This window comes from Kiloniella sp. EL199 (genome assembly GCF_900313065.1).
Classification (GTDB): domain Bacteria; phylum Pseudomonadota; class Alphaproteobacteria; order Kiloniellales; family Kiloniellaceae; genus Kiloniella.
Window position 1 is genome coordinate 519,043 of sequence record NZ_OMPU01000010.1, and the last position, 459,799, is coordinate 978,841.

A 459,799-nucleotide genomic window follows, 5' to 3' on the forward strand; every position below is an offset into this window, starting at 1 on the left:
CATCAACGGGAATGCGACCTTCTGCAATTATATCTTCAACTCTGAGGATACAATAATTGCTGTCCTCATCGTTGGAGGTGATTTCATGACCCATATAGGTTCTGTCCTGTATCTGTTTCGACGCGTTTTTGATTTAAGCAGACATCAAGAGCTTATTGTCATCAAAAATATAACCAAATCCGGCGCAATAGAGACGTAATTTTTCCGGATCTGTAATGATTACTTCCTGTTTTTCGCAAACGATCCCGGCGTCTTCAAGTCGGCGTAATACACGTGAAAAGCTGGCAGGATCTATGCCGATGTTACTCGCCATGGTTTGTTTGCAACGAGGTAGATTGCCTGACCCTTTCCATTTATTGCTTTCGTAAAGAGAAAGTAATTTAGAAGCGACCCGTTGGCAGGGTGAGAGACTTTTTAGAATTTTGATTTCACTAATTAAAAACTGTTGTCGCTTGATAAGCGCACTGAGCAAATGAAGAGCTGCTTCCGGATTGCCTGAAATTTTCTTTTCAAACATCACTTTGGAAAGTTTAACAATTCGCGACTTGGGCATTGCTGTTGCGTTGATGGGGAATGTGCCAAGTCCAAGCATTGCAGCTTCGGCAAAGCTTTCGCCAGGTTCGACTATGCGTACAAGGCTTTGCGCGCCATCAGCAGTTAAAATCGTAAGGTGAACTTCGCCTGATAAAAGAATATAAAAGCTGTCAGCCGGATCACCAGCCATAAACAAATCAGTCTGGTTTAGATAGTATGCAGCCGATGCATTTTCAAAAAGTTCCTTCAACAGTTTTTCCGGCAATTGCGAAAAGATGGCGACCTTTGACAAGGCCTCAAGTTCGCTATCTCCAATTGTAAAGTGTTTCATTAGTGAAGGCCTTTAGCTTTTTGAAAACTCTATTCTAGACGAATGAATATCCACAATAATCAGCAAGTTTTTCGATGTCTCCAATAGTAACTCTATTACCGGGACGGGTATCAACATCTATTTTTCTTAATTTTGCAAAGGTGCGGGATAGGGTTTCCGGTGACATACCTAATTTGTCTGCAATAACGCGTTTATCATATGGCAGGGTTATTGTGACAGATCCTTCCTCTTTACCAGAAAGATCGATAAGGAACATGCTAAGGCGCTCGGCTGTTGAACGCATTTTTAAATCGGCAATTTGTGTCATGAGAGAATGCATGTTGAGAGAAATACTTCCCATCATACGAAAAAGAAGTACGGGATCTTCCAACAAAATTCGCCTGAGAACGTCACCAGGTATAACCCGCGTTTCGACATCATCCAAGGCAACACAAGTGAAGTTGCTCAACGCCGAAGTGGTGATTGATTCTTCACCAAAGGCACTGCCGGGGCCGAGGACATCGATGGTTGATTTCTTATCGCCATAGGTGGAATTCAATAAAAGGCGGACATATCCGTCTTCTAGAACATAAAAGTTTTCAGCCTTTTCGCCGAATTTGACAATAGTAGCCCCCGCAGGAAAGGTTTCTATACGGCTAAGGGGTAAGAGAACTTTTTTTTTTCTGCGGTCAGCTCAAGAAATGGAGAATGAAACTGGTTCTCTCTGGATGTATGCGTATGTTGTGACATGCCGATTGTTCTCCTTCACCGGGCATAGTTGGACACAGGGCATAACTGAGCACTGATTTTGAAAGAGCTTAACCTATTTGCATATGTATGAACTTGATTTGGATCAAGTAGCTTAGGTGTTATTTCTGGGGCGCTATTCCAGAGATGCGATTTTGTGAGCGTTATTGCTGGACCGTTGCAAGTTTGACCGCCAGTGCGATGAAAACAAGACCTGCAGTTTTGTTCATAATATTTTGTGCCTTGGTTGATCGTTGTAAATACCCACCGATAGCCCCTGCGAGCAAAGCAATGCCACCAAATATTAAAATGGTTGAAAGGATGAAAAAGCCACCAAGCTGGATCATCTGTAGTGACATGTTCCCCCGCGTTGGGTCTGCAAACTGGGGTAAAAAAGAAAGGAAGAAAATCGATACCTTTGGGTTTGTTACATTCATAATGATGCCCCGTCTGTATAGTTTGAAATACCCGATTTTCTGGGCGCGATTTACATCCTGTTCTCCGTTTGAGTTCCCATCCTCGACAGAGATGTCTTCAGCTTTAGCTCGTAATGCACCCCATGCAAGGTAGAGCAGATAAAGTGCACCTATGATTTTCAGAACATTGAACGCGGTAGGGGATGCCTGAAAAATAGCGGCAACACCCAGCGCAACAGCCGTGGTATGAATCAAGACACCTGTGCAAAGGCCAAGAACAACAAGAATACCAGCCATTTTTCCATTCAAGGCTGATTGGGTCAGAACAAAGATATTATCTGGTCCCGGTGTGAGGGCGAGTAGAATGCAGAGTGGAAAAAAGAGTACAAGGACCTCAAAAGAAAGCACGCGTAAAACTCCGTCGTTTATCCAGGCGTTGGTATTTGACGCTGGTTCTTGTTCATAAAATTGGGGTTTCTCTGTGGAAGATCACGTTGCCTCGTAAAGTATTCAGCCAAGTCACATCAAATACAGATGGGAAGGGTTCCTGGGCATTTCTCTGCTAGTGAAAAATCTGGTTCGGCAACAGATCTTATCACTTAAAATGCTTTTGGTATGAAGTAGCTCTGATGACAAGAAACAGAGGCTATCGTCTGTATTTGTGTGAACAGGATGTTTGTGTATTTCTAACAACCTGTTGGTTCATAAGTCTATAGAGACAACGTGATCTTCTTGCTTATCATTTGTAACTGATTTTGTTTTTTTAACAATAAAATGCTAAAAAATGTTCACTATGCGAACATAGATATGTTTCAGGTTCTACTTCAATTACGCAGGGAAAAGACCTTTCCTATGAGATGTGATGTTAATAAATCAGCACGGCACAAGCCAGTAAGGGCTCTTTCGCGGGGACTTACTATCTTACAGATTTTAAATCGTGAGGGGCCATTATCTGTTCAAGAGCTTTCAAATTTGAGCGCATTAAATCGGACGACAGTTTATCGATTGTTGGAAACATTGGAACGCGACGGATTTGTTCAATCCGGAGTGTTGTCATCATCTTTGTGGCATTTGACAATGGATGTAAAATCCCTGAGTGAAGGTTACGATCATAGAGATTGGGTGACACAGCTTGGGGCGCCTGTGTTGGGTAAGCTGCTCAAAAAAGTTATATGGCCTACTGATCTAGCTGCGTTTGATGGCAAGGGGATGCTTATACGCGAGACAACGCATAAATTCAGCCCTCTTTCAAACCACAGATCCATGGTTGGGGTCAGGTGGCCTGTTCTTTCATCATCTTTAGGACGTGCGTTTTTTTGTTATTCTGATGAAAAAACAAGAACATCAATTCTTCGGGTTTTAAAAACATCTGATGATCCTGCAGACCGCGTTGCAAAAGATCAAACCCATGTTGATAGTCTGGTGCGGATGACAAGAGAACGCGGATATGCTCAGAGCATTGACGAGACAGCACAGGGAATTTCATCAATTGCACGGCCTGTTTTTTTCCAGGGGCAAGTTGTCGCATCGATTAACATGGTGTTTTTTTCTTCTGCTCTTGTGCCCAAAGTTGCGGCAGATAAACATCTCTCTGAGATCAATCAGGCTGTGGCAGAGCTTGAGGAAAATTTGATGGACAGTAGTGATGTCTTTAAGCTGCAACTTGAAGACAAACCCTATTAGAAACAGAGTTGTTGGTAATCTCGCTCACAAAGACATTGTTTAAATGTACTCACTCTATTGTGACAGGTAATAGAGAATTAAGACCTGATTTTTGTGATTTGGCTTGATAGTGTTAAAATCATGAACCTGACGAAATGTAGTTCCAAGGTCGCTGTTGTATCGGTCTTGTTGGTTTTTTTGTTTTATGGCCTCTACGTTTCCAATAATTATTCTGAACACTCGTTTAGAAGTCGATTTCTGAAGACAGTTTTAAGATTAAATAAATCTGGTCATCAAATCTGGCCAATAAATCTGGGAGGAAGTTCTATGTGTGATGCGTGTGTTATTGAAGCCGTCAAAGAAAAGATGTTATCCCGTCGTGATCTATTTAGGAAAGCTGCGGCCACTGCAGCTGTTGGTGTTGTCGGTGGTGCAGCCGTTTCTATAGGTTCTTCTGCGCCGGTTCTTGCGGTCGGGGCAAGCAAAGTGGAAGACATGACACATGAACTTCATGAAGATTTTCCAACTTATTTCGGGACTCAAGGCTTTTTCAGGGAACAGAAATTTAATTATGCGGAGCACAAATTTAATTTATTGGAATTGAAAGTGAACGAGCACACTGGCACGCACCTGGATGCACCTCTTCATTTTTCTGAAAATGGTCAATCCGTTGCTGAAATACCTGTGGAAAACCTAGTGGTTCCCTTGTGTGTAATTGATATTAAAGAAAAAGCCGCCACAAATGCCGACGCACAGGTAACTCCGGATGATATCAAGGCTTGGGTTTCTAAAAATGGCCCTATTCCAGATCGTGCTTGTGTGGCGATGAATTCAGGATGGGACAAATTTACGGACAGTGACAAATTTCGCAATGTTGGCGATGACGAAAAGATGCATTTCCCTGGCTTCCATGTTGAAGCAACACAGATGCTTTTGGAAACAAATGCCGTTGGATTAGCGTCGGATAGTTTGTCGCTGGATTATGGGCAGTCAGCTGATTTTGCCTCTCATTATGCATGGTTGCCGACAAATCGTTGGGGCATTGAATGCCTTGCCAATCTGGACATGGTTCCAGCCAAAGGGGCAACATTGGTTGTTGGATCGCCAAAACATCGAGGTGGTACAGGTGGACCATCCCGTATTTTTGCAATGTTCTAATCTCTCTCTAATTGAAATCTTTTGTCTGATTGGGGATGTTGTCTTCTTCTATGAATTGAGAGGATAACGTCCCCAATTTGTTAAGTGTTTGGTCATTAAATTTTGCGCTCGAAAGCCTGTTTGGAAAACCAATGCAGATTATTATTTTACCTGAAATATATGGGCGTACGTCTTTTATTACGAAACTTGAGGCCGTCTTTCTCAAGCAAGATATTCCTGTGAAGACGCTTGATCTTTATGAAGGAGAACAACCCGTCTTTACAGATGAACAACAAGCCTATGACCATTTTATCAATAGTGGGGGGCATGACGAGTATCTGGCTCTACTGCAAAAAGCAATTCAACAGACAGAGGGGCCGTTATTTATTTTGGGGTTTAGTGTTGGGGCTTCAACAGTGTGGCGTGTACTGGATAATCCAGATATTGCGAAAAGAGTTCAGCGCTTTGTTGGCTTTTACTCTAGCCAGATACGGCATTATCTTTCCGTTAATCCAGAATGTCCGGTGACTTTAATTTTCCCGAAAGAAGAAACACATTTTTCTGTTCGGGACATAATAGATGTCGTGCAGAGAAAAGATTTCGTCACCTGCTATCAAAGTGAAGCGTTGCATGGATTTTTAAACCCTCACTCAAATAATTTTATATCTGAATTGTCAGATGAATTCTTACGTGTTTTCCAAGGCTCTTACTGTGATAATTGGGTGAGTAGGTTAGATGCTTATTTACTGAAAGCTTTTAAATAATTCTCTTTTCCGAGGGATTTTTGTGACGACCCTTTTTAAAATTTATAGGAACCGTTAAACCCAAGCTTATGGAGATTCTATAAACCTTCTTCTTCAAATGAGAGAGGTTTTATCTTACCTCAGTTATCTGCTAGAAATGGGGATGACATTTTTCCGCCATGATCTATTTGTAGGGATAGGGCGTTTATATGTTATGGGATTTAAATAGCTGGTTGGGGGATATCCCGGTTTGAAAGTTACGTTACTCTTATCTGGAATTTTATCTGGATTAATATCGGGTGGATTTGTTTTCGGTAGCTCGCCATTGCTTGCGCAGGATGCTGATCCGTCAACAGATTCTGATGCTACCTTTCAAGAACAGTTAACGGGCCGGGTCGCGAACAAGAAAGAAGACCAGTATATTTCACTGGTTATCGAGAATGATTCTCTTGGCACAGCTGGAACCGATAAGAACTATACTAGCGGTGTGCGTTTGGGTTATTTGGATGTAAACGCAGATCTGCCTGATATAGCCTATACGCTGGACCGTGTTATTCCTACTTTTGGTATCAATGAAACATCCAGTGTGTTCTATGCTTTGGGCCAGAACATCTATACACCGCGAAATATTCGCCAGCGCGAACAGGACCAGAATGATCGTCCTTGGGCAGCACACCTTTACGGGTCAATCGGTCTGGTAACTGTAACAGATAATCATCTGGACGAGATCGAAGCGTCTCTTGGTGTTGTTGGTCCGGCGGCATTGGGTGAACAGGCCCAGAAGTTTGTTCATACCCATGTAACCCCCAGCAGTCCAACCCCGCATGGCTGGTCAAACCAGCTTAATCATGAGCCCGCATTTTCATTGGGGTGGCAACGACGGTTTCCCGAGTACTGGTCTGTTGACATGGCTGGATTAAGCTTGGGCGCATCCCCTTACTATGGGGCAACACTTGGCAATGTGCATACCTTTGCCGATGTCGGTATTAACTTCAGGCTGACGCCAGAACAGGATGTGTGGCAGGACGCACCTGTACGTGTGAAACCGGGCCTTCCCGGCACAGGATATTTTGATACGCCAGATGATGGGTGGAGCTGGTATCTCTTTGCCGGATTGGAAGGACGTGCGGTGGCACGGAATATCTTTCTGGATGGTAATACCTTTAGTGACTCTCACTCGGTTGATAAACACCATTTTGTTGCTGATATTAATGGTGGGTTAGCCATGACCTATGACCGTTATCGCGTTAGCTATACCATGGTGTATCGTACCAAAGAATTCGAAGGACAGGACGATCCCGCGGTCTTTGGCGCTGTCAGTTTCGGCGTGCGGTTTTAAGACTGGTCGTGGGTACTGGAATATGATTATGCTAATGGTCGTGTTCAATTAATTCAGCCATTTCAGGAGCATGATATGTCCACTGTTCTTCCGCCCGAAGATCTGGAAAGTAATCCACGGGTAAAAGCTGTTTTTGATGATATCCGGGCAACGCGTCAGACAGATTTTATCAACAATATCTGGCGATATCTGGCTTTTGATACTGATCTTCTGGAACGTACATGGACAGAGGTAAAAGCCGTGATGGCAACACCTTCTGATCTGGATCCCCTGACCAAGGAGATGCTCTATCTCGCGGTATCCATTGTCAATAACTGTAATTATTGTGTGCATTCCCATACCGCAGGGGCCAAAGCCAAAGGAATGACGCAGGCACAACATGCTGAAGTGCTCAAGATTGTGGCACTTGCGTCAAAAACCAACCAGTTGGCAACAGCTCTGCAATTGCCAACTGATCCTGAATTTCTGATGGAAGGGTAATCGCGTTTTAGTTAGGTTTCAGAATTGTGTTGTCGGGCAATTTTATTCTGTCCAGTTTATTTGCCCAAATTTTACTTTGGTGTTTAGGGGGGCAAGGTATTGAAATGATATGATTTACGGCTTACCTGGAACGGGCATTTTTTTAAAACGAGAACACGGAAGTTAACGATGACCTATGCAATAGTTGCACGCGGAAAAGGCGGCAGTAATGTTCTGGAACAGGTTGAGTTGGATCGCCTAACGCCCGCTGCCGGGGAAGTTATGGTTCGTCATACGGCCATCGGGGTCAATTTTATCGATACCTATTTCCGTACCGGGCTTTATCCATGGTCTGTCGAAAAAGATCTGGTTTTGGGGAGTGAAGCCGCTGGCGTTGTTGAAGCCGCGGGGGAAGAAGTATCCGGGTTTTCTGTTGGTGATCGTGTTGCCTATACCATTCCCAATGGAGCCTATGTTTCTCATCGTGCCATAGAGGCCAAACATCTGGTAAAACTGCCAGATGGTATTTCTGATGAAACAGCAGCTGCATCAATGCTCAAGGGATTGACGGCTCATTATCTTTTGCATCGTAGTTTTGAGGCCCAATCCGGGCACAAGGTTCTGTTTCATGCTGCGGCTGGTGGTGTAGGCCTTATTGCCGGGCAGTGGTTGGCGTCAAAAGGCGTTACAGCGATTGGAACAGCCGGTGGGCCAGAAAAGTGCGCACTGGCATCTGCCTATGGCTATCGTCAGATGATTGATTACAAGTCAGAAGATTTTGTTGAGCGGATCAAGGAAATCACCGAAGGGCAGGGTGTTGATGCGGTTTATGACAGTATCGGTCAAGATACCTATCCCGGATCTTTACATTGCTTGAAGAATTTTGGCTCGTTGGTCAGCTTTGGGCAGTCATCTGGCCCAGCGCTTGATTTCAAACTATCAGATCTCGCCGCTGGTTCGTATTCTGTAACGCGTCCAATTCTGTTTCATTTCACGGCTGAACCGGGATATTTGCAATCGGCTGCTGATGCCTTGTTTGCGATGATTATTTCTGGCGATATAAAGATAAATATCAATCAAAGGTTTAGTCTGGCTGATGCGGCAAAAGCCCATGATCAACTGGAAGCCCGCCTGACTACGGGATCAACTGTTCTTATTCCATAGGCAAGGCCTCACACCTTAGTACAGAACATCAGGGCTTTGAGTTTCAAAGTTCAATTGAGCTTAATTGTTATCATGGAACAGGCAGGAGTATTCTTGCTGCTAGAATATCCCCTGTTTTTTGTGTATAATGAATTTTTGCGCATGAGGTAATGTTGAGAACTCTAGCCTCTCCCGGGTGTTTTGTTTAATGGATCAACCACCAATTTTTGATAGTTTTATTGATGGCCCTGCGAAAGAGCTGCTTCGGTTAATTAACAATCATGCACTTGTCTATATTCTGTCTGATGACCTAATATTAAAATACTCCAACCAAAAACTTGCTGATATTTCGGGCTATACAATTGATGAGTTAGAGGGCATGTCGATTTTGAAACTGCGCTCTCAATATCATGCTGATTCTTTTTATGAAGAAATGTGGTCGACTCTTCACCAGGGAGGCACTTGGACGGGGGAAATATGCTGTATGGGGCGATCTGGTGCTTATTATTGGGAAGAGCTATCTCTTTGCCCGTTAGAGCTTAAAGGAGACTCAAACAAATATTATCTGGCAGTCAGTGCTGATATTTCATTGTTAAAAAGCCGTGAAAAAACGATGGAGGCTTACAATGAAATGTTGATCAACATTACCAAAGGCGTTCTCCTGAAAGAAAATTTTGATCACCTGATTGATAATGTCGAAGCCATTTTTCCGCATATGAACTGTGCGATAATGATGTCCGAGAATGAACATTATCTCCGCAGTTTTGCCGGCCCCAGTATTCCAGTTGAATATGCAAATGCTGTTGATGGAATTGAAATTGGCGAACATGTAGGATCCTGTGGCGCAGCAGCTAAAACCCAGAAACTTGTTGTCGTGGAAGATCTATACGACCATCCAAACTGGGCTCCTTATCTGGATGTTATCAAGAAGACAGATTATCATGCCTGTTGGTCGCATCCAATTGTAAGTTCGGCAGGAAGGACCTATGGAACCTTTGCAATTTATTATAAAACAACGCGTGGTCCGACAGAAATAGAACTTAATTTGATTCAGTCTCTGGCTTATAGCTGTCGTGGTGCCATAGAAAGTCATAATGCCCGTTATGAATTGATAGAACAGCGGAATCGAGCCGAGACAGCTAATCATGCCAAGAGCCAGTTTCTGGCGAACATGAGCCACGAATTGAGGACACCTCTGAACGCGGTGCTTGGCTTTTCGGAAATATTGGAAAAAGAACTGTTCGGGCCGCTTGGGAACAATAAATACAAAACCTATGCCGGAGATATTCAAACCTCGGCAAATTTCCTGTTGGATATTATTGGTGATATTCTGGACATATCGCTTATCGAAGCGGGAAAGATTTCACCGGAACCCGAAAATTTGCCTGTTAAAAAGTTGATGAGTTGTTGCATGCAACTGGTCAAGAACAGAGCAAATGACAAAGGCGTGGATTATGAAATTATTGAACCCGATGATGATTATTATATCTATGCGGATAAACAGCATGTGAAGCAAATCATCGCAAATTTGCTGATCAACGCAATCAAGTTCACGCCATCCAAAGGGAAAGTCATTCTTACTGCCGAAATCAATAAACCCGAATACATTGACTTTGTCATCAGGGATAACGGGATCGGAATTGCCAAAGAAAATCTGGAACGGGTTATGGAACCATTTAGCCAGGTTGCCGACAGTATGACCCGTGCACATGAAGGTGTTGGTCTGGGGTTAAGCCTTGCTAAAAAGCTTGTTGTCGCGCAGGGGGGAGAGTTCAGACTTGAAAGTGTGTATGGTGAGGGAACATCTGTTTTTGTTAGTCTTCCTCTTCAATATTAAAACGATTTAAAATGTATATTCAATGAAGCTTCGTGCAAAGATCCAGACTTTGTTGTCAGACCACCAAGTTGATTGTTTGACAGCAATAATGCTGTTTTATACATCAGATTAGAAAATCTTTTATAACTGTATTAGATAAACTGGGCTTGAAGAATTGTCTTTGGCCTAATAAAGCTATTGTATAAAAAATATTTTCAGAACCAAATTTCAAAACCCGCATTTGTAATCAGGGAAGGCAAAGGCATGGCAATCGGCGAAGTAATCTGGACATACTTTCAAGGTGAATGGCACGAAGGTAATTTACCGGTTATGGGGGCCGCAGATCATGGTACCTGGCTTGGCTCTCTTGTGTTTGACGGCGCACGATCTTTCGAAGGCGTTGTCCCGGATCTGGATCTTCATTCTGCGCGCGTGAATGCATCTGCCGAGGTTATGGGCCTGAAACCAACCATGACGACACAGCAACTAATTGACCTGACAATGGAAGGGTTGAAGAAATTTGCTGATGATGCCGCTGTTTACATCCGCCCGATGTATTGGTCAAAAGAAGGTGGTGCAGGTACGGTTGTCCCCGATGAGAACTCTACCGAGTTCTGTCTCTGTCTGGAACAGTTTCCCATGGCACCAACCAGCTATACACAAACACTTTGTCGAACGAAATTTGTCCGTCCTATGGTTTCAATGGCACCAGTAAACGCCAAGGCGGCTTGTCTTTACCCAAACAATGGCCGAATGATCCGCGAAGCGCAGGCACGAGGGTATAATAACGCTCTCGTAGCCGATGCGCTGGGGAATGTTGCTGAAACCGGCACCTCAAATGTGTTTATGGTCAAAGACAATGTAATCTATACACCCGTTCCAAATGGCACTTTCCTGAATGGCATTACCCGCCAACGTGTTATTGGTCTTCTTCGTGAAGCCGGACGTGAGGTTGTAGAGACAACACTTAGCTTTGAAGATTTTGAAGGTGCCGATGAAGTCTTCATGAGTGGAAATATCTCTAAAATCACGCCTGTTGTTAAGTTCGAAGATGTGGAATACCCCATTGGTTCCGTGAGTAAACTGGCCCGAGAACTTTACTGGGCATGGGCAAAGAGCTAATCGTTACAGGTAGGTATTTTGTTTAAACAGCCTGATGTATCAAACGCATCTGGCTGTTTCTTTGTATTGCCTGTTCAGTTTTTGTTAGCCTGCACGTGCAATGACAATCATTTCTTTATGATCATTCCTGAATAAAGATCGATCCCAATCACCGTATAGCTGTTCGACTTTTAATCCTGCTTCTTCTAAATGGTCTGAAAGTTCTTGCTGACTGAGGAACCTTATGTACGCTTCGGTTTTCGTCGTGTCGGATTGGTATTCGTTGGTATTGGACAATAAATCGACCTGCGAAGGATATATTTCTCGGTAAAGAGTAAAGTATTGAACAATGGCTCCTTTACCTTGTGATGTCACACTGCCAACGTCATGCCATACTGCAATTTCTTTATCCGTTGAATATTGAGGGTTGCCGCGGAGCATAAAAGTTTCAGTTGTTAATTCAGGCGTCCAGTTTAACCATGCTTTAGCAGCCGCATTACGAGTATCAAAAGCAATCCTGCCATCAGGACTTAAGTGGGTTTTCATGTTAGAAAGTACTGTTTGTATATCCTGATCCGATAGGAAAACCTGAAAAGCGTGACCACTCAATACAATGAGGTCATAGCGCTTATCTGATGTAAAGGTCGCGGCATCAGACTTAATCCAGGTGACTTTGTTTCCTGATGAACGTTGCAATGCGATGTCCAGCATATTCTGGGCCGGATCCACCCCGGTTATATCATGCCCTTGTCTTGCAAAAGCTGTGGTTAGTAAACCTGTGCCACAACCAACATCAAGGATTTTCTGGGGAACAGAATAACCCAGAACCAAAGAGAGAAAAAAATCACAGTCAGGCCCCCACGGGTTTTGCTTGTCATAAAGACGCGTGAGGACAGGATCATGATAGTGATCGAAAGCAATTGTATCTGATACTGTCATGTTTCGGATATATTACCAGATAATGGTTTTGGTTGGGAAAGGCGGTGGGTGCCAAGCTATTCTAGCTGTTAGTATATGTGCCATGATCGACAGGTATTTTCTATCAAACTGGCCTGGTATGGTAAACTTTTGAATTATTAATTTATGCTGATGCTGTTTGGGGTTGATCGAGAGAAGCAAGATAACACTGTTCAATTATTTCTTTCAGCTGTTCTTCTTTAAAAGGTTTCGTCAGGACATCGTTCATTCCTGCTTGACGGAAAACTTCGTGCCGATCGGTAAAGGCTTCGGCTGTCAGGCCAATGATCGGAACGTTGGCCCCTTTATCTGTAGCCCTGATTTGTTCTGTGGCGGCTATGCCGTTCATGACTGGCATGTGGACGTCCATAAGGATAAGATCAACGTCGTGCTGTGCAAAAAGATCAACGGCTTCCTGACCATTTTCTGCACGAATGATATCGTGTCCAAACTTTGTGACAAAAGCCTTGGCGATCATTGCATTTACCGGGTTATCTTCGGCTAACAGAATGGAAAGCTTTCCGATATTCGCCTGTTTCGGGCGTTTAAGGCGATTCAAATAGGTATCAATTTCGTCTTTGGTAGGCAACGTAATGGGAAGCTCAATCCAGAATGATGTGCCTGTACCCAATTTACTGGTTACTCTGATGTTTCCGTTCAATAAAGAGATCAGGCTTTTTGTAATGCTTAGGCCCAAGCCTGTTCCGCCAAACTTCCGTGTGATCGTATTATCCGCTTGGGTGAAAGCATCAAAAATACTATCCAGTCTATCTTCAGCAATACCAACACCGGTGTCTTCGACAAGGATGCTTAGCTCGGTGGTATCGTTTACATTGGTTAGAGAAATTAACAGTCTTATCTGTCCTTCTTTTGTGAATTTAAAGGCATTACTCAACAAGTTGTTCAGTATTTGTCGTAACCGGGTCTGGTCACTATAGATCAGTTTGTGATCTTGCAGATCAATATCAGTGGTAAATTTTAACCCCTTTTCATCCGCAAGGGTGCTGAAAGTTGCATCGAGCGGTGTCAGCATTTTTTCAATATCAAAAATTCTGTTTTCAAGTTCGAGGGCACCACTTTCAATCTTGCTCATATCCAGCACGTCATTAATGATTTCCAGCAAGGTTTGGCTGGATGAAATCAATGTTGAAATCTTGAGTTCCTGATCCGCATTCAGAGGAGTGTTTTTCAAGAGTTGAGCCATTCCTATCATGCCGTTCAGGGGAGTTCGGATTTCATGACTCATGGTTGCCAGAAAATCGGATTTTGCGGAGTTAGCTGTTTCTGCTGTATCTCTGGCTTTTTCCAGTGCCTTTGTTCGCTGTTTGATTTTTGCTTCCAGATTACGGTTCAGTTCTTCTACTTCTAGTTTGGATCGTTCCAATCTTTCTTCAGCAAGTTTTAAATCTGTTATATCTTGGACAAGCCCTGTTACCTGAAGAACTTTACCTGATGAATCGCAGTTGAGGTTATTATGGCTGGTTACGTAATGAACTTCGCCACTTCGGTGGACGACGCGATAGCTAAGCGAAAATTTAGTTCCTTTTTCCAGATTTTCACGTTGAATCTTTTCAACGCGTTCCCTGTCATCCGGATGCACACAGGCGATAAATGTGTCGTAACCAGGTGAAACGTCATTGGGAAGACCGTAAACATTGGCGAGGTTTTCTGACCATTCTTCGTATCCTGTTGTCAAATCCCAAAACCAATGCCCCATCTGGGCAACACGCTGGGCGCGTAATAAATTATCATTATTCTTGTCAAGACGTTCAGATAATTCCCGACGTGTTATTATTTCTTTATGCAGCGAAGCCAGGCTTTCCTGAATTTTGTCCAGCATGGTATTGAAGCTATAGCCAAGCTGCCCGATTTCATCATTGCCAGTGTCTTGAAGCCTTATATCAAGGTTGCCTGATTTTATTTCGGTACTGACATCTGCAAGGTGAAGGATTGGGTCGATTAGTCTGCTTTGAAGATGAAAAAAACTAATGATGACAAAGATAATTGTCGTGAGAACAAGAATAGCTGCAACAATAGTAAGATGATGGATCCTGTATTCGATCATCGCAACTTCACGTGCCGTGCGTCGATCAATTTCGATGCCAAAGTTATTTATAGGGCTCATGATCTTGGCCTTGGCATTGTGATAGGCATCACTAAACAAGATATCTGCGGCAAGCTGCGAGTCTGGAGCAGCTTTCCTCGTCAAGTTTCCATGTGTATCTGTGAAGAGGCCATTCAGTGCTGCAAAAGCCTTACGTTCCAAGGACACAAGATCATCAGAATTTGATTTGGCTTCCTCTAGAAAAGAGAGTTCTTTTTCGCTGACACCAACGGCTTTGATCCGTGACAATAAGGAAGCAGCGGGTTCCGGTGCATCGTCATTGAGTTGCCCGGAAATAACGAAATCCCAATAAACGCTATTGTAATTTTGAGGTCTGGGTTTTTTTCCGTCCCGAATATCAAGAATGTCGTTGAAATATTGCTCAAATTTTTGTTGTCCGGTAATAGCATAGCTTCTGGCCATGCGTGTTAAATCATTTGATGATTGCCGCAGTTGGTCAGCAAGTTTCAAAGCCTCTACACGTTGTAATTCTTTGCGAGTTAATTCCGTCGAGCTGTCATACACCAACCCAAGCGTCAATGTTGTCGCACCCAGCAGCACCATTAAGAGGGTAAAAATTGTAATAACCCGGACACGGATAGACATATAGAAATACCTGTTCCCCAGTCTTTATCCTAATAGTGTGTTCTTAAAACGGAGTTAATAGAATAATGAAAACCAAGCATAATCTTCAGTGCCGACTTCGATAGATAATGAACGTCTTCTCTGACAGGACGTTGTTCACCTGCTTAGTGGCAAGTTGTTCCCCAGAGTAGATGATATAGCAACTCATCAGGTAGTGATAATACATTCCTTCCTTTTGTATTAATTGATAAATTATAGTGTCCATCCTAATTGAACTATATCTGGGAATGAATTTTGGTGTAACAGTGATGGGGTCTAAAGATGAAAAATTATTACACTTGGGATAAGTATTACACTTGGGATAAGTATTACACTTGGGCTTGAATGTTCTCGTCATATAAAAATTAAGAGTTGTTTAGCTTGTTTTACCTAGAATTTATTCACGACTAGTTGTCTGGACAGGATGTGTTATATTGTGATTTCTCTGAGAAAACGGAGAAATCACAATGTCAGATGCTGACAGAGGTGAGTAGGTTTAGAGTATGTCAGTAGAAATCAAGGGACCTGATCAAGTGGGGCTATCCCAAACATGCCAGGAAGACAGGGTGGAAGCAGCTATTCTGGTTCTTTCTGATGATTGTATGTCCCTTCTTGATGCGAATAGTCGCGCGATGGAAATGATTGGCTACTCGCGCGATGAATTGCTTGCTTTATCTCCTGATGAGTTGATTGACCTCTCGCCCGGTTCAATCCAGACCGGGAATTTGTGGGCTCTTGTCAAAGATGAAGTTACCTTGCGCCATGCAAATGGACAGTCGATTTTCTGTCGTGTTTCGTCTGGCAGCCTTGACGTCGGTGGAATTACCCAGCTGATGTTTTTCCTGACACCGATATCTCATGAACAAAAAATGCTGAAAGTCGGTGCCCTGTTACGTCTGGCAGTTGAACACATGCCCGATGCGATGATCATTTATGATGTTGATGATCGGCTGATGTATTTTAACAAGGCGTATCGCAAAGTTTTTTCATATATGCCACCTCTTGAAGAGCTTGTGGGTAAACATTATCTGGATATCATTCGTATAACGATGAAAGCACCGGGCGTTATCAAGGATCCTCTCTGTTACTCTGATCCGGAAGCGTATTTACAAAAACGCCTGGATCGATTGCACAATCCACATTATGGTCCCTTTGAACAAGATACCGGGGTTGGATGGCATGTGGTCAATGAAATGCGTATTCCCGGGGTTGGCTTTGTCAATCTACGTCGGGATATCACTGTAGAAAAAAAATTCCGGGACGAGATGTCACTGGCCAACAAACGACTGGCCAAAGCCGCCAAAGCAATGGAACAATCCCATGCCGATGCATTAAAAGCACAGGTTCTGGCAGAGCAGGCTAATCGAAGTAAAAGCGAGTTTCTCGCCATGATGAGTCATGAATTACGAACGCCTTTGAATGCGATCATCGGTTTTTCGTCAATGATGACAGAAAATTTTTTCGGGGACATTGGTAACGATAAATACGAAGAATATCCCTTTTTAATACACGAAAGTGGTCAGCATCTATTAGCGATTATTAATGATATTCTCGATCTGGCAAAGGTCGAGGCCGGTAAAATGGAACTGGATCGTGAACCCCTGGATGTGCCAGACCTTCTGAAGGAAAGCGCACGTTTGATGAAAGGCTTGGCCGCTACCCGTGGCGTCACAATAGGTATCGAAGTTAATGATAAAAACGCATTTTTGAATGCTGATTCAAGAATGACCAAGCAAATGATCGTTAATCTTCTTTCCAATGCCTGTAAATACACACCCGAGGGAGGAGAGGTCACGCTCTTTTTTACCCGTGACAAGCATAACCGAAAGGTGATTGGTGTCCGGGACACAGGTATCGGTATGAACAAGGCAGATCTTGGGCTTGCACTTATTCCTTTTCAGCAAGTGGGTGATGTTTCGACAAATACGGATAATGGAACAGGGCTTGGTCTGCCACTGGTTAAATCATTTGTTGAGCTCCACGGTGGCCAGCTCGAAATTGAAAGTGAACCGGGGCAGGGGACCTGTGCCTGCTTATGTTTCCCGTGCCCTGAATAGGGATGAATGAATTTGAGGAAAAAGTTATAAACTAAAGGTGTAAAACAATCAGGTGGTATGATGAAACTCAGTCATAAGAAAGATAAAATCTACGATGAGTCTTTTCTTGACGTTTGTCATGCAAATATTCTGGCTTTTTATGAGTTCTATTGTTCCAAGAAGCAAGGACGATCTATGCCTTCACGTTCGGATTTTGATCCCCTTGAAATGAGGGAATTCCTGCCAAGCATAACATTGGTAGATGTGAAGTCCGAGACAAATGATTTTATTTATCGATTGGTCGGTACCAAAGAAGTTGAAATCAGGGGGAAAGATCCGACAGGGAAAAGTATTCGTGATGAATTTTATGGCGTTATTGCTGAAGAGGTCGAAGAAAATTATCGGTATGTGAGCAAATATAGGACCTTTCTTTATGATCATACCAATGACGCCGATAAATCAAATAAAATCCTCCATGACGAAACCCTGTTTGTACCGCTTTCAAACGATGATAATATTGTTAATATGATTATGTTGTTTTCTGTCCAGACGTTCGCCGAACATACTTAATCACCAAATCTCTGAATTAACGGCCTTTATTTTTACCCATTGTCCTAATTCTCCAGGCTTTTACCAAACACTAATAATTGAACGTAATAATGATTTACGTCACAAATGCTTGTCTGCGATTTGGAAGAGAGCTTTATGTTCGAATTGAAGTACCCGCGTAATAAAATTTATGACGAGAGTTTTCTTGATAAATGTGATCCCAAAATAACAATATTTTACAAGGAATATTGCGTACGCAAGCAGGGGCGAAGAATGCCAGGTCGCAAGGATTTTGACCCGCTGGATATGAAGGATTTTCTGTCTGGTATAACCCTTGTCGAGAAAAATCGGGAAACGGGCGAGCTTTTCTATCGCTTGGCGGGAACAGAAGCTGTGGAGCTTCGCAAGAAGGACCCTACCGGCAAGCCAGTGAAAGATCATTTCCACGGAGATAGTTGGGAAGAGGTTGAAGAAAATTATCGCTATGTCTGTGAATGTAAATCATTCATTTACGATCATACGGTTGATGAAGACAAGGTTGGGAAGTTTTTTCACGAAGAAATCCTGTTTCTACCGCTTTCGGATGATGATGATTTTGTAAACATCATTATGCTTTATTCCGTAAAACGTCTGAACAGTTCAGAATAGTCCACTAAATATCAAATGCCTCCCTTATCTAAAACGTTCAGTATCAGAAACTGCTAACCTTAAAAGCATCAAAAAGCTTTTGAGGTATAAAAAAAGACCCCAAAGATTGCTCTTTGAGGTCTTTTCATCGAGAAAGCTACAAGCGTTAAAAATTATGGGAGGGTAGTTCCTAACGCGAGCCTTCCATGAACACGGTCAGCTAAATCTGTTAGATTTTAGAAACGATACCAGCGATATCGCAACGTGCCAGACCGATGTCTTCAAGAGTCGCATCGCTGCAGTTTTCAAGAGCGATAAGTGTTTCTCTGCGAAGCTTGTAATTTTCAATGGCTTCAATTGCTGAAACAAAAAGATTACCAAGTACAAAACCAACACGCTCTGCATAGGTAGCAGTTGGGTTTACAGGAAGTGTTTCTGTGAATGTTACTGTAGCCATTGTTTTAACTCCTAAACAGTAGATATAAAGTTTAGACGCTTCGCGAAAGTTCGTATTCGTCCGATGACCAAAGATATAATCTCACTGATTTATTTTTACGAGTGGCAATCCTACAACTCGGATATGCAGAAAGTGCATGTCATAAAACCGACATTTTCTGCGGGACAGAGAGGGGGTATGTTTCAGATGAGGTTAGCGAGAAGACTCTTCAATTCTTTGAATTTTGGATTGTAGGGGGTTCTGAAACCTGTAGTTTTTGTCGCGTCGTTGTCATAGGGAAATCAGATCATAGCCAACACAAGATTACAGATTTTGCCGCAAAGCTGTTCTGCTGTGACATATTTTTGTGCGGATGTATTTGCACCTCAGAAAAAACAATCTCTCTAAAGGCCTTCTAATTGTTTTACTTGAGAATCATTTTATGAATGCATTTCTTCAATATAGCTCAATACGGCTTCCTCGCCGTGATGCCCGATGATTTTATGGGCTTCTGCTTTAATCTCTTTACTGGCGTTGGCAACGGCAATGGGTGTATGGGCGTTACGGAGCATATCCAGATCATTTGAACTGTCACCAAAGGCGGTAATTTCTTCTATGTTGAAACTGTGACGTTCTTTGATGTGACCCAGAAGTGATTTAACCGCGAAGCCTTTGTTTGCTTCGGGGGCGGAGACAATTATTTCCCAGCCGCCGATATAGTGGTTTGGATACAGAGTAATCAGAAGATGGGGCAGTTTTTCTTCGATCAAGCTTTTGATGGTAAAAATTTCTTCCTTGCTTCCCAGATATACAAAACAGAGTACATCATCCAGTAAGGGCGATGCCTGTATTTTGTAGTTTTGCGAGGTATCAGATGTTGCATTATTGAGAAGATCCAGAGGCAGTTCGCTCAGACGTGGGTCATGACGAATAACTTTTTCATCGTGGAACCATTGCATGCCCTTGTTTTTCAACTCTGGAAAATACAGAGGGTTATTGTCGCCCCTGAGACCGGAAACATACGGTATCAAATCAAGTTCCTGAAAACAGTCAAAGGCGCGAATTGCATTGTTCAGGCCCAAACCTTTATGATCCAGAACATGGTTAGTATTCAAGTCTCTTATAATGGCACCGTTTAATTCGATAATGGGAAGTTGGAGATTAACATTTTCCATAAGATGTTTTATCGAAGGTGCCGCCCGGGCTGTTGCTATTGTAAAGTGCACACCCTGTTCAATCAGTCTGTTGAGACGTTGAACCGAACTCTTGGGTAAATCCCCGATAGTGTCCAGTAAAGTGAAATCCAAATCGGATATATAGAGTTTCAAGATGTGTCCTTGGTCTGGAGCGCGGGGTTGTAGTTACTTAATGGCTAGATGTGATGATCTAGAGTATTTAGATTGATGAGGAAAGCAAAGTTATGGTTTAGACACTTGTGTGAGTTATCTTGAGTATGAATTATCTCATGCGTACAATTTTATTCCGGCTTTGCATTATAGTTGTCTGCTGTTCTTGAAAAAGAGAAACCAATCGCCAAGTGACACATGAACAACCAAGTAAGCCTGAAATTATAAACCAGGGGCATTGCTTGGCCGAAATGATTTGTAACCACTCACTGGGTTACATTACCCAACGAAGAGAGATCAGGTAAGGAATTTCTATGAGTAATCCTGCGAACACCCCCGAGAATTATCCGGCGGATTATACACCCCCGAAAATATGGAAATGGGATAGTGAAAATGGTGGTGAATGGGCCAGTATTAATCGCCCTGTTGCTGGTCCGACACATGACAAGGCCTTGCCTGTTGGTGACAACCCGTTACAGCTCTATTCTCTGGCGACACCAAATGGCATTAAAGTTACTATTATGTTGGAAGAGCTTTTGAGCCAAGGCCATAAAGGGGCTGAATATGATGCTTACTTGATCAAAATTGGTGACGGAGATCAGTTTTCTAGCGGGTTTGTTGATATTAATCCGAACTCTAAAATTCCGGCTTTGTTAGATAATTCTACTGAAACACCAACCAAGGTTTTTGAATCAGGCTCTATTTTACTGTACCTCGCAGAAAAATTTGACGCATTTATACCAAAAGATCCAATGAAGCGTACAGAGTGTCTGTCATGGCTTTTTTGGCAGATGGGCAGTGCACCCTATCTAGGTGGTGGATTTGGTCACTTCTATGCCTATGCACCGTTCAAGATGGAATACTGCATTGATCGGTTTACGATGGAAGTAAAGCGTCAACTTGATGTACTGGATCGACACTTGAACAATAATAGGTATATGTGTGGGAATGAATACACCATTGCTGATATCGCGATCTGGGCGTGGTATGGATCTGTGGTTTTGAACAGAAGTTATGATGCTGCGGAATTTCTTGATGCCGAGAGCTATACAAACGTGATGCGCTGGGCGAAAGAAATTGATAAGCGTGAAGCAGTGCAACGTGGCAGGATGGTCAACCGTACCTGGGGTGATCTGGACACCCAGCTTCACGAACGTCATCATGCAAGTGATTTTGAGTTGAAGACACAGGATAAAGTGGCTGCTGAGTAAGTCGCTTTGATACCCAAGCTACCTTACTTTACAGAACAGTAATGCACCCATGAGAACCTTTCGGGTTTGAGGATGTTTCCTTTAGCCTGAAAGGTTTTTATGATGTTTGGAGAGGCAAAACGATCTCCATGACTTCCATATTCGGTGCGGGGAATTGCATCGTTTCTGATTAAACATGGTCACTCAACAAGATTCTAATCAAACTCTAATCAAAAAGAGCGTCAATTTCATCCTGAGAGATTGCTTCTTCAATTTCTATTGCTGGACCATCCATGGCGACTTCTTCACTTGGTTCTTCTTGCGCTGAGATTTCCATGCCAATGGTTTGGATTGCTGTTTCGCCGTAAATTTCCGCCATTGATGTAACTCTGTCTTCGACAAATTGCATTGATCGCAAAATTTTGGTGACACGTTGTCCGGTAATATCCTGAAAGCTGCAGGCTTCAAGATTACTGGTGGCATGAGATACAATCTCATCACAGAGCTTGTTACGTTCTTCCTCACTGTTGTCCTCGCGTAGCTTTTCAACAACGTCCAGAATTTCTTCGGAAGATTTTAGAATTCCGTTTGACGCTTCTTCAGTGTTTTTAACAAGGGCGTCAAGTTGAACAGACATGTTTTCAAAGTCAGTTCGATCCCCTTTTTTGCGCATTGCATCGGCAAGTTCCTGTCGCAAACGTTCTACGTAGAGGACTAGTTTATCAAGTTCTTTGTGAAGGCGTTCGTCTGTAGCGGCTAGTGCCATGTTTAAATTCGTCCCAAAGTCGGTACACCGAAGTTTATATAAAGGGGAAAGGCGTTTATCTTCTCAAACTCAATGTTACATAATAAATAACTATATAAATTGATTTTAAGAATATTTTCCTTTTTGTTTTTGTGACGCAAACGCCACTCTAAAACCCCTCATTCGATAAAAAGTTTAGCCCCCGGCAATTAACGCAGTGTTAAAGTGAAGTGATTTAACAGATATTTTCCTGTAAATATTTTGCGCTACCTATCATCTCAATCAAAACATCCGTGATTTATTCATTATTAGATGGATATGTTCCTGATTGATGTTATGTCGGACTGGGACCTACGGCACGCTTGTATAGGTGCCAGGTTGCATGCCCCAGAAGTGGTAGGGTAACAAATAACCCCAATAAACCGGCGAGAATGGAAAAAACTGTCAGTGCTGCGATGGTGATACACCACAGAATCATGGTTTTTGGATTGTTTTTGACCAATCGGACAGAGGTCACCATGGCGGTTACAAAATCAATATCACGATGATACAACATAGGGAAGGAAATGACTGAAAAAGAAAAAACAATCAGGGCGATAATGGCGCCAATCGTATGCCCAACAAGCAGGAACAACAATCCTTTTTCTGTTGTAAAGATGAGATCAACAAGTTCTGCCATGCTAAAGAGCTTGAAGCCAAAAAAGCTGAGGGTGATGAAGGCGGCTATATCAAGCCATATGAAAAGTGAAAACCCGGTCACAAGGGCCATCCAGCCTAGATCCCTGTTAAACATTGATCTGACAACACCGAAAGTGCGCCCCCAGCTAAGAGGTTTATTTTCTTCCAGTTGATGACTGATGAAATAAAATCCACTGGCGATAAAGGGAGCAATCAAAGCAAAACCAATGGCAAGAGGATAGACAAGGTACGGTAGTTCAAGTTCGAGCAGGAGAATGATCAATGTCCAACCACCGACAGCATAGATACCTCCAAAAAACAAACCATATCTAATTGCATTTAAAAAATCGGACATTCCGGCCTTTAAAATCTCGGGGATAATAGCTGGTGAAAGGCTATAGATATCTGGCCAGTTCGGGTTTCTTTTTTTTATCAGGGAATTATCCCTGATTGTCTGATTCCTGGTGTTGTTATTTGTAATAGATGCATTTGGGTCATTGATCATGTTTGGGTTCCCTGCAAGGAAATGTCACCTCCTTTAGCTTTGGGTGCTCTTTTAATAACAGAGTAGGTTATTTGTTTCGGAATTTATACCATTAATTATTTTTCTGGTGATGAATCATGAATGATTTCGACTTTTAAAACCCTTATAACTATTTGATGGATTTATCAAAAAGCGAAGATCAATCTATGGATACCGTTACTCCCCGAATTTTGGCTGTTCGGGACAACACCAGAAACTATTTTAAATTAGCACCCTTGACCTTGGCTAAAGGATTTTCAATAATCCTGCTGCTTAAATGCAATAATGACCACGCGAGAATGGTCGCCAATAAAACGTCAGGACATTTAAAACATAAGGTTTGATTGTTAGGACATGGTAATGTGACAAAGAGTACGCATTATTCTCTCCATTGGATGATTAGACTGGAAAGTGAAGAGAATGACCTGTTCAAGAACACCAGACCATGGAAATTGGTCTCAAAAATCCAGAAGCTTCCCCCTTCGTAATTATCGTTTTCAACCATCAGAATTACTGATTCTGGAACTGTTACGCTATTATTGTCAATCCTATGCTAATCCAGACTCTCTGGCTTGGGAAAAAGCCTTTGTGTGGGGGGAAAAGGAACTGGGTCCATATGATGGAGCGTGGGTCGTTAATGCAACGGCTGCTTTTATTCGGACGATACGAAACGAGCGCAAGACATCGTTTGAATTTATTGTGCCCTGCTGTGAAATCTGCCGTCAGGAAATTTGTGTGACCGAGTTGAATGCTTTGTGGTTGGTACAGGCGGCAAGGGCAGAAAATGTCCTTGCGATGGAAACTGCCGGGCGGTTAACTCTTGATCGTGCGGGTTATTGGTCCGGTTTGGAAGACCTATTGGAAAAATCAAGGCATTTAGGGACTGTGTTGAACGAAGTTTTTCCTGAAGAACGTATTTCCCGCCAAAATCTGACAGATCGAGCCCGACTTATAGGTAGTCAATTTCCGAGGGGGCAACGACCTCGTGATCAGCTTCATTGAGGCCAGGTTGTATATCTAAAAAAGCCATAAGAGACGACAAAGCAGACAGAAATTTGTAACTCTTTCTTGATGACATGCCAATCATCAGGGGGTAACCCTGGTTTTTATACGGTCCAGTTTTATGTAGGCATGATTGTTTCGTAGAAAAAGGTGACTTTCAGACAAAATCTTTATGAGTCCAGCTTATTGTTCCACCAGGCAATTGTTTCTTCTGCAGTTTGTTGGAGTGTTGGTAAATAATTTTCTGCGGCCGAGATATCTTTGGAATGTTTTTCCAGTGTTCGCGCATTTTCTGCCAAACGAGGAGCAAACATAGAGCTTGCTGACCCTTTGATTGTATGAGCTGCAAGGTAAATTAACTCACTATTGCTTGCAGACAAACCTTCTTTAATTTTGTCTATTTGAGTATGAATCGTATCAGGGGCCATCCCGATTAGTTCGGCGATAACATCATCGCCAATCTGTGATTTCATAAGGTCATATTCATCATCGGAACCGATTGGCAGGCCTGTTTCATCGGGAGTACTGGTCATATTCGGCAAAACCTCTTCTGTGAATTCTTGTTCCAAAACCACTTCTTCTGTGCGAGCCGTTGGCTGTGGAGCCAGGGACGGGAATGATTGAGGCGGAATGGCTTCTCTTTGCTGGTTTATTATTTCTATATGTTTAAGAATAGTGCCCTTTAGCTGTTGTTCAGTAAAGGGTTTTGACAATACGTCATTCATACCGCTTTCAATAAAATGGGCGTGGCGTTCTTTAAATGCCTCTGCTGTCAGGCCGATAATTGGAATATCTGGTTGTGTATTGCCTGCTCGTATTCTGGATGTCGCTTCTATTCCATCCATCAGTGGCATATGTATGTCCATGAAAATTAAATCAAAACTACCTTGCTTAAGCGCTTCAACTGCTTGTTCTCCATTTATCACGATTGTTGGTACATGGCCAAATTTTTCGAGAAAGGCTTTGGCAATGGTTGCGTTGACCATGTTGTCTTCTGCCACCAATACTTTTAAAGGGGGGCAATCGACATCTGTTAGTGGTTTTTTCTGATTTTCAACGAGCCTGATTTCCTCTTCCGAGGGTATGGTGACTGGTAAGACAAATCGAAATTGACTGCCTAAATTAAGTTTACTTGAAACGGATATTTTGCCGCCGAGCATCTCGACTAAACTTTTGACTATAGAGAGACCTAGTCCTGTGCCGCCGAATTTGCGGGTAATTGTATTGTCTTCCTGTGTGAAAGATTGAAAGATTGAATCAAGCCGATCTTCTGCAATACCTGTACCTGTATCTTTGACCGTTATTAGGAAAAAATCCTGGCTTAAAGCCTCTGTATCATGTTGATGAGATGATGAATTATTGCTGTCGGGAAGATTTAATTCGAGGCACCGGGGATCGTTTGGAGAAAGTTTCTCGACAGCAAGAATGATGCCGCCGCTGATGGTGAACTTTATGGCATTGCTAAGCAAGTTGGTCAGGATTTGCCTTAGTCGTGTGCTATCACTTCTGATGTATTGGGTTGCGACGGTTTGAGGTTCTATTTTCAGGTAGAGACCATTATCTTCAGCCATTGCGATCAAGGGAGCAACTGTTGCTTGCAGCATTTCAGATAGATCGAATGTGGTGTATTCCAGATCGACATTTCCTGTTTCGATCTTGCTCATATCAAGAATGTCGTTGATTATTTCCAGCAGGCTCTGGCCAGAGGTAATAATTGTATCAAGCTTGGTTATTTGGTCGCTATCAAGATCAGAGCCACGTAAAAGTTGTGCCATGCCAATGACACCATTAAGCGGTGTGCGTATTTCATGACTCATCGTTGATAAAAAGTTGGATTTGGCTTCTGTTGCCTGCCGGGCTGCTTTTGAAGTGTATTCCAGTTCCTGAGCTTGCTCCAGCAAACGCTTATTAACCTTGAAGAGAACCGATTGATGCGCTTTCAGGTCGGTGATTTCTGTTCTTACGGCGACGATACCACCGGCTTTACTCTCCAGTTCACTTATCTGGATCCAGCGGCCGTTGGGTAGTTGCCGTTCTTTATCTCCGCGAGGGGAAAGACCGTCCCGGTTCCATTTGGCTCCCTTGTCAATCTCAGGTGCTTTGTCGCCTACTTTATCCCAATAGGCGTCGAGTATTTCCTGGCGATCCATTCCGGGCTGGAGCATATGGGCGACTTCCGGGTAAAGCTCACGGTGACAGGCATTACAAAACACAAACTTTCCTTGCTCATCATAGAGAATAAATCCGACGCTGATATCGTCTAAAGCAGAAAGCACTTTCTCGGAAATTTTTATGGCTTCGTCTTGAGAAGCAGGCAGGAATGGATGTGGCTTGAATGTAAAGAGAATTGAACCATCATGCAGGGCGTGGCGTTTGCTTGTAATTCGCAATTTCCCAAGCGCAGTCAAACTTAAATCAGTGATCTTGCCCTTTTCATAGTCCTTTAGTTTCTTCTGCCACACAGCCAATTGCTCTTGGCTTAGGTGCTTTCCGTTAGCAGAAAGCAAGCCATCGATAATTGCAGAGATAGGAATACCGGGCTCTATTTGGGTATTGGGCAGAAGCAACGTTTTTTGTAGGTCTGGACTAAAATCTATTAACAAGCCGCTTTTGTTGACAATGGCAAAGCACTCAGGGACGGATACTCCTTGCTTTTGCTTAGAGGGAGTAGGGTCACCTATTTTATGTTCTGGCTCCAATGGCTTCGTCATATGATCTGAGCAGCATTACACAGTACAGAAATACTTTGGTGATTAGTGTCTTGGTTTCTGTATTAAACCTATACAGTATAACATTGATATAACTTCTATAAGAAATGCTTAATTTAAATACAACTAATGCGATGGCATCCTGATCATGACGTAATACAAAGACCTTGATTCTTATACTGTCGATAAATACAGACGCGATAGAAACTCGATTATCATTTCAGAAAGTTTTATCCATCTCCTGCTTATTCCGTTTGAGATGCTGCTAATTCGTAGGAACAGAAGGTTTTGTATAGCTATCAATAATAGCATCGATGGTTCCTTCGTTGCGAAGGTCTTGTATCGCTTTGTCAAAATTCGGCAATATGGATATATACTTTGAATTTTTATTGATACACAGATGGATATTGATGGTATCGACAACCACAGATGTTTTTTCTATGTGCTTTGTATATTGATGGTCCCGTGCGAAAAAGTCGAAGTTGACGGTGTCTCTAACGATGATGTCAGCGCGTTTGTTCGCGAGTAGTTTGTATGTCTGTTCCAATGTGTCTGTCCAAACAACCCTGGCATCTGGAAGTTTACTTTTGATCCATCCATTGCCTCTGTAATCGACCAAAACAAATTTCATTAGATCCTGTGCCGATTTAATGTTCAGGATTGCATCGCGTTGCGGGTGATTTACATAGGTATAAATTATGATGTCGCCGGAGAAAACAGGCTCTGTGCTGCAGGTTGTATATTCAAGTCGTTCAGGAATAGGGATGGTGACAAAAGCGTCTGAGAGGCCTTTTTTGACCTTCACTTGCGCGCGGGACCAGGGGTATCCATCGTACCGGGTTTCTATATTCAGTTTGTTTCTGAGAATTTTATTGAGCACATCAATAATGACGCCTTTCATCTGTCCGTTTTCGGTCCAGATCATGGGAGCGTAATTTTCGGGAAAGGCTAGCTTTAAGGGGGCGGCAGCAGCCACAAAAGGAGAGAACAGCAAAAAGAAGACTAAGGGCAAGAGCTTCAAATAATACACTCCATTGCTTTTCAAACAGCTCTTTCTCAATACCCAAGTGTACTCTTTTTGGTTTAATTTGTATTGAGAAATTTTATTTTCTGGTCAAGGTTTGAGAATTTATTCAGGGATACTTTGTAATTTGAACATGGCGCGGAGGATATTTTCGTTAGAGCGAATTCCCATGTGAGCGAACCATTTTTCAAAGAGTTTCAGTGATTTGTCACTTCGATACAATCCAGCCAGATAGCGATCGACAAGGAGTTTGAAATCCAGTGATTGGCGTGCGAACATCAAGGCATAGGGATCGTAGGTGTAAAAACGATTAACCAGCTTGAGATCATTCGGGGCATCAGCTGCGTCAAGCAAACCGATTAAAATGATACGATCGGCTATATAGGCATCAATCTCTCTGTTTTCCAGCGCTTCGATACCTGCTTTTGGGTGTTTGTAAGTGACTAACTCTATATCAAGATTGTCACGCTCTATACGCTTTGTAATCGCATCAGCGGTGAGAGTGCCATAGATAAGACCGGCTTTCTTGCCTTTAAGGCTTTTGAGGCTTCTGATCCGACTGTCATCCTTGACCAGCATTTCGGCACCTGTGACGTAGGTTAAAAGACTAAATCCAACTTTTTCCTGACGCTTGAATGTCCAGGATGTGGTGCCGCAAACAATATCCACCTTGCCCTCTTGTACATAGTCAAAGCGGTTATCGGCCGTTACCTCGAGCATTTTTAATTCCAGGTCGGGTTTATCAAGATCCTGTTTCAGTTTCTCGTAAATACCTTTACAGAGATCAATTGAATAACCCTCCACATCGCCTGTTGCTGTCACACTTGAAAAGGGGTGCTTTTCAGTTCGGTATCCAATGACAAAGCTGTTTGTTTCTTCAATTCGTTCCAGCGTATTGTCTTTTGCCTCAGCTTGAGAAGGTAACGAGAGCCTAAAGATCAGTAAAAGAGCAGTTATGATTGTGATTTTAGAAGAAGGCTTTTTCATCTGGGATTCTCTGGCAAGAGGTGAAGGTGATAAATCTCTAGATCTGCTTAAAAGGCATCATGAAACTGAGTGTTTACACTCACAAATGCAGCTTGTTCTTCCATATTGATTTCATAACTGGGTTTGAAGCTGTGGTGCTGTTCTTCGGAAATGACCCGTTGATAGAGATTATCGAGTACATACTGATCGCCTGATTCGGTTTCGACAACCGCAACGGCGTGACCAACAGGTCCATATCGCCCATAAAAAGTTCCAGCAACCATCCAGAGATCGCGTTGATCGTAGCCCAACAGAGCAGCAGACGTCAGGTAAACATGTGCGTAATCATCACAATCCCCGTACCCGCGAGCGATGGTTTCACCGGGGGTTGACCAATAGTCTTTGCGCTCTGTTTTATATCTGACATTCCGGCCAGCCAAAGCATAAAGCGATTTGAGTTCTTTTACCGGGTCACTGGATTTTTGAGCCATCAGGCTTTGATACCAGTTCCGGACACGTTTTGATTTGTTTTTATCGTAGGAATGAAATTCGCGTAACCAGCGGTGATGGAATTGAGCCTGTTGCGTTTTATTCAAAAAACTTTTGGGGGCTTTGGATATAGTGACGTATTTGGCGCGGACATCCTCCGCTGCTGTCGCAAAAACAAGCATGGCTAATGACGCAAGAGCATAGCTCTTTTTTATGTTTGTTGCCGAGAATATCACTGATTTCCCTAGTGTTTACGTAAGATTACTGGTCTTTGCGTAAGATTGAAGATAGCAATTTTTACTAAACAAGGGAAGGTTCTCCTGTGTTATGCATGACCCTTTGGGCAACCTTACTCTTTTGAGGAGAAAAAGGCCCGCCGTGGTTATTTTTGGGCGGGCCTGTGAGCGTCGTGGAACAGAATAGGAGTGAGCGATCAATTTGCCATGTTCCACAACACACGTAAGAGGGCAATTTGGGCCATAAGGATATAAGCCATCAGCATAAAGAGCATTATGTAGCGATGTGCATTGGACTCTCCGCGAGATTTCAATGCGCGAACTCTTTGCGTTGACGTTGACAGGTGTTTCGATATTTCCCGAATTTTGCGCTTTTCGTTAATTTGCCAGAACTGCAGGAAAATTTCTGATGCGACTGCAAACACGGTAAGTATAAGAGAGCAGGCAATTAGATAATTAATGAATTTGGCATCATAGGCATTGGCTTTTGCCAGAAAGTAAATGGCAACAAACGCAAGGCTGAGATAGGCAAGAGCTTGCCATTGTTGGCGTTTGGCAAAGAGAAGATTTTCACCCGCTTCCCGATAGATCATCAGGAACTCGGCATGACTCAAATCATCGAGTGAACTCTCTATATGTTCGAACTCATCTTCTTCGTCTCGCATTGATACCTCGTTATAAATAAGCCGCCGGGGCTAAAGGGCGGAACGATCCAGATCGGGCAAAGCTTCGTGTATGTAAGGTGCCATATAAACAGCCTACACCAGAAAGTGGCCGGCTCATTTTACAGACATTGAAGCCATTTAATCCCAATAGGTGCGAAAAACATGATTCTTTTTCGACTATAGGGACATGATTGCATCAAAGAGTTAACAAGTTCTTTATTGATCCACTTTACTGTTTTTATCCAAAGGTTTAGCTAATGAAAGGCTCTGATCGTTTTCATTCTGTTTTATGTCATATTGCTAAAGAGGCGATAGGGAGGAAAACTGGCGCAGTTCTTGTAAGGATATTCTGGAGAGGGTATATTTATATAAGGGTAAAGGAGCATGCCATGACAGGAATATTTCCATCTGCTTTGATGTTAGCCGGGATTATTGTTCTGGGCGGCTGTGCCCAAAATGCTTTTCAAAAAGAAGAGGTTGTCGTGGTTTCGAAGCCAACACCAACAACCTATTGCTATCGTTCACTCGCCAATGTGGATTGTTATGAAGAGCCTGTACCGGAAGATGAACGAACGCTTCTTGTGCCAGTAGAATAGGGATCATCAGTTCAAGAAGTGCTATTGTTGCCGGGATCATTTTACCCCCTTTGGTTCCTGCTTTCCTGTTTCTAGCCCTCTGCCAGTCGTAAGGGCGAAGTTTTTTGTTCTGCATCTGTCGTGTTTTAATTTTCGGATAAGTGCAAGCAGACTGCCATAGAAAACCAACTATCCAAATTTACATGAATGGACAGTTCTTGGCCTGATTTTGCCGCAGGCTGCCTTGTTTATCATCTAAATTATCCAGAACATCGGAATTCATTGATCACACGTGACCCAAGGTTTCTGCGAAATCTGAGGGTTTGTATCTGGTCTGGTTACATTTTTTAATCATCTATATAATTTTATAGTTGATTAAAGGAGTTATAATAAATAATATCATCTAATAAATTAGATAGATGGGTGTTGAAACGCTCTGCAGGGGGACATCGTGAAGAGATTGCAACTGGATTTGCATCGGCTTGAGAAAGTTTTGGCTTTGCTGGATTCAGCCGTTGAAGGAGAGGCACTTGCCGCTTTGGGACGTGCTAAACATATGCTCGCTGGTGCAGATATTAGCTTTAGAGAGCTAAAGGTGGGGATCTCCAGTTCTCAAGGTTCAGTTCAAGAACCTGCACAAGAGGTTGGTACAACCCAGGTGCAAAGGCTGGAACAGGAACTTGAATCTTTGCGGTGGTCCCTTGCGCGGCATGAGCTGCAAATCGCAGCATTGCGTCAGTCAGTGGAAGAAAAATCCGCGATAATCCAGAGTGAGCAGGCAAAACGCCATGCTCAGGAAGGGGAGCTGGTGGGGTTGCGAAAAGCTCATGCCGTGCAGATGGAAGAAGCTTTGAACCAAAGAGAGGAGGTCGAGAAATTGACCCGGCAGTTGGTTCAGTATCAGGCTTTTGAGAAAGAAACGGGTGTTGGGCCAAAAGCAGTTTTGCGTCAAAGAATGAATAAGGCCGCGGGTGTGAAACCTAGCCAGAAGGTTACTGAGAAACTTACTCCTGTAAGCGCTGGTCGTCGAAAAAAAGATGCTCAGGACATAGAGGCGGAAATGGTAGGTGTGTCCTCGGAAAATGAACGCCTGGATAAATTAGAACAGGCAGCTTTTAATCTTGTCGGGGGAGAGGATAGATCCATCGGAAAGGAATATCGCTGGGCACGTCTGGAAGATAGGCATCAGGTTATGGCGACTGTTGTGGAAGCGGGAAACGATGAAAAAAAACCTTCGGATACTGTTAAGGCAATCCATACTTCAAAGCAAAAAAGTACCGAATTGGATGCACCGACGTTAAATGCGCTTGAACGGGCAATGGGCCTTCGGGCTGAAGCTTAAGTCAAACGCATAGATTAAAATTATGGCTTCTAAAGAAAAAAATGGCGACACAACGTCAAAAAAAATAAGCGATAAAAAAAGAGAAACCTTGGTAAAATCAAAAGAACAGTTTTCTTCTCTTCAGGAAAGTTTGCGCCAAAGCGTTGCCCAGATGGAGCAATGGGGGAACTGGGCGCAAGATCTGATGGAGAGCCGTGATAGTGAGATTGCAGCCCTGCAGGCACGCGTTGATGCATTGGAAACACGTTTGCTGCGGGAGGCAGGTGAAGAACCCAAGCTGACAAATGCGCAAAAACGCGAAGCCATTACAGCATATCTAACCGACCCCGAGCGCACGAACTGGTCAGATCGGGAAATTGCACGACAGGTTGGCACATCCCCCCAAACCGTTGCAAACTGGCGACAGCGTTTGTCGGTTACTTCCCGGCGCGGGCAGGATCGTACAGTTATCCGTGGTGGAAAAGTTTTCAAAATGCGGACAGACAACATTGGGCAAAATAAAGGGTAAGAATTATTACCTTTTATTGCGTTATACTTCTTGTGGAACGAGCATCATTATTAAACAGGTTGGTCAATCATCGGCTTGAGATGTTAAGTGTATTTCTTGTCTAGTCCCGCGATCTTTCTTTGTTATAGGCCGAAACGACCAAGGCTTTTCTAATGTGTTCAGAAATACTCTATAACGAATACATACTGGTTTTGTAGGAGAGGCGATCATGTGTCTCGCCGGAACCCTTCCGTTACTTTTCTGTGAGGTAGGTACGTGCCGAAAACGAGGGATTATTATGAAACTAAAAAACACATCAAGAGCGTTGTCAAAGATGATTTCTCAGGAACTTTGCGCCCTGACACTTATTGCTGGCGCGATGATTTTTTATGCTGGTATTGCATCAGCGCAAGTCGCTTGTGGTGAAGCGCAGGATCATTGGGTTACTGTTAATGTGCCAGGTACTGATCCGGTTCAAACCGTGGAAATCAACAGAATGCATATTTTCTGTGGTGAAGTGAAGAAGAAAAAAGCCAAAGGCTTTCACTCGCGCCCAAACGGAGACAACCCGAAGACTGTTGATACCTCTACCGCTAGACTTACCCAGTATAGGATTCTGGTCGGTGGGGTCGAGGTTCCCACCGGCCTTTATAACCTGACTGGTTTTGACATCACCGATAACGGCGTTACGGCTGTTAAGGCAATTTCGACGATGTTTCCGGACCATTGCAGTTATGATGATGTTCTGACGGCGATCGCCAATGCATCACATGGCGATCTTTCCGGTCCTACCTGTCGAACAATACAGGGCGCAGATTTTCGTGTTAAGGTTTATTACCTGCGCGATGGACGCATTAATACGGCATTTCCAATTGTGCCTTAATTTATAAGGTTTGGTCTAACATTGATCAAACTTGAAGAAGGTGGGGAGCGCTTGCCCTTCTTTTTGTAAATTCATCGCGATCTTAGGGAAGCACTTAAATAAATTAGCGCGTATAGAATTAGGTGAAAGCTCTTCATTTATCTGGATTTTTTTTACTATTCATCTGAATTGCAATATAAAAAAGTCCTATTCCAATGAGCCAAGGTAATGCTGATAAGGAGTAAAACTCTGGATCTAGCAGGCTTTTCCATTTAACACCACATTCAGTGGCGGCAGTTACGTAAGCACAGCTCATTCCTGACAAAAGCAACCAGATCATTATTGGGCCAATTAAAAGTATTCCGGACATTATAAACAGTAATATTCGTATCATTGTAGCTCTGGATCCTTTTTCAAATGATAGTAAGAGCGTTGTTTTTGCATGAGAAAATGAATACTCACTTTGTCATCATTGGTTGCGTTGTATGGGCATGATTTAAAGGTCAGGCGTCTATTTGTGTTATTATCTCCTGTCGTTTTAAAAATTCTGTTGGTGTTTGACCCGTATATTTTCGAAAAGCTTTGTTAAAGGACACTCGATTGTTAAAGCCGGACTCATAAGCCAGTCTGGTCAGATTGGTTTTTCCTCTTTTTGCAAGATAACCAGCTGCGTGCTGGGCGCGGTATTCATTGATATAATCGTAAAAATTTTTATGCCGATGCTGATTTATTATTTGAGACATATGATGTGTTCCCAACGCCATTGAATCTGCTAACTGAGTGAGTGTTAGATCGTTGGTGAGGTATGTTTTTTGCTCAATCATCATTTTATCAAGCTGATCAGCCAACTCAGCACCCAGCTGCTTGTCTATCGGAGAACCAATGTATTTTGTTGTGATTGGATTTTTGACGGGGTGATTTTTTGCACTGCTTCCTGTTAGGATTTCTGGCTGACGCAAAGAAAAATAACCAATGGCAAAAACCATAAGAGCTTCAAGCAACAAAACGATATCGTAGATAAGTGTTAGTTTGAAATCACCGAAAACAATTAAGAAATTCATCGTCATATCAAATAGCAGGATACTGGAAAACGAAGTCAGGATGACGATTAGCCAAGTTAAATTAATTTTCTCTAGGGTTGAGAACTGATCTTTTGTTTCAATTTGATATTCTCGTAGAATTTTAAATGAATGAAACAGGTAAAGACCAAGCTGTGGATAAATAAAGATGACGACAGCTTTGTAGAAAAAATCTAATAGTTCTATGCCCAATTCGGTTGATTGATAGAAATGCAGCGGGATTTGCAGTAAACCGATGAATAGCGCGGGAAACGTGTGCGCTATTGATTTCCATTGGAGTGTTCGTTTCTTGATGAGTAAGCCAGTATAAAGATAAAGTAATGGTGCCCATAGCAAGGGTGTTGCCCATAGATGGTAATCTATAATGTGGAACATAAGTGGGCCTTGGATTTTTAAAATATAGACGTTCCACATTGTGATTGTGAGCAATCCAACAAGGCCGGCCAGCAGGAAGTTCGCCTGACGGTTAGAGTATCCATTAAATGCAAGTAGCAAAACGAGTGCAGCACCATGAATAGCTGCGCCAAGAAATACTGAATCTATGGTTATCATATCTGCGTTGTGGCTCCGTAGGTATTAAACATGCACATTTTAAAGATAACCAAATAACTCATCCAATTATTAATCTATATCTAGCGTATCGTACTCTACTCACTTTTCCCCTTTAGGATAACCAAGGGGCACATCCAGTTGTAAATCTATATCCAGATTACAGCATTTAACATCTATGTGCTCTTTAAAAGTCTAGTGCCTTACCTGTTGGGGGCTAATCAAAGAGGGGATGTATACGGCATGGCGTTGAATCTTACGAAGGTACTTTTTGCGCCTTCACTTATTGTTGCGATAAGTAGTTCGATTGCGAAAGCAGACATGGCAAGTGGCGATGAAATTCGTAATTTGATTAGTGGTAACACACTACAAGGTGCAGGAGTATCAGGTATTTATTCTGAGTATTATGATCCAAACGGAACATTACGCGGAGATGGATATTCTGGGAAATGGAAAATTGAAGGCGACAAGGGCTGTATGGACTATGGCAGTGGCTTTCAATGTTGGAGCGGGTTGATCAACAATAACGCCAGCATCTGGTACCTCAATGGTAAACCAACTGCGGTTGGTTTTATGTCTTCTGGAAATCCTAATCGCTATTAATTTCTGATTTTGAATGGATTAGAACACGGCAATTTTCTGTCCGGCAGATCCTGTAAATCGGACCCTGCAAATTTATTGGAAATTACGGTGTACAAGTTCGTGATTTATCTCAGCACTTTGTATCTCAACATATCTGGTTTTTTACATCTATAAGGTTATTATAAATGAACTATTTCAAGCCTGCCTTACTATCGCTTCTGGTAACGTTGCCGATTGATGCATATGCTCAATCGGCAAAGGAAGTTGAAGATTTTTTCAATCCCAAGGTTGCAGAATATAATCAAATACTGGAACAAAACCTCGAAGGATATAAAATTGATTGGCAGATCGACAGCACGTCATTTGTTGAATTTTCCGGCCATAAAAAAATATCTGTCTCTGTTGGTAAAAATGTTCTGGATGCCGTCGCTGGGTATGCGATTGGCCGTGATGGCCTAATTAATTTCTATAAGGAAAACCTGCAAAAAGTCGTTTTCGTTAGGAAACCGATTGAAGAAGCCGAAATCGAATATAGGGCTGCAGAGAAAGCTTTATACCTTACGAGTGATTATGATGATGTTATCAACCAAAAACCTATTTGGGATTACATCTATGAGAACGTATGTGCTGGTGGTGTGTGTGTTTACGAGTTCTTCTATCTTGAAACCATTGCTAAACATAGAGAAGGGTTTAACAAGGAATTATCTGATAAGCACGGGACAACTATTGCGTGGGAAATTGATCACGTTTCTTTCCGTGCTCATGCTCCACATCATCTCCTTCCTGCTTTTGGTACGGCTATGCGTGAAGTTCTTTATGCATTTACGCGCCACGCTGATGATGATCAATGGAAAGTTATTTCCAGCCGTATCCAAAAGGTTTCTTTTATTCAAAAAGAAAATGTTGATCCGACTTTCTCAGTCGCTGAAGGTAACTTGATTTTGACGAGTGATTTCCGCAGAAAACACCCAGGGCAAGGTGAGATTTGGGAATATCTTTTGAAAAATGTTGTTAATGGTGATGCTAAGTAGTGAGTATTGTTTTAAAAAGTACTGGGTTCAATAAAAGCTGGACGAAGTAAGTGACCGACAAAAAGCGCATTGAAGAGTTTTTACGTACAGACGTACAGTTTGATCTGCAGTGGGCTGATGCTTTGATTTCGAAGGCAAAAACGGCGTTAAAAGATGCTGAATATCAATGGGAAGGCTCTGCAAATGCTAATTTGATTTGTATTGACAGAGCTGGAGTTCGATTGGAACCACTGCATGAGCAATACGCAAGCGACTTGCTCTTATCCCATGATAGTTTCATCCTGACGTTGGAGAATTGGAAAAAGAAAATCGAAGCTGATAGGGCACTGTCCTGAAGCGATACAGTTAAGCTGTTGGGCAATCTCAGCATTACTGTAGTTTTGCTCGGTTGATTTAAAATAACTCAAGGTCTTCGTTACGATAACAGTCAGGGGCGAATGTGCTTTGCCCCTGACTGTATATGATTCCAGATTATGTGCTGAGCTTGTCAGCTAAGTGGTCAAGTTGCCAGAAGATACTGTCGAATTACTTCTGAATGGCCAATAATGATGATCTTCTATTGGCTGGTTAAAAGTCGCGGATATTGTCAGAACAAACCTAATTTGGTTCAATTGCCTAATTTGGTTCAATTGCCTAATTTGGTTCAATTGTCAGTATGCCGGTTTTAATATTCAGGAACCTGTGGGGTAGGCGAATTGTGCTTGACCGTTCCCAAATGACCAGTTTTCGCGCTTTGTTTCGATCAGGTTTATGATAATGTCGTCTCTTGGTACTCCGGCGTCATTGCTAAGATTCTCTACGATTGCTTCATAAAGTGTTTTTTTCTGCTCGAGCTTTCTACCCTCGGCACATGTGATTTGAATTATCACCAGATCGGTTGAATGAGTGATCCCCAGGAAGGTGTCAGGGCCAATCAATTCGGTGCCAGCCTGAAGCGGGGTCACAACCTGAAAATAGTCTTCGGTTGGAATGCCAAAAGCATCGACCAAAGCACGATGTATTCCTTGGCTAAGAGCTGCGGGATAAAGCGTGTCGTTACCTGAAGGATGATAGATGCGGACGAATGGCATGGTGTTCTCCTTGGTGTCTGGTATTTTATAAAAGGTTGGAAATTGGATGACGGTGGTTATGTTCTGTGATGCTGTTATTGGTAATATCTAAGCTTTTGAGCTAGAGATTAACTCGATCTGGTAGCCATCGGAATCTGAAATGAAGGCGATGACGTCTCGCTGGCCATTGGTGGTGGTATAGGCCATCGGCCCAGGGCGTCGAATAATTTTGATATCCATACCTGACAGGCGCTCATAAGCTGCATTAATATCGGACACTGCGACTGCGATATGCCCAAAGCCTGAACCATGTGTGTATTCAGCCTTGTCGTAGTTATATGTCAATTCAATGGTGGGTCCTTGAGGATCCTCGCTGTATCCGAGAAACGACAGAGTGAACTGCCCTTCAGGATAATCTTCTCGGCGTATTTCAACCATACCCAGTGCATCCTGATAAAAGGCAAGAGATCTTTCAAGATTACTGACGCGGATCATGGTGTGAAGAATACGCGACGGCAGAATTTCTATATTTTTGTCTGAGAAGTCTGAGTTCGCTTGCATCTCTTTTCCTTTAAATTAGTTGTTTGGCGGAGCACTAATAGCTCCGCCAAACGCAGATTACTGAGAGTACATGGACGGAACCCATGAATTACCCTGCTGAGATCGCTTCGCCGATTTCGGCATTTTTAAGGGCCTTGCCTGATATATTCCAAGTGCCGTCGACTGCGTGAACGCCGTTCGACCAGATACGGTCTTTGGACAGTGTGCCGCCAGAAAGGTCGTGGAGGATTTGTGTCGCTTCACCAAAAAATGCGCTTTGAACGGCATGATCTGCCAACGCAAAAGACGGAGTCTTGGTTTCGATCCACGCCCCTTCGACAGGTTTGCCGCCTGCAAAGGAACACCCCTTTTCCACGATGACAATATGAGCGGTTACATTTGGTGTCATTACCGTGTTTCCACTCAATCCGTGGTGCTTGAGGAATGATTCTGTGATTTTCGAGATGGCAAGGGTTTCTTGTCCAGAGGAAAGGACATCTTTTGTGAGGGTAAGTGTGATTGGCATAATGTGTTCTCCATTTTGCTTGCAAAGTGCAATACGTAAATTGCTAGCATTACGTATTGCGTTTCGCAAGTTATTTTTTTATGATGCAAAAATGAAATCTGAAACAAAGATACGCAGCTCTGGTTGCCCTGTCGCTTTTGGCCTTGATACCTTTGGGGATCGTTGGAGTTTACTGGTCATCCGCGAAATCATGTTACGTGGTAAACGGACTTACAGTGAATTCCTGCAGGCCGAAGAAGGCATTGCGACCAATATCCTTATTGATCGGCTCAAGCATCTTGAGAGCAATGGAATTGTCGAGAAAAAAAGAGACCCGGAAAATCGCCGCAGCTTTGTCTATAACCTTACCCGTAAGGGATATGATCTTGCCCCGATATTAATCGAATTAATTATCTGGAGTGGCAAACATGATGACCGGGCAAACGCAAAGCGGGATGTGTTGGAAGAAATTCAGCGTGACCGTACCGCTTTTGAAATGAAAATACGTGGTGGTTAATCTATGTCTATCCTGTAATTGCTTTTCTATCATCAGCAATTGGTATAGCTGGGCGTATGATTGGTTTCAGCCTTGAAATGTTTTCATTCAGTTTTCGGTTAACCATACATTTGCCGAGTGCTCGGCCTTCTTGATTTGTTCGCTGGTCAGGTCAGTCGCGATTTCCTTCATTCTGTGGGCGATGGTTTCATGGCCGTTGATATCGGCAAGCTGAAACCATTTGTAGGCTTCGACATTTGATTGCGGTACACCTTTCCCGGAAAGGTACGTATCGCCAATGGCGACCATTGCATGTGTGTAGCGTTGTTTGGCTGCTTTAAAAAACCAGTTCAGGGCTTTATCAGGATTTATGGGGGTGCCACGCCCTTGACTGTGCATGACACCCAGATTGTACTGTGCTTGAGCGACACCTTGTCGTGCTGCGAGAAGATACCAGCGAATGGCTTCACGATGATCAAAAGCTGTGTCTTTCTCGCGGTCTAATAATATACCAAGGCGCAATTGTCCGGTCAGATCTCCTTGGCTTGCTGCGCGTTGATACCAATAGATGGCCTGATCAATATCGTCATCCGGGTCATCAATACCATCGTGAAAAAAAGTCCCAAGGTTGCGCTGTGCCTCGACCATGCCACCCTCTGCTGCGCGTTTGAGCCACCTGAGGGAAGCGTTCATATCTTTATCGATCCCGGACCCGCCTTCGTAAAGAACACTAAGGTAATATTGGGCTTTTGCATTCCCTTGATTTCCGGCGCTACTTAAAAGTTTTATGGCTTTGTCATAATCTCCGGCACGGTAAGCGGCAATGCCATTTTCGTAATCGCCTGCATCTGAGATTTGAGGAGTGATAAGCAAAAGTGTGCATAGCATGAAGGCATTAAAGGAGAGGCGGAGATTGAATTGTCGGTTCATCTGTTTTGCTTGCTTCATCTTAATGCCGGGTGTGGTAATGAAGGAGGTTGTTGCTCAGCGTAACTCTATCAATGATTTTCAACAAGATCCTGCCACTTTTATGAGATCTATCTGCTTTAAGACTTCTCTGGGTTAATCAGAGGGATGGATAGTCGGGTATTCTGTTTTGGATTGACTTGTTGCTATTGACATTGTTTGAATATGAGAATATTTCTCGTATATGGGATGTATGGATGAAAGTAATCAAGACAAGCGTCTTGCTGAACGTTTAAGGGCTTTACGTGGCGAGCGAGGATGGTCATTGGATCAACTTGCAGTGCACAGCGATGTGAGCCGGGCAACTCTTTCCCGTATGGAGAAGGGAGAGGTTAGTCCGACCGCGACTGTATTGGGGCGTTTATGCGCTGCCTATGGCATGACGATGTCACGCTTGATGGCCATGGTGGAAGAGAATTATTCTCCGCTGATATGCCGGGATGACCAGGTCGTCTGGAACGATAAAAAAACAGGTTTTGAACGCCGATCTGTTTCACCACCCTCTGAAAGTTTGAACTGTGAAGTTCTTGAATGTCGATTAGATCCCGGCGCTGAAATTTCCTATTCCGGCTTTTCAAAGAACAATTGGCCTAAAGGTGGTTTGGAGCATCATTTGATCATGAGAGAAGGGGCGCTTGAGATAACCATTGAAACGCATACCTATCAGTTACAGCCCGGTGACTGTCTTCGTTATAAGTTGCAAGGAGTCAATTGTTTTAGGGCTGACAAGCATTCAGGCGCTTCATATACGTTGGTTATCCTGTGATATGGTTTTTCAAAAGTACTTTAACGAGAATTATACTCGGAATTTTCCATACAATAGTTGGGTGAGCTTTGGCCGATGAATGACGGAATTGATATCAGGTGCCTTGATATAGAAGAGTTTGACCAAAATGTAGAAGCTTTGGCTTCATTACTACATGCCTGTGTTTTGGATGGCGCCAGTGTCGGGTTTGTTGTTCCCTTTTCTTTAGAAGAAAGTTTGGATTTCTGGCGCGGGAAAGTCCGTCCCTTGATTGTAAATGGGGAAGTCGTTCTTATGGTTTGTATGCTTGATGAACAGATTGTCGGTACTGTTCAATTGTGTTTGGCAACTATGCCTAATCAAATTCATAGGGCTGATGTCTCAAAATTGTTGGTATCACCGCTTTTCCGTAAACGAGGTATTGCAAAGGCCCTGATGTTTGAATTGGAAAGGCAAGCAGGAAAATACCAAAGAAACTTGATTACGCTGGATACAAGAACAGGCGACAAGGCTGAACCGCTTTATCATAAATTAGGCTATGAAAAGGCAGGTGTTATTCCAAATTTTTGCCAAGACACACACGATCCTGATTGTCTGGATTCAACAACCTATATGTATAAGATTTTGTGATCTACTCTTTTATTGAGACTTAAAGCTTACAGACAGGGGACAAGGAACTGTTGATTACATTGAGAAAGCTTTTAGAATCAGCCTTGGACTTCTGATAATAAAAGACAAAAATCTTTTTGTTTTAAATTAATATGTTAACAGTGATTCTTTGTTGTTAAGAATGATTCGCATTGTATTGTCATAATTACGTCTTATATTCCCTGTAGATATACTGGCGCTGGCAGTAGGTTGATGGTCGTATGAGAGATAGTTCGCAACTATTCTTCTTCAAAAATCTGGCGCAAGCCAGCAGTCAATATCCAGTGGTCGATATATAGAGTTGATGGTTGTAATCACCTTGCCAAATTGGGGGATTAAATGAGTAAGCGTAAAGCACCGAGAATTTTAACTGTTGTGCGCAAAGAGCCGCTGACACCACATATGTTGCGTGTAACATTTGGAGGGATTGGCTTGCATGGTTTTCCTGCAGATCAGGAAGGCGCACATGTAAAGGTCTTGATCCCGCAAGGTGACATTGATCCCTTCGAGTTTGTTGCGCAGCTAGAAGCAGGGCAGCGCCCTGTAATGCGGACCTATACGGTGCGTCACCACCGCGTTGATGAAAATGAGCTGGATATTGATTTTGTTATCCATGGCGACGGTGGTCCGGCGAGTAACTGGGCACAAGCTGCCTTGCCGGGGGATTATATTGGTTTGTTTGGGCCTGGTTCCAAAAAGATGACTTATCTGGATGCAGACTGGTTTTTACTGGCGGCGGATATGACGGCAATTCCTGCCGCAGCTGCTGCGTTGGAAGAGCTTCCTAAAGATGCTGTCGGAACTGCGGTTTTCGAAGTGACATCAGATGATGATCGTCAGGAAATTGACGCACCAGCTGGTATCGATATTCATTGGCTAATCCACGATAACCCGGATCAGAGAAGTTATAAGCAGTGCGATTTTATCAAGGGAATGCGCTGGCGCCCGGGCTACCCCAGTGTCTTTGTTGCCGGTGAGGCCGGTGTTGTTAAAGAGCTCCGAAATCACCTTTATCAGGAACGTGGAATCCCAAAGGAAGATACCTATGTGTCTGCCTACTGGAAAATAGGCCTGGAAGAAGATGCACACCAAATTCAAAAGCGTATGGCTGCAGCATGACGCTTTTTTGGAGACTGAATTATGAAAGCCTGGGATTTATTTGTCCCAGGCTTTTTTCATGAAACCTAGTTCAAAAAACCCGCTGGATCTGGAGCTTGTATAAAGCATAAAAAATGACCCTTGCTGAATTTGTCCCCCTAACAAAGTCAACAAGAGTCAAGGAGCCAGCAATAAGATTGCCAGCCGGGTAAGGCTAATTCAGGGTGTGCCGACGAAATAAATGACGGCGACGTGCTGAAATAGTTTGATCGGAAAGCGATCAAGATGAAAATGCAAGCAAAGCCAGAAATATAAAAGGCAGAGTGAAATCAAGTTAAGTATATAACTTAGTACGACCCCCGAACTGACATCGCGTGGTGCAAAAGGAACGCTTTGCCTGTTCGGGGGAAGTTGCTTGCATGAGTATATAAACCTATTTTGCCAGAAAGGTGTGAGTGAAAAGACCGTGAAAAACAATTCACGATCAAAAAATCAACTGTTATATTGGCTGATATTATATGCCAGTCAGGTTTTGATTTCTTAAGGCGGTTAGAGGCCTAGGAGACAGAAAGATACGAAAATCAAGTTCGTTAGAGGAACGAGTTGGTTCATTAATGAGCAGGGTTATGAATAAACCGCAATGATTTCTAAAAACTCAGAAACATTTCTTGAAAGAAAGGTGTGCGCAGAACCTGTGCAACAGGAACTTGTCGCAAATATTTTCTTTATCAGAGAGTAAAAAAAGCAAATCCCGGTTTCTGAATTAGATGATGCGCAGTGCGAGCGCTTCGGAAACCGGGACAAGTTGCTTGCGTAAGAGTATTGAACACGTTTTCAGAGAATATGTGGAGTGAAAAAAGCGTGAAAAATTCACTGCACTTATAGAGGGTATGCAGTTTTGGATACCATGTTGACCTGATTACATAATTTACGATGAAGAGTACCAATTACGATGAAGAGTACCAATTATATTGTATTCATATTGGCCAAAACAACAATCTTGTGTGAAGTCATTATCTGTAAGATGCTTGAACTCGATATTTTTTGAAGTATGAGTTTTTAAGAAATCCATGTTCTATGTCATGTACATGATTCCATATCCAGATATGTGGTTTTTGACAAAGTATGACCCGGGCTTCCAAAATGTTTGCGCTCTTTTTTGACCTGTAACACTACTTTTGACCTGTAACACTACTTTTGAAATGAGGCAGTTGTTTTTTTCCGGTTTTGAGTTGATCCTTGCGAGATGGCTGCCGCAAATGTTTCAGCAAATATTCTCGGACAAAATACAGGGCCCGTATCCTGTCCCCGATTGTGATGTGTTATAAGCGATAGATATCAATTTCTACACAAAGGGTAGATATTTAATATGAAGTCTGCTGACATAATGTTGTCAGTAGAGAGCATGTATGATCTGTTTTTATCATTGTGAAGTAATCACCTGTGAGCCGGAGAGACAATCGCAAGTGTTGCTTCTGTTTGAACCTGGAGGGGATAAAAATGTCAGATAATGGGAATGATCAGGCTATGACAGGTGGATGCCTGTGCGGATCTGTTAAATTTACGGCGACTGGTGTTGGTGGTGATCATGGGGTGTGCCATTGCGGGACGTGCCGGAAATGGTCAGGTGGGCCAACCATGGCAATCCATGTCGAAAGCATGGAGTTTGAAAACGAGGACAATGTGAAATCGTATGTTTCGTCTGACTGGGCTGAACGTGGTTTCTGTCAAAACTGTGGAACACATCTTTTCTATCGTCTTCGTGATGGCAGCATGACAGTTGTATGGGCGGGGGCCTTTGATAAAAATGACGGCTTTTCACTGGCCAATGAAATCTATATTGACAGTAAACCCGACGGATACAATTTTGCCGGTGACCACCCCCGGATGACCGAGCATGAGTTTCTGAAATCCCTTGGTATGGCGGAGTAGGGATTAGCGTTTCCCCCAGTTGGAACTTTCCCCAGTTGGAACTTTCCCCAGTTCGAACTTTCCCCAGTTGGAACTTTCCCCAGTTCGAACTTTCAGGGAGGGGGAATAAGTTCATCCTCTGGCTGCTGACCAAGTTTCAGGCTCAAAAACAAGAACTGGGTTTATGGAGTGTTCAGGATTCAAAAGGTGGATAAATCTGAATCATTTGATATTTTCACTGATTAAACCCCTGTTCAAAAAAACAGGGAGCATTATCAAAATGAGAGGGGCAATGTCCCGCTCATTCTCCTTCTATACAAATCTCGAAAAAATCGTCTTCTGTAATATCTTCTTTCTTCTTCGGTTTGATTCCAGGCGGCGCAGAAATTCCTTTTGGCTTTGCCCTTGCCCTGCCTGTCTTCACGCTTAACGGAAGCTGTTTTTTGAAAATACCTTCTATACGCTGTCGCAAGAGCAGGGGTGAAACAGGCTTCACCAGATAGTCATTGGCCCCGGCGACAATGGCTTTTTTGACATACTCCTGTTCAGAGTGCGCCGTGAGCATAATGACGGGGGTCTCTGCTATTTCCGGTTCGTCTGATGAACGAATTTTTTCAAGCAATTCAATTCCCGACATAGGCTCCATCGTCCAGTCAATAAAAATCAGATCAGTCGGCTTGGCCTGAAGTAATTTATACCCCTCAGCGCCGTCACTTGCGAGGCGGATGTCTTTTACATCCAGTGACACAAGAATTGATTTTATGATTTTTTGTATAAAAGACTCGTCATCTACGATGCAGCATTCAAGGTTTTTGAAGTTCAATCTATGTTTCACACTTGATCCTTGGTGTAGGTTGAATTTATTGTTTTTGTAGCTCTTAATGGTAGAGTAGCTTTCTTAGGTTATCACTTTGTTAATAATTTGGATGTGGCCATAAAATTTTTGAGAAACTGTTGTTCGATAAAGTAATCTGGCGATGATAAATATTAGAGAAGCAATCACCGGGGATATAAATAAAATAGCTGAAATTCATGAATTCTGTTGGCAAGAGGTTTACAGCTTTATGCCAGAAAGCATTCTGAAAAACAGAGATGCAGATTTCAGAAAAAAGCAATGGTTGTATTGGTTTGAGAAAACTCCGCTTGATGAAAAGCTTTACGTTGTGACTGTTGATCAAACCATTGTTGGTTTTTGTTGTTGTAAACCATGCGAAGACCCTGATGCTCCTGATGGGGCTGGTGAAATGCACGCTGCTTATGTGATGCCTGAATATCGGGGAGGTATTGTCGGTCCTGTGATGATCGTCAACATGGGGGAATTTTTACTGCAACGAGGCTACAGATCTTTTGTTTTATGGGCGTTCAGGCAAAACAGAGTAAGAATGTGGTATGGACAAATTGGTTTTAAATCGTTTGTTCAGCGGAATAGATCAATTGCTGGACAGGGCATTCCGGAAATTGGATATGTCTGCCATGATACAAACACGTTAATTTCAAAATTACGAAAACAGATAGCCGTTCGGCAGAGGAGTTAACTGACTAGGGACGTGACAAATTCAGTACTGATTAACTTCTGATATTTTGTTCTAAAACAATAATTTGTAACGGAAACTACCAGCTTTTGAAGTCATAGATAACGGCGCATAAGCTTACTCTTTTCCAACAGCTTTCCGTTCTTTTGTGCGCACAGCGGAACGATGGACGGTGTAGAAGGTTGAGGCAACGATGATGCTGGCACCCAGAAGGGTCCAGAGGGTCGGTATCTCAGTAAAAAAGAGGATGCCGATGCCGGTGGCAAAAAGCAAACGCACGTATTCTACCTGTGCCACTGTAACCGCCTCTGCAACGCGATAGGCCTGAATATAAAACCATTGCATGGCAGACAGGAGAGACGCGATGAGGATAATGATCAGTACCTCGTTCAAGGTTGGGGTTGTCCAGTACCACCAGGCCGGGCCAGCCATGAATAGCGTCACAAGCAGAGATTGGTAAACCATGATCGTCGATGGTTTGTCTATCTGGGAAACCTTGCGCAGGATAATCATAATCGCAGCAACAAAGAAGGCAGAAATCACGGCCAGGATAGCATAGATATTAAATTCTCCGGTATCTGGGCGGATGATTACCAGTACACCGATAAAGCCGATAATTGTGACTGACCAACGACGGATACCAACAATTTCGCGAAGGAAAACTATCGCGAGTAGTGTGGTGAAAAGAGTACGGACAAAGCCAATGGCGGTGACCTCTGCCAAGGGCATATAGACGACAGCTGTAAAGCCTGCACTCATGGCGATAAAGGAAAAAGCACCGCGAACAAGATAAAGTTTCCAGACACTGGTTTTAAAGGCAGAAGGGCCTGACTTAATGATAATCGGGGCGACCATCAAAAGGGCAAAGAGCTGGCGGATAAACAGGATTTCAAAAACGGGAACTCGTTGCCCGACAACCTTGATTAACGCGCCCATAATTGAACCGCTCAAGGTGGCGAGAAGAACAAGAATGGCCCCGCGTATATTGCCGGGAATTCTATTCCAGCGCCCTGAAAATTCGGGCAGCAAATCTTCTAACCAGTATGTTGATATGCGTTCGGGCACGAACTGCATGTGACAAAAATCCTCTGTATCCAATCGCTTCCCAAAAGATATATGGGGAAGATGGAAGTGCTAAACCTGTTAACGCAGGTCAAAGTTGATATGACGTCCTGTTAAGGTGAGCCGCACAGAGCGGTATCAGATCTTTGCTTTATTTAGCAAAGGCTGGCCTCGGAAGATAATCAAGAGAAAACCAGTACAGGCGTATGAACAAGATGATCTGTTATATTTTGCAAACAGACAAAAGCTCTGCAATGAAACAGAGCCTTAACTTGCATTAGCCTGCGCCTCTTTTAACAAGGATGCAACGGAGATTTGTAAAAAAGAAAAACGGGCGACTGATAGCCGCCCGTTTGTAAGTGTTGTTATTTGTTCTACTCTCTATTCTGCGACGCTTTTACCTGCATCGCCAGAGAATTTCATGATCTCTCCGCTTTTGGGGCGGGCCATATAGCTGCTCAACTCGCGCTTTACAATTGGCATCAGGAAGTAAAGGCCAGTAATGTTTACCACGGCCATGGCAAAGATTGCGGCACCCGAGGCACCAGTTGCTGTGACGATTGTGCCGCCTTCGACGATGTCGTTCCCTGTTTCTGGGTTGATCGTCAATTGACCTGTGATGATGATCATCAGTGCAGTCATTGTACAGATTACAACGGTATCAATGAAAGGTTCCAGCAAGGAAACCACTCCCTCTGTTACGGGTGAATGGCAGAGTGGGCGATAACTTTGCTGCTTATTAGTGTTTTCTTTCGAGTGTTTTCCGGGATCAATTGAAATTCATACTTCGGTGTTAAGCGAAGCATTTCCGTAATGATATAATTTATAGTGTGCTTCTTTGAATTAGCTATATAGAAGCGAAGGCTGAATTATCGTGATAAATGAAAAGCAACCAGTCCTCTTTATTGAACTGGGATTTCTCTCTCTCCTCGCGCTGCTGTGGGGATCGTCCTATCTTTTTGCCAAGGTTGCTGTGACAGAGATCCCACCGCTGACTCTGGTTGCGGTTAGAGTAAGTGGGGCTGCAGTTTTTTTATTACTGGTGCTGGCAGTCAAAAAAGAACAGCTGCCCCGGGATGGGAAAAGCTGGGGTATGTTGCTTGTGCAATCCTTTTTAAGTTCCATTGCTGCATGGACAATATTGGCTTGGGGGCAACAGTACGTAGATAGTGCCTTGGCCAGCGTGCTGAATTCAACATCGCCAATTTTTGTTTTTTTTATTACATTGCTTTTCACGCGTCATGAGAAGGTAACAGGCTTAAAGCTTTTTGGGGCAACTCTTGGTCTTCTAGGGGTAGTTTTCATTGTTGGTGTGGATGCTTTTAATGGTTTGGGACAGGAAGTTCTTGGGCAAATCTGTGCAGTAGGGGGCGCTTTTCTCTATGGTTGTGCCGCGATCTACGGCAAACGCTTTACACATCTCAGCTCACCCGTGATTGCCACTGGCACCATGCTATGGGCCAGCGTTGTGCTGGTGCCCGTCAGTCTGGCGGTTGATCAACCCTGGAGGCTAACGCCATCCTCTGAGGCGCTTGGTTCCGTGATAATTTTATCGATTTTTTGCACCGGTGTTGCGCTGTTGATCTATTTTCGTTTGATTAAAACACTGGGCTCGTTAGGCGTTGCCAGCCAGGCATACTTGCGCGCAGGTGTCGGGGTTATGTTGGGGGTGGTTTTTCTGGGCGAAGAAATTTCGTTTGTTGTTGGTATTGGTATTTTGGCTGCCGTGGTTGGTGTTGCAGCGATTAATATGCCCACCAAAAATATGTCGGGGAAAGCCGCGGGGCAGCAAAAAGCTCTCTAAGTCCTGGGGGCTTGGAAGGCATCACGTATTGCCTGGGCCATGCCCACTTTGGTGCTACATTCGTGTTGCATCCGTTGCCGGAGAACAATGTTTGTGCCCTGAAGCCTTGGGAAACCTTCTTCGGGGGTAAGTTCCCGGCAATCGGGGGGGATTTGGCTTTGTGCCAGAATGCCCACTGCAATCCCCGATGATACGGCGGCTTGCAGGCCAAATGTGCTGCTGCTGATATAGGTAATTTTATAATCTTTTTTCTGTTGTTCCAGACAGGCAAGTGCCCAGTCACGCCACCAACATTCGCAGTCATAGACGGCAACAGGCATCGGGACGCATTCATGTTGGCGATAGGTATCTGATGTAATCCAGACCACAGGATTGTTGAGGAGAATTTCGCCGCCAATTTTTGTGGCTTCTTCATGAAGCACAACCAGATCAAGTTCACCTTTTTCCAAACCTGTATTGAGAGCCGCAGATTGTGCACAACGCACGGTCACTTCTGCTTGTGGGTGGGTTTTGGCAAAGCGAGATAGAACAGAGGGAAGAAAAGTGCCGCCATATTCTTCCGGTATGCCAATTCGGACGGTTCCGTTCAGTGGATCTGATTGCAGTGATGCTGCCGCCTGATCCAACAAAGACAGAATGCGTTTTGCATCCTTTACCAGTTGTTGGCCAGAAGAGGTTAGTGTTACACCACGAGGGCCTCGTTCGAATAATTTCCCATCAACAATTTCTTCCAGCTTTTTCATCTGAATACTGACAGCAGACTGTGTTCTGCCAACAATTTCTGACGCCCGGGTGAAGTTTTTTGTTTCTGCTATCGCGACAAAAGTACGGAGAAGATCGCTTTCCAGATTGGGATTCATAGGTCTGTCCTGAAAAGAATAGTTATAAATTATTCGAATGTCAGTCATTTTAACTATTAATTTCAGGAATGTCTAGTGTGAGCCTATATTCAGAAGTAACAGAGATAAGGAGTTGGTGAGATGACACATAAAACTGGAAATACACTAGATCCTGAATTTACCTCTTCTCCCTGTACTTTGCCCAATAATTTTTGGGGCACATGGATGTTGAATATCCAGTCCTGGTTTTTTGCGCGGCAACAGAAAAATGCCCGAAAGCGAGAGATACATGCACTATTGGCTTATGAAGATAAATGGTTGGAGGAAGTTGGTCTATCCCGTGCTCAACTGGTTGGTGAGCTTGGATATGATCCTCATGAACTTCCAAGTATTGCTGGCGTTGCGGAATATCGATTTATGCATCTATCAACAGGGCATGACCAAGGTGCCACGCATATAAATAAGTACATCAAGCGACGTCCGTGACCTGTTGAGAGAGGGAGCACACTATGTCTGATAGATTGACGTGTCAACGACGGGCAGCTAATTTGCTCGTCATTATGATGATCGCATTCTGTATCCTGTTATTATTACTGTCATTCCGTAATTTGAATGAAAAGCATCAGGCCAATGCAACTTCCTTGTCACCTGTTGCCGATGGCGTGGGCTCTCATAATGGTGGCCCTGCTGCGCCTGTCGTATCTAAAGTATTTGTTAGGTGAATCTTGCAACATTGTTACTGGCATTGGGGACAGGATGATGTTTATGCAAAAGGAGGAATGAGCTGTGGTATAATGTTGATCATTTCATTCCTCTGAATTTAATCAAAGGAATGCTTTCCATCACAACGGCAAAAGCTTCGAGAGATTTCAAATGGGCGAGCTTGCCGTCTTTATGCTTCAACATGGTTATTCTATTTTGACTGCTATGTTTGGGCGGATAGCAGAGTGAATATGTGTCAATTTTGTTCAGCTCGTTGCCAAATAAATTCATAACGAGCTATGCTACTAAAACAACCTATCAATTCATAATTTTATTTTATAAGGTTGATGGCGGTCCTGTAACTCTTTAGTCGTTAACCCCAGCGTGAGTGTAATCTCCACAACAGATTTTCTCTGTGTTTAGTGAGTTGTTTTTATACTGATGTCTTGATGGGTACTATGGAGTTCATAAATAAAATCTATTAATATGTTTCTCTTCAGCTCATATCAATAAATCATCAGATACCTGTTCAAGTATCCAGCAGGAAAAATAAAGACCCAAAATAAGACAAAAACAGGGAACAGTTTTATGCCCATGATTTCGAAAAAGCCGCTTTTGTCCTTTGCGGTTTCCTTGCCTCTCTATACTTCTGTCATTCTTGGCAACATGGCTATGGCTCAGGAAGCTGTCCAGCCAGAGGCAACCCATGCGGTTGTTGAAAAACAGGCAGTGAAATCCAAAAAATTTATGGTGGCATCTGCCAATCCAATCGCGACCCAGGCAGGTTATGAGGTACTGGAACGTGGTGGAACTGCTGCGGACGCGGCTGTTGCAGTGCAGTTGATGCTTAACCTTGTCGAACCGCAAAGCTCTGGTATCGGCGGTGGGGCCTTTATGGTTTATTGGGATGCCAAAAATAAGAACCTGACGACCTTTGACGGACGTGAAAAAGCACCAATGGCAGCTACGCCAGACTATTGGTTGGGAACTGACGGACAGCCTGTTGGCTGGTTTGATGCGGTCGTTGGTGGTCGGTCCGTTGGTGTGCCGGGAACCCTTAAACTGATTGAAACCGTGCATCAGCGTTATGGTAATCAGGATTGGGCTGAGTTGATTGAACCGACCCGTGCCTTGGCACAGGGCGGGTTTCAGGTTTCTCATCGCATGGCCAATTCCATTGCCAAAGCTGTTGGCAAGCGCAAGCTCGAAGCCATGCCCCTTACACGGGCTTACTTTTTTGACAAGAATGGCGAGCCGTTAAAGCAAGGAACACTACTACGTAACCCTGAATTTGCCGCTGCACTTGCAATGATTCAAAAAGAAGGTTCCAAGGTTTTCTACGAAGGTCAAATTGCCCAAGACATTGTGAAGGCTGTGAAGACCGAGGAAAATGGCGGTATTCTGACACTGGACGATATGAAGGCCTATAAGGTTGTTGAACGGAAAGCAGCCTGTGCCCCATATCGTGGTTATGAAGTGTGTGGAATGGGACCTCCTTCATCTGGTGCCTTGACTGTCGGGCAAATTTTATCCGTTCTGTCCAACTATGACCTTCCAGCCATGGGGCCGGGTGCAGAGAGTACCCATCTTTATCTGGAAGCCGCCAAACTGGCTTATGCTGATCGCGGGCTTTATATGGCTGACAGTGACTTTGTGAAGATGCCAGAAGGTTTATTGGATCAGAACTACTTGAAAGAACGTGCAGGATTGATTGATCCCGCAAAAACCATGGGTAAGGCAGAGGCGGGCACACCACCGTGGAAGAAAGCTAGCATTTATGCGCCAGATACACAGCTCGAACGTCCGGGGACCAGTCACTTTTCTATTGTGGACGCCGAAGGCAACGTCATTTCCATGACCACAACCATTGAAACCGGTTTTGGGTCTCGGGTTATGAGCAACGGCTTTCTCTTGAATAACGAGTTGACTGATTTCTCTCGGGCGCCTGAAAAGGATGGCAAGCCGATTGCCAACCGTGTCGAAGGAGGTAAACGCCCAAGATCATCCATGGCCCCGACGATTGTTCTGAAAGATGGTAAGCCTGTCCTGGCAATCGGATCTCCTGGTGGATCGCGGATTATCAACTACGTGGCCCAATCCATCATCGGTATTCTGGACTTTGGTATGGACCCGCAGGTTGCGATCAGCCAACCACACGTGGTCAATCGTAATGGTGCGACAGATGTGGAAGAAGGAACAGATGCTGTCGCCATGATCCCCGCACTTGAAGCTAAGGGCCACGAGATCAATGTGCGTGACCTGAATTCCGGCCTTCATGCAATCCAGATCCTTGATGGCGAACTCGTTGGTGGTGCAGACACCCGCCGCGAAGGAACCGTTCTGGGGGACTGATCGACACTGACTGGTAAATCGAATTGGCTTTGTGATTGCTTGTTGTTGATGACTTGCGGTTACAAAGCCAATTCTGTTCATGATCTGTTTTTAGGGAGAGGGGATTATAGGTGCGTCACTTTTGTCAGCTGTTTCTCTACTCAAAATAGAGTACTCGTAGTACGATTGCTTAAATCGCACATGTTAAATGTACTTGGGGGAATTCATGGATATCTTTTCACTGGTCCCGGCGTTAGCGGGCGGTATATTAATTGGTATTGCTGTGATTACGTTGATGCTATTCAACGGACGGATTGCCGGAATCAGTGGTATTGTAGGTGGTCTTTTTCCTTTCAAATCGAATGATACCAGGTGGCGGATAGCTTTTCTTGTCGGACTGGTCCTTGCGCCTTTTTTATATCGTATTTTTATCGGTCAAATCCCCGAGATTACTTTCGATGCATCACTACCACTTCTTGTCCTTGGTGGTGTATTGGTTGGCGTGGGAACTCAATTGGGAAGCGGCTGTACAAGCGGGCATGGTGTGTGTGGCATATCCCGCCTGTCCCTTCGTTCTATTGTCGCTACATTGATTTTTATGGCCACGGCGGCGGTAACAGTTTTCCTGATCCGCCATGTTTTAGGGGTGTGATTTATGTTTGGAGAAAATATAAAACTAAGCTTTGTCGCCTTAATCGCAGGGTTGATTTTTGGCCTGGGATTGATTGTGTCCGAAATGGTGAACCCGGCAAAGATACTGGCTTTTCTGGATGTGGCCGGGGATTGGGATCCAAGTCTGGCATTTGTCATGGGCGGTGCCCTTGTAACAACTGGTATTGGTTATAAGCTGATATTTTCTCGAAACCGTCCGGTTTTATCGTCTGATTTCCTGTTGCCTGTGAAAAAGGAAATCGATGGTAAATTAGTCATGGGCGCTATTTTGTTTGGGATTGGATGGGGCATAACAGGCCTTTGCCCGGGGCCAGCACTTACTGCCTTTACAATCGGGTCAACTGAAATTTATGTGTTCTTGTTTGCGATGATTTCGGGTATCTTTGGCTTTAAGGCTATTAAGCGGTTTATTGTTCAGAGTTGATGTTGATGTAAACAGTGGTCTAGATTTTACAAAGAGATATGTCTTGCGGATTGTATTGTTACCGGGATTAGACGGTACAGGGAACTTGTTCGCTCCCTTCTTGGAGCAATTGAATATTGATGATGTTCAAGTAATTTCTTTACCGGATACAGGAAGCCAAGATTATGAAACTTTGACAAGTTATGTTGAAAGGCTTCTACCGAATAAACCGTTTGTTTTGGTTGCCGAATCTTTTTCAGGACCGATTGCAGCCTTACTTAGTCTAAGAGAGATGGAAAACTTGAAAGGAATAGTTTTTGTTGCAACATTCCTATCAAACCCCAATCCTCTGTTGCTTTCTGTTGCAAAGTATTTGCCGCTTAAATTTATGGCCAATATGCCATTTTCTTCAGCTATTTTACGAACATTTCTTCTTGGAAAAAATGCTGATGATAATCTGTTAAGTTTGTTTCGTGCTACATTGGAAGAAATGTCACCTACTATACTCAGAGCAAGGTTGAAATCTTTGGCAACGGTTAAGTTGAGTATTTCAAACGATGATTTACCAACGTCTTATATTCTACCGTTGTGTGATTGTTTGGTTTGTAAGTCAAAGGTTCGTGAATTTGAAGGTTCATTTGCGAAAATTGAAATGATTATCTTTGAAGGCCCCCATTTTATTTTGCAATCAAAGTGTAATGACGTTAAGCGTTATATTGCTAATTTTATTGAAAATATCCAAGTGGCTTAGGTTTGGTAGTGTTACCAAGAGGGCGTAATGAAAGCCGGATCTCTGTTAAAGAGATCCGGCTTTAGTTTTTAATTGTTAAGCAGATGGTTTCCATGGGGATTGTCGATTACCATCTTCCAGCTGCCATCTGCTTGTTGGCGCACGACAGCTACTGACAATCCTGTTTCGGCGATTTCCTGCCCATCGGGCGTTTGTCCCTTCATGGACCAAGGGGCGATATGGAGCGCAATGTCGCCAGCAACAATGACTTCGTGCCCGCTGTAAGAAAATTTGGGGTTCAGGGATTTGAACTCGGCAAAGATCTGTTGGGAAACTGCCTTGTCTGTAACGGCTGTGCCGGGTTCGAACATAATGGCGGCATTTTCTTCGTAGGTGGACATAACTGTTTCCAGATTTCCCTGTTCAAAGTTCGATGTCATTTTCTGGATAAGAGAGAGGACGTTCTGTTCTTGTGTGGTTGACATAGAGCTTGATCCTTTAGGTTGGTTTTGTGATGCCGCGTAAAGCGGGGAAGAAAGCCCGCAGATAATAAGCAGGGTTGTTATGACTGTTTTTGGAAAGAGGGCATGCCGACAGGCAGCCGAAAGAAAAGGCTTTTCAACATGGGAAACTCCTGAATTTAAGGCTGTGAAGTTGTGTTAAGTGCTAATGAGGCAGGCTGGTGCTCTGTTTTTCCGGCGTGAGAACAGACACGAGCTTCTTGGCAAAATCCTGCGGGCTGGAAAATGCTGGCGTTGCCCGTTGTAGCTTGATGGCCTGAAGCTCTTTTTCCAGGCCCTGTATGTCTTCGATAACGGTGTTATAATCTGGTGCGCTCTGCAAAGCGAAGGCAGGGGAGATGCCTGAACCTTTTTCAGGAATACGCCCGATTTTTCTGGCTGCAGGCAGTCGTCTTGGGCAGCTACATTTTGCTTTGCTATTCGCAATCCCGCAATTGCTTGAGGTGAATGCGACCACTTCACTACGAGCACGGGAAAGACGTTTTCGGTAGTTTGCCGGACTGAGATCCAGTACCTCGGCAGCTTCGGAGTGAGGAAGGTCAAGAATATCACCCAGAACGTAGGCAAGACGGTGTTTAAGATCGAGACAAAGCAGCATGGCCATTGTACAGGAAATACGCAATTCGTTGAGCCATACCCTGTTTTCCGCTGAGGCGGTAGTATCAGATGATGCAACAGATGGTGAGGCGTTTGGATCAAATCCGCTTTCAAGATCTTGTTTGAAGAGGTCAAAGTTCAACCCCGGGTCTTTGTCTCGGACTTTTTTCGCCGTGAACAGGTAGTTTGCGGCAACCCGATAGACCCATGTTCTGAAAGTGCTTTTCCCTTCAAAGGTTGAAAGCCTGGTGATTACAAGGATTAATATTTCTTGTGTGGCTTCCTGGGCATCATCAGGGTTCACAAGTATGCGCATCGCCAGATGGTGGATCTGATCCTGTACATTTTGTACCAGTTTTTCCAAGGCGACTTGATCGCCAGTCTGTGCCGCAGTTACCAAATGTTCCAAAGTTTTTTGCATCTCGCCAATGTCTCTTTATTCGTTGTTCTATTTAGTTAGACAGCAAATGAAACCAATGTGTGACAGATTAATTTTCTTTCTTTGTAATAAAAGTGGGAAATATCGGTCAAGCTATTGCTTTTATATGAATATTTTAAGTGTTGATTTTTTAGGACGATCGTCCTAATATAAATTAAGACGATCGTCCTAATTTTGAAGTTGATATTCTGAAATGAAGAAACAAAAAACGCGAGAACATATTGTTGAAGCTGCGGATCAGCTATTTTACCAGCAAGGGTATGAGAACACATCCTTTACGGATATATCCGATGCCGTGCAGATTTCGCGTGGTAATTTTTACTATCACTTCAAGACAAAGGACGACATTCTCGAGGCCGTGATCAGCGCACGAATGGATAAAACCCGCAAGATGCTGTCTCAGTGGGAATTGGATGGTTCGCACCCGGAAAATCGCATCAGGTGTTTCGTCCGAATTCTAATTACCAATCGGGATGAAATTTTGAATTATGGGTGCCCCGTTGGAACTCTGACAACAGAACTGGCAAAGCTGAAACATGCTTCGCGGGACGAAGCTAATGCCCTGTTCACTCTTTTTCGTGATTGGCTAAAAGAACAATTTATTTTGCTTGGGCGTTCAAAAGACGCGGATGATCTGGCAATGCATCTACTGGCCAGATCGCAAGGTGTTGCGACTTTGGCAAGTGCTTTTCATGATGCAAAATTTATCGATCAGGAAGTTGCGCAGATGTGCGACTGGCTCAATACCTATGTGATTGAAAAGTAACAGATGGAGAAGAAGCGGAATAGGAACAGGCACGACCCGAGAAAAAGATTTAAGACCAGAAACACTTACCAGAAACACTTACCAGAAACACTTACCAGAAACACTTACCAGAAACACTTAAAAGAGACATGTTATTAAAGGACGAACAGATGTTTATTGTACTGCTGAAATTTTCTGAAAACAAAGCAAATGCTGGCCAGTTCATGGATCGGCACAAGGCATGGATCAAACAAGGATTTGATGCGGGTGTTTTCCTTATGGTTGGCAGTTTGAAACCGGGAGCAGGCGGTATGGTTCTCGCTCATAATAGCTCCTTGGAAGAGCTGGAGAGACGAGTACAGGAAGATCCTTTTGTGGCAGAAAATGTTGTTAGCGCAGAAATTCTGGATGTCGATCCGGCTAAAGCTGATGACAGATTAAGTTTTCTTTTAAGCTAAAGGGATCAGGAAATGAGTGAAACGACTGTTGGGCCAGATGGAAAACATCGCTGTCGGTGGAGTGATTCTGCCCCGGAATTTATTGATTATCACGACAGCGAGTGGGGATTTCCGGTCGGTGATGATTATCGATTGTTTGAGAAGCTCTGTCTGGAAGGTTTTCAGTCCGGTTTAAGCTGGCGTACTATTCTGGCAAAGCGCGAGAATTTTCGCGTAGCGTTTCACAATTTCGATTTCAACAAAGTGGCGCTTTTTACTGATGAAGATCGAGATCGTTTGTTACAAGATTCTGGGATTATTCGCCATCGGGGCAAGATCGAAGCGGTGATCAATAACGCAAAGCGTGCACAGGAAATGGTTAAGAGAGAAGGGTCGTTATCTGCCTTTATCTGGCGCTATGAACCTAAAGAGGCCGAACTGTCTGCACCGCAAACAGCCTCGACATCCCCGGCATCAATTGCTCTGTCTAAAGACTTGAAAAAGCTGGGGTGGAAATTTGTCGGCCCAACCACGATGTTTGCCCTGATGCAGGCAATGGGATTGATTAATGATCATGTGGAAGGGTGTATTATGCGTGACAAGGTGAGGGAGGCTCGGGATCGCTTCAAACGCCCTTAAAATGAATTCGATCAACAGGTTCGAGCCTTATCTTATAATGTTCTGTTTAGCGCCGCTATAACCATGCTCTTTGCGGCATTTCCGGCTGCTTCAATGTAATTGTGGTCCCGATGAATAAGCATTGTAGAAAAAGCCCCATCCATTAGCAAAATGATGTGACGAGCTAATTCGTTGGGATGGGTAATATTATTTTTTAAAAATTGCTCTGCAAGCCACGCTTCGAATTTTTTCTTATGGGTTGCGCCAACTTTCATGGCAGGATGACCTGGCATGTTGGCGAGTTCGGCTGCTGTCCGTAAAAAGCCACATCCTTTCCATTTTGGATGTTGAGAATTCTTGGCGAGATTTATAAAAATTGCTGCAATTTTATCGGACAAATCACCATCAGCTTTTTCAAACCATTCAGCGAATATTTTTAGATTTGGTTGATCGCGAGATTCTAAATACCCGGCCACCAATTCATCTTTGCTTTTGAAATGATAATAAAGAGTTCTTTTTGTAATGCCTGCTTTCTCGGCTATCGCATCAACGCTAACAGCGCGGATGCCTTCGCCATAGAATAAAGAGTTTGCTGCGTTTAAAATGCGGTCTTTAGTCGATGGAATACTTTGTTTCATAATTATGTATACTAACCAGTGAGTGTACATAATTATTTGAGATCACTAACCTTATGTCAACAACAATAAAATGAAAGGTTAGTCGTTATGATCAATAGTGTTTTATATGAACTGAAAGGTAACGTAGCTCTTTTAACTCTTAATCGGCCAGAGAAACTCAATGCGCTGAATTATGCGATGATTGACCGATTAATGGAATTGTTGGGCGACATTGAGGATAATGATCAGATACGGGTTGTAATCATTACGGGGGCAGGAGATAGAGCTTTTTCGGCGGGTGGAGACATTCACGAATTCTCAAAATCAATCAAGCAGGGAGCTGAAGTTGCCGTCAAAGAGTTTGTCAGGCGAGGACAGGGAATGACCAAGCGTATTGAAGCATATAGAAAACCGGTCATCGTCGCTGTAAATGGTATTGCGTTTGGCGGAGGGTGCGAGATTACGGAAGCCGCGCATATTGCAATTGCCAGTAATCAAAGTGTTTTTGCCAAACCAGAAATAAACATAGGCATTCCGCCGACTTTTGGTGGGACGCAGCGTTTGCCAAGGTTAGCGGGGCGCAAGCGTGCACTTGAACTCCTTCTTTCGGGAGATAGCTTTAGCGCAGAGCATGCTTATCGGATTGGGTTGGTTAATGAAATTGTATCTCATAACGATTTATTAGCATCAGCATATAGTATGGCTGATCGTATTACTCGACATTCGCCGCTCGCGGTTTCTCGAATCATCACAGCTGTTACTCGTGGTATCAACTCCACTATTACAGAAGGTTTGCAGATAGAAAGCGAACAATTTGCACGAATGGCAGTCACGGAAGATGTTCATGAAGGGTTAAATGCCTGGATTGAGCGACGTGTTCCTGAATACCGTGGTTGCTAAAAAGTATAATATTCAAGTTTGGTATGATTATGTTTTTAAAGGAAAGTTTTGCCTGTGAATAAACAGGATATTACTGCTCTGCTGAATTTCTTGCGTGCAAGCGAGCCGCTGAAATCGACCTTGCGAAGTGGTTATACGGCTTCAGGGCGGCGGGAAAGTACTGCGGAACACACATGGCGTCTTAGTTTGATGGCACTGTTACTGGAGGATGAGTATCCGGAAATGGATTTACTCAAGCTTTTGAAAATCTGCATTGTTCATGATTTGGGAGAGGTTATTAACGGTGATATTCCGGCGATCAATCAATCCGAGAGCCATGATAAAAATTTTCAAGAACGGTATGATTTAGATGGACTGACATCGGTTTTGCCAGATGGTTTGAAAACAAAAATAATGTCCTTGTGGGATGAATATGATCAGGGAAGCTCTAAAGAGGCGCAATTGGCAAAAGCATTGGATAAGCTAGAGACCATTTTGCAGCATACACAGGGGAAAAACCCTAAGAATTTTGATTATGAATTTAATTTGACTTATGGCAAAAAGCAGACAGATTTTGATGGGAATACCCGTGCTATTCGTAATCTGATTGATCAGGATACAGAGTTATTATTGTGTAAAGATAAAAATTAAGTGTTGCCCATGGGGGTCATGGTGAGTTGCTGTAATGCTGGATCAGTCTCTGGATGTTTTGTTGTCTGTATTGTCCGACATTGTTCCAGATTTCATCCGCGAGGTGAGGGTCGGTATTGTAGAATTTATGGCTGATCATCATGTACCAGTCATAACGGGCAAAGGGGTGTTTTACCTCTGCCAGTTTACCTTCTAGTCCAAGCTTTTTGATAAGATTGTTCCCGATAGTGCTTTCCACAATATAGGCATCCAGACGCCCGGCGGCGACATGTTGTAAACCCTTTGTCGGCAAGTGACGTGTGTTTGCCATAATGCTATGTTCTTCTTTGAGTTTTTTGACAATGACATAATCAGTTGATGCACCAATGGAATGTCTCATGTTACTGAAATTTTCTCCGTCCCAATCAAAATCACTACCTTTCTTTTTGAAAAGACTATAGGTCACTCGACGAAGTCGCCTGTCGGGATCCGGTTTGTTGCTAATACTGACTCTAACGGGCAAATAAGGATAGCGACCAATGAATTCGCGTTCCTTTAGATGTATAGAGGCAAAAATGCCGTCAATTTTATTCTGTTCCAGAAGTTTGAGACATCGTTTCCATGGACGACGTATGAACTCGGCTGAAAACCCGGCTTTTTTCAGAGAGGCATCAATAATTTCGACGAGAATGCCGGGCTTTTTTTCAGGAAATGTGTCCTGCTCTCCTATAAAATAAGGGGGGTAGCTCTGATTCTCGGTACAGAGAACAAAGGAGGGATTCTCTGCCCAGGCTGTTGCTTTGGATAGGCTGATGAGAAAACTTGTTATGATCACCAGTTTGGCACCATACGCCGAAACGGATGCCAAAGATATTTTGTGATTCAATTCAGCCCCCTTTCTGCCCCCGCTTAAAGGTACCGGGTCTGCCCCCGCTTAAAGGTACCGGGTAGATGCTATCAGATAAGTGACTAAAAAACTATAGGTGAAGGGCAAGAAATCCACAGAAGTAAGCCGGTTTTGATTACTTTGATTGTTATAATTAAAGTCGTTTCTTCGTCGCAAAATTCCTGGGTAGTAATATGATTACACGTATTTTTAGGGTGCAAATCAAACCGGAACTTCGGGAAGAGTTTGAGACACTCTATCGAGTGAAGTCGATAGATGCGGTGCAAAATGCCGAGGGTTTTATATCAGTAACGATTGGGAAGCCGACAGTCTGGGCACCTGATGAGTATGTGATGGTTTCGACCAGGACAAACGAGACTGCTTTGAAGAAGTTTGCCGGGGAAAAATGGAGCGAAGCTCATATTCCATCAGGAATGGAAAAGTTCGTTATTGATTGCTGGGTACATCATTATGAATCTTTTGATTGATGGAGGTTTTAAAGGCTTCTTTGCGTGAATTTTTTGCTAGTGTTTGTAAAAAATAGAGAGCCAGTGAATAGTACTGGCTCTCTATAACCCGATACATCAAACATAACTAGTCGAACGGTTTTGTCGGGGATAAGGCATGTGATCACAAATTAAAGTGGTGTGACATCAACATAGACCTGATAGTCCTGAATAAGACCGGATTTCATTTTCAGTATCGTTGCAAAAGGCAGAGAAAGCTCACTTTGATCCAGCCGTTTATAGTGTACTTCGCCTTTGCATATAATATCTTCGTTCTGTGCCCATATGCCGTCAATTCTATGGGTCATGCTGTCAATAATTTGAAAGAAATTTTCGTTGGCTTCCAATACGGCACTTTTACCGGTAACCGCATCAAAGTTTCCAAGCTGAAAACGAAGATCATCAGCAAGGAAAGCTCCAAGCCTGGATGTGCTTTTTTCATCCACTGCCGCATATAGTTTTGTTATCAAACTCTCGGCATTTTCCTGAATATTTTCAGGGAGTAATAAAGGTGTTTTACAGGCAAGATTTGTCATTGTTATCTCTTGTTATCGGTTTTGCTGGTTTTATGATTGGTTGGGTTATGGCCATTATGGCGTGTCATAGAGGTTCCGTTCCGCGGGATCATCGCTGAAATACTGGATGAATTCGAACTGGAAGCCCTCGGGGTCAACAAAATAAACCGTTTTGCGAAAGGGGTGATCGGCGCCCTGAATGTCGATCTCAAATCCCTTGGCCTGAAGGCGATTTACGATGCCATCTACGTCATCAACCTCGAACCCCAGATGGGCGAGGCCGGGTTTATGTCCGGCAAGTTCACGATTTTTACCTTCGCCATTATCATTCAGAGTGATGTATGTCGTGTCATTCCCCACATGTAGCCAGCGACGTGGTTTTCCTTTCCACTTCATTTCGCCTTGCCCGCGGATAACCCATTGGGGAAAGGCCGTTTGAATAAAATCCAGGGTTGCCGCTAAATCAGTGACAACCAGATTGGCGTGTTCGAAACGTACCATGGAACTCTCCTTTCAATTCTAGAGCTCTATAAATTCGTCTTTTTTGCTTTGGCCAGTTGCAAGAAAAGACAATTGTTATTGTGTCTGAATTATAGATAAGGTGTTTCCTGTGGTGATATAATAGGTGTATATAGAAACATATTGGTGAGAAAAAGTTGACAAAATTTGTTGCTGTCTGGAGACATCTATGGAGAGCATGAATGCAATCCCGATATTCATTGCTGTTGTTGAAGAGGGGAGTTTTGCAGGAGCTGCGCGCCGTATCGGCGTAACTAAATCAGCGGTTAGCAAGCGCATTTCTCAATTGGAAGCCCACTTGGGGGTACAGCTTTTACATCGTTCGACGCGCAAACTAAGTTTAAGTGAGGCAGGAGAACAGTATTTCGCCCATGCAATTCAGTCGCTGGCAGCTGCGCAAGATGCTGAAGATGCTGTTGCCCAACTTCAGAGAGCACCACAGGGCAGATTGCGTATTAATACACCGATGTCTTTTGGTCGTTTGCATGTTGCGCCCCTTATTCCCGAATTCCTCTCGACCTATCCGGCAGTTGGCATTGATATGGTGATGGATGATCGGGTGGTTGATATGGTGGAAGGCGGTTTTGATCTTGCGATACGTGTACGCACGCTGGAAGACAGTGCATTAATTGCGAGAAAGCTTGCTCCTTGTCGTAATCTGCTGTGTGCATCGCCGCGCTATCTTGAGAAGCACGGTATTCTGCTGAAATTAGAAGATTTACGGGATCATAATTGCCTGCAGTACGCCTATGCCAGTACAACTCACATTTGGCAGTTTATCCAGAATGATGGCGAAACGGTTAGCCTCGAAACAAAAGGCAACTATCAGGTCAATAATTCAGAAGCTCTTCGTGAAGCTCTTGTCGCCGGGGTTGGTATAGGGCGCTTGCCCACCTTTATTGCAGCAGAAGAAATAACAGCAGGGCGTCTGGAAGCTTTGCTACCCCAATATCAATTACCGAGTCAGACAATACATGCCGTTTTTCCTGAACGTCGCCATCTTCCAGCGAAAGTCAGGGTTTTTGTTGATTTTCTGGTCGATAAACTTGGCGGGGATCATCCCTATTGGGAAGATGTTTCAGGCCTCTAAGGCTTGCAGATAACGGTTTACAGAATACTTGACGGCTTGTTTCCCGTCTGTATCGATTGTCCTGCCCTCAAAAGCCCCGTGTACTGTCTCAAAATCATAAGGCTCAATTGAGTGGCCAATGTTTGTGACCTTCCTGGCGGACAAGGGAATATAGTTCGGATAGCTGTACATAAAGCTGACGTGTTTCTGATCGGCGACGACCTGTATGATATCGCCTGTAAATAGGTAACCTTTCGCTTCTCGCCAGTGGAGTACCGTACCGCCTGCAAAGTGACCACCACATTTAACCAAGGTAATGTCTGGATTGATGGAAAGAGAATTTCCCGTCCAGTGATGAATTGCAGGATGTGACTTTTGCACCCACTGGGCATCATTCTGATTAAGGTAGATCGGGATTTTATCAAAAATGTCGCTCCAGTTTCCCATCGCGGTGTAGTAATGGGGATGGGAAATCGCGATAGCTGTGAGTTCGCCCCTGCTGTTAATCCAGTCAATTGTGGGCTGGTCAAGTATTGAGAGACAATCCCAGAGAACATTTCCATAAGACGTCTCAATAAAAAAAGCACGTTGTCCAATCGCGGCACGTGGTTCAATGATCAAGCTGTGTAATTTTTCACTATGTCTCTCACGCCTTATATGGTGATGGGCTTTCAAATCTGATGATGTCACCCATTTCTGACCTGTCTCGGGCACATATTGGCGCTCATCTTCGCAGATCGGACAGTGTGACGGGGGAAGGCCAGTATCCGGTTTTTGTTCCGGGTATTGTGTGCCACAGGTTGCACAGAGGTATTCTGTCATATCTGGAAGAGCCTTATTGAGTGTTGAGCATTTTATATGAAAACGGGGGGCATGTTTTTCAAGAAATTCCATACTTGGAGTTCGAACATTATCAGTTTGTGCCGTGATTTCATTTTTTTAGCCCAGAGTTTTTAGCTCAGAGTTTTTAGCCCAGAGATATCAAAAGAAATACATCAGGCAAACGTGTCTCTGAACGACACCGGACAAGCCTTGCTTTGGTAATAATATCCTGCTTTCGCCAAAATGCATATTTTCTACAATCTTGCTTGCAATTGTTAGTGAAAGCTTGCTCTATGATGGGATACTTTCGAAAATGGAATAGGTCAATGACTCCACAGAATAGTCATCCTTCTGGGCGTGCCGGACATTCTGCGAGTTCTGGAAATACAGAGGTTACAGCAGCAGAGAACTTCAAGGGTGCTGCCTTTATGGTTTTAAGTCAGGCAACGTTTGTGTTTAACGATGCATTGATGAAACTTGCTTCTGCTGATCTTTCCCTTTTCCAGACGATTTTTTTACGCGGTCTTTTTACCACTTTCTTTCTGGGATTGATTGCCTGGAGAACCGCTGCATTATTCCGTCCACTTTCTGTATCGGATCGAAAAATACTGGTACTTCGGGTTATTGGCGAAGTTGGCGCAACACTCTGTTACCTGACCGCACTTTTTAATATGCCCATAGCCAATTCCACGGCAATTTTACAGGCTTTGCCGCTGGCAGTTACCCTTAGTGCAGCACTTTTTCTGGGGGAAGCAGTTGGTTGGCGGCGTTATTCTGCGATCGCGACAGGTTTCATTGGTGTGATGATTATTGTGCGCCCGGGGGCAGAAGGGTTCAATGCCTATTCTTTCTGGGCTTTGGCGGCTGTGGTTTTCATTGTGTTACGAGATCTTGTTACGAAGAAGATCTCAAAGGATGTCCCTTCTATCTATGTTGCGTTACTGACGTCAATTTCTTTGACACTGACTGCTGCGATCCTGTTGCCGACGACGGGCTGGCAACCCGTTCAAGTCGTATCTTTGGGGTATTTGACGGGGGCAGGCTGTTTCCTGATGATCGGCTATCTCAGTGTGATTGCAGCGATGCGTATAGGGGAAACGTCTTTTGTATCACCCTTCCGCTATACAATCCTGCTTTGGGCGATTTTGCTCGGCGTAGTGGTTTTTGGCGAGTTACCTGATTTCTGGACGATTGTTGGCAGCATCATTCTGGTTATTACGGGGGGCTATACCTTCTATCGCGAGAACAAGCTAAAGAAGAGGGCCGAAGCTCAAAAATCTGTGCAGAAAACCTCGAAGGGGCAGAAAACCTCGAAAGGACAGAAAGCAGAGAACAGTAAGCAGGTTAATTCTTCTGAGGGAAACGATGATCAGGGGATTTGGCCAGAAAAGGCAAAAGATCTGGAGAAAGCAGAAGAACTAATCAATCGATAGAGAATGTAAGTTGAGGACCACGTCATGAGTGGATCTGTATTATGAGAGAGCCAGATAACAACACGGTACCTGTGAAAAGCCTTTCGGGCGATGCTACTGATCATGCCGAAAATGAACATAATGCGGGGAATGAACAGGGCGCAAGTGGTAACCTGCGTGGGGCTTTGCTGATGTCGCTCGGGATGGCTGCCTTTATTGGAAATGTTACATTGATGAAGCTGGTCTCTTTTGATCTGACACTGTTTCAGGCCATTTTCCTTCGAGGATGTTGTGCGGCTGTTGTTCTGGGTGCTGTTTCTTATTATCGCAAAGAGCTATTTGTTACCATAACCGGGGCAGATGCCAGGGTTTTGACAATCCGGGTTATTGGTGAGGTTGGGGCATCTCTTTGTTATTTCATGGCGTTATTTAATATGCCAGTTGCTAATGTCACGGCAATACTTCAGGCTTTGCCACTGGTTGTGACATTGGGGGCAGCTGTTTTTCTGGGGGAAACCGTTGGTTGGCGGCGTTATGGTGGTATCGCGCTGGGCTTCGTCGGGGTTCTGATAATTGTTCAACCGGGAACGGATGGATTCAGCGTCTATTCTTTATGGGCGCTTGCCTCTATGTTATCCGTTGCCTTGCGCGACCTTGCAACCCGAAAGATATCATCGAACTTGCCATCTCTTTTTGTCGCCTTTGTGACTATGGTTGTCGTCACACTGGTTTGTGCCGTGTTATTGCCGACGATGGAATGGAAAGAGGTCAAAGGCGATACCATCGGGCTTCTATTGGGGGCAGCAGTTTTCATTATGCTGGTCCATATAACCCTGATCCGGGCGATGCGCGTGGGCGAGGTCGCTTTTGTAACGCCCTTTCGCTATACGGTTATGGTTTGGGCACTTGTGGTCGGATATTTTGTTTTTAATGAAATCCCGGATACAACGACCATCATCGGCTGTAGCCTGCTGATTGTTGCCGGCCTCTACTCCTTCTGGCGTGAACGCAAGATTAAACGGGGGTAATCCGGGAACTTAACAGCGGTGGCCGATGAGCAACTTAAAAATCTTCGGTGTGGCAAACTTTGTCGGCAAGGATGGTAAGCCAGGAAATCACCTCGCGGCTTTCCGGTGACAGCCTGGATGCTTCCAGTTGTTCATCGCTTGCATGTATTTTCAGGTCACTCCATTTTTGGCAAAAATCACTGAGATCTCTTGGTTTGAGAGAGGCCTGATCTGGTACTAATTGTGGGGTCGGTTTGTTACTGCCGGTCACAGATTTTTCCTATCCTTTTGGCTTCAAGTCTTTGCTGTATATATGCTTTTTGTTTCTACTCGTTGTGTTCTCAAGAGCAAAGGCTATGTTGATTTCCAAGCAAGCTTATATCCGCCAATCTAAAATTTAATTTCTTATGTAATTCATTATGAAGCAGTTGCGAGTTCAGGTAGCGTCCAAAAAGCGTGAAAAAAACGTAAAAGGTTTTTTAACTTTCTCTACAAGTGGTAATCTCTGTGAACTTAAAAGGGTAATTTAGGGGCATTGTTCTAATGTTTCTAATCTGGGGAACTGGGGTCTGGGTACAAAATGCAAAATAACCCGGCAGAAAAAATACTTAAACTTCGACTTTACGGTACCTTCAGCGCGGAATGGTCTGATGGTACCAAGCTCAATGTGCGTAGTACAAAGCTACGGGCCATGATTGCCCTTCTGGCAATGGCACCTGACATGACCCGGACACGTTCGTGGCTGCAGGATAAGCTTTGGTCTTTATCGGGCGCGGAACTTGGTCGGGCAAGCCTGCGCCGAGGATTAAGCGACTTGAAGCGCGCAATTGGTCCTGACTTTGAAGCGCTGTTTGATGTGTCACATGATAACATTGCTCTTAATGATGATGTTGTTGAACTAGTGGGCACACCAACCGAAGGTGAGTTTCTTGAAGGTATCGAGATTGCCGAAGGTGGTTTTACCTCGTGGGTAGATGAACAGAGGAATAATCGTCCGCAATTAATATCTTCATTAGAGTTTTTTAACCCTTCTGACAAAGCGGGTATCTTGCCTGCTGTCGCTGTTCTTCCTTTTTTGCAGAGCTTCAAACGAGACGGAGAGAATGTTCTGGGCGATATGCTGGCCGAGGAAGTCTCGCGCGCGCTGTCCAGATCGCAACTGATTGATGTTATCTCTCACTTATCCTGTCGCAATCTCAATATGCGTCTTCTGAGTTTGGCGGATGTACGGCGCGCACTAAATGTCGAATACGTAATTCACGGTAGCTACCATCAGGATGGAGAGTGTTTTCATCTGGACGCTGATTTCCTGGATACAGACAGCGGGCGTATTATCTGGTCACGTCAGTTCTCTGCACGAATGTCAGACTTTCTCAATGGCGGGCAGGAAATCGTCGCTGATATTTCTCGCCAGATTGGACAATCCATTCTCTCCACCTCTATTGAACTGGCGACAAGTAAACCCCTGCCAGAAGTGGCGAGTCATGCATTACTGGTTTCGGGGGTGGCATTAATGCACAGGTTGAAGCTGGCGAGCTTTGCCAAGGCCAGACCATTAATTGAAGAGATTATTCGTAAATCTCCCAATCATGCATCGCTCTATGCCTGGCTGGGGAAATGGTATGTGCTTTCTATACATCAGGGCTGGAGTAATGACTTCAGCAAGGACAGCCAACTGGCAATAGATTGTACAGCTCGGGCGTTGGATTTAGATCCTGATTGTTCATTTTCTTTGGCTGTTGATGGTCTTGTGCATAATACACTTTTTAAAGAATTTAAGATAGCATTTCAGCGATACGATCGTGCAGTTGAACTTAATCCCAACGATGCGCTATCTTGGTTGTTAAAGGGAACTTTACACGCTTTTATTGATGAAGGTAAGCTTGCGGCTTCGTATACTGAGCGGGCAAGAAGTTTATCCCCTCTTGATCCTCATAAGTACTATTTTGAATCACTTTCTGCTACAGCCTTGTTAGCTGATAAACAGTATGAAAAGGCTTATCAATTAGCAGAAAGTTCACTGCAAGCTAATCGTCGTCATTTTTCAACTATGAGAGCAAAGATTGTTGCATTGCAAGGTTTGGGGCGTACTAAAGATGCTGCCTCTACTGCAAAAGAGCTGATGTCATGTGAACCCAATTTTACTGTTTCTAAGTGGCTCTCACAGCACCCCGCAGGAAGTTATCCCTTGGGGCAAGAATGTGCTGCAGCACTACGTGAAGCTGGCGTACCGGAAAACTAGCCATGTCCATAAATTGAGCCAAATTTTTTTACTGCTTCAGGGCTAATTCTTATTTAAAGAGTAGGAACAAATAATGTCTATCAACTCTACCCAAACGGGTCTCACAGGATTAACGGGTCTCACAGGATTAACAGGCCTCACAGGATTAACAGGAAGTGCTGTAGGAGTTGGGGCTATTCTGTCTTCATCGGATGCTGTAAGATCACCATGGAATTTACCTGAACCGGGGGAAGAACCACCTCATATTCCATCTAATGAAACTGTAAACTTGAGTAACTGGACACCACAAGTTCGTGAAGTCACCATTTTAACTGACTTGCTCTCGCGTTTGTCTTTTAAAGATGATGGTAATGAAGGGGCTATTTCTATCTGGTTTCAGCATGATCACCCTCATGGAGGGTTAGATCACGCACCGCATCCTTCCTATTCAAAGTTGGCTAAGTTATCGCGCCCAAATGAAGAAGTGTTTCGTTCACAATTAGAGTATGTACGGAATTATGCGGATCAACGATCAGAACGTGCTGCGGAAATTTTGGCACAGGTTGGCTATCCGACAGAATTCTTTACTTCAATTGTTCCTTTAAGTGCAACAAAGCATAGCTATACACTTCAGTTGATCCACCTTGTCCAACAACTTGCATCGCATGTGGTCCTCAGAACTAAGCATAGTTTGGCTTGTCGTCGCCCTGATATTTACTCGGCACAGATACAGCCAATTATTCCAACCCCGGGCCATGGAACACTACCAAGCGGTCATGCGACAGAGGCTTTCACGGTTGCAACTGTCTTTGGGGCGTTGCTGGATGATACGATTATGTCGTTTCAGCAAAGCCCTTCGATTAAAGCACTACTGCTTTCCGTGGCAGAACGCATTGCGGTGAACCGTACTGTTGCCGGGGTCCATTTCCCGGCAGATAGTACAGCCGGGGCGGCGTTGGGGACGACGCTTGGCAACTATCTGTTACAGCTTGCCAGCGGGAAAAGCGGCGATATTGATGCAGTTGAATTTATTGGCAACAACGCCACGGGTGATTTTGATAAATCGGTTATCGCATTGGGTGATTCAGGTTGTGATCCTGTTGTGAAATGGGGCACGTCAGAGGTTCATGGTGAGCCGGATAATCTATTCCGGTGGCTGTGGCTCAAGGCCAAAAGCGAGTGGGAGGAAGCCCCTGCTGCAGGAGGCGGCAATGGCTGATTCCTATCACTGGCAGGATGACGGCATCAAAGCCGTTGATCCCTATGAAGACTGGCTGTTGGATACCGGCGCGGGCTATGGCTTTCCTTTTGGGCCGCCAAATGAAGCACATTGTTATACCGGAACCGAAGCGTCGGATAACTTTGTGGCTGGTGATGAAAACCCGGATGCTATTTATCCCGTGCTTTATCGACCAGGTGGTGAACAGCCAAGCTTTCGCCCCTTTGTATTGCGGGAAAGTTCTGTAAGCCGGGGAATCTCCTCTGGCGATGCCTTTCCGCATTCAAATGCCGGAACCTCGGGGATCAAACGCCGGATTGGCGTTCCCTTACGTGCGGCAAGTGTAAACCAAAGCTATGTATCCGAGGCTTTGGTAACGTCACCTTGTATATCTTCGTCTGCAAAGGTTGTGGTGGGTGTTATTGATGATGGCATCGCCATTGCCAATCGTCATTTCCAGTCAGAAGCTGGCAGCACCCGGATTGATTTTGCCTGGGTGCAGGATGGTGATACCCAGTCTGGTTCAGGCGCTGGCTCTGTGTCGTGTTCTGGGACTGGTTCCAATGTTGCATTTGGCCGTGAATATACCAAGGCTGATATTGATGGTGCTCTTGCTGAACACACTGATGCACTGGGGGCAACAGATGAAGCTGCTCTTTATCGGGCGTTGGGGTTGGTTGATAGCCGCAAGGTGATGCCCAATTCACTGGATGGGAAAGCAGCACACGGCACACATGTGCTCGATCTGGCTGCCGGGGGTGATTACGAAAGCACATCATCAGATGTTTTGGAAGAAGACCGCATCATAGCGGTACAGGTGCCCGCCGCTGTTACCTGGGACACATCGGGTATGGGGCTGGACAGTTTTATTCTGGCCGGGGTGCACTATATCCTTGATCGTGCTGATCGTGTTGCGCCGAACCTGCCCGTGGTGATTAATTTCAGCTACGGGATTTTTGGCGGTCCGCATGATGGTACGTCGCTGTTGGAAAAGGCGATTGATGAGATTGTGACAGCCCGAAATGACAGGGTTGCCCCCACATCAGTAGTTTTGCCATCCGGGAACCATCATCTACAGCGATCCCATGCTGTCATCGCAGATGCAGACTTTAACGTTGATGGTGCAAGTGAGAGTTCTGGGGCTGCTGATTGTTCCTGCGATCTTCCCTGGCGCGTGCAACCGAATGATCGCACGTCCAGTTATCTTGAAATCTGGATGCCTGAATCAGATTACGAAGACGGAGACATTGAGGTCGAGGTTATTCCTCCAAATACAGATAATATTCCGGCACAAAGATTATCTGGTGTGGTCAATAGCGCGGTTGTGCTTAATCGCGGTACGAGAGCGGTCGCGCGTCTGTCTTATGACAGGCATGTGCCTTTATCAAAAGGCGATGAACGTGGTCGTTTTATGCTGGTTCTCGCGCCAACAGAAATTCGCACAGATACTGCCGAACACCTTAATCCCTTGAAATCTGCGCCGAATGGTTTGTGGACAGTGCGGATTATCAAAAGGCCTGGCAAAAAAATATCAGAACCTGTTCATGCCCGCATCCAGCGCGATGCATCGCCTTTTGGTTATCCGGCACTAGGCCGACAATCCTATTTCGATGATATGGCTTATCAGCTTTATGATCATGAAGGGAAGTTGCAGGTGGAAGATAATCATTCCATTGTAAAGCGGGCCGGATCATCCAATGGTTTGGCAACGGGTACAGTTCCGATTGTTGTGGCAAGTCATGTCGAGGCCACGGGACGTGCTACGGTTTATAGTGGCTATCAAACAACTGATTCAGGTTTGCCTGAACACGCGAAAACACCTTTCGTTTCTGCGGAAAGTGATCGTAGTAATGTCTTCAGGGGCGTGCCAGCATCGGGCGTCAATTCCGGTGTTTCAGTCACGTTGGACGGAACCTCTGTTGCCGCGCCAACCATAACGCGTGTCGTTGCAAATGCCTATAAAGCCGGTGTGGCAACAAGCCCGCTTGATGAGCTACAGGCCCAGGCCATTGCCATCGAAGCAACCAGACAGGCCAAGGAATACTTTGCGCCACTTGATGCAAATCGACAGGGCATCGGACGTTTCCCGAAAGATGAGATTTATGGAAGCTAATTGCTCAAACGCAATTGAAGGAACAAGGGCTGACGACTTCGTCAGTCCTTTTTCATGTTTATTAAGGTTCCTAAGGGAGAAAGGTGGAGCCCATCACTAAGGGGGATATGATGGGCCCCGTTAAGCAGGACCAGAATAATGCGAGCCCATACTTAAATAGATAATTCAGTTTTAAGTATCCTCTTTGGGGGAAGAGGAAAAGCAAAATTATTAGTCATTTTCGACATATAAGCCGAAAAAATGAAATATCAAGCCGGAAGTAACACATCTGCCTTGCTACGTTTTGCCACAAGGACAAGAACAAGGGCAGCTGCCCCGCAAAAAAACAACGCAATGACCATGTGTATCACGGTTCCATCATAGAGACGTCCGGCAGACACAGATACTGCCACAGCAACAAGACTTGAGATCGAGGCAATAACCGATGCGCCCAGTCCCGCCATCTTGCCAAGGGATTGCATGGCCATGGCATTGATGTTGCCAAAGAGAATACCAACCCATAGAAAAATGAAAAATCCATTGATCATAAAGACAGAAAAAGGGGGAATTCCGTCATAGGGTAGTGCGAAGAAGAACAGTGTTGCTGTAAAAAAGATCAAGGCACTCAGCGCAACAACCACCATTCTGTGCATACCAAACCGCATCACCAGTTGTGAATTTATCAAAGAGGAGAGGGCAACGGCAGAGGCCAAGACAGCAAAATAAAGCGGGAAGTTATCTACAACGCCATAGAGATCTTCGAAGATAGACTGGGATGTACTGACATATACCAGCAGAGCCCCAAAAATCATGCCGCCAGAAACGGAATAGCACATAACCTTGCCATGTTTCAGGATGCGTCCGGTGGATTGTAGAAGCTTGATTGGTGAAAACGGTATCCGGTTTTCCTTTAGCAGGGTTTCAGGTTGGCGGGCCATCAACCAGATCCCTGTTGAGAGCGAGAGCATCAAGAAAGAAAAGAAGATATAGCGCCATTCAGCAATGGCAAGAACCAGTTGACCAAAAGCAGGCGCAATCATTGGGATCATGATAAAAATGACCATAATGAAAGACATGATCCTGGCCATGGCTTCGCCTTCGTACTGGTCGCGGATCAAAGCACGGGTCGCTATTTTGGGACCGGACGCACCAATCCCCTGAATTATACGTCCCAGAATTAAAACCTCGAATGTAGAGGCCGTCATGGCGACAAGGGTTCCGCAAACATAGATCCCGACACCTAGCAATATTGCGCCTTTGCGGCCAATGGCATCAGAGACGGGGCCGATAAATAGCTCGCCAAAAACCATTCCGAAAATAAAGAGAGAGATAATCAGCTGGCTATCAAGTGGATCGGATATGGCCAAGTCTGCACTGATTTGCGGCAAGGCAGGCAGCATGGCATCAATGCTCAGGGCTGTAATGGATGTGAGTAAGGCAAAGAGAATGACGAATTCTGGTAGTTTTAAAGGACTTTTATTCATAACGGGTTCTATCTTTGTCGTTTCAGACCTGGAGCAGCAAAACTAATTCGTTCTGTTATCAGGTCCGAGCCGGGCTAGTGCCTCAAGGCTCGTTGTACAGCAGGGCGGTTTTCCATACGTTTGAAATGCGCATTGACGCGGGGGAAGGTGGTGATATCAACACCGTCACCTTCCAGCCAACGCGCGATGGTATAGAGATAGGCATCACAAATACCGTACTGTTCGCCCAGCACCCATGGCTGACCGAGATAGGTTTCTTCAATTAATGTAAAAAGAGCGGACATGGTTTCCGGCACTTTGGCACGCATGTCGTCTAGTGAGCTTTGCTCATTTGCCCATCGTGCACCGCGTAGTTTATGGGCATGTGCAACGTGGACTGTTGAGCAGAGAAAGCTGTTAAACGATTGCATTTGTGCCAGTGCAAAGTCGTTTCCAAGGGGAGCAAGTTTGGTATCAGGGAAACGTTTGGCGAGATAATAAAGAATTGCAGGTGTTTCAGTTAATATGCCGCTCTGTGTTGTTTTTCCTTCAACAACAAGTGCAGGGACGCGTCCCTTGGGATTAAGTCGCAGAAAATCTGCTTTATGTTGTTCACCATCCGCAAAGGAAACATTCGTGACTTCAAACTCTGCACCGATTTCTTCCAGTACCGATGCAAGAGGCCAAAGAACAGGCTCCTGTAGCATGAAATAGTGTCAACATTGTAACTCTCCATTTTATCACTCTGTTTTGCAGGGTGTCTTTATATTGTGCCTTGATTACGTTGCGATAATCTAATGGCAGTAAAATAGTGTGAAACTGGTCAGCCGAACAGAGTTAACCAGTCTTAAGCCCTTGGAAAATCTGGAGAACAGATACAAAGGTGGCTCAAAATAATCATCCGCTGCCAATAGCTATCCGTTGTAGGGCTTGATGGGTTCTTAACAGATTGAACACAACAAGATCCGGAAATTTTCCAAGAAAAGATATTTCTCAGAAACAAGGGCGGAAGGTTTATGTGTTATAGATCATGGCCGGGTACTCTATCCGATACGGTCTTGTTCAATGCCTTGAAGACACTGTTAAAACCTTGAGGTTCGAATATTCAATATCCAGTCGCTTGTCTGATGGATCATCAAGAGTGTTTTGAGATCTAGCAGTTACATCTTCGTGAAATGTGAAAATATAAAGCCATCCCTTTTGACAGAGGTCAAGAATGAATCTGAAGCCTTATGATTGTGTGTGGATAGAAATTACATCTTTGTGTTGAGTTTCAGCGCATGGGATATAAGGGACAGGGTACGTAAGGAGTAGGCACATGCGGGAAAATAAAGAAAAGTTCGAAAAAATCACTGTATGCTTCTATCAAAGACCTATAGGATTCATTCATCAGATGGCTGGGGGCAGATGACAGGGGATAGGCACCTGACAAGGAATAGGGTGAAGGTTTGGTGAAAATACGAAATGCCAGAAATCGCCAGTTTTATGATTATTGGCGAGGATTGGAACGAAAAGAAAATTCTGTGCTTCCTAATCGAAGCTCGTTTCGTCCGGAAGATATACCTTCGTTATTGCCCAATATAATTGTTTATGAATTGATCTCGCGAGAGAACATTCAAATCCGCTTACAGGGAACGGCAATTGATGAACGCTTTGGACAGAATTTAACGGGCAGGAACTATCTGGACTATGTTGCGGATGAACGCAGGAGTACAGCATCAGATGCCTTTTGGTTAATGGCTTTGCAGCCGTGTGGTGTTGTCGTTGTGCTGGAACATACTTTGTCAAGCGGGCGTCTCACTGCGGTCGAAGCTGTAGGTTTTCCCTTTAATAATGATGCACCTACCCTCGACGGTAGCAAGCCAAACCCACTTATTATCTATCAAAGTAATGAGATAGATAATATCGATTTTCAGAAAGATCGGGATGAGGAGCGTTTAAAACTTATTCGTGTGGTCGAACGCAATATGATCGATATTGGCAGAGGGGAACCTGTGTTCGTTGATTAACCTGTTTTGTGATAAGATAGGATGTTCGTCAGATTTTCTTTTAAAATCAACTATCTATTGGTTAAATTGCCTGTGGCTTTCAGTCTGTAGTTTTTGATGCGATTTTAGGGGGAACAGAAATGGATATCGTTCTATGGCTGGACTTCATTGGGGTTACTATATTGGCAGTAACGGGCGTTTTGGCGTCGTCGCGTAAGTAACTGGATTTTTAATCTTTCTTACTTGCGGTCACAGACATTGGTAGGCACCTGACAAGGAATAGAGTGAGGGTTTGGTGAAAATAAGAAATGCCAGAAATCGCCAGTTTTATGATTATTGGCAAAGTTTAGAAAAGGCCGAAGGCACCGTGATGCCAAAGCGAAGCTCTTTTCGTCCGGGTGATATCCCTTCATTACTGCCTAATATCAGTATTTATGAACTGATATCCCGTGAAAATATTAAAATTCGTTTGCAGGGCACTGCGATTAATGAACGCTTGGGCCATAATATGACTGGGCTAAATTATCTGGATTATGTTGAAGATGATCGCAAAACAAATGCGTCTAAAGCCTTTTGGTTAATGGCAGAGCAGCCCTGTGGAATTCATGCGGTTCTGGTACATGCCTTGTCGAGTGGACGTAATATAACAGTCGAAGCTATCGGTTTTCCCCTGCACAATGATATTTTACCACTTGATGGCAGCACGCCTAACCCGATTATTATCTATCAAAGTAATGAAATCGACAACCAGAATCCGTTGAGTTATCAGATCGATGAACGTCTAAAACTTATTCTGGTGGTTGAACGGAATATTATTGATATTGGCAAGGGGGCTCCTGTTTTTGTCGATTGATCCCTTGCATTGGCACTGAGTTTTTATTCTGTACGTTTCCCGGCCATTCAATGGCGATTACGCAAAGCGAACATCAAGAAAATTATCTGCATAGTTAACCGTAGTCGTTAATTATTCTGCTACCTTCAAGCGTTATATGTTACTTGGATCAATGTGGTTTGTTGTCATAGGTGGCGCAGAAAACAAGGGGAAACAGGTGGATATCGTTCTATGGCTGGATTACGCCGGGGTTGCTGTCTTTGCCGCGACAGGTGCATTGGCAGCGTCGCGTAAACAGCTGGACTTCATTGCTTTTCTTTTTCTGGCGGCGGCTACAGGCATTGGTGGTGGCACATTGCGGGATACGATCCTGGGACAAACACCGGTTTTCTGGGTAGAGGAGCATGTTTATCTTTTGATCTGCGCGGGAACTGGTGCGGTTGTCTTTTTCACGGCTCACCGATTTGAATCTCGTTATAAGGTCTTGTTATGGCTGGATGCGATCGGTATGGCGGTCTTTTCAGTCAAGGGCGCTGAAATCGGCTTTCTGGCAACGGGGTCATCTTCTGTTGCCATTGTCACAGGTATCTTGACTGCAACCTTCGGCGGTGTTTTGCGTGATATTCTTTCCGGGGAGCAATCTGTTCTGATGCGACGGGAAATCTATGTGACGGCAGCACTTTTCGGTGCGGTGGCCTGGGTGCTTTCTTATCATGCGGGACTTGGAAATGTAATTGGTTCCGTTCTGGGCTTTCTTGTTGCTTTTAGTATTCGTGGTGGCGCGCTTTATTATGGCTGGAACTTGCCAACCTATAAAAGCAAACCGGGCCGAACCATGGAAGAGATCGAGAAGCTATAGATTATCAGTGCGTTAGGTGGCTCGGAGTGAATGAGCTTCTTTTTGTTGAAGAGGAGATTTGCATATGAGTAATGCTTTTTGGGCCGGTCTCTTTCTTGTGGGATTGGCGCTTTATCTGTTGATTGATGCAATCCGGTCACTCAAGATGTTTGAAGCCTGTGGTCATTGGCCGAAAACGACTGGTGTCATGACAAAAAGCCTTGTATCGCGTCCTAAATCTACCAGTAGCCAGCATGTTTTTTATGCCGGGTATGATTATAATGTTGGGGGGAGGAGCTACAGTGGATCAAGAGTTGCCTACTATACAGTGTCAGACGAAGCAGAAGCCAAAGGGCTTGGCAATAGCCATGCTGTTGGACAGACCGTTGATGTGTTTTATGATCCAGCAAACCCTGGGGAAGCAACCTTGATTAATCAACCTAAAGCTGACGGGAAAAAGTACGGTGAGGTTATTCTCGGTTGCCTTGCTTTGGCTGTGGGGATCGGTGTAATTGTTTTTTCATTTAGGTGATTCAGATATATCGTATGAAAAACAGCGTTCTGAAATCTTCATACAACACGTGCTTTACGCGCTTATAACCACCGGGATCATAGAACCGACAAGCAGTAGTGCCATGATCCGGTTGAAAATGATAATCCGCTTGCCCTGAACGAGCGTGCGGCGAAGGACAGTACCGGATACCGCCCAAACCGAAATACTGGGTAAATTAACGATGGCAAAGAAAAAAATCAGCAGGATTAAGCTGTTGAGATAGTTTTCAGGTGTGGTGTAACTGACGGTAATAATCAGTGATACAGCCCAGGCTTTGGGATTCAGCAGTTGTAAAAGAGCGGCCTGTACAAAGCTTATGGGCTTATCAAAGCCATTTGCATTCTCTGAACTGTTGGTATCATTTCCAATTGATTTACTTGTTGCAATTTTCCAGGCAAGCCAAAGAACATAAGCAAGACAGCAATACTTGAGACCACTGTATAATAACGGAAATGATTTCAGGATCTGCCCAAAGCCAAGCCCTATCGCAAATACCATACTCAAAAATCCAAGACTGATACCCAGAATTAAAGGGACTGAGCGAACAAAACCAAAATTAACCCCTGAAGTTAAAAGCAAAAAGTTGCCGGGACCCGGAGAAATGGATGTGACAAAAGCAAAGCCAAAAATGGCAAGTATGGTCTCTAGCGGCATTCCCGATGTCCCTGTTTATTGAGTGTGTGTATGACAGTGTTTGCTGTCTCAGCTTGACAGTTCAAAGAGGGAAGGTCACTTTTGGGGGGTCTCTGATTTCTATTCAATCGTCTCATTTATGGGTGCTATGAATAATATGCCTGCAAAGGATATAAATTCTGATCTGTTGAGCGAGGTTTTCTCGACGCTTCGGCTTCGCAGTCAGCTTTATTTTAAAACTGATTTCAAAGGCCCTTACGCAATTGAGCTGCCACATGAACAGCGTCGGATCCGCTTTCATTTGGTTTTACAGGGCCAGTGCTGGCTGACGCCCAATGGGATGGAATCGCATCTGCTGAACGAAGGTGATCTGGTTATTGTGCCGGATGGGGTTTCACAGATTGTTTCTCATAGCAACAACCTTGATTATCCAAGTCCTGTTACTTTGTCTGTTGCCCTGGAGCAGGGATGCTTTGATGGGGGCGTTTTGTCTTATGGTGAAGGAGAAGGCAGGTGTCGACTTCTTTGTGGCTTTTGTCAATTTGACGAAGATATCGATCACCCCATTTTAATTAACCTTCCCCCTTTGTTGATTCTGAACCAGGAAGCTCTTGGTCCAGAGCCTTGGACATCAAGTGCATTAAAGTTATTAAAACTTGAAGCCGAATTTGCTGGGCAAGGAGCGAGGGGGATTCTGGCACGTCTTCTTGAAATCATCCTTATTCAGCTGGTTCGTCGATTGTCATTAGATCTGGATTACAAACAAAAAGGTTTTATTGCTGCTCTTTCAGATATCCAATTGTCCAAGGCGTTAAATGTGATTCATCAAACTCCTCAGAAAGCCTGGACGGTAAATTCTCTTGCTCAAATCGCAGGAATGTCTCGGGCACGTTTTTCGGATTATTTTACCCGGTTGGTTGGCTTGCCGCCGATAGAGTATCTTACGCTTTGGCGGTTAATGCGAGCCAGGCTTTTGCTCTCCAGTACAGACTATTCAATCGACAGAGTTGCCGAGCTTTGTGGCTATGCATCAACACCGTCATTTTCCAGTCGTTTTAAACGGCAATTTGGTCAAGGGCCGGGGACCTATCGTCGTAGGGTAAGAGATTATGATTACACATAATAATTAATCAACAATCCCACGCAACAGGTAGCCAACGCCATAGGAAACCAAAGCGGCCAGTCCGCCAATCAAAAGTGTTTCTGTGCCCGAACGCCACCATGGAGCCAGTGACCAGCGGCTTTTGATCATGCCAATGATGAAAAAAGCAAGGGCTGTCATACCGCAGGCGAGAGTAAAAGCGTTTTGAAGGGAAAAGATAAAGGGCAGCAAGGGAATTGCGCCTGCGATAAAGAATGCCCCAAATGTTGATAGTGCAGATTTCAAGGGAACCCGTGATGTTGGGGATATGCCATATTCCTCTGTAATCATGGTGTTGATCCAAAGCTCTTCATTTGATGTTATGGCGTCCGCTGCTTCTTCCAGGGTCGGCCCGCTTAATCCCTTCGCTGATAGAATTTGTCGGATTTCTTCACGTTCGCCCTCTGGAACCTGTTTTATGTGTTTGCGCTCGATGGCCCACAGGCGTTCTGTATCATCCAGTTCGGATTTGGTTGCACTGTAATTTCCTGCGGCCATGGAAAAACCATCGGCAAGTAAGTTGGCAACCCCAAGGATCAGAATGACACGGACTGACAGCTGTGCACCTATCACACCGGATACAACCGCAAAGGTCGTGACGGCGCCATCAATGCTGCCGTAAACCCAATCCTGCAGATAACTTGCTTTGTGGCCCTTGGCAAAACGTTCTCGAATGGCTTTGGCTGAATGATCATGTTCCAGTGTCATATCAGTTTCCGTTCATCTGAATTTGTCATATTCGTGTTCAGTATAAATTAGAAACATTTTCTTTCCCTTGATTTACAACATATACCGGACATCAGAATAAATTGTCCTTATTGACAATTTATTTTTTACACCATATTTATTGTCATAATTGATAATTTATTTTGGTTTGTTGAAATGCCTAGACCGAGTATAAAACATGAAAGAAGAGAAGACATTCTGAAGGCTTATGAGCGCTGTATCGCGCTTTATGGTCTGGAAGGGGCGACACAAAAACGTATTGCTGAAGAGGCGGGGATTGCTCGTCCCCTTTTACGTCACCATGTGGGGAATAACGAAGAACTCTTGCGAGAGGTTGTGAAGCGATACACTGATCGATGTCGCACGAGTATGCAGGAACTTGCGGCCTATCCCTTTTCTGGTGAGGACGAGTTATTGGCCCTTCTGTTTTTGGATAATTCAGATATGACCTCACCAACTGACACAATGATAGCAACGAACCTGATTGTTATAGCGCAAACCCACGACTATACAAAAGAGCTTATGACATCGTGGTTTGATGATGTTCAGCTTAGTTTTGAGAAGGTTTTATCGGCTCTTTATCAAAATGCAAAGAAAGACATGATTTCAATTATCGCATCAGGCCTGATCGGCATCTACTTTAACCACGATGCGCTTTTCCCTATAAAAAAGAATGATAAAGATTTTCAACAAAGATCTTATCAGGCGGCAAAGCAGTTGCTGCTATCTCTTCAAACACAGGGGGAGGTTTGAGATGGATTTCTGGACGCACTTGCTTGATGAATGGACGCTCTATGAATGGCAAAGTTTGGCTGATGATTGGGTGTTTGTTTTTGCTATGGCCTTTTTTCTTTTTGAAATTATCAGGCTTGTGATCAAGAAAGAAATGACCTGGGCTACAGCGGGGGACTGTTTTGCGAACTTCGTAACTCTGGTTGCTCACGTCGGGCTTGTTGCTGTATTTGCGGGCGTATATCTGGCTGCTTTTTATCTCATTTATCCGACCTATAGCTTGACATTGATGCCGAGTAATTATTGGACAGTTGCTTTGTGCATTATCTTGGCGGACTTGGCGTATTACTTTGAACACAGGGTCGCTCACCGTATGGGACTAGGCTGGGCGACACATACCGTTCATCATAGCTCTCCCTATTTCAATATCTCTGTTGCTTATCGACATGGGCCTCTGGATGCAATTTTTGGATTGCCGTTTTATATACCACTGGTTTTCATTGGCTTTGATCCCTTTTTGGTTCTGTTATCTGCATCGCTTGTGCAGCTATACCAGACACTGTTGCATACCGACACGATCGGAAAGCTGCCCAGGTTTTACGAGGCAGTTATGAATACACCCTCTCACCACCGGGTACATCATGGTTCCAACCCGCAATACATTGACAAGAATTATGCAGGGATTTTTATCATTTGGGATAAAATGTTTGGCACTTTTGCAGAGGAAGAAGAAACAGTTATCTATGGCGTATCTCCCCCTATTAAATCAGTAAACCCGATTGTGGTCTTTTTTCATGGATTTACAGGGTTAACCCGAAAAATCTGGCACGCCAAAGGATTGAGTAACAAGCTAGCCTATTTGATTCAACCGCCGGGGTGGCATCCAAAAAATGATCAATAGATTTAACTTTTAGTCTAATCTTCTCAAAGATCACTTGTCTCCTGATAAGGTAGGGATTTGATAGCTTTGAAAATATTTGTATGGAAATCTGTATCTCTATGGATAGGAAGGATACAGATTTTTATTCATGCATATTGTTGCTTTTACTTTCCGTTTAAAACCATGTCTTTGATCTTTTGGGCCTTTTCAAAATGATCAAGCTTGTGCGCCTGTATCCACCATGTAGCTGCTTCCATCAATAGCTCTGGATCGTCGTTCTTATTCGCAAAAAAAGCGTAGAAAGACAGGCCAACTGTCTCACCCTTTTTCTCTATCTTGAGGTCACAGACCTCAATAATTTTGTCTCTTAGAGATTGTCGCATCGCAGGAATTTTCCTTGTCAGGAATAGAAGTGATATTGTTTATCCTGCTTCTGGTGTCTTTGGCAAAATTATTTCACTACAAGATGGGCGTTTCTTTTCTCTTTTTTTGGTATTTCCTCATAAACCCCAGCATCAATGTCGTGCATAGAATGTAATGTAATCAAAAATTTTGTTAACACTTTATTAACTATTTCATTTGTGTTTTGATATACCTGTTTTGAGTTTTAGGGTTTAACCTTATTGGGGCTATTCCTTCATCCCAAAACGCTGCTTGCGAACGAAATAGAAAGGCGCAAAGGCGTTGATTGAATTCAGGCATTCTAAAAATCAGGCCTTTTATGACTATTGGTGCAATCTACCACGGACAGGAATTTTACCGGATAAAAGCAGTTTCAGGCCGGAAGAAATTCCAAGTTTGTTGCCTACCATGCTGGTTTACGAACTGATATCATCTGATCTTATCAGGATAAGGCTCATCGGATCGGCTGTAGAGGAACGTTTTGGGGGTAATCGAACGGGTAGTAACTACCTGGATGCTGTCGAAGAGCATCGCAAGCCAAGTGCGTCGGCTGCTTTATGGTCGCAGGTTGAAAAACCCTGCGGGATGCATGTGCTTTTGGAACAGGAGCTGATGTCCGGGCGGATTGCCTGTATCGAGGCTGTTGGGCTACCCATTTCAAACGTTGAAGACGGCCATCCACTTATCCTGTTTCAGAATAACGAAATCAGTTGGGATCGGGACGATGCTTTTTTCGAAAGTTCGCATCAGTTTGACGATAAAGAGGACCGTTTATTAAAGTGTATCCGGGTTTCCGAACGGACCTTTTTTGATCTCGGGGCAGGGATTTCTGATTTCAAAGATTGATTCGTGATAGTTGTTCGGCATGAGGTCGAACTTTCTTTATTTACAGCAATTTTGTGTTAAATTTTCCAGCAATCAAAGATTTAAAAACGATTTTTCATCACATTCGTTTGCTTTATTTTCGATTATTTTTGAAATAATAGTAAAATCAGTAAGATAGTTCTTGATTTAAGTCATCGGACACGGGCATGATCTTGCTTGTGATTTTCAGTTCCGGTTTTGGTGACCTCCTTATTTATTTCTACAAGGTATTCGAGCCATAGTGCAACTCCTGTTCTGGAAGTTACATTGCTTGCGTGAATGTTAAAAAAAGGCTGTGGCTCTTTATGGATTTTAAACATCCGAAATCTGCAGAGTTTTACAGGTATTGGCTCGATTTGCCCCGTGATGGTTATGCGCCGTCGCGAGACAGTTTTCGCCCGGAAGAAGTACCGTCATTACTCCCCAATTTTATGATCTACGAGATGATCTCGGACGATTATATAAAAATCCGCCTTCTTGGATCAAGCTTAAGTGAAAAGTTTGGCGACACCGGTAAGGGGGGGAATTATCTGGATCTGGTTGGTAAAGAGCGCCGAATACAGGCTTCGCAAGCTCTCTGGACTGTTGTAAACAAGCCTTGTGGTATTGTTGGTGTCGTCGAACAGGTTATGCAGAGTGGTTTGAGTATTTGTCTGGAAACGGTTGGTTTACCCCTGTTGAATAGTGATGGGGGAAATCCGATGATCCTCTTTCAAAAAAATGAGCTTGATTGTGAAAAGCGTCTTCCTGATGCCAACACTGAAAACCTGAATTACCTTAAAATATTTAAACGACAGTTCATTGATATTGGCGCTGGGCTGGATGGGGTTGAAGATCTCATTTACCCATCCCTGGCCGACGCTTGAGCGTGCTGGTTTCAAACGAAGCTAAATTAGATAGTAACTCGCCCTCTGTGATTGCTTTATTTTTGAGGTAATTAACCCAGTTGTTTTGGGATAATCGCGCGGGCTATTTCTGTCAAATGTCGCAGGTCCGACCCGCAGCATCCACCAAAGATATTGAGCCACGGCATTCTGGAATAGATTTCCTGATATTGCTGCCCTAATTCGTCGGGGTTTCCGGCATCAAGTGCCTCACAATTATCAAGCTCTGCATGACTCATTCTTGACGCATTACAGCGGATGCCTTTTATCCTTTTTGCCCAGCTGTGATCGCCTAGCTGGTTATCTGATAAATCCCCAGATGATAAATTTGGGGGGAAATGTTCAGGGTGCGCACAGTTGATCATAAAATAAATCGCCTGAGAATTGGTTTCCCGGTCAACTTGATCAATCGCGTCAGCAAGCGACTGACCGGTCGGGAGCAAACCATCTGTTTCAACCGTGAAAGAAACTGCGATAGGCAATTTCGCTTTGTGTGCTGCACGTACGGCGCCAATGGCCTCTTCTGATTGTGTAAAGGTCATGGCTGTTATCATGTCCACAGGTGTAGCAGCCAACCAGCTTACCTGTTGTGCATGATAATCTTCGGCCTCTTTTGTCGATATCTGGTAATCCGGGGCATAGGCATCTCCGCGGGGACCTAAAGAGGCATTGAGGACAATGGCTTGTTGTGTGTTGTTATCCCATTTTTCTCTAAGGGCGGCTATGAAGGCAACGGAAGCATGGTTAGCGGCTTCTATATCGTCCAGACCTTCCCCAAGATCATCAGCCCAATGGGGGTGAGCTTTCCAGGTTTGTCCATCGAGAATAAAGCCGGTATTCATCTGTTGTGCGAGAGCAAGAAATCCTTGGTAATAGTTCGTAAGCGCACCGCGTCCCTTTTCATCCGGTAGCAGAGTATGGGCGGCAAAGGCTTTGATGGGAATGTTTTGATTAAAGATCAAGTCGGTCTCTAAGCCGCCATCACTCAGAAACAAGCCACCTTTTAGTTGGGGTAAATCTTCTCTGTACCGCGATTTCATTCTCGTATTGGTGTTTGCCAACATTGTTTACCCCGAACTTCTGGAAAGTCTCTATTTCAAGATCACTGAATTTAACAAACACTACCTACGAAGATGTTTCAAGATAAAGCAAAGAGAACTTTCATGATTGTTGGTCATGTGCAGAGGTTGAGGGGAGAACGAAACCAACTCACATTGTTGTAAGGCCGAAACAGACAAGGCTTGAACCAAAGCCAAAAAAGATAATGGCTATAAGCTTGTTGATGAAAGTTATGGTCGAAGGTTGACGGATCAGGCGAGACAGTTTGACAGCAGTATAGGCAAAGGCGCTGAGAGAGAGAAAAGATAACCCCATGAAGGTTGCTGTCATAAGCAGCAGCTGTGGTGTGGCGGCGGCCTGTGTATTTAAAAAGAGCGGGAAGAGGGCAAGCAGGAAAATAATCATCTTGGGATTTGTCAAACCAACAAGCAGGGATTGCCGGAAAAGATAGGGGGCAGATCTCTGAACTTGCAAGGAAGCCGCAAAGGAACAGACGCTGCTATTGGTGTCGGCGCCAGCATCGTCATTGGTGTTTTTGGCATCCTTGTTATCTACGCAAAGATGATCAAGTGAGATCATGCCCCTTTGCCAGTTCTGGTAGGCAAGCCAGAGTAGATAGCTGCCGCCCAGAACACGCAGAACTGAAAATATTCCTGGTTCTGTTGTTATAATTGCGCCTAAACCAAGTGTAACAGCGAGACCAACGCACCCAATCGCCACAACATTGCCTAGGGTTGAATAGATCGTTTTTCTCATCCCCAATGACAGGCCGTTTCTGATTGCAAGAACGATTGCTGGACCAGGGGCGAGAATATTTGCACTCGCGGCAAAAACAAAGGTGACCCAGATTTCAAAGGTCATTGGGGGCTCCTGATAAACTTTTTTGCTGACATCAATTGGTAATCGGTCCAGTTGTCTGTGGTGGTTTGGTCTTCTGGCGTCATTCTTTTGGGGATAACCATTTAACTGTGGCGGGTTATCTGGCTGAGAATGAACAGGGGAAAGTTAATCGCAAAAATAAAATCAAAAAAAATAGTTTGTTTTTATAAATAAATAAAAAATAATGATATGAATTTTGATTGAACGGAATCTGCAAGATGGACCTGTCTGCATTACGTACATTTAAACTGGTGATGGATCTGGGCAGTGTGACAGCTGCGGCAGAAAGTTTGAATACGGTACAGCCCAATGTCACAGCCCGCATTCGCAAGCTTGAGAGTGAACTCGGCGTTTCACTTTTCTTGCGGGCGCATCGTCGTTTGGTGCCTACGCATGAAGCAGAGAAGCTGTTGGAATATGCCAATGCCATGCTGACCCTGGAACGTGCCGCGAAGGGAGCGGTGAACCCGGGTGATGTCGGCCATATACGAATGGGGTTTGTGGATACGCAGGCATCTCATCTGTTGCCACGTTTTATAACGGAATACCGGCGCTTTCATCCTGATGCAGAAATTTCCGTGGATACCGGGGTTTCCGGCTCTCTTAATAATGCCGTGAATGATTGTCGTCTGGATGCCGCGGTCGTGGTTGATCGTCGAAAACGCAGTACAGATCAGGATAGCTTAATAACGCATATGCTTTTTACCGAACCATTGGTTTATATTGCACCAAAAGGTTTAACCAGGCTGGAGCAAGCACTGGAACTGCCGATCATGGTTTTGATTCAGGAAGGCTGTGGCTATCGTAATTTTGCAATTGACTGGTATCGAGCACAAAATCTGACCGCGCCCAAGATGATGGAGATCTCTACACTGGATGGTATTCTTGCCTGTATCAAGGCTGGCCTCTGCGCGTCTGTTTTGCCACGGTCCATTGTTGAGAGTTTCGAGCTGGAAAACAGAGCGGCGGTCTTTCCGTTAGAAGGGGGCAATGCAGAGATCAATATTGCGTTGGTTCACCGGCCAGAGTTCAAGGGAGATCATCGGATAAACCTTCTGCTTGAAATGTTCCGTCGTGAAGCCATTGCCGCAGAATAATTTAGGCTAATAGCTTCAGCTATAATGCTTCTGGGGCTACCAGATTTAAAAAATCCTGTGTAAAAAGTTCTATGATTTCTCGTTGGGCGGGGGACCGTCTTGTTGCGAGATGAAAGTCTGACGTCCAGCATAGATCTTTATGGTGCAGAGCTTTTAGATTTCCCCGATCTACCCACTCTTTTGCGTAGTGATCGGGTAACGCTCCGAGGAATTTTCCACTCAGAATAAGGCTGGCCTGTGCTTCCATATTTGAAACCAGCGCGGTTTGCCCTTTGCCTTTCAAAAGCTCCAGACCGGAATGAGTATTGTAACTGCGCAGACAGAGTTGATGGTCTTCTATTATCTGAGGGGTGATTTTATCGGAAGAGACGTTGAAAAGAGGGTGCGATGCACCGCAATAGAGGGAGTGGTGCTCTGACGACAGATATTGATAGCTTAGACCTTCGATCTTTTGCGTAAAAGGCCCTATGGCAAGGTGCAGTGTGCCGTTGATAAGTTCAAGTTCCAGCTCATTGGGGGAGGCAACGTGAAGCTGAAACTGGATGTCATTTTCTCTATCGAAAAAATGCTTTATAGCCGCACTGATCGGAAGGGCTGGGTTTGTGTGGTGCGCATCAACCACGCCAATTCGTAATGATCCTTTTAAGGCATCTCGTAATCCAAGGAGGTCATTTTCAAAATCTTCAAACTGGATCAGCATCTTTCGGGACATCTCGTAAGTCTGTTGCCCTCGATCGGTTAAGTGAAATCCACTGCGTCCCCGTTCACACAGACGATAGCCCAGAATAATTTCCAGATCGCGAATATGATTACTAATGGCTGGCTGACTTATGCCTAAATCATACTGTGCGCCGGAAAACCCGCGATGCTCTACAACCTTGCAAAAAGTACGGAGAAGCTTTTCTGAAAAGAGGCTCATACTGTTACCCTGTTAACCAGATACACCCATTAATGATGTATTTTATAATGCATTAGAAAAAGAAATATAAAGATAATTAAAATCATATTTTATTATGTAATTAAATCAGGCTCAATTTGTTGAGCAGATTTATCAAGAAATGGAGTAAATAATGGCAGATCATGGTTATGAAGCCGGGCGATTGGATTTGCCTTTTGTTGGAATTTCAACTTTTGGCAAACGGAACTATGTCGCTGATTGGGACAAGATTGACGCGGATGTTGCTGTTTTGGGCGCGCCTTTTGATTTTGGCACACAGTGGCGGGCTGGCGCACGGTTTGGTCCCAGGGCTGTGAGGGAAGCTTCAACTCTTTTTTCTTTTGGCCATGCGGGTGCTTATGACCATGAAGATGAAGCAACTTACCTTGGTTCTGATGTGCGTATCGTGGATATCGGTGATGCGGATATTATTCATACACAAACAGAAAAAAGCCATGCCAATATAGAGCTGGGCGTCCGTAAAATTCTCTCTGCGGGGGCGTTGCCTGTCGTCATTGGCGGTGACCATTCCATTAATATTCCCTGTATAAATGCCTTCGCGGATGATGCTGCGGGAAAAGGTTCTATTCATGTTGTGCAAATTGATGCGCATTTGGACTTTGTTGATGAACGTCACGGGGTGACAGCGGGTCACGGTAATCCCATGCGGCGGGCAATTGAAAAAGATTACGTATCTGGCATGACGCAACTGGGTATCCGTAATGTGTCTTCTACAGCTAAAGAAGGCTATGATGATGCACGTACACGAGGATCTGATATTCTTTCTGTTCGTCAGGTCCGTAAATTGGGACCAGAAGGTGTTCTTGACCGAATCCCGAAAAACACGCGTTATTATGTCACCATTGATATTGATGCGTTTTGTCCCTCTATCGCGCCGGGTACAGGAACCCCCAGTCACGGTGGCTTTGCCTATTACGATGTGTTGGAAATTCTACAGGGCCTTGCAAAGCAGGGAAATGTTGTCGGGATTGATCTGGTTGAGGTTGCCCCCGCTTATGACCCTACTGAAAGTACACAGATACTGGCGGCGCAACTGTTGATGAATTTCATTGGATTTATTTTTTATGAGAAATATAAGTAAAATCAATGCTCTATTGTTCACCTTTGTTTTTTTAGATTATGATTGACGATGCGTGTTGTTATCAATAATCCAATTGGTCTCTAAAATAGACCATATGGTTTTGAAGTTTCTCTGTTAATTTTTGTTCGCAAATTCTATCTTATTCAGGTTCATTCTTATGCATGCCAAAATTTCATCCACTCAAGCTCTTGCTGGTAGCAACATACTTGTGACCGAGCGATTAACATTGCGCCCTTTTTCTTCAAAAGACGGGGATATTCTGTTTCAGCTTTATGGCAATGCTCAGGTTATGGCGATCCGCAAAATTGGCACGCAAACCCCACAGGGAAGTGATAAGCAACTCGGGATTATAACCGATCATTGGTTGCGTCGCGGCTTTGGTCTCTGGGCCGTTTTTGATCGTGAACAAAATGTGTTTATGGGCGAATGTGGATTGCGGGAAGAAAATGAAACAGATGAGATCGTCGAACTTTCGTATGGTTTGTTACCAGAGTTCTGGGGGGGCGGCTTGGCAACAGAGGCTGTGATGGCAGTGCTGGCATTTGGCAAAGAAACACTGGGTATGAAAAAAATCCATGCTTATGCACAAAAGAAAAATGCTGTGTCTTTACACATTCTCTCCAAGTTTGGCTTTCAGCACGAATACGATTTTGACGAGGATGGTGAGATGATCACCCGCACGATTCTAGAGGTGAATTAATCTATTAAAGAGAAGATGCAGGTTGTTATCGTTTCTTTGATCCTGGATGCCGGGTTGATGATTTAGGCTGTTTGAAGAGAAAGTTTATTGACTGGATCTGAGAAATGGCCTTTAGCTTACGATAGTTGAATTGTCCTGATTTTCCTGTACCCAAAAGCTGGAAATCCGATGCCTCTACCAGATGTAACGCAGACTTATCGCGATCCACACCGTTATCCCAAAGGGATCTCTTTCCTTGACGATCAATATGTTCCTATGGATCAGGCGAAAGTATCCGTATTGGATTATGGCTTCCTGCATTCTGATGCCACCTATGATGTTGTTCATGTCTGGCAGGGTGCTTTTTTCAGACTGGATTTACATTTGGATCGTTTTTTCGCCGGTTTGGAAAAACTTCACATGGCTATTCCCTATAACCGGGATGAGGTCATTGAAATTCTACAAAACTGTGTGGCTTTATCGGGGCATCGGGATGCTTATGTCGAGCTGATTTGTACGCGTGGGAACTCACCCGATTTTAGTCGTGATCCCCGCGATGCCATAAATCGCTTTATGGCTTTTGCTATTCCCTTTGGATCTGTTGCTAACAAGGCACAGATGAAACGGGGATTGCACCTTGCAATCAGTGACAGGGTTCGCATTCCGTCAAGTTCCGTTGACCCCTCGATAAAGAACTATCATTGGCTGGATCTGGTTCAAGGGCTTTATGATGCTTATGAAAAAGGGGCAGAGACGACACTGTTGCTCAACGATCACGGTAACATTGCGGAAGGTCCCGGTTTTAATGTTTTTGCTGTCAAAGATGGCCTCGTCGCAACACCGGATAGTGGCGTGTTAGCAGGTATCACGCGGCAGACAGTTTTTGATCTCTGTGCAGAGCTGGGTATTGCTTGTGAAGCAACTCAAATATCGCGGGATGAGTTGGTTGCTGCTGATGAAATTTTTATTTCATCCACCGCTGGCGGCGTTATGCCTGTAACACGGTTGAATCATTCTGTTGTAGGTGATGGCCTGCTTGGCCCAATATACAGGCAAGTTCATCAGCTTTATTGGGATAAACACAACGATCCTGTCTGGGCATTACCTATAAACTACAGCTGAATAATAGATCTGGTTGGTTGATGTTTTTTTTCGGCTCTTAGAATCTGCCTTGAAAAAAGCCCCCGGCCTGCTTGTGTGTGTGATGGGCCGGGGGCCAATTTCTGGAGTATAGACAGTACTTTGACTACGCCAACATTGCCAAAATACGGTCACCTCCAGAAACTCGGCATGTCTGTCCTCTTTAACCGGCTTCGGTCTTTAAACTTCGCCTGCGTATTCGCCGCGGCCCGGATAGTCATTTGCAATGACAAAATCCAAAGCACCGATCATTTCTTTGAAGACAGGCCGGACAAAAGGCATTGTCTGGACAGATGCATAATAAAGTGTCTGTCCCGGCGTGACGAGAAAGACGCCTGGCTCGGAAAAGAGAGCAGGTTCTTCGATGCCAATGGATGTTTTGCCGCGAGATGTTGAGATATAGAGGCCCCATTCCTTGGCCACAGACAGAGGCAAGTCATAGGCAAAACGCAAATTTTTGGCGTCGATTTTTGCCGCCATTTCTTCTGTACGATCTTTCCCGTCAGAGCTGATGGCAATGGTTTTTACACCGCGTTCTGCGAATTCAGGTGTCAGGCGCTCTAGCTCTTTTAGGTAATTTGCACAGATTGGGCAGTGGAGGCCGCGATAGAAAGTCACCAGTGTATAGCGCTCGGCACCATCACTGCTGAGATCAAACCTTCCATCATTGAGTGTTGGCAGTGAGAGCTTCGGGGTTTTCTGACGAGGCATCAGCATTACAGGGGGGACCTTTCTGAGGGTATTGGGTCTCGTAAATCATTTGGCTGGACTTCAGCGCTTGATTTTTATTATAGTGAACCTTTAGGTACTTTTTGTGCAAAAAAATTGATCCATAGTACAAAATGTGAAGGAGTTATTTTGGGAAAGCCTTTTAAAAAAGCTGATCGATTGTCAGCCCTTATTCAGCGATTTCATATTCATGCCCGTGTACAGAATATCGGGCGTGATTTGTTAACAACAGAATTTGAAAGGCAAAGTTTTCACGAACGACAAAATCTCCAAGAAACCGGGTCTTTAGAGACTGGAAGCCAGCCCGTTAGTCCTGTGGATATATCTGGCTATGATAATGTCCTGAGACTGAGGCCCGAAAGTGATACTGGCGTTATAAATGCTGAACTTCCTGTTGGAGAGGCCAACTTCTTTGTTGTACAGCGTGGTCAGGTTTTATCATCAGTTCCTGAATTTGATGGCCTGAAGCCAGATATTCCATTGCTGGTGTTTTATCCGCGTGGCGTGCCTGATGATTTCAAGGTTATTTCATTTCATACATTCGATCACAGCGGTTTAAGCGATGATCAAGGGGCAAATGGTTTTGTGTGTGCTGTTGTTGATACTGGCGGTGATGCAAACCCCATTGCCTTGGCTCTGCCTGATCTGGTGATTGTACGACTTGATCAATCTGCACCGTTGCGGGCTGTTACCGATATTCTTTTGGAAGAAGCAATTGCCCCGCGTTGCGGTGGGCGTGCCGTTATTGATCGTCTTTGTGAAATTGTTGTGATCCGTCTGTTACGACATTTGATCGAAGCAGGACAGACAGAGGTCGGGTTGTTGGCGGGTTTGGCCGATCCCAATATCTCGTTGGCGATTATCGCAATGCATGACAATCCTGATCGTAACTTTAACCTCGAAAATCTTGCTGAAATTTCGGCTATGTCCAGAACCCATTTTGCCAATTCCTTTCGCAAGCTTGTGGGTGTGACACCCGGGCAATATCTTTCGAACTGGCGTCTGACACTTGCGCGAACCGAGCTGGCCAAGGGTGTTCCCTTGAAGGCTATTGCAGGACGGGTCGGGTTTTCCAGTTCAGCAGCCTTGTCGCGGGCATTTACCCGCCGCTATGGTGTTAGCCCCAAGCAGGAAATGTTGCGGGGATAAAATCTATTCCCGCTGTTCGGCATACACTGCTTCGATGTTATGGCCATCAAGATCAAGAACAAAGGCTGCGTAATAACCATCTTCATATTCTGGCCGCAAGCCGGGTTTGCCATTACAGGTCGCTCCATTTTCAAGAGCGATGCGATAGAACTCATCAACACTTTTTTTATCGCTCGCGTTAAAGGAAATATGTACAGCGTGGGATAAAGGGGCATCTTCGTCAGCTTGACGTATTTCAAACATGTCATGGACACTGGTGCCGTAACCGATAACGATGTCGGGAATATCAAGAACCTGGTCATAGCCAAGCGCAGACATGATCGGGTCATAAAAATTTTTACTGGCTTCAAGATCTTTTACTTTTATCTGTACATGATTGAAAATCATTATTTTTCTCTGTGAAAGCAGGGGGGCTTGAAAGTTTCTATGTATGTTGAGCGATGGGGTATGTTGGGTTATGGGAAATTACGACAATTCTCTTCGAGCTTTTGAAAAAAATGCGCCATGTGAACGCCATCAACAAGCGCATGATGGGCCGTAAGGTTAACTGCAACATCCCAGTTTTCTTGATCTGATGGTGCCCCATCGGATTGTGTTATTCGAGGAACAAATTTTCCCCAAGCTAAACGGGGAACGCAGTCATCTGGACCTTTTAGGGGGTGCTGCATGTCGGTAAAATCGAGCCAGGGAAGGCAAGACATGAAAATCCAGTAATCAGTGCCGATGGTTTTATCGTCCAGTTCTTTTTGTTCTTTTCCCGCTGTAATTACACTTTGGCAATTTTTGTTAAATGCTTGCCAATCAGCGCTATAGGGGATTTCGCAAAAGGCAAAGCGATCATCTTCAATTGGCACAGTGATCGAAGAATGAACTTTATTGTGTTCTATGATGGAAAGCTGCCCGTCCGTGTTGCGAAAGCGGGTCCGTAGTTCTGGTACGGCATTGAATGCCTGCATGATGCAAAAAAGCATGGCAGTAAAGGGTGAAACATCTCGACTTTGTTTTGCCTTCATTATCTCCGTGACATCAACACGTGTTGTGATGCTGAAATGGGGAGAGCCAAAATCTTTGAACATGGCATACTGGCTCTGCCGAGGCCATGTTGCGAGATCGATTACCCGTTCGTCTTGCTCTGAAAAGAGTGCTGTTTGCGGCATTCTGATAGGATCGTTTTTCGAGAATGAATTGCTATTGGTTTGATCATGAGAAGAATAGCAAGTCAGAGGTCGGGCGCAATGATCATTTGTGATGAAAGCTGAATGTTTTCGCGATCAATTATTACGTGATCGGTAAGGTATATGGGATTTGTGGGTTTTGCTGTTCTTACGATTTACCCCGGGCATAAAAAAAGAAGATGTTGAGATAACATCCTCTTTATCACTTGGGTATTTAGCCAACCTTCATGTTCAACCTGATCAGATAATATGAATTTTGTTTCCCTTCGGATGAAAACTAAATTCAGTGGGGTCAGTATTATCTGGCTTCTAAGAACAGAAACTTTGGCTTAATGACTTAAGCGTGTTTCACCTTGTGATAGCTCATGCGACCCAGGAAATCTTTGACGGATTTAAAGAGTGGCTTGAACATAGCAGTCAACAGACGACCCGCAGCTTCAGAGCGCAGGCGATGTGCCTCGCGAATATGAAAGTCGATGTCAGCAGCTGTAAAATCAAAATCTTTGGCAGTTACGACGGGTTTCATCGAATTAGTCCTCTTGGTAGTACTCATAAAAGAGTGGTTGCCCTTGATGACTAATATGCGCCTTTTTCACCAAATGATAATATGCAAAAAAGTATAATGATTGTTTCTTATTTTTTGATAATGATAAGGAGATTCTGTTCAGGGATCAATGTTATTTTGCTCCCAGAGTGTGGCCTTTTGTTCGGCCTCTTTTATTTCTTTGATTGTCATATGAGGTACTATTAATGAGATAAATAACAGAGCTTTCCGCGCTCCATTTCTTTGTGAAATTTTGTACCATACATATGCATTAAGGTAGCTTTTCGTTGTTCCCCATCCTTCCTCATGCATTTTCCCAAGGCTAAGTTGAGCTGGATAATAATTCTGATTTGCTGCTTTTTTGTACCATTTTAGAGATTTACGATAATTTTTTTCTATTCCTTGTCCAGAAAAATACATATAACCAAGGTTGTATTGAGATAACGTATCTTGCTGTTGTGCAGCTTTTTTATACCATTTAAAAGCTTCAGAATAACTTTGATTCGTTCCCATTCCTTTTTGAAACATAAATCCTAAATTATGTTGTGATGGCGCAAAGTCATTGGTTGCCGCAAGGTTATACCACTTAAAAGCCTCAAAATAGTTCTGCTTAACACCTAAGCCTTTTTGGTAAATAACACCGAGATTATGTTGAGCTTCTGCTTGGCCCTTGTTAGCAGCTTTAGTGTACCATTGATAAGCTTTGGCATAGCTTTGTTCTGTACCCAACCCTTTTTCATACATTTCACCCATTTTTTGTTCTGATAATGCAAGGCCCTGCTCGGCAGCTGTTTTAAACCAGTTAAAGGCTTTGGTGTAATTTTGCTCGGTACCATAACCGTGTTCGTAATAAATTCCCAAATTTAACTGGGCTTTTTCATGTCCTTGATTTGCAGCTTTTTTATACCATAACAGCGCTTGAGGATAGCTATGCTCTACGCCTTGTCCTTTTTCGTATAGGACGCCTAGGATAAATTGCCCTCTAGGATCGTCCTTTTTTGCAATTTCACTAGCCATTTCAAATGTTTTAGTGAAGTTACCGTTGTTATAGGACAAGAGAATATCTTGGTATGTGTCAGCTATTGTTTGAGTTGAGAATAGCGTTGAAAAGAGGATTGCTTTGATAAAGGTTTTCATAATTAAATTTCTTTAAATGCTTAATTTGAAAGCTATTCAGGAAAATGTATCTATGAAATTGCCATCAGGCAAACCTAATTCAATGACTTGTGAACGTCTGGCCTCTATAACCAACGTTTCACGGCTTCTTCTTTTTGCGTGCCAGATTGGGGGCCTTCGTTTTCTGTGAATGACTGGAAGGTGATAAAAACCATTTCGAGTTCATTTTCCATCTTTTGAAGAGGACAGATAATTCGCGCATAGCCAAAAGAGCGTCCATCCTTGCGGGTGCAGGTCATTATCCCGAACAATGGTTGTCTCTGCTCCAGTGCCCGTGTCACCTCTTTGCAGGCGTTAATTCTACTTTGATCATCCAGAAAAGCGTCATATGTTTTTCCTGTGCCACTGACGGACAGGTCCATAAATTCTTCGGCAACGATACCGACCAGACGTACGCGCGGGTTTTTATTCTCGCGGTCATTTTCGACCAGCATTTCATAACCTAGTGCAAATTTAATATCGGCGGGATTAATATCTTGTCGGGTTGGAAGATGGTTCAGCTTTTCACAAAGCCCTGAATACCAATACCAGGTTTTCAGCAGGCGGGGATATTCTTTGAGTTCTGACAAATCCGATTGTGCGGAAATGAACATGTAGTGTCACCAAAATGTAATTATCACAAGCAGATGTCAGGATATGACATAAATCCTAAACAGAATATGACCAAGCGGCTAATTATTTGGTAATTAGTCGGGTGTTCTTTGAATTAATTAAATTAAAGCCAGCGTTTCATGGACTCTTCTTTTTGGGCGCCTGCTTCTCTGTTGTCATTCTCCTTAAACTCTTCAAGGACAGCAAAAGTCATTTCAGGTTCGTTCTCAAGAGTGTAAAGTGGATATATTATCCTCGCGAAACTAAAGGTTTGTCCATTTGTTCGTGCGTACTTTGCAATGCCAAAAAGAGGCTGTCCCTGGTCAAGTGCAGTTATAAGGTAATTACAGGCTTTTATACGGCTTTCGTCTGACAGGAAGGTATCGTAGGTCATGCCGGTTGCACTGTGCGGGAGGCCCGTAAATTCCTCGGTAACCGTTCCGATTAATCTTACTCTGGGATTCATGTGCTCGCGATCATTTTCGATCAGCATTTCGTAGCCCAGTGCGAACTTGATATCAACCGGGTTAATATCCTGCCGGGATGGTAAGCGCCCCAATTTTTCGCAAAGCCCTGAATACCAATACCAACTTTTCAGCAGGCGGGGATATTCTTCAAGTACTGACAAATCCGATTGTGCGGAAATGAACATATAATGTCACCACCGTGGATAATTATCACAAGCTGATATCAGAATATGTCATAAGTTCTAAACATAATATGATTATTCTAAATATAATATGATTTGGCGGCTGTTTATTTAATAATGAATTACGTGTTTATCGATTTAATTAAAGCCAGCGCTTCATGGCTTTTTCTTTTTTTGCGCCTGTTTCTCGGTCTTCGTCTTCGGTAAAGGCTTGAAAGATGATGAAAACCATTTCCGGTTCATTGTTGTGCGCGTGAAGAGGACAAATTAATCTTGCATAGCCAAAGGTTCGACCGTCTTTACGGGCGTATGTTGTCGTCCCGAACAGAGGTTTTCCTTCGTCCAGAGCTTCTGTGAGTTTTCCACAGGCGGTAACTCTGCTCTCGTCGGTGAGGAAGGTATCATAGGTTTTCCCTGTCGCACTGACGGAAAGGCCCATGAATTCTTCCGCAACGATGCCGATCAGACGTACGCGCGGGTTTTGAGACTGGCGATCATTTTCGACCAGCATTTCGTAGCCCAGCGCGAATTTGATATCCAGCGGGTTAATATCTTGTCGAGAGGGAAGGCGTCCCAGTTTTTCACAAAGATTAGAGTACCAATACCAGCTTTCCAGAAGGCGGGGGTATTCTTTGAGTTTTGACAAATCCGATTGCGCGGAAATGAACATATCATGTCACGAACGTGTGTAATTTTCACAAGCAGATATCAGAATATGTCATAAATTCTAAACATAATATGACCAAGCTGCTATTTAGTGATTTTTCTGCCCGATTAAATTGTAATGTCCCGATCAAAATGTCCCGATCAAAATGTAATGTATTGATACAAAACATAATTTATGCGGAGTTATGATAGGCAGCAGCCTGGTTTTTATATGTCAGGATCTTTGTTCTTTCCGGTCTTTATCGCAGTTCTGATTATCCTTTGGCGATATCGCGGATGATACTGACGAAGCGATCAATTTCCTGATGATCGTTGTAATAGTGTACTGATGACCGGATAAGAACCGGTAGGTTGTTTTTGGTCGCATCCAGCAGTGTACTGGATGGTGATGATGTGCTGACATTTACGCCTTGCTCTAGGATCTTTTGAACCGCATCTGTAGAATCCCGACTTGTAATAGAAAAGGTAACTATTCCGCATTGAGTCGGGCCAAGGGTATGCAATTTTACGCCGTCAATTGCCCGCAAGTTACCCCGCAGATAGTTTGCCAGTTCATCTATTCTGGCCTGAATGTTGTCCAATCCGATTTCAAGGGCATAGTCGATGCAGGCCCCCATACCCAGTTTGGCTGCATAGTTGTTTTCCCAGTTTTCGAAACGGCGTGCATCAGACCTTAATACATATTCATTTTCGCTAACCCATGTGGCGGAAAGCAGATCAATCATTGGGGGATGCAGGTGCTCAATGACAGAAGACCTCACATAAACAAAACCGACACCACGGGGACCACGGAGAAACTTACGGGCCGTGGCCGAGAGAACATCGCACTGGATTTTTTCAACATCCAGCGGCATTTGCCCTGCTGACTGGCAGGCATCAACCACATAAAGAATATTATGTTTACGGGCAATTTTGCCGATTTCTTCGACCGGGTTTACCAGGCCGGAATTTGTCGGAACATGGGTGACAGAGATAACGCGGACGCGGTCATCAATCATCTCTTTCAGTGTTTCAAGGGAAACGATACCATTCTCGTCGCTGGGAATAACTTCGACAGATACATTTTTTTCTTTGGCGATCTGAAGATAGGCCACGTAGTTTGAGGCATATTCCGCTTCGACGGTCAGGATGCGGTCGCCAGCCTGAAAGGGAATGGCATAAAAGGTCATGGCCCAGCCCACGGTTGCGTTTTCGACAACGGCAACTTCATCTCTGTGACAATTTATCAAGCGAGCGACAGAATCATATACGGCCTCAATCTCGCGGTGCATTTTGTTGGCGGCCTCATATCCCCCGATAGCAGCTTCGAGTTCCAGATGAGTAATCTGGCTTTGTAAAACAGATTGCGGCATCAAAGAAGAACCACAGTTATTCAGGTGAACACAGCTTTTTTTGCCCGGTGTATCTGTAAAAACTCTTTCGATATCGATTTTAGTTTCTGAGGACATATTATCGGTTCTCTCTGAAAGGGGTGTATTGGCAGTTACCTCGAGAATATGAAATTAAGTTATTTTCTCAAACGATTTAAAATCAGGTTCGCTTTACAAAAAATCAAGTTAAGCATTTAATCAGCTCTTCTGAATGAACTAGCTGAAAGCTATGAGGTTGTTATGAAATTACCACCTTTGACTGCCATAAGGCATTTTACTGCGGCTGCTTCTCATCTCAGTTTCAGGGAAGCAGCCCGCGAGCTTTGTGTCACCGAAGGCGCCATCAGTCGGCAAATCAAACTGTTGGAAGAATATTTTGGCTGTGCTTTATTCTTGCGAGTGCATCGTGGCGTCCAGTTAAGTGATGAAGGTCGCAAGCTTTATGATGTGACGGATCAGGCGCTATTCCAGATTGCTCAGGTTACGGATGAGATTCTGGGAGGGGTCTCAAATTTTACCCTTTCGGTAACAACGTCCTTTGCCATTCGCTGGTTGATGCCACGGCTATCCGGATTTGAGGCTCTGCATCCTAGCATACCGATCAACCTGCAAACGGTAACCTATCCGAGAACAGCACAAAGTCGTCGGTTTGATGCATCGATTGTTTATCAACTTGGTGATCCGGCAGACAAAACAAGCCCAGTGCCTGATAATAGTGAACTGATCATGATTGAGTGGCTGTTACCTGTCTGTGCGCCGGGGTATTTGTCGGGATATCAGGAAGAAGCACTTGTAAAGAATTGTAAAACAAATCGAGAGAACGGCAAGCACACGCTGTTGCTGCAGGATCTGAAAGATCATCGTGTGATTTTTAATGAACCAACCGGACGGGATTGGCGCAGTTGGGCCATTAAATCAGGTGATGTTGAACTTGCGTTGGATCGGGCCCTTAAGTTTGAGCATGATGATACAGCCATTCAGGTTGCTGTTGCCGGACATGGTATTGCACTGGCTAATCTGGCGTATATTTCGAACGAATTGAAACTGGGTAGTCTGGTACCTGCTGTGGCGTGTCAGGTTTTGCCAATAGGTGCGCATTACCTTGTGACGGAGAAGGGAAAGGCGGGACTATCGCATGTTGAAACCTTTCGGGATTGGCTGATGACAACTGCGGAGAGTTTCAAGGCCGAACTTGCGACCCTATCGTTACCAAAACAATAGTTGGTTGTCTTTCTGATGGGATAATCTTCGGACAGATTTTACCCAAAGATGTTGGCCCCAAGACGTTGGCCGGAACTATTTGTATCTTACAATTTCACAGTTATCCATCAAACGTCCCACCAGCCCTTGAAAGAATAATCCATGTCCAACGATAGCTAGCGGGCGGGTTGCAAAGGGGGGCGTTGCTGTGGTTTCCAGATGTGTGACAAAATCCTGAATACGCCTGTTGAAAATATCTTCGGGTTCATGAGGGACACCGTGTTCATTTTCAGGGCCTTTGTGCCACCAGTGATCATCAAGATGTTCGAAGCTCAGACCGGGAAAGTCTCGGGATAGATTATCGGGATGGCGACCAACATCACAGCTATTGCAGACCATTTCCCTGTGCCCGGCCTCTATGGTTATTGGTACATCATCCTTGAAAATACGTAACGCGGTTTGCACGGCACGGGTCAGGGGAGAGCAAATAACGTGTTGAATGTTGAGATCACTGATCATCTCTCGAGCTCGATCAGCTTGTGATTGACCCAAAGAGGTTAAGGGGGCGTCGTAAATGAGAGGGTCAATGCCGTCGCGGGCTATTGCATTGAATTCTGACTGGCCGTGTCGAATGAGGTAAATGGGCATTGATTTCTCATCTGTTGGGCAAAAGAAAACGTCTGGTTTTACAAAGCTTAGAGAGTATTTTTCTTGTTTGCTATATGTAGTTCAGGAATTTTTTTGGGGGGGAGCATTATCAGCCTGTCTTTTGGTGGTTATTAGATCGAAAGTTATGCCATGCGTTGTATTTTTATCTTTTTTTTCAACACTGAATGCTATTATATGAAATTTATTATCAAACTGCTTGTGTGTGACAGTGTGGAGTTTGAACAATTATTGACCTTTATCATCCTCGTAGCCAAGCTTTGATGGACTACTGGCAGAGTATGCCACGCGAAGGTGTTTTACCTTTGCGGAGTAGTTTTTTTCCAGAGAAAATACCCCAACTCCTGCCACATCTCATAATCTATGAAATAGTATCCAAGGATTTCATTCGATTTCGTTTGGCAGGTACGGCGGTAAGAGAACGCATGGGGTTTGACCCAACGGGACAGAACTATCTGGACTTTGTTGCCGAAGAACGTAAAGCCAAAGCTAGTCAATCTTTCTTTGCTGTTGTCGAACAGCCGTGCGGAATGCGGGTGATCTCAAATCACGGGATGTCTTCTGGACGTAAAATGTTTCTGGAAGTGTTTATGTTGCCAGTAGAGAATGACATGAGCGAAAACCCGATCATTCTATGCCAAAGCAACGAGATTAAATCAGATACGGAAGATCATTTGCCTGATGAAGCCAAGCTCGAAAATGTAACGGTCACCCGCCGTGATTTTATCGATATTGGCGCCGGGGTTTCTGACTTCAAAGATTAACCTCAAATCTAAACTTTTGGCTTTGTATTTTCTTCCGAGATCAGCGTTGTCCAGCCTTCTTGATCCAGTTCTTTAATCTCCTTGAAGGGCCAGACCAATTGGGCGGGGAAACTTGCGGGCATTTCTTCGGTTATACCAATTTTGGCTGGGGGGCGACGATCCGGATTGATCCATGTGCCAAAAATCATATCCCATACCATCAGGTTCTCGCCGTAGTTCCGGTTGCCTTCGACGATTTTTTTACTGTGATGCCAACGGTGAAGGCCGGGTGTGTTGAAGATCGTGGAAAGCAATCCAAAACGCATATCCACGTTACAGTGTGTCAGCATACCGATATAGGCGGTTATGGCCGATAGCCAGGTGATTGCTTCCAGCGGTGCGCCGAGAGCGAGGGGGATGCTGATGCCCAATACAATAGAGAGAAGGGAGTCAATAAAATGAAAACGTCCGGTGTTGACGATCCAAAGTCTTGTGACGGAATGATGGATGGCGTGGAATTTCCATAGCGGTTTCCATTCATGGGAAATTCTGTGTGCCCAATAAAGACCAAATTCAGCGGCAACCAGCGTCATAATCACCTGAATGGCAAGTGGCCAGTCCCGTGGCCAGATACCATAACCTTCACCCTGCATCGGGGTAATATAGGCGGTAATACCGATGACGCCGCTAAAGGTTACCAGGCCCTGGACAAGTCCTTTACTGGTGAGAGTGTGGGCGATATTGGCAAAGGTTTGTCCATCGTTTTCCAGCCATGTTTTCTCGAACGGTATTTTGCGTTCCAGTAAAAAGAGCGCAATTGCCAGTGCCAAGTAAGTCAGGTTAAAGACGATTACAGGGCGATCAATGGCAAAGCCATAGGCTGTGGTACAGATACAAAGGATAAGAAGCACGGGCCATGCTGTTCTTGCGAGTATTTTTCTTCCCAAGCCTTCGTTGGTTTCTGTATTTTCTATGGTCATCTGTCCCCACCACCTAATCTTAATGACTTAATCTGGATGTTTGTCACGCTTATATATCTCAAGTGACTTAAATCCACAATTATCGTGATGGTACTCTAAAACAGGATTCAATTTAAACTGATTTTCTATTGTATGTTGTTTCTTTCCATGTCGTTGCGACAAAGGAGTTTGGGAATTTTGTTCCTTGATTAAACTATTGGGCAATAAACTCTTGAACAGGGCTGTTACAGAAAAGACTCGGCGTATTTATGTTCTCGTGAACGGGTCAAAATATTAAGCGCAATGATACTGTAAATGCAGGGTGTAAAAATCACGTCATTTCTATGCTAATTACGACGTGAAACAAGGCCAGAACAGAAAATTTTTTTGTAAAAAGAAGCATGGGGAAATATGGCAATTTGGCCATAAACTTTACTTGCGACATTCATTTATCTTAAACGCGACAAAACCCTTATCAATAGGGGCTTTAAAGGGGTGTCCCATGTTTAAAATGCATAGCCAGAATGAGTAAATTTCAATTGTCGATTTGATTAACTGAGCGTACCTAGGAATCAGTAAAAACAACTTGGCTGTCGGGATTTGCGGAACCGGGCCCTTGATTAGGATTAAGACTATGGCACATGTGTCAGTAAATGTTGCACAACCCGTTTCCTTCTTCAAAGAAGGCTTTGTTGCTGTTGTTAAAACCGCTGTTTCAGACGCGATTGCTGCTTATAAAGTAAAACGTCAGGAACGCCGCGTCGCCAAGATCCTGAACAATCTGGATCCACGCCTCGTACGTGACATCATTCCCCAGTAAAAATATCTTAAAGAATATCGTTAGAATACCGTAGATTGCCGCCTTCCGGTTGTTACGAGAACGATAAGAGCTAAGATCTCCAAAGATTATAGCAAAAAAGAAAAAACCTCGGTCCATTTTGCCGAGGTTTTTTCTTTTTGATTTGGGTTTTCGCTACTCAAAAATCGTCGCGTCTTCCTGCCAGCTTTTTAAATTGCTTTGATAAATGACAAAGTAGGCAAACCAAGAACTGACACCGCTCACAATAAACCAGATGCAATGCCATATCAGGCCAGCAGAACCAATGTAGGTTTCAAAAGTACTGTAGTGACCAATCAGATACCCGATAAAGTAATATATATAATTCTCTTCCGGTTGACTTTGTAGCCAATCATTATTTGCCGAAAGAAAGAAGGGGAAGTAATTGAAAGCTATGTCATAGAGCCATGCAAACGGAAGGAATAGTAAACACGCCAAAAGCCCCCCCCTTAAAGGCTTTTATAGGGTTATACTCAGGCAGTGTTATAAATTTGGGTAGGATATACATACCAATTATTAGAAAGAGTGGGATGAAATAAAGGCCAATGGTTAGGTGGTGCAAATAACTTGAACCAGGGATAAATCTGCCGATGAAGGCCTGATCGCAAAAAGTTGCAACTGGTATAAATAGAAATAAGCTTAGTAGGACACGATCCCATTTTGAGAACGCAATATTTTTCATCCACATAGGGATTACTGTTGTGCCTAACAAAATAGCGACAGCGAATTGAATAAAAAACTCAATGCCGAAGTGATTTATTTCAAAGGTTATATTTTCATAATAGTGTTTTATTTCAATAATTTGTCCAAGATGAAAGCGAACTTCGAATTGAAATATTTCAATATGGATTCCTATCAATACTGTAAAGGCAACAAAAAACAGACGTTGTTTGAAGTTCAGACTATTTGTCATATTGGAAATGTGTTCTCTCGATAAATTTGAACATGCTTTTATACGTAATACTTGTTAGGAATTTCCCGGTTTTTGCCCTGAACAGATCAGGAATTCACTGGGTGTCTCAAAACCGTCGCTGGTCTCGAATTGGCGCATGGCTTCAGTGACGTCTTGCCATATCCTTTCCTGCGTTTCTCTATCTAGGCCTGTCAGCATTCTTTGCAAGGAAACAGCAATATCTCGTCGCCATTGCACAAAGTCTTCTGTTGTTTTAAATCGCAGAGGGGCCTCGATTACTTCCTGTTCGATATTTACAAATCCAGCCTGCGAAAAAAGGTCCGCAAAGACATCTGGAGTTCCCAAGGCAAAGGGACCGGGCTGGTGCGTTTTTTGGCCGGGCGACATATCTGAGGGAGTGTGCAGGTTCAGTTGATCCCGAATGACTTGCGGGGGTATTGTAAAGAACGGGCTTTTATCTGCTGTGGTAAAGACAACGGCGGCAAAAGACCCTGAAGGTTTCAGGACGCGATGTATTTCTTGCAAACCTCTGAGAGGATCGGGCAGGAACATCATACCCAAACGTGATATAGCAGCATCAAAGCTGTTATCTTTCAGGGCAAGGTTTTCTGCGTCCATTACTTCTGCGGTTATGTTTTCTATTCCCTGTTTCTGCACAACATTGCGTGCAAGTTTGACAAAAGCAGGTGAAATGTCCGTGGCAAGAACAGAGCCTGTTTTTCCAACACGTTCTGCAGCCATAATCGACTGGCTTCCGTCCCCTGCGGCAATATCCAGTACGTGATAACCAGTCTTTATATCTGCCTGATCCAGCATGATATCGGTGGCGACGCTCAGGAAATCATTAACCGCGGGTATCCATCTGTGCCAGGCAGAGGCTGCATGTTCCCAGTCCTCTATTTCAGTCTGCTTGAAAGTTGCACCGGCGTCGTTATTTGCATGTGTCATGTGGAGGTGTATCTAAGTAGAGTAAGGGATATCAGAAGAATCAAAAATAGCGATAACGAAGCGATTAGCTATCATCCTTTTTGCCAAAAGCATAGCCAAGCGCCCCGGCAATAATGGTTGCGGCTTCGCCTTCCAAGGCACTGTTGAGTGCCAGAATGGCCACAATGGGCAGGGCAATGCTTAACACTGTATAGCGGATAAACTGCCAACCAATCCCACGGGTTTCACCATCTTTTCCACCCTTGCGATTGAGATGCCCGAGCCAGAGAACCATAGGAATGGAGAGGGCCAAAATAATTGTCGTCCCGGTTATAAGAAGTTCGTTCATTCTACCCACCTTGGCATTTCCTAAGGGTTTGCAATTTATGTAGTAGGTTATAAATTACATCTGTTGATTGTATGGCGAGCAGATTGCTGGGGTCTATAGTAAAAAGAATAATTATGTTTAGATCATTCCTTATCTACATTTATGCATTGTTTGGCTTTATCCTCTGGCCCGAGGTGGGGCTAGCGCAGAGTTTTGATGCACAATCGAAACATTGCAATAATCCGGAGGCATCTTCTGCTTTGCGGATAGAGGCTTGTGGTTGGCTTATCCATTCCGGGGATTTACCAGACAAAGGTTATGGGATTGTCTATCGCTTGCGGGCTTTGGCTTATATTGATGATGGGGATCGTGAGGCGGCTGTTGCGGATTTGACGCAGGCTATTGCCTATGATCCCAAGCGGGTGTCTAACTATCTCGACAGGGCATCGGCCTATCGTGATCTCGAGAATTATGATCTGGCTTTGGAAGATTATAATTCAGCAATTTTCAGGAATCCGCGTAATGCCGATGCTTACTATTATCGGGCCGGGATTTTTTCTGATCGAGATCAACTGGATATGGCAATTATGGATTATAGGGCTGCGGTTCGACTTAACCCCGATGATTCCTATGCATTGAATTCACTGGCATGGCTTCTTGCGATCAATCCGGATCGAACTGCACGAAAAGGCAAAGAGGCCATTGGCTTTGCAAAAAGAGCTGTGGAGCTTGATCCGGGTGATTATGAAATCTGGGATACTCTGGCCGCATCCTATGTGGAAGACGGGCAACCGGAAAAAGCACTTAAAGCCTATCTGAAAGCTCAGGACTTGGGTGGGCAGGAACGCATCGAGAGTGATCAAAGCTGGCTTAGCGAAAATGGATACTATTCCGGCCCTGTTGACGGCATTACAAACGAGGCAACCACAGCGGCCCTAAAAGCCTGTATCGCATCAGGCTGTCAGATGTATAGCGAGTATTATTAAAATCCGGGCAGCCAGTTTTTATAACTTCGACCTCATTTAGCATTTATATTTTTGTCATTTCTGCAGGTGCCTTGATATGAAACGAGTGTGAGACGCTTTAGGAACGGCAAAGGCGTGAGAGTATGTCTATGGTTGCTCGACCCGTCCGGCGGCTCTGACCTGAAGCCACTGTTCGTTTGTACCACAAAACAAGAAGCCATCGAGCAAGCCAAAACAGGCCAGGCGCGCGTCATCAATGTTAAACCCTGAACGGTTGATACACATTTGCAGCCATAGTCCATCGACAAGTGCGGCGAGGGCAAGGGCGACAAGGTTGGCGTCCACTTCGTCCTGATTTCCTTCTATAAGGGCAACGTCGCGAATAACTTTTACAAGTTGGTTATGATAGCCAGAACAGAGTGATTTGGCGCTGGATTGCATTTGCGGATCGAGCCGGAGTTCACTCCAGAAAGCGAGCATCACAGATAGATGGGTTTCATCCTGCATCGTGCCGTTAAAACAGGTGTTTACAAAAACTTTCAACTTTTGCCGGGGATCGTATGGTGGCGAGGTCTGTTCTTGTGAATGGGCATCCAATGCCAATTTCAATTCCGAACTGAATTTTTCTATTAACTGTGCGTAAGCTTGAAGGATCAAGTCACTTTTGCCCGTAAAATAGTGCCTGAGAAGGCCGGGAGAAACATCAGCTTCTTTACAGATCTGTCGCACGCTTGTTGCGGCATAACCTTGTTCTGCAATACAGGTGACCGTTGCATCTATTAGTCTCTGCCGACGAAAATCAGCTTCCAATCTGCGGAATTTTGGTGCCGGGTTTTGCATGAAGAACCTTATCTAGCCAAAGGTGGAATATAAAATTTTCTATGTGTACCGCAGTTTCTTTATACCATAACGGCATCTGATGTTGCCCTTACTCTTCAAAAAATGAACCTGTTTTATTTGCCAGATTTATTTGAATGCGGGATTGGATGCCGATCAACATGGTACAGTTTTGCATGATTACAAATAATTATACAAGTGTAAAATAAGCCTTGATCATCTTCTATCCATGCCGTACCGTTTTGTCTCGCTATTGTGTCCGACAGCCAATCAGAGCTGCAAACACTGCTCAGGGAGGAGCACGCTATGAAAATTTCACCAAATCGCATGATGAGAGCCGGGGTAGCTTTTGGTCTTGCCATGGCTGGTTTTATATCCACATCTGGTTTTACACAGGCAGGTGAGGTGTTGGACAAGGTCATGGCAGAGGGCAAAATGACCGTCGCGACGAACTCTGAATACCCACCTGCATCCTATCTGAATGCCGAAGGGGTTTTTGAAGGCTATGATGTCGATGTGGCGAAAGAACTGGCCAAACGCATGGGGGTAGAGGCCGAGTTTATCAATCCGGCCTGGGAAGCGATCACTTCCGGTAAGTGGGGCGGCCGTTGGGATGTGGCTATCGGGTCGATGACGCCAACGCCAGAGCGGGCAAAGGTTCTTGATTTTCCTGCTGTTTATTATTTCACCCCTTCAGCCTTTTACGTACATAAAGATTCATCTGCCAAGTCTCTGTCTGACTTGAATGACAAACGCATCGGCACCAGCGGTGGTTCTACCTATGAGGCTTATTTGACCCATAGCCTGAAACTGGACCCGACCTATTCACCGCCGGTTACCTTTTCTGTGACACCGGGTGAAATCAGAACTTATGAAAGTGATACCAACGCGATGGATGACCTGCGTATCGGCGATGGAAAGCGCCTTGATGCAGGAATTTCTTCGGTGCCGAATATTCTTGAGGCAATCAAGGCAAACTACCCGATCCGCCTTTTGGGTGATCCCGTGTTCTACGAGCCTCTTGCTGTTGCCCTTTCCAAAGGTGACCCGGAAATGACAGCCAAAACCGGCGAAATCATCGAAGAAATGCGTGCTGATGGTACATTGGTCGAACTGTCGGTCAAATGGTTCGGCGAAGATCTGGTCACGACGACGAAGAAGTAGGTCGCAAAAAGTCCGTAATAGAATCAGATTAATCGTCGACCTCGATTGTCTTGGTCGGCAAATCCGGAACCCAAGAGGTTTGATTTAAACGGGCGAAAGAACAGACAAACTGATTTCATGGGTGCTTGTGGCGGCGCAGGTTACGTGCGGTGTCATGGGGCATGAAATGATGAAGAGAAGCGTTGGTATGATTAACACATTGGTATCTATTCTGGAATATTCGACTGTGCGTCGATGCCTTCTATTCCTGTTTTTTCTTGCGACGCTTCTGCTTTTTGATCTGACCTACCAAGTTGCTATCGCAGTTGCTGCGGGGCTGACAGTCAACGTCATCCTCGTGGCTCTTCTGCCCTTTAGAACACAAGTGCTGATTTTCTTTGGGGAGCTTTTGGGGCTGTTTCTGGCTTTTTTCTATTCCTTTGATTTGTCATTCAGCTTTATAACGGCGCGTTTGCCGCTTCTGGTCCTGACCGGTTTGGGCTATACGTTTCTGATTACCTCTATCTCTATTGTTTGTGCTTCTATTTTGGCCATGATTGGAGCATTAGCGCGATTGTCCAAAAATGGTCCAGCCTATTCCCTGGCAACGTTTTATGTGTCCTTTTTCAGGGGAACTCCGTTACTGCTACAGGTTTATTTGATTTATCTGGGCTTGCCGCAAATGGGCATTACGCTTGATGCAATTCCTTCTGGTGTGATCGCTCTGTCTTTGTGTTATGGGGCCTATATGACTGAAATATTCAGATCGGGCATCCAGTCAGTTGGGGAGGGGCAGGCCGAAGCAGCAACCGCACTGGGACTGAAGAAGTGGCAGGTTATGTATAAAGTGGTTCTTCCGCAGGCGATCCGAATTATTGTACCGCCCACAGGGAACAACTTTATATCCATGCTCAAAGATAGCTCGCTTGTCTCTGCCATGGGGGTGATGGAGCTAATGTATCTGGCACGCACCTTGGGGCGTTCAGAATTCAAGCACTTTGAAATGTTGATTACAGCTGCCCTGATCTATTGGTTTGTCAGTTTTCTGTTCGAACTGGTTCAGGCGCGCATTGAAAAGTATTACGCCCGGTACAGTCATGGCTAATGAAGACTTATTCTGTTTGAGGATATTGTTGGATGCTTTTTAAAACGCTCAATTGGAATTTCCCACTGAATTGAGATCAGTAAGAAGCGATAATATCGCTTAACCATCAAAGGCGACGTAGGCAATGGTTTCAGAGATCTCTCCGTCGCGTTCCATGGGGATGATCACGGCATTGAATGTTTGATGTTCTTTGTCCAGCCAGTGGATGCTGGTGTTCAGATAAATCGGTTTCAGATCGGTAATAACATCTTTATGGGCCGTCCAGAAAATCGTCTCGGTCTCTTTGAATTCGCCACGAAGAATGTATTTCCCTGTCAGGTCTATGCCGTAAACGGTGGATAGCTTTGAGCCCCAGAAACTATAGAGGAAGTCTTTTTGATCTTCATGCCAGCGATTGAGGATAAGCGTTGGCCAGTAACTGACAAAGGGACGGCTTTGGATCAGGGGCAGGGTCATTTTACCGTCACCTCTTGCTTCATCACACAGTTCAAGGAACTTTTTGATGGCGGGATGATTAACACTCTCTTCCAGATCCCGTCGTATTTTCGCCACGTTAAATCTTATCCGATACTCTTAGTAAATGTTATATTCGTAACGTTATTATTTGATATATCATATTACTTTGCCATGAAATTAGTGAATAAAACATTTTAGGGCCACAGTCATTTGATGACCTCGGAGTCTTTTTAAGAATATTTTCTTTATCTGCGTGAATTCATCGTGAATAGAAAAAAATTGTAATTTGAGTATATAAATAAAGGTAATTTTTCGATTACATTTTTGTATGTTGTTTAAGTAATTGTTTGTACAGAACAAACAATTCATGGATCTGAAGCGCATCGGGTTATCAGTATGCAGATGTAATTTTTTCACAACTTCAATTAAATGTGAAAAGGATAATTTGCTCGCTTTACGGGTTCAAGGGTGCTAACTGGCGTGATAACATAGAGACTTGCATGCGGAAATGGGGGGTAAACAAACGATAGGTACTCGTTATGTTATACCTTGGGCGTGCGGTGTTCTTGTTTCGGATATTTTTTGCTCTTGCTGTTGTTTTAACAGTTGGGTCTCTGTGGCCGTTAAATAGAGTATTTGCGGATACATCGCTTTCAAAAGTAACAACAGTCGAAGTTTATAACTATCACAAGACTCCCCCTTTTGTTATCGGACCAGAGCAAGGCTTGAGTTACGATCTTGTTATGTACCTGAACCGTAAAGGGGCAGGACGCTATCATTTTGTGCTGACGCACTTACCCAAAAAACGCCTTGAACGAGAACTCGAATTGGGGCGTAAAGTTATTGTTCCCTGGGCTTCTGCCGAAGCGTTTCAGGGAACGTATGCATATCGTTATCGCTGGACCAGTTCTTTGATGAACGATGGGAACGTGTTTGTCTCGGCACGTAATAATCCGATTGAGATTGATGATCCTTCCAGTTTGAATGACAAGTTGGTTGCTGGACTTCTGGGCTATCGATACAGAGGAGTGGATGAAGGTGTACGTCGGGGAACCGTCAAGCGTACGAATGTACCGGATGAGCGTGCTTTGCTCCGGCTGGTTTCTCATCATCGTGTCGATGTCGGGATTGTGTCGCAGTCTTCTGCCAGATATCTGATCAAGGAAACAGGCCTGGAGGATCAGATCCATCTGGGTGAAAAGAAACAAAGCATCTATGCCCGCCAGATACTGATCAATGGCTATATGCCAAAGCTCAAAGAATTCTTGAATGAGGTTGTGATTGCGATGAAAAGAGATCCTGAATGGATCGCCATAATGGAGAAATATCATTTGGTGCCTTCTTTGGTGCCTTCTTTGGTGGATGAGCAGCAAAAAAGCTTATTTCCGGACATGAGTGAGGAAGTGATGAAAGGCGACGAGACAGCTGAAGGCGAAATAGAGACGATAATGAGGCAATGCTCTCGTATTTGAGAACTAGAATATTTGCATGATCTTTTAATAAGAAGAGGCATTTTGATTAACTGCTTCTTAAAACTACTCCCCTAAACATAAGCGCTTGATTAAATGATGTTGTAAAAGGCAAGATCATTGCAGTTGCTTGCGGAATGTAATGTGCCTGAAGGGATAACGGAATTTCTTTGGGAGAAGAGGGGCGTAGAGAATGGTTTGGGGGAAGAAGTCGGGTGCAAGAGGTTTAACAGGTATATTGACCGGGTTAATCCTGACTGTTGCGTCACCAGTGCAATCAGAAGAGACTTGCGGGGAGCTCAAAGTCGGATGGATTGACTGGCCCCCCTATCAGATGGTTGGCAAAAGCGGTAATGATAGTGATCCTGTTGGTATTGACATTCGTGCCGCTGAAAAATATCTCGGCGCTTTGGGCTGTGATTTGAAGTATGTTTCAAAACCCTGGGCGCGTTTGCTAAAGGCATTGGAAGAGGGACGCCTGGATGTTCTTTTGGGAATGTCCAATACGGAAAAACGTCGAAAATATGCTCATTTTAGTGCCCCTTACCGGAATGAAACCGTTTGGCTCTTTATGCTTGCCAATCAACACAACTTTGATGATTTTACGGGATTGAAGGATATAATCGGTTCATCCTTCCGGCTGGGGGTGTCTCGCAATGCTTACTATGGCGAAGAATACTTGAAGCTGATGGAAAACCCCAAGTTTAAAGACCGGGTTTTTCAGGCGATTGGCGGTGAAAATTTTCAGATGTTGGTCAGTGATCGTGTCGATGGATTTCTGGTCGATATGGAAACAGGCAAAGCGCGGATTAAGGCTGATGGTCTGGAAGGTGTTGTTGTTCCCCACAAAAAAGTCAAGGTGGAATTGGGACCGATACATATCATGCTGGGTAAAAACAGCCTGTCACCAGGTTTGTTAAAGAAGCTGAATACAATCATTCGACAGGATATGATTCTGCCGCAAAGTTAGCGCACACCTCGTAAATTTCAGAACCTTTTAATCTTTCTGGTGTATCCTCTGTACAGAACAAAAACACAGAACAAAAAGGGATAAAGAAATCAGATGAAAAAGTATGAACTGATTCTCGAACACAGTCGCGAGGATCTTAATGAAAAAGTCACTTTTTTACTCAATGAGGGGTGGGATGTTTGCGGTAATCTGATTATCAATAAAGATGATGAAGGTTTCCCCTATTTTTACCAACCGATGATCAAGCGAGATTGAACGATATACGGGAGGTGCTTTGATGATACCAATAATTTTTCGGTGACGGAGAATTTTAAATCAAGTGTTCTCTTTTTTACTTCTCCTGTGATTAGAAACTCATTCTTGACACACGTTCTCTGGCATCAAATGCTTCGCCCATAAATCGTGTGATAATTGTTTCTACTGGTTCTATGGCGTTGGCAAAGCAGGCACTTTGGCCATAATCCAGTAACCCCTGATTTGTAATGCCGGATGCATAGGCTTCTTTCGAGAGTTTCCCGCTGAGCAAGGGGGCGTAATCTTCGTAATTTTCCTTGCCTTCATTCTCAAGGGTCAGGACGGCCTGTGCCGTTTGGTTGTTCAGAACACGGTGGTGGTTCTTAAACTTGCTTTGCACTATGATGCTGTCCAAGCCGTTCCCTTCGACGATACGTTTTTTATAATCTCTATGAGCCTGAAGCTCGTTGGAAACCAGCATACGGGTTCCCATAAGAACGCCGTCGCACCCCATGGCAAGGGCCGCTGTTAGCTGGCACCCATGCCCAATACCACCACCTAGGATGACGGGGACAGAAAGTTTACGCGGTCCGTCGGCAGCCTGGACCATTGAACCGACCATCATGTATCCGGGGTGTCCACCACACTCGGCCCCGACCAGGCTGATGGCATCGACGCCTGCGCGTTCAGCGGAAAGGGCAAACCGGACAGCAGGGACTTTGTGAATGACTTTGATGCCCGCTTCTTTCAGCATCGGAATGATAGGACCGGGGTTGCCACCGGCAGTTTCTACAACAGAGATTTGTTCATCTCGCACGACATCCAACAGTTTTTCCAGCCGATCATTGACGTCTTGTCGGGGAGAGATATAGAGGTTTACGCCAAAGGATTTGCCGCCTGACAACTCACGGCATTTCTGGATCTCATCTTCAAGTTGTTTCGGATCGGGAAAAGTCAGCGCAGAGATAAATCCCATGGCCCCAGCATTTACAACAGCGGCAACATAGTTTGCATCTGCCAAATGCATCAAACCGCCACAGAGAACGGGATGCTTTATACCAAGTAATTCGGTAAGGCGGGTTTTGATGTTAATTTTTGAGGTCATTTCTATCGCTTTTGCATCTGGCCTTAAATCTTGTCAAATGTACGGTAGAGATAGAAACGTAACTGTGCAAAAAAGATTTCCTTCTGCACAGTTTTCGTAGTGGGCGAATAGTTAGTTCAATCTTTTGCCGGTATTTATATCGAACAGATGCAGATTGTTTTCCGAAAATTCGAGGTAAACAGTATCTCTCGGTCTTATGTCGGGGCGATCACTGGTATAGAAGCATATTTTTTGCTTGCCAAAGCTTAGATACACAATGGTTGCCAGTCCTGTAGGTTCAACAACATCAACTGTGACCTTTATGTTGTGGTCTTGCCCCTTTTCCTGTGACAGAGTCAGGTGTTCCGGCCTGATACCACATTCCACAGTACCCTGTTGTATGGAACTGATTTTCGGAATGGCAATTTTGCATTCGTCATTGATATCTATGGTGCCGTTTGATTCGTTCTGTTTGTATTCTGCCGTGAAGAAGTTCATTGCAGGCGAACCAATGAACCCTGCAACAAATTTGCTTTCAGGTCTGTCGTATATATCCAGCGGAGCGCCAGCTTGTTCTATGTTCCCTTTGTTCATCACGACAATACGATCAGCCATGGTCATGGCTTCGATCTGGTCGTGGGTAACATAGATTGAGGTGGTTTTTATATCTTGGTGAAGGCTTTTTATTTCCGAACGCATCTGGACCCGTAGCTTTGCATCCAGATTAGACAGCGGTTCGTCAAACAAAAATACATCCGGGCGACGGACGATCGCCCGACCCATGGCGACCCGTTGCCTTTGCCCTCCGGATAATGCTTTGGGCAGACGTTCAAGGAGCTGGTCCAGACCAAGCATTGTTGAAGCGTTGTTGATTGCCGTAGTAATTTTATCTGCTGTAACCTTCCTGAGCTTCAGACTAAAGCCCATATTGGAGCGGACACTTAAATGCGGATAGAGTGCGTATGATTGAAAGACCATGGCAATATTGCGATCTTTTGGGGCCAGGTCTGTAACGGTCCTTTCCCCGATTTGAATGTTGCCACTTGTGATTTCTTCCAAACCGGCAATCATCCGTAGCAAGGTTGATTTGCCACAGCCTGACGGTCCGACCAAGGCAATGAATTCGCCGCTGTTAATTGTCAGATCAATACCGGACAAGACAGACAGTTTGCCATAGGATTTGCTAAAGTTATTTAACGTAACTGCCGACATTATCGGAACTCCTGTTAACTGTTTAACCTTTGACTGCGCCGGCAGTCATGCCTGTGACCAGGTATTTTTGAATGAGAGCAAAGAAAATACAGGCCGGGATGAGGGCCAGAAAACCAGCGGCCATCATCTGTCCCCAGTCTACAGAGAACTTTGATATGAAGTTGAGCAATCCGACAGGGAAGGTAACCTGGCTTTCACTGTTGATGAGCATCAGGGCAAAGAGCAGCTCACTCCACGCTGCGGTAAAGATAAAGCCGAGGGTTGCCATCATGCCTGGCAGGGTCAGGGGAAGAACTATTCTGACCAGTGCCTGGAAACGGGTACAGCCGTCTATCATGGCGGCATCCTCAAGGTCCTTGGGAACTGCATCAAAAAATGACTGCATCAGAAATGTCGCAAAAGGCGTATTAAAGGCGGTGTAAACGACAATCAGGCCAGTCAGGCTGTCAGTCAGCCCCAAGGGTTGCATCAGACGATAAATCGGGGCAATGACCATCACTAACGGAAACATCTGGGTGAGCAAAAGCAAAAAGGCGATAATGGCTTTGCCTTTGAATTTGAAACGGGAAAAGGCATAGCCCGCAGCGGACGCAACAAGAGTTGTGCACAAAGCCGTTCCCAATGAAACCGTGATGCTGTTCAGGAAATAAGTTGGAAAGGAAGTGTCTTGTAAAACAATCAGGTAATTTTCAATAGTGACTGTTGATGGCCACAGGGATGTTCCCTCGGTATAGAGTAGTTTTGTTGGAGAAATTGAAACCCTGAACAGCCAGAAAAGCGGGAAGAGCGCAAACAGGACGTAGAGTGACAGAGCCATATAACGCCCGGTTGACCAAATTTTTCTGTTGATGATGTATGCAGTCATGTATCCGGTTCCTAATTGCCTGAATTTGCCAGAAGCTTTTTCCGCATACCGAACAGAAGTATGGCATAGATGATGAGAAGCATGAGTAATACTGTCGCGACGGCCGATGCATAACCAAAATCAAGTTTCTTGTATGCCGTCGAGAAAATATAAGAGGCAATTGTCTGACTGGAGTTGGCTGGTCCGCCATTGGTCATAACGACAATCAGATCGGCAAAGTTGGCAATCCATACTGTTCTGAGCAGAAGGGTAATCGCAATGATGGGGGCAAGAAGAGGCAGAGTAATGCGAGTGAACTGTTGCCATAGTGTTGCGCCATCGATGACGGCGGCTTCGTAAAGATCTTTGGGTATGGACTGAAGCCCGGCCATAAGCGTGATGGCAAAGAAAGGGATACCAAACCAGACATTGGCAACAATTGGCCCAATGATTGCCAGCTCAGGGTCGGCAAGAATGTTGTAAGGTTCATTCAGAATACCCAGTGCGGCCAGCCAATGGGGAATCGGGCTGATAACAGGATTGAAAAGCCATGCCCAATTCAAGCCGGAAAGGAAAGTCGGCACCGCCCAGGGGAGAAGAACAAGCGCCTGAATCAGCTTGCGCCCATAGAAAGCCTGATTAAGCAAAAGAGCAAGACCCAGACCAAAAATGAACTGTAATCCCAGCGACCCGAAGGTCCAGACAAGGGTGTTTTTCAAAGCCAGCCAGAAAACCCGGTCCTTTTCCATGGCAATGAAATGTTTCATGCCAACCCATCCTCGATCAAAAGGATTGAGAAGCTCGATATTCTGGTAGGCATAGGAAAGGCCGACTACAAGGGGCAGAATCATGACCATGGCCAGAAGTATCAGAGCCGGGCTAAGATAGAAATATGGCTCTGCCAGGCGGCGGAAAGACAATTTTTTATCAGGAGATGGTGGCGTCAGGCCCGATGAGATCACCGGGCCTGATGAAGAACTGGAGACAGACATTATTTCTTGTTTTCCAGCCATTCGGTCTGTGCATCAGTCAGATATTCGCTCCATTCAGCTGCGACATCATCAACAGAACGTGTGCCAAGCAACAGCTCCTGACCACCTTCAATCAGTTTGACATCGGCAAAATAACCAAACTGTTTCAGATGATGCGGGAAGACCAGTGGTTCATATTCAGGCTTGTTCAGTTCTTCAAACCATCCGGAAAACTGTTCGCCAGAAAAATGTTGATCCTTTTCTGCGCCCTTGTGAACGGGAATAACGCCAACAAACTGTGCCCAGTCAACGTTGCTTTCCGGTTTGGTCAGATGAGAAATCAGTTTCCATGACTCGTCCTTGTGTTCGGAACTGGAGAACATGGACCAACCGGCAAAACCAATGACCGGATAGGACTTGCCGCTGGGGCCAACAGGCATTGGAATAACACCAAATTCTTCCGGTGACATTTTGTCTGCGATGGCAATAAGGGCATCCGGATCCTGATCAAGCATCGCACAGGTGTTGGAATAGAAACCTGCGACAATTTCATTGAAGCCCCAGTTCACACTGTCTTTTGGGGCCCACCCGTTTTTATAGATATCAACAAGTAGTGAAAGACCTTTTTTAGAACCTTCACTGTCAATTGTGCTTTTGCCATTACTGTCAAAGAAATCCGCAGACCCGTTCATAATGGAAGAGAACATCAACCATCCACCGTGTCCGCCTTTGCTTCCACGTAAACAATAGCCATATTTGCCATCAAGCTCGGAAACTTTTCGGGCTGCGTCCTTGAATTCTTCAATTGTGTGTGGTGTTTGTTCTATACCAGCCTGTTTGAAAAGCGTTTTGTTATAGAACATGGCACGCAGGTAAAAACCATAGGGTATTTGGTAGAGATCACCACCTACAAGGCGTCCCATATCCTGTGCCTTGTCTGACAGTGTTGCGGCGTGATCCCAGCCTTTGTAATATCCTTCGAGGTTTTCAAGTTGATTGGCATTGCCGTATACGCCCAGCCATTTGTCTGGCATTTCAACCACATCGGGTGCCTGGCCGGAACTGACCATTGTTGCCAGTTTTTCAAAGGCCTGTCCCCATGGAAGTGATGTGATTTCAACTTTGGTATCCGGGTTAGCCGCTTCAAATGCAGCAACCTGTTTCTTGAGAAGTTCGGTCCTTTTGGGACTTGTAATTACTTCGACAAGGTTCAAAGTTGTTTCTGCATATGCTGAACCTGATAATACGGTAGCGCCCAGTACCATTGCATTTATTATCTTTTTCATATTAGACTCCCTGTTGTTGAGACGAAAACGGAAGGTTCTAGATTGTCCGCTCGTCTGCCAATCTGAGAGCAGAGCGAAGATCTGCTTTCAGGTCGTGAACATCCTCAAGACCTATATTCAAACGAACCATGGTCTCGGGGATACCGAAATCTCGCATTGATGTGTGTGCACCCGCCTGTTCAAGAGATGCTTTTGCGGGGATGACAAGACTCTCATACCCTCCCCAGCTTACACCCAGATGAAACAGTTTCAGGTTATCGACAAAGCGAGGAATATTTATCTGTGGATCAAGATCAATAGAGAACAGGCCTGATGATGCTTTGAGGCTGTTGCTTTGTTCATAATTTGCCGTTAGCACTTTTCGTACTGCGGGATGTGTTTTCAGATCATCAATCAATATTTGTGCGCTTTGAGCATGCCTTGCCATGCGAATGGCAAGGGTACGCATGCCTCGCAGGAGCAACCATGCTTCAAATGGGCCAAGCTTACCGCCCATATAAGGCACGACAACATTTCGAATGTGATCAACAATCTCTTTTTTAGCGACCAATATGCCGGCAACCGTATCGCTGTGGCCCGAGATATATTTTGATGCTGAATGAACAACAATATCAATGCCGTGGGTTAATGGTGTCTGATTAATCGGGGTGGCGTAGGAATTATCAATGATTGTCGTGACACCATGAGCTTTGGCCAGTTTGGCGATTGCGGCCAAATCCTGGATCTCAAAGGTCATCGTTGTTGGGCTTTCCAGATACAAAACCTTTACATCAGGTAATTTGGCTTCTATTTCGGCAAGATCTGTGCCGTCAACATAATCTGTATGAACTCCGTAACGGGGCATAAATCCCTGAAACAATCGATAGGCGTCGGGGTAAACATGGCGCACGCACAAAATACGGTCGCCTGACTCTACATGGGCAAGTACAGCTGCAGAAATTGCTGCCATCCCACTGGCAAAAGCTAAAGCCTCGTCCCCCTTTTCCAGCAGAGCCATTTTCTCTTCAAAGGCCCTGACTGTCGGGTTTGATATACGAGAATAGATATTGCTATCGCTTTCGCCCTTGAAGCGAGTGACCATCTCATCGTAGCTTTTGAACGTAAAAAGGCTGCTCTGGACGATGGGGGGAGCCATTGCGTTTTCTGCCCATGCGGGATCATGTGCCAGCAGGGTGTCGGGCATAAGATCAGCAGGTTTTTCCGGTAAAGAATTCTTTGGCAGAGAGTTTTGAGGCAGAGAGTTTTGACAGATTTCATCATTCATTTCAAAAACTCTCTGACTTCATTTTCGGTAATTTCAATTATGTTTTTGATTATTTGGCGCGCTGCATTGGGATCTTTGGCTTCAAGTGCAAGAAGTAAATCGTAATGAAGCGGGAAAGATGTATCCCCTATATGTTCATTCCCAAGCGGTTTCCGTGTATAAACTACCCGCATTGCTTCTTGAAGCTGGTTAACTATCTGATTAAAAAGCGGATTGCCACTGGCCCGCATTATTGCACTGTGAAATTCTACATCTTCATCATGAGAGGGGCCGTATTTTTCATGTGCACTCTTTAGCGTTCGCCAGCACTCGCGGATTTCATCCATTTGCTCTTCTGAACGATTGATTGCTGCGAGGGCAATAGCTTCGCATTCAAGAACCTTACGTACTTCAATGGTTCTGATCAGACTCTCTGCCTCAACTTTTAGAGCAATCGGAACATGGGGCGAGGCGGGTTCAATAGGGGTGATCAAATATGTACCACTTCCTTGGCGCCTTTCAACCATACCAAGAGCTTCCCATCGCGTGAGCGCTTCGCGTATGGTTGAACGACCTACACTTAGTTGTTCTGTTAAGGTTCGTTCCGGCGGTAATTTGTCCCCCGGCTTTATTTGTTGGTCTGCGATTAACTGTGCCAGTTCATCTAACACCCGGGCATCACTGGTCCGTGATAGATTAGAACCTGTTTGTTCACTGGATGTAATGCTAAGAGGCAAAGTGAGCTCCATTCAAATTGGTCTGACCATTTCGTGTATAATGGTCAGACCAATTTGAATTGTCAAGTTTTCCTAATAATTCCGAAACATGAAACTCAAAACATCACCTGATCGTTGGTTGAATGGCAGCTTACCGGGCAAAAGATGCTTTGCAATAGAGCGTTACAAGCATAGGGAGCATACATACTGCTATCGCAAGTCCATATCGTCGATTTACATCAAAAAAATCTTGTCAGTGTTTCGTCAGGCTTCGTCTTTATCCTGAGTTTATATATTCGATTTTTAACATATAGCGCTTTATCTGCGCGCATGTGTTGTTTTGTATAAATCAAAAGAGGCGGAACTTTTTGAATGTCTGTTAAAGACGCTCAATGCAAGATCTACAAGGGAACTAAAATGACAGAAGGCCAGGCTCGTAATAACAACGAAGCTCAAGTTAATTCTAATTTACAAGTTAATTCTAATTTAAATGAATTTGATGATGTGAATCCGATCGGAGAGACGCAAAGCTCCGCCTTGGTTGGGCAAATTGTTACATTAATTGAAATTGTGGCACCGCGCGCGGGCGAAACGATTAATGTTTCCCTGAGTAAAGGTCAGACAGCAAAGCTTGACTTTGATGCGGGGTCCGCAATTCCGGTACTGGAAGGCAATGATTTTGTTCTTGCCTTTGATAGTAATGGTGACGGTAGTGCCGACAGTCGTATCGTTTTTTTAAACCTTGTTGAACAGGCTCGGGACAACGATGCGCCTGTTTTTGTTATTGGTGACCTTGAGTTTTCAGCTGGCCTCGTGATTGGTCAGGCACAGACCCTTGCCGAAGGTGAAACACTGGAAACGGCCGCTGGTGCAGAAGCTGGACCAGCTGGCGGTGGCGGCAGCGTTTATAATGATGATTTTGGGGATACTCTTCTTGGTGGTTTTACTGTTCAGGGCGGGCTGGGCGAGTCCCTTGCTTCGCTTGTGGCTGTTCTTGTTGCCACAGCAGAAGACGAGGCTTTTAGTGCTGCACCATCTGCGTCATTAAATGAAGCCCCTGTTCTGACTGACCTTTCAGATGTTGTTTCGGAAATCCGGATCAATACAACAACAGAGGGTATACAGCTATATCCTTCGGTTGCGAGTCTTTCAGATGGCGGCTGGGTTGTGACATGGGTAAGTAGGGGAGAGGACAGTTCTGGTTTTGGTGTTTATGGTCAGGTCTATAATGTGGATGGAACGCCACAGAGCACAGAGTTTCAGATCAACACGACGACAAAAGGCTTTCAGTTCAGCCCTTCGGTTACAGGTCTTTCAGATGGCGGCTGGGTTGCGACATGGCAGAGCAATATTGAGGATGGTTCTGATGTTTATGGTCAGCTCTATAATGCTGACGGTACACCACAGGGTACAGAGTTTCAGATTAATACTTACGCCGCAAATAATCAGATCAATCCTTCGGTTACAGGTCTTGCAGACGGTGGCTGGGTTGTGACATGGGTGAGCTTTGGCCAGGATGGTGATCGTAGCGGCATTCATGGTCAGGTCTATAATGTGGATGGATCACCACAGGGCACAGAGTTTCAGATCAACACGACGACAAAAGGCTTTCAGTTCAGCCCTTCGGTTACAGGTCTTGCAGATGGTGGCTGGGTTGTGGCCTGGACGAGCTTTGGTCAGGATGGTTCTGGTTCTGATGTTTATGGTCAGGCTTATAATGCGGACGGCACACCACAGGGCGCAGAGTTTCAGATCAATACTTACGCTGAAAACGACCAGCGCGATCCTTCGGTTACAGGCCTTTCGGATGGTGGCTGGGTAGTCACATGGGAGAGCTTTGGCCAGGAAGGTGACCGTAGTGGTATTTCTGGTCAGGCCTATCATGCTGACGGCACACCACAAGGCACAGAGTTTCATGCCAATACGTACACTGAAGACTTTCAGTTCAACTCTTCGGTTACGGATATTTCAGGTGGTGGTTGGGTTGTGACATGGCAGAGTTTTGGTCAGGATGGTGATCTGTTTGGCATTTATGGCCAAGTTTATAACGCAGACGGCACACCACAGGGTACAGAATTTTTGGTCAATACCCACACTGAAAATTCTCAATACGCTCCTTCAGTAACGGGTTTATCCGATGGTGGCTGGGTTGTGACGTGGGCGAGTAATGGTCAGGACGGTGATCGAAGTGGTATTTACAGCACAACCTTCAATGCCGACGGGTCTGTACGATCCTATTATGATCCGGGAACGGTTTTGCAATCTTATTCTTACACAGAAGGAGATCCTGCGCTTGTCATTTTTTCGGATCTGGCTGTATCTGATGGGAATGATACGAATCTTACATCCGCGAGCGTTAGTATTTCCGACTTTGTCGCGGGAGATGTTCTTGGGGTGGCTGCGGGTTATATCTTGCCGTCTGGTATTGCGATGTCCTATGACCAGACAACAGGTGTCTTAAACCTGACAGGGACAGCCAGCCTTGCCGATTACGAAGCGGCGCTTGAGCATGTTGTTTATAGCAGTACCTCTGAAAATCCGGATGTAAACGGTTTGAACTCGACGCGCACCATCGTGGCCAATGTCAATGATGGTGTGGATAATAGTAATGTTGTCAGCACCACTTTCGCCATTATTGGCATAAACTCGGCCCCTGTTCTGGTCGATCGTTCTGATTTTGTTCAGGAAGTCCAGGTTAATACTCACACTGAAGGTTTGCCGTCAGTTCCCTCAGTAACGGTTTTATCTGATGGTGGCTGGGTTGTGACATGGCATAGCTATGGTCAGGATGGTGATGGTTTTGGTATTTTTGGTCAGGCCTATCATGCTGACGGCACACCACAAGGCACAGAGTTTCAGATCAACACGACGACAAAAGGCTTTCAGTTCAGCCCTTCGGTTACAGGTCTGTCCGATGGTGGCTGGGTTGTGACATGGCATAGCTATGGTCAGGATGGTTTTGATTCTGATGTTTATGGTCAGGCCTATAATGCTGATGGGACACCACAGGGTGCAGAGTTCCTGATCAATACTGAGACAGAAAATAACCAGCGCGCTTCGTCAGTAACGGGTTTATCGGATGGTGGCTGGGTTGTGACATGGGAGAGTTATGGTCAGGATGGATCGGATTACGGTGTTTATGGTCAGGCTTATAATGCTGATGGGACACCACAGGGCGCAGAGTTTCAGATTAATACTTACACCGAAAGCACTCAGGTAGGCCCTTCAGTAGCGTGTTTATCGGATGGTGGTTGGGTTGTGACATGGAATAGTTATGGTCAGGAAGGCCGCGGCGTTCACGGTTATGATAACGGTATCTACGGTCAGGCCTATAATGCTGATGGGACACCACAGGGCGCAGAGTTTCATGTTAATACTTACACTGAAAAAACTCAGTCAGTTCCCTCAGTAACGGGTTTATCGGATGGTGGCTGGGTTGTGACATGGCATAGCTATGGTCAGAGTGGTCAGTTTAATTATACTGATATTTATGGTCAGGCCTATAATGCTGATGGGACACCACAGGGTACAGAGTTTCAGATTAATACTTACACCGAATTAGATCAGTTCAACCCTTCGATTACAGGTCTTTCGGATGGTGGTTGGGTTGTGACATGGCATAGCAATGGTCAGGATGGTTCTGGCCGGGGTGTTTATGGCCAGGCCTATCATGCGGACGGGGCACCACAGGGTACTGAATTTCTGGTTAATACTACCACTAGAGATAACCAGCACAATTCTTCAGTAACGGGTTTACCCGATGGTGGCTGGATTGTGACATGGGTGAGTAATTATCAGGACGGTCACCGTCGTGGTATTTACAGCACAATCTTCAATGCTGACGGGTCTGTAAGATCTGATTCGGAGTTTTATGCTTATACCGAAGGTGGTCCTGCATTGGTTGTGTTTAATGACCTGACTGTATCCGATGTGGATGATGTTAACCTTACATCCGCGAGTGTTAGTATTTCCGACTTTGTCGCGGGAGATGTTCTTGGATTGACTGCAGGGTATATCTTGCCGTCTGGTATAGCGATGTCCTATGACCAGACAACAGGTGTCTTAAGCCTGACAGGGACAGCCAGCCTTGCCGATTATGAAGCGGCACTTGAACATGTTGCCTATAGCAGTACCTCTGAAAATCCGGATGGAAACGGTTTGAACTCGACGCGCACAATTGTGGCGAATATCAACGATGGGGAGGATAGCAGTAATGTTGTCAGTACCACTTTTGCCATTATTAGTATAAACTCGGCCCCTGTTCTGGTCGATCGTTCTGATTTTGTTCAGGAAGTCCAGGTTAATACTCACACTGAAAATACTCAGTCAGTTCCCTCAGTAACGGGTTTATCTGATGGCGGCTGGGTTGTCATTTGGATGAGCGATGGTCAGGACGGCGATAATACCGGCATTTATGGTCAGGCTTATAATGCCGACGGGACCGTGCAAGGCGCAGAGTTTCAGGTTAATACTCACACTGAAAATATTCAGTTCAGCCCTTCGGTAACGGGTTTATCCAATGGTGGCTGGGTAGCGACATGGACAAGCTTGGGGCAGAACGAATCTCTCGATATTTTTGGCCAAGCCTATAATGCTGACGGGTCACCACAGGGCGCTGAATTTCTGGTTAATACTTTCACTAGAGCTGATCAGGCCATTCCTTCAGTAACGGGTTTATCCAATGGTGGCTGGGTTGTGACATGGACGAGCTATTTTCAGGAAAGCTTTAATCATAGCGGTATTTTTGGCCAAGCCTATAATGCTGATGGGACACCACAGGGCGCAGAGTTTCATGTTAATACTTACACTAATAATGATCAGCGCGATCCCTCGGTAACGGGTTTATCTGATGGTGGCTGGGTTGTCACATGGCGGAGTGATGATCAGGATGGCGATGGTTCTGGTATTTTTGGCCAAGCCTATAATGCTGACGGGACACCACAAGGTGCAGAGTTCCAGGTCAATACTGAGACTGAAAATGATCAGTCACGTCCGTCAGTAACTGGTTTATCTGATGGTGGCTGGGTTGTCACATGGCAGAGCTATCTTCAGGATGGTGATTTGTATGGCGTTTATGGTCAAGCTTATCATGCGGACGGCACACCGCAGGGTACAGAGTTTCAGATTAATACTTACACCGAAAGCACTCAGTTAGGCCCTTCGGTTACAGGTCTTTCAGATGGTGGTTGGGTTGTGACATGGACGAACATTCTTCAGAACGGTTTTGGTGGTAGTGTTTACGGTCAGGTCTATAATGCCGATGGGACACCACAGGGTGCAGAGTTCCAGATCAATACTGAGACAGAAAATAACCAGCGCGCTCCGTCAGTAGCTGTTTTATCTGATGGTGGTTGGGTTGTGACATGGGAGAGTTATGGTCAGGATGGATCGGATTACGGTGTTTACAGCACAACCTTCAATGCTGACGGATCTGTAAGGTCCTACTATGACCCAAGACCGGATTTGCGTACTTACACCGAAGGCGATCCTGCATTGGTTGTGTTTAATGATTTGGTTGTATCTGATGGGAATGATGCGAACCTTACATCTGCAAGCGTTAGCATTTCCGACTTTGTCGCCGGGGATATTCTTGGATTGGCTGCGGATTATACCCCGCCGTCTGGCATTGTGATGTCCTACGACCAGACAACAGGTGTCTTAAACCTGACAGGGGCAGCCAGCCTAGCCGATTATGAGGCGACCCTAGAACATGTTGTCTATAGCAGCAACTCACAAACCCCTGATTTAAACGGCTTGAACTCGACGCGCACCATCGTGGCCAATGTCAATGATAGTGTGGATAACAGTAATGTTGTTAGCACCACTTTGACTATTGTTGGTACAAATTTAGGCGGCAGAGTTACAGGCTCTTTCATGGATGAAAGCCTGAACGGAACAATACAGGATGATTTGATCGAAGGCGGTGGCGGAGTGGATGTGCTCAAAGGTGACCTGGGGGCAGATGTCTTTGTCTTTGCAGCAGGGGAAGGCGGTGATGATACCATTTCTGACTATTCTCTTGCTCAGGGAGATGTCTTGCATATTGCCAATCTGCTTGCCGGAGAAGAGGCTGGCGATCTCGAAAATTACCTAAGCTTTGAAGAAGTCGATGGAAACACTGTTATTTCGATTGATATCAATGGTGATGGATCAGGTACAGACCAAAGCATTACCCTGACAGGTGTTGATCTGACCAAGGGTGGTTCTCTTGGTACTGATCATGAGGTAATTAATGACTTGCTTAACCAGAATGCACTCATTGTTGATCAGTAGTTTTAAAACCTGGTGACAGTTATCTGTGTTCGAACGAAACCCCGGATCGCAAGGTCCGGGGGTTCGTTTGTATAGACTGTATTTCCCGTAACCCGTTTTACCCACCCGCCAGTCTCGGTATCAAAAAAACTTCGCTGCCTTCGGGGATGGGTTGGAACCTGTCGTCGCGGTCAATAGTGCCGTTGATGGCGACGGCGATGCCTTTTTCCTGTTCGGGCTTTAGGCCAGAGTACTGTTTTTCTACTCCCTTTTTATGATCTTTAGCTCATATTTATAATTTATGATTTACAAATCATATTTTTATTTTATGATTTATAGATCATAAACTTTAAAAGGTTTGATAGTGAAACAGCTGGCACGAACACCCAAAGATATAGGTTACACCATTCGCGAGGCACGTAAAGAGCAGAAACTGACCCAAAAGGAACTCGCTGCCATAAGTGGTGTGTGGCAGGAAACAATTTCAAAAGTAGAAAATGGTGTCGGTAGTACGAAGTTGGAAACACTTTTTGACTTACTTGCGGCATTGGACCATGAAGTTTTGATCCAAACGCGTAGCAAAGGCGTGGCAACTGATATTGAGGACTGGTTCTAAGTGGGGCGTCGCCGAAGTTACAAGCCTTTGAGTGTTTTTATGAACAGACGTCTTGTTGGGACGCTTGTGCGTGAAAGCACGGGTGCTATTCATTTTACTTACGACAAATCATGGCTGGATTGGGAAGGTGCCATCGCGGTTTCCCTTTCTTTACCCTTACGGGCGGATCGTTATATTGGTGCGCCTGTTATCGCTGTTTTTGAAAACCTGTTGCCGGATAATGATAGCATCCGCCGACGTGTTGCGGAACGTGTCGGCGCGCAGGGGACAGATGCCTATAGCATGCTGTCAAAAATCGGACGAGATTGCATTGGTGCTTTGCAGTTCTTGCCCGAAGGTGAGGAGCCAACAGAGACAGAAAATCTGACTGGCGAAACAGTGAATGAAACACAGATTGAAGAGATCTTAAAAGATCTTGATGTTGCGCCGCTTGGCATTCGTAACGACCATGATTTCAGAATTTCAGTGGCAGGGGCGCAGGACAAAACAGCACTGTTCTATCATGAGGGGCAATGGGTGAGGCCCTCGGGAACAACGCCGACGACGCATATCATCAAGCCGCAGATCGGCAGGTTGTCGAACGGTATGGATTTATCCAATAGCGTTGAAAATGAATATATTTGCCTGAAATTACTCGCGGCTTTTGGTTTGCGCACAGCGTCTGTTGAAATGGCAACTTTTGGGGGGCGAAAGGCGTTGGTTGTTGAACGGTTTGATCGTCACTGGACAAAAGATGGTCGCCTTATCCGTTTGCCACAGGAAGACATGTGTCAGGTACTTTCGGTTCCGCCAACGGGAAAATATCAACGTGAAGGTGGACCAGGGATTATTGAAATCATGAAGAGCTTGCGCGGTAGTGACGAACCAATGCAAGACAGACTGGATTTTTTCAAAGCCAATGTTTTGTTCTGGTTGATGGGGGCAACCGATGGTCATGCAAAGAATTTTAGCATCTCCTTGATGCCCGAGGGACGATTCCGTTTAACGCCTTTTTATGACGTTCTTACAGTCCAGCCAACCTTTGATCAAAAGCAGATTCCAAAAAAGGAATTTAGGTTAGCGATGAGCTTTGGCAAGTCCAATCACTATAGGGTTGAGGATATTTGCGCTCGTCATATCTATGAAACCGCCGCTGCTTCGGGCCTGTCCAAAGAGCTGGTGCAAAAGATTTTTCAGGAAATTCGCGAAACTGCAGAGGAGGCAATTGAAAATACTATAAAAGTGCTTCCGAGTGATTTTCCGGCAGCTTTGATAGATTCAATCTCTGAGACCCTAAAGCAAAGATTGCAGGAGCTTTTGTGACGATTTTGCCTGCCACACTCGCGCATCTTCTAACCACCCGCTAGTCTAGGTATTAGAAACACTTCGCTGTCTTCGGGGATGGGTTGGAACCAGTCGTCGCGGTAGATGGTGCCGTTGATGGCGACGGCGATGCCTTTTTCCAGTTCGGGTTTTAGTTCAGGGCACTGCTTTTCCAGACCACCCAGCAACTGGCGGATATTCTTTGCTTCTATTTCAAGCGTAGAAATGCCGCCAGCGGCCTGTTGGATTGTTCCGGAAAGAGTGACCTGAACCATAATTCTCTCTTACTTAACGAGGGCCAATTGGCCCTATTCAGCAGCCACTTTTGCGTCGTCGATTGCTTTCAGTACACGTGGTGGTGACATCGGCAGTTCTGTCATGCGCACACCAGCGGCGGCAGAAACACCATTGGCAATGGCGGCCAGCGGCGGCACGATCCCGGTTTCACCAACACCGCGCACACCGTAGGGATGACCGGGGTTGGGGACTTCAACAATCACTGTATCGATCATGGGCAGATCAGATGCCACAGGCATACGGTAATCGAGGAAGCCCGCGTTTTGCAGCTTGCCATCATCGCCATAGATGTATTCTTCGTTGAGCGCCCAGCCAATACCCTGTGCGGCACCACCCTGGAACTGGCCCTCGACATAGTCCGGATGGATGGCTTTGCCCGCATCCTGAACCACCGTATAGCGAATGATATCCACTTTGCCTGTTTCGGGGTCAACTTCTGTATCCACAATGTGAGTACCAAAGCTGACCCCGGCACCATCAGCATTGTATTCGTGATGCCCGGCAATGGGACCGCCAGTCTTGGCTGCGGTAGCTGCTATCTCGGCAAGGGAAAGTGGTTCGAAATCACCAGCATTGGGGCCGGATGGTTTGGCGTAGCCATCTTCCCATGTGACGGCTTCGGCGGGGATATCCCACATCAGGGCGGCACGTTTGCACATTTCAGTAATGGCTTGCTGTGATGCCTTGATCACTGCCATACCACTAGAAAAGGTTACGCGGCTGCCTTCGGTCGTGTCGTTAAAGCCCAACGCGGAGGTATCGGCGACAATGGCACGTACCTTATCGTAAGGAATGCCAAGTTCTTCAGCGGCCATGATGCACATGGAAGCACGTGAACCACCAATATCCGGCGTCCCCACCGCGATCGTAACTGTGCCATCGGCATTGATATTCAGGTTGGAACAGGTCTCGCCACCAAAGTTGAACCAGAAGCCACTGGCTATGCCCCGCCCCTGATTAGGACCAAGCGGTGCGCTGTAGTGCGGATGAGTTTTAGCTGCTTCGAGTGTTTCGACAAGACCACAAGATCCGAACTTTGGCCCGTAAGAGCTTCTAGCACCTTCCTTGGCAGCGTTCTTTAGGCGCAGATCAATGGGGTCCATGCCGATCCGGGCGGCCAGTTCATCGACCACACTTTCGACTGCATAGACCGACATTGGGGCACCAGGGGCACGGTACGCTGCCCCTTTCGGGCGGTTGGTGACCACGTCGTAGGCTTCTGTCTTGACGTTATCCAGGGCATAACAGGCAAAGGCAGACATGGCCCCGAAATCAGCCGGGGCACCGGCAAAGGCACCGCCCTGATAACGGAATTCACCGTATCCAGCGGTAATGCGGCCATCTTTGGTGACGCCGATTTTAACGTTCATGCTGGAACTTGCTGTCGGACCGGAAGCTTTGAACACTTCGTCCCGTGTCATGGCGATTTTTACGGGGCGTCCGGCTTTGCGGGAAAGGGCGAGGGCAACGGGTTCAATAAAGACCGTTGTTTTGCCACCAAAGCCCCCACCGATTTCAGAGGCCGTGACCCGCAAACGGGACACATCAATACCCAGTAGCGAGGCACAGACCTGACGGACGTGGAAGTGGCCCTGGGTACAGCACCAAAGTTCGCTCATGCCATCTGCACCAACGTTGGCAACACAGGCGTGAGGTTCGATATAGCCCTGATGGGTTGCGGCGGTTTTAAAGCAGCGTTCGATAATTTCATCAGCCTGATCAAAGCCAGCGTCAATATCGCCGTGACCAAATTCACTTCGCGCTACAATGTTGGATGGCTTTGTGGGTGTCGGGCTGACACCTTTGGTGATGATACTGTCATGAAGCACGGGGGCATCCGGTGACATGGCTTCGTCCACGTCTGTAACGTGGGGTAGAATGTCATAGTCAACTTTGATGAGTTTGAGTGCCTTGCGAGCAACGGCACGGCTGGTTGCGGCAACGGCAGCAACGGCATGGCCTTCGTAGAGAGCTTTTTCACGCGCCATGATGTTGTAGAGTACATCGGCATGGTCATCGTTTGGTTCGAAGTCATCACGGGTGACAACGGCCTTCACACCGGACAGTGCTTCGGCAGCAGAGCTGTCGATGTTTTTAATAACAGCATGCGGGTAAGGACTACGAAGGATCAGACCAATGAGCTGACCGGGCATGACCATGTCGGCACCAAAGCGTGCTTTCCCCGTTACCTTGTCCATACCGTCAGGACGGGCAGGGCGAGAGCCAACAACCTTGAACGAACTCGCTTTTTCCGCATCATACTTTGATGTCGGACTCTCGATTTCTTTTTTTACGGGTGCGTTATCTGCATCAGGATTACGAGCCATATCAATTCCCTCTCATTTCTGCGGCGGCGTCCATGACCGCGCGAATGATCTTGTCATAGCCTGTGCAGCGACACAGGTTTCCGGCGAGCCAGTAGCGAACTTCGGTCTCGGTCGGGTTGGGGTTCTTTTCCAAAAGGGCCTTTGCAGCAACAACAAAACCCGGTGTGCAAACACCACATTGCAAGGCGGCGTTGTCGAGAATTTTTTGCTGTACGGGGTGTAGTTCTGTACCCTTGGCGATACCTTCGATGGTGCCAATTTCGTGGCCCTGTGCTTCTGCGCCGAGCATGAGGCAGGAACAGGTCAAGCGACCATCAACTGTGACAGAACAAGCGCCGCAATCGCCAGAGGCACAACCTTCTTTGGAACCTGTCATGCCGAGCTTGTCGCGGAGCACATCGAGAAGGGTTTCTTCTACGTCACAGACATATTCAACAGCATCGCCATTGATCGTGGTGGAAACATGAATACCGGACATTGTTATTTTTCTCCCCCGTTAGAAGCTCTTGCGTTGGCTCTTTCAAGAGCAATCTTTGCGGCGCGGGTTGCCAGTACACCAGCAACCTTGGTGCGGAATTCAATAGTACCGCGCTTGTCATTGATCGGCTTGCAAGCAGCTGAAGTGGCTGCGGCCATTTTTTCCAGCGCCGCAGCGTCAACTTTAGAGCCGATCAGGGCTTTGGCAGCGTCTTCAACCAGCAGAACCTTGATAGCAACAGCACCGAGGCCAACACGGGCGTGAGTGCAGACGCCATTATCATCAAGTTCCAGACTGACGCCTACACCAACAACTGCGATGTCCATTTCTGTGCGTGGAATAAAACGCAGATAGGCATCACCCGCGCGTTTCGGACGAGCTGGCAAGAAAACACTTTCGACCAGTTCCCCTTTCGCGAGGGTGGATTTACCCGGTGCAACGGGGATATCAATAACAGGAACGTCGCGACGTCCATTGGGGCTGACAACGGTTGCAATGGCATTGGCGGCAACCATGCCGGGGACACTATCCGCAGCGGGTCCACAGTTACACAGATTACCGATCATGGTTGCACGGCCCTGAACCTGTGTCGATCCGATCAGGTCTGCACCTTCCATAACACCGGGCCAAAGGGCACACAGACCTTCGTGTTCGTTCATTTCTGCCGAGGAGACGGCTGCACCAATACGATAGCCGCCATTTTCTTCGACAATAGATGTCATGGTCGGGATGTTTTTGACATCGACAATCAAATCAGGCTCTACCATGCCTGAGCGCATTTGTACCAAAAGATCTGTACCACCGGCCAAGACGCGGGCCAGACCTTCTTCACCTGCCAACAGGGCAGAGGCGGCTTCTACGGTTTGAGGGGATTCATAACGCATGTGTATTTAGATCCATCTGTATCATCTCTGGTATTGTCATCTTTGGATTGACGTATTTTTTTATTCTTATTTGTTTCTAGGTGGTCGTGTCACAGTTTGCAAAGGAAACGCGCACTGTGAAGACTGTGTTGTTCTTTATTTTTTACATTTTTTTCGCGAGGATGCGCTTTTTTTTCTTTAATATCAAGGAATTTTGTATATTTTAATTAACTTTAAAAGTGAAGATGTTCAATAAAAACACCGATTTTGACGAACTTAGCTGTTTGTTATCCAGAGTCAAGCTCCTGCACCCTTGGTGGAAACTGTAACAGGCTTATGATTACGGGAAGTATCTTAAGGTATTTAGAAGGGATATCGGAAACGTTTTTTCATACTTCATGACAGTACTTTTTTTATCCTGATCGTGAGAGGTATCTTTTTCTGGATACCCTAAATGGGGGATGGCGTTGCCGTTAATAGGTTTCATTATTCGCCCGGAAATAACCTTGATTACTTTGCAGTAACGATTTGGGTTATCATTAGGATGCTAAAGAGAATATTATGAAAAAAATCATGATTTTTGCCGTTCTTTGTGTTGGCGGTGTTATTGGATACTTTGCAATGAACGCGATGTTCAGTGCGGGTGAAATTGAAAAAGCGCAGCAAGAGGCTGCTGCACAAATAAATAAAAACTTGCCGATGCAAGTTGATGAACTGACAACTTTGGAAGAGGTATCCAGCGAGGGATCTGCGTTGGTATACAACTATAAAGTTGATGTTAAAAAAGATGAAACAGATCTGGATGTCTTTACGACAGAGGTCAAAAAGAACCTGATGGCGACTATGTGCGGCAAGGAACCTTTCAGCAAGCTTTATAGCGCAGGTGCTTCCTATGTTTATCATTATGCAGATACTGCGGGTGACGCGTTGACGGAAATCACCATTGATGCGGATACTTGCAAATCCTGATTATTCTGGCAAATCCTGATTATTTTGTTTGAAAGGCTCATCCGAAAGTTGGCCAAAAAATATAACAAGAAACCGAGTTGCAGGAATTTTATTCTCTTTTCATAAGGTTTAATGACCAGATAAGTGAAGGGGGGAAGGCGGAACTATCATCAGCTGAAGTATTGTCGGCTGTGGGGGCAGTTCCGCCTTGTTTTTTTACGGCGCAAAAGTATTTAGAAATTCTACTTAGCTGTTTTTGTTTTTATATATCTTTTCAAAGTTACAAGGAAAGCTTGCCAGGTAAGCAGAAAAAGACATTTTAACTGATCATTCAGCCATCAGGTGATATTTTGTCTCTGGAACAGGTTCGTATACAGGATTGCGTCAGGGATTCTGTTTAGTGTTTTGTCGGATGACATAGTTCAGGATAGTTAAGTGTTTGATTCTATATTAAATATTTTAAATGAAATTACTGCTGCCATAGCAAGTCTTTTTCTGGGAGTCTTACAGTATCCATTTTCGCCGGAACAGCGCATCTTCTGGCTTTATTTACTGTCATCTATATTCCTTGCATATCTTGTTTACCGTCAAAATCGAAGAAATGAAGATCAAGATCAAGATACACCTTATACAAAATCCTTTTTCAATTTCCTGTTTCCAAGAGATGTATGGGAGAACCCGTCTGCATGGTTGGACATAAGATACTTTTTCTTTCACCAGACTGTGCGACTATTAATTTATGGCGTGCTCCTGACGGAAGTCATGACTTTTATGTTCAACCTGTTTACTGGCGGAGCAGGGGTCATACCTGAAAGTATGGCTTTTCCCGAGACTGATTTAGCGCATACTTTGTTTGTAACACTTTACATGCTGTTGCTTATTGCTTTTGTTGATTTTGTATCTTTTGGCATACACTATCTTCAGCACAAAGTTCCTTTTTTGTGGGAATTTCACAAGGTACACCATAGTCTTGAAGTGATGCACCCTATTTCAAATTACCGGGAACATCCGGTCGACAATCTTTTCTATATGACTGGCACCGGGACTGCGTATGGGCTTTTTCTCGGGGTCGTATATCTTTTGTTCGGGTATTTGCCAACAATGCCGCAAATCCTTGGTGTTCCTCTAGTGGCATTCGCTTTTAACATGCTGGGGTATAATCTTCGTCATTCTCATATCTGGTTGCGCTGGCCAGGTAATTGGGCCAAGGCTTTTGCTTCACCGGCCCATCACCATATTCATCACAGCTGTCACCCGGATCATATTGATAAGAATTTTGCGTTCATTTTTCCGGTTTGGGATGTTCTTTTCAAAACGTATCATTTACCAGAAACAAATAAAGACGTGCATTTTGGTATCTCCAAAACCTATGTCAGTGAATACAAAAGTATCCTTGCCCTTTATTTCCTCCCTTTCATCAAGGTGACAAACCTCCACAAAAAGATAGCTGGAAATTCAAAGAAAACTTTACCATAGCTAGGTGAAATGAATGATGATTCCTGTTTTCCGCTAGAGGAATGACGAGGCTTTTCTCTCAAAAGAAAGCTGTTAAGCCCAGGTAATCAAGCTCTTAGGCCTTCATTCATAAAGGCAACGATAGGGGACAGTCATAGGTTTTTTATTTTGTTCTCTTTTCAATTGATCTGCTTCACGTCGATTCCTGATCTTGGGATCTGAAAAACTCCTGATAGTGCGAAGGATTCTGGTGCACATTGTGCCGGACTGTAAGAAGTATTTCTACTTTGCGTCGCAAAATGACATGCACAGGTTCGTGAAAAATTGATAACGCTTCTACGGATTACCTGATAGTATTATGGGGGATATCTTTTGATACTTGCCCTGTCCACTTGTGCCGGGCAGGTTTGTGAGAGGTGGAGTTGTATGACAGAAGGTGCGTTAAAATATTTACGCTCTGGTTGTTTGAGCCTGATTCTTGCTCGGGCAGTTTTGTTTGCTTTCCTTTCTTATCTGGTAGTTAACATATCTTTGTCAAACACGACATCGGCTACAGAAAACAAGATTCCAAACAAGGTTTCAAATAAAACCCCAGAGGAAATTCCAGAGAAAATTCCAGAGAAAATCAAGGTCACGGTTGGTGAGTGGCCGCCTTTCCTGACACAGGAACTGGAAGGAAACGGTGTTATCGGTGAAATGATTGTGGATATCTTTGCCTCACAGGGGATACACGCTGATCTTGCCTTTTTACCCTGGGGCAGAGGTTATCACGAAGCTTCATCAGGCGGGTTTCAGGCTATGGGGATCTGGATGCATAAACAAGAGCGAGAAAAGGATTTTCTGTATAGCGATCCAATCCTCAAGGAACAGTTTGTCTTTTTCCATCGCAAGGATCTGGATTTTGATTGGGATGAAATGACGGATCTTAAAGAGTACCGCCTTGGGGGCGGTATTAAGTACAGCTATGGTCCTGAATTGGATGCTGCTGTATCCGGCGGAACCCTGTTCATGGATCGCGGGCCAAGTGATGAAGTGAATTTTCATAAGCTATTGACGGATCGCATACAGATATATCCACAAGAAAAATCAGTCGGTTACTTCGCTCTTATGAACCATTTTTCTGCCGAAGATCAAGATCAGATAACACATCATCCCAAGCCAATTCTCAACAATCTGAGCTACGTTCTTTTTCCAAAAGTGCTGGAAGGCAGTGCTGATCTTATGGATCGCTTTAACAAAGGCCTGAAAGAATTTCGGGAAAGCGGTGCCTATGATCGCTATATGAAACGCCTTACTGATGACGAGATGTCTTGAATTTTACCTGTTTATTCTAATATTTTTATAGGCCGGGTCTGTTTTGTCCAGCATGGCATTTAAAATGCCAAAGCGGGTAAAGGAAGCATCACTGAAATCTTCCCGGTTAACAGGCGGCTTTTTCGATCTTATCACTCATGATGTTCAAATCCCGTCTGGCAGAGTAAACGAGGACCAGCGGTTTTTGATAGAAGAGGGTTGTTCACCTATTCATAATATCTTTTGCGTGAAGGGCTTGCGACAGGCACACTGTGGGCAGTTGTAGTTTTTACTATTCAAGATTTTTCATGACCACTTTGTTTGAATTTTTCCTGAAAATCGGGGCGCGGGATTTTTGGTCTTTTTATTGTGATCTGAAAGCCGCGGGGCATATCAGACATGTTGCCGTTTCCTATTATCTCTTGCGCTATTTGTTCTATAGCCTGTTGGCTGTTGTGATTGCCCTTGTTATTTTATGGGTCATGGGGGCCGTTATCTTTAATCCTGCAGACGGGATTTCTTTTAATCCAGATTTGACAATTCCTGTGTTTTTCGGGGCTTTGATCGCGCTTTATATCTGGTGGACCCTGATCGAAATGATTGGAAACATGGCCCATGTCTATAGCCGTGGACAGGTGGCAAAGGCCGAGGTTATGGGTACAAAATCCCGCATGGGGCGTGGTTTTTATGTGTTGTTGCGCTTTGAGCATCAGGGGAAAGTAATAGAGGCAAGCTTTGCCAAGCAAATTGGTCAAAAGAGTTATTGGGAAGCTTTTCCCCATGATCATCTGGACGTTATCCATGCCAAAGATAAACCCGAATTGGTTATGCCCTATAACGCAGACAGTTTTGAAAAGCGCTGTCTGGATCGCACGCATGACGTGCCTCCAGAATAAGAAAGCTTGAATAAGTCATAAGTAACCCTGAATAAGTTACGATGAGGCAAGTAACTGTGAGACAAGATATCTGTCAGCTTTGATATGACAGAACGACAGACCAAGATACTAATGTAAAAGCAATAAATCAGAAATTAGATGAGTTCATCACGAAAAAAGTGTCCCTTTTTACAAGAACAAGGGTAAGATACCACCCAGATGGTGCAAACAACAGATAGCCATGTGGGGGCGAATATTTCTGTAACTGATTTCTGGCAATCAGAGCCTGTGGGGGGGGGGAGGTGCTGAAGGGCAGATTGGGATATTCGGAAATTGGGTTGTTGTCGTGTTTGTAATGAAGTGTGCAAATCAGGCCGGAGTTGAGGTTGCCAGAAGAAAAAGTCAGAGTTTTAAAAGAGGGGCTGCCGTCATTACATGATATGGAAACAGATGATCTGGTTGATTATCTGCTTCAGGCACGGCAAAGCTTTGTAACCAGTCTTAATAAAAAAGATCCCCCCCTGGACGAGCGATCCCTTTTGATCGAGACAGCCAATTTTGATGAAGCTGTTCGTCGTATTCTTTCCGAGAAGTCTTCATCGTCATCTGTTGATAGAAAAAGTCTGGCAGAGGAGCCTGTGCGAGAAGAAGGTAAAATCATAGACGCCAGAGATGCTTTGCCTGATGGTACTTTGTCTGGCGAAGATGGCGTGCAGGTCGATGAAGTCGCCGAAGTTTCTCTGGATCAGTATTTGTCAGACAAGGAAGATGAGGATGAAGATGTCTTCTTACTTGAAGAGAAACCTCTTTTTGCAGAACAGCCTTTGTTAGAGAAGTTGACTAGGGCACGTTCAACGCAAGCCAGGGACAGAGGCTCAAATACAGATCAAGTTGAAAGTACTGATATCGGCATGGAACAGGGGGAAATTGATCTGGATGATTTTTCCTCTCCGGAACGTAAGGTCAATTGGCAAAAGACGCGCGAAGACCATATCACTGACAGAGAACTGGGAGATCGAGATCCATCACCTTATGTCTGGGACAGTGATATCGATGAAAGATCACGCGGCGGTTTCCTGGGCTTCGTCAGTGGCCTTATTGTTTTGATTGTGTATATTATTCTGCCTGGCTTGGCTGTGGTTTCTCCTTTGTTAACGCCAGCAATGGCGTGGGATGAATGGATCAATATAGGCATCCTGTCCGGTATTGTATTGCTGGCTGTTTTTGTTGTTTCTATCTTTAGTCGATATCGTTTCCGCTATGCACTTTATGGGGGCATTGCCTTTGCCTTGCTGAGTTATGGGGCACATCATATCCCACAGGTTCGTGATTTCGTGGAGAATGAAAAAATAGCCTTGCCTATTGTGGCGGATTACCTGATCGAAGGGTATTTTCTGTTGGCGGAAGAAAGTCAGCTTCCGCTTAAAACCGGGGCTGTTCAGCTACAGCCAAATGAGTTGAATTACGGCCGGCTTCAGCGCGTCAACCTTTTTGTGAAGGAGGTCGATGCATGGCTGGAAAATTGAAAATCCCAGTGACAAAAACCGTAAGGAACTTCGTAAAAAACGCTTTTATTTCAGTGGTCATGGCGAGCATTTTATATGCTGCTGGACAAGGCGATATTACAGCTTATGCCGATATTACAGGGCGTGGTGAAGGCAAGCATCAATTCCTGTCTTTTAACAAGAGCCGGCTGAGTGAGCCCATTAAGAGCGAATTAACAGGTCAACAAAATAAAGTCTTTTTGCCCGGTATTGATTATAATTTTCGCTGGCAGATCGAGAACGGGGGTGCCCAAGCGACTGTTCAGGGGCAGATCATATGGCACATCCATTCAAATACCTATGTGCCGTTGCCGCCAGTTCCGGGCGGGCGGGCGCGATTGAGTGAACTTTCCGAAGAAAGCTGGTCGCAACTGGCACTTTATGATGTGAAGTTAAAGCTGATCCTTCGCGAGAAGGGGGATAAATCAAATCAACGCTATGGCATTGTACTGGATCTTGGTATCCCCAACAAGCCGGGTGAAAAAAACTGGAGTATTACAGTCCCGGCGCGGGTTAGCTGGGACAAGCTATTGACCTTTTATGAAGGACCTGGCTTGAATAATGACAGCTATCTGTCTTCTGAGGAAGCCCGTGCCATTATTGGTCAAGCGGGGGAAGAAAAAGAGCTTGTGGTCGAGAGTTCCTGGCTTGTATCTGCGCGGATGAGTACCGTTGCTTACTTTGACGATCTTTTACAAAAGCGTGTGGATTGGCGGGCAGAGTTGATGGTGCGAACTATTCGGGCGCAACTGGATTCTCTGGAACGTATAACGGGGTTGCCCGGAGAAAAAATTCGTCAGGCACTGGCCGTGACGCGGGTTGATATCAACCGCAATATCACGGCAGTTCCCGAAGATGTTCAGAGACTTTATGACAAGTTGAACAAGGGCGTGCCGGATCGCTATATCAGCCCGGTGAGACGGGCTTATTATCATGCTGAACGTGCACGTATTTATGAAGACGCTTTGATCAAGTTGGAAGCACTTAAGCCGGGTCAGCTAATTGATGATTACTCTACATGGTTTGATGCGAAGGTGCAGGCAATTGGACTGCAATAAAGCGCAAAAAAACAGGTTAACCTAATTTGAACTGATTTGTTTCAAGAGCTATCAATCCTCAAGAGAATGATTTTCCCAGGTTTATGGTGATTTAGAACTTGAAAGTTGCCCGGATTTTTCTTGCTGTTCCATCGCGCTCGAATTGGTCCAGCGCATTTTGTAAATCATGGATGATTTTGGGATCGGTATCTGTATTGCAGGCAAGCCATAAACCGATTTCGCGGACGGCAAAAACTTCCTCTATATCCAATATTTTTTGTTGTTTGATAATTTGATGGCCCGAAATCCGTCCTGTTGCCCAAAGATCTATCCGGCCGCTTTGTAATTTCCGGGCATTTGTTTCGTCTTCAATATGAATCAAATCAAGGTATGGATGTTGTTGTTTTTGTAGATACTGTGTAAATGCCCAACCATCAATGCTTCCAACGCGATAATGATGTGTATCCTTTTTGGATAATATTTGGATGTTTCTATTTTTTAGGGCAAAGAAAGACCAGGCATCATTTGCGAGTGGTCCAACCCAATGGAAAAGTTTTTCGCGTTCTGTCGTTCGCCATGCTGAATAGATACAGGTAGAAGGTTGCTTCAAAGCAATCTGATAAGCGCGTTTCCATGGCAGTAGCTCAATTTGCAGCTCTATGCTGTTATTTTCTGCAGCGAGACGCAATAATTCAGTTGCTAACCCGGTGATAACACCCTCATTGCTGATCATATTCAGTGGAGGATATTCTTCAGTAACAAGATGAAGGTACATTTTAGGTGAAGATTTATTTGCCTGTAAATTATCCTCGTGCGCTATAGCCGAAGGTATAAAGACGAAATTTGTAATAAGGCTGCGCAAGAATAAAGAGCGCAATATTATCCTGCCAAGCTGTATCATGACCGGATTATATAAAAATCTTTCTTAATTTTATCTTATGAAAAATAAGAAGCAAACTTGGATTTAAAGGCATTATAAAAAATTATCATTTTCTTGGATTGTGTGTATCATGATCGAGCTGCGAGCCAATTGTTTCCGCATATGATGTGATGAAGCTTTCGAAACCTTTTCTGTGTGGCGTTGAGTTTGTTTTTTTTAAGTGGGACGGCAATAAGTTCTTTTTCTGTTGCAGTAATTCCAGCGCTCGTGCTTTTTCTTTGTTTGAGTTTTTCACATAGGTTCGGATTTGCTTGCAAAGGGCTATATCAGTGCAAATTTCGTAGGCACCTTCATGTTTGTTATCATAGCCAAAAAGATCGACTTCTCCCAACAAAAGCACATTGTCTTCCAGCCCCACGCTCACACGGGCATCAAACTCGGCGGCGACCCGTTTTCCGCATCGATAGGGATAGGTAAGTTCAAGCTTTGCTGAAGGGATCGTGGTATATGAAGATGAAGAATGAATTGAAGAAACATTCACTATGGAAGATTGCGCCACTATTTTCATCCTTCTGATCATTAACGGGTAACAATTCTATCCGCAGAATCAAGAGGCATACAAAGTATCAGGGGAATTAGGTAAATTTGTATCCGGGTGATAATGATTATAAGCGAGTTTGATTATTTTTCTTTCCAGTAGCTATGATCTACATTGTTTTTACTGGTGAAACGGTAAAGCAGGAAAGTGATAACGCATCCAAAAGAGCCTGATGTTAAAAGTCCAATGGCGCAATAGATAACGAGCGAATAGGTTTTATCTGTTGGGAAAGTTGCTTGGGCCGCATATTGAGAACCAATATAGATGCCATTTTTTGCCAACAGGATTTGTAATAAATTCATATTTTCCAGGGGAAAATAAACATTACCGATCTTGGGAACACCAAGAAGTAGTATTGAGATAATAATACCGAGAGAAAAACTAAGAACAGCCCCGTGAAAAGCATGCTGTATGTTATACGATCTGGACAAAAAATAAGAAGGTAAAATGAAGAAACCAGTGATGGCAAACACGCAACAAACAATGGCATTCCTGGATGAAACAAGTTCATAAAGGCAAACGTATTGTCCTGACCAAATATAGGATAAAGCCCTTGAAAAAGTTTCGAAAATTATAAAGCCGGTTATTCCGGAACACAACGCAAGTAGTGCTCTTAGTTTAGGCGTAGCATGATATTGCATGTGATTATTACGTTTGGTCTGGTGGCGTTGCTGCTACCTTAGCGTGATGTTTCTTTATAAATGTTAAATTATTCCTTGCATTTAAGATTAATTATTTATGGTTGTGTATGATATTTTTTTCAATCAAACACATCCGGTTCTATTTCGGGGGCGATCTTTGTTCTATGTTTTACAAGTAAATGCGAGAGAACAAGTGCGGCGGGCGCACCGATCAGGCTGTATGGGACAGCAAAGGTAGCGGCAAAGCCCATAAAGGCAAGAGAGCGTTGAGCACGTTCCATAAGGCCGACAAGATCGTAATTCACGGTATCCGGAAACTCGAGATTGTTATCATAAAAAATATCAATGAGCAGTGCTGTGATGAGGGCCGAGACGAGTGTGGTCAGTGCTCCGGCCCCAAGTGCGCGTTTAATTCCAAATTCAGTCGGGTTCATAATAAAGGCGGGAATGAAAAACCCGCCACACAGTCCCCCTGCAAAAACGGCGGTCAGGAAATTGGTTTCTGTTATAATGATTGTTAATGACAAGGTCGCAACGATGCCAAAATAGAGGCTGCTACAAATCCGTTCAGATAAAGTGAATTTAGGTTTCATGTGTAATGCTTTTCTAATGATTTTAAATGTGCGCTGGCCTTCAAAACCTTACTTTGGAGTGACCGTTTCCTGTCTTTGCGATAAGTTTTGTTTATGATCTGGTATTGGGAGTACCCACAAAGCTATAAGCGTAAAAAGGCCGCCGAGAGGCGAAATGATGGCGGATGAAATCAAAATACCGGAAAGATGGAAAAGCACTTTTGAAAGGTCAGAAGGTTCTGGACCAAGGAAATTTAATTCCGCGTATCCACCTGTGAACATAAAAACGGTGTTAGCACAGAACATTGCCAGAGCAAAACATAGCATTCCCCCGATAAAAGCTCTGCGTTTGGCGCCTTGAAGGTCATTTAGAAAGCGCGGGAGAGCAAAGTATCCAACAGGAAAGGCTATCAGAAAGGCGGTGAGTTGCTTAAAGCTTAAGAGTTCCTGAAATGAGAGTCGAGGATAGAGACTATCGGCACCCAATCCCATCACCAAAAGGAGAAAAAGATAACTCACAAGGCCCCAATAAAGGCCGATCATCAGGCGAAATGCTTTGTAATTCATGTGTGGCTTTTCTGATCGTCAGAGCAACAAGAGGTTCTTTTTGTTAAGGGGCAAAGCTGGTGAATTGTTTAACTGTATATATTTGTTATGAACAAACATCCCTCATTTGAGGAATGTGATTGTAAATTTATTACAAGTGATAGACACTATTAAACGTTATGATTGTCGTCTAGCAGAAATTGCCTCCTTCATAATGGTGGCTTCATGAATACTGCTTCTATCTTAATACAGTATGGCATACCATACCAAGCGGTCATATCACTAGCGTGGCAATTATAGGAGCAGCCCCATGGGAGTAAATAGAGGGTTTTGATTGTGACTTGCCAAAAACTTGTGAGCTCCTGTTATTTGTCGGGATCAGTCAAACACGTCTGGTTTTATTTCCGGGGCTAGCTTTTTTCGACGCTTGGTTACCATGTGAGAAAAGAGAGATGCAGCAGCTACACCAATCACACTGAAGGGTATGGAAAGTATAGAGCCTGAAAGTATGAGAAGCAGTATAACTTTCACGTACTGTAACAGGATTTTGCCCGGGTCGTTGTTATACCAGACTTTACTATTCTCAGCGAGGATTCCCATAGCTATAGCAATGAGGATTGCCGAACAGAAAGTGGTTAAAGCCCCGGTCGCTAGTGCACGATTTATCGAAAATTCGTTTGGGTTCAAAATCGCGGCGGGAACAAAAAAACCAGCACAGCAGCCCCGAAGAAAAAGGATGCAAGAACACTGATGGGAGTATTCATCAGGAGATCAAAGCTGGCGAGGGCTGTAGATAATGATATTAGGGCGATGATGCCAAACCAAAAACTGCTACATATACGCTCTGCTAGGGTGAGTTTGGCGTGCATGAAGTACATCCTCTTATTTACATAGTTTCAGAAGGTTTTTCTTGATCTAAAAGATGTTTCTTTCAGGTGGCGTAAGTGGATTTTGTGGCTCATAGTTATTTTTACATTCTTTCTTTTTTTGGTTGTGTCTTCGTTGATCGTTTTTCCTCTGGCCACTACATCCGGCGGCCGTACCAGACGACGCGGCCGATGATATTTACCTCTTCAATGGTGCGTTGATATTCGTTGTGGTTGGCATTATCTGAACTGATACGCAGTAGGGGCGGGTCGGAATTGGGGATGAGTTCCAGCCTTTTGACCACAACGCCGAAACCATCCCAGAGGGCGAAGATACCCGGTGGGGTGGGGCGTTGGTCGTTGGTATCAATCATCACGCGATCACCAGAGACCAGTGTCGGGGTCATGGAATCCCCCTGAACTTCGATAATACGTGCGGCTACGGGGCTGACGTTCAGTTCTGAACGCAGGTAATCCGTGGGCAGGAACCAGTTGCCTTTGACATCATCAGCAATGGCAACACCGCCCTGTCCATCGTCGCTATAGGATACTCCGGCTTCACCACCGCCGCCCATACCTCCGCGCACGGCAATTTCTGCAACAGCTTCACAGCCGGAAGCCGGAGCAAGAGGGCGAGCAGGGGCAGGAGATGGCGTTCTTGCAGGTTTGCTTGCTGAAACATCCTCGTCAAAGCCACCTGAACTCTCCGAAACACCAGAGTTATAGGCATCAAGAGACTGACGGGCTGTCCGATTGGTGCCGAGCAGCTCTTTCGGGTCACAGGACATGGCGATGGAAAGACGAACCATCCAGACATCGGTTAAACGTCGATCCCCTTTTTCCAGCTTCATTACCTGTGCCTTGGTTGTTCCGGCCTTGTCAGCAACTTGTTGCAGAGTCATACCCTTTTCAGTGCGTATTTCCTTAATTCTGTTTTCCATAACATTGCCTGATGATTTTATCCTGTTGGTACCGAACGTATTTTACCTTACTGGTACTTTTATATGGATTTTATTTAGCCCTGAGTTTTGCAGTTCTTGTTGATTAACTCTTCTTCGGTTGTCAATTCATAAGTATCCAGAGTAAATAAAAATAAGTTTACAAATTGGATACATTTCTGCTTGACTATGGTTTCCATAATGGATACATATGCTTCATCAAGTCAAGCAGAAATTGAATTTTTTGATGCATTATCTTTTTGCATCCAGGGTAGGTTGTCGAATGTTCATATTTTGTGTTTATCAAGTGGTTGCTCTCTGACTTTTTAACTTACTTGAACCTCGTTAAAAATGTTGCCGCACAGGTTTCCATAAAGGAAACTTATACCGTGTTTGGAACAAAAAGTGAACAAAAATAGAATATAGAATAAAATTCAACTTATGATGGTCGCAATGCGGCCTGATCCTAAACAAAAATTTTTCTGATGATTTGATGTGATCCAGATCAGTCACCTAGGATTTAAAAGAGGGGGTTTATGACCAAAAGAAATGATTGGCAAATTTATTACCGCCAAAAAATCAGCGAGATGGGCAATCTGATTCACTTGCCGAAAGTATTACCTCCGCGTTTTGAAAACCTCACCGGAAATACCAGTAACAGAGGAAAAGGTTGTAAAATGAAAGATCATAATCTGTCACAGAAGGCCGAGGAAAAAAGGCCTGTTATTTCCGGTTCTGCATCAAAGATCTCTTCCTCTGGAATTGGTGATTCAAAAAAATGATTTCCTCTGAAGAGGAGTAAATCAGGCAATTTGATCAGCAAGATATCTTTATGCGTATAAGCAAATTTTTGAATAAGACCCCGTGCAAAATTTTAATTGTAAGGAATAGATAATCTTATGAAATATACACCCGCCGAAAACCTTCAGCCGGATTTGTCTATCGGATTTTCATTAATAGAAAAGAGGGGAGCAGAGAAACAAACTGACAAGAACAATAAATCAGATATAAAAATCCAGTTAACGCCAACACCCTATGCGGTCTTTAAAGCCCTCGCTGATGCACCCGGTCAGGAACTCTCATATGGAGATTTGAAAACCAACAGCGGTATGGCACAGGTGAACTCCTTTCCAAAGCATATACAGGAACTGGTGGCAAAGGGTGTGATCCAGTGCCTTGGCCCACATCGTGATCGCTATGTGATCTTGCGCATTGATCCCGCGCGTGTTGAAAGGGTCAAACGTTATGCCCGCAAGACCAGCCAGCATTCCCGTCCCGATAGCCAAAGCACTGCTAAGGAACGGAAATGCCTGTCTTGTCAAAAGACTTTCAAAAGCGAATGGATCGGCATGCGGATCTGCGGTGATTGTAAATTGACCCCGGCCTGGCAGGATCCTGATAATCCCTACACCCCCGAAGGTGACACAGATGGTTCTGGTCTGTCCGATCTGACAACGGGGCTCTATTGATGGCGACAGGCAAACTTCCTTGGTTCAAGTTTTTTCCGACGGACTGGCGCGCGGATGTGGGCTTGAAGCTCTGTTCGCTTGCCGCGCGGGGGTTGTGGCTCGAGATGATTTGTATCATGCACGAGGCCGGGGGATATTTAGAAATCAATGGCAGCATCGTCACGACGTCTGCCCTTGCGTCTTTGTCTGGATCGACGCCTCAGGAAATCACCGCTTTATTAGGTGAGTTGGAAGAGGCCGGCGTTTTCAGCCGGGATCGCAAAGGTCGATTGTATTCGCGACGAATGTTGCGTGATTTGAAGAAATCCTCTTTGGCCCGAAGTAATGGGCGTAAAGGAGGGAACCCGTCACTTGTGTCTGCAAAAACTCTGAATGGTGAAACTAAAGCGCCAAGCCTTTCACCCAAAAGGAAAAAACAGACACGGGTTAAGCGAGATCAGGGCGAGGAACATAAGGTGCCAGATAAGACAGGCGATAAACCCCAGAGTCCAAAAGCCAGAGACCAGACTCTCCCCTTAACTCCCAAGGGAGTTAAGTCCCCTCATGATCCTGATGTGATCAAAGGCAAAGCCGTGGCAGAGCTGAAGTCGAAAGCAACAGAACCAACTGATGCGCGTTCTCAAGCCAATAGGCAACAGGCTAATCGGCGGGGCAGTCGCCTTGATACAGACTGGGTGCCTGATCAACGGGATCAGGATTTTGCCCGCACCCGTGGAATAGAGGAAGAAGATATTGCCACAGAGGCCCTTAAATTCCGAAACTACTGGACCAGTCTTGGCGGGCGCAGAGCCTGCAAAATCGACTGGCATCGTACCTGGCAAAACTGGATCTTGCGTATCCAAACCGGAAACAGACCAGAAAAAGCCAAATCAAGTAACAATACCTTTGGCAACAACCCGTCTGGCTGCAAATCGACTGGTGGAAACTATTCGTCGGGGGCAGCGGGTTGCGGACAACGATCAGGCGGTCTTAACCTCGGTGAAATCGGTGTTCGGGTCCTCGGTCGGGCTGAAATACAGGACAATATTTCCCAGGGGCGGCGGCAGTCTGGACAGGTTGGAGGAAGTGATTTTTCCCCAGTCTATGACGAAGACGCAACAGATTGAAGTCATGCGTATCCTGTCCTTGTCTCTGTCGCCTTTGCCTCGGGTAGAGATCATGCGCGAATTGTTGAAGCTGAAGGTCAAAACCAACAGCAGGAATATGGATGCGGCTTCACTGGAATTACAGCTAGAGGTATATGCGGATGAGTTAACCCGATTTCCCGCAGACTGTGTGTTACAGGCCTTGCATGATGCAGGGCAGCAAAAATGGTGGCCGGACTGGGGGACACTTGAATCACTGCTGACACCGCTACAGAATCTGCGACAGCGTTTGTTAAGGGACTTGAAAGCCCGGGATAACCTGATCCCCCGGCGATGTGATAAGGAAAGGCTAAACAGTGAGGGACCAGAAGCATTGGAGGTCTTTTTAAAGGACTTGAAACAACCTCGTGAAGGCGAGGTCAAGGCTGAATAATCAATAACAAGACCAGGTAATCCCAAGAGAATAATCAGAGAGAACAGTCTCTGATAAGGCAAAACGAAAGCAACAGTCAAAGGGACGATTTTGGATATGGGAAAGTCTATGGAAACGGCAAAATCAGAACGATCTACGGCGCATAACACCATTGAAGATAATACTATTGAAGAAAGTAAAGCTCATCCTGAACAGGATCAAAATAATCGGATACAGTCTGATACGACTACGACTGGGGAACGCTATAGGGGGGAAGCCCCAAGTTTGCTTGAACAGTTGTATGATCGTGATGTCCTTGGGCCAAAAGACAGTCGTGATCGCCGTGCAGAAAGACGTCGGGACAATGGTTTCTGGCTTATGGAACTTTATGAGTTCCTCTACCATTCAGAAGGCGTGGCCCGCTATGAACCCTTTTCAGGTGGGGCCAGGGGCTATGGCGCAGAAATGAGTGATGAAGAAGCGGAGTTGCGTGCTCTGTACCACCGATATCTGCGTGGCTTGCCCGCTGTGGTTACCCAATCACTTCGTTTCCTGTGCAAAGACCAACAGATGCCACGGGTTCAAACTGTCCCTCTCGCCGAGTGTCTGGACCAATTGGACCAATGGCGTGCTAAAGAGCGTATTCAAAGGTGGGAGCGGAGCGAAAGACAGGGGAAATAATAAGAGTTCTTGTGTCTTTGTCCTAGATTAACGGGTAACAGGGATTAACGGGTAACAGGGATTAACGGGCAACAGGTTCCGGCGGCAGAAGCCGATAGGCAAAGAAGTTATGGTGTCAGTATCCCGTTCGCAGTGGTTTATGCCAGAAGCTATCGTTTCTGAAAACAGCAACTAACCGCGACGATGGCACGGCACAGGGATTGATAAAGCTCGGGGGTCAGGCGGTCATAGTCTGCCTGATCTTCGGGGATGGAAAAAACAACATCATTCCATGATCCCATACCGCCAAAAACCCAGCCACTATAAACAGCTGCCAGCAAGCGATGAGCTTCTTTGGGATAGGCTGCATAATAGGGGGGTCTCAATGTCGGGGACAGGGCTGTACCGGTTTTCCCTTCCAAAGCATCAATCGCCTTGTCAAAAACGGCCGGCCAGTTGTCATAACCCAATCGGCTGGCCAGCTTTGAAATTTTTTGTAATGTTTTGCCCAGTCGGGCGGTTTCCTGCGTAAGGTCTATGACTGGGCGGGGTGTTTCCTGATCGATTTTTTGGATGCACTTGTATCGAACTTGCCAGATATTTTGTTGTTTTATTCTGTCTTCTTGCGGTGTCCAATCTGCCTGCCAATGTTCGGTGAACCCCGGCCCGGTGGTGATGAGAAACCAAGACTTTGTCGCGCCGGCAAAAGCGACATTCATATGCTCTGGCTGGGTGTACTGATTTGCCTTTCTTTCGGTCAGTTTCTGAGATTGCCAAGCCAGCCACGCAGCTGAAACTTTCCGCTGGCTCAGGTCTTCGAGCCAGTCTGAAAGTCTGTTAAAGTAGATCTGTTCTTTGACGTTCCCATCACTTTGCTTTGAAATATCAGCAAAGATCAGATCTTCGGTATATCGAAGCCTTTTGGCCTGTACTGACGGCAACCCAAGAGATTCTGATCCGGCCACAGCTAAAGCCATAGCATTGGCGGCAGACGACAATAACAAAAGCTGATCAATTTCTCCCTGCATAGATGACTGTGCCTCTTTCTTGTTGGTTGGGAGTGAGAGCGTTTTTTTTATCTTCTTGTATACAGAAACAGTATTGAGACAGAAAAGAAGACGGGGAAACAAGAAAATAATTTATCTGTATCCCTGGTTGCAAAAATGACAGCTGTCACATTATTATTCGTGATCTGTGGGGGAAGTCCAATATCTTATTTTATATATATTTTACCTGTTTAGTTCTTCTCCTGTTCCTGTTGATCCTTTGTATCCGCAAGGTTGTTTGCATTCTGGTGGATATCTGAAACGGTACATATATAAAAAGGGCCAAAATGAAACGTTTTTTTATTATTGTCGGCGGGCTTGCTCTTCTTGCTGCTGGGCTTGGTCCAGCCCTTCATACCTATTGGTCCCACTATTGGGGACCGGATATAGACGAGGCTGCGCTGGCATATGATATTGGCGATTATGAAACCGCGATGGATAATTATTTGCCATTTGCCGAAGGCGGAACAGAGAAAAACAACCTTATTGCCATGTTCAATGTCGCCCTGATGTATGAAAAGGGACAGGGCGTGACACAGAATTATGATGACGCAGAAATGTGGTTTACCCGTGCTGCTGAACTGGGCAATGTCGAAAGCCAAAACAAACTTGGCCATGCCTATGAATACGGCGACTGGGGGACAGAGGATTTTGATCGGGCGCTGTTGTTTTATGGCATGGCTGCGGATCAGGGGGATGTTTTTGCACAGGGCAGTCTGGCCCGGATGTATTTGAATAACCCAAAGGGCGATACTTTGCCCAAAGCGGTTAAATGGCTGCAAAAGGCTGTCGATGGTCGCGATGCATTTAGCGAAGCTGCTCTTGCCTACCTTTACGAAACAGGGAACGGTGTGCCCCTTAACCCGGAAAGAGCTTTTAACCTTTACCGACGCGCTGCGAAACAGAGTGTCCCTTTCGCCCAGAACAAACTTGCCAATATCTATCATGCTGGGGTTCTGGTGCCACAGGATTATAAACTTGCCCACAGGTATTTTACTTTTGCCGCCGAGCAACAGGATATCGATGCCCAGATAAACCTTGCGGAAATGTATGCCCGGGGCGAAGGAATGCCCCGGGATCTTGTGAAAGCCTATATGTGGTTATCTGTTGCCAGTGCCTTACAAAATGCATCAGGACAAAATGCATCAGGGCCAAATCACTCGGAAAAGAAGCAATATGCGAAAGCCCTCTTGGCGAACGTCATGCAGGGAATGGCGTCTGATCAGATCGAAAAGGGAGATGCCCTTGTCGAAAAGTGCCTGAAGAAAACTCTGATGCGATGTTGATTTGATTTAGAGTTCCCGTTTGCTGTATGGCCCTTTTTTATCCTCACGGTTTGATTTTCATTGGGGCCTTACCGGTAAGTTTGTTCTCCTGTTACTTTTATTTTATTCCATAGGTTTCTCATGATCCGGTTTTTACTTTTACCTCTGTTTGTTGCATTGATCGGGCTTGGTGTTTTTGTGTTGTTTACGCAAAACCCGGATGGTTTCGAAGCCTTTGAACAGGGGTCAGGGCACCGCCCGCGAAGCCCTGACCCCTGTTGCTGAAGAGGGATATGACGAGGCTCAGTATATTCTGGGACAAATCTATGAACAGGGACTGGGGGTGCCCAAAGACCCGGATATGGCCCGCGAGTGGTATCGGCTTGCGGCTGATCAGGGGCATGAAGATGCTTTGCGCAAGCTGTCAGCAATCATTAATCAGGAACTTGGGCAAAATTCTGGCGAAAGCCCTACTGGTCGCCGGGCAATGCCATCTGAAAGTGCTGAAACCGAAAAGACGCAACCTGTTGAGAAAAACGACGTACAAGATGCGGGCAAAAATTCTGGCAAGGAAGACGGACAAAGTACTTGGGAGATGCTGGTATCCCTGTTTGATAAAACGAACAGAGAGGGTGAAGAAACTACCGATACTTTGACGTCCCGTAAAAAAATAGACGAACCAACAGATGGAACCGTAACCCAGACCCCAGAGGCTAACACAACGCTTGAAATGGTTGGATCTGTGATGGATGGAAGGCAGGCCTTTAAAAATCAGCTTTATGAAACAGCCCTTAAAATTCTTCTGCCTCACGCGATCAAGGGAAATGCCGAAGCTCAGTATCTGGTTGGGGAAATCTATCGCAAAGCCCTGGACGTCGAAGGGGATGAGAAAAAGGGATTGGCGTGGATTAGAAAAGCAGCCGAACAAGGCCATGCCGAGGCACAGTATTTGCTCGGGTTTATTATCGAAAACAGCTTTGGTGTTGAGTATGAAAACAACAAAAGCATCTACTGGTATCGAAAAGCAGCTGATCAAGGACACCCGAAAGCGAGATCTCGACTAACCTTTTCTTTATTAGGAGCAACATTTTTCGACGGTTATGCCTTCTTTACCGATGAGGTCAGAGGACACAAGGTATTTGAGGCTGAGAAATTTTTGCGAATAACTGAAATGGAGGAAAACTTCAACAATGCTGATCATCTGGCACAATTAGGTGATAGCGATGCTTTGGTTGAACTTGGTTATGCCTATTTGAAAGGGGAGGATAGGACACAAGATATTGCGTTGGCGTTGGAATACCTTGAAAAAGGTGCCCGGGATAATGACGATAAGGCTATTGAAATGCATCGTTTGGGGGAGCTTTACAGTAGAGGGAAGTCTGTACCACTGGATTTTGACAAGGCTGTTTTCTGGTACAAAAAGGCTTTTGATCTTGGCGTTGATTATGCCGGTCACGATCTTGGGGAATTATATCTTAACAGAACAGATATTCCCAATTATCAGGATGAAGCTTTCAAATGGTTTGAGAAGTCTGCCAGCGCGGGATTTGATCGTGCTCAATTCAAACTTGCCGAGCATTATTATCAGGATGATGAGAGCAGGGATCTTCAGGCTGCTTTTAAATGGGCCTATTTCGCCGCAGAGCAAGAAAATGCTGATGCGCAATATTTAGTGGCGAAACTTTATGAAGAAGGTGAGGGGACTTCGAAAGATATTGCGCAGGCTGTTAGATGGTTTCGCCATGCAGTGAATAACGAAAGTAATTTGGCGAAGGTTGCTTTGTCCCAGATAACCGTTAAGTTTCCTGATCTGATTATGGATCCAATGGCACCTGAGACTTTGGAGCCGAAAGACTATTACAGGGAATATTATAGAGGGGTCGATGCTTATGAAAAATATCATCGTGCGACAGCCAAGGATATATGGTTTCGCTTGGCATCAAAAGGCTATGTTCCTGCACAATTTCAGCTAAAAGAAAAATATCAAAACTGGGCTTATGATGAAGATTACGATCAAGTCGAATTATGGCTTAAAGAGGCTGCAGAGAGCGGCTACGCCCCGGCTCAGGAACAATATGCAAGTGATTTGGCTGTCTATTCATTTGAGGATGAAGGATTACAACAGATATATCACTGGTATAAGCGCGCTGCAGATCAGGGGTTAAACCGCTCTGTTGCCGAGGTTATTTCAGCCCATGTTTATGGAAAGGGTGTTCCCAAAAATAATAAAAAAGCTCAGGATCTGACAATCCATTATGCGGAACAGGGATCTGAATATGCGCAGTTCCAGTTGGGCCATTGGTATGAAAACGGCTTTCTGGTGGAAAAAGATCTGGATCAGGCCCGGAACTGGTACCAGAAATCTGCGGACCAGGGCTATTGGCTTGCCATAGAAGCAATGGAACGGTTACAGGGCGCGCAATCGCAATCATCTGATACAACATCAGCTCAGCCCCCTGTTGAAACAATAGAACCCTTTGAGCTGACAGAGAAGGCCGCAAAATCTCTTCCCCAAGAAGTCTCTGAAAAAAGAGAAGCCCCTGAAAAAAGAGAAGCCCCTGAAAAAAGAGACGCAGGGAAACAGAGAGAATCTTCTCAACAAGCAAAGGCCGAGAGTGATGCCGATAACGAGGCGAGTTATCGACTTATGTGGCTTTCATTTCGCATGGAGGACTATGAACTTGCGCTATCAACCGGTTTACCCCTTGCCAAAGCAGGTGATCTTGAGGCCCAAATCCTGATATCGCAAATCTATGCCCAAAAAAGCCCACCTGATCATGAGGAAGCATTCAAGTGGGCGTCCCGCGCAGCTGAATCTGGGGATGGGCACGCTTTGACTTTATTGGCGTCGCACTATCTTGCCGCGAAGGGCGTCGCACGGGATTTTGAAAAAGCCTATGAACTGCACAAGTCTGCGGCCGCACAGAAAAATCCCCGAGCGCATCTGGGGTTAGCCATGCAATATTATCACGGTCTAGGGGTATCCCAAGATTACAAAGTGGCAGCAAAGTATTATGAAAAGGCTGCTGAGTTGGGGGAAACGGAAGCGTACATTTCATTAGCGGAAATGCACGAGAATGGTGATTTGGGTGCAAAGGATTTGTCTCGTGCCCGGCATTTTTATGAATTGGGTGCAAAGGCGGGAGATAAAGAAGCAGAAGCAAAGCTGGAAGAGTTGAAGGCAGTCTTATCCAGCCTTCCCAAACCCAAGAGAAAACCAGATAGCATTCCGGCGCGTCCGGTTCCAGAACAGCTTGCCAAACCAGAACCGCAGATAGAGAAACAGGGCAATGGCTCTTCGTCCTCTCTGGCCTCGTCCATGAAAAAATACATCGAACTCTATACTGCGGGTGACTATAGCCAAGCACTGGAGATGCTACATCCATTGGTCGAACAGAATGATCCTCATGCTTTATATCTTGTGGCTGATATGTATATCAAAGGGTTGGGGGTCGAGCAGGACAGTAAACAGGCATTCCTTCTTTTGGAACATTCCGCGAAGTCAGGTTACGACAGAGCACAGGCTCAACTTGCCTTTCTTTACTTGACAGGGAAAGGGACCAGAAAAGATCTTGAAAAGGCGCATGGTTGGGCACTGAAATCTGCTGCTCAGGGGGATGCCATGGGGCAACAGGCCATGGGGCTTGTTCTTGAAGCAAAAGAACAGGATAAAGCAGGCATGAAAAAGGCTGTAAAATGGTTCAGGCTTTCGGCTGAACAGGGAAGGATTGAGGCTCAATCGCTGTTGGGCCTTGGGCTTATATCTCTTGAGCCTGAGGATGAGGAAGGGTGGATGTGGTCACATGTCGCAGCCCTTCAAGGGGACAAGTCTGCAAAGTTAATTATCGATAAAGCGAAAAAATATTTTTCTGAAAGTTTTTTTGCTCATATGGATGAGAAAGCTCGTAAGTGTATCAATCAGAATTACCAGAATTGTCAGTGATAGATACTTTGGGTTTTTTTATATCTTTGTTTGAGGACAAGCAGACAATGAAACATGCCAAAAAGAATTTTGAGATGCAGATCACTATATCGTGGGTGACTATTATTCTTTGGGCTGTGCCCAGGTTTTGTCCAGGTTTTTGACAGGGGTATCTGCGCGTATCTCGATGGAGAATATACCGTCGCACTCAAGCAGTTTTCTTCTTCTTCTCCTCCTTCTTCGGGGAGGCAATATTGCCGTTGGATACCCGGATGAAGAGGGTGATGAAGATGCCTTGGTTTGCAAGGATAAACTTGCGAAACAACTAACAGCAGAACGATTGCTAAAGGGTAACAAGAGAGCGAGTGAGTGCCGCGCGCGTAGTTTTAAAGGGTGCTGATTTTTGAAAAATGTTACTGACGTATTGTTCCCGAGGTGGTTAGGCGGGCACCTTTTTTACCAACAAAGATAGCAAGAAGCTTGGCAGTTTTTGTAGCGCTCAGGTTTTCCGTAAGTGTGTGGATGACCCCCGGTGGTTCTATCCAGCTATCCCCGGCAGTGTAGTCGATCGCTTCTTCATCGCCCAGTTGGCTACGAACATTTCCCTCTAGCACATAGACAAAAACAAAGGTTTCATGACTGTGCGCCGGGGATTTGTTCCCCGGCACCAACTCGACAGTTATTGCGGTGAGTTCATGTCCGGGAATATTCCCGATCGCTTCTTGCAAAAGCATCGTACGTTGATTTTTTGCAAGGCCACTTTGGGGCGAAACTTCATGTGCGTATGCCGCGCCGTAATGGGGCGCAGAAATAACAAGTGAAACAATAAGTGAAACAATAAGTCGTGATATAGCGGGTGTTGGATATTTGGTCGTCTTCAGCATTCTTATTTCCCTTGTTATGCCCCTGTTATGCCCCTGTTATGCCCCTGTTATAACCATGCCACGAAGTGCCATGAAGTGTTTTGGCGCGAAAGCGATTACTGCATCTGTATCGCAATTGCGATGCGGTTCCAGGCGTTGATCGTTGTGATGGCCATGATGATTTGGGCGATCTGTTCTTCGGTGAAGTGTTCCTCAACCCCGTTGTAAACCCGGTCACTTACTCCATTTTCGAAAATCAGGGTGACTTCTTCTGTAAGTGCGAAAACGGCGCGTTCTTTTTCTGAAAAAAGTGGCGACTCTTTCCAGGCGGAAAGGGCAAACAGGCGCTCTGCTTTTTCACCATTTTCCAATGCGCTTTTGGTATGCATCTGGATGCAATAGGCGCAGCCATTGATTTGGGATGCACGGGTTTTGATTAGTTCTGTCAGATTTTTGTCGAGACCTGTCGCACCCAGATACTTTTCAAGCCCGAACATGGCTTCATAGGCACCGGGTTGCGCTTTTTGAATGTTCACTCTCGTCATGATAATCTTCTCTTTATTTAAATTAGTTCAAGGCTTTAATCTTCTATAGCCAACGGTGTTTTGCGGATTTAAACTTTATATCCGTCCGAAAATACCTGGACGTTATAGGTCACTTTATTGATGTTTAAAATGTTGTTTTAGCTATTTAATAATTGCTAAATTAGCATGAATTGATCCATAAATACCCTATGTTTAAATTAGATGATCTGAAGATCTTTATTGCAGCGGCAGAAACAGGTAGTTTTGTCGGTGCTGCACAGCATCTGAATATTGCGCCATCAGTTGTCAGCCGCAGTATTAAAAATCTTGAAATTCAATTGAATACTACCCTGTTTAATCGCACGACCCGAAAGATTACCTTGACGGGTGAGGGGCAGTGGCTGTTGGATCATGCGGCAAAAACTCTGGATACTCTGACCGAAATCCGCACACATTTCGATGATCCAAATATTGAATTACAGGGGAGTTTGACGATTGATGCGCCGACACCTTTTACCCTGCATATGCTTGCGCCTATTTTGTCGGGATTTACCGATCAGTATCCCAAAATCAAGCTATCGATCGAGAACAACGAAAACATAACTGATCTGATAGAAAAGAAGGTTGATGTTGCCATTCGCCTCGGAGAGTTAAAAAGCTCTGGCCTGAAGGCAAAAAAAATTGGCTCCATCCAACGAGCTTTTTACGCATCACCCGGCTATCTTGAGCAACAGGGAACTCCCGTTGATGTGGAAGATTTACCAAGGCACAACTGTCTGGGGTTTTCGCAACAAACGCCATCACTCAATTGCTGGCCAATCCTGACGGAAAAGGGAGAGTGGTTTGAAATTACACCGCAACTGAGCGCCAATAGCGGTGAAACCCTCAAACAACTGGCGGTGTACGGTCACGGTATCCTGTGTCTGTCAGATTTTACCGTTCGAAAAGAACTGGAAAGCGGTGAGCTTGTACCCATTCTCAGGGACAAGGTTGTTCCGCACACGATCCCTGTATCTGCAGTTTATTACTCTGAACACAAAGTGGTCAGGCATATTCGTGTTTTTCTTGATTTTTTGGCCGAAAATGTAGCGTTTTAGGGATGCTTCTAAAAAAGTAGCTGTTAATCTCTGGCATATTTTTTTGACCATCAGAATCCGTTGGTATGTTAAACAGGTACCGGGTTTTGTTAATGTCATTTAATATTGGAATTATTATGAAACAATTTCTTTTTCCCGCCTTTTTCCTTTGCAGTTTTCTTTTGGGAAGCATGGTTCAAGCTGCTGATCTGGGCAAAGGCAAGGCTGCCCTTGTAAAAGGTGATTATGCCACAGCTCTGACAGAACTAAGGTCACTTGCTGAACAAGGGGATAGTACGGCGCAATATTATCTTGGCATTATGTATAAGGAGGGACAGGGCGTTGCTGTTGACGACACGTTATCTCACCAGTGGCTGACAAAATCTGCTGAGAATGGAGACGCACAAGCCCAGATGATGCTGGGTATGATGTATCACTTTGGCTCTGGCGTTGAAGAAAATATGGCCACTGCCCGCAAATGGTATCAACTCGCCGCCGATCAGGGATTGGAAGAAGCCCAGACTGTTCTGGCGATTATTGCCGAGTGAATTTAACATTATTATATCGTTTTTATGTGAGAATTTTGATGATTTTTAAAACACTTTTCTTTGTTTTAGTTGCTTATCTAACTGTTATATCTGCTTCTTTTTCCCAGAACTATCAAGTAGGTGTCAGGTTCGCCGAGCAAGGTGATTATAAAGCGGCATTGAGTGAGTGGTTACCGTTGGCTAAACAGGGACACCGCGAGGCTCAATATAAAGTAGGGCAAGCTTATCGACGTGGGTATGGTGTTTCTCAAGATCAGAAAAAAGCCATGGAATGGTTTAACCTTTCTGCCAATCAAGGTTTTGCGCCAGCTCAAAATGATCTTGGTGTTATATATATAACAGGGGAAAAGGTGAGCAAAAATAACAAGCGCGCTTTTGATTTTTTTAAAAAAGCAGCTCACCAAGGAAATGCGGATGCTGAATTTAATCTTGGCTTGATTTATGAGAATGGAGATGGTGTTCCGATTGATCACAAACTGTCGTATCAGTGGACTAAACGTGCTGCTGAGAAAAACGTCGCTTTGGCTCAATCCAACCTAGGTGTGAAATATGCGTTGGGGGCAGGCGTTCAAGCTAACCAAGAATCAGCTTTGAAATGGTATCTGAAAGCAGCTGAACAAGGGATTACAGATGCGCAGGTCAATTTAGGAGGAATGTATGCGAATGGGATGGTCGGATCGCAGGATTATCTGAAGGCTTATATGTGGTGGATGATTGCGGCTGATAAGGACAACAGGTATGGGCGTAAATACTCAACCCAAATGAAGCAGGACTTATCTAAAGATCAGATTAAAAAAGCTGATGATTTAATAAAGCACTGTATTACAAATAGTTATAAGGACTGTTGAGAAACGGATTAGAGTTTCCTAATAGATTATTTTTCTGTATTTCTTTGAACTTGTTCTCTGCCGGAGAGCTTTAAAGCTTCCTCGAGAATGAATGCCATAGTGGTATCTGGGATTATTTATGAATAGAGATCATTGATTCTCTTTCGGCTAATGAAAAGATAATGCTTAAAGTTATAATTATTGCTGTTCTCATTACATATTTAAAAGCAGTTTGAAACACTGATAGGTTGGTTTTCAGTATGTTACATCATTTTCGACGCAAGTTATCTTGGCCAAAACGACGAGCAAGGCTTGTCTATTACAGCTCTGCATTTTTCTTCGTGTTTGGTATTACATCTGCTTGGGCTATGAGCGAAGAAGAGTTTGGGAAGTTATTGTTACCGGGCAAAATTACGGTAACTAATCCGTTCCTTGATAGTTGTGACAGTAAACGTGAATGTGGACGTGTTTTTAAATTACTTCATGCGGGAATTGATTATAGGGCTAGAATACCTACCGAAGTAAGGTCACCAGTATCGGGGACGATCGTTAAGTTGAGATCTGGAAATAAGGAATATGAGCCCCTGAAAGATCAAGCTGGATCAATCACTGTAGAGGTGGCAGGCAAAGAAAAACCGATGTATTTCTTTTTTGTACATATGAGCAAGAGCTTCGTGAAAGTTGGAGACAAAATTAAAGCGGGGTGCATCATCGGTTTGACTGGCAAAAAGGGAACTATTTTTCCTCATCTGCATGTGGAATATAAAGAAATGCGTGGCAGAAAAAATATACGGCCAACTCCTTCATTAAAAACAATCGCAGATATAAAAAATCGGGGAAATATCTCACCAGTTGAGGCTGTTAAAAATAAGCCATTGCCGATTGCTAGCGATCAAAAATGTGGATGAGATAACAAACAGTGTTGTGAGTGATGGGTGTTCATTAAGCCTATGTATAGTGAATGTCGGAGAGTACCAGAACTGGCCTTGTAAATATATCTGCTTATTGTTTGTCCGTGATAAAAGAATGAAGGCAAATCTTTAAATAACAAAGGAATGCCTTCATTTTTTTTTATGAGCATTTTACGTTGTTCGCTCTATTACTTTATTTATCTTTTTTTCCGGTCCAATAAAAAAGTGGATCGATTTTTTCAATTCCCCATTCTCCTTCAAATTGGTCAAGTGAGTCATTGAATTTAACTTTCATAATACCTGCGCCATAGCTGTCTTGCCATTCACAGGATAGCTGACCGTATTTATTAGGGTGGCAGTTTATCAAATTTCCCTGCTCGATTTTTCCGGCATCGTCGAATTGATAAGATCCAATGACTTTATTTTCAGTGGTTTTTGTCAGGGTCGTGGTGACAGAGCTTGTCATATCGTTATTGAGTAAGCTCCCCTGATAAACCCCGGAAATACTCTGATGCCAGTTTTCGGGAAAGATCTTGGTTAAACCTGCTTTGTAGTTGTCTATGGCAATTTTAAGTTCATCTTTGGAGAGTGATCTAACATTTTGATTACCAATGAAGTGTATTGTGCATTTTTGGTGTATACTGTTGCTGCTACGACCAAGCTCACATCGCCGTTTTGCATCCTCAATTGCGGTATCAATACTAGAATGTCCCCAGGCCCATCCATAGGTGTAGGCTCCTCCTGAACCAATGGCCCCAACCATAGATTTATGCTTGTTATAGGTTAGGTATTTTTGTTGATCGTGATACATCGCAGGTGGAACGGGTTGAGTCGTTTGACAGGCAACAGTAAACAGCAGACTACCGAGAACGGCAATTTTTGATAGCTTCATAAAAAAACAGTCCTATACGAAGTTCTATATTAAAAAAGCTAATCAAGTAATGTTTAATTGCGAGCAGATTAGCTGTGATTTATAGAGAAAAATTATTGAAGGCGAGATGCTATTTATAGAAAAAATAGTTGCATGGTGCAATCTTTTGTTGAATTTCTTTGACGTTACCAAGTTTTACCGCTTTGTTATGTATAGGTATATTTCTATTTTAATTAAAAGATGATTTTGGTGTTTCACTGCCGTACCACCTCATAGCCCAGGCGTTCCAGATACCATTGCAGGGACTGGTCACCGCCGAGGTGTCCGGCGCCGACGGCGATGAAGGCGGTGCCGGATCCGCGCATGATGTCTTCTATCTTTTCGGCCCAGTTTGCGTTGCGGTCATCCAGTAAGGCGGCTTTGATGCGATCCTGTCCGTCGAAAGAAGCATTCATCAGAGCGGCAAGCTCTTCGATCTGGCCGGTTTTCCAATAGACGAACAGTTGGTCGAGCATATCGGTATCTTCGACCAGCTGTACCATTGAGCTGTTGAACATGGCGAGGTCTTCTTCGGGGGTCATGTTGCCGAAAATACGCAGTTGCTGTTCCAGTGTTTCCAGATATCCCAGTTCTTTGCCGGCAGCTTTTGCATCTTCCCAGAGAGCTTTATCCACGCCTGCTTCCGGGTTCAGGCCCTCTGCCTGCATTTGAATTCCGGCAAGCGTTACAGCGGTAAACCAAGGGCGCAGGTTCGCGAAATTCTGCATGGCTTCTTCGGGAATGCCCAATGAATTCAAAGCGCGGACAAAATTTCCCCGATCTGCAGGCGTAAGCTGGTCATAAAAGGGGATGCCAGATTTGTTGAATGCATACTTCTGGAGCAGAGGAACCATTGTTTCGGGTGTTGCATCGGCAACGGGTGCTTCCATGTAATAGCTGTCAGCACTGGCAAAGGCTTGTTTTATTTTCTCTGTACGCCATTGCAGATTTGGGTCGAGGGCGTGCACAGTGCCGAATATCCAGACTTCGCTGTCTTCGTCGCTTAACTTCCATAATGCAGGGTTGATCTGGTCGTCGGCAAGGACACTCTGTAGGCCAAACCCGAGGCCGGTGATAAATCCTGTAATGAGGAAGGTGGTGCGAAAAAAGCTTGTCGCAGTTTTTTTTGCTATCTGGAAAGTACCCATAAAAACGTCCTGCATCTGCAAAGGTCTCGAGATTTTCCGGAAGATTTTCCGGAAAATTTGCTGGGAGAAAATAATAGCCTGTATTTGTTGTCATAAAGTGTTTTTTGTCAAAAAAATATTTGTTGGTAAAATAATTTTCATCATTTGAAGCAACTTGCTCACTGAAGAATATGACGCTTTTATTTGGCAATAATGGGGCAAAAAATAATCAGGATGATGTCGGGCGTTTCATGTATAAGTGGGGGCTGTAATCTTCTTTTTTCATTTATTTACTGGAAGTTAGCTTTGAAAGGTTCTACCTGTTAAAATAGGGTAATGGGAAAATTAAGGTAAGAGAGAGGTCAGGCACAATGTCCAGCTTGTTATTGGAAAAACTCGTCACCGAAGTACGTCGGTATCAAAACAAGGACTTCCTGCATGCTGCGATGGCGGTCTGTGCCATTACGGCCTATTCCGATGGTGAGGTTTCAATCGAAGAACGCTATTCCATCGACTATGCCATTGATAATATCGAAGCCTTGCAAACCTTTGATCCCGTCAGGGCAATCGAAATTCTGGATGACTATATCTACTTGCTCAAAAGCGGTGCAGAAGGGGCCAAGGCCGAGCTTTATAAGAAAATAAAGGTTTTCGAAGGGAAATATAAGAGATCCCGAACACTGTTACGTGTTGCGCACTTGATTATCTGTGCTGATCGTGAAGTGGATCCTCGTGAACAGAAAGAGTTTGCCATGCTGTGTAATCTTATGGGGTTGGAAGCAAACAAACTTTGGCGGCAGATAGAAAACCAGAAAGCGCTTTAGCTTAACGGGCATCATGACAAAGCAAAATTCTACGCTGGCGTACTATGAGAAAAATGCAGAAAGTTATGCCGCCAGAGATTTCAGCGGTACTTTTGAGGAGTACCGTGATCTTTTTGTCGCAAGCGTTAAAGAGAGCCGTTTTAAAAAGCAAACCTGTCAAGGGCAAGAAGCTGAAAGTTCTGTATCCCCAAAGCCTAAAGTTTTGGAACTGGGATCTGGCAGTGGGCGGGATGCACAAAATTTTCTGACTCATGATTTTGATGTTACCCCTGTTGATGGTTCTGCAGTACTTGCCAGAATTGCAAAGGAGAGAACGGGGCTAGACGTTCTGGTGATGGATTTTGCCGACCTTGATTTTGAAGCCGAGTTTGATGGTGTCTGGGCAGCGGCTTCATTGCTTCATGTCCCGTCTGAAAAGTTGCCGGGCGTTCTGAAATCTGTAAAACGAAGCCTGCGAGAGAATGGTGTTTTGGTCGCGAGTTTTAAAGAGAATGACAATGACTGGCATGATGATCTTGGGCGATATTTCTGTGCCATGACAGAAAGCCATCTGGCTGACTTAATCTCGAACAGTGGCTTTGAGCTTTCGGCCATAGAAAAGAAAGAAGGCAAAGGCAGTGATGGAAAACCGACTGTCTGGTTATGGGTGGTTGCTCAAAAACAAACTCTGGCATTCCGTTAGGGGCACAGGCTACAAATCAGACGCTTGATTGGCTGTGTTTAACCTTTTGGTGATCGTCTTATCAATTGATCGGAAAGTAATTCTGCCGGGTAGATTGGAATGGTGATGCGAAAGGTAGCGCCTTTGTCTTGGTTGCTTATAACGTGAATTTTCCCGCCCTGATGTTCTATTAAGTCTTTGCAAAGGTGAAGGCCAAGTCCGGTTCCGATTTCGCCATCTGTGCCCGTGGTTGTTATATTTTCATCCAGTCTGAAAAGTCGAGATGCCTGATCAAGTGAAATACCAACACCGGTATCTGTAACTTCAAGTTCAACAAAATCATCATTGCAACGGGTCTCAACCGTAACTGATCCACCTTCGGGCGTGAACTTGATCGCATTATTCATGAGGTTGCGGATAATGGTATCAATCATATTAAAATCGGCAAGAACGATGTATTCTGTTAACTTGCAATGGAGTGTTATCTTCTTTTTGTCAGCAGCCGGGGTAAAAAGAATTCTGTTGATCTTGATGGCTTCATTCAAATCAACAGGACCGGGTTCGTATTTCATCCGCCCCATTTGCAACAACGACCATTCCAACAGGTTTTCCAGCAGTTTGAAGACCTGTTCAGCCGACTGATGAACCAAAGTACCGTACTCTTTGGTTTTTTCTGGGGTTAATTTGTCGCTCTGATCAGAAAGCAGGCTTGAAAACCCAAGTAACGAGTTAAAGGGACCTTTGAGATCATGGGCAATGATTGAGAAAAATTTGTCTTTCTGTTCATTTAATCGGGCCAACTTGTCATGCGCTTCGGACAGGTTTTCTGCCAACAATACCAAGTCTGAGGCCTGTGCCTCCATACGCACTTCGTTTTCTCTGAATTCATTCACCTTCGCTTGCAGATGTTCCTGACTTATCCGCAAGGCTTCTTCGGCGGCTTTTCGTTCTGTAATTTCGGTTTGGATGTGAATATGACCGCCTCTGGACGATTTACTTATCTTGTAAGAATAGCTCCGGCCACTGGCATGGACAGTTTCGCCTTCTGTATGCATATTTTCCCGGCGTTCTTTTAAACGCATGGCTAACCAGGTTTCTGGATCTGATTTTGCAAGGGGATGATCTATCTGTCCGGCTCGGAGGCTCCTTTGCAAAAGCTCCGTCATTGTACAGCCGATGATCTTGTCTTGTGATGGCGCGTTGGGATAGGCCTGATGATAGCGTTTGTTGGTAAAGACGACACGTTCTTCGTGATCATAGAGAATGACGCTGTCGGTAAAGTTTTCCAGAGCCTCTTGTAACACTGTGGCTTCGCGTTCTCGATTGTGTATTTCCGTGATATCTGTGAAGGTCACTGTACGGCCAAGGTCGCTATTCTGACATTCCATTACTTCCAGAACGCGTCCGCTGTTTGTAATGCGTATTTTTTTTACCTCTTCACGCTCGATCAGAACTTCCTGATACCTTTTCTCAGCCAACCTGTTCGGGTCTCCATCGCCATAAAAACCGTTTTGAGCGAGATGAAGAAGAAGATCAAACAGGGATATTCCAGGCTTAAAGGTTCCTTCGGGAATATCAAACAGTGTATGAAATTTATTGTTACAGATAAGCATCCGGTCATCAGGATCCCACACGACAAATCCGTGGTTTAATGAGTTCAGGGACCGTTCCAGCAGATGAGATTTTGCTTTTAATTCCTGGGTACGTTTTTGTACGCGCTGCTCAAGTTCTTTCTTTGATTTTTGTATATCCTGTTCTGCTTTTATCTGTTTTCGTTTTGTTTCTGCGCGGGCGAGAAGTTTTTTAATCAGAATTGGTGTGAATTGAAGGTAGTTTTGATCATCATCGCGTATAAGATAATCAGTTACCTCTAATGAAATTGCTTCCAGTGCGAGATGTTCCGATCCCGTTTGCGCCATAAGCAAGAGAGGACATTCTGGATGTTTTGCCAGAAGAGTTTGAGCTAGGTTAGCTCCGGATATATTGGGTAGGTGACAATCAATCAGGACGATGTCAAAACTGAATTGGTCAACTTTATTAAGGATTTCTTTCCCGGAAGAACCAATGGTAATCTTGCAAGGGCCAAGTATCCGTTGAGCGACGTCGGAATTTTCAAGGTAATCTTTAAAGGTATCACACTTGGTTACGCTCTCTTCAGCGTAGAGGATATTTATTACTTCCTGAACGAGTTTGTGACTTGTCATGCCTTAAGTAAACACATTGGTTACTACGGTCCTTTGAAGCCCGTTTTTCCTATTATCCGGGAATAAAATTAGTACTAAGTTTCTGTTTTTTGAACGATTAGCAATATTCGTAAATATACGCATTGCAATATTGTGCAAATTATTGCATTGTTTTGCGTAATATCAAATATCTATTTCCCTACCTGATAAGGCATAATTTTGATGCTCACACTTGATTTAAATAGCCCTGACACCCGGCAAGCATTGTTACTTGAAAGGCTTGAAACCGGAAAACCCCTCGTTGCGCGCGAGATCGCTGATGCTTTGCAGGTTTCACTTGATACCATTCGCAGAGATCTTATCACGTTGGAAAAACAGGGTGCTCTCAAGCGGGTCAAAGGCGGTGCTATCCGGATTGATAAAAAGCTGTCGCCGATGGTTGAGCGTCTCAAGGAAATGCCAGACTGGCTAACCAAGGCCAAAGGTATTTTCACGGAACTTCTTGTGAATTCCCCAAGTATGTTTCTGGATGGTGGCACTGCCGTTCTTTTTTTTGCGCGTCAAATTCCAGTTGGTTACAGGGGACAGATCATGACACCGTCACCGTTGGTTGCGACAGCTTTGCTGGAAAAACAGATAGATGTTGTTTTGATAGGGGGAACATTGCGCCCTTTGGGGGGAATTGCCACAGGGGCAGAGGCTGTACGAAGCCTGTCAAAGTCATTGGCAGATGTTGCTGTGTTGGGAACCTGTGGACTAGACCCTGATTTTGGTTTGTCAGCGGATGATGTCGAGGAAGCGGCGGTTAAGCAGATCATGTCTGAGAATGCGAACCGTGTTGTGGTTTTGGCCTCGGCAGACAAGCTCAATAGTAGATCGGCGCATCAGGTTGTTCCTTGTGATGACATTGATGTCCTGATTTCGTCGGGTTCTAAAGAGATGACATCAGTTTATAACGCTTTTGAAATAGAGGTACACAATGTCTAGGGAAAGCGTAAAAACTGTCGGAAAACAACCTCAGGATCAACCTCTGGGGCAGCCTCTGGAAAGCCAGTCCGAGGGGCAGTTTCAGGGATTACGATCTCCCCGGCTGGCTGTCACGGCAATGTTTATCCTCAACGGTGCGCTTTATGGTGCATGGGCGGCACGTATTCCGTCACTCCAACAGGGTTTTGACCTTTCTCCCGGTGATCTTGGGTTGTTTCTTTTGTTATTGGCAGGTGGGGCGATTGCGGCTTTTCCGCTTTCTGGTGCGTTGTCGGATCGTTTTGGTCCAGCCCGGGTGACACTGGTCTGCGCCCTGATTTACTGCCCGGCGCTGGTGATGATCGGCTATAGCTCGAGCCTGGTGATGCTGGCACTTTCGATCTTTATCTTTGGCGCGGGGCATGGCGCCATGGACGTGGCCATGAACGGTTGGGCCGCCGAGGTGGAACGCGGGTATGGTCGTTCTATTATGTCCAGCTTCCATGCCCTGTTTTCTGTGGGCGCGGGCATTGGTGCCGGCTTTGGGGCTATCGCTGCCTGGGAAGAGATAAGCTATAGCCTGCAATTCTCTGTCTTTGCTTTGATGCTGTCCCCCTTGATCTGGTTTTCTTCTTTACCGCAAATTTTTAAATCTCAAAGGGATCAGGTGATATTACAAAAAAATAACCCGGCACAAAAGGATAAGGAAGAACAGGAACCAGAGACAAAGAAATCCAAAGGACCACGACTTGCTCTTCCAAGAGGAGCACTGTTGGTGGTTGCTTTGGTGGCTTTTTCCTGTGCTGTGGGTGAGGGCGCAATGGCGGATTGGTCCGCGGTCTTCCTCACCTCTGTAATTCTTGTCGGCGAGGGGCAGGCCGCGTTGGGCTATACAGTCTTCTCTATTACTATGGTTGCCATGCGCTTTGCCGGGGATCGTCTGATTATCCGGTTTGGCCCGGTAAATATCCTGCGGTTTTGTGGCATGGCTGCCCTGATCGGTAGTTCAATCACCGCGACATCAACCAGTTTATTTATGACCTATCTGGGGCTTGCTCTGATGGGGATGGGCTATTCCATCGTTTTTCCTTTGGTCTTTTCCCGTGCCGCCAACAGCAAGCAACTCAGCCCCGGCGTGGCCATCGCCTCGGTCGCCACCTTCAGTTATGGTGGTTTGCTGCTTGGCCCACCCCTGATTGGCTTTATTGCCGAAATCTCTTCCCTGCGCTTTGCCTTTGGTCTTTTTGTCCTGCTTGCCCTTGTTGTCGTCATTGGATCAGTGGCCTTCAAGCAAAATGAAGAGGTTAAAGAAGCAAGTTAAATCGCGTGGGAAATTAATATAAATATTTGATAATTAATAGAGAGTAATAAAAGGACGCTTTATTCACTTTTTATTCACAACACATCAAACGCAAACTATGGTTTACTTGTTTTCGATGGATTTGGGAGGCCATCGACTTAGCAAGAGGTATCTGAATAGAGATAGGTTTCTGACAAGAAGTGTAAAGCGTCAGTTTGTAACTTGTTTATTCTCTCTCTTTGTTTGCTATTCCGTAGTTGGTCGTTCGGCAAAACGGTGAAGCTGTTCTTTTCCGGTTTATCTCAGGCCGGGTTTGAATAAATCACATAACCAACTATCGGGTTAGAGAAGTATCTCGCACCTTTGATTGAATTGTGTTTTCGACAGAGTTTTCGTTTGCAGTATATTTGGCGAAGACAGGGTGCTTGAATTGCATTTCGACAAGACTTTGTAAATGAGGATTGTGCACTCATTTCGATATCCGGTTTTATTGGTATCCGAGTATGGATATTAAAGAAAAAACAGGATGACATCAGGTTAAAGACTTGCCAGATTTGTATGAACTTAACTGACATCAAAGGCATCTCGGTAGGTATGACCCGGTGGGTAAGAGATGCGCCAGACTAGATCCAGACCAGATTTGGAATTGTATATCTGGCAGTTGAAATCTGGAGAAAATAACACACTCAGCATTCAGATTTGTACCACCCCCGATGCAGTCATCAGGAAGCCGGAACAGGACGCTTCCTAGATTATTCCAAATATGGTGATTCCAAATAGGATGATCCAGAATTACGGTGATTCCAAACATATGGTGAACCAAAGATATGGTGATCCAGAGTTACCGAGATTGGAAGCTGCTTCGAGGTGTCGTTGATTTCAGGTCCTCCTTTTTAAATTGAAGAATTTGGAAGGAGTTTACAATGACTGTAAAAACAAAAGAGAGTTCCAATAAAACAAAAACTTCTGGAAAGTCGAAACTGGACACAGACGATTTTACCGATGAAGTAGTTCTTATTCAGGACGAGGAACATCCTGATTATCTGCCCGGTATCTATAGTGATCCCGCTGATTTCCCGGCCGATTTTACCGAAGGAGATTTCACCGAAGGAGATTTTGATGATCTCGAAGCCTTTGATGATGAGGGTGATGATGGGGATCTGGATGCTTTCACCCCTGTGCCGGGTGGTCCTATCCCGGGCGTTCCCGGAATTCCGGGCATTCCAGGTCGAATACCGGGACGCATTCCGGGTCGGATCCCTGGCCGTATTCCGGGACCAAGTATCCCCCTTAATTTCTGTTCGGCTTTGAGTGGCACCTATAGCTATTCAACCCCGTTCAGGCCTATTCCCCGCCCGTTCCCGATACCGCGTCGTCCCTTGCCGCTACCAACGCCTTCGGTACCGGCACGGCCCGCACGCCCGGTAGGCCCTTTTATTCCGCTGTCTCTGATCAGCATCAAGGTGCGCGTGGATGTGGATCGTTTCTTTCCACAGAATCGCATTTCTATTGAGGTCAATCGGCGGTTCCCTTTCTCAAGGGCACATGCCATTGCAGAGGTCACATCAGACCGCTGTCTGGGGTGGAACCGCCGCCGGGTCGAGGCAAACATCACCTATCGTGATGGTCTCAACAGCTTGATCCCGGGAAACAGGGTGATTTTTGAAGCATCCAGAGGTCGCGGGTTTAGCTATGGGTCTTACAAGTTAACGCTGATTGGACCCGGCAGAACGCGTCGTGTCTATCGCCTCAACTTTGAAAGTCAGCATTTTGACGATGTGGAATTCGAGGTTGATCGTGTATCCAATGCGAATGCGCCAACAACCACCTATGACATTGGGTCCCACCCCAACCGTCCGGCGAACCTGCCTGCGGAAAATATCTCGATGGATACGGTCTATCGCCGTGCGGGCTTTGATGTTTCCATGTCGCCGAACAGATCGGTGATCCCCACAAGCAGGGCCGGGACCAATGGTACGTGGAGTGATGCAGAAATGCACAATGCCATGGTGACCTATTGGTCGCGCTTTGGAAATCGGCCAAGCTGGGCCATGTGGGTGCTTTTTGCCCGGCGACATGATCGCGGGCGCGGCCTTGGGGGTATCATGTTTGATGATATCGGACCAAACCACCGACAGGGCACGGCGATCTTCACCGACAGCTTTATTCAGGATGTTCCGGCGGGTGACCCCAATCCGGCAGCATGGCGTCGGCGCATGGTTTTCTGGACAGCGATCCATGAAATGGGTCATGCCTTTAACCTGGCACATTCTTGGCAGAAATCGCTTAGTTACAATGGCGGCGACCCGTGGATACCACTGACCAACAATAACGAAGCCCGTACCTTTATGAGCTACCCTTTCCGGGTGTCTGGTGGTGAAAGTGCTTTCTTCTCTAACTTCCGTTTCCGTTTTATGGATGAAGAGCTGGTGTATATGCGCCATGCCCCCCGCCGTTTTGTGCAGATGGGTAATGAAGACTGGTTCTCTAACCATAATCTGGAACAGGACAGCAGCCTGCAGAGCGGTAACTTTGATCTGGAAATCAGGCCGAACAAGTCTGACAACAGCTATCAGTTCCTTGAACCTGTATCCCTTGAACTCAAGCTCAAGAATGTATCGGATCAGGCTGTAGAGATCGAAGAGGACTTGTTGGAAGACGGGCGTCACATTACGCTCTTTGTTCAACGCAGTGAAGGGAAAACCCGCAAGTGGCGGTCACTTTCCACCCATTGCCATCATGAGCACACGACCGACCTGAAACCGGGACAGGCCATTTACGGATCGCACATGGTGAGTGCATCGACCGATGGCTGGACCATTGATGAACCCGGCTTCTATAACATTCAGGCCGTGATTGATGTGAATGATGAAATCATCAGTTCCAACGTGCTTCGGGTTTATGTGAACCCGCCATCCTCTGCGGAAGAAAGCAAACTGGCACCGGATTACTTCACGGAAGATGTTGCCCGGACCATTTCCTTCGCGGGTGCGCCGTCACTGGATGGTGCCAATGATGTGCTGCGCGATGTTGCGGCCCGTTGTGCGAAGAACCCTGCGGCCCGTCACGCCAATCTGGCCCTGAGCGCCCCGATGCTTCGGGACTTTAAGGTCTTGAGCGGTACCGACGACAAGGCAGAGCTGGAAATCAAGTCCATCAACGCCAAAATCGATCAGGGCGCAAAGGCACAAACCGCTGCCTTGATTGATGACCCCGATAGCGCCGCAGATACCCTGGGCCATATCCGCTATTTCGGTATGCTGAACCAACTTGCCACCGCACTGGAAGACAAGGGCGATGACAAAGGCGCGATCAACGTCCTGAAATCAGCCGTCAGCACCATGAAAAAACGTCAGGTTCTCGACAGCGTGATCAAAGAAACCGAAAAGAAACTAAAATAGGTCCTATTAGGACTGTTTTACTGGAACTGTTTTATAACGGTTTAGGGAACCCGGTTTGATCGGGTGTATATAAAAGAGGCCTTGTTTATCTCGTACAGAGAATGACAGGGCCTTTTTTCTGTGGGGATTATTTCGACAAGCTGTTTGGGGCATAGCCGAAGTTCAAATGACGAAAAGAATTGAAACTAAAGCACCATTTTTGTTCAGCATTCACGGCATAGAGACACAGAGGGATTTGCATGAAATCCCAGAGAACAGAAGGAAATAAAGAGATATCCAATCGGTAATCGTATTCTAAAATATGATCCCCAGCGATGAATACAGAACCTTTTAGATCATTTTCTGTGATCATCCGCGTCGTAAATTCATGACTTTCTTCTGGCTTATATGGAATTTGAACAAGGCAATGTGATGAGTTTGGCACCTTTTCCCAATCTATACACTCTACTTTCCAGGGAAAATCTTTGTAAATGAACGTTTCGTCATCAATGGCAGAGGGATTTTTAACAACCTCAATTTCACCTGATTTGAGATACTCTTCATACTTTTTGTGTAGCTCTTGTTCTTGGTGCTCCCTTTGAAAGGTCATTGTCATCTTCTGTGAAGCAATTGGTTGTGGCTTATTTATCTGGCACGTAACCAAAGTTAAGGTGGCGAAACATATTGTAGGTAAAACACCATTTTTTATCAGCACTCACAGCATAGAGACAAAGTGGTATCGGCATGAAATCCCAAAGGACAGATGGTAGCAGTGAAATATCCATCCGATAGTCATTCTGCATTAAAAGATCACCATAAAGTACAACAGGTCCGGACAGGTTATATTTTTGGATCATCTGTTCTGTAAATTTGCGACTTTCTTCCGATCTGTAATCTATTTGTACCTGATAATATTCTGAATTAGGAACGGCCTGCCAGTGGATGAATGGACCCTTTTTAGGGAATTTTTTAAAAATGAAATTGTACTCATCAATAGGGTCATTGTTATCTTCGATAACTTCAATAGCGCCCGAGCGGATATAACTTTCTAAGGTTTTCTGAAGCTCTTTGTCTTCTGCAACAGGTTGATCAGACATATTAAATAACCTTGGTCTTCGTTTTTTGGGATAACGATATGCTGAACAGGTTTTTCAGCAAACATTGTTTGTATAAGCTATATCTATCAGGATAATAATACTAATATTTATGTGTAGTAATTCTTCGACAAGAGTACTTTACACAGGCTATAAGAATCATATGGGGAAATGTTGAAGCTTTTGTTCTCTAACAATTGTATTGGATTATAGTTTAATGAAGACCATTGAAATTTGTGCTGGCGCTGGGGGACAGGCGTTAGGCCTGCATAATGCTGGAGCAGAACACATTGCCTTGGTTGAAAATGATGCTGATGCTTGTGCTACGTTAAGATTAAATAATACAAAAAATCGTCTTGATTGGGGGAAGATATATGAGAAAGACCTCAAAGTATTTGTAGAACAAAATGCGGACAAATATGTTGGTGAGATTGATTTAATTGCTGGTGGTGTTCCATGCCCACCTTTTAGCAAGGCAGGTTTCAAGTTAGGCCCAGAAGATGAACGGGATTTATTTCCTGTTGCGATAGAGTTGATTGAAAAAATTCAACCAAAAGCTGTTATGCTTGAGAATGTTGATGGGCTGCTTGGTTCAGAGTTCCAAGAATATCGTGAGAACTTGAAAAATAAACTAAAATGCCTCGGCTATTCAGCAGAGTGGAAGAGTATTCAAGCCAGTGATTTTGGTGTATCACAAAAAAGATCTAGAGCAATTTTAGTAAGCTTTAAAACACCTTATCGTCGCCACTTTTTATGGCCTAAGCCTAATTTTCAAGGTACAAAAACCATAGGTGAACTTTTATTTGATTTAATCGCTTCCAAAGGATGGAGACATGCTGGTGATTGGAAACAGAAAGCTAATGGTATTGCTCCGACTATTGTAGGTGGATCTAAAAAACATGGCGGCCCAGATCTAGGTCCAACACGCGCAAAAAGAGAATGGCAATCTTTATATGTGAATGGGCACCGATTAGCCAATGAAGATGAGATTCCTGATCAGAATTTCAAGAATTACAAGCTAAGAAATGGTACAATAAGAGAGGGCTTTGATTATATGCCTATGCTAACAGTCCGAATGGTTGCACGAATTCAAGGTTTTCCAGATTTTTGGAGCTTTAGTGGTGGGAAAACAGCTGCTTATAGACAGGTTGGAAATGCATTCCCATCACCTGTTGCCGAAGCGATCGGAAAACAGATTAGTAAAGCTATCGTTATGGGTGATCAAAATTTATCAGTAAAATTTCAGGCTGCTGAATAGATGAGCTTGTTTAACGAAGAACGAACTAAATTTCATAAACAGTTATTGACAGATTCTACCCTATGTTTAACTAAGTCAAATGGTGACGCGCAAGTAAAGTGGGGTGTTGATTATATTGCTAGTGTTGCAGATACTGGCCAGGCAGCAAGCGTAAAAATTTCAAACCTCCTTGTTGATAAAATTAGTAAGCAAGCAGGGGTTCAAGTAATAAAAGTACCGAAGAAACCTCAAGGGCAACGACTAGGTAACCAGTTTGAAATAGCATGTCGTTCCTTTATTGATTATACTTTTTCGAAATTAGGCCACTTACGGCCCGGTCAATGGACAATCCAGAAAATTGACAAACGGACCGGAAATCTTCTCGGTGAGTTTGAACAGTATTCACATCTTGCTGAGTTAGAAACACTCATGGAAGGTAGCCGCGAACTCCGAACTTTTTTAGGAGAAGGTTATACGATAGCACCTGATATTGTAATTCTTCGCTCTCCAGTATCGGATGAAGATATAAATACATCAGGTACAATCGTTGACGATCATGTGGCCTTGAGATCGATGCTTCGTAAAAGAAATCATAGGGATAGAATACATCCTATTCTACATGCCAGCATTTCATGTAAATTCACGATGCGATCTGATCGAGCACAAAATACAAGAACAGAAGCGCTCAATCTTATTAGGAGTAGAAAAGGTCGTTCCCCTCATATTGTAGCCGTTACTGCTGAACCAACAGCTTCACGTATTGCCTCGTTAGCTTTGGGAACAGGCGATATTGATTGCGTTTATCATTTTGCCTTAAATGAATTACGGGCAACATATGTTGATCTGAATCGTGAAGATGCTTTGGATATGCTGGATGCTATGATAGAAGGTAAGAGGCTTAAAGATATCAGCGATTTACCATTAGATTTAGCAGTGTAAATTTGTTGATCCCCAAAAAAAGCTGATCCAGTTTTCGCGTCTTTCTCACAGGTAAAATGGAGGGGGATCAATGATCCCTGTTTTTTAGTTGTGCTTCGCGCAGGGCAATAAACAAACCGCTGCCGCAGATGACGATAATGCCTGTCCAGGTCAACAGGTCGGGGAAATCACCAAAGATAAAATAACCGATCAGCGTGCCGGATATAATCTCTACATAGCCGAGAGGGGCGAGAATAGAGGCGGGTGCCAAAGCACAGGCCTTTGTCAGCAGGAAGTGACCCAAGCCGGAACAAAGGCCCAGAATAACCATCCAGAACCAGCTATCAACCGTGGGCGCTGACCAGTAAAAGGGCGCAACGGCGGACATAACAACGGCGCCGACGATGCCGGTATAGAACAGGGTCACCAACGCGGGTGTTTGCCGGGCGAGAGAGCGGGTCAAGACAATATAGGCACCGTGCAAAATGCCCGCTGCGATGGCAAGTAGGGCGGGGATGGAAATACTGTCTGCCTCGGGTCTGAGAATAAGCAGGACGCCGAGAAAACCGACCACAACAGCCCCATAGCGGCGGGGGCCAACTTTTTCCTTGAGGATCAGGCCGGACATAATGGTGATTGCCAGTGGATAGACAAACAGCAAGGCCAGCGCATCGGCAATAGGCATATAGGCGAGGGACCAGAAAAACAGGAAGTTGGAGGCAATGATCAGTAGCCCGCGCAATCCCTGTTTGGCGGGGGATCTGGGGCGGAGGACTTCCCGTCGATAGCGAAAGAGAATAAAGGGCAGCAACAGGACAGTCATAAAGACATAACGTGCCCAGACAATCTGTGAGGTGGAATGACTGTCGCTGAGGTATTTGGCAATCCCATCCATCCCAGGGACAACGATCATTGCCAAAGCCATCAGGGTTACGCCCAGAAGGATACGGGTGGGTGCGGCAGTAGAGCCGTTTTCTGCTGATGTATTGTCTTTGGCCTGAGCCTTCGGGGCCTGAGTATTTGTAGCCTGAGTATTTGTCATTCAAAAGATACCAGAAATATTGGCAACCAGACTTCTGGTCATCTGAAAGGATGATAGGTCAAATTACTGCGATAGACTAGGTATTACGTCAACAGCCAAATGATTAAACACACCTCCGATTACACATGCAGGATTATATTTAATCCTTCGTCTTTTTTGGGGGGTAGAAAATAGCCGGTAATCACCTCAAACTCTTCGTCGCTGGGGGCAAATTCGTGAGACCCGGATGCGTTGCGCGCGTGGAGCCGTTCTTTGCACAAATCATTGCTGACATCCAGATAGTGCAGTTTGTTTTTCACCTTGGCGCGGGTGGCAATGCCCAGCATCCATGCCCGAATATCTGGTGTGTTCGCAGGGAAGTCCAGTACGACCGATAACCCAGCCTGTAGCAATTGTTGCAGGTGATCTTCCATAATGCTGCGCAGACGGCCCGAACAGCGAACATAGTCGGGAATGGTATTGATTTCTTCGGGATAGAGCCGGGACAGCCAAGTATCTTCGTTGATCAGAATAACCTTGGGATCTTCTGATAATTTTCGCGCCAGTGTCGATTTACCCGCGGCGATTTTCCCACATACCAGATGAAGCGTTGGTTTGATATCTGTCATTTGACTGGTTATTCCGTTGCTGTCCGAGTTTGTTTATATGAGATCAGTTTAGTGAACTCGGTTTTTGCTGTGTCTCTAAGCCAATTAATATATTCGGCGTAATGCTTTAAAAAGTCTAACTCATTAAATTGCTGAATCGAAGAAGATTTTGTGTATAAGCCAACTTCTTCTATATCAATTTTTAAGCTGTATGACCCGTCTGATACATCAGTAAAAAAATCTAGAAGCTGTGGCAAAGAGATTTCTTCACGTTCATATCTTAAAAGATAAAATCCGGCCAATAGTTCGTCGTGTTCGATGGTTTGTAATCTGGATTTAAAATAATGATTTGGCGATTCATATTGCAGATTTTTTTGTGATGAAGCATTTTCCGTATGAAGGGTTGAGATCAGATTTTGAGGCGTGCTGGGGAGTGCTATTTCGTACATCCAATTCTCAAAATCATCGCTTGTTAATATTAATTTTGCGACCCACAAAGAATAATCTGCCGGTTTAAAATATTCACTTTCGATTGCAGCAATGAGAGTGGGCAATATGTTTTGCATTTTATGATGGCGTTTGATTTGAAAGTTGAAAAGAAATAGGTGAGTTAAAATAGAAGATGTACAGTTTAAAGAAAACCGATACTTAATTAGCTTTAGAATTTGATAACTGAAAGCTTGCATACGGGGTGATGGATGTAATGTTAAGTCAAATTTGTTTTCTTGGTTAGATGATTTTATTGTTAATTATTTTGAATGTTTTTGCTTGCAACATTGAAGGCATTAAAAGGAGAGAAGTTAGAGTGATTGCAGGTTATTCCAGAACTCGGTGTGTTTTTTTTACAGCAATGCTGATATTTGTTTGCTTTATTGTCTGGGGGCAGAACAACTCTTCTGCGCGTGAAATTCATTTAACCGATGAAACCCAACAAATTAGCCAAAACCAACAATCTCAAAAAGAGCCGTTGATCTGGTATATCTGGAATCATCCGCCAGAATTTATTAATGCCGGTCCATGGAAGGGAAAGGGCTATGCTGACAAGTTTCTGGGCTTCTTTGTTCGGCACTTACCTGAATATGAGCACAGCATCCGTCCGGTAAATATTCCACGCTGGAGCCGGGAGGTTTTAAAACCCAACCGTTGTTCCGCGCATCTGTGGGGTGGGTTTTTCCCCGACAAACTTTTGCTGTCAAAACCCTATAGCTTTACACCGCCACATGTCGCTATTTTTCACAAGCGTCATCAAGATCGTATTGGTCCCAAGGGAACGGTTGTTTCCCTGGAAGTTCTGTTGAAGCAACCAGATCTGAAATTGATGATCATGAATGTGGATTTTAATCAAGCCGCCAGACAAAGCCGTTACCCCGTCCTTTATCCTTATTTGCTTCCCTATGTTGGACAGGAAAACCTGATCGAGCAGTACAGTACGAAAAATACCTTGGATCTGGACCTTCTGGCGCGGGGACGTGCAGACTATACACTGGCTTATCCCAGTACGATCAGAACACAGATGCGTATTAATGATCTACCCGATGAATATATTTCCTATCCGCTTAAAGAACATAACATCTATAAAAACGTCTATGTGGCTTGTCTCAATGATGATTTTGGCCAAGAGGTTATCAGAAAAATCAATGCCCTGTTGACCGAAAAAACCTTGCTCGAGTTCCTGTCTTACCACGAAGAATGGAATGACGGTGATCCGGATTTTCGCAAGAATACCATCGATTATTTTATCAAGAAAATGCCATTGGATAATGTGATTGAGTGAAGCGTCTTTTGCAGAAACTCAAAGTCCTAGTATCTTTCGTGCCTCATCAGGTGTGGCGAGGGTCCCACCCAGATTATCAATAATATCTGCTGCTTTTTCGACGAGCTGCGCATTGTCACGGCATAGTTCGCCTTTGCGGATCTGCAGGTTATCTTCCATACCGACCCGCACATGTCCCCCCAACAAGAAGGACTGGGCAAGGATCGGAAATTCGTGGCGGCCAATGCCAAAGGCGGCCCAGATGGTGTTTTCGGGAATTTGGGATGCCAGATACATCAAGCTTTGCGGCGTGGGCAAGATGCCATAACGAACCCCCATCACAATCTGCATCATTGTTGGGGCTTTTAGAATACCCCTGTCCAGAAAATCCAACGCCATGTTGAGGTCGCCGACATCAAAAAGCTCGATCTCTGGCTTGGTTCCTGCGGCATAGATACGATCAGCCATTATTTCCACATTACGTGGCGTGTTGATCACCACGGCTTCCCCCGACCACATGGTGTTGAAATCAAGGGTACAGATTTCGGGTTTCAGTTTCTCGACATGGGCCACACGTAATTCGGGACTGCATAGAGTGCTGCCGAGTGCCGCAATCTTGGGATCGTGGCCAGAGGGAATAAAACGTCCCCCTTCTCCTGTGGTCAGGTTAAGGATTACATCCTGATTTTTCTGACGGATCAGACCAACCATTTCTTCGTAGAGATTAAGATCCATAGATCCCTTACCTGTCTCTGGATCACGCACGTGTAAATGCACGATAGCAGCTCCGGCCTTTGCGGCGTTCAGCGCAGCCTCTGCAATTTGCTTTGGTGTAATGGGTAAACCCGGATGTTGCTCCGGTTTGGTCAGGTTTCCGGTAAGGGCACAGGTAAGAATGGTTTTCTTTTTGGGGTTCGGCATAGCGCGGACTTTTTTGGTTTTGGATCTGTTCTTATTGTCGTCCTGTTTACTCTGGCCCAAGCGATAAGGGAAAACAAGCCGTTATCAGGCACGGACATAAACTGGTTTAAAGCTTATATCATCTTAGAGATAGGATGAATGATAGTAGAGATACCCGTTGTCGAGGATAAAGGTTGTTCTATCAGGAAGGTTATCCGGGTTGTTGTATATGCGTAAACTTCTGGATTTACAGGCGGGTTTTTTACCAATATCAAGTTTTTTGTCGGTTAACGTATTTATACGTTCTTGGAACCGTTTGTCGGTTTTATTAATAGGTAGAAAACCACGTTCTGCACAGGATTGGATGATCTTGTGGGACTCTTCTGAGGAAAGCTTTAGCAGAATGCTGGTGTGTCCTCCAAATATACCGTTGTTATTTTCTGATAACAGAACTTCATATTTGGAAAATTGCAAATCAGGATAGCTGGATTGAATAACGTATCCCGGTTCGCTCTCTATGTAATCAATGAAATATACAGCACCCAAGAGAAATCCCAGGAATCCAGAGAATGCAACGATAATGAGGATGGATTTCTTTATAAAACGTTTGGGTGTTTTTATCATGACAGTTATAACGATCAGGAAGATGGAAGATAAAAACAAGGTGAAAAGAAAAATTATGAGCACATTAAAACCCGGGCTGTAATTGACGATTAAAGAGGAACTGTTTTTGTCTGGAGTATCTTCTTATCCCTACAGAAAGGCATAATTAAGATCTGTTGGGTAATTATTCAACAAGTCTCAGTTTGTGTATTTTTTTATGCGAGATAGTTGCTGTCTTTTGTTGTCATTGACTTCTGATACTAGACTCAGGACTCATCGTTTAAGATAGAATTATGATGGGGTTAAGAGGAAATACTTAATTATCGGGTTCTGAGGCTGGTTTCCGAGCAAAAACGGTTGATACCAGTGCCAACGTTAGCGATTTCTGTTTCCAGAGCATAGCATTAAACTCAACTATAGGGTGTTTTGAGAGCTTGAACTCACTCTTTTTCTAAGAACTATACAATATAAATTTCGTGCGATTGATGTACCATAGTTTTTGTTGGGCAGGAAAATCTAAGCATAAACTTCATAATAATAAATGCTTAGTTGATTTTTACTTTTGCAAATTTTTTTCTTCTTGACTGAAAAAATATCTTCCTCCTAAACTTGTATATACATATTTATCAGGGGAATGTAGCTATGATCATTACAAAAAAGATGGTGGCCGCCCTGGCTATCACAGGTTCTTTAATTTTTGCTCCAGCACTTGCAGACACCGTCAAAATTGGAATGAATGTGCCGCTAACCGGATTTGCTGCTGCAGATGGCAAGTCTGCTCTCTTGGGGGCCGAGTTGGCTATGGAGCAGGCCAATGCCGAAGGTGGTATTAACGGTTCGAAGATTGAACTGGTTCGTTATGATGATCAGGCTTCTCCAAAACAGTCCGTGCCAATTGCCAACAAGCTGATTGGTCAGGACGAAGTAAATATAGCGATCTCGGGAAGTTATTCCGGCGCTACCCGTGCTGCTGCAGGTGTTTTTCAATCCGAAGGCGTGCCTTATATTTCTGCTTTTGCGGTTCATCCGGATATTACCAAGTCAGGAGATTACGTTTTCCGCACTTCTTTTGTGGGTGAAGTACAGGGCCGTGCTGGTGCGAAGTTAATCGGCGACACACTGGGTAAAAAGAAAGTAGTTGTTATCACTCTCAAGAACGACTTTGGCCAGTCACTGGCAGCTGGATTTAAATCCAAAGCTGCAGACTTTGGAATTGATATTCTCAACGAATATGAATACTCGATCAAAGATCGTCAGTTTGGACCGATTGTTACCAAGGTAAAATCTGATGACCCGGATGCAATCTATGCTTCTGGCTATTTCTTCACAGCTGGCCCTCTTGTTTCTCAGCTTCGTGCCGCAGGCATTGAGGTTCCCGTTATTGGTCAGGAAGGCTACGATTCTGAAAAATTCATTGAGATTGCTGGCCCGTCATCCGAAGGTATTTTGATCACAACTTCGCTTGATCGGGATTCTTCTGTTGCTGTGACAAAAGATTTTATCACGGCTTTCGAAGCCAAAGCGGGCTACAAAGCGGACATGGTTGCCGCGTCTGGCCACACCGCGATTAAGGTTGCGGTCGAGGCTATGCGCAAGGCTGGTACCACAGACCGCCAAGCGATCCGTGATGCAATTGCAGCGACCAGCCTGGTGACATCGACAGGAGAAATTTCCTTTAACGGCCTTGGTGAAGTTAAAAAAGATGTCCAGGTTCAGGTTGTTAAAGACGGTGCATGGCATCACTATACAGTAATCAACGATAAGGAACTGTTGGCTCCACCTGTGGAGTAACTCTGCAGCCTGATTCTCAACACTTGCCACCTTATCTGGAAATTATTGATGTTATATGTGGAACTGTTGGCGCAAGGTTTGGTGCAAGGTAGCATCTATGCACTTGTCGCTGTTGGTCTGACCCTGGTCTATGGCCTGCTTCGAATTTTGCATGTTGCCCATGCGGGCCTCTTCACACTTGGCGGTTATATTGGTGTCCTTGTTACCAATGCTACAGGATCTTTGTTCCTCGCATTAATCGTTTCCATGATGGTGGTGGGGGTGTTGGGAATGGCTATTTACCGCCTTTGTTATCAGCCTATTTTGGATAAGCCGCCGTATGTTGCGTTGATTGCCTCTATTGGGTTGTTCATTGCGATGGAAGAAATCTACCGCATTGTTTTTGGTCCCTATGGGATTTCCTATCAGAACCCCCCATTGCAGAGTTCGGTGGAAATTTTGGGGTTATCTCTTCGCATGGGGGAAGTTGCGGTTGGGGGTGGCACCCTTGTTCTAATCGGTGCGTTGGCATTGTTCTCGACCAAGACTCGTTTTGGAACAGTTTGGCGGGCAACCGTTACCGACCCGGATATGGCAGAATCCTTTGGGGTGGATATCATCAAGGTTCGCTATCTGAACTTCTTTATTGGCTCAGCCTTGGCAGCTGTCGCTGGTGTGATGGTGGCCCTTCTGAACAATCTCGTTGAACCCACTATGGGCAGTGTCCCAAGTTATAAGGCCTTGGCCATCATTGTCCTTGGTGGTTTGGGTGATGTTCGGGGGACACTGCTAGCTGCCTTGGCGCTAGGGGTAATTGAAGCCTTTGGCACGATATATCTTGGTAACTATCTGGACCGTGATGCCATAGCTTTTGCGTTCCTCATTCTGGTATTGATGGTTCGGCCTCAAGGCCTGTTCGGGAGGGCATAATCATGTTGGGATTAAGCGGTTACGAAATTAGTTTGATCACTTCCATGGGCATTGCTGTAATCTTTGCCCTGAGCTTGAACTTGATTACAGGGTTTTGCGGACAAATCTCTCTGGGGCATGCTGCATTTTATGGTATTGGTGCTTACAGTTCGGCAATGTTGACCAAGGCGGGAATGCCCCTTGCCATGGGAATGATTGGTGCTGTTGTTTTGGCTGGTGCTATCGGTATTGTTGTTGGTTTCGCTTCCTTGCGGGTACGCCATGATTTCCTTGCCATTACCACAATGGGGGTCGGGTTCCTTTTTCTTGGTGTTATGCGGCAATGGGATTTTGTCGGTGGGGAGATGGGGGTTTCAGGAATCCCTGGATCGGGCCTTGGCAAACCCGGCTTTATGATTCTGGTCCTTGGGCTTGTGGTCGTAACTGTATTGTTTAGCTTGCACCTGAAACGGTCCTGGATGGGTTTTTCCTTTGATGCCATTGCTGATGATGAGGATACGGCCCGAGTAATTGGTCTGGATGTATCCCGTTATAAGCTTGCGGCATTTGCCATGGGGACGGCTCTGGCAGGGCTGGCCGGGGCGCTCTATGCTCACAATGTACGCTTTATTGATCCCGAGAGCTTTGGCTTTGTTGAATCAATTACAGTCCTCGCTATGGTGGTTATCGGGGGAATAGGTTCGGTTTTTGGGGTGATTTTCGCAGCTGCTGTTTTGAGTGTTCTGCCGCTTTGGATCCAGTTCATTGATGAATACAAATTGCTTCTCTATGGCGGACTTCTTTTTGCGATGATGCGCTTTAGCCCTGGTGGTCTTGCGGGTATTGCGCAGAAACTAAGCTCCCGGAAAGCTGTCAAAGTTCCGGGAGGAGGATCGGCATGAGTAAGCTTCTAGAGGTAAGTAATCTACGCGTTCAATTCGGGGGTGTCGTCGCCATAGATGATGTTTCTTTCAGTCTTGCAGCAGGTGAAATCTTAGGGTTTATTGGCCCAAACGGCGCGGGTAAAACCACGATGATGCGCGCTGTAACGGGCGTTGTGACACCAACAACAGGTTCTATCCGGTTAAAGGGGGAAGAGCTTATTGGGCATACCATTCATCAACGGGTCCGTAGAGGCCTGGGCTTTTCACAACAGTTGGTGAAACCCTTCCGGAATATGACAGTGCTGGAAAATGTTGCCTTGGCAGCCGGGGCTCATCATACCGCATCTCCGGTCTCTGCCCTGTTTCGTATCAGACGCGAAGACCAGAAGGACCGAGCAAAAGATCTGCTGGAACAGGTCGGGATTTCTGATGCGGCTGAGGCCGATCCGTCAAATCTTCCCCTTGGTTATTTGAAACGTCTGGAGGTCGCACGTGCGCTGGCCTTGGATCCGGAACTTTTGATCCTGGACGAACCGCTTGCAGGACTGAACCATGCCGAAGCCCATACCCTTGCAGATATGGTGCTGGATCTGAACAAGGCCGGGCAATCTATCATTCTAATCGAACATAATTTGGGGGAAGTCATGCGGATCTGCTCCCGCCTTGTTGTACAGGACAACGGACATAAAATTGCTGATGGTGATCCTGAAACGGTGATGAGCGATGCGAAGGTACGTACAGCCTATCTGGGAGAGGTAGTTGATGATGCTGCAGCTTAAGAATGCAAACTGTGGTTACGGGGCTTTTCAAGCTGTTCACGACCTGTCTCTCACTATGGAACAAGGCAAAATATTTGCCTTGCTCGGGCCAAACGGGGCCGGGAAATCCAGTACGATCATGTCTATTGCGGGCCATGTGCAACTCTTCTCAGGCTCTATTATCTTCGATGGTGATGATATCTCACATCTGCCTGCACGCGAACGTGTGAAGAGGGGTATTGCCGTCGCACCCGAGGGGCGCCGTCTTTTCCCCGATTTGACGATTGAAGAAAATCTAACCGTCGGTGGATACTGTCAGTCAAGTGAAAAGGAAGCACGGAACCGGGATATGGTTTTTGCGCTCTTCCCACGTTTGACTGAACGCCTAAAACAACCGGCAGGAACACTGTCCGGCGGAGAGCAGCAAATGCTAGCCATTGGGCGTGCTATGATGACCGAGCCCCGGTTCTTGATGATTGATGAGGTGTCTCTTGGTCTTATGCCGAAGATGGTAGATGTCTGCTATAACGCTATCGAGCATTTGAAATCACAGGGAGTAACCATTTTACTTGTTGAACAGAATACCAGACGTGCGCTGGAAGTGGCCGATCAGGTTTGTGTTCTGGAATCTGGTAATGCTGTCTGGCAAGGCGCTGCTGAAGATGCCCGGAAAGATCCCGCTTTGATTGAGGCCTTCTTGGGGATGGCAAAAGATAGTGCTGCCTAGAGATTTCATCCTCTTGGAAATTCGACTTTGATGAAAGGCGCTGAAGCAACTTTGGAGCCAGAATTCGAGATGTTGGGCTGGGTTGTATTGTGATATGTTGATGCTGATTGAAATTTCCCCGGTTTAGCTAAATTGTTCATCTGTCCAATTCTTAATTTTCATACGGGCTTGATTTGATATCAAACGATCTATATCAAGTTTAGTTTATGTCTTTGTTGTTTATGTTTGCCTGGCTATGAGCAGGGTGCACAGGATAAGTTTGTTCAATTAGAGGATTATTGCTTTGCCTATCGTTATAACAGCGAGTGAAGTTCATCCCTTTTTGCCGTCGCTTGGGGATCCCACGGCGATCGCAGAGGAAAAAGCCCTTCATCAGGACATTCGTCCGCTGGAAATTGCGATCCTGAACCTGATGGCAGACAAGCAGACAACAGAACTGCAACTGGCGCGTTGGTTGGGGCATACCCCGTTGCAGATCAGGTTGACCTTTATCGCAACAGATAGCTATATGGCCAGTGTGCAAGCTGGGTATCAATCCAAATCCACGCCGAGCGAGCATATCAGTAAATATTACAATTCCTGGAGTGATGTGAAACATCGCAAGTTTGATGGTCTATTGGTCACGGGCGTCAATCTGCTGGATGCGGATGTGACGAGCGAGGGGATCTGGGGCGAAATTCGGGAAATCTTTAACTGGTCAAAAACCAATGTCTTGTCGTCCATGTATATTTGCTGGGCTGGTTTTGCCGCGATGCGCTATTTCCATGATATCAAGTGTCACAACGGCAAGACAAAGACGCTGGGTGTTTTTGAACACGGGATAGAGGCGGATAGTGCCGATCTTCTGTTTGGCTTGCCGGACCGTTTTCCGATCCCTGTGGGACGTTGGCAACGCCTGAGCCGGGGCAAGGTTGAGGGGCATGAAGCACTGGAACTTGTTTCCTGCACGGACGAAGGGGATACCTTTATTGTCGCGGAAAACAAAGCCTTCAAGAAGGGGTGTAAAACCTATCCTCGCCGGATCTATATGTTCAATCATCCTGAATATGATACAGATACCATGAAGAAGGAATATCTACGCGATCGCGATGCCTATCCTGACCTGCCGATCCCGCCGAACTACTTCCCGGATGATGATATCGAAAAGGCCCCGGTTAATACCTGGCGCTACACTGCGGCAATCTATGCCAACTGGATCAAGTCTCTTTATGAGGCGACACCATACGATATCAATGATATCCCAGAGGCGTGTGAGTAGGTTTTTCTTAATAATAGAGCGTAATACTCTTGATTCTGTTTGCGCAAACTTGCGTTAATTCCCTGTGCCTCTGTTTCGTTTGATGAGGGTCTTGCGTTAATGTGCGCGTGATGTTTTTTGCGCGCTTGTATTCTTTTATTTGCTAGGCTTGACATTTGATTGTCTATACATCATAACCGCGCAGTCTTTTGGGCTGTATTTATTATTTGTTTATCATGAATGGCGTGCGTTCCCCCCAAAGAATTGCCTGTCTTGGAACAGGCCCGGAGTTGGACCTAAATCTTGCGCGATATTGGTTGTTAAAGGTCCAGAGAAAAGCCGAATGATGGCTTGCTGAACCTTACAGACTTATATGGCCTGAGGGAACTTGGCAGCACCAAGATGCTTAATGTGGAATACAGAACTGTCGCCGTAGGCCTGGCGCACAAATATTGGCTTGCAAAATGTCAGGGCGAGATGATCCCGGGCCGCGAGGATATAAGCCCTGCGGAGATGGTGGCATTCTTGCCAAATATTCTGTTGCTGGATGTACAGAAAGAACCGCTTGATTTTCGCTTCAGGCTTGTGGGAACACATATAGTACCCTTGCTTGCCCGTGACTATACGGGTGAGTGGATGAGTTCGATTGACATTCTGAAGGCCCCGGGAACTGTCTGGGGAAATTGTCGTAAAGCTGTTGAAAGCGCTCAACCTGTGTATGCTTTTACTCCTTACGTCGGTCCCAAAAAAGATATTCTGGATGTTGAGGATCTCATTCTTCCGTTGGCGTCTGATGGTCAGAGTGTTGATATGCTGATGGTTATTCTGGCAGCGATTCAGAAAACGGTTAGCCTTGATGATGGGGGCCGTGAGGAGCAGGCACACGAACAAAAAACACAGGCTTCGTGATTTGTTGTTAAGTCCTTCTATCATTTGTTTTATTTGATGCGGGCCTGTCACGTCGGCTATTTTTTATCTTCTACTAAATATGTTTCAGATCGATGTTGGTAAGTACTTGACTGGAATCCCTTCTAGCGTTATCTATATAGTCTGTGTAACTAACTATTTTTTGCTTATGTCTCTAACCAATTCACTTGATCAATTCCATCGGTATTTGACCTGTCTGTGGACTGATATTTCTGACCGTCCCAATGCGCTAACCTGTAGTGAATATGGTTATTTACGTGCAATTGAACGTTTGGATGGGGATAAGTTGGCGCAGGGGGAAGGCTGTCGTCGCTCTGATGGGCATGGTCATCATTTGCAAGACATCGTTGAACTTTTGAAGATCAAGAAGGCCTCGGCCAGTGTTGCTGTTACAAAGCTTGAAAAGCGTGGCCTGATTGAAAGGTTTCAGTGTCAGCATGATGCGCGGGCACAGCATATAGTTTTGACTGAAAAAGCGCGGAAATATCTGCGCGAAGAAGAAGCTATCTATAAAACTTCTGCCAAAGACATTGCGAAGGTTCTTACAGTTGATGAATTGAAGGCTTTCGAGGCCTCTCTGGCGAAAATTAACAAGGCACTTTAGCCAAAAGACTAAAGCTTCCCGAATAGTTGCAGAGGAAAGTGATGAGAGCGGAGGAGTAGTTTAAAATATATAGTTAGTCTGTCTAACATATTAAGAAGGAGAAAGGATATGATGAAAGATAAAGAAGTTCATGGGCATGGTTTGACAGAAAAGTGGCGTGATGAAATGGCACTTCACTATATTAAAAAGTACGGTGAACATCCTGTTAATCGACTGACGGCAGAGCTGGCACAGCTTGAGCGTAATGATTATGTCCTGGATATCGGCTGTGGCAGTGGTTCTGCCCTGAGGGCCGCGGGTGAAATTGTAACCACCGGGGAGCTTATTGGCGTTGATCCGTCACCTGTTATGGTGCGGGTATCGCAAGAAGAGAGCCTGTGCCACCCGGCTTTCCCACGTATGCGCTTTTTACTGGGCGGGGCCGAGGCCATTCCTTTGTCTTGTGATCAGGTGACCGTTGTCTGGGCAATTAATTCGCTGCATCACTGGCAGGATATTCCCTTGGGTCTCAGTGAAGTGAAAAGAGTACTGAAATCTGACGGGCGCTTTATTGTTGTTGAAGAGGTCTTTGAGGATCGTATCGGCATGATAGCAGAAGATGTTTTGCTCTATTTGGCCAAAGCCGGATTTGAATGTCTCAATTATTCTGAAACAATTGTCGATGACGCCAGAATGAATATTTTCGTTTTTCAAAGTTTAAAATGATAACGTGTTTTGCTGTTTCAAGCGGGCGAAATTCCTCCGGTCGCTACAGCTTGTCATATTGTACTCCTGCTATCGGTTGATAAACCTGAAGGGTTAGAGGGTCGATGAGAAGACATAACGATACAAGGTTATTGTTCGCTGGATTCAAGAAAGATCAAGAATATCATGCAACATCTTGATAATAGCGTACAGCATGCATCCGTCTGTGAAATAACTATTATCGCGAATGTTTTCCAGGGTAATGAGTATAATTCGGATAATCATTTGATTTTCATGTAATTTTAGTACGCATACGATGGTCTGTTTCTTCTCTAAAAGCTTTTGTGGGAAAATGCGTGTATTCTTCTTGAGGATGGTTTTGATAGTCACTCTTAAATAGAATCGAGGTATTTTACGGTGAAATGCCGTAAAATAATGTTTTTATAGGTTTTTTTTAAAACCATATTTTTATTTTAGAGGGCTAAAACTTGAGATTTATTCCAATATTTAATCTATGTTGTTGATTTTTAAGTTGTATATACCAGGCTTTCTTAAAGGCTTGAGTTAGGGTCTTATGTAATATTCTTAATGATGTTCATTGAATGTTTATTATGTTAATACCTCTTTAACTAATTCAACGTAATTTTTCTACATTCGCTCCCCACGTAGTCAGGGGTGGCTCCATAACAAAGGTTTGTGCAGCATTGCAAGGATGCTGGCTTAATCTCAAACCGGATCAGATTTGTGACCTAGATATTTTGTGACTCTGGTATAGTGTGTTACAGGGCTATAACATATTGGTATTAAAGGCATAGTTCGATCTTCTGTTGTATGGAGTGGGGTGCGTTGGAAGCTAGACTTGGTCGTCCAGAGCTTTTTTGAACGTGTGGCGTGTAGGGTGGTTGCGTCAAAGTGGTCTTGTGTGTTTGGCCTGAACTGTCGTTCAAAGCGTGTGGTAGCTCGTTAGTGTGGTGTTCGACAACTTGTGTTCTTGTCTGGTTTCAAACTGTCAAAGGCACTTCCTTTTGGGGGGATCTAGCCAACGTGAAAACCATATAGAACAGGACGTCAGATCCTGGTCAGAATGACTAACCCGCAGTTTTTATAACTGTGATGTAAGTAAGATCAGAACGATATGCGATAAGTAAGTGTGGGGATCGCGCTCTGATTTTGCAGCGTAGTGGTATACGTCGCTTATGCGGGTGTCGGGGTAAGGAAGGATCGTTAAGGTGACACAGGTAGCAGTCACGGCTTGAGGAACGTTAATCCGGGGGGATAAGCGTTCTGCCTTTGCTTCTTTTTAGGGGGTCTTTTGCCGGGCTTTATGGCTTTCTTTTATTTCAAAGACAATCATAAAGCCCAGCAAATAAACGCAGCAAATAAACGCAGCAAATAAACGCAGCAAATAAACAGCCCAAGAAATAAATCATTAAGCTCACTGGCAAATGAATATACATGCGTAGCTGGTTTCAATGATTTCTGGCTTGATCAATCAAATGCAGATGCCACAACATGGTCGCAGCAATAATGTTGATTAAATGTTGACACGTTTTCTCCAGCTGAAAAATATCGCCATATTATACGGGAAGTAAAACAATAATATCTATTGATATTATGAGGGTACCAATTTCGTTTGTAGCCTCAAAGGTACGTTAAGGCTTTGTGGTTGAGAATTGGCGGAGAATATTTTGTTGCGCTTTCTTACTGTCAATCCCTTATAAGATGGTACCCGGAATAACAAAAGAACCTGTCATGCCTGTGAGAATGCCATTGATGACGACGATTAAGGGGTCGAACCTGATTTGTTGCTTTCGTTGAAAAATATTGACTGATATATATATATCAGGCCTCCCTGACACTATTCAGGAAGTCAGAAATTTCCTGTTCCATGTCCTGTGCCTGATCATTCATATTTGTTGCCAGTCCCTGCACTTCGTTCGCGGATTGTCCCGTTTCACTGGATGAAGCACTAACATGGGTTATATTGTTGGTGACTTCTTCTGTACCTACTGCCGCCTGTTGCGCGTTTCTGGCAATCTCGGACGTCGCGGCACCTTGCTCTTCTACTGCGGCGGCAATGGCCGATGATACCTCGGACATGTTTGTAATTAGCTCTGATACAGAAAGATTTGACTGCACAGCTTCTTCAGTTGTCTGTTGGATGTCCGTAATCTTGCTGGAAATCTCTTCAGTTGCTTTAGCTGTCTGGTTTGCCAGATTTTTGACTTCACTGGCAACAACGGCAAAACCTTTCCCTGCTTCGCCAGCACGGGCCGCTTCAATTGTTGCGTTCAAAGCCAACAGGTTGGTTTGTTCGGCAATGTCCTGAATAAGATTGATAACAGCGCCAATATCATCTGCAGATTGTGAAAGGCCTTTTAAGGTTTCTGATGATTTCAATGATGCATCCACCGCCTTTTGAGCAGAGACTGAGCCGCTTGTTACCTGACCAGATATTTCGGAAATAGAACTGGAAAGCTCTTCGGCGGCACTTGCCATGGTTTGCACGTTACTGGATGCCTGTTCCGCTGCGGCGGAAACAGAAGCAGATTGTTCGCTGGTTTTTTGTGCGGTACCGGCCATAGAGGTTGCTGCATCGCCCAGCGTAGATGCCATGGACGAGAAATTTCCAAGCTGACTGCTAACTTTTCCTTCAAAGCTGTGGATGAGACGATCAATCAGCGTTGCGCGATCTGCATTGGCTTGCTGTTGGACTTTTTCTTCTCGCTGAAGACGAGCTGTGGTTTGTGCCTGTTCTTTGAAAACCACAACAGCGCGGGACATGTCACCGACTTCGCCTGCAAGCTCTGCCCCTTCGATCTGAACCTGATGGTTGCCATCGGCCAAGGTGGCCATGGTAGAGGTTAAACTGACAATAGGTTTGACAATGCTACGGACAATAAGGGTCACGATATAAGCTGTAACAAGAACCATCACAATTAGTATGGATAATAAGGTGATCAAAGCTGTCTCATCAGAAGATCGTAATTCTGATGCCTGGGTTTTCAGGTCGTTTGAGAAATTGTCTTCTACCTTTTTCAAAAGATCGATTTTTTTGGTTATTGTTTCAAACCAATAGTCACCTTCAATGCCTTTTGTATCGTTATTTGTGATGCTATCGATCGCAATTTTGCGAAGCCGTTGGACTTCGGCAACAGAAGGATCTTTCATGACTGAAGTATAGAAATCCAATTGATCCTGTGTGGCAAACTGGCTTGCAGTACTTAAAAATGCTTGTTGCGCGGAAATGAGCTGTACAAATCTGCGATAAACTGTCGAGTTGAACTTGCCAGCAGAAAATCCGCCAGCCCCCATTGCACGTTCTATACCAGCACGCTCTTTGGATTGTAGAAAGGCGGTATAAGCAGTGATCGTTCTTGTGATTTCTGCATCTTCGCCCAGAACTGCCATTAGCTCTATAATTGAAAGAAGATCCTGAATTGTAGAAGAATAGTATTTAGCCAATTCTGGAACTGTAGCTTTCTGGTCAGATATTTTTTGGCGCATATTAGATAAGTTACCCAGAGATGCTTTTGCTTTTTTTATGCGCTCTTCCAGGATGTTTCCATAATCTTCCAAATCAAAGTTTTCTATACTGGTATACAGAGTTTTTTGCTTTTGATCAGCGGCTTCTCGAATGTCTTTGATTTCAGTACTGAATTTTTTTCCTTTACTGGCTGTAAAACCAGCAGAAGAACCCCGTTCTTTTTGTAGTTCATGTACCAGAGCTGAAACCTCTGGCGCCAAATATGAGAGTTTCTCTATTGATTCAGCATCTTTAAGATTCTGAAAAGAATTTACTAAAAAAAGAGAGGATAAAGCTAAAAAACCGACAATCGGCAATAATAAGCTGAGTAAAACTCTTGTTGATATCTTGCGGTTATATAGAAAGCTTTTCATTTTGTAATCCTGTGAAAAAAAGACAGCTATCCCAGTCGCTATCTCTAGTGTTGACATTCTTAGGTTGCATTGACTTATGTCAGTTCACTTATTTTCAGGAAATAAAGAAAGCAAAGTACGAGAAGTATCGCACTTTGCTTGCGCCAAGGTCGGTGTTTTTTTAGGGAAGAAAAAAAGTCATCGGGGCTTTAACAATTTGTTTATAGCTACTTTGTGTAATACCTCGATACAGGAAGGCGCATATAATAACCCCGTATTACGAATAGTTTCCGTTTCAAAAGGTGTATGATTGATGGAGAATTATCACTCTTCCATTCGAGAAAAATCCATGGTCCAATTACTTTCCCAGGTTAAACCACCGTCAGGTGAAAAGGCCTGTTCCCAGCGGGGGGTGGCCGTGGCGATACGTGTCCATTGAAAGCGAACCTTGATGGGAATGCCGTTCAGGATATTGTCGGCGAAGAAGGTTCCCTTACCCCCTTCAAACCATCCCTTTACCGGAACATCCAGACTGTGTGGGGTACGATTGTCCAACCACCAGATTGCCCAGTTATCACTCTCGGGATCTTAAGTACGCAGGGAAATCGCCCGGTAAGGGCCGTCTGGCAGATTGAGAAGATTATCATCCATATTTCCTTGCCCACCCAGAATGGGCTGCGCCCGCATTTGCCCTGAAAATTCCTGCCAGTCTGTACAGTTGCACAGGCGTTCTTTTAATCGCCTGTGGCCCACGTTCCACTTCCCGTGGAGAAAACCAAAAGCCGCGGACTGTGGTTGTTTCATGTTTAGTTCCTCATAATTTTATATCCAGATACAGGCACATACCTGTCAGGTTTTAGAACCACAGGAACTTGTTGATGAGATAAAAGGTACAGTGCTGAAAATGGCCCGTTTCTACGCGTGATTTTTCCCGGCGCTATGTTGTGTTTTAGGATGAAAATGTGATTGGGGTAGAATATTAATAGGGCGGTGATGTCATGACTCAGACGATGACAGTTTTGATCTTGCGGGAGGGAACTTGTCTGCGATGACGCCAGCATGAAGAGAGACAGAGTAAGACCTGTTCTTTACTTCTTTACGCAGTGCCTTTTAGAGTTCTTCATCATAAAATGTGCGTTGCATGAATTACTACAGGACTTCGCCGAGATAGGGGAAGGCGCACCAGGAGAGGAGGATAAAGAGAGTTAGATTTGCAGTCAGGATCAAGCGGTGTGATTTCTTGATATGGCCAGCAAGAACCATTGTCAAGGCTATTAGAAATCCAACAATGTTTTCTATGGCAATAAACTGTGCATACTCATAGCTCTGATATTGTACGCCAAGATCCCACGCGTTCAGAAAATAGAAAAAATTCAGGAATGCAAATGCCAAAATCAGGAATATAACCACCTTGGAGAAGTGTCTGGAATTGGAAAATATCTTTAAAACCAGTATATAGAGCAGGGGTGTGATAAAGGGAAAGATGTACTTTCCCCCCATAACGGCAACGAAAAAAAGAGGCATTGGGTAGGGTGTCAGGATGTTTGGTATTCCAAACAATCTCATGGATAGAGAGACGAAAAACAGAAGCCCTGCTCCGCCAAAAAACCAACCTTTTCCTGTCATCCTGATTGTTCCACTTGATGGTATATGCAGAATAATCAGCTTAAAGTGGTGCTGCAAAAAATCAAGCCGGATTATCACCCACTCTCAATAATGCCCTTCTGGTCTTTGGTTTTTGAATAAAGAAGTCGATAATGATCATCCGTCTTGCCAGAGAAACAGATTATGTCGCTGCTGTTGAACTCTATGCAGAGTTTGGTGGGGGCGTTCCCGGAATCTCCGGTGAAGAGGGGCTGGCTCAGTGGCGGGCTTTGCTGGCGCATCCTGGTACGTCGGTTGTTATCGCTGCGGACGAGGGCAAAGATGCAACAGCGGGGGAGCAGGGAAAAGGTCAAAGCTTCCTCCCGATATGTGCAATTGTAACGCTACATATTCTGCTCAACATGACCTATCTCGGGTGGCCTTATGCCTTGATTGGAAATGTCATTACATCACAGCGATATCGCGGACAAGGGCTGGGCAGACAGGTTGTGGAACGCACCATTAATATGGCATGGGAAGCCAATGCCTATAAGATCATGCTCTTGACGGGCAAGGGACGTAAAGACGGTGGCGCGAAGGGTTTTTATGAGAGTCTGGGCTTTTCTGACGAAGACAAGTATGGAATGACTTTACGAAAGCTTCCTGCCAGAAAATAGTGTATTAAATAATATTCTGATCCTGAGATACATTCTTTCACTTCTTAGTCTGTTCGTTCTGTCTGTCCTGCCCTTTTGACTTTTCCCGTGCCCGTTTTTTGCTTTTTTAGTTGGAGTTCGCTTTATGCCCTTTAATGCACGTGAGTTACAGGCCGTTGTTTTTGATATGGACGGGCTGTTGATTGATTCCGAGGCGATTTATTTGCGTGCCTCAATTGATGCCGCGAAGGAGCTGGGCTTTGAACTCAATGAAGAGCTATATAAATCAGTGGTTGGTCTCACCATGCAGGCGGGTGAAGATATTATCCGTAAAGGGATGGGGGCTGATTTTCCCTTTGATGATTTCAATCGCAAAATGCATGCGTTGCTGGAAATAGAATTTTCGCGTCATGTGCCGTTGAAAACAGGCGTAGAGGAGCTTCTGGCACACTTGGCAGAACGGAATTTGCCAGTGGCAGTTGCGACCTCAACAAGCAGACATCGTGCAGAAAGTCATCTGACCCATGCCGGGGTGATGCCTTACTTTTCAACAATCGTGACCTCTGGTGATGTGTCTCGTGGGAAACCTGATCCGGAACCTTATTTATTAGCGACAAAACGTTTGGGCGTCTCACCACAAAGCTGTCTTGCGTTGGAAGACTCTCATAACGGTGTAAGATCAGCACATGGGGCTGGCTTGCAAACCATCATGGTGCCCGACATGTTGGCCCCAACTGATGAAATCTCTGAACTCTGCATTGCGGTAATGGAAAACCTGCATAAAGTACGGGAACAGTTTTTGGTTTAGAACTTGTTTTTTTTGATGGGTTGATATTATAAATATCAACCTTTGGAAGAAAAAGAGTGTTCGCAATGACTGCAATCCCTTCGACTATTCCCGTAAAAATTCCAGTTTTTGATACACTTTTGGAAGCTTTTGATCTTTGGGGGCGTAGCTTTTTGTACTTCGCGCCACTGGCTGCTGTCTTTGTAGCGGTGATTTCGCTTTCTTCCATAGAGGAAGTTCCTGATTTTATCACCGGGATTACAAACAGCGAAACGCGCCTCCTTTATATAGCTCACACGGTTTTGTCCCTATTGGTTAGCTATGCCCTTTATTGGTTGGTATCCTGGCGCTGTTATCAGCGTCTGCGGAATTCTGACAGTAAAGAGGCTGGCGCATGGTTCCCCAAAGAATTCTTACGTTTTAATTTGGCTCTTCTTATATTGTTGATTATTACAGAGATCGTTTACCCGGCTGTTGAAGTGTATATCTATGATGTCTGGGTAGATGTTTTCTTAAAGGTTGATAGTTCCGGCACGATTTTGCGTGAATATCCTGTTGTTTTGGATATCGCTATAGGGGCACCAAGCTATATATTCAGTATTTTGTTCTTTATTTTGATACCACTGATGGTGATAGAGAAAACAGTTTTTTTCAAGGCCTTGAAACGTACTTTGGAACTTAGCAGAGGTAATTATTTTGCTATTTTGGGACTGTTTCTTCTCAACATGATTGTCGCTTCAATCTTTGGTGCCGTGATTTGGGCTTTCTTCACTTTTTTGATCGAATTTCCTGCCCTTTTTAATTTGCTGAATGACACCTCGACATTGTTTGTTCAAAGTACGGTCATTTTTATGCAATGGGGCTTGATGCTGGTGTTTACGGTTACTCTTTGGACAGCGACCTATGCGCGACTTTTGGTGATGAAAGAAGTTGATCTGACACAGGATTAATATTTCCTGATCAAAAAATAATCTCAATATTTGCGATTTGTCCAATAACTGAAGCAAGCGCTGCAGTGCGCTATTAATGTTGTATTGGTGTTCCCTGTATAACATCTCAAACGGCGTAAATAAGACAGGTTCACCTAAAAAAACATCATTCTTGTCGGTGATAAGAGAGACGGCATTCAAAAAATATGCTCTTTTAAAACCAACAGGTTATGAGGTGATGAGATGTTCCAACGTCGAATTTCCGAATGGCTTCGCCATGCCCCGACGCCGGGGACAAAAGGCTTTGCCGTTCTGTCTGGTATTGAATCAATTTCCCGCGGTATTCTGATCTCTGTTTTCCCTCTTGTGATGTATCGGGCATTTCAGGATACGCTGGTTGTTTCCGAGATATATTTCTTTGTCGGGATTATCTCGCTTGTCTGTGGGTTACTGGTACCTTGGTTAACCCTGTTTATTCCCCGTCGCTGGATGTATTCGTTGGGGGCCGTCCTTTTTATTGTCAGCTCCTTTCTGGCGATAGAGGGTTCTGCCATTTCAATCGCGCTGGCTCTTTTTTCCTATACTGTTGCGGTGGTAATCCTCTTTGTTTGTTTTAACGCCTATGTTCTGGATTACGTTGCCAAGGTTGAGCTGAAACGATCTGAAACCCTGAGATTGTTCTACAGCGCATTGGCTTGGTCGGCAGGACCAGCGGGTGGTGTGTGGTTGCTACAATGGTGGACACCTGCGCCATTTCTGGTTTCTGCCTTGGGTGCGGTTGTCTTGCTTGTCGTGTTTTGGTGGATGCGCCTCGGGGATGGTAAACTCATTACAAAGGCACGGGCGCCCACGCCTAATCCGGTGGCCTTTATTCAACGCTTCTTTGTGCAACCAAGACTGATTGCTGGTTGGTTGTTTGCGGTTATAAAGTCCTGTAGCTGGTGGGTTTATATCGTTTATCTGCCGATCTACGCGGTAGAAGCCGGACTGGATGAACGTATTGGCGGGATTGCCTTGTCAATTTCCAACAGCTTGTTGTTCCTGACACCCTTTATGTTGATGTGGATTGAACGGAGTTCTGTTCGCCATGCAATACGTGTTGGTTTTCTAATTGGGGGCGGCGTTTTTGTTGCGGCGACTTTCAGTGCGTCTCTACCATGGGTAACAGTCGGGCTTCTTTTGCTTGGAACCCTGTTTCTCATTTTGTTGGATATCTGTGCTGGATTACCTTTTCTTATGGCAGTCAGACCATCAGAACGTACTGAAATGTCTGCGGTTTATTCTACCTTTCGTGATATATCCGGCATTATCAGTCCGGGGGTTGCGTGGCTGGTCTTGCTTGTTGCGCCGATCTCGGCGCTCTTTGCCACCGCGGGGGTTGGTATGTTTGCCGCCTGGGTTGTTGCGGGAAAGCTCCACCCCAGACTGGGTGTTCAAAAGCAAAGAAAAGAGATTGGCGTTGACGAAGGCACTTCAGCCAGGATTTTCGTTAAAGAAGTATAGACACTTTGGTTGCGACTATCCTGCATAAAAAAAAACCCACTAAACGTGTATCAGTTTAGCGGGGCTAATAAGTGCCAGAGCTTTAACACCAATAATGATTAAAGAAGCAGGGTGGCACTTCGGGAGTAACGGGCGGGGCATACTTATGAAAACAGTTTCTTAAACTGCCCGATGCATTGACGAAATCCTTCTTCAAAATTGTTATTTCCGGGATGATAAACACTCTCGAATGAAATGACGCCATCGTAGTTGTCGTTGCGAAGTGCATTTGCCATAGGCTGGAAAAGGTGAGCTAATTGGCCTTCACCCATCTTGCGAACTTCCAGCGTGGCGCGCGGAGTATCAACCTGGACATCCTTAATGTGAATATGTCCAAGATAGCCGTCTTTTATTTCATTGTATCCTTCGGGAAATGCGTTTTCATGGCACCAACAGTTATTTGCAGGATCCCAGAGCACTTGTAATACATCCTTGGCATTGAGATCATCAATCAGTCTGCGCGCGGTGTAGTTGGAATTGACCATTGTACCGTTACCGGTTTCAACAACCAGTCTCAGGCCTTCTGATCTGGCCAGATCAACAGCAGGCGCTATTAGGGGGAGCATTGCATCCCAGGCGCCTTTTGCAACATTCCATTTTTCAGCGCCATTGTGCCCCCAGAGAATTTGTTCTTTTTTTGATGACATAATACGTACTAAAGGAGATCCAACGATATGTGCCATCTCCATTACGCGTTTTAGTGCATCCATGTGTTTTGTATGAAGATCATCACCTGGTTTGTTCATACCGGTCATGCCGGCAAAGACATGCCTGCTCAGGCATGAAACGGGTTTTCCCCTGTCACGCAGTAGTGCATCGATTTCTGTGATCTCCTGTTTGTTATGATCACCGACTTCGGTGTCACCAACAAACTGAAGCTCGGCATATTCAAGGTCAAATTCATCCATAACATCAACGGTGTGAGCCAGATTGCGGCTTATACCGTCACAAATAACGCCTAGTTTCATATTTAATACTCCTGATTAACGGTGTAGTTCTGCACCAATGATGTCTTCGAGGATACGTGTGCAGACCCAGTTATCTCCGTCCGGATATTTGCTTTTGCCTGCGTGAAAGATTTGCATGGCGGTTGAGGCCATATGTAACGGCACGCCCATTTCTTCGGCCATGGCAAGGGTGATGGTTAGATCCTTATGCATTGTGCCAATACCGGATCCGGTGCCTTCAAATCGTCGGTCGATAATGTTCTCAAGAGCAGTATTGGCAACACCACATCCCGCGCCTGACGTAGAAAATACATTGAATAAAACATCGCCTTTGACACCAGCTTTTGCGGCAAGTGCCGCTGCTTCGAATGTGGCGCCGAAAATTGAGCCGATTAAGGATTGCAAACAGGACTTTACAACCTGCCCGTCACCAGCATTTTCGCCGACCCGATGAATGGTTTTGGATACGGCTTGCATGGCGGGGGCATATTGATCCAGAACGGGACTATCTCCGGCAGCCATCATTGTCAGAGTACCGTTTTGTGCCCCGGGAAATCCGCCAGATACTGGGCTATCAATAAGGTGAATGCCAGAATCTTTCATTGCGACACCGATTTCCCGTGCTTCAGATGGTTTAATGGTCGCTGTCAGAATGACGGCACCGCCGTCGGCCATGTGATGAACCAGGCCACCTTCCCCCAGGATGACGTCTTTGGCCTGGTCACCATTCATCACCATCACATAGACTGCACTTGCATTCTGAGCGATTTCGGCGACTGTTCTGGCGGGGTGACCGCCTATGGTTTCGAAAGCTTTCATGCGGCCTTGGGACAGGTCCAGGCCCGATGTCTTGAAACCGCTTTTTATCAGGTTTTTTGCAAGACCGCTTCCCATGTCTCCTAACCCGATTACACCTGCGTTGTGCATTTTTACCTCCTGTGTGGATACTGTTTTGGTCAGGGTACATTCACCTGCGTGGCTGCATGTCACCTGTGGGGCCGGGGTTTGCGCCGGGCAGTCCAGAAGACACCCCAATGCCCAATAATTGAAAACGAAAATCAGTTTTGCTGTTGATAAGGTCGTGCCAGACTTGAAAGCCTTAATCGCTTATGAATGCCAGGCTATAGAATCTTAATGTTATTTGTGGTTGTTCAATTCGTTTGTATTTAGTTGTGAGCAAGTATTTCGCCCAAGAAAGCTTTGGTGCGTTCATGTTTGGGGTTAGAGAAGAATTCATCCGGTGCAGATTCTTCCAGTATTTGTCCATCGGCCATAAAGAGCACTCTGTTTGCGACTTTTCGGGCAAACCCCATTTCGTGGGTAACACAAATCATTGTCATACCGTCTTCGGCTAATCCGATCATTGTATCCAGAACTTCTTTTACCATTTCCGGATCGAGTGCTGACGTCGGCTCGTCAAATAACATGACCTTGGGCTCCATACACAAAGCGCGGGCAATAGCGACACGCTGTTGCTGTCCACCTGAAAGTTGAGCGGGGTATTTATCCGCCTGTTCCAGAATGTGTACGCGATCCAGATACCTTCGTGCGATAACTTCTGCCTCTTCCCTTTGCAACCTTTTGACACGCCGTAAAGCAAGTGAACAATTGTCGATTATTTTCAGGTGAGGGAACAGATTAAAGCTTTGAAATACCATGCCGACTTCGCGACGGACGGAATCAATTGATTTTGCATCATGTTTCATTTCCTTGCCTGCAACGGTAATCGTGCCGTCTTTAATCGCTTCCAGATGATTGATACACCGTATCAGTGTGGATTTCCCGGAGCCGGATGGTCCGCACAGAACAATTCGTTCGCCTTTGCTGACTTTCAAACTGACATCTTTCAAGGCATGGAAGCCGCCAAACCATTTGTTTATGTTTTTTAGCTCAATGAGGGTTTCGTTTTCAGAGACAGACATTGAGGCCGTGTTTGCCGAGGTCGTTTTTTGCATTGTGGCGGCTTCCTGTTCGGTATTTTTATTAGTTTACGGTAAAAGATACGCCTTCGACCGGTGCTTCAAACGTTGGTTGTTCCAGACCAAACCATTTTTGATACAGCGTTTCCATGGTTCCATCTTTTTTGAGGCCTTCAAGGAAGGAGTTGACTGTGGCATTGATTTTGGCATCTTCCAAAATGGTACCAACACCCTTGTAGTTTGTAGCAAGTACAAGCTTCTTTTCAAACTTCCCTGGCGCACGTTCTTCTATTCTGCCCATGGCAAACTGGTTTCCGCCGATAGCATCGACCTGACCAGAGAGCAGGGCCTGAATGGTGGCGGAATCATCATCAAAGCTTAACATGTTTGCCTTGTCTGCAACTTTCGGCAGGACGTTTTCTTGTGTACTGCCTTTGGGAACACCAACGGTCAGACTATTCAAATCCTGAAAATCAGAGACAGCTGTCTCAATTGGTGCAATAACAGGCATGCTGTCTTCTGCATAGGGAATGCTGTACTGTAGTGATTCTGCGCGTTTTGCACTAATTCCCAATGTTGCAAACAACGCATCAACCTTACCGGTTTGAAGGGCCGCAATTCGATTTTGATTGGTTACAATGACCAATTCCAGATCGACACCTAGGTGCTTGGCAAAGAGTTTGGACAAATCTGCATCATACCCGTCGTTTTTACCCGTAGAATCAAGAAACCCAAAGGGCGGATTGTCACCTTGAATTCCAATGACGACCTTGCCTCGTTCTTTTATATTATCCAGTGTGTCAGCTGTTGAAACCTTGGTATTGATAAGGCCAAGAATTGACATAGCTGTTATCATGCCTGCGATTGTTTTTGTTACAATGCGGGCCATGGGATATTTTTGAGTGTGACTTGATTTCATTTTATTATCCTCCTTGTTTCCAGTTGATTTTCACAGCTTGAGCTGCCTTTTACTGCTCGATTTTTGTCAAACAGAATATTGCTTTATGCTTGTTGAACCGGGCTTTTATTCCTGCCTCTTTTTATGTCTGTCTTCTTTCTGTTGGCGCGTATTATGGTTATGCATGATTTTGTGACATCCTGCGCTCCATTCGTGTTCCCCAGATGGACATTGGCCAACAGATTACGAAGTAAATTATGCCAACTATTCCAAAGACCAGAAGGGGTTGAAAAATAAGGTTTGAAACGATTTGACCTGCACGTGCGAGTTCAATAAATCCCACGATGGCGGCAAGTGATGTGCCTTTGGTTAACTGCACGGCAAAACCTATGGTCGCGGGTAACGAAATTTTCAGGGCTTGTGGAAGTATGATGTCGCGCATTCGAGATACATAGCCAAGGGAAAGGGCATTTGATGCTTCTGTTTGCCCTCGTGGCAAAGACTGAATAGTGCCCCGCCATATATCACCCAGGAAGGCACTTGCATGTGCTGTGTAGGCAAAAGAAACCGCAATCCATGCGTCCACGTTGAATTGAAGCAGGGCCAAGCCATAATATATAATGAACAGCTGCATTAATAACGGTGTACCTTGGAACAGGGCAATATAGGCCGCCGCTAACCGTTGAATGACAGAGCTGGAACTGACACGTGCCAGTGCGATCAGCAGGCCAATGACACCCCCGCCAATAAAGCTGATTATTGTAAGCAACACGGTCCATTTCAAACCCTGAAGAAGGAAGAATATTTCTGGTAGGCCAAATGCGTCCATTTTATTCACACACTAGTTTGGGTAATTGAAATGACGACGGCCGATTGATGAAAGCGCTGTCATGATCAACCATGAAATTAAGAGATAAAGACCGGTAATGGTGAAATAGACTTCAAAGCTTCTGAACGTTTCGGACTCAATTCTTTGTGCAAAATGAGTTAGCTCACTTGCAGAAATTGAAGAGCATACCGAAGAAGTCAGGGTTAAAAGAATGAATTGAGATGAAAGCGCCGGGTAGATTGCTCTCAGGGCCGGTATTAAAACAATGTCACGGAAAATTTGTGTAGAAGACAATCCCAGGGCGGCCCCGGCTTCTATCTGTCCCCGGGGAATTGATTCAACGCCGCCCCTGATAATTTCAATTGAATAAGCGCCCCCATTTATGGAAAGGGCGATGATCGCAGTAATTGTCGGGTTCAGACGTACACCAAGAAGCGGAAGAGCGAAAAACAGAAAGAAAAGCTGAATTAGGAACGGAGTATTCCGGATTAGTTCAACAAAAGCAATAACAGGAGCTTGCAACAATGGGGTCCTGGTACGATGCATGGCAACGCCGATTACACCAATTACCAATGAGCATACTATTCCGGCGATCGACAGGGCCAGTGTTAATGCAACGCCGTGCAAAAGCTCGTCCCACCTTTCTATCACAATGCCAAAATCTAATTGATTCAAGCGGCTTCCCTCCAAGATTTATCGTCATGCGCTTGGGCCTATGACGTCTTTTTGTAATTACTATTTGTATGGTGTTCGTCTCTTTATGTTTGGATACGGTTTTTGCTTTTTGATGTATCTGATTTATCTTATAGTGACATTTGTGTTTTTCAAATCAATCAGATTGTATAAATTGATGTGATTTGATGTTATTTGTAGTGCTAGATTGTTTTTGAAAAAATGTGATTTTTATTTAAATTATATTTTTTATATCAATTGTTTAATTGTATTTTAGGTAATGATTTTTGTTAACAATGCAGTTTAGTGTAGTATGGGTTATATTTTTTGATGTTACTTTCTGATGTGATATGATTGTTTACGTGTTTATGATTCTGATCAAGGCTATTTGTATTAAATGATTAAGATCAATCGTGCTGCTAAAATTTCTGAAATTGCCCGGGTTGCAGGTGTGAGTACTGCGACGGTTGACCGTGTTTTAAATAATCGAAAGCATGTAGGCAGCGCAACCAAACAACGTGTTTTACAGGCAAAGCTGGCGATTGAAACAGAAGGCGATGAAGTTGTTCGGTCCCGCCCCTGGAGGTTGAAAGTTTTACTGCCGGACAGTGCCGGGCCTTCAACAGAATACCTCGCATCGTGTTTTCAGGATGTCGGAGCACAGGGAAACGCGACAATTGAATGTATTTTTACCAAAAAAATGGAACCCAAAATATTGGCCCGTAAGTTACTGGCATGTATTGGGCAAGGAATTGATGCTGTTGCCTTCCAGCCTCTTGATGATCCACATGTTCGGGATGCGGTACATGAACTGGCTTCTTATAAAATACCAACTTTGGCGCTTTTGTCAGGATTAACAAATGCACCTTTGGTCGGGTTTGTTGGTATTGATAATCGTGCGGCTGGTCGCACAGCAGCTTTTTTCATGGGACGTATGTTAAAAGCTGCCGGAAAAATCGCAATAATTTCCGGTGGACAGCTTTATCATAGTCATGAAGATCGGGAGATCGGATTTCGAACAGTACTAAGACGGGATTTTCCGGAAATTGATGTCATCGGTGCTTATTCTGGTCATGATGATATCGACGGGAATTATCAGGAATTGATCAATGTCATCAAAAAAACGCCAAAGCTGACAGGGGTATATAACGTCGGGGGTGGGAACGAAGGTATTATCAGGGCGTTAAAAGAAGTTGGTGTTGCTGATGAAATAATGCTTGTCGGGCACAACCTGACGCCTAAAACTCATCGATATTTGCTGGAAGGGTCTATGGATATTGTTATTCACCAAAACATGCGTACAGCAGCATTTAGTACTGTCAATAATCTTATTGCTTATTTAAAGGGTAAAACGATACAGCCTAACTTTTTGCCTGTTGAGATTGTCACCCGTGAAAATCTGCAAGGTACGGCCTGGTTTGATCGTCCCCAACCTGTACGCTAGATACTGTTTTCATTATAATTTCGATAAATATCCAGCAGTGCCCCTGTTCTTCTTTTAGATGAACAGGGGCACTTTTTAGATGAACAGGGTTATTACCGGAGGTTATAAACATGCTGGTGTTGTGCTTTCACATTATGCCAGCTGCATGTTTTTTTCCGGTTTATGCAATCCGACGACGGTTAAAACGGCGAGACCGTTTGCCCAATAGTAAATGGCATCGATGCCGCTAAAACTCAGAATAAACGGGATCAGGGTAAAGAGGGCACCGACTGCAAAATCAACGGCCAAGTGCAGTTTGTAGGGCAGAACTCTGATGATACCCAGATGGTGATCCGTGAGGACCGTCAGTATAAAGGCGGCGACACCTGTAACAACGGAAAGCCACATAGCAACCGGATGAGAACTGCCCAGATTAAGAACAAAGGGCAGGGCGATAAGGCTGATTGCGACGGGGTAATCAAGGTAGGCATGAATATTCTTGGTGACGAAACGCGGTATCATTTTAAGCATCCTTTACATTGAAGTCCGTTTGTTAAGTCGAACTGTTTTTGAGAAGCCTTTTCCCTTGTGAGGAGAGGCGTTTTAAAACTCATAAAATCAATGTAAGGGGATTTTTCGAACGATGAAGTTCAGATAGTTCGGCAAACATGTCTGATCGTTCAAACTAGTGGGCTGTTCTATATTCAGCCGGGGATGCGCCCACTTCTTTTTTGAAAACACGGGAAAAAGCTGATTCCGAGGCATAGCCAATCAGGGCGGCAACCTCGGCAACATTCATTTTTTGTTCCGCAAGCCCCTGCCTTGCAATTTGCATGCGCCATGATGTCAGGTACTGAATGGGGGTAACACCCATTTTTTTTGCAAAATGCTGGGCAAAGGAAGTACGCGACAATCCGGCTTCACGGGCGAGATTTTCTACTGACCAGCTTTCAGCCGGTGCTTTGTGAAAAGCGTTTAATGCACGCGAGATATGAGGGTCGGCAAAGGCGGCAAGCCCTGTGATGTCTGATCCCTGATTCTCTATAAAGGTTCTGATTGCCTGGGCAAAGATAACCTCGGACATTTTAAGGGCGATGAGATCACCGCCAAATTTGGCACTTCCGGTTTCATCCCCAATCATGCGCAGGGTTGCTTCCATCCACTTCCCGGCTGTTTCACCATAGTTGGGGATATGGATATAGTCAGGTAACTGATCGAAGATCATGTGCCTTGCATTTTTGGCGAAGGAAAAATGACCACAGATCAATTGGGTTTCTTTTTCCAGATCACCACCGCCATACACCAAAACACCGTCCCCCTTATAGCCGGATTCTTCAAGAACGCGATCCAGTGGCAGGATTTCGTGAAGTGACGTGTTTTCACAAAAGAGACTATGGCTGGCGCCGTGAGGGATGATCACCAGATCGCCCTGTGCGAGGACAAGGTTTTCACCCGTCTTGTTGATCATAACCTTACAGGTTCCCCGGTGCGCAAAGTGAAAACGGGCGGCATTTTCAAAAGGGGGAACTTCGAGGCCCCAGGTTGAGGTAAAAGAGGTACGAAAGTACAAAGTGCCTTTCACGGAAAGACGTGTGAGAATATCACTCAGTGCATCCAGCATGTTCGAACCTTTCAATCACTTGCCACTTTGATCTTCAAGAACGCCATCCGCATAGATGGTTGGCTCTGTTACCTAACTATGTGCAGGCTTTGAGGTAACGTCCAGTGGTTTGAACGATCTGCCATATATTGTGAACTCCCGGGCATTCACAGTTCGGTCTGTTCAGTCTTTCCTGTTTTCGTAGCGTTTTAATCAAACCTCTTGAGAATGAATGGAAAGAAAATGAAGAAACTGATCTCTGTTGTTCGGAAACTGGGTGGTGAAACAATGAAAGTACTGACCTTTGGGATAGTCTCTCTCGGGGTTATTTTCGCAGTACCTGCAGTCGCGGAAAATCCCGCTGATTTGAATGATCTGGAAATTGCACACGTTGCCTACAGTGCAGATAACATTGACATCAAATATGCACATCTGGCGCTGGCTTTATCTGATAATCCTGATGTTCGGCAGTTTGCCAAGACCATGATCCGGGATCATGAAGCAGTAAACAAAGCTGCTCTTGAGCTTCTGGATAAACTGGGCGCGCAAGCACAGGATAATTTCCTGAGCCAGACATTGAATAAAAACTCTGAGAAAATCATCACTGATCTGGCAGCCTTGCGCGGCGTAGAATTTGATCGGGCCTATGCCGCGAATGAACTGGCTTATCACAAGGCTGTCAATGAACTGGTTGAGCACAGCTTTATCCCGAATATCGAAAATGAAGAAGTAAAAGCGTTGTTCAAACAAGGACTTGAAATCTTCAAAGCTCATGAGGGACACGCGGAAATGATGGTGAAGAAACTGAAGTAAGATCCCCCGCAAAAAATTATACTGAAAAATCCTGTAATGACCCGTAATGAAAGGTGCTGTAATGCCTAATGACACAAATAATAAAGGATCAGGGCGACGGTCTTTTTTAGCAGGTACAATGAACTTGGCTGGTGCAACGGGGATTCTCGTTGCATCAACTCGGCTTTCTGCTGGGATATTGGCGGGGGGAAGCACTTTGGCTGGGCTGTCCGGTTTGGCCAAGGCAGCCGATGACAGCCGGGAACATACAGTGGAAATTCGTAATCTTGCTTTTGTACCTGACGTGATTGAGGTTTGTCCGGGGGATAAGATCCGGTGGATTAATCTTGATATTAGTCCGCATACCGCAACGGCACTCGATGGGCGCTGGGATACCGAAGAACTTACGTTAAATCAGCGCCGGACGTTGATTGCTACCAAGGGCATGGCCGGAGAATATTACTGCCTTTTCCATCCCCATATGCGAGGTGAAATTCGTTTAAGAGAAAAGAAGAAAACCTGAGCCGCCAGTTATTGTGATTAACGGCTCAGGTTTGGTGATAGATATTTGGTAGAAGTTTCGCTTATTCCGCCACGACCTTGCGATAAAGGTGCCATGTGGAATGCCCAAGTACCGGCATTACCACACACAATCCAACAAAAAACGGAATAGACCCGACAAGCATGGATCCTGCAACAATGGCCCCCCAAACGGCAACGGGGACGGGGTTGGTCATAACAACCTTGACGGAAGTCTGTACTGCCAATGCTGCGCTGATATCTTTGTCCAGCAGCATGGGGAAAGAAACAACGCTGATGGAAAGCACGACAACGGCAAAGACAAAGCCAACACTACAACCGATGAGGATAAGGTTCCACCCCGCGGGTGTTGTCAAAACCTGACTGATAAAGGCACCAATTGAGGTGATTTCAGTTGTGCCGAAAAATGTTTTGTAAAGCATGAGCGCGGTAACCAGCCAGATCAGAAAAATAACGGTGAGCAAGATGCCCAGTGCGCTGATTGATCCAATCGCTGGCGAATGACAGATGTTAAAGACGTGACGCCATGCCAGACTCATTCCTTTTTCCCGGCGACGGCTGAGTTCGTACATTCCCAAGGCCGCGATAGGGCCTAACAGAGCAAAGCCTGTTACAATCGGAAAGACGAGGGGAACAATATCATACCCAGCTGTCATGCGAGCGGCCAAAAGACCAATGATGGGGTAAATGATCACCAAGAGCAGAATATGACTTGGCTTCTGTTTGAAATCGCTTAGCCCTCTGGCGATAACATCCATAAGATCTTCAACAGTGATTTTATTGATTGTCGGAATGCTTTTCACGGCTGTCCTGTCCAGATCAACAACAGGATCGTATTGAGTTGCTGCTTTCGGCATTAGCTTTTCTCCTGAACCAGTGGGTTCGCGAACAGCATAAACAACTTGATACAACTTCATCGTCGGACGACAGGCAAACGCCAATCAAAAGGGCAGGAATAAACAATCTGCCATTCCGCAAAGGCGGTTATTATGCCGCCCAACAGGGCCGCTATCCGCTTATCTGAAAGCTATAATACACAAAAAACGCAATTCCGTCATCTTGTGCAGGATCATATCATATCAAAGTCCGGTGAACGGTCGTGAAAATTGCTTGATGGCAATCAGTATTTTGGAATTATCCTGTCGCAAAATTTAATGATCGAACTAAGATAAAACCTACAACTTTGATTTTTTTGGGTTTGGGCTATTTCAAGAGGAATTGAACCATGAAAGTGTTATTCTACGGTCTTTTTATGGACGAGGATTTGTTGATAGCAAAAGGCCTTGTGCCAAGCTCGTCACAAAAGGCATGGGTTAATAACTTTGTCCTCAAAATCGGAGAACGCGCCTCACTCGTCAAAGAACCTGGCGCCCGATCTTTCGGTGTTGTCATGACACTGAAGCAAACACAGGTAACCGAACTTTATGATGAAAAGAGCGTAAAGGCGTATCAACCTGAAAAGCTGATTGTAGAATATGAAGATGGTACGCGGGAAGAAGTCACTTGCTATAACCTGCCTGCCAACCTGATCCGTGGTACCAATCGTATTTACGCACAACAGTTATTGAAGCTAACGACTAGACTGGGCTTTCCTGATGATTTTTTGGCACATGTCAGATCTTTTGTTTGATTTGTTTGTATCATTTTAAAATCATCATGCTATCTATATTTGTTCATTTTTTATAACGGATTATAGTGTTTGTTCTGCACAAAGGCGTGGGGGCGTGAAAATGCGATTTGTACTTGTCGGTTTGTTGATTTTATTGACTGCAGGGTGTGTTGCATCCAAACCACAAAAGAAACCATCATCAGATACGTCAAATTCTGATCTGGACTGTAGTCTTGAACGTCCTTTGTCCTGTTTTACACTTGGCAATAAATACAGGGATGGAAAAGATCTCGATAGAGATTATTTGAAAGCAGTTCAGGCATATAAGCTTTCATGTGATGTTGGCTTTAATCCCGGATGCCATAGCCTTGGTGAAATGTACTATAAGGGTAATGGAATTAAGCAGAATTATGCCACAGCTGCGAAATACCTAAACCAAGCATGCCATGCTAACTATATGTGGAGTTGTTTACGATTGGCCAGCCTTTATGACAAAGGCTATGGTGTTGAGAAAAATGTTGATAGGGCAACCGAATTATATAATGGGGCTTGCGATAAAGGTTTTTCAGAAGGCTGTTTAACCCTAGGGAGCCGTTATTATGATGGTTATTATACTCAGCAAGGAATAGAGCAGGATTATGAGCAGGCTTATTTGCATTACAAAATAGCCTGTGAACAGGGAAATGGGAAAGGTTGTAATAATCTGGGTAGTCTTTATTCCTTGGGAAAAGGTGTTGAGCGGGATAAGGGCAAGAGCCAAGATTATTTTCATATAGCTTGTGGTTTGGGCTATAAACCGTCGTGCTCAAAAGAGAATGACGTGCCCCATAAAAAAACGACCTCCATCCCGTTTTATATGAAACAATACGCGAGAATTGATTACCAGGAAAAAGCCAAAAACCTAGAGATTTTTTGCAAGGGTGGAGATGCCCAAGCTTGTGCCGATCTGGGGGCGCTTTACTACGACGGTCTTGGTGTTAAAGTCAATAATATAAAAGGCCGTCGGTTGTTTGAACAAGCATGTGATGCGGGTAATGCCAAAGGGTGCAATGGGTTAGGTGTTTCGTATAGGACAGGCCGAGGCACAAAAAAGGATACTCAAAAAGCAATACCCCTCTATAAACAAGCATGTGACAAAAATCATTTACAAGGCTGTGTTAATCTTGGTGACCTTTACCTGTCAGGAATAAAGGGAAGTAGATACTACTCTGATGCAAGATTGTTGTATAAAAAAGCCTGTGATGGTGGTTTTGGGTACGGTTGTTTTGCACTCGAATATGTATATGGCAAAGGTAAAACCGTTCAAAAACATAATACTTTAGCTCTGGAGTACCGTAAAAAAGCAATTGCGCTTTTTGAGGCTTCTTGTGAGCAGGGAGATGTGGTTTCTTGTACGCAATTAGCGAAAGTGTATCGCTCTGGTTACAGCGAAAGAATCAAGAGTAAAACTGCTCTGGACCATTATGAGTTCTCTTGTAAACGTTCTTACGGGTACGCCTGTAATGAAGCTGCCGATATGTATCGTTTAACTGATGCAATAAAAAGGGATATGAATAAAGCAACTTATTTCTATACTCAGGCTTGTAACCTAGGTTATTCAGAGGGGTGCTATAATCTAGGATATTTAAAGCGGGCAGGTATAGGAATTGATCAAAATTATTCGGAAGCTTTGATCTTTTATGAAAAGGGGTGTTTAGGAGAAAACAGAGTATCTTGCTACGACCTTGTCCGTATGTATGAACAGGGTGAAGGTACAGAAAAAAATACCATCAAAGCAAAAGAGTTTTATACGAAAGCTTGTGATCTTGGTCATGGGTACGCGTGTAATAAATCTAGAGGTCTCTAGCCATTTCAGTGAAATAGAATGCTAATAACAAGGCCAACTGAAAACCACGATCTGGATCTGATCTGTGAACATCGTCAAAAGATGTTTCAAGCGAGTGGAAAGCCTCGCGAACAAGAACTTGCGGCGATGGATATGCCCTTTCGCGATTGGTTGAGGCCACGTCTGGAAGATCGTAGTTATTTTGGCTTTATTGTTGAAAGCGAAGGCGCGGCCATTGGCGGTATTGGCTTGATGGTTATTGACTGGCCTCCGCACCCTTCGCATCCACTAGATGATCGCCGGGGCTATGTGCTTAATATGTTCGTAGAACCCGATTATCGCGGTCGCGGCATTGCAACTGATTTAATGAATGCAGCAGATACTGAATTCAAACGCAAAGGCATTCGCTATGCTATCCTTCATGCAACCAGCAAAGGGCGTCCTCTCTATGAACATCTTGGATGGGCTGGGACGATCGAGATGGCAAAGCAGTATTGAAGCATTATTATAATTTTTTTCTATAAACAGAACCTATATTTATCTCTATTATCAACAAATATATAAAGCTTTAAATTATCGTCTAAATCACTAATTGCTGCTTTCCAGTAAAAAATTTCAGAGGAAGACGATGACTTACGAAGGATACACAACATTCAACGTTTCACTGGCTCAGGCTGTCGCGACGATTACTTTCGATTATCCGCCCGTTAATATTCAGGGCATTCCCATGCTCGATGATTTAAATCGGCTTGCTGAGAAATTGGAAAAGGACCGCAGTGTTAAGGTTGTTGTTTTCCAATCGGCCCACCCGGAGATTTTTGTGGCACATGCCGATACGAATTTCCTGAAGGATATGTCGACTGAGGCTGTTTCCCGCGATCAAGTGGAATGCCTTTATCTGCAAGATGTTTTGCAACGGATCAGCATGCTACCTCAGGCAACGATTGCTAAAGTCGAAGGTTTTGCCAGAGGTGGCGGGCACGAGTTCATGTTGGCATGTGACATGCGCTTTGCCGCAAAGGGCAAGGCAAAGTTCATGCAGATGGAAGTTGGCATGGGGATCTTGCCTTGTGGCGGTGGTGCTTCGCGGATGGCGAGACAGGTTGGTTTGGGGCGAGCACTGGAAATAATTTTAAGTGCGCGTGACTTTGATGCGGAGCAGGCCGAAGCCTATGGTACAATTAACAAGGCATTGGATGCAGATGCAATTGGCCCCTATGTAGAGGAGTTGGCAATTCGCATTGCACAATTCCCGGCTGAATCTATAGAAGCGTGCAAACGCACTGTTTATGCCTCTGTGGATTTACCCATTGAAGATGCTCTTAAGGAAGAAGCCTACTGGCTTTATCAATCCATGAGCAAAACCCCGGCACAAAAACGTTTCCAGTATGCTGATGATAATAGTGCCCAGAATGAAATGGATAATCAGCGTAACTGGGACCAGTTAGTCCTGGACATTCAGGGTGTGAAATAATCATGCAAGAAAACAAACAGATTATCCGGGCGTTTCTGAGGCGCTTTTCTGTTGGCGATGTATATGGTGTTCTTGAATTACTTGATGAAGATGTTGTCTGGCGCGTTATGGGGAGGGAAGGAGAACTCCCTGTTTCGGGTGAAATGGATAAGGACGGTATTGCCAATTTGATGGAAACAGTTGCTACCGTATTCCCGAATGGTATGGAACTTACTGCTACAGGTTGGACTGTTGAAGGGGACCGGGTCGCTGTAGAGGTTGAATCATATGGTCAGAAGGACAATGGCACAATCTACAATAATCTGTATCATTTTTTGTTTGGTTTTGCTGATGGCCAAATTGTTGCGATCCGCGAGTATATGGACACGCTTCATGTCAAAACAGTTTTCATTGATGATTGAATTGTATGGTGGGCAACGGGTGAAAAGCCGATGAGTGATAACGATAGAACAGTATGTGGAAGAAAAGTTCTGATTACGGGTGCGACCGATGGAGTTGGTCGTATCACAGCAGAAAAAATGGCTATCCGAGGTGCAACTGTATTGGTGCATGGACGTTCCGCAACCAAAATTGCGGCAGCAGTTGAAGAACTTAAACAAAAAACAGGCAATGATCAGGTTTTTGGATATAAAGCTGATCTTGGATCTTTGGCTGAAGTTCGCGACTTGGCGGAACAAATAACCTCGGAACATCCTGCGTTGGATGTATTGATTAATAATGCAGGCTTGGGACCGGGCAGTTCCGAAGATCAGTTAAAGCGTCTGGTAAGTCAGGATGGTTACGAGTTGCGTTTGCAGGTTAATTATCTGGCGACTGTTTTGTTATCACAACTTTTGTTGCCTGCCCTGGAAAAGGCGCACGGGCGTATTATTAATATTGCTTCGGCCGCGCAATCACCGGTGCAGTTTGATGACATTATGCTGGAACAGGGATTTACTGCGTCAAAAGCTTATGCCCAGAGTAAGCTGGCCGTTGTTATATTCAGTTTGTTTTATGCTGAACAGGTCCGTGATCGGAATGTTACTGTAAATGCCCTTGATCCCGGATCATTTTTGAACACCCGTATGGTGAAAGAGGCGTATGGTTCTTCTGCTGTAAGTCCGGAAACCGGGGCCCGTGCACATGTGTTCCTGGCTTGTGCATCTGAGCTAGATGCTGTGACAGGGCAATACTTTGATCAAATGAAACCGGGAAAGGCGCATGAACAGGCGTATAATGAAGAGGATCAAGAACATTTGTGGCAGGTAACGAACCAGCTACTTTCCGGTATTTGATAGTGGCTTTTGTCAATATACGGATACTTGAATGATCAATATTGAAACTATGGGGGTGTTCCTTGCTGGTCCCAATAAGGAACCTCACCGTAATGTTTGACAAAAAAGTCAATAAAGGCACGTACTTTAGGCGCCAGTAATCTGGAACTGGGATAAACCGCCCAGATAGCCGTGTCGGATATCAGAGGGTAATCTGCGAGTATAGGAACCAGTTTGCCTGCGTTAAGATGATCATAGATGCTCCAGGTTGCATTCAGCGTAATACCGAGACCAGCTGCGCAGGCATCTCGGACAGCCTGTCCGTCATCAGTGCTAAATCGACCCTTGGCTTTTATTATCTTGACGCCTGCAGGTGTCTCAAATGTCCAATTTTCCAGCCCGACAAAAGTTATGCAATGATGGTTTTCTAAATCTTCAGGTGACTGAGGTATACCGTGTTCAGCCAAATATTCCGGGGACGCACAGAGAATTCGGTTGTCTTTAGCCAGTTTGCGAGCAATCAAAGAAGAATCTTTCAGATGAGCATTACGAATAGCGACATCAAATCCACCTTCGATAAAGTCGATCATTGTATCTGTTAACCGCAGATCAATGGATAGATGCGGATATTGTAACAGGAATTCTTTCAAAGCCGGAACAACATGCATGCGTCCAAAAGAAGACGGAGCAGCAACCCGTAATGTACCTCTCGGAGATCCATCCCCGGCACCGACGGATGCACGTGCTGCCTCAACACTTGCAAGAACTTCTATGGCATGAGGAAGAAAAGATTCACCATCTTCAGTTAATGATACTTTTCTGGTGGTTCTGTGTACCAGTCGAGTTCCGAGTATCTGCTCCAGTTTATTTATGTGCGTTCCAGCCACAGTTGGCGACAGACCAAATTCACGCCCTGCCAAGCTGATGTTGTTGAGAACAGCTAATCGTACAAATAATTTCAGATGCTCTATGTTCATTATGATTATAAGGAAAAAGTTAAAACTTATTTCATAATAGCATAAATTATCAATTCAATGATATATAATTAAATTAAGTATCAGTGGTCCAATTGATTAAATTGAAAAGGTGCTGGTGCTATGAAACAACTTCCCTTTATACATGCACAAATGGAATATTCCCGTACGGCAGGCGAAAATCCCTATGTTGATTATTCCAACACAATGGTTGGCCCTGTTCCTTACAATCTTGTCGCGGAGCATTACAAGGTTCAGGTTAATAATGCCCGTTTGTCGGATAGTATTCCAACATTGGATGACAATGGGTTTGAGCTGGTAAAAACTGGCCTGGACTTTGATCAGTTTGAATCATCTGAAAAGGTCAAGGGGCAGTTCTATTCTGCTGTCGAAAGTTTTTTGGGACGTCATTTGCCCGGGGTCAAGGCGGTCATTGCGTTTGACCATAATTTACGTAGTCGAGCTGTGGATGATCATACCGTTAACAAGCGAAATCCTGTCCCAACAGTTCATGCTGATTATTCTCAATTGGCCGGCCCTCAGAGGAAGAAAGAAATTCTTGGCACGGATGAGAATGAATCAGATCGCTTTGCCTTTATAAACTATTGGCAACCAATACGACATATTGTTGAAGAAAGCCCTTTGGCTATGTGTGATACCAGGACGGTAGATCAACAGGATTTTATAAGGACAAAATTAAAGTATCCCCATCGAGAGGGAGAAGTGTATACGGTGAAACATAGCTCAAAACACATATGGTATTACTATCCGGGTATGGCGCCGGACGAAGCGCTGTTATTAAAGTGTTATGATTCCGAAACCGATGGCCGGTCCCGTTTTCTGGCTCATTCAGCGATTGATGATCCAACCAGTCCAGCCACTGCCAGAGCCAGAGAGAGTATAGAGGTTCGGACGTTGGTTTTATTCGACCGAAGTATGTCGTAGAGCGGGCAATTTTCAATTTGTGTAGCCAGTATTTATTTACAGGATAAACGTGCTTACTCTTTTATCCATTCGGCTTGTCCTTCGTCGTTGATGCGTACGTTCAGTTCATAGATAACGCCGGGATCACCATAGTGGTCAAAAACGAAGGTGAAGCATTTTGCACAGCCCGTTGGTTGAGGCTCTTTCAGGCGCAAGTTATGGCCATCCTGAACATAAATCTCAGCTGTTTCAGCAAAGGAAAAGGCAGTTGCCTGCAACGCGATTTTTTCAGCCGGGGATACTTCTACTGTTCTTGCCGCCGGTGCTGTACCTGGCTGTGCCTCGTCCACAGTCACTTGATCTTTTTCTTGAAGGTACAAACCTGCCCCGATCATGATGGTGAGGATACAAACAAGGGCAATTAAGATCGTTTTGCTATTTTTCATCAACTCATTCCCAAAAGAAAAATTCTAACGCAACTCTTGGCGGATCAGTGTGATAAAATCGCGAACACGTTGTGGCGGTTTGGTGTCAAATTGATGCAAGGCATAGATCGGGGCGTCACCAAGGGGTGATATTCTGATTAGAGGATTCTTTTCTTGTTCTGGTGTTACGGCGATGTCGGGTAATCTGGCAATCCCGAGGCCGCTTTGGGTGAGCTTGAGGATATCGGGCAGGCTGTTACAGCGTGCGCGAGGCAGGACCTTGAAAGAAACGCCCTTGGATAAGTTATAGGTTACGGGATTTCCCTGCCATTCATTGGCAACATGGTCCCACGTTTCCAAATCGTTCAGATCGTCAGGAATACCACCTTGGGCTTTGATGTAATCCGGGTGCGCGTAGAGGCTTTCACTTAATGTACCGACCTTGGTCACACGGGCTGTCTGTCCGGCCAGTTTGCCGACGCGAATGGCGAGATCAATATGCTCTTCGATCAGTTTGACTGAGGCATCTTCGGCCACCAGTCGTACGGACATTCGGGGATAACGATCCAGATAGAGCTTAATTGCCGGAGTAATAACAGTGGCGCAGAGTGCGTGAGGTGCGGTAATGGAAAGAGTACCTTGTGGGTCGTTCTTGTCCTCCCAAATACTTTCCAAAGCATCGTTGTAGGCATCTTTTATGGCAAGGCAGCTGTCATAGAAGCGTGCACCTGCATCCGTTAAGGTCAAGGATCTGGTACTGCGCTGGAGCAGGCGGATATTCATGTCTGCCTCCAAACGGGAAATGGTTTGGCTGATCGCGGATTTGCTGCGGCCTAGACGGGTGGATGCTGTGGTGAAAGAGCGCGTTTCGACGACCTCTATAAAGGTCAGCATGTCATGAATATTGGGTTTCACTGTTTAATTTTCCTAAACTATGAAATCATCTAATTCTATCTTATCGTCTTTATCTTCTCATGCAATAAAGATCCTGAGACGAACCAAATGGTTCAAGAATATTTGGATCAATTGAGGAGATAGCAAAATGACTACAGATCTAAAAGCGGCAGTTATCAAAGCGAGTGGAAAGTGGAAGGCAGCTTTTAATTCAGGTGATGCCGCCGGATGTGCCGCCTGTTACGAAGCGGGTGCAGTTATGGTTGCCAAGCCCTTTGGAACCTTTACCGGGCATACAGAAATTCAGTCTTTCTGGCAGAACCTGATCAATGATGGTTTCACAGATGTTGACTATCTTGACCCGAAAATCACGGTTCTGGATGAAACATCAGCCCTTTTGACCAGCGGCTGGAAGATGAACAAGGCGCAAGGGGTTATCACGCGCGAACTCTGGGTACTTCAGGACGACGGCACGATGGCGTTGCGTGAAGATCGCTTCGAAGCACGGGAGTAAAATAAACCGGGATAAAGTTCAGGAAAATGAGTTTTTGAGATAAGCTATAAAATAAACTTGGGGTAAGGCCTTCATGAAATGTACAATGCTATGAAACGCATAACGGGAACATATTTTCGGGTACCTGATTTTACGGGCCTTGCCGCGTTTTATGCTGATCTTCTGGGGATGAAGATCATTGAAGAAAAACCAGATTGCATTGCTTTCAGCTTTGATAAATCCCAGAACAGTCTGGTGTTCCAGAAAGCTGATGTTACTGATTATTGTGCAGGACCAAACGACTTTTACTGGAAAGTTGGTATCACGTTGCAAAACCTTGATGAGGCCGTCAACTACTTGCAAAAGAACGGGCAGTCGATCAATGATCCCTATCAGTTCAGAGATATCGGCTATATGACCAAGATTACTGATCCCAAGGGGTTTAGCATCGAATTGTTGCAACAGGGATTTGAAGGTAATGAACGAGTACTTGATCATAACTCTCTTGCATCAGGCCATGTCATTGCTGATCAGGCGACCTTGGCGCATATAACATTGCGCGTTAGCGATCTCGTTACAGCGCGCCATTATTTCGAAGGCGAACTGGGAATGCGACTGATGTCGATCCAATCCGTTAACGACAGAGGCTTTTGCCTTTATTTCTATAGCTGGAATGGTGAAGCATTACCCGATCCTGACTTGACCGCTGTTGCCAATCGTGAATGGCTCTGGCAACGTCCCTATAGCCTGATTGAGTTGCAGCATTGGGAAGGCCTCGCCACGCAGCTTTCTAAAACACCCGTCAATCAAGCTGGTTTTGACGGCTTTTCTTTTGGGGATGAGGCGACCTGCGTTGCGAACAGGGTTTCCTTGCCGGAGATCTTAGAAATTTTTATGATCTCCTGAATTATCTAAACGAGCTGTTATAGAAAGATAGGCTGGGGATGATCTGTTTCGCGAATTTTAACAGGCGCAGTTATAACCACGGTTCTGTCCCTTAGTTATTGATTTTTGTTTTATTTTTGCCTGATAATTACACAACTGCTGAAACATGGCTTATCTGCGTTGGCCACGCCCTAAAAGCCAAATAAAAAACAGACCGCCGATCAGGCCGGTTATAATGCCGATGGGCATATCTTCGGGGGCCATGATAGTGCGTGCGATGACATCAGCCCAGATCAGGAAGATAGCGCCAACCAGTGCAGATCCGGGTAAAACATAGCGATAGTTACCCCCCACAAATCGTCTGAGAATATGCGGCACCATCAGTCCGACAAAGCCGATCATACCGGAAAAAGCAACCATCACACCGGTGACAAGTGCCCCGATAACAAAGATCGTCAGGCGAAAACGGGCAACGGGAATACCCAGTGTTGAAGCGGTTTCATCGCCGACTGTCATGGCGTTGAGTTCTGTGGATTTCAGCCAGAAGTATAGGCCGCCGATGATGAGAATTATCAGGGGATAGAGTAGCTGTGACCATTGAGCGAGACCAAGACCACCCAGCATCCAGAAGACAACAGTATGTGTCGAGCGAGGGTCGCCGATAAAAATCAAAATGTTGGCCCCGGCCATGACCACAAAGGAAACGGCAACGCCGGCAAGGATCAAGCGATCTGCTGAGGTGGCAGATGTCATGCGTGAAACCAGTAAAACCAGCGCCGAAGCCCCGAGAGCACCAACAAAGGCAAAAAGAGGGACGGTGATCAGTCCGAGGAAAACCCCGGTGTGTAATAACGCCAGAATGGCTCCGAAAGCCGCACCGGAAGAAATCCCTAAAAGGTGCGGGTCTGCTAGTGGATTTCGGGTGACAGCTTGTAGGGTCGCCCCGACCAAAGCCAATCCAGCCCCGACCAATCCGGCCAGAATAATCCGGGGAAAACGAATATCCCAGACGATTGCTTCGCGCCCGGCAGACCAACTTTGTTCAAGTATGCCGGGGCTAAGTTTATTAATCAGAATTGACCAAACGGTTTGCTGGGGGACAGGAATTGGCCCCACTGATACAGCAAAGGAGATCGAAAAGATAAGACAGCAAAGTCCTGAAACCATGAGAAAGGCAAACTTTCTGTCATTCAGAAACACCTTCCATAGCGGCTGTGTTATCCAGTTTGGCCTTTTCCCTGCTTGTGGTGTGATGCTGCTCATCTTTGTCGATCTCACTTCAATGCTTACTCGTCTCTACGAACCGTAAAAGGCTGTTGCCAATTTCTTCACGGCTTCGATATTACGAGGTCCGGGAGTTGCCTCGACATATTCCAGAACAACAAATCGATCGTTTTTAACCGCATCAATATTGGCAAAAGCAGGGTTGTTTTTCATATAGGCGATTTTTTGTTCGGCTGTGACATTGCCATAGTTCACAATCACAACAACTTCGGGGTTGCGATCTACAACGGCCTCCCAGCCAACAGTTGCCCAGCTTTTATCAAAATCATCCATAATGTTGGTTCCGCCTGCCGCTTCGATTATTGCTGTTGGCATGGCATATCGTCCGGCAGTAAAAGGCTTGTCTTCACCACTGTCATAGACAAAGACACGTAGCGGGTTTGTTGGCTTTTTGAGGCCTTTTTCAAAATTACTTAATTCATCTTTGTAAGTAGAAACAAGTGCTTGAGCTTTTTCTTTAACACCAAAAATAGCGCCGAGATTTAGCAGGTCATTGTACATATCCTGCATGGTTACTTTGTTCTTCTTTCCAATATGAATACAGGATTCAGTCAACTCATAAACCTTGATGCCAAAGGGCTTAAGGGTTTCGGGTGTAACTTCCCCACCAACTTTCATGCCATAGTTCCATCCGGCGAAATAGAAGTCAGCATCAGATCCGATCAATACTTCTTTTGTCGGATATTTTTCTGATAGTTCCGGTAACTCAGCAACACCATCGCGCATTTTTTCATCTAGTGTTTTCCAGCCAGAAATACCTGTGTAACCGACCATGCTATTACGAAGACCCAGAACCAGCATCATTTCCGTTAGATTAACGTCATTGGAAACTGCGGCTTTCGGGGGAGTGTCAAAAGTAACCTGACGATTACAGCTTTGGACTGTTACGGGATCAGCTGCGGCCTGTAAGGGAGACAGAAGAGCGGCAGCCGTTAGCGTTACTGACAAAATGCCGCTAGATAAAAAGCTTGAAAGAGGCCCAGAAACAGAACCAGAAGCGGAACCAGAAAAGGCGCCAAAAAAGGAGAGAGGGGTTTTGTGCATTTTATTTTCCGTTAGAAACTGAAGTTTAAGGTTCGAGATGAAAAGTGAAATGTGATTGATTACTTGGCATTAAGCGTTCGATACGGCTGGTTATGCCAAATGCGCGATCAACAAGGTGTTCCGTGAGAACTTGATCAGAAGGACCAAAAGCCAGACAGCGTCCATTGGCCAAAACAAGCACATCGTCTGTATATTGACCGACCAGATTGAGGTCATGCAGGCTGGTGATAATCGTCATATCCAGTTTGCGTAATAGCGAGAGAACTTCGAGTTGATGGCGAATATCAAGATGGTTTGTCGGTTCGTCCAAAATTAGAATGTGGGGTTCCTGGGCAAGAGCACGAGCCACCATAACGCGTTGTCGTTCACCCCCAGACAGCGTACCAAAGGATCGCTTGGCGAAGCCTTGCAGGTTCAAGGTTGCGAGGGCTGTATCAATGATGACTTGATCCCGCGAACCGATTTGTGAAAACCCCCGTCGGTGAGGGGTTCGGCCAAGGGCAACGATTTCCCCGACAGTGAGAGCAAAGTCAGTTGGTTGTTCCTGCAGCACGGCGGCGATTTTTTGTGCTGCAGTACGTGGAGATAGTTCCCAAAGATCCTTATCGTTTATCCACACTTGCCCGCTACGGGGACGATGAAAACGATAGAGCAGTCGTAACAAGGTCGATTTTCCGGCACCATTGGGGCCGACAATACCCAGTATACGACCGGGGTTTGCACGAAAACTGATGTCGGATAAAAGATCAGGTTGCCCCTTGGGACCCCACGAGAGATCTGTTGCCTGAAGTGACGCACGTTTCATGTTTGGATCTTGGTTTCATTGATAAATAAGTGTTATGTTATAACGTAACTATTCCTACTTACTCGTTATAATCGAATAGCGCAATATCAAAGAAGCCTTGTTTCTGTTCCAAAATTTGCTGTGCGATAGTTAGATGTCCGCGAAACCAAGGGCTTGAACCCTTAGATTCCATGTCTGAAAGTCTTGTATAGAGCTTGACGAATGTATCGCGGTAGATAGGCGACAATATATCGAATATGTTTGTCGTGTTTTTCATAGCACCCTCCGTGCCAGAGCAGAGAGAGCGGAATAGGGATATCAGGTCGCGGCTGTTTTGCCGGATAGCGATCTTTATCACCCTTTCCGAGGCACCCCGCCCGGTTAGCGTTTACAACAAAGATGGCAGGTCTCCTGACTTGCGGGTCGCAGCAACTTCTGAACCTTCCCGAACCTGATTAAGGTTCAGTGGTTAATTTCAGAGTGGCTCGCCGCTTACAGTTGCGGGGGCAGTCACGGAATTGGCACCTGATGGTTACACCGCACCGTGTTCCCTTTTCATCCCGGACTCAGCTTTGATATCCAGAAACCATCGCTGCGGATGCTGTCAAAGTTCAAAGGGATAATCAAGATGAAAAATGACGGCATGATTTAATTTATAATAAAGCAGCACTTAATGCATTTATATCAAATGCTTTTTTTTACTTTAGATTAACAAAATAAAATCATTATCAATTTTTAAGTGTATTGTTGAGCTTTTCTGAAATTGAACTGTTATGTCTGAAAATAAATTAATAGGTGAGAGCCCCATAAAGCATAGATGGGCATATCTTCTTGCTGCACTTTTAATATCTATCGCTTTATTGGTTTTTCAGCGTGATATCAATGATGTGCTGGTAGAACGAGGTTGTCTCAAGGGAGATGGAGAAGACTGTAATTCATTAGGTTTGCAATACTTTAACGGTCAGCGTGTTGCACAAAATGATCAGGAAGCATTTGAATATTTTATTCTAGCGTGTGAAGCCGGATACACGGAAAGTTGCGATTATGTAGGTTGGATGTATGTCAATGGCAGAATAGAGACTTTTGAGAAGGCAAGAATTGTTTCTCTTTTTGAAAGTTTGTGTGAAGCGGGAAAAGAAAAAGGTTGTTACCACAAGAAATCATTTACCAAGGTGATTGCAGAAAAGAGTGGTAGCCATAATAAAAATCAGACGGCGGAATTTTATGAAAAAAGCTGTAGTCAAGGGAACGCGAAAAGCTGCAACTCTTTAGGCCATAATTACAAGTATGGGAATTTTTTACCTCAAGATGATGAAAAGGCCGTTTTACTTTTCAAACAGGCTTGTAACGGAAACTATGCAAAAGGCTGTAGCAATGTTGGCTTTATGTATGAAAAAGGCCGTGGTGTTGCTCGGAATTTTTCCGCAGCAGTGAAATTCTATAATCAAGGGTGTGAAAGTGGAAATGCTTGGGGATGTTCTCGCCTGGGTTTTCTTTATGAAACAGGAAATGGCGTCGTTCAGGATTATTCGGTAGCAATTGGGCTATATAATCAAGGGTGCGAAGGTGGAAATGCTTGGGGATGTTCTCGTCTGGGTTTTCTTTATAAAAATGGTCGCGGCGTTGAACAGGATTATAAAGTAGCCGAGAACTTCTTTAGAAAGGGGTGTGATGGTAACAACGCCTGGGGTTGTTCTCAATTAGGGTACATGTATGAAAGAGGGCACGGCGTGGATCAGGATTATTTAACAGCCGTTAACCTCTTGTCCCAAGGGTGTGAAGGTGAAAACGCTTGGGGGTGCTCCCGCCTGGGTCTTCTTTATGAAAGGGGGCGCGGCGTTGAGCAGGATTATAGAGTAGCTGTGAAGTTCTTTAGAAAAGGGTGTGATGGTAGCAACGCCTGGAGCTGTTCTCAATTGGGGTACATGTATGAAAGAGGGCACGGCGTGGATCAGGATTATTTAACAGCCGTTAACCTCTTGTCCCAAGGGTGTGAAGGTGAAAACGCTTGGGGGTGCTCCCGTCTTGGATTTTTTTATGAAAAGGGTCGTGGCGTTAATCAGGATTATTCAACAGCAATGCGACTATATAATTATGGATGTGACGGTGGAAATGCCTGGGGGTGCTCTCTATTAGGGAGTATGTATGAAAAAGGTAATGTCATTGACCAAAATTATTCAACAGCTGCGAATTTTTTCAAAAAGGCATGCTTCGGTGGAAATGCATGGAGCTGTGCAAAGCTTGGTATTATGTATGAAAAAGGTCGCGGCGTTGAAGTGAATTATAAACGTGCAAGAGAGCTTTATAATCGGGCATGTGACGATGACGACACGTTAGGGTGTCTCTATCTCGCTAAAAGCTATGTGTTGGGCCAAGGGTGATCTAAGTTCTCAGTTACATTTCATTATTTCCTTTTCACTTACATTGTTCATGTGCGCTACTTTTCTCTCAGTAAATCGGGAATAAAGTTACTTTTGGTTGCATTCTTTTACTGAAAACGATCTATTTAAAGGATGGCGGTAAAAGGGGTTGATCAAAATCAGGGGGCCTAAAACGTGGCTGGGATTTGGTGGCGCAACTGTGTCGAGGTTGTCGGGGACGCATTCTTGGGAAGACAGGCGTTTTACAAGCTTGGTTTTCGTCAGACGTTTTATGCCTTTTTAGCAACTCTACCCCTTGTTCTTGTTTCACTTGCCCCAACGGCTTTTGCCATCGATCTTACACCAGAAGAAAAAAACTGGATTGAAGAGCATCCGGTGGTCCGTATTGGCATTGATGGTGACTACGCACCCTATAGTTTTCAAAAAACGGGGGGAAGTTATCGTGGCATAGCCCCGGATTTTATGCGTCATATCGAAAGTGAGACGGGGTTGAAGTTCGAGATCATCCCGGATCTGACCTGGCCGGAAATTATTGGTGGCGCTAAAGAAAAGACCATAGATGTTATCGCAACGGCGGTGAAAACCCCAAAGCGTGACGAGTTTCTGAATTTTTCACAAATCTATATCAATACGCCGTTGGTTATTATGTCTCAGGTCGGGCGGCGGAATATTCAACACCCAACCGATATTATCGGTAAGCGTGTTGCCTTGGTTAAAGACTATACCTCGACGCAACGAGTGTTGGCTGATTATCCTGATATTGTTCCGGTTTATGTCGATACCCGGCTACAGGGGCTTCAGGCTGTGGCGATTGATGATGCCGATGCTTACGTTGGTGTGTTGGGTGTCAGCATCTATGTGGCGCAGGAATATGGTCTGGTTAATCTGCGGGTGGCCAGTAAGTACGATCTGCGTAATAACGGACAGCGTTTTGCTGTGCGCAAGGACTGGCCGGAACTTGTCGGGATTATTGACAAAGCTCTTACAGAAATGCCTTTGCGTAAAAAGAACAGGATTACATCAAACTGGATACCCATCCTTGACGATATTATTGATCGCTACAATCAAACGCCGCCCTTTATTTTAAACGAAGAGGAGAGAGCGTGGTTACAGAATAACCCTGAAATCAAGATTGGTATAATGAATGCCTGGCCGCCGATGGATTATCTGGATGATAGCGGGCAGGCAAAGGGTATTGGTGTTGATCTTGCGTATCTTTTTAATAAACGCCTGAACGGCGCCATCAAACTGGTACCCGATGATTGGGGAATACTGCTGGGGCAACTGGAACGCGGTGAAATCGATGCCTTGATGGATATTACGCCCTCAGCGAGTAGAAGAGAGCGGCTTTTATTTACAACACCTTATTTGAATGTGCCGCATGTCATCTTTGCCCGTAAAGACAGTGCTTATTATAAAAGCCTCGATGATCTAAAGGGCAGGGTCGTCGCTTTGGAAGATGATTTTTTCCTGGCAAACGAACTGAGAAAAAGCCATCCTTCGATTGTTATGAAAACCTATCCAACGACAAGTGATGCTTTGGATGCGGTGACAAAAAAACAGGCGGATGCCTATGTGGGTAACCGTGCTGCGGCGATGTACGTTATCCGCAATGAACTCATCGATAATCTAGCCCAGCATGGAAAGCTGGACGAGACATCTTCAATAAATGCGATTGCTGTTCGAAAAGATAATGCTGTTTTACAGGCGATCCTGCAAAAAGCACTGGATAGTATTTCGCTTTCAGAACAACGCGTGATCTTGAAAGACTGGGTGGAAGATCCGCAACGCAAGTTGTTATTGAGTAGCGAAGAACGCAGCTGGCTCAAGGAACATCCGGTGATCAGGGTCGCAGCAGATCTGGAATTCCCACCTGTTGAATACGTGGATGAAAACGGTGTTTTTAAAGGCGTTGCGATTGACTATTTAAATGAGCTGTCCGAACGTCTGGGCGTTACCTTTGAAATTAGTAAACAGTTTAACTGGGCGACTGGTGTAGAGATGGTGAAAAGTCGCGAGCTTGATATGTTCTCTGCTGCGGCACCGACGATCTCTCGCAAGGAATACAGTTCTTTTACCGATCCGTATTTGCAATTGCCACTCGTCATCTTTGCCTTGGATAATGTTCCCTACATTGACGGTATTGCGGGTCTTAAGAATAAAAGGGTCGCAATTGTTGAAAACTATGCGGTTACAGAAAATATTCGTGCCGGTAATTGGGGATTGGAACTGGTAGAGGTCAAAACAGTTGCCGAGGGCATCGATCTTTTGAATGCAGAAGAGGTTGATGCCTATATTGGCAGCATTCTGGTAACGGGGCAGACTCTACGCGAAAAAGGCTTGTTGAATATTCGGGTAACAGGGCAAACGCCTTTTAAAAATGAAATCAGTATGGGGGTGCGTAGCGATTGGCCCGAGTTTGCTTTCATTATGAAAAAAGCTCTTCAATCCATTCCGGATGAAAAGCATCGTGAAATCAGAAACAAATGGATCGGATTGCAGATAGAGCCTGAACCGGATTACACGATCTTTTGGCAGATTGCGGCGGGAAGTTTGGGTATTTTGATCTTGTTCTTTGGCTGGAATACCTATCTGCAACGCCGCATGGATGCCCAAAGCAAAACACTGCGGGAAAATAACACCCAACTAATTCACGAAGTCAAAGAGCGCCGAAAAGCCGAAGAGAGTGCTAATCGAGCCAATCGGACAAAGGATACCTTTCTAACCAATCTTTCGCATGAATTCAGGACACCCTTGAATGCCATTATTGGTTACACAGAATTTATGCTGATGGACAAAAAGAAAAAGGTGAATGAAGATAAATCTGCGGAGTATCTAGATCATATTCAATCGGCGGGACAACATATGCTGGGGCTTGTTGACGATCTGATGGATCTTTCAGTTATTGATCTGGGCGAGATGTCCCTAAACGAAGAGGTATCGTCTACTGGTGAAGTGATTCAAATTGTTAAAGGCCTTATCGAAGGAAAGATCAGTAGCCCGAAAAAGATGATTCACTGGAATGTTTCTGATGGGTTGCCCTCCGTTAAAGTTGACATTCGTCATGTGAAGCAAATATTGATTAATCTGGTCGAGAATGCGATCAAGTTTACGCCAGATGGCGGGGAAATCACCATTGCTGACTATATGACCAAGGCCGGAGAAATTGTTCTTTCGGTCAAAGACACGGGCATCGGTATTCCCGAAGATGAAATCGATGACATCCTCGAAGTATTCCATCGTGGGCAAGATCCCCTGATACGATCCTCAGAGGGAACAGGTCTGGGCCTGACGCTTTGCGTGCGCATGGCAGAACTTCACGACGGTGAAATCAAGGTGGAAAGCAAACGAGGAAAAGGCACAACAGTAAGCTTTATTATCCCTGCCAGTCGTGTCGTTCAGAACTGAAACTTTAAGTCATCACCTTGGATTGAATCCAAGTACAGCTTGGCAAAATTTAAAACGCGAGATCCCTGTGTTTGTTTAATGTACGCTAGCTTTATCGTGGTAAGCGCTTGCGCAAAGCGTCGATAACTTTGGTTTCTGCTGAGGCCGAATATCCGTCGTCCATTGCCCCCTGAAAAGCATCGAGCGTGGCGGAGCCTATCTGTGGGTTCAGGCCAAGCTTATGGGCGTACTTCAAACCATAGTCCGTGTCTTTTAGACGCCATTTGGTAGAGAATAGAACATCTTTCTCGTGTTGTCCTTCGACCATCAGCGGGGCATTGCGTGCGACTTGTGGACTGCCGCATCCGCCCATACCGAGTGACTTTGCAACAAGTTCAAGATCCAGCCCGGCGCGTTCGGCGGCTATCAACCCTTCTGCTGCAGCAGCGATCTGTATCGATCCCATTAGATTGACGATCAGCTTATAGGCTGTGCCAGAACCAACGGGGCCGAAATAAAGCTGGTTTGATGAAATGACTTCCAGATAAGGGCTAGCTTTTTCAATAGTACTTTGTTCTCCCCCGAGAAAGAGGGTGAGTTGCCCATTTGCGGCTGCATCGGGTAATCCGGTAACTGGACAGTCCAGATAATCCAGCCCTGATGTTTTTGCCGCGATGAATAGTTCCTCGATCCAGTCATGGGACAAAGTTGAACATTCTATAGCTAATGTGCCGGGCTTGAGGTTGGCACTCAATACGCCTTCTGGTCCCATCCATATAGCTTTTGAGGCAATATCATCCCCGACCATGACAAAGATCGCATCGGCATCTTGTGCGGCCATCGCCGGAGAGGTTGCCAATGTGGCTCCGCGATTTACCAATGGCATCGCACGTTCATGCGTTCGGTTGTATACATGCACATTATGCCCCGCATCAATAAGCTGTCCAGCCATACCTGTGCCCATCAGGCCAGTTCCTAAAAATGCAATGCGTGCCATGTTGTTATACCTTGGATTACCGTAGAGAATTGTCAGGGGAGTAAGCATCCTCGGACGAGAATTTTATTCTATCTACCAAAGTGTTAGGCGCAAGGGTTCTTTATGGAACAGTTACCAAATACGTTAAATTCTATACTGTTCCCTGACATCATTGATGCATCTTTGGCGTGAAGTCGTAGGAACCTCGTGTGGGGCAAAGTCGGCTTCTGACTTGTCCAGAAAACCAACGGCAGTTTGCAGTCGTGATATGCTAAGAGGGGATATATTCTCTGGACTGTGATGTTGTTTCATATAATCGATAAAGCGCACGAGAAGCTGTTTTTCAAAAATACCTTGTGGCAAATTTTCTCGTGTACAGACCCCAAAGACCCCCTTGAGAAAATGGTCCCATGTCTCGTTAAAATGTTCAGGTGTCAAATAGTCAGGCAAAGTTGGATGTTCTTCTAACAGATCCTTGCCCAGCTCATTTTCAAAGAAGCTTTGCTCTGCGTCCTGATAAGCCTTTTTAAAATATTCTTTGGCTTTGTCTTCTGTATCCAGATTTTCAGTTTTTAATATGTTGAGCCACTTTGGGTAGGTTTTGGAATAAAAACGGCAGGTTTCCGAAAGTGCAGCTTGGCTGACAAAAGAAACAGCGTCGAAGTTTGCGGCAATCACATAAGATGGCCGTGGTGCTATTCTCTGCGATGTAAAAAGCCTAAGTTGACCTTGAGAAATCAGGGATTGTTTTAGAAGAGAAGCTTCTTCATAGAAGTTTTCATAAAGATAGTTGAGTAACATTGCACATGTCCAAATAAACTAAAAAAGTAATCTCTGTTCTATCACTTATATTTTATGAAATGCTTCGCTAGTAAACGAAGTATGAATTTTAAAGTGATCAAATTTTTAACAGGCGATAGCAATTAATATCAGTATTCAGTTTCTGCCATTTTTGATGATGATTCTAGATCGCATCACTTGACCGGATGGACTATTTTGGGCACTACTTTCTCTTGAATAACTCTTTCTTACGTCAACATAACCTCTATTCGCGTCATTTCCCGTTGTGCCCGACATCTTATTTTCATGAGGCAGTGAGCACTTTATCTATCAGGAAATGAAAATCTGCGACCAGTGAACAAAGACGAGTAAACAAAGGCTGAAAAAATGAAACTGAACCGGCGCGAAGCGCTTGCATTGATGGGCGGCACTCTGGCTGCTTCCACTTTGGCAACACCTGCTTTTTCCAAGAACCGTAAAATTACCGTTGGTGCGCTTCGGTTTACCAGTCATTCGGCAAGCTTTATCGCGTTGGAGCGAGGTTACTTTCAGGAAATGGGTCTGGATGTTGAACTGAAATTCTTTCAGGCGGCAACGCCTATGGCCGTTGCCATCGCATCGGGGGACGTTGATTTTGGGGTGACAGCCATTTCTGGCGGATTGATTTCGCTGGCTGATAAAGGGGCCATCAAGGTGATCGGTGGGGTTCTGTCAGAAGAACAGGGCATTGATGGGCAGAAAATACTGGTGTCTGATGCAGCCTTCAAATCTGGGGTAACATCACCGGACAAGCTGGATGGCAAGACATTTGGCATGACCACAGCTGGATCATCCTTCCATTACATGGGATCCCAAGTTGCCGCGAAGGAAGGTGTGGGCCTGAAGTTCAAGCCACTCCAGAAGGTTGGGGCCATTATCGGTGCACTGAAAACCGGACAAATTGATGCCTGGTCTATCGTTCCGCACATTGCCAAACCTCTGGCCGGGTCAGGCGCAGTTCATATCATTGGTGATGTGTCGGATTATCTGCCGAATTATCAGGTAACGACTGCCTTTACCTCTGCGAAGAATGCGGCAGAAGAACCGGAAATGACAAGAAACTTTATTTCGGCCTACAGCAAAGGTATTGCCGATTATAACGTCGCGATGGTTGATGGCTCGTTAGGCGATGCGGGGCGTGAAGAAATGGTCGATCTGATCCATCAGTATGTCTATGCCGACAAGCCACGGGAAAAGGCGGCTAAATCCATTATTAACGGATCTATGCGACTGAACCCGGGTGTGGCGATGAATGTGGGATCAATTGAAAAACAGTTGAACTGGTTTAAATCGGAAAAGCTGGTGAACGGTACGATCGGTCTGGATCAGCTTATTGATACGAGTTACGTCAAAACTCTTTGAGGGTGTTATCTAACTTGCCAGTAGACGGTCTATTGGCAGCCGATCTATTGTCAGACAGCCTGCTGGCACGGAATTTTAAGCGGCGGAGTTTATGCTTCGCTGTTTCCATATGATTATAACAAGTTGGCGTTATGGATATTAAGCTTTCTGGCATTCATCATAACTATGGCGACAGAGAAGTGCTGCGCGATATAAATCTGGATATTGCTTCGGGGCAGATTGTTTGTATCGTCGGGCCGTCTGGTTGTGGGAAATCAACGCTGTTGCGGTTGCTTGGTGGGTTGGAACGGCCCACTTTGGGTGACATTCTTCAGGTCGGTGATGTTTCTGAAGGGTGCCTCAATCCGCTGACTTATGTATTTCAGGACTTTGCCCTGTTGCCGTGGCGTACTGTGGCGGGAAACATTTCTCTGGTTTTGGAAGATCACGGGATTAGTCAGGCGGAAAGCCTTGGGATTATCAACGATGTTCTTGCCCGTTGTAAGCTCAGCGATTTTGCGGATGTTTTCCCCAAACAGATTTCTGGCGGTATGAAACAGCGGGTTGCCATTGCCCGCGCTTTGGCGGTGAACCCTGCTGTGATGTTGATGGACGAGCCTCTTTCGGCGCTGGACAGTCAAACCCGCGAACTTTTGATGGACGATATTGTCTCGCTCTGGACCCACAAACCCTTTACCGCTGTCTATGTAACGCACAATTTGGCCGAGGCCGTACGTTTGGGGCACAGGATTATTGTACTTTCTCGCCGTCCGGGGGAAATACGTGAAATTGTGACCATTGATAAACCTTTGTCTGAGCGCAAGCACGCCGACCCTGATCTGGAACGACAACAAAATAACTTGTGGCAGATGATGCGCGATGAGGCCGTGGCCGCAGATGCGGAGTTGATCAATGCCTGAGACGTCAAAACCCGAGAGTTTGAAACCTTGGAATTCAACGTCCGGCGAGTCAAAGCAAGCATCTGGCTCCAGTTTGGCAAGTAAACAACAACCTGTTCCCTTTCGGGGTGGCGGATTTGCACCGGTATCTCGCCCGTGGATGGGTTTTGTGGTGTTTTTTGTTCTTATTGCCTTTCTTGAAGCCGGAACCCGCATAGGGTTTATTTCGGCTCTGACGATCCCCAAACCATCGGATGTCTTAAATACCTTCTTCGAGCTTTATAGTTCAGGATTGCTGTGGATGCATCTGGTTCCCAGTTTGATGCGCTTTGTCATCGGGGCGGCGATAGGGACCTTGTTGGGTGTAAGCTTGGGAATTGCCATTGGCCTCTTTTCTTATGTCCGGGCAGGGCTGGTTCCTTTGATCGCAGCTCTCTTCCCGGTGCCAAAGATTGCGTTGTTGCCGCTATTTGTGATCTGGTTTGGCATTGACGAAGCATCCAAATACGCCCTCATTGCCTTTGGAACCTTCACGCCGATGGTTGTTGCCACCTATGGGGCCGTGGACAACGTGGATCGCGGCCTGATCCGCATGGGGCAGAGCTTTAACCTCGCGTGGTTTTCCATTGTGCGTAAAATCGTCTTGCCGGGGGCCATGGCAGGCATTCTCTCTGGCCTGCGGATTGCGCTTGCCATCGCCATTATCCTGTTGGTTGCCGCCGAAATGCTGGGCGCAGAATATGGTATCGGTGCCTATATCCTTCAGGCCGGATCACTCTATGATCTCGAACGCCTTTTCACAGGCGTTGCCATTCTTTCGATCCTTGGTGTGCTTGTGAATTCAGCTATTGGCTTGATTGAAAAGCGAGTGTTGCGTTGGCGGGTGTGAGTTAAAAATAGAAGCTCAGAGCCAATATTTGCTTATTGAAGTTAATTTACTTAGCTTAAGTTATTGTATTTATAATTCTCCTTTTAAGGCAATGGTCTTATGTCATTATTCAAGTTTATACTTTTTTTGATTCCTGTATTGGCTTTATTTATTAATACTCCGTCTTATTCAAATAAATATGAAGATCCAACGGTAACTAGATTAAAAGAAAAATGTGAGCAGGGGGATGCCTTTAGTTGTTATCAACTGGGCGAATTATATATTCCTGGGAACAAGGTTTTACCTGATGTTCGTAGGGCCTTAGAATATTTTAATTTGGCTTGTGAAGGTGGTTATAAAGAAGCTTGCGAAAAATCTATCAGCGTTAAACGGAAGTGGGATAACGATAAAAAGCGAGTCACGCTGTATACCGAATCTTGCAAAAATGGCAACGCAGAAAACTGTTTTCATCTTGGTAGTATGTACAACAAAGGCGAAGCCTTAAATCGTAATGAATATCTTGCTTTTGCTAATTTTAAAAAAGCATGTGACGGTGGTTTTATTAACGGGTGTGCAGCTGCTGCTTTCTTTTATTCTATTGGGCGTGGTGTCGATCAAGACAGGAAAAAGGCTGTTGATCTTTTAAATTCTTCTTGTGAAGCAGGTGGCGGGGACAGTTGTTTGTATTTGGGGTTTCTTCATGAAAAGGGGATGGAGGTTGGGAAAAAACGTGACAAAAAGATCATTGAGACACACCAAATTTGTGACCTAATAGAAAGTGATGGTTGTAAGTATTTATCATTTATGTACATCCAAGGCCTAGGGGTTGAAAAAAATTATGCTAATTCGGTTGCTTATTACAAGAAGGGATGTGCTTTAGAAAATAGACGCAGCTGTTCTTCTTTGAAAAGGCTTAATTCACTTGGTGAGGATAAGTTCGATACGAAGATTTCGATCGCAAATATGAACGAAGCAGGTAAAAAACGGGAAGCTTTGAAATACATACAAAATTATGAAACCCAGTGTAAAAATGGCGATGCAATAAAATGTACATATCTCGGAACCAAACATATTTTGGGGAATGTTGTCGCGCGTGACGAAGAAAAAACTACCCGTTATTTTCAACTAGCTTGTGACCAAAATGAACCTATCGGTTGTTATAATTTGGCGGGTTTTTTGAATCGTTTCAATAGATCTGACAGCGAAGTAGAGAAAATTGCAACTCTTTATGATAAAGCATGCGATGAGAATATTTATCAGGCATGTGATAAAATTGGCGAGATGTATATGAGAGGAAAGGGTGTTGAGAAGAGCTATGCCCTTGCCGAAGATGCTTATAGGAAATCTTGTTTTTCTGGTGAAAATGCTTATGGTTGTATTCAGTTGTCGAACCTCTATAGAAACAAAAAAAATAAAACTGATGATAGATCAGTGGATTACGAAGCGGTTTCAATTTCTGGCATCAAAAAAGATTGTAGAAAAAATATTTATGCTGCCTGCTTATATCTTGGTGAAGCTTTTAAACAGGGGATGAGGGTAACAAAAGATTACAGAGCCTCATTCATTGCTTTTAAATTGGCTTGTGATGGTAGGTTGTCAAAAGGTTGTGATGGCTTAAGTTTTTTATACCTTTACGCTCACATAAAACCTGAAAAAAAATTGGCTCAACAACAAGAACGTTTTTGTCGTAGTGGCATGGTTGAGGCTTGTGTTTACATGGGGAATGCAAGTAGCCGGGGGTTAGGTGTTGAGAAAAATATAACAAAGGCAATTTCTTATTATAAAGAGAGTTGTTTGTTTGGAAGTGATGTTGCTTGTCGGAGTTATGAGAAGCTTACCAATTAGATAAGCGGAGTAAGTTTAGAAAGATTAGTTTTTATTTATCCGACGCATCAATAAATTTCATTGGTCATGAACATCTGATCACATCAAAATACAGTTCATCTTTTTTCTGACGAGGATGTTTCTGGGCATGATTGATGTGTCTGTTTTACCGTTGTTTTTGACGGCGATTTTCTTTGTAGTTATCGCACCGGGGCCTGATCTGGTTTTGATCACTGCTTATTCATCTACTCGTGGATTTCGCTTTGGTTTGATGGTTTCGTTGGGGATTTTTATCGCGGGTGTTATCCAGACATTGCTGGTTGCTTTTGGCCTTGGTCAGCTTATGCAGGCAATGCCAAGTGTTGCATTTGGCGTGAAGATTGTCGGTGCCTGTTATTTGGGGTGGTTGGGCTATAAACGTTTGCTGTGCTGGTATCGGAAGGACGGATTATCTTTTGATCGGCCTGATGATACCTCTTTGAGCAAATATGATCTTGTTTGCAAAGGGCTTTTAAGTAACTTGCTAAACTCAAAAGCCTTGCTCTCCTTTTCTCTTTTCCTGCCTCAATTCACGACGGGAACAGGTAGTTTAACGGCACAAATTCTAATCCTTGGCCTTCTTTTTTCCGGTTTTGCATTTTTAATGAACTGCGGATTTTCTCTCTTCTTTAGCCAAATCGGACAGGTCCTTGGCAACCGATTGAAATCAACGAGGAACCTCGGAAGACACATTGACGGCCTGCTTGGTGTTATCTTTGTCGGCTTGGCAACGCGGCTTGCCTTGAGCAGATAGCTACACCAGATCCCAGATTGAAAAGCCCTGTTCCATTGTATGATTTTGTTGGCACAGGGTGTCTGGCTGAAGCTCTGTTACCTCTGGCGGGTGATAGCTGAGGATGTCGTAAACTTCGTGATGCGTGATCAACAGGTAGTGGGTTGGGGCACGTTTTTCAAAACGGTTGTAGCTTTCTTTGTCCAGCCATTTGAAAAATTTAGAATTTTCTACCGTAAAAAGCCCATAGCCAGTTGAGGCCACAAGCGATGGATCCATGGTTGCGAGCATCCGCAGGCGATAGCTTTCTGTGGATTGGCGATAACTTATGGTTTTGGGAAAGCAGATGCAAAATCGGGCTTTCTGTTCTGTTTGCGGGGTGTCTTTTCCCTTAGTGTTGTCCTGAACCAACAGGGTGAGTTTTTTGTTGTTTTCGATCAGGCCGAGCGTGGTGATTTTCCGGGGCAGGGCCGGTGTGGTTTCATAAAGACTATAGATTTCACGTTTTTTCTTTAGGACCTTGTTCTTAAAGGCAATGCTGTTTTTGCGCGGGGAGAGTTTCTTGGCACTTGATGTCAGAAAATTAAGAACCCCAGAGCCTGCTTTCCCATAGTTATCAGGTACAGATTGGCTGGTCAGACGTTTGAGGAGCAGGCGAAAGTGGAACATTTCCAGTTCCATTCGGCCACTTTCCTTGGGGTCAAAGATGTCAAAAATACCGACCTTGCGGCGGATGGCATCCAGCTTGATGTCATAGAGATTGAAATGGTGTTCACGAAACCGGGGGCCACGCCCGGAAATCATTTCATCGATTTCTGTTTCCAAAATCCGTTTTGTCTCTGGATTGCATTCATCCAGTAAAAAGCGTTCTGCCAGATTTGGTTTCATTCGCGGGACATTCTTCTTGTCAGATCAATGCTTACGTTATTTGTGCAAACATTCGGTATCTATTCACGGCTTATATCACTTTGGACAATAGCCCCGCATTATTACAGAATTGTTTTGGTTGGTTAAAAATCTGACCCGAGTGTCGTTTTTAATTCTGGTTATCAAGTTTTACAACCTTCTCAGGGGCTAAAACCAATAAGAGTTTTCTGTAGAGTTCAAAAAGGTCTGAATAGGGAATAGTGTATTGATGGCTTGGGGTAATTGTATAGGGGGATTTCTGTTTCGATAATTCAAACAGTTGAATCAGCATGCCGCCGTCGACCAGAATGCGGTCTGGTTTTTCGCCGTTAAACCAGTTTTTAAAACGCCCCCAAAATGTTTTGTCCCTATCAATGATTTCACGCATTGCCTCGAGCTTTTTTTCGGTCACGATGATCAGGTTCTCTGGGCTATAGGTTGCGGTAGCAAGAAATTCTGTAACCCCATGCGTAATTGCATCTCTGAAACCAGAGTTTTCGTGGGGATCATTATATTTTTTAATATTCATCTTCGAATATCCTGTTCTCAGGATGTTGGCGAAATTATTTGCGATGCTTGGTTATAGAGCGCTCTTAGCACGACATGATCAACTTCATAAAGCTTCTGTCGGTCAATAGTGATGGCCGGTATTTCCTCAACAGTATCGTAAAGTTGCAGGATCACGGTACCATCCAGTGTAATGATACGAGGGTTATCGCCAGCCATTTTGTTGTAGATACGCCCGAATCAGGTATTTTCTCTATCCCGAATTTGGTCAATCTGCTTTAGTTGATTGGACAAATGGATCAGTAAGTTTTCCGGGCTGTATTCTTGGGCGCGAATGGCTTGGGTATAACTGCGGGCAACTTTCATACTTAATGGTTCTTCCAAAGGCGGTTTCCCAAAGAGGAAAAGCCAGCTTTTGGGCGCAGCGTTTTGCCAATAATCCCGCCAATAGTTAAACAGAAATGTTTCCTGTTTCTTTGCTTTTTTCATTTGGTTTTCGCTTATCTGTTTTGTGTCTTGAAGGTTTACGTTTATTAAAGTCTTGCGGACCAATACTTTAAGAAAGGTAACACTACCATAGCCTGTAGTAGTCACAAAAGAGTGATCGTAGGACAGAAGAAACGTTAATCATAGATCCCTATATTAAATGCCTCGCATCAGTGTGTCGCCAACCACACTGAATTTACGTCCTGTGAACGTAATGCCTCATCAACACGATGGGTGCTTTATGTCCAACGGGATATAGAAAGTTTTGTGCTCTTGGCAATCTTGATTTGTCAAAGGCGTACAGAACATGAATAGAAGACATAAGGCCGAATAATGAGTAAGGCGGAACAGGCACCTGCCACAAAAATTCGTAAAATAATGAACGGCTTTCTGGCTCTCAGCCGAAGCAAGCTTTCAACAAGAATTGCCATTACTGTTTTTATGAGCATTCTGGTCGTTGAAGCCGTTATTCTGGTTCCTTCCTATAATAATTTTAAGCGTGATCTTCTTGCCCGCTTGGCTGATACAGGGCAAACGGCGGTGATTACCGGCTTTCAGAATCATGTGCGTTCCATTTTGGGAACTGGCGGTGCTGAACAGGAAAATCCCCTGATTACTGGTGAGAAAATTTCCCGAATTACGAGCTTCAAAGGCGGTAGCCTTTATGATGAGGGCGGTGAGAAAATTGGCTCGTTTGGTGAGGTGCCGGAATTAACCCTGACAGACTATAGGCAAAATCAGGAAAAGGCGCGTCTGAATAGTGATGAAACCCGTTATGATACTGTATGGTTGCCACAAGAAACCGGATTGCCCTTTGTTGTCATAAGTCGTCTGGATGCTAGCTGGATAGCAGCAGAACTCACGGCGTTTACGTGGCGTATTGTTGGGCTGGTTCTTCTTATTTCCGTTTCTATTTCTGTTGTGGCGCTTGTGTTTCTCGGGCGTATGGTTCTCAACCCGCTTTTGGAGTTACGGGGGCATCTGGTCAGAGCACAAGAAGATCCGGGGAATACTGATCGTGTTGCCATGTCAGGATCCCTTATTAAAAACGAGTTTGGGGAAATGGTAACAGCCCTGAATGTTCTGTTATCCCGGGTTTCTGATTTGCGCGTGGCAGAGCGGGCGATGAATGAACAGCGCTTTACCGATTTTGCCAACTCTGCGTCGGACTGGTTTTGGGAAACGGATCAGGATCTGAATATTACGATGGTATCTGATGGTTTTCCCGATATTCCGGGGGGTTCGACCAAAGACATGGTTGGGAAAAACTGGAATGCCTTGAAACACGACCGTATCCGCGTAGAAAACCTTGATAGCTATCTGGATGTTATGGCTCAAGAGGGATGTTTTCGGGATATGGAATTTAGCTATATCTGCAAGGAAGATCGTCAGCACTATCAATCTCTCTCTGCAAATCCATACTATAACAATGACGGTAGCTTTGCCGGCTATCGTGGAACGGGGCGTGATATATCAATAAGTTATATTGCTGAAAAGAAATTGCGTGAAGCAAAGATGCAGGCTGAAAAAGCTCAGATTGTTGCCGAAGAAGCCAACAAGGCTAAGTCACAATTCCTGACCAATATGAGCCATGAACTCAGAACCCCGTTGAATGCAATCAATGGCTTTTCCGAGGTAATTATTCAAACGGCTCAGCAAAAGGATGATGACAAACATTATGCTGATTTTGCTCAGGATATTTATCAATCCGGAAATCGACTTTTGGAAATCCTGAACGATATTCTCGACCTTTCGCGTATAGAAGCCGATGTGATGGAGCTCAGTGAAGATACTTTTGATGCGAAATCCCTGATCACCTTTTGTAACAAGGAAATGACAAGTACGTTTCAGAATGAAATAAGAGAGAAAGATATAACGTTTGTCTCAGCAAATTTGCAGGACGATATTTATTTAAATGCTGATGCTAAAAAGCTGAAACAGGTTTTACATAACTTGTTATCCAATGCGGTAAAGTTCAACAAAGAAGGTGGCGAAGTCCATTTTAGTATCCGCGAAGAAGAAACGGGTGATATCTGCTTTGAAATCAGGGATACGGGAATAGGTATTGCTGAAAAAGATATGCCCGCTGTGTTAAGGCCTTTTCAGCAAGCCAATGGACAGATCTCCAGACAGCATGAAGGAACCGGACTTGGCCTTGCAATCTCTGCCGCCCTTGTTGAGTTGCACGACGGAAACTTCAGGATTGAAAGCCAAGAAGGTATGGGAACAAGTGTACAATTTAACCTGCCGATAACCCGCCGGATCAAAATCGAAGACGGCCAGATGGTTGCATACGCCTAGATCAGGCCACTATACCCCGTAACACAATCAGACAGATTATACCCGCGAGCACACTGAGCATAAGTGAGTACCGCAGGGCGATGATGCCTGCGATGACAATGGAGAGGGCTTCGGCAGGGCCGTTGGTAACCAGTGATGGCGCAACCAACGCGGCCAAGACGGCGGTTGGTACAGCCTCTAGTGCAGCTTCAAGGCGGTGATGTGTTGTGCCAAAACGCGAAAGGATCAGGTGACCTCCTGTTCTCGTCGCATAGGTGGCAAGGGCACAGGCAAGGATTAACAGAACCGTATTATCATGCATTTGCTGCTTCCTCGTCCATTTTGTGTTTAACAGGTTTGCTTAACGTTGCCGCAGTTATTAATCCGGCGATGCCACCAAGGGTAATATGCCAAGGGCTTCCGATCATGAACCAGGCGATCAGAGCGACACCTGCGCTAATGGCAAGAACGGGGATGAAGTTCGGGCGCTTGTGAAAGCCTGCGACAAGGCCGGTGAAATAAAGGGGCAAGATGAAATCCAGACCATAGGTAGCAGGAGAATTAATCAGAGAACCAAACAAGGCTCCGACACAATTGGCCGCGATCCATGTGGAATAAATCATTGCTGCATAGGTAAAATAATAAGCTGGCCTAAGACCTGATTTGGCAGCACGTGCTTCTGAGGACGCAAACTGGGGATCAACCAGAAGAAAGAAAGCCAATGCTTTTTGAAGAGGGGAAAAAGCCCCCATTGTGCGTCCGATTGATGCTGAGTAGAGCACATGCCGAAAGTTAACCGCAAAGACGGCGAGAACAATGGACCAGACAGGAACATTCTGGCCCATCAGATCAACCATGACGTATTGACTGGCCGCGGCATAGATTGACAGCGATGTCAGTATGGTTTCCCAAAAGCTCAGTCCGCTTTCAATGGCGACAGCACCAAAAACTGCGGCAAAGGGGACAATGGCAAACAGAATGGGCGAGGCATCTTTTATGCCGGCCTTTATGTCCGATGCCATAACCGTTTTGGGGCTGTTGTCCCCCAAAGGATCACGTGCGGGCGAAGGGGTGCCCTTTGGATGGTTACGTGCAGAGAGCCCGCCAACAGGGTGCTGTTCTGTATATGTCTGGTCGTTCATAGGGCGATCTCCTGACAAAAATCATTGTGTTCACTTTCTTGAAGCAGGCCCGAAAGCTATCGATGACAAGCAATCTGAAAAGTATGATTTTTGTTCGTTACATAAGTCTCTTGTTTTGTATAATGAACGAACAATGATTGTTCGTCAAATAGAACATTCGTTTTTTATACAAAACGAAATAGAGAGCTGAATTGAGGATATGACCCCGGTTTCTTTGATCGCGCAGGCGATACAACGAGAGCGCACCCGCGCGAAGATGAGTTTATCTGCTTTGGCTGCCCAAGCGGGTGTTGCCAAATCAACCCTCTCTCAACTAGAGGGGGGGCAGGGTAATCCCAGTCTTGAAACTCTGTGGGCTATCGCTTCTGCATTGAATATTCCGTTGAGCTTTTTGTTTGAGACACCGAAAGCAGATTTCAGAATTATCAGGGCCGACGAAGAAGATCAGTTATCGTCTGATTTGTCTGAACTTTCTTCGACATTATTGGCGGATTGTCCGACATCTTGCCGACGGGATATCTATCGCGTTTATCTCAAAAGTGGCTCTGTGAGAGAGGCTGAGGCCCATACACAAAACACAATTGAGCATGCTTTTGTCTGTCGCGGACAGGTCCGCCTTGGCCCTGTTGACAATTTGCAAGAATTAACTGAGGGCGATTATTTTCGCTATCCAGCGGATGTAAAGCACTCCTACGAAGCACTATCAGACAAAGCGATGCTTATCCTGATAATGGAAAACCCGGGGTGATCGCGTTATGAAGATCGGCTACGCGCGGGTATCGGGTGAGGGGCAGAATCTGGATCAGCAGATTGCGGCGTTGCAGGACGAGGGCTGTGAAAAGGTTTTCTCTGAAATTCTGGCGTCCAATCGGGTTGTTTGCCCTGCCTTGGAAGAAGCTTTGGCTGAGTTGGAGGCTGGCGATAGTCTGGTGGTTTGGCGATTGGACAGACTTGGTCGGCGCACCGTTGATCTGATTACTTTTCTACAGGATTTGCAGTCTCGCGAGATCTATTTTCAATCGCTGTGCGAGGGGTTGAATTCCGGGACACCTCTGGGAAAGATGTTCCATGGCTTTATCGCGGCACTCGCAGATAATGAACGGGATTTGTCCATAGAACGCACCCTCAAGGGTATGGGTAATGCCAAGTCTGGTAAGGCCAATTCCCAAAAAACAAAAGACCAAACAGAAAAAGCGCGAAAAGTTGCGAATAAAGCTCCCCAATCAATCAAAGAAGATAAAGGAAATAAATCAAAGTTGGTGTCCAGACAGGATATTGAAGCAGCAATAGTTCTGTTGTCGCCACCAGATGACGTTGGCGCAAAGCCAACACTATCAGCGGTGGCAGAGGCTTTAAATATTAGTAAAGCTACATTATCAAACCGTCTTAAGGAGCTTGAACTGGGTAAAGCCTGTTCCAATTGAGCTTTTAGACTTTAACTTGACTGATGATCCGTTCAGGGTAGGCAAGAAGCGTTTAATGGCGTTGCAATTCTGAAATCAGATGCTGCATTTCGCCTTCGGAAAGTTCGAATTCCGGGCCTTCTTCCATTGCTGTAAGTTGCATTAGCTTGCAATCGAGATAGCGGGAAAGCTCCCTGCGATGATTGTGATGAATTTTGCTGGCAAGTCGTGCTATTTTGCGTGCACGATATCCATGCGCCATTTCTTTCCCCAAAGCATCACCCAGATTTTTTGCACTGTAGGCCATGAATTGAACTCCTTTAAGCCCAAACTCCTTTAAAAGTGAGATTAAACACTGGCAACACAACAACCAATAAAACCGTCCGGAAAACTGTACCGGAGGAGGTTCTGGATATCTTCCGATGTCACCATGGTGACAGATGTCATATTTCGAGCCTTATCGAATAGGGTACCCGAAGTGCCTGTGAAGTACCAGAATATACCAAAATAAACATAAACAGAGGTGTTTTCAAAGATATTTAGCTCTAGGAAAACATCCTGTTCGTCTGATCTGCTATGGCGTGGTTTCACCAATTGATAAAAGCCCTGATCGTGAGTGTTGTCTGTGGAACGTTAACAAAAATCCTAAAGGTTTTTTTGCTTCTGTCCCCATTATTTCTCAGAATTATTCAGCGCCGGGAAACATGTATCTGTTTCTGGGTTAGTTGCTCTTTTGGTTGACAGGTCGGTTGCTCGATCAATCATTCGGATGATTACCTGATTTGTTATCAGAGTTGTCTTAATTAGGCTTTACCGTTTGTTTGCCTGCTGTTGTCTTTGCTCTTTTGTATGGTTTTTGTGAATTGCTGCGGCGATTTTTATTGCCGGGCTTGCTGTTACGGGTATTCCGGTTTGGCCTTCCGCCAGTCTTTCCGTTTTTCGCACTGTCAGTTGGGGCCGGGGCCATGCCTTCTTCGTGGTAAGGATGCCTTTCAAAGACCGGAACGCTTTGGCGAATGTTCTTTTCAATATCTTTCAGATAGGTGCGTTCTTCATGATCGCAGAAGGAATAGGAAATACCTGTGGCACCTGCGCGGGCTGTCCGACCAATACGGTGAACATAGCTGTCCGGCTCGTTCGGAAGTTCGAAATTAATGACGTGGGTGACACTGTCGATATCAATACCCCGTGCAGCAACATCAGTGGCAACAAGTGCACGAACAGCACCATCGCGGAAATCATTAAGGGCGCGTTGACGGGCATTCTGTGATTTGTTTCCGTGAATAGCTGCAGAAGGAATACCCTGTTTTTCAAGAAATGTGGTAACGCGGTTCGCACCGTGTTTCGTTCTGGTGAAAATCAGAACACGCTTGATCTCGGTATCTTTGAGAACATGCGCCAAGAGGTCGCGCTTACGGCTTTTGGGAACCATCATGACATATTGTCTCACTTTTTCCGCTGTTGTGGCAGCAGGGGCAACCTCAACACGAACCGGTTTGATCAAAATGGAATTGGCAAGGGTAGTGACAGACTTTGGCATGGTGGCCGATAGCAGAACCGTTTGCCGCTTTTTAGGCAGTTCTTTGATGATTTTCCTGATGTCGTGGATGAAGCCCATGTCGAGCATCCGGTCAGCTTCGTCAAGTACCAGAAATTCAACTTCGTTTAGCTTGATGTGGCCCTGCGACATAAGATCAAGCAAGCGACCAGGCGTTGCAATCAGGATATCAACACCGGGGATAATTGCCTTGATTTGCGGTTTTTCTGATGCGCCGCCAAAGACGATCGTGCTGCGCAGATGCAGATATTTGGAATAGTCACAAATGTTATCAGAAATCTGGATTACAAGTTCGCGAGTGGGGGCCAGGATCAGGGACCTTGCTGTTCTGGCTTTGCGCTTGCCTTCATCTTTGAGCAAGCATTGTATCAAAGGCAATGAAAAGGCCGCGGTTTTTCCGGTTCCGGTCTGGGCAACGCCAATCAGATCTTTTCCCTCCAGAATTGTGGGAATAACCCGTGACTGGATCGGCGTCGTTTGTTCGTAACCACTTTCCTTGATTGCACGGAGAATGGGGGCACTAAGGCCAAGATCGGAAAAGCTGTTCATTATTGCCTAATTTCAAATCAAAAAAGAGTTCGGTTTCACTATAGCTGAATAGTTCCCCTGTTAATCAGCGATACTATTAGGCAGCCATGTGATGGCTGTATTCAAGATGAGTGATTGAGGTTCCTAAATATCGCGCGCAAGCTTTTATGATATCTGTTTTCAGGACATAAAAACAAGCGGCACAGATAAAGGAAAAGATGAAAAGCTGATCGGTAGAATGAGTGCTTGTATGGAGGTGTTCTTATACTTTTAAAGAAGACTTCTATAGTTAATATGTTTAAAATCAATATCTTAATTTGTATTGATGATTACCTGATGAAAGTTTCTCTTGTGGTGATGTGATCAAAAGTGTATCCCTTTGGGTAGAGCCATAGGGATACACTCTCACGTTATTGTTATCATATAAGTGATGATCTCGAAGGTTCGTTTATGAATGCTTTGTTGAATTATATTAGGAAATTTTTATGACTTATATCACGATGGGCGAACGTATCGAGGCAGCACGTAAGAGTAAGGGGTTGAGCGCATCCCAGCTTGCGCGCCGTGTCGGTGTTAAAGTCTCGACCATGAATAATTGGGAAAGTGATCGTTCAGAGCCTCGTGCCAACAAACTTGTCGCGTTGGCCGGTGTCTTGAGCGTGAATATGATTTGGTTGCTGGAAGGATCCGAAGACAATACCAGCCTGCCACCGAATGTTGAAGTTATTGAAACTGCTGATCTACAGAGCAAGATTACTCGTCTGCAGTCCATGCACGAACGTATGGTGCAGCTTCTTTTTGAAATTTCCAGCGAAGTAAACCGTGTCCAGCGTGGCATCAAAGATGATCAGGCCGAGCAGGACGCTGCCCAGCTGTAATCTTGAGTTTTTTGAATTCAGCCTGTCGCCTGAGTTAAATTATTATCAGAGTTAAATTTATAAAAGTGGATTGGTTTGTTTCAAAGGGTTTCTTAGGTGTTTGATTAAAAATGCTTTCTGATTTTCTGGATAAAACGATCCACTTTTTCCTTGCTCAGGCTTTCGCTATCGTAAAGGGAAAGCATCTGAAAACGACATTTGGGTGCACAGGTGCCACGGATTGCGGTTTTAAGGACACGTCGAACCGGTTGACGCAAAATCAACAGATCAACCCATCTGGGGGAACCAAGCGTTGTAACGACTTTCATCTCGACCAGATTGTCGAGCCTGGGCAAAATAGCTTTGTTGTCATCGGCGTGATCATAGGCATGCCCCGGCGCCCACACCCGGTCGAACCAGCCCTTTAGTATAGCAGGGAAACTAAACCACCAGGTCGGAAAGATCAGAACAAGGCTTTGTGTTTCTTTGAGTTGCCGGATGTCTTTTTCCATAGCACTGCTGTCAAAGCTTTCTGTAAAATAGCTCTGCCGTTCGGCATCGGTGAGTGCAGGCGCAAAGTTCTCTGCATAGAGATCCTTTACCGTGATTTCATAGCCCTTAGTCTTTAAATGCGCGATTGTCTCCTTCGCAAGATGTTTGCATAAACTGTCTTCCAGCGGATGCGCAATAACAACGAGACATTTCACGGTATTTTCCTTGCGTAATAAGTTATTTTGATTTGGTATCTATGAAACACAATAAAACTTTGAGCAATGAATTTAAACATGTCGATATTCTCGATCTCTTTATCAGATGGCGCAGTAGTTCATTATGATGAACCCTGTGTGTTGGGCACTATCAAGATAGATGATTTTTCGGAGAGTATTTATGCACCACTAGCATATTGGAATGTCAATGATTATCGAAAGCAGTGGAGAGAAGCATGCCAAGATCTATTAAGTGGCTGCGAAAAGACGGCTTTGATTACGTCTATGAAAGATTCTGACAATGCAAATTTTCTTGTGACATGGCCTATGTATCGGGCGGAAAACAAGGTTTATATTCAAAATCAGATATTGTTTCTTGATGAAGTATCGTTTGATGAAAATAATATTTCGAACAGCATTTCAGAGCGAGAAGCCGAGGCTGAAGACGGTGAGCCAATTTCTGAATGGTCAGTCTCTGTTGAAGCCATAGAGAGTTTTGTCGGGTAATTAGGAAGAAGAATAAGCTTGAGCCTAATATTGGAACTTAAAGGTTTAGAGAAAAATTAATGTCAGCAGAGATAGTTGGGTACAGTTTTGATGATGTGCCATCGGATGGTTTTTTCTACCACGAGACGAAAAAAATAGTGGAAATTTATTTCGAAGATAATGGTAATCAGGTTGTCGCAGAGTGGGATACTAGGCAATATCCTTGTAAACTTGTCATTGAAAAATGGACAGATGCATTGGGACGGCTGGACGGTGTTCAGAAAAGTATGTTTCATGCGCTTTCTTACCATATAGGGGCCGTTGGACTGCTTTTGCATGCCGAGTACAAAAACGACAGATTAGAATTACATATAAACACTACCGATGATAGATACGTTACTTGGGTATTCATTTCACCTGAAATACGTGTTGAATTATTGGATTAATTTTCTCTCTTGATTGTACCTATTTAGCTACCTTTTTTAGGATTAAAGGCCTTTGTTGATACGCTTAGCGCTATGTGATTTAGAAGTAATAATGGCGACTGATGGTCCCTATCACTGGATTAAACCAGAAGAAATTTCCGGTATAGATGAGAAAGAAGTATTCTCAAAAAATAAAACAAAATGGTTTAAGGCATGGGATGGATGTGTCGAAGATGATTTCGCCGACACTGTGCTAGCAGATTATTATAATGACTGTGTGAGTCTGCGGACAATAAAGCTTGATAAAGGACAGTGTATTCCTCGTGAACTTGATATCACTGGGATAGATTTTATTAAGGTTGCCATATATTTAATTTGCAATCTTGGCTCGAACTATGCGGCGTGCGTATTTACGAGTAATAAAAAACTTGTTGATGAAGAAAGTGCGCAGCCGTGCTTGGCATTGATGGTTGATGCGTTTGAAAAGTCAGAACCTTTTGTGAAAGATATTTTGAGAGACTTTATTCTTGAAGTGTTTAAATATGGTCCTCTTTGGTCTGCTGTTGGTTCAAAAGGGGGCTTTTATCAAGTTCTTAATCTTGAACAAAATCTGTTTTTAGAAAGAATTTTCAAAGAGGGATATATAACTCTTAGTAATGTTGATGGCCGACTTTTTGCTGATGGTCGTCGCCTAATTTAAAAGCATATTAAAAACTCTCCTGGATAAACAAAACAGGCCCATCAGTCATAGCTCCTTATGGGCCTGTTTTATCAAAACTCTTCTAATCCGCGGCAAAGCAGTAGAACAGGCCAGAACCACCGGTTTTTGTCAGATCACTTTGGCTGCAACCGCGACTGTCATGGGCGGCGTTCCAGGATGTGTTGCCGCCGCCGTGTCGGTCGTGGTGGCCGACGGTGGCGGCACCTTCGCTGGAGCTGGTCCAGTTGCTACATGTGTGATCATTTTTATCCCTTGGGAAATAGGCAGTGCCGTCTGACATGGCCCCGGTGAGGATATCGTGCTGGTTTGGTTTGTCGCCGCGTCCGTTAACACGATTGCCATTTTCATCGACAGCGGTACGCATGACGATGTTGGGGTTCAGGTGGAGTTGGTCGACGTCGCTGGCAATGAGAACACCATTGGCATTATACCAAGGACCGAGGCCAATCCGATCCCGTGGGGAGACACCGCGTTTGCCTTCTTCCTGTGTGCCGAGATAGGCCCGCCATGTTCGCCCCTTTGACCCCGCAGCTTCGGCAAGCTTGGCACAGTGGGCATCCGCGCCTTCCAGTCCACCAAGATTACCGCCTTGGCCGGAACCAACAGATGTCACGAAAAAGCCCATAGGGTGATCTTCGGCTGCCATTGCCTGTGGTATCACCATCAGAAAAAGCGTTCCGGCGACGGCAAAGGTTTTTGATATTGTCATGATATGAATATCTCCGTTTATATGTTTAAACGATGAGGCTCAAAACGTTGGCGTAAAAATTGAAATAGGCGTGTCATTTTCTTGGTATTGAGTATGGCCGGTAAATCAGACACGAGGCCAGTCACGGGATATGATTTGCCTTCACTTTTATGAGAGCAGGTCCAAATGAGGATAACCCGGAAAAAAACTCATAACGAAAAGCCCTCATAATACATCTACCATATATCGCAGGGGAGGCAGAAGGTATGAGGGCGTTTTGTTTTCGGCCGGATGCCGTAAAGCGTTAAACGTTCGTCACGATGCTTTCAATCGAATCAAGGATTGTCTCTACTTCTTCTGCGGTGTTGTAATGGGCGATGCCAATACGCAAGATACCTTCGTCCATTGGGATGCCCAGACTTTCAACAACACCAATGGCGTAGTTATGGCCACTCCAGACGAAGATATTTTCTTCACTTAAAGCCTTTGCCAGAGGATCTGGTTTTACTTTGTTGTGGCGGATAGACACGGTGGGTACACGCGACTTCATCTGGTTATGTGCTGTAGGGCCAAAGATTTCCACACCATCAATTTTTTGCAAACCTTCGATCAACTGACTGGTCAGGTTTTCTTCGTATTCTATTGCGGCGTTAAAGGCCGTGGTCATTTGCGCACGGCGGGACCCGGTCTGGCCCAGTTCGCCGCCCAGCCACGCGTAATAATCTATGGCGGCGGTCAGGCCAGCTAATAGTTCTATGGCCGGAGTGCCTGTTTCATACTTGGTAGCCAATGTTTCCGGTACGCAACGGCATTTATAGGCGTGCATTTTCTCAAGCAGAGATCGTTTGCCCCAGAGAACCCCGATATGAGGACCAAAGAATTTATAGGGTGAACAGATCAGGAAGTCACAGCCCAGATCCTTGACGTCAATCTGGTGATGCGGGGCCAGTTGAACCGCATCAACATAAACCAGCACATCTGATTTATGAGCTTCAGCAATAATCGATTTAACGTCGTTGATGGCCCCGGTCAGATTGCTGGCGTAGTTCAGGGCCAACAGTTTTGTTTTGTCGGTGATCAGGCTTTTGATATGTTCCGGCTCAATTTTCCAGCTCGCCTTGTCGAAATCGGCCCACTTGATCACCAGATCCAGATCTTGCGCAATCTCTAACCATGCGGCAACGTTGCCTTCGTGATCCATGCGGGTAACGATGATTTCATCCCCCGGTTTGAAGTCACGACAGATACTCCGCGACATGTGCATGGTTAGCGTTGTCATGGTTGCGCCGATAATGATTTCGCCGGGATCATCGGTTCCCATGAAATCGGCCATGGCGAGATGGCAATCATCAACGACCTTTTCTGCGGCAATCGATGTTGGAAAGTATCCGCCAAGATTGGCATTGGCGTTAAGAAAACAGTCCGAGACAGCTTCAATCACGCACGATGTTACCTGTGTTCCGGCGGGATTATCCAGATAAATTCGTCTTTGTTCCGTGCCGTTTATGCGATCTGTCAGGGACAGGGAAGGGAATTGCGCGCGGACGCTTTGAATCGGGAAGGCCATATTCTAATCCTCGAAAAACTACTTTGTTCTGCAAGAATTGTTGTCAGGACTATGGGGGACAGACAATCATCCCAAAGGATGAGTTTGAACTTTTTGATGCGAGAAAACGGTCAGCTTTTTATTAGCTGTCTGAGAAACAAACGCAAAAAGCTCTGCTTGTGATGAAATGCCGAGCTTGTGATAGAGGTTCTTGCGGTGTGTTTTTACTGTTGGTAGGGCGATGCCAAGATGAAGACCAATTGCTTCTGATCTATGGCCAGAGAGGATCAAATCCATAATGCTCTTTTCACGTGGGGTTAAGGAATCAAGCGCTGGTAAGGGGGGATGATGATGGGGAATCTGGTACAAGCCAAAGATTTCGCAGTGTTTTTTGATGGCACTGACGATAACAGGTACCAGTTCTTGTGCCTGTTCAAGCAAGGGAGCATTTTTATCCGTGTGATCGATCTTTTGTGACAGGGAAATTTCGATGACATCATCACCGGGCAGGGGAACAGCCAGCATCAATTCCTGCATACCCATGGGCCAGCCATCTGTGACATAGCCGATTTCTTCCATTTGATCGGGGCGCATCTTGTAATCAGCAGATGCTTGGTTTTTTTCTGAATAAGAGCTTGATGAGGTTTTTCGGGACAGGGCCTCCATCGTATGCAGGCCGGGTTTCAGGCCTTCACGACAGGCGTAGTAAAAGGGGTTGATCTGCCAGGTGCTTTGCAGGAAATTTTGCAAACCCTCCCGGTACCCTAGCGGGCTTAAACCGTCATAGAGAACCTGTGGGCGCCGTTCTTTTTCATATTGAAAGATCACGCAGAATTCGTGGGAAATCACGTGTTTTAACTGTTCTGCGATCCAGGGAAAAAAGTCGCTATTGCCGATGTTGTTAATTAGGCCGCTGATCCAAAGAGAGGTATTGAAATGGGCATAGTCATGGTTACTTTTAAAGCCTGTTGATTGTACGATTTCACTTGTCATCCAAAACCTCCCTGACCTGTAATCTGATTTGAGTGTTGTTGAATTATGGGGCTTTGTTTGCCAAGAAGTATATCAAGATCTGCATAGCTGTCTAATTAGGTGGGGTTAATTTTATACAATATCATGTGTTGTTAGAATAAATGATATTGTTAAAAAGGGGGAAAGTTGCGTGAGGTCTGGTTTCCGACGATACTACAAGGCAAGAGTTCTTGATGCCTAATTGAACAACTGAAAGTTTGCCATGTCTGATATTTCCTTTGACAGCAAGAAGATGACGCCTGCGGGGAAGATGAGGGTGGCGGGCCTTGGCTTGCAGTTTCCCGGTGAAACGGGGCAGCACAATTCTATTACAGATGTCAGCGGAGTTAGTGTTGGCTATGCAACCCTGATCGAAGGGCAAGGGGCCTTACAGGTTGGCAAAGGTCCTGTAAGGACAGGTGTTACGGCTATTTTACCCCGCCCAAAATCAGAGATATGTACGCCCGTTTTTGCGGGATGTTTTTCCTTTAACGGAAATGGTGAGCTGACGTCTTCTCATTACCTGGAAGAGGTTGGTTTGCTAACCTTGCCGATTACCATAACCAACACCCACGCCTGTGGTTTGACCCGAGATGCGACCCTGCGCTGGGCCAGTCAGGTTTACCCTGTTGAGTTTCTGGATAGTTTTGGCTTGCCTGTCGCTGCTGAAACCTATGACGGTTTTTTAAATGATATCAACGGCTTTCATGTCACCAATGAACATGTGTTCGAGGCAATCGAAACCGCAATATCCGGCCCGATTGAAGAAGGGAGTGTCGGTGGCGGGACGGGTATGAAGAGCTTTGGTTTCAAAGCTGGGTCAGGTACAGCTTCGCGTCGGGTGAACTATGCCGGGCAGGATTACACTGTTGGCACCTTTGTACAATCCAACTTTGGAAACCGGGATGATTTGACTGTTCTGGGGCATTCCATTGGCAAAGAGTTGTCTGAACCCAGAATGATTGAAAAGACTGCTAATCCTGAACTGAGTTCTATTATCGGTATTGTAGCGACAGATGCACCGTTGCTTCCCCATCAACTCAAGCGTTTGGCGCGTCGCGCCGCTTTGGGAATGGGAAAAACCGGCGGGATCGGGGCGCATGGGTCAGGTGATATCTTTCTTGCCTTTTCAACCGCTAATGGCGATGCCTTGGCAGAGACAAAATCAGCCATTCAAAACGCCGCCTTTATTCCAGACGATGATCTGGATTTTCTGTTCGAAGCTGTTATCCGCTCGACTGAAGAAGCGATAATTAACTCAATGGTCGCCAATGAAGACATGGAGGGACGAGATGGAAATTTTGTTCCGGCACTGCCGCATTCTGTGTTGAGGAAATTGGTCAAAGATTAAGAATAATTAGCCGTTTTGCTCTTCAGGAAGTTCTTGCAGCATTTTTCTGGCGAGTTTAGCCCATTCATCAAGTAAAGCTTTTGCCATGATTACTTTGCCCATATTTTCTGGTGAGGGAGAAGGGATATCCTGGGCAACAAGCCCTTCGACAATGGCGCGTACCTGAAGCGGGCTTATCTGAACCCGAAAGTGGTCAGTATTTTGACAGTCAATATCCTGATCGGATTTATCCAGTGGTGTGCCATGCACAATATTACGGATAGTCAATGCCAGTTCAGGGTTGTGTTTACGCAAAAGTTCAAAGGTGAACATCAGGCTTCCACGGCTGAAAACATCGGGGGCATTGTTTGAATAGAGGGTGGTGTTGTCTGGCGAAGCAGTCGAAGAAAATTTTAATGACATTTGTTTATTTTCCTCGCTATCCAGTCTAAATTGTTATGTTCTTAATCTCTATCTTCTCTTTTCAGTTATAAGCATAGTCAGAAAGTGTTAAAGAGAACTCAATTCTTGTTTTAAGAAGTCTTAAAATCAGTTTAAAAATTTTATGTGTAGTACCAATATCGACCAACACAGGCCAACATGAGGAAAACAATCATGGTGCTTCTGAAAATATTTACAGGCCTTTTAGCAGGTGTTTGCCTTGTCGTGTTGGTGGGGATGGCTTTTATTGGACGTGATCGTGGTCTTGAAGTTGCCTTTGGTTCAATTGAAGAAAAACAAATTGATTTTGCAATTCTGGAACTGGCTGCGACACCAAACCAGTTCCTGCTCTGCCCTAAAGATTTTTGCCAGGCATCAGCCCATCAAGAAAGTCCGGTTTATAAGACGCCCGTCGATGAACTAAGGGCTGAGTGGCTGGCTTTTATCAAAAAACGGCCGCGTATAGAGGCGTCTCTGGAATTGGGAACTGTGGAGGGGGAAAATCTGCAATACGATTTTATTCAAAGAACGGAATGGATGCGATATCCCGATAGCATTACGATCCGCTTTATTCCGCTTGGCCCAACCACCTCGACCCTGGCAATTTATAGCCGTTCCCACTATGGGAAAAGCGATTTTGGAGTGAATGAACAGCGGATCACAAACTGGCTTTCCCAGATGTCAGATTGATTTTCGATCTATTTGGAACGAGGAGAGATTCATCATTGGCTGTTAAGTCTATTTTAAAGTCTTTCTGAAATACTGAAACTTCTAAACGAGGGTGTGCTCCTTGGTGATTTGCTCGCAAGATTACGAGGCCTTATGAGAACCGCGGTTTTACATATGCGGCTCAGACCACAAAGGCTTGGGATTGGCAAAATAATAAGGAAGACCACGATGATATTTTTAAAACCATTAATTTCTCTACTGTTGAATTTAAACCCGATTTTTGTGGGCACAAAAACAGAGTTCCCTTGTGCTATTCCTGTGAAAGCGCGCCGTAGGGAAAAAAATAAATTGGGTCAAAGAAGAAAATAAATTAATCACAAGTTTTCTTGAATGGGCCCAGTTTGATCAGGAATCAGGGTAGTTGATCTTGCTGTTTTTCATTTCTATTTGGTCATCTATAAAAGAAATAACATTCGCAGGATTCTATTCTGAAATCGGTGTTCCATCGGGTTTGAAAAAGGTATTTGGTCTGTTTTTACCTCTGATCTTATCAATAAACAAGCGGACAAAAATTTTAATGATCAGGCTGAATGGAAATTTGTTTGCAGATTTTTCTGCTGTCGGCATTGTCTTTGTTTTATCGTCTGGCTTTCTTGCGCCCTTTTCCATAATTGAATAGCGCACAGGTCCCAGAATTTTGTCTCTGTCATTACCACAAGCCATAAAGTTATGTGCGATGCCGATAAAGGGAATTTGCGGGCCGACCATGTTTCCTGCTGGTGTTTGGCGACAATTGGTATACCAGCGATAGATACCTTTTTCTGATAACTTCAAATAGCGAAGTTGATCCATACCTTTGGTAATTTCCACTTGGGAAGGCGTGATCTGAAAAATATCGGTTCCGCCATGAGCGTTGAGCATGTCATCTGCCCGACCAATTTTTTTGGCAAAGTTTTGACAATCCTCGCAATAACAGATCACACGCCGCCCTGTTGCCGGAGAGATATTATGCGCTTTTCCTTTGACTTTGCCGCAAGAACATTCAAGCGCGATATCAGCCATTGTCTTGCCTTTGGAATGTGATTTCAATTATCGGATGATAGTACCAGCTTATTAAGTAGAAACAATAATCTTTCAAGATAACAAAGCTATCAACTTCCCAAAAAAATCCCCGGCTAAGGGAGGCCGGGGAAGTTAGCAAGTTGACACAAACTGTACTTGCTCAGGGTAGGGAGGTTTTATGCCGTGAAAATATATAAGGAACGCAAGTTCCGAAAACTTTGTCGTTGGAACGCAATAAATGATAAGGAATTAAAGGAAGAATTATTGTTGGAAAGTTTTGAAAAAACGGGAAGCAAAAACGAAGCCTGAATGGGCCAAAGCTGGTAGAGATGGCATTTTGATCTTTGAGGTTATTATACCCGATATGATCAGTCATCTTGTTGTCCCCCCCTAGTGGTTTCGTTAAACACTCAGGTAACGCACTCACGTCAACAACTTTCCATATACTATAACCTGAAAATACTTCTTTTGAGAAGAAGAATTTCACATAACTGTAATAGTGGTTGTGTATCAAAGGCTTTAAAGGGGCTATATTTAGGGTGTGGCGGGCGCTCAGCATAGCATCTCGCGATTGTGGATTTTCGTGGGGAATGACCTTCTAAAAGGCTGAAATATTGTGATTCAGATTTTAGTTGGGTCGCAATATCAAGAATCTATTTGATGGTTAGTTCGTGTCTTCTGATTTGAAATTGATCTTTACATAGATTTAGAAATAACCTTGCAAGGCGAGAAAGGCTTTGGGGGCCTTGATGGACAGCAAAAAGTGTTATTTCAGGGAAACGCCAAGAAGGTAATAATTTGACAAGATCTCCTGCGTCAATTTTTTCCGAACACAAGATTGAGGGTGCTTCGGCAATGCCCATCCCAAGTTTTGCCGCTTCGAGAACACCCATATAATCGTTTATTGAAAAGTTGGGCGAGAAAGAGTGTTCATAGGTGTTTTGGTTGTTTTTTAATCGCCAGGTTAGCTCTGGTTTATTATGAAACCCAAAACCGATGAGAGAATGTTTTTTCAGATCACTTGGTTGTTTTATCGAGGACTTAGTGGCCAGATAGCTTGGCGCAGCAACCAGAATATGGCGATACTTTAGTAGTGAAACGACAATATGATTGTCATTATCAGGTGGTGCCACCCGAAAAGATAAATCAAGATTGTCATCATTAAAGTTTAATAGCCTTTCTGAAATGGAAACATTTACTTGTGCCTGTTTGTACTGGTTTTGAAATATTTTAATGACCGGAAGGAATAATGGTTCGGCAAGGTTAGGAGGAACAGATATATGAAGTTGGCCCTGTTCAGTTGATCTATGTTGGCGAAGCGTTTGATTCGCAAAATTGAATAATGCAAAACCTTCTTGGCAGTGCCGATAATAAATTTTACCGATATCTGTTAATTCAACCGAGCGCGTCGTTCGCGTAAGTAACTTTGTCTCAAGAGATTTCTCAAGCTCTGTGATTTTCCGGCTAAGTGTGGAAAGTGGAAGTGAAAGTTCTTTGGCCGCTTTGGTAAAGCTTTTGGCTTGAACGACGTGTACGAAAATTGCCATCGCATTGTAGTGCATTAAATTATACCATATGTGGAATATATCTTTCAAATATACAGCTTTATTCCAAAATATAAAACTTGATAATAATCATTGTGAGATGAAAAAAAACACTTGATCAATGAGGATGTTTTTCCATGAACAATAACAATCATATTAATTATATTGAATTCCCTTTACGGGATGTATCCGGAACGAAACTTTTTTATGAAACTTGCTTTGGCTGGGCGTTTCAGAACTGGGGACCAGACTATATCAGCTTTTCCGGTGCTGGTGTTGAAGGTGGTTTCAACGGGGAAAGCAAGCGACCTGTTACAGATCCGGGTGTGTTGGTCGTCCTCTATAGCGATGACCTGAATAAGGTCCTTGCCAAGGTCAAAGAGGCAGGCGGAGTTATAAAACAGGAAATATATGAGTTCCCGGGCGGAAAGCGCTTTCATTTTGAAGATCCAAATGGCAATGAACTTGCGATCTGGTCGGACAGGTAAGGTTGGTTGTTTTTTAGATTTATCCTATTCCTGCGGCCTGGATTATACTTGGCCTGCAGGGAGTACTGATATCTATAAGAGGATACAATGAATGTTTTTGGACACAAGTATATGAATTTAATGTGAATTTGCATGGAGAGGAACCTTTGTTCGTATCTGTAGATATCTAAACTCTTTTCATTTATGATACACCTAATAATTGTGCTTGTGGGGGGGGGGGATGAGTGTATCAGAACATAAATTTGCACGAGATATTTTGAATGTTGAAACTCCTTGGCAAACCAGAGACACGGTTTTAGCATTAGGGTTCAATGGTTTGTTTTTTCAACGCTGGTATCCAGATGTCATGGATAACTGGGAAGGTTATCTTGCTGAAGGATTTCATGAACTCTATTACGCTTCGCAAGTTTACCGTTCATGCCCAGTTGCCAGAGCCATTCATCAGAAAGATAGTCATGTTTCTAAGGTACACCGTTTTTGCCCCGTTGCTAAAGTAGCCGGTCAATGGAACCGCAGTTATACCTTTGCTGAAGCGCGAGATGGGATGTCAACCAATCGCAATGAAGCTGAGATTGCAGATAATTTATGGAAGCTCTTTGGTATGGAAGACGGGGTTGTGCTCTTTTCAGGGCGCAACAATCTTAAATCAGCAATGATTTTAACAACGGATCGCTCTGTGGAGGAGTTGTATCAAAAATATTCCGGTGTTTTGGCTTTGGCGGCCGATAAACTGGATCGCCAACTTTGCCCTGGCCATACATTGTTGCGGCAATTGAGTCGGGAAAATATTAAACTATCTCCTATTCAGCAGAAAATTTTGAAACTGCAGATTAATCAACCTGAACTCTCCAATGCGGCAATGGCCGAAAAGCTTGGCATTTCTGTGAATACATTATTTTCGCACCACAAAAAAATCGCCAAGAAAGAAGGCGTTACCACCTTTACTGGCGCAATTGTTAAACAGCTTAGTAAAAACGATTAATGTTGATCTACCATGCTTATAAAATTTCAGGAAAGGTTAATCCAATCGGGAATTTGAATTATCCGTGTCGATTAGCGTGTATTCTTTGTCATCTTGGTTCTGAATAATAGAATCTTCTAGTTCATTAATTGCTTTGAGTGCTTTTGAAAGATAACTCTCTTTGCTGGTCGGAACGCGTTTTGTTGTGTTTATAAATGTAGCAATTGTGACGCCAAGGACATTGGCGATGTCTTGTAAAAGAGGGGGAGGAATTTCGGTCTCACCGGCTTCACATCGTTGTATATAGTAAACCTTTACACCAACTTTGTGTGCGAGATCTGATATGGATATGTTCTTTAACAGTCGCGTGTAGCGAATATTAACACCGATAGTGACATTGTTTGTGTGGATATTATTTATAATCGGCACGTAAAATCCCAACGGTCATCTGTCAACCTCCAGTGACTATCTATCAGTCAGAGTGATCAGTGGTAAAACGAATTGATGAAGCCGAAGGTTGAGCCGACGGATTGTTATCATGAGGCTTTCACATAACAATGCATGGTTGAGTATATTTTTCATTTATAAGATAAACAACTTAAAATTTCAGTTACCAGGAACTGGGAGTTTGTTTTTCTTGCATTGGATGTCAATGAAACAGGGTTTGTGAAATATATGTGGACATATGTTCTTAATATAGACTAAACGTCTAAGTATGGAAAACTTTGATAACTATAAATCGATGGCAGACGGAGTTGCGGCCTTAATGCATTCCCATGCTGAAGTCGTCATACATGATTTACAACGCCAAGAGATTGTTTATCTGGCGAACAACTATTCCAACCGGGAAATCGGGTCACCGTCCCATATGGACGAGGTAGAGTTTGCCGATGGTGATCGCGTGCTTGGCCCTTATCGCAAGGTGAACTGGGATGGCAAGATCCTGAAATCCATCAGTGTGGTCATGCGGAATAATATCGGTCAGGCAGAAGCCATGATCTGTATAAACCTGGATATGTCAGATATGAACCGGATGTATCAGGTTCTGGGCATGATGCTGGCGGCACCGGAAGAAGGACATGAACCAGAAGAAAATAGCGGAGAAAAAAGCGATAAGATTGCGGAAATCTTTCGTGATGACTGGCATGAGCGGATCAATGTTTTTATTCAGGAATGGTTGCAGGGAAAGGGATTGAGCCTGCAGGTGCTTGGACGAAGCGAAAAGCGTAATCTGGTTATCGCTTTGGAAGCCAAAGGAGCTTTTCAGGGTCAGGGATCAGCTAACTATGTGGCCCGTTGTCTGGGGCTTGGTCGTGCGACGGTTTACAAATATTTAAAAGAGCAAAGGGGATCGGCATGATCATAAATGATCGTAATCTGGTCGAGGAAATTGTTGTGGCTAATCAGCGGATTAAAGCTGTGGATGGCGGTGTGCGGGAAACACCACTGGATGAAGCGCCGTCCTTTAGCGATCAAACAGGGGCGACCTTTTTGCTCAAGGGCGAGCATTTACAGCGTACCGGTTCCTTCAAAATGCGCGGGGCGATGAACAAGGTTTTAACCCTGTCTCAAGAACAACGTGAAAAGGGGATAACAACGGCATCGACAGGAAATCACGGAATGGCAACTGCCCAGGCTGCCAGTGTCGGAAATGTCGAGGCCACTATTTATTTACCTGATACAGTTTCGCCTTTAAAGCATGGGAACATTACTCGAATGGGGGCGAAAACCGTTTTGGTTGAAGGGACCTGTGTGGATAGTGAGCGTACGGCGCGAGCTGCTGCGACAGAACAGGGCATTACCTATGTTTCTGCCTATGCAGACCTTGATGTCATTGCCGGGCAGGGCACAATCGGTCTGGAGCTTACTGCACAGTGCCCTGATATTGCTGCTGTTTATATCTGTGTTGGCGGTGGCGGGCTTATTTCCGGTGTGGGAAGTTACCTCAAATCGTGTTTGCCAGATGTGGATATCATCGGGTGCTGGGCTGAAAATGCGGCATCAATGCACTACTGTCTGGAAAAGGGCGAAATCTATGACGCGTGGGAGGCAGATACCCTTGCTGACGGATCCGCAGGTGGCGTTGAAGAGGGAACCATTACCTTCCCCATCTGTCAGAAAGTCATTGATCGCCATGTTTTGGTGAGCGAGGACGAAATCGCACAGGCCATGCGCGATGTTGCGGCCAATGAACGGTTTATTATTGAGGGTTCCGCAGGTGTTGCGGTGGCTGCGGCCCTTAAAACCGGGCGAGATTATCAGGGGAAGAAGATCGCGGTGGTGATATGCGGGCGTAATATCGGTTATGAGACATTTTGCGATGTGATCAGCACAACCGAGGAAGAGAAGGCGAATGCGTAATTTCTCACTGGAAACCTTCTTTTCTGACTGGGAGTTCAAAGCCAGATATCACATGACGGCATCTGATATTCAGAGCATGACCATCAATGAGCTTTTGGCGATGGCAAGCGAAAAAGATCGTGCGACGTTTTATGACTTGCCGCTGGGCTATACAGAAACCTTTGGGCATCCGTTGTTACGACAAGAAATTGCCAATAGTTATAAGGGGCTGGTGTCGGAAGATATCCTGTGTTTTGCGGGCGCTGAGGAGGGTGTATACGTGGCTATGCGGGTTCTGTTGAAACCTGGGGATCATGCCATTGTTGTGGTACCTAACTATCAGGCGGCGGAAACAATTCCCCTTGATATCTGCGAAGTGACAGGTGTTCCTCTTGATCCGGATGATAACTGGTCGCTGGATATGGATGCTCTGGAAAGCGCAATCCGACCCAATACAAAACTGATTTCCATCAACTTTCCCAATAACCCTACAGGCGCAATCTTAAAACGGAACTCTTTTGGTCGTCTGATTGAACTTTGCCGTGCCCACAACATTTACCTGTTCAGTGATGAAGTGTATCGAGGCATTGAACGAGATGAAGTTTTGCGCTTGCCACAGGCCGCAGATGTTTATGAAAAGGCGCTGTCGTTGAATGTGATGTCAAAGGCCTATGGCCTGCCGGGATTGCGTATTGGCTGGATTGCCTGTCAGGACCGGGATCTTTTGAAAAGGATGGAATGTTACAAGCATTACCTGTCCATTTGTAATTCCGGGCCGAGCGAGTGGTTGTCCATCATCGCTCTGCGAGCGCGCGAACAAATACTCGCTAACAATCGCAAACTGGTGAAAGAGAATGCGGGCAAGTTGACGGCATTTTTTGCTGAGTTTCCGGATCTGTTTGAGTGGCAAGTGCCCGATGGGGGCTGTGTTGGCTTTCCGGTTTATAAAGGCAAGGGAACGACGGATGATTTTTGTGAAGACCTGATCAATAAATCCGGCGTGTTGCTGTTGCCCCCGCGGATTTATAAATCTGATCTATTACCTGTCACCTGGAATCGCTTTCGGATTGGCTTTGGCCGCAAAAACATCGATGAGGGGCTTGCTGCTTTCCGTGCTTATCTCAAGAGTAACACATGAACACATGAACACATTACCGATCATAACACTGGATGAAATTAGAGCTTGTTTGAGTGACGATGATATCCTCTCAGCGGTAAAAGAAGCTCTTATTTCTCATGGGCGCGGGGACGTGAATTCGCCGCCACCGGGTATTCTACAGCTTGATAATCCGGCAGTGGGTGAATGCCATATCAAGTATGGCCATCAAAGAGGAGCCGATACTTTTGTGGTAAAGGTCGCGAGTGGTTTTCGGGATAACGGCAAGCTTGGTCTATCCCCCAATAGCGGCATGATGCTGGTTCTTAGTGCGCAAACGGGTGCGCCCGTCTGTGTGCTTGATGATAAAGGCTGGCTCACGGATATTCGCACCGCAGCGGCAGGTGCTTTGGCGGCACAGGCCGGAGCCCCGGATAAAGTCAATGCAGTGGGGATTATTGGCACAGGGGAACAGGCGCGGTTACAGGCACACTGGACCTGTCGTTTGTTGGGTTTGAAATCTATTGTGGTTTATGGCCGCAATCCCGAACAGGTAACGAAATACGTCAAGGACATGACAGCACAGGGCTATGACGTCAACACAGCGCCAGAAGTAAGAGATCTTCTGTGCCAATGCAATCTGGTCATTACAACAACCCCGTCACCAAAGGCTTTGGTTTTAAAAGACGAGGTGCACCCGGGCACTCATATCGTTGCCATGGGAACAGACAATCCGGGTAAACAGGAAGTGGATGCGGCGTTGTTCGAGCAGGCTGCGGTCATTATGGTCGATGACCTTGCCCAATGTGTCCATCACGGCGATCTGGGGCATGCGGTGCGTAACGGTTTAGTCTCGCAAGATCGGGCGATTTCGTTGGGGCTTGTCGTGGCCGGGGAGAAACCGGGGCGCTTGAATGCTGATGATATAACGATCGCCGACCTGACGGGCATCGCCGCACAGGATATCGCGGTGGCATCATTGGTTTGGGAGCGGAAGAGGGCTTGTTAAGCCCGGATTTAAGTTGCAAGTATATTAAACACTTGAAAACTTGTTGTTTAGGTTGCATGCTCTCCGAATAATTCTACCTTTCCCAGTCTTTTATGGCTATCTCACGGGCGAAGGGCTTATGTTGTAAGGTAGTGCTACAATTCTATTCTGTTGCGCTTCTTGAGACAGTTATGACACTTCTAAATGCCAAAGATCTGGGCATTACCCTTGGTATGCCGCTTTTCACAAACCTGAACTTTTCTATTAACAAAGGTGATCATATTGGTCTGGTCGCTGCCAATGGGCGTGGAAAATCGACCCTGCTGAGTTGTCTTGCCGGGGGGATGGAGCCGACCGAAGGTGATATCACCCGTGCACGGGGGCTTAAGGTTGGCTACGTGGAACAAAATGTTCCGGGCGACCTTATGGAACAAAGCCTCTATGATGCGGTGCTATCGGCTTTGCCCGCAGAGCAGGCGGAATACGAAAGCTGGCGCGTTGACGTTGTGCTGGATGATCTTGCGGTTCCGATAGAGCTACACAGTCGTTTGGTCTGTGAGCTGTCTGGTGGTTGGCAACGTGTCATGTTGCTTGCCCGTGTGTGGGTGGGTGAACCTGATCTGTTGTTAATGGATGAGCCAACCAACCATCTTGATCTCTCGCGTATTGGATTTCTTCAGAACTGGTTGGGGACTGTGGCGCGGGATACGCCGATATTTGTTGCCAGCCATGATCGTGCGTTTCTGGATGCCGTGACCAATCGAACGCTTTTCCTGCGGGAAGATCAGTCGCAAAGCTTTGCTCTGTCCTATAGTCAGGCGCGGGCGGCTTTGGATGAAAGTGATGCAACAAAAGAGCGTCAGTTTGAAAATGATGCTCGCAAGGCACAACAGCTTCGTCGCCAGGCCGCCAAGCTGAAAAATATTGGGATCAATTCGGGCAGTGATCTGCTTGTGACCAAAACCAAACAGCTCAAAGAACGTGCGGACAAAATCGAGCAGCAATCCCAGGCGGCTTATAAGGACAAGTCAGCGGGGGCAATCAAACTTGTTAATTCAGATACCCATGCCAAGGCTTTGATCACACTGGAAGAAGGAGGGGTGACAGCCCCCGATGGGAAAGTGTTGTTCAAGATACCGCCGCTTTGGATCAAGCGAGGTGATCGTATTGTCCTGCTCGGGCGTAACGGAACCGGGAAAACCCAGTTGATCCGTATGGTGCAACAGGCGGTTATGGGGGAACACTCGACGATCAAATCCACCCCAAGCGTTATCATGGGCTATTCCGATCAGGCCTTGTCTCAACTGGATGATCGGGCGACGCCAACAGAAGTCATCACGGAACGCTTTGATGTCGGTGATCAGCGCGCCATTGCGTTGCTGGCCGGGGCGGGCATTAATCTGGATATGCAAAGCAAGCCCATCGGTGCGCTGTCCGGCGGGCAAAAATCCCGTCTGGCGATGCTGGATCTAAGACTGCGTAATCCAAATTTTTATCTGTTGGATGAGCCAACAAACCATTTGGATATTGAGGGGCAGGAAGCTTTGGAAGAAGAGTTGCAGGCCCATAATGCCAGCTGTCTTCTGGTAAGCCATGACAGAGCCTTTGTGAGAAATACCGGCACCAGATACTGGTTAATTGAAAACAAGCGCTTGAAAGAAGTTGAAGATCCGGAAGATTTTTTTGCTGCTTCGTTGGGGGAGCTGCTTTCGGCGTGACGTCGTATAGTTAGGTCGTTAGGGGAAATCAGCGAGTGTTTATGAAGGGGCATTCACTGATCTACTATTTTGTTTCAATAGTTTTGATAAAGAGAATTACGCATATGTGGAAAAATATTTGTGCGCTATTATTGGCTTTTGTTCTGTTTGCCTGTGAAGAACAGGCCGATCTTTCAAACAGTCAAGCCTATGCCAAAGATGGCGTTAGTTTTACGATGCCCGGAAACTGGAAGGTCACGGATGATACGGCAGAAGAAGGGTTTCGCTATATCAGTATCGAATCATCGGGGGATGCCGTTGTCGGCGTTTCGGTATTTTATAATAGCGTCAGGATCGAGCTTGAAGACTATGTTGATTTGATCATTGAAAACTTTAATGCCGAGTTGCCTGTGGGATCACGAAACAGGGGGGAAGTTTTTGAATTTACCCCGGATAATAGAGAGAACATTATCAAGGCCATTCGCAATCAGTTTGCAATAACACTGGCCAGTGTTGAAGTACCTCATACATCAGATTTTTATGAAATGATGGCAAATTCAGACTCTGTTGTTATTTTCACCCAGGTATCCGATGAGGATAAAGATCTGGTTCAACAGGGATTTGACCAGCTTATCAATAGCCTGGAAGTGGAATAGGGGCACTGGGAAAAGGTGGAGGCTATCTAACTTTTGTTACGCTTCTGTTGTTTGATCATAAAGCGTTCCAGGCGGCGCTTTGAGACTTCAATACGATGGTCTTCACGCTCTAAATCGCGAATGGCCTGTTGCACGTAGGCAAGATGGTCTTGTGAGGCCCGGCGGGCTTCGTCGGGTTTTCCTGCAATTACGGCGTCGTAAATGGCATGATGTTGAGCAAGCAAGCGATCTCGTGATCCCTGATGGGTGTAAAGTTGTTTTCGGCTCAGGAAGACACCCTTTTTAAGAACTTCTACCAGTGAACGGATGACGTGAAGGAGCACAACGTTGTGTGCGGCTTCGGCAATGTTCATGTGAAAGTCTGCGTCGATGCTGGCTTCCAGCTCCAAGTCACCTTTTTCATGGGCGGCATCCATGTCGGTTATACAGGCGGTTAGTATTTTCCGATCAGCTTCTGTTGCGCGTTGGGCGGCATAGTAGGCGGCATTGCCTTCGGAAATGGCGCGAAATTCCATAAAGTCATTTACGGTATCGGGATGGTTTTGAAAGATTGCCGTTAAAGGATTGGTAAGGGAGGGACCCAGGAAATTTTTGACCAGCGTCCCACCGCCTTGATGAGTTTCCAACAAACCCTGAGCTTCCAGTTTTTGCAAGGCTTCTCGCAAAGAGGGACGGGAAACGTCAAGTTGTTGAGCAAGGTCACGTTCTGCTGGCAGGTATTCACCCGGCGGCAAAATTCCATCCAGAATATAATTTTCCAGCTGCTTTGCGACTGTATCTGATAGTTTTTCAGAACGAATTTTCTTAAGCGCCATCTTACTCGAATGATTATTGTTGAGGTAATGGTAATAATTTTTTACCACTTTACATTATTGGTAAAATTATTTATCCAATATGTCAATATTTCATCTATTCGTGAAGAATATCTCAAAATAAGGAAAGCGTGTCATGGCACAGGTTCTGGAAATTGCCGATCTGAAAAAGCTGGCCCAACGTCGTGTGCCAAAGATGTTTTTCGACTATGCAGATTCCGGGTCCTGGACCGAGGGAACCTATCGTGCCAACGAGAGTGATTTTCAGAAAATCAAGTTCCGCCAACGGGTTGCGGTGGATATGACGAACAGAACCCTCGCCAGTCAGATGGTGGGGCAAGATGTTTCCATGCCTGTTGCGATTGCCCCGACTGGCTTGACGGGGATGCAACGTGCAGATGGCGAAATTCTGGCCGCTCAGGCCTGTGAAGAGGCAGGTGTGCCCTTTACCCTGTCCACCATGTCAGTCTGTTCCATTGAGGTCGTTGCCGAGAAAACAAGCAAACCGTTTTGGTTCCAGCTTTATGTCATGCGGGACAAGGATTTTGCCGGACGCCTGATTGATCGCGCGAAGGCTGCGGGCTGTTCTGCACTGGTTCTGACCCTTGATCTACAAATTCTGGGACAACGCCACAAAGACCTGCGCAATGGCCTTTCCACACCGCCCAAGTTTACACCCCATCATATCTGGCAGATGGTAACACGACCGGGCTGGTGTCTTGGGATGTTGGGCACAAAAAACCGTACCTTTGGCAATATCATTGGTCATGCACAGGGGATCGAAGATCTCAGCTCTCTGTCGTCCTGGACCGCTGAACAGTTTGACCCCAAGCTGTCATGGGATGATGTGGCGTGGATCAAGGAACGTTGGGGGGGAAAATTGATCCTGAAAGGCATTCTTGATCCTGAAGATGCCAGAATGTCCCTGAAAACCGGCGCCGATGCGATCATCGTTTCGAACCATGGTGGCCGTCAATTGGACGGGGCGATTTCGTCTATCGAAGCCTTGCCGGAAATCGTCAAGGCCGTCGGCGATAAGATCGAAGTCCATATGGATGGCGGTATTCGATCCGGGCAAGACGTACTGAAAGCTGTTGCCCTCGGCGCAAAGGGGACCTATATCGGGCGGCCTTTCCTTTATGGTCTTGGGGCGATGGGCAAGAAAGGCGTGACCAAATCATTGGAAATTATCCGCAATGAAATGGACATCACCATGGCCCTGTGCGGCAAGCGTGATATCAAGGATGTAGATCGCTCCATTTTGAGACAGCAGTAATATATTTTCAGTTTCCACATATTGGTTTAAATCCTCTGACTTCAGCCGGATAAAGATATAATTTTGTGCCACAGGTGCTTATTAAGGTGAACCCTTTGGCTTTAGGCGAAGGAGGTTCAGTTCTAAATGGCTGTGATGCAATTTGTTCATTTTTGCGGAGTTTATTCAGTAATTTTGATTGAATTTAAGTGATGTATATTTCGATTAAATAGATATCCATGGGTTTTAGTGATTTTTTTTTATTACATTCTTGTTGGTCATAAACGTCAGGGAAATCAGGTGCCAGACTTATTTTTCATGATCTAAAAAGATGAATTCGCTGTGGCAAAAAACGGTTCCATCTTGTTTTGTTTTACTGCTCTTCATAATTGCATTTTGAGCAACAGAGAAGAATATTTGTCGTTCGTTTGCTAAACTGTTTTGTATTTGCGTAATAAATTTTTATTTTTTAATTATTTGAAAAATAAGCGCAAATATTAATTTTATGAAAGAAGTAAATTGATATGAATACTAATTCTAAAAATTCCCCGGTAAAAATTGCTCTTCATGGGAGTAATATTCAAGGAACAAATGTTCAAAAGGGTGTTAAGATAATTATTCAGGAACCTGGTGGAAATCGTTTAATTGAAGACCGTGATATTTCCGATCAAGGACACCTTCCTGCTGACCAGCGTGATAAAGATGGTCGTGCAAATGGTCAAATATTTTTTACAGCAATGACAGGTAATGATGGCAGAATTTCTTTTGAGGTTAACAATCCACAGGCTTCTGATTTCAAGATGTCTTTTAATCCTGCTGCAGATAATTCTTCAGATGGGAATTATGACCTGGAACTTTTGCCTGCCGAACATAATGGAGATTACGATTTTCTTCCTGTCGTCAGTATTGTGAAAAATGAGATTTTCATTATTCGTGTAAACATGTCTGAAGATCAGGTTGATCATTATAAAGTTGTTACAAATAATAATTTATAAAGTTGTTACAAATAATAATTTAGGCGCACATATTGGTAGCCTGGTCAGTCAGCAAGAAAGTGAAAATGTTGCGCGAGAATTATTGGATGGGACTGCATCGTCCGAAACGGTTGATCGAGTTTTGGATGCTGTAGAAGATGCACGAAATAATAATAGATCTGCAGCAGCTGGCGCGCTTGCTGATTTTGTAAAACTGGGTGTGCCGATCCTTCAGGGCGTTCCGGGGGCAACAAGTAGCGGTAATGATCCTGAAAAGGCACAAAAGGATCTCAATAACTTACTTCAATACATCAAAAAAGAAGGCAAAACGCTTCAAGGTTTGCTCAAGGATTTTCTGAATAAAAAGGTCAATGCCCTAAACACTGGGGTAACAGCAGACAATCTAAAAAACACTCTTGAGATTGAATTGCCAAAGCGAACACAACTACAGTCAGTTGATGTGATCGAAACCAATATTACAGAAGCCCTTTCAGGGTGGTATGCAAAGGTCAATAACACTCTTCAGTTGAGTGAAAAGGCCCTTATCGACAGTGCTGAAACCAAGCAATTTGAGGATACATAAAAACTTGTTACTCAAGTCCTTGACGGATTTAGTGGATATGGTGGTGCAGCCAAAAACATTTTTAAAACAATTAGAGGTGCGAGTATCTTTCGAAAAGCTTTCCGGTCTCATAAAGCCTTTCAACAGACAAAGAAAATTAACAAAAATATTCTCAATGATACCAAAACAATTGGTGAGATTGATGATGCTATTGAGAGGGCACAATTTTCTCTGGATCGCCTGAGAGTTCAAAGTACTCGTCATTCTGGTGTACCAGCAGGACGATATCAGGATAATATCAAGCGATTACAGGAGGAAAGAGAAAAACTTGCTGATTTGATATCAGAAGTCCAGATTGCACACAATACAGGGAAGAATCAACGAAATAAAGCTAACCGTAAAGCTCTGGGTGAGGCGATTGACCGGTTTAATGGTTTTATTGGAACCGCAACAAGTGGTGTTAACTTGAAGCGTTTTGAAATTAAACCAGGTTCCAAAGCTGTTACAAGCATAGACGGTGTTGATACAAGTTTCTTTGATGATGGGTATGTGCCAGAGTCACTTGCTTCTACATCTGGGTATAAGGCTTATTTCAGTACGGCAGAGAGGCTATTTAAACATCAGATTGTTAATAGTCAACCGAATGATTACGCCTATCCGGCAGAAAATAATTTTGACCACCAACACACTGTATATGGTGAGATTCAAAACGGGAAAACTGATTTTTACAGTATGCCGGAACCTGATGAACATAAGAAAAATGTTTCTAAAAATGCTGCTGAAACTAAAAGATTGAATCAGATTGCACGGGATGAAGAAGTTACGGTCCGGTACTTTACTGTAAATGAAAGATTTTCCCGAGGTGATTTGTTTAAAGTGGCCTTTACGGCCAGAATTGTTGCTGTAAATAACTGGGCTTTCACTGATCCTAAGGAAGTATCAGAGACTGTGATTGGGAACAATGTAACTGTTTTTGATGATTATTCTTCTGATGATAAACTTGTTGAAGGTTCTTCTGGTTTAGCTGGTGGTGAACTTGTTAGCATTAGTAATACTGTTAACCCTCGTTTGAACAGGGCACTAGTTGAATATTTCCGGATTATTCCCGGTGCCTATGAAAAATCACCGTTCTTTGGTTGATTTTAAGATTGCCGACTAAAAATTGGTAACAATTATATGTGGGCGCGGATGCTAAAGCCTCTTTTTTTTACAGTACTTTATTCATTCGCGCCTCTCAAGAGGCTAAGAGTGTGAAACAGAGTACAGCCTTGTGCTTGATCTTAATTCAAATTTCTCCTGAATAATTCGTTTCACTGTAATTTCACACCATCATTATGAAAAGTGAGTAACTTTATAATGAAAAACATATTTCTAATTCTTGTTTTTATGATCGTCTTGTTACTGTCAGCCTGCACAGGTTCAATTCCGGGAGTTTCAAAACAGGGGCATTCTGGTGTAGCAGACTGGAACATCAAATTCGATGATAATGGTCAAATAGAAAGCGCCCGAATTATCGACGGTAAAGAAAAAGCCAATGTTGCTTTTGATGTTGATTTGAACACGGGCATTGCAAGTTATTCGGCAAAAGAAGTGAAAGCCTTCGAAGGCCAAAAAGCTAGAGCAATTCTTGAGGCCGAGATTTCTGAAGATGTCACTGATGCATTCCCCGGAATAATTAATACAGTAATTGCGGCTTTAGAAGGTGGACTATGATTTATTTTGTTACATACTCTACCATTGATCCAAGCTTGACATGGATATCGACCAAAAATGTATGGGTATTAAATGAACCTATTTCAGTTTCATTTGTTGGTAAGGATAACGAGCGCCGTGAATTTGTTATATCTGCAGGTTTTGAAACGGACCTTGCTTCTATCCCCAGGCTATTTCAGGTGCTTATCCCTCAAATTGGTGGACAGAACTTGCCCGCTATTGCTCATGACTGGTGTTATCGTGATGCATCTATGAAATGGTTGAATAAATCTGCGGCTGATTTGTTGTTCCGAATTGGTATGGAGCAAGCCGGGGTTAGTCGGTTACGACGGACACTGATTTATTGGGCAGTTAAATGGTTTGGTTTTTCAAGCTATCAGCCAAAACACACTAAGTGATAAAGTACAATAATTGGTTTTATTACAGAGGTTTTGTTCCAGTTTCATAATTGAACAGAACCTCTTTTATATTGTGGTTATAAAATATTTCCTTACACATCTCTGGCGTTAGCAGGTTTGTCCTATGGCCCATCAACCAGATCAGTAAGAATGTGGTTGCCGTTGTCATCAAACTTGAAGACGCCATAACGGGCATTTTGATATCGGTCTGCATGCCCTTCCTGAAAGAAAAATGAGTTCGGCACAATTCTGACCCTGCTATAGGTTCTGTGATAGTAGAGGCGCTTCTCGTTATCTGTCAGCGGGGTTTCGTCATCAAACCTGACAAAGCTTGCAATCTGTTGCGGGTTGATACTGATCACCATATAGCCACTTTTGACATTCGGTGATGTCACGTTTGCGGCATCATTCTCTATTGCATAACGCAGGCGCATATAATCGCCCTGGATAAGGGAGCGCGGGTCAACCGGGGCCAATTCCAACAGAACAGTTTCGCCGTTTTGGATGATCTCTTCCTTTTGGTAGATACTATAATTCAGGACAAGCAGAACAAGAACTGTCAGGCCAATCATGATTTTCAGGCGCATGTTGTCTCTCCTTTTGCTGTATCTCCAGCCCTTACATCTTCGTCCGGAATCTGTGGTCTTGTTCTATCCCACCCCCTGAATTTCAGATAGAATTTTCCAGCAACCATGACGCCACCGCTGGCGACCAGAACAATTGACTTCTCGAGCAGGGTAATGTCGAGATTGTAATAATAAAGCCAAAGAAAAATGGGCAAGAGAAGGAAGCCGAGTAAGGTGAAGAGCCTGTCGTGGCGAGCGTAACCAAAAACCATCAGGCCAAGCGACAAGAGAATACCCGGGGCAGAGAGGATTGCCAGAAAGATGCTACCGATGATCCCGACTATAACAGGTTCGCGTTTTATGTACTCTTTCCCGCCAGCAGCCCAGATAATTAACAGTACCAAGCTGGTGGCAAACATGATGTTACTGATGAAGGGAGAGATAAAGAGTGGGCTGTCCAGATAATCAAATTCGTTATGAGATGATAAAAAGAGGACCGAGATTGCCAGGCTAACGATTAATGCTTGTGATAGCGGCTGAAAAAGAGCCGGAACTTTGGGATAGATGAGTAGAAAACCGGCAGATACAAGTTGGAGCAATAGGAAAAGGTTAAAGGCGATGTCAATTGGTAGTCCGAGTTCATCTTCCCAAAGGATATTCAAGAGGAGAACGATAAGTACGCCGCAAGAAGACATAAACCGTTCAACATGCAAACGGTAAAATGGATAGGTCAGGGCGGTTATCAGGAAGGAAGACAGGGCAATAGCAAGCAGGCTTTCACCGAACCATTCTACTGTTGCGAAAATAAAAAGGAATTTACCTGTTCCCATCAAGGCAAAGGAAATTTGTAGGAAAAAGTTTTTACCCATCGTGCTATCATCAGCAGTGAGAGTATAAAGTCCGATCGCGCTTGCGATAAAGATAATACTGGTGACCAATGCACCTGCTGCATTGTTGAAATTGATAATCTCAATAAGGATCAAAAATCCGATAAAGCATATGCAGGCGATAAAGGCCCCGATACCAGATAAAATCTTGAGATAGATAGGAATATCCGGTGCCTGGTCTTGGTCCAGAATGAAACTGTTTACATCGTCACGGTCGGGGATCAGGCTCTTGTCTGCTAAGTGTTCAACAAGCTCTGCCGCGGTCATCCGGTTTGGGGATTGTGATGTATCCTGTTGAGGCATTGTATCCGGATCAGACATTTGTGGCCCCCGTATTTTCTTTTGGTTTCGTGTTTTCCCGTGCTTTATTTTCTTCTTGCAGAGTGCGGGTAAGGTTCCGGAGATACATGGTAAAGCCGGTTATAATGGCGATCGTGACAATACCCATGAGCAAGAGACCGAGTTCATCTTCGTCCCTGAGGGCTTCGTAGAGAATTTTCATGGCAAGTGTTTCAACGATGACTAATGATGAAACGGTGATAGCTGCTAATGACCAGATATCTTTTACAATCTTGCGATAATAAAGATATAGGCTGATATGCCCAAGAGCCCCGATGAAAGAGCCAATGAACACGCCATCATAAGCCTGATCAATATCGACGATTAACAGGACAATAGGAATATTCAGAGCGATCAGGATTGGAACAAGAATAATCCAGCGCGTCCATTTGGGGGTCAGCCAATGGCAAGAAGGTTTTCGGGATAATATTTCGCGTGTACAAAGGGCTAGGCCGTTGATAAGTGCAAGAAGAGGCAAGATTAGAAGTGTCCAGTCCCGTCCTACAAATGATCGGGCAATGGCAACCTGATCCCACCAAAGGCCTAAAAAGACATTAAAGATCACGAGCCAGAGAACCCAATGGGCTGCAAAGTTGGACAAGATGGTCCAACCAAGTATCAACAGGGACCAGACCATGAAAAGTTGATAGGCATCGGCCCCTGTCTGATAAATTTGCCCAAAAACGGCCAGGAAAACCCCGACAAAAACACTGGCTGATATCAGTGAAAGCTGGCCGGAAAGACGGCTCAGGTTACAGACACAGGCACTGATAATACTGGCTATGATCGCAAACTGAATACCACCGAGTTTGTGAGCTGGTAACAGCTTGGCCCAGTTAAAGGCAAAGAAGTAAATCACGCCGGACAGGATCAAGCAGACACCAAACCCCAGAAGTAACCGTGCCGCCCAGATGCCCCACTGTGTATGAGGTATGAGTTGTTGCAGGGCCACATCCCTTGCATTTTTATTGATTTTTCCATGGCTGTAAAGACGATCGACCAAGGCTCGGTTTGCCGGAATTCGATCCAATGATCGCGGAGAGTTTTCAGTTTGATCTGTCGTACTCATTGCTTTCCAACATGATTATCTGACTGAGATCTGGATGCTTAGATCTTTATCATCTGTGGTTGTTTATGCGAGGTCAATTGGGATTTTGTATCATGTGTATCAGAATGAAATCATGATTTCTCATGTGTTTGTTGCTGTATCTGGTTCTTGATAGAACACGAATATTGTTGATGTGGTTAAGTTGCCTTGATGGTAAAGAGTTCTGTTTCTTCCTGTCGTCCTCTTAGCTGTACAGTGGACAGATGTTGGGCGATATAATCTTTAGGCAGAGTGATACGATTTAAAAGTTCTGAAGAAATGATCAGCGGACAATCAAGGGTTTTACATTGTTGTTCAATACGCGCTGCCGTGTTGATTGTGTCGCCAAAGTATGAAATCTCCTGTTTCTGATCCCCACAATGACCAATGACGACAGGACCACCATGAAGTCCGATACGAAAACTGGGAGTAAAACCAAATTTTTTCTCATATTTCGGGGCTTTGACATTTATGAGGCGGTTGATCGCAAAGCAGCATTGAATAACTCTTATATTTGCTGCGCCGGCACTTAGAGGCCAAGTAACGATAACCTGATCGCCAATATAGCGGTGAATTTCGCCGCCGTGTTCCAGAATAGGTTCCGTGATGTCAAAAAAGAATTCATTGATCATGTGTTGAACACCCAAATCACCAAGCCTTTCGGCCAGCGTGGTTGACCCAACAATATCCAGAAACATAAAGATTCTGTTTTCCTGAACGGGTTGTCTGTATTTTCCGAGCAAGATGTTAACCAGGGCGCGTGCGCCGATAATCCGTATGACCTGTGTTGTTGTTTGCAGAACGATAACGAGTATACCGACAATTATGAGAATTCTGATGTAATGTGCCTCAGTAAAAAATTCCAGATTAAACCTGCCTTCAAAGGTATAACCGCCAAGGATCGCCGTGAGCATAACAATGCAGACAACAACAAGAGATTTAATGGAAATTGCAGACAGAATGGACATCTTCCTTAAGAAGACGCCGTATTGGCTGGGCACAAAAAATACCTCGAAAGCCCATAGCAGGCAGCTACCGAAAAGCCAGGTTGACCCACCCCGGATGAAAGTTATGGCAAAGCTGTTCTTGGGTGGCTCATGGAGCGTGTAATGATCGTGTGTTTCTACAAAACCAACAAGAACCGACAGAAAAACGAGGGTGAGAAATAAGCGTATCCTGGATGCAGTTAAATGAGACAAACGTATTTCCCCTGATAGAAATTATTTGAGACAGAAAGCATTCGATCTTAATTGAGATTATCTGGATTGTAGCATCATAGCATGCTCTATCGTCACCAGAATGTAAGTAGTTAAAATATTCAAGGCCTGAGTCTTATTTGACGAACTTAGCCTACAAGAGAATAGCTGCTTAATATTGACGTGTGTTTATTTGATTGTCAGGAACATCGGGGCACACAAAAGTGCTCCTGTGGCGCAGTTGGCCAAACGGGGAAACGCAATTATTTTTTCTGTTGATGAGTGGGTAAAGAGACCCGCTGGGAGTCTGTATATCATCGCAATGAAGTGCAGACAGAAACCTTTCAATTCGAAGTTTCTCGCGAGATTTTTGATTTCTGTGGGACGATTTTTGACCCCGTGGGATGACGATGAGCACAAGACAGCGATTGTTGTCGCCTGCTCAAGGGTTTAGAGCCAAGCGATATATGGTATATAAATAGCCTTTGTCAGATATAAGTACAGTGCCATGCCTATAAAACAAAAAAGGATCTGTTTGTCGCTATTATTTCTTTGAACAACTACGGTCTTAAGCCGATCATCCCAAGACGTACATTTGTCCATGGTCAAGTCCAGATATCCGTAAATTTGTGTGATGAGTGATATTACGGGAATGCCAAACGCAAAGCCCTTCACGAGTACATGAAATTCTCTACTTATGGCTTCTTTGAAATTTAGAGAGGTATGATCCTTGGTTAATATCTTTATGCCAAATATAAATTTACCTGGGGTTGTTGCAAAGATTCTAAAACAGAAAATGTTGAAAAGAGCGGTTATGCTTAGAAGGAGTGTCTGTAGCAAAAGTAACAGACCCCAGAACTCTGCGAGGGTCAGTTGAGCGGTTACACTATATAGCTGACTTGGGGTTAGGTGAGAGAAAACAGGGAAAAGTACCAAATTTGCATAGATTGAGATATCAATCCAGCGGGCAAAATACCTTCTCCAGGGATGAGGGGCGAAATCGTTCCAAACATTGTCTGTGTTGGCATCGCTGATGTCTTTTGATGCTGTTACAGATGGGATCGTCTGGTTAAACTCTTCTTCGTTTAATTCTTCCCCGCTTGTCTGTTCCTCATTTATTTGTTCCCAAGTGAAATCACTTCTGAGAATTTTGAGTTCTTTATAGAAAAGCCATGTATCGCTGTCTTGGAGGCGCACAAAGCTATAGCCAGCAATAACATTTGCCTTGAAAAGTTTGTAAAGTTCCAGCTTTGTTACAGGGCCGAATTCCTGATTATCTACCCAGTAGTACCATGATTCCATAAGTTACCTGATTTTGAGAGAAGGGTGACGACGTTTGATATTTATGCTGGATCAGCTTCCATGGCCAGATAGTCAGCTTCGCTATGTCAAAAGTAATGGTTTGTCATTCATCTTCGCGGGTGAGAAAGAGAACCCCGCAGCTTCCTTCTAGGTTGCTCAGAGAAGGCAGTGACTTTTTGTCTGCATAGGCTGTCAGGGTATCAGATTTTGCAAGGTCAAAACGGGCGGTCCAGATACGGGCAATCATGTTTTTAATATCCACACACTCTGTGTTGACGGAAATTGACCGCGTAACCCGTTTGGAACAGGTTCCGAGCCAAGAAGCTTTATAGAATAATGGGCGCTATAGTAGGTTTGAACCATATCCTGATCAACGGAAAAAGGTGGTCCATTGGTCAGGCTTTGATCATAGCTATAGGTTAATAATAGATGTGGTGCCTTATTGGTAATTGTTATCAGATGCTTTGTGTATTTCTGCCGCATGTCTTCTGGCAGGGCGACAAGAGCTGCTCTGTCGTATATCGCATCAACTTGTCCAAGAATTGATCTTGTCAGGTCGAAAAAATTACCGACAAGGATGTCAATGTTTTTTGCATGATAATGTTTTAACTCACCCAATTGTGTTACTTCGGGCTCCAGACTTAAACTGTCGAAAAGCTGGGTGATTGCAAGACCGCTTAATTCTACACCAACGACCTGATGTCCTTTGGATAATAGCCACTGAATATCAAGTGTTTTGCCACACAATGGAACAAAAATGCGGCTGTTGTCTTTTAGATCAAGTTCGTGAAAATGGTTAATCAATCTTGGGTTGGGTTTTGGTTCATGAAACCCGATTTGATTGGTTTGCCATCTGTTATGCCAAAAATCTTCTTCCATTGTATCTACCGACCAGTTGTTGAGTACAGGCAATTTTTAATGCTTCAAGTCAACTTGAGGTCAAGTGAAAACTGAATTGATTGTTTAAATAATCAGTTGTCTCGGCTGGTAAAGTCGAAAGCGATTAAAATATTTTATAGGGTTTTTATATTTGAAGGGAATGATTGTCTGTAGTGTTACCTAATTGAGTGCGGACACTTTCACGCATATTAAAATACTGGCTTCAGAATTGTTTCCATACTTCTTTTGCAATTGTGTCTATTTTATCTGGTGCGCAATAGAGCGATAGTATGAGAGGCGTTTCCCATTTCTCGTCTCCAACCGAAGTCAACGTGCCGTTTTCTAATTCAGCTTTAATTGCAGAATAGGGCATCCAGGCGATACCCCCTCCGGTTATCAAGCGGCGTTTTAATGCTTCTACTAAGCCATCCATATATCGTATATCCAGATGGGTTGATTTATTACCTATAATGTGTTCGACAACTTCTCCTAAAAAAGAGCTGCTTTCGTATGCTAGATATGGAATGTTTTTTTTATGGTGACCAGGTAAGGCCCATTGATTTTCTAAAGATGTATCTTTTCTGGCAACTGGCATCAACTGATCAATAAGGATATCTTTTCTGGCAAAGTTTGTTTCATCTAATACCGGATTTACTTCAGCATGCCGATAACAAAGCAGAAATTCGCATGCTGCTTCATCAAGAAGCTGACAGCATGTACTTAGACTGTCTGAGATAACTCGGATACGAAGATCCCGAATGGATTGCTCCAATTCTTCGATACGAGGAGCCAGATAGTGCACAGAGATTGTATGCAGAACAGCAAAGCGTACAAACTTACTGTTCCCTTGATCTTGATCCCGAATGGATTGTCTCGCTTCACTAAGACGGGCTATTGCTTCTTTTGCGACAGGTAAAAATTGTTCCCCGGCATATGAGAGACGAATAGGAAAGTTTGCACGATCAACTAAAGGCACGCCAATCCAGCTTTCCAGGGATTTTATACGTCTGCTGAATGCTGATTGGGTTATATTTCTTTCATCTGCTGCGCGAGTAAAGTTAAGTGTGCGCCCCAGACAAACAAAATCTCTTAACCAATTTATGTCCATTTTGTACCTTCCCAGTATTCAAAATAATTGAAATCATTGAGTTATGCAATAATGGAATAATTCAATGAAATCTTTGAATTGGAGATTTTTCAGGACATCGTTTTATGATTTGTAGGATTTCTTAATTACTTCAACATGAAAATAGAACGGTAGTATTGTAATGCATCTTGCTCGTTTTCCCCGGATTAAACTTGGTCATTTTCCTACGCCACTTGAAAAACTCGAAAATCTGACGCGGGCACTAGGTGGACCCAATATTTACATCAAGAGAGATGATTGTACTGGTTTGGCGACTGGTGGCAATAAAACGCGCAAGCTGGAATTTCTTGTTGCTGATGCAGTTGCTAAAGGTGCAGATACACTAGTGACACAGGGTGCGACACAATCTAACCATGTTCGACAAACTGCAGCAGCAGCAAGAGTTGTTGGAATGGAATGCCATGCCCTTTTGGAACGTCGTGTTGAAAATATGGGTGATGGCTATGAAGCTGCGGGTAATGTCCTGTTAGACGATATTCTTAAGTGTGAATATGATTTTCGCCCTAATGGCGTTGATATGAATGCAGAGGCTCAGGCATTAGCTGAAAGTTTACGCGAGAAGGGGAAAAAACCGTATTTTATACCTGGTGGTGGCTCAAATACAATTGGTGCACTGGGGTATGCGAACGCGATTGAAGAGCTGATTTATCAAGCTGATAGCACTAATTTAAAAATCGACAAGATTGTCCATGCAACAGGCAGTGCAGGGACGCAAGCCGGAATTCTGGCCGGTCTTCACGCAATGAGTGCGCCTATTGATGTCATCGGTATTTCTGTGCGTGCAAAACGCGATGCCCAGATTGCCAACGTCCACAAACTGGCCGCCGCTACAGCAGAACTTATTGGCGTCAAAACAGAACTGAAAACTGATATGGTCGAGGCTTATGACGATTATGTTGGATCAGGCTACGGTCAGCCAACAGATAGCATGGTTGAAGCAATTTCGTTGGTTGCACAAGAAGAGGGGATTTTTCTGGACCCTGTTTATTCCGGTAAAGGTATGGCTGGTTTGATTGGCTTGATACGTCAGGGTGTTTTGAAAAAAGGCGAAAATGTTGTCTTTATTCATACTGGTGGTTCAGCATCCCTGTTTGCCTATCAACACTTGTTTTCAGGTCAAAAAGCAGCTTAGGCGCGAGGGCGAAACCGTGCTTGATGTCAAAAGTAAAACAGATGACAACCTGCTTGTCCATTTAAGGGCAGGTAGCGGTGATCCGCTGGTTTTTGTTCATGGCTATCTTGGTGGTGCAAAAGCTTGGGAGGATCAGGTTCAGGCCTTTAGGCAGGATTTTGATGTTATTGCACCCGAGCTTCCGGGGTATGGAGCAAGCTATGCAAAAGAAGCAAGTTCCAGTATTGATGGATATGCAAACCAGATATTAAAATTTCTTACCAAAATTGATGTGCAAAAGTTCCATTTGGTTGGTCATTCAATGGGAGGAATGATTGCCCAGCACATAACGAAGATGGCTCCGGACAGAGTGGATCATTTGATTTGCTATGGTACCGGCCCTTTGGGAATGATGCCCAATCGATTTGAAACGCTGGACCAATCTCGCAAACGATTACGAAATGACGGAGTAAAGGCCACTGCGGAACGTATCGCGTCGACATGGTTCATAAATGGAGAGCATGCACTGCGTTATAAGGAATGTGCATTGCTGAACGATAATGTCACTACTGAAACGGCTTTGGCTGGGCTGAAGGCAATGGAAACATGGGATGGTCGTGATGCAATGTCATCTATTGACCAAAAAACCCTGGTTCTATGGGGTGACCGAGATCAATCTTATGATTGGGCACAGCCTGAATCACTTTGGACAGGGATAAGAAAGAGTAGTTTGGCAGTTATGCCTGATTGCGGGCATAACGCGCACATGGAGAATCCCGAACTTTTTAATTCTATTCTAAGGAAGTTTTTACCGGAGAGAAAATGAAAGTCGAGGTGCTGGGTTGCCTCATAGAATCAACTATAAATGATCAAAGGATTCCGGTGCTTGAGATCATAACGAACTGTGGAGTATGAAATGAAACACAAAATTCTAGGAGCTGCGTTTGCTGCAACGTTACTTGCGTCTTCATCAATAGCATCAGCTAGCGAGAAGGTGAAAATTGGGGCGCCGGCATGGACTGGTGCCCAGGCAATTGCACATTTGATTGCTGAAGTTGTCGAGACTAGGATTGGCGGTGAGGCCGAACTGGTGCCCGGTAATAATGCGAGCATCTTTCAGGCGATGGATCAAGGTAAAGGTGATATTGATGTCCATCCAGATGTTTGGTTGCCTAACCAGGAAAGCTTTACAAAGAAGTATGTAGATGGTGCAGGCACTGTTGCCTTGTCCCAAAAACCATATGAAGGCCGGCAGAGTTTTTGTGTTTCCAAAGAGTTTTCGGAAAAAAATAATGTAACATCAATTTTTGATTTGGCCCGCCCGGAAATAGCTTCTTTGATGGATAGTGATGGGAATGGCAAGGGTGAAATCTGGATTGGTGCTCCTGGCTGGGCTTCTGCTAACGTGAATGAAGTAAAGGTTCGCGATTATGGCTTAATGCCCTTTATGGAACCAATTCGTGCAGATCAAGCGGTTATGACGGCAACTGTTGGTGATAGTGTCCGTAAGGGCATTGGGTATGCGTTTTATTGTTATGCACCTCATGCAATCTGGTACCAGTTTGATATTGTTCCATTATCAGAGCCAGAATATGATCCTGCCAAGTACATTGCTATTCAGCCGTCTGATGATCCTGACTGGTTTAACAAGTCCAAAGTAATGACTGCTGATGCTCTCAAAAAAGTGCAAATTGCCTATTCTAAATCTTTGATTGAACGTTCTCCTGCGATTGCTGAATTGTTGCAGAACATGCAGCTTGATGCTGAGATGGTATCCGAATTTGCTTATCAGATTGAAGGCGGTGACGATCCTGCAGACGTCGTCAAAACCTGGGTTGCTGAAAACTCCGAGCGTGTTGATAGCTGGTTGGGTCTGTAATCCCTTTGGTTGACGTATATAGTGTCATGTTGGTGGGCAACATGACACTATAATAAATTGATGGGGGATGCGGTGCCACAATCAAATGCAATCGAAATTTCTGGCGTATGGAAAATTTTTGGAGCGCGGGAAAAAGAAGCTCTGGCTGATGTTGAGGCCAATAATATCAGTAAAAAACAAGTTTTGGAGAAGTATAACTGTGTCGTTGGTGTTGCTAATGCCACAATGGATATACGCCCCGGCGAAATTTTTTGTATCATGGGATTGTCCGGATCGGGAAAATCCACGTTAGTACGTCATATAAATCGGCTCTTGGAACCAACAGCGGGCTCTATCAATGTGAATGGTCAGAATATTATGGCCATGGATTCAGACACTTTGCGACAATATCGAAATGAACATATCGCAATGGTGTTTCAGAATTTTGCTCTTATGCCGCACCGATCTGTTCTTGATAATGTGGCTCTGCCCTTGGAAATAAGGGGCGTAAATAAGAACCAGCGTATGGAAACGGCAATGAAAGCCATCGACATGGTGGACTTGACGCCGTGGGGGAATAAATTTGCCCATGAACTTTCCGGGGGTATGCAACAGCGTGTTGGGTTAGCGCGTGCACTTGCGGCAGATCCTGAAATTCTGTTGATGGATGAACCTTTTTCTGCACTTGACCCTCTTATCAGGCGTCAGTTGCAAGACGAGTTCATGAAACTGGCAGCCCAGATGAACAAAACAACAGTATTCATCACGCATGATCTGGATGAAGCTGTTCGTATCGGTGATCGTATCGCAATTATGCGTGATGGCATGGTTATTCAGATCGGAACGCCAGAGGATATTGTTATGAATCCTGTGGATGATTATGTTTCGGACTTTGTGGCGGGTATTTCAAGATTGAAAGTCGTGCGGGCGCACGCAGTTATGCAATCGCTTTCTGATTATGAAGGTAAAAATGGAAGCCTTAGCGAAAATGCACAAGAATTTTCTGAAGGTGCTGATCTTGGCGTCTTGATCGAAGCTGCTATTGAGACGGAAAAACCTGCTGCAATTGTTGATCAGGCAGGAAAACGAATTGGAGTTGTTACACGCGCAGATTTGCTACGTACAGTGATTGAAGGAACGGAAACGTCATGACCAGTAATAATGAAACGCTGCTATCCGAATTCGTTGTAACAAACACAAAATATTATAAAGAAAATTTCGAAAAAATTGGTGCCAAATCAGGGTTCTCTTGGACCTTTAACTTGATGGCTGCTCTATTGGGGCCAATCTGGTTTGGCATGAGGGGTTTATGGAGTTGGGCACTTACTTTCATCATCGTAGAAACCTTTGCGTTGATTCAACTTGGGCGTGGTTTGTTCGGGGATCTTGGTGCTGAGGCTAATAGCCGAATTGCGCAGATAGAGGGAACGCTGAATTTTCGCCGTCAACAGTTGGAAGCTGCAATTAAAAAACAAGCTGATAATGTTGATGTTTTTCAACGAAATATTGATTCACTGGAAAAGGCTATCAGTGATATTCAGGCGGAAGCAGCATTAGCCGAAGCAAGTGCAATCTGGATTGCGCTTTTAGGGTTAGTTGTGTTGGTTTTGATTAAAGTTGCCCAAGGTGTGATTGCTAATTCAGCCCTTGAGCGCCGTTTTTCTGACTGGTTATCTGACAGTACAATTGCATCTGGGTTAAATCCTTTTCGGACATGTATTAGTATTGTTTTTGTTAGTGTGGTTTTTTCTATTAGTGTTATCCACTATAGTTTTCCCGAGATTACGGGGTGGTTTTCAAAATTCCCGACAGATCCACAAATTAGACTTGATGCAATTAGTAAAGTCGAACAGTTTTTTGATTTTATTATCCTGTCCGGGCAATGGTTCTTTGATATTATCACGTTCGGTATCCGTGCCGTTCTGGATGGATTGGAAGTATTGTTTGTTGATACGCCCTGGATTGTGATTGCGAGTTTCATTCTTTTGCTCACATGGCTTTCTGCAGGATCCAGTGCTGCTATTTATGTTGCAGGATTCCTAGCCTACATGGGATTCCTCGGTTTTTGGGAAAAAGCAATGACCACCTTGGCGTTGCTGGGTACTGCGGCTTGTATTTCTATTGTAATTGGTATTCCAATTGGATTGTTCTGTGCTCGTCGACCCAGAGTTTATGCTGTGATCCGGCCTGTAATGGATTTCATGCAAACAATGCCTGCTTTTGTTTTCATGATTCCAGTGATTGCATTCTTTGGAACAGGTAAACCAGCGGCTGTTGTTACCACAATGATTTTTGGGGGCACACCGGTTGTTCGATTGACAGTGTTGGGACTGCGAGGCGTTCCAGAGACTATTCGCGAAGCTGCTATCGCCTATGGAGCAACGAAATGGTATTTGCTGACCAAAGTTGATTTGCCATTGGCTGCACCTTCTATCCTTGCCGGAGTAAACCAGACAATTATGTTAAGTCTGGCAATGGTTGTGGTTGCATCGCTGATCGGTGCAAAAGGGCTCGGAGAAGATGTGCTTGAAGCACTTCAATATGCATCTGTTGGACAGGGTATTTTGGCTGGTTTTGCTATTCTTTTCTGTGCGATGATCCTTGATCGTGTCGTCCAGGGCAAGCGTGAATAATCTTTCGTTAAGGTGGCGCTATATCAAACACTGGTATCGAGTATGGTGTTGCGAAAGATTATAGAAACGCCCCGAATAACCTTGCTCCCTGTCTTCAAGGTTAATTCGGGGCGTTATCAATACTAACTTGTGGTCAGGCCAGTTTGAACCAAAAGTCCAGATCTACGCTTTCCGGATCGAAGATATCCAGAAGTTCGAGACAGGTGTCATCCTGGACATAGCCGTTACAAATTCTTCGTGCCATGCCGAGGTTATCGACAAAGGCGATTTCTGAATATGTCGTGTCATCAATCTTGCCCATGAAGTGGGCGCGCGGTTCGGTAAACTTGTTCAAATACTTTTGCTCTATCCGATCGGATATTTCCAGCATTGTTGCCTCATCAAACTGCTCTTGGTCATCAAACTGTTCTGGTGATTTCGGGCTAAAGGTACCAAACTCAATACAGGAAAAATCTGTCGGGACGGTCACACTTTCCTTGAGGATGGCATTGGCGGTCAGGCGAATGCTATCTGGCTTTAGTAACGCCATGAACTCTTGGGAACTCCTGGCATTGGGATGATTTTCACACATCGTCATAAAAGATTGATGGTCACTTGCCATAATGGCATCAGCAAAATGGCCTTTGTCATTCCCGAGAAAACAATGCATGGCGATGCCTTCCTGGGTGGATAGAAAATCTTGCCGCCAGTTAAGTGCTGCTTCGATAATATCAGCGGTTTCGACGCCATCACGTTTTTCATAGCGGGCGAAGCCCATTGTTTTGAGGGGGCCAGGGTCCTTTTGAAACATGCCTGTTCTTCCATTTCTATCAATATCAGTTTTATACATTAGAGGCTTAATTGCCTGATTTGATTGTTGCCATGTGCTCATCCAGATTTAGGTGCTTCCAGAGATCTGGTTCTGGAATTAGTCACATGGGCTTGTGAAGAGAGTTATACTGGATACCCCTGACAATTTATGTCAGGGTAGTTTCTCTAGCTTGGAAAAATGATGCGCGTTCAAAGACTCTTCTCCATCCTCGACCGTTTGCGGGCAAGGCGACAGCCTGTCTCGGCGGAAAGTCTTGCCGAAGAACTCGGCGTTTCGTTGCGGACGATCTATCGCGACATGGTGACGTTGCAGTCTATGGGTGCACCTGTGCGCGGCGAAGGAGGCATTGGCTATCAGATAGAAAAGGGATATTTTCTGCCCCCTCTGCATTTTGATGCGGATGAGCTGGAGGCTATTATTATCGGGATGCGTTTGGTGGCAGCACGCGGGGACAAGCCGCTGGCAGATGCTGCAACACGGGCATCTGCGAAAATATCTGCTGTGCTGCCGGAAGACATGGGAGACAGCTATTATGATGCGCCTTTGCTGGCCTATTCAGTTCAACCAAAATCCGAGGAAGAAACAATTGATTTTCTCAGTCCGGTAAGAACAGCAGTGCGTGATCGGGCGTTGCTAGAGATCCATTATCTGGACTTAAAAGGCCAGTCGAGTGAACGTATTATTCGCCCCCTTGGCCTTACAGCCTTTGACAAGGTATGGCTGTTGACGTCGTGGTGTGAAAAAAGTGATGATTTCCGATCTTTTCGTATCGACCGTTTGCAAAGTGTCCAGCGAACTGGGGAGAAATTTCGCAGAGAAGCGGGGAAGGAATTCCGTGATTACCTCAAGAGGTTATGATTTATCCTGTTAGAAAGAACGAATTGCCTCATTGTCTTTTTCCGTTGGATAGAACTGTTTCTTTTCAGGCATGTCATAGAATAGTGTTCCATCAATTCCTTGAACATCCTTCTTACTGACCCTGTTTTTCCATAACAAATTCGATAAATCCAATGCCACAGTTTCACTTAGGCGCTGAAAAAGATCATCATTGAATTCAATGTCTTGGTTATTCGGAAAAATCAAATTGAAGCTTTCATCATCAATAGAAAAGATATCATAGGTACAATTTTGTGCTGGCTCGATTATTTGAATATTTTTCATAATCTCGTTTGGAGTGTGGGTGGAAAGTCAAAATTTTGTGTAAATATTATCATTGCTAAAGTCCTTTTATCTAATACTATTTTCAAGGAATTACCTTTAGAAACGAAAGAAACAGGGATGAAATATTTACACACCATGGTACGGGTCTCTGACCTTGATGCTTCGATGGATTTCTATTGCAACAAACTGGGCCTTGTCGAAACCCGACGTTTTGATAATCCGGAAGGGCGTTTTACCATTGTTATGCTGGCTGCACCGGGGCAACCGGAAGCGGAGCTGGAATTGACCTATAATTATGACCCTGAAGAACTCTCCGGGGATCGTAATTTTGGCCATCTGGCCTATGCTGTCGATAATATCTATGAATTCTGTCAAAAGCTTATGGATCAGGGCGTGACAATCAATCGCCCCCCACGCGACGGACGTATGGCTTTTATCAAATCCCCTGATGGAATTTCTGTTGAACTTTTGCATGCAGATGGATCTCTACCTGTTCAGGAGCCCTGGGCATCTATGGAAAATATCGGAAGCTGGTAAATAAAAGCCACCCTTATTAAAATTGAACGGCCTGATTTTTCAAAAGCGTATCCTTCTTTTATAACCTGGATAAGAGACTTGTTACGTATGGAGGGGTGGCATTGATAGCAAGAATTTGCAGTTCAGGACTGTTTCTGGGCTTGAGATGCTTGACTTCTTTTCTCTTTCGGTTCTTTGCTTTGGTATGATCATTTAAGAGAGAAAGAGTGAAGATATGTTTGATATCGCGATTAATTTGAATTTGTGGCTGGCTTTTGTTGTGGCTACTGCTGTCCTGGCAATTATTCCAGGGCCAATTGTTACCCTGGTTATTGCAAATAGTCTAAGCCAGGGAACACGTGCAGGTATTGCAAATGTTATGGGAACTGTTTTAGGGAATGTGGTTTTGTTCCTGATCGGTGGTTTGGGGATGGCGTGGGTTTTGACGGCATTATCAAACTGGTTTGATGTTCTCAGGCTCGCAGGGGCGATATATCTTGTTTATCTCGGTGTTAAGTCCTGGCGCAGCAAGGGGCAGGGATTGGAAGATCAAGAAATAACAAAACCGGGTAAGTCATTGTTTCTACAGGGTGTAGTTGTTGCAATTACAAATCCGAAAACCATTATATTTTACGCCGCTTTTTTTCCTCAGTTCATGGATCCGACCCTGTCAGCGCCGGGCCAGCTTTTTGTTTTGAGTGTCACCTTCCTCGTTGTTGCCGCTGTTTTGGATATGACCTATGCCTTTCTGGCGGGCAGGTTGCGTCCTTATCTTCTGGGGGCACGACGCGCAGCCATCAGAAATAAAATTACGGGCCTTTTACTAATTGTCACCGGAGTTGCCCTGGCTTTTACCCGGAAAAGCTGAAGCTACACTTTTAACGTACGATGATTTTTCTTAAGATGATTATTTTGAAGTCGTACGGATGTTATTGATTTATCACATAGATCCTTTGGGCACCCATATTGGCAATAATGCTTAACGCTATACCCAGTACAAGAACGATTACACCGAAGTATGCCAAGACACTGAATGCAGAAAGCTGCATAATGCTGCCACCAAATCCATAAAGAAAATTTGTCGCCCTGAAGTTTTTGATGATCAAAAAGAAGCCAATACAGGCTCCAACAATCATAAGAACAATGCCATTCAAGACATCACCGTTTTCTGCTATTGAATTTAAACGCCACTCATTGCCAATAAATACTAAAACAACAGCAATACCAACAATTACAAATGATAGTTTTGTGAAAAACTGGTACTCGAATTTTTCAGCACAATGTTTGTTAAAAGCCCAAAATGCCCATAAAATTCCTACAAAGATTATCAAGCCACCAAGTATCTGCAATACGAGCATTTTGAAGCCTCTTGATTAAATGTGGGTCTCTTTTTATTTGAGAGATATTTGTTTGTGTTAATTTTTGGTTGTAAATGTAATTTTTTGCACAGGCAATATGTTTTATACAGAAATAAAGTTTGGCGATATTATTCTGCTAGATTTTTTTTGGGGTATATCATCAAAAAGGGCTTCTTTTATTGAAGCCTCCACACCCAAAATACGTAATACACAGGCCTGAGGATTAATTTGCTCAGGCTTTTGTTTCAAAGAGGAATAAATTCAACCTTTAGGATACTTCTATAACTGACCAGTAATGATGGCAGGTAGGTGTGTGAAAAGGACGAATGTCTTACTTCACAACATCCCGAACAAGATATTCAGAGTTTGCAGCCCATGCTTTTTGATAGTCAAAGTATGAGTCCATAATTGTCTGCATGGAAGTATCACCAGCATCTGCAAGTTCTTTTGCTTTTTTACGTGCCCAGTTACGACCAGCTTCGCGCATTTCCTCAACAACGGTATTGTCGAGGGTAATCATTTCAACGTTGGTTTTCTTGTACTCTGCCATAGCTTTTATGTCAGAGTTACCGAAATGGGCATAGCTTTCATAGGTCGTCAGTTTTGCCGCAGCCTCAATTTGGGCTTTGAGGTCATCGGAAAGAGCATCCCATGTTTCCGCTTTAACAAAGACTTCCCAGAGGAAAGAGGGCTGATGCACGCCAGGCATAATGATATAGGGGGCAACTTCGTGGAAACCTTCGCTCAGGTTCGCACCAGGAGTTGACCATTCAATCGCATCAACACCTTTCCTTTGTAGCAGTGTGTAAATTTCACCGCCCGGTACAACGGTTGGTACACCGCCGTAAATTTCTTCTACCACAACGGCCCATGCGCCGGATGTTCGGTACTTGAGGCCTTTGAGATCAGCTGTTGTTCTGATTTCCTTGTTAGAGTGTGCCATAAACTCGGATGTGCCGATGCCCACGACAATGGAATGAAGGCCCATTTTTTCACGACGCAAGTCCTGTAGCATCTTTTCGCCACCACCGTTATACACCCAGTGCAGGGTTGCTTCGCCTGACATACCGCCGGGGAAGCTGGCAAAAATGGCGTTTGTAGGATCCTGATTGACAAGATATGAAGGGGTGGAGTGTCCTGCATCAACCAAGCCATCCTGAACGGCTTCGTATACTTTAAAGGCTGGAACAATAACACCGGCGCCAAATGGCTGTACTTCCAGTTTTCCACCAGTTGTGACTTCTATATTTGCGGCAAAACGTTCCATGAAGTTTTTATAGAAAAAAGATCCTTCGGAAATAGCGGCTGGCATACGCCATGTGATTTCAGCTGCATTTGCTATTGTTCCTGTACAGATGGAACCCGCAATAAGAGCCGGGGCGATAAGTTTTTTAAACATGAAGTTCTCCACTATCCCATACCCTTATTCCGGGTACATACCCCTTCTTCCGGGGTTTGATGGGGTCGTACACCTGACTACCAGTATGGAACCATTGCCAAAAGCAGTGTGGCACGACCTACTTGATATGTTAAGCAGTTGTTTGTTTTTGAATTAACGAGCCCGGTTTAAAGCCAGTATGGTTTCGGGCCCTCAAAGCTAACTTTGTTATGTCCAATCGTTTGGTAACACTAGCATAGCAATTGCTGTGTATAATATTTAATATTAGGTGTGCGAATTTCCTATGTGTATAACATTGGGAACAGAGGAAGATATTGATATGCTTGGGTCAATGACATCTGCGAATTTTTATATCTAAAACTAATAATTGAGCGTCATGGACAACAGTGTTTTGGAAGTTTGGCAGTCAGTTGCTGGGCAAAATGATCAAGCTTATATAATTCCTGATGGTTGTTGCGACTTGATTTTCAAATCCCGACCCGGACAAGAACCAGTATGGTTTGTGTCTGACCTTGCTGAAACCAGCCAAATTGTGTCTGTGGAAAAAGGGGACCATTTCACGGGCTATCGATTGCGAGCCGGATCTGAGGTTCAGATTGATACCTTGGTTAATGCTGTACATGGCCGTTTTCCTGATCAGGAGACCTTGGATCTCATCAATCACTATACCACTTGTGATGATAATATTGACGAAGCTCTACAGTGTTTGGCTTCTAATGTCGTTACAGTACAGGATGCGGCCTTGACACTTGGGATAAGTGCAAGGACTTTACAGCGACATATTGTTCACAAGACAGGAAAATCCCCGGTTTTTTGGCATCGGCTGGCCCGGGTTCGCAAAGCCGGGCGTGATATACAACAGGCGAATTCCCTTGCCGAATTTGCCTTTGAGTACGGCTTTTCCGACCAAGCTCATATGACCCGGGAATTCAAACAGTGGTTTTCATTAAGTCCTCGTGCTTTTCAAAAGATTTCATTGAAGGAAGGCATCTTTCAAGTTGGGTATGAGTAAGAGGTATTAGCGATAATTAACAGTTCGTCTAAGATAATTTTTGATTTCACATCAGAGGGAACGACGTCTTGTGACTATTCATCAGTTCACATCTTCTGCGTTGGTTTATCACAAAGGAAATTTTTTAGTTCTTTGGCATGAGAAGCTGAAGATGTGGCTATACCCTGGTGGTCATGTCGAAAGCGATGAAGATCCGGTAGAAGCTCTTTTGCGTGAAGTCAGGGAAGAAGTTGGCATTCAAATTACAATCCTGCCTTTCTTTTCTATAAATGCAAAACTTAAAGAATGTCTTGTTGAAACTGAAGTTGTTGATCTTGTTCAACCAATATTGACATTGAAACAGCCTGTTCAGGATAAAAGAGATGGTGCACATTATCATATTGATCAAATATATTTATGCAGGCCTGTACATCCCTTTTCTATTGAAGAAGGGAATAAAGTCAAATGGGTTTCTGTCGAAGAATGTCGCGAGTTGTTAACACCAACGGAACTTCCAGAAATATTTGAGTTTGCGTCTGAGTTGATGACAAGAAATAGTTGTTAAGCTGTTATAGATTACTGATATTTAGCATGAATTGTTATTTTTCTGTTCTGCGAGAGCAGTAGATAACCCTATCCAAAACGCAAAAGTTATTAACAGCAGATATTGTGAAAATTTATTAGTGATACCCATTATGTTCGAGGTGACAGCGATATGTCTGTGCACCTCGTTTAACCTTTTCCCATTAAACCCCGTATTTTGAATGGTACTTTAAGGGATAAGTATTGATAGTTGCTAAATTTTTATCGGGGTGCAGATTTCAACGAGAAATCCATTAAGGTCACTAACATAGGCGGTTGTCTGTCCCCAAGGCATTTCTGCCGGCTCCTGAACAGGTTGGGCACCCGATTTTAGTGCGTGGTCGAATGCTTTTGGAACATTGTCGGTCGTGAAAGCTATCTCAAAACTTGGGTGATTTTTTTGTGGTGATGACGGCTTTTTACCCAATTCTTCCATAAGGGAAAGGGATGAGAATGATAATGTGGTCTGCCCCGTCTCAAGTTCGCCGTAGTCGCCACTTTCGTGAAGCATTTTCTGTTCGAAACCAAAAGCCTTTTGGTAAAAATCCAATGTTGCGGGAACGTCCTGAACATAAAGAATGGTATAGGCGAGCTGCACCTGTTTCTCCTTTGATCTGATTTTTCAATGATAGTAAATTCAGGTTAAAGGAGTATTTTCTTCTGGTCTTGAATATTTCGGACAGGATTTCTCTTCAGGGGTTTGGCAATGCTGTCATAGCAATGTCGATGAAGCTGTTGAGTTCTTTCTTATCAGCATTCGTTCTGCCTAAAACCCCGAGTGCAAGCGACTGAGCAGAGAAAAACTCTCCGAGTGCTTTGGCATCTGTATTTTGCGGGAGTTCGCCATTTTTTTGTGCCTGTTCGAACCTTGTAACAAAAATATCCCGGCGTTTTTGGTCGTACTCTTTGGTTATGGTCTCTAATTCGGGGTGTTGGGAAGATTCTTCGACAAGGCTGTTGACGACGAAGCAGCCACTTGGACAGTCTTTATCGAGCATGGATTTAGCAACTGATTCCAGAAAACGCCGTACGACAACGGATAGAACATCATCCGAGTTTTTCAAATCATCAAGTAAAGGCATGCCCAGATTATTGTAATATCGCGCCAAAGACTTTTTGTAGAGAGATTCTTTGTCGCCAAAACAGGCATATAGCCCCGGTTTTGCCATGCCGGTTGCGCAGACCAGGTCACTCATTGATGTGCCTTCAAAGCCCTTGCTCCAAAAGACTTTCATCGCTGTATCCAGAACTTCTTCCGGATCTGTTTTACGTGGTCTGCCGCGTCCCATTTTAACTCTAATCAAGTATACATACCGAGTAGTATTCTATCAGTCGGCGATATTTCTTCAAGCATCAAGTTCATAGCCTGATATTTGCCGCAGAGTCGTAGCAAGGGGACTATGTGATTTACAAGATTAATTAATACCAAATGGTATTTTAATTTGACATGCGGCTATTGTTTCTTATTTTAGTACTTATTGGTATTTAATTTATGCCTGAAACACAAATATCGCTTTCAAGGAAAAATAATGAGCAGAATTAAAGATAAAGTCGCGCTTGTAACCGGAGCAAATCGTGGAATTGGGTATGCTTTTGTTGAAGAATTGATTGCGGCCAGAGCCTCTAAAGTTTACGCCACAGCGCGTGACACAGATAGATTGACAGGCTTGTTAAAGGGAAAGGAAGGCAAAGTTATTCCTGTTGAACTTGATGTAAATCAACCAGATACAATCAAAACCATTGCGAATGAGTTCAAAGATGTTTCTTTGCTGATTAACAACGCAGGGATTGCCCGTTTTACCAGTTTCATGACGGCATCATCGCTGGATGATGCGCGGGATGAAATGGAAACAAATTATTTTGCGCCTTTGAATATGATCCGCGCCTTTGCCCCAGTTTTAAAGGAAAATAGGGGTGGAACGATTGTAAATATTTCCTCTGTGGCGGGCTATTTGAACTTTCCGGTTCTGGGGTCTTATTCCGCTTCAAAGGCTGCGGTTCATTCCCTGACCCAAGGGGTGCGTGCTGAACTCGCTGCACAAGGTACGCATGTGGTAGGTGTTTACCCTGGCCCGATTGATACTGACATGGCCGCGGGTGTTCCGCTGGACAAAACGGCCCCGAACATTGTGGCAAAGGTGGTCCTGAAGGCGGTTGAAAAGGAGATCGAGGATGTTTACCCCGACCCGATGTCGGTTGATTTTCATGCTGACTTCCTGAGCGATCCAAAGGCGTTGGAAAAACAGGTCGGTGAGATGTTGCCGGAATAATGATTCTCGGCGAGAAACTCTATTGGGTGGTTTATAAAGAATGGCCTCGAACTTTTGGCCCGAAAATCTTGGAGGGGTGAATTGACTGGAAGTGTTCACCTCTCGATGTTTCCATCTCGTCAGGGGTCTTTCGGATGATATTTGTTCGTTAGCTCTTTAATGATGTTTTAATTGACGTGAGTTCCTTCAAAAAGCCCAAATGAACAGCCAAAGAATTGGTAAATAAAATCTCTATAGCTCCTGAGAGAATAGAGAGTAAAATGAGTGTATATTTATTCTCTTTTCCGTCGATTGATCTTATCCCAGTCATTCAAGGCTGTCGGGATCATCAGGTTCATAAGTTCAAAGGAATTATGACAGGCGCGATGCAGGTTTGCCTGGAAATCTTCACTGGCACTGTCAGAGGATGAGTCAGACAAAGCCCGGATGACAACAAAGGGGAGGCCGTTGAGACGACATGTCTGCCCAAAGGCTGCGCCCTCCATTTCTGTTGCAAGTGCCGCGAACTCGCGTTGGAGCCAACGGAGTTTGTCGCGATCCTGAACAAAAGTATCTCCGGATGCAATCGTACCAAGCATAAGATTTGGTGCTTCTTCTACACCCTCAAAAGCATTGTCAAAAGCGGCCGTGGCCTTGCCGACAAGATCAGGGTCGCATTCAATCAGACGTTCACGCCCGGGTGTTTCCCCGTGACGACGCCCGAAAGCGGTGAGATCCATATCGTATTCCACTACGTGACTGGCAATGATAATGTCGCCTGCTTGCATATTGGGGAGCAAGCCACCGGCCACGCCACTGAAAACCAGCTTGTGTGGCTTGAAAAGATCAATCATCATTTGCGTACAGATCGTGGCATTGACCTTGCCAATACCGGATTGAGCGAGTGCGATATCTGTTCCTTTATAATTCCCAGTGTTGACAGTAATTCCGGCATGGGTACTTTCATGAACATCATTGAGTTGCCTCAATAAGAGCTGTACCTCTTCATTCATTGCGCCAATAACGCCTAACATGGTGATCTCCTTGCACGGATGATTTGCTATGTGAGTTTAGATTATCAGACTGAAGGAATAGTAAAGCAGGAAGAGAGCGGGAGTTTTCCAGACGACAGGTATTATACTTTTTATGTCAGGGGTATTTATTCTTGAACGAGAAAACTCTTGGGGAAGGTTTATGAATCGACCTGTTTGTTTATAGAGTTTTCACCATTAGTTGTCGTTATTGTCCAAGGTTTTTTTCTCAAATGGAGAGTAGAATGAATGCCCAAGTTCACAGTTTGTATTTCTCTGTTTCTTATGCTTATTCAAATGAGCACTTTTTGAGGAAGTTTAGATATGTCGCCGACACAAAAAGAAAAATACCAGACTTTTAAAAAGCTTCACGAAGGGCCGGGCGCTTTTGTTATCCCGAACCCGTGGAATGCCGGGACAGCAAAAATTCTGACATCTTTGGGTTTTGAGGCACTGGCTACAACGTCAGCCGGAATTGCTTTTTCTTTGGGGCGCAAGGACGGGCTTGCGGCCCTGACACGCGAAGAGACACTTGCGAATTGCCGTGAGATTGTCGAGGCAAGTGATCTGCCTGTTTCTGCAGATCTGGAGGATGGCTTTGGGGCAGCGCCAGATAATTGCGTGGAAACTATTCGGGGCGCAATTGAGGCTGGGCTTGTTGGTGGCTCTATAGAAGATGCCACGGGTGACCCTGAAAACCCAATTTATGATTTTGAGTTGGCTGTTGAACGTATTCATGCGGCAAGTGAAGCTTGTCAAGGACAACCATTCTTGTTGACTGCGCGCAGTGAGAATTTTATTCGCGGACGCCTGGATTTGGATGATACTATTCGCCGATTACAAGCCTTTGAACGGGCTGGAGCAGATGTTCTCTATGCCCCCGGATTACCAGATTTGAACGCAATTAAAACCGTTTGTGAAGCCGTTTCAAAGCCTGTGAACGTTGTTATGGGGCTGGTCGGCGTTACTTTTAGTGTGGATGAGCTATCGAGTGCCGGTGTGAAAAGGGTGTCTGTTGGCGGATCTATGGCCCGCGCCGCTTTGGGAGGGCTTATGGAGGCTGCAACCGAGATTAAAGAGCGCGGCACTTTCACCTATGGGGATCGCGCATTGTCAAACAAGGTTGCGAATGATTTGATGTCCTAGGCTTTATTTTACCGGGGTTTTATTTTTGCCAGGATTTTATCTCTGATTACCTGTTTTTTGGCTGTAGATTACGGCCATCATGATTACAATACCACCGATAATAGCCTGTAAGGTCGGGAGTTCGGAAAGGATCAGCCATGCCAATAAGGGCGCAATTGGTGTTTCCAGAGAACTAAGCAGGGCGGCTCGCCCTGATGCGATTAACTTGGCGCCCTCAGTTAATGAAATTGCCGCCACCGAGAAGAGCAAACCAAAAAGAGCGAGTGGTATGATTGCAGATAGATCAACGTCCAGAGGAGCTCCCATATAGAAACAGACTGGCACGAGGAAAAGCGAGGATAAAGCCGTTGGTCCAGCCGAGGGGGTGTGGGGATAGCGACGGTAAATTACCATGATCAAAGCAAGAGAAAAGGTCATGGCAAGCGCGAGCAGATCACCTTCAAGATTTAAACTACCAATTGAGCCACTCACGACAATCAATACCCCTGAAATAGCACCGAAACATCCCAAGGCAACGGGCTTGGTTATTTTTTCTTTCAGCCAGGTCCATGCAATGATTGCTGCAAGCAAAGGGGCGGCTGCATAGATCAGGGAAACATTTGCAACAGATGTCAGTTTAAAAGCCGAGAGGAAAGCCGCGGTTCCGAGTGCACCAATTATCGCAACCGAGATCCCACTTACACCCATCCTTAGAAAACTATGTGAGAAGTTTCTTTTATATGAAATCCAGATAAAGAGAAAAAGAGCTGCAAAAATACCACGCCAAGCAATTATTGACCAAGTTTCCGCATGAATGCTCTTGGTAAAAATTCCTGCCATGCTGAAGAGGATCGCTGACAAAATTACAAGAAAGATCCCTCTTTTATTGAGGAGAGTGTTTTCCTGAACGCTTTGTTGAAAATTCCTTTCTTTTTTCTTGGCTTCAATAGTTTTTCCACTATTTGGATATGCCGGGTTCCTGGATGCTGAAACTCCGACTTCTGATGTGTTCTGTTTTGTCATTAGTAGGTGTTTTTCTGCGCGATGGTTTTAGATGTAAACACTATATCACTTGCATTGTCGATATGTTTTGGATAAAACCGAAATATGGATGCGGAACCCTCTATGGCCTCTATCGGGGCGCTTATCGGGTCGCCGGCGCGGGCGGCGATGTTGGCTCTTCTTTTTGATGGACGAGCTCTGACGGCGACAGAATTATCGCAAGCTGCGGGCGTTTCTGCTGCGACGGCAAGTGAACATCTGGGGAAACTTGTTTCAGGCGGACTGCTTCTTTGCGAAAAACACGGACGGCACCGATACTATAAATTGGCTGGTGATGAAGTTGCCGAAGCTCTTGAACCTTTGATACATCTCGTTCGTCACAAGCCCGCACCAGTTCGGCAAGTATCATCAGAACAGAAACTGATAAGATGCGCTCGGCTATGTTACGACCATATGGCTGGCGCTCTGGGTGTTTCAATCACAACAGCAATGGTGGATCAAGGATACCTGCGTTTACGGGATCGTCATTATGATGTGACATCAAGGGGTGAAATGTTTTTCTTTGAATTAGGCATTGATCTGGAAGTTTTACGAAAAACTCGGCGTCAGTTTGCGCCCCAATGTCTGGATTGGAGTGAGCGAAAACCTCATGTAGCCGGGGCATTGGGGGCTGCAATAACAGATTTGGCTTTTAGCTTGAAGTGGATAGAGCGCACAAAACATCGTCGTATTATCAAATTGACTGATCTTGGCCGTGAACAGCTTGAAGAAAAACTGGGAATCAAGCCATGAATGCAGTGTCTTTGTCTTCAGATCTGGATGTGGCAAATCCAGACGTCGTTGTCATTGGTGCAGGAATAGCCGGAGTGACAGCTGCTAGAACATTGATGCAAAAAGGTGTGTCGGTGCTTGTTCTCGAAGCGCGGGATCGTATTGGGGGCAGGGCCTATACCGAATGCGAGACTTTTGGCGTTCCCTATGATCATGGCTGCGCATGGCTACATTCTGCAGATAAAAACCCTCTATCATCTTTGGTAAGAGATAAGGCGGAGTTTGATGTATTTGATTTTGGAAAAAGGGAACCGATTTATTTTGTACATAGATCTCGAGGGGGAAATCGGGGTGGGCGCCGGGCCACGGAACAAGAAGTCATTGAGATTGAGAAGGCCGAAGACGCACTCTATGATGATTTATGGGGGTATGATGCCGTAAAGAACGGTGATATCTCTATCTATAATTTGCGGCCACCAAGGGATCGTTGGGATGAACTTGCTCAATTGCGAAAAGGGCCATTAGAGGCGGGGGTTGATTCCGGTTGTTTGTCGGTCATTGATTATCAAACACAGTATGAAACTGGAACCGAATGGATGGTTCCTCAGGGGCTGGCATCCGGAATTTTCAAAGCTCTTGGCCCTGTGCCTGTAAAGTTGGGAACAGTTGTTGAGAAAGTTGACTGGCAGGGGCAGGATATCAAGCTTCAGTCCAATCAGGGGACGATGACCTGTCGTGTTGTTCTCGTGACAGTTCCCACCGGAGTGATAGCCGATGAAGCCTTGACGTTTTTGCCTGCATTACCACAGGAAAAGATGGCTGCCTTCCATGAACTGCCAATGGGATTATTGGATAAAATAACCCTTCAGTTTGATATTGGCTTCAAATCACTTGTACCTGATGCCAATACAAATGAAGCCTATCTGCAAGCCTCTAAAGGTATAAGGCAGACAGATAGCTGGCACAGCCATCTATTATGTCCTTTTGGTGAACCGATGAGTACAATGTTTGTTGGTGGTGATCTTGCCCGTGATCTGACCACTGGAAATGATGAAGCGGCACAGGATTTTGCCTTGTCATCACTTGCGTCAGTCTTGGGAGAGGATGTAAGAAAGTTTTTCCGAAAAGGTCACAAAACAAAATGGCTTGCTGATCCCTTTGCAAGAGGAGGTTATGCTTACTCAAATATTGGTAAAAACCATCTTCGGGAAGTTGCGCGTCAGCCTGTAGCTGATCGTTTGTTTTTTGCTGGGGAGGCATTACATGGAAAGTGGGCAAGTATGGCACCTGGTGCGTACGAGACTGGGAGACAGGCAGCGAATGAGATTATCAACTCAATAGTATGATTTTTACCTGGAAAGTATTTTTGGTTGAAAATTATAGATTTTTAATACTTAAAATTGTATATCAATAGAAACAGATCAAGCTTATTGAAAGTCAGATAAAAAATGTCTTGGTTCGAAGAAGGTATTCATCCCGAGATCCGTCAATCAATCCGTCGGGATCAGGTTCTGTTTGAAGGCAAGACAGACTTTCAGCATGTTGAGATTTTCGCAAACGATCTGTTAGGCCGTGTTCTTGTTCTGGACGATGCTGTTCAGATTACTGAGCACGATGAAGAAATCTATAGCGAAAGCATCGCCCATGTGCCACTGCTCTCGCATCCTGATCCAAAGTCAGTCTTAATTATCGGGGCTGGTGACGGTACCGTGTTGAGAGAGGTTCTTAAGCATCAAACAGTTCAACAGGTGACAATGGTGGAACTTGATGGCGCTTTAATTCAGGTGTGTCGAGAGCATCTATCAACACTTCTCGACGATGCATATGATGATCCCCGTTTGAAGTTAGTTATTGGAGATGGCGCTGGATACCTTGTATCTGGGGGGCAAAGTTATGATGTTATAATTATTGATTCTACAGATCCTGATGAGAATTCGACTAGCCTCTTTACCGGTAGTTTCTATCAAAATTGCAAGGCTCGATTAGCAAAGGGGGGCATTATAGTTGCGCAGGCGGGATGCCCGTCTTACCAGCCTTCAATTCTGAATCATATGAAAAACCGGATGCTGTCTCTCTTTCACTATGGCGGGTTCTATCATGCAGCAATACCAACTTATGTTGGCGGGCTTCATGCTTTTTCTTGGGCAAGTGACTGGGTTGATCTGGCGCAAATGACTGAACAGTCAGATCCCGGATTCAGGAAAGCTGAATTTACCACGCGTTATTACAGTGACCGTAATCACAAGGCAGCTTTTTATCTGGAGCCTGCTCAAAAGTAATATCTCAGACATAATACCTTGATGATGCTTTGGGTTCTTTTATGGTTCTCAGGATGCCTAAGCTTTCCGTCAAAAAACACTCTCACCGTACCCTCTTATGGTTGGCGGGGCGAGGTTGCTATTGTGATCCTGCCTGACTTTCATTTTTCGCGATCCAGTCCTGGGCTTCTTTTTCGGCTTGTGTTATCTCTTCCGGGGTCATTTCCTTGGCAATGTCATTCCGCATTTGCTTGGCAAAGAGTTGTAGTTTCTTTGCGCCTTCAATTTTCCGCAGGGTAATCACGTTTAACCATTTGTGTGCCTTGACCAGTTCGTTGGTAATCAAGAAATAAATACGACCAACCTGAACCTGTGAGAGAAGATGCCCCTGATCTGCAGCCTTTTCGTACCAACTGGCTGCTGTGGTAACATCCTGTTCTGTGCCCAGACCTTTACTGTACATTTGTCCCAAGGCGTATTGAGCTTCCTGGTCGCCTTGTTCTGCAAGGGGAAGATATAAGTTGAATGCGGTATTATAATCGCGTTGCTTCACCGCTGTTTTGGCATCTTCCAGGTTATCAGCAAATACCGGAAACGCTAAAGTCAGTAGCATAGCCAACGACATTATAAAACGTATGGATAAGCTGCTCACGATTATTCTCTCCGTTACCATATAAAAAATTGCGTTTAATTTGGGCACCTAATTTGGTTAGGTTCTTCTGTTGATCATGCCTTTATCCTGTGTCGAGATCAAATACTCTTTTAAAGGTCGTTTTAAACAAGGATTTATGGATTTTAAAGTTAACTGAGTCATGGGAAAATTGGCAGCTAGCGTACTGAATTTTTTAATGGAACAAGTTCATGTTTTGATTGACAAAATTATTGTTAAACAATAATTATTTGTGAGATTGAATGAATTTGGAATGTTTGGTGTGTTGATGTCTTTAACTCGGTTTTTGCCTTCTTTTTCTCGCCTGTTGGGAATATTGTTTATTGTGATTAATATCGGTCTTTGGATCAGCCCTGAGCTTGCGGAATTTCCAGCGCGAGCTTATTCCGGCATGGTTGAGACAGAATTCAATCTTGCTATGAATAATCGTTTGTTTGGCGGGCTTATTTCTACCGCTCATTTAATAGTTCTGGCGATTGGTTTGACGGCCGTGGGGGGTATATTCAAGCAAATTAATACAGGGCAATGGCACTTGCCCTCATTTAGCCAGTCTCTTAGGTATTTCGGGGTATCACTTGTTGTCTTTACGCTGCTTATTCCTGTGGTTCAGGCATTGATGAGCCTGGCGTTGACCTATAATAACCCTGTTGGACAACGCGTGATTACACTGGACCTTGACGCATCTACAGCGCCGATTGCCTTTGTTTTGTTGTTGGTTGGCATCCTCTTGTCTCTGATGGCATCGGTTATGATACATGCGGCTAAAATTGCTGAAGAATATGAAAAGATAGTTTAATTAGATGGATGATAAATCTGAAACTCTCAAAATTCCTGAAACCGGGCTAGAGCCGCAAAAAGAAATTATTGTGACGCTGGATGTTATGCTGGCTAAACGAAAAATGCGCTCAAACGAACTGGCAACCAAAGTCGGTATTACCGTGCAAAATCTTTCGCTTTTAAAATCGGGTAAAGTCAAGGGAATAAGGTTTAATACCTTGCAAAAGATATGCGAAGTTCTCAATTGTAAACCCGGCGATATTCTGGATTATGGCTAGTTGGTAGCCACTGGTGCTGTGCCATGCTTTGAAGGCTTGATTATCAAGGGTGGGGGGTGCTTAATTGTGTGATCTTGAGAAAATTCTCGCCATAGATGATTTTTTTCTGGTATGTTACAACGCTATATTGGATCTCGTGCTTTTGAATAAAGATACATTTATTTAAAAAGAGTGAGGATGGTAAATATGCGCACAGGTTATCTCTTTTCACGGAACGCATTACCAAAATTGTCAGAAAAATTTTATCTGAAATTTCTGCCTTGCTTGTTTTTATCTGTTGGCTTGATTGTTACCTATTCCACGTCTTTTTCAAAATTGGCATTTGCCCAAACGGTCGTATCTCCGAAAAGCGATAAAATCATTCACATCAGTGTGGGATTTTCTGTCCCTCCCTATGTTTTGACAAGTAATAACCGGGGGGCGGAGCTGGATATTGTCAGGGAGGCTATGGCACTTGAGGGATATACAATTATCCCGTTTTATGTATCAAACAAACGCCGTAATACAGAGTTTCTTGATGGTGTGACCGATGGTGCTATCACGGTTTCCTCGCAAGAAGAACTGGATGGATTTTATTCAAAAACCTATATTACTTATCAAAATGTCGCGATTTCGTTGGCTAAAAAGAAGTTGGATATTAATCGCCTGGACGACTTGAAAGGTATGCGTGTAGTTGCCTTTCAGACGGCTTCGAAAGTTCTGGGAAGCAATTTCGCACACATGATCCAAACCTTTGAGTTTATCAGGAGGTTGCCAAACAGCGCGAACAAATCACCAGACTTTATGCCGGGGATGTTGATCTGGTTATTGGTGATAAGAATATCCTGGCCTGGTTTGTTAAAAATGCCCGCTTTCGTGACGGACTTGATACGACACAACCTATTGCCATTCACCAGGTATTTTTACCAGGGCATAAATATGCGGTGTTTAGAAAGCACGAATTAACTCTGGCTTTTGATCGGGGAGTTGATGCACTAAAAGAAAGTGGTCGCTACGATGAAATTCTCGCAGAGTACGGTTTTAATAAGACGCAGAGCGATGATCCTAGTTGAATAATAAATTTTCAGAGCTATGAAAGTCTGACCATGGTGACTTTTTCTACTCTTGTATCTTGATAGTAGTTTTTAAGGTCCGTGGTTTATTCGAGAAATTAATTCTTTGTCAGCCAGTGTTTTTCTCAATTCAGTGATTATATTCATCGGTGGCTATTTACGATTTGTCACTGATTTGAAAGGGCCGTGACAGATGCTTGTTGCTTTATTATAACAGCAGGTGAACCCGATCTTTTTACTGATAAAATGATGACTGTTTGAACATGATCAAAATTTTTGGCCATTTGGCACCTGACACAGATGCAACTTGCTCAGCCCTGATATGGGCTTGGTATCTAAAGGAAATCAAAGGGCAAAAGGCGGAAGCTTTTGTTCTGGAAACACCAAATACAGAAGCACAGTTTGTTGTCAAACGCTGGGGGTTTGAGGTTCCGGCTCTCCTTGGGGATCTGGAAGTTGGGCAGGATGTTGTGATTGTTGATACCAATAATCCGGCTGAACTGCCAGCGAATGTCAATGACGCCAATATTATTGAGATCATTGATCATCATTTGCTGGTTGGTGGTATTAAGACAAAACAGCCTATTAATATTACCATCAAGCCTGTCGCATCCACTGCGACTATTATGATTGGAATGATCGGGGCTGATATTGCCAAAGCGCCAGAGGGAATTAAGGGCTTGATGCTATCATGCATTCTGTCTGATACACTTGAATTCAGAAGCCCAACGACGACAGATGTAGATCGTAAACTGGCAGCAGAACTTGCGAGTGATTTGGGACTTGATATTCCGACCTATGCCGGAGAAATGTTTGCGGCGAAATCTGATGTTTCTCATTTTTCCGATGCCGAGTTGCTTCGTCTCGATAGCAAGAAGTATGAGATTGGTGATACAAAGTTCCGCGTTTCTGTTTTGGAAACAACCAGCCCGGAAACAATTTTTACCCGCAAAGACAGTCTTATGGCATCAATGGGAACTGTTGCTGCCGAAGATGGTATTGATCAGGTTCTTCTTTTTGTCGTGAATATCCTGAAAGAAGAAGCAACTTTGCTGGTTGCCAATGATCTGGTGAAACAGGTTGCCGAAAAATCTTTTGGTGTCAGCGTTTCTGGCGACAGTGTGGTGTTACCGGGCATTGTATCTCGTAAAAAGCAGATTATCCCAAATCTGGCTGTTTAAGTATCCTGATTCGATGGGCTGATGTAAAAGGGTGTCGTTTGGACACCCTTTTTGTTTGTGATATCAAAGCGTAACCTTGGGGTGCAAGGTTGAGTTGGTTACCAGAAGTCCCGGCGGCAATTGCCCCGAAAAGAGTGCCAATGTTTGCATTTAAAAGAATACTGTTCAGGTTAACTGCGCCAAAGGACAGGGCGCAGCTGATTACAACCCAAATAAAATCCCTAAGCGATGTCTGATAAGCAAAACAAAGCCCCAGAAAGAGGGCGGTGATATAAAGCCAGATCTCATCACCGGTATTATGAGAACCGGTTGCGCCATTTTCCGAAGACCATAGAAGGTCAACTGTGGCAATGCCAAGCCAGGCGCCTGTGAACTGTTTGATCAGATAGACCAGTCCCCCATCAATCGAACTGAACCAGCGATCACATGGTTCTCTACAATCTCTATGATACTCTTCGTATCACTGGCTTTTTATTTGATGACGCGGGTACTACAGCCAGAAAAGAAGAAAAGAAAATGTCCTTGTTTTATGCGTTTAAATATTGCCAGGAGTAAGATTGGATAAGTTAATCGATTTCAAAAATTCCGGTGGGATGCTCGTCAATGCTTTTGGTGTTTTTACGTGCCCAATATTTCTTTACCCCTTCAGGTCCCATTTCTTCGTAGAAGGGAAGTAATTCTTCTTCTGCTCGACTTTTGATAAGGGACATTTCTGGTACACCGGTTCCGCAAGATGTTTGAACAAGGTCGATTGTCATGTCGAATATCTGTCGACTACCTGCGGCTTTGGGGAAATTAGAAAGGGCTTCATCCCACCCGTCATCCCGAGGGTGCAGAACACTGGCCTGACCATATACGCGTAGAATCAGGGCTTTGCCTTCGAAGGCACAAAACATGAGAGTCATACGGTTAACATCAAGTAAATGGGCCGCTGTTTCATTCCCGCTACCACTGACGTTTAGCCAAATAATACGGTTTGGACTTACGATACGTAAACTGTCCAGGCCTTTTGGTGAAAGGTTAACCCGACTGTCCTTTCCCGCTGTGGCGACAAAGAAAAGAGGTTGCTGTTGGATAAAAGTGCAATGCTTATCAGATAGTTTATCGAATTTTGCCATTTGTACTCTCTGTAATCTACTTAACCGATGTTGACTATTTAATTAAGAATGAGAACATACTGTTGTGGGAAAGCAAGAGATAGTTTTGCGTCTTTCAGCGCGGTTTAAGTTCCGGTTGATGCGGATATGTCGTTGATAGATGCCAGCCTGATTGAAATACACGGGAATAATTTTCAGCAATATCGCTGCATATACCTCATTTAGGGGATGCGGAGAGGTGAATGAAGTGAAACAAATGTGTCCGTTATATCGACTTGGCACGAAATAATCGAAAAGTACGTTATGCCGAATAGTGATTCCGTTGGTAAAGTTAGGGTGCAAAAAGGAATGGGCATGACACTTAATATGGTCGTAAAAGGTGCCTTTTGGGTCAGTGGTTTGGTTTGCTTGCTTGTCATTGTTGTTGTTTTCCAGATCAATAATTTGGAAAAGACAGCTGAAGTATTTATTACTTCTTTGCAGAGTAAGGAAACAAAATTGGCGTATAATCTTCTGTCTAGTGATCTACAGAATGAACTTCCATATGATCGTTTTAAATCTCATATGGATAATTTTTCTTTTGAGAATGTTGAGGAAGTTAACTGGGCTGATCGCTACAGGGAAAATGAAGTCGGTTTCGTTTCAGGGCAATTGATTAATGAACAAACTCAAAGCACTCACTTTGATTTTATTTTAGGCCAAGATGAGGATGATTGGAAAATTTACGTCTTGAACTTGTCTGGGTTGGATGTAAATAATCAAACAACTGAAATTGAGAAACAAAAGGAACTGGAAAGCCGCGTTCCGTTCGATTTACATATTTTTCTGTCCGCTGTTCGCAGTAACAATTTAACATTTTTTTATAACAGTTTTGCGCAAGCGTTTCAGAGGCAATACACCGAAGTTGAATTTGCCAATCTATACGGTCCATTTGGGGACTATGCAGACGAAATTTCCGGTTTGTTAGAGACACAAATTTCTATTGCAGAATACAAACTGGAACAGGATGGATTGGTTCGTATCGTAAAAGGTTATTATTTTAACCAATCTCATAAATTTTCATTTACAATAAAGTATTTTCAAGAAGATAAAGTTTTTAAAATTATTGGCTTGAATACATCACTGGATGCATTGAAATAGTGCGTTTGTAATGGAGTAATGAGGTTGTTTGCGATATATAATCTTTGTACATCAAAGACCTGATCCACTTAATTGATTTGGGCCGATATACTTCAAACGAGGCGGCGTCGCCTGTTTGAAGTATATCGGCAGGTTGGTAATGCGTATAACAGAAGAACATCTAAAATTCATATCTGAAACTTATGATACTGTTTTGGACCATGAAACATGGACAAGCCAACTTGGTAAACTTGCAACAATGGCCGGTGTGGGGGCGGTTAATATTCTGCGTGTGGATCCGGCGAACAGTGTGTTGCAAATTACTCAGCGCAGTTATTCGCTGAATAAAGATGCCCACAAAGAATTTTCCAAAGATTTTGCCGCGGACGAGGCAAAAGTCCTGGGGGGAATTGGAAAGTTTGCTCCCCATGCCTTGATTGCGGAGCAGGATCTATGTCAGAGCATAGAAGATTATTCAAATTCGCGCGCACCTGCCTCTGCATGGAAAGCTGATGTCTTTGGTCTGGGGAACAGATACTTTGCTAACCTCGGTAAGCGTGATGGATATAATGACCTGGTTACTTTTTACAGTGATCAGGGAAGTAAAGTTGACCCTGTATTTATCCAGGAGCTGGTCAAGATTTTTGCGCCACACTTGGTGAGAGCTTTGCGGCTGGCAGAGCCTTTGTCTCAGCTTGAAAGCTCTGTAAAAAGTTCCTTGAATGCATTGAATCGCCTTTCTGTGGGTGCTGTTCTTGTTACAAAAAAGGGGCAGATACTTTTTACCAATGATGAAGCCGAGCGTATTTTATCATTAGAAGATGGTATAAAAAGAGATCGTCAGCAATGTCTGTGCATCCAAAATGCTGGTATTCAGTCTGTTTTCCTGTCGTTGCTGGCCGGTTGTGAGGAAACGATTGCTGCCAATGGTATTGCTTCGGGAGGAGCCATTTTTATCGAACGGCATTCAGGTGGAGACGCTTTTATTCTTGAGGTTTCGCCAGCCTGTGGTCAAACGAAGGATTTGTCCCATTCCGAAGGAACACTCCTGTTTTTGACTGACCCTGCCTGTCGGCGTGGCATTTCCTGTAACAATTTGGAAGGCCTCTATGGTTTGACCAAGGCAGAAATTGAAATTTCATCTCTTTTGGCAGAGGGGTATAACACTGAGGAAATTTCAGAAATTCGCAAAGTTTCGATTGCGACGACCCGAACCCAGATAAAATCAATTTTCCTTAAAACAGGGACGCAAAAACGATCAGATCTAATGCGATTGATTTTAAGAGTGAGTGTGCCAAAAGCTCTTTGAGTTAACGTGGTTGATTGAACATAAAGTTATAGAAGAAGCAGGGAAATTACATGTGGGAACAAAAGGGAAGTGGCAAAGCTGATTTACTTTTTACGGATGCTACTGCTTTTCTTGCATTTTATTTTTCTGAACAAAAAATCACCTATTCATCCCGAGAAGATCCAATTGCTACTACTCTCTATTTTAAGTTTGCCGGGTTATCAGAACAGCGGAATGACAAGATTCTGTTCATAAGGCGCGAAGAAGAGTCTGATTGGAAGAGGTTTGTTGATATTTTTCCTGTTTATAAGCAGAATGAACCTGAAATTCGTAAAGCTTATAGCCGTTTTGCTCTGAAGTGATACCCAGAGATCAGATCTAATATCAATAGATTCTTGGTCATCTCATGATTTAAGGGCATTCTATGTAAGGGTGCAGTTCCTGAAAATGATTTTCAAGTTGTTCCGGAACAAGCTGGCTGGTTTGCGGGAAGAATATCAAACCTGTTGCCCTTTCTATTGCGGACACATCCACCAAAAATGGACAGTAATTTTCAGCTTTTTCAGATCCCGGGGGGAAGATAAAGGCGCTTACAAAGGTGTGAGCGTTTGAATTGATTGAAATTATTTTCCACAAACTGGCATGGAGGTCGGCTTGATTTTCATTAGTAAGTTTTTTTTGTTGCAAGGTTTTGTTTGTATAATCACGAAGAGGCCCGGTAAGAACAAAGGTATGGGCAATCCCGGGTTCCTCAGCCAACCTTTCTTCCATAGTCAGAAGTTTTTCCCAGGCTGGTGATTTGTTTCCCCAAAAAAAGTCGGGCGTGGCGGTAATTGTATCATCCAGAATTGAGAGAGAAGGATCATGGTTCTCTTCGCGTCTTGCATCCCGCTCACTTAGAATTGTGGTGGTAACGTAATAAGCCAGCCAATGTCCCGGTTGACCATCATTCTTCCTTCCCAAGGTAAAAAGCTGATGAGGATAGGTATCAACTTTGTGCTCATCTTTTGTTATTGGGCAGCCGTAGTTGCAATGTAATGGAAAGGGGGGCGTCAGAATAGAGCTTGCGTCGCTTGTCATGATGGTAATCCCCATGAAGATCAGGCCCGTGAGTAGCAAACCTATGGCGGTATGGTGAAGGAAAAAAAAGCCGCTGGTTTTCATTAATTTTTGAAACAGCATCGATTTTCTTTTCCTTCTGCCATGGTTTTGTTTGCAAGCCAGTTATCAAATATCGGGTTTGTCATCCAATAGAGCTTGGGGAATGGCACAGGTTTTGGCGGCCATTTCTCCGACCAAAGGCTTGATTTCAAGCCTGACATTCTTGGCCTGACCATTTTCACACTGAACATAGCCATTCATCTCACCCATACCCGGTGTCGATTTGTGATCTTTACGCCAGAAGGGCTTTGTTACCAGAACTTCTTCATTTGCTTTGCCCGTGCATATTTCATTCAATTTGGGAACGTGGAAATAGTCTGATTTCTGTTTACCGGTCAGCCCCTGATTATGGGCAAACCATCCACAGCTGTGCCTATCGGAATAATGGTTGAGCGCGTGGCATGATTTTTTGCCCCAAAGAAAGGCAAACTGCATCTTTTCCGGGTAGCTTTGATCGTCAGCTGTCACTTCGCAGATATCATCTTTTTGAACCTGCTTTTTTTCAATGGCTTTTGGGGTTAGTCCATACCATGAATTCGCTTTCTTCAGGTGAACAGGTAATTCCTGCAAGACTGCTGGAATAGCACAGGTTTTACTTTGTCCCTCGGCTTCCAGTGTGATGTTCCGGGCGACGTGCTGGTCGCAATGCAAGGTGGCTTTCATTCCATTCCGGTCAAGCATGACGTGGTCGCCTGATTTTAGTTTGGAACAGGTAAATCGCATCTTTGGGGCTGTTAGCAATGTATCCCCTGATAATACTTTACGTTTCGGGCCACGGCATTCATTTAGCTGAGCACCGGCATGGGGATTTTCAGCGCCTGTAAACCAACTGGTGATAGAAGCATTGTATTTTTTCGTTCCCTCGACAAGAACCAATTCACCTTTGGCTGTATCAATCCGGCAACTGCTATTCCTGTTAATGCCATCTTCGAGTATTTCTGTATTTGAAAAACCACACCAGCCGTCTTCTGCATGGCTTGGAGTTGCCATGCCTGAAGTGATACTAATTGATGCAATAAGAATTAATGGAGTTAAGAGAGTAACTTCTGGAGAATGTTTATCCGTATATGAGGTTACTGCTGCAATTTTTTTTCTCACGGCGACCCGTTTCCTATGTTGTTTATATATTTGTAAAAAGGGATTGCTACAATAAAACAGCCGTAGCTCTTACCTGATTAATGGTCAAATTCTTCATCATGACTATCGTCTGAGGCAATTTACCGAAGAGGTGGTCACACGTCATACCTCATATGAGGGAAAAGGATTTGTTTCAGCTGTTTGCTGGTCGATGGCATGAATGTTTCCAGAATGTAACTGACGGTCAGGAGTGAGAAATGGGGGCATTACATGGAGCCATGCTATGAATTCAATGCTGTTATGTTAGATAAATAAAGATAAAATTAGTCATAAATTATTTATATTTATGTTTATTTATCAATGTTCTATGGGGTTTTGTTTTGTCGAAAATAACACTTTCAAAAACCAGTTTCCATTTTTTACCTATTTGAGGTTTTTTGCTACCTCAAATGCGGTATGACGCCTTTGTTGCCCTTGTCTATTGTCGCCAACAAGAAGATTGAGCGATGAAGATGCCAAGGAAGACACTGGGAAAATATCTTCTTGCTCAAATGCTTTGTTCACTTGTCGATTTCCGTCTGCATGACTGCGTTCGGGACAGGTTGCTTGTATTCGTGAATTCATGTTTGTGTGAGGAAAATTGATGTCAATGAAAAGCGGGCAAATTGCCGAAACAAAAGCCGCAGAAACAAATGCAAAAATTATCTCTGGCTCAGAGGGACAGGATTACCTTATTGGACAGGGTGACGTTGTTGAAATCAATTTTTTTGGGCAAGCGAGCCAGACAATTGAGCATAGACTGGCGTTGGGGCAGCAAGCTGTTTTAAATGTGGATATGTCTGGTTCAACTCTTGCCCTTGAGGATGGAAACCTTGTTTTATCCATCAATAATAGTGAGAGTGAAACAGACGTGGAACCGAGCCGGATTGTTTTTCTTGATCTCGTTAATCAGGCGAATTCTGAAAATGCGCCAGTATTGATTATCAATGGTGTTGAAGTGTCATCGAATCAGTTGATCGCACAAGTTCTAGCATTTGAAAATGGTACTAATAACATTGAAACTGCGGCGGGGCCTGATAATGGTCTGAACATCCAAAGCGGCGGTGGTAGTCAGTATCTGGATGATACAGGGGAACTGCTTGGCATGCTGGAAACACAGGGTGCTTTACAGAGTGATAGTGAAGGATCTTCACAACAAACTGCGGAAGGAAATGGTCGTAACAGTAACTCTGATGCTTTGGTTCAGGCACTCTCTGAAAACAACAATACGGCCCCGGTAATTCTTAAGACAGGCTGGGATGAAGATGATTTTCCCCTGGAAATCACAGATGGTGCCGATGGTGAAAACAATTACACGCACTCGACCTTCGGAGGGGCTATCTTTATCGACCCGGATTTAGGAGATGTCCATACCGTAACTCTTACCCCCGATAGCAGTAACTATGTTGGGATCGTTAGACAGGTTATAGTGGAACTTGAACCGGGTTTGAAGGCTGTTGAGTGGTTGTTTGAAGTAGCAGATGCCGACCTTGATTTTCTTGCCGAAGGACAAACAATTTCACAACGTTATACTGTAGTCATTGATGATGGAAATGGCGGTGTTGTGACTGAACAAGTTGCCATTAACCTGACGGGAAGTAATGATGGGCCAATAATTACATCCGCGACCGATCAGGGCGAAGTGATTGAAGTCGATGAAGGACAAGATGACGAGATTCTTGGCAGTGAAGGGCAGATTGTCTTTGAAGATGTGGATCTGATTGACACACATTCTGTCCGCTTTGAGGTTAATGATGAAAGGTACCTTGGCGAGTTTCGTCCTGTTCTTGACCATGAAAATAAAACGATAAACTGGTCTTTTACGGTCGCTGGTTCTGCGGTTGAACACTTGGCAGCGGGTGAAAGTCTTACACAGGTTTATGACGTTACAATTGATGACGGGCATGGCGGTACGGCGCAACAGGACGTGATGGTCACTATTCACGGAACGAATGACGCACCGATCATTACGTCCGAGGCATCAGAAGGAACGGTTACAGAAATACGTGATGGCGCACTTGGTGAAAATGAAACCGAGCACCGTGAAATAGGTGCAATCTCATTTTCCGATGCAGATATCAGTGATACGCACCGTATTTCATTTACAGCGGGTGGGGATGATTATCTTGGGCGCTTTTCGCCCGTTTTAAATCAGTCTGATGGCACAATTCTCTGGACTTTCTCGGTTGAAGATTCTGTCCTAAATCATCTGGCGCGTGGCGAGAATCTGACCCAGATCTATCGTGTTACCATTGATGACGGGAATGGTGGCAGTGTCACCGAAGAGGTTGTTATTACCATTGAAGGAACAAACGACCAGCCTGTTATTAGTTCTGCAGTTACCAGTGGTTCTATTGATGAAATCGCCGATAACCAACAAGGGGAAAACAATACCGAGTTGAGCGCAGAAGGCAGCATTCATTTTACTGATAATGACCAATCCGACGAGCATTATGTGACTTATGTCTCCGGTCAGGGGAGTGAGAATTATCTCGGACGGTTTACGCCAGTAATGGATCAAGACAATAAGGTGGTGAACTGGGCCTTCACTGTTGACGATGCGGATCTGGATCATCTGTCTGAAGGTGATGTCCTGACACAGACCTACGAGGTTGCCATCAGGGACGGAAATGGAGCGCCATTAACGCAGGAAGTTGTCATTACCATTACTGGCAGTAATGATGCGCCGGAGATTGTTGATCGCACAAGTTTACGGGATCATATCAGGGTAAATAGTGAAACCGAATTCAACCATGTTATGCATCACCCATCCGTTAGCCATTTACCAGATGGCGGATGGGTATCTGTTTGGATGTATTACAAACCTGTAGATGAAAACTCTGAACGTTTATCGCATGTAAAGGGGCGGGCCTTTAATGCTGACGGTAGCCCACGAGGCGACGATTTTGATGTCTTCCCGCCGCAGGAGAATTATTCGAGGCATGAGCCAGATGTAACCAGTCTGGCAAATGGTGGATGGTTTGTAAGTTGGAATGTCAAAAATGGTCCGGGCTTACCTAATAATCTCTATGGGCGATTGTATGATGCTGATGGAAGCGCACGTGAGATTATGAAAATTAGTGATCTGGACTATGGAAGTGAAAGCTCGTCAACAGTAACAGCCTTAAATGATGGTGGCTGGGTTGTAAGTTGGCACAGCACTGAAGCTGGCGCATATGTTAAGGCACGTATCTTTAATTCTGATGGTACAGCACGTGGTGATGAGTTTCAGGTGAGTGATAGGAATGTCGTGAGTATTTTTCTAGATACAGAAATGACATCACTCGCAAATGGAAACTGGGTCGTGACATGGCACGAGCTGAGTGATCCAACTGATGTAACTTCGACGAACATTTTTATGCGCGCCTATGATGCTGCGGGTAATCCGCTGACTGAGGCGACGCTGGTAAACAGCCATCTGGAAGGCACTCAGAGAAAGCCATCGGTGGTAGGGTTAGAAGACGGCAGCTGGATTGTTGTTTGGCACGGTGGTGATGATCAGGATGGTTCAGGGAACGGAATTTTTGGACAGGCTTATAACCCGGATGGTACAGCGCGTGGCTCAGAGTTTCTTGTTAATAGCGAGACAGCCGGTGATCAGGAGCAGGTGACAGTTACATCCCTTGCGGATGGAGGTTGGGTTGCTGTTTGGGCAAGTGACATTGGAGAGCCGGGGCGTTTCTTTATCAAAAGTCAGGTGTTTGATGCCAATGGATCACGACAAGGAGATGAAATAACGGTCGAGCATATGTTCGGTCCTGTTGATGAGAACATCGCTTCTGTTGCCGGATTGGAAGATGGTGGCTGGGTTGTTACTCTACGCAGGAGTTCACAAATTTATACTAAAACCTATAATGCAGATGGTTCTTTGCGGTCCTATGAGGCTACTGAAGACGGTCTGACATACTTCGCCTTTAACGAAGGTGGCGATCCGGTTGCGCTTTTCAGTGATCTTGAGCTCACCGATGCAGACACTGCTGATCAAATTGAAACAGCAACTGTTGCTATAACCGACTTTGTTGTTGGTGATGTGCTTGATCTTGGTGGCTATAGCCTGCCTGCAGGTATGAATATGAGCTATGATAGTTCTAATGGTGTTTTGACGCTGACGGGTGCCGCCAGCCCATCAGAATATAAAGCTGCTCTTGAGCATGTAAACTATCACAGCACATCTGATAATCCCGATGTCAGTGGTTTGCAATCAAGCCGTACTATCGAAGTAACAGTAAGCGATGGAATTGAAGATAGCGATGTGATCTCTACCACTGTTTCTGTTATCGGTAACTCGCCGGGGCTGGATATTATTGGAAACTCCGAAGATGACGTTTTAACGGGCACAGAAGCTAATGATTTGATTGCTGGTGGACATGGTGAAGATACTCTGAACGGTGGTGCAGGGGCGGATGTCTTTATCTTCCGAAACGGTGAAACGGGTAATGATATCATCACTGATTTTTCAATTGATCAGGGCGATATCCTTCATCTGGGAGAATTGTTGTCTGCCGAGACCAGAGACAGCCTTGATCAGTATTTACACTTTACGCAATCGGGTGCTGGTACGCGCATTGAAATAGATGTGAATGGCGATGGCAGTGGCACGGATAAGGAAATCTTGCTCCAAGGTGTTGATCTGACACAGGGAGGAAGCTTGTCTGATACTCAGATTATCAATAATCTCCTTGAGCAGCAGGCTTTGATTACCGATCAGTAATGACAGGATTGTTGCCTGTTAATATGTTGCAAAACAGATAGTATTTTCAAACAAAGGGGAAATAATTGGTCTTTCAATGTTTCCCCTTTGGCCGTGTGTAAATAAAAGAAAAGAAGTTCTTATGGTTCACAGATGGTATTTAAGTCTTGTTACCCTGTTTGGGGGCTGTGTGTTTTATGGGCTGCTTCATATCCCGGAATATTTATCAGAACGAGAGCTTATTCGGAATATGGGGGGAACACCCCAGCGAGATTTTATTGATTACTTTTCAGTATGGGATTTCTGGATGATCCCATTACTATTCGTTTCTGGAAGCTTGATACTGCCTTTATACTTAAAGCCATCTCCTTCTGGTATAAGGGCTTTTAACGCAGGTGTTTTGACTTTTGGTACGAGTTATTTACTGATGTTTGTTATGAATAAAATCAGAGGATTTTTTATCTATCCTTTTCCTTTTGATGAAAAGGATTTCCTCGTTTCATACCTGATCGGCGGTAGCGGATATATACTGATCTTTGCTTGTTTGGGCGGGGGGTTAATTATGTTGCTTTCTTTTTTAAAAAGAGTTTAAATACCTTCTCTTGGGGAAAGATATCAGATGCATCATTATAGAAGTTTCCGTATTTGTTTGTTTTAATTGAACAGGTAGCTGTAGAGGCCATTTTATAGATAAAATTATTTTCTATACCTTCTTTGGGGTATGCGCCTTTTGGTGGTGTGATCTTAGTATCCTTTCCAACATTTCAGGCATCTCGCTATAGAAGCAGGTTCTAACAAAACAGGATGTTGTTGCTTTGGTTTCATGCAATCACGTCCGGTAAGTTTTTACTTAATCAAAAGCGTTTTGCTGTGTTTTTGTAACAGATAAGAAAGTTTGCATAGTATGCTTTATGCCATTAGTTTGATAATTTTAGGTGCTCTTGCAGCCTATCCGGTTGTGGTTAGAAAACAGCCCGCAGCACAGCAAATATTAGATCGGATTGTCCCATTTCAGGGCTTTATCGGTGTTATTTTTGGTATTTGGGGGATCTGGGGAACTATTCAGGCACTTTTGAATATAGGCTTGCTGACATCTTTCCCGATCTGGTGGATCACTTGGATGGCTGTTTCTGTCATCACAGCAATCCTTGGTTTCCTTTTGGGGTTTGGCTTGATCAACAAATATGTCACGGGATCAAATCCAGAGTTACAGTCCAAGGCAAATGCACTGCGTGACAAGCTCGTCGGGCACCAGATTAATCTGGGGTTTGCCGCGATAGCACTTGGTATCTGGGGCTTTGTTGCAAGCACATTATTTCTCTAGTTTTTAGTTCTGATTTGTTCATCATTTTGAAGTGCAGTTCTTTGAAAATCGTAGAGAACAGCATAGTGAAATGAAGGCAGAGTAAGACGTAAATCTAAGATTAGAAAGCTAGAATATAGAGCCGTCAACAGACGGCGAATATTAATTGATTTAAATAACTCAACTTATTTAGACAGGAATTGAGTAATGAAGAAATTTATCACTGTACTATCAACTGTTGCTTTTCTTGGTATGACATCAAGTTACGCTTATGCGGGTTGTTCTACGGACGAACTCACAGAGAAAACGCAAAAGGTTTCATCTCTTATGGAGCAACTTGCCTCCAAGATCGGCAATGGTGTTGATCCAGATGAATTTACTGCTGAATCTGGAAAGTTGAATGAAGCCGGTGCTGCTTTGAGTAATGGCGATACAGACAAAGCCTGTACTTTGTATGATGAATTTATTGTCTGGGCTGAAAAGCAATAAAGCCAGTTCCGGATTAGCTTGTTTTGCTGGGGGGGAGAGAGAAATCTCCCCCTTTTTGTTAACTGTAGTTGGCCAGTACTACCTTCAAAATGGGTAACCCACTTTTTTATAAGAAATGTGCTGTTACCAATTCACTTTGGTGAAAAGGCAACAGCGTCAGATCGAATTGAAGTTTGTAAATGCTATGATTGTTGATGAGATGAAAAGGTGTGATTTTCTTCACCATTTTTAAAGTCATTAGCCTATATGATTTAGAGAGTGTGTTCTGAGTTTTCTCGAGGGGGCAAGAGTAAAAATCGGAGAAAAGCTTATTGGCAGAAGAAAGTGCGGAGACTTACGAAAGTCAGTCTGGTGACAAAAAGAAATATAAAAACTTACGATCACAGATCAAAACTGTCTTCAGGACGGGGTATCTACGCGGGATATTTATTGTATCTCTTTTAATCGCTGTTACCTTTCCTTTGGCGGATTATTTCATTGTTTTGCCGCTCTTTTCCAATTTTGTTATCCAGCACACGGAAGAAGAAGCCGTGCGCGTTGCGAACCATCTGGCAGAAGACCTCATAATACAGAATGATGCAGATCTTTCGGCCGTTTCCCTAACAAAAGATATGCAAGATGATGCACTATCTTTCGCGCTTGGTTTAGGACTTATCAAGTTCAAGCTGTTCGCACCCGATGGTACAACTGTTTTTTCCACTGATCAGAAGGATATCGGGGGCGTAAATAAGCATGATTATTTTCATGATATCGTTGCTAAAGGGCAGGTCTATACCAAACTGGTTCGTAAAAATAAGCTTAGTTTAGATCGTGAAGTTGTTCCTCAAGATGTTGTGGAGACGTACGTTCCCCTGATGCGAAGTAACGATCAAAAGCATTTTCGGGGTGCCTTTGAAGTTTATTATGATGTTACGGATCGAATGGCGGAAATTGATCGGCTTATCTTGCTCTCGACGTTTGTTTTGGGAAGCGTCGCCCTGGGCTTGTTGATAATTGTCTTTCTGACATTACGTTCTGCGGTAATGGTCAGTATCCAACGCGATATTTCTGCGCGTACTTTGCAAGATGTAAACAGAAACCTGGAAACTCGTGTCGCTGAACGAACCAAGGAACTCATCCTTGAAAAAGATCGCGCGGAAATGGCCAGCCGGGCCAAGTCTGAATTTTTAGCCAATATGAGCCATGAATTACGAACCCCTCTTAATTCGATTATTGGATTTTCTGAAACGCTTGAACATGAGGTTTTTGGTTCGCTGGGTAGTCAGAAGAATACAGAGTACGTGGTCGATATACAGAAATCAGGCAAGTTTTTGCTGCAACTGATTAATGATATTCTTGATATTTCCCGGATCGAGGCCGGAGAGCTGGAGCTTGATGAAGAAGTTATTCTGGTTGAGCAGACAATTGAAACTGTTCTTTTCCTTGTCAAAGATCGTGCTGAATCAGGTAAGATAAAGATCGTTACCGAAAATAAAACAACTGATTTGTACGCATCATTGGACAGTCGGCAGTTCAAGCAGATTTTACTGAATCTTCTAACCAATGCTATTAAGTTTACGGATCCTGGTGGAAAGGTTTTTGTTCGCCTGGAATGTGATCCCAAAGGCTTTATTATTTGTGTTGAAGATACCGGAATTGGCATTTCAAAAGAATATATTGATCGTGTTCAAGAGGCTTTTGGACAGGTCGCGGGCAGCATGACACGTAATCATGATGGTACAGGACTGGGTTTACCCATTGTAAAGGCGCTGGTTGCTAATCATGGTGGGGAATTCAAACTGGAAAGTGAGCCGGGGCGAGGGACCATCGCAACAGTGATTTTCCCTGCGCAAAGAATTGCTGAAAAGCCAGTTACTTCATGATCAATTGCTGTACGATGTTAAAATAAACAGTTCGTTCATAAACGAAGCATTGTTTCAAAAATCTATGACATACTCTTATTTTTATTGTTTGTAGATACTTCTGTTTATAGAAGCTGTAGTATCTGAAAGGGAGTATTATGGACGGCATTTCAATGTATTTAACGGGTATTCTTCTTGCTTATTCAGCCTTTCTTATTTCCATCGCCAGCCCTGGCCCTAACATATTGGCCGTTATTGGCACATCCATGAAAGCTGGTCGTAAATCTGGTATGGCGTTGGCACTTGGTGTTTCCGTAGGGTCTTTTTGCTGGGCGACATTGACTGTGTTAGGTTTATCAGCACTGTTATCTACCTATGCAATTGCTTTGAGTATTATCAAGATTGGTGGCGGGCTTTATTTACTGTGGCTTGCTTATAAATCGTTTAAAGCTGCACGTCAGAAATCTGATCTCGCGGTTAGGGTTTTAGATGGAGAAGAGCGTAGCTATTTTTTGCGTGGTTTGATTATTCAAATGACAAATCCGAAAGCTGCCCTTGCCTGGATAGCCATTATCTCTATTGGTTTAACGGAAGGAGCACCAGTTTGGGTTGGCTTGACAATCGTTATTGGTACATCTCTGTTATCTGCGATTATTCATTTACTCTATGCTATCTGGTTTTCAACACCCGTGATGGTACGTCTTTATGGAAAGGCACGCCGCACCATCCAGTTTGCGTTAGGAAGTTTTTTTGCCTTTGCCGGTATTAAACTTCTGAGTTCAAGGCTTTGATATTTGAACAGTTTTTTTTAGTTTAGCACGAAAACTTGCCATCCTCTTTCGTGTACAAGAAAGAGAGTGAGAAGATCTCAAGATCACTAAAGATATAGATGTATTCTCACTCAGAAAGAATCATTTTGCAGAAATTGACGTTAGATATTTCATTGCTTCATCTGTTGTATAAAGGTGATCTTTACTTGAGCGGCATAGAAATCCCCTTAAAACGCCATTTTCATTTCCTTCGCCTGACAAACGACCTGTTCTTTCAAGGTCTCTGTCAAACCACAGGCATTCTGCAGAATTTTCAGGCACGAGGAAAGAAAAGCATGTATGGTTTGTACAGGGTATTTCAACAATATCATCAAGTTTGATTTTCTCGAAAATCTCCCATTTTTTTACATCTTCTTTTTGTATTTCTGGTCTGTCTGCCCAATAGCGAAATCCTCTGAGGGGTTGATAAAAAATACTACTGAAGCGTGCTTGGGTTTTTGAAGCCCAAGTGGTGATGTAATAATGGCTTCTGTTATTGCTGGATGTATGTTTTTCACAAGATTGTAGTGATTTGTCTTCTATAAATTGTTCACTTATTTGAACTGGACACTCTGCCGGGGAAAGTTCTTTTGCATAGGAAAGAGATGTATTGCCAATTATACCAGCAGTAAGAAGGATTACGGTTAACAATGAGGTATGTTGCTGAGTTTTAGTCATGATTGTTCCGTTAATGAAATCGACCTTGTTACGGGACGTTTTTTGTATTGCTTATGACTATCCATAATGAATGAAAGGAGTACAATCAAGAGTATTGTTTTTTCGTGCGTTACATAGATTTTGTTGTGCCTAATTTGAACTCGCTTTGGCAGAAATCAATAAAGTTTAAGAGAATATCCGGGATGGTGATCGCTAGCTTATGGGCAATTACTATTTGGGTTGGCTGGATGTTTCCTTCTATATTTACGGGCACGACCAGATGACCATCATAGGTTTGGGGAGAGTGTGGACGCATTGTGAGAATTGAAAATCCCAAACCATGACCGACAGCACTACGTACTGATTCCAATGAGGTCGAGCGAAAAGCAATTTGGGGGTTAATTTTATGTGTTGCAAAAATAGTATAGAAGTATTCCCGGCTACCTGGAGCATCGAACAGTACGTATGGTTCGTCAGCAAGGTCTTGCAACCTCAATGACCTGTGCCCGGCAAGCGAATGATTTTCAGGCAAGAGAATATAGGGGGTAGGGGTGTCCAAAACTTGCCATGACAACTCAGAGGGATCCAAATCAAGGTTGTAAAGAATGGCTAGATCGAGTTGTTCATCTAATAATTTGTGAACAAGCTGCTCTTGCAAATGTTCTTCGGCATCAATCAGAATTTTTGGCATTAATTTTACATAATTCCTGGCCAGTCTTGCCATATGGAACGGAGCTATGGACTGAAAACACCCAAGTCTGATCGTGCCTTGTAAATCAGAGGCAATATTTTTGGTGCTTTTGTCGATGGTCTGAACATGTTTGAGGAGGTCATGAACTTCCAGAAGGAAGCTCCGTCCCGCGATGGTCAGGGACATACCTTTTGCATGATGCCTGTCGAAAAGCCGGAGTCCTGTGATATCTTCTAGCTTGTCAATGGCCTGTGCGATTGCTGGCTGAGAAATATTCAAGACTCGTGCTGCCTGTGCTATACCGCCTTGTTCGGCAACAACTGCGAAGTAATGACACTGTTTGATTGTATATTTAACCATATTTTTCTTTCTTTATTTTAAAATAATACAATGTTTTTCAGATTAATAAAGCGAGATAGGCTGCAGAAATAACGTAACATGAGGGAACCAGATGATGAGCTTGACAAGCATTGTTGATTTAAAAAAGCACCCGATATCAGATACGGATTTCATGCAATCTTGCCAGACCAAACTTGATCAGAACGGGGCTCTGGTTCTCGAAGGATTTTTATTGCCAGAAGTTGTTGCATTGATAAAAGCAGAAGGTGAAAAATATGAGGGACAGGCCTATTTCTGTGCGCAAAAACATACTGTTTACCTTAGTCCTCAAGACCCTGAATTTAGTAATAGCCACCCCAGAAATCGTCTGGTGGCTTCCTCTAAGGGGTGTATTACTGATGATCAAATCCCCCAAAATTCACCTTTGCAGACGCTTTATCATGACACTGATTTTAAGAAGTTTTTGTGTACTGTTTTAAAGGAAGAAGCCTTACATCAATACGCTGATCCATTATCGTCGATTAACTTGCATTATACGCGAACAGGCCAGGAACTGGGGTGGCATTTTGACAATTCATCTTTTGCAACGACCTTGATGATACAAGAACCCGAAGCTGGTGGTGCTTTTGAATATGTAAGTGATTTCCGCGACGCTGATCGCGGCGAGATGAACTTTGAAGATGTTGGAAAAGTACTCGATGGTGAAACCCCTGTTAACCGGCTTTCAATGAGTGCTGGTGCTCTTATTCTTTTTCGAGGTCGCAATGCTATTCATCGGGTTGCCCCGGTTGAAGGAGGAAGAACCCGCATGCTGGTCGTACTTGCTTATAATTCGAAACCGGGAATTGCTCTTTCAGAAGCGGCGCGTATGACTTTTTATGGACGTCTTGATTGAAATAATCAGATATCTTTGACCATTCAAATCCATTATTTCGATTAAGCTATTCTGAATAGATGACCATATGAACGAATGTCAGTATAAGTATGGCATATAAATTGCTTGATTAGTTGTACGTGTTTTCTATTCATATAAATGGATAAGGGCAATGCTGCTAAGCAGGACAAACGCCGTGATCGAGGCAAACCGTAGGGTTAATTTGGTCGAAGAGCAATTGAAGCTAACAAAAGTTCAGGCTGCAAGAGATTACAATCTGGCAAAAACTGCCTACTCGTCAAATGAGAACGCGGCAAAAAATGTTACTTCTTCCTATAGAGATATCACAACTGGTAAAAAAGATCCGGTTGTTGAAATGACCGGGGCTGTTACGCTGGCTGGTGCACAGACTTCTCAAACGCTTTTTTATGCTCAACAGATTGCGTCTAATGTGCCGAATGCAGATGTTAGCAAATACTTGACCCCGTTAGAAGGTGATCAAAGTGAACATGACAAGTCTGTTGCGGCATTCAAGGATATTATTGGGCAAACGCCGGGTGAGCGTATGCGTGCTCAAGTATTAAGATCTCTTGGCCTGACCGAAGATGATCTTAAAAACATGTCACCAGAAGATCGTAAAAAGATAGAAGAGAAAATAGCCAAGCTCATTGACGAGAATGTTAAAAATTCGGTGTCAGAAAACTTTACACCTGCAAGTGAAACTGATCTTGAAAATGGCGATAAAAATCAATTGCAGGCAAATTTGAATCTCGGTAACGAACAAGGTGACAAAACGCTTGCAGGAGAGGAAAAGCAAAATCTTTCAGTTGATGAACAACGGAGAGATGGTATACGTAAAACGATTTTACAGAATATAATTTAGGCAGCTGTTTTCTTCAAGGCTTGATCTTTTTCTTGAGATCAAGAAATACTTTCTATAGTTGAAATATGACTTTCCGTATATCTTGTATTTGCGTATATTGTCCTAAGTTCTTTCTGTTTCGTACAGTTTCAATGGGGTTTTAGGGTGGGGCAATACGCTGATTTTGATAGCTTGGCAACTCCGGTCAGAGCTATATATGAATATTGGGAAGCATTACCTAAACTTCAGGGATTGCCCTTGAAATCTTCGTTAGATCCAGTCGATATGCCTTTGGAATACCTGCCTTATGTTTTCTTGGTCCAACTGGAATATAATCCTTTTGCTGCTTTGATCCGCCTGCAGGGCACCTATATAAACCATTCTCTTGGTGAGTACTTCACAAATCAGTACATTGATGAAAGTACATTCGGCGAAAGTGCAACAACTATTCTGGCCGGTTATGAAGAAGCGGCGATCAAGCGCGTTGGCTACGTATCTCATGAAGAAGTTCATGCAATATCAGGGCAAACGATGGTCATCGAGGCTATTCACCTTCCCATGGTAGATGAAACGGGGCAGGTTAATTATTTTCTGGGTGCTTTATCGCGGGTTTCCGGTTCCACAAATCACGATCATGAATTCAGAGGACGTCGCTGGGATGTCAAAGCGGTAAACAAGATCGCCTGATCTTTCCTTGTTACTTAATTACCGATTTGCTGGCTTCAGACAGAATACTGTTGTTGCGAAGTAAACTCCTGTGATTTCTTCTTTCTTTAGATGCATATCCCGAGTTTTGTTCATTTAGTTTCTTATGGTTGAATTATAATTTATGGGTTATCATATATTTAAGAATATTGCGACACATTGAAGGTTTAACAAAGCGACTACGGATATTGATCGTGGAACCGCCCACTGATTTGACCACTGATCTGGATAGCCTGACAGCACCAGTAAAAGGGGTGTATGACTATTGGCAATCGCTACCACGGTGTAGGGGGCTGCCTCTTAAGTCAGCGCTGGCCCCTATGGAAATTCCACGAGAGTTTTTACCTCATGTTTTTCTGATGGAGCTCGAATACGATCCTTTTGCGGCTCTGGTGCGTTTGCAAGGTACCTATATTAACTATTCTCTCGGGCAGCATTTTACCGATAAGTATGTTGATGAAAGCACTTTTGGGGAAAATGCGGCAGATATTCTTGCCAGCTATGAAGAGGCAGCAATAAAACGTGTTGCCTACGTTTCTCAGGAAGAAATTCTTTCGACACCACAACAGACAATGCTTATTGAGGCAATACATCTGCCAATGGTTGATCAGGAAGGAGAGGTCAAGTTTATTTTCGGAGCTTTATCGCGTCTTTCAGGTTCAGATAATCCTGATCAGGAATTCAGGGGGCGTCAGTGGGACGTTAAAATGAGAAGTCAGGTTGTTTGAATGTTTTGTTATCTGACTCTCATAAATGATGTTTTTATCGGTTTGGAGTTTTGGTGAAAAAATTGGCAAACACAGTTAGAGAAGAGTGAATTCCAAAGCTCTGGTTAAATCTTATATGGAATTCGTTTAGCAATTTTCCCATAGGAAATAATGTCTTGATGGCAAAGGCTATATTCCATCAAAAATTTCCAGACAAGACAGCTGGCTCGTCTGGAAATTTTACCCTTGGCGACAAAAAACTAGATAGTCGGAAGCTCTGGACGGCACGCAATCGTGTCACGGATAATTTTTTCTGTTTTTTCGCGCTGTGCACCAGTTAATGGCATACGCGGCATACGACAACGATCATTAGAGCCAATTTCAATCTGTTCTGCCAGTTTGATGTTCTGAACGAGATAAGTAGAGACATCAAGGTCAAGTAGGGGACGGAACCAGCGATAAATTTCAAGTGCTTCCTGGTTACGTCCAGCTTGCATCAGACGATAGATCGCAACAGTTTCTTTCGGGAAAGCAACTACGAGGCCGGCAACCCAGCCGATGGCACCAACGCTCAGGGCTTCGTACCCAAGGTTGTCAACGCCTGTGAATATATCAAAACGATCCCCAAATTTGTTGATGATTTCAGTAGTACGGCGAATGTCATCAGAACTTTCTTTGATTGCGACAAAACGTTTTTCGTCTGCAATTTCTTCCATGATTTCTGGTGTTACATCAACACGGTAAGCAACACGATTGGAATAAATCATGATGGGAAGATCGCTTGCTTCGGCAACTTTACGCATACTAGCAACTGTTTCACGCGGATCTGTGTGATAGATCGGGCTGGGTACAAGCATAATGCCGTCTGCACCAGCTTCTTGGGAAGCTTGTGCCATTGCACAGGCATCACGTGTTGCCGCTTCATTGATTGTCATTATTACTGGTTTGTCACCAGTGGATTCTTTTGCCGTTTTTAGAACAGCAAGTTTCTCTTCTTTGGAAAGCATAGAGCCTTCACCAAGAGAACCTGCGACGATCAGACCATCACAACCTGCATCCATTTGATAATCAAAGCAGCGTTTCATTTCTGCATGGTCAAGATTATCATTCTGATCAAACTTGGTCGTGACGGCCGGGATAACGCCTTTCCACATGATTTTATTCCTGTAATGATTTCAAAGGCTTGTAAGATGGTAGTCCGTTTTATCCGAAAGAACAGCGATTCCTGTTTAACATTAGCTGGAAACTTTCAGGTATTAACTTACCGCTTGTTAAAGTACTGAAAAATTATATAACCTAAATTGTATACAATATTCAATATAAATTTTTATATTATTCTCTTGCCCGTAATAAATCTGGCAATTAGCCCAAGTGAGAGAAGTACTTAAAAGGTTATGGAGAGAGGCGCTGGAAACAGTATCCTGTGTATAAAGCCTAGTAGCGATTACGGCTATGCCCTAATAAATACAAACAGAGTAGGTTGAAAACTCTGTTTGTTAACGGGCGATACAAGATCTTGTGATTAGACAACAGGGGTGATATCTAAGCCTGATCATTTAGGGGTGACTGATGCTAGACGGGCCACTCTGTACAAGAATTATGTTGTAGGGAATCATCGAGATGGGCGATAAAAATCAGGACTTTCAGCAGGCGCTAAAAAACAGACTTACTGATGCCACATACCCTGAGCTTCCGAAGCATTACCAAGGCAAAGTTCGGGATGCGTATGATCTTCCTGATGGGCGTCGTATTATGATTGCGACAGACCGGCAGTCCGCGTTTGACCGTATTCTGGCTGCTGTGCCCCACAAAGGACAGGTTTTGAACCAGACGGCCCGCTTTTGGTTTGAGAAAACAGAGGATATTTGCCCGAACCACGTGATCAGCTTTCCAGATCCCAATGTTGTTATTGGGCGTAACCTTGAAATGTTGCCGATTGAAATGGTGGTTCGCGATTATATGACGGGATCGACCGAGACATCAATTTGGCCAATGTATCAACGAGGGGAACGCAAGCTTTACGGTCACGATTTCCCGGAAGGCCTTAAAAAGAACCAGAAACTTCCCGAGACTATTATCACACCCACAACAAAGGCTGCTCAGGGTGATCATGATGCGCCGATTACTGCGGCTCAAATTGTTGATCAAGGCGTTCTATCCAAAGATGTTTGGGAAGAACTTGCGCGATTGTCTCTGGCTCTTTTTGCACGTGGGCGTGAAGTTGCTGCGAAAAACGGGCTTGTTCTGGTTGATACAAAGTATGAGTTTGGCGTTGACCATGAAGGCCGCATTACTTTAGCTGATGAAATCCATACTCCGGATTCAAGTCGTTACTGGATTGCCGAAAGTTATCAAGAACGAATGGATAAGGGGCTTGAGCCTGAAAGTTTGGACAAGGAATTTCTGCGCTTGTGGGTTAGCCAGCGTTGTGACCCTTATAAAGAGGATATTCCCGATATACCAGATGAGACCCTGGAAATCTTCAGCGAAAAATATATCAACCTTTTTGAACGCGTGACAGGAGAAATCTTTAAGCGCGAAAGCTTTTATCAACCGTTGAGGGATCGCATTCGTGATAATCTGGCCAAGATTTTACCTGAATATTTTTAAGGTATAGACACTATTTCCGGTGAAGGGGGCTTGTCATGCCCGAGCATTCATATTGCTATATTTGGGAATTTATCGTCAAAGAAGGCGCGAATAACCATTTTGAGGATTTCTACGGTGCCGAAGGTGACTGGGTACAGCTATTCATGATGGGAGCCGGCTACATCAGAACAGAGTTGGTTCAGGATCAATCTGATCCTCAACGCTATCTGACTGTTGATTATTGGAATACTGAGGAAGATTTTCACGAATTCAAGAAAATCTTTGCTCAGGAATACAGTGCGCTTGATCAAGAGTGCGAAGGCCTGATACTTAAAGAGAGAAAGATTGGTGAGTTTACCAATCTAAAGGCTGACTTTCATTAGTTACAAATATCTGTTTCATGTTTCAGGCAGGTAATTCCATGAGCATTTCCCTTAAAGTCCGGTTGCAATGAGTTGGAATATTTTGCCCGGTGGTAAAGAATGTAAATAAGAAATAACGAAAATTTAGTTTTCTGAGTTTAAAATCTGACATAAGTTTTTCACGTAATTGTTTTTTGACCATCGTGTAAACTGGATGAATTGTTCTTGCATAGAGAGGATTAAAAGGAGAATTCGGTTATGATTAAGTCCGTAGTGGAGATTGTGGCAAAAGCCAAGGCCGAAGTGCCAACAATCAGTCCCGCCGGGTTAATGGAAGTATTGGGGCAAAGCAACGTGGTTGTTATTGATGTCAGGGATGCCCAGGAGCTGGAAGCAACAGGCGTTGTTCCCGGGGCAATTAATATTTCCCGTGGTATGTTGGAATTTAAGGCAGACCCCACAACGCCGATGCACCAAAAAGAATTGGCGCGCGAAAAAATGATTGTCCTCTATTGTGCGTCTGGTGGACGTTCAGCGCTCAGCGGAAAAGTGTTGATAGATATGGGGTATGAGAACGTTCGTAATCTTGGCGGGATTAAAGACTGGGTTGAGGCTGGCGGGGAAGTTGAACCAGCCGAATAAAACTATTTAGAAGATCTATTCAAAAAAAACAGGCTAAATTTGTATTTAGAATTTAGCCTGTTTCTCCTTTTCTTTATTTTATTTATGAGGCTCTTAGTCCTTGAATGAAATTATCAACTTCAGTTCTGAGTGTTTCGGACTGTTTTGACAGTTCACCAGCTGCCTCTAGTACTTCGTTTGAGGAAGCGCCAGTCTGTTCTGCGGCTTGTTGTACACTTGTTATATTGGACGAAACTTGTTGAGTACCTACAGCTGCTTCCTGGACATTTCTAGATATTTCCTGTGTCGCACTTGTTTGTTGGTCAATGGCCGCAGAAATTGACGTTGAGTTTGTACTGATATTTTTGATAATATCGGTAATTCCCTCAATTGATCGAACAGTGCCATCAGTTGCGCTTTGCATTTGAGTAACTTGTGCAGAAATGTCTTCTGTTGCTTTTGCAGTTTGATTTGCAAGAGATTTAACCTCACTGGCAACAACCGCAAAACCTTTTCCTGCTTCACCAGCTCTTGCCGCTTCGATTGTGGCATTTAAGGCAAGTAAGTTTGTCTGCTCTGCGATATCAGAAATCAAACTGACAACTTGCCCAATTTTTTGTGCGGCATCAGAAAGGCCTTTTACATCTTCGTTAGCCGCATCAGCGTCTTTAACTGCTTTCAGGGCAATTGTTGTTGATTCTTCTATTTGGCGATTGATTTCTCCAATAGAGGCCGAAAGTTCTTCAGTTGCTGCAGCAACAGTTTGTACATTGGAAGAGGCGTCTTCTGAAGCAGAACGAACGGTGTTCGATTGTGTGTTGGTTTCTTCGGCTGTTGAAGACATTGATTGAGCTGTGTGTTGCAACTCTGTTGCTGCAGAAGATACTGTGCCGATAATGGCCCCCACGCTGCTTTCAAACTTATCGGCCATTTCTTCGGTACGGCGTTTATTTTCTTCTTCCAGACGCTGTTCTTGCTCTTGCTTTTCTGCTTCCATTTTTTTCACCGCAATTGCGTTATCTTTAAAGATCTGAACAGCCTGAGCCATATCACCTACTTCGTCTTTCTGGCCAATGGCCGGAATCTCCGTATCAAGATCACCATCTGCAAGATTATTCATTGCAGAAGTCATTTTGATAACGGGGCCAGAGATCATACGCCCTGTGAAGAACGAAAGAATTATGCCAACAATAATCGCACTCACAGAAATAACCACGGTAATCATTACAGTGTCTTCCATGGACTTTACAGCACGTGGACCAAGTTCATCCTGGAGTGCTTTGTTTTGCAGCTTCAGATCCTCTGTCTCTTTGGCAAGTGCTGGGCCTATTACATCAAGAGTACCTGTGATAACAGCATTTCTGCCGCTTATGATTTGTATGGTATCTTTAAAAGTGGCGAGATATTGACTTGCAAGATCTTTTACTTCTTGGGCGAGCTTCCTGCGTGTTGGGTTCTGAAGCTCTTGAAGCATTCTATCAGCTGTAGTATTAAAGCTTGTCAATTCTGTAATAGAACGCTCTGCACTGGCATCTGTATTATCAACGAGATACCGGGTTGCATAAAGTCTGGCTAATAATAAATGTCTTAATGTTATTCCCGCCATATAACTGGCTGAAGCATCCCCGTCTTTATAAGCACTTTCCATGATACGTGTCAGGCTTTTTTCAGAAAGTGGCCCAATGGTATTCATTGTGTCCACGTTCTTATTTCGTTTGTTCACAAATTCTCTTACTTCCTGAAAAGAGCTTTGATAAGTAAGCATGTCTTTTTCAGCTTGCTCCATTAGCTTGATAGCTTCTGGACGATTGAACAAGCCACCTGACTTTTCTATGAGATCAACAGTTGTTTGAATGCGTTGTGAAACCTTCTCGGCGGAAGAATCTTTGTTTGTCTTTATGTAATCCTTGGCAAACAATCGTGCTGTAAGAAGATTTGCCTGAATACGCCCCATTTGGTTGGTTTGCAAGGCATATGAACGATATTCGGAAAAGTTTTTCTCGGCCTGAGAAGTGCCATAATAAGAAATGAAACCAACAACAGCGAGAAGAAATAAGGTAAGAACTGAACCCAAACCTATTTTCATTCCAACTTTCATGTTTGTAAAGATGTTGTTGCCAGTTGATGTTTCTTGCACAGGATTGATGATATTCGCTTCTGTACCTTGATTTACGTTTTGATCACTCATTCTGTCGCTGGTCATTTTTTATACCTTATTCTATCTCTGGTATTAATTTGCATACAATAGTATGACATAATTGTTAATGAATATTTAAAATAAAGGCAGATTTAGAATAGGTATAAATACTTATACATTTCATATCTGAGTATTTAAGTAAGGTAATAAGTATTGACCTATCAGGATTGATTAAATGATTCTGTAATTATAAATATTTTCTATGATTGGTATTTGTTTACCCTATGGTTGTTGGTTGATGTCTATATCTGTCTGAAATTTGAATCAGATTGTTACGAACTGGGGGGGCACAATTGATCCATGATCTAATTGAGAATGAGATATCGCATGTAAAGAAAGTTCACTGCCTTTTCTCAAATCGTGCCATGTTAAGCTCTCTAATTTAGAGGGCACGGATCACAAAAGGCGGATTGATCAAGGTACTGAATTGGGGGTGCACCCTAATATGAGTGACTATAGATGGCTATATAGCAGGATCGAGGGTAAGTTAAAGTAGTTGTTAAAAAAATGTCGGTTAGAAAATTCAGTTCGGAGGATCTGAACTTTAAAAAGTGATGTCTCTATTTTATTGTCAGTAGTTTGAAACCTGCAAAACCAAAGATCAAAGCGGCTGTACCTTCTATCCAACGTCTGAATGATTGATAGAGCGAGGTCATTTTTTTGTCGAGAAAGCCAGCGCATAGCTGACAAAGACAAGAACGCCTATCAGAGTACATTCTCCGACAATGATAAATGATAAACTGGTGGGGGCATCCGGTTTGATGCCAACGGCGATAATTGATAACCAGGCAAAAATGGATTTAGGGTTTGTCAGGTGAATACCAAGACCAAGCAGGAAGTATTGGACACCACTGTTGTTTTTACCCATTTGCATAGCTTTTGGTGTTTGTGACCCTAATGCGGATTTAAGCGATTTACAGGCGAGCCATAACAAGTACAAACCACCAACGATACGAAGTGCCGTCATCAACCATGCAAAGTTGGATAATAAGTTAGAAAGGCCAATTGCAGCCAGGATCCCCCAGGTTAATGAGCCCATGATAACACCGGAAGCCAAGAGCAAACCAGGTTTACGGCCTTCGCTCATGGATGTTGACATAATGGCCAGATTTGCAGGGCCGGGACTAATCGTTGCGACAAGATAAGCCAAATATGAAACGATGATTGTCGAGAGATAAGGAAGGATATCCTGAAAGCCAGACATTTGTTCGGCCCTATTTTGTTGCGTTGATATTTTGTTGGATGATATTTGTTTGGTTGGTTACAGAGGGGTTAGGTGGAGCATTCTTTTGCCCAAAGCGTTTTGCCCCCGCGACACAAAGAACAACGCCCAAGGTTATGACCATCATTGTCATGCTTATGGTTTCTCCAAGAAGTAGAACCGCCAGAATAAGGCTGAAAAAAGGTTGCAACAGTTGGAGCTGCCCAACAGAGGCAATGCCGCCTTCAACTAGTCCTCGATACCAGAAGATAAAACCAATCAGCATGCTAAAGAGAGAGACATAAGCCAAACCAACCCAGGCAGATGTAGTGATGTCGTTAAAGCTGGCAGGCATAGTATAGAAAGTAATGGGGATCATCACCGGGAGTGAGAAAACCAGAGCCCAAGAGATAACTTGCCATCCACCAAGTCTGCGCGAGAGCTTTGCCCCTTCGGCATAGCCCAGCCCGCAGAGCACAATTGCGGCGAACATCAGAAAGTCCCATAGGTTGAATGAACCTGCGCTTTCAATAAGGGCATATCCGGCAACCAATGCTGATCCCAGCAAGGAAAACAGCCAGAAAATTGCCTGTGGTTTTTCATTCCCGCGAAGGACGCCAAATAGTGCTGTGGCAAGTGGGAGCAAGCCAATAAAAACTGTCGAATGCGCAGCTGTGACATGCTGTAAGGCATAGGCGGTGAGTAAGGGAAAACCGATAACAACGCCAAGAGCTACGATTAACAGAGAGTGCAGATCTTTTGTTTGCGGGCGCTTTTCCTTGAACAACAAAAGAAGGGCGAGGCCGAGTAGCCCGGCAATGCTCCCCCGGGCCAATGTCAGAAAGATAGGATCAAAAGAACCAACGGCAACACGTGTTGCAGGCAGGGAAGCACTGAAAATAGTCATACCGATAAAGCCGTATATCCAGCCTTTGTTTGTATTCTTCATAAAACCGAGCTTTCTATCATCTGCGGCCCTATAATGAATTGAAGGGCCAAAGGGAATTTAGAGGGCAAAGCTATTACCCGAACCTCGGTATCTATGTAGGTTGATTAAAGAAACTCTTCCAGATACAGTTAGGTACAGTTTGATCAAACTGTACTGGTTACAAAACAGGTACAGATATGGTGTTACCAAAAGCAACGACACTGGTAGAGCAGGCGATGGATGTGATAAGGCAACGGATCACAGGGCGTACGCTTGCCCCCCGGGCCAAGTTACCTTCTATCCGACGATTTGCTGATGATATGCAGGTTTCCAAATCAACCGTTGTTGAGGCTTATGATCGTCTTTCGGCCGATGGAACGATTGTCTCGCGCCCGGGGTCCGGGTTTTATGTTGCGGGACAGTTGGCTCCTTTGTCTCTGGCAGAGATTGGTCCAAAACTGGACCGTGAAGTTGATCCTTTGTGGGTATCGCGTCAGTCGCTTGAGGCCGGGGATGATTTCCTGAAGCCGGGCTGTGGCTGGATGCCACCATCATGGATGCCAGAGGCATCTATTCGTAAGGCCCTTCGGTCATTGTCTCGGGCAAATGATACAATTTTGACTGAATATGGATCTCCTCTAGGGCTGTCAGAATTACGTCAGTTCCTTGCCAGACGGGCCGGGAGCTATGGCATTGATGCCAGTCCGGGTCAAATCGTCCTTACTGGATCTGGTACTCAGGCTATTGACCAGCTGTGCCGTTTTTTGCTGGAGCCAGGACATTGTGTGATTGTTGATGATCCCTGTTATTTTAATTTTCACGCGCTTTTAAGGGCGCATCGGGCAAAGGTTATTTCTGTTCCCTTTACTCCGAACGGGCCTGATGTCGGGGCATTTGAACGAGCTTTAATTGAGCATAAGCCTAAGCTATATATTACCAACTCGGGTTTGCATAATCCAACAGGGGCAACTTTGTCACCTGTTGTCGCGCACCGGGTTTTAAAACTTGCCGAGCAACACAATCTGACAATTATTGAAGATGATATCTTTGCGGATCTGGAACATGAACATGCGCCGCGCTATGCGGCCTTTGACGGGTTAGAGCGGGTTGTTCATATCGGCAGTTTTTCCAAAACTCTATCTGCTTCTGTGCGTTGCGGGTATATTATTGCGCGTCCGGACTGGATTGATGGTTTGGTGGATTTACGCATTGCCACGTCATTTGGAGCAGGGCATTTTTCTGCCGAGCTTGTATTGTCTGTTCTGAAAGATGGCAGTTATCGTAAACATCTGGATACTTTGAAAACAAAGCTGGCTGATACAATGGGTACAACGGCTGCCCGACTGACCAAATTAGGGATCAAACCCTGGATTGAACCTCGTGGAGGCATGTTTCTCTGGTGCGAATTGCCAGACGGAATGAATGCTGCTGATTTGGCGCAGCGTGCCTTGGCCCGTGATATTATTCTGGCGCCGGGTAGCGTTTTCAGTATCACGCAGTCCGCTGATAACTATATCCGCTTTAATGCCGCTCAATCACAAAACCCCAGAATATTTGAAGTGCTTGAAGAATTATTGAGATAAGGGGATACCTTTGTAGGGGCCGTTATCTAGATGCTTTTTTCCATTGTGATATCTGTGGCTTGGTAGCCGAGTGAGGCGTAGAGGGCGTGTGCTGTTTTGTTGAAAGCAAAGATATGCAGTCCAATTTTATTGATAGCAAGTTTTTTCACCTCTGCTTCTAATGACAGCATGGTTGCTTTTCCTAAACCTTTGCCACGTTCTGCCAGATTGATTTCAATATCATAAATGAAAGCCGTCTTTTTACCGTAGTGTTCCTTGACGGCGAACCAAAGAGCACCAACGGGCTGTTCCGAAACATTCAATATGGTGAAGATATAGTTATCCGGTGTATTTAACCCTTCAGGCAAACTGATTTCATATGATTCTTCTGCGAGCTTCAAGGCATTCTCTGGACTATAACCTGATTTTGCTTTGTCGTCGGCATATGCTTTTATGCCGTTATCGCGCCAAGCCGGATATTCAGCCTCAGTCATAGGAATCAGTAAAGCTGTACGGCCAATTTGAATGCTCACGTTCTTTGTTCCTTTATAAAGAAGGGTACTCTTTAATATATTATTTTTATAATGAGTGGTTATTATAGGTTGTGATTTTATTGTGAACGAAAGGTGCTGATATGAAAAGGAGCCACAATAAAAATTGTAGCTCCTGAATAATTAATCCAAAAAGGATGACAGATTATTTGCCTTTAAATTATTAATCTTTTTTCGGGGCTTTTTTTCGTTTCAAAGCTGAGGTGCCCGTCTTATCAGCAGTTGGTTTTCCGCCTTTTCCTTTGAATGACTTAGTGCTTGATTTTGGACCTTTGGCGTTATCGCGGAAAGGCTTCTTACCAAATGGTTTCTTATCACTCTTGCTGCGTTTGTTGCCAGAACCTTCGTTTCGCCCGTTTTCAGAACTATCGTCAAACCAGGGTTTTTTCCCTTTATTGTCCCGTGGTTCCTGGAACTTGCCATCTGCCCCAAACTTGGCTTTGAACTTGCCTTTTGCCTTTGGATTATGATCTTTCTTTGTGTGATCCCGATCTTTGAAGTCTTTTCCTTCGGCAGCGCGACGGCTGTATTCTTTACTGCGATCACTTCGATTGAAGTTATCCCGAAACGGTTTTTGCTTATGCTTCTTTTTCCCGTCTTTTGGGCTACCTTTTCTGCCTTCGCTTCTGTTTATTGTCCTTGGCTTGCGGTGGTATCCGGGGCCGTCCTCATCAAGCGTATCTTCGGGAAGATCCGGGATGCCTTCGAGGCGTTTAACAGTAATGGTTTTTTCAATCCGGTTGCTGCCCCCAATAGTCTCAAAGAACTTTTCAGCACCTTTAGGGGTAAGTTCTACATGGGTTTCCGCCATGTGAATACGGATCGCACCGATTTCCTTTTTAGTGATGCAACCCGCGCGACATACCATAGGTAATAGCCATTTGGGATCGGCTGTGTGTTTACGCCCGACTGTCATGGAAATCCAGACACCGTCTTCGAAATCTACCCGCTCTTTACGCGTTCCGGGGGCATTGTTGCGCCTGCCGCCATTACCGTATTCATATCCTTTATCACGGTCACGCCCTCTATTATCTCTGCCACTTCGATCTCTTTCTCCTGTTGGTCTTTCTGGGCGGTCAATTAATTCTTCTGGTGCTGGACGTCCGGCACTTTGAGTACGGATCAACGCGGCGGCAATCTGTTCTGCACCGTGTTTTTCGATAAGCTCTTTGATGAAAGCCTGTTCTTCTTCTTTTACAGGCTCAATCAGCGTTGGGTTGGCAAGGAAGCGTTCGCGATCACGTTGCAATATTTCTTCTACAGACGGGGGCTTGGCCCATGTTGCGTCAACCCTAGCGCTTTCCAACAAACGTTCGGTACGCTTGCGCCAGTTATAGGGAACAACAAGGGCGGAAACACCCTTGCGTCCTGCACGACCTGTTCTACCTGATCTGTGCAACAACGGTTCGCGGCTTTTGGGAATGTCAGCATGGACCACCAGCTCGAGATCGGGTAAGTCGATACCACGTGCGGCGACATCTGTGGCAATACAGATTTGCGCCCGACCATCGCGCAGCGCCTGAATAGCATGGCTTCGCAGGTTCTGGCTTAACTCACCAGACAGAGCCACGACTGAAAAACCGCGATTGGAAAAGCGACTGGTCATATGGTTCACTGTTGCGCGGGTCGCACAGAAAACAATCGCGTTCTTCGGTTCGTAGTAACGCACCAGATTGATAATCGCATTTTCCTTGTCGTTGGGGGCAACGGTCAGGGCGCGGTATTCAATGTCACTGTGCTGTTTTTCTTCAGCTTTAGTTGTAATCCGTACCGCGTCGCGCTGATAACGCTTGGCAAGCATGGCAATGCTGCGGGGAACTGTGGCCGAGAACATCAGGGTACGACGTTCTTTCGGTGTGGTATCCAGCATGTATTCCAGATCGTCCCGGAAACCGAGATCAAGCATCTCATCTGCCTCGTCCAGAACAACGGCCCGTAGTGCACCGATGTTAAGCGAACCCCGTTCGATATGGTCGCGAAGGCGTCCGGGCGTACCAACAACAATATGCGCACCGCGTTCCAGCGCCCGTCGTTCGTTACGCATGTCCATACCGCCAACGCAGGTTGCTGTTCTGGCACCTGTATCGCCGTAGAGCCACTCAAGCTCGCGCATGACCTGCAGGGCAAGTTCACGGGTCGGGGTAATGATAAGCGCAAAGGGGGCATCAGCACGTTTGAAATGATCTTGCTCTTCCAATAGCGTTGGAGCCAGCGCTATACCAAAAGCAACCGTTTTACCTGATCCTGTTTGTGCAGAAACCAACGCATCCGCATTTGCGAGTTCCGGATCCAGAACAGCTTTTTGAACCGGGGTCAGGGCTGCATAGCCTTTTTTCGCCAGTGCCTTTGCCAAAGGCGCGGCAACACCTTCAAAGGGATCAGCTTCGATTGCCTCGTCAGTGGTATCTGTACTTTGGGGTGTGTCCAACTGTTCCTGTTCTGTTATTTCTGTAACTTCTTCTTCTGTGATTTCAGGCGTGTGTTCTTCAGAACTGGGGTCTGTTGTGTCGTTAACAGGCTTATCCGAGTTGGACATCTTTTATCTCTCTGATCATAAACAGTAATATCCCACATGGATATTCTGGCTGCACGGCAAAGCCTATCAAGTTGATAGTCAAACAAACAGGTGCGGCAGGTGTAACGTGAGCAGGGGCCACAATTTCTTTTGTCTGGCGGGCCCGGTACAAATACTTCAAAACAATACTTTAAAGCTGGCGTCCTTGTACGTTGTGTAACACGGAATGTAAAGCAAACTGGTATTAAACAGTTGGCCTGAACAATTTATCCATTTTGTTGAATGACGCTTCTGTCATTTTCAGAGTGAATTGTCTGGAAAAATTGAGTACTCTTGTGGGAAACAGTCATAAAATGCATCAACTAAAAATTAATCACACCAAAACAGGGGGAAAGGCAGTGGAAGCATCATGCCATTGCAAGTCAGTTCGTCTGACCATCAAGGAAAAACCGGAATTTCTTTTAAGTTGTAACTGTTCTATCTGTCATCGATACGGGTCTTTATGGACCTATTCAACACCGGATCAAATCAAGGTTGAATGCACTGGTAACGGAACCAAAGCTTATAAACATGGCGATGAAACAATTGCCTTTCACCACTGCGAAAACTGTGGTTGCGTTACTCACTGGATCGGTACAGATAAATACCCCGAACCTCGAATGGCCGTCAATGCGCGCCTGTTTGGCCGCAGTGATATCGAAGGTATTAAAATCCGAAAATTCGACGGTGCCGATACCTGGAGCTTTATTGATGAGTAACTTCGTTACTGTGTAATAAGAAAATCAAATTTATTTATGTCCCACAAAAAGTAGCGTGTACGATTTCTTCTGGCTTGGGAGGTTGTTCGTAGCGGGCATTATCGGGTTGTTCGTTGAAAGGGGCTGACAGGATGCTATGGAGCCGTTCAAAGGGCCCATAGTCACCTGCAACAGCTGCCTGGATCATGGCTTCGACCTGATGGTTTCGGGGGATAAAGATCGGGTTTGATGTACGCATGGTCTCTAGCCGTTCTTCGGGTGGGGCTTTTTCCTGATTTTGTCGGCTTTGCCATTGCGGGAGCCAGTTGTTGAAGGCCTCTGGATCTTTGAATAGCTTTTGCAGTTTTTGTTTATAGTTTTGTTCTTGGGTGCCTTGATCTTGTCCCAAGTTTGATCGGGCGAAGCCCGTGAGGTGGCGGAAGAAGAGGGTGAAATCAACTTCGTTATCTGACAAGAGTTTCAGGGTATCGCCAATAAAATCCGGATCACCAGGTTGCAAGGTTATGAGGCCGAGTTTTTTACCAAATCCTTCGAAGTAATAGTTACTGAAAATATCCTGAAATTCATCAATTGTTTCCTGACCGATGCCAACGGCGATTTGGGCCTCTTCGTGTAGAATTGGCAGTAGGGACTGGGCAAACTGAGAAAGGTTCCATTGTGCGATACCGGGTTGTTTGGCCCAGGCATAACGACCTGCGTGGTCAATTGAGCTAAAAACAGTGCCGGGGTGGTACGTATCCATAAAGGCGCAGGGGCCAAAGTCGATGGTCTCGCCCGCCACTGACATATTGTCGGTATTCATGACGCCGTGGATAAAGCCAACCTGCATCCATTTGGCAATCAGTCTGGCCTGTCTGTCCATCACCATTTCAATCAGCGTGCGATAGGGGGGGTGAGCCTGTTTGGCTTCGGGGTAGTGACGGTCTATGACGTAATTTGCCAGTGTGCGCAGCGCATCCTTGTCTCCACGGGAATAGTGATATTGAAAGGTGCCGACCCGGATGTGGCTTTGGGCAACGCGGGTGATAATGGCGCCGGGCAAGGGACCTTCTTCGCGGAGGACCTTGTTGCCTGTTTCAACTGCGGCCAGAGCGCGTGTTGTCGGGATGTCCAAAGCTGCCATGGCCTCACTGATGATATATTCTCGCAGGACGGGACCAAGCCACGCCCGACCATCTCCACCACGGGAATAGGGGGTGCGCCCTGATCCCTTGAGATGAATATCCCGGCGGACACCGTCAATACCGACGGTTTCGCCTAATAAAATGGCACGTCCGTCCCCGAGACGTGGGGACCATCCCCCAAATTGATGGCCGGCATAAACCATTGCCAACGGGGATGCGCCGTCTGGCACATTATTCCCGGCGAGCATCTGAACACCGTCTTCGGTTTTTAAACTGTCAGGGTCAATCCCCATGAGTGTTGCCAGATCTTCATTCACCTTGATGAGTCGGGGGGCCGTTACAGGGACGGGATCTTGCCGTGTGTAAAACTGATCGGGCAGTTGGGCAAAGCTGTTATCGAAGGGAATTTTTAAGCGCGCGGTCATTGGGGTCAGTTTTGTTAGGTGAATTAATATCCTCAATAGTTAGGGATTATCTTGTTCGTGGACAATGAAAAAGCACTATTACTGGTTCTGAGTTTAATAGAAAATAAAAATACCTATCTTAGATTAGATTAGATGATTAGCTTTGGTCGGATCGTTAAAAGTAAGATATATCGAACCATGATGGCTTAACAATCTGTAGATCTTCAGTTGGGGAAATCAAGGATGTCAAAAGGCAAACACCATACCCCTGATCTGACATCAGATTTAGATCAGACTTTTAATCAGGCACAAAGCGCAGGGTTAAAGCTTGCGATTGCCGGGCGAACAATTTCACTCCTGATCCTTGGTGCCTGGCTTGTTTTGTCGCGTTTGGCCTTGCCAAGTGTTTCTTTAAGGTTTGGTATCCTGGTTCTGCTTCTTATCGCTCTGGGGCTTATTCATTATCGTATTATTGGAACGCGGTGGGACAGATTTTGGGTTAAGTATCTCTTTGTAACCATTGATGTTGTTATACTTTCCGGATTAATTGCCACTCAACCGCTGTATCAAACAGCGGATCTCCCCCAAGTGATGATTTTTCGCAGTCCGTTGCTTACCTATTATTTTATTATTGTTGCCGTTGTGGCTTTTAGTTTTTCGCCACGGCTTGTTTTGTGGGCCGGAGGTATTGGTGCGGCTGGGTGGCTTGGCGCTTATGCCTGGGTCGTGCGACAGGACGGAGGCGTACTTGACTGGGGTGATATTCCTTCTAACCCAACTGCTCAGGATGCTATAAGCGTTGTGCTAAATCCTTCGTTTGGCGGCACAGGAAGTCGCATACAAGAAGCGATCATACTTGTTGTTGTGTCGGTTTTGATCGCGATTGTGATGAAGAGAGCGCAAAATACCCTAAGAGATAAGTTGACAGCAGAACGTGATCGACAGTCAATTACGGGCATTTTCGGTCGATTTGTGCCGGAAACGATTGTCAAAGCGATGATTAATGATCAAGGGTTGCTTGCCCCACTGGAGAGAGAGGCAACCATTCTCTTTGCTGATGTTGTGGGCTTTACAAATCTGACTGAGCGTTTGGGACCAGTAAAGATAGTTGATGTGCTCAACAGTTACTTTGACGAAATGACGGGTATTATTATGGAAAACGGTGGCATTGTCGCAACTTTTCATGGTGATGCTATTCTTGCGATTTTTAACGTTCCGCTAGAAGACCCTGATCATGCGGAACATGCCTTAAAGGCAGCGCAAGCAATGTTGTTATGTGTAGAGGAAGATCGCTTTGCCGAGGAGAAGTTATCCATTCGTATCGGCATTAATACCGGATCAGTTGTTGCGGGGAATGTCGGTGGCGGTGGTCGCCAGAGCTATACCGTTTACGGTGATGCCGTAAACCTTGCCGCACGTTTGGAAGCTCTGGCAAAGGAAAAGGGGCAGTCCCTGTTAATCTCCGGCCATACCCATAAAAAGTTACCTCAAAAAAGACTTCACCTGCTGGGGGAAACAACTGTTAGAGGGCAAAGTCAGCCTGTTGAATTTTATGGGTTGAAGTAAAAGGACCTCGTCTCTGAATAAGAATTTTCTTGACATGATACCAAAAGGTATTATTTTTAATGATACCAAAAGGTATTATGTTGAGGTGTGACGATGCATATACAGGAAACATTCAAGGCACTTGCTGATCCGACACGGCGTGAGATTTTGATGCATCTCAGTCGGCAGGAAATGACCATCGGTGAAGTGACTGAAAGGTTTGAAATTACCCGTGCTGCGGTAAAGAAACATTTGAACATTCTGGAAGAGGGACAGTTGATTTCAGTTCATGCTCAGGGGCGTGAACGCATTAATCGGCTTGAGGCGCAAGGATTATCGGTGGTTTCTGACTGGATTGGATATTTCGATCAATTCTGGGATCAGCGTCTGGGAGCTTTGAAAACAGTTGTGGAAGATGCTGAAAAGGCAAAGCGAAATTCAATTAAGGGAAAGGTGTAGATCATGACGACATCAACAATCACGAAAACCGTTTTCTTTAACGCAACCCGGGAAACCGTATGGTCTTTCCTGACTGAACGGGACAAGATTGGTCTTTGGTTTCATCCCCCCAAAGAAGACCTGGCTGAGGGGGAAGATTATGAGTTGATTTTAACCAGAGACAATGGTGAAAAGGCAAAGGTTTGTTGGGGTAGTGTTCTGGAAATGCACCGTCCTGAAAAAATGGTTTGGTCTTTTACGGTAAACCCGTTGAACGGTTCATTAACGACAGTTACCTGGATGTTGGAAGAGGTTCTTTGTGGAACAAGATTAACCCTGAAACACGAAGGTGTGGAGGCCGCAGCCGGTGAAACCGCAATGGACTTGATTTTGTCGCTGGATGCAGGTTGGGATGAACACTTTCAATCTCTTCGAAAAGCTTTGTCCTAAATGCCTTTACCTTATTTTTTGCAAGCTGGTGTTTTATAGCTTGTTTTATCGGTCACGATAAAAAGGCTCTCATTTTTCTGCGAGTTAATCCTGAAAACTGAGAGCCACTACATCCAGATATCAGGGCATATGTTATGCGGCGCTGACAGATTTTTCGTGGACAACGCGTTTAAGAGTTTTTAACAGGTCGTCCATGTTCAGCGGCTTTGTGCAGGTGGCATTCATCCCACCAGCGATATATTCTTTGAGATTACTGGTTTCAATATCTGCCGTTAAAGCAATGATTGGTATCGATGATTTCACTGCGTCTTGAAGGGTGCGGATTTTTTGAGTTGCCTCTACACCATCCATGCCGGGCATGTGTATGTCCATCAGTATGACATCGTAATCATTGGCTTTGACTTTTTCGATGGCTTGAAAACCATCATCTGCGGTATCTACAGATTGACCACTTTTTTCCAACAATGCTTTGGCCATGATCTGATTAACTTTGATATCTTCAACCAGAAGAAGTTTCAGGTTTGTCAGGTCGTGTTCAGGAACATCTTCTTCCCGGCGATAGGGAGCTTTTGTCTTGTCGAGGCTAACTTCAAACCAGAAAGTACTGCCTTTACCTTCCTCGCTCTCAATTCCGATTTGACCATTCATTGCCAGAACAAGCTGTTTATTGATCGCCAACCCCAAACCTGTGCCACCGTAGTTGCGTGTTGTTGAAACGTCTGCCTGAGAGAAAGCGTTAAAGAGTGAAGCTTGCTTCGACTTGGGAATACCTATGCCTTCATCAGAAACTTCAAAGCGTAAGTTCTGAGTGAATTCATCGTCTGTTTTTTGGGTAAGGCTTAATGTAATCTTGCCATCTGTAGTAAATTTTACGGCGTTAGAGAGAAAGTTCATAAGGATCTGGCGGAGCCTGACGCTATCGCCCAGAACCCATTTGTGAATAGTATCAGGAAAGACAACGTCCAGAGCGTTGTTTTTCTCTCTTGCTGCCAAAAGCATCATACTGCTGGTTTCTTCGATAAGCTCTGACAAACTCATTGCATTTTTTTCAAGAACGAGTTCTCCGGCTTCGATTTTTGAAAAATCCAGTATATCGCCAATAAGGTCCATTAAATGATTACCAGAGCTTGAGATCGTTTTTATATAGTCCTGAGTCTTCTGTGGAAGGGTTTGAATGTCTCTGTCACTTAATGCGAGGTCAGCATAGCCAAGGATCGAATTTAAAGGGGAACGTAATTCGTGGCTCATATGAGCCAAAAACATCGACTTGGCTTTGTTGGCAATCTGTACTTCTTCGATTTTGTTCTTAATGGCTTCGGACATGCCCTCCATATCGCGAGCCAAATCGCCTAATTCATCATTGGATGTAATATTTATGTTTTCTACAGGTTCTTGTCTGGATATACGCGCAGCAGCATTTTGCAAACTTGTTATGGGCTGGATTAACAAGCGGCGGGTTGTCAATGTTAAGAGGCCCCCCATCAGTATTACCGCAAGAAGAGAAATACCAATCGTAACAGATTGGATACTTGAGACCTGTTCGGATACTTCTGCTTCGGGACGAGAGACAAAAATAACCCAGTTCCAGTTTGTTTTATCAAAAGTAGCAGATGCATATAGATTGGTTTTGTTGCCTTTTGTTTTAAAGGTATCGAAGCTTTTTTCCTGTAGAGATTGAACTAAAGCTCCCCATTCTTCTAGCGTTTCCAGATTGTTTTTGTCGCTAGAGTAAATTGGTTTGCCTTCACGGGAAATAACATAGAACCATCGATTTGTTGTCGCGCTAAGTTCATTCAGCTCCTGAAAGGCTTCTTCTTGATAAGACTGGACAAATGCCGGGATATCAGCCAATCCTGTCTGGTCAAGAAGTTCATAACGAGATTCAATTATATGATGGACTGCTTCGTTTAGCAGTAACCTCATATTTTCTTCTTCGCTTTTATAAAGTGCATTTTTTGAATGGCTAAAAGACCAAAAACCGAGCGAACCAATACAAAGCAAAATAATTGGCAACATCGTCAGGAAGTATTTTTGATATAGCTTCATTGTCAGGTTCTAACGATAAATGTTCTTGCCAGCGAGTTTTAGAAGAGATGAAGGTATAACCGTTCCCACTTTTGTTGCAGTTGTTATATTAACGCTTACGATATAGGTATCGGGCTGTGTAATGGGAATGTTCCCGGGACTCTCGCCTTTAAATATTTGATCAACAAGTTTTGCCGCAGCGGTACCGTTTATTTTTTCACCAGATACGATGCTGATCATTGCACCATATTTACTCGCAAGGGCATTATTACCAAAGATAATAGGAATACCTGTTTCCTGCAGAGCCTTTAGAAAAACAGGATTGCTGCCGGAAGGGCCTGCTGCCAGCCAGAGATAATCAAACTCATGACGTCTCTCTTTTAACAGACGCATAGCGCTTTCCTGCATTTTCTGTTTCCCGTCAGCTCCTGGATGGTATTTAAAATTTAAATTGATAAAATCAAACTCGGAACTGTTTTTGCCAAGCTGCAGCAATTGAGCTGTTGCGCCAATCGCAGAGGGGTAAGTTGAATTTATTATCCCAATTCTTGCTTTTTTGTTTTGTGTTGCCCGTTTCATCGCCTGTTTGACAACTTCAATTTTTGTTGCAGGTGGAATAACATGTGTTCTTCCTGTTATATTCGTACCACTTTTTCCGCCAAGAGTTGTCACAAAACCTTCCTGTACCGGATCTGCAACTAATACAAAAACTTGGGGTATGTCTGTATCTTTCAAAAGGAGGCGTGATGCTCTTGAAGCGAGTGTTGCAATTGTCATTACCAAATTTGGGCGGAAAGCATTTAATTCATTAGCCAGTATATTTCCAGCTTTGTCCTCACTGCCTTCTGCATTGAGAATGACATATTGGATATTATCACCTTCGACATAACCTAGCTCGTTCATTTTTTTTAGATACCAGTTTGTCGTACTCTGAATTAAAGGAATGGTCATGGTTTCAACAATGACTATCCGTTTTACTGGAGCGGCAGATGCTTTGTCGATTACATTGAGACCAAAGATGCAGGCTAAAAACATATAGATCGGAACTACCGGCTTAATAAATTTACAGGTATTGCGAATAACAAGAGCTGATAGAGACAAGAGAAGAGCCTTCAATATTTTGATTAAAATGCGACCATCTCATTTTGTATCTGGATCTATTAATAATGAACTAATTCCCGAGGAAATTAGTCAGGTTTTTAAATAAACACAGATAAATCAGAGTGTTCGCATTTTGATGCAACCATCTACTATGGAAGATTTTATCCGTTTTATGTTTCATATACCTTTATGCCACCAACCCAACGTTGTGCTGGTGATAAATCTGCAAGACTTATCTTTCCAGAGAAGACATGCTGGCCAAGGGTCGTGATATTAATTTTGCGCTCTGGCCAGGGCTTTCGGGGAGAGGTTTGTTCGTACTCAATGACATTTGTTTTAGCGAGATTTACAAGTTCATGCCAATACATTAGATCGCCCAGATAAGGCAGAGGTTCATATTCCTGCATAAGTACTGCAAAAAGGTCTTTCCCCTTTAAGGGACCCTTGTCATTAAGTATTCGGAGTGTCAAGTGTTGTGTCAGACCAAGGCCACCGTTATCGGAAGGGAGTTCTTTCAGGTGTCGTGCAAGTGCCTGAGCGATGAAGGGAAGTTCAGGTACCCCTTCGTGGATAATATTTTTGAGATCATCCGGCGTTTTCTGCTGTATGGCTTTCCATATCTTTTTGCCCAAGGAAAGCTGCTGATCCGTTATGGAAGAACGTCGGTTTTCCCACAACCATATCAACATTTCCGGAGCAAGTTGCCCCAGGCCAATAAAGTCCGAAACACCCGGGACACGATCTATGCAAATGATTTCAAGCTTTGGATGGGAAACGAGAGAAGAGAGATGATTAAGTAAAAAGGCAAGAATAAGCTGATCATAGCTATCGTGCTCGAACCATAAAACGACTTGATCATAATCCGAGAGGTTATACAGCTTTTCATAAGAAATTTTTTGATTTGCTGTAACTTCGTTCAGTGGCAAGCCATAAGCTGTAGAAATGAAATCTGCTCTGATTTTCAAAAATTCTTCTTTATTTACCTCTGGAACAGGACCTTGGCAAAAAGGGTCACTAAATTCGTGAAAATCGCCTTTGAATCCAGCAACTTTCAAGCCATGCCTGATGTCTGATCCACAACGGACATGAAGAGTGTTGGCATTATCCAGTTCTGGAATGCGGCCTGATTTTATTTGGTTTTGCCTTATTTTTAACTGGTCACAATGCATTTTCAGTTTAGACCAGGATGAAAAATCGTTTTGACGGGCGATACACAGTTGGCAATCGGCGAGTGTTATATCGTCTGATTTTATTGTTTTTTTAGTGTATTGGGGATGAAAGCGTAATAATTTTTCACGTGCATCATGATCTTGATTTCTGAAAGCTTTTAAAAGCTCTTTTGCGCGCTTTTTCTGCTGCTCGTAATCAAGAGCACCATGGAACATTGTTCTAGGGGAAGCCGGAAATGCCAGATCTGTTTCTGGTGTAGTGCTCATACGATTATCCTCTGAATAAGAACCTGTGTCCGCCAGTCAGGTTAGGAAATCGTTTATATAAGTCATAAACTTAATTTGGGCGCAGCCCTTTCCGCGAACATGGAGGCTTAATTAAAGCCTAGAAATTTATGCCATGAAGAAAAGGTGGCGTCAATATTTGACCAACTGATATGGGCCTAGGGGGCGTGAGGTGCAGCCCCGTCAAAATGATCTGCCAGATATGCAGTGATCTCTTTAGGAGTGGTCAGGTTTTCTCTGCCGTTGATTATAAGTACGGGAAGTCATCAATTTTTCTTTCCGAGATATTCAATCACTTTAGATCGGAGCTTTTCCTGAAGGTATTCCCACGCATATGATGTACCCATCTGGATCTCGGAGATAGAGTTCATCCATGCCATACCACTGCTGGGAAGGGCCTTTGACGATAATATCTCGCGTTGCTCTTGACTTCCCTGTTTGCAAGTCTTGGATGGACACAGGTTAAAACTGTTCAGTATCCCGAGCTTACGGATTCCGGGCACCTACCAGGTTTTTTCCGTTAACAGCAAATGCCATATTTTGTTGCAGCGTATTCATTCTTAATATCAGTCTTCTGAATCTATGCTGCCTTATTAACATCCTATAAAGAGCAATGAGATAAGATGGCTTCTTATGAGGACGTTTCAGGTGATTGTTATAATTAAGGCAAGGCGTTATTAATGTCACTTCAAGGGTCAGGTGCTTTCAAAGATATTTTATCTGCAAAATCATTCTTAATCAGTTTTTGTTGCTTGATTGCTGTTACAGCCAAGCCTGTGCTTTCTCAGGAGGCATCTAATACCATTAAGCAGAAGACGAGTAATGAGTTGGTTTTCGGTATGTCAACTGCTCTGTCCGGCCCCGCTGCCGAGCTTGGAAAAAACATGCGCCTTGGGGTACAGATCCGGCTGGAGCGGGAAAATGAAGCCGGAGGGATTGACGGTCACAAGATCAGATTGATTGTCTGGGATGATGGATATGAACCAGAGCGCACAATTCCGAACATGCGAGATCTTATTAATCTGGAGGAAGTTTTAGCCATTATTGGCAATGTGGGAACGCCAACTGCTATATCAGCTATTCCGATTGTAAACGAAGAAAAAACACTCTTTTTTGCCCCTTATACAGGGGCCGGTGTCTTAAGAAAAAATCCCCCTGACCGATATGTCATAAATTATCGTGCAAGCTATGCTGAAGAAACATCAACCATGGTGGATGCCCTGATTAGGAACGGCGATTTGAAACCGGAAGAAATTGCCTTTTTTACACAAAGAGACAGCTATGGAGATGCCGGGTATATAGGAGGCATCAATGCTTTGAAAAAGTATGGCTTAAAATCAGAAACAGATATTGTTCATAGTCGATACGAGAGAAACACGCTGGTTGTCGAGAGTGCGTTGGCAGATATTTTGTTAGCAGACCCTCTACCAAAAGCAATTATTATCGTCGGGGCTTATGCTCCGTCAGCCAAGTTTATGAAACTGGCTCGTAATGCAGGAGTGGATGCTCTTTTTCTTAATGTGTCTTTTGTGGGGAGTGCACCTCTGGCCAAAGAGCTTGGCAATAATATGAAAAGGGTAATTGTGACACAGGTCGTTCCGTATCCTGAAGATCTGTCCGTACCAATTGTTCGTTCCTATCACGATGACATGAAGCTCTATGGCGGTGGTCAAGAAGTCTCTTTTGGTAGTTTGGAAGGGTACATCGCCATGGAGATATTAATCAAGGCCATGCACAATATTGAAGGCCAGCCCAACCGTGAAAACATTATAGATGCGATTGAAAATCTTGGGGAGTTTGAAATTGGTATAGGACGAAAACTGTATTATGACCGGGAAAGCCATCAGGCAAGTCACAAGGTTTGGTCAACTACTTTAAGACAAGGTAAATTTGTTCCCTTTGATTGGACAAATATACCGTCATTATTGGTTCCCTAGGGCGAATTGATGACCGAAGATAGTCATGTAAAAAGAATAAAACGAATGTTGTGGGCACTCATTGGCCTGAGCATTGTTATCCCGCTTGTGGCCAATCTTCTTCTAGGATGGGGTGTTGCTAGTCAACAAAAACAAAAAGGTTTATTGATAGAGCGGGAAAGAATTTTCAATGAAGATGTTTCGAACATCAATGAAAAAATCAGAACCGGTATATTTGAAATTGAACGTTTACTGGAAGCTTCCGAGCGGACGAAGCCTGTTAAAGGTATCAAAGCTATAAGAGAGTTAGAAGTCGCCATTAACAACCTGCCTGTAAGCGAGAATGCGCAACTTCAAGCGCTTAGGAATTCGCTCGAAGATCAATCAAAACAATTGTTGAGTGTTCTTTTTAAAGCAGCGGACTGGCGTGGCCGGAATGACCGGGTATTCGAAGACATCAGTCGGGATGTGACACTTAATGATGTGCGAGGACGGCTGACAAAGATTCAAGTGCTTATTAATGCGGTTATTGGGAAACTGCGATTGGATATGGTGCTTTCATTGAAAGAATATGAAAGGCGTAAAAAGAATAGATCCTCGAAGCAGGCTATTGATAAAATTATCAGTGAACACAAAAATCTGTTAAGTCGAAATGTAGGAAACCTTTTAACTGAATTGGCGGATTTGCAGCGACTGGTTGAGGTTCTTTCCGGAGAGAAAGATTATGACCGTTTATCAGATATAAAGGATAACCGTCTGAAGCCGAGTTTGGAGAGGCTTGAAAGAGCAATTCGTTCCATTAATCTCGGCGCGAATGTGAATAATAATCTAGATAATGAGTTATTGCAGTTAAAAGCAAAGCTCTTGGGTCGGACGTATATTAATGAGAGCAGATCAAAGAGAGATGTTGGTGCCAACCTTTATTCCGTTATGGAGGAATATTTAGGCTTACAGGTTCGTAATAAAGAGTTGCAGGCTGAGCTGGATCATATTCTTGTTACGCTGGATCAGGATTGGGCTTCTTTTGTTAATATAACGCGTGTTTTACATGAGCTTTCGGTTGTGAAATCTGATGAAAAACTGTCCAATACGTGGATTACAGTTTCCCTGATCAGTTTTTGGGGGGGCTTGATTTTCCTCGTTGTGATCTGGTTGATATTCAAAGCAGTTTCAAAACAGGTTGATACGCTGGGGCTTCTTCGGCGTCAGGCAGAAGCAGCCAATCAGTCCAAAGATAACTTTCTGGCATCGATGAGTCATGAATTGCGAACCCCTTTGAACGCTATAATCGGGTTTTCTGAAGTCATGAAAATGCAGGCATTTGGTCCCTTGGGAAATGACAAATACCTTGAATATTGTCAAGACATTACGCGATCCGGGACCCATCTGCTGGATATTATTAATGATATTTTGGATGTTTCTGCAATTGAAGCTGATTCATTTAAAGTAAATGAAGAGGAATTCATTTTCGAAACAGCTTTGAATGAAGCTGTGCTGATGGTCAAACTTCAGGCAGAAGAAGAGAACGTTAAACTGTCTAATGAAGCCAAACATCAACGACTGGTTCTTTTTGCCGATGAGAGACTGGTCAAGCAAATTATTATGAATTTGCTGGTCAATGCTGTGAAATTCACCCCCAGAGGCGGCACGATTTGTATCTGTGATAGTTTTGAGGAAAATGGCGACTATCACCTTGTTATAATCGATACAGGTATTGGTATGGATGAGGAGGGGGTTGAAACTGCGTTAACCCCATTTGGTATGGTCAGAAGCGCCTATGATGACAATACAAAAGGCACTGGTCTGGGATTACCTTTGGCTAAAAAGATGATGGAAATTCATAATGGAACTATCGAAATAAAATCAGAGCTGGGTCACGGCACAGAAGTAACGTTGATCTTTCCGTCAGAACGTGTTCGCGGTTAAATCTTCCTGTGTGTGATAAGATGAGCAAGTCGTTATTGGGGCGTCGACTGGGGTGTCGCTCCATAGCCTTGGCCAATGAGGATAACTCGTTCCGAGGCAGTAGATAAGCCCTGTCGAAGATTATTCCTAGAAGCGATTTCTTTGTCTCCTGAGGAGATGGCGTCTGGATCTTCCATTGGAAGAATGATGACTGTTGCCGGGCATAATCGGGTTTGGCACTTATTGACAGGAAGGACATAGGCGAGGCTGATTATATCCAGTTCTCCAAAAGGAAAATCGTGATTTTTCCCTGCAAATTCAATGGTTATTCGTCCGTTGTCCATATAGGATTTTTCATCACTGATTTTAGGAATGTTATCTCGAGTAATATCCTTTATGAAGCCAATATCACCTGTAACGAGATCTTTATCACGGTCATTCTGTTGTAAAATGACTTTATCGCCAACTTTATACCGGGTTCCAAATTTATGCAGATCTAAGCCCGGTTGATGAGTGTTTAGTACGTTTTGGAGTTGAATGGTCAGGTTTTGTGGTCCGAGCATGCCTGCGGCCATACTTATAACCTGAATGTCTTTTACAGGATTGTATTTAAAGCTTTTGGGTAAACGGTTTTTTATAACTTCGACCAGTTTTCGCTGTGTATCTTGCTCATTCTCAGCAGTAATAAAATAGAAACTGCCAGGGTTTTGTGTATCAGATGTGTAACTGATGCTTCCGCCGATGCTTAGTTTTAGCGTGTTCTGGGCAAGTTTGTTGTCTTGGTGTTTCGCAGATAGTTGATCAAGAAAAAGTTTATTGTGATTAATCGTTTCAAGTAGCTTGTCTAGTATCCCACCAGTGCCCGGAAAAAAGTTATCCGGGGAAGCTGTGGATACATGATGTTTGACAAGAACCAGACTTGCATTCTCAGACAAAGCGTCCAGCAGAGCGAGTAGTGATGATCGGTCCAATAGATCTGCACGATCAATAATCAGAAGCTGGCAATCCAATGGTTTTCGAGTATTTCGCTTGTAACTTCTATTCCTGGTATTGTATTCAAGCAATCTGGTCACTGAAATTGCATCAACATCCAGCTCAAAACTTGTTGTTTTTACCTGAGCAGATGAGGGGACTGCGACTACTGTGGATATGTTTTTTGCTGTGACGATTTTGACAAAGGCTTTTATAACGTCCGTTTTACCTGTTTCATGAAGACCTTCAAGGACTGTGAACCTGGTTTTCAGCAGTTTTGAAACAGCACTTTTTTGTCTTTCCGACAACTCAATGTTATCGCGATTAATCACCCAATCAATTGCTTTTTGAGTGTCAATTTCACCCCAAGGAACAATGCCTTCGGATAGTGCATTAAGACGCTTTTTAATTTTTGTATTGTCTAACCAATCCTGTTTTAGGATCAGGAATTCTTGCGCGGTACCAGTGATATCTTTTCCTCTGTAGAGGTGTATATTTTTGGCTTCTATTTCTATAGCCAAAGCTTGTTCAAGGATGTTGGCTGGTATCTCCAGACGCTTATTCAGGAGGGTTAAAAGATTGTTCTTTTCGCGCGCGTCTGTTGCTTGAACCAATGCATAATATAATGCTGCCCCAGCCCGTTCAAGGCAATGGGCTTCCAACCCCAGACTATGTGCGATGCTATCAGGAACATCAAAGGGAATACCCTTTATATTGCGGACAATACAATAGGGATTGTTTTTCAACTTCGGGATTGTGTCTTGTCCCAAGGTCTCAAAAAGACGGTAGGATCGAGCAGGGTCAACATTATGATTGTGCAAGAAGTTTGCAATTTTGGATAATGTTTTTCTTTCCTCAGACCATTCTTCCAGAAGTTTCACCTTTCCCTTTGGCAGGGATGTTTCGGTTTTAAGTTTTTCCGGGGTTGCTACGATCATTTTCAACGCATCTGGGCCAAAGCTTTCAACCAGTTGCTTTGCGGCTTTAGCTCCCAGCCCTTTGATCATGCCATCTGATAGTTGCGTCTCAAGATTTGCGAGAACTTTTTCCGGACTTGGTTCTTTGCCGCCAAGGTGTTCATCGAGAAATTCACGGCAGATATTGAAATCAGATGTATAGCCTTTTGGGAGCTTTACTCCCTTGTTTTGGGCAACGGACTTTGCCGTTTCTTTCATTTTGTCGGTCGGCTTACCCTTAGCTGCATTTTTGGGCATTGCCACACCGGTGTTGATTTTGGGTGCAGTTGCAGCATTGGTTTTGATAATGCCGATAAGGCGTTTTGTGTCATTACCAATATCATCCCAGACCTGTCTGGCTGTCTGCTTACCTTCGAGAACGTCATCAAGGTTCATTTCCCACATAGCGGTAACGCCGGGATCAACCAACTCAGGCGCTGCAGTTTTCAGCGTTTTATAAAGGGTCAGGCCTGCTTGCGTCGGGATGATGTGTTTTCCACTCTGGGCAAGGAAATTTTGTAGCTTTAAACCAGTAATCACCGCTGCACGTGTGGCCGGTGTGCCGATGCCTTTGGCTTCTTTCAGGCGCTCTTTCAGATCCTTGTTTTCAACAAACCGCCAGGCATTCTGCATGGCGTCAATCAGGGTTCCTTCGTTGTAGCGTGGCGGTGCTTTGGTTTTCTTGGTGTCGGTTGTCACGGGGGAGAGAACAGCAATATCGCCATCCTGAATAGGAGGAAGCTCGCCAGCATGATCTTCTTTCTTTTCCATGACATCGGTATAGACGGCTTTCCATCCCTGTTCTTTGGGGATATTACCCGTCACCTTGAAATCCAGTATGGTTTCTTTTGTTATTTCTTTATCTGGCCCTGTTTCTTCATCCGGTAAGGTGACGGGAACTTCCATTGAAACACTGGTTGATTCATAGACATAATCAGGCATTAAAATCGCAAGATATGAGCTGGCGACCAGATCGAACATTCGTTGTTCGTCCTCTGTCAGCCGGCCATAGATGCTCTCGACGCGATCCATAGTATTTTTATTGGGGACAATCGCGTGGTGAGAAACACCCTTTAAGCCAGCATCAGAAAAATGACCTGACTTTCCCTTGCGAACTTCCGGCGATGACAGATCAATGCCTTGGTATTGTGGAAGCTTGGTCAGCCCCTGAATAATCTCACCAATGTCGTCTATTTGATTTTCCGCCAAATAACGGGACTCTGCACGGGGATAGGTCTGAATTTTCTTGCCTTCCCCATCGTAGAGTTCCTGAGCAATGTTGAGTGTTTTGTCGGCACTCCATCCCCAGCGGCGGGCGCATATCTTTTGCAACTCTGGCAGATCAAGAAGACGCGGAGGTTTTGTTTTTTTGATCTTTTTTTCTGTTTTAAGCGGTCCTTCGTATCCTTCGACAGCAATGCGCAGTTTTTCTGCCTTTTCCGGATCAAGAATGCGTTCTTTCGGGGCATGACGAAGGTCCAGTTCGCCAGTTTCTGCCTTGGCTGTTGCGACAAGGTGGAAATAATCCTGAGGAGTAAAATCCAGAATTTCCAGCTCTCGCATACAAACGATTGCCATGGTTGGTGTCTTGACGCGTCCAATACCGATAGCACCGTATTGTCCGGGGTGTTTCAGGGCAACGGTCGCTGCACGGGTTAGAGACAGATTATAAACCTGATCGGCCTGTTGGCGTACAACAGCGGCTTGCCCTAAGTTGTGATATTTATCATTGGGTTCCAGGTTTTCAAACGCCTGTCGCAGTGTTTTTTCATCCTGCGCAGTGAACATGGCGCGCTGCACTTGCCCGGCGAATTTATAGTGCCGTAAAATCTCTTCGCCAATAAGCTGTCCTTCGCGATCACAGTCGGTCGCGATGATGACCCTTTCGGCTGTTTTAAGTGCCTTGGCTATGGCTTCCAGTTTACTTCTTGCAGAAGGTGATGCATCTGGCGCTGGGCAGGTTGGGTAAAAATCATCGGGCTTGAGCAAGTCAAATGACCAGCGCCCCCAACTGCTTTCAATTTGCTGTGGTTCTTGCAGGCTTAACAGGTGTCCTTCTGCTGGAAGGATTTGCCCGTATTTACTGCCGATTGCCGCCTGAACATCGCGCTTTTGCGAAGTTTTTTCTGTAATAATAATGGTGGACAATCTGAAACCCTTTACCGTCACTCAATTCTATTATGCTTTTTAACGTAAAGAAGGGGGGAGGATAAAGGCTCTCTTTTGAAAAAAGTTTGCGTGTTGAGGATAGGATTGAGGTTTCCCTACAAAGTTTCTGATGAATTGTTTCGCTTGCCCGTCGGTTATAAAATAGGGGCAGGGAAGTGTGCGTAATTCCAGCTTTGGATACGCAAATAGCTCTTCCCCATTTCTGTTTTATATCTGGTGGGAGGAAAAATGAGTGATCCGGATTTAAAGCAGCAGTTGACGGAGCGGCAAAAAAGGTTTGTTGAAGAATACCTTATTGACTTCAATGCAACGCAAGCTGCCATTCGGGCGGGTTATAGTCCTAACTCGGTTAAGCAGAGTGCCAGCCGAACACTGAAAAATCCCCTGATGCAAGAGGCTATTGAGCAAGCCAAGGCCGCGCGATCTCAGAGGCTGCAGATTGATGCTGACTACGTTCTGAAGGGCGCGGTTGAGCTGTTTGAACGTTGTATGCAGCGCAGCCCGGCTGCTGATGCAGATGGTGAATACAAATTTCAGCATACGGGGGCTGGGAAAGCGCTAGAGATTATCGGACGACATGTGTCGGTTCAGGCTTTTAAGGAAAAGGTTGAAATGTCGATCGAAAATGAACTTATTGACCGCCTCATGCGTGGTCGTAAGCGCCTGAATGACAAATCAGAAAATTGAATGGATTTCATTTAGTTTTCTGATTTCTGATCACTATTTTTCCATCTGATTTTGAGGTGTCTGATGACCCACCGGGTTGATCTGGATCTTGCCGAGGACTGTGCGCAGTTCTATGCGGATCCGCTGGGGTTTGTGCTGTGGGCCTTTGATTGGGGGCAGGGCGAGTTGGTTGATTTTGAAGGTCCGCGCGATTGGCAGTTGGCTTATCTGAAAGATCTGGGTGCACAGATCAGAGAGCGCGGGTTTGATGGGCTTCATCCCGTTGCCCCCATGGATATGGCAACGGCATCCGGCCACGGTATTGGCAAGTCGGCAATGTCAGCGTGGCTTATCCTCTTTATCATGTCAACGCGACCCTTTGCCAAGGGAGTGGTGACATCGAATACCAGCGATCAGCTACGCACGAAAACCTGGGCCGAGCTGGGGAAGTGGCACAAGCGTTGTCTGACGGGGCATTGGTTTAGCTATAGCACCAGCAAAGGGAATATGGCGCTGGTCCATAAACGCCACCCTGAAAGCTGGCGGTGTGATGCGCAGACCTGTCGCGAGGAAAATTCCGAGAGTTTTGCCGGACTGCATGCCGCAAATTCGACGCCCTTTTATCTTTTTGATGAAGCCAGTGCTGTGCCTGATAAAATCTGGGAAGTTTCTGATGGTGGTTTGACCGATGGCGAACCTATGCGTTTTGTCTTTGGCAACCCAACACGAAATTCCGGGCGTTTTTTTGAGTGTTTTAACCGTTTGCGCCATCGCTGGAAAACGAGACAAATTGACAGCCGTTCAGTCAGGGGAACCAACCAGAAGCTGATGCAGCAATGGGTGGAGGATTACGGCGAAGACAGCGATTTTGTTCGCGTCCGTGTCCGGGGGGTGTTTCCTCGGGCAGGATCGACGCAGTTTATCAGTGGTAAAATTGTGGAAGAGGCAAAAGGCCGCCAACTTTCGGCGCAACCTCAGGATGCTATCGTGATAGGTGTGGATGTAGCCCGTTTTGGCGATGATCAATCCGTGATTTTGATACGACAGGGCCGCAAGGTTTTAGAAATAATCAAGTACCGCGTGGATACCATGGCATTGGTCGGTCATGTGGTTGAGATGATCCGCAAATGGAAGCCTGACGGTGTGCTGGTTGACGGCGTGGGTGTTGGTGGTGGCGTTGTGGATCGCCTGAAGCAATTGGGCCACGACTGTATTGACGTAAACGCAGGGGCCAGAGCACAGGACCAGAAGACTTACATGAACAAACGCGCAGAGATGTGGGGTAAGATGCGCGATTGGCTCAAGGGTGGTGATATCCCCGCTGATGATCAGGAGCTTGAAACAGACCTTACCGCCATTGAGTACGGCTTTGATGCCAAGAACAGGCTCCAGCTTGAGCGTAAGGAGGATATGAAGAAGCGCGGGCTGCACTCTCCAGATGTGGCGGATGCACTGGCGTTGACCTTTGCCGAGGATGTCGTGAAGTGGTCAGAGGATGACTATGGCGATATGGAGGTCGCTATCTCGGACTATGAGCCGGGGGGGTAGGGCTAATCGAACGCCTCAACCTGTTGTTGTGTGAGGGTGTCGGGTTGTTTCTTTAGTTTGAAGTAGATCCAAAAGAGGTCGAAGGTGAGGTAGAGAGGAGGCAACCATGCACATAATATATAACTTAGTACCATTATGTTTATGTGTAATTCATTATTCATAATTCTATTAAGTTCAGATTGAGGGTTGTTTATGATTGCCAATGGTAGCTTTACGTACATGTGCTGCATAACCATATCATCCATGGTAAAAAAAATAATACTTGAGCCTGTCAAAAAATACACCCCAACCACACTCATAGCCAAAGCACTCCACCGCTTCTCCAAATACCACCGATGCCCACCGAAGATACCAGTGAACAGCCAGAGTAAGTACGCTATGGGGAGGGATTTATTGGGCATTAAGCGCTTTCAAAGGGAGTGAATTTAATATCATACCCATGAGGATTATCCCTTGGAGGCTCATTTGGATCTGTTTCCCACGTTTCCAGTTTACCTTTGATCTGGAAACCTATTTGTGAACTAACATAAGTAAATAGATCAGCTGCTTGCTCCATGTCTTCTGCCCAGATCTTCATAGCCATGAAAGCATCACCCTTGGGGCATTCAAAACCTTCTGAAAGTTCTTCAACTACTCCTTCTGAAATTATTGAATAATGCTGATAAGGTGTTTTGAGTTTGCCATATCTGAGCTTTAATTTCCAATCAGTTTCAATCTGTTCCATTACAATTCAGCTAAATATTTGAAATTAAATTTTCCCCGCACAAAGAAGGAAGAGGGCGAGGGTTAGTCTTTGGTATATACGCCATTTAATTGCATCAACCAAGATCAATGAACAGGAGAGGGTGACCGCCAAGGGGATCGCCAAGCTTGGTGAGTTGTTCGAGAAAGAAGAGGTGAGTAGTGTGCCGCCGCCTTCGTTGGGTGGAAGTACTCACCTATCAACCTAACACTAAGGCCCTTCGGTGCCTTTTTTAGTTACAGGGATATGCGTCAGAAAGAGCAAGAGTTATTGCGTAGCTAGCTTGCTCTCTTTTGCTAGCTTGGTTACGGCCTATATATTCTAAAACTATGTCTTTAAATTGATAAATAGAGAATTCTACAGGTAGGCAATAGTTTAATATCTTTGATATTTTTTCATCATTGTACTCATTGTTTTGAACATACACGGTTATTGCTCCGCTCCACGTACCAGAATTAAATCCAGTAAAATACCCTAAACAAAAAGATTCATAATCTTTCTGGGAGCAAGTATTGTATAGATCTTCGCCACTAGAGAAATCCGCTTTTGCTTGAACTAAGGTGGACCCAATAATGAAGATAGCTGTAATGATGTGTTTCATTCTTAATTAGGGTGTGGACTCAATTGATCCATAATTTCATTGAAAAGAGGTATAGCATATTTAAAAAGTTTGCTCCCTTTTTCTCAAATCGTGTTGCCAGCCGCCTCATATCTTTCATTTTACAGAAGAACCGTTCAACAATATTTCTCATAGCATAGAGATTTTTATCATGGGGAACGGGATTTTTGGCATTTCGTTTTGAGGGGATAACCGCCAAAGCACCTTCATCAGCGATATCCTGTCTGATTTTACCACTGCTGTAGGCTTTGTCGGCAACAATAGCCAGAGGCGGTACCTCCCAGTCCAGAAATTCAGGCATTAATTTACTATCGTGAACATGACCACCACTAATGGCAAGACGGACCGGGCGGCCTTTCTGATCTACAGCCACGTGAACTTTGCTTGTGCGACCTCCGCGTGAGCGGCCAATACCTTCCGCCAGTTCCCCTTTTTTGACCCGGCCGCTGCGCGGTGAGCCTTTACAATGGAGCCATCTATAAAAATCAAAGCGTCTTCACATTCTGTTGCCAGCGCATCAAAGATACCTTTCCAGATACCACGCTCACCCCAACGAACATAACGATTGTAAACCGTTGTGTGAGGGCCATAACGTTCCGGAAGATCACGCCAGGGTGCACCTGTGCGCAAGATATAGAAGATACCATTCAGAATAACACGGTCATCACGACGGGCTGGCCCGCGACCTTTCTTCGGTAGTAAAGGCTCAATAACCTGCCACTCTTCATCACTTAAATCAAATCGGGCCATGTAAAACTCCCTAAAACGAGAGCTATGAATCACAAAAAGTTATATTCTGCAAGACATTAAAATGGGTTCACACCCTAGTACCTTATAAATTGCAGGGGAAAGCTTCACGAAGAGACTGGATGACTGCTATTCCAGCAAACCTTTTTAAATATTTAGGGTTTCTTTCAATATATTGTCTGTATATTTTTATAGCAGTTTTGTTATCTAAGTTGGTAGGAATGCATAGGCGGGTTATTTCTGGCAACTTTTCCTTGTCATATGTTTTTAAGCCATTGTTGTGCATATATGCCTCAGTACGCCCCATGGAAAATCCGTCATAAATCCCCATGATGTAAGTGGTGCACAATTCCTTTTGTTCCCCAGTTGAGCAGGCTGAGTAGAGAGCGTCATTGGTGATCAGTCCATCTGCATGGCTGTTAAACATCCACAATGAAATGGTCAGACCTAGTAAATACCTCATTCCATTCCCCATTGTATTCTAACTCAATATCTCTTATCATTCTCGTGGGCTAGTTCGCCCAAAGGCTCTGCGGTTGCAGGGCCTTTTTTTGTTATGTGTTTGGGTCTTCGAACCAGCAGAAGCCAGTAGTTCCATTTGATGAATAACATCGACGGGTTAAGCCAGTTGTTTGCTCGATAGGTTGTTTGTGGCAGTTTGCAACAACCTTACCACAGACTGTGGCTTCTTTTGCTGTAGAGAGGTGTTTGGTATCTGCGGTGCAGACGTCACTAGAAAAGGTAGGTGAGGTGCAGTTGTAGTTGTTTCTGATATCAGAAACAACGTTTGCATCACCAAGAGCATCAAGTGAACCAGTTACTAGACCAGGTCCGAAGCTATTTAGATGAAATGAATTACAGGCAGACAAGCTTATAATTAAACAGCCGATCACACAAATTCGAACAAGCATAATAACCCCCGTTATCTGCTCTTATATTGAGAGTGGGTAGGGGGAGAGTCAACTATAAGGAGTTTTAGATATGGCAGAATCAAGAGGTCGTCCCGGATCGCACGGTCCCGGAGGGCGGAATTCCAATAATAACGGTAACGGGAACCAAGGGCCTGATTTTGGAGGCGGAGGCGATAACGATTATGGCAATTCGAAACCGAGTGTCGGGCGGCATAATGTTAAAGGCTATTCTCACCAATCCTTTGGCCCACAAGGTCTTGATTTCTTTGGGGGCGCAAATGGTTACGACAAGCTGACAGAAGAGCAGCGAAGAAGGGTTGCCAGGTTCAGAAGTCCATTTGCAGCATTTATGCATCGCTTTGGCTCTTTCCTTGTTCCAGGGGTTGATTCACATTTAAGCATTGACCCTCAAACAGGTGAGCTTGCTTCTGTCGATGAGTTTGATGCTATCGGAATGACAACCGGTATTATGGGAACCGGTGGGAAAAATCCGGTAGGAACGTTTTTCAATCGTGGATATCAGATAGCGAACAGACTTGGGTATGGCGCCCCAACGTATAATTCTACCCGTCCTCACAGTAGCTTCAACAATGGTTCGCAAGGTCGCCCCGGCGTGGGAAGCGGTCACGGATTTTCAGGTGGAGGCAATCCGGGTGGTCGACCAGAAAATAACAGCCGATCATCACTAAGCAGATCATTTAACAAAAGCAACTCTGTTTATGATCAGGCACAACATATTCTCTATCCGCAGGAAGAGGAAAATACATCCTTTGGGGTTGGTGTGAGCCAAGGAAAGTCGAAGGTCAGGAGAGCGCGGAACTTGTCCACCCTGAATGTGAGAAGACCGAGGTTTGGACGGGGGTGATTGTTATCAAAGGTGGCCGAATCCTGAAATTAAAAAACCAAGTATTGCGACAATGGACAACAAGCAGAGGCCACCTAAGATTATGTATAAGATAAAAGTTACTATCTTTGATTCTTTATGTGTTTTTTGATCCAGCACATTAAATCCCCTGATGTATGTTTAGAATAATATTATTTATTAACAGAGAGCTAAACAAGCTGTTTGCATTTCATAACGAATGCAGTTGTCATTTTCCATGTATTATTCCATAGGCCTCATGTTTTCACACATGGGGCTTTTTTATGAGAAAAATATGCAATTAGCAGAGACGATTGTTAATAGAAAGAGCGCGTTACAGCAAGAATGCCAGAAGTATGACAAGTTGGGAAAAGTTAACTCGCAGATTCAGTTGCCTGTTCGAGGGTGTTTTGCTTTTTAATGGCGAAATAAATCCAGAAAAGATCGAACTTTAGGTAGATTACCTGCAGAAAGAAAGCGTAATTTACGACAGTCTCAATGACTTTATAGGTGTTGGCTGTTTCGGGATCTGGAATTAGGTTGAGATCATCAATGTCATATTCGATCATAAGACCGGTTATGTATGCCAGGGTTGCCAGATAAATGCAGAAAAAGAGCAGGTGAATAGCCGCACCCCACCTTTTTCTCAAATACCAGCGGTGTCCGCCGAAGATACCTGTGAAGATCCAGAGTAAATATGCGGCGAATAATGATTTTTTAGCCATGAAACCCTTGCGTTTCTTTAATGGTTAAATATCCATAACTGTCGATAATCAGTTACAATAAGCTCTACGAAGCGTTATATTTTTTACAGGATTTAGGAGCAGTTCACATGCCTCATATAGAGTATGAGGTTTGGGGGATATGAACCTTTTTGATCTTGTTGCCGACTGACAGTATAAATCTGTACGTAATTTATTGTCGGAGGACAAAATGGGTTGGGTTCTTTTTCTTGTCGGTCTGGTGGGAATCACGTTCGGGATGTGGGGGATGTATACGGATGCTGGCCGGGTTCGGTTTGATGAAATGGATGGCCTTTACCCGATGTTCAGTGCCTTGGCTGGCGGAATCTTGGTTATCATTTCCATTTTTGTGATTTATTATCGCAGCCGTTGAATACACTCTGCTAAAACTTGTCAAAACTCTTTAAAATTTATCGAAACCCCGGGCGAGAAAAAACAGGCAAGGAAGCGCGGTATAGACGGTGATAAGCAAAAGCCAGAATTGGGTGAGTTGATAATAAAAGCCGGGTTGGTTGATAAAGAGGAAATAGGAAATCCCGCCAGCATAGGCTATGGTAATAACTATACTTATTGTTGGGGATATTCGCTCACTTACCCAGACGGACAGACATAGGTGTGGAAAGAGGATAAGCAAAAAAAGATCTAATAATCTTTGTTTGAAAATCATTGGGATAGCCCGCGAATTGGTAAACTTTTTATCTTCATCTGAGTGGTTATCTATCATTATCAAATTTAACTTTTTTTGAGTATTTTTCCTCTCGGTATTCAGGAGGATTTTTCATTGCTTGTGTAGCCCAATTTGTATCTCTCTTTAGGTTTTCAGTTAGAGGTATCGTTAATAATTATATGTGCTGATGAATAGTGATTGGGCGCAAATCTTAAGTCAAGATATGATGGCGGGGTCATCTTTTAAGAAAATGATTGTAAAATTACCTAATTTGATTAGGGTTGTTACGACTGATTGATTGTACCGAACGCCGCAAACCTCCTAGAGGGGCGCGGCGTTTTGGTGTGTATCAAGAGTTATCCGCCAAGATTTTGTTGGTGTTTGAATTACAGAACATTCGACAGATTGAATTTTTCAGAGAATATCGCGATATTCTTCGTAAAGTCCCAGAGGCTCAAACATGCATTGCATTGGATCGTGTTCTGATATGGGACGAAAGCGGTGGCTTTTGGTTTGTAGCGCTTTTTGATCTTGTGCTTGCAGGGGAATGCCCTGTGCCATCTTGTTGAATACTTTGTGCTGATCCGGGGTCATGAGGTTATTCCATGCGTCTTTGTTGCTACAGGCACATATTTGGGATTGTTCTTCCGGTGTTAAATTTACAAGCCTGTCGACGGCTTTTTTCATAAAACGTTTTTGTTTTTGGGTGATCTGAGGGTGATCAATAAACTGATTAAGTTCTTCGACAATACCATTCTTCATCTGGTTGGTCGTGATCTGTTTCATACATCCCAGATAACCAATAGACATACCTGGTTCATCAAACAGGCCGTTTACTTGCTCTAGCTCTTTTAGAATTTCCGGGGGATATTTAGTAAATTCGCCACTTCTCATTTGGCGTTCGAGTTCTTTGACATCAACTGATTGCGCGTATGAGATATTGCTTATTGTCGAACTTAATATGAAAAATATCAAAGCAAGGAAGCGCATGAGTTAATCCTGTCAGATGAAAGTATACTTACATTATGAACAAGTGGTTTGTATTTGGACAAGATTGGGGCGGTAGAATAGTACGTATTTTGAATTTGATTAATGATAGAAAACAAAAGACCCGATTTAATTGTGAGTTATGTTAGAGTGTTGATGCTTCGAGTTCAAATAATTTTCAATAATATTTTAAAGGTAGGGAAAGAGGGCAGCCGTCGGAAAAGACAACATATTTTTATGATACTTTTTGTTCTTATGATTTTGGCATTAATATTTTTATGGGAAAATGCGTCTTCTCATAAAAAAGCTCCACTGATGTGGGGCTTTTTTGTGTTGGGCAGGAGTTGTTGAGGCTGAAAAGGAGATTAGGATGCCGGGGTATAGTTCGCCAAGTGGTCACGGAAGCGATATTGGAGATCGTAGAAGTAATAGTCCTGGCCGTGGCCCGGGGGGAAACCCTGGGGGAGGTCGGGACAAGAAAGATTGGAGTAAAAGAAATGCTGATGCAAGGGCAAGAGCTAAAGCTCAAAAAGCTGCCAAGCCAAAGGAAGTTGTCAAAGAAAAGAAAGGAGGATGGAAACCTACTCCAAATATCGAGGAGATGGAGTTTTATGATCCTACCTTAGATTGGCAACAAAATGTGGATCGTTATAATCAAAGTCAGGGTATAGGGAAGTATGGAGGAAACTCAAATTCCAAACTTGGTTTTCATGAGATGCGTAATAGATCTCAACTCAAAACACCTGCTGCGAAACAAGCCTATTCGCAAAGAATTGCAGAAATAAACCATCCTGTTCAATCTGCATTACGAGGTTTTTTATCTCAGTTTGTTCCAGGAGTAGTCGCATCAAAACTTACATACGACGCTCAAGGGAATCTTGCAGATTATACTGAATTTGACCCTATTGATATGGCGACAGATTTACTTGCTGTCGGTAGTAATCCGGGAATAGGAAAAGCGCCTCAAATGGCTTATGGTGCCTTGAGACAAGTAGGGTATGGGGCAAAGCCTTATGCATCTATCCGATCACTGTCAGATGGAATGGCGCAGGCTGCTCAAAGTAGCCGGCAGCAAATGTCTCAGCGGAATTCATCGAATACAACTAGTAGATCTGTATATGATAGGGCTGCTCAACAATTATACCTAAACATCCAGAATGAAGATGATTTACCCAACTTAGGCATTGGCGTTTCTCAAGGAAAACCAAAAGTACGCAGGGCACCAAAACTCTCAAAGCTAAAAGCCAGACGTGCAAATTTTGGAAGGGTTAGATAAATGGGATTGGCTAGTTTTTCATCTTATAAACGCGAACCTGAAAAAGATAGAGATGCCGGGTTTTTAGGTAATAGTCTCTCATCTAATCGGGAAAACCAAAATACCTCGCGGTCCTCTGGTAGTTCTATCGGAAGTTTTCAAGCTCTTGGCGGCTATAGTGGTTGGCGTTCTCCTGAACAGATTTTATATCCAAGCGTGAACAATCCAAAACCTTTGTTGTCGCCCTACACCAGCTTGAACCCGTCACCTGTTCGGCGTGTTCGTGGTTTGGCGACATTGAGTTTGTATCGTCCTGAGTACAACAAAATTATGTAAGAATTTTCTTCGTTATACTTTGTTTGAGCATGGAGATAACGGTATATTCGTTCTTGGATAAATAGGTCCTCTGAAAGACATTATCTATTTGCAACTTGATCGCTTTGTAGAGATTAAAAATCATGACTGAGAAGTCTTGAACCCCTTGCATTTAATGCGGGGGGTTTTGTTTTTTGGGGATCCGATATAATGAACTGGAGATCTTATGGAGCTTGCTGAAAAGGTAATTAATCGTCAGGCCGCATTGGCAAATGAACGATCCAAGTTTGACAAGATCTGGATGGAAACGGCTGAACGTCTTGACCCCTTTGGATCAATTCTGGAGGGCAGACGTGGTGATATGTCAAAGATGTTCAGTTCCCGCCCTCTGCAGGATCTGGCACGTTTTTCTGCGGCAATCGAGAGTTTGCTTATTCCCCGGGGATCAATTTGGCACGGTCTGGAACCTGTTGATGATGATCTGCGAGAGAGCGATGAAATTCAGGCGTGGGCAGAACAGCGCACCAAAAAGCTCTTTTCCGTTCGATATATGGCAAGATCTGGCTTCGTTTCAAATACGCAGCGAATGTTTCGGTCTTTGGGGTGTTATGGCAATCAGGTGCTGATGACTGAAGAAGTTCTGTCCAGAGGCCCCGGGGGCGAGGATTTGCCACCTATTCGATATCGTATGATTCCGATTATTGAGTGCTTTCTGGCGACTACGGCCTGGGGGCAGATTGATACCTTTTACCGGGTTTATAAACTTACATTACGGCAAATCATTGATGAATTCGGTCTGGAGGCTTTACCAGAGTTTTTGACTTCCCGATTGGACAAGCCTGATTTACTGGAAGAAAAGTTTGAAATTATCCATGCCATAGACACGACCCTGAGTGGGGATACGCAAACTTTACTTCCCTGGCCGTCTGTTCATGTTCTTAAAGGACATCATCATGTCTTGAGACAGTCCGGCTATTATGAATTCCCCATTCACGCGTCATCATTTGTAGAGAGTGATGGCGAAGCCTATGGATGGGGACCGGGCATGATGGCCTTGCCGGATATCAAACAGCTCAATGTGATGAACAAAACCACGATTGCGGCGGCTGAACAGGCGGTATCACCTGCTTTTGCAACGGTTCAGAAACTCAAACGCAGATTGAACCTGAGCGCCAATGCGATCAATCCGGATCTGGTCACCGATGATGGGCGTTTAAAAATTCAACCCATCGTGACGGGGGCACGACCAGATATCGGGGAGCAGCTAATCGCCAAGAAACAGATGGATATCAGTGCGAATTTTTACGGTGATCTGTGGCAAATTCTTGTGAACAAGCCTGATATGACAGCCTATGAAGCAGCTTTGCGGGCACAGGAAAAGAACGAGTTGATTGGCCCGCCCTTTGCCAAGCAGGAAGAAATGCTGGCGTCTATGGTAATGCGTGAAAATGCAATCCTTGAACGTCAGGCGGAAGATGGCATTATTGATCTGCCGCCGCGGCCTGATGGACTGGAGGGGAAAAGCCTGACCCTGAAATTTACCAGCCCTATGGCGAAACTACGTCGTGCGGCGGAAGATGTAGGTATTCAACGTACGCTGGAAACCGCGGCACAACAAGCACAGTTCGACCCGACAATTATGGATAATTTTGACCACGACCGGATTATTCGTGCCCGTGCGGATATCAATGGGATGCCCGCGGATTTGATGCGTCCTGTGGAAGAGGTTCAGGCAAGCCGACAAGCAAAAATCCAAGCCGAGCAACAGCAGTTAATGGCGGCGCAGCAGGCACAGGATGTCGATACTGCGGGGAAAGCCTTGCCAATTATGGAAGCACTTGGTGCTGCTGGCCTTGGTTTCGAAGGGGAGATTGATCCCAATCAAACACCGAAAGGCGATGTTTAAACCATGCTTAAAGGGTGGCCTTTTCCCCTCAAAAAACAACATGAGCTCGTCGAGGCTTACAGCCGGCTTTTTGCATCATCTGATGGTCAGATTGTTTTGGCAGATATTCTTGATCAGGCGCAGGCTTTTGAAGCAACGCCCCCTGATGGACCATCAATATTCAATGACGGTAAACGCGCTGTCGCGTTCGATATTCTTCGGAAAGCTTCTGTTAGTTCTGACTTAAGAGCAGAGTTGGCAAAGGCGGCTTACTTAAAACAAGAGGAAGATACGCAATATGAGTGATGATCACGGTTTAAGCGGTTCAGCCGTTTCAGGCTCTGGCTTCTCTGGCCCTACGTTTTCAGGTCATGAGTTTTCGGGACCTGAAAGTCCCGGTTATTCGCAACCTTCCCCATATCAACCCGCATCGCAAGATAGCGGGTTTTTTCATGCCGAAAATTCTGGTGGGGGTGAAGGTTTGAATAGGCCATCAGCGGTGGATGCCGAAGCTTCGTCTAATGATGATTGGCAAGAGGGCAAAACTCAGCCCGCCGATCAGGCGACGGAGAGGGATGGGTATCTTAAGTTACCATCAGATGGCGCAAGTGAAGATGAAATTGATGCCTTTTATGCGGCGCTGGGTGTTCCCGAAACGCCGGATGGCTATGAGTTGCAGGTTCCGGAAGAACTCGGTTCTCAGCATAGCGAGGAAGACTGGAAAGCTTATACCGGAGCCATCAGCGAACTTTCACACGCGCTGGGACTTTCGCCAGAACAGGCGCAGGCGCTGGCCGATATGGATTTACAAGCCAAAACACAATCCATGGAGAACCTGGAACGTGAACAGGAACAATATTTAACGCAACAAATTGAGGAAACCACAGAAACGCTTCGCGAAGAGTGGGGATCTAAAATGGATGTGAATGTCAGAACCGCCAATCGTGCCTTGAAGGCATTGGGTGGTTCTGAACTTGAGGGGGTGTTGTCTGAAGCCGGGGTTCTAAACGACCCCGTTGTCATTCGCGCCTTTCATAAAGCTGGCCTCTCCCTGGTAGAGGACAGCAGCCCCGGCGGTGCCGGTGCAACCAGACGCAACAAATCTGCTGCGGAAATTCTCTACCCATCATCTACTAAGGAAGGCTGATTATGGCAACACTTGGAAATACCTTTGTCGATCTTATCGATATCTACAAACAAACTGATCCGAATGGTTCTACGGCAACCATTATCGAGCTTCTCAAACAGCAAAATCCTATTCTGGATGATGCGATTGCAATGGAGTGTAATAAAGGATCGGAACATCTACATACCATTCGTACCGGTTTACCGTCTGTTTCCTGGGGCGCGTTGTATCAGGGAATCACACAGTCAAAAGCCAAACAACAGCAGGTCACGGATACAACGGGCTATCTGGAAGCACTGGCAACCATTGATGAACGTGTTCTGAATCTGTCCAAAAATGAAGCTGGTGTTCGCCTTAACGAAGCCATGGCGTTCATGGAATCAATGAATCAGGAAGCGGCTTCGGGTCTGTTCTATCATGATACAGCTTCAACCCCGGAAAAGTTCAAAGGGCTTTCTGCACGATTTAATGCCATTGGTGGCGGGGGTGCCGGTGAACAGGTCATTGATGCAGGTGGAACCGGATCGGATAACACATCTATCTGGTTTGTAACCTGGGGTGATCGCCATTGTCATCTGCTTTATCCGCAAGGTACTAAAGCTGGCCTGCAACGAGATGATATGGGCCGCCAACGTGTTTTGGATGAAAACAACAATCCATATTATGTGAAGGAAGAAAAGTTCACATGGCATCTTGGGCTGGCCGTGAAAGACTGGCGCTATGTATCTCGTGTTGCAAATATTGATGTATCCCAAATGCAGGCGGGTAATGTGAAGCTCTATGATTTCATGCGTAAAGCTTATTACAAGCTGCAAAGTCGTATTCGTCGCGGTGATGCGGCAGGTGGTCGTCAGGTTATCTATTGTAATCGTGATGTGCTTGAAGCTCTGGATGCATTGGCCACCAATGCCGGGGCCGGGGATAATTTTGTACGCTTGAAAGACAGTGAGCTGGAAGGGCAGGAAGTTCTGACCTATCGCGGTATTCCAATTCGTGAAACCGATGCGTTGCTCAATACCGAAGCACGCGTTCTGTCTGCTTAATCCCTATAAAATTCAGGACCGAATTTAGAGAGAGATTTAATATGATTCATAGTAAACAACTCACCTTATCTGATCAGCAGGCAATTACCAGCACTGCTGCGTCAACCAATATTCTTGATTTGGGTACAACCGGGACTGTTATCGGTGCCTCTGCGGCGCTGCCAAGTAACCCCGGTGATGGGACTGCGGTGCCGTTGAATGTGCAGGTGACAGAGGGTTTTAACAACCTGACATCACTTAAAATCGCGATTGAAGTGGACAGCACGACAAGCTTCTCTTCCCCACGCGAAGTACTGTCTCAGTCTATTGTGCAGGCTGATCTTGTTGCAGGCAGACAGACGTCTTTCCACATTTTGCCAAAAGGTCTGGATGAACGTTATATGCGTCTGCGCTATACGGTGACGGGTTCTAACCCGACCAATGGCAAGATTTCTGCGGCAATTGTCGCCGGAGTGCAGAGTTAATGGCGTTGCGGGCAAAAGCCGCGAAAGGAACGACAGCCAAGAGATCGCGTGGTTCTGCCAAAGCAGTGTCTGTGACAAGTCCTGCTACTGTATCAAAAGCAGACGAGTTGAAGGTACGCGCGATTGCTTTGGGGTATTACGGCGCCCAGCTCCGGGAAGAGGGGGATACTTTTGAGCTAAGAGACCCTGAACATTTTTCATCCAGTTGGATGGAAAAGATCTGATGTCATCAAGGATTGAGTTCCTTTGATGTTTGAGAAAGCGGGAGATCAGAAAACTGGTCTCCCGCTTTTGTATTATCCCATAACTACAGGTCAGGAAAACAGATGAGCAGCAAAGTTGAAATCTGTCGGGATGCTTTGCAGATCCTGGGTGATAAATCCATTGTTTCCTTGGATGAAAACAGCAAGGAAGCGCGTCAATGCAAGATCGCCTATCCCAGAGCAGTCGAAACCGTTTTGCGTGCCTATCCCTGGTCGTGCGCTATTCGTCGGGTGAAACTGGCTGCATCCGCTGAGGCATCAGCCTTTGGTGAATGGAAACGATATCGACGCCCGGTTGATGATATTCAGGTTTTGCCTATCACCACAACAGGGGAAGCCAATGGCCTGCCCGTGACATATCAACTGGAAGGGCGATACATCCTGTGTCATCAGTCCGCACCGCTTTATTACCGCTATATCAGTAGTGAAGTGGAACCGTCTGACATGCCACCGGACTTGCGTCGTGTTGTGGCGGCTCAACTGGCTGTGAGGCTGGCAGAGGTTTTAACCGGGTCACAAACCAAACTGAATATGGCCCTTGGCCTCTATCGGAATGATCTGGCACTGGCCAAGTCCAATGACATGATGGAAGACGGTGTGAGTGATATGGTGTCTTCGTCCTGGGTGGAGGCGCGAAACTGATGCCACCAAGAACCCTTCAGGCCAGCTTTATTCGCGGGGAAATCACCCCCCGATTACATGGACGCGAAGATACGCAGCTCTACCAGACAGGCTTGGCCCTGTGTGAGAACTGGATTGTGTTACCCCATGGTGGCATGACGCGCCGTCCGGGGACACGGTTTGTGGCAAAGGCGAAACACGCCGATAAACAGTGCCGTCTTATTTCGTTCGAATACTCAACAGAAGACGCCTATATTCTGGAAATCGGTGATCTTTACATGCGGTTTTACCGTGATTTCGGACAAATCGAAAAAGACGATGCTCCTTATGAGATAACCACACCTTACAAGGAAGAAGAGTTGTTTGATCTGGTCTTTACCCAGACGGAAAACAGCCTGTGGATTGTGCACAAGGATCACCCGCCCAAAGAATTAAAACGCAACGATCATGCCGACTGGTCTCTGGCGGATATTACCTTTACGTCAAAGCCGGCAGAATGGAAGGCCGGGAACTATCCCAGACGCTGTTCCTTTTATCAGCAGCGATCTATCTTTGCTTCGCCACCTGATCAACCGCAAACCATCTGGACGTCGAAAACATCCAACGAGAAAAATTTCACTTTAGGCACCAATGCCGACGATGCCTTCAAGGCCACGATCAAGGCGGGGCAGGTCAACCACATTCAATGGATGGTCGAGGGACGTGCCCTAATGATGGGCACATCCGGGGCAACAAGAACATTGAGCGGATCGTCTGCCAATGAAGCCCTGACCGTGACTTCGGTGATCAATCGCCGTCATACGACCGAAGGATCAGCCGCTATTCCACCGATCCAGAAGGGGGAAGTGGCTCTCTTTTTAAGTCGGAACAGAAAACGGTTGCACGAGTTTGTCTTTTCGTTTGAGCGCGACAGCTTTATTGCGCCTGACCAGACCTTTTTATCCCAGCATATTACGGGTACCGGGATCAAGGATATGGATATGGTCAACGACCCTGATTCCATTATCTGGATGGTGCGGGATGATGGACAACTGGTTGGCGTTACCTATGAAAAATCACAGGAAGTTGTCGCCTTTCATCGCCATAAACTGGGCGGATCAACCGATGACCATGATTGGGGGGAAGTTGAGACCGTTGCTGTAACCTATGAAGCCAAACGGGAAGTTCTGTGGCTGTCGGTGAAGCGCAAAGTCAACGGCGAGGTCGTGCGTCATATCGAGTTTATGGAAGCCGGGTTTGACGATGGTCTGGATAAAAAAGATGCCTTCTTTGTGGATTGTGGCGGAACCTATGAAGGGGATGCCGCAAACACCATTAACGGTTTCGATCATCTGGTGGGCGAAGAGGTGGATATCCTGCACGACGGCAAGGTATCGCCGCGATCAATCGTGACAAGTGATGGGAAGGTATCGCTAAAGAATAACCGTACAGGTTTGAAGATTACGGCCGGCTTGCCTTACCAATCGGTCGTACAGCCCTTGTCCCCGATCGTCGCGCTGCAAAATGGGACTGGTAGAGGCAAGAAAAAACGGGTTGTTTCCATGGGTGTGGATGTCATGAACACGGGAACAATCGAAGCTGGTGATACGCTGGCAGATACCCAAACGCATATCTTTCGCGATGGTTCGACACCCTTTGGGCAGTCCCCGGATCTCTATACGGGGTATCTGGAAATTGATCCGGAAAACGGCTTTAGCGACAAGGCACAAATTTTTATCCGCGCAAGACAACCACTCCCGGCAACAATCAGGTCACTGATCACAGAAGTACAGTCAGAGGGGTAGTTCCTTCTCACGTTTTGCTTTTATCGGGGCGTTATTATTGAGGCATAAAATGGAAAACCTTCGTATTATAAAAGACTTTACTGGTTCATCGCAGAAACGCTCCCAAAAAGCGCCTGAAACAGTTGATGAACTTCTAAGACGTATTGATCAACTGACTGAAGGTGCAACAACTAATTTCTATAAGGCATATTCCGAGATTGCTTTAGTTCTTGATGAAAAACCTGAAATATTGGGGATAGATCGAAATTCTGATGCCTATGAAAAAACGAAAACATGGTTTGAACGGGCTGTAGAAATTAATAGTAATGATCCTCGAAGTTCAGCAAATAAATTCATACGCGCAGTTTCTAAGTATGGATTGCTTTATTCAGGAAAGTCACTTGTCAATAAAGATGGTAAAGATCGCCTTGCTGATACAACCAATATCATTGGAAGTAATGTTATTGGTTATATCCTTGATCAAAAGACAGTACCAAACATCAGCGAAATTATTAATGCAGAAATTGATGGCGCCTTAAAGCAGGGAGGACAAGATTTGGCCGGTTGGGGAGGTGCGTTTTATTTTTGGGACCATAAGCTAAAATCAGGCGAAACAATTGGCGAAACAATAAAGAAAAATCCCGAACAGCTAGAAAAATTTTTGGCAATTAATGCGGCTGCGACCCGTTACACAATGGGATCTGAGTGGGATGAAGACGATTATGGAGAGTTTTTTGAGGGGATTTGGTTCGGCATGAATGCACCGGTTCCTAGTAGTATTCAAGATGAAATCACTTGGAGAGTAATAACAAAGGACTATATCGGCAATCCTGACAGAGTTGGTGAATGGACTTATAATGAGAAGAGGAGCCAATGGGGAAAACCTGCGGGATTGAGAGAGTCTAGAGCCGTAAAGTTAACACCTACCTCACAAGAAGTTACAGAACTTAGCTTAAGAAGGCAGGCTCGTCTTAAACATCAAAACATCGATTTTGATAATATAGATGTGCTTGGAAATCGCGATAATTCAGACAACGTTGCTCCTGTTAATAGGAAGGAAAATTTACTGGACCAATTCTTCCCTGATAATGTTTTGCCTGGACATGATGATTTTGAGTTTTGGTCTGGGAAAAAGAGTAATTTACATCAGAGAGAACAAGAAAGCATAAATCAGTTCGATAGCGCCAAAGAAAAAGAAAGTTTAGGGCTTTTAAATGGTCTGCCTAGGAACTCTTTGATGTCTTCTCAATTAAGTAAGCCATCAAAGTTTATTCAATGACATTTATTTTGGTCTTTGAAAATAAGATAGCTGCTCAGGGATACGGGAGTTATTGCTAAAACGCCACTACCTACCGAAAAAAGACAAAACAGGAAATAAGTATAATCTTCCAAGTGTCGTGCTGTCGCGATGTCATGGTTTTCTTCTACTGTTTCCAAAAGAACAGGCGGGTACAGTTCAGATAGTGCGTCATAGCAAAAAATAATCGTAAGTATGAACCACATGACAGATGTAAATAATGTTGTATATCTGAGGGAATATATAAAGTTAGGTGGTAAATCTAACTTGTTTTTCAAAGTCTTGAAATAGCTATCCAGCTTTTGTCTTTTTATCAGGTAAAAAGGAATTGTGATCGTCAAAAGTAGGGCGATTATGAGGATAGAGATCAATACTGTTGATAAAAATATTCCCCAATATTTTCTGTATATATAAATATCGGGGGGCGTGTCCCAGCTATAGTACATTGTGAAATCAGATGGTTTTGCAAACACTAGGGATATGCACAGGAGTACACAGAAGATGGTTGCAGAGACGCAGGCGAGTGTACTGTACGCCAAGCAACGTTTTTTGAATTCAGCTTCGATTTTATCGATTAGAGAATGCATAGAAAACAGCACCTGTTTACTTAATACACGTAATGGTAGCTGGTTTGAGGCCTTTGAACAATTAAATAAAGTGATGTCGACTAAGTGGCGGTGATGTTGCGTCGTTTGGAGAGTTTCAAACATGTTATGAATATATTGCTGATGCTGATCAAGTTTTGACAAGAAATCTAAAATAAAGGGTAAAGCGATGGGGTTTTTAAAAAAACTGTTTAAAGGTGTTAAAAAAGTTTTGAAGGGTGCGGCCCCTGCTATTGGTGCGCTGGCAGGGATTGGCGGTTTGTCGTCGACGGCTGGTTTACTCGGGGCGGGTGGGGCACTTTTTAACGGCTTTTCCGAACGCAAACGCGCAAAAAAACAGGCTAAAATGGCAAGGCGGTTTGCTGCGCAGGAGGCCGCGATCAGTCGACGCAATACACAACGTTTGGCGGGGCAACAGCGTGCCAATTTTGCAGCTGCGGGTTTGAAAATTGAAGGTAGTCCGGCTCTGTTGATTGAAGAGACAGAAAAGTTGGGGGCGCAGGAAGTTGATAATATTCTCTACGCCGGAAATCAGCAGGCCAAAGCTCATAAGCGTGCCGGAAACAACGCCATGATCGGTGGTTTTCTGAATGCGGGACCAAGCTTCTTATAGATAATGATATAGGAGATAGAGATCTAATCCCGTTATATCTTATGGTTGAATAAAGTGGTGCTTTCTGAGTTAATTGGCTATCTGGGTTTGATAAAAAAATGAGATAGTAAAATGTTTCTTACCGCTATTCAGTCACGTTTTAAGGAAATAGAATTCAAGCGGGTATTGAAAGCTTTCGTTATTTCTATACTGGTTCTTTTTTTTCTGACCTTTGCGTATGAATTTATTGATAAACTTTATTATGACTTCACTTTGATAGATGAAGCGAACCCGCAAAAGGTAACTCTACTTCTGGACAGAGCTCTGGAGTTGATCATAAAGTTTTCGCTTTATTTAACTCTCTATCAAATCCCGTCAAATTTGCCTGTTCTCCTAGGGGGATTGGTCCTGAACTTTTTTAAAGTGAAGCGGATCATTTGGACATATCTGCTATTTGTTATCTGCTTCATTTCATATGATGTTTATAACCTTTTCAATTTTATGTATCCGCGTGAAGGTACATCAACCTTTGGGTATAGCACGAGGGATTGCGTGGCTATTGTTGATTATGTTCGAACAGCTTGCGGGTACGAAATCTGGGCAAAAGGTTTTTTTGTGGATTTAGCTGAGGGTTTGATTGGCGCAGCTGTTTATCTAAGATGCTATCAAAGAGGAAGCAAAGAGAATGTCGGACAAGTGGCAATTAAATGAGGATGGCACGGCAACTTTTTTCACGGATGAATATGGCCCTGTCACAATTGATCAAGATAACTTTTTTGATACGTTTGGTGACGATATCATTGATGTTAAAAAGAGCCATGAGGATTATCACGAATACGGCTTTTTACATGACCTTGGTATTTCAACTAAAGATATTGATCATGAAGTTGTATCCGCAGCTTTGGCAACCTTTGCAACTCCGTTAGGACCCAAGTATGGAAGTTTTGCTGGGCCAGGGTTCGTAAAGCATTCCTCGGCTCATTCCGGTGTTGTGACAAATTATACAACAAACTTGCACCTTCTTGATCCAGGGTTGGTACAACGGTCTATCGTCGTGAAAGATGGAAATTACCATATTCGTACTGTGGGTATAGGCACAGGTAATCTGAGAGAGAAAAATTTAAAATACGCAGAGGATGTTTGGGGATTTGCGGATAAAAGAATAAAGAATTGGATTGAAACTTTCCAAGAAAGTGACAGTTTACGAATGGTTCCGACACACAAAAAAATAATTGGCGATGAAATAGAAAAATCAGTACTTCAAGACCGCCTATCCGGTGTTCTCGGCTCTGATGAGGCTGTGTCTGAGAAAAGCATTGATCGTAAGAATTCATTATATTCTCATACTCTTTTAAAAGATCCAGAGGATGCCATTGATACAGATGAAACCTTGTCAGAGCGTATGCGACCAGGTTCTATGAAATCTCAAATAGATAATTTCGATACTGGTATAGAAAACAATGTGGCCGGGTTCTTGAGTAACTTTTCAAACAACGGACTGTTACGGGCACAGTGAATGCCAATGATTTAATATCTCTGTAAGCATCGCTCCCCCTATCTCTTTAGTTTTTTCTTTGGATCCAAGCAGAATTGCTGGATCTATTTTTTTTGCCCAAATTTCAGTGGGTTCAAGCTTAGAAGGTTATCGAAAATGCCAAATATCCCTGATAGTCGAGCCCCAGCTACAGTTCGATTTGAATTACCAGATGAAAACATTGGTGCTGTTACGAAAGGCCTTTCCAGGCTTGCAAAAGCTGTTCATGAAAAAGATAAAAAGAAGAAAGAGGAAGAAAAAGCACGCAAACAAGAACCTGCTACTGCCGATGTTGATCCTGCTGAGAGCCCACAAGACGAAAGTGTCATCGAAGGAGTGAAATCTGATCTGAGGGACGCATCGGAATACATGCAGGAAAAATTGCGTGATATTGATCTGTACGAAGAAATGTCAGAATTTGCGTCTGGTCTTTATCAGGGGATCAAGGAGCAGCTTGGCTTTACAGACAGTTCGCCATCAAAAATTGATGAAGAAATCAATTCGGCCTATGCGAATATAAAAACTGACCTGATGACACGGCAGAATTTCAAAGGTGAAGATGAGGCCGCCGCCTTTAGTCAGCGGTTTGACGAAAAGGCTCGTTTTGATCAGCAGTCTCTAAGGGCTTTTAAACAGGAAATCATCAAAGAGAAAATTCATACGACCGTAGATCGCCATATTGAAAAGTATGGTTCCGGTGTTGTTGGTAATCCTGATACCCTGACGGATGCCATTATCGTTATTGATAGTAATATCAATGATCTTGCACCGGGCATAGGGCGTGAGGCTGCGGTTGAAAAAAGCAGAGAAGCACGTAGAAGTTTGTTATCCTTTGCGCTACAGGGACACGCGAAACAAGGGAACTATGACGCATTACAATCCTTGTTGGACGGCGTTGACCCGGCAACAGGAGCAGCGATTAATATTGATGAGTACGTGAACCGCGAAGATAAGGGGTATTTTCAATCCATTGCCTCAAAAGGAATTGTTCGCAATGAGGCCACAAGACTTCTGGATGATATTTATTCTGCGGGGCTTTCCGAAGAAGATTTGCTTAGAACGCTGGAATATTATCCTGATCAGTTAGTGGGCGAAGAGGCGGCTCTTCTCTGGCGAAATGAACGACGCCTTCAAGCTAAAGAACAAAGAGAGAGAGTAAAAGGGCAGCGTTATTTTGCGTGGAATTTCCTTGTCGAAAACAAAGGAAATATCGATATTAATGATCTTTCGCTGGATTTAAGTCAATCAGATCGAAATCAGATCGCAGAATATGCTGATCAGATAATCGCCGGGGATAACGATTTTTCTCCTGATGTTAAGTTCAGACGTGAGCAAGGTTCACGTGCCTTATACGAACTTAAAGCGTTGCAAGTCGCTGATCCTGAAGCTTTTCCAAATTATGATTTATCTCATTACTTTAAGGATTTATCACCAAAGCAAATCAACGAAGTTATAGCTATGCAGCAAAGTGAGCCGGATCCTCGTTTAGCTGCCAATTTTAAATTGCGTGAACGCTTGGCGCAAAGAGCTTGGGAAAGCATTACTGGAAGTGATGGACAAGGAGAGCTTGATCGCCATGCTTTTGTCGATTTCCGAATTCGCCTTGATGAACGGATTGACGAATATAACGGCACGCAAAAAGAACCTGCTGGACCTTTTGAAATAGAGCAAATCGTCAATGACATGGTCGCCAATGGTGAGGTGGTTCAGCCTGTGCAAGGGAATGAGGTTATTCGCGGCGAAGAGGAGCGTGATGTACTTGTCGGTGATGGGGACCCTGTTTTTGCCGAGGATGTGATTAAGGGCACTCATGAATGGTACGAATTCTTAGCAGATCTTAGATCTTCTAACCCTGATGAGTTTTCTAAATTACCGATAAAAGATCAAAAGGCATCAACAGCTTATTGGATGCATAATAGGGGAGGGACGACTGGTACTTCTGTTACTGCAATTGCACAGACGAAAGAGCATCGTCAACAATCATTAATTGCTGGTAATAACGTTTTATATCAAGAAGATGTTCTTTCTTGGGAGAAAGACGTTACAGAGGAGTTAATTCGTAATACTGGTATCGATAAAGGTTTGGCCACTGATATTGCTACTGTAATTTCATTTACTCCTGTTGGTTCAGCTTTGGATATCGGAGAAGGGCTTTTAAATGCGTCAGTTGCTTTTGAACAAGGCGATATTGAAAAAGGATTAGGTTATCTGGGTGAGGCAGGAATGTCTGCTTTGAAAATAAATAAATTGAAAAAATTGTTTGTTAAAAGCGGTGTAAAAGCTCAACGCATAATTTCAGACGCATTACCTGATTTAGCGGCGAGAAAGATGTTTAAAGCTTTATCAAAACAAGGTCTATCTTCTGGGGTTGTGAAGGATAGTATTTTCAGAGCATTCAGAAACGGCTTTAATCCGGGAGAGGCTCTTGCCTATGGTGTGTTTTCTGCCAACGCTAAGAAGGTAATAGATTCCGCATTTCAAGCATTTAAGGGTGAGATTCTTTCAGAGAATAAACAAAGAATAATTAGAGAAAAAATAGAATCTGTTCTTTATCGTGAAGGTAGTAAATTTTTAAAAGATGTTTCTGAGAAAGCCAAAAGTAAAGCTGTTAAAACACTAATAGATGAATGGTTTGAAAATTCAAAGTTACAGTAATGTTATAACGCGAGATGAATTGTTCGTCTCCGATCCGCCATCTATAATCGTTCTTGGATAAACAGGTCTCAACCTCTGCTATTTAGTGGAGGTTTTTTATTGGGAAAATCTGACATGACTATTTCTGCGACACCGCGGAGGGCCTCTTACACCGGGGATGGCTCTACGGTAACTTTTGCTGTGCCCTTTAAGTTCCTTGCCGATAGCCACTTGAAGGTTGTGGTGACAACCCCAGGCGGAGCTGAAAGCTTTGTAACGCCTTCGCAAATAAGTGGAGCGGGGGCCGAAAGTGGAGGCTCTATTACGCTTACTAATGCTCCTGCTACGGGGGATACTATCACCGTTCTCGGGGCGACACCGCTGGAGCAACAAACCGATCTCGCGGTATCAGATGGTATGCCCGCCGATGTTATTGAGACTGCTGTTGATCTTCTTACCATTCAGAATCAGGAACAGGACGTACAGATTGGTCGGGCGATTAAATTACCCATTGCCTATTCCGGTGACGAGCTGCAGTTCCCGGCTCCGGTGCCCAATGAGGTGCCGTACTACGATGAAAACGGTAAGTTGGTGATGTCATCAGTTGGTTTTAGCACCTTGATGTCGACGGTTCAGGATTTGATTAATCTGGCGAATGAAAGTGGTCAGGCACACACTCATGATTTTTCGGTTTTAACGGGGACAGATCAGGTTCTTTTGGCCAGTTTATCCCGAATTCTGGGCGTGAGTTATCCGACCACGGTCAATTCCTATGGCAATACGACAGATAATCCCGTGATTGATCTGACGAAGACTTTTCTGACCTCAATGACGAATAATGGGAACGGGGTGATTACGGCAGATAAAGCCAATAATAACTCGGTTGATGTCTGGGTAACAAATAATCAAAGCGCGGGAACACTGGATATTTCCAGCTTTGATTATGTAAAGGGATCTTTCGGTGTGGGTGATGGTGTTATCACCATCATGCATATGTCTACGGTAAATGGTGTCGCCCGAGTAGCGCTAGAGGTGCTGGAATGAGAGCACTTTATTCAGGTACTGATACTAGCTGGGTCAATGATCTTGAGGCTTCGCTAGCGTTGTGCGCCGGGAAAAAACTGACCTACACACCGTCTGTTACAGGAAACCGCCGTCAGTTTACTGTCATGATGAACGTGCGACGTCACAAATTCGGTGTATTACAGAATATTTTAAGTGCTGGATCTTCGTGGTATCTCTCGTTTGCCGCCACTGATAGATTGTCATTGTATACATCTGCGGCGAATGGTGGGGATTTCTCTCCTAAAAGAGTCTTTAGAGACACTGAATGGTTCTTTCTAGGTATTGCTTACGACACAGTAGCTCGAACAGTTAAGATGGTTATCAACGATCAAGAAGTTGATGAGTGGCATACCAGTACATTGCCGAATGCAAACTACCAATCCAACATGAACCTTGCCGGGGCCATGATGGAATTAGGTGCATTTAACGGTGCGTCGGGGGATGCTGAAGTAACCGTCTCTGATTTCGTGCTACTTGATGGCGAAGTTTTGACACCACAGGAAATGATCAACTATCGGACACAGAATGTACCGTTCGGTAACAACGTTATTACGACGACCAAAAAGTTCACAACCGAGGGTCAACAAGAGCGGTTTTTAGGATTGCATCGCACCGATCCGGCAAGTGGAACAACCAAGATTGAGGATGAAGGACAGCAAATTTCCCGTGTTACTTCTTCATGGGACAGTATCGCTTCAGACATTCTTCCTAATACAGGTAAGTTTCAGTTTGAGGTATCATTAGCTTCAGACGTGACAAACTTGATTGCTGGAATATCGGATGCAAGAGGGGATTACCCAAGAGCGAATGTTAATACGTTTTCTCAAGGTTTGTTTACGGGTGCGGCTTTCAACGCCGTGGGGTTATCTACTCTCGCTTACAATAACGCTCAGGTTAATTATGATCCAACAGAATGGGGGAGTACAAACCCTCACGATGTATTTTCTATGTACTTTGATATGGATTCAAGAACAGCAATTTTAGCGGTCAATGGTGTTGAAATTGTCGCCCCACACCCATTAGATTCAACTGCCGAGAACTTGCGTATATTTATCGATATGCACAGCCTGACTGATCCTGCGTCAGTCAACTTTGGTCAGACCGATTACAAATACCCTAAAGCTGGTTATGGTCCGCTTAAAGAACCCGCCAAGTCTGACCTCAAGCGGTGTAAGTTGTTAAACGGTGGGACACTCTACACAATCCCATTAAAAGAACGTCAACTAAGTTCTGCAAGCGCTGCTTCGGGGTGGCATCAAGCTTACAGCAATTTTACGATGTCCACGGGTAAAATCTATATAGAGCATACGGACAACACTTCGGATACCAACAGTCTTGGCTGGGGAATTTGTTCTGATCTTAATCGCCTACAGACACTAGCAAGTGATACTGTTATGGGAGCTGTAGCAGATAAGGCTGTAGGGCTGTATGTCGATGCTGCGGATCACTACCACAATACTCTCGCTAGCACCTCAATCTCTGGCGTGGCGGGAACATCTGGAAAATTCAATGGTGTACATCGGAATGGCGAAACCACAAAAATGGCTTTTGATTTCGATGCTAACAAATATTGGGTCGGGTCCGATGATGAATGGGAGAATGGAGATCCTGCCACTGGTGCGGGGGGATATAGTCTTCCTGCGGAGAGAGACTGGTGGCTATATGTAAGTTCATTCTCCTACGGCGGCGGCCTGTTTAACTTCGGGGATAGCCCTTGGGATCAAACCCCGCCAACAGGCTTTAAAGGCCCTGCTGAGTTTGACTTTGATAGTTTGCGTAAATCTGGTGATGTAACAAACTATGAATACGGCCCGAACGGTACACAGCTATTATTTGAAGATGGGGGTAATCTTGGTAAATCCACGGCGGGTAACCTTGTGTCATGGACAACACCAGGCATCACATCAGATGGTCAGCTAACGGATACGCCGGGTGATCCTTATGCAATACTAAGCACTATAATGAACGGTGCCTCTGGCATTAGCCACGGCGGTACGCGATTGTCTGCCTCTGGTGTAACCAGACATGCACAAAGTTCTATGCCGATGTCATCAGGAAAATGGTATTGGGAAGTCACAATTTCAGGTGGGGCAAATCCCAACAAAGGGGCCGTCGGTATTGTTCCCGCTGGTGCACTGTTATCTGGTGCTTGGTACATTAATGAGAATACGTATGGATATTACGGTTATAACGGGACTGTTTATTCAAGCAATGTTCAAGGATCTACAGGTCTTACTTACACCATAGGGGATGTAATAGGTGTCGCACTTAATCTTGATACAAATGAAATTGAGTTCTTTAAAAATAGTGTATCCCGTGGAAAATTCCCTGTTAATACTGGAATAGATTATGTCGCAGCAGTTGGGCAAGTTAGCTCTGCTTCAGGCTCGAACATCTGGAATGTCAATTTCGGTCAGAAACCTTTTACGCATTCTGTTCCGGCTGGCTTTAAAGAACTCAAAAGTTCCAATCGGGAAGCACCTAAGTATCACGGGCGGGACAAGTTTGATGTGGTTCTTAGGTCAGCTAACAATAATGAAACCAAGGTTTATCCCGCTGTGAAGCCTGCCGTTGTCTGGACAAAATCCCGCAACGGTTCTTACAGCCATTCTCTTTATGATGTTGTCCGTGGTGCCGGAAAGTATCTCAGGCCCGATACAACGGCTGCTGAGGGAGATTATATCGAAACCCTCAAGTTGTTTGAGGAAGACGGCTATACATTAGGCACTTCAAACGAGAGTAATCGAGCAGGTAATAATTATGTTGATTGGATTTTTAGTCTAGATGGTACGGAAAACACTAATAATGATGGTTCGGTATCTTCACAAGTGATTACTGATAGCTCTGGCTATATGTCTATTGCTACGGCAACAACCCTTGCAGCTGGTGATACTTTAGGGATTGGCATTCAAGATCACGAATTGACTATTTTAAAAGAGCGAAATCAGGCCGGGTTGGATTGGGGTGTTTGGTGTCAGCACATCAGCGACCAGAGCGGTTCGACACAAAAATGGCTCGTTCTAAATTCAACGATTGGTGCAACAGGCCCTGACGGTGTTGTTTTTGGTAAGATGGATAATGGCAAGGTTACTGCGGGGACGTGGGCCGGGGCTATAGGCGATCTTATCACTTACAACTTTAAATCCGTACCAGGTCTTAGCAAGGTATTCAGCTACAAGGCTAATGGATCTTCCAAAGGGCCATTTATTGACCTCGGCTTTAAGGCCCGTTGGGTGATGATTAAAGAGTTTTCAAGTTCAGGCTCGTGGAATCTCTTCGATAGTGAGCGCAACCCAGAGAACTCTTTAGATGATGTTTTGTACGCTAACAATTCATCCGCTGAGGCTTCTTATGGTGCTGGTGATGGCGTTGATTTTACTGCTAACGGGATCACCATCCGAGAAACATCATCCGATTTAAATGCCAGTGCCCAAACCTATATCGGCCTCGCGATTGCAGATGTTGCAGGCGGGGGTGATCTTCCAGCAATTTTGGGGAATTAATCATGAAATATGTCATTGAAAAAAATGGTTCGGCTGTTTCTCAAGTAAGTGCCTGGACGCCTGCTTTTGCAAAGAAATGCAAGTTGTCAGGGAACGCTTCTGCACCAGCCCTGCCTCATACCGTCAAGGGTATTGGTATTCTACGGGCTGTGCGAGTCGAGCGGGTAGCCGTTACCGGATTTCAAATGGCCAACGATAATCCCGGTGTCGTTGTCGGGGATGAGTGGCTAATTACCCAAAGCGTTCAGGACAGGCCGCTTGAGCAGGTTAAAGTCACACTTGTGAACAAGGTCAAGCTGGTCCGGGATCGCATTGTTTCTGGCGGGGTTATCTGGTCGCCGGATGGTGGCAATACAACCTATGAAGTGCAAAGCGACAAAGACAGCCGCTTTGAAATGGCGGGGGCTGTGCAGATACTTGAACACACGGGCGCTACGGAACAGGGGTGGCGGATGCTTGATAACTCAATGGTTGTTCTGTCCTTGAGCCAGCTAAAGGATATGGGCGTAGCTATTCGCAATCATGTCAATGCCTGTTTTGTGCGGCAGGCAGAACTGGAAGCGATTATTGCTGGAGCTGCTACGGTTGATGATTTGCACGCGATTGATCTTGAAGCGGGCTGGCCTACGGAACTGGCGGATCAAGCGGAGGCACTATGATTGATCATCTTATGAGGGGAGAGAATATGGACAAGCTTATAGGGGTGACTGCCGTATCTACCCCTTTATGGCTTCATTATTTTAACACAGGTGTCGCCGTCTGTATTGGTATCGGTGGTCTTGCTTTGTTGGTCTTTCGTATTGCGAAGGCCAGACAGGAATATCTGGAAGTCAAGCGTAGGAATAAAGATGCCCCTTAACTGGTCAGATTACTCCAACTTCTCGGCCTCAGAATTTATTTGTAAGTGTGGCTGTGGTCGTGCCGATATGAACCCAGAATTTATGGTAAAGCTGCAAGAGCTTCGAGACAGGATAGGCCCTCTGGTAATCACAAGTGGGTTTCGTTGCAAGAACCATCCTGTCGAGAAGGGTAAAAAAAGACCCGGCGCACATTCTGCTGGACTTGCTGCGGATATCATTCCGCTTAAAGCAAGGCGTTACGAATTACTCACCACCATTAGCGACATGCGTTTTAAAGGCATTGGGGTTGCTAAGTCTTTCATTCACATAGACGAGGGCCATCCTTACGCATATCGCCCTGCGTCATGGAGTTATTAACCATGAAAAACATACTGATGACAGTCGCTCTTGTAGCGGCTTTTTTTATGTCTGCCTGTACGACACCGGGTGGCAATCGTCTGAGTGCTGAACAGCAAGTACAGATTACCTGTGAAGGCATCATTTCAACAGTGCGCGTACTTGCTGGCTATCGTGCAGCAGGCGAACTGTCAGAGGAAACGGTGAAGACTGTATCTGATCTGATGCCATCCACTGTGAAGCTTTGTTCCGGCGAGGTGACGGATTACCAGACAGCCCTGACCACTTTACAGGAAACAGCTTTTGTCCTTCTGACTGTCAAGAAAGGTGTTGAATCATGAACCCGGCAACAATTGCAACAGTGAATGCGCTTATCGAGATCGGTGTGTTTGCGTTTAAATCAATCAGAGCCGTCCAGAATGGTGACAAAACACCAGAGCAAATCCGAGCCGAGTGGCCTGCTATAGCCGCAAAGTTAGAGGATGCTTGGACAGCTTGGGAAGCGGCGGGAAAATCTAATGGCTGACGGGTACGAGTTCACGCCTGAATATGATCTGGCCCAGATAAAAGCATCTCGTCCAAGTGGCGGGGTGTTGGTCTGGGTGTCGCCCGAAGATCCAGATAATCCTTTTACGGCTGCGTGTGCTCATAAAATCACCGGACCAAGGGGCATGGACGTTATTGTTCCGGGTGGTTTTAACTATGACGGTGCAAGCGTTCCTCGTTCGCTTTGGTGGTTTATTCCTAGAGCCGATGCTCGTTTTTTTCGGGCCGCGACCCTACATGATCTGCTTTACGCCAGCCGTGAAGGTTCCCGCGCTGTTGCCGATGCGATCCTGCGGATAGTGGCAGAACAAGACCGGATGCCGTGGCTCAAGCGGTGGGCAGCCTATATTGCTGTTAGGCTTGGTGGCCGGGCTGCTTGGCTGGATGATGATTAGGAAGAGGAATACTTCTTGGCAGGAATACCTTATATTTATACAAGATTTTTTGGGCTTGATACCAGAAGCTTTCAATGCCGTTGGTATGATTGCGTCTGTTTGCAAACAATGCCAGGGGAAGTATCCGAGGGCTTTGTTGCACGTTCAAAGACACCTGATGCACCTTTAAGTAATTGATCGCGCCATTGTTTGATTTGATTAGGATGGACATCAAAGTGCTGACCGAGTTCACTTAAGCTTTGCTCTCCTCTAACCGCAGCTAAGGCCACCTTGGATTTGAAAGCAGAGGTATGATTGCGTCGGGGACGTCGTGACATTGTAGGATCTCCTGTAATCGGCAAAACATTGCGATATACAGACCGAAAATCCACTTATATAAACTGTCTAAATTTATCGAGCTACTTCTGTGAGTATTTCATAATTGGTGCTGGCATTATATGCGAAGCGGTAAATTGATCGCTGACAAATCCATTGAACCTTTCGACAACAAGATTTTTATTTAAACCCGATAGGCGAAAATCAAAAAACTTATACCTGTTCCTGATGTTTTTAGGGTTAGAATCGGAGTGTAGATTCTCACTGATTTTTCTACCAGAAATACAAAAAGCTACGAGTAAAATGAGAACGTGTGTGTCAGATTTGTGCCGGTAAAAGCGCATGTTCCTGCGATGTTCTGCATAAATCTATTTTTTATTTTTTTTATCCTTTACAGATATATCGGAAAACCTTAGTAATTCCGGCGTTCACAGATTGTGGAGAGTTGGCCGAGTGGCTGAAGGCGCTCCCCTGCTAAGGGAGTATACGTTAATCGCGTATCGAGGGTTCGAATCCCTCACTCTCCGCCACTGTTTGGCAGATGAAGCGCTTTGCTTTTATGATGTTCTTTAAATTTATTTCCGATGTAATTCTTTATGGCAACCTAAGCTGACAGAGAATTTCCCCCTATAAGACTTTGAAATAAAATATTTAATCAGCAAATTTATAGTTTGTCGATTATGAATTATCGTGTGAATGGTTTTCTATAGCTTCACTCAAGGCATTCGGCCCAATATTGAAGACTCTTTCTATAAGACCTACTTCTCCTATGATCCCGGCTGGATCTGAAAGGCCTTGGCTTCCCCCTTCTTTAAGGTTCTCATGACTTCAAAGCCCTTGATTGTCGTATAAGCTGTTTTACTAGATTTAAATCCAAGCGTAGGCTTTATCAAACGCTTCAGCTTACCATGGTCGGCTTCGATGACATTGTTCAGGTATTTAATCTGCCTATGCTCTGTCTCTTCTGGAAGCTTGCCTTCTTTCATGAGCAGAGGGATTGCAGCTTCGTAACAGCCAGCTTTGTCTGTATTGATAACACGTGGCTTTTCCCAATCTTTGAGCCTGGACAGGGCTTTACCGAGAAATCTCTTGGCGGCTTTGGTGTTGCGTGTAGGAGAGAGATAAAAGTCAATTGTATCTCCGTCTTTGGTCACAGCTCTATAGAGATACATCCATTTACCATGGACCTTAATATAGATTTCATCCACTTTCTAACTGCTTGACGAACCCAGACGACGCTAATGCCAACGTAACTGTTTTTTTTATTTCTTGTGCATAGTATTGTACCCAATGATAGAGCGTTGGGTGATTAACCTTAACACCACGCTCTATCATCATTTCTTCAAGATCTCTATAACTGATGCTGTATTTACAATACCAACGGACACACTGAAGGATCACTGTACCATTGAAATGACGCCATTTGAAATCAAACATCAAAAAATCCCGCTTAGATAATAACTACCTAATTAAGAATAGCCTTGACCCAATTTTTTGTAACAGAACTCCCGGGGATTGAATTGCACAATGACTGCTTGCTCCGTCACCACCCCGGGAAGTAAGTCGCGAAAAAGTTTGGGAGCTGAGTTGAGAACAGCCGTGTTAGAACAGACTTAATTGTAATGACAGCGTTAATTTGTGCGGGGCTTCCGTCTTTTGGGGAATAGCCGATCACGCGCTGCGTTTCAGAAATATCCCAACGCATACCCGGGTTGTCCGACATCAAATTCAGGGCCACAAAAGACACGTCCTCCGCATTGATCGCGGCCTTAACACCACCGATAAAATCCCGATCACTGAGCCACATTTCCTGGCCCCAACGACCCATCGCCATGTGTGGGCCTGGCTGATTGTCGTGGGTCCATTGCGTCCAGCCGATGCGCAGACAGATAACAGACAGCCCATGATGCTCGGCGAAATACGCCCCGGTGCGTTCGCAGAACAGCTTTGACATACCGTAAGCGTTCACCGGTCCCGGAGGTGTCGTGCTGTTGAGCACGTCTTGCGTGAAACGCTTGTCACCGTGCACCCAATTGGAACTGGCAAGAATCACGCGGCCAATACCCATCGCCGCCGCATGGTGATAAAGCGTGAGCGTTGCATCCATGTTGTGTTTGATCGCCGAGGGCCATGTGGCGGCGGGTTCTCTGTCGCCGGCCAGATGCACGATCACGTCAACGCCCTCCAGTAAGTTCAACCAGCTGCTGCTGTCACCGGACAAATCGGCTGTGTGAATGTTGGGGTGATCGACCGTTCGAATGTCGATACCGGAAACCGTATAGCCGGGATCGCTTTCGAGCGTGTCAAACAGCTTGCGGCCAAGATGCCCGCCCGCGCCTGTGATCAGGACATGCATGACAAAAGTTCCTTACTTTTTGATTGGGTACCTGGTATGTTTGGGTTCTCGTCATCCGCCCAGACGCGAAACGCTTGCTGAAAGCTCATTGTTTCCCCAGATCCCAAGTTGCGCGCAGGGGAGTGCCATTCAGCTTCGCAATAGGCGTAGTCACCAGAGTTGAAGATTTCGAACGGATACTGATGGGCAAATCGGTGATCCTGTTCAGGCGGTGACACCGAACAACTTATCCAAGGGCCGGCTTCACTGCATCGGATCAGCGAATTACCGTTTGGATTTGGCAGCCCGACCTTGAACTCCTGCAGCCGCGCGCAATCCGTGACAACGCAGGTTTGGCCTGAGGTGACGATGCCATCTGGATCACCGAAAACGGTGTGAAATTCCGGCTTGCCCGTTACGACGCCAATCATTGAGGGTGTATCAAGCATCATGACAGACCAAATCCCAGTCGGGCGTGGGCGCGCTGCATGATTGGTAACGTTGTGCTTAATGGTCCAACTGTTGTGAGATGTCAGGGTGATCCGGCGGGTCACTGACAAATGAGAGATTGGGCATATGGTACTGGCCATTTCGACCTGTGAGTTACTCTTTGAAGTGATGTGATAAGGCCCGCTGTCCAACGCGAGAAATGGGGCGCCGTTTGCCCAGGATGTGTCCGGTGCAATCCACGTCTTTTCCCCACCCCAAAGCGGAAAGCCAAATTGTGGAGAACGTGTAGGTAGGTCTGAGGGCAGAGTGTCTTCTAACGGCAGTTCGTCGAGGTCGGGGTTCTGGAAGAGGAGTGAGCTTCCTTGGAAGCTCACATCCCACAATCGCCCCCCGATACCAGGTAGAAGGGTTAGTCGCAGATCGCACTGCTCAAGGTGATGAAAGCGCCATCTGAACGACATTTGAAACCTTTCCGGTGGTTGTCCGACGCGCGCAAGCGCGCCGGGGTATTCATTTAGGTGTGTTTAAACTGCGCGACATTGTCTGCGGTGATTGGCATCACCCCAGTTTCCACACGTTCTGGCAGCGGGTTGATCCCTGCGGCTTTCCAATCGGGCAAAACCTTCAGCGCATCGGTGTTCTGCCAATGCATCATGTGGAAGGCAAGGAAGATTTCCAGATAGGATTTCTGCGCTACTGCGCCGTGGATCGTACCGTCCTCGATGTAGGGCAGCATGTCGTCATTGCGATCCATGGCGACAATCTTGATATCCTTGCGCCCCGCTTCGTTGACCGCAATCGCAGCGCCTTTGCCACTGTCGCCATCGGTCCCGCCAATGCCAACGATGTCCGGGTTCGCCTGAATGGCCTGCAGATAAGCTGTCGGCGCATAAGAAGGGTCAGCCTTGTCATTCACAACATCGACCACTTCGATGTCGGGGTACTTTTCGGCGAAGATCTGTTTGTAGCCCTCGACCCGCTCCAATGTAGAAGGAGCAGGGAAAGTGCCGAGGATGACTTTGCCCTTGCCGCCAATCGCCTGGGCCAGCATTTCCCCACCCACGCGTCCCGCCTGTACACCGTTAATGCCAAGGAAGGTAGACCGAGGGCTTTCAGGGATATCTCCAATACAGCAGGTTACCGGAATACCGGCTTCAACCGCGCGCTCGACGCCGGGGGCGAGGGTTGCCGGGTCACCGGGGAAGATGAGGATGCCAGCAGGGCGGCGCGCGATAAGCTCGTCAAGTTGACGCGCCTGTGCAGCCGTGTCAAAATCCAGAGGGCCGGTGAAAGTCGCCTTGATCCCCATCAATTCTTCAAGGTCTTTCATTGCATTGCGATAATCTACCCAGAATGGAACCTGTGTGACGATCGACAGGAAAACATATTCCTTGCCTGCCGCCCGTGCCATCGCTTCTTTGGACAGCATGGGTAGACCAAATGCGGCCGCCAATCCAGCGGTGGTCCCTGTTGTCAGAAATTTACGCCGATTTACTTTTACGTCAGTCATAGTGATCTCCCTGTCTTGGATCATTGATTGAAATTGAATTTTGGTTGGGCGGTTTTAACCCCGCTTGCTTCGAATTAGCATGTCTAGCGCAACCGCTGTGACGAGCACTCCGCCGATGACAATCATCTGCCAGTAGATAGACACGGCCAGCATGGTCATGGAGTTGTTGATCAGTGCGACGAATACGACGCCGAGAAATGCGCCCAGGATCGTGCCTTCACCGCCGCGCAAGGATGCGCCACCGATGACTGCCGCCGCCAGAACCTGAAGTTCGATACCATTGCCCGCCGTCGGGGTCCCGCTCATCAGGCGAGAGGCGAGCAGTACGCCGGCCAATGCGGCCAGAACACCGGCCAAAGCGTAAAGGATGATGCGCACGCGCGTGACATGAATGCCTGATAGCATCGCCGCCTTTTCGTTGGCGCCTATGAAATAGACTTGCCGGAAAAAACGCGTGTGACGTACAGACAGGTCAAAAAGGATGACGAGAAGTACAGTAAACAGGACGATAACGGGCAATCCTCCGATGTCAGCTTTGCCGATCCAGGCAAAGGAGGCAGGCAAGCTGGATACGGAGAACCCTTCGGTCAGGACAAGAGCGATGCCGCGTGCGATTGACATTGTGCCAAGTGTTGCAATCAGCGGATTGATCCCGAGGCCGGTCACCAACACACCGTTCACCACGCCGACAACTCCGCCCAGAACTAGGCCACATATCACAGCGAGTGGTATCGGCATTCCTGTCAGAAGCAACATGGCTACTACAGTCGAAGAAAGAGCCATCACTGATCCGACCGAAAGGTCAAAGCCGCCCGATGCAAGCAGGATCGCCATGCCGATCACGATAATTGCGGTGGGCGCCATGCCCACTGCGACGGCCCGGAAGTTTGAGAAGCTGAGGAAGTATGGGTTGACGTTGGACATCACGATGATGATTACGGCGATCAGAACGATCAGCGTCAGCTCGCGTATGTCGACAAAGGCCTGAAGGACACGGCGTAGAAGAGGCCGTTTTGTAGGCAAATTGGTTTGAGCGGTCATGGTCACGGCGTGACTCCTGATTGATTGGGTTGCGGTGACACTGCGGGCGGATTTGAATTCCCCGCAGCCAACTGAAGGAGCGTATCCTCGGTCGCTTCTGCTGCCGCCACGTCACCCATGAGCCGTCCTTCGTGGACAACAAGAATGCGTGTTGAGAGTGAGACGAGCTCCAGAAAATCGGATGACACAACGAGGATGGCCATGCCTTCTGCTGAGCAGCGCAAAAGTTCAGTGTGAATCTGGAATTTGGCTCCGACATCGACGCCCTTGGTGGGGTCCTCGATGATCAGAAGTCCCGGCGAACGTTTAAGCCATTTGGCCAACATGATTTTTTGCTGGTTCCCTCCAGAAAGATCTCCGACGAACTCAGAGATCCCGCTGGTTTTTACGCTGAATGCGTCGATGGCCGCGTGACAGGCAGCCTTGATAGACCCAGCGCGCATGATACCTACGGATGTGTGCTCATCAAGGCTGGCTGCAATTAGATTGTCGCTGAGTGTTTGTTCCAGAAAAAGGCCTTCGGTCTTGCGTTCTTCCGGGACAAAGCCAACACCGGCTCGCATCGCTTGCCGCAAGGATTTAAACCTGACGGGCTTGCCATGGAGCGCGATCTCGCCGGTTGCGCCGTGCATCAGTCCGGCGATGGAGCGAACGATTTCGCTGCAGCGAGCACCCATCAACCCCGCCATACCGACGATTTCTCCTGCATTTATTGAGAATGAGATGTCATCAAAATCGCCGTGATGTGTAAGGTTGTTGACTCGTAAGACTTCGTCGCCGTTGACCTGAGCCGAACGATTTACATCGCCTAGATGTGCGCCACCAATCATCTCGGCAATGACTTGTTCCTGTGAAGTTTGCGACACAGGCAGGGTGCTGATTTGCCTCCCGTCCCGTAGAACGGTGATACGATCCGAGATCCGGAAAATTTCGGCCATGTGGTGACTGACATAGACAATGCCAATCCCTTTTTCGGTCAGGGAACGAAGCACTTCAAACAGAGCGTCCACTTCATCGGGCGCCAATGCTGAAGTTGGCTCATCTAATAATAAGACGCGCGAATTCAAAGACAATGCCTTGGCGATTTCAACAATTTGACGAGAGCTGATTGGCAGGTTTTCCACCGGCAGCGAGACATCAATGTCCAGCCCGAATTCTGACAGCAACGCCTCGGCACGGCGACGCAGTTCAGGCCAGTCTACCACACCCATTTTTGTGGGAGCACGACCGGCATAAATATTTTCTGCTACCGACAGCGCCCCTGCGAGACTGAGCTCCTGAAAGACGCACCCAACACCAAGGGACTGAGCGTGCGAAGGGCTTTCGATTCTTTGTTCGCTGCCGTCGCAAAGAATTCTTCCAGCTGTCGGCTGGTGTAACCCGTAGAGCAGGCCGAGGCAGGTAGACTTCCCTGCGCCGTTTTCACCGCAAAGCGCGTGCACCTCCCCGGGTCTCAGTTCAAAATCGACCCCGTTCAATACAGTGTTAGATCCGAAGCTTTTGCCAACCCTGTCCAGTTGGATCAGAGGCCGTGTCTCCGATTCGCCCTGTTCCAAATTCTGCGCCATGCATTACTCCTCCTACCTCTTTCAATTGACATCTGATATCTCAGATGTCAATTGAAAATAATAAAATGCTGTAAGTGTACGACAAGAAAGGGGGCGCGCCGCTTTGGCACGTCCCGATCACAACGCCTCATTTGGTAACCGCTCCTTCGAGGGCTATGGAGGCGTTTTTGTAGGCTTGGCGTGTGCGATCAATATGTTTGGCGAGGAGGAATTTTATGTTCTCCATATCGCCTTCCAGAACAGTGGAGACTATCTTTTTATGCTCATCAAATGAGAGTTCGGTATGTTGTGGAAGTTTGGCCAAGTGGGTTCGCAGAGCCGCAATTTTCCCTACATATCGCGTATAGCTGGCAGAAAGATAGTCGTTGCCCGCATGTTTGAAAATTAACTGATGAAACGCGGTGTCGAGTGAAAGATAGCCCTTTTCATTGCCTCGCCCGCGTTCGCGTTCCATGTCTTTTACAACCCGTCGCATTTCTCGGGCCAATCGATTCGGATTGCGCACCAGAGCAAGTTCAAATGCGGCGGTTTCAATGGCTTGCCTGAAGTCGCATATCTGGGCCACTTCCGGTTCGGACAGAGAAAAAACGCGTGCACCTTTTTGAGGTTCGATGCTGACCAACCCTTCGTCACGCAATTGAGCCAGCGCCTCGCGAACTGGCGATTTCGATACGTCCAGTTCTTCAGAGATTTTCCGTTCAGACAAAACCTGCCCCATTTTCAGCGAGCCATCGATTATACTGTTTCGCAAATGTTCCAGGGCCAGCTCACGTAGTGATTTAGGTCTTTCAAGCGCCATCCAGAGATATCTCCCAAAAAAAAGTGTTGCAAGGAGCAAGATATCTGATACACCAGATAAAGCAACCTGAAATATCAGATATCAGATGTTGACATGGAGGAAATGAAATGCACGCTGAATTGGTGTTTGACAGCAAGAATCAGCACGGAGAGGGGATCTTTTGGAACCCTGCCGATAGTCTGGTTTGGTGGACTGATATCGAGGGCTGTGCGCTTTGGTCCTTTAATCCGGCAACATCAAAAGCCGCGTCACACAAGATGCCGGAGCGCGTATGTTGCTTTGCTCCTCGAGCCTCTGGTGGGCTGATTGTTGCATTTGCTGATCGAGTCGTTTTGTTCGATTCGACCATGAACAAAGAAACACTCGTGGCGAAATTCGAACCGCATAATCCGGAGACACGATTGAACGACGGTCGGACGGATCGGCAGGGGCGGCTGATTGTCGGGGGTATGAACGAAGTATCCGGTACAGCTGATTCGTCGGTCATCTGTGTCGACACGGATCTGAGCGTGCGCACAATCATCGAGGCCGTATCTTGCGCCAACTCGACTTGCTTTACACCAGATGGCGCCACGATGTTCTTTGCAGACACTCCGGATCGAGAAATCGTCGCGTTTGATTATGATATCGCCAGCGGCTCCGTTTCGAACCGGCGACCACATGTTAATTTCAAGAACGAGCCGGGCTTGCCTGATGGGTCCTGCGTCGATGCCGAAGGCGGTGTCTGGAACGCTGAATGGGAAGGCCACCGTGTGGTTCGCGTAGCACCGGACGGCGTAATTGATCGCGTGATTGAGGTGCCAGTCTGGAAACCTACTTGCTGTGCCTTTGGCGGACCCGATCTCGACACGCTTTTCATCACGACCTCACGGTTGATGAGTGACGAAGCAGAATTACAAAAAGAACCGGAATCCGGCGGACTCTTCGCTGTGAAGCCCGGCGTCCAAGGCGTGATCGACACGCCATTCAACGGATAACCAACGATTTTTTGGAGGAGAAAACAATGTTGAAAACGCTTATGACCACAACGCTTGCTGCGGGGTTTGCTACGATAGCATCGGTCGCAATGGCAGAAAACTATCCGAAACCTGTACCGCTTCAGGATGGGGCGCAGGCACCGATTGCTGCGATTGCGCCCAAGAACGATACGTTCCGGATTGCGTACATGCCGCCCGCAACTGAGTTCAATTACTACATTGCCATCGGTGAGGGTATCAATGCCGTTGCGGCAGAGGCCGGTGTCGAAGTCTTCATGCTTGCTCCTCAGTCCGGTGCCGACATCAACGGCCAAATGGGCATGATTCAGGACGTTCTGACCCAAGATGTCGACGCAATCATCTTTGGTACGCATGACGAATTCGCAGCTGCGCCACTGCTGAAGCAGGCTGTGGACAAAGGCATGGCTGTGATGATGATCAACTCGGACATTCCAAACTTCCCAACACCTATTCACGGTGTGGTTGGATACTCACAGCGGAAGGGCACGCACAACATCGCGGACTGGGCTATTGAAAACTACGGTGATGAGCCACTGAAAGTTGGTATTATCGAAGGTCAGCCAGGCTATCACTCAACGGAGCGCGTTGGTGGTTTCTTGGATGGTATCGAAGGTAACGAAAACTTCGATGTTGTTGTGTCGATCGACGGTAAATGGAACGTCGAAGGTGGCAACACCGCGGGTATGGACATACTTCAGTCACACCCTGATCTGGATCTGATTTTTGCAGCGAACGACTATATGGTCATCGGTGCATCATTCGCCGCAAAGGCGCTGGGTCGCTCGGACATCGTGCTACTGGGCAACGACGGTGACACCTCTGGTCTTGAAGAAATCGCCGCCGGTAACATCACGGCGACCGTCAATACTTCTCCATTCTTGATGGGCAAGGCGGCCATGCATGCAACCCTTGACGCTCTGAACGGGTCCTATCCCGGAGGCTGGATCGAAACGCCAACGTCAATCGAAGACAAAGACGGTGCGATCGCTGTGTTGCAAGAGCCTGAAAAGCTCTTCCCGCAACCGTCCAAAGAGTACTAAGACCCCCCCCCCTGCTTTCCGGCGGCGCCTTTCGGGGTGCTGACGGGGGCACTTCGACTGATCTGCGAGGACTTACCGATGACACCCGAAACGCCCCTTTGGGAGTTTGTCGATATCACTAAGGCCTATCCTGGTGTTCTGGCAAACGACAAAGTCAACATCCGGCTGATGCCAGGATCGATCCACGGACTGCTGGGAGAAAACGGCTGCGGCAAGTCCACAATGATCAAGACTTTGTCCGGCGTCCAGCAACCCGATAGTGGGCAGATCCTTCATAACGGCGAACCAGTAACGATCAGCGATCCCCAGGTGGCACGCGATCTGGGTGTTGCAACTGTATTTCAGGAATTCTCCATCGTTCCGACCCTGTCGGTTGGCGAAAATATTTTTCTTGGCAACATGCCCCGATCCCGTCTTGGGGTAATAGACTGGGCCAAGGTTCACAAAGAAGCGGCACGGGTTTTGGCCGAGATGGATGTCGATGTTTCGCCCGAAATTATCACCGGAACGCTGTCGGTTGGCGAACAGCAATTGGTCGAGATCGCAAAGGCCATCGCAATGGATGCTCGTATGATCATCCTTGATGAGCCGACGGCTGCTCTTGGCGAGGATGAGATCGAACGCCTGCACCAGCTTTTGCGTAGCATGCGTGAGCGCGGCACCGCGATTCTTTACGTGTCACATCGGTTGGATGAGGTTGAACGGATCGTTGATGAAGTGACCATCCTACGCGGTGGTTGCGTTGTGCGGGCGAGCGGCGAGACAAAGATCAATGTCTCCGAGATTGTCAGCGCAATGGTTGGGGAAGACATCGGCGAACATTACCCCAAGGAACATAACGCAAGAGACGAAGTTGTGCTTGAAGCTTGCGAACTCGTAACGATCTCTGGTGTCAAAGATATTTCGTTTTCATTGCACCGAGGGGAAGTGTTGGGTTTAGGAGGCGTGTTAGGCAGCGGTCGCACGGAGATCGCCCGAGCCTTGTTCGGGACGGATCACCTGACCAGTGGGCTGATTAAATTGAACGGCAATCCGGTTCACTTGCGCAGAGAAATCGATGCCATCCGAGCAGGGATTGCCCTGGTTCCCGAAAACCGCAAATTTGATGGTTTGTTCTTTAATTTTCGCGCAAGCGGGAATGTCACTGCCGCTTCCCTTGGTGGGTTGGCCCGGTTTGGCGTTCTTAATTTGAAGGCCGAAGAAAAGGCTACCCACAACCTGATCCGCGACCTTGAAATCTCGACCCAAGCCGAGGAAAAGACGGTAAACTTTCTGTCTGGCGGCAACCAGCAGAAGATCGTGATCGCACGATGGCTGTTTTCGGATTCAGACATATTGATCCTTGATGAACCCACGCAAGGGATCGATATCGGCGCGAAGATTGCGGTCTACAAGCTGATCAACAAACTGACCCGCGCCGGTAAGTCCATCATCTTGATCAGTTCGGACCACGATGAGTTGTTGGCCATGAGCGATAGGATTGCAGTTGTCCATCACGGCACGATCGCACGCACAGTCAAGGCATCTGACCTTACTCATGACGACCTTGTTCGTGCATCCGCCGATATCCCCCATTCCAAGCCTAAGGAGGCGTTCGCATGAAGCGGATCTTTGACACTCAGCTGATCGGGCCATTCGCGGCCATGGTGATCGTCGCCCTGATCGTGGCGCTTACGACAGAACGGTTTCTGAACCCCGGCAACCTGTCGAACCTGTCCTTGCAAGTGAGCATTGTGGCATTGATTGCGATCGGGTCTACCATCGTGATTTTCGCCGCTGGCATTGATCTGAGCTCTGGGTCGATGGTGGCTTTGTTGACGATGATCCTGGCGCAAATGCTAAAATTTATTGGCATTCCACTGGTTTTGGCTTTGCCTCTTATACTGTTCGCCGGTGGTTTGCTCGGGCTCTTCATTGGATTGATAACCGCTTATGGGCGTATCCCGTCGTTCATCACCACGCTCGCGGCCTTGATCGCGTTTCGGGGGTTGGCACTTACATTCAACAATGGTTCACCTATCTTTTCGCTTGACCCGGCGTTGGAACCCATTTTCTACGGAAAATTGCTCGGCATTCCGTTACCATTTTTCTACCTGGTGTTCTTCTATGCTCTTGCCGCGTTCACGATGAACTTCACCAAACTGGGCCGTGAGATTTACGCCGTTGGTGGAAACCCCGCAGCTGCTGTTCTAACAGGCATCAATGTTCGCAAAGTTCAGGCAACGACATTTGTCATCGCTGGTTTCATGACGGCGGTCGGCGCAATCCTCATGTCGGCGCGCCTGAATTCTGGTTCGCCTAATTATGGCCAGACGCTTGAACTTCAGGCCATTGCTGCCGCCGTGGTTGGCGGGGCGAGCCTCGCAGGTGGGCGCGGCAACATCCTCGCCACTCTGATGGGTGCGATGACCATTGTGATTGTTCAAAACGGACTGAACCTGAACGCAGCGCCGTCCTCGGTTCAGAACATCGTATTAGGTCTGATCATTCTGCTGGCTGTTGGCATCGACATGTGGCGTGCCGAAATCTCGACCCTGCTGGGTCGCATGTTCGGCCGCTCATCAAAAAAGCAATTGTCAAACGTAAAGAAGGAGGCCTGAGATGGATCTGGGGCTAAAAGATAAACTTGTCCTTGTGACAGGTTCGGGCTCTGGCATCGGTAAAGCCACTGCCAAGGTATACCTCGAAGAAAATGCTCGGGTTATCGTACATGGCTTAACCGAGGCGGAGGTCTCTGCCTGTGTCGACGATCTGTCGGTTTTGGGTAAAGTTGAAGGCATTGCGGCCGATCTGACCAAAGCCGCTGATGCAGAAGCGCTGGCGAACTTTGCGCAAGCACGTGGCACAGTCGATGTGTTGGTCAACAATGTCGGCATTTTTTCGGTCAAGCCGTTCGAGGAACTGACCGACGACGATTGGATGCGTTACTTCAATATCAACGTTTTGTCGGCTGTGCGGATGAGCCGGATCTTGCTTCCAACTATGCTGAAGCGAGGTGAGGGGGCCATCATTAACATGGCCAGCGAAGCCGCGGTTAAACCACTGCCTCAGATGGTACATTACTCTGTCACCAAAACTGCCATGTTAGGTCTGACCCGTGGCATGGCAGAACTGACAAAAGGCACGAAAGTTCGGATCAACTCAATCCTGCCCGGCCCAACCTGGACCGAAGGGGTTGAAGCCTATTTTGACGGGTTAGCCGATCAAAAGGGCGAACCGCTCGACACGATTGTCGACAACTACTTCAAAGCAGACGAGCCAACATCGCTGATTCAAAGGTTCGTGCAACCCGACGAAGTCGCCCGAATGATCGTAACGATTTCGGCAAGCACAGCTTCAAACGGCGCGGCGCACCGGATCGAAGGCGGCATCGTTCGCAACATTCTTTAACAACAAGAAAGAGGAGCCCGTCATGGCCGCCCTTACATTCTCTCATATCGGCATCACTGTACCAGACCTGGAAAAGGCCGTGGAATTTTACTCCAAGGCATTTGGTCTCTACGTGCTGATGGAGCCGACCGAAATCCTGCATGACGAAAGCGCCATCGGTCAGATGTGCGACGACGTTTTTGGCGAAGGCTGGGGCAAGTTCCGCATAGCCCACTTGTCGATGGGTGATGGCGTCGGAATCGAGCTGTTCGAATTTCCAAAGACCATCGATGAAGAGCGTCCGTTCGAATATTGGCGCCGCGGTTTGTTCCATTTCTGCGTTCAGGATGAAGACTTGGAAGGTCGCGTCAAGGTTATTGAAGAACTGGGCGGGCGTCAGCGCATGAGCCAAGTGCGCAAGTACTATCCCGGCGAGAAGCCATATCGCATGGTCTATATGGAAGACCCGTTCGGCAACATCTTTGAGCTCTACAGCCATTCTTACGAGCTTACATACTCGGCGGGTGCCTATGACTGATCGCACCAACGTCACTCCCCGAACGGACAAGCCCAAGGTCGTGATCACTGATTACGACTTTGGAGACGTCAAAGTTGAGACGGAAACTCTTGAAGCTGCTGGTGCCGAAGTGATCGCGCTGCAGGCAAAGCGCCAGGAAGACCTGTTCGACGTTGCACCCCACTGTGCTGCAATGATCAATCAATATGCCCGGATTGGGAAAGAAACGATCACGCGGATGCAGAAATGCGAGGTCATCGCGCGCTACGGTGTGGGTGTGGATATCGTGGATATCGGCGCAGCGACGGACAAAGGTATCTTGGTCACCAATGTGCAAAACTATTGCACGGAAGAGGTCGCAGATCACGCAATTGCCCTTTGGCTTACGTTGGCCCGCAAGCTGCCTGAATACGACAGGGCCACGCATGCCGGTGTCTGGCAGTGGCAAAGCGGCCAGCCCGTTTACCGGTTGCGCGGTCGTACGATGGGTGTCGTCTCGCTGGGCAAGATCGGACAAGCTATTGTGGCGCGAGCGCAAGCCTTCGGGGTTACTGTCATCGCGTATGATCCATTTCTTCCGGCAAAGATCGCCGCGAAGATTGGCGTCGAATTGGTGAGTAAGCAGGATTTGCTCATGCGGTCCGACTACATCCTGATGCAGGCGCCGATGACGCCAGACACGCATCATTTTCTGTCGGACGCCGAGTTCGCAGCCATGAAGCCGGGCGCGATCCTTGTGAACACTGGGCGCGGGCCGACCGTCGATAACAAGGCGTTGTTCCGGGCGCTGACCGAGGGCCACCTCGCCGCAGCTGGGCTCGACGACCCCGAAGAAGAGCCCGCCAAGCGCGCTAATTGGACGCCGGATGACAACCCGCTTTTCACTTTGCCCAACGTCCTCGTGTCCCCCCATGCTGCCTACTACTCTGAGGAGTCCATTCGCGCCGCACGGGTCACAGCAGCCACGCAGGTGGCCAAGGTCCTGACAGGGCAAAAACCAGACTACACCGTCAACGCCGAAGCGTTGGCTGTATCAACCGCATAACAGGAGATAAAAATGCCAGACGTGAGCACGGACCTGAGGGTCTTTAACGATTTTGAACGCAACCCGGACCTGCTGAAGAAATTCGATAAGGTTCTGGAGGTCTATTCTGCCGCCGCCATCTTCGCCGATGTTCAATACCGTACGGGCGTAATGGACAGCGCCATCAAGCCCGCTTTCCGAGCGAAAGTAACAGGTCAGGCCGTGACCGTTCAGCTGTCTAAAGGCGATCTGGTTGATCCATTAAAAGCGCTTGAAATGGCGCAGTCCGGCGATGTGATCGTTGTGGACGCGGGCGGGGATCAGCAAACGTCGGTCTGCGGCGGTCTGATGGGTGGATTGGCCCAGAATCGCGGCATTCGCGGCATGATCGTTGATGGCACCGGTCGCGATACGGATGAATTGGAAGATATCAACTGGCCGATCTGGACACGGGCAATTACGCCGCGTGGCACGCACACGATGTTCTCTGAACGCAAAGAAGAGCTTTCGATCAACGTGCCAATCGCCTGCGGGGGTGTCGTTGTGAACCCGGGTGATTTCATCGTTGCCGATCTGATGGGCGTCGTCGTGATTCCTCAGGAAATTGCGGAAGAAACTGTGCGCCTTGCTCAGGAACAGGCGGATCGTGAAGAGAAAACCCGCGAATGGGTTGCACAGGGTAAAACGGTTGAGGATCTACTGAATGAATTCGGTCGCATCTGAGCCTGCCCTGATTGGCGTTGATTGGGGTACTTCGTCGCTTCGTGCTTTTCTTATCAGCACGGAAGGCGACGTAATTGACGGCGTTTCGTCTTCGGAAGGCATCATGAAGGCTGATAGCCAGACTTTTGAGGCGGTCCTTGACCGTCTCATCAGCCCATGGGCTGTCAGCACAGACCTTCCGATCCTCGCGTCGGGGATGATCACCAGTCGGAATGGCTGGGTGGAAACGCCCTATGCCGAGATGCCGTTGGGTGCTGGTGATCTGGCGCGTGCTTTGGTCCCGCATGAATCGATGAACAATTTGCAAATCCACTTCGTGACGGGGGCCTCGACTGAGCACGCCGGAGGGCCGGACGTCATGCGGGGTGAGGAAACTCAGATTATCGGTGCGTCTTCGCTTGGTTTGAGCGAAGGCACATTCGTGATGCCGGGAACGCACAGCAAATGGGTTCAGGTTACGGACGGACAGATCCTGGATTTCTCAACCTACATGACAGGCGAGATATTCGCCGCGTTGAAAGGGCATACCATTCTAGGCACCTTCATGAAAAACGATGCTTTCAACGAAGAAGCGTTCGTGATGGGGGTCAAAGCAGGGCTTAAGGGCGGATCAAACCTATTGCACAGCCTCTTTTATGTCAGGACACTTCCTCTGATGGGGAAAATTCCAAAGGTTGCCACGGCTGACTACATGTCCGGCTTGCTTATCGCCACCGAAGTTGCGGCTGCGACTGACGGTGCTGAAGATTTTGGTACAATAACAATTGTAGGACGAAACGACTTGTCAGACCGATACGAAATTGCACTCAAAACTGCCGGCTATGAAAGCAGACATGCGCCTGATGACATCGTTGCAAAGGGTCATTTCCTTATTGCCCGGGCTGCGGGGTTGGTCGGATGACAAATCTCGCCACTGCTCTCTCTCAGAACGCGCTGATAGCGATTCTGAGGGGGTTGGAGACGAAAAACGCGCTGTCCGTTGCGGACACGCTTGTTGAGGCTGGTTTTCGGATCATTGAGGTTCCTCTGAACTCTCCTGAACCGCTTTCTTCGATCGAAGTGATCGCGCAACACCATGGGCAGGCGGCGATTGTCGGCGCAGGCACTGTTTTGACAGTAGAGCAGGTCGACGCTGTCGCAGATGCAGGCGGGCGTATCATCGTGTCACCGAATATGAACCCTGATGTCGGACGCGCCGCTGCTGCGCGCGGGTTGTATTGGTGTCCGGGCGTCATGACCCCATCCGAGGCATTTACCGCTTTGGATCTTGGTGCATCCGTGCTCAAGTTCTTTCCAGCTGAACTAATGTCGCCAGCAGCCATCGCCGCCATGCGGGCCGTTTTACCCAAAGATGCTGTGGTGGTTGCGGTAGGTGGGATCACGCCAGAAACCATGGCCCCGTATCACGCTGTGGGTGTGGACGGGTATGGTCTTGGATCAGCACTGTTCAAACCGAGCTATGCATTGGATGATATCGGTAGGCGCGCGCGCGCCTTCACCAGCGCATTGGAGGAATTAGATTGAAACAGGTCCTTGTCACAGGCGGTACACGGAGTATTGGTGAAGGGATAGCGAGGTCGGCCGAAGCTGGATGGTCCCGCCATCACCGCATCCGTGTCCCAAACCGAACTGGACAGTTTCGAGCCTCAAGATGGAATCACCGTCCGGCGTCTTGATGTCATCGATCAGACTGAGGTTTTTGATGACCTGACGCGTCTCGATGCATTGGTGAATTGTGGAGGCATTCTTTTGCGGGGTTTGGGCAATGATTCGGAATTTTCGAATAATCGCTCGCGAATATATCCATTCAAAGATTTATTTCCGGCCAAGCGAGTAAGCTCATTGCGTTCTGCTTCTGATAACCTCAAAGAAATCGGTGAGGGGCGCTTTGGTTTACTTTTTTTGCCAGGTACAGATACGCTTGATTGAAATGCAGACTTGATTGATTTGGATGAATTGTTTTTTAAGGAGCTTTTCATGGCCGGGGTTCCTCAATTTTATCGTCTATTTCATTATCCAAACTGTTAGGATTTGTTTGTTATAATTGAGTATTCCAGTCTTCTAAGATTTCAAACAACGTGTTCGAACTTAGTAAGTCCGTGTCCGCCACTGTTTGGCAGATGAAGCGCTTTGCTTTTATGATGTTCTTTAAATTTATTTCCGATATAATTCTTTATGGCAACCTAAGCTGACAGAGAATTTTCCCTATAAGACTTTGAAATAAAATATTTAATCAGTAAATTTATAGTTTGTCGATTATGAATTGTCGTGTGAATGGTTTTCTTGTTTATAGTTTCCGTTATATTTTTTGCTTGCAGGCTACAGAGTGGTCGGAATTTTTTTTCAATTCAGGTTGATTGAGGCATGTAGAAAGCCTAAATAGGATGATAGCAAAAAACTTGGGAATAAATTTATTTATGTTATCTGCTTTGATCCTTTCAATTTTCCGTGCCCTTACTTTCACGCCTGAGCCTGCACGGGCTGTCGTTCCTGTGCATATTAAGCGCCGCAGTCAACAATCGAAACAAAGAAGTTTTCGTGATTGTTAATTGATGATTTCTCGGTTGAATGGCCGAATTTCTATCGATTATGAGATCATAATTTTATGATACAGCAGACTTTTCTGGGATCTCTATGAAAGCTTTAGGGTTTCTGAAACAGGTACAAAAGTTTTGGTCTTCAGAACATGAGAGCCTTCGCTGGTGGCATCTGCTTTTTACATTTAAACGGGCAGAAAATTCTCTTGCAAACCACTCGTATGGCCTTGCTCGGTTAATACCGTTTTTACTTCTTGTCGCATTGGTAACTTTATTTGCGGGGTTAACGATTCCTATTCTTAGGGTTGAAAAGTTTTTTCTTTTTGAAGACCTTATCTCAATCTCTGGTGCTATTTCTCAGCTTGTGCAAAGTGGTGAGTATCTTATTGCTGTTATCATTTTATTGTTTTCGGTAATTTTCCCTACGATTAAAATTCTGGTTGCTGATTATATCTGGCGAGCACGTTCTGTCGGTCATAAATCGGTTAAAAGAGCTGTGAAGCTAATTGACCTGTTGGGAAAGTGGAGCATGCTTGATGTTTTTATCGTTGGTATGATTGTTATTTCTGCAAAGTCTTCTGGTATGGCAAGTGCGACCTCGCAACCGGGAATGTACTATTTCGGTGCATCTGTAATATCTTCTATGATTGCAGTCGTTCTTCTTAAGCGTGCTATTGATAAAATAACGTCAAGCCTCGTTAGTTAGAGCATATTTCATACTGGTTTACTTTCGAAATTTCTTCCAGAATCTTCCGTCAATTGCTGATAGTCCAATGGCGATAAATCCCATGCCGATAAAATGAGAAGTATCCAGTTTTTCATCTAAAAATAATGCGCCAAGTAAAATTGCCGAAACAGGCACGAGTAAAGTCACGAGCAACAGGTTTGTTGCGCCAGCTCTTTCCAGGATTTTGAAATAGAGAATATAAGCTACTGCTGTTGAGAGAAGGGCGAGTGCGATTAGAGATAGCCATGTTTCATTGGATATTGTTGGTAAAAGTGGAACGCCTTCTATCACATAAGTGATGGGGATGAGGAGCAATGTTGCACCAGTGACTTGTCCGGCGGCTGTAACGATGGGGTTTATTGCCATTGCTTTGAACCTGCGGCCAAATACGCCTGCAAATGCATAGGTTAGTGTCGCCCCTAAAATAGCGAGTTGGGCGAGAAAGTTTTGATTATCATCTGGCAAACCAAACATGAGAATCACGCCGAAGAAGCCGATAATAACACCTAATATTTTTAAAACATTCGCTTTTTCATCTGGTAAAAACAATGTAGCAACAATAACTCCGAATAGGGGCGTGGTTGCGTTTAAGATAGATGCGAGACCAGAGGGGATGTATATTTGCCCCCATACGATAAGGGTAAAGGGGATTACATTATTCAAAAGCCCCATAACCAGAAGCGCATTCCATGCCTTTACTGTTGTTGGCAACGGCATTTTAAAGGCAAAGATAACTACCCATAAAGCTATTGCTGCAAGCCCGACACGGATAGTAACGATCGTAAAGGGAGGCAATTCAGATACTGCAATGCCAACAAAGAAAAAAGATCCACCCCAAAGTATTGATAGAATGATTAACATGATCCATTCACTGACCCCCATAGAGGTCTTGATCGATGTATTCATTTAAATTTCCTTTTGTCTTTATGTTGGTTCAATAATGATTTAGAGGAATGTATAGGTACAAACTATTCGTTTCTTGCTTTTGTGTTTTTAAGTATGATTATCGATGATGGGTCTTAGAAACGTGTTTCTTGTCTGGTTTTTATTACAGGATAAAAGATTGATCTTTAGCCAAAACTTTTTTGATGTCATAACGTCAGGATTGGTGAAGGTACTGCCTGTAAAAATCTTGAATATCGTATTACTCACCTGCTTTACACTGTGGCCTGATTTTACTTATTCTAAGCCCCGGTTCATAATTTATTATAACAGTGATGCGTCAGCTTTGATTGATGTTGCTCAGGCTGATTATACTCATGTTATTCTATCTTTTCTTGGGGCTGATATTCGTCAAGATAATACAATTGTTCTTATGACGCCCCCCAAAATGGCTGATCAGTGGGGTGCGGTTAAAGCACTCAAAGCTAGGGGCATTAAGGTACTGATTTCTTTTGGTGGCGGTTTGGCCAAAGCAAACGATTATCAGAAGTTTATCGGGCGTGAAAATGAATTGGCCGTGGAAATCGCTGGCTTTATTCGTTCAAAAAAACTTGATGGTGTGGATCTGGATTTTGAAGCCAGTGACATGCTTCACAAAGTGCGTAAAACTGGTGTTGCCGATGGTAAAGGTTTTTTGATTAATCTGACAAAAGCCCTGAGGCGAGAATTACCGAGCCCAGCATTTTCAATTAGTCATGCACCACAATCTCCCTATTTAAATCCTGAATGGCATGGAGGGCCATACCTGGATATTTTAAAGACATCTGGAGATGCAATCGATTGGATTACCGTACAATATTATAACAATCCGGGGCAGGATGGTCCTGTGAAAACTAAGGTGGTTGGATTAAAGGGGGATGCCTACAGCACTTCATACCGGGGGCTTGTGGCTAAGGATGGGGCGCTGGCTTGGCCAAGTGAGAAAATTATCATTGGCAAGCCTGTGTATAAGGCTGATGCTTTTAGTGGTCACATCTCACCAGAAGATATTATTAAATTGATTATTCATCCCCTGAGTACCGAATATGGTGACGTCTTCGGAGGTATTGCTGGCTGGCAATTCTCGACACATACAGAAGATCATCGCGATTGGAATAGTGAAATTGGTCAAGCTCTGTTCAGGTGAATTATAGTATCGCTTAAGAGTGTTTAGTAACTATTTCAGCTGCTTAATATTGTATGTAAGGGATGGTAGATTATATTAAAGCTACTCTGGTTTGATATCAATAAATCAACTTGATGCTGAAGCTGTCATTTATTTTTAACAGTCTATTGGATTTATGTAATGCCCTATGTGAATATAAAAGTTACTGATGAAGGTGTGACCAAAGGGCAAAAAACTCAACTGATTAAAGGTGTTACAGATCTTTTATAGGATGTATTGGGTAAGGACCCGAATACGACATATGTTGTTATTGATAAAATTGCACTTGAAAATTGGGGTGCTGGCGGTTTGCAAACCGATGAGTATCGAAAACTTCATTCCTCCTAGTTTGTATGATTTATAGAAGCCGCTTGGTCTTTACCGTGAGGCGGCTTCTTTTTTACGGCTTAATTCAACTAAAAAGATCCGCATAATTCTGTCTCAAGATGTTTTTCTGAACTTTTCCCATTGTATTTCTGGGTAGTTCATCAATAAAAAAAATTGCTTTTGGCTGTTTAAAGCGAGCGAGTTGGCTTTTTAAATGACTAAGAATGTAATCGTCGTCTAAATCGCGTGTGTTATCGTTGATAATAACGGCAACAACAGCTTCACCGAAATCCGGGTGCTGAACACCTATAATGGCAGATTCCTTAACGCCATCAATGGTATCAATGATTTGTTCTATCTCTTTGGGATAGATGTTGTATCCGCCGCTGATGATCAAATCCTTGGCGCGTCCAACAATGGCAACACGGCTGTCTTCAGAAATAGTTGCGATATCCCCTGTTATGAAATAACCATCTTTCGTGAATTCTTCTGCGGTTTTTCCAGGCATTTTCCAATAGCCTTTAAAAACGTTTGGTCCTTTGATTTCCAGAACACCGGTAACTTTATCTGGTTTGCTTTTTGAAAGCCTTGCTTCAACCCCAGGAAGTGGATAGCCAACTGTGCCGGCGATGCGGTCACCATCGTGCGGGGTGTTCAGAGGGTTAGATGTGATCATGCCAGCCTCTGTCATGCCGTATCGCTCTAGAATAGCCATACCTGTACGGTTTGAAAATTGCGCAAAAGTATCTTCCAAAAGCGGGGCTGATCCCGAGATGAATAGTCTCATGTTCCGACAGGTATCTTGACCAAAATCAGAGTGATCCAGCAAGCGAGTGTAAAAAGTTGGAACCCCCATCATGATTGTACTCTTTGGGAGGAGATTGATTATTTCCTCAACATTAAACTTGGGTAAAAACCACATCCCTGACCCGTTCATCAGAACGCAGTGGATCGCCACAAAAAGACCGTGGACATGAAAGATGGGCAGAGCATGTAAGAGGATGTCATCTTGAGTCCAGCCCCAATACTTGTGTAAAACCTCTGCATTACTAGCAAGATTGTTATGGGTGAGCATCGCACCTTTGGAGCGCCCGGTTGTCCCTGATGTGTAGAGGATCGCGGCAATATCATCGGCAGAAACATCTTTTATTTCATTGTGGGGCAAAGCTTGCTCGAACCGATCCATCAAAGTGCCTGTTCCCTGATTACTCAGGGTTAGAAGATGAGGAACAGAATTCTGTTGTGCCACTGTTTCAAGTTTTTTGTATTTTTCAAGGGTGCAAATCATTATATGCGGTTGTGCATCCCCCAGAAAATAATCCAGTTCCTCGGCAGTATAAGCAGTGTTTAATGGCAGATAGATCGCACCAATCCGTAAACACGCCAAATAGAGAACAACAGCTTCCTTTGTTTTATCCACTTGAACCGCAACTCGATCACCAGCCTCAAGGTCTAGGGATAATAGCGTTCCGGCCATTTGCGCTGTCTGTTGGTCCAATTCTTTGTAACTTAGGTTTTCCCCGTCGGGTGATTTAATAAAATCGGATGACATATCATTGGGGAAGCGTGACTGGAACAGGGCATAAAGATTTCTGGACATAATAGCTCGGTGAAGAAAGTATGTTTGAGTTTGGCTGTCTTTATCAGAGTGTTAAATTAAGCTGATTGATCAATCAGATCCATGGGCAGGCTGGCAAGAAAGTCGTTAAAAGAACCTCGTTGAACGGTAACGTGTGTTCCCAAAAGTTGTTCCGCTAGCTCTTTGTTCCCGCTTGTTATAGCCTCGGTGATTTCAGCATGTTCCTGAAAAGAGTTATTGAGGCGGTTACTCTGACGTAGTTGTAGACGGCGATAGGGTGTCAGGCGGTTACGCAGATTTTTGGTTTGATCGCTCAGGAATTCATTATGGCTTCCTTTGTATATTGCTTCATGAAAAGCAACATTGGCCCAGTAATAGCCATCGTAGTCCTTGTTTTTGACAAGGGGTTCAGCTGCGAGGTGGAGATCTTCGAGCTTCTCGCGTTCATCATCGGTCATGCGATCTGCGGCCAGCTTTCCACAAGTACCTTCCAACTCTGCCATCACTTCAAACATATCGACGAGTTCTCTAAGGCTCATTTTTTTGACAAAAGCACCGCGTCTTGGACGAATTTCGACCAATTGCATCATACTGAGTTGTTGGAGGGCTTCACGAACGGGTGTTCTTGAAACGCCAAAACGTTCTGTTAGGGCAACTTCGTCCAAACGTGTGCCAGGTACAATTTCACCAAGGACAATTTCATGCTCAAGCTGTCTTCTCAAGTCATTTGACGACATGTTCGCCACGCCTAGAACTCCTGATACATTTGTTGTTTTTTGCTTCGCGACTTTGAGGAGAGCTTATCGCTCAAAGAACGGGAACATGAAAGCTATAATACAGATTATTTTGTATATTTAAATACAATTATTGTACACAAGAATTATTGACTTGTATTTTATAACTGGCTTATTGTGTTCGAAATCAAATTTAAAATTCTATAAAAAGCAACGGGTCATCTTTTCTGGATTTGGGGAAATTGACCTAAAACAGGGAGACTAACCAATGAAAATGTCTAAAAAGGCACTGGGACTGGCGCTGGGCAGTTTTGTGCTGATGGGTGGGTTATTTGCTGAAACAGTCATGGCAAAAAGCCTGAAAGCTTCGCATCAGTGGCCGGGTGGTAAAGGGGATGTTCGTGACGAGATGGTTCAAATTATCGCGCGCGAAGTCAATGCTGCGAATGTTGGTTTGGATATAAAGGTTTATCCGGGAAAAGCACTTTTCAAACCGAAAGAACAGTGGGGGGCGATGGTCAAGGGACAGCTTGATATTTCTGCTTTTCCCCTTGCGTATGCTGCTGGACGCCACCCTGAATTTAATGCGACAAATATGCCAGGATTGGTCAAAAATCATGACCATGCGACACGCTTGAATAAATCCGCTTTCATGGATGATATCAAGAAAATCATTGATGATGCGGGTGTTGTTGTTCTTGCGGATGCCTGGCTTGCAGGTGGATTTGCGTCAAAGAAACAGTGTATTCTGGGTCCTGATACAATGAAGGGACAAGTTACCCGCGCGGCAGGTAAATCTTTCGAACAAATGCTGGTCGGGGCAGGGGCCTCTATTGCGTCTATGCCAAGTTCGGAAATTTATTCCGCCATGCAAACCGGTGTGTTGGATGCGGCCAATACCAGTTCCGGAAGCTTCGTTTCTTATCGTATCTATGAACAGGTCAAATGCCTGACCGCACCGGGTGATAACGCACTATGGTTTATGTATGAACCGCTTCTTATGTCAAAGAAAAGCTGGAACAAACTCAATAAAGAACAGCAAGATGCCTTGATGGCGGCGGGTAAAAAATCTGAAGATTTCTTCATCGATGCTGCCAAAGGTTTGGATACCAAGCTGGTCGAGGCTTATGAGGGGGCGGGCGTTGAAGTTGTTACCATGAGTGACGAAGATGCTGCTGCGTGGCTCGAAATCGCCAAGAAGACATCTTACAAAGCGTTTGCAGAGAAAGTGAAGGGCGGAGAAGTGCTGATCAACAAGGCTCTCGCTGTCGAGTAAGAAGGACATTAATGCCTCACAGAATGTCTGTGGGGCATTTCTCTTACATTTAATTTATTCTTTTCGTTTGGTCAGTTCAGTATGAATTTTTTTATTGATCTCGTGCGCCAACTTTCCCGTGTGTGTGGTGTATTTGCTTCGGTTCTTATTGCTTCGGCGATCGTTGTTGTCTGCCAAATGGTTGTCCTGCGTTACTTTTTACAAGAATCTACGGTATGGCAAACAGACTATGTCACCTATGCACTGGTGGCGGCAACATTGATCGGCAGTCCTTATGTTCTGTTGATTAAAGGGCACGTGAATGTCGATTTGCTTCCGCATTACTTAAGCTTGCCAGCCCGAAAAGTTCTCGCATTTGTTGCGAGTGCATGCGGTTTGATTTTTACAATACTACTAACCTGGAAGGGCTATGAGCTCTTTGCCGAAGCATTGGAAGGTGGTTGGGTAACAGATACAATTTGGGAGCTTCCTTTGTGGATACCCTACTTGTCGCTTCCTCTCGGTGTAGGTTTGTTATCCCTGCAGTATGTCGCAGATATTATGGCGTTGTTGGGCGGGCGAGATATGCCCTTTGTGATGGACAGTCACAGTTCATTTGAGGGGGAATAACAATGGATCCGCTTTATATTGGCCTGTTGGTGGCCATCGTAACCATCGTCGTTCTTTCTTCCGGAATTCCTGTTGCCTTTGGTCTCGGGTTGATCGCAGTTGTTTTTCTCTTTGCTTTTGAAGGCTTCGACTCTCTGGATGTGGTTGCTGAAACCTTTTTTTCTGGTTTGGCTGAGTTTGCGTTGGTTTCAATCCCTATGTTTATCGTTATGGGGGCGGCGGTTGCTTCTTCGCCGGCGGGCAAGGACTTATATGCGGCGCTTGATCGTTGGCTCAATCGCGTGCCGGGTGGTCTGATTATCTCAAATATTGGTGCCTGTTCGATCTTTGCCGCTTTGAGTGGTTCTTCGCCTGCGACCTGTGCTGCCATCGGGAAGATGGGTATCCCTGAAATGCGCAAACGTGGTTACCCGGATGGATTGGCCACAGGCTCTATTGCGGCAGGTGGCACTCTGGGCATCCTTATCCCGCCATCTATAACAATGATTGTCTATGGCATTGCGACAGAAACATCCATTGGCCGTCTGTTTCTGGCTGGATTATTACCGGGATTACTCTTAACTGTCCTATTTATGTGCTGGTCGCTCTACACGGCATGGCGCAATGGCTATAGTTTTAAGGCACAGATTGGGGGGTATAGCTGGCGCGAAAAGTTCGAAGTTTTGCCGCGTGTTTTTCCTTTTCTCGTGATCATTGTCGGGGTGCTTTATGTCCTCTACGGCGGTGTTGCAACCCCGTCTGAGGCAGCGGGTGTTGGTGCCCTTTTCTGTCTGGTGCTGGTTGTTGTGATCTATGGCATGTGGCAACCAAGAAAGATTTGGGCGATCCTGTCTGATTCCATGAAAGAGTCTGTAATGATCCTGATGATTATCGGGGCATCAGCACTTTTCAGCTATACGCTTTCATCGCTGTTTGTGACCCAATCTGTGGCTGAATACATTGCCGGTCTTGATATTGGAAAATGGCAGTTACTGATCATTATCAATCTGTTCCTGCTGGTTGCAGGGTTTTTCTTGCCACCTGTTGCTGTTATTTTGATGACTGCGCCAATTCTTCTGCCGATTATTATTCAGGCCGGATTTGACCCTTATTGGTTTGCGGTGGTCTTTACCATTAACATGGAAATTGGCCTTATCACACCGCCTGTAGGGCTTAATCTTTATGTGATCAATGGTATTGTTCCGGATGTATCTCTCCCCACCATCTTGAAAGGCGCTCTTCCCTTTATGCTCTGTATGGTTTTGGCCATCGCCATTCTTTGTGTCTTCCCCGAGATTGCAACATGGTTACCCAATTATCTGATGGGTGGAGTATAACAGCGTAAATCGCGCTTTAATGAGACGGTGATAAAAATCGGCTGATTGGCACGGGTCAGCCGATTTTTTATTTTTTGCGAGTTAAAAATGTTCACGATTAATCCGATTTCTATTTTATTGATTATTTTGTATCTGCTGCGTCCAAAGGTCTCAAGTCAGTTTCGGGGCTTTAAAGTTGACTTCGTTCAGATTATTTATAAACATATATATAAAATGAATGTTAAAAAGGAAGCGAGATGACTTTTCTACGGTGGCTTGAAATTGCCTTTCTTTTCCCCGGGGATATTGTGGTCCAGAAACTGGGCGTGAGTGTTGAAGAAGATGGCGGGATCTTGCGATCCTTTATCAACATGTGCGTCTGGGGTGTTGTGACCGGCACAATAGTTTTTTATGCGTTATAGGTTTAGGGGTGCTTTATCGACCCGAAATTGTTGCTCTACCGACATTTTTATCCGGTGATCAAACGCATCAGGTTTTCGATAGGGCCGCGTGTGAAGAATTTGGAATATATCCAAATATAAAGAGCAGTCGCGACGACAAAAATTCCAGAGGCAATAAGTGCATCATCTGTGGTTCCAGATGTATTTTGTCCGTCAAGAAGTCCTAGTGCTTCCAACGTGCCCATGCCGAGGAGTATGTGGGCAACATACAGGGTTAATGTCTGGCGACCAATTTGTCGACAAAGTTTAAAGACAGATCCTTTCGAAAAGAAAGAGTTCATCCAAAGACTGACAGCCAACACCATACAGGCGCTTCCCATGCCTGCGATCATATAGTAGGGCATGGGCGGGATTGGTTCTGTCGTGGCAATATCGAGTAAATCCTGTTCAGCACCAGCAAGCAAAGCCAGCGTGAAAAGAGATAATCCTTCGACAGTAATTAGTGCGATGAGGCCGAAAACAAAAAGCTGTAGCTGAATCTGACCTTTATCAAGAGGCAGTCGGCTTAGAAGAATGCCGAAAAGAAAGAATGCCAGCCAGGGAACAACAGGGTGCCAACCATTGAAAAAGAGGTTGCAAATAAAGCCCTCAAAGGTCCAGAAATTCTGATAGCTATAGGTTTTCCAGTCCCAGCCCACATCGTAATCAAGGGTTAACAGCATGATGACAAAGCCAATGAGCAGGGTGATGATAGAAAAAATCAATCCCCCGGAACTCATACGAATAAAAAAGACACCGAAAAAGAAATACAGGGCGTAATAATGCAAAATATCTGCATCAAAGATCAGGCTATTTAAAAGGCCAAGAACAAGAAGAAACAGGGCGCGTTTGCTGGTCAACCAGATTAATTTGCCATTAAACTCGTGGTCATCGTTGGTCTTGTTCGCGGCAAGTCCCAGACCAATGCCTGCCAGAACAACAAAAGTCGCAGCCGCACGCCCTTCCAGAGTGCCAACAAACGTTGTTGCCAGAAAAGACCCTTGTCCTTCTGCGCCCATCGCGACCGTGAAGTTGACCAGAACCATGCCTATAAAGGCAATAAAACGAGCGAAATCTAGCCCATCCAGACGCGCAAACGTTGGCATAAATCTTTCCTGTGTAATGACCTATAACGAATGTCTAAATGTTGATCTGCTTCATAGAAAAACTATAGACATTAGACAGGTGTTGATATGCGAACCTTGCTGACAATAAGCTGACAGGTATGGGTCAGATCAGGAAATTGGCGAGAATTTCGTTGTTGGTAATGTCTTGAAACTGGATACCGTTGTCGTGGAATTTTTCCATCAGGGTGTCGAAGTTCTTCGGGTTTTTGGTTTCGATACCGATCAGGATGGAGCCGAAGTTTCGGGCGGATTTTTTCAGGTATTCAAAGCGCGCGATATCGTCATCTTCGCCGAGCAGGAATAGGAAGTCTTTCAAGGCACCGGGACGCTGGGGCATGCGCAGGACATAGTATTTTTTGAGGCCAGCGTATTTCAGGGCGCGCTCTTTTACTTCTGGCAGGCGTTCAAAGTCAAAGTTCCCGCCAGAGGTAACACAGACAACATTTTTGCCCCGGATACTTTCGGGATCAAGGGATTGCAAAATATCAATGGTTAGGGCGCCTGCGGGTTCCAGCACAACGCCTTCTATATTGAGCATGGTGATCATAGTGGCGCATAGGCGATCTTCGGGGGCGAGGAGCACGCGACCCGCGGCAAAATCCTTGAGTGCTTCAAAGTTGTGTTCCCCGATCAGGGCAACGGCAGCGCCATCAACAAAGTTATCAATGCTGTCCAGTTTGATGCGTTCGCCTGCGGCAAGGCTTTCTTTTAGGCTTGGTGCGCCTTCGGGTTCAACAAACCAGAAATCAGTGTCGGGGGATGTTTCTTTAAGGTATTGGGTCACGCCCGCCGCCAAACCCCCGCCGCCTGTTGGCATGATCAGGGTATCAAGAGGTTCACCGCCCAGCTGTTCCATAATCTCCATCCCGATGGTTGCCTGTCCCTCTATGATATCTGGGTGATCAAAGGGCGGTACCATAAAGGCACTTTCTTCATCGGCGAACCTGTGGGCGGCTTCGTAAGCTTCGTCAAAGATATCCCCAATCAGTTTCACATCAATGTAAGGACCGCCAAAGGCACGGGTCTTGTGAATTTTTTGCTGCGGCGTTGTGGTCGGCATAAAGACCGTGCCGCGCTTTTTAAAATGATTACAGGTATAGGCAAAACCCTGCGCATGGTTTCCGGCAGAAGCGCATACAAACTGTTGATTTTCTAACCGTTGTCTTTCTTCTGGACCATGACCATTCTCAAGCGCCTTACTGAAAAAGTTAAAGGCACCACGGATTTTATAACTGCGGACCGGGGTCAGGTCTTCACGTTTCAGATAAACATTGCAGTCGTATTTATCCGACAGAAAACGGTTGTGCTGTAACGGCGTTTCCGAAAAAACAGTGGAAATATTCTGCCGCGCTTTCTGAACGGAATCTTTGAATGCAGTCATTATCTTTTAACCCTTGAAGAACAACAGCTATTTCTATTAGTCGCAAAACTTAGCTTTTACTCAAGGCATGAAGAGAGAAGTGTAGGTAAACCTACACGAACGATGAAAAACGATGAGAAAGAATTAAGTTTAACAACTATATACGCGCTCTTCGGGTTTTTGTATAGGAGATATGCGAATAGCTCTCATGCATAAGCGGCAATTCGGTGAACGCGTTGCTTATTTACCAGTTATTGTTCTCAATCATCAGAGTGTTTTAGCGCTAAGCAAGAAAGAGGAATTATTTCTAGGTTTTAAATGCTATGCCAATGGTTGTATTTTTAGTTGTTTTTATAATGTCTGATCTATTATTGGAACTTCTGTAACAGACCCAAAGCAACCCTCATCATTCAGATGGCGGAACGACAACTATGCGGATAAAATGAGCTTTCTCTGATGGACATCAATGGCCGCAAATGGCTCTGGTTGTTGAATGCTCTTTAGACCATTCTTTATGTTGGTTTGACGAGAAAAAAGTGAATTGTTATTCCTCTGGCATTGATCCAGGCCGAAGATATGCAAACATGTGCGGCACATAATCGGCTTTACCAAGCTCAATCCCTTGTCCTCGCAAGATGGCGTAGGCAGTGTTTAAATGGAAATAAAACTGGGCTAACGCCCAATCCCGTGCATATTGCTCACCTGTCATATCGAAGATCATACCGGTTGGAAGTTCAAGCGTGATTGACCGTTTGACACCAGTATCGAGTGCGTCTGATTCAAGGTTGTTCAAAAATAAGAGAGTTTCACTGATCCGGGTTTCGGCATCCGAGAGTGAGCCTGGACTTTTACCAGCATTTCGGCCCTCAAGTGCTACTTGCTCTAGCGCTTCTGGTATAGGTTCTCCCTTAAGTCTAAATGTTGCCTCTTGTGCTTGAAAGCAGGCAAAGGAAATTTGCGATGATAAGGGATACATATCTGGTGCAAGACGTGCAGACAGTAGCATCTCCGCTTCTGCTTCGGGCAATTGTTTCTGTGCTTTATTCAGCCAACCGGATAACCCCTTCAACATTTGAGTATAAGTCGGGATAAGAAGTTTCGTTAGCGACATGGCATTTTCCTAAAGTTTGACGGTTTTGCACAAGCGCGCATAAGTCATGTGATCATAAGTTATTTTGAAGTAAATCTACCATGATCTCTGCTTGTTACAATCATTTCATGAAATTCACAACTTCCTTTTCCCCATCCAGATTAAGCTGCGCCTCAACGGGGGCTGTTGTGCTGATTACCTTGCCGCGTCGTATGACAAACAGTCGGGCGGGGCGCAGGCGGATGGCTTCGATGGGATCTTTTGCTTGTAAGATCACCAGATCAGCGAAGTTACCTTTGGCAATGCCATAATCCGGCAGGTGCATAACTTTGGCAGAATTTTCGGTGACGGCTTTGAACATGGCTTTGGTTTCGCTAACGCCCGTCATTTGACCGACATGAGTTGCCATATGGGCGACGTCGAGCATGTCGTGGCTGCCAAAGCTGTACCAGGGGTCCATCACACAGTCGTGGCCAAGAGCGACGTTAATGCCCATGGCGGTCATTTCCTTGACCCGTGTCATGCCACGTCGCTTGGGATAGCTATCGTGGCGACCTTGCAGCGTGATGTTGATCAGCGGGTTAGGGATCGCTGTGATCTCAGCTTCCTTGATCAGAGGCAGGAGCTTGCTGACATAGTAATTATCCATGGAATGCATGGATGTCAGGTGAGATCCGGCCACACGTCCCTGTAAGCCCAGACGCACGGTTTCACTGGCAAGGGTTTCGATGTGGCGGGAATACGGATCATCACTTTCATCGCAGTGGATATCAACCAGCAAGCCACGGTCCGCCGCAATTTCACACAGCGCTTTTACGGAACGGGCGCCATCGTCCATGGTGCGCTCGAAATGGGGAATGCCGCCAACAACATCAACGCCCATATCCAGGGCACGGTTCAGGTTTTCTGCCGCTTTTTCATAACGGAAATAGCCGTCTTGTGGAAAGGCAACCAGCTGAATATCAATCCAGGGGGCGAGTTCTTTTTTGGCTTCCAACAGGGCGCCAACAGCCAGCAGACGGTCGTCGCTGGTGTCCACATGGCTGCGTATCGCCAAGGTGCCACGGGCAATAGACCATCGGGCGAGGGCGTGAACGCGTTGCTTGATCGCCTCGTGGGTCAGGTGTGGTTTCAGCTCCCCCCAAAGCTGAATACCTTCCAGCAGTGTCCCGCTTTCGTTCAGTCTGGGCTGTCCGAGGCTGAGGGTGGAATCAAGGTGGAAATGCGGATCGATAAAGGGCGCGGTGACCAGATGTCCCCCGGCGTCAATGACCTCTGTCTGCCCCTCGACTATGCCGTCCGTAATATTCGGCCTGATCTCGACAATACGGTCATCTTGTACCGCGATATCAACCCTGTGATTTGTATCTTTGCTATCAGCAAGCCGGGCATTTTTGATGATGAGATCAAGCATGAAAATATCCGTTAGTTAAGTGCGTATGCCAAGTCTTTTGGTCGCGGTTTGGTACCGAAATCCTGTACGTGCGTATCAAGTCCGTTCCCCTCTGCGGAAAGGAACCAGTAATGCTTTGGGGTAACTGGCTTTTCTCGCCATAATAACCATGGCAACGATGCTGAGAATATAGGGCATCATAAGGAAGAATTGATAGGGAATTAATGCACCAGCCGTTTGCTGTGCACGTACCTGTAGGGCATCAAGCCCGGCAAACAGTAATGCGCCTAACAGGGCCTTCCCCGGCTTCCACGACGCAAAGATAACCAGTGCAATACAAATCCAGCCGCGACCATTAATCATGCCAAAGAAAAAGGCATCAAAGGCCGACATGGTAATAAAGGCCCCGCCCACCGCCATAAAGGCACTGCCGACCATTACCGCGCCTGTCCGGATCGTCAGAACATTAATGCCCTGCGCTTCAACTGCCATGGGGTTTTCCCCCGACATGCGCACAGCAAGGCCAAGTGGTGTTTTGTAGAGTACGTACCAGACAATGGGCACAAGGATTAGCGCGAGATAGGTTAGCGGCGTCTGGCTAAAGAGTGCTTCACCAATGAGCGGAATTTCTGACAGAAAAGGAACTTCATAAACCTGAAAGGGTTCAATTTTCGGGGGTGTGGTCGCATCTGGCAATAACATACGATAGACGTAGTAACTTAAGGACGAAGCAAACAGCGTGATGCCGATCCCGGTGACATGTTGGGAAAGTCCCAGATAAACGGTGAATATACTGTGTAGCAGACCGAACATCAGGCCTAAAAAGGCTGCGAACATAACGCCTGTCCAAAGATCCCCACCCATATAGACCCACATCCAGCCAGACATGGCCCCCATGGTCATAATGCCTTCGATCCCAAGGTTTAGAACACCTGCTCTTTCGCAAATTAGCTCGCCGAGTGTGCCAAGGATGAGCGGGCTTACGATGCGAATTGTCGCCGCCCAGAAGCCAGCAGAAACGAGTATTTCAAGAATATCCATCATGACTTTATCTGAACCTCACGCGGTAGCGGGTTAGCATGACACTTACGAGTATGGAAAGGACGGAAAGACCAACCAGAACATCTGCGATATAGGTCGGTATGTTAATCGCACGGCTCATGGAATCTGCACCGACATAAATCATGGAAATGAATAGTGCCGAGAGAATGACGGCCAAGGGATTGAGCTGTGCCAACATGGCAACGGCGATGCCCGTGTAGCCAAAGCCGGGTGAAATATCGAGGGTAAGATATCCTTTTAGCCCGGCAACTTCACTGACCCCGGCAATGCCCGCAAGTCCGCCACTGATCAGGGCGGTGCGGATGACGGTGGTGTTGACGTTGATACCTGCAAATTTAGCGGCAGAGGCATTAAGTCCAACAGCTCTGATTTCATAGCCCCATACGGTAAAGCGCATCATGGCCCAGCAAAGGACAGATCCGATAAGGGCAAAGATAAAACCAAAGTGTAGTCGGCTTTTGTCAACAAGACTTGGGAATAGCCCTTCATCTATAATCGGTTCAGCCTGTGGCCAGCCCATAGACATGGGATCTTTCAAGGGGCCTTCCAGAAAATATCCGACAAATAACAGGATCACAAAGTTGAGCAACAGGGTTGTAACAACTTCGTCAACCTTCAGGTGGGTTTTGAGCATGACAGGAACGGCAAGGGCGGCTCCCCCAGCCAAGGCCCCGACCAACATCAGAAAGGGGATCATCAACAACGGGGGCAGGGTGATCAGGCCAGTACCAAAAAACGTCGCAGCCAAGGCGCCGCAATAAAGCTGTCCTTCGGCCCCGATATTATAGAATTTGGCGCGAAAGGCTATTGTTGCCGCCAGTCCTGTAAAGATAAGGGGTATAGAACGCGTCAATGTTTCAGTCAGGGCAAAGCTGGAACCAACGGCACCTTTGACCAAGAGGACATAAGCTTCGAGCACCGGGGCGCCGACCCACAGGATCAGGACAGATCCGAGCAAGAGAGAGACAAAGACGGCTGCAACAGGGGCAAAGGCAATGCGCCAGGGGGCAACGTGTTCCCGGGGTTCAATTTGCATACGACTGTTCCTCGTTGCCAGAATTCGTCTTGGATGAATGATTTACATTCTCGGATTGTTGTCCGGCCATCATCAAGCCAACTTCGGCTGTGGTCAGAGTTTTGGCATCGTAACTTGGTGTTAGGTTGCCGTGATACATAACGGCGATCCGATCACAAAGGGCAAAGAGTTCGTCCAGATCTTCGGAGATCAGGAGGACGGCTGCTCCACGTTTTCGGGCTGCAAGAAGTTGTTCATGGACATAGGCAATGGCCCCTTCATCCAGACCGCGCACAGGTTGATTGGCAAGAATGAAATCCGGTTTTGGGGAAAGGGCGCGGGCGAGAATGAGTTTTTGCATGTTCCCGCCGGAAAGCAGCTTGGTTTCTGCTTCGGGGCCTTCGCATCTGATATCAAAAGCGTCGATCAGTTTGTTGGCCCGTTCCAGACAGGCTTTTCGGTCTATTAAAACACCTGCTTTGGACACGGGTGTATGTCGCAAGTCTTCACTGATAAGGTTTTCCCACAGCATCATCTCGCCGACAACGCCTGAACTATGGCGGTCTTCGGGAATACGCCCGACACCCCGGTGCACGATATCGGCTGGCGAGGCGCTGGTCACTTCTTTGCCGAGGAGTGTAAAGCTACCTGCATCAGGTTTTTCCAAACCGGAAAGAAGATCAGCGAGTGTTGACTGTCCATTTCCGGCAACGCCGGCGATGCCAACGATTTCGTGTTGATGAACGGTAAGATTGATCTGATTGAGTTTTGGAATACCACTGGTGTCTTTGCTTTTATCCTCAATGCTTACATTATCAAGCACGACAATTGGCTTTCCAATTGCCATCTGTTCCAGAACCGGGCGTTCAACAGTGCGGCCGACCATCATCTCAGCCAATAGTTTTCTATCAGCTTTTTCTGTTTCAATACTGCCAACAATCTTTCCACGGCGTAACACCTCTACGCGTGTGCTGATGGCAAGTATTTCGTGGAGCTTGTGAGAGATGAAAATAATAGAAAAGCCTTCTTTGGTCAGGCTTTTTAAAGTCTTGAACAGGCTGTCAGCTTCCTGTGGTGTCAACACTGCTGTGGGTTCATCCAGTATCAGAACTCGGGCATCTCGATAGAGTGCTTTCAGGATTTCAACACGTTGTCTTTCGCCGACGGATAGATCAGCGACACGAGCATCCGGGTTAATTTTCAAGCCATAGTCTTTGGACATCTGCGCAAGCTTTGCTTTGGCGGGCGCACGTTTTTGTCCCAAAGACCACAGGCTTTCAGTTCCCAGCATGATGTTTTCAAGGACAGTCAGGTTCTCGGCGAGAGTAAAATGCTGGTGAACCATACCGATACCGGCATTGATAGCTGCGTCCGTCTGTCCGGCGGGCAGTTTTTGTCCGTCAACCTCAATGTATCCCCGATCAGCCGTATAGTGACCATAAAGGATATTCATCAGGGTTGTTTTCCCGGCGCCATTCTCGCCGAGCAAGGCAATGACTTCGCCTTTATCGAGCGAAAAGGAAATATTGTCATTGGCGGTAAGGGAGCCAAAGCGTTTGGTAATGTTATGAAAGGCAAGCAAAGCCATGTTATGCCCCAAGAATGCAAGAACAGAGTTGTCTTGAAATAACCAGAGGGAGGAGAAGTCGGATGACGTATGATTGATTACTTAAATAGAACTTAAGTATCAATAATAATTACATCTTTATCTATTCACTTGAACGCGCTTTTACAAAGATATTCGGTAATACCTCCTCCAAAAAAATCCCCGATCCCCCCAAATGGTTTGAGGAAAGAACAAGATCGGGGATGGAAGGCGGCTAATAGGTCGATTTGGGCTCGTTGTCATTGATCTCAACAACAAACTTGCCCGAGAGGATATCTGCTTTTACTTGTACGACCTTAGCCTTGGCATCTGCTGGTATCTTATCGTCGAACTCATAATAAGGGGCGAGGGAAGCTCCCCCCTTTTGCATCATGGTCCATTCTTTATAATCAGCAGCAGAATAGGTACCTGCTTTTACCTGGCTAATGGCGTGTCCGATTGCTGATTCCATATGCCAAAGGGCAGAAGTAACAACAACATCCTTACCATTTTCTTCCTTGTTCATATCGTTCACGTTACCAAAGGCCAGAATACCTTTGTCACGTGCTGCATCCACAACACCTGCGCGCTCTGCATAGAGAACATCAACACCTGCTTCTATCTGGGCAAAAGCGGCTTCTTTTGCTTTTGGCGGGTCGTACCATGATCCGATGAAGTTGACTTTGAACTGTGCGTCCGGATTTACGGATCGTGCGCCGGCCATAAAGGCGTGGAACAGGCGGTTTACTTCACCAATGGGATAGCCACCCACCATGCCGATTTTGCCTGATTTGCTCATGCTTCCGGCCAGAATACCCATGAGATAACAAGGTTCATGAATGTAGTTGTCAAAGACAGAAAAATTGTCGCCATGCGGTTTAAAGGGATCACCCATCAAATAGGCAACATCTTTATAATCGTCTGCGACCTTGCGGGCTTCGCGGCTGATGCCAAAGGCTTCCCCAACAATCAGGTCAACTTTGCTTTCTGAATATTCTCTCAGCACGCGAACATAGTCGGTATTGGCAACTTTTTCGGAAAAGACATATTCGATTTCGCCAGCTTCCTGTGCGGCGACCAACGCTTCGTGCAGACGTGCATCCCATTTTTGCTGAATAGGTTGTGTATAAATACCCGCAACCTTGATGGTTTTTGCAAAGGCGCCTGTTGTGCCAAGCGTAGCACTGGCCAAACCTGCGGCAGCAAGCGCAAGAACAGTTCTTCTGGATAAACCTGTCATGATGAAATCCCTCCCTGGATAGATGTAAAACAGCTCTGAAAGCGCCCAAATACAAGATCGGTATTTCACCGTTAGTCGTTCTTTATTTGCTTTCGGGAACAGCTGTTCCTGTTATTCGACTTGTACAGAGCTCTTTACTTCTACAGTCAGGGCAGGTTGTCCTGCCTCTTTTCAACTGTGCTAGGAATGCTAAGTTTTTTTTATCACTTGGTCAAATAAAACAATGGAAAATCTTGATGTACTTTGAACTCTGTACTTCAGATAAGTACGGTTTACTTATAGTTCTGTTGTTAATGTGTCAATCATATCAAAGTTTTACTGTTAAGGTTTGCCGAAAACAGATGGCTGGTTTGCAGGGAAAGATAAACTGGAATACTTGACCTAAGCGCTCAAGTAGTTAAAAGAGGGCAACAGATTTTTGCTGACCATTTATCGTGGATGAAACAGATCATGCTATAGTGATCTGGCGGAGTGGTCAGGCGGCAACGACCGCAATGAATTGTCAGAGAGAAATTAACGTAGGCCAGAATGATGCCAGAAGCCAACCCTGCAGCCAGCCCCAAAACCGGACCAGACACCGGAAATGCGCCCTGTAACTTGGCTAAGAGTGCGATGAATAACGCGCCCGGTAAAGGAGGGAGTTCCGCTAAGGTTACGAAGAAGGAAGCTGGCAGTGATGCCAAGAATATTTTTTCCTATCGTAAATACTGGGCACAGCGTTTTGGCATTGCGCCGTTCCTGCCTATGTCTCGTGAAGAAATGGACCTGCTGGGCTGGGACAGTTGTGACGTCATTATTGTCACGGGTGATGCCTATGTAGATCATCCCAGTTTCGGCATGGCGATTATGGGGCGATTACTCGAGGCTCAGGGCTTTCGCGTCGGGATCATTGCGCAGCCTGAATGGTCTAATGCAGACGCTTTTAAGGCGCTGGGCAAACCAAATCTCTATTACGGTGTAACTGGCGGTAATATGGACTCAATGATCAACCGTTATACGGCTGATCGTCGGGTTCGTCACAATGACAGTTACACACCGAATGATGAGGGTGGCAAACGCCCGGACCGTTCTGTTATTGTTTATTCTCAACGCTGCCGGGAAGCCTACAAGGATGTACCGATTGTCATCGGCGGTATCGAGGCATCCCTGCGTCGTACAGCTCACTATGACTATTGGTCTGACAAAGTTCGCCGTTCCGTTCTTATTGATAGCAAGGCGGACATTCTGCTTTATGGAAATGCAGAGCGAGCGATTGTTGATCTGACACACCGTGTTGCCGCAGGGGAAGCCCCAAAGGATATTGATGACATCCGCGGCACCGTGATTGTACGCAAGGAAATCCCTGACGGCTGGACCGTTGCCGATATGACGGACATTGAGGATGACAATGATCTTCATCATATTCCAGATCGTGCTGAAGCCCGTAAAAAGCTGAGAGCTGCCGATAAAGATAAAACCGCTGTGCGCCTGCCGTCTTATGAAGAGGTCATTGCGGACAAGGCACTTTACGCGCAGGCATCGCGAGTTGTGCATCTGGAAAGTAACGCAGGTAATGCTCGTGTTATGGTTCAAAAGCATGGGGATCGCGATATCTGGATTAACCAGCCGCCGATCCCGCTGACCACGCCGGAAATGGATGGTGTGTTCGACCTGACCTATGCCCGTGCGCCGCATCCGGTTTATGGCGATGCCAAGCTGGCGGCTTGGGATATGATCCGTTTTTCCGTCAATATCATGCGCGGATGTTTTGGCGGCTGTTCTTTCTGCTCCATTACCGAGCACGAAGGCCGGGTTATTCAAAGTCGTTCGGAAGAATCAATTCTGAAAGAAATAGAAGATATTCGCGACAAGGTTGATGGCTTTACCGGACAAATTACCGATATGGGCGGTCCGACTGCTAATATGTATCGCATGGCCTGTAAGGATGACAAAATTCAAAAGGTTTGTCGTCGTCTGTCCTGTGTCTATCCTGATATTTGTAAGAACCTTGATACCAGCCACGAAAGCTTGATCCAGCTGTATCGCAAGGCACGGGATATCAAGGGCATTAAAAAGATTTCTATCCAGTCCGGTCTTCGATATGACATCGCGGTCAAAAGCCCGACCTATATCAAGGAGCTGGTGACCCATCACGTTGGTGGCTATTTGAAGATTGCGCCAGAACATACCGAAGAACGTGCGTTGTCCAAGATGATGAAGCCGGGCATTGGGACCTATGATCGCTTCAAATCCATGTTCGATGTGGCGGCGAAAAAGGCGGGTAAAGAGCTATACCTCATCCCTTATTTCATTGCAGCACACCCCGGTTGTGAAGATGAAGACATGATGAACCTCGCAATTTGGCTCAAGCAAAATGGCTTCCGGGCAGATCAGGTTCAGAACTTTATTCCATCCCCGATGGCACTTTCCACGGCCATGTACCACAGCGAGCGCAACCCGCTACGCCCGATCCGTCGTCATAGCGGTGAAGTTGTGCAAACAGCAAAAGGCATGAAGCAGCGTCGCTTGCACAAGGCTTTCTTGCGCTATCACGATCCTGAAAATTGGCCAATTTTGCGTGAAGCACTCAGAAATCTGGGTCGTGCCGATCTTATTGGTCCGGGGAAAAAACATCTGGTGCCTGCGCATCAGCCTATTGGGACAGGCGATAACAAACCGGGTGCCAGAGGTTACGCGAAAAAGAAAGACGGCAGTAAAGGTGGGAAACCTTTCTTTACAACCCACGCGGGACAGGGACGTCGTCGTGCCCATGACAAGGTACCTGCAGCTTCCGGGAATTCAGACGGACCAGCCCGCGGTGCCACAGCACATGGCAAAGCGAAACCCACGGGTAAACCTGCCCGTGGCAAACCAACTCGGAGCAAGCCAACGGGGCAAAGACGACGAACACGTACCTAGATCTGGTTAGAAAATCGAAAAGCCTGAAATGTGGGAAGTAATGTTTCAGGCTTCTTTTGTTTAGGCTAGGTCGCGATACTTTGCTTCGACCAGATAGACGATCTCGGAATGGACACCGTTGATTTCAACGAAATGAGCATCGCCTGTACGCTGGTTTTGCTCTACGCGGTGCCAGAATTCTTGATAGTGGTCTCTGATTTCGGTTTGAAAGACCCCAATAATCTTATAATCGAAACCTTTGTTGTGGGCGTAGTTTGCGGCCTTGTTGATCGATGACAGACTGGTTTGTAGAAAGAATATACGCCCATCTTGTTTGAGATGTTGGGTGCTGAAATCAAAAAGATCCTGGATCATATCTATGCCATAGATTCCACCGCTGAAAAACTCTTTCCCTGATGCTTTTACGGTTGGCAGAGAGGCGGGGTTAGAGATGATGAAGTCGTATTTTTCATCAATAATATCGTCACTAATCAGGTGAGGCTGAAAATTAGAACAATCGTTTAGGTCTATGTTTTCTTTGCATAAACCTATTGCGTCGAGATCAATGTCAAACCCGGTTACAGATTGTGCCCCGCGTTTTGCGGCATAGATACCAAGCACCCCGGTGCCACAGCCAAAATCGCAAATTATTTGTTGCGTGAAATCCAGGTTTTCAAGATAGAGAAGAAGAAATTCAGAATAGCGAGTGACACGAATTTTCTCGGTTTCGAGAATGTTGAGTTCCTGTAATCCCGCGCTGAATTTCTTCATATAAAATCACCGTTGCTGTTGACCCGCTTTATTTTCTCTTTAGTTTTAGGTGTTCTCATCAATCTATTATAACATATGGGGATGAATTCAGCTTTATCACCCCCAATCAACTATAGTTGTTTAGCTTAATAGAGTTGCTGTTTCAGCGTTTCTTGAACAGCCTGATCAAATGAGTCCGTCTTGCCTTGTTCTTTCGCTTTTTCGGCTACGTAGGCATCATGCTTTTTAATCAGTTTACTCATGCTTCTTTCAAGCTGCTCACGCCTTTCAAGCTTGGCATCGATGTAGGCCTGTTTCTCGCCATCGGATTTACCCTGTAATTCCTTTGGCAGATCGCTGTCCTTGATTTTATCGAGTGATACAGCACCATTTTTAATATCAGCAACCAAATCACCACCGCCTGTGATCACCTCTTTGACCGAAGAACGCTTGGAATAAAATTTGGAATTTTCTACCTGTACAGAGCTTGGGGCTGCTTCTTTTAGCTCCATTTTATCCTGCACGGCGGATTGTTCTTCTTCTGATCCATAGGCAATAACGGTTTCATCAATACGCTTTTGCAGGATAATAATATCGCCATCAAAAGGTGTTTCGATAATCTTGATCTGGCCGCCATCCTGTGGAATAGGGATATAGCGTCCGTTACCGAGTTGAGCTATTTCTTTCCAGATTTTCTTGGTTTCCCGATCTCCGCCAGCCTGTACAGCGTTGACGATAATCCCTTCTTTTCTGGCTTTCTTTATCACGTCAGGGTATTTGGGCGCGTTTTCATAATCCATATGCGGCGGGGCATCCCCCACGAGGAAAACAATGCGTTGGGTATCTTCGCCTTCTGTCCAATCCAGTTGACGAACGGACGCATCCAGTGCCTCATTCACAGCTTCGGGCGTGTCACCACCACCATTGGCCTGAAAGTGGACCAGATTACCGTACAGGCCCTGTATATCTGGGCTCATATCATAGGACTTGATAACGTAATCATCACCGATGTCGCGATAACCGATCAGTGCCATTTCGATGTTGGCATCGGGGTGAATGTCCACGATGGTATTGGCGATAGACCAGATCTTGCGCTTGGCCCCATCAATCAAATCGGCCATAGACCCGGTGGTATCCAGAACAAAAGCAACCTCTATCCGTGGTTGACCGTTTTGATTGTCAGCAAAGGCTGTTGAGGCCAATAGGGGAGACGAAAATCCATAAAGTGCTGTTGATGTCAAAAGTCCTGTCAGTAATCCGCGTACTGATTTTTTCATCAGATTGCTCCTATCTCTTTCATGAAAATAGTCTGCTTGTTTTTTTGGAGGGCTTAAGCATCACTTGCCAATATGGTGTGAAAAAGTGACTATCGTGGCAAAGGTGGCAGTGCTGGCACAGTCTTGCCCTATTCATTAACGGAAGGCTTTTCTCTAAGCTCTGACGTGTTTCAAAACAGTATGTTGTTTTTTGCGCTCAACGTGATGAAAAACATAGTTAAATTATATGTCTTCCTCAGTTGGAAGAGAGAACGTAACAGGAAGTAAAATGCGTGTTTGTGGTATCGAACTTAAAAGTAATGAAGCTATTTTAGTTGTTTTAGAAGCGGCAGAAGACGGCCCAGTTTATATTGCCCTTCCCACGCGCAAGATCACTCTGGGCGATAGTGATAAAGCCGCTGATGTTACCGATTTTCAACGCAAAATCACAGCCTTCTTTAAAGAGAACGATGTCACGAAAGTCGCCATTAAAAAGCGCGCCAAAAAAGGAAAGTTTGCAGGCGGCCCCGATACCTTCAAAATGGAGGCTTTAATACAAGTTATCCCCGATCTGGAAGTGCAGCTAGTTACACCACAAGCCTTAGCCGCCATGGAGAAAAAACAGGATATTATCTATCCGAACAGTCTAATGAAATATCAAGAAGTGGCGTATTTGGCTGGTGTCTGGTTGTTCAAGTGATTGTAAGGTTTGATTGTAATTTACGTAAACTATTGAGATGAATTGTATTAATAGACTTCTGGACTAATCCTTATCTCTCATCATTTGATAAGGGAAGTTATTGGAATGGATTATACTGGAATTTTATACGGTAATGACAAGGAACAAGCAGAACAGAAAAGAGAACAGCTAGACGACAAGATGTTCAGAATGTTCGTCGATGGTCATGCTGGTAAAGGGAATAAGCTGACTTATGAACAGGCGAAGTGGTGGTGGCGTAATGCGGGTGGAAAACCACTTGTTGTTGATGGCAGAGAATTAAAAGTATGGAAGGTTGGAGACGAGCACGAGATAGCAGCCCCTACATCTCTTGATGATCCTTGGTCTTTAGACGACCTAAAAGTTCATGGTCATGTGTCTACCAATCCGAAGAATGGTCGAATTTGGGATGGGAAATATGATTTTAAACCTAGGGAGATGAGCGTTCCTGAGGATGCCGGTATAGTGGATAAAATTAGGGTTGGGTCTAGAAATTTTTTAAATGAACGTGCGATTGATGAACACGGAAAGGGAACACCTTTTTGGATCAGGTATCGCTACGAGGATAAAGATTTTGAGTAAGATTAAAAAATATCTTATGTATTTGGGTGTTATTCTTGGTTGGGGAATACTTTTTCTCATTTTTCAGGTATTTAAATCAGACAAAGAATATTATTATCACAATTTTACCCGGCCGGATAATTATACCATTCGTAGAGATGGTGACGTTATTATTCCGGCGACAGTCGTCGACCACGATATTATGCCTGGATATTACGTTGGCTTACAACTCCCAGCGGAATATTTGGAGTGTGATGGAGGACGTAACGGATATAAAATTCGTATTCGTAATGAGGAAAACTATTTCATTCTGTCCACAGAGACAGGAGAAGCCCTCTTTTACAAATCCCGGGAAGAATTTGAAAGAAAACTTAAAAGATTGGGTCTCTATAACAATTTAGAACTGGATTATACAGCTTTTAAGACCAGTTGGAAATATCTGTCCAATGGCTATCACAGAGTTGATTGGGACGATTGTGAGTTGACTGACAGCCGTCCCAATGGATGAAGATGAATATTTTACCCCTTATAAACCCGTTCTCCCGCCACATAGGTAGCTGAGATTGCACGATCATCGCCGAGGATCATGAGAGAGAAGAGGACGTCTTCGAGGTTTTCTGAAACTTCCTGACGGCTTTCCAGCACTGGCGTAGCTTTGGGGTCTAATACAACTATATCAGCGTACTTTCCGGTGTCCAGATTACCAATGTTTTTATCTTGCTTGAGTTGCTTGGCATTGCCAAGGGTGGCCAGATAGAAGGCATCGTGGGCGGTTATTTTCCGGCCCTTGAGCATGGCGACTTTATAGGCCTCACCCAAGGTTTGCAGCATGGAATAGCTTGTACCACCGCCGACATCTGTGGCTACGCCAACACCTACGGGGCGTCCGGGTTTGGACAGGTGGTCGATGTCAAACAGGCCGGATCCCAGAAAGTTGTTTGATGTCGGGCAATGCACCACGGTGGAGCCACTTTCGGCTAGGCGCTGGCATTCCCGTTCTGACAGATGAATGCCGTGGGCAAAGAACGAATTTTCGCCCAACAGGTTAAAGTGATCGTAAACGTCAGTATAGTCTTTGGACCAAGGGAATTGTTTTTGCACCGTGGCAATCTCGCCGGGACTTTCTGACAGGTGAGTTTGCATCAAACAATCTGGATTATCTTTATAGAGATCACCAGTTACCTGTAATTGAGCATCAGTTGAGGTAACGGCAAAACGTGGTGTGATCGCGTATTTCAATCGTCCCTTGTTATCCCACTTGTTGATCAGATCCTGTGAGTCCCTTGCCGCGGTTTCTGGTGTATCCAGAACAGCATCGGGCGCAAGCCTGTCCATCATGGTCTTGCCCGTAATCATGGACATCCCGCGCTTTTCTGCGGCGGCAAATAAGGTGTCGGCACAGGTCTTGTGCACCGAACAGAAGGCGAGGGCAGAGGTCGTGCCATTGGCAAAAAGACGATCAAGGAAAAACTCTGCAGCCTTGGCGGCATATTCTTCAGAACTGTAGCGACTCTCTTCTGGGAAGGTAAAGCGATTGAGCCAGTCCAGAAGATCTTTACCGGGTGCCGCAAGAATACGGTATTGTGGAAAGTGAATATGCGGGTCAATAAAGCCGGCCATAATGATTTTATCGTCGTAATCATCGCATGGCAGATCTTTAAACTCATCGGGTAACCGGGCAAAGGCACCTTGCCAGAGAATACGCCCGCTTTTGCTGATAACAACGGTGCCCTTGGCCTCGTATCGGACCGAGTTTTCATTTCCCTTGATACGTGGGTTATCGGTAAAGTTAATGGTCGCACCGCGGAGTAATTTGGCAGCTGTTTGATCTTTGTTTGTCATCATATGACCTTGGCGTTATCAGCCGGAGATCCGGCAGTTGATCTTCATTGCGATAATAGACCGCTCAGCTTAAGAAAGCGTGGACACTTTTAGCCATGATTTATGCAGGGCGAAATAGATGCCAAACCTTTTCCAACAAGCAAGTCTATAGATCCAAGATTATTGACCTTTACGGGTTTACCCGTCTGGCAATTGGTCTTGGGACCGTAACTTTATTTTTTTGTAATTCTGTTCGGATGTCTGAATGAAAAGGCTACCCATTTTTGGATTTATCTTTCTGACGATCCTGCTTTTTCTTTTAAAAGCTTGTTTTTTGACCCGGGCACCAGCCCTTAATTTTTTAAAAGGCTGGTGTTAATCCCGGATTTTCTTCAAGGCATCAAATTATATGGTGCCTCTGTCAATTTGGTTTATTGCGGCAGTTGATCGTCAACACCTTTGACGTACCAGTTCATGCCAAGTAGCTCACCAACAGCAACAGTTTCACCTTCTTTAGCGGCAACTGAACCGTCCTGTTTGGTGATTGGGCCTTGGAATGGGTGCAGTTCACCGGATGTAATTTTTGCTTCGGTTTCCTGTGCAGCTTTTTTCACATCTTCAGGAAGGTTGGTGTAATCTGCCATCACAACCATCTTCTCATTCAGACCGCCCCATGTATCTTCGGATTTCCATGTGCCATCCAGTGCAGCCTGTGTACGGCTGACGTAGTAAGACGCCCAGTCATCAATGATGGATGTTAGCTGTGCTTTTGGTGCAAAGGCAATCATGTCAGATGCTTGACCAAAGCCGTGTACACCCTGTTCTTGAGCAATTTGAAGTGGTGCTGTTGAATCTGTGTGCTGTGTGATGATGTCAGCGCCCTGACCGATCAGAACCTTGGCAGCATCGGCTTCTTTACCCGGGTCAAACCATGAGTTCACCCAAACGACCTTCAGTTTGAAATCAGGGTTAACAGATTGTGCACCCAGCATAAAGGCATTGATACCACGAACAACTTCCGGAATTGGGAAAGACGCAATATAACCTGCGACACCTGATTTGGATTGTTTTGCAGCAATTTGCCCAATGATGTAACGACCTTCATAGAAACGTGAAGAATAGGTCGAAACGTTGTCGGAACGCTTGTAGCCAGTTGCATGTTCAAATTTTACATCCGGGAAGCGTTTGGCAACTTTCAGAGTTGGTTCCATGAAACCAAAGGAAGTTGTGAAAATCAGTTTAGAGCCTTTACGGGCGAGACGTTCAATTGCACGCTCTGCATCCGGGCCTTCGGCTACCTTTTCGACATAGGTCGTTTCAACCTTGTCACCAAGCTGCTCTTCGATGGCTTTACGGCCCTGATCGTGCTGGTAGCTCCAACCGTGGTCACCGACGGGGCCAACGTATACAAAACCGACTTTCAGTTTATCTGCAGCAGATGCCGGAACTATCGCTAGGGATAGTGCGATCGCGGCGGCAAATCCCAAGATTTTCTTCATTTGGGTTATCCTTCCCTGATTAGCGAATTCCCTTAGGGTCAAGAGAACTCCTCGCGGCCGTTTCATTCTTTTGACGTCGGCGCTGGCCGATCTATGCGATGACGTCCGTTTAATTCTGTTCTCTCCGATTGGCTTTTGTGATGTAAAGCCACAGGTGTTTACCAACCAGAGAATTCTATATTATCGATCTGGAACAAAGGTTTGACCGATACATGCTGGTGTATTTACACGAGTTAGTGTTTTGTTGCCAGAAATAATGACCAAGGCAATGATGGTTACGACGTAAGGCAACGATGACAGGAACTGTGATGGTATACCGAAGCCAAGCGCCTGTACATAGAGACCCATGATCCAGACTGCACCAAAGAGGTAGGCGCCAATTGCCAGGCGTTTGGGCAACCAGGTCGAGAAAACCACCAAAGCTAACGCAACCCAGCCACGCCCGGCTGTCATGTTCTCAATCCACTGTGGTGTATAGGCTAGCGAGAGATAAGCCCCGGCAAGGCCGGAACAGGCCCCACCAAACATAATACAGGCATAACGGACGGCGATCACATTGTATCCCAGCGCATGGGCTGAATTATGATTGTCCCCGACAGAGCGAATGATCAAGCCTAATCTGGTTTTAAACAAAACGTAGGTTGTTCCAAAAATCAGAGCGACAGAGGTATAGACCAGAATGTCTTGTCCAAAGAGGATTGGCCCGATGAAGGGGATTGTACTCAGGAAGGGAATGGAGAGTTGTTGCAGCTTGACACCGGGAAGACCGACAAAAGATTCTCCGATAAGCCCTGATAACCCTAATCCTAGAAGAGTAAGAGCCAGTCCGGTTGCGACCTGATTAGTGGCCAGTGTTTGTGTTAGAATGGCAAAGAAGAAGGCGAGGGCGACGCCCCCCAGAACACCGGCTAGAATACCGATATAGGGATTACCCGTCGTATAGGCTGCGGCAAAGCCACAAACAGCGCCCATAACCATCATACCCTCGACACCCAGATTGAGAACGCCGGACCTTTCGGTAACCAATTCCCCAATTGCTGCCAGCAACAAAGGGGTTGAAGCGGTGATAATTGTCAAGATGACAGCTTGTGTTGCATCCATTGGTCTTACTCCGCCGCTACTGATTGTTGTTTGGTCGAGGTTAGCATTTTAATCCGATAGAGGATCAGCGTATCACAGGCCAAAATAAAGAAGAGCAAAATGCCTTGGAAAACCTGTGCTGTTTTATCGGATACCCCCAGATCAATCTGTGCGGCTTCTCCGCCGATATAGGTAATAGCAAGCATAATGCCGGCAAAGAGAACACCGATGGGATTTAATCGGCCAAGAAAAGCGACAATGATCGCTGTGAAACCATAGCCGGGGGAAATGGTTGGTTGTAACTGTCCGCTAGGGCCGGCCACTTCGCCAATTCCGGCAATTCCTGCCAAACCGCCGGAAAGTAATAAGCAGAACCAGACGATTTTCTTTCGGGAAAAGCCGGCAAAACGACCTGCTCGTGGAGAATTCCCGATAACCAGTATCTCAAAACCCTTTAGTGTTCTGCTCATGAGAACTGTCAGGATGATAACAACGATAACCGCGAGGATGATCCCTATATGAACCCGTCCATCTCCAAGAGTTGGCAGTAACTGCCAGCCTTCAAAGGCGATCGACTGTGGAAAGTTAAAGCCTTTTGGATCTTTCCAGGGACCGCGAACAACCCAGTCCAAGAAGAGTTGGGCGATATAGACCAGCATTAACGAGGTCAGAATTTCGTTTGCATTAAATCGGTTTTTTAAAAAAGCAGGGATTGCAGCATAGAGCGCGCCCCCAAAAGCCCCAAGTGTGATCATGGCAACAAGTGTAAGCGGCGATTGCCAGGATGTGAAAACGATAGGGACAATTGATCCAACAATCGCACCGATGGTTAATTGGCCTTCTGCGCCGATATTCCATACGTTCGCCATGTAGCAGACGGAAAGCCCGGCACCGATCAAGATGAGGGGGGCAGCCTTAACGAAAACCTCTTCCAGTGACCACATTGATGTCAAAGGCTCTATAAAATAAACATAGAGAGCTTCGAAGGGGTTGAGGCCTTGAACCGCAAAAATAATGGCACCAGTGAGAACAGTCAGAGCAATAGCCAATAGCGGTGACATAAGAGTCATGAATTCCGAGTGTTCTGAACGTTTTTCCAACACGAGTTTCATGCGCTTACCTTCTCATTTGCCCCAGTTTTGTCTTGGGTTTTCTTTTCATGAGCTCCAGCCATCAGCAAGCCGATCTTTTCCAGCGTAAGATCGCCAGCGGGGAAAGCTTCTGAAAGTTGCCCGCGCGAGATGACTGCAATTCGATCTGCGATTTCAAAAATTTCGTCCAAATCCTGGGATATGACCAAGACTGCTGATCCCGCCAAGGCAAGATCTATCATTGCTTGCCTGATCAAGGCTGCAGCTCCGGCATCGACGCCCCATGTAGGCTGGTTGATAACAAGAACCTTGGGTTTTCGATCCAACTCTCGGCCCACAACAAATTTTTGCAAATTACCACCAGAAAGGGATCTAGCTTCCGGGTCTGGTTTGCCTTTGCGGACGTCATAATCACGGGTGATCCGTTCGTTAATCGCAATAGCATTCTCGCGGTCGATAAAGCCGGATTTTGAAAGACCTGCGTCATCGGAATGGCGGGTCAGGACGATATTTTCCGAAAGGGAAAGTCCTGGGACGGCACCGTGGCCTAATCGTTCTTCTGGAACGAAGCCTGCTCCATTACGTCGACGTTCTGTTATCGTATCCAAACCACTATCACGTCCGTCGACTTGAATGTTTCTTGCTGTGTCTGCGGTACGTTCTCCTGAAATCGCATCAAACAGCTCTGATTGTCCGTTACCTGCAACACCGGCAATGGCAACAACTTCACCTGCTTTGACATCCAGATTGATATCTACAAGGGAAACGCCAAAGGGACCGTCAGCTGCTTGGGATAGTTTGTTGAGTTTCAGCAGTATTTCACCGGGGTTGTGCTCTCTGTTGGCGTTGATTGCGTGAACATCTGCACCAACCATCAATCTGGCAAGACTGGCGGCAGTTTCTTCCTGTGGATCAACCTGTCCGACAACTTTGCCCATGCGCAGGATCGTTGCATCGTGGCAAAGTCGTTTAACTTCATCCAGACGGTGAGAGATGTATAGAACGGCGCAACCTTCCTTCGCCAATCGTTCCAGTGTCAGGAACAGTTGATCCGCTTCCTGAGGTGTCAAAACTGCGGTTGGCTCATCCATGATCAACAGGCGCGGTTCCTGTAAAAGGCAGCGGACAATTTCAATACGCTGCCGTTCGCCGACAGATAGATCGGCAACTAGCGCTGTGGGTTCCAGCGGAAGGCCGTATTCTTTTGAAACATCTGATATCTTTTGGGAAAGGTTTTTGATGTCTGTATCTTTTGGCAGGGCGAGGGCGATGTTTTCAACAACGCTTAAAGCTTCAAACAGAGAGAAGTGCTGAAACACCATGCCGACACCCAAATTTCGGGCTGCAGCGGGGTTGGCAATGGATACTTCTTTCCCCAGCCAGTGCAGAGAACCTTTGGTGGGTTGCAAGGATCCGTAGATAATTTTGACAAGGGTTGATTTCCCGGCCCCGTTTTCCCCAAGAAGGGCGTGAATTTCACCCGGTGCAAGTTTGAGCGTAACATCATCGTTCGCGGCCAAATCCCCGAACATCTTGGTGATTCCGCGCGCTTCTAACAGATATTCTGCCGACGCTGCCGTGCCGCCTTTTGTGGATACATGATCCCCCAATTGCTGGCCCTCCCAATAAGCCTGTTTTCCCAGATCAGTAAATTTTTCAGTAAGTTTTTAACTCTCCGGTTTTTAACTTACTAGTTTTAATTCATTTTTTTGTCTTATTGGACAAATTTTGCGGTTTTTTCAACTCTATTCAAGTCTGTCATATTATTGGAATCCAAAACTGCTTCTCGTTTGGATATTTCTTCATCTTTTATGAGTAGTTCTGCTGTTACTGATGCGGCGATTGCCGCTGGATGTTTGGACTTTATGCCGTCAATCCCAATAGGACAGATAAGTTTGTTGATATTCCTGTTTTCCATGCCAAATGATTTCAAACGGCTTTTAAAACGCGCTTTTTTTGTGCTTGATCCAATAACGCCGACATAGGCGAAGCGTTCGGCTGCAAGGGCGGCATTGACCAAGTCAAGATCAAGTGAATGGCTGTGGGTCATGATCACAATAAAGGCGCCGTTTGGTGCCAAAACCAAGGTTTCCACTGGTGTTGGTGTATAAACTTTCTCGACATTACCGGCTGTAATCGGTGGCAAGGCATTATGGCGGGAATCAATCCAGACAAGATCAAAGGGCAGTGCTGCCATATTGAGCATCAATGCACGCCCAATGTGCCCCGCACCATAGAGATAAACCTGACGTTTCTTTTCGCCGAAGTTTTCCAGAATATCTCCATTGGTATCAAAGTTTAGCTCTTGGTGTATCTCATCGGTAACTTCACGGATAACGCGGTCGTCTGTATAGTAACCTCGTGTAGAAAAGGGGCCTGTTTCTTCCTGTACCGCTAATTCTCGTACATGCTCTAGCTGTTCTTTCGCAAAGACTTCGATAAGCAATTTGACCGCACCGCCACAGCACTGACCGAGTTCTGGGCCGAGTGCATGTTGGCTGAAGTTCAGTAATGGTTTTTGATGATGCATAAGCTTTTGTGCATCAGCCTGCGCACGCCATTCGAGGGTGCCTCCGCCAATCGTTCCGTGAAAGCCACCATCGGGACGGATAACCATGCGTGTTCCGGCTTCTCGCGGGGCAGAGCCCAAGACTTCTGTCATGGTCACCATAGCGCAACAACCCGTGTCTTCCAGATTTTTTGCAATGAGTGACCAGACTTTCATTATTTTTCTCCAGCCTTTACGTCTCGTTTCTTTATATCTCTGACAGCGCGAAGAATATTCTCTGGTGTGGCTGGTGTATTGATCTGTGGTACTTGGCCGGGAGAGAGCGAGGCTATGGCATTGGTTATAGCCGAGAAAACTGCCGTAGCCAGCATTATCGGTGGTTCGCCTACGGCTTTTGATCTATAGATAGTATCTTCTCTGTTTCCACTTGAATTCCAGAGTTTTATACGAAAATCTTCAGGTACATCGGAAGCTGTCGGAATTTTATAGGTAGAGGGGGCATGGGTCCGAAGGCGTCCCTGATCATCATAGACCAGTTCTTCTGTGGTCAACCAGCCCATGCCCTGAACAAAACCACCTTCTATCTGTCCGATGTCTATGGCGGGGTTCAAGGACTTTCCCACGTCGTGCAGGATATCAACGCGATCCACTTTCATCTCGCCTGTCAGGGTATCAATGGTAACTTCCGCGCAACAGGCACCATAGGCAAAATAGAGGAATGGACGACCATCTTTGGTGTCTCGATCCCAGGTAATATGCGGTGTTGCATAGTAACCTGTTGAAGAAAGTGAGACACGTTCGAGAAAAGCCTGTTGCGTCAGTTCAGAAAAGGCAACTTCCTGGTCGCCGATTTTTACCTTGTTATGGGCAAAGTTGATGGCTGTTTTATCAACCTGATAAAGCTTGCTTGCGAGTTCTATCAGTCGATTTTTAATGGTTTCAGCGGCCTGTTTCGCTGCCATACCGTTCATATCAGAACCTGATGAGGCCGCTGTGGGGGCTGTATTGGGAACTTTATCGGTTTTTGTTGCAGTTATGCGAACATGCTCCAGATCAATACCAAATTCTTCGGCAACAACCTGTGCAACTTTGGTGTAAAGACCTTGCCCCATTTCGGTGCCGCCGTGATTAACCTGTACAGATCCATCAGTATAAACGTGGACAAGGGCGCCGGCCTGATTTAGGTGCTTAAGGGTAAAGGATATTCCGAATTTTACGGGATTAAGCGCGAGGCCTTTTTTGAGGAAGGGGCTTTTTTTGTTAAAGGTGGCTATTTCTTTGCGGCGGTTACGATAATCACTGGTACTTTCTAGTTCAGAAACAAGCTCGTCGAGGATGTTGTCCTGAACTTTCATACCGAATGGCGTAATATTGCGATCTTCATCGCCATAGAAATTGGTTTTTCGCACATCAAGTGGGTCGATATCCAACTTAATGGCGATGGTGTCCATCATACGTTCTGAAAAGACCATACCCTGCGGGCCACCAAAACCGCGAAAGGCAGTATTGGAAACAGTATTGGTCATTACACGGCGGGATAGGATGCGTACTTGCGGGTAGTAGTAAGAATTATCCGCATGGAACATGGTGCGATCATTCACACCAAGAGAAAGATCGGCGGAACAGCCACAGCGTGAATTGAACTCAACGTTGACGGCAGTTAGCTTTCCCTGATCATCGTATCCGGCTTGCCAATGACAGGCCTGATCATGACGTTTACCTGTCATTATCATATCATCATCGCGATCCAGACGCATTTTTGCCGGGCGTCCTGTGGCATGCGCTGCCAAGGCTGATAATGCAGCCCATTGCGCGGCCTGTGATTCCTTACCACCAAAGGCACCACCCATGCGGCGACATTCACAAACAATCGCGGCATCCTGAACGCCAAGCATTTTTGCGATGGTATGTTGAATTTCTGTAGGATGCTGGGTTGATGAATGAACCAGCATCTCACCATCATCCCCGGGAATGGCCATAGCGATTTGACCTTCCAGATAAAAGTGTTCCTGTCCGCCAATATGGAAACGATCTGCAATCTGGTTGGGAGATGACTTGATTATTTCATCCGGAGAACCTCTTAAAAATTCGTAGGGTGGCAAGACAGAGGCATCTTTTTCAAGACCATCTTCCACCGTTACCATAGGTGCCGTTTCTTCAATTTCGATCTTGGCCAATCTTGCGGCTTTTCTGGCCTCTAGATGGCTTTTCGCTGCGACGACAAAGATAACCTGTCCGTGAAAGAGAATGTGCCCATCTGCAAGGATCATATCATCGCCCATTGCGGGGCTACAGTCGTTAATCCCGGGAATATCTTTGGCGGTGAGAACGGTGACAACACCGAGGGCAGATTTTACGGCGCTCAAATCAAGGCTTCTAATTTTTCCGCAAGAGGCCTGCGCGTAGCCGGGGGCAAGATGGAGTGTCCCCTGTGGTTCGCGAATGTCATCGATATAGAGCGCGGTGCCTTTGATATGGCGTTCAGCACTATCGTGTTTATTGTCTTTACCGACTGTGGCTGTCGGCGTGTTTGCTGAAGGTGACTTGTGAAGCATTTTATTACACAGCCTCCCTTACATCACTGGCTCTGGCACCGATAACTCTGGTTTGCTTGCCTTGCTGATCAACTTTTCCGTTTGAAATTTCATGGAGTACTTTAATCAACAGACCTTTAGCAGCTTCCATTCGGTAATCGGCAGAGGCACGCATGTCAGAGAGAGGGTTAAAATCCTGTTCAAGGGCTTGTACAGCTTTTCCCCATGTCTCGGGGGCATTCAGGGCAATGTTGATCAGTGATTTTTCTGACTTCTCTGCCCGTTTGGGGATGCCCGCCATCCCCCCATAGGTAATGCGGGCTTGTGTAACTTTGCCGTTAACAATGGTCAGTCTGAACGCCGCCAACAGGGCTGAGATATCCTGATCAAAGCGTTTGCTGATTTTATAACTACGGAAAACTTCATTTTTAGCCAATTTTGGTATTCGGATCTTGCTGACAAATTCACCTTCTTTTCGATCTTGTTTTCCATAGTCGATGAAGAAGTTTTCCAGATCTATTTCTCTGGATTGTGTTCCTTTTTGCAATGTCAGCTTGGCGTCCAGTGCGATAAGCAGTGGTGGGCTATCCCCAATAGGTGATCCATTTGCAATGTTGCCGCCAATTGTGCCTGATGCGCGAACTTGCGTTGATCCAATCCTGCGGATGATTTCGGCAACATCTGGATCAATAGTGGCCAGTGTGTCCTTTGCATCAGCGTAGGTTACGCTAGCACCAATGGTAATCTCATCGTTGCTATGGGTAATTTTTTGAAGTTCTGTAACGCGCCCGATATGAATGATCTTGGGGAGGTCCCTTAGCTGTTTGGTGATCCAGAGACCAACATCTGTCGCGCCAGCTACGATCACAGCATCGGGATGTTTCTCGTAAAGTGCAGCTAAAGTTTCGTTGGATGCCGGGGCGGCGAAAAATGCTGTTTCATTCCCAATAAACAGATCTTCTTTGTCATCCAATTCATTGAGTTTGTCTGTTCTTACCGGGGCGTCTTCGTGAAAGCGATTCTGGGCTTTTCCGGTGCAGCTTTCCATTGCGGCATCAATAATTGGACGATAGCCCGTGCAGCGGCAGAGATTTCCCGCGAGTTGATCGTTAATTGTGTTTCTGTCTGCTTTTATTTCCGCGTGGTAAAGTGTAAAGAGTGACATCACAATGCCCGGTGTACAGAACCCGCATTGAGATCCGTGATGTCGCAACATTGCATCCTGAACCGGGTGGAGTTCCTGAGAATCTTTAGTTTGGGATCCTTTAGAGAGATCATCAATGGTGATGATTTCTTTGCCGTCCATCATGCCCAGTAATTGAATACAGCTATTGACGGTTTGGTATTCCAATTTACCGTCTTTCAGTGAACCGATTGCAACGCTACAGGCACCGCAATCTCCTTCACCGCAGCCTTCTTTGGTGCCACAGGACCCCTCTCTCAATCGCAAATAATCAAGTAAGGTTTCATTGGGATCGACATTGTTTAGTTCGACCAGTTCTCCGTCGCGAAGGAATTTAACACTTTGCCGCATTACCGTTAGCTCCCGCGATAGGTTGAATAGCCAAAAGGCGAAATAAGTAGGGGCACATGATAATGGGCATCTGGGTCAGCTATTCCGAAACGAATTGGAATTATATCAAGAAATAAAGGGTCGGGGAGGGGATCGTCTTGTGATTTCAGATAATCGCCGGCCATAAATCTCAGTTCGTATTGGCCAGTCGAAAATTCTGTGTCTTCTAGCAGAGGGCTGTTTGCGCGACCATCGTCGTTGGTTTGAACTCTTTTCACAAAATTGAAGCTTTCACCGTCGTGCTTCCAAAGCTCAATGGTCAAATCTTTGGCTGGTGTACCACGTGCGGTATCCAGTACATGCGTCGTCAGTCGCCCCATGCGACTTTACTCCCCTGAATGATATACAAAGTAATGGTATACTAAGTATCTTATCTGACTTTATGTGAATATCGCGTTTAGCCCCGGTAACGATGTTAGGCGGTAACAATGCTAACCGATAATGCTAGTGCTTTTTATTATTGCAAGCCAGTATGACAGTATTTTTGTGATCTAAAAAGAATAATGTTTAGATATCTGAGGTCTAAAAAAAGCATCATTTGATCGAGTGTTGTTTTAAATAATCAACAGCAAACTTTTCAAACATCTGAGTTGCGGGGGATGGTGCTCTGCTCGATTGTCTGATTAGCATCAGACGATCCATCGGCAGGTTTGTATCTGTGAGGGGCAGGAATGTAAGGGCGCCGGACCTCAGGTGATGTTCAATTCCCACACGAGTTTGAAAGGCGATGCACCGACCCTCCTGTGCCATGGCGGCCATAACTCTTAGCGAGTTTGCTTCCAGAATTGGCTTTCTTTGTTTGTGACTAGGGGTACTGATACCCTCCATTGCAGTATCAAGTGCAAGGCGCAGGCTGAGACCTTGAGCAGGATAGGCGTAAGGGTGTTCAAGACAATCGGCGAGGCTCACCTGTTTTTGTTTACTTAAGGGGTGGTCCGAAGATGCGATGGCCCCCACTTCAATACTTCTTTCGAAACCGATTTCCAGGCCATCAAGGGCGGAAGGGTTATATGTAAAGCCTAAATCTGCTTCGCGAGAATGCACCATTTCTGTCACAGCATCGGCGACAGTAACGGTCAGAAAGGTTTCAATGGATGGATAATGTTCTGAAAAGTCAGCCAGTATTTTCGGCAGAAGGTTCACGGAAACAGATTCAGCCGTCGCAATTCTGACGCGCCCCCGTTGCAGCCCGCGGAGTTCGTCAATAACGCCAAGTGCGTCTTCATAATCCCGCAATGATACTCTTGTTTGATTTAGCAGAACCTGTCCGGCTTCGGTCAGAACCATCGCGCGCCCGGTTCTTTCAAAAAGTGGCATGCCTAGTGCTTCTTCCAGCATCAGAATTTGTCTGTTCACGGCTGACGAGGCTATGTTCAATTCCCGTGCTGCTGCACGGATTGAGCCAGCTTCGGCAGTAGCTGCAAAATAGCGAAAGGCCGTAGAGACAAAAGCATTATCTATGCGCATGGAATGATCCGGCAGTTTTTATTATGAGATTTCATTCTTTGTCGGTTCTTATTGTGATCATCTTACCTTAGGCTATAAGAAAAGATGATCTTTTCAAACTGATTGTCTGGAATTACGCATTATTTATGTCAGTTACACATCTCGTATATTTATATAAGGTCTTACTTTTTGAGGAGAAGAATAGTTGAAAATTGAGCGTGCTCATACATTGTATTCTCCTGCCTTGCGTTACTTTGTGGCTGTTGCAGAATATGGATCTATTCGTGAAGCGGCCCGTCAGCTAAACATCGCCTCGTCAGCCGTGAACAGGCAAATTCTTAGCCTTGAAGAGGAGTTTGGGGTTCAGGTTTTTGAGCGTGTCGGTCGGGGCTTGCGTATTTCAGAAGCCGGAGAGCTATTGCTTGAGCATGCGCGAACTGTTTTGTCTGATTTTGAAGCTGTCAGTGAACAGCTGGATGATTTAAGGGGCGTCAAGCAGGGCATTGTTCGGGTTGCATCAGTTGAATCTGTCGCAGATGCTGTGTTACCGGATTTGACACAGAGCTTTCACGAAAGCTATCCCGGTATCACGCTGGAAGTTACGATAACGAGTTCAGAAAAAGTAAGCCGCATGGTTTCCTCGGCGGCGACACATATCGGTTTTACCTTTAACCCGCCAGACCATGATACCTTGCGTGAAATGGTGAGTTGGGAACTAAAGGTCGGGGCGGTTGTCGCACCTGGTCACCCTTTGGCCAAAAAGAATAAGTGTAAGTTTCAAGACTGTTTGAAATATCCTTTGGCTTTGCCTGCGGGAAACCTCTCTTTAGCCCGAATTATTGATGTGCCACTGAGTAAACTAAAATCAAAGCCTAAGTCATATATCAAAGCGAATTCCCTTCGTTTTATGCGGTCTATGGCGCGAAAATCCGATTATGTAACTTTTCAAACGGTACTTGGAATTGAGGCCGAGAGAAGGTCGGGATTACTGGCCCATATCGAACTTACGGATAAGGATATTCCCTGTGATCGGCTTGTTGTTTTAACCAACTCAACGCGCCAGCTTTCCCTGGCCCCCTCTATATTTGTCAAACACGCAGAGAAAGCGTTACGCGACTACATTTCATTTAATTGATCACTTTATAGCATCAGTGCGATCTAAAAAGACTTCTTTTGCGTTCACCTAGACTGCGACATACTGCCTCACATAATAATGAAAAAACTCTTCAGGGTGAGGCATATGGGATTTTTAACAACGCACGTACTGGATACAGCATCTGGTGTCGCTGCATCGGGATTGCGGATAGAGCTTTTCCGAGTTGGCGAAACTGTCCCATTGAAGGATGTAATTACAAACGAAGATGGACGTGTTGATGGTCCTATACTTGGGGAAAACGAATTTTCCAAAGGTAATTATGAACTTCACTTTCATGCTGGCGATTATCTGAAAAGTAGAGATCTTGTTCTTCCTGATCCGGCTTTCCTTGATGTGATTGTCATTCGTTTCGGCATTGCTGAAGCAGACCAGCATTATCACGTTCCCCTGTTGTTATCGCCATATGGCTATTCAACCTATCGCGGGAGCTAGCTTTAGAGCTGACTTAGTCGATAGTCTTTGGGATGATCGCTTTGACTTCTTTGAATTTTAAAGTGTTACGTCTCTGCAAAAGCCGGGATAAAAAAATAATATCCGGTTGGTTTAACCAACAGGGGGAAACCTGAAATGACTGAAGTAACCCATTCAAAAGATAATGAAGGAACCATTGATGCGGGAACTTTGAAAGACCCGGATTATTGTCCTCCTTTAAAGGAAGCTGTGCCATTAGGCTTGCAACATGTACTGGCAATGTTTGCTGGTAATGTCACTGTGCCGATTATTATCGCCGGAGTAGCCGGATTATCCGGTGGCGATAAAATATTCCTCATCCAAACGGCAATGTTTATTGCAGGGATTGCGACACTTATGCAAACCATCGGTATTGGTCCGATCGGTGCGCGTTTACCTATTGTACAGGGTACAAGTTTTGCCTTCATTCCTATTATGATCCCTATTGTGAAAACGGCAGGGCTCGGAGCACTTTTTGCATCAGCTGCAATCGGCGGTGTTTTCCATTTTGTCCTGGGGACTTTTATTGGTCGTATTCGCGGGATTTTACCGCCACTGGTAACAGGAATTGTGGTTCTTTCTATTGGTTTGGCCCTGATCCCTGTTGGTATTAAATATGCTGCGGGTGGTGCGGGGAAGGTTCCTGACTTTGGGGCATGGCATCATATTTTTCTTGCTGTTACCGTTATTATTGTAACTCTTGGCGTGAAATTCATGACCAAAGGATTTCTTTCGGCTTCGGCAGTTCTTATTGGCTTGGTTGTTGGGTATCTCATTGCGATTCCTATGGGGATGGTTGATTTTGGTCGCGTTGGTTCTGCGGACTGGTTTGCTGTTCCTTCTCTGTTGCAGTACGGCTTTGAAATAAATACTGCGGCGGTCATGGGAATGCTTTTGATTTCTGTGGTCAGTGCCATTGAAACCGTCGGTGACATTTCCGGAATTACAACAGGTGGCGCTGGCCGGGAAGCGACAGATAAAGAGCTCGCTGGCGGAACGATAGCTGATGGTCTGGGAACAGTTGTCGGTGCTCTTTTCGGGGCAATGCCTAATACATCCTATAGTCAAAACGTCGGGCTGGTTGCTTTAACAGGCGTGATGAGCCGACATGTGGTAACATGCGGTGCAATCTTTCTGATTGTCGCAGGTCTGTTTCCAAAAATTGGTGCGGTGATTTCCGTTATGCCCAATGCTGTGCTGGGCGGTGCATCAATTATTATGTTTGGCATGATTGCCGGGGCGGGGCTCAAGTTGTTGTCCATGACGGCTTTAACGCGTCGTGATATGGTGATTATTGCGGTTTCTTTGGGGATTGGCCTAGGACTCAAATCTGTACCAGAGGCTGTGGCCGCAATGCCTGCAACAGCCAAGATACTCTTAACGTCCGGTTTGGTTCCTGCGGCATTTCTGGCAATTGTCCTGAACCTGATTATTCCAAAAGACGCTTCGGACCAAGCATAAGAGCACTGGACGAATAGAACCATATGAAAACTCTGTTGATAAAAAACGCGCGTGTTCTTGTGACGATGGACGAGAACCGCAGAGAGCTAAAGGATGGTGCTCTCTACGCCGTGGATGGTGTTATCAAGGCTGTGGGGTCTGCTGATGAACTTCCCCGCCAAGCTGACACTGTTCTTGATCTGAGGGATCATATCGTTCTTCCCGGACTTGTGAACACGCACCATCATCTTTATCAATCCCTGACCAGAACATTTGCCCAGGATGAACCACTTTTTCCGTGGTTACAGTCGCTTTATCCTGTTTGGTCTCACTTGACACCGGATGCAATCAAGGTTTCGGCTCAGGTGGGCATTGCGGAACTTTTATTATCTGGCTGTACGACCACTAGCGATCATCTCTACCTTTTCCCCAACGGTAGTCGTCTTGATGATTCAATTGAAGGGGCAATGGAAATGGGCATCCGTTTCCATGCCACGCGGGGATCAATGTCTGTTGGCGAAAGCGATGGAGGATTACCGCCTGATAGTCTTGTGGAAAATGAGACGGCAATTTTAAAAGACAGCCAACGTCTTATTGAAACCTATCACGATGCGTCCGAAGGATCGCGGCTTCGCATTTCTTTAGCGCCTTGTTCGCCGTTTTCTGTCTCGCAGGATTTGATGCGGGAAACAGCTATCCTTGCCCGTTCAATGGGGGTGGGACTGCACACACACTTGGCTGAAAATGTCGAAGATATTGCGTTCAGTAAGGAAAGATTTGGTCTGACGCCCGGTGAATACGCACAGGAACTGGGGTGGATTGGCGATGATGTCTGGCACGCGCATTGCGTTCAGTTGAACCCGGACGAGATTTCTCTTTTTGCCCGAAGTGGAACTGGTGTTGCCCATTGCCCTTGCTCAAACATGCGTTTGGGGTCTGGTATTGCACCTGTTCGTGAAATGTATGACGCAGGAGTAAAAGTTGGCCTAGGTGTCGATGGATCAGCATCAAACGATAGTGGACATCTTTTGGCAGAAGCAAGACAGGCGATGCTCTTGCAGCGTGTTAAACACGGTGCGCGCGGGATGAAAATTCGCGAAGCAATTGAAGTCGCGACTGTTGGCGGCGCACGTGTTCTAAACCGTAATGACGTTGGCATTCTGGCACCGGGCTATCAAGCTGATTTTGCAGCTTTCAAATTAGACCCGCTTTATCATTCCGGTGCTGAGCTAGACCCTGTCGCTGGTTTGATGCTCTGCACCCCTGCGAATGCAAACTATACCGCGGTCGGTGGCGAGTTATTAGTCAAGGAGGGCAAAATCACCCGACTTGATATGCAGCCTCTTTTACAAAAACACAGACACATTGCTGTGGATCTCGCCAACAAAGCGTAATAGATCCCACAGAAAATAAGAAATGAAAGCGCGGTATAGCGCGTGAAATACGTCAGGAAGGATGAACTCTAATGGAATCATTTGCAGCAGATTGGCTGAACCTGCTTTTTCGCTGGGCTCACTTGATTGCAGGTGTTGGCTGGATCGGAACATCCTTTTATTTCATAGGATTGGACCTGTCCCTTCGTAAACGTGAAGGCTTGGACAAGGATGTTTATGGATCTGCGTGGCAGGTGCATGGTGGCGGTTTTTATAACGTTGAAAAATATCTCGTCGCACCGAAAAAACTGCCTGATGATCTGGTTTGGTTTAAATGGGAAGCTTACCTGACATGGGTGACAGGCTTTGCTCTTTTGGTTGTGCAATACTATTACAACGCCAGTTCCTATCTGATTGACCCTAGTGTAATGGCACTGGAACCATGGCAGGCAATCTCTATTTCGGTTGCCAGCTTGATTGGAGGGTGGCTGATCTATGATGGAATTTGCCGTTCTCCCCTCGGGAAAAACACAAGCGTTCTGGCTGTTTGTCTCTTTATCCTGATTATGGCGGCGAGCATTCTCTTTAGCCATGTTTTCTCTGGTCGGGGGGCGTTGATCCATGTGGGTGCCTTTGTTGGCACGATTATGGCGGTGAATGTATTCGGGATTATTATTCCCAATCAAAAGAAGGTTGCCGCCACCCTCATGCGCGGGGAAGAACCCGAAGCCCGTTTTGGCATTATGGGCAAACAGCGATCTGTGCATAATAACTACCTGACCTTGCCAGTGCTTCTGATGATGGTCAGTAACCACTATCCAATGCTGACAGGTCATCCGCACAGCTGGTTACTGGTTGCCCTGATCCTGATTATTGGCGGGGCTGTTCGTCATTTGCTGAACCGTCACGAAGCCGGGGATACTTTCAAACAGTTAGCCTGGACCTTTCCGGTCGCGGGTGTGGGGGTAATCGTTGCCATGATCATGACAGCCCCCGTTGAACGTGATTATGGATCTGATCGGGTGGCTGATACAGTGGTCATGGACATCATTCAAACCCATTGCACAACCTGCCATGCAACCAAGCCTAGCGTAGATTGGGTGGAAGAAGCGCCACAGGGAGTAAAGCTTGAAAACATTGCGGATATCAAGCGTTACCTCGATCGTATCAAGGCGCAATCTGTTGATAGCGATGCCATGCCGCTTGGGAATGAAACGGGCATGACAGAGGAAGAACGAACAACACTGGGGGCTTGGATTGCCCAAAATAGAGAGTGAAAGCTGAATAACAAAATGTATGAGAACGTTAAATGACAGTTAGCTATTCACTGGACACTGTAAACGCAATGTCAGACCGGGACTTCGTTAAAGCCTTTGGCGATATTGCCGAGCATTCTCCCTGGGTTGCGGAGGGGGCGGGAAGCCACCGTCCTTTCCAAAGCCGGGAAGAAATGATCACCTGCTTTGCAGAAGTTATGCAAGCGGCTAATGACGAAACACAACTGGCCTTAATTCGTGCGCACCCGGATCTGGCTGGAAAGGCTGCTTTATCGGGGGAATTGACGGAAGATTCCAAAAACGAACAGGCAGGTGTTGGGCTTGACCAGTTGAGCGAGGATGAGTTTGGACGTTTTACTGATTTAAACAAATGCTATCTGGATCGATTTGGTTTTCCCTTTATTTTTGCGGTCAAGGGGGCAACGAAGTTTATGATACTGGATGCCTTTGTTGAGCGTCTGGAAAATGACCAGGCCAAAGAGTTTGAAACAGCTCTGCAACAGATTGCGCGTATTATACGCTTTCGGCTAGAGGACAGAGTAGGATGAGCAGTTCTGATTATTCCCCTAACGATTTAAAAGGCTATCCCAGAGACCTTGTTGGCTATGGTAATACCAGACCGACCGTTGTCTGGCCGGGGAAAGCCCGTGTGGCCGTACAGTTTGTTCTTAACTACGAAGAGGGCGGGGAGAACTGTGTGTTGCATGGTGATCCCGTATCGGAAACTTTTTTATCCGAAATCATCGGGGCCGCTGCCTTTGAAGGCGCACGGCACATGTCCATGGAATCAATCTATGAATATGGATCTCGTGCCGGCGTCTGGCGCATTCTAAAGTTGTTTAAAGAACGGAATATTCCGATCACGCTCTTTGCTGTTGCCATGGCGATGGAACGCCACCCAGCGGTAATTGAAGCCGCGATGAAAGACGGGCATGAAATCTGTAGCCATGGCTATCGCTGGTTCAACTATCACGGTATGTCGCGCGAAGAAGAGCGCGAACATATGCAAAAGGCGATTGAGATTCAAAAGCGCATTACGGGGGAGCGTCCGTTGGGCTGGTACACGGGCCGAACATCTGAACATACGCGCGAGCTGGTCGCGGAAGAGGGCAGCTTTATCTATGACGCCGATGATTATTCTGACGATTTGCCGTTCTGGTCGAGAATTATTGATAAACCGCATCTGGTAGTTCCCTATACGCTCGACAGTAATGATATGCGTTTTGCCTCTGCACAGGGCTTTAATACCGGTGATCACTTCTTCGCTTACCTGAAAGATGCGTTTGATACGCTTTACGAAGAAGGTGCAGAAGAACCCAAAATGATGTCGATTGGATTGCATTGCCGTTTGATTGGTCGTCCTGGGCGTTTTGCCGGGCTGAAGAAATTTGTCGATTACATTCAATCACACGATCACGTCTGGTGTGCGCGCCGTATTGATATCGCCAATCACTGGATTAAAAATCATCCCGTTACGGGATCTTGATATTGTTGCCACACAAGGGATTAACCTTGATGGGATTTAAAGGCTGGAAATAAATGAGTAATTCTGAACTGGAAAAATACGCTGCTAAATATGTGAACCTTGCCTCGCCAAAATTTGGCACACAGGTGGTCTCGGCAACTGATGAATTCTTTGCTGCCAAGGAACGTATGATCGCCGATAGTGATGCGATTTTTATCGAAGATAAATTTGATGATCATGGTAAGTGGATGGATGGATGGGAAACCCGCCGCCGCCGGGGTGGTGGGCATGATCATTGTTTGATCCGGTTAGGGGCCAGAGGAACCATCCGCGGGGTTGATATTGATACCTCTCACTTTACGGGAAATTACCCGCCTGCAGCATCAATAGAAGCCTGTGTTTCGGTTGATGAGCCTGACGAAAACACTGAATGGGTCGAAATCGTTCCGGCAACATCGTTGGGGGCCTCTGCCCATCACTTTGTAAAGGTCGAGGACGAAACACCCTATAACTGGTTGCGTTTGCATATCTATCCCGATGGCGGTGTGGCTCGGTTACGTGTTTATGGTGAACCTTTTTGTGATTGGGATGGTCGTGATGCCACAGGCGTTCATGAGCTCTCTGCTCTGATCAATGGTGGTCGTGTTGTGGGCTATAACGACGCGCATTATGGCAATGTCTGGTCGTTATTGACGGCTGGACGCGGTGTTGACATGGGCGATGGTTGGGAAACCCGCCGCCGCCGTGAACCCGGTCATGACTGGATCGTTGTTGCTTTGGGCCATGCGGGAACAGTTGATAAAATTGAAGTAGATACCGCGCATTTCAAAGGGAATTTCCCTGATAGCTGTTCTATCTGTGCTGCACACGTGAGTGAAGGAACAGATGAGTCCATCATCACCCAATCCATGTTCTGGGACGAACTCTTACCGCAACAGAAACTACAGGCAGATAATATTCATATCTTTGATAGTGAACACTTCAGTTCTTCAAAGCCAATTACACATGTACGCCTGAATATTTTCCCGGATGGGGGCATTTCCCGATTACGTATTTTCGGCAGGTTGGCTAAATAGCAGCGTGGATAATCCAATGACGTCAAAGCCCCTCGAAATTCGCCCTGAACCCTTGACCAAAGAGGTCTTTGCCCCCTTTGGTCAAGTAATCGAAGTGGATTATGACAAGAGCTACCTGATTAATGAGGGGACGACCCGTCGTTTTCATGATCTGGCACAGGCTGATGTTAAAGATGGGGAGGGCGAGGCTATTCTCTCCATCTTTCGCGGAACGCCTAGACCCTTGCCGATAGCTATTTCCATGATGGAACGTCATCCTCTGGGGTCACAAGCCTTTGTGCCCATGCAGTCCGCATTATGGTTGATCGTGGTGTGTGAGGGCGAGGTGCCAACGCCTGCGGGTTGTCGTGCCTTTATTGCTTCCGGAAGTCAGGGTGTTCAATACGCGAAAAATGTCTGGCATCATCCCTTGTTGGTTCTGGAACCGGCACAGGATTTCCTGATTGTGGATCGCAAAGGTCCGGCGGATGAGGGCGCTGCCAATCTGGAAGAACACTGGTTCGAGGGAACAGGAGCTATTCTGAGAATTCCTTAATCGCCTCTTTGTAAAGTTACCATATGATGGGCCTAGTAGAATTAGTTGCTCACCATTTTAAATCATTAGACTGGAATAGATAACAATGACTGATCGCATTAAGGTCGGCGCGCTGCAAATTGATAAAACGCTACATAACTTTGTGAATAACGAAGCCCTGCCCGGAACAGGTGTTGCCCCTGATGATTTCTGGGCGGGTATGAATGACTTGTTACAAGATCTGATGCCGGAAAATGCAAAGCTGCTTGCACGACGGACAGAGTTGCAAAGCCAGTTGAATGACTGGCACCGAACGCACCCCGGCCCGATTACTGATCATGCTGCCTATAAATCTTTTCTGGAGGAAATCGGTTATCTTGTGCCAGAAGGCGCAGACTTTGCAATTGAAACGACCAATGTGGATGAGGAAATAACCTCTGTCGCCGGGCCACAGCTTGTGGTGCCTGTCATGAATGCGCGTTATGCACTCAATGCAGCCAATGCCCGTTGGGGCAGTCTGTACGATGCGCTCTATGGCACCGATGCAATTCCGGAAACAGACGGCGCAGAAAAGCAGACTGCGTTTAACCCGGTTCGTGGGCAAAAGGTCATTGACTGGGCCAGGAATTTTCTGGATCAGGCCGCGCCGCTGAACGGTGGCTCTCATAAAGATGTTGTTTGTTATCAGGTTGACGCTGGAAAGCTGGTGGCGACACTGGAAAATGGTCAGCGTGCCAGCCTTTCCGAGGCGGCTGAATACAGAGGTTATCGAGGTGATCTCAATACCGCCTTTGGTCTTTTGATCCGTCACAATGGATTGCATCTGGAAATTTCCGTTGATCGTAATCATCCCATTGGCAAGACCGATTCGGCGGGTGTTGCCGATGTTATTGTCGAGGCTGCGCTTTCGACCATAATGGATTGCGAAGATTCCGTCGCTGCGGTTGATGCAGAGGAAAAGGTCGCTGTCTATCGTAACTGGCTTGGCCTGATGCGCGGTGATCTATCCACCGATCTGAAAAAGGGCGGTAAGACCATCACCCGTCGATTAAAGTCTGATCGGGTTTATCAGACGAACACGGGCGAAAGTCTCACCTTGCAGGGGAGGAGCCTGATGCTGGTGCGTAATGTCGGTCATCTCATGACCAATCCGGCTATTCTGGTTGGGGATGACGCCCGCGAAGTCCCCGAAGGCCTGATGGATGCCATGATCACAGCGGTTATTGCCAAGCACGATCTACAGAAATCTTCTGATCCTGATGAAGCTTCATTACGCAACAGCCGGACAGGCTCTGTCTATATCGTGAAACCTAAAATGCACGGGCCTGACGAAGTGGCTTTTGCTGACAAGATCTTCACCAAGGTTGAAAACCTCTTGGGGCTGAAACGCCATACTCTTAAAATCGGTATTATGGATGAAGAACGCCGGACCACGCTGAATTTAAAAGAAGCAATCCGCGCCGCCAAACACCGGGTTTTCTTTATCAATACGGGCTTCCTTGATCGCACAGGCGATGAAATTCACACAGCCATGGAAGCTGGCCCCATGATCCGCAAGGGCGATATGAAAAACGCCGCGTGGATCAAGGCCTATGAAGACTGGAACGTGGATATCGGCCTTGCCTGTGGCCTCAGTGGTAAAGCACAGATTGGCAAGGGTATGTGGGCCATGCCGGATCTGATGGCGAACATGCTGGATCAAAAATCCGGCCATCCCCAAGCGGGCGCAAACACGGCTTGGGTGCCGTCGCCCACGGCGGCAACGCTCCACGCAACCCACTATCACGCCATCAATGTCTTTGATCGCCAAAAGGAGCTGGCACAAAGAAAACGTGCCTCCCTCAACGACTTGATCTCGGTCCCCGTTGCCAAAGACACCAATTGGTCACCTGATGAGGTACAACACGAACTGGATAACAACGCCCAAGGTATCCTCGGTTATGTTGTCCGTTGGGTCGATCACGGTGTGGGTTGTTCCAAAGTCCCCGATATCAATAACATCGGCCTGATGGAAGATCGCGCAACCCTGCGCATTTCCTCTCAACACATAGCCAACTGGCTCCATCACGGCATCTGCACCGAAGCCCAAGTCATGGAAACCATGAAACGCATGGCAACCGTCGTCGACGGACAGAATGCAGATGACCCAACCTACAAGCCAATGGCCGATGATTTTGACACCTCACTCGCCTTTCAGGCCGCTTGTGATCTGGTGTTAAAAGGCGCTATGCAACCGTCGGGGTACACGGAACCGATTTTGCATGCGAAGAGATTGGAGTTGAAAGTAAAGGTTTGATTTACGGTATGTATGGATTGGGGACACTCATTTAACAAAATTGTTATAAGAATATTTGCACTTTTATCTATGCATTATTTTTTGATTCTAAATGGAAATCTATGTGGAAAACTTTTTGGCCTGTTTCTTCAACGATGCAATTCGCAGATTTTAGTTCTGAAGTTGGTGTGGTGTGTTCAAATTGTTCAATAAATTCCTTAAGGACGGCTACTGCTAATTTATTCGTAGGCTTTGTTCCTGGAACCTTTATGCGCAGAGTGTTTGTCTCGTCAAAACCATACTCTGGAATTTGATGTTTGAATTCAACTTTCATCGTCATAATTGCTCCTACATTTATAGCATTTTCATAGTGTTTTTTTATAAAATCATTGTTGAACATGAGGGAGGCGGCTTTTTGGGATATTGCCATTAAGATGTCTAGAGTGAAAAAGCATAGAGTTTTGGCTTTGTCTTGTTTATCAGCTTGCCAATTATCTTTACGTTTTATATTGCCATGAAAGTAAAAACCCCGCATATCGACTAGATGCTCTATTATAGTTTTTACGCTTGGTGATTCTACTAACAATTTTAAAGTTTTATCATCGTTTGTTGATGTTTTTCTATGTGGGCTATAAGGGTTTTGGAGTGCTGATTTAACAGCTTCAGTAAAATTTTTGTCCTCTGTTAATTGTTCTTTTAATTGTTTGGATTTGAATTTTCCATTTCCATATAGAGTTTCGATTAGTAAAAACGAATAACGAAAAGAATCAATGTATCTTTTTTCAAATGCTGTTGAACGAGCAATTTGAAGAAAAGTTGCTTCTAACTGTGGAGAATCCCCTCTTTCGGCGGCCATGATTGCGCGTGTGAAGAGGTCAAATGGAATTATTGTTGGAAAGTTATTTTCGTTTTTTTTGTATGAAGTAATTTTTAACTGTGCTGCTTCTTCCTTGTTTTCTGGCTCATATTGGCTTTCTACTTCATCAATTAAAATATTAACATCAAAATAACATTGGAGGAAGTAGAAAGCTTTTCTTAGTTGCATGAGCACAATATTTTTCAATGCGTCACTCGCATTTATAGAGCATTTTGCAATACTATCGGCATTCATACTTATTGTTGGTGCTAACTCTATTGACTGCTTATGGAAAGTTGTTTTGAACGCAATAATTTTACTATCTTTTGATATAAGTTCTAAGTCACCGCCTAAAATTTTTATTGGCCAATGATCTTGAATTTGGATTGGTTTTTGAAGGTTAATAATATATGTGACGCGCATAAACTAGACAGCTCCTCTTAGCCCCGTGCTTATAGGTTGATTGAGGTAGTGAAAGAAATTCAAGATACTATCTAGCTATAGTTTATCAGCATTTTTGAGTTGAAAAATGATTATTAAATAGAGATATGAGATATTGAAGCATATACAATCCTAAACATACTTCCTAACCGCTCGACCACTCACCCTTGTGAACAGTTCATAGGCGGAAGTTCCGGCCATGGCGGCGGCGTTTTCGACGGGGCTGTGATTGCCGAATATTTCGACCATGGAGCCGATTGCGCGGGCTTCTTTGGGGACTGTTGTCAGGTCGATGGTGATCATGTCCATGGAAACGCGACCAAGGATCGGGGCTTTGTAGCCGTTGATGGTGACTTGATGTCCTTCTTTGCTATCGGGTTTGAACAAGGCGCGCATGACACCGTCTGCGTAGCCGCAAAGGATCACACCGATGGTACTGTTTCTATCCAGCTCTGTTGCGCCGTAGCCCACGGCTTCGCCTGCTTTTAATTCTTTAACCTGTGCCAATGGTGCGGCAAAGGTTGCCACGGGTTTTAGGCGCGATCCCCGATTTTCATAATAGTGCGGGTCATGCCCGTAGAGACCGATACCCGGACGGACGAGGTCAAAATGATACTCTGCGCCAAGGAAGATCCCGGCGGTATTCGCAAGGCTGGCTGGCGTGTTCGGGAACGCAGCGCGAACGTGTTTGAAGGATTCCAGTTGTTGCTGGTTATGATTGGACTGCTGTTCATCTGCACTGGAAAGGTGGCTCATGACCAGCTTGAGATCCAGCTTGTTGAGCCGTGATCTGTTCTCAAGAAGTTGTTCGAGATCCTGCGTTGATAGTCCTAGGCGATTGATCCCGGTTTCAAAATGTAGCGCGGCAGGGGCTGCCTTGTCATTTTCTGCAATCCATAGGTCAATGCCCTCGAGATCATAAAGGCAGGGGATAAGGTGATATTCTCTCAATAACGCGGTATCAAGGCTGAGATAGGGGGACAGTACATATATTACCGCCTTGGGGAACAGCGCGCGTAGCTTTACACCTTCACCGACCAGCGCAACGAAGAAAGTTTTGCACCCTTCTGCCCAAAGGGCCTCGGCTATGCGCTCGTACCCCATGCCATAGGAATTGGCCTTGAGTACCCCGGCACAGCTGCTGCCACTCTGATCTACTGTATCACGAAGAGTTTTGAAGTTTGACACCACAGCGCCGAGATCAACAGTTAACCGTGGGCTGGTGCCTGAAAACGTGACATTGTTTGGGGGGCGGGACTGGTTCTGGGATTGGGGGTGGGTCATGTTGCTCTTTGCGCCCAGAGGAAAAGTGAATTGGGAAGATTATAGGGACTGCCGTCTTTAAGAGCAGCCCCTATATTCATTAGTATATCAAACTTAACTGGCGAGGGCCTGCTCGATATAGAGCTGACGCAACCGCTTGGTCAGTGCACCCGGTTTGCCATCGCCAATTTTCTCGCTATCGAGGGAAACAACGGGTGTTACAAAGGTGGTGGCAGAGGTCACAAAAGCTTCTGCAGCATTGCGTACTTCATCCAGTGTAAAGGGGCGCTCTTCCACTTCCATATCGGCTTCGTTGGCAAGGGAAAGGACGGCGCGACGGGTAATGCCGTGCAGGATTTCATTACCCAAATGACGGGTAATGATTTTGCCTTCCTTGCTGATGATATAGGCGTTGTTTGAACTGCCTTCGGTCACAAAACCATCTTCGTACATCCACGCATCATCCGCACCTGCAACCACGGCGGCCTGTTTGGCAAGGGCAGGGGCCAAGAGGCCAACGGTTTTGATATCGCGACGCTGCCAGCGAATATCTGGAACCGAGATCACGGCAAGGCCGCGTTCCGCAGAAGGGCTGTTCAACAGATTTTTTTCCTGTGTAAACATCACCAGTGACGGGGTGGCATCTTTTGGGAAGGAAAATTCACGATCTGCGGCACCACGGGTGATTTGCAGATATAAACCGCCTTCTTTCAGATCGTTTTGTTTGATCAGCTCGTTTTGAATGGTCACGATTTCATCCATGGAAACCGGGCTGGTCATCTGTAGCTCATCCAATGAACGCTGTAGACGGACAAGGTGCGCTTCGTTGTCGATTAAACGCCCTTCCAAGACGGTTGAAACTTCATAAACGCCATCTGCAAATAGAAATCCACGATCAAAAACCGAAATCTTGGCATCTTCTTCGGGCAGGAAAGACCCGTTTACATAAACTGTTCTGCTCATATCTTTTGTTCCTAAACCTTTTAAAGCAACCCTATAGGGTCTTATCCCCAGAGTTCTTTTTCAGGCGGGGCAATTTCGACACCAGTGAAAACAAGACCGGGTTCACAATCTTCTGACAACAACAACGGCGCGTCCAGATCAACAACCTTGCTACCTTGAGCCACAACCATTGCCGGTGCCATAGCAAGGGAAGACCCCAGCATACAACCGGTCATGATTTCAAAACCGAGTTTTTCAGCTTCCTGTTTCATGGCAAGAGCTTCGGTCAGGCCACCGGTTTTATCCAGCTTGATGTTGATCATGTCGTACTTGCCAACAAGCTTGGGTAAAGAGGCTCGGTCGTGACAGGACTCATCGGCGCAAATTGTGATCGGACGATCCAGCTCCTTGAGCAGATCATCATCGCCTGCCGGGAAAGGTTGTTCAATCATTTCAACGCCTAGTTCGGCCAGTGCAGGTACGATTGCTTCGTACACCTCTTTGGTCCAGGCTTCGTTGGCATCTACCACGATACGCGCCGTCGGATGACCTTTGCGCACAGCGGCAACACGGGCCAAATCACCTTCGCCGCCCAGCTTGAGCTTTAGAAGGGGCTTGTCCTGATTGTCACGAGCATCCTGTTCCATTGTCTCCGGATCGGAAAGGGACAGCGTATAAACCGTTGTTGCGGGTTCCATAGGAATACCAGCAATTTCCCAAGCCCGTTTGCCAGTCTTCTTGGCTTCCAGATCCCAAAGGGCCGCATCAACGGCAAAGCGCCCGGCACCTGCGGGCATAGTTGATTGTAGTTCTGCCCGTGTCATGCCCGCTTCGAGAGCTGGCAGGATTTCATTGATCTGGGCTGTTACAGATTCCACAGACTCACCATAGCGAGGGTAGGGAACGCATTCGCCCTGTGCCTTGATGCCGTCTTCTTCGATATAAACGTTGAGAACGACAGCTTCGGTCTTGGACCCGCGGGATATGGTAAAAGACCCGCGGATTGGCCAAGGCGTTGAAGAGATGGTTACCTTGCGGTTCATGACAGGTTATCCACGATGGCGGCAACACCAGTACGCACAGGATCAACAGTCGGCAGGCCGAATTCTTCTTCTGTTTTTGCTAAATAGGCTTTGGCTTCTTCTTCGCTCAATTTTGATGTGTTGACTGCGATACCAACAAATTTTGCATCTTTGTTGGTCAGTTTTGCGGCGGCAAGGTTTGCTTCCATACATTCCTTGATCGATGGCAGGCTAAAGTCAGGAAGACCGCGCATGTGTGTACGTGTGGGTTCGTGGCAAAGGACCAGTGCATCAGGCTGTGATCCATGGATCAGACCAAGTGTTACGCCAGCAAAAGAGGCATGGAACAAAGAACCCTGACCTTCGATGATATCCCAGTGATCATCATCATTGGCTGGTGCGTGTGTTTCTACAGAACCGGAAATAAAGTCAGCCGCCACGGCATCTACAGAAACACCGTCCCCGGTAATCAGGATACCGGTTTGGCCTGTGGCCCGGAAATCAGCCTTAACACCACGTGCGCGCAATTCTTTTTCAATGGCAAGTGTGGAATACATTTTACCGCAAGAGCAATCTGTTCCCACGGCAAGCAGGCGCTTTCCTGAACGTTTTGTTCCTGTTGCAACCGGGTAACTGCGGGATGGATGACGCACATCGTGAATTTCACGGCCCAGACGTTTTGCGGCTTCTGCCAGTTCGGGAACATCTGCAAGTTTGTTGTGAAGACCTGCTGCCAAATCAAGGCCCGCTTCCATCGCTTCTATCAGGGCCTGTACCCAGGTTGCATCAATAACGCCGCCGCGATTGGCAACACCGACAACCATGCTTTTGGCACCCTTGGCAACAGCTTCGGCGGGTGTCATGTCGGTTAGTCCCAGATCTGCATTACAGCCATCAAGACGAAGCTGACCAACACAGTTTTCCGGACGCCAGTCTTTGACGCCTTGGGCGACCTTGGCGGCAAGGGGATCAGCGGCATTGCCGAGAAAGAGAAGATAAGGTGTTTTAATGCTCATACTTGTTACTCCCTCAATGCACCATTTTTGATGCAAAGTTTTGTTCTTGTGCCCTTTGTGACGGTCTGTTGCGACTGTCCTGGACGGCTACTGGAAGCTACTCTTGTGTGATTATCCCGGATATCCCCAAGCGCCTGGCCCGGAGACCCCCAAGCCCTTGGATAGTCATCCCTCATTTGGATCAAGAATCCTAACCACGAGCGAGAATTCATTCCGAGAACTCATTCAAAGACAGAATAGACTTCTTTTTCGAACCTTCAACCAATGTCTTACTGAACCCCGGAAATTCAGGCTGGAAATTCGGGCCAGAAATTCGGGCCAGAAATTCGGGTGTGATATTTGGGTGATCACTGCTATGACAGTTTGTATTACTGGTATCGGTCAATTTTGAGAATATTATGACAAAATTGATCTCGAAATTGTTCCTAAAATTTAGTATATGTGATTTTAATTTTTGAATTTTATTTCTATATATCACGTAAAATCAGGAAAATATTCGATGGATAAGATTGATGTGAAAATTCTTACAGCTATTCAAAAAGATTGCAGGATACCAATCGCAGCCTTGGCTGATGAAGTTGGTTTATCTCCTTCTGCCTGTCATCGTCGTGTGAAAATTTTGGAAGCCGATGGCCAGATTGCTGGCTATGTGGCTCGGTTGGATCCCAAAGCTTTGGGCTATTCAATTGAAATTTTCATGGAGATAACCCTGACCTCGCAAAGTGAAGAGGCCTTTGAAAAATTTGAGACAGCTGTGAAGGCCACACCAGAAATCTCGGAATGTTATTTTATGGCAGGGCAGGCTGATTATTTGATGCGAATTGTTGCAAAGAATGTTGCCGACTATGAACGTATTCATAGATCGGCATTATCTCGTTTGCCGGGGGTGGCACATATGCAATCGAACTTTACCCTGCGCACGGTTCGTCCATGGCGTGGGTATCCGGTTGGTGATGATCTATAGAAAGCTCATCATTATTTGTTGCTGCACGTAATACCAACTGGCGATAACCATCAAACAAAGAAATTACAATGAACTGCTGTTAACCATAAAATAACGTAATAAAATACCGAACTCTATATAGTTTTCTGATTTTAAATTGCTCATTTCAAAGTCGCGAAATAATAAAAAATTTATCAAATGATAAAAAAAATTGACTATCGCCGTTATTTCAACTTAGAATTATACCAAACAGGGATAGATACCACCCCACAAGAGGGCGGATCTAACGTCAAAAGTATAATAATTACATATACGTCAGGGAGATTATGGATGAGCACCAACGCCGGTAGTCGGCCCGATATCCAGTCTAGCCGTCTTGAAGATGAAGACTACAGCAAGAATTTTAGCGATATCCATCCGCCGCTTAGTCAGCACGAGGCCTTTGTCGAGGCAGATCGCTGTTATTTCTGTTATGACGCGCCATGTACCGTTGCCTGTCCGACCTCTATAGATATTCCGATGTTTATTCGTCAAATTGCAGCAGACAATCCAAAAGGGTCTGCGAAGACGATTTTTGAACAGAATATCCTTGGCGGTATGTGTGCCCGGGTCTGTCCGACAGAAACACTTTGTGAGCAAGCCTGTGTTCGTGAAGAGGCCGAGGGGAAACCTGTTAAAATTGGTTTGCTTCAACGCTTCGCGACAGATCATCTTCTTGATGACGGAGATAAAGTTTTCAAGCGGGCAGCACTTACGGGCAAGCGTGTTGCTGTTGTTGGTGCCGGTCCGGCGGGACTTTCCTGTGCTCACCGTCTGGCGATGCATGGACATGACGTGGTTGTTTACGATGCGCGTGAAAAGGCTGGCGGACTGAATGAATACGGGATTGCTGCCTATAAATCTGTTGATAACTTCGCGCAAAAGGAAGTTGAATTTTTGCTCTCTATTGGCGGTATTACGATTGAAAATGATAACCGTTTGGGTGAGATGATTTCACTTGCTGACCTGCGACAGAACTTCGATGCTGTCTTTTTGGGAATGGGGCTTGCAGGCATTAATGCATTACGCGCTGAGGGTGAAGAGCTTGACGGTGTTGTTGATGCCGTTTCCTACATTGCCGATCTACGTCAGGCAAAAGATCTGTCAAAAATTTCTGTTGGTCGAAAAGTGGTTGTTATCGGCGGTGGTATGACCGCAATTGACGTGGCCGTTCAAACCAAGTTGTTGGGCGCAGAGGAAGTAACAATCCTTTACCGCCGCGGCAAGGAACAGATGAATGCCAGTGAATACGAGCAGGAACTGGCTCAGACCAATGGTGTTACGATCCGACACTGGATCAAGCCGAATAAATTGATCGGCGAAGGTGGCAAGGTTGTTGCCATTGAATGTGAGTATACGGAAAACAAGAATGGTTCTTTGTCTGGCACAGGCGAAACACTGACGTTGGATGCCGATATGGTGTTCAAGGCAATTGGTCAGAACTTTGTTGCTGCACCCTTGAACGGATCTGCGGAAGCAATTGAACTCGATAGTGGTCGTATAAAAGTGGATGAAAATCGCCGAACAAGCCTGGGTAATGTCTGGGCTGGAGGGGATTGTATCGCCGATGGTGAAGATCTCACTGTCGCAGCAGTAGAAGACGGAAAGGTTGCTGCCGAAGCAATCAATGACGTGCTGAGTGCTTAGCATACACAGTCGCTCGTTACTGTTTATCCCTTTGGGAATATCAACGGTTTTACAGAATATTCCCGCTCTTACGATACTCCTTATTTAAGGAACAAGATTATGGCTGATATTAGTTGCAATTTCCTCGGTATTAAATCTCCTAACCCTTATTGGTTGGCGTCTGCACCGCCTACTGATAAAGAATATAACGTTGTGCGTGCCTTTGAAGCTGGTTGGGGCGGCGTAGTCTGGAAGACACTGGGGGAAAATCCTCACGTTGTGAATGTAAATGGTCCTCGTTACGGGGCAATCCACGGCCCGGATCGCCGTTTGCTGGGGCTTAATAATATTGAGCTGATTACAGACCGATCGCTTGAAATCAATCTGGAAGAAATCACACGGGTTAAAAAGAACTGGCCGGACCGTGCCTTGATCGTTTCTCTGATGGTTCCTTGCGAAGAACAAAACTGGATTGATATTCTCAAGCGCGTTGAAGACACGGGCTGTGATGGAGTTGAACTTAATTTCGGATGTCCACATGGTATGTCCGAACGTGGTATGGGGGCGGCTGTTGGTCAGGTTCCTGAATATGTCGAGATGGTAACCCGTTGGTGTAAAGCCCATACCGACATGCCTGTTATTGTTAAGTTGACACCAAATATTTCTGATGTCCGTCAGTCTGCGCGGGCAGCGCATCGTGGTGGCGCAGATGCTGTTTCCCTGATCAACACCATTAATTCCATTGTATCGGTTGATCTGGATATGATGGCACCTAATCCGACGGTTGATGGCAAGGGAACACACGGTGGCTATTGTGGCCCGGCTGTGAAGCCTATTGCGCTGAATATGGTTGCCGAAATTGCCCGTGATCCGGAAACTCATGGTTTGCCAATTTCCGGTATCGGGGGAATTACAACCTGGAAAGATGCAGCCGAGTTTATGGCTCTGGGGTCCGGTTCTGTTCAGGTTTGTACCGCGGCAATGACCTATGGTTTTAAAATCATCGAAGAATTGAATGCTGGACTATCTAATTGGATGGACGAACAAGGATATGACAAGCTGGATGATTTTGTTGGTCGTGCCGTACCGAATGTAACCGATTGGCAGTATTTGAACCTGAACTATATAGCCAAAGCCAAAATTGATCAGGATGCCTGTATCAAGTGTGGCCGTTGCCATATTGCCTGCGAAGATACATCTCATCAGGCAATTACCTCAATGGTTGATGGGGTGCGTAAGTTCGAAGTGATTGATGAAGAGTGTGTCGGGTGTAATCTCTGTGTCAGTGTTTGCCCTGTAGAAAACTGTATCACCATGGAACAGATGACCGAAGGCAGTGATCCGCGGACGAACAAGCCAATCGATCACGATTATGCAAACTGGACAACGCATCCAAACAATCCTTCAGCGGCGAAGGCCGCAGAATAGAGCTGGTAATTATAGATCTGGTAATTTTTATCTGACGCGCTATCTTTTCGCGGGCTTGGCTTCTGCGGGCTTGGAGTGAATTATCAAGCCATTAAAGGAAGATAGCGTGTCAAACAGATCTAATCCAGAAGCTTCAACATTCTCGCAAAGTTCTGGTGTTGAAGTGAAAGACGAACGAGCAGCGCATGGAGCTATGCTGCTGTTCATCTTTTTTGTCAGCACCTCTTTTCCTGTTGGTTCGGCTATAACGCATGCCCTTGATCCAAGCGCATTGACATTCCTGCGTTTTGTGATCGCCTCTGGTGCTTTTGGTATGTTGTTATTTGTTAAAAAACAATGGCAGTGGCCGGGACCACTTTTACTTCTCAAATATTTTTGGCTCGGTTTTTTGCTGGTTGTGTTTTTTATCACCATGTTCGAAGGCCTGCGCTGGGGCAGCCCGGTTAACCTGGGGGCTGTTTTTACCCTTATTCCAATGATGACAGCTATTATCGCTTTCTTTTTGCTGGGGCAAAGAACGTCAATTCGTTTGTGGGTCGGGCTAATTATCGCGGCTCTTGGGGCAATCTGGATTGTTTTTGGCGGCAGTATTGAAAATGTGCTCAACTTCTCCCTTGGCAAGGGGGAGCTGATTTTCCTGATCGGGTGTTTTAGCTACAGTGCCTATTCGCCCTTTGTCCGTAAATATCATGGCGGCGAAAATTTATTGGTTCTGACGTTCTGGACGCTTATTGCCGGGATGATTTTACTCGGTGTTTATGGTTTTGAGGGCATTCAGTCAGGTCCCTGGTTAGAGCTTGATTGGTTCATCTATGCAGCGATTTTTTACTTGGCATTATGCAACACTGCCTTGTCTTTTTATTTGTTGAAGTTCGCCAGTTTTCGACTGCCCGCTGCCAAGGTCATGGCTTATACTTTTTTGACCCCGGCCATTGTTCTCGTCATTCAAAGTGTCGTTTATGGAGTTATGCCAGATATTAAGCTGATAATTGGTGTGATTATTATAGCGTCGGCGATGATATTTTTACAGCGCAGTACTGATCGGTCTCCGAAACTAAGGGGCTGATAGGCTGCTTATTTAGCGAGAAGAGCAACGTTCTGAACGGACTTATCTCGGTTTTATACCTTCGAAAAAGACGGTGCTGATTGTATTGCCAGCCTTCTCGAAATAATCAGGTTGGTCAACTTCATCGCCCAATATCGCTCGCATCTGTATTTTAAAATCGGCATAGTGCTGTGTTGTTGCCCAAATCATGAAAATAAGATGGTAGGGATCAACTTTGGCTAACTTTCCGGATTTGACCCAATGGTGAATAACTGCTGCTTTTTCATCGACCAGATCCTTGAGTGATCCCTTCAAGACGTGTTCGATCATAGGGGCACCATGAAGGATTTCGTTGGCAAAAAGTCGTGATGCGGTTGGGTCGTTTTGAGACATTTGCAGTTTGAGACTCGTGTACTTGCCAATTTCCTTGATGGGGTCGCCGTCTGGATTAAGCTCTGTTAACGGGGTGAGCCATTCATCCAGTGTTCGTTCCAAAACGGAAATATAGATGTCTTCTTTACGACGGAAATAATAGAGAAGGTTGGGTTTCGACATTTCTGCTTTTTGAGCAATTTGATCGATGGTTGTGCCTCGAAAACCAAAGGTGGCAAAGATATCCAGCGCAGCTTCCAGGATTTTGGCTTCATTCTTTGCCTGTATACGGGTACGCTTTTTTGTTTGGCCGGCTCTTGGGTTCATAACCACTTACTTCTTCTCATAAATATTAAACTATCGGGCTCCGATACCCTTGAGGATGATCTCTATAGCATTGTCTTTTGCCGTTTGATACTGCTTGTCACTCAAAGGTGTTCCTCCATTCAGGGTTTCGATCTGGTGATTAAAATCGGCATAGTGCTGTGTTGTTGCCCAGATCATGTAAAGCAAATAATAGGGATCAACCGGGTTGATGCGGCCTTGATCTATCCAGCGTTGAATGACGGATACTCTTGATTCCGTCCAGTCCTTGAGCGTGGTTTCCAGATAGTCCTGTATAACTGGTGCGCGGCGGATAATTTCATTTGCCCAGACTTTTGATCCCATTGGGTTTTCACGGGATATATCCATTTTCTTTTCGATATACCGG

Annotated in this window: 459 protein-coding genes, 1 tRNA gene, 4 pseudogenes and 1 riboswitch (2 of these 465 running past the window's edge); of the genes and pseudogenes, 258 read left to right on the forward strand and 206 right to left on the reverse strand. The window is 45.2% G+C overall.

Annotated elements, in window-relative coordinates:
- From D9A03_RS10820 to D9A03_RS10835, 4 genes are all read right to left on the reverse strand, one after another.
- Window positions 1-94 carry the 5' portion of a hypothetical protein gene (locus D9A03_RS10820; protein ID WP_120497192.1) on the reverse strand. It extends 476 nt beyond the left edge of the window, so only the first 94 of its 570 coding nucleotides appear in the window; it begins with the start codon at window positions 92-94; its stop codon lies off the left edge, out of view.
- Between the two features lie 39 nt (window positions 95-133).
- The gene (locus tag D9A03_RS10825; protein ID WP_120497193.1) at window positions 134-865 is read right to left on the reverse strand and encodes a Crp/Fnr family transcriptional regulator; all 732 of its coding nucleotides are present in this window, start codon (window positions 863-865) and stop codon (window positions 134-136) included.
- A gap of 34 nt (window positions 866-899) precedes the next feature.
- A complete protein-coding gene (locus tag D9A03_RS10830; protein WP_256386297.1) occupies window positions 900-1,496 on the reverse strand; it encodes a Crp/Fnr family transcriptional regulator in 597 nt (198 codons plus the stop codon).
- Between the two features lie 259 nt (window positions 1,497-1,755).
- Window positions 1,756-2,415, reverse strand: coding sequence for a LysE family translocator (locus D9A03_RS10835; RefSeq protein WP_120497195.1), 660 nt, complete (start codon window positions 2,413-2,415; stop codon window positions 1,756-1,758).
- A 444-nt stretch (window positions 2,416-2,859) separates the two neighbouring features.
- Between D9A03_RS10835 and D9A03_RS10840 the strand changes: the two genes are divergently transcribed.
- From D9A03_RS10840 to D9A03_RS10875, 8 genes are all read left to right on the forward strand, one after another.
- Window positions 2,860-3,690 (forward strand): helix-turn-helix domain-containing protein, encoded by an 831-nt coding sequence (locus D9A03_RS10840; RefSeq protein ID WP_162938088.1) that lies wholly within the window; start codon window positions 2,860-2,862, stop codon window positions 3,688-3,690.
- Between the two features lie 306 nt (window positions 3,691-3,996).
- Window positions 3,997-4,827, forward strand: coding sequence for a cyclase family protein (locus tag D9A03_RS10845; protein WP_120497197.1), 831 nt, complete (start codon window positions 3,997-3,999; stop codon window positions 4,825-4,827).
- A 131-nt stretch (window positions 4,828-4,958) separates the two neighbouring features.
- Window positions 4,959-5,570 carry a dienelactone hydrolase family protein gene (locus tag D9A03_RS10850; RefSeq protein WP_120497198.1) on the forward strand — a complete coding sequence of 204 codons (612 nt, stop codon included), beginning with the start codon at window positions 4,959-4,961 and terminating at the stop codon, window positions 5,568-5,570.
- 229 nt (window positions 5,571-5,799) lie between these two features.
- The gene (locus tag D9A03_RS10855; RefSeq protein WP_162938089.1) at window positions 5,800-6,888 is read left to right on the forward strand and encodes a lipid A deacylase LpxR family protein; all 1,089 of its coding nucleotides are present in this window, start codon (window positions 5,800-5,802) and stop codon (window positions 6,886-6,888) included.
- A gap of 75 nt (window positions 6,889-6,963) precedes the next feature.
- Window positions 6,964-7,368, forward strand: coding sequence for a carboxymuconolactone decarboxylase family protein (locus D9A03_RS10860; protein ID WP_120497200.1), 405 nt, complete (start codon window positions 6,964-6,966; stop codon window positions 7,366-7,368).
- A 168-nt stretch (window positions 7,369-7,536) separates the two neighbouring features.
- Window positions 7,537-8,511 carry a quinone oxidoreductase gene (locus D9A03_RS10865; RefSeq protein WP_120497201.1) on the forward strand — a complete coding sequence of 325 codons (975 nt, stop codon included), beginning with the start codon at window positions 7,537-7,539 and terminating at the stop codon, window positions 8,509-8,511.
- A gap of 187 nt (window positions 8,512-8,698) precedes the next feature.
- On the forward strand, window positions 8,699-10,327 hold the full coding sequence (locus D9A03_RS10870) for an ATP-binding protein (protein WP_120497202.1): 1,629 nt from the start codon (window positions 8,699-8,701) through the stop codon (window positions 10,325-10,327).
- 243 nt (window positions 10,328-10,570) lie between these two features.
- Complete coding sequence (locus D9A03_RS10875; RefSeq protein WP_120497203.1) at window positions 10,571-11,428, forward strand: branched-chain amino acid aminotransferase; 858 nt, start codon at window positions 10,571-10,573, stop codon at window positions 11,426-11,428.
- An 84-nt stretch (window positions 11,429-11,512) separates the two neighbouring features.
- Here D9A03_RS10875 and D9A03_RS10880 read toward each other — a convergent pair whose 3' ends face one another.
- Window positions 11,513-12,346: a class I SAM-dependent methyltransferase gene (locus tag D9A03_RS10880; protein ID WP_120497204.1), complete on the reverse strand. Its 834-nt coding sequence runs from the start codon at window positions 12,344-12,346 to the stop codon at window positions 11,513-11,515.
- A gap of 142 nt (window positions 12,347-12,488) precedes the next feature.
- The gene (locus tag D9A03_RS10885) at window positions 12,489-15,074 is read right to left on the reverse strand and encodes an ATP-binding protein (protein WP_120497205.1); all 2,586 of its coding nucleotides are present in this window, start codon (window positions 15,072-15,074) and stop codon (window positions 12,489-12,491) included.
- A 521-nt stretch (window positions 15,075-15,595) separates the two neighbouring features.
- Here D9A03_RS10885 and D9A03_RS10890 point away from each other — a divergent pair.
- From D9A03_RS10890 to D9A03_RS10900, 3 genes are all read left to right on the forward strand, one after another.
- Window positions 15,596-17,149, forward strand: a complete 1,554-nt coding sequence (locus D9A03_RS10890) for a PAS domain-containing sensor histidine kinase (RefSeq protein WP_120497206.1) — start codon at window positions 15,596-15,598, stop codon at window positions 17,147-17,149.
- Between the two features lie 60 nt (window positions 17,150-17,209).
- Entirely contained in the window at window positions 17,210-17,698 is a 489-nt protein-coding gene (locus D9A03_RS10895) for a PAS domain-containing protein (protein ID WP_162938090.1), read from the forward strand.
- Between the two features lie 135 nt (window positions 17,699-17,833).
- A complete protein-coding gene (locus D9A03_RS10900) occupies window positions 17,834-18,325 on the forward strand; it encodes a PAS domain-containing protein (RefSeq protein ID WP_256386293.1) in 492 nt (163 codons plus the stop codon).
- A 208-nt stretch (window positions 18,326-18,533) separates the two neighbouring features.
- Here the strand turns inward: D9A03_RS10900 and D9A03_RS10905 are convergent, their stop codons facing one another.
- Both D9A03_RS10905 and D9A03_RS10910 read right to left on the reverse strand, forming a co-directional pair.
- The gene (locus tag D9A03_RS10905) at window positions 18,534-18,761 is read right to left on the reverse strand and encodes a DUF1127 domain-containing protein (protein ID WP_120497209.1); all 228 of its coding nucleotides are present in this window, start codon (window positions 18,759-18,761) and stop codon (window positions 18,534-18,536) included.
- Window positions 18,762-19,180: 419 nt separating this feature from the next.
- Window positions 19,181-20,068, reverse strand: a complete 888-nt coding sequence (locus tag D9A03_RS10910; protein WP_162938092.1) for an HAD hydrolase family protein — start codon at window positions 20,066-20,068, stop codon at window positions 19,181-19,183.
- 332 nt (window positions 20,069-20,400) lie between these two features.
- Here D9A03_RS10910 and yghU point away from each other — a divergent pair, with 332 nt between their 5' ends.
- Complete coding sequence (gene yghU / locus D9A03_RS10915; RefSeq protein ID WP_120497211.1) at window positions 20,401-21,297, forward strand: glutathione-dependent disulfide-bond oxidoreductase; 897 nt, start codon at window positions 20,401-20,403, stop codon at window positions 21,295-21,297.
- 205 nt (window positions 21,298-21,502) lie between these two features.
- On the opposite strand, the gene D9A03_RS10920 is transcribed toward yghU, so the two are convergent.
- Window positions 21,503-22,042, reverse strand: coding sequence for a hypothetical protein (locus D9A03_RS10920; RefSeq protein ID WP_120497212.1), 540 nt, complete (start codon window positions 22,040-22,042; stop codon window positions 21,503-21,505).
- Between the two features lie 313 nt (window positions 22,043-22,355).
- Window positions 22,356-23,204 carry a DUF2189 domain-containing protein gene (locus D9A03_RS10925; RefSeq protein WP_120497213.1) on the reverse strand — a complete coding sequence of 283 codons (849 nt, stop codon included), beginning with the start codon at window positions 23,202-23,204 and terminating at the stop codon, window positions 22,356-22,358.
- Between the two features lie 438 nt (window positions 23,205-23,642).
- Between D9A03_RS10925 and D9A03_RS10930 the strand changes: the two genes are divergently transcribed.
- The gene (locus tag D9A03_RS10930) at window positions 23,643-24,224 is read left to right on the forward strand and encodes a hypothetical protein (RefSeq protein WP_120497214.1); all 582 of its coding nucleotides are present in this window, start codon (window positions 23,643-23,645) and stop codon (window positions 24,222-24,224) included.
- A gap of 170 nt (window positions 24,225-24,394) precedes the next feature.
- Here the strand turns inward: D9A03_RS10930 and D9A03_RS10935 are convergent, their stop codons facing one another.
- From D9A03_RS10935 to D9A03_RS10955, 5 genes are all read right to left on the reverse strand, one after another.
- The gene (locus tag D9A03_RS10935; RefSeq protein WP_120497215.1) at window positions 24,395-26,935 is read right to left on the reverse strand and encodes an ATP-binding protein; all 2,541 of its coding nucleotides are present in this window, start codon (window positions 26,933-26,935) and stop codon (window positions 24,395-24,397) included.
- 262 nt (window positions 26,936-27,197) lie between these two features.
- The gene (locus D9A03_RS10940; protein ID WP_120497216.1) at window positions 27,198-27,953 is read right to left on the reverse strand and encodes an ABC transporter substrate-binding protein; all 756 of its coding nucleotides are present in this window, start codon (window positions 27,951-27,953) and stop codon (window positions 27,198-27,200) included.
- Between the two features lie 108 nt (window positions 27,954-28,061).
- Window positions 28,062-28,943: an amino acid ABC transporter substrate-binding protein gene (locus D9A03_RS10945; protein ID WP_120497217.1), complete on the reverse strand. Its 882-nt coding sequence runs from the start codon at window positions 28,941-28,943 to the stop codon at window positions 28,062-28,064.
- Between the two features lie 47 nt (window positions 28,944-28,990).
- The gene (locus D9A03_RS10950; protein WP_120497218.1) at window positions 28,991-29,647 is read right to left on the reverse strand and encodes a transglutaminase-like domain-containing protein; all 657 of its coding nucleotides are present in this window, start codon (window positions 29,645-29,647) and stop codon (window positions 28,991-28,993) included.
- Window positions 29,648-29,844: 197 nt separating this feature from the next.
- Window positions 29,845-30,312: a hypothetical protein gene (locus tag D9A03_RS10955; RefSeq protein ID WP_120497219.1), complete on the reverse strand. Its 468-nt coding sequence runs from the start codon at window positions 30,310-30,312 to the stop codon at window positions 29,845-29,847.
- 389 nt (window positions 30,313-30,701) lie between these two features.
- On the opposite strand from D9A03_RS10955, the gene D9A03_RS10960 reads away from it, so the two are divergent.
- From D9A03_RS10960 to D9A03_RS10975, 4 genes are all read left to right on the forward strand, one after another.
- On the forward strand, window positions 30,702-30,908 hold the full coding sequence (locus tag D9A03_RS10960; RefSeq protein WP_120497220.1) for a hypothetical protein: 207 nt from the start codon (window positions 30,702-30,704) through the stop codon (window positions 30,906-30,908).
- 430 nt (window positions 30,909-31,338) lie between these two features.
- Window positions 31,339-32,229, forward strand: coding sequence for a hypothetical protein (locus D9A03_RS10965; RefSeq protein ID WP_120497221.1), 891 nt, complete (start codon window positions 31,339-31,341; stop codon window positions 32,227-32,229).
- Between the two features lie 22 nt (window positions 32,230-32,251).
- Window positions 32,252-32,737 (forward strand): helix-turn-helix domain-containing protein, encoded by a 486-nt coding sequence (locus tag D9A03_RS10970; protein ID WP_120497222.1) that lies wholly within the window; start codon window positions 32,252-32,254, stop codon window positions 32,735-32,737.
- Between the two features lie 277 nt (window positions 32,738-33,014).
- Window positions 33,015-33,599, forward strand: a complete 585-nt coding sequence (locus D9A03_RS10975; RefSeq protein ID WP_162938093.1) for an EndoU domain-containing protein — start codon at window positions 33,015-33,017, stop codon at window positions 33,597-33,599.
- Between the two features lie 482 nt (window positions 33,600-34,081).
- Here D9A03_RS10975 and D9A03_RS10985 read toward each other — a convergent pair whose 3' ends face one another.
- Window positions 34,082-35,209 carry a helix-turn-helix domain-containing protein gene (locus D9A03_RS10985; protein ID WP_120497225.1) on the reverse strand — a complete coding sequence of 376 codons (1,128 nt, stop codon included), beginning with the start codon at window positions 35,207-35,209 and terminating at the stop codon, window positions 34,082-34,084.
- Between the two features lie 240 nt (window positions 35,210-35,449).
- On the opposite strand from D9A03_RS10985, the gene D9A03_RS10990 reads away from it, so the two are divergent.
- The 3 genes from D9A03_RS10990 to D9A03_RS11000 all read left to right on the forward strand — a co-directional run bounded on the left by D9A03_RS10990 (window position 35,450) and on the right by D9A03_RS11000 (window position 37,154).
- Window positions 35,450-35,809: a hypothetical protein gene (locus tag D9A03_RS10990; protein ID WP_120497226.1), complete on the forward strand. Its 360-nt coding sequence runs from the start codon at window positions 35,450-35,452 to the stop codon at window positions 35,807-35,809.
- A gap of 164 nt (window positions 35,810-35,973) precedes the next feature.
- Window positions 35,974-36,819 (forward strand): hypothetical protein, encoded by an 846-nt coding sequence (locus D9A03_RS10995; RefSeq protein ID WP_120497227.1) that lies wholly within the window; start codon window positions 35,974-35,976, stop codon window positions 36,817-36,819.
- A 50-nt stretch (window positions 36,820-36,869) separates the two neighbouring features.
- Complete coding sequence (locus D9A03_RS11000; RefSeq protein WP_120497228.1) at window positions 36,870-37,154, forward strand: hypothetical protein; 285 nt, start codon at window positions 36,870-36,872, stop codon at window positions 37,152-37,154.
- Between the two features lie 336 nt (window positions 37,155-37,490).
- Here D9A03_RS11000 and D9A03_RS11005 read toward each other — a convergent pair whose 3' ends face one another.
- From D9A03_RS11005 to D9A03_RS11015, 3 genes are all read right to left on the reverse strand, one after another.
- Complete coding sequence (locus tag D9A03_RS11005) at window positions 37,491-37,889, reverse strand: tautomerase family protein (RefSeq protein ID WP_120497229.1); 399 nt, start codon at window positions 37,887-37,889, stop codon at window positions 37,491-37,493.
- An 87-nt stretch (window positions 37,890-37,976) separates the two neighbouring features.
- On the reverse strand, window positions 37,977-38,429 hold the full coding sequence (gene gloA, locus D9A03_RS11010) for a lactoylglutathione lyase (RefSeq protein ID WP_120497230.1): 453 nt from the start codon (window positions 38,427-38,429) through the stop codon (window positions 37,977-37,979).
- Between the two features lie 88 nt (window positions 38,430-38,517).
- Window positions 38,518-38,934 (reverse strand): 4-oxalocrotonate tautomerase, encoded by a 417-nt coding sequence (locus D9A03_RS11015; protein WP_120497231.1) that lies wholly within the window; start codon window positions 38,932-38,934, stop codon window positions 38,518-38,520.
- A 91-nt stretch (window positions 38,935-39,025) separates the two neighbouring features.
- Here D9A03_RS11015 and D9A03_RS11020 point away from each other — a divergent pair, with 91 nt between their 5' ends.
- Window positions 39,026-39,430: a helix-turn-helix domain-containing protein gene (locus D9A03_RS11020; protein ID WP_120497679.1), complete on the forward strand. Its 405-nt coding sequence runs from the start codon at window positions 39,026-39,028 to the stop codon at window positions 39,428-39,430.
- Window positions 39,431-39,517: 87 nt separating this feature from the next.
- Here the strand turns inward: D9A03_RS11020 and D9A03_RS11025 are convergent, their stop codons facing one another.
- Window positions 39,518-40,357, reverse strand: a complete 840-nt coding sequence (locus D9A03_RS11025) for a tetratricopeptide repeat protein (RefSeq protein ID WP_120497232.1) — start codon at window positions 40,355-40,357, stop codon at window positions 39,518-39,520.
- A gap of 211 nt (window positions 40,358-40,568) precedes the next feature.
- On the opposite strand from D9A03_RS11025, the gene D9A03_RS11030 reads away from it, so the two are divergent.
- From D9A03_RS11030 to D9A03_RS11045, 4 genes are all read left to right on the forward strand, one after another.
- A complete protein-coding gene (locus D9A03_RS11030) occupies window positions 40,569-41,141 on the forward strand; it encodes a helix-turn-helix domain-containing protein (protein ID WP_120497233.1) in 573 nt (190 codons plus the stop codon).
- A 75-nt stretch (window positions 41,142-41,216) separates the two neighbouring features.
- Entirely contained in the window at window positions 41,217-41,750 is a 534-nt protein-coding gene (locus D9A03_RS11035; RefSeq protein WP_120497234.1) for a GNAT family N-acetyltransferase, read from the forward strand.
- A 357-nt stretch (window positions 41,751-42,107) separates the two neighbouring features.
- Window positions 42,108-42,887 (forward strand): siderophore-interacting protein, encoded by a 780-nt coding sequence (locus tag D9A03_RS11040; RefSeq protein ID WP_120497235.1) that lies wholly within the window; start codon window positions 42,108-42,110, stop codon window positions 42,885-42,887.
- A gap of 1,479 nt (window positions 42,888-44,366) precedes the next feature.
- On the forward strand, window positions 44,367-44,798 hold the full coding sequence (locus tag D9A03_RS11045; protein ID WP_216825446.1) for a GFA family protein: 432 nt from the start codon (window positions 44,367-44,369) through the stop codon (window positions 44,796-44,798).
- Window positions 44,799-45,078: 280 nt separating this feature from the next.
- On the opposite strand, the gene D9A03_RS11050 is transcribed toward D9A03_RS11045, so the two are convergent.
- Window positions 45,079-45,612 (reverse strand): PleD family two-component system response regulator, encoded by a 534-nt coding sequence (locus tag D9A03_RS11050; RefSeq protein ID WP_162938094.1) that lies wholly within the window; start codon window positions 45,610-45,612, stop codon window positions 45,079-45,081.
- Window positions 45,613-45,754: 142 nt separating this feature from the next.
- Between D9A03_RS11050 and D9A03_RS11055 the strand changes: the two genes are divergently transcribed.
- A complete protein-coding gene (locus tag D9A03_RS11055) occupies window positions 45,755-46,312 on the forward strand; it encodes a GNAT family N-acetyltransferase (protein ID WP_120497237.1) in 558 nt (185 codons plus the stop codon).
- Window positions 46,313-46,426: 114 nt separating this feature from the next.
- Here the strand turns inward: D9A03_RS11055 and D9A03_RS11060 are convergent, their stop codons facing one another.
- A complete protein-coding gene (locus tag D9A03_RS11060) occupies window positions 46,427-47,383 on the reverse strand; it encodes a DMT family transporter (protein WP_120497238.1) in 957 nt (318 codons plus the stop codon).
- 369 nt (window positions 47,384-47,752) lie between these two features.
- A complete protein-coding gene (locus tag D9A03_RS11065; RefSeq protein WP_371682962.1) occupies window positions 47,753-48,151 on the reverse strand; it encodes an alanine:cation symporter family protein in 399 nt (132 codons plus the stop codon).
- 94 nt (window positions 48,152-48,245) lie between these two features.
- On the opposite strand from D9A03_RS11065, the gene D9A03_RS11070 reads away from it, so the two are divergent.
- On the forward strand, window positions 48,246-49,175 hold the full coding sequence (locus tag D9A03_RS11070; protein WP_216825447.1) for a DMT family transporter: 930 nt from the start codon (window positions 48,246-48,248) through the stop codon (window positions 49,173-49,175).
- On the opposite strand, the gene D9A03_RS11075 is transcribed toward D9A03_RS11070, so the two are convergent.
- Window positions 49,172-50,035 (reverse strand): LysR substrate-binding domain-containing protein, encoded by an 864-nt coding sequence (locus tag D9A03_RS11075; protein ID WP_120497239.1) that lies wholly within the window; start codon window positions 50,033-50,035, stop codon window positions 49,172-49,174. The two genes, D9A03_RS11070 and D9A03_RS11075, sit on opposite strands and share 4 nt — an antisense overlap.
- Window positions 50,036-50,155: 120 nt before the next feature.
- Here D9A03_RS11075 and D9A03_RS11080 point away from each other — a divergent pair, with 120 nt between their 5' ends.
- The 6 genes from D9A03_RS11080 (at window position 50,156) to D9A03_RS11105 (ending at window position 54,873) form a co-directional block, all read left to right on the forward strand.
- Window positions 50,156-50,500: a hypothetical protein gene (locus D9A03_RS11080; protein ID WP_120497240.1), complete on the forward strand. Its 345-nt coding sequence runs from the start codon at window positions 50,156-50,158 to the stop codon at window positions 50,498-50,500.
- Between the two features lie 23 nt (window positions 50,501-50,523).
- Complete coding sequence (locus D9A03_RS11085) at window positions 50,524-50,736, forward strand: hypothetical protein (protein WP_120497241.1); 213 nt, start codon at window positions 50,524-50,526, stop codon at window positions 50,734-50,736.
- A gap of 568 nt (window positions 50,737-51,304) precedes the next feature.
- Complete coding sequence (gene ggt, locus D9A03_RS11090) at window positions 51,305-53,068, forward strand: gamma-glutamyltransferase (protein ID WP_254055027.1); 1,764 nt, start codon at window positions 51,305-51,307, stop codon at window positions 53,066-53,068.
- A 205-nt stretch (window positions 53,069-53,273) separates the two neighbouring features.
- The gene (locus D9A03_RS11095; protein ID WP_120497242.1) at window positions 53,274-53,699 is read left to right on the forward strand and encodes a YeeE/YedE family protein; all 426 of its coding nucleotides are present in this window, start codon (window positions 53,274-53,276) and stop codon (window positions 53,697-53,699) included.
- A 3-nt stretch (window positions 53,700-53,702) separates the two neighbouring features.
- On the forward strand, window positions 53,703-54,143 hold the full coding sequence (locus tag D9A03_RS11100; protein WP_120497243.1) for a DUF6691 family protein: 441 nt from the start codon (window positions 53,703-53,705) through the stop codon (window positions 54,141-54,143).
- Window positions 54,144-54,186: 43 nt separating this feature from the next.
- Window positions 54,187-54,873, forward strand: coding sequence for an alpha/beta fold hydrolase (locus D9A03_RS11105; protein WP_162938095.1), 687 nt, complete (start codon window positions 54,187-54,189; stop codon window positions 54,871-54,873).
- A gap of 68 nt (window positions 54,874-54,941) precedes the next feature.
- Here the strand turns inward: D9A03_RS11105 and D9A03_RS11110 are convergent, their stop codons facing one another.
- Window positions 54,942-55,337, reverse strand: a complete 396-nt coding sequence (locus D9A03_RS11110) for a DUF4440 domain-containing protein (RefSeq protein WP_120497245.1) — start codon at window positions 55,335-55,337, stop codon at window positions 54,942-54,944.
- 181 nt (window positions 55,338-55,518) lie between these two features.
- The gene (locus D9A03_RS11115; RefSeq protein WP_120497246.1) at window positions 55,519-56,391 is read right to left on the reverse strand and encodes an RNA polymerase sigma factor; all 873 of its coding nucleotides are present in this window, start codon (window positions 56,389-56,391) and stop codon (window positions 55,519-55,521) included.
- A gap of 211 nt (window positions 56,392-56,602) precedes the next feature.
- On the opposite strand from D9A03_RS11115, the gene D9A03_RS11120 reads away from it, so the two are divergent.
- The 3 genes from D9A03_RS11120 to D9A03_RS11130 all read left to right on the forward strand — a co-directional run bounded on the left by D9A03_RS11120 (window position 56,603) and on the right by D9A03_RS11130 (window position 58,230).
- Window positions 56,603-57,175, forward strand: a complete 573-nt coding sequence (locus D9A03_RS11120) for a TetR/AcrR family transcriptional regulator (protein WP_120497247.1) — start codon at window positions 56,603-56,605, stop codon at window positions 57,173-57,175.
- A gap of 149 nt (window positions 57,176-57,324) precedes the next feature.
- The gene (locus D9A03_RS11125) at window positions 57,325-57,612 is read left to right on the forward strand and encodes a YciI family protein (RefSeq protein ID WP_120497683.1); all 288 of its coding nucleotides are present in this window, start codon (window positions 57,325-57,327) and stop codon (window positions 57,610-57,612) included.
- A 12-nt stretch (window positions 57,613-57,624) separates the two neighbouring features.
- Window positions 57,625-58,230 carry a DNA-3-methyladenine glycosylase I gene (locus D9A03_RS11130; protein ID WP_120497248.1) on the forward strand — a complete coding sequence of 202 codons (606 nt, stop codon included), beginning with the start codon at window positions 57,625-57,627 and terminating at the stop codon, window positions 58,228-58,230.
- Window positions 58,231-58,262: 32 nt separating this feature from the next.
- Here D9A03_RS11130 and D9A03_RS11135 read toward each other — a convergent pair whose 3' ends face one another.
- Window positions 58,263-58,847, reverse strand: a complete 585-nt coding sequence (locus D9A03_RS11135; RefSeq protein ID WP_120497249.1) for a TetR/AcrR family transcriptional regulator — start codon at window positions 58,845-58,847, stop codon at window positions 58,263-58,265.
- 87 nt (window positions 58,848-58,934) lie between these two features.
- On the opposite strand from D9A03_RS11135, the gene D9A03_RS11140 reads away from it, so the two are divergent.
- Both D9A03_RS11140 and D9A03_RS11145 read left to right on the forward strand, forming a co-directional pair.
- On the forward strand, window positions 58,935-59,726 hold the full coding sequence (locus D9A03_RS11140; RefSeq protein WP_120497250.1) for a crotonase/enoyl-CoA hydratase family protein: 792 nt from the start codon (window positions 58,935-58,937) through the stop codon (window positions 59,724-59,726).
- A gap of 54 nt (window positions 59,727-59,780) precedes the next feature.
- Window positions 59,781-60,356, forward strand: a complete 576-nt coding sequence (locus tag D9A03_RS11145; protein WP_120497251.1) for an HD domain-containing protein — start codon at window positions 59,781-59,783, stop codon at window positions 60,354-60,356.
- 16 nt (window positions 60,357-60,372) lie between these two features.
- Here D9A03_RS11145 and D9A03_RS11150 read toward each other — a convergent pair whose 3' ends face one another.
- Window positions 60,373-61,221 carry an ABC transporter substrate-binding protein gene (locus D9A03_RS11150; protein ID WP_120497252.1) on the reverse strand — a complete coding sequence of 283 codons (849 nt, stop codon included), beginning with the start codon at window positions 61,219-61,221 and terminating at the stop codon, window positions 60,373-60,375.
- Window positions 61,222-61,415: 194 nt separating this feature from the next.
- Here D9A03_RS11150 and D9A03_RS11155 point away from each other — a divergent pair, with 194 nt between their 5' ends.
- Window positions 61,416-61,709, forward strand: coding sequence for an antibiotic biosynthesis monooxygenase (locus D9A03_RS11155; RefSeq protein WP_120497253.1), 294 nt, complete (start codon window positions 61,416-61,418; stop codon window positions 61,707-61,709).
- Window positions 61,710-61,858: 149 nt separating this feature from the next.
- Here the strand turns inward: D9A03_RS11155 and D9A03_RS11160 are convergent, their stop codons facing one another.
- Both D9A03_RS11160 and D9A03_RS11165 read right to left on the reverse strand, forming a co-directional pair.
- Window positions 61,859-62,263 carry a nuclear transport factor 2 family protein gene (locus D9A03_RS11160; RefSeq protein ID WP_120497254.1) on the reverse strand — a complete coding sequence of 135 codons (405 nt, stop codon included), beginning with the start codon at window positions 62,261-62,263 and terminating at the stop codon, window positions 61,859-61,861.
- A 54-nt stretch (window positions 62,264-62,317) separates the two neighbouring features.
- On the reverse strand, window positions 62,318-62,743 hold the full coding sequence (locus tag D9A03_RS11165; protein ID WP_120497255.1) for a VOC family protein: 426 nt from the start codon (window positions 62,741-62,743) through the stop codon (window positions 62,318-62,320).
- A gap of 187 nt (window positions 62,744-62,930) precedes the next feature.
- On the opposite strand from D9A03_RS11165, the gene D9A03_RS11170 reads away from it, so the two are divergent.
- Window positions 62,931-63,851: a LysR family transcriptional regulator gene (locus D9A03_RS11170; RefSeq protein ID WP_120497256.1), complete on the forward strand. Its 921-nt coding sequence runs from the start codon at window positions 62,931-62,933 to the stop codon at window positions 63,849-63,851.
- Here the strand turns inward: D9A03_RS11170 and D9A03_RS11175 are convergent.
- Entirely contained in the window at window positions 63,840-64,652 is an 813-nt protein-coding gene (locus tag D9A03_RS11175; protein ID WP_120497684.1) for an MBL fold metallo-hydrolase, read from the reverse strand. The two genes, D9A03_RS11170 and D9A03_RS11175, sit on opposite strands and share 12 nt — an antisense overlap.
- 326 nt (window positions 64,653-64,978) lie before the next feature.
- Between D9A03_RS11175 and D9A03_RS11180 the strand changes: the two genes are divergently transcribed.
- Entirely contained in the window at window positions 64,979-66,085 is a 1,107-nt protein-coding gene (locus D9A03_RS11180; RefSeq protein ID WP_120497257.1) for a DMT family transporter, read from the forward strand.
- Window positions 66,086-66,126: 41 nt separating this feature from the next.
- Complete coding sequence (locus D9A03_RS11185) at window positions 66,127-67,092, forward strand: DMT family transporter (protein ID WP_120497258.1); 966 nt, start codon at window positions 66,127-66,129, stop codon at window positions 67,090-67,092.
- Between the two features lie 34 nt (window positions 67,093-67,126).
- Here the strand turns inward: D9A03_RS11185 and D9A03_RS11190 are convergent, their stop codons facing one another.
- The gene (locus D9A03_RS11190; RefSeq protein WP_120497259.1) at window positions 67,127-67,342 is read right to left on the reverse strand and encodes a hypothetical protein; all 216 of its coding nucleotides are present in this window, start codon (window positions 67,340-67,342) and stop codon (window positions 67,127-67,129) included.
- 309 nt (window positions 67,343-67,651) lie between these two features.
- On the opposite strand from D9A03_RS11190, the gene D9A03_RS11195 reads away from it, so the two are divergent.
- The 3 genes from D9A03_RS11195 (at window position 67,652) to D9A03_RS11205 (ending at window position 72,624) form a co-directional block, all read left to right on the forward strand.
- Window positions 67,652-69,313 carry a hypothetical protein gene (locus D9A03_RS11195; RefSeq protein WP_120497260.1) on the forward strand — a complete coding sequence of 554 codons (1,662 nt, stop codon included), beginning with the start codon at window positions 67,652-67,654 and terminating at the stop codon, window positions 69,311-69,313.
- Between the two features lie 73 nt (window positions 69,314-69,386).
- A complete protein-coding gene (locus D9A03_RS11200) occupies window positions 69,387-70,511 on the forward strand; it encodes a phosphatase PAP2 family protein (RefSeq protein ID WP_120497261.1) in 1,125 nt (374 codons plus the stop codon).
- Window positions 70,504-72,624 (forward strand): S8 family serine peptidase, encoded by a 2,121-nt coding sequence (locus tag D9A03_RS11205; protein WP_120497262.1) that lies wholly within the window; start codon window positions 70,504-70,506, stop codon window positions 72,622-72,624. Before D9A03_RS11200 ends, D9A03_RS11205 begins: the two co-directional genes overlap by 8 nt.
- Before the next feature lie 248 nt (window positions 72,625-72,872).
- Here D9A03_RS11205 and D9A03_RS11210 read toward each other — a convergent pair whose 3' ends face one another.
- Window positions 72,873-74,087 carry a multidrug effflux MFS transporter gene (locus tag D9A03_RS11210; protein WP_120497263.1) on the reverse strand — a complete coding sequence of 405 codons (1,215 nt, stop codon included), beginning with the start codon at window positions 74,085-74,087 and terminating at the stop codon, window positions 72,873-72,875.
- A 74-nt stretch (window positions 74,088-74,161) separates the two neighbouring features.
- The gene (locus D9A03_RS11215; RefSeq protein WP_216825448.1) at window positions 74,162-74,773 is read right to left on the reverse strand and encodes a glutathione S-transferase family protein; all 612 of its coding nucleotides are present in this window, start codon (window positions 74,771-74,773) and stop codon (window positions 74,162-74,164) included.
- 744 nt (window positions 74,774-75,517) lie between these two features.
- Here D9A03_RS11215 and D9A03_RS11220 point away from each other — a divergent pair.
- From D9A03_RS11220 to D9A03_RS11235, 4 genes are all read left to right on the forward strand, one after another.
- Entirely contained in the window at window positions 75,518-76,075 is a 558-nt protein-coding gene (locus D9A03_RS11220) for a PAS domain-containing protein (protein ID WP_254055028.1), read from the forward strand.
- A 274-nt stretch (window positions 76,076-76,349) separates the two neighbouring features.
- A complete protein-coding gene (locus D9A03_RS11225; protein WP_254055029.1) occupies window positions 76,350-76,907 on the forward strand; it encodes a PAS domain-containing protein in 558 nt (185 codons plus the stop codon).
- A 136-nt stretch (window positions 76,908-77,043) separates the two neighbouring features.
- Window positions 77,044-77,745, forward strand: coding sequence for a trimeric intracellular cation channel family protein (locus tag D9A03_RS11230; RefSeq protein WP_254055030.1), 702 nt, complete (start codon window positions 77,044-77,046; stop codon window positions 77,743-77,745).
- A gap of 64 nt (window positions 77,746-77,809) precedes the next feature.
- Window positions 77,810-78,256 (forward strand): DUF3592 domain-containing protein, encoded by a 447-nt coding sequence (locus tag D9A03_RS11235; protein WP_120497266.1) that lies wholly within the window; start codon window positions 77,810-77,812, stop codon window positions 78,254-78,256.
- A gap of 54 nt (window positions 78,257-78,310) precedes the next feature.
- On the opposite strand, the gene D9A03_RS11240 is transcribed toward D9A03_RS11235, so the two are convergent.
- Window positions 78,311-78,931 carry a LysE family translocator gene (locus tag D9A03_RS11240; protein ID WP_120497267.1) on the reverse strand — a complete coding sequence of 207 codons (621 nt, stop codon included), beginning with the start codon at window positions 78,929-78,931 and terminating at the stop codon, window positions 78,311-78,313.
- A 136-nt stretch (window positions 78,932-79,067) separates the two neighbouring features.
- Here D9A03_RS11240 and D9A03_RS11245 point away from each other — a divergent pair, with 136 nt between their 5' ends.
- Window positions 79,068-80,033, forward strand: coding sequence for an AraC family transcriptional regulator (locus D9A03_RS11245; protein ID WP_120497686.1), 966 nt, complete (start codon window positions 79,068-79,070; stop codon window positions 80,031-80,033).
- A gap of 3 nt (window positions 80,034-80,036) precedes the next feature.
- Here D9A03_RS11245 and D9A03_RS11250 read toward each other — a convergent pair whose 3' ends face one another.
- The gene (locus D9A03_RS11250; RefSeq protein WP_120497268.1) at window positions 80,037-80,759 is read right to left on the reverse strand and encodes a VIT1/CCC1 transporter family protein; all 723 of its coding nucleotides are present in this window, start codon (window positions 80,757-80,759) and stop codon (window positions 80,037-80,039) included.
- 174 nt (window positions 80,760-80,933) lie between these two features.
- On the opposite strand from D9A03_RS11250, the gene D9A03_RS11255 reads away from it, so the two are divergent.
- A complete protein-coding gene (locus D9A03_RS11255) occupies window positions 80,934-81,530 on the forward strand; it encodes a TetR/AcrR family transcriptional regulator (RefSeq protein WP_120497269.1) in 597 nt (198 codons plus the stop codon).
- A gap of 1 nt (window position 81,531) precedes the next feature.
- A complete protein-coding gene (locus tag D9A03_RS11260; RefSeq protein ID WP_120497270.1) occupies window positions 81,532-82,410 on the forward strand; it encodes a sterol desaturase family protein in 879 nt (292 codons plus the stop codon).
- Window positions 82,411-82,553: 143 nt separating this feature from the next.
- Here the strand turns inward: D9A03_RS11260 and D9A03_RS11265 are convergent, their stop codons facing one another.
- The gene (locus D9A03_RS11265; RefSeq protein WP_120497271.1) at window positions 82,554-82,772 is read right to left on the reverse strand and encodes a DUF6500 family protein; all 219 of its coding nucleotides are present in this window, start codon (window positions 82,770-82,772) and stop codon (window positions 82,554-82,556) included.
- Between the two features lie 301 nt (window positions 82,773-83,073).
- Between D9A03_RS11265 and D9A03_RS11270 the strand changes: the two genes are divergently transcribed.
- Both D9A03_RS11270 and D9A03_RS11275 read left to right on the forward strand, forming a co-directional pair.
- On the forward strand, window positions 83,074-83,637 hold the full coding sequence (locus D9A03_RS11270; RefSeq protein ID WP_120497272.1) for a PAS domain-containing protein: 564 nt from the start codon (window positions 83,074-83,076) through the stop codon (window positions 83,635-83,637).
- A gap of 323 nt (window positions 83,638-83,960) precedes the next feature.
- Window positions 83,961-84,521 carry a PAS domain-containing protein gene (locus D9A03_RS11275; RefSeq protein ID WP_162938096.1) on the forward strand — a complete coding sequence of 187 codons (561 nt, stop codon included), beginning with the start codon at window positions 83,961-83,963 and terminating at the stop codon, window positions 84,519-84,521.
- 71 nt (window positions 84,522-84,592) lie between these two features.
- Here D9A03_RS11275 and D9A03_RS11280 read toward each other — a convergent pair whose 3' ends face one another.
- Window positions 84,593-85,603, reverse strand: coding sequence for a homocysteine S-methyltransferase family protein (locus tag D9A03_RS11280; RefSeq protein ID WP_120497274.1), 1,011 nt, complete (start codon window positions 85,601-85,603; stop codon window positions 84,593-84,595).
- Window positions 85,604-85,748: 145 nt separating this feature from the next.
- On the reverse strand, window positions 85,749-86,459 hold the full coding sequence (locus tag D9A03_RS11285; RefSeq protein ID WP_120497275.1) for a LysE family translocator: 711 nt from the start codon (window positions 86,457-86,459) through the stop codon (window positions 85,749-85,751).
- 236 nt (window positions 86,460-86,695) lie between these two features.
- Between D9A03_RS11285 and D9A03_RS11290 the strand changes: the two genes are divergently transcribed.
- Window positions 86,696-87,574, forward strand: a complete 879-nt coding sequence (locus D9A03_RS11290) for a LysR family transcriptional regulator (protein WP_120497276.1) — start codon at window positions 86,696-86,698, stop codon at window positions 87,572-87,574.
- A gap of 19 nt (window positions 87,575-87,593) precedes the next feature.
- Here the strand turns inward: D9A03_RS11290 and D9A03_RS11295 are convergent, their stop codons facing one another.
- Entirely contained in the window at window positions 87,594-88,493 is a 900-nt protein-coding gene (locus D9A03_RS11295) for a LysR family transcriptional regulator (RefSeq protein WP_120497277.1), read from the reverse strand.
- Between the two features lie 151 nt (window positions 88,494-88,644).
- On the opposite strand from D9A03_RS11295, the gene speB reads away from it, so the two are divergent.
- The 3 genes from speB (at window position 88,645) to D9A03_RS11310 (ending at window position 91,414) form a co-directional block, all read left to right on the forward strand.
- A complete protein-coding gene (gene speB, locus D9A03_RS11300) occupies window positions 88,645-89,613 on the forward strand; it encodes an agmatinase (RefSeq protein ID WP_120497278.1) in 969 nt (322 codons plus the stop codon).
- A gap of 157 nt (window positions 89,614-89,770) precedes the next feature.
- On the forward strand, window positions 89,771-90,313 hold the full coding sequence (locus D9A03_RS11305) for a GNAT family N-acetyltransferase (protein WP_120497279.1): 543 nt from the start codon (window positions 89,771-89,773) through the stop codon (window positions 90,311-90,313).
- Window positions 90,314-90,481: 168 nt separating this feature from the next.
- On the forward strand, window positions 90,482-91,414 hold the full coding sequence (locus D9A03_RS11310) for an aminotransferase class IV (RefSeq protein WP_120497280.1): 933 nt from the start codon (window positions 90,482-90,484) through the stop codon (window positions 91,412-91,414).
- A 198-nt stretch (window positions 91,415-91,612) separates the two neighbouring features.
- On the opposite strand, the gene D9A03_RS11315 is transcribed toward D9A03_RS11310, so the two are convergent.
- Complete coding sequence (locus tag D9A03_RS11315; protein ID WP_120497281.1) at window positions 91,613-92,149, reverse strand: peroxiredoxin-like family protein; 537 nt, start codon at window positions 92,147-92,149, stop codon at window positions 91,613-91,615.
- 141 nt (window positions 92,150-92,290) lie between these two features.
- Here D9A03_RS11315 and D9A03_RS11320 point away from each other — a divergent pair, with 141 nt between their 5' ends.
- Window positions 92,291-93,310 carry an AraC family transcriptional regulator gene (locus D9A03_RS11320; protein ID WP_162938097.1) on the forward strand — a complete coding sequence of 340 codons (1,020 nt, stop codon included), beginning with the start codon at window positions 92,291-92,293 and terminating at the stop codon, window positions 93,308-93,310.
- A 3-nt stretch (window positions 93,311-93,313) separates the two neighbouring features.
- Here D9A03_RS11320 and D9A03_RS11325 read toward each other — a convergent pair whose 3' ends face one another.
- The 8 genes from D9A03_RS11325 to D9A03_RS11360 all read right to left on the reverse strand — a co-directional run bounded on the left by D9A03_RS11325 (window position 93,314) and on the right by D9A03_RS11360 (window position 99,559).
- A complete protein-coding gene (locus D9A03_RS11325; protein WP_120497283.1) occupies window positions 93,314-93,697 on the reverse strand; it encodes a VOC family protein in 384 nt (127 codons plus the stop codon).
- 68 nt (window positions 93,698-93,765) lie between these two features.
- Window positions 93,766-94,467: a CatA-like O-acetyltransferase gene (locus D9A03_RS11330; RefSeq protein ID WP_120497284.1), complete on the reverse strand. Its 702-nt coding sequence runs from the start codon at window positions 94,465-94,467 to the stop codon at window positions 93,766-93,768.
- A gap of 355 nt (window positions 94,468-94,822) precedes the next feature.
- Complete coding sequence (locus D9A03_RS11335; protein WP_120497285.1) at window positions 94,823-95,011, reverse strand: RSP_7527 family protein; 189 nt, start codon at window positions 95,009-95,011, stop codon at window positions 94,823-94,825.
- Window positions 95,012-95,149: 138 nt separating this feature from the next.
- The gene (locus D9A03_RS11340) at window positions 95,150-96,166 is read right to left on the reverse strand and encodes a tetratricopeptide repeat protein (protein WP_120497286.1); all 1,017 of its coding nucleotides are present in this window, start codon (window positions 96,164-96,166) and stop codon (window positions 95,150-95,152) included.
- A gap of 104 nt (window positions 96,167-96,270) precedes the next feature.
- On the reverse strand, window positions 96,271-96,798 hold the full coding sequence (locus D9A03_RS11345) for a PAS domain-containing protein (protein WP_120497287.1): 528 nt from the start codon (window positions 96,796-96,798) through the stop codon (window positions 96,271-96,273).
- A gap of 122 nt (window positions 96,799-96,920) precedes the next feature.
- Window positions 96,921-97,448 (reverse strand): PAS domain-containing protein, encoded by a 528-nt coding sequence (locus D9A03_RS11350; protein WP_120497288.1) that lies wholly within the window; start codon window positions 97,446-97,448, stop codon window positions 96,921-96,923.
- Between the two features lie 139 nt (window positions 97,449-97,587).
- Window positions 97,588-98,115 carry a PAS domain-containing protein gene (locus D9A03_RS11355; protein ID WP_120497289.1) on the reverse strand — a complete coding sequence of 176 codons (528 nt, stop codon included), beginning with the start codon at window positions 98,113-98,115 and terminating at the stop codon, window positions 97,588-97,590.
- A gap of 250 nt (window positions 98,116-98,365) precedes the next feature.
- Window positions 98,366-99,559 (reverse strand): aminotransferase class V-fold PLP-dependent enzyme, encoded by a 1,194-nt coding sequence (locus tag D9A03_RS11360; RefSeq protein ID WP_120497290.1) that lies wholly within the window; start codon window positions 99,557-99,559, stop codon window positions 98,366-98,368.
- 162 nt (window positions 99,560-99,721) lie between these two features.
- Between D9A03_RS11360 and D9A03_RS11365 the strand changes: the two genes are divergently transcribed.
- The gene (locus D9A03_RS11365; RefSeq protein WP_120497291.1) at window positions 99,722-100,702 is read left to right on the forward strand and encodes a LysR substrate-binding domain-containing protein; all 981 of its coding nucleotides are present in this window, start codon (window positions 99,722-99,724) and stop codon (window positions 100,700-100,702) included.
- Window positions 100,703-100,777: 75 nt separating this feature from the next.
- On the opposite strand, the gene D9A03_RS11370 is transcribed toward D9A03_RS11365, so the two are convergent.
- Window positions 100,778-101,329: a histidine phosphatase family protein gene (locus D9A03_RS11370; RefSeq protein WP_120497292.1), complete on the reverse strand. Its 552-nt coding sequence runs from the start codon at window positions 101,327-101,329 to the stop codon at window positions 100,778-100,780.
- A gap of 248 nt (window positions 101,330-101,577) precedes the next feature.
- Between D9A03_RS11370 and D9A03_RS11375 the strand changes: the two genes are divergently transcribed.
- On the forward strand, window positions 101,578-102,111 hold the full coding sequence (locus tag D9A03_RS11375; RefSeq protein ID WP_256386299.1) for a PAS domain-containing protein: 534 nt from the start codon (window positions 101,578-101,580) through the stop codon (window positions 102,109-102,111).
- Window positions 102,112-102,119: 8 nt separating this feature from the next.
- Here the strand turns inward: D9A03_RS11375 and D9A03_RS11380 are convergent, their stop codons facing one another.
- Window positions 102,120-103,070: a sterol desaturase family protein gene (locus D9A03_RS11380; RefSeq protein WP_120497294.1), complete on the reverse strand. Its 951-nt coding sequence runs from the start codon at window positions 103,068-103,070 to the stop codon at window positions 102,120-102,122.
- A gap of 613 nt (window positions 103,071-103,683) precedes the next feature.
- Between D9A03_RS11380 and D9A03_RS11385 the strand changes: the two genes are divergently transcribed.
- The gene (locus D9A03_RS11385; protein ID WP_120497295.1) at window positions 103,684-103,869 is read left to right on the forward strand and encodes a hypothetical protein; all 186 of its coding nucleotides are present in this window, start codon (window positions 103,684-103,686) and stop codon (window positions 103,867-103,869) included.
- A gap of 415 nt (window positions 103,870-104,284) precedes the next feature.
- Here the strand turns inward: D9A03_RS11385 and D9A03_RS11390 are convergent, their stop codons facing one another.
- From D9A03_RS11390 to D9A03_RS11400, 3 genes are all read right to left on the reverse strand, one after another.
- Window positions 104,285-104,800: a hypothetical protein gene (locus D9A03_RS11390; RefSeq protein ID WP_120497296.1), complete on the reverse strand. Its 516-nt coding sequence runs from the start codon at window positions 104,798-104,800 to the stop codon at window positions 104,285-104,287.
- Window positions 104,801-104,854: 54 nt separating this feature from the next.
- Complete coding sequence (locus D9A03_RS11395) at window positions 104,855-105,748, reverse strand: class I SAM-dependent methyltransferase (RefSeq protein ID WP_120497297.1); 894 nt, start codon at window positions 105,746-105,748, stop codon at window positions 104,855-104,857.
- 64 nt (window positions 105,749-105,812) lie between these two features.
- Window positions 105,813-106,076, reverse strand: coding sequence for a hypothetical protein (locus tag D9A03_RS11400; RefSeq protein WP_120497298.1), 264 nt, complete (start codon window positions 106,074-106,076; stop codon window positions 105,813-105,815).
- Between the two features lie 113 nt (window positions 106,077-106,189).
- Between D9A03_RS11400 and D9A03_RS11405 the strand changes: the two genes are divergently transcribed.
- Complete coding sequence (locus tag D9A03_RS11405) at window positions 106,190-107,041, forward strand: peptidoglycan-binding domain-containing protein (RefSeq protein WP_162938098.1); 852 nt, start codon at window positions 106,190-106,192, stop codon at window positions 107,039-107,041.
- A 126-nt stretch (window positions 107,042-107,167) separates the two neighbouring features.
- Here the strand turns inward: D9A03_RS11405 and D9A03_RS11410 are convergent, their stop codons facing one another.
- Window positions 107,168-107,860: a TetR/AcrR family transcriptional regulator gene (locus D9A03_RS11410; protein ID WP_120497300.1), complete on the reverse strand. Its 693-nt coding sequence runs from the start codon at window positions 107,858-107,860 to the stop codon at window positions 107,168-107,170.
- A gap of 303 nt (window positions 107,861-108,163) precedes the next feature.
- Between D9A03_RS11410 and D9A03_RS11415 the strand changes: the two genes are divergently transcribed.
- Both D9A03_RS11415 and D9A03_RS11420 read left to right on the forward strand, forming a co-directional pair.
- Complete coding sequence (locus tag D9A03_RS11415) at window positions 108,164-109,021, forward strand: transporter substrate-binding domain-containing protein (protein ID WP_254055031.1); 858 nt, start codon at window positions 108,164-108,166, stop codon at window positions 109,019-109,021.
- Between the two features lie 166 nt (window positions 109,022-109,187).
- Entirely contained in the window at window positions 109,188-110,105 is a 918-nt protein-coding gene (locus tag D9A03_RS11420) for an amino acid ABC transporter permease (RefSeq protein WP_254055032.1), read from the forward strand.
- Between the two features lie 99 nt (window positions 110,106-110,204).
- Here D9A03_RS11420 and D9A03_RS11425 read toward each other — a convergent pair whose 3' ends face one another.
- Window positions 110,205-110,657: a hypothetical protein gene (locus D9A03_RS11425; RefSeq protein ID WP_120497301.1), complete on the reverse strand. Its 453-nt coding sequence runs from the start codon at window positions 110,655-110,657 to the stop codon at window positions 110,205-110,207.
- 443 nt (window positions 110,658-111,100) lie between these two features.
- On the opposite strand from D9A03_RS11425, the gene D9A03_RS11430 reads away from it, so the two are divergent.
- The 3 genes from D9A03_RS11430 to D9A03_RS11440 all read left to right on the forward strand — a co-directional run bounded on the left by D9A03_RS11430 (window position 111,101) and on the right by D9A03_RS11440 (window position 113,255).
- Window positions 111,101-112,033, forward strand: coding sequence for an ABC transporter substrate-binding protein (locus tag D9A03_RS11430; RefSeq protein WP_120497302.1), 933 nt, complete (start codon window positions 111,101-111,103; stop codon window positions 112,031-112,033).
- A 190-nt stretch (window positions 112,034-112,223) separates the two neighbouring features.
- Window positions 112,224-113,000 (forward strand): ABC transporter substrate-binding protein, encoded by a 777-nt coding sequence (locus D9A03_RS11435; RefSeq protein ID WP_120497303.1) that lies wholly within the window; start codon window positions 112,224-112,226, stop codon window positions 112,998-113,000.
- 93 nt (window positions 113,001-113,093) lie between these two features.
- Entirely contained in the window at window positions 113,094-113,255 is a 162-nt protein-coding gene (locus tag D9A03_RS11440) for a DUF1737 domain-containing protein (protein ID WP_120497304.1), read from the forward strand.
- Between the two features lie 91 nt (window positions 113,256-113,346).
- Here D9A03_RS11440 and D9A03_RS11445 read toward each other — a convergent pair whose 3' ends face one another.
- From D9A03_RS11445 to D9A03_RS11475, 7 genes are all read right to left on the reverse strand, one after another.
- On the reverse strand, window positions 113,347-114,339 hold the full coding sequence (locus D9A03_RS11445) for a nitronate monooxygenase family protein (RefSeq protein WP_120497305.1): 993 nt from the start codon (window positions 114,337-114,339) through the stop codon (window positions 113,347-113,349).
- A 111-nt stretch (window positions 114,340-114,450) separates the two neighbouring features.
- Window positions 114,451-115,530: an ABC transporter ATP-binding protein gene (locus tag D9A03_RS11450; RefSeq protein WP_120497306.1), complete on the reverse strand. Its 1,080-nt coding sequence runs from the start codon at window positions 115,528-115,530 to the stop codon at window positions 114,451-114,453.
- Window positions 115,531-115,552: 22 nt separating this feature from the next.
- Window positions 115,553-116,395 carry a carbohydrate ABC transporter permease gene (locus tag D9A03_RS11455; RefSeq protein ID WP_120497307.1) on the reverse strand — a complete coding sequence of 281 codons (843 nt, stop codon included), beginning with the start codon at window positions 116,393-116,395 and terminating at the stop codon, window positions 115,553-115,555.
- An 11-nt stretch (window positions 116,396-116,406) separates the two neighbouring features.
- Complete coding sequence (locus D9A03_RS11460; RefSeq protein ID WP_120497308.1) at window positions 116,407-117,366, reverse strand: carbohydrate ABC transporter permease; 960 nt, start codon at window positions 117,364-117,366, stop codon at window positions 116,407-116,409.
- The gene (locus tag D9A03_RS11465) at window positions 117,366-118,631 is read right to left on the reverse strand and encodes a sugar ABC transporter substrate-binding protein (RefSeq protein WP_120497309.1); all 1,266 of its coding nucleotides are present in this window, start codon (window positions 118,629-118,631) and stop codon (window positions 117,366-117,368) included. The genes D9A03_RS11460 and D9A03_RS11465 overlap by 1 nt, the downstream gene beginning before the upstream one ends.
- A gap of 37 nt (window positions 118,632-118,668) precedes the next feature.
- A complete protein-coding gene (locus D9A03_RS11470; protein ID WP_216825449.1) occupies window positions 118,669-119,895 on the reverse strand; it encodes an aminotransferase class I/II-fold pyridoxal phosphate-dependent enzyme in 1,227 nt (408 codons plus the stop codon).
- A complete protein-coding gene (locus D9A03_RS11475; RefSeq protein WP_162938099.1) occupies window positions 119,892-120,611 on the reverse strand; it encodes a FadR/GntR family transcriptional regulator in 720 nt (239 codons plus the stop codon). The genes D9A03_RS11470 and D9A03_RS11475 overlap by 4 nt, the downstream gene beginning before the upstream one ends.
- Before the next feature lie 396 nt (window positions 120,612-121,007).
- Between D9A03_RS11475 and D9A03_RS11480 the strand changes: the two genes are divergently transcribed.
- From D9A03_RS11480 to D9A03_RS11495, 3 genes are all read left to right on the forward strand, one after another.
- Complete coding sequence (locus tag D9A03_RS11480) at window positions 121,008-126,863, forward strand: type I secretion C-terminal target domain-containing protein (protein WP_162938100.1); 5,856 nt, start codon at window positions 121,008-121,010, stop codon at window positions 126,861-126,863.
- 343 nt (window positions 126,864-127,206) lie between these two features.
- Complete coding sequence (locus D9A03_RS11490) at window positions 127,207-127,458, forward strand: helix-turn-helix domain-containing protein (RefSeq protein ID WP_120497312.1); 252 nt, start codon at window positions 127,207-127,209, stop codon at window positions 127,456-127,458.
- A 39-nt stretch (window positions 127,459-127,497) separates the two neighbouring features.
- Window positions 127,498-128,760 (forward strand): type II toxin-antitoxin system HipA family toxin, encoded by a 1,263-nt coding sequence (locus tag D9A03_RS11495; RefSeq protein ID WP_216825450.1) that lies wholly within the window; start codon window positions 127,498-127,500, stop codon window positions 128,758-128,760.
- Between the two features lie 29 nt (window positions 128,761-128,789).
- Here D9A03_RS11495 and D9A03_RS11500 read toward each other — a convergent pair whose 3' ends face one another.
- The 4 genes from D9A03_RS11500 to D9A03_RS11515 are packed head-to-tail and all read right to left on the reverse strand — an operon-like array spanning window position 128,790 to window position 132,746.
- Window positions 128,790-129,035, reverse strand: a complete 246-nt coding sequence (locus D9A03_RS11500; RefSeq protein ID WP_120497314.1) for a MoaD/ThiS family protein — start codon at window positions 129,033-129,035, stop codon at window positions 128,790-128,792.
- A 33-nt stretch (window positions 129,036-129,068) separates the two neighbouring features.
- A complete protein-coding gene (locus D9A03_RS11505) occupies window positions 129,069-131,384 on the reverse strand; it encodes a xanthine dehydrogenase family protein molybdopterin-binding subunit (protein WP_120497315.1) in 2,316 nt (771 codons plus the stop codon).
- 1 nt (window position 131,385) lies between these two features.
- Window positions 131,386-131,862 (reverse strand): (2Fe-2S)-binding protein, encoded by a 477-nt coding sequence (locus D9A03_RS11510; RefSeq protein WP_120497316.1) that lies wholly within the window; start codon window positions 131,860-131,862, stop codon window positions 131,386-131,388.
- 2 nt (window positions 131,863-131,864) lie between these two features.
- Window positions 131,865-132,746 (reverse strand): xanthine dehydrogenase family protein subunit M, encoded by an 882-nt coding sequence (locus tag D9A03_RS11515; protein ID WP_120497317.1) that lies wholly within the window; start codon window positions 132,744-132,746, stop codon window positions 131,865-131,867.
- A gap of 540 nt (window positions 132,747-133,286) precedes the next feature.
- Between D9A03_RS11515 and gspS2 the strand changes: the two genes are divergently transcribed.
- The 6 genes from gspS2 to D9A03_RS11545 all read left to right on the forward strand — a co-directional run bounded on the left by gspS2 (window position 133,287) and on the right by D9A03_RS11545 (window position 139,898).
- A complete protein-coding gene (gene gspS2 / locus D9A03_RS11520; protein WP_120497318.1) occupies window positions 133,287-133,694 on the forward strand; it encodes a type II secretion system pilot lipoprotein GspS-beta in 408 nt (135 codons plus the stop codon).
- Window positions 133,695-134,444: 750 nt separating this feature from the next.
- On the forward strand, window positions 134,445-135,149 hold the full coding sequence (locus D9A03_RS11525) for a sterol desaturase family protein (protein WP_162938101.1): 705 nt from the start codon (window positions 134,445-134,447) through the stop codon (window positions 135,147-135,149).
- 405 nt (window positions 135,150-135,554) lie between these two features.
- Complete coding sequence (locus D9A03_RS11530; RefSeq protein ID WP_120497320.1) at window positions 135,555-136,442, forward strand: ABC transporter substrate-binding protein; 888 nt, start codon at window positions 135,555-135,557, stop codon at window positions 136,440-136,442.
- Window positions 136,443-136,729: 287 nt separating this feature from the next.
- Window positions 136,730-137,317, forward strand: a complete 588-nt coding sequence (locus D9A03_RS11535) for a hypothetical protein (protein ID WP_120497321.1) — start codon at window positions 136,730-136,732, stop codon at window positions 137,315-137,317.
- Window positions 137,318-137,682: 365 nt separating this feature from the next.
- A complete protein-coding gene (locus D9A03_RS11540; protein WP_120497322.1) occupies window positions 137,683-138,822 on the forward strand; it encodes an ABC transporter permease in 1,140 nt (379 codons plus the stop codon).
- The gene (locus tag D9A03_RS11545; RefSeq protein WP_120497323.1) at window positions 138,807-139,898 is read left to right on the forward strand and encodes a hypothetical protein; all 1,092 of its coding nucleotides are present in this window, start codon (window positions 138,807-138,809) and stop codon (window positions 139,896-139,898) included. The genes D9A03_RS11540 and D9A03_RS11545 overlap by 16 nt, the downstream gene beginning before the upstream one ends.
- Before the next feature lie 91 nt (window positions 139,899-139,989).
- Here D9A03_RS11545 and D9A03_RS11550 read toward each other — a convergent pair whose 3' ends face one another.
- The 7 genes from D9A03_RS11550 to D9A03_RS11585 all read right to left on the reverse strand — a co-directional run bounded on the left by D9A03_RS11550 (window position 139,990) and on the right by D9A03_RS11585 (window position 144,921).
- Entirely contained in the window at window positions 139,990-140,778 is a 789-nt protein-coding gene (locus D9A03_RS11550; protein ID WP_120497324.1) for a transporter substrate-binding domain-containing protein, read from the reverse strand.
- Window positions 140,779-140,863: 85 nt separating this feature from the next.
- Entirely contained in the window at window positions 140,864-141,316 is a 453-nt protein-coding gene (locus D9A03_RS11555; RefSeq protein ID WP_162938103.1) for a hypothetical protein, read from the reverse strand.
- A gap of 122 nt (window positions 141,317-141,438) precedes the next feature.
- Window positions 141,439-141,657, reverse strand: a complete 219-nt coding sequence (locus D9A03_RS19765; protein ID WP_162938104.1) for a hypothetical protein — start codon at window positions 141,655-141,657, stop codon at window positions 141,439-141,441.
- A 458-nt stretch (window positions 141,658-142,115) separates the two neighbouring features.
- Window positions 142,116-142,589, reverse strand: coding sequence for a hypothetical protein (locus tag D9A03_RS11565; RefSeq protein WP_120497327.1), 474 nt, complete (start codon window positions 142,587-142,589; stop codon window positions 142,116-142,118).
- A 48-nt stretch (window positions 142,590-142,637) separates the two neighbouring features.
- Window positions 142,638-143,135, reverse strand: coding sequence for a hypothetical protein (locus D9A03_RS11570; RefSeq protein WP_120497328.1), 498 nt, complete (start codon window positions 143,133-143,135; stop codon window positions 142,638-142,640).
- 662 nt (window positions 143,136-143,797) lie between these two features.
- Entirely contained in the window at window positions 143,798-143,983 is a 186-nt protein-coding gene (locus tag D9A03_RS11580) for a hypothetical protein (RefSeq protein WP_120497330.1), read from the reverse strand.
- A 155-nt stretch (window positions 143,984-144,138) separates the two neighbouring features.
- On the reverse strand, window positions 144,139-144,921 hold the full coding sequence (locus tag D9A03_RS11585) for a LexA family transcriptional regulator (RefSeq protein WP_120497331.1): 783 nt from the start codon (window positions 144,919-144,921) through the stop codon (window positions 144,139-144,141).
- A gap of 533 nt (window positions 144,922-145,454) precedes the next feature.
- On the opposite strand from D9A03_RS11585, the gene D9A03_RS11590 reads away from it, so the two are divergent.
- The 5 genes from D9A03_RS11590 to D9A03_RS11610 all read left to right on the forward strand — a co-directional run bounded on the left by D9A03_RS11590 (window position 145,455) and on the right by D9A03_RS11610 (window position 148,565).
- Window positions 145,455-145,700, forward strand: coding sequence for a hypothetical protein (locus D9A03_RS11590; protein WP_120497332.1), 246 nt, complete (start codon window positions 145,455-145,457; stop codon window positions 145,698-145,700).
- 117 nt (window positions 145,701-145,817) lie between these two features.
- Window positions 145,818-146,387: a hypothetical protein gene (locus D9A03_RS11595; RefSeq protein WP_120497333.1), complete on the forward strand. Its 570-nt coding sequence runs from the start codon at window positions 145,818-145,820 to the stop codon at window positions 146,385-146,387.
- Window positions 146,387-147,493, forward strand: coding sequence for a helix-turn-helix domain-containing protein (locus D9A03_RS11600; RefSeq protein ID WP_120497334.1), 1,107 nt, complete (start codon window positions 146,387-146,389; stop codon window positions 147,491-147,493). Before D9A03_RS11595 ends, D9A03_RS11600 begins: the two co-directional genes overlap by 1 nt.
- The gene (locus tag D9A03_RS11605) at window positions 147,471-147,905 is read left to right on the forward strand and encodes a hypothetical protein (protein ID WP_120497335.1); all 435 of its coding nucleotides are present in this window, start codon (window positions 147,471-147,473) and stop codon (window positions 147,903-147,905) included. The genes D9A03_RS11600 and D9A03_RS11605 overlap by 23 nt, the downstream gene beginning before the upstream one ends.
- Before the next feature lie 96 nt (window positions 147,906-148,001).
- The gene (locus D9A03_RS11610) at window positions 148,002-148,565 is read left to right on the forward strand and encodes a hypothetical protein (protein ID WP_162938105.1); all 564 of its coding nucleotides are present in this window, start codon (window positions 148,002-148,004) and stop codon (window positions 148,563-148,565) included.
- 149 nt (window positions 148,566-148,714) lie between these two features.
- Here the strand turns inward: D9A03_RS11610 and D9A03_RS11615 are convergent, their stop codons facing one another.
- Entirely contained in the window at window positions 148,715-149,572 is an 858-nt protein-coding gene (locus tag D9A03_RS11615; RefSeq protein WP_120497337.1) for a hypothetical protein, read from the reverse strand.
- Between the two features lie 305 nt (window positions 149,573-149,877).
- Here D9A03_RS11615 and D9A03_RS11620 point away from each other — a divergent pair, with 305 nt between their 5' ends.
- The 3 genes from D9A03_RS11620 to D9A03_RS11630 all read left to right on the forward strand — a co-directional run bounded on the left by D9A03_RS11620 (window position 149,878) and on the right by D9A03_RS11630 (window position 155,177).
- On the forward strand, window positions 149,878-150,876 hold the full coding sequence (locus tag D9A03_RS11620; protein WP_120497338.1) for a tetratricopeptide repeat protein: 999 nt from the start codon (window positions 149,878-149,880) through the stop codon (window positions 150,874-150,876).
- 214 nt (window positions 150,877-151,090) lie between these two features.
- A complete protein-coding gene (locus D9A03_RS11625; RefSeq protein ID WP_162938106.1) occupies window positions 151,091-154,798 on the forward strand; it encodes a tetratricopeptide repeat protein in 3,708 nt (1,235 codons plus the stop codon).
- A gap of 91 nt (window positions 154,799-154,889) precedes the next feature.
- Window positions 154,890-155,177 carry a hypothetical protein gene (locus D9A03_RS11630; protein WP_162938107.1) on the forward strand — a complete coding sequence of 96 codons (288 nt, stop codon included), beginning with the start codon at window positions 154,890-154,892 and terminating at the stop codon, window positions 155,175-155,177.
- A gap of 13 nt (window positions 155,178-155,190) precedes the next feature.
- On the opposite strand, the gene D9A03_RS11635 is transcribed toward D9A03_RS11630, so the two are convergent.
- Both D9A03_RS11635 and D9A03_RS11640 read right to left on the reverse strand, forming a co-directional pair.
- The gene (locus D9A03_RS11635; RefSeq protein WP_120497341.1) at window positions 155,191-155,661 is read right to left on the reverse strand and encodes a cupin domain-containing protein; all 471 of its coding nucleotides are present in this window, start codon (window positions 155,659-155,661) and stop codon (window positions 155,191-155,193) included.
- 95 nt (window positions 155,662-155,756) lie between these two features.
- The gene (locus tag D9A03_RS11640; RefSeq protein ID WP_120497342.1) at window positions 155,757-156,185 is read right to left on the reverse strand and encodes a carboxymuconolactone decarboxylase family protein; all 429 of its coding nucleotides are present in this window, start codon (window positions 156,183-156,185) and stop codon (window positions 155,757-155,759) included.
- Window positions 156,186-156,373: 188 nt separating this feature from the next.
- Here D9A03_RS11640 and D9A03_RS11645 point away from each other — a divergent pair, with 188 nt between their 5' ends.
- The 4 genes from D9A03_RS11645 to D9A03_RS11660 all read left to right on the forward strand — a co-directional run bounded on the left by D9A03_RS11645 (window position 156,374) and on the right by D9A03_RS11660 (window position 159,523).
- A complete protein-coding gene (locus tag D9A03_RS11645; RefSeq protein ID WP_120497343.1) occupies window positions 156,374-157,261 on the forward strand; it encodes a LysR substrate-binding domain-containing protein in 888 nt (295 codons plus the stop codon).
- A gap of 116 nt (window positions 157,262-157,377) precedes the next feature.
- Window positions 157,378-157,788: a tetratricopeptide repeat protein gene (locus D9A03_RS11650; RefSeq protein ID WP_162938108.1), complete on the forward strand. Its 411-nt coding sequence runs from the start codon at window positions 157,378-157,380 to the stop codon at window positions 157,786-157,788.
- Between the two features lie 38 nt (window positions 157,789-157,826).
- On the forward strand, window positions 157,827-158,636 hold the full coding sequence (locus D9A03_RS11655) for a tetratricopeptide repeat protein (RefSeq protein WP_162938109.1): 810 nt from the start codon (window positions 157,827-157,829) through the stop codon (window positions 158,634-158,636).
- Window positions 158,637-158,875: 239 nt separating this feature from the next.
- Complete coding sequence (locus D9A03_RS11660) at window positions 158,876-159,523, forward strand: M23 family metallopeptidase (protein WP_120497346.1); 648 nt, start codon at window positions 158,876-158,878, stop codon at window positions 159,521-159,523.
- 196 nt (window positions 159,524-159,719) lie between these two features.
- Here D9A03_RS11660 and D9A03_RS11665 read toward each other — a convergent pair whose 3' ends face one another.
- Both D9A03_RS11665 and D9A03_RS11670 read right to left on the reverse strand, forming a co-directional pair.
- The gene (locus D9A03_RS11665) at window positions 159,720-160,418 is read right to left on the reverse strand and encodes a hypothetical protein (protein WP_120497347.1); all 699 of its coding nucleotides are present in this window, start codon (window positions 160,416-160,418) and stop codon (window positions 159,720-159,722) included.
- A 233-nt stretch (window positions 160,419-160,651) separates the two neighbouring features.
- Window positions 160,652-161,599: a TraB/GumN family protein gene (locus D9A03_RS11670; protein ID WP_120497348.1), complete on the reverse strand. Its 948-nt coding sequence runs from the start codon at window positions 161,597-161,599 to the stop codon at window positions 160,652-160,654.
- A 335-nt stretch (window positions 161,600-161,934) separates the two neighbouring features.
- Between D9A03_RS11670 and D9A03_RS11675 the strand changes: the two genes are divergently transcribed.
- The gene (locus D9A03_RS11675) at window positions 161,935-162,387 is read left to right on the forward strand and encodes a TerB family tellurite resistance protein (protein ID WP_120497349.1); all 453 of its coding nucleotides are present in this window, start codon (window positions 161,935-161,937) and stop codon (window positions 162,385-162,387) included.
- Between the two features lie 13 nt (window positions 162,388-162,400).
- Entirely contained in the window at window positions 162,401-163,069 is a 669-nt protein-coding gene (locus tag D9A03_RS11680; RefSeq protein WP_120497350.1) for a class I SAM-dependent methyltransferase, read from the forward strand.
- A 38-nt stretch (window positions 163,070-163,107) separates the two neighbouring features.
- Here the strand turns inward: D9A03_RS11680 and D9A03_RS11685 are convergent, their stop codons facing one another.
- Complete coding sequence (locus tag D9A03_RS11685) at window positions 163,108-165,252, reverse strand: PAS-domain containing protein (RefSeq protein ID WP_120497351.1); 2,145 nt, start codon at window positions 165,250-165,252, stop codon at window positions 163,108-163,110.
- A gap of 201 nt (window positions 165,253-165,453) precedes the next feature.
- Here D9A03_RS11685 and D9A03_RS11690 point away from each other — a divergent pair, with 201 nt between their 5' ends.
- From D9A03_RS11690 to D9A03_RS11705, 3 genes are all read left to right on the forward strand, one after another.
- Window positions 165,454-166,218, forward strand: coding sequence for a DeoR/GlpR family DNA-binding transcription regulator (locus D9A03_RS11690; protein WP_120497352.1), 765 nt, complete (start codon window positions 165,454-165,456; stop codon window positions 166,216-166,218).
- A complete protein-coding gene (locus D9A03_RS11695; protein WP_216825451.1) occupies window positions 166,211-167,518 on the forward strand; it encodes an MFS transporter in 1,308 nt (435 codons plus the stop codon). The genes D9A03_RS11690 and D9A03_RS11695 overlap by 8 nt, the downstream gene beginning before the upstream one ends.
- A gap of 902 nt (window positions 167,519-168,420) precedes the next feature.
- The gene (locus D9A03_RS11705) at window positions 168,421-170,898 is read left to right on the forward strand and encodes a hypothetical protein (RefSeq protein ID WP_162938111.1); all 2,478 of its coding nucleotides are present in this window, start codon (window positions 168,421-168,423) and stop codon (window positions 170,896-170,898) included.
- A gap of 127 nt (window positions 170,899-171,025) precedes the next feature.
- Here the strand turns inward: D9A03_RS11705 and D9A03_RS11710 are convergent, their stop codons facing one another.
- Window positions 171,026-171,487 carry a hypothetical protein gene (locus D9A03_RS11710; protein WP_120497355.1) on the reverse strand — a complete coding sequence of 154 codons (462 nt, stop codon included), beginning with the start codon at window positions 171,485-171,487 and terminating at the stop codon, window positions 171,026-171,028.
- Between the two features lie 31 nt (window positions 171,488-171,518).
- Complete coding sequence (locus D9A03_RS11715; RefSeq protein ID WP_120497356.1) at window positions 171,519-171,974, reverse strand: hypothetical protein; 456 nt, start codon at window positions 171,972-171,974, stop codon at window positions 171,519-171,521.
- Window positions 171,975-172,188: 214 nt separating this feature from the next.
- On the opposite strand from D9A03_RS11715, the gene D9A03_RS11720 reads away from it, so the two are divergent.
- Together D9A03_RS11720 and D9A03_RS11725 are read left to right on the forward strand one after the other, a co-directional pair.
- Complete coding sequence (locus D9A03_RS11720) at window positions 172,189-173,229, forward strand: DNA cytosine methyltransferase (protein ID WP_120497357.1); 1,041 nt, start codon at window positions 172,189-172,191, stop codon at window positions 173,227-173,229.
- Window positions 173,230-174,147: an NgoMIV family type II restriction endonuclease gene (locus tag D9A03_RS11725; RefSeq protein WP_120497358.1), complete on the forward strand. Its 918-nt coding sequence runs from the start codon at window positions 173,230-173,232 to the stop codon at window positions 174,145-174,147.
- A 67-nt stretch (window positions 174,148-174,214) separates the two neighbouring features.
- On the opposite strand, the gene D9A03_RS11730 is transcribed toward D9A03_RS11725, so the two are convergent.
- The 3 genes from D9A03_RS11730 to D9A03_RS11740 all read right to left on the reverse strand — a co-directional run bounded on the left by D9A03_RS11730 (window position 174,215) and on the right by D9A03_RS11740 (window position 176,309).
- On the reverse strand, window positions 174,215-175,168 hold the full coding sequence (locus D9A03_RS11730) for a DMT family transporter (RefSeq protein WP_120497359.1): 954 nt from the start codon (window positions 175,166-175,168) through the stop codon (window positions 174,215-174,217).
- A gap of 119 nt (window positions 175,169-175,287) precedes the next feature.
- The gene (locus D9A03_RS11735; protein WP_120497360.1) at window positions 175,288-175,776 is read right to left on the reverse strand and encodes an ATP-binding protein; all 489 of its coding nucleotides are present in this window, start codon (window positions 175,774-175,776) and stop codon (window positions 175,288-175,290) included.
- Window positions 175,777-175,784: 8 nt separating this feature from the next.
- Complete coding sequence (locus D9A03_RS11740; RefSeq protein WP_162938112.1) at window positions 175,785-176,309, reverse strand: hypothetical protein; 525 nt, start codon at window positions 176,307-176,309, stop codon at window positions 175,785-175,787.
- Between the two features lie 251 nt (window positions 176,310-176,560).
- Between D9A03_RS11740 and D9A03_RS11745 the strand changes: the two genes are divergently transcribed.
- Window positions 176,561-177,529 carry a hypothetical protein gene (locus D9A03_RS11745; RefSeq protein ID WP_162938113.1) on the forward strand — a complete coding sequence of 323 codons (969 nt, stop codon included), beginning with the start codon at window positions 176,561-176,563 and terminating at the stop codon, window positions 177,527-177,529.
- 18 nt (window positions 177,530-177,547) lie between these two features.
- Here D9A03_RS11745 and D9A03_RS11750 read toward each other — a convergent pair whose 3' ends face one another.
- Together D9A03_RS11750 and D9A03_RS11755 are read right to left on the reverse strand one after the other, a co-directional pair.
- Window positions 177,548-178,429: a 3-keto-5-aminohexanoate cleavage protein gene (locus tag D9A03_RS11750; RefSeq protein ID WP_120497363.1), complete on the reverse strand. Its 882-nt coding sequence runs from the start codon at window positions 178,427-178,429 to the stop codon at window positions 177,548-177,550.
- 123 nt (window positions 178,430-178,552) lie between these two features.
- Window positions 178,553-178,954 carry a hypothetical protein gene (locus D9A03_RS11755; RefSeq protein ID WP_162938114.1) on the reverse strand — a complete coding sequence of 134 codons (402 nt, stop codon included), beginning with the start codon at window positions 178,952-178,954 and terminating at the stop codon, window positions 178,553-178,555.
- Window positions 178,955-179,653: 699 nt separating this feature from the next.
- On the opposite strand from D9A03_RS11755, the gene D9A03_RS11760 reads away from it, so the two are divergent.
- From D9A03_RS11760 to D9A03_RS11800, 9 genes are all read left to right on the forward strand, one after another.
- Window positions 179,654-180,802: an ABC transporter substrate-binding protein gene (locus D9A03_RS11760; RefSeq protein ID WP_120497365.1), complete on the forward strand. Its 1,149-nt coding sequence runs from the start codon at window positions 179,654-179,656 to the stop codon at window positions 180,800-180,802.
- Between the two features lie 48 nt (window positions 180,803-180,850).
- A complete protein-coding gene (locus tag D9A03_RS11765) occupies window positions 180,851-181,711 on the forward strand; it encodes a branched-chain amino acid ABC transporter permease (RefSeq protein ID WP_120497366.1) in 861 nt (286 codons plus the stop codon).
- A gap of 2 nt (window positions 181,712-181,713) precedes the next feature.
- A complete protein-coding gene (locus D9A03_RS11770; RefSeq protein WP_162938115.1) occupies window positions 181,714-182,592 on the forward strand; it encodes a branched-chain amino acid ABC transporter permease in 879 nt (292 codons plus the stop codon).
- Window positions 182,589-183,353: an ABC transporter ATP-binding protein gene (locus D9A03_RS11775; protein ID WP_120497368.1), complete on the forward strand. Its 765-nt coding sequence runs from the start codon at window positions 182,589-182,591 to the stop codon at window positions 183,351-183,353. The genes D9A03_RS11770 and D9A03_RS11775 overlap by 4 nt, the downstream gene beginning before the upstream one ends.
- Window positions 183,337-184,059, forward strand: a complete 723-nt coding sequence (locus tag D9A03_RS11780) for an ABC transporter ATP-binding protein (RefSeq protein ID WP_254055034.1) — start codon at window positions 183,337-183,339, stop codon at window positions 184,057-184,059. The genes D9A03_RS11775 and D9A03_RS11780 overlap by 17 nt, the downstream gene beginning before the upstream one ends.
- 283 nt (window positions 184,060-184,342) lie before the next feature.
- The gene (locus tag D9A03_RS11785) at window positions 184,343-185,317 is read left to right on the forward strand and encodes a homoserine O-succinyltransferase (RefSeq protein ID WP_162938116.1); all 975 of its coding nucleotides are present in this window, start codon (window positions 184,343-184,345) and stop codon (window positions 185,315-185,317) included.
- A gap of 381 nt (window positions 185,318-185,698) precedes the next feature.
- A complete protein-coding gene (locus tag D9A03_RS11790) occupies window positions 185,699-186,205 on the forward strand; it encodes a PAS domain-containing protein (RefSeq protein WP_120497371.1) in 507 nt (168 codons plus the stop codon).
- A 166-nt stretch (window positions 186,206-186,371) separates the two neighbouring features.
- Window positions 186,372-186,827 (forward strand): MarR family winged helix-turn-helix transcriptional regulator, encoded by a 456-nt coding sequence (locus D9A03_RS11795; RefSeq protein ID WP_162938117.1) that lies wholly within the window; start codon window positions 186,372-186,374, stop codon window positions 186,825-186,827.
- 108 nt (window positions 186,828-186,935) lie between these two features.
- Window positions 186,936-187,532, forward strand: a complete 597-nt coding sequence (locus D9A03_RS11800) for a class I SAM-dependent methyltransferase (protein ID WP_120497373.1) — start codon at window positions 186,936-186,938, stop codon at window positions 187,530-187,532.
- 1,821 nt (window positions 187,533-189,353) lie between these two features.
- Here D9A03_RS11800 and D9A03_RS11810 read toward each other — a convergent pair.
- The 4 genes from D9A03_RS11810 to D9A03_RS11820 form a co-directional block, all read right to left on the reverse strand.
- Entirely contained in the window at window positions 189,354-191,411 is a 2,058-nt protein-coding gene (locus tag D9A03_RS11810; protein ID WP_162938118.1) for a methyl-accepting chemotaxis protein, read from the reverse strand.
- A gap of 303 nt (window positions 191,412-191,714) precedes the next feature.
- Complete coding sequence (locus tag D9A03_RS19880) at window positions 191,715-191,945, reverse strand: hypothetical protein (RefSeq protein ID WP_216825452.1); 231 nt, start codon at window positions 191,943-191,945, stop codon at window positions 191,715-191,717.
- Between the two features lie 33 nt (window positions 191,946-191,978).
- Window positions 191,979-192,194, reverse strand: a complete 216-nt coding sequence (locus D9A03_RS19885; protein WP_216825453.1) for a hypothetical protein — start codon at window positions 192,192-192,194, stop codon at window positions 191,979-191,981.
- Window positions 192,195-192,539: 345 nt separating this feature from the next.
- Window positions 192,540-193,016: a hypothetical protein gene (locus D9A03_RS11820; RefSeq protein ID WP_120497376.1), complete on the reverse strand. Its 477-nt coding sequence runs from the start codon at window positions 193,014-193,016 to the stop codon at window positions 192,540-192,542.
- A 131-nt stretch (window positions 193,017-193,147) separates the two neighbouring features.
- Here D9A03_RS11820 and D9A03_RS11825 point away from each other — a divergent pair, with 131 nt between their 5' ends.
- The 4 genes from D9A03_RS11825 (at window position 193,148) to D9A03_RS11840 (ending at window position 196,849) form a co-directional block, all read left to right on the forward strand.
- The gene (locus D9A03_RS11825) at window positions 193,148-193,651 is read left to right on the forward strand and encodes a GNAT family N-acetyltransferase (protein WP_120497377.1); all 504 of its coding nucleotides are present in this window, start codon (window positions 193,148-193,150) and stop codon (window positions 193,649-193,651) included.
- A 124-nt stretch (window positions 193,652-193,775) separates the two neighbouring features.
- Entirely contained in the window at window positions 193,776-194,438 is a 663-nt protein-coding gene (locus D9A03_RS11830; protein ID WP_120497378.1) for an HAD family phosphatase, read from the forward strand.
- Window positions 194,439-194,503: 65 nt separating this feature from the next.
- On the forward strand, window positions 194,504-195,367 hold the full coding sequence (locus D9A03_RS11835) for a hypothetical protein (RefSeq protein WP_162938119.1): 864 nt from the start codon (window positions 194,504-194,506) through the stop codon (window positions 195,365-195,367).
- A gap of 222 nt (window positions 195,368-195,589) precedes the next feature.
- Window positions 195,590-196,849 carry an MFS transporter gene (locus D9A03_RS11840; RefSeq protein ID WP_120497380.1) on the forward strand — a complete coding sequence of 420 codons (1,260 nt, stop codon included), beginning with the start codon at window positions 195,590-195,592 and terminating at the stop codon, window positions 196,847-196,849.
- A gap of 143 nt (window positions 196,850-196,992) precedes the next feature.
- Here D9A03_RS11840 and D9A03_RS11845 read toward each other — a convergent pair whose 3' ends face one another.
- The 6 genes from D9A03_RS11845 to D9A03_RS11870 form a co-directional block, all read right to left on the reverse strand.
- Window positions 196,993-197,856 (reverse strand): sugar phosphate isomerase/epimerase, encoded by an 864-nt coding sequence (locus D9A03_RS11845; protein ID WP_120497381.1) that lies wholly within the window; start codon window positions 197,854-197,856, stop codon window positions 196,993-196,995.
- Window positions 197,857-197,871: 15 nt separating this feature from the next.
- Window positions 197,872-198,762 carry an NAD(P)-dependent oxidoreductase gene (locus tag D9A03_RS11850; protein ID WP_120497382.1) on the reverse strand — a complete coding sequence of 297 codons (891 nt, stop codon included), beginning with the start codon at window positions 198,760-198,762 and terminating at the stop codon, window positions 197,872-197,874.
- Between the two features lie 239 nt (window positions 198,763-199,001).
- A complete protein-coding gene (locus D9A03_RS11855; RefSeq protein ID WP_120497383.1) occupies window positions 199,002-199,790 on the reverse strand; it encodes an amino acid ABC transporter ATP-binding protein in 789 nt (262 codons plus the stop codon).
- A gap of 28 nt (window positions 199,791-199,818) precedes the next feature.
- Window positions 199,819-200,673 carry a transporter substrate-binding domain-containing protein gene (locus D9A03_RS11860; protein WP_120497384.1) on the reverse strand — a complete coding sequence of 285 codons (855 nt, stop codon included), beginning with the start codon at window positions 200,671-200,673 and terminating at the stop codon, window positions 199,819-199,821.
- A gap of 157 nt (window positions 200,674-200,830) precedes the next feature.
- On the reverse strand, window positions 200,831-201,481 hold the full coding sequence (locus D9A03_RS11865) for an amino acid ABC transporter permease (protein WP_120497385.1): 651 nt from the start codon (window positions 201,479-201,481) through the stop codon (window positions 200,831-200,833).
- Window positions 201,482-201,493: 12 nt separating this feature from the next.
- Window positions 201,494-202,156 (reverse strand): amino acid ABC transporter permease, encoded by a 663-nt coding sequence (locus D9A03_RS11870; protein WP_120497386.1) that lies wholly within the window; start codon window positions 202,154-202,156, stop codon window positions 201,494-201,496.
- A gap of 394 nt (window positions 202,157-202,550) precedes the next feature.
- Between D9A03_RS11870 and D9A03_RS11875 the strand changes: the two genes are divergently transcribed.
- Window positions 202,551-203,597, forward strand: coding sequence for a LacI family DNA-binding transcriptional regulator (locus D9A03_RS11875; RefSeq protein ID WP_120497387.1), 1,047 nt, complete (start codon window positions 202,551-202,553; stop codon window positions 203,595-203,597).
- 132 nt (window positions 203,598-203,729) lie between these two features.
- Here the strand turns inward: D9A03_RS11875 and D9A03_RS11880 are convergent, their stop codons facing one another.
- Entirely contained in the window at window positions 203,730-204,098 is a 369-nt protein-coding gene (locus tag D9A03_RS11880; protein ID WP_120497388.1) for a hypothetical protein, read from the reverse strand.
- A gap of 163 nt (window positions 204,099-204,261) precedes the next feature.
- Window positions 204,262-205,197: an AraC family transcriptional regulator gene (locus D9A03_RS11885; protein WP_120497389.1), complete on the reverse strand. Its 936-nt coding sequence runs from the start codon at window positions 205,195-205,197 to the stop codon at window positions 204,262-204,264.
- Between the two features lie 222 nt (window positions 205,198-205,419).
- Between D9A03_RS11885 and D9A03_RS11890 the strand changes: the two genes are divergently transcribed.
- Together D9A03_RS11890 and D9A03_RS11895 are read left to right on the forward strand one after the other, a co-directional pair.
- Window positions 205,420-205,989: a DUF4142 domain-containing protein gene (locus D9A03_RS11890; RefSeq protein ID WP_120497390.1), complete on the forward strand. Its 570-nt coding sequence runs from the start codon at window positions 205,420-205,422 to the stop codon at window positions 205,987-205,989.
- A gap of 61 nt (window positions 205,990-206,050) precedes the next feature.
- Entirely contained in the window at window positions 206,051-206,491 is a 441-nt protein-coding gene (locus D9A03_RS11895; RefSeq protein WP_162938120.1) for a cupredoxin domain-containing protein, read from the forward strand.
- 61 nt (window positions 206,492-206,552) lie between these two features.
- Here D9A03_RS11895 and D9A03_RS11900 read toward each other — a convergent pair whose 3' ends face one another.
- Window positions 206,553-207,365 (reverse strand): DUF2189 domain-containing protein, encoded by an 813-nt coding sequence (locus tag D9A03_RS11900; RefSeq protein WP_120497392.1) that lies wholly within the window; start codon window positions 207,363-207,365, stop codon window positions 206,553-206,555.
- A 368-nt stretch (window positions 207,366-207,733) separates the two neighbouring features.
- Between D9A03_RS11900 and D9A03_RS11905 the strand changes: the two genes are divergently transcribed.
- The 6 genes from D9A03_RS11905 to D9A03_RS11930 all read left to right on the forward strand — a co-directional run bounded on the left by D9A03_RS11905 (window position 207,734) and on the right by D9A03_RS11930 (window position 212,690).
- The gene (locus tag D9A03_RS11905; RefSeq protein ID WP_120497393.1) at window positions 207,734-208,138 is read left to right on the forward strand and encodes a hypothetical protein; all 405 of its coding nucleotides are present in this window, start codon (window positions 207,734-207,736) and stop codon (window positions 208,136-208,138) included.
- A gap of 100 nt (window positions 208,139-208,238) precedes the next feature.
- Entirely contained in the window at window positions 208,239-209,963 is a 1,725-nt protein-coding gene (locus tag D9A03_RS11910; RefSeq protein WP_120497394.1) for a tetratricopeptide repeat protein, read from the forward strand.
- Window positions 209,964-209,981: 18 nt separating this feature from the next.
- Window positions 209,982-210,440: a GNAT family N-acetyltransferase gene (locus tag D9A03_RS11915; RefSeq protein ID WP_120497395.1), complete on the forward strand. Its 459-nt coding sequence runs from the start codon at window positions 209,982-209,984 to the stop codon at window positions 210,438-210,440.
- A gap of 130 nt (window positions 210,441-210,570) precedes the next feature.
- Window positions 210,571-211,416, forward strand: coding sequence for an enoyl-CoA hydratase/isomerase family protein (locus tag D9A03_RS11920; protein WP_120497396.1), 846 nt, complete (start codon window positions 210,571-210,573; stop codon window positions 211,414-211,416).
- Between the two features lie 2 nt (window positions 211,417-211,418).
- Window positions 211,419-211,817: a nuclear transport factor 2 family protein gene (locus D9A03_RS11925; protein WP_216825454.1), complete on the forward strand. Its 399-nt coding sequence runs from the start codon at window positions 211,419-211,421 to the stop codon at window positions 211,815-211,817.
- Window positions 211,818-211,847: 30 nt separating this feature from the next.
- Window positions 211,848-212,690 carry an SDR family NAD(P)-dependent oxidoreductase gene (locus tag D9A03_RS11930; protein WP_120497398.1) on the forward strand — a complete coding sequence of 281 codons (843 nt, stop codon included), beginning with the start codon at window positions 211,848-211,850 and terminating at the stop codon, window positions 212,688-212,690.
- A 47-nt stretch (window positions 212,691-212,737) separates the two neighbouring features.
- Here the strand turns inward: D9A03_RS11930 and D9A03_RS11935 are convergent, their stop codons facing one another.
- Window positions 212,738-213,646 (reverse strand): LysR family transcriptional regulator, encoded by a 909-nt coding sequence (locus D9A03_RS11935; protein WP_120497399.1) that lies wholly within the window; start codon window positions 213,644-213,646, stop codon window positions 212,738-212,740.
- Window positions 213,647-213,766: 120 nt separating this feature from the next.
- Here D9A03_RS11935 and D9A03_RS11940 point away from each other — a divergent pair, with 120 nt between their 5' ends.
- Complete coding sequence (locus tag D9A03_RS11940; protein ID WP_120497400.1) at window positions 213,767-214,588, forward strand: CmcJ/NvfI family oxidoreductase; 822 nt, start codon at window positions 213,767-213,769, stop codon at window positions 214,586-214,588.
- A gap of 53 nt (window positions 214,589-214,641) precedes the next feature.
- Here the strand turns inward: D9A03_RS11940 and D9A03_RS11945 are convergent, their stop codons facing one another.
- The gene (locus tag D9A03_RS11945) at window positions 214,642-215,013 is read right to left on the reverse strand and encodes a hypothetical protein (protein ID WP_120497401.1); all 372 of its coding nucleotides are present in this window, start codon (window positions 215,011-215,013) and stop codon (window positions 214,642-214,644) included.
- Between the two features lie 24 nt (window positions 215,014-215,037).
- Window positions 215,038-215,907 (reverse strand): LysR family transcriptional regulator, encoded by an 870-nt coding sequence (locus D9A03_RS11950; RefSeq protein WP_120497402.1) that lies wholly within the window; start codon window positions 215,905-215,907, stop codon window positions 215,038-215,040.
- Window positions 215,908-216,034: 127 nt separating this feature from the next.
- Between D9A03_RS11950 and D9A03_RS11955 the strand changes: the two genes are divergently transcribed.
- Complete coding sequence (locus D9A03_RS11955) at window positions 216,035-216,400, forward strand: isochorismatase (RefSeq protein ID WP_120497403.1); 366 nt, start codon at window positions 216,035-216,037, stop codon at window positions 216,398-216,400.
- A gap of 90 nt (window positions 216,401-216,490) precedes the next feature.
- On the forward strand, window positions 216,491-217,285 hold the full coding sequence (locus D9A03_RS11960; RefSeq protein WP_120497404.1) for a VOC family protein: 795 nt from the start codon (window positions 216,491-216,493) through the stop codon (window positions 217,283-217,285).
- A gap of 150 nt (window positions 217,286-217,435) precedes the next feature.
- On the opposite strand, the gene D9A03_RS11965 is transcribed toward D9A03_RS11960, so the two are convergent.
- From D9A03_RS11965 to D9A03_RS11980, 4 genes are read right to left on the reverse strand one after another with little or no spacing between them, the layout of a single operon-like run.
- Window positions 217,436-218,527 (reverse strand): iron ABC transporter permease, encoded by a 1,092-nt coding sequence (locus D9A03_RS11965; RefSeq protein ID WP_162938121.1) that lies wholly within the window; start codon window positions 218,525-218,527, stop codon window positions 217,436-217,438.
- A gap of 33 nt (window positions 218,528-218,560) precedes the next feature.
- Window positions 218,561-219,592, reverse strand: coding sequence for an ABC transporter substrate-binding protein (locus D9A03_RS11970; protein ID WP_120497405.1), 1,032 nt, complete (start codon window positions 219,590-219,592; stop codon window positions 218,561-218,563).
- A gap of 25 nt (window positions 219,593-219,617) precedes the next feature.
- Window positions 219,618-220,397 carry an ABC transporter ATP-binding protein gene (locus tag D9A03_RS11975; RefSeq protein ID WP_120497406.1) on the reverse strand — a complete coding sequence of 260 codons (780 nt, stop codon included), beginning with the start codon at window positions 220,395-220,397 and terminating at the stop codon, window positions 219,618-219,620.
- Window positions 220,398-220,455: 58 nt separating this feature from the next.
- Entirely contained in the window at window positions 220,456-220,653 is a 198-nt protein-coding gene (locus D9A03_RS11980) for a hypothetical protein (protein WP_120497407.1), read from the reverse strand.
- A gap of 106 nt (window positions 220,654-220,759) precedes the next feature.
- Window positions 220,760-220,982, reverse strand: a riboswitch (cobalamin riboswitch).
- A gap of 167 nt (window positions 220,983-221,149) precedes the next feature.
- Here D9A03_RS11980 and D9A03_RS11985 point away from each other — a divergent pair.
- Complete coding sequence (locus D9A03_RS11985; protein ID WP_120497408.1) at window positions 221,150-222,757, forward strand: tetratricopeptide repeat protein; 1,608 nt, start codon at window positions 221,150-221,152, stop codon at window positions 222,755-222,757.
- A gap of 174 nt (window positions 222,758-222,931) precedes the next feature.
- Window positions 222,932-226,165 carry a transporter substrate-binding domain-containing protein gene (locus D9A03_RS11990; RefSeq protein WP_120497409.1) on the forward strand — a complete coding sequence of 1,078 codons (3,234 nt, stop codon included), beginning with the start codon at window positions 222,932-222,934 and terminating at the stop codon, window positions 226,163-226,165.
- 91 nt (window positions 226,166-226,256) lie between these two features.
- Here D9A03_RS11990 and D9A03_RS11995 read toward each other — a convergent pair whose 3' ends face one another.
- Both D9A03_RS11995 and D9A03_RS12000 read right to left on the reverse strand, forming a co-directional pair.
- Window positions 226,257-227,141 (reverse strand): NAD(P)-dependent oxidoreductase, encoded by an 885-nt coding sequence (locus D9A03_RS11995; RefSeq protein WP_120497410.1) that lies wholly within the window; start codon window positions 227,139-227,141, stop codon window positions 226,257-226,259.
- A 123-nt stretch (window positions 227,142-227,264) separates the two neighbouring features.
- Window positions 227,265-227,921, reverse strand: coding sequence for a DUF6058 family natural product biosynthesis protein (locus tag D9A03_RS12000; protein WP_120497411.1), 657 nt, complete (start codon window positions 227,919-227,921; stop codon window positions 227,265-227,267).
- Window positions 227,922-228,287: 366 nt separating this feature from the next.
- Between D9A03_RS12000 and D9A03_RS12005 the strand changes: the two genes are divergently transcribed.
- From D9A03_RS12005 to D9A03_RS12025, 5 genes are all read left to right on the forward strand, one after another.
- Window positions 228,288-229,301, forward strand: coding sequence for an ABC transporter substrate-binding protein (locus D9A03_RS12005; RefSeq protein ID WP_120497412.1), 1,014 nt, complete (start codon window positions 228,288-228,290; stop codon window positions 229,299-229,301).
- Between the two features lie 131 nt (window positions 229,302-229,432).
- Window positions 229,433-230,200, forward strand: a complete 768-nt coding sequence (locus D9A03_RS12010; RefSeq protein ID WP_120497413.1) for an ABC transporter ATP-binding protein — start codon at window positions 229,433-229,435, stop codon at window positions 230,198-230,200.
- Window positions 230,193-231,068 carry an ABC transporter permease gene (locus D9A03_RS12015; protein ID WP_120497414.1) on the forward strand — a complete coding sequence of 292 codons (876 nt, stop codon included), beginning with the start codon at window positions 230,193-230,195 and terminating at the stop codon, window positions 231,066-231,068. Before D9A03_RS12010 ends, D9A03_RS12015 begins: the two co-directional genes overlap by 8 nt.
- A 99-nt stretch (window positions 231,069-231,167) precedes the next feature.
- Window positions 231,168-232,892, forward strand: a complete 1,725-nt coding sequence (locus D9A03_RS12020) for a tetratricopeptide repeat protein (RefSeq protein WP_120497415.1) — start codon at window positions 231,168-231,170, stop codon at window positions 232,890-232,892.
- A 127-nt stretch (window positions 232,893-233,019) separates the two neighbouring features.
- Window positions 233,020-233,664, forward strand: a complete 645-nt coding sequence (locus tag D9A03_RS12025; protein ID WP_120497692.1) for a LysE family translocator — start codon at window positions 233,020-233,022, stop codon at window positions 233,662-233,664.
- Here the strand turns inward: D9A03_RS12025 and D9A03_RS12030 are convergent, their stop codons facing one another.
- The 4 genes from D9A03_RS12030 to D9A03_RS12045 all read right to left on the reverse strand — a co-directional run bounded on the left by D9A03_RS12030 (window position 233,665) and on the right by D9A03_RS12045 (window position 235,545).
- Window positions 233,665-234,531 (reverse strand): hypothetical protein, encoded by an 867-nt coding sequence (locus D9A03_RS12030; RefSeq protein WP_120497416.1) that lies wholly within the window; start codon window positions 234,529-234,531, stop codon window positions 233,665-233,667.
- Between the two features lie 148 nt (window positions 234,532-234,679).
- Window positions 234,680-235,078, reverse strand: a complete 399-nt coding sequence (locus D9A03_RS12035) for a hypothetical protein (RefSeq protein WP_120497417.1) — start codon at window positions 235,076-235,078, stop codon at window positions 234,680-234,682.
- 17 nt (window positions 235,079-235,095) lie between these two features.
- Entirely contained in the window at window positions 235,096-235,275 is a 180-nt protein-coding gene (locus tag D9A03_RS12040; protein WP_120497418.1) for a hypothetical protein, read from the reverse strand.
- 21 nt (window positions 235,276-235,296) lie between these two features.
- Window positions 235,297-235,545 (reverse strand): hypothetical protein, encoded by a 249-nt coding sequence (locus D9A03_RS12045; protein ID WP_120497419.1) that lies wholly within the window; start codon window positions 235,543-235,545, stop codon window positions 235,297-235,299.
- Window positions 235,546-235,875: 330 nt separating this feature from the next.
- Here D9A03_RS12045 and D9A03_RS12050 point away from each other — a divergent pair, with 330 nt between their 5' ends.
- A complete protein-coding gene (locus D9A03_RS12050) occupies window positions 235,876-237,843 on the forward strand; it encodes a PAS domain-containing hybrid sensor histidine kinase/response regulator (RefSeq protein WP_120497420.1) in 1,968 nt (655 codons plus the stop codon).
- 1 nt (window position 237,844) lies between these two features.
- On the opposite strand, the gene D9A03_RS12055 is transcribed toward D9A03_RS12050, so the two are convergent.
- Window positions 237,845-238,144 (reverse strand): AzlD family protein, encoded by a 300-nt coding sequence (locus tag D9A03_RS12055; protein WP_120497421.1) that lies wholly within the window; start codon window positions 238,142-238,144, stop codon window positions 237,845-237,847.
- A complete protein-coding gene (locus tag D9A03_RS12060) occupies window positions 238,137-238,964 on the reverse strand; it encodes an AzlC family ABC transporter permease (protein ID WP_216825455.1) in 828 nt (275 codons plus the stop codon). The genes D9A03_RS12055 and D9A03_RS12060 overlap by 8 nt, the downstream gene beginning before the upstream one ends.
- A gap of 199 nt (window positions 238,965-239,163) precedes the next feature.
- Here D9A03_RS12060 and D9A03_RS12065 point away from each other — a divergent pair, with 199 nt between their 5' ends.
- Window positions 239,164-239,712, forward strand: coding sequence for a helix-turn-helix domain-containing protein (locus D9A03_RS12065; protein ID WP_120497422.1), 549 nt, complete (start codon window positions 239,164-239,166; stop codon window positions 239,710-239,712).
- Between the two features lie 7 nt (window positions 239,713-239,719).
- Window positions 239,720-240,388, forward strand: coding sequence for a recombinase family protein (locus D9A03_RS12070; protein ID WP_120497423.1), 669 nt, complete (start codon window positions 239,720-239,722; stop codon window positions 240,386-240,388).
- Window positions 240,389-240,440: 52 nt separating this feature from the next.
- On the opposite strand, the gene D9A03_RS12075 is transcribed toward D9A03_RS12070, so the two are convergent.
- From D9A03_RS12075 to D9A03_RS12085, 3 genes are all read right to left on the reverse strand, one after another.
- Entirely contained in the window at window positions 240,441-240,674 is a 234-nt protein-coding gene (locus tag D9A03_RS12075) for a hypothetical protein (protein ID WP_120497424.1), read from the reverse strand.
- 41 nt (window positions 240,675-240,715) lie between these two features.
- A complete protein-coding gene (locus D9A03_RS12080) occupies window positions 240,716-240,958 on the reverse strand; it encodes a hypothetical protein (RefSeq protein WP_120497425.1) in 243 nt (80 codons plus the stop codon).
- A gap of 208 nt (window positions 240,959-241,166) precedes the next feature.
- On the reverse strand, window positions 241,167-242,474 hold the full coding sequence (locus tag D9A03_RS12085; RefSeq protein ID WP_120497426.1) for a DEAD/DEAH box helicase: 1,308 nt from the start codon (window positions 242,472-242,474) through the stop codon (window positions 241,167-241,169).
- Window positions 242,475-242,938: 464 nt separating this feature from the next.
- Between D9A03_RS12085 and D9A03_RS12090 the strand changes: the two genes are divergently transcribed.
- On the forward strand, window positions 242,939-243,331 hold the full coding sequence (locus D9A03_RS12090) for a helix-turn-helix domain-containing protein (protein ID WP_120497427.1): 393 nt from the start codon (window positions 242,939-242,941) through the stop codon (window positions 243,329-243,331).
- A gap of 104 nt (window positions 243,332-243,435) precedes the next feature.
- Here D9A03_RS12090 and D9A03_RS12095 read toward each other — a convergent pair whose 3' ends face one another.
- Entirely contained in the window at window positions 243,436-244,017 is a 582-nt protein-coding gene (locus D9A03_RS12095) for an NAD(P)H-dependent oxidoreductase (protein ID WP_120497428.1), read from the reverse strand.
- 78 nt (window positions 244,018-244,095) lie between these two features.
- Here D9A03_RS12095 and D9A03_RS12100 point away from each other — a divergent pair, with 78 nt between their 5' ends.
- The 3 genes from D9A03_RS12100 to D9A03_RS12110 all read left to right on the forward strand — a co-directional run bounded on the left by D9A03_RS12100 (window position 244,096) and on the right by D9A03_RS12110 (window position 245,628).
- Window positions 244,096-244,524 carry a hypothetical protein gene (locus D9A03_RS12100; RefSeq protein ID WP_120497429.1) on the forward strand — a complete coding sequence of 143 codons (429 nt, stop codon included), beginning with the start codon at window positions 244,096-244,098 and terminating at the stop codon, window positions 244,522-244,524.
- A gap of 59 nt (window positions 244,525-244,583) precedes the next feature.
- Window positions 244,584-244,949 (forward strand): hypothetical protein, encoded by a 366-nt coding sequence (locus D9A03_RS12105; RefSeq protein WP_120497430.1) that lies wholly within the window; start codon window positions 244,584-244,586, stop codon window positions 244,947-244,949.
- 91 nt (window positions 244,950-245,040) lie between these two features.
- Window positions 245,041-245,628, forward strand: coding sequence for a hypothetical protein (locus tag D9A03_RS12110; protein WP_120497431.1), 588 nt, complete (start codon window positions 245,041-245,043; stop codon window positions 245,626-245,628).
- An 82-nt stretch (window positions 245,629-245,710) separates the two neighbouring features.
- Here the strand turns inward: D9A03_RS12110 and D9A03_RS12115 are convergent, their stop codons facing one another.
- The 3 genes from D9A03_RS12115 to D9A03_RS12125 all read right to left on the reverse strand — a co-directional run bounded on the left by D9A03_RS12115 (window position 245,711) and on the right by D9A03_RS12125 (window position 248,876).
- On the reverse strand, window positions 245,711-246,358 hold the full coding sequence (locus D9A03_RS12115; RefSeq protein WP_120497432.1) for a hypothetical protein: 648 nt from the start codon (window positions 246,356-246,358) through the stop codon (window positions 245,711-245,713).
- A 283-nt stretch (window positions 246,359-246,641) separates the two neighbouring features.
- Window positions 246,642-247,904 carry a cysteine desulfurase-like protein gene (locus D9A03_RS12120; RefSeq protein ID WP_120497433.1) on the reverse strand — a complete coding sequence of 421 codons (1,263 nt, stop codon included), beginning with the start codon at window positions 247,902-247,904 and terminating at the stop codon, window positions 246,642-246,644.
- Window positions 247,905-247,970: 66 nt separating this feature from the next.
- A complete protein-coding gene (locus tag D9A03_RS12125) occupies window positions 247,971-248,876 on the reverse strand; it encodes a helix-turn-helix transcriptional regulator (protein WP_120497434.1) in 906 nt (301 codons plus the stop codon).
- A gap of 241 nt (window positions 248,877-249,117) precedes the next feature.
- Here D9A03_RS12125 and D9A03_RS12130 point away from each other — a divergent pair, with 241 nt between their 5' ends.
- Window positions 249,118-250,245, forward strand: coding sequence for a P1 family peptidase (locus D9A03_RS12130; RefSeq protein WP_120497435.1), 1,128 nt, complete (start codon window positions 249,118-249,120; stop codon window positions 250,243-250,245).
- A gap of 6 nt (window positions 250,246-250,251) precedes the next feature.
- Here D9A03_RS12130 and D9A03_RS12135 read toward each other — a convergent pair whose 3' ends face one another.
- A complete protein-coding gene (locus D9A03_RS12135; protein WP_120497436.1) occupies window positions 250,252-250,647 on the reverse strand; it encodes a hypothetical protein in 396 nt (131 codons plus the stop codon).
- Window positions 250,648-250,839: 192 nt separating this feature from the next.
- On the opposite strand from D9A03_RS12135, the gene D9A03_RS12140 reads away from it, so the two are divergent.
- Window positions 250,840-251,355 carry a DUF1499 domain-containing protein gene (locus tag D9A03_RS12140; RefSeq protein WP_162938122.1) on the forward strand — a complete coding sequence of 172 codons (516 nt, stop codon included), beginning with the start codon at window positions 250,840-250,842 and terminating at the stop codon, window positions 251,353-251,355.
- Between the two features lie 462 nt (window positions 251,356-251,817).
- Here D9A03_RS12140 and D9A03_RS12145 read toward each other — a convergent pair whose 3' ends face one another.
- Complete coding sequence (locus D9A03_RS12145) at window positions 251,818-252,396, reverse strand: DUF6151 family protein (protein ID WP_120497438.1); 579 nt, start codon at window positions 252,394-252,396, stop codon at window positions 251,818-251,820.
- A 653-nt stretch (window positions 252,397-253,049) separates the two neighbouring features.
- Complete coding sequence (locus D9A03_RS12150) at window positions 253,050-253,958, reverse strand: LysR family transcriptional regulator (RefSeq protein ID WP_120497439.1); 909 nt, start codon at window positions 253,956-253,958, stop codon at window positions 253,050-253,052.
- Window positions 253,959-254,077: 119 nt separating this feature from the next.
- Here D9A03_RS12150 and D9A03_RS12155 point away from each other — a divergent pair, with 119 nt between their 5' ends.
- Together D9A03_RS12155 and D9A03_RS12160 are read left to right on the forward strand one after the other, a co-directional pair.
- Window positions 254,078-254,428: a VOC family protein gene (locus tag D9A03_RS12155; protein ID WP_120497440.1), complete on the forward strand. Its 351-nt coding sequence runs from the start codon at window positions 254,078-254,080 to the stop codon at window positions 254,426-254,428.
- Between the two features lie 220 nt (window positions 254,429-254,648).
- Window positions 254,649-255,410, forward strand: coding sequence for a hypothetical protein (locus D9A03_RS12160; RefSeq protein ID WP_120497441.1), 762 nt, complete (start codon window positions 254,649-254,651; stop codon window positions 255,408-255,410).
- Window positions 255,411-255,446: 36 nt separating this feature from the next.
- Here the strand turns inward: D9A03_RS12160 and D9A03_RS12165 are convergent, their stop codons facing one another.
- The gene (locus D9A03_RS12165; RefSeq protein ID WP_162938123.1) at window positions 255,447-255,818 is read right to left on the reverse strand and encodes a helix-turn-helix domain-containing protein; all 372 of its coding nucleotides are present in this window, start codon (window positions 255,816-255,818) and stop codon (window positions 255,447-255,449) included.
- Between the two features lie 286 nt (window positions 255,819-256,104).
- Here D9A03_RS12165 and D9A03_RS12170 point away from each other — a divergent pair, with 286 nt between their 5' ends.
- The 6 genes from D9A03_RS12170 (at window position 256,105) to D9A03_RS12195 (ending at window position 262,166) form a co-directional block, all read left to right on the forward strand.
- Complete coding sequence (locus D9A03_RS12170; RefSeq protein WP_120497443.1) at window positions 256,105-256,749, forward strand: transcriptional regulator; 645 nt, start codon at window positions 256,105-256,107, stop codon at window positions 256,747-256,749.
- A complete protein-coding gene (locus D9A03_RS12175; RefSeq protein ID WP_120497444.1) occupies window positions 256,746-257,750 on the forward strand; it encodes a threonine/serine dehydratase in 1,005 nt (334 codons plus the stop codon). Before D9A03_RS12170 ends, D9A03_RS12175 begins: the two co-directional genes overlap by 4 nt.
- Window positions 257,743-258,867 (forward strand): aminotransferase class I/II-fold pyridoxal phosphate-dependent enzyme, encoded by a 1,125-nt coding sequence (locus D9A03_RS12180; protein WP_120497445.1) that lies wholly within the window; start codon window positions 257,743-257,745, stop codon window positions 258,865-258,867. Before D9A03_RS12175 ends, D9A03_RS12180 begins: the two co-directional genes overlap by 8 nt.
- Window positions 258,868-258,871: 4 nt before the next feature.
- Entirely contained in the window at window positions 258,872-259,834 is a 963-nt protein-coding gene (locus tag D9A03_RS12185) for an ornithine cyclodeaminase (RefSeq protein WP_120497446.1), read from the forward strand.
- 170 nt (window positions 259,835-260,004) lie between these two features.
- On the forward strand, window positions 260,005-261,531 hold the full coding sequence (locus D9A03_RS12190; RefSeq protein ID WP_120497447.1) for an ABC-F family ATP-binding cassette domain-containing protein: 1,527 nt from the start codon (window positions 260,005-260,007) through the stop codon (window positions 261,529-261,531).
- Between the two features lie 104 nt (window positions 261,532-261,635).
- Window positions 261,636-262,166 (forward strand): hypothetical protein, encoded by a 531-nt coding sequence (locus tag D9A03_RS12195; RefSeq protein ID WP_120497448.1) that lies wholly within the window; start codon window positions 261,636-261,638, stop codon window positions 262,164-262,166.
- A gap of 26 nt (window positions 262,167-262,192) precedes the next feature.
- Here D9A03_RS12195 and D9A03_RS12200 read toward each other — a convergent pair whose 3' ends face one another.
- A complete protein-coding gene (locus D9A03_RS12200; protein WP_120497449.1) occupies window positions 262,193-262,981 on the reverse strand; it encodes an FCD domain-containing protein in 789 nt (262 codons plus the stop codon).
- A 133-nt stretch (window positions 262,982-263,114) separates the two neighbouring features.
- Between D9A03_RS12200 and D9A03_RS12205 the strand changes: the two genes are divergently transcribed.
- The 6 genes from D9A03_RS12205 to D9A03_RS12235 all read left to right on the forward strand — a co-directional run bounded on the left by D9A03_RS12205 (window position 263,115) and on the right by D9A03_RS12235 (window position 267,880).
- The gene (locus tag D9A03_RS12205; RefSeq protein WP_120497450.1) at window positions 263,115-264,254 is read left to right on the forward strand and encodes an alpha-hydroxy acid oxidase; all 1,140 of its coding nucleotides are present in this window, start codon (window positions 263,115-263,117) and stop codon (window positions 264,252-264,254) included.
- A gap of 503 nt (window positions 264,255-264,757) precedes the next feature.
- Window positions 264,758-265,228: a hypothetical protein gene (locus tag D9A03_RS12210; RefSeq protein ID WP_120497451.1), complete on the forward strand. Its 471-nt coding sequence runs from the start codon at window positions 264,758-264,760 to the stop codon at window positions 265,226-265,228.
- Complete coding sequence (locus tag D9A03_RS12215) at window positions 265,206-265,790, forward strand: hypothetical protein (protein ID WP_162938124.1); 585 nt, start codon at window positions 265,206-265,208, stop codon at window positions 265,788-265,790. Before D9A03_RS12210 ends, D9A03_RS12215 begins: the two co-directional genes overlap by 23 nt.
- Before the next feature lie 315 nt (window positions 265,791-266,105).
- Window positions 266,106-266,909: a hypothetical protein gene (locus tag D9A03_RS12225; protein WP_120497454.1), complete on the forward strand. Its 804-nt coding sequence runs from the start codon at window positions 266,106-266,108 to the stop codon at window positions 266,907-266,909.
- 216 nt (window positions 266,910-267,125) lie between these two features.
- On the forward strand, window positions 267,126-267,482 hold the full coding sequence (locus tag D9A03_RS12230) for a hypothetical protein (protein WP_120497455.1): 357 nt from the start codon (window positions 267,126-267,128) through the stop codon (window positions 267,480-267,482).
- Window positions 267,479-267,880: a DUF1353 domain-containing protein gene (locus D9A03_RS12235; protein WP_120497456.1), complete on the forward strand. Its 402-nt coding sequence runs from the start codon at window positions 267,479-267,481 to the stop codon at window positions 267,878-267,880. Before D9A03_RS12230 ends, D9A03_RS12235 begins: the two co-directional genes overlap by 4 nt.
- A 122-nt stretch (window positions 267,881-268,002) precedes the next feature.
- Here the strand turns inward: D9A03_RS12235 and D9A03_RS12240 are convergent, their stop codons facing one another.
- The 8 genes from D9A03_RS12240 to D9A03_RS12275 form a co-directional block, all read right to left on the reverse strand.
- A complete protein-coding gene (locus tag D9A03_RS12240) occupies window positions 268,003-268,467 on the reverse strand; it encodes a GDYXXLXY domain-containing protein (RefSeq protein WP_120497457.1) in 465 nt (154 codons plus the stop codon).
- On the reverse strand, window positions 268,458-269,654 hold the full coding sequence (locus D9A03_RS12245; protein ID WP_120497458.1) for a DUF4401 domain-containing protein: 1,197 nt from the start codon (window positions 269,652-269,654) through the stop codon (window positions 268,458-268,460). Before D9A03_RS12245 ends, D9A03_RS12240 begins: the two co-directional genes overlap by 10 nt.
- Window positions 269,647-270,741, reverse strand: coding sequence for a DUF2157 domain-containing protein (locus D9A03_RS12250; protein ID WP_120497459.1), 1,095 nt, complete (start codon window positions 270,739-270,741; stop codon window positions 269,647-269,649). Before D9A03_RS12250 ends, D9A03_RS12245 begins: the two co-directional genes overlap by 8 nt.
- A 176-nt stretch (window positions 270,742-270,917) precedes the next feature.
- Window positions 270,918-271,958 carry an adenylate/guanylate cyclase domain-containing protein gene (locus D9A03_RS12255; protein ID WP_162938125.1) on the reverse strand — a complete coding sequence of 347 codons (1,041 nt, stop codon included), beginning with the start codon at window positions 271,956-271,958 and terminating at the stop codon, window positions 270,918-270,920.
- Between the two features lie 447 nt (window positions 271,959-272,405).
- Complete coding sequence (locus D9A03_RS12265; RefSeq protein WP_120497462.1) at window positions 272,406-273,257, reverse strand: RDD family protein; 852 nt, start codon at window positions 273,255-273,257, stop codon at window positions 272,406-272,408.
- Window positions 273,258-273,360: 103 nt separating this feature from the next.
- Window positions 273,361-273,504, reverse strand: coding sequence for a hypothetical protein (locus D9A03_RS19770; protein ID WP_162938126.1), 144 nt, complete (start codon window positions 273,502-273,504; stop codon window positions 273,361-273,363).
- Window positions 273,501-274,169 (reverse strand): thiopurine S-methyltransferase, encoded by a 669-nt coding sequence (gene tmpT, locus D9A03_RS12270; protein ID WP_216825457.1) that lies wholly within the window; start codon window positions 274,167-274,169, stop codon window positions 273,501-273,503. The genes D9A03_RS19770 and tmpT overlap by 4 nt, the downstream gene beginning before the upstream one ends.
- 190 nt (window positions 274,170-274,359) lie before the next feature.
- Complete coding sequence (locus D9A03_RS12275; protein ID WP_120497464.1) at window positions 274,360-275,244, reverse strand: LysR family transcriptional regulator; 885 nt, start codon at window positions 275,242-275,244, stop codon at window positions 274,360-274,362.
- Between the two features lie 160 nt (window positions 275,245-275,404).
- Here D9A03_RS12275 and D9A03_RS12280 point away from each other — a divergent pair, with 160 nt between their 5' ends.
- The 5 genes from D9A03_RS12280 (at window position 275,405) to D9A03_RS12300 (ending at window position 280,885) form a co-directional block, all read left to right on the forward strand.
- Window positions 275,405-276,415 (forward strand): D-cysteine desulfhydrase, encoded by a 1,011-nt coding sequence (locus tag D9A03_RS12280; RefSeq protein ID WP_120497465.1) that lies wholly within the window; start codon window positions 275,405-275,407, stop codon window positions 276,413-276,415.
- Window positions 276,416-276,431: 16 nt separating this feature from the next.
- On the forward strand, window positions 276,432-277,220 hold the full coding sequence (locus D9A03_RS12285; protein WP_216825458.1) for an alpha/beta fold hydrolase: 789 nt from the start codon (window positions 276,432-276,434) through the stop codon (window positions 277,218-277,220).
- Between the two features lie 90 nt (window positions 277,221-277,310).
- Window positions 277,311-278,273, forward strand: coding sequence for a glycine betaine ABC transporter substrate-binding protein (locus D9A03_RS12290; RefSeq protein WP_120497467.1), 963 nt, complete (start codon window positions 277,311-277,313; stop codon window positions 278,271-278,273).
- Window positions 278,274-278,345: 72 nt separating this feature from the next.
- The gene (locus D9A03_RS12295; protein WP_254055035.1) at window positions 278,346-279,404 is read left to right on the forward strand and encodes a glycine betaine/L-proline ABC transporter ATP-binding protein; all 1,059 of its coding nucleotides are present in this window, start codon (window positions 278,346-278,348) and stop codon (window positions 279,402-279,404) included.
- On the forward strand, window positions 279,401-280,885 hold the full coding sequence (locus D9A03_RS12300) for a proline/glycine betaine ABC transporter permease (protein WP_120497469.1): 1,485 nt from the start codon (window positions 279,401-279,403) through the stop codon (window positions 280,883-280,885). The genes D9A03_RS12295 and D9A03_RS12300 overlap by 4 nt, the downstream gene beginning before the upstream one ends.
- Before the next feature lie 133 nt (window positions 280,886-281,018).
- On the opposite strand, the gene D9A03_RS12305 is transcribed toward D9A03_RS12300, so the two are convergent.
- Window positions 281,019-281,675, reverse strand: coding sequence for a hypothetical protein (locus D9A03_RS12305; protein ID WP_162938127.1), 657 nt, complete (start codon window positions 281,673-281,675; stop codon window positions 281,019-281,021).
- 201 nt (window positions 281,676-281,876) lie between these two features.
- On the opposite strand from D9A03_RS12305, the gene D9A03_RS12310 reads away from it, so the two are divergent.
- Window positions 281,877-282,554: a YafY family protein gene (locus tag D9A03_RS12310; protein WP_174233648.1), complete on the forward strand. Its 678-nt coding sequence runs from the start codon at window positions 281,877-281,879 to the stop codon at window positions 282,552-282,554.
- Between the two features lie 9 nt (window positions 282,555-282,563).
- Here the strand turns inward: D9A03_RS12310 and D9A03_RS12315 are convergent, their stop codons facing one another.
- Window positions 282,564-282,857, reverse strand: coding sequence for a hypothetical protein (locus D9A03_RS12315; RefSeq protein ID WP_120497472.1), 294 nt, complete (start codon window positions 282,855-282,857; stop codon window positions 282,564-282,566).
- Between the two features lie 117 nt (window positions 282,858-282,974).
- On the opposite strand from D9A03_RS12315, the gene D9A03_RS12320 reads away from it, so the two are divergent.
- Window positions 282,975-283,394 (forward strand): VOC family protein, encoded by a 420-nt coding sequence (locus D9A03_RS12320; protein WP_120497694.1) that lies wholly within the window; start codon window positions 282,975-282,977, stop codon window positions 283,392-283,394.
- Window positions 283,395-283,608: 214 nt separating this feature from the next.
- Window positions 283,609-284,241 carry a LysE family translocator gene (locus tag D9A03_RS12325; RefSeq protein WP_120497473.1) on the forward strand — a complete coding sequence of 211 codons (633 nt, stop codon included), beginning with the start codon at window positions 283,609-283,611 and terminating at the stop codon, window positions 284,239-284,241.
- A 61-nt stretch (window positions 284,242-284,302) separates the two neighbouring features.
- Here the strand turns inward: D9A03_RS12325 and D9A03_RS12330 are convergent, their stop codons facing one another.
- Complete coding sequence (locus D9A03_RS12330) at window positions 284,303-284,731, reverse strand: hypothetical protein (RefSeq protein WP_120497474.1); 429 nt, start codon at window positions 284,729-284,731, stop codon at window positions 284,303-284,305.
- A gap of 331 nt (window positions 284,732-285,062) precedes the next feature.
- Window positions 285,063-286,130, reverse strand: a complete 1,068-nt coding sequence (dctP, locus tag D9A03_RS12335; RefSeq protein WP_120497475.1) for a TRAP transporter substrate-binding protein DctP — start codon at window positions 286,128-286,130, stop codon at window positions 285,063-285,065.
- Between the two features lie 376 nt (window positions 286,131-286,506).
- On the opposite strand from dctP (D9A03_RS12335), the gene D9A03_RS12340 reads away from it, so the two are divergent.
- Both D9A03_RS12340 and D9A03_RS12345 read left to right on the forward strand, forming a co-directional pair.
- Window positions 286,507-287,142, forward strand: coding sequence for an AraC family transcriptional regulator (locus D9A03_RS12340; protein ID WP_120497476.1), 636 nt, complete (start codon window positions 286,507-286,509; stop codon window positions 287,140-287,142).
- Between the two features lie 70 nt (window positions 287,143-287,212).
- On the forward strand, window positions 287,213-287,686 hold the full coding sequence (locus D9A03_RS12345) for an NUDIX hydrolase (protein ID WP_162938128.1): 474 nt from the start codon (window positions 287,213-287,215) through the stop codon (window positions 287,684-287,686).
- Window positions 287,687-287,917: 231 nt separating this feature from the next.
- Here D9A03_RS12345 and D9A03_RS12350 read toward each other — a convergent pair whose 3' ends face one another.
- Window positions 287,918-288,301, reverse strand: coding sequence for a VOC family protein (locus D9A03_RS12350; protein WP_120497478.1), 384 nt, complete (start codon window positions 288,299-288,301; stop codon window positions 287,918-287,920).
- 94 nt (window positions 288,302-288,395) lie between these two features.
- Window positions 288,396-288,992 carry a TetR/AcrR family transcriptional regulator gene (locus D9A03_RS12355; protein WP_120497479.1) on the reverse strand — a complete coding sequence of 199 codons (597 nt, stop codon included), beginning with the start codon at window positions 288,990-288,992 and terminating at the stop codon, window positions 288,396-288,398.
- A 240-nt stretch (window positions 288,993-289,232) separates the two neighbouring features.
- On the opposite strand from D9A03_RS12355, the gene D9A03_RS12360 reads away from it, so the two are divergent.
- Window positions 289,233-289,973, forward strand: coding sequence for an SDR family oxidoreductase (locus tag D9A03_RS12360; protein WP_120497480.1), 741 nt, complete (start codon window positions 289,233-289,235; stop codon window positions 289,971-289,973).
- A 272-nt stretch (window positions 289,974-290,245) separates the two neighbouring features.
- On the opposite strand, the gene D9A03_RS12365 is transcribed toward D9A03_RS12360, so the two are convergent.
- The gene (locus D9A03_RS12365) at window positions 290,246-290,986 is read right to left on the reverse strand and encodes a 5'-methylthioadenosine/adenosylhomocysteine nucleosidase (protein WP_120497481.1); all 741 of its coding nucleotides are present in this window, start codon (window positions 290,984-290,986) and stop codon (window positions 290,246-290,248) included.
- Between the two features lie 321 nt (window positions 290,987-291,307).
- Here D9A03_RS12365 and D9A03_RS12370 point away from each other — a divergent pair, with 321 nt between their 5' ends.
- A complete protein-coding gene (locus tag D9A03_RS12370; RefSeq protein ID WP_120497482.1) occupies window positions 291,308-292,129 on the forward strand; it encodes an oxaloacetate decarboxylase in 822 nt (273 codons plus the stop codon).
- Between the two features lie 36 nt (window positions 292,130-292,165).
- Here D9A03_RS12370 and D9A03_RS12375 read toward each other — a convergent pair whose 3' ends face one another.
- Entirely contained in the window at window positions 292,166-293,131 is a 966-nt protein-coding gene (locus tag D9A03_RS12375; RefSeq protein ID WP_120497483.1) for a DMT family transporter, read from the reverse strand.
- Between the two features lie 84 nt (window positions 293,132-293,215).
- On the opposite strand from D9A03_RS12375, the gene D9A03_RS12380 reads away from it, so the two are divergent.
- The 3 genes from D9A03_RS12380 to speE all read left to right on the forward strand — a co-directional run bounded on the left by D9A03_RS12380 (window position 293,216) and on the right by speE (window position 296,160).
- On the forward strand, window positions 293,216-293,902 hold the full coding sequence (locus tag D9A03_RS12380) for a helix-turn-helix transcriptional regulator (RefSeq protein WP_120497484.1): 687 nt from the start codon (window positions 293,216-293,218) through the stop codon (window positions 293,900-293,902).
- Complete coding sequence (locus D9A03_RS12385; protein WP_120497485.1) at window positions 293,899-295,227, forward strand: NAD(P)/FAD-dependent oxidoreductase; 1,329 nt, start codon at window positions 293,899-293,901, stop codon at window positions 295,225-295,227. Before D9A03_RS12380 ends, D9A03_RS12385 begins: the two co-directional genes overlap by 4 nt.
- A 102-nt stretch (window positions 295,228-295,329) precedes the next feature.
- Window positions 295,330-296,160, forward strand: coding sequence for a polyamine aminopropyltransferase (gene speE, locus D9A03_RS12390; protein ID WP_120497486.1), 831 nt, complete (start codon window positions 295,330-295,332; stop codon window positions 296,158-296,160).
- Between the two features lie 118 nt (window positions 296,161-296,278).
- Here speE and D9A03_RS12395 read toward each other — a convergent pair whose 3' ends face one another.
- Window positions 296,279-296,791 carry a tetratricopeptide repeat protein gene (locus D9A03_RS12395; RefSeq protein WP_162938129.1) on the reverse strand — a complete coding sequence of 171 codons (513 nt, stop codon included), beginning with the start codon at window positions 296,789-296,791 and terminating at the stop codon, window positions 296,279-296,281.
- Window positions 296,792-297,077: 286 nt separating this feature from the next.
- Between D9A03_RS12395 and D9A03_RS12400 the strand changes: the two genes are divergently transcribed.
- The 4 genes from D9A03_RS12400 (at window position 297,078) to D9A03_RS12415 (ending at window position 300,097) form a co-directional block, all read left to right on the forward strand.
- Window positions 297,078-297,605: a hypothetical protein gene (locus D9A03_RS12400; RefSeq protein ID WP_162938130.1), complete on the forward strand. Its 528-nt coding sequence runs from the start codon at window positions 297,078-297,080 to the stop codon at window positions 297,603-297,605.
- 4 nt (window positions 297,606-297,609) lie between these two features.
- The gene (locus D9A03_RS12405; protein ID WP_120497489.1) at window positions 297,610-297,864 is read left to right on the forward strand and encodes a helix-turn-helix transcriptional regulator; all 255 of its coding nucleotides are present in this window, start codon (window positions 297,610-297,612) and stop codon (window positions 297,862-297,864) included.
- Between the two features lie 186 nt (window positions 297,865-298,050).
- Window positions 298,051-298,809: a hypothetical protein gene (locus D9A03_RS20095; RefSeq protein WP_254055036.1), complete on the forward strand. Its 759-nt coding sequence runs from the start codon at window positions 298,051-298,053 to the stop codon at window positions 298,807-298,809.
- A gap of 370 nt (window positions 298,810-299,179) precedes the next feature.
- The gene (locus tag D9A03_RS12415) at window positions 299,180-300,097 is read left to right on the forward strand and encodes a manganese-dependent inorganic pyrophosphatase (protein ID WP_120497491.1); all 918 of its coding nucleotides are present in this window, start codon (window positions 299,180-299,182) and stop codon (window positions 300,095-300,097) included.
- A gap of 566 nt (window positions 300,098-300,663) precedes the next feature.
- On the opposite strand, the gene D9A03_RS12420 is transcribed toward D9A03_RS12415, so the two are convergent.
- Window positions 300,664-301,215 (reverse strand): pyridoxamine 5'-phosphate oxidase family protein, encoded by a 552-nt coding sequence (locus tag D9A03_RS12420; protein WP_120497492.1) that lies wholly within the window; start codon window positions 301,213-301,215, stop codon window positions 300,664-300,666.
- 282 nt (window positions 301,216-301,497) lie between these two features.
- Between D9A03_RS12420 and D9A03_RS12425 the strand changes: the two genes are divergently transcribed.
- The 3 genes from D9A03_RS12425 (at window position 301,498) to D9A03_RS12435 (ending at window position 303,963) form a co-directional block, all read left to right on the forward strand.
- Window positions 301,498-302,334 (forward strand): hypothetical protein, encoded by an 837-nt coding sequence (locus tag D9A03_RS12425; protein WP_162938131.1) that lies wholly within the window; start codon window positions 301,498-301,500, stop codon window positions 302,332-302,334.
- A gap of 139 nt (window positions 302,335-302,473) precedes the next feature.
- Complete coding sequence (locus D9A03_RS12430; RefSeq protein WP_120497494.1) at window positions 302,474-303,622, forward strand: helix-turn-helix transcriptional regulator; 1,149 nt, start codon at window positions 302,474-302,476, stop codon at window positions 303,620-303,622.
- 50 nt (window positions 303,623-303,672) lie between these two features.
- Entirely contained in the window at window positions 303,673-303,963 is a 291-nt protein-coding gene (locus D9A03_RS12435; protein WP_120497495.1) for a hypothetical protein, read from the forward strand.
- A 49-nt stretch (window positions 303,964-304,012) separates the two neighbouring features.
- On the opposite strand, the gene D9A03_RS12440 is transcribed toward D9A03_RS12435, so the two are convergent.
- Both D9A03_RS12440 and D9A03_RS12445 read right to left on the reverse strand, forming a co-directional pair.
- Window positions 304,013-304,783, reverse strand: a complete 771-nt coding sequence (locus D9A03_RS12440) for a hypothetical protein (protein ID WP_120497496.1) — start codon at window positions 304,781-304,783, stop codon at window positions 304,013-304,015.
- Window positions 304,784-304,828: 45 nt separating this feature from the next.
- The gene (locus D9A03_RS12445) at window positions 304,829-305,860 is read right to left on the reverse strand and encodes a hypothetical protein (RefSeq protein ID WP_120497497.1); all 1,032 of its coding nucleotides are present in this window, start codon (window positions 305,858-305,860) and stop codon (window positions 304,829-304,831) included.
- Window positions 305,861-306,482: 622 nt separating this feature from the next.
- On the opposite strand from D9A03_RS12445, the gene D9A03_RS12450 reads away from it, so the two are divergent.
- From D9A03_RS12450 to D9A03_RS12475, 6 genes are all read left to right on the forward strand, one after another.
- Entirely contained in the window at window positions 306,483-310,589 is a 4,107-nt protein-coding gene (locus D9A03_RS12450) for a VCBS domain-containing protein (protein WP_120497498.1), read from the forward strand.
- 229 nt (window positions 310,590-310,818) lie between these two features.
- Complete coding sequence (locus tag D9A03_RS12455; RefSeq protein WP_216825459.1) at window positions 310,819-311,160, forward strand: hypothetical protein; 342 nt, start codon at window positions 310,819-310,821, stop codon at window positions 311,158-311,160.
- Window positions 311,161-311,472: 312 nt separating this feature from the next.
- Window positions 311,473-311,892 carry a hypothetical protein gene (locus D9A03_RS12460; protein ID WP_120497500.1) on the forward strand — a complete coding sequence of 140 codons (420 nt, stop codon included), beginning with the start codon at window positions 311,473-311,475 and terminating at the stop codon, window positions 311,890-311,892.
- A gap of 186 nt (window positions 311,893-312,078) precedes the next feature.
- Window positions 312,079-312,360: a hypothetical protein gene (locus D9A03_RS12465; protein WP_120497501.1), complete on the forward strand. Its 282-nt coding sequence runs from the start codon at window positions 312,079-312,081 to the stop codon at window positions 312,358-312,360.
- Window positions 312,361-312,671: 311 nt separating this feature from the next.
- Window positions 312,672-314,222 (forward strand): HAMP domain-containing sensor histidine kinase, encoded by a 1,551-nt coding sequence (locus tag D9A03_RS12470; RefSeq protein WP_120497502.1) that lies wholly within the window; start codon window positions 312,672-312,674, stop codon window positions 314,220-314,222.
- Between the two features lie 137 nt (window positions 314,223-314,359).
- Window positions 314,360-314,992 carry a LysE family translocator gene (locus D9A03_RS12475; RefSeq protein ID WP_120497503.1) on the forward strand — a complete coding sequence of 211 codons (633 nt, stop codon included), beginning with the start codon at window positions 314,360-314,362 and terminating at the stop codon, window positions 314,990-314,992.
- Between the two features lie 120 nt (window positions 314,993-315,112).
- Here the strand turns inward: D9A03_RS12475 and D9A03_RS12480 are convergent, their stop codons facing one another.
- Window positions 315,113-315,688, reverse strand: a complete 576-nt coding sequence (locus D9A03_RS12480; protein ID WP_120497504.1) for a hypothetical protein — start codon at window positions 315,686-315,688, stop codon at window positions 315,113-315,115.
- Between the two features lie 109 nt (window positions 315,689-315,797).
- Window positions 315,798-316,718: a LysR family transcriptional regulator gene (locus D9A03_RS12485; protein WP_120497505.1), complete on the reverse strand. Its 921-nt coding sequence runs from the start codon at window positions 316,716-316,718 to the stop codon at window positions 315,798-315,800.
- A 94-nt stretch (window positions 316,719-316,812) separates the two neighbouring features.
- Between D9A03_RS12485 and D9A03_RS12490 the strand changes: the two genes are divergently transcribed.
- From D9A03_RS12490 to D9A03_RS12505, 4 genes are all read left to right on the forward strand, one after another.
- Window positions 316,813-317,592 carry a phytanoyl-CoA dioxygenase family protein gene (locus tag D9A03_RS12490; RefSeq protein WP_254055037.1) on the forward strand — a complete coding sequence of 260 codons (780 nt, stop codon included), beginning with the start codon at window positions 316,813-316,815 and terminating at the stop codon, window positions 317,590-317,592.
- Window positions 317,593-317,743: 151 nt separating this feature from the next.
- Window positions 317,744-318,454 carry a hypothetical protein gene (locus D9A03_RS12495; protein ID WP_162938133.1) on the forward strand — a complete coding sequence of 237 codons (711 nt, stop codon included), beginning with the start codon at window positions 317,744-317,746 and terminating at the stop codon, window positions 318,452-318,454.
- A 144-nt stretch (window positions 318,455-318,598) separates the two neighbouring features.
- Entirely contained in the window at window positions 318,599-319,120 is a 522-nt protein-coding gene (locus tag D9A03_RS12500; RefSeq protein WP_162938134.1) for a PAS domain-containing protein, read from the forward strand.
- A gap of 212 nt (window positions 319,121-319,332) precedes the next feature.
- Window positions 319,333-319,866 carry a PAS domain-containing protein gene (locus tag D9A03_RS12505; protein ID WP_162938135.1) on the forward strand — a complete coding sequence of 178 codons (534 nt, stop codon included), beginning with the start codon at window positions 319,333-319,335 and terminating at the stop codon, window positions 319,864-319,866.
- 239 nt (window positions 319,867-320,105) lie between these two features.
- Here D9A03_RS12505 and D9A03_RS12510 read toward each other — a convergent pair whose 3' ends face one another.
- Window positions 320,106-320,999: a dihydrodipicolinate synthase family protein gene (locus D9A03_RS12510; protein WP_120497509.1), complete on the reverse strand. Its 894-nt coding sequence runs from the start codon at window positions 320,997-320,999 to the stop codon at window positions 320,106-320,108.
- Between the two features lie 466 nt (window positions 321,000-321,465).
- Between D9A03_RS12510 and D9A03_RS12515 the strand changes: the two genes are divergently transcribed.
- From D9A03_RS12515 to D9A03_RS12525, 3 genes are all read left to right on the forward strand, one after another.
- Complete coding sequence (locus D9A03_RS12515; protein WP_120497510.1) at window positions 321,466-322,455, forward strand: phosphoribosylaminoimidazolesuccinocarboxamide synthase; 990 nt, start codon at window positions 321,466-321,468, stop codon at window positions 322,453-322,455.
- A gap of 35 nt (window positions 322,456-322,490) precedes the next feature.
- On the forward strand, window positions 322,491-322,817 hold the full coding sequence (locus D9A03_RS12520) for an antibiotic biosynthesis monooxygenase (RefSeq protein WP_120497511.1): 327 nt from the start codon (window positions 322,491-322,493) through the stop codon (window positions 322,815-322,817).
- A gap of 237 nt (window positions 322,818-323,054) precedes the next feature.
- Window positions 323,055-323,438 (forward strand): rhodanese-like domain-containing protein, encoded by a 384-nt coding sequence (locus D9A03_RS12525; RefSeq protein WP_120497512.1) that lies wholly within the window; start codon window positions 323,055-323,057, stop codon window positions 323,436-323,438.
- Between the two features lie 82 nt (window positions 323,439-323,520).
- Here D9A03_RS12525 and D9A03_RS12530 read toward each other — a convergent pair whose 3' ends face one another.
- The 3 genes from D9A03_RS12530 to D9A03_RS12540 all read right to left on the reverse strand — a co-directional run bounded on the left by D9A03_RS12530 (window position 323,521) and on the right by D9A03_RS12540 (window position 327,764).
- Entirely contained in the window at window positions 323,521-325,620 is a 2,100-nt protein-coding gene (locus D9A03_RS12530; RefSeq protein ID WP_120497513.1) for a methyl-accepting chemotaxis protein, read from the reverse strand.
- Between the two features lie 646 nt (window positions 325,621-326,266).
- The gene (locus tag D9A03_RS12535) at window positions 326,267-326,818 is read right to left on the reverse strand and encodes a LysE family translocator (RefSeq protein WP_120497514.1); all 552 of its coding nucleotides are present in this window, start codon (window positions 326,816-326,818) and stop codon (window positions 326,267-326,269) included.
- Window positions 326,819-326,828: 10 nt separating this feature from the next.
- A complete protein-coding gene (locus D9A03_RS12540; protein ID WP_120497515.1) occupies window positions 326,829-327,764 on the reverse strand; it encodes a DMT family transporter in 936 nt (311 codons plus the stop codon).
- A 176-nt stretch (window positions 327,765-327,940) separates the two neighbouring features.
- Here D9A03_RS12540 and D9A03_RS12545 point away from each other — a divergent pair, with 176 nt between their 5' ends.
- A complete protein-coding gene (locus D9A03_RS12545; RefSeq protein ID WP_216825460.1) occupies window positions 327,941-329,326 on the forward strand; it encodes a PLP-dependent aminotransferase family protein in 1,386 nt (461 codons plus the stop codon).
- A gap of 26 nt (window positions 329,327-329,352) precedes the next feature.
- Here the strand turns inward: D9A03_RS12545 and D9A03_RS12550 are convergent, their stop codons facing one another.
- Both D9A03_RS12550 and D9A03_RS12555 read right to left on the reverse strand, forming a co-directional pair.
- Entirely contained in the window at window positions 329,353-329,838 is a 486-nt protein-coding gene (locus D9A03_RS12550; RefSeq protein WP_120497516.1) for a GNAT family N-acetyltransferase, read from the reverse strand.
- Between the two features lie 181 nt (window positions 329,839-330,019).
- Window positions 330,020-332,392: a DEAD/DEAH box helicase gene (locus tag D9A03_RS12555; protein ID WP_120497517.1), complete on the reverse strand. Its 2,373-nt coding sequence runs from the start codon at window positions 332,390-332,392 to the stop codon at window positions 330,020-330,022.
- A 332-nt stretch (window positions 332,393-332,724) separates the two neighbouring features.
- On the opposite strand from D9A03_RS12555, the gene D9A03_RS12560 reads away from it, so the two are divergent.
- Window positions 332,725-333,129 (forward strand): GFA family protein, encoded by a 405-nt coding sequence (locus D9A03_RS12560; protein ID WP_216825461.1) that lies wholly within the window; start codon window positions 332,725-332,727, stop codon window positions 333,127-333,129.
- Between the two features lie 34 nt (window positions 333,130-333,163).
- Here D9A03_RS12560 and D9A03_RS12565 read toward each other — a convergent pair whose 3' ends face one another.
- On the reverse strand, window positions 333,164-334,678 hold the full coding sequence (locus D9A03_RS12565) for a YdiU family protein (RefSeq protein ID WP_120497518.1): 1,515 nt from the start codon (window positions 334,676-334,678) through the stop codon (window positions 333,164-333,166).
- A gap of 222 nt (window positions 334,679-334,900) precedes the next feature.
- Here D9A03_RS12565 and D9A03_RS12570 point away from each other — a divergent pair, with 222 nt between their 5' ends.
- The 3 genes from D9A03_RS12570 (at window position 334,901) to D9A03_RS12580 (ending at window position 337,090) form a co-directional block, all read left to right on the forward strand.
- A complete protein-coding gene (locus tag D9A03_RS12570; RefSeq protein ID WP_120497519.1) occupies window positions 334,901-336,223 on the forward strand; it encodes an adenylate/guanylate cyclase domain-containing protein in 1,323 nt (440 codons plus the stop codon).
- 93 nt (window positions 336,224-336,316) lie between these two features.
- Entirely contained in the window at window positions 336,317-336,661 is a 345-nt protein-coding gene (locus tag D9A03_RS12575) for a helix-turn-helix transcriptional regulator (protein ID WP_120497520.1), read from the forward strand.
- A 3-nt stretch (window positions 336,662-336,664) separates the two neighbouring features.
- A complete protein-coding gene (locus D9A03_RS12580) occupies window positions 336,665-337,090 on the forward strand; it encodes an SRPBCC domain-containing protein (RefSeq protein ID WP_120497521.1) in 426 nt (141 codons plus the stop codon).
- Between the two features lie 132 nt (window positions 337,091-337,222).
- On the opposite strand, the gene D9A03_RS12585 is transcribed toward D9A03_RS12580, so the two are convergent.
- From D9A03_RS12585 to D9A03_RS12595, 3 genes are all read right to left on the reverse strand, one after another.
- On the reverse strand, window positions 337,223-339,136 hold the full coding sequence (locus tag D9A03_RS12585) for an ATP-binding protein (protein WP_120497522.1): 1,914 nt from the start codon (window positions 339,134-339,136) through the stop codon (window positions 337,223-337,225).
- 9 nt (window positions 339,137-339,145) lie between these two features.
- Window positions 339,146-340,216 carry an ABC transporter substrate binding protein gene (locus D9A03_RS12590; RefSeq protein WP_162938136.1) on the reverse strand — a complete coding sequence of 357 codons (1,071 nt, stop codon included), beginning with the start codon at window positions 340,214-340,216 and terminating at the stop codon, window positions 339,146-339,148.
- 170 nt (window positions 340,217-340,386) lie between these two features.
- Window positions 340,387-341,652: a DUF1835 domain-containing protein gene (locus D9A03_RS12595; protein WP_216825462.1), complete on the reverse strand. Its 1,266-nt coding sequence runs from the start codon at window positions 341,650-341,652 to the stop codon at window positions 340,387-340,389.
- 698 nt (window positions 341,653-342,350) lie between these two features.
- Between D9A03_RS12595 and D9A03_RS12605 the strand changes: the two genes are divergently transcribed.
- Together D9A03_RS12605 and D9A03_RS12610 are read left to right on the forward strand one after the other, a co-directional pair.
- Complete coding sequence (locus tag D9A03_RS12605) at window positions 342,351-343,607, forward strand: ABC transporter substrate-binding protein (protein ID WP_216825463.1); 1,257 nt, start codon at window positions 342,351-342,353, stop codon at window positions 343,605-343,607.
- Between the two features lie 9 nt (window positions 343,608-343,616).
- Window positions 343,617-345,512 (forward strand): HAMP domain-containing sensor histidine kinase, encoded by a 1,896-nt coding sequence (locus D9A03_RS12610; RefSeq protein WP_120497525.1) that lies wholly within the window; start codon window positions 343,617-343,619, stop codon window positions 345,510-345,512.
- Between the two features lie 32 nt (window positions 345,513-345,544).
- On the opposite strand, the gene D9A03_RS12615 is transcribed toward D9A03_RS12610, so the two are convergent.
- Window positions 345,545-349,567, reverse strand: a complete 4,023-nt coding sequence (locus D9A03_RS12615; RefSeq protein WP_120497526.1) for a DNA topoisomerase — start codon at window positions 349,565-349,567, stop codon at window positions 345,545-345,547.
- 249 nt (window positions 349,568-349,816) lie between these two features.
- On the opposite strand from D9A03_RS12615, the gene D9A03_RS12620 reads away from it, so the two are divergent.
- Together D9A03_RS12620 and D9A03_RS12625 are read left to right on the forward strand one after the other, a co-directional pair.
- On the forward strand, window positions 349,817-350,275 hold the full coding sequence (locus D9A03_RS12620; RefSeq protein WP_120497527.1) for a terminase small subunit: 459 nt from the start codon (window positions 349,817-349,819) through the stop codon (window positions 350,273-350,275).
- A gap of 63 nt (window positions 350,276-350,338) precedes the next feature.
- On the forward strand, window positions 350,339-351,802 hold the full coding sequence (locus D9A03_RS12625) for a terminase (protein WP_120497528.1): 1,464 nt from the start codon (window positions 350,339-350,341) through the stop codon (window positions 351,800-351,802).
- Between the two features lie 2 nt (window positions 351,803-351,804).
- Here the strand turns inward: D9A03_RS12625 and D9A03_RS20285 are convergent, their stop codons facing one another.
- The 6 genes and pseudogenes from D9A03_RS20285 to D9A03_RS12660 form a co-directional block, all read right to left on the reverse strand.
- Window positions 351,805-352,203 carry a TM2 domain-containing protein gene (locus D9A03_RS20285; RefSeq protein ID WP_120497529.1) on the reverse strand — a complete coding sequence of 133 codons (399 nt, stop codon included), beginning with the start codon at window positions 352,201-352,203 and terminating at the stop codon, window positions 351,805-351,807.
- A complete protein-coding gene (locus tag D9A03_RS12635) occupies window positions 352,203-352,526 on the reverse strand; it encodes a hypothetical protein (RefSeq protein WP_120497530.1) in 324 nt (107 codons plus the stop codon). Before D9A03_RS12635 ends, D9A03_RS20285 begins: the two co-directional genes overlap by 1 nt.
- A 250-nt stretch (window positions 352,527-352,776) precedes the next feature.
- Entirely contained in the window at window positions 352,777-353,145 is a 369-nt protein-coding gene (locus D9A03_RS20290) for a Rap1a/Tai family immunity protein (RefSeq protein ID WP_120497531.1), read from the reverse strand.
- 19 nt (window positions 353,146-353,164) lie between these two features.
- Window positions 353,165-353,913, reverse strand: a pseudogene (locus D9A03_RS20295) (IS5 family transposase).
- Window positions 353,914-353,995: 82 nt separating this feature from the next.
- Window positions 353,996-354,373 carry a Rap1a/Tai family immunity protein gene (locus D9A03_RS12655; RefSeq protein ID WP_120497533.1) on the reverse strand — a complete coding sequence of 126 codons (378 nt, stop codon included), beginning with the start codon at window positions 354,371-354,373 and terminating at the stop codon, window positions 353,996-353,998.
- Between the two features lie 91 nt (window positions 354,374-354,464).
- Complete coding sequence (locus D9A03_RS12660) at window positions 354,465-354,821, reverse strand: hypothetical protein (RefSeq protein ID WP_120497534.1); 357 nt, start codon at window positions 354,819-354,821, stop codon at window positions 354,465-354,467.
- 70 nt (window positions 354,822-354,891) lie between these two features.
- Between D9A03_RS12660 and D9A03_RS12665 the strand changes: the two genes are divergently transcribed.
- A complete protein-coding gene (locus D9A03_RS12665; protein ID WP_120497535.1) occupies window positions 354,892-355,686 on the forward strand; it encodes a hypothetical protein in 795 nt (264 codons plus the stop codon).
- A gap of 371 nt (window positions 355,687-356,057) precedes the next feature.
- On the opposite strand, the gene D9A03_RS12670 is transcribed toward D9A03_RS12665, so the two are convergent.
- Window positions 356,058-356,408 (reverse strand): TM2 domain-containing protein, encoded by a 351-nt coding sequence (locus D9A03_RS12670; protein ID WP_120497536.1) that lies wholly within the window; start codon window positions 356,406-356,408, stop codon window positions 356,058-356,060.
- Between the two features lie 208 nt (window positions 356,409-356,616).
- Here D9A03_RS12670 and D9A03_RS12675 point away from each other — a divergent pair, with 208 nt between their 5' ends.
- Window positions 356,617-356,799 (forward strand): hypothetical protein, encoded by a 183-nt coding sequence (locus D9A03_RS12675; protein WP_120497537.1) that lies wholly within the window; start codon window positions 356,617-356,619, stop codon window positions 356,797-356,799.
- 708 nt (window positions 356,800-357,507) lie between these two features.
- Here the strand turns inward: D9A03_RS12675 and D9A03_RS12685 are convergent.
- The gene (locus tag D9A03_RS12685; protein ID WP_120497539.1) at window positions 357,508-358,083 is read right to left on the reverse strand and encodes a hypothetical protein; all 576 of its coding nucleotides are present in this window, start codon (window positions 358,081-358,083) and stop codon (window positions 357,508-357,510) included.
- A 367-nt stretch (window positions 358,084-358,450) separates the two neighbouring features.
- Between D9A03_RS12685 and D9A03_RS12695 the strand changes: the two genes are divergently transcribed.
- The 23 genes from D9A03_RS12695 (at window position 358,451) to D9A03_RS19890 (ending at window position 380,182) form a co-directional block, all read left to right on the forward strand.
- Window positions 358,451-359,356, forward strand: a complete 906-nt coding sequence (locus D9A03_RS12695) for a hypothetical protein (RefSeq protein ID WP_120497541.1) — start codon at window positions 358,451-358,453, stop codon at window positions 359,354-359,356.
- Window positions 359,357-359,671: a hypothetical protein gene (locus D9A03_RS12700; protein WP_120497542.1), complete on the forward strand. Its 315-nt coding sequence runs from the start codon at window positions 359,357-359,359 to the stop codon at window positions 359,669-359,671.
- Between the two features lie 205 nt (window positions 359,672-359,876).
- Window positions 359,877-361,556, forward strand: coding sequence for a portal protein (locus tag D9A03_RS12705; RefSeq protein WP_120497543.1), 1,680 nt, complete (start codon window positions 359,877-359,879; stop codon window positions 361,554-361,556).
- 3 nt (window positions 361,557-361,559) lie between these two features.
- On the forward strand, window positions 361,560-361,841 hold the full coding sequence (locus tag D9A03_RS12710) for a hypothetical protein (protein WP_120497544.1): 282 nt from the start codon (window positions 361,560-361,562) through the stop codon (window positions 361,839-361,841).
- Complete coding sequence (locus D9A03_RS12715; RefSeq protein WP_120497545.1) at window positions 361,834-362,682, forward strand: hypothetical protein; 849 nt, start codon at window positions 361,834-361,836, stop codon at window positions 362,680-362,682. Before D9A03_RS12710 ends, D9A03_RS12715 begins: the two co-directional genes overlap by 8 nt.
- A 2-nt stretch (window positions 362,683-362,684) precedes the next feature.
- Entirely contained in the window at window positions 362,685-363,704 is a 1,020-nt protein-coding gene (locus D9A03_RS12720; protein ID WP_120497546.1) for a major capsid protein, read from the forward strand.
- A 41-nt stretch (window positions 363,705-363,745) separates the two neighbouring features.
- Complete coding sequence (locus tag D9A03_RS12725; RefSeq protein WP_120497547.1) at window positions 363,746-364,168, forward strand: Bbp16 family capsid cement protein; 423 nt, start codon at window positions 363,746-363,748, stop codon at window positions 364,166-364,168.
- On the forward strand, window positions 364,168-364,392 hold the full coding sequence (locus D9A03_RS12730) for a hypothetical protein (RefSeq protein WP_120497548.1): 225 nt from the start codon (window positions 364,168-364,170) through the stop codon (window positions 364,390-364,392). Before D9A03_RS12725 ends, D9A03_RS12730 begins: the two co-directional genes overlap by 1 nt.
- Before the next feature lie 102 nt (window positions 364,393-364,494).
- Window positions 364,495-365,073 (forward strand): hypothetical protein, encoded by a 579-nt coding sequence (locus D9A03_RS12735; RefSeq protein ID WP_120497549.1) that lies wholly within the window; start codon window positions 364,495-364,497, stop codon window positions 365,071-365,073.
- A complete protein-coding gene (locus D9A03_RS12740; protein ID WP_120497550.1) occupies window positions 365,073-366,836 on the forward strand; it encodes a hypothetical protein in 1,764 nt (587 codons plus the stop codon). Before D9A03_RS12735 ends, D9A03_RS12740 begins: the two co-directional genes overlap by 1 nt.
- A gap of 49 nt (window positions 366,837-366,885) precedes the next feature.
- The gene (locus D9A03_RS12745) at window positions 366,886-368,094 is read left to right on the forward strand and encodes a hypothetical protein (protein ID WP_120497551.1); all 1,209 of its coding nucleotides are present in this window, start codon (window positions 366,886-366,888) and stop codon (window positions 368,092-368,094) included.
- Window positions 368,095-368,886: 792 nt separating this feature from the next.
- The gene (locus D9A03_RS12755) at window positions 368,887-369,330 is read left to right on the forward strand and encodes a hypothetical protein (protein WP_120497553.1); all 444 of its coding nucleotides are present in this window, start codon (window positions 368,887-368,889) and stop codon (window positions 369,328-369,330) included.
- 111 nt (window positions 369,331-369,441) lie between these two features.
- Window positions 369,442-370,020, forward strand: coding sequence for a hypothetical protein (locus D9A03_RS12760; protein ID WP_120497554.1), 579 nt, complete (start codon window positions 369,442-369,444; stop codon window positions 370,018-370,020).
- The gene (locus D9A03_RS12765; RefSeq protein WP_120497555.1) at window positions 369,995-370,825 is read left to right on the forward strand and encodes a hypothetical protein; all 831 of its coding nucleotides are present in this window, start codon (window positions 369,995-369,997) and stop codon (window positions 370,823-370,825) included. Before D9A03_RS12760 ends, D9A03_RS12765 begins: the two co-directional genes overlap by 26 nt.
- A 135-nt stretch (window positions 370,826-370,960) precedes the next feature.
- Entirely contained in the window at window positions 370,961-373,498 is a 2,538-nt protein-coding gene (locus tag D9A03_RS12770) for a hypothetical protein (protein WP_120497556.1), read from the forward strand.
- A 114-nt stretch (window positions 373,499-373,612) separates the two neighbouring features.
- Entirely contained in the window at window positions 373,613-374,521 is a 909-nt protein-coding gene (locus D9A03_RS12775) for a hypothetical protein (protein ID WP_120497557.1), read from the forward strand.
- A complete protein-coding gene (locus D9A03_RS12780; protein WP_120497558.1) occupies window positions 374,518-378,045 on the forward strand; it encodes an SPRY domain-containing protein in 3,528 nt (1,175 codons plus the stop codon). Before D9A03_RS12775 ends, D9A03_RS12780 begins: the two co-directional genes overlap by 4 nt.
- A gap of 2 nt (window positions 378,046-378,047) precedes the next feature.
- A complete protein-coding gene (locus D9A03_RS12785) occupies window positions 378,048-378,704 on the forward strand; it encodes a DUF4376 domain-containing protein (protein ID WP_120497559.1) in 657 nt (218 codons plus the stop codon).
- On the forward strand, window positions 378,701-378,904 hold the full coding sequence (locus D9A03_RS12790) for a hypothetical protein (RefSeq protein ID WP_120497560.1): 204 nt from the start codon (window positions 378,701-378,703) through the stop codon (window positions 378,902-378,904). Before D9A03_RS12785 ends, D9A03_RS12790 begins: the two co-directional genes overlap by 4 nt.
- Entirely contained in the window at window positions 378,894-379,262 is a 369-nt protein-coding gene (locus tag D9A03_RS12795; RefSeq protein WP_120497561.1) for a D-Ala-D-Ala carboxypeptidase family metallohydrolase, read from the forward strand. The genes D9A03_RS12790 and D9A03_RS12795 overlap by 11 nt, the downstream gene beginning before the upstream one ends.
- A 2-nt stretch (window positions 379,263-379,264) precedes the next feature.
- On the forward strand, window positions 379,265-379,582 hold the full coding sequence (locus tag D9A03_RS12800) for a hypothetical protein (protein WP_120497562.1): 318 nt from the start codon (window positions 379,265-379,267) through the stop codon (window positions 379,580-379,582).
- Window positions 379,579-379,767 carry a hypothetical protein gene (locus D9A03_RS12805; RefSeq protein ID WP_120497563.1) on the forward strand — a complete coding sequence of 63 codons (189 nt, stop codon included), beginning with the start codon at window positions 379,579-379,581 and terminating at the stop codon, window positions 379,765-379,767. Before D9A03_RS12800 ends, D9A03_RS12805 begins: the two co-directional genes overlap by 4 nt.
- A complete protein-coding gene (locus D9A03_RS19890) occupies window positions 379,760-380,182 on the forward strand; it encodes a DUF1353 domain-containing protein (protein ID WP_216825464.1) in 423 nt (140 codons plus the stop codon). The genes D9A03_RS12805 and D9A03_RS19890 overlap by 8 nt, the downstream gene beginning before the upstream one ends.
- Window positions 380,183-380,280: 98 nt before the next feature.
- Here the strand turns inward: D9A03_RS19890 and D9A03_RS12815 are convergent.
- Window positions 380,281-380,499 (reverse strand): annotated as a pseudogene (locus D9A03_RS12815) (transposase); the annotation flags it as partial.
- A 437-nt stretch (window positions 380,500-380,936) separates the two neighbouring features.
- Here D9A03_RS12815 and D9A03_RS12825 point away from each other — a divergent pair.
- Window positions 380,937-381,027, forward strand: a tRNA-Ser gene (locus D9A03_RS12825).
- A gap of 148 nt (window positions 381,028-381,175) precedes the next feature.
- Here the strand turns inward: D9A03_RS12825 and D9A03_RS12830 are convergent.
- The 7 genes and pseudogenes from D9A03_RS12830 to D9A03_RS12860 form a co-directional block, all read right to left on the reverse strand.
- Window positions 381,176-381,934: pseudogene (locus D9A03_RS12830) on the reverse strand (IS6 family transposase).
- Window positions 381,935-382,040: 106 nt separating this feature from the next.
- Window positions 382,041-382,853, reverse strand: a complete 813-nt coding sequence (locus D9A03_RS12835) for an NAD(P)-dependent oxidoreductase (RefSeq protein WP_120497565.1) — start codon at window positions 382,851-382,853, stop codon at window positions 382,041-382,043.
- Window positions 382,841-383,284 carry a hypothetical protein gene (locus D9A03_RS19895; RefSeq protein ID WP_216825465.1) on the reverse strand — a complete coding sequence of 148 codons (444 nt, stop codon included), beginning with the start codon at window positions 383,282-383,284 and terminating at the stop codon, window positions 382,841-382,843. The genes D9A03_RS12835 and D9A03_RS19895 overlap by 13 nt, the downstream gene beginning before the upstream one ends.
- 512 nt (window positions 383,285-383,796) lie before the next feature.
- A complete protein-coding gene (locus D9A03_RS12845; protein ID WP_120497567.1) occupies window positions 383,797-384,792 on the reverse strand; it encodes a substrate-binding domain-containing protein in 996 nt (331 codons plus the stop codon).
- A 54-nt stretch (window positions 384,793-384,846) separates the two neighbouring features.
- Window positions 384,847-385,833 (reverse strand): ABC transporter permease, encoded by a 987-nt coding sequence (locus D9A03_RS12850; RefSeq protein WP_254055046.1) that lies wholly within the window; start codon window positions 385,831-385,833, stop codon window positions 384,847-384,849.
- Window positions 385,834-385,835: 2 nt separating this feature from the next.
- Window positions 385,836-387,401 (reverse strand): sugar ABC transporter ATP-binding protein, encoded by a 1,566-nt coding sequence (locus D9A03_RS12855; protein WP_120497569.1) that lies wholly within the window; start codon window positions 387,399-387,401, stop codon window positions 385,836-385,838.
- A gap of 127 nt (window positions 387,402-387,528) precedes the next feature.
- Window positions 387,529-388,200, reverse strand: coding sequence for a GntR family transcriptional regulator (locus D9A03_RS12860; RefSeq protein WP_120497570.1), 672 nt, complete (start codon window positions 388,198-388,200; stop codon window positions 387,529-387,531).
- 107 nt (window positions 388,201-388,307) lie between these two features.
- Here D9A03_RS12860 and D9A03_RS12865 point away from each other — a divergent pair, with 107 nt between their 5' ends.
- The 12 genes from D9A03_RS12865 to D9A03_RS12920 all read left to right on the forward strand — a co-directional run bounded on the left by D9A03_RS12865 (window position 388,308) and on the right by D9A03_RS12920 (window position 399,114).
- Window positions 388,308-389,177, forward strand: coding sequence for an SMP-30/gluconolactonase/LRE family protein (locus tag D9A03_RS12865; RefSeq protein WP_120497571.1), 870 nt, complete (start codon window positions 388,308-388,310; stop codon window positions 389,175-389,177).
- A 26-nt stretch (window positions 389,178-389,203) separates the two neighbouring features.
- The gene (locus tag D9A03_RS12870) at window positions 389,204-390,238 is read left to right on the forward strand and encodes a sugar ABC transporter substrate-binding protein (protein ID WP_120497572.1); all 1,035 of its coding nucleotides are present in this window, start codon (window positions 389,204-389,206) and stop codon (window positions 390,236-390,238) included.
- 78 nt (window positions 390,239-390,316) lie between these two features.
- Entirely contained in the window at window positions 390,317-391,840 is a 1,524-nt protein-coding gene (locus tag D9A03_RS12875) for a sugar ABC transporter ATP-binding protein (protein ID WP_120497573.1), read from the forward strand.
- Window positions 391,837-392,838, forward strand: a complete 1,002-nt coding sequence (locus tag D9A03_RS12880; RefSeq protein WP_120497574.1) for an ABC transporter permease — start codon at window positions 391,837-391,839, stop codon at window positions 392,836-392,838. Before D9A03_RS12875 ends, D9A03_RS12880 begins: the two co-directional genes overlap by 4 nt.
- Window position 392,839: 1 nt before the next feature.
- Window positions 392,840-393,628, forward strand: a complete 789-nt coding sequence (locus D9A03_RS12885; protein ID WP_120497575.1) for an SDR family NAD(P)-dependent oxidoreductase — start codon at window positions 392,840-392,842, stop codon at window positions 393,626-393,628.
- A 22-nt stretch (window positions 393,629-393,650) separates the two neighbouring features.
- Window positions 393,651-394,145 carry a lactoylglutathione lyase family protein gene (locus D9A03_RS12890; protein ID WP_120497576.1) on the forward strand — a complete coding sequence of 165 codons (495 nt, stop codon included), beginning with the start codon at window positions 393,651-393,653 and terminating at the stop codon, window positions 394,143-394,145.
- The gene (locus D9A03_RS12895; protein WP_120497577.1) at window positions 394,138-395,169 is read left to right on the forward strand and encodes a C-terminal binding protein; all 1,032 of its coding nucleotides are present in this window, start codon (window positions 394,138-394,140) and stop codon (window positions 395,167-395,169) included. Before D9A03_RS12890 ends, D9A03_RS12895 begins: the two co-directional genes overlap by 8 nt.
- A 12-nt stretch (window positions 395,170-395,181) precedes the next feature.
- Window positions 395,182-395,871 (forward strand): RraA family protein, encoded by a 690-nt coding sequence (locus D9A03_RS12900; RefSeq protein WP_120497578.1) that lies wholly within the window; start codon window positions 395,182-395,184, stop codon window positions 395,869-395,871.
- Window positions 395,852-396,772 carry a 2-dehydro-3-deoxygalactonokinase gene (locus D9A03_RS12905; RefSeq protein ID WP_120497579.1) on the forward strand — a complete coding sequence of 307 codons (921 nt, stop codon included), beginning with the start codon at window positions 395,852-395,854 and terminating at the stop codon, window positions 396,770-396,772. The genes D9A03_RS12900 and D9A03_RS12905 overlap by 20 nt, the downstream gene beginning before the upstream one ends.
- The gene (locus D9A03_RS12910; RefSeq protein WP_120497580.1) at window positions 396,769-397,395 is read left to right on the forward strand and encodes a 2-dehydro-3-deoxy-6-phosphogalactonate aldolase; all 627 of its coding nucleotides are present in this window, start codon (window positions 396,769-396,771) and stop codon (window positions 397,393-397,395) included. Before D9A03_RS12905 ends, D9A03_RS12910 begins: the two co-directional genes overlap by 4 nt.
- A 90-nt stretch (window positions 397,396-397,485) precedes the next feature.
- Complete coding sequence (locus D9A03_RS19900; RefSeq protein WP_216825466.1) at window positions 397,486-397,800, forward strand: hypothetical protein; 315 nt, start codon at window positions 397,486-397,488, stop codon at window positions 397,798-397,800.
- A gap of 705 nt (window positions 397,801-398,505) precedes the next feature.
- Complete coding sequence (locus tag D9A03_RS12920; RefSeq protein ID WP_120497581.1) at window positions 398,506-399,114, forward strand: paraquat-inducible protein A; 609 nt, start codon at window positions 398,506-398,508, stop codon at window positions 399,112-399,114.
- Window positions 399,115-399,132: 18 nt separating this feature from the next.
- On the opposite strand, the gene D9A03_RS12925 is transcribed toward D9A03_RS12920, so the two are convergent.
- The gene (locus D9A03_RS12925) at window positions 399,133-400,041 is read right to left on the reverse strand and encodes a DMT family transporter (protein WP_120497582.1); all 909 of its coding nucleotides are present in this window, start codon (window positions 400,039-400,041) and stop codon (window positions 399,133-399,135) included.
- A 106-nt stretch (window positions 400,042-400,147) separates the two neighbouring features.
- Between D9A03_RS12925 and D9A03_RS12930 the strand changes: the two genes are divergently transcribed.
- Both D9A03_RS12930 and D9A03_RS12935 read left to right on the forward strand, forming a co-directional pair.
- A complete protein-coding gene (locus D9A03_RS12930) occupies window positions 400,148-401,203 on the forward strand; it encodes a glycosyl hydrolase family 18 protein (protein WP_256386300.1) in 1,056 nt (351 codons plus the stop codon).
- A gap of 159 nt (window positions 401,204-401,362) precedes the next feature.
- Window positions 401,363-401,569: pseudogene (locus tag D9A03_RS12935) on the forward strand (4-oxalocrotonate tautomerase family protein).
- Between the two features lie 64 nt (window positions 401,570-401,633).
- On the opposite strand, the gene D9A03_RS12940 reads toward D9A03_RS12935, so the two are convergent.
- Both D9A03_RS12940 and D9A03_RS12945 read right to left on the reverse strand, forming a co-directional pair.
- Complete coding sequence (locus D9A03_RS12940) at window positions 401,634-403,148, reverse strand: malonyl-CoA synthase (RefSeq protein WP_120497584.1); 1,515 nt, start codon at window positions 403,146-403,148, stop codon at window positions 401,634-401,636.
- Window positions 403,149-403,204: 56 nt separating this feature from the next.
- Complete coding sequence (locus D9A03_RS12945; protein ID WP_120497701.1) at window positions 403,205-403,864, reverse strand: GntR family transcriptional regulator; 660 nt, start codon at window positions 403,862-403,864, stop codon at window positions 403,205-403,207.
- Window positions 403,865-404,129: 265 nt separating this feature from the next.
- On the opposite strand from D9A03_RS12945, the gene dctP (D9A03_RS12950) reads away from it, so the two are divergent.
- The 4 genes from dctP (D9A03_RS12950) (at window position 404,130) to D9A03_RS19775 (ending at window position 407,463) form a co-directional block, all read left to right on the forward strand.
- Window positions 404,130-405,137, forward strand: a complete 1,008-nt coding sequence (dctP, locus tag D9A03_RS12950; RefSeq protein ID WP_120497585.1) for a TRAP transporter substrate-binding protein DctP — start codon at window positions 404,130-404,132, stop codon at window positions 405,135-405,137.
- An 81-nt stretch (window positions 405,138-405,218) separates the two neighbouring features.
- The gene (locus tag D9A03_RS12955) at window positions 405,219-405,746 is read left to right on the forward strand and encodes a TRAP transporter small permease (protein WP_120497586.1); all 528 of its coding nucleotides are present in this window, start codon (window positions 405,219-405,221) and stop codon (window positions 405,744-405,746) included.
- A gap of 2 nt (window positions 405,747-405,748) precedes the next feature.
- Entirely contained in the window at window positions 405,749-407,062 is a 1,314-nt protein-coding gene (locus tag D9A03_RS12960) for a TRAP transporter large permease (protein WP_120497587.1), read from the forward strand.
- Window positions 407,063-407,298: 236 nt separating this feature from the next.
- Window positions 407,299-407,463 carry a hypothetical protein gene (locus D9A03_RS19775; protein ID WP_162938138.1) on the forward strand — a complete coding sequence of 55 codons (165 nt, stop codon included), beginning with the start codon at window positions 407,299-407,301 and terminating at the stop codon, window positions 407,461-407,463.
- A 47-nt stretch (window positions 407,464-407,510) separates the two neighbouring features.
- Here the strand turns inward: D9A03_RS19775 and D9A03_RS12965 are convergent, their stop codons facing one another.
- The 8 genes from D9A03_RS12965 to D9A03_RS13000 form a co-directional block, all read right to left on the reverse strand.
- Window positions 407,511-408,587: a heparan-alpha-glucosaminide N-acetyltransferase domain-containing protein gene (locus D9A03_RS12965; protein ID WP_120497588.1), complete on the reverse strand. Its 1,077-nt coding sequence runs from the start codon at window positions 408,585-408,587 to the stop codon at window positions 407,511-407,513.
- 124 nt (window positions 408,588-408,711) lie between these two features.
- Window positions 408,712-409,989, reverse strand: a complete 1,278-nt coding sequence (gene ilvA, locus D9A03_RS12970) for a threonine ammonia-lyase IlvA (protein WP_120497589.1) — start codon at window positions 409,987-409,989, stop codon at window positions 408,712-408,714.
- 523 nt (window positions 409,990-410,512) lie between these two features.
- Window positions 410,513-411,079, reverse strand: coding sequence for a DUF1993 family protein (locus D9A03_RS12975; protein ID WP_120497590.1), 567 nt, complete (start codon window positions 411,077-411,079; stop codon window positions 410,513-410,515).
- Between the two features lie 100 nt (window positions 411,080-411,179).
- The gene (locus D9A03_RS12980) at window positions 411,180-412,472 is read right to left on the reverse strand and encodes an amidohydrolase family protein (RefSeq protein ID WP_120497591.1); all 1,293 of its coding nucleotides are present in this window, start codon (window positions 412,470-412,472) and stop codon (window positions 411,180-411,182) included.
- Window positions 412,473-412,547: 75 nt separating this feature from the next.
- Window positions 412,548-413,495: an ABC transporter permease gene (locus D9A03_RS12985; RefSeq protein WP_216825467.1), complete on the reverse strand. Its 948-nt coding sequence runs from the start codon at window positions 413,493-413,495 to the stop codon at window positions 412,548-412,550.
- A gap of 4 nt (window positions 413,496-413,499) precedes the next feature.
- A complete protein-coding gene (locus D9A03_RS12990) occupies window positions 413,500-414,549 on the reverse strand; it encodes an ABC transporter permease (protein WP_120497593.1) in 1,050 nt (349 codons plus the stop codon).
- Window positions 414,539-416,116: an ABC transporter ATP-binding protein gene (locus tag D9A03_RS12995; RefSeq protein ID WP_120497594.1), complete on the reverse strand. Its 1,578-nt coding sequence runs from the start codon at window positions 416,114-416,116 to the stop codon at window positions 414,539-414,541. Before D9A03_RS12995 ends, D9A03_RS12990 begins: the two co-directional genes overlap by 11 nt.
- Before the next feature lie 232 nt (window positions 416,117-416,348).
- On the reverse strand, window positions 416,349-417,353 hold the full coding sequence (locus tag D9A03_RS13000; RefSeq protein ID WP_120497595.1) for a BMP family protein: 1,005 nt from the start codon (window positions 417,351-417,353) through the stop codon (window positions 416,349-416,351).
- 528 nt (window positions 417,354-417,881) lie between these two features.
- Between D9A03_RS13000 and D9A03_RS13005 the strand changes: the two genes are divergently transcribed.
- The gene (locus D9A03_RS13005) at window positions 417,882-420,251 is read left to right on the forward strand and encodes a YgiQ family radical SAM protein (protein WP_254055038.1); all 2,370 of its coding nucleotides are present in this window, start codon (window positions 417,882-417,884) and stop codon (window positions 420,249-420,251) included.
- 60 nt (window positions 420,252-420,311) lie between these two features.
- Here the strand turns inward: D9A03_RS13005 and D9A03_RS13010 are convergent, their stop codons facing one another.
- Together D9A03_RS13010 and D9A03_RS13015 are read right to left on the reverse strand one after the other, a co-directional pair.
- Window positions 420,312-421,001 (reverse strand): methyltransferase, encoded by a 690-nt coding sequence (locus D9A03_RS13010; protein WP_120497596.1) that lies wholly within the window; start codon window positions 420,999-421,001, stop codon window positions 420,312-420,314.
- A gap of 125 nt (window positions 421,002-421,126) precedes the next feature.
- The gene (locus tag D9A03_RS13015; RefSeq protein WP_162938139.1) at window positions 421,127-422,257 is read right to left on the reverse strand and encodes a vWA domain-containing protein; all 1,131 of its coding nucleotides are present in this window, start codon (window positions 422,255-422,257) and stop codon (window positions 421,127-421,129) included.
- A 268-nt stretch (window positions 422,258-422,525) separates the two neighbouring features.
- Between D9A03_RS13015 and D9A03_RS13020 the strand changes: the two genes are divergently transcribed.
- From D9A03_RS13020 to D9A03_RS13030, 3 genes are all read left to right on the forward strand, one after another.
- Window positions 422,526-422,936, forward strand: coding sequence for a DUF3010 family protein (locus D9A03_RS13020; RefSeq protein ID WP_120497597.1), 411 nt, complete (start codon window positions 422,526-422,528; stop codon window positions 422,934-422,936).
- 105 nt (window positions 422,937-423,041) lie between these two features.
- Window positions 423,042-423,536 (forward strand): hypothetical protein, encoded by a 495-nt coding sequence (locus tag D9A03_RS13025; RefSeq protein WP_120497598.1) that lies wholly within the window; start codon window positions 423,042-423,044, stop codon window positions 423,534-423,536.
- On the forward strand, window positions 423,529-424,023 hold the full coding sequence (locus D9A03_RS13030) for a hypothetical protein (RefSeq protein WP_120497599.1): 495 nt from the start codon (window positions 423,529-423,531) through the stop codon (window positions 424,021-424,023). The genes D9A03_RS13025 and D9A03_RS13030 overlap by 8 nt, the downstream gene beginning before the upstream one ends.
- Before the next feature lie 11 nt (window positions 424,024-424,034).
- On the opposite strand, the gene guaD is transcribed toward D9A03_RS13030, so the two are convergent.
- From guaD to D9A03_RS13080, 10 genes are all read right to left on the reverse strand, one after another.
- A complete protein-coding gene (gene guaD, locus D9A03_RS13035; RefSeq protein ID WP_120497600.1) occupies window positions 424,035-425,357 on the reverse strand; it encodes a guanine deaminase in 1,323 nt (440 codons plus the stop codon).
- 410 nt (window positions 425,358-425,767) lie between these two features.
- Window positions 425,768-426,835: a BMP family ABC transporter substrate-binding protein gene (locus D9A03_RS13040; RefSeq protein WP_120497601.1), complete on the reverse strand. Its 1,068-nt coding sequence runs from the start codon at window positions 426,833-426,835 to the stop codon at window positions 425,768-425,770.
- Window positions 426,836-427,015: 180 nt separating this feature from the next.
- Complete coding sequence (locus D9A03_RS13045) at window positions 427,016-427,936, reverse strand: ABC transporter permease (RefSeq protein WP_120497602.1); 921 nt, start codon at window positions 427,934-427,936, stop codon at window positions 427,016-427,018.
- Window positions 427,937-427,941: 5 nt separating this feature from the next.
- A complete protein-coding gene (locus D9A03_RS13050; protein WP_120497603.1) occupies window positions 427,942-429,027 on the reverse strand; it encodes an ABC transporter permease in 1,086 nt (361 codons plus the stop codon).
- The gene (locus D9A03_RS13055) at window positions 429,024-430,616 is read right to left on the reverse strand and encodes an ABC transporter ATP-binding protein (protein WP_254055039.1); all 1,593 of its coding nucleotides are present in this window, start codon (window positions 430,614-430,616) and stop codon (window positions 429,024-429,026) included. Before D9A03_RS13055 ends, D9A03_RS13050 begins: the two co-directional genes overlap by 4 nt.
- Window positions 430,617-430,720: 104 nt before the next feature.
- The gene (gene xdhC / locus D9A03_RS13060) at window positions 430,721-431,731 is read right to left on the reverse strand and encodes a xanthine dehydrogenase accessory protein XdhC (protein WP_120497604.1); all 1,011 of its coding nucleotides are present in this window, start codon (window positions 431,729-431,731) and stop codon (window positions 430,721-430,723) included.
- On the reverse strand, window positions 431,731-434,070 hold the full coding sequence (xdhB, locus tag D9A03_RS13065; RefSeq protein ID WP_174233650.1) for a xanthine dehydrogenase molybdopterin binding subunit: 2,340 nt from the start codon (window positions 434,068-434,070) through the stop codon (window positions 431,731-431,733). The genes xdhC and xdhB overlap by 1 nt, the downstream gene beginning before the upstream one ends.
- A 4-nt stretch (window positions 434,071-434,074) precedes the next feature.
- Window positions 434,075-435,583, reverse strand: a complete 1,509-nt coding sequence (gene xdhA / locus D9A03_RS13070) for a xanthine dehydrogenase small subunit (RefSeq protein ID WP_120497606.1) — start codon at window positions 435,581-435,583, stop codon at window positions 434,075-434,077.
- 5 nt (window positions 435,584-435,588) lie between these two features.
- Window positions 435,589-435,942, reverse strand: a complete 354-nt coding sequence (gene uraH / locus D9A03_RS13075; protein WP_120497607.1) for a hydroxyisourate hydrolase — start codon at window positions 435,940-435,942, stop codon at window positions 435,589-435,591.
- Between the two features lie 214 nt (window positions 435,943-436,156).
- Window positions 436,157-437,089, reverse strand: coding sequence for a LysR family transcriptional regulator (locus D9A03_RS13080; RefSeq protein WP_120497608.1), 933 nt, complete (start codon window positions 437,087-437,089; stop codon window positions 436,157-436,159).
- 184 nt (window positions 437,090-437,273) lie between these two features.
- Here D9A03_RS13080 and D9A03_RS13085 point away from each other — a divergent pair, with 184 nt between their 5' ends.
- The 10 genes from D9A03_RS13085 (at window position 437,274) to D9A03_RS13130 (ending at window position 448,115) form a co-directional block, all read left to right on the forward strand.
- On the forward strand, window positions 437,274-438,203 hold the full coding sequence (locus D9A03_RS13085; protein WP_216825468.1) for a LysR family transcriptional regulator: 930 nt from the start codon (window positions 437,274-437,276) through the stop codon (window positions 438,201-438,203).
- 105 nt (window positions 438,204-438,308) lie between these two features.
- The gene (gene uraH, locus D9A03_RS13090; RefSeq protein ID WP_120497609.1) at window positions 438,309-438,656 is read left to right on the forward strand and encodes a hydroxyisourate hydrolase; all 348 of its coding nucleotides are present in this window, start codon (window positions 438,309-438,311) and stop codon (window positions 438,654-438,656) included.
- Between the two features lie 135 nt (window positions 438,657-438,791).
- Complete coding sequence (locus tag D9A03_RS13095) at window positions 438,792-440,135, forward strand: uracil-xanthine permease family protein (protein ID WP_120497610.1); 1,344 nt, start codon at window positions 438,792-438,794, stop codon at window positions 440,133-440,135.
- A 23-nt stretch (window positions 440,136-440,158) separates the two neighbouring features.
- Complete coding sequence (locus tag D9A03_RS13100) at window positions 440,159-441,508, forward strand: 8-oxoguanine deaminase (protein WP_120497611.1); 1,350 nt, start codon at window positions 440,159-440,161, stop codon at window positions 441,506-441,508.
- A 71-nt stretch (window positions 441,509-441,579) separates the two neighbouring features.
- On the forward strand, window positions 441,580-442,764 hold the full coding sequence (locus D9A03_RS13105; protein ID WP_120497612.1) for a urate hydroxylase PuuD: 1,185 nt from the start codon (window positions 441,580-441,582) through the stop codon (window positions 442,762-442,764).
- 32 nt (window positions 442,765-442,796) lie between these two features.
- Window positions 442,797-443,312: a 2-oxo-4-hydroxy-4-carboxy-5-ureidoimidazoline decarboxylase gene (gene uraD, locus D9A03_RS13110; protein ID WP_254055040.1), complete on the forward strand. Its 516-nt coding sequence runs from the start codon at window positions 442,797-442,799 to the stop codon at window positions 443,310-443,312.
- Entirely contained in the window at window positions 443,309-444,250 is a 942-nt protein-coding gene (gene puuE / locus D9A03_RS13115; protein WP_120497613.1) for an allantoinase PuuE, read from the forward strand. Before uraD ends, puuE begins: the two co-directional genes overlap by 4 nt.
- Window positions 444,251-444,303: 53 nt before the next feature.
- Window positions 444,304-445,305, forward strand: a complete 1,002-nt coding sequence (alc, locus tag D9A03_RS13120; protein WP_120497614.1) for an allantoicase — start codon at window positions 444,304-444,306, stop codon at window positions 445,303-445,305.
- Window positions 445,306-445,321: 16 nt separating this feature from the next.
- Window positions 445,322-445,840: an ureidoglycolate lyase gene (locus D9A03_RS13125; RefSeq protein ID WP_120497615.1), complete on the forward strand. Its 519-nt coding sequence runs from the start codon at window positions 445,322-445,324 to the stop codon at window positions 445,838-445,840.
- A gap of 85 nt (window positions 445,841-445,925) precedes the next feature.
- Entirely contained in the window at window positions 445,926-448,115 is a 2,190-nt protein-coding gene (locus D9A03_RS13130) for a malate synthase G (RefSeq protein ID WP_120497616.1), read from the forward strand.
- Between the two features lie 67 nt (window positions 448,116-448,182).
- Here D9A03_RS13130 and D9A03_RS13135 read toward each other — a convergent pair whose 3' ends face one another.
- The 5 genes from D9A03_RS13135 to dgcN form a co-directional block, all read right to left on the reverse strand.
- Window positions 448,183-449,373 (reverse strand): hypothetical protein, encoded by a 1,191-nt coding sequence (locus D9A03_RS13135; protein ID WP_120497617.1) that lies wholly within the window; start codon window positions 449,371-449,373, stop codon window positions 448,183-448,185.
- Window positions 449,374-449,523: 150 nt separating this feature from the next.
- Window positions 449,524-450,675, reverse strand: a complete 1,152-nt coding sequence (alr, locus tag D9A03_RS13140) for an alanine racemase (RefSeq protein WP_120497618.1) — start codon at window positions 450,673-450,675, stop codon at window positions 449,524-449,526.
- A 93-nt stretch (window positions 450,676-450,768) separates the two neighbouring features.
- The gene (locus tag D9A03_RS13145) at window positions 450,769-451,617 is read right to left on the reverse strand and encodes a D-amino-acid transaminase (RefSeq protein WP_120497619.1); all 849 of its coding nucleotides are present in this window, start codon (window positions 451,615-451,617) and stop codon (window positions 450,769-450,771) included.
- A gap of 41 nt (window positions 451,618-451,658) precedes the next feature.
- Window positions 451,659-452,639: an N-acetyl-D-Glu racemase DgcA gene (gene dgcA / locus D9A03_RS13150; RefSeq protein WP_120497620.1), complete on the reverse strand. Its 981-nt coding sequence runs from the start codon at window positions 452,637-452,639 to the stop codon at window positions 451,659-451,661.
- Entirely contained in the window at window positions 452,636-453,634 is a 999-nt protein-coding gene (gene dgcN, locus D9A03_RS13155; protein WP_120497621.1) for an N-acetyltransferase DgcN, read from the reverse strand. The genes dgcA and dgcN overlap by 4 nt, the downstream gene beginning before the upstream one ends.
- Before the next feature lie 499 nt (window positions 453,635-454,133).
- On the opposite strand from dgcN, the gene D9A03_RS13160 reads away from it, so the two are divergent.
- The 4 genes from D9A03_RS13160 to D9A03_RS13175 all read left to right on the forward strand — a co-directional run bounded on the left by D9A03_RS13160 (window position 454,134) and on the right by D9A03_RS13175 (window position 458,736).
- On the forward strand, window positions 454,134-454,598 hold the full coding sequence (locus D9A03_RS13160; RefSeq protein ID WP_120497622.1) for an Lrp/AsnC family transcriptional regulator: 465 nt from the start codon (window positions 454,134-454,136) through the stop codon (window positions 454,596-454,598).
- Between the two features lie 309 nt (window positions 454,599-454,907).
- On the forward strand, window positions 454,908-456,263 hold the full coding sequence (locus D9A03_RS13165; RefSeq protein WP_120497623.1) for an NAD(P)-dependent oxidoreductase: 1,356 nt from the start codon (window positions 454,908-454,910) through the stop codon (window positions 456,261-456,263).
- 99 nt (window positions 456,264-456,362) lie between these two features.
- On the forward strand, window positions 456,363-457,670 hold the full coding sequence (gene preA / locus D9A03_RS13170; RefSeq protein WP_120497624.1) for an NAD-dependent dihydropyrimidine dehydrogenase subunit PreA: 1,308 nt from the start codon (window positions 456,363-456,365) through the stop codon (window positions 457,668-457,670).
- Window positions 457,671-457,776: 106 nt separating this feature from the next.
- Window positions 457,777-458,736, forward strand: coding sequence for a DMT family transporter (locus tag D9A03_RS13175; RefSeq protein ID WP_120497625.1), 960 nt, complete (start codon window positions 457,777-457,779; stop codon window positions 458,734-458,736).
- A gap of 42 nt (window positions 458,737-458,778) precedes the next feature.
- Here the strand turns inward: D9A03_RS13175 and D9A03_RS13180 are convergent, their stop codons facing one another.
- Entirely contained in the window at window positions 458,779-459,414 is a 636-nt protein-coding gene (locus D9A03_RS13180; protein ID WP_120497626.1) for a TetR family transcriptional regulator C-terminal domain-containing protein, read from the reverse strand.
- A 30-nt stretch (window positions 459,415-459,444) separates the two neighbouring features.
- A protein-coding gene (locus D9A03_RS13185; RefSeq protein ID WP_120497627.1) for a TetR/AcrR family transcriptional regulator crosses the window boundary here: on the reverse strand, window positions 459,445-459,799 show its 3' portion. 287 nt of this gene lie beyond the right edge of the window; 355 of the gene's 642 nt are visible here — the last part of the coding sequence; its start codon lies off the right edge, out of view; its stop codon occupies window positions 459,445-459,447.

Excerpts from the sequence above, each read along its gene's own strand:
- D9A03_RS12670 (WP_120497536.1), bottom strand. The coding sequence starts at position 356,408 with ATGGCTAAAAAATCATTATTCGCCGCATATTTACTCTGGATCTTCACA.
- D9A03_RS11515 (WP_120497317.1), bottom strand. The coding sequence starts at position 132,746 with ATGCGTTATGAATCCCCTCAAACCGTAGAAGCCGCCTCTGCCCTGTTG.
- D9A03_RS11735 (WP_120497360.1), bottom strand. The coding sequence starts at position 175,776 with ATGACAGATATCAAACCAACGCTTCATCTGGTATGTGGGAAAATCGCC.
- D9A03_RS11290 (WP_120497276.1), top strand. The coding sequence starts at position 86,696 with ATGGACCTGTCTGCATTACGTACATTTAAACTGGTGATGGATCTGGGC.
- D9A03_RS11865 (WP_120497385.1), bottom strand. The coding sequence starts at position 201,481 with ATGGACGCATTTGGCCTACCAGAAATATTCTTCCTTCTTCAGGGTTTG.
- D9A03_RS11255 (WP_120497269.1), top strand. The coding sequence starts at position 80,934 with ATGCCTAGACCGAGTATAAAACATGAAAGAAGAGAAGACATTCTGAAG.
- D9A03_RS12995 (WP_120497594.1), bottom strand. The coding sequence starts at position 416,116 with ATGGCTTTGCTTGCCTTTCATAACATTACCAAACGCTTTGGCTCCCTT.
- D9A03_RS11605 (WP_120497335.1), top strand. The coding sequence starts at position 147,471 with ATGACGAAGACGCAACAGATTGAAGTCATGCGTATCCTGTCCTTGTCT.
- D9A03_RS12835 (WP_120497565.1), bottom strand. The coding sequence starts at position 382,853 with ATGCATGTCCTGATCACAGGCGCGGGCGGGCATCTTGGCCGCAAGCTG.
- D9A03_RS11995 (WP_120497410.1), bottom strand. The coding sequence starts at position 227,141 with ATGGCACGCATTGCATTTTTAGGAACTGGCCTGATGGGCACAGGTATG.
- D9A03_RS11960 (WP_120497404.1), top strand. The coding sequence starts at position 216,491 with ATGAAACGCATAACGGGAACATATTTTCGGGTACCTGATTTTACGGGC.
- D9A03_RS12070 (WP_120497423.1), top strand. The coding sequence starts at position 239,720 with ATGAAGATCGGCTACGCGCGGGTATCGGGTGAGGGGCAGAATCTGGAT.
- D9A03_RS11210 (WP_120497263.1), bottom strand. The coding sequence starts at position 74,087 with ATGAATAAAAGTCCTTTAAAACTACCAGAATTCGTCATTCTCTTTGCC.
- D9A03_RS12990 (WP_120497593.1), bottom strand. The coding sequence starts at position 414,549 with ATGCAAATTGAACCCCGGGAACACGTTGCCCCCTGGCGCATTGCCTTT.
- D9A03_RS12085 (WP_120497426.1), bottom strand. The coding sequence starts at position 242,474 with ATGAACAGCTTTTCCGATCTTGGCCTTAGTGCCCCCATTCTCCGTGCA.
- D9A03_RS11610 (WP_162938105.1), top strand. The coding sequence starts at position 148,002 with ATGGGAAAGTCTATGGAAACGGCAAAATCAGAACGATCTACGGCGCAT.
- D9A03_RS12305 (WP_162938127.1), bottom strand. The coding sequence starts at position 281,675 with ATGTTTCAAAAGGACCCTGGCCCCCTCAAAACAATGGGCTTCGCCCGC.
- D9A03_RS12635 (WP_120497530.1), bottom strand. The coding sequence starts at position 352,526 with ATGGAACAGATTGAAACTGATTGGAAATTAAAGCTCAGATATGGCAAA.
- D9A03_RS11180 (WP_120497257.1), top strand. The coding sequence starts at position 64,979 with ATGACTCCACAGAATAGTCATCCTTCTGGGCGTGCCGGACATTCTGCG.
- D9A03_RS12595 (WP_216825462.1), bottom strand. The coding sequence starts at position 341,652 with ATGAGCACTACACCAGAAACAGATCTGGCATTTCCGGCTTCCCCTAGA.
- D9A03_RS19885 (WP_216825453.1), bottom strand. The coding sequence starts at position 192,194 with ATGAAACAACCACAGTCCGCGGCTTTTGGTTTTCTCCACGGGAAGTGG.
- D9A03_RS11120 (WP_120497247.1), top strand. The coding sequence starts at position 56,603 with ATGAAGAAACAAAAAACGCGAGAACATATTGTTGAAGCTGCGGATCAG.
- D9A03_RS12695 (WP_120497541.1), top strand. The coding sequence starts at position 358,451 with ATGCCGGGGTATAGTTCGCCAAGTGGTCACGGAAGCGATATTGGAGAT.
- D9A03_RS11175 (WP_120497684.1), bottom strand. The coding sequence starts at position 64,652 with ATGACAGAATACCTCTGTGCAACCTGTGGCACACAATACCCGGAACAA.
- D9A03_RS11705 (WP_162938111.1), top strand. The coding sequence starts at position 168,421 with ATGACTGTAAAAACAAAAGAGAGTTCCAATAAAACAAAAACTTCTGGA.
- D9A03_RS11355 (WP_120497289.1), bottom strand. The coding sequence starts at position 98,115 with ATGTTCATTTCCGCGCAATCGGATTTGTCAAAACTCAAAGAATACCCC.
- D9A03_RS11810 (WP_162938118.1), bottom strand. The coding sequence starts at position 191,411 with ATGAAAAGCTTTCTATATAACCGCAAGATATCAACAAGAGTTTTACTC.
- D9A03_RS11395 (WP_120497297.1), bottom strand. The coding sequence starts at position 105,748 with ATGACACATGCAAATAACGACGCCGGTGCAACTTTCAAGCAGACTGAA.
- D9A03_RS12430 (WP_120497494.1), top strand. The coding sequence starts at position 302,474 with ATGCGTATAACAGAAGAACATCTAAAATTCATATCTGAAACTTATGAT.
- D9A03_RS19895 (WP_216825465.1), bottom strand. The coding sequence starts at position 383,284 with ATGATGCTTGATACACCCTCAATGATTGGCGTCGTAACGGGCAAGCCG.
- D9A03_RS12180 (WP_120497445.1), top strand. The coding sequence starts at position 257,743 with ATGCGTAATTTCTCACTGGAAACCTTCTTTTCTGACTGGGAGTTCAAA.
- D9A03_RS12420 (WP_120497492.1), bottom strand. The coding sequence starts at position 301,215 with ATGGCAAAATTCGATAAACTATCTGATAAGCATTGCACTTTTATCCAA.
- D9A03_RS11115 (WP_120497246.1), bottom strand. The coding sequence starts at position 56,391 with ATGCAAAAAACTTTGGAACATTTGGTAACTGCGGCACAGACTGGCGAT.
- D9A03_RS11165 (WP_120497255.1), bottom strand. The coding sequence starts at position 62,743 with ATGGTACGTTTCGAACACGCCAATCTGGTTGTCACTGATTTAGCGGCA.
- D9A03_RS19770 (WP_162938126.1), bottom strand. The coding sequence starts at position 273,504 with ATGATTGCCCGTATCTGGACCGCCCGTTTTGACCTTGCAAAATCTGAT.
- D9A03_RS11635 (WP_120497341.1), bottom strand. The coding sequence starts at position 155,661 with ATGCTGAAGACGACCAAATATCCAACACCCGCTATATCACGACTTATT.
- D9A03_RS11670 (WP_120497348.1), bottom strand. The coding sequence starts at position 161,599 with ATGCAGGACGTTTTTATGGGTACTTTCCAGATAGCAAAAAAAACTGCG.
- D9A03_RS11850 (WP_120497382.1), bottom strand. The coding sequence starts at position 198,762 with ATGCACAACGCAGGTGTAATCGGGTTAGGAGACATGGGAAGCGGTCTT.
- D9A03_RS11095 (WP_120497242.1), top strand. The coding sequence starts at position 53,274 with ATGGATATCTTTTCACTGGTCCCGGCGTTAGCGGGCGGTATATTAATT.
- D9A03_RS11975 (WP_120497406.1), bottom strand. The coding sequence starts at position 220,397 with ATGAAACGTGCGTCACTTCAGGCAACAGATCTCTCGTGGGGTCCCAAG.
- D9A03_RS11590 (WP_120497332.1), top strand. The coding sequence starts at position 145,455 with ATGACCAAAAGAAATGATTGGCAAATTTATTACCGCCAAAAAATCAGC.
- D9A03_RS11060 (WP_120497238.1), bottom strand. The coding sequence starts at position 47,383 with ATGCAGTTCGTGCCCGAACGCATATCAACATACTGGTTAGAAGATTTG.
- D9A03_RS11760 (WP_120497365.1), top strand. The coding sequence starts at position 179,654 with ATGATCATTACAAAAAAGATGGTGGCCGCCCTGGCTATCACAGGTTCT.
- D9A03_RS11125 (WP_120497683.1), top strand. The coding sequence starts at position 57,325 with ATGTTTATTGTACTGCTGAAATTTTCTGAAAACAAAGCAAATGCTGGC.
- D9A03_RS11170 (WP_120497256.1), top strand. The coding sequence starts at position 62,931 with ATGGAGAGCATGAATGCAATCCCGATATTCATTGCTGTTGTTGAAGAG.
- dgcN (WP_120497621.1), bottom strand. The coding sequence starts at position 453,634 with ATGAGCATTAAAACACCTTATCTTCTCTTTCTCGGCAATGCCGCTGAT.
- D9A03_RS11195 (WP_120497260.1), top strand. The coding sequence starts at position 67,652 with ATGCAAAATAACCCGGCAGAAAAAATACTTAAACTTCGACTTTACGGT.
- D9A03_RS12065 (WP_120497422.1), top strand. The coding sequence starts at position 239,164 with ATGACCCCGGTTTCTTTGATCGCGCAGGCGATACAACGAGAGCGCACC.
- D9A03_RS11840 (WP_120497380.1), top strand. The coding sequence starts at position 195,590 with ATGTTCCAACGTCGAATTTCCGAATGGCTTCGCCATGCCCCGACGCCG.
- D9A03_RS11390 (WP_120497296.1), bottom strand. The coding sequence starts at position 104,800 with ATGACAAATAGTCTGAACTTCAAACAACGTCTGTTTTTTGTTGCCTTT.
- D9A03_RS12660 (WP_120497534.1), bottom strand. The coding sequence starts at position 354,821 with ATGCTTGTTCGAATTTGTGTGATCGGCTGTTTAATTATAAGCTTGTCT.
- D9A03_RS11780 (WP_254055034.1), top strand. The coding sequence starts at position 183,337 with ATGATGCTGCAGCTTAAGAATGCAAACTGTGGTTACGGGGCTTTTCAA.
- D9A03_RS11985 (WP_120497408.1), top strand. The coding sequence starts at position 221,150 with ATGTCTGAAAATAAATTAATAGGTGAGAGCCCCATAAAGCATAGATGG.
- D9A03_RS12435 (WP_120497495.1), top strand. The coding sequence starts at position 303,673 with ATGTGGGAACAAAAGGGAAGTGGCAAAGCTGATTTACTTTTTACGGAT.
- D9A03_RS12620 (WP_120497527.1), top strand. The coding sequence starts at position 349,817 with ATGAGTGATCCGGATTTAAAGCAGCAGTTGACGGAGCGGCAAAAAAGG.
- D9A03_RS12120 (WP_120497433.1), bottom strand. The coding sequence starts at position 247,904 with ATGGCCTTCCCGATTCAAAGCGTCCGCGCGCAATTCCCTTCCCTGTCC.
- D9A03_RS12415 (WP_120497491.1), top strand. The coding sequence starts at position 299,180 with ATGATCAAAATTTTTGGCCATTTGGCACCTGACACAGATGCAACTTGC.
- D9A03_RS12045 (WP_120497419.1), bottom strand. The coding sequence starts at position 235,545 with ATGAAAAAAGCAAAGAAACAGGAAACATTTCTGTTTAACTATTGGCGG.
- D9A03_RS12020 (WP_120497415.1), top strand. The coding sequence starts at position 231,168 with ATGTCATTATTCAAGTTTATACTTTTTTTGATTCCTGTATTGGCTTTA.
- D9A03_RS13040 (WP_120497601.1), bottom strand. The coding sequence starts at position 426,835 with ATGAAGAAAATCTTGGGATTTGCCGCCGCGATCGCACTATCCCTAGCG.
- ilvA (WP_120497589.1), bottom strand. The coding sequence starts at position 409,989 with ATGACTGCATTCAAAGATTCCGTTCAGAAAGCGCGGCAGAATATTTCC.
- D9A03_RS12955 (WP_120497586.1), top strand. The coding sequence starts at position 405,219 with ATGAATTTTTTTATTGATCTCGTGCGCCAACTTTCCCGTGTGTGTGGT.
- D9A03_RS12730 (WP_120497548.1), top strand. The coding sequence starts at position 364,168 with ATGGCGTTGCGGGCAAAAGCCGCGAAAGGAACGACAGCCAAGAGATCG.
- D9A03_RS11615 (WP_120497337.1), bottom strand. The coding sequence starts at position 149,572 with ATGCAGGGAGAAATTGATCAGCTTTTGTTATTGTCGTCTGCCGCCAAT.
- yghU (WP_120497211.1), top strand. The coding sequence starts at position 20,401 with ATGAGTAATCCTGCGAACACCCCCGAGAATTATCCGGCGGATTATACA.
- D9A03_RS12005 (WP_120497412.1), top strand. The coding sequence starts at position 228,288 with ATGAAACTGAACCGGCGCGAAGCGCTTGCATTGATGGGCGGCACTCTG.
- D9A03_RS12450 (WP_120497498.1), top strand. The coding sequence starts at position 306,483 with ATGTCAATGAAAAGCGGGCAAATTGCCGAAACAAAAGCCGCAGAAACA.
- D9A03_RS11710 (WP_120497355.1), bottom strand. The coding sequence starts at position 171,487 with ATGACCTTTCAAAGGGAGCACCAAGAACAAGAGCTACACAAAAAGTAT.
- D9A03_RS12340 (WP_120497476.1), top strand. The coding sequence starts at position 286,507 with ATGGACAACAGTGTTTTGGAAGTTTGGCAGTCAGTTGCTGGGCAAAAT.
- D9A03_RS13050 (WP_120497603.1), bottom strand. The coding sequence starts at position 429,027 with ATGAAACTCGTGTTGGAAAAACGTTCAGAACACTCGGAATTCATGACT.
- D9A03_RS11835 (WP_162938119.1), top strand. The coding sequence starts at position 194,504 with ATGACTGCAATCCCTTCGACTATTCCCGTAAAAATTCCAGTTTTTGAT.
- D9A03_RS11315 (WP_120497281.1), bottom strand. The coding sequence starts at position 92,149 with ATGCTGATGCCTCGTCAGAAAACCCCGAAGCTCTCACTGCCAACACTC.
- D9A03_RS10920 (WP_120497212.1), bottom strand. The coding sequence starts at position 22,042 with ATGGCACTAGCCGCTACAGACGAACGCCTTCACAAAGAACTTGATAAA.
- D9A03_RS12570 (WP_120497519.1), top strand. The coding sequence starts at position 334,901 with ATGTCAAAAGGCAAACACCATACCCCTGATCTGACATCAGATTTAGAT.
- D9A03_RS11765 (WP_120497366.1), top strand. The coding sequence starts at position 180,851 with ATGTTATATGTGGAACTGTTGGCGCAAGGTTTGGTGCAAGGTAGCATC.
- D9A03_RS12880 (WP_120497574.1), top strand. The coding sequence starts at position 391,837 with ATGAAGCGGATCTTTGACACTCAGCTGATCGGGCCATTCGCGGCCATG.
- D9A03_RS12275 (WP_120497464.1), bottom strand. The coding sequence starts at position 275,244 with ATGGACATAAATTGGTTAAGAGATTTTGTTTGTCTGGGGCGCACACTT.
- D9A03_RS12900 (WP_120497578.1), top strand. The coding sequence starts at position 395,182 with ATGCCAGACGTGAGCACGGACCTGAGGGTCTTTAACGATTTTGAACGC.
- D9A03_RS11525 (WP_162938101.1), top strand. The coding sequence starts at position 134,445 with ATGTTCAACCTGTTTACTGGCGGAGCAGGGGTCATACCTGAAAGTATG.
- D9A03_RS10900 (WP_256386293.1), top strand. The coding sequence starts at position 17,834 with ATGTTCGAATTGAAGTACCCGCGTAATAAAATTTATGACGAGAGTTTT.
- D9A03_RS10905 (WP_120497209.1), bottom strand. The coding sequence starts at position 18,761 with ATGGCTACAGTAACATTCACAGAAACACTTCCTGTAAACCCAACTGCT.
- D9A03_RS12265 (WP_120497462.1), bottom strand. The coding sequence starts at position 273,257 with ATGGAATCATGGTACTACTGGGTAGATAATCAGGAATTCGGCCCTGTA.
- D9A03_RS12510 (WP_120497509.1), bottom strand. The coding sequence starts at position 320,999 with ATGTGGAAAGGCGTTATCCCGGCCGTCACGACCAAGTTTGATCAGAAT.
- D9A03_RS10945 (WP_120497217.1), bottom strand. The coding sequence starts at position 28,943 with ATGAAAAAGCCTTCTTCTAAAATCACAATCATAACTGCTCTTTTACTG.
- D9A03_RS11305 (WP_120497279.1), top strand. The coding sequence starts at position 89,771 with ATGCATGCCAAAATTTCATCCACTCAAGCTCTTGCTGGTAGCAACATA.
- D9A03_RS12905 (WP_120497579.1), top strand. The coding sequence starts at position 395,852 with ATGAATTCGGTCGCATCTGAGCCTGCCCTGATTGGCGTTGATTGGGGT.
- D9A03_RS11130 (WP_120497248.1), top strand. The coding sequence starts at position 57,625 with ATGAGTGAAACGACTGTTGGGCCAGATGGAAAACATCGCTGTCGGTGG.
- D9A03_RS12480 (WP_120497504.1), bottom strand. The coding sequence starts at position 315,688 with ATGACTAAAACTCAGCAACATACCTCATTGTTAACCGTAATCCTTCTT.
- D9A03_RS11345 (WP_120497287.1), bottom strand. The coding sequence starts at position 96,798 with ATGTTCATTTCCGCACAATCGGATTTGTCAGAACTCAAAGAATATCCC.
- D9A03_RS19775 (WP_162938138.1), top strand. The coding sequence starts at position 407,299 with ATGACTTTTCTACGGTGGCTTGAAATTGCCTTTCTTTTCCCCGGGGAT.
- D9A03_RS10925 (WP_120497213.1), bottom strand. The coding sequence starts at position 23,204 with ATGATCAATGACCCAAATGCATCTATTACAAATAACAACACCAGGAAT.
- D9A03_RS12585 (WP_120497522.1), bottom strand. The coding sequence starts at position 339,136 with ATGAAGCTATATCAAAAATACTTCCTGACGATGTTGCCAATTATTTTG.
- D9A03_RS12785 (WP_120497559.1), top strand. The coding sequence starts at position 378,048 with ATGAAATATGTCATTGAAAAAAATGGTTCGGCTGTTTCTCAAGTAAGT.
- D9A03_RS12310 (WP_174233648.1), top strand. The coding sequence starts at position 281,877 with ATGCGCGTTCAAAGACTCTTCTCCATCCTCGACCGTTTGCGGGCAAGG.
- D9A03_RS12985 (WP_216825467.1), bottom strand. The coding sequence starts at position 413,495 with ATGATGGATATTCTTGAAATACTCGTTTCTGCTGGCTTCTGGGCGGCG.
- D9A03_RS11385 (WP_120497295.1), top strand. The coding sequence starts at position 103,684 with ATGGCACATGTGTCAGTAAATGTTGCACAACCCGTTTCCTTCTTCAAA.
- D9A03_RS11845 (WP_120497381.1), bottom strand. The coding sequence starts at position 197,856 with ATGAAACTAGGCGTTATTTGTGACGGTATAAGCCGCAATCTGGCTCAC.
- D9A03_RS11265 (WP_120497271.1), bottom strand. The coding sequence starts at position 82,772 with ATGCGACAATCTCTAAGAGACAAAATTATTGAGGTCTGTGACCTCAAG.
- preA (WP_120497624.1), top strand. The coding sequence starts at position 456,363 with ATGGCTGATATTAGTTGCAATTTCCTCGGTATTAAATCTCCTAACCCT.
- D9A03_RS12885 (WP_120497575.1), top strand. The coding sequence starts at position 392,840 with ATGGATCTGGGGCTAAAAGATAAACTTGTCCTTGTGACAGGTTCGGGC.
- D9A03_RS11860 (WP_120497384.1), bottom strand. The coding sequence starts at position 200,673 with ATGAAATCAAGTCACACTCAAAAATATCCCATGGCCCGCATTGTAACA.
- D9A03_RS19765 (WP_162938104.1), bottom strand. The coding sequence starts at position 141,657 with ATGAATTTATTACAAATCCTGTTGGCAAAAAATGGCATCTATATTGGT.
- D9A03_RS11665 (WP_120497347.1), bottom strand. The coding sequence starts at position 160,418 with ATGAAGCTATCAAAAATTGCCGTTCTCGGTAGTCTGCTGTTTACTGTT.
- D9A03_RS12250 (WP_120497459.1), bottom strand. The coding sequence starts at position 270,741 with ATGAGTACGACAGATCAAACTGAAAACTCTCCGCGATCATTGGATCGA.
- D9A03_RS12780 (WP_120497558.1), top strand. The coding sequence starts at position 374,518 with ATGAGAGCACTTTATTCAGGTACTGATACTAGCTGGGTCAATGATCTT.
- D9A03_RS11380 (WP_120497294.1), bottom strand. The coding sequence starts at position 103,070 with ATGACCATAGAAAATACAGAAACCAACGAAGGCTTGGGAAGAAAAATA.
- D9A03_RS10885 (WP_120497205.1), bottom strand. The coding sequence starts at position 15,074 with ATGTCTATCCGTGTCCGGGTTATTACAATTTTTACCCTCTTAATGGTG.
- D9A03_RS11855 (WP_120497383.1), bottom strand. The coding sequence starts at position 199,790 with ATGCAAAAAACGACCTCGGCAAACACGGCCTCAATGTCTGTCTCTGAA.
- D9A03_RS12320 (WP_120497694.1), top strand. The coding sequence starts at position 282,975 with ATGAAATATTTACACACCATGGTACGGGTCTCTGACCTTGATGCTTCG.
- D9A03_RS11505 (WP_120497315.1), bottom strand. The coding sequence starts at position 131,384 with ATGGCTCGTAATCCTGATGCAGATAACGCACCCGTAAAAAAAGAAATC.
- D9A03_RS12195 (WP_120497448.1), top strand. The coding sequence starts at position 261,636 with ATGTGGAAAAATATTTGTGCGCTATTATTGGCTTTTGTTCTGTTTGCC.
- D9A03_RS11400 (WP_120497298.1), bottom strand. The coding sequence starts at position 106,076 with ATGAACGAACTTCTTATAACCGGGACGACAATTATTTTGGCCCTCTCC.
- D9A03_RS10850 (WP_120497198.1), top strand. The coding sequence starts at position 4,959 with ATGCAGATTATTATTTTACCTGAAATATATGGGCGTACGTCTTTTATT.
- D9A03_RS20095 (WP_254055036.1), top strand. The coding sequence starts at position 298,051 with ATGCGCACAGGTTATCTCTTTTCACGGAACGCATTACCAAAATTGTCA.
- D9A03_RS12980 (WP_120497591.1), bottom strand. The coding sequence starts at position 412,472 with ATGCTTGATCTCATCATCAAAAATGCCCGGCTTGCTGATAGCAAAGAT.
- D9A03_RS12735 (WP_120497549.1), top strand. The coding sequence starts at position 364,495 with ATGAGCAGCAAAGTTGAAATCTGTCGGGATGCTTTGCAGATCCTGGGT.
- D9A03_RS11945 (WP_120497401.1), bottom strand. The coding sequence starts at position 215,013 with ATGAAAAATAGCAAAACGATCTTAATTGCCCTTGTTTGTATCCTCACC.
- D9A03_RS11280 (WP_120497274.1), bottom strand. The coding sequence starts at position 85,603 with ATGTTGGCAAACACCAATACGAGAATGAAATCGCGGTACAGAGAAGAT.
- D9A03_RS11820 (WP_120497376.1), bottom strand. The coding sequence starts at position 193,016 with ATGACAGGAAAAGGTTGGTTTTTTGGCGGAGCAGGGCTTCTGTTTTTC.
- D9A03_RS12405 (WP_120497489.1), top strand. The coding sequence starts at position 297,610 with ATGGATGATAAATCTGAAACTCTCAAAATTCCTGAAACCGGGCTAGAG.
- D9A03_RS13010 (WP_120497596.1), bottom strand. The coding sequence starts at position 421,001 with ATGAAGAAATTCAGCGCGGGATTACAGGAACTCAACATTCTCGAAACC.
- D9A03_RS10890 (WP_120497206.1), top strand. The coding sequence starts at position 15,596 with ATGTCAGTAGAAATCAAGGGACCTGATCAAGTGGGGCTATCCCAAACA.
- D9A03_RS11690 (WP_120497352.1), top strand. The coding sequence starts at position 165,454 with ATGCTCACACTTGATTTAAATAGCCCTGACACCCGGCAAGCATTGTTA.
- D9A03_RS12130 (WP_120497435.1), top strand. The coding sequence starts at position 249,118 with ATGTCTGATATTTCCTTTGACAGCAAGAAGATGACGCCTGCGGGGAAG.
- D9A03_RS11660 (WP_120497346.1), top strand. The coding sequence starts at position 158,876 with ATGTTACATCATTTTCGACGCAAGTTATCTTGGCCAAAACGACGAGCA.
- D9A03_RS12770 (WP_120497556.1), top strand. The coding sequence starts at position 370,961 with ATGCCAAATATCCCTGATAGTCGAGCCCCAGCTACAGTTCGATTTGAA.
- D9A03_RS12965 (WP_120497588.1), bottom strand. The coding sequence starts at position 408,587 with ATGCCAACGTTTGCGCGTCTGGATGGGCTAGATTTCGCTCGTTTTATT.
- D9A03_RS11510 (WP_120497316.1), bottom strand. The coding sequence starts at position 131,862 with ATGTCCGGTATTCATGTTTCCACCACGATCAATGGCGATGCTGTTGAA.
- D9A03_RS12685 (WP_120497539.1), bottom strand. The coding sequence starts at position 358,083 with ATGCGCTTCCTTGCTTTGATATTTTTCATATTAAGTTCGACAATAAGC.
- D9A03_RS12845 (WP_120497567.1), bottom strand. The coding sequence starts at position 384,792 with ATGACTGACGTAAAAGTAAATCGGCGTAAATTTCTGACAACAGGGACC.
- D9A03_RS11205 (WP_120497262.1), top strand. The coding sequence starts at position 70,504 with ATGGCTGATTCCTATCACTGGCAGGATGACGGCATCAAAGCCGTTGAT.
- D9A03_RS11465 (WP_120497309.1), bottom strand. The coding sequence starts at position 118,631 with ATGAAAAAGATAATAAATGCAATGGTACTGGGCGCTACCGTATTATCA.
- D9A03_RS11980 (WP_120497407.1), bottom strand. The coding sequence starts at position 220,653 with ATGAAAAACACGACAAACATATTCGATATATTGTCGCCTATCTACCGC.
- D9A03_RS12240 (WP_120497457.1), bottom strand. The coding sequence starts at position 268,467 with ATGCGCCTGAAAATCATGATTGGCCTGACAGTTCTTGTTCTGCTTGTC.
- D9A03_RS13015 (WP_162938139.1), bottom strand. The coding sequence starts at position 422,257 with ATGAAAAAATCAGTACGCGGATTACTGACAGGACTTTTGACATCAACA.
- D9A03_RS11020 (WP_120497679.1), top strand. The coding sequence starts at position 39,026 with ATGAAATCTGAAACAAAGATACGCAGCTCTGGTTGCCCTGTCGCTTTT.
- D9A03_RS11310 (WP_120497280.1), top strand. The coding sequence starts at position 90,482 with ATGCCTCTACCAGATGTAACGCAGACTTATCGCGATCCACACCGTTAT.
- D9A03_RS11440 (WP_120497304.1), top strand. The coding sequence starts at position 113,094 with ATGAAAAAGTATGAACTGATTCTCGAACACAGTCGCGAGGATCTTAAT.
- D9A03_RS12385 (WP_120497485.1), top strand. The coding sequence starts at position 293,899 with ATGAATGCAGTGTCTTTGTCTTCAGATCTGGATGTGGCAAATCCAGAC.
- D9A03_RS12720 (WP_120497546.1), top strand. The coding sequence starts at position 362,685 with ATGGCAACACTTGGAAATACCTTTGTCGATCTTATCGATATCTACAAA.
- D9A03_RS11565 (WP_120497327.1), bottom strand. The coding sequence starts at position 142,589 with ATGAAACCTAAATTCACTTTATCTGAACGGATTTGTAGCAGCCTCTAT.
- speB (WP_120497278.1), top strand. The coding sequence starts at position 88,645 with ATGGCAGATCATGGTTATGAAGCCGGGCGATTGGATTTGCCTTTTGTT.
- D9A03_RS11015 (WP_120497231.1), bottom strand. The coding sequence starts at position 38,934 with ATGCCAATCACACTTACCCTCACAAAAGATGTCCTTTCCTCTGGACAA.
- D9A03_RS11200 (WP_120497261.1), top strand. The coding sequence starts at position 69,387 with ATGTCTATCAACTCTACCCAAACGGGTCTCACAGGATTAACGGGTCTC.
- D9A03_RS11730 (WP_120497359.1), bottom strand. The coding sequence starts at position 175,168 with ATGACAAATACTCAGGCTACAAATACTCAGGCCCCGAAGGCTCAGGCC.
- D9A03_RS12185 (WP_120497446.1), top strand. The coding sequence starts at position 258,872 with ATGAACACATTACCGATCATAACACTGGATGAAATTAGAGCTTGTTTG.
- D9A03_RS11800 (WP_120497373.1), top strand. The coding sequence starts at position 186,936 with ATGATGAAAGATAAAGAAGTTCATGGGCATGGTTTGACAGAAAAGTGG.
- D9A03_RS13105 (WP_120497612.1), top strand. The coding sequence starts at position 441,580 with ATGGAATCATTTGCAGCAGATTGGCTGAACCTGCTTTTTCGCTGGGCT.
- D9A03_RS10985 (WP_120497225.1), bottom strand. The coding sequence starts at position 35,209 with ATGATAACCATAGATTCAGTATTTCTTGGCGCAGCTATTCATGGTGCT.
- D9A03_RS10935 (WP_120497215.1), bottom strand. The coding sequence starts at position 26,935 with ATGACGAAGCCATTGGAGCCAGAACATAAAATAGGTGACCCTACTCCC.
- D9A03_RS11875 (WP_120497387.1), top strand. The coding sequence starts at position 202,551 with ATGATTAAGATCAATCGTGCTGCTAAAATTTCTGAAATTGCCCGGGTT.
- D9A03_RS12465 (WP_120497501.1), top strand. The coding sequence starts at position 312,079 with ATGAAGAAATTTATCACTGTACTATCAACTGTTGCTTTTCTTGGTATG.
- D9A03_RS11435 (WP_120497303.1), top strand. The coding sequence starts at position 112,224 with ATGGTTTGGGGGAAGAAGTCGGGTGCAAGAGGTTTAACAGGTATATTG.
- D9A03_RS13045 (WP_120497602.1), bottom strand. The coding sequence starts at position 427,936 with ATGGATGCAACACAAGCTGTCATCTTGACAATTATCACCGCTTCAACC.
- speE (WP_120497486.1), top strand. The coding sequence starts at position 295,330 with ATGTCTTGGTTCGAAGAAGGTATTCATCCCGAGATCCGTCAATCAATC.
- D9A03_RS12710 (WP_120497544.1), top strand. The coding sequence starts at position 361,560 with ATGCTTAAAGGGTGGCCTTTTCCCCTCAAAAAACAACATGAGCTCGTC.
- D9A03_RS13125 (WP_120497615.1), top strand. The coding sequence starts at position 445,322 with ATGACGTCAAAGCCCCTCGAAATTCGCCCTGAACCCTTGACCAAAGAG.
- D9A03_RS11445 (WP_120497305.1), bottom strand. The coding sequence starts at position 114,339 with ATGACCTCAAAAATTAACATCAAAACCCGCCTTACCGAATTACTTGGT.
- D9A03_RS12330 (WP_120497474.1), bottom strand. The coding sequence starts at position 284,731 with ATGCTCGTATTGCAGATACTTGGTGGCTTGATAATCTTTGTAGGAATT.
- D9A03_RS12290 (WP_120497467.1), top strand. The coding sequence starts at position 277,311 with ATGAAACACAAAATTCTAGGAGCTGCGTTTGCTGCAACGTTACTTGCG.
- D9A03_RS10970 (WP_120497222.1), top strand. The coding sequence starts at position 32,252 with ATGGCTTCTAAAGAAAAAAATGGCGACACAACGTCAAAAAAAATAAGC.
- D9A03_RS11925 (WP_216825454.1), top strand. The coding sequence starts at position 211,419 with ATGCAAGAAAACAAACAGATTATCCGGGCGTTTCTGAGGCGCTTTTCT.
- D9A03_RS11325 (WP_120497283.1), bottom strand. The coding sequence starts at position 93,697 with ATGATTTTCAATCATGTACAGATAAAAGTAAAAGATCTTGAAGCCAGT.
- D9A03_RS12135 (WP_120497436.1), bottom strand. The coding sequence starts at position 250,647 with ATGTCATTAAAATTTTCTTCGACTGCTTCGCCAGACAACACCACCCTC.
- D9A03_RS11930 (WP_120497398.1), top strand. The coding sequence starts at position 211,848 with ATGAGTGATAACGATAGAACAGTATGTGGAAGAAAAGTTCTGATTACG.
- D9A03_RS10990 (WP_120497226.1), top strand. The coding sequence starts at position 35,450 with ATGGCGTTGAATCTTACGAAGGTACTTTTTGCGCCTTCACTTATTGTT.
- D9A03_RS13160 (WP_120497622.1), top strand. The coding sequence starts at position 454,134 with ATGGATAAGATTGATGTGAAAATTCTTACAGCTATTCAAAAAGATTGC.
- D9A03_RS10865 (WP_120497201.1), top strand. The coding sequence starts at position 7,537 with ATGACCTATGCAATAGTTGCACGCGGAAAAGGCGGCAGTAATGTTCTG.
- D9A03_RS12425 (WP_162938131.1), top strand. The coding sequence starts at position 301,498 with ATGCCGAATAGTGATTCCGTTGGTAAAGTTAGGGTGCAAAAAGGAATG.
- D9A03_RS12790 (WP_120497560.1), top strand. The coding sequence starts at position 378,701 with ATGATTGATCATCTTATGAGGGGAGAGAATATGGACAAGCTTATAGGG.
- D9A03_RS12030 (WP_120497416.1), bottom strand. The coding sequence starts at position 234,531 with ATGAAACCAAATCTGGCAGAACGCTTTTTACTGGATGAATGCAATCCA.
- D9A03_RS11645 (WP_120497343.1), top strand. The coding sequence starts at position 156,374 with ATGTTTAAATTAGATGATCTGAAGATCTTTATTGCAGCGGCAGAAACA.
- D9A03_RS11215 (WP_216825448.1), bottom strand. The coding sequence starts at position 74,773 with ATGCTACAGGAGCCTGTTCTTTGGCCTCTTGCATCGGTACTGGAAGAA.
- D9A03_RS11695 (WP_216825451.1), top strand. The coding sequence starts at position 166,211 with ATGTCTAGGGAAAGCGTAAAAACTGTCGGAAAACAACCTCAGGATCAA.
- D9A03_RS12765 (WP_120497555.1), top strand. The coding sequence starts at position 369,995 with ATGTCGGACAAGTGGCAATTAAATGAGGATGGCACGGCAACTTTTTTC.
- D9A03_RS11775 (WP_120497368.1), top strand. The coding sequence starts at position 182,589 with ATGAGTAAGCTTCTAGAGGTAAGTAATCTACGCGTTCAATTCGGGGGT.
- D9A03_RS11365 (WP_120497291.1), top strand. The coding sequence starts at position 99,722 with ATGAAATTACCACCTTTGACTGCCATAAGGCATTTTACTGCGGCTGCT.
- D9A03_RS12675 (WP_120497537.1), top strand. The coding sequence starts at position 356,617 with ATGGGTTGGGTTCTTTTTCTTGTCGGTCTGGTGGGAATCACGTTCGGG.
- D9A03_RS11495 (WP_216825450.1), top strand. The coding sequence starts at position 127,498 with ATGAACAGACGTCTTGTTGGGACGCTTGTGCGTGAAAGCACGGGTGCT.
- D9A03_RS11185 (WP_120497258.1), top strand. The coding sequence starts at position 66,127 with ATGAGAGAGCCAGATAACAACACGGTACCTGTGAAAAGCCTTTCGGGC.
- D9A03_RS11905 (WP_120497393.1), top strand. The coding sequence starts at position 207,734 with ATGAAAGTGTTATTCTACGGTCTTTTTATGGACGAGGATTTGTTGATA.
- D9A03_RS11480 (WP_162938100.1), top strand. The coding sequence starts at position 121,008 with ATGACAGAAGGCCAGGCTCGTAATAACAACGAAGCTCAAGTTAATTCT.
- D9A03_RS10895 (WP_162938090.1), top strand. The coding sequence starts at position 17,210 with ATGAAACTCAGTCATAAGAAAGATAAAATCTACGATGAGTCTTTTCTT.
- uraH (WP_120497609.1), top strand. The coding sequence starts at position 438,309 with ATGGGATTTTTAACAACGCACGTACTGGATACAGCATCTGGTGTCGCT.
- D9A03_RS11045 (WP_216825446.1), top strand. The coding sequence starts at position 44,367 with ATGTCAGATAATGGGAATGATCAGGCTATGACAGGTGGATGCCTGTGC.
- D9A03_RS11550 (WP_120497324.1), bottom strand. The coding sequence starts at position 140,778 with ATGATACAGCTTGGCAGGATAATATTGCGCTCTTTATTCTTGCGCAGC.
- D9A03_RS11885 (WP_120497389.1), bottom strand. The coding sequence starts at position 205,197 with ATGCTGGATGCACTGAGTGATATTCTCACACGTCTTTCCGTGAAAGGC.
- D9A03_RS12280 (WP_120497465.1), top strand. The coding sequence starts at position 275,405 with ATGCATCTTGCTCGTTTTCCCCGGATTAAACTTGGTCATTTTCCTACG.
- D9A03_RS11890 (WP_120497390.1), top strand. The coding sequence starts at position 205,420 with ATGAAGAAACTGATCTCTGTTGTTCGGAAACTGGGTGGTGAAACAATG.
- D9A03_RS12535 (WP_120497514.1), bottom strand. The coding sequence starts at position 326,818 with ATGTCTGGCTTTCAGGATATCCTTCCTTATCTCTCGACAATCATCGTT.
- ggt (WP_254055027.1), top strand. The coding sequence starts at position 51,305 with ATGCCCATGATTTCGAAAAAGCCGCTTTTGTCCTTTGCGGTTTCCTTG.
- D9A03_RS13165 (WP_120497623.1), top strand. The coding sequence starts at position 454,908 with ATGAGCACCAACGCCGGTAGTCGGCCCGATATCCAGTCTAGCCGTCTT.
- D9A03_RS11880 (WP_120497388.1), bottom strand. The coding sequence starts at position 204,098 with ATGATACCGCGTTTCGTCACCAAGAATATTCATGCCTACCTTGATTAC.
- D9A03_RS13180 (WP_120497626.1), bottom strand. The coding sequence starts at position 459,414 with ATGAACCCAAGAGCCGGCCAAACAAAAAAGCGTACCCGTATACAGGCA.
- D9A03_RS11955 (WP_120497403.1), top strand. The coding sequence starts at position 216,035 with ATGACTACAGATCTAAAAGCGGCAGTTATCAAAGCGAGTGGAAAGTGG.
- D9A03_RS20285 (WP_120497529.1), bottom strand. The coding sequence starts at position 352,203 with ATGCCCAATAAATCCCTCCCCATAGCGTACTTACTCTGGCTGTTCACT.
- D9A03_RS11970 (WP_120497405.1), bottom strand. The coding sequence starts at position 219,592 with ATGCACAAAACCCCTCTCTCCTTTTTTGGCGCCTTTTCTGGTTCCGCT.
- D9A03_RS12605 (WP_216825463.1), top strand. The coding sequence starts at position 342,351 with ATGTCACTTCAAGGGTCAGGTGCTTTCAAAGATATTTTATCTGCAAAA.
- D9A03_RS12230 (WP_120497455.1), top strand. The coding sequence starts at position 267,126 with ATGAAAAACATATTTCTAATTCTTGTTTTTATGATCGTCTTGTTACTG.
- D9A03_RS11295 (WP_120497277.1), bottom strand. The coding sequence starts at position 88,493 with ATGAGCCTCTTTTCAGAAAAGCTTCTCCGTACTTTTTGCAAGGTTGTA.
- D9A03_RS11585 (WP_120497331.1), bottom strand. The coding sequence starts at position 144,921 with ATGGAAAACAGAATTAAGGAAATACGCACTGAAAAGGGTATGACTCTG.
- D9A03_RS12745 (WP_120497551.1), top strand. The coding sequence starts at position 366,886 with ATGGAAAACCTTCGTATTATAAAAGACTTTACTGGTTCATCGCAGAAA.
- D9A03_RS11110 (WP_120497245.1), bottom strand. The coding sequence starts at position 55,337 with ATGTCAACCACACAAGAACAGAACGTCCTCTCTCTTATCCAGAAAATG.
- D9A03_RS11245 (WP_120497686.1), top strand. The coding sequence starts at position 79,068 with ATGCCTGCAAAGGATATAAATTCTGATCTGTTGAGCGAGGTTTTCTCG.
- D9A03_RS12010 (WP_120497413.1), top strand. The coding sequence starts at position 229,433 with ATGGATATTAAGCTTTCTGGCATTCATCATAACTATGGCGACAGAGAA.
- D9A03_RS11790 (WP_120497371.1), top strand. The coding sequence starts at position 185,699 with ATGCTTAATGTGGAATACAGAACTGTCGCCGTAGGCCTGGCGCACAAA.
- D9A03_RS12560 (WP_216825461.1), top strand. The coding sequence starts at position 332,725 with ATGCATCAACTAAAAATTAATCACACCAAAACAGGGGGAAAGGCAGTG.
- D9A03_RS10840 (WP_162938088.1), top strand. The coding sequence starts at position 2,860 with ATGAGATGTGATGTTAATAAATCAGCACGGCACAAGCCAGTAAGGGCT.
- D9A03_RS13095 (WP_120497610.1), top strand. The coding sequence starts at position 438,792 with ATGACTGAAGTAACCCATTCAAAAGATAATGAAGGAACCATTGATGCG.
- D9A03_RS11910 (WP_120497394.1), top strand. The coding sequence starts at position 208,239 with ATGCGATTTGTACTTGTCGGTTTGTTGATTTTATTGACTGCAGGGTGT.
- D9A03_RS11500 (WP_120497314.1), bottom strand. The coding sequence starts at position 129,035 with ATGGTTCAGGTCACTCTTTCCGGAACAATCCAACAGGCCGCTGGCGGC.
- D9A03_RS12705 (WP_120497543.1), top strand. The coding sequence starts at position 359,877 with ATGGAGCTTGCTGAAAAGGTAATTAATCGTCAGGCCGCATTGGCAAAT.
- D9A03_RS11915 (WP_120497395.1), top strand. The coding sequence starts at position 209,982 with ATGCTAATAACAAGGCCAACTGAAAACCACGATCTGGATCTGATCTGT.
- D9A03_RS12245 (WP_120497458.1), bottom strand. The coding sequence starts at position 269,654 with ATGTCTGATCCGGATACAATGCCTCAACAGGATACATCACAATCCCCA.
- D9A03_RS12580 (WP_120497521.1), top strand. The coding sequence starts at position 336,665 with ATGACGACATCAACAATCACGAAAACCGTTTTCTTTAACGCAACCCGG.
- D9A03_RS11135 (WP_120497249.1), bottom strand. The coding sequence starts at position 58,847 with ATGAAACAAAGTATTCCATCGACTAAAGACCGCATTTTAAACGCAGCA.
- D9A03_RS11080 (WP_120497240.1), top strand. The coding sequence starts at position 50,156 with ATGACACATAAAACTGGAAATACACTAGATCCTGAATTTACCTCTTCT.
- D9A03_RS11100 (WP_120497243.1), top strand. The coding sequence starts at position 53,703 with ATGTTTGGAGAAAATATAAAACTAAGCTTTGTCGCCTTAATCGCAGGG.
- D9A03_RS12055 (WP_120497421.1), bottom strand. The coding sequence starts at position 238,144 with ATGCATGATAATACGGTTCTGTTAATCCTTGCCTGTGCCCTTGCCACC.
- D9A03_RS13100 (WP_120497611.1), top strand. The coding sequence starts at position 440,159 with ATGAAAACTCTGTTGATAAAAAACGCGCGTGTTCTTGTGACGATGGAC.
- D9A03_RS12125 (WP_120497434.1), bottom strand. The coding sequence starts at position 248,876 with ATGACAAGTGAAATCGTACAATCAACAGGCTTTAAAAGTAACCATGAC.
- D9A03_RS12800 (WP_120497562.1), top strand. The coding sequence starts at position 379,265 with ATGAAAAACATACTGATGACAGTCGCTCTTGTAGCGGCTTTTTTTATG.
- D9A03_RS11410 (WP_120497300.1), bottom strand. The coding sequence starts at position 107,860 with ATGCAAAACCCGGCACCAAAATTCCGCAGATTGGAAGCTGATTTTCGT.
- D9A03_RS11940 (WP_120497400.1), top strand. The coding sequence starts at position 213,767 with ATGAAACAACTTCCCTTTATACATGCACAAATGGAATATTCCCGTACG.
- D9A03_RS13080 (WP_120497608.1), bottom strand. The coding sequence starts at position 437,089 with ATGCGCATAGATAATGCTTTTGTCTCTACGGCCTTTCGCTATTTTGCA.
- D9A03_RS12235 (WP_120497456.1), top strand. The coding sequence starts at position 267,479 with ATGATTTATTTTGTTACATACTCTACCATTGATCCAAGCTTGACATGG.
- D9A03_RS13145 (WP_120497619.1), bottom strand. The coding sequence starts at position 451,617 with ATGAGCAGAACAGTTTATGTAAACGGGTCTTTCCTGCCCGAAGAAGAT.
- D9A03_RS12795 (WP_120497561.1), top strand. The coding sequence starts at position 378,894 with ATGCCCCTTAACTGGTCAGATTACTCCAACTTCTCGGCCTCAGAATTT.
- puuE (WP_120497613.1), top strand. The coding sequence starts at position 443,309 with ATGAGCAGTTCTGATTATTCCCCTAACGATTTAAAAGGCTATCCCAGA.
- D9A03_RS12890 (WP_120497576.1), top strand. The coding sequence starts at position 393,651 with ATGGCCGCCCTTACATTCTCTCATATCGGCATCACTGTACCAGACCTG.
- xdhC (WP_120497604.1), bottom strand. The coding sequence starts at position 431,731 with ATGAAAGTCTGGTCACTCATTGCAAAAAATCTGGAAGACACGGGTTGT.
- D9A03_RS12200 (WP_120497449.1), bottom strand. The coding sequence starts at position 262,981 with ATGGCGCTTAAGAAAATTCGTTCTGAAAAACTATCAGATACAGTCGCA.
- D9A03_RS13000 (WP_120497595.1), bottom strand. The coding sequence starts at position 417,353 with ATGACAGGTTTATCCAGAAGAACTGTTCTTGCGCTTGCTGCCGCAGGT.
- D9A03_RS12530 (WP_120497513.1), bottom strand. The coding sequence starts at position 325,620 with ATGACCAGCGACAGAATGAGTGATCAAAACGTAAATCAAGGTACAGAA.
- D9A03_RS12910 (WP_120497580.1), top strand. The coding sequence starts at position 396,769 with ATGACAAATCTCGCCACTGCTCTCTCTCAGAACGCGCTGATAGCGATT.
- D9A03_RS12460 (WP_120497500.1), top strand. The coding sequence starts at position 311,473 with ATGCTTTATGCCATTAGTTTGATAATTTTAGGTGCTCTTGCAGCCTAT.
- D9A03_RS12190 (WP_120497447.1), top strand. The coding sequence starts at position 260,005 with ATGACACTTCTAAATGCCAAAGATCTGGGCATTACCCTTGGTATGCCG.
- D9A03_RS11650 (WP_162938108.1), top strand. The coding sequence starts at position 157,378 with ATGAAACAATTTCTTTTTCCCGCCTTTTTCCTTTGCAGTTTTCTTTTG.
- D9A03_RS11420 (WP_254055032.1), top strand. The coding sequence starts at position 109,188 with ATGATGAAGAGAAGCGTTGGTATGATTAACACATTGGTATCTATTCTG.
- D9A03_RS10875 (WP_120497203.1), top strand. The coding sequence starts at position 10,571 with ATGGCAATCGGCGAAGTAATCTGGACATACTTTCAAGGTGAATGGCAC.
- D9A03_RS12725 (WP_120497547.1), top strand. The coding sequence starts at position 363,746 with ATGATTCATAGTAAACAACTCACCTTATCTGATCAGCAGGCAATTACC.
- D9A03_RS12440 (WP_120497496.1), bottom strand. The coding sequence starts at position 304,783 with ATGCTGTTTCAAAAATTAATGAAAACCAGCGGCTTTTTTTTCCTTCAC.
- D9A03_RS12210 (WP_120497451.1), top strand. The coding sequence starts at position 264,758 with ATGAATACTAATTCTAAAAATTCCCCGGTAAAAATTGCTCTTCATGGG.
- D9A03_RS11285 (WP_120497275.1), bottom strand. The coding sequence starts at position 86,459 with ATGACCTTTGAAATCTGGGTCACCTTTGTTTTTGCCGCGAGTGCAAAT.
- D9A03_RS11025 (WP_120497232.1), bottom strand. The coding sequence starts at position 40,357 with ATGAAGCAAGCAAAACAGATGAACCGACAATTCAATCTCCGCCTCTCC.
- D9A03_RS12625 (WP_120497528.1), top strand. The coding sequence starts at position 350,339 with ATGACCCACCGGGTTGATCTGGATCTTGCCGAGGACTGTGCGCAGTTC.
- D9A03_RS12925 (WP_120497582.1), bottom strand. The coding sequence starts at position 400,041 with ATGAATACATCGATCAAGACCTCTATGGGGGTCAGTGAATGGATCATG.
- D9A03_RS19890 (WP_216825464.1), top strand. The coding sequence starts at position 379,760 with ATGGCTGACGGGTACGAGTTCACGCCTGAATATGATCTGGCCCAGATA.
- D9A03_RS12115 (WP_120497432.1), bottom strand. The coding sequence starts at position 246,358 with ATGACAATATCAAAAACCTTTGCCGTCGCCGGAACGCTTTTTCTGATG.
- D9A03_RS11055 (WP_120497237.1), top strand. The coding sequence starts at position 45,755 with ATGATAAATATTAGAGAAGCAATCACCGGGGATATAAATAAAATAGCT.
- D9A03_RS12000 (WP_120497411.1), bottom strand. The coding sequence starts at position 227,921 with ATGTTACTCAACTATCTTTATGAAAACTTCTATGAAGAAGCTTCTCTT.
- D9A03_RS12205 (WP_120497450.1), top strand. The coding sequence starts at position 263,115 with ATGGCACAGGTTCTGGAAATTGCCGATCTGAAAAAGCTGGCCCAACGT.
- D9A03_RS12940 (WP_120497584.1), bottom strand. The coding sequence starts at position 403,148 with ATGTCCAGAAATCTTTATGCCCTGTTCCAGTCACGCTTCCCCAATGAT.
- D9A03_RS12755 (WP_120497553.1), top strand. The coding sequence starts at position 368,887 with ATGGGGTTTTTAAAAAAACTGTTTAAAGGTGTTAAAAAAGTTTTGAAG.
- D9A03_RS10960 (WP_120497220.1), top strand. The coding sequence starts at position 30,702 with ATGACAGGAATATTTCCATCTGCTTTGATGTTAGCCGGGATTATTGTT.
- D9A03_RS12015 (WP_120497414.1), top strand. The coding sequence starts at position 230,193 with ATGCCTGAGACGTCAAAACCCGAGAGTTTGAAACCTTGGAATTCAACG.
- D9A03_RS13130 (WP_120497616.1), top strand. The coding sequence starts at position 445,926 with ATGACTGATCGCATTAAGGTCGGCGCGCTGCAAATTGATAAAACGCTA.
- uraD (WP_254055040.1), top strand. The coding sequence starts at position 442,797 with ATGACAGTTAGCTATTCACTGGACACTGTAAACGCAATGTCAGACCGG.
- uraH (WP_120497607.1), bottom strand. The coding sequence starts at position 435,942 with ATGGGGCGACTGACGACGCATGTACTGGATACCGCACGTGGTACACCA.
- D9A03_RS12090 (WP_120497427.1), top strand. The coding sequence starts at position 242,939 with ATGACTTATATCACGATGGGCGAACGTATCGAGGCAGCACGTAAGAGT.
- D9A03_RS12380 (WP_120497484.1), top strand. The coding sequence starts at position 293,216 with ATGGATGCGGAACCCTCTATGGCCTCTATCGGGGCGCTTATCGGGTCG.
- D9A03_RS13025 (WP_120497598.1), top strand. The coding sequence starts at position 423,042 with ATGGATTATACTGGAATTTTATACGGTAATGACAAGGAACAAGCAGAA.
- D9A03_RS12170 (WP_120497443.1), top strand. The coding sequence starts at position 256,105 with ATGGAAAACTTTGATAACTATAAATCGATGGCAGACGGAGTTGCGGCC.
- D9A03_RS11620 (WP_120497338.1), top strand. The coding sequence starts at position 149,878 with ATGAAACGTTTTTTTATTATTGTCGGCGGGCTTGCTCTTCTTGCTGCT.
- D9A03_RS12565 (WP_120497518.1), bottom strand. The coding sequence starts at position 334,678 with ATGACCGCGCGCTTAAAAATTCCCTTCGATAACAGCTTTGCCCAACTG.
- D9A03_RS11155 (WP_120497253.1), top strand. The coding sequence starts at position 61,416 with ATGATTACACGTATTTTTAGGGTGCAAATCAAACCGGAACTTCGGGAA.
- alc (WP_120497614.1), top strand. The coding sequence starts at position 444,304 with ATGAGTAATTCTGAACTGGAAAAATACGCTGCTAAATATGTGAACCTT.
- D9A03_RS11360 (WP_120497290.1), bottom strand. The coding sequence starts at position 99,559 with ATGTCCTCAGAAACTAAAATCGATATCGAAAGAGTTTTTACAGATACA.
- D9A03_RS11595 (WP_120497333.1), top strand. The coding sequence starts at position 145,818 with ATGAAATATACACCCGCCGAAAACCTTCAGCCGGATTTGTCTATCGGA.
- D9A03_RS12895 (WP_120497577.1), top strand. The coding sequence starts at position 394,138 with ATGACTGATCGCACCAACGTCACTCCCCGAACGGACAAGCCCAAGGTC.
- D9A03_RS12875 (WP_120497573.1), top strand. The coding sequence starts at position 390,317 with ATGACACCCGAAACGCCCCTTTGGGAGTTTGTCGATATCACTAAGGCC.
- D9A03_RS12355 (WP_120497479.1), bottom strand. The coding sequence starts at position 288,992 with ATGGGACGCGGCAGACCACGTAAAACAGATCCGGAAGAAGTTCTGGAT.
- guaD (WP_120497600.1), bottom strand. The coding sequence starts at position 425,357 with ATGACAAACAAAGATCAAACAGCTGCCAAATTACTCCGCGGTGCGACC.
- D9A03_RS12930 (WP_256386300.1), top strand. The coding sequence starts at position 400,148 with ATGGGTCTTAGAAACGTGTTTCTTGTCTGGTTTTTATTACAGGATAAA.
- D9A03_RS11675 (WP_120497349.1), top strand. The coding sequence starts at position 161,935 with ATGTCCAGCTTGTTATTGGAAAAACTCGTCACCGAAGTACGTCGGTAT.
- D9A03_RS12860 (WP_120497570.1), bottom strand. The coding sequence starts at position 388,200 with ATGGCGCTTGAAAGACCTAAATCACTACGTGAGCTGGCCCTGGAACAT.
- D9A03_RS12975 (WP_120497590.1), bottom strand. The coding sequence starts at position 411,079 with ATGTCGCTAACGAAACTTCTTATCCCGACTTATACTCAAATGTTGAAG.
- D9A03_RS11715 (WP_120497356.1), bottom strand. The coding sequence starts at position 171,974 with ATGTCTGATCAACCTGTTGCAGAAGACAAAGAGCTTCAGAAAACCTTA.
- D9A03_RS10995 (WP_120497227.1), top strand. The coding sequence starts at position 35,974 with ATGAACTATTTCAAGCCTGCCTTACTATCGCTTCTGGTAACGTTGCCG.
- xdhB (WP_174233650.1), bottom strand. The coding sequence starts at position 434,070 with ATGCTTCACAAGTCACCTTCAGCAAACACGCCGACAGCCACAGTCGGT.
- D9A03_RS12555 (WP_120497517.1), bottom strand. The coding sequence starts at position 332,392 with ATGTCCAACTCGGATAAGCCTGTTAACGACACAACAGACCCCAGTTCT.
- D9A03_RS11250 (WP_120497268.1), bottom strand. The coding sequence starts at position 80,759 with ATGACACTGGAACATGATCATTCAGCCAAAGCCATTCGAGAACGTTTT.
- D9A03_RS12025 (WP_120497692.1), top strand. The coding sequence starts at position 233,020 with ATGATTGATGTGTCTGTTTTACCGTTGTTTTTGACGGCGATTTTCTTT.
- D9A03_RS12400 (WP_162938130.1), top strand. The coding sequence starts at position 297,078 with ATGTCTTTAACTCGGTTTTTGCCTTCTTTTTCTCGCCTGTTGGGAATA.
- dgcA (WP_120497620.1), bottom strand. The coding sequence starts at position 452,639 with ATGAACCGCAAGGTAACCATCTCTTCAACGCCTTGGCCAATCCGCGGG.
- D9A03_RS13020 (WP_120497597.1), top strand. The coding sequence starts at position 422,526 with ATGCGTGTTTGTGGTATCGAACTTAAAAGTAATGAAGCTATTTTAGTT.
- D9A03_RS11530 (WP_120497320.1), top strand. The coding sequence starts at position 135,555 with ATGACAGAAGGTGCGTTAAAATATTTACGCTCTGGTTGTTTGAGCCTG.
- D9A03_RS11935 (WP_120497399.1), bottom strand. The coding sequence starts at position 213,646 with ATGAACATAGAGCATCTGAAATTATTTGTACGATTAGCTGTTCTCAAC.
- D9A03_RS13135 (WP_120497617.1), bottom strand. The coding sequence starts at position 449,373 with ATGCGCGTCACATATATTATTAACCTTCAAAAACCAATCCAAATTCAA.
- D9A03_RS12475 (WP_120497503.1), top strand. The coding sequence starts at position 314,360 with ATGGACGGCATTTCAATGTATTTAACGGGTATTCTTCTTGCTTATTCA.
- D9A03_RS10880 (WP_120497204.1), bottom strand. The coding sequence starts at position 12,346 with ATGACAGTATCAGATACAATTGCTTTCGATCACTATCATGATCCTGTC.
- D9A03_RS12855 (WP_120497569.1), bottom strand. The coding sequence starts at position 387,401 with ATGGCGCAGAATTTGGAACAGGGCGAATCGGAGACACGGCCTCTGATC.
- D9A03_RS12150 (WP_120497439.1), bottom strand. The coding sequence starts at position 253,958 with ATGCACTACAATGCGATGGCAATTTTCGTACACGTCGTTCAAGCCAAA.
- D9A03_RS11035 (WP_120497234.1), top strand. The coding sequence starts at position 41,217 with ATGAATGACGGAATTGATATCAGGTGCCTTGATATAGAAGAGTTTGAC.
- D9A03_RS11535 (WP_120497321.1), top strand. The coding sequence starts at position 136,730 with ATGACCACTTTGTTTGAATTTTTCCTGAAAATCGGGGCGCGGGATTTT.
- D9A03_RS12035 (WP_120497417.1), bottom strand. The coding sequence starts at position 235,078 with ATGAATATTAAAAAATATAATGATCCCCACGAAAACTCTGGTTTCAGA.
- D9A03_RS12945 (WP_120497701.1), bottom strand. The coding sequence starts at position 403,864 with ATGTCGTCAAATGACTTGAGAAGACAGCTTGAGCATGAAATTGTCCTT.
- D9A03_RS12740 (WP_120497550.1), top strand. The coding sequence starts at position 365,073 with ATGCCACCAAGAACCCTTCAGGCCAGCTTTATTCGCGGGGAAATCACC.
- D9A03_RS11230 (WP_254055030.1), top strand. The coding sequence starts at position 77,044 with ATGTTACTTGGATCAATGTGGTTTGTTGTCATAGGTGGCGCAGAAAAC.
- D9A03_RS11655 (WP_162938109.1), top strand. The coding sequence starts at position 157,827 with ATGATTTTTAAAACACTTTTCTTTGTTTTAGTTGCTTATCTAACTGTT.
- gspS2 (WP_120497318.1), top strand. The coding sequence starts at position 133,287 with ATGAAAAAAATCATGATTTTTGCCGTTCTTTGTGTTGGCGGTGTTATT.
- D9A03_RS11030 (WP_120497233.1), top strand. The coding sequence starts at position 40,569 with ATGGATGAAAGTAATCAAGACAAGCGTCTTGCTGAACGTTTAAGGGCT.
- D9A03_RS11085 (WP_120497241.1), top strand. The coding sequence starts at position 50,524 with ATGTCTGATAGATTGACGTGTCAACGACGGGCAGCTAATTTGCTCGTC.
- D9A03_RS12325 (WP_120497473.1), top strand. The coding sequence starts at position 283,609 with ATGTTTGATATCGCGATTAATTTGAATTTGTGGCTGGCTTTTGTTGTG.
- D9A03_RS11275 (WP_162938096.1), top strand. The coding sequence starts at position 83,961 with ATGGATTTTAAACATCCGAAATCTGCAGAGTTTTACAGGTATTGGCTC.
- D9A03_RS11830 (WP_120497378.1), top strand. The coding sequence starts at position 193,776 with ATGCCCTTTAATGCACGTGAGTTACAGGCCGTTGTTTTTGATATGGAC.
- gloA (WP_120497230.1), bottom strand. The coding sequence starts at position 38,429 with ATGCAAGCGAACTCAGACTTCTCAGACAAAAATATAGAAATTCTGCCG.
- D9A03_RS12805 (WP_120497563.1), top strand. The coding sequence starts at position 379,579 with ATGAACCCGGCAACAATTGCAACAGTGAATGCGCTTATCGAGATCGGT.
- D9A03_RS11430 (WP_120497302.1), top strand. The coding sequence starts at position 111,101 with ATGTTATACCTTGGGCGTGCGGTGTTCTTGTTTCGGATATTTTTTGCT.
- D9A03_RS11680 (WP_120497350.1), top strand. The coding sequence starts at position 162,401 with ATGACAAAGCAAAATTCTACGCTGGCGTACTATGAGAAAAATGCAGAA.
- D9A03_RS12665 (WP_120497535.1), top strand. The coding sequence starts at position 354,892 with ATGGCAGAATCAAGAGGTCGTCCCGGATCGCACGGTCCCGGAGGGCGG.
- D9A03_RS11920 (WP_120497396.1), top strand. The coding sequence starts at position 210,571 with ATGACTTACGAAGGATACACAACATTCAACGTTTCACTGGCTCAGGCT.
- D9A03_RS12060 (WP_216825455.1), bottom strand. The coding sequence starts at position 238,964 with ATGAACGACCAGACATATACAGAACAGCACCCTGTTGGCGGGCTCTCT.
- D9A03_RS11240 (WP_120497267.1), bottom strand. The coding sequence starts at position 78,931 with ATGCCGCTAGAGACCATACTTGCCATTTTTGGCTTTGCTTTTGTCACA.
- D9A03_RS11160 (WP_120497254.1), bottom strand. The coding sequence starts at position 62,263 with ATGACAAATCTTGCCTGTAAAACACCTTTATTACTCCCTGAAAATATT.
- D9A03_RS12515 (WP_120497510.1), top strand. The coding sequence starts at position 321,466 with ATGGGCGATAAAAATCAGGACTTTCAGCAGGCGCTAAAAAACAGACTT.
- D9A03_RS12700 (WP_120497542.1), top strand. The coding sequence starts at position 359,357 with ATGGGATTGGCTAGTTTTTCATCTTATAAACGCGAACCTGAAAAAGAT.
- D9A03_RS11260 (WP_120497270.1), top strand. The coding sequence starts at position 81,532 with ATGGATTTCTGGACGCACTTGCTTGATGAATGGACGCTCTATGAATGG.
- D9A03_RS11725 (WP_120497358.1), top strand. The coding sequence starts at position 173,230 with ATGAGCTTGTTTAACGAAGAACGAACTAAATTTCATAAACAGTTATTG.
- D9A03_RS12540 (WP_120497515.1), bottom strand. The coding sequence starts at position 327,764 with ATGAAGAATACAAACAAAGGCTGGATATACGGCTTTATCGGTATGACT.
- D9A03_RS10955 (WP_120497219.1), bottom strand. The coding sequence starts at position 30,312 with ATGCGAGACGAAGAAGATGAGTTCGAACATATAGAGAGTTCACTCGAT.
- D9A03_RS12155 (WP_120497440.1), top strand. The coding sequence starts at position 254,078 with ATGAACAATAACAATCATATTAATTATATTGAATTCCCTTTACGGGAT.
- D9A03_RS11470 (WP_216825449.1), bottom strand. The coding sequence starts at position 119,895 with ATGAATGATGAAATCTGTCAAAACTCTCTGCCTCAAAACTCTCTGCCA.
- D9A03_RS12075 (WP_120497424.1), bottom strand. The coding sequence starts at position 240,674 with ATGGCCTACAGTGCAAAAAATCTGGGTGATGCTTTGGGGAAAGAAATG.
- D9A03_RS12525 (WP_120497512.1), top strand. The coding sequence starts at position 323,055 with ATGATTAAGTCCGTAGTGGAGATTGTGGCAAAAGCCAAGGCCGAAGTG.
- D9A03_RS12485 (WP_120497505.1), bottom strand. The coding sequence starts at position 316,718 with ATGGTTAAATATACAATCAAACAGTGTCATTACTTCGCAGTTGTTGCC.
- D9A03_RS10845 (WP_120497197.1), top strand. The coding sequence starts at position 3,997 with ATGTGTGATGCGTGTGTTATTGAAGCCGTCAAAGAAAAGATGTTATCC.
- D9A03_RS12655 (WP_120497533.1), bottom strand. The coding sequence starts at position 354,373 with ATGAGGTATTTACTAGGTCTGACCATTTCATTGTGGATGTTTAACAGC.
- D9A03_RS12105 (WP_120497430.1), top strand. The coding sequence starts at position 244,584 with ATGTCAGCAGAGATAGTTGGGTACAGTTTTGATGATGTGCCATCGGAT.
- D9A03_RS11350 (WP_120497288.1), bottom strand. The coding sequence starts at position 97,448 with ATGTTCATTTCCGCACAATCGGATTTGTCAGTACTTGAAGAATATCCC.
- D9A03_RS12870 (WP_120497572.1), top strand. The coding sequence starts at position 389,204 with ATGTTGAAAACGCTTATGACCACAACGCTTGCTGCGGGGTTTGCTACG.
- D9A03_RS12495 (WP_162938133.1), top strand. The coding sequence starts at position 317,744 with ATGCTGCTAAGCAGGACAAACGCCGTGATCGAGGCAAACCGTAGGGTT.
- D9A03_RS10975 (WP_162938093.1), top strand. The coding sequence starts at position 33,015 with ATGAAACTAAAAAACACATCAAGAGCGTTGTCAAAGATGATTTCTCAG.
- D9A03_RS10860 (WP_120497200.1), top strand. The coding sequence starts at position 6,964 with ATGTCCACTGTTCTTCCGCCCGAAGATCTGGAAAGTAATCCACGGGTA.
- D9A03_RS12375 (WP_120497483.1), bottom strand. The coding sequence starts at position 293,131 with ATGACAAAACAGAACACATCAGAAGTCGGAGTTTCAGCATCCAGGAAC.
- D9A03_RS11415 (WP_254055031.1), top strand. The coding sequence starts at position 108,164 with ATGAAAATTTCACCAAATCGCATGATGAGAGCCGGGGTAGCTTTTGGT.
- D9A03_RS12050 (WP_120497420.1), top strand. The coding sequence starts at position 235,876 with ATGAGTAAGGCGGAACAGGCACCTGCCACAAAAATTCGTAAAATAATG.
- D9A03_RS11895 (WP_162938120.1), top strand. The coding sequence starts at position 206,051 with ATGCCTAATGACACAAATAATAAAGGATCAGGGCGACGGTCTTTTTTA.
- D9A03_RS12610 (WP_120497525.1), top strand. The coding sequence starts at position 343,617 with ATGACCGAAGATAGTCATGTAAAAAGAATAAAACGAATGTTGTGGGCA.
- D9A03_RS11795 (WP_162938117.1), top strand. The coding sequence starts at position 186,372 with ATGTCTCTAACCAATTCACTTGATCAATTCCATCGGTATTTGACCTGT.
- D9A03_RS12575 (WP_120497520.1), top strand. The coding sequence starts at position 336,317 with ATGCATATACAGGAAACATTCAAGGCACTTGCTGATCCGACACGGCGT.
- D9A03_RS11140 (WP_120497250.1), top strand. The coding sequence starts at position 58,935 with ATGATCAATAGTGTTTTATATGAACTGAAAGGTAACGTAGCTCTTTTA.
- alr (WP_120497618.1), bottom strand. The coding sequence starts at position 450,675 with ATGACCCACCCCCAATCCCAGAACCAGTCCCGCCCCCCAAACAATGTC.
- D9A03_RS12175 (WP_120497444.1), top strand. The coding sequence starts at position 256,746 with ATGATCATAAATGATCGTAATCTGGTCGAGGAAATTGTTGTGGCTAAT.
- D9A03_RS11455 (WP_120497307.1), bottom strand. The coding sequence starts at position 116,395 with ATGACTGCATACATCATCAACAGAAAAATTTGGTCAACCGGGCGTTAT.
- D9A03_RS11235 (WP_120497266.1), top strand. The coding sequence starts at position 77,810 with ATGAGTAATGCTTTTTGGGCCGGTCTCTTTCTTGTGGGATTGGCGCTT.
- D9A03_RS11330 (WP_120497284.1), bottom strand. The coding sequence starts at position 94,467 with ATGCCGCAAACAGCACTCTTTTCAGAGCAAGACGAACGGGTAATCGAT.
- D9A03_RS12775 (WP_120497557.1), top strand. The coding sequence starts at position 373,613 with ATGACTATTTCTGCGACACCGCGGAGGGCCTCTTACACCGGGGATGGC.
- D9A03_RS12110 (WP_120497431.1), top strand. The coding sequence starts at position 245,041 with ATGGCGACTGATGGTCCCTATCACTGGATTAAACCAGAAGAAATTTCC.
- D9A03_RS12455 (WP_216825459.1), top strand. The coding sequence starts at position 310,819 with ATGGGGGGAACACCCCAGCGAGATTTTATTGATTACTTTTCAGTATGG.
- xdhA (WP_120497606.1), bottom strand. The coding sequence starts at position 435,583 with ATGCGGCAAAGTGTTAAATTCCTTCGCGACGGAGAACTGGTCGAACTA.
- D9A03_RS13005 (WP_254055038.1), top strand. The coding sequence starts at position 417,882 with ATGATGCCAGAAGCCAACCCTGCAGCCAGCCCCAAAACCGGACCAGAC.
- D9A03_RS12370 (WP_120497482.1), top strand. The coding sequence starts at position 291,308 with ATGTCGCCGACACAAAAAGAAAAATACCAGACTTTTAAAAAGCTTCAC.
- D9A03_RS12545 (WP_216825460.1), top strand. The coding sequence starts at position 327,941 with ATGGTGTTACCAAAAGCAACGACACTGGTAGAGCAGGCGATGGATGTG.
- D9A03_RS11580 (WP_120497330.1), bottom strand. The coding sequence starts at position 143,983 with ATGCACGCCAAACTCACCCTAGCAGAGCGTATATGTAGCAGTTTTTGG.
- D9A03_RS12490 (WP_254055037.1), top strand. The coding sequence starts at position 316,813 with ATGAGCTTGACAAGCATTGTTGATTTAAAAAAGCACCCGATATCAGAT.
- D9A03_RS12140 (WP_162938122.1), top strand. The coding sequence starts at position 250,840 with ATGGTGCTTCTGAAAATATTTACAGGCCTTTTAGCAGGTGTTTGCCTT.
- D9A03_RS12520 (WP_120497511.1), top strand. The coding sequence starts at position 322,491 with ATGCCCGAGCATTCATATTGCTATATTTGGGAATTTATCGTCAAAGAA.
- D9A03_RS11720 (WP_120497357.1), top strand. The coding sequence starts at position 172,189 with ATGAAGACCATTGAAATTTGTGCTGGCGCTGGGGGACAGGCGTTAGGC.
- D9A03_RS11545 (WP_120497323.1), top strand. The coding sequence starts at position 138,807 with ATGGCTGGAAAATTGAAAATCCCAGTGACAAAAACCGTAAGGAACTTC.
- D9A03_RS11335 (WP_120497285.1), bottom strand. The coding sequence starts at position 95,011 with ATGAAACCCGTCGTAACTGCCAAAGATTTTGATTTTACAGCTGCTGAC.
- D9A03_RS12315 (WP_120497472.1), bottom strand. The coding sequence starts at position 282,857 with ATGAAAAATATTCAAATAATCGAGCCAGCACAAAATTGTACCTATGAT.
- D9A03_RS10930 (WP_120497214.1), top strand. The coding sequence starts at position 23,643 with ATGACCTGTTCAAGAACACCAGACCATGGAAATTGGTCTCAAAAATCC.
- D9A03_RS12715 (WP_120497545.1), top strand. The coding sequence starts at position 361,834 with ATGAGTGATGATCACGGTTTAAGCGGTTCAGCCGTTTCAGGCTCTGGC.
- D9A03_RS12960 (WP_120497587.1), top strand. The coding sequence starts at position 405,749 with ATGGATCCGCTTTATATTGGCCTGTTGGTGGCCATCGTAACCATCGTC.
- D9A03_RS12365 (WP_120497481.1), bottom strand. The coding sequence starts at position 290,986 with ATGTTAGGCGTTATTGGCGCAATGAATGAAGAGGTACAGCTCTTATTG.
- D9A03_RS12145 (WP_120497438.1), bottom strand. The coding sequence starts at position 252,396 with ATGGCTGATATCGCGCTTGAATGTTCTTGCGGCAAAGTCAAAGGAAAA.
- D9A03_RS10870 (WP_120497202.1), top strand. The coding sequence starts at position 8,699 with ATGGATCAACCACCAATTTTTGATAGTTTTATTGATGGCCCTGCGAAA.
- D9A03_RS11750 (WP_120497363.1), bottom strand. The coding sequence starts at position 178,429 with ATGCCGAACCCCAAAAAGAAAACCATTCTTACCTGTGCCCTTACCGGA.
- D9A03_RS11460 (WP_120497308.1), bottom strand. The coding sequence starts at position 117,366 with ATGTCTGTCTCCAGTTCTTCATCAGGCCCGGTGATCTCATCGGGCCTG.
- dctP (WP_120497475.1), bottom strand. The coding sequence starts at position 286,130 with ATGTTTAAAAAACTTATCGCCCCGGCTCTTATTGCGGGTTCCATCTGT.
- D9A03_RS11685 (WP_120497351.1), bottom strand. The coding sequence starts at position 165,252 with ATGACAAGTCACAAACTCGTTCAGGAAGTAATAAATATCCTCTACGCT.
- D9A03_RS11600 (WP_120497334.1), top strand. The coding sequence starts at position 146,387 with ATGGCGACAGGCAAACTTCCTTGGTTCAAGTTTTTTCCGACGGACTGG.
- D9A03_RS12040 (WP_120497418.1), bottom strand. The coding sequence starts at position 235,275 with ATGGCTGGCGATAACCCTCGTATCATTACACTGGATGGTACCGTGATC.
- D9A03_RS12865 (WP_120497571.1), top strand. The coding sequence starts at position 388,308 with ATGCACGCTGAATTGGTGTTTGACAGCAAGAATCAGCACGGAGAGGGG.
- D9A03_RS11450 (WP_120497306.1), bottom strand. The coding sequence starts at position 115,530 with ATGTCGGCAGTTACGTTAAATAACTTTAGCAAATCCTATGGCAAACTG.
- D9A03_RS12920 (WP_120497581.1), top strand. The coding sequence starts at position 398,506 with ATGAAAGCTTTAGGGTTTCTGAAACAGGTACAAAAGTTTTGGTCTTCA.
- D9A03_RS11005 (WP_120497229.1), bottom strand. The coding sequence starts at position 37,889 with ATGCCATTCGTCCGCATCTATCATCCTTCAGGTAACGACACGCTTTAT.
- D9A03_RS11900 (WP_120497392.1), bottom strand. The coding sequence starts at position 207,365 with ATGCCGAAAGCAGCAACTCAATACGATCCTGTTGTTGATCTGGACAGG.
- dctP (WP_120497585.1), top strand. The coding sequence starts at position 404,130 with ATGAAAATGTCTAAAAAGGCACTGGGACTGGCGCTGGGCAGTTTTGTG.
- D9A03_RS12760 (WP_120497554.1), top strand. The coding sequence starts at position 369,442 with ATGTTTCTTACCGCTATTCAGTCACGTTTTAAGGAAATAGAATTCAAG.
- D9A03_RS12160 (WP_120497441.1), top strand. The coding sequence starts at position 254,649 with ATGAGTGTATCAGAACATAAATTTGCACGAGATATTTTGAATGTTGAA.
- D9A03_RS11340 (WP_120497286.1), bottom strand. The coding sequence starts at position 96,166 with ATGAAAACCTTTATCAAAGCAATCCTCTTTTCAACGCTATTCTCAACT.
- D9A03_RS10825 (WP_120497193.1), bottom strand. The coding sequence starts at position 865 with ATGAAACACTTTACAATTGGAGATAGCGAACTTGAGGCCTTGTCAAAG.
- D9A03_RS11640 (WP_120497342.1), bottom strand. The coding sequence starts at position 156,185 with ATGACGAGAGTGAACATTCAAAAAGCGCAACCCGGTGCCTATGAAGCC.
- D9A03_RS12300 (WP_120497469.1), top strand. The coding sequence starts at position 279,401 with ATGACCAGTAATAATGAAACGCTGCTATCCGAATTCGTTGTAACAAAC.
- D9A03_RS11370 (WP_120497292.1), bottom strand. The coding sequence starts at position 101,329 with ATGCCCATTTACCTCATTCGACACGGCCAGTCAGAATTCAATGCAATA.
- D9A03_RS11570 (WP_120497328.1), bottom strand. The coding sequence starts at position 143,135 with ATGAATTACAAAGCATTTCGCCTGATGATCGGCCTTTATTGGGGCCTT.
- D9A03_RS11965 (WP_162938121.1), bottom strand. The coding sequence starts at position 218,527 with ATGAGCAGCATCACACCACAAGCAGGGAAAAGGCCAAACTGGATAACA.
- D9A03_RS20290 (WP_120497531.1), bottom strand. The coding sequence starts at position 353,145 with ATGAAACACATCATTACAGCTATCTTCATTATTGGGTCCACCTTAGTT.
- D9A03_RS11405 (WP_162938098.1), top strand. The coding sequence starts at position 106,190 with ATGTTTAGATCATTCCTTATCTACATTTATGCATTGTTTGGCTTTATC.
- D9A03_RS11825 (WP_120497377.1), top strand. The coding sequence starts at position 193,148 with ATGATCATCCGTCTTGCCAGAGAAACAGATTATGTCGCTGCTGTTGAA.
- D9A03_RS12100 (WP_120497429.1), top strand. The coding sequence starts at position 244,096 with ATGTCGATATTCTCGATCTCTTTATCAGATGGCGCAGTAGTTCATTAT.
- D9A03_RS12360 (WP_120497480.1), top strand. The coding sequence starts at position 289,233 with ATGAGCAGAATTAAAGATAAAGTCGCGCTTGTAACCGGAGCAAATCGT.
- D9A03_RS11770 (WP_162938115.1), top strand. The coding sequence starts at position 181,714 with ATGTTGGGATTAAGCGGTTACGAAATTAGTTTGATCACTTCCATGGGC.
- D9A03_RS11040 (WP_120497235.1), top strand. The coding sequence starts at position 42,108 with ATGAGTAAGCGTAAAGCACCGAGAATTTTAACTGTTGTGCGCAAAGAG.
- D9A03_RS11075 (WP_120497239.1), bottom strand. The coding sequence starts at position 50,035 with ATGAATCCCAATCTGGAAAGCGATCTTCTCCGTACTTTTGTCGCGATA.
- D9A03_RS12850 (WP_254055046.1), bottom strand. The coding sequence starts at position 385,833 with ATGACCGCTCAAACCAATTTGCCTACAAAACGGCCTCTTCTACGCCGT.